This window comes from Leeia sp. (assembly GCF_041909055.1).
Lineage (GTDB): Bacteria > Pseudomonadota > Gammaproteobacteria > Burkholderiales > Leeiaceae > Leeia > Leeia aquatica.
Genome location: NZ_JAYREC010000002.1, coordinates 93,026 through 554,398, shown reverse-complemented (window position 1 = coordinate 554,398; position 461,373 = coordinate 93,026). Strand labels below are relative to the sequence as shown.

Below are 461,373 nucleotides of genomic sequence, written 5' to 3'. Positions count from 1 at the left end.
GCGAAGTGGTTTGTTTAGCTGGCATCGCTATGATGTCCTGCTGGCAGGGGCACTGCTGATTCAGGCCTTGATGCTGTTGCTCAAGCTGGAAAGCCTGGACGAGCTAAAAGCCGTTTGCCTGTTTCATGTGCTCGGCTTTGGGCTGGAAGTGTTCAAGACATCGGGCCATATTGCGTCATGGAGCTACCCGGACGCGGGCTGGAGCAAACTGTTTGGTGTGCCGCTGTTTGCGGGCTTCATGTACGCTGCCGTGGGAAGTTACATCCTTCAGGCCTGGTATTTGTTCGGTTTGCGCTTTCGTCATCACCCGCCCTACTGGATGGCCACGCTGGTAGCGCTGCTGATCTATGCCAATTTCTTCACCCATCATTACATCATGGATTTTCGCGGCTATCTGGCTATGTTGATCATTGGCCTCTATGCCCGTGCCACGGTCATTTTCCGGCCTTATGATCGTGAGCGCAGCATGCCGCTGTTGCTGAGCTTTGTGTTGATCGGTTTCTTCATCTGGCTGGCCGAAAACATCAGCACTTTTCTCCACATCTGGGCCTATCCCCACCAACTGGGGGGCTGGTCTGCGGTGCACGTGGGTAAATGGGGCTCCTGGTCGCTGCTGGTGATCATGACCTTTACCATCATCACCCATCTACAGCATCACCGCCGCTCAGTGCATGTGCCAGAGTGAGCGGCGTTATAGCCACTCTGTTGGTGCCGCATTGAGGTCCGGCAAGGTCAGCCCATGCTGCGGCAGTGGCAAGGCGGTTTTATAGCGAACCTGCTTCAGCGCAAAGCTGGAGCGGATGCTGGCGATGGCACTGATACGACTGAGGTGCCCGAGGATGAAACGCTCCAGCGCCGGGGTGTCCGGTACCACCACCCGCAGCAGATAGTCCGCATCGCCCGTCATCAAGTAGCACTCCATCACTTCTGGCCGGTCAGCGATGGCCGCCTCAAATTCCTGGATCGTGCGCTCATCCTGCTGCTTCAACGATACATTGATGAATACATTCAGCCGCAGCCCGAGCACCTCCGGGTTCAGCAGGGTTACTTGCTGACGGATGATGCCCAGGTTTTCAATGCGTTTGACCCGGTTGAAACAGGGGGTGGTCGACAGGTGAACGGTGCGCGCCAGTTCCGCGTGCGTCACGCGTGCGTTTTGCTGCATCTGGTGCAGGATGGCAATGTCGGTACGATCCAGCCGTTGCGGGTTCTGCATGATTATTCCAAGTTGGATACAGTTTAAAGAATATTATTACGCCAAGAGCCCCTGCCTTGGCAAACGTTGGATAAATTTTCTGGGGCAATCGCGCTACCATTTTTCGGTGCGCAAGCAAGGTCTTGCATTCCGGTCAATGGCATCCAGCAGGTTGAACATGAACAACATTACCCCTCCCTTTCTGTGGCATACCGTACACCAGCAGGACCCGGACCCTGTAGAGACCGCAGAATGGCGTGAGGCCCTCGAAAGCCTGCTGCAAGCCTCCGGCAGCCAGCGGGTACATGACATCATGGACATGCTGACCGAGCTGGCGCGGCAGCCGCATATTGGCTGGCAGCCACCGCGTGGTACCCCTTACCTGAACAGCATTGCCGTTGAGCAACAGCCTGCATTTCCGGGCGATCTGGCCATCGAAGAGCGACTGGCGTCGATCATGCGCTGGAATGCCCTGGCCATGGTGGTGCGTGCCAATGCAGCCTACGGTGAGCTGGGTGGGCATATCGCCAGTTATGCCAGCGCAGCGGACCTGTTTGAGGTGGGGTTCAACCATTTCTTCCGCGCGGCCTATCCCAATGGGGGGGACGATCTGGTGTTTTTCCAGCCGCACTCGGCCCCTGGCGTGTACGCCCGGGCGTTTCTGGAGGGGCGGCTGAGTGAGGAACAGCTGGGCTATTACCGGCAGGAACTGTCTGCCCAGCAAAACGGTACGCAGGGTTTAAGCAGCTACCCGCACCCGTGGCTGATGCCAGATTTCTGGCAGTTTCCCACCGGTTCCATGGGCCTGGGGCCGATCAGCTCCATCTATCAGGCCCGCTTCATGCGCTACCTGAGCCACCGGCAACTGCTGGATACCCGTGGGCGCAAGGTGTGGGGGGTGTTTGGCGATGGCGAAATGGACGAGCCGGAGAGCATGAGTGCGCTCACCCTGGCGGCCCGTGAGCAGCTGGATAACCTGATCTGGGTAGTGAACTGCAACCTGCAGCGGCTGGATGGCCCGGTACGGGGCAATGGCCGCATCATCGACGAGCTGGAAACCCTGTTCACCGGCGCGGGCTGGCGCGTGATCAAGCTGGTATGGGGCTCGGACTGGGACGGCCTGTTGGCACGCGACCATGCCGGGGCCTTGACCCGTGCGTTTGCGCATACCGTGGATGGTCAGTTACAGACGTTTGCGGCCAAGGATGGCCGTTACAATCGTGAGCACTTCTTTGGGCAAAACCCGGAATTGGCCGCACTGGCGCAAGGCCTCACCGATGAGCAGATCGACCGGTTGAAGCGCGGTGGGCACGATCTGGTGAAGATTCATGCCGCTTATCATGCCGCGATGCAAACCGAAGGTTGCCCCACCGTGATCTTGGCCCATACCAAAAAGGGTTACGGTATGGGCGAGGCCGGTCAAGGCCGCATGACCACCCACCAGCAGAAGAAGCTGGAACGGGATGACCTGATTGCCTATCGCAACCGCTTCAACCTGCCGCTGACCGATGAGCAAGCCGCCAGCCTGACCTTGGTGCGCCCAGCGGCAGACAGTCCGGAAATGCAGTATCTGCATGCTCGCCGTCGCGAGCTGGGCGGTGCATTGCCGGCAAGGCGGACCCAGGCAGACGTGATTGCGGTGCCACCGCTGGCGCAGTATGGTCAATTTGCACTGCAAGCCGGTGGCAAGGAAATGAGCACCACCATGGCTTTCGTGCGCATGCTGTCCAGCTTGCTCAAGGAGCGCCCGCTCGGCCAGCGCATCGTACCGATTGTGGCTGACGAAGCGCGCACCTTTGGCATGGCAAATCTGTTCAAGCAGATTGGTATTTATTCCAGCGCCGGTCAGCAGTATGAGCCGGAAGACATTGGCTCGGTGCTGAGCTACCGTGAGGCGCTGGACGGGCAGATTCTGGAGGAAGGCATCAGCGAAGCGGGTGCCATCAGCAGCTGGACCGCTGCCGCCACCAGTTATTCCGTGCATGGCCTGGCCATGCTGCCCTTCTATATCTATTACTCGATGTTTGGCTTCCAACGCATTGGTGATCTGATCTGGGCTGCAGCAGACCAGCGCGCTCGCGGTTTCCTGCTGGGAGCAACCTCGGGACGTACCACGCTGGGTGGCGAAGGCTTGCAACATCAGGATGGCAGCAGCGTGATGCAGGCCGCAGCCATACCCAACTGCAAAGTCTATGATCCTTGCTTTGCTGGTGAACTGGCCGTGATTCTGGATCACGGCATGCGGCAGATGATGGAGCACCAGCAGGATGTGTTCTATTACCTGACGGTGATGAACGAGAGCTACGCCCAGCCAGACCTGCCTGAGGACGCGGTACCGGGTGTGCTCAAGGGCATGTACCGCTTTGCCCATCTGACGGTGCCGGAGGCGCGCGGCAAGGTGCGCCTGCTCGGCTCCGGTGCCATTCTGCGGGAAGTGATCGCGGCAGCCAGTTTGCTGCAGCAGGAATGGCAGGTGGAGGTTGAGGTGTGGAGCGTAACCAGCTTTGCCGAGCTGTCACGCGAGGCTCAGGAGCTTGAGCGCTGGAACCGTCTGCATCCGCAGGATGAGGCACGCGTCGCGCATGTCTCGCAGTGCCTGCAGGGTGATGCGCCGGTGATCGCCGCTACCGACTACGTACGCGCCTGGCCCATGCTGGTAGCCAGTTACTTGCGCGCACCCTATACGGTATTGGGGACCGATGGCTTTGGCCGCAGTGATACCCGGCTTGAGCTGCGCCAGTTCTTTGAAGTGGATCGCCACCAGATTGTGCTGGCGGCCCTCCATAGCCTGCGGCAGCAAGGTTATTGCGATGCGGTGCTATGCCAACAAGCCATCAACCGCTATGGCATTACCAGTGAGCGCGAGGCCCCCTGGCATCGCTAAGCCCTTGTTGAATGATGCTGGGTCACCCATACTGAGCTGACGATACACAGGGAGGTGTACCGATGGCCGTAGACCCAGCATTGGCAGACGAGATCAGGGGGCTGTTGTCCGGTGAGCCTGGGGTCGACGAGAAAAAGATGTTTGGCGGGCTATGCTGGATGTGGCGCGGGCATATGCTGTGCTGCATCAGTAAAGACGGGCGTTACCTGTTTCGGGTCGGCCCCGCACAGCAGGATGAGGCACTGGCCCGGCCCGGTGCGACAGTCATGGTGCATGGTGGCCGAACCATGACCGGCTTCATCTGGGTGGAGGCCGCCCCTGCCAGGGCATATGGTCTGACACTGTGGCTGGACTTGGCCCGCCACTTTGTGGAAAGCTTGCCGCCCAAGTAGATACAAGTAAGCATGAATCTGTAACATCCATCGCAGATGATGCGTCCGTCAGGTACCATCGAAGCTTCCTGGCGTGCAAGGAAGCCACCTGCTCAAGGAAAGCGCCATGCGTCTTGCAAGCAAAATCTTGCTGTACCTCTTGTCTATCGGTGTTGCGGGCTATGCCGTGGTCGCGTACACCGCGTTCCCGATCGGCAGCCTGGTGCATCCGGACATGTTGCGGAGTTTTCAGGCGCACCGCATCGAAGTGTATGTCCATATTTTTACGTCCGCGTTGGCGCTGTTATTGGGGCCGCTGCAGTTTTCCCAAGCCTTGCGAGCGCGTAAACCGGCGCTACACCGCTGGCTGGGACGGGCCTATCTGGGGTTGGGCGTCCTGCCCGGCGGGCTGGCCGGCTTGCTGATCGCACGTAACGCCTATGGCGGCATGCTCTCTACACTGGGGTTTGCCGCACTGGCCATCGCATGGCTATATAGCGGGCTGCGTGCCTATCTCGCCATTCGGCAGCGTGACATCGGCACACACCGCCGCTGGATGATACGCAATTTCGCGCTCACCCTGGCGGCTGTTACGCTGCGCTGCTACCTGCCGCTCAGCATGCTCACGGCTATTCCGTTTGAACGGGCTTACCCTGTGATTGCATGGCTATGCTGGGTACCCAACCTGCTGATCGCAGAACGGTGGTTGCACAGTCGAGGGAAACAGGCTCCAGCGTAACCCGCGGTCTGATGAGGTATGTCTGTGATGCCTTACGGTAGCCCCGCCTCCGCGCTTGCCGCAGATAGGGCGCGTCGTTATACTGGAGAACCTTTCATGCCCGCAATGAAAGGTTCTCCATGCTGGATCTGGCTACGCTCTCGCTGTTTTCCCTTGCCGCACTGCTGCTGACAATTACTCCAGGCCCTGACATGCTGTTGATGACGGCTCGAACCTTGAGTCAAGGGCGCTATTCAGGCTTTGCAACACTGGCGGGTATCCAGACGGGAACCTATCTGCATGCACTGGCCGCTGCCTTGGGCCTCTCACAGCTCATGCGCATGGTACCGCTGGCCTATGACGGGGTACGTATTGCCGGTGCGCTATACCTGCTGTGGCTGGCCATCCAGACACTACGCAGCCCTGCGACCGCTGCGGCTACCGATCAACCCAGCCCCCTGCGCATGGGGCAGGTTTACCGGCAAGGCTTGTTGTGTAACGTTCTGAACCCCAAGATGGCCTTGTTTGTGCTGGCCTTGTTTCCGCAATTCACCCACCCGGCGGCAGGCTCCATGGTGCTGCAATTCCTGCTGCTTGCTACGGTATTGAACCTGATTGGCCTCGTGGTGAACGGGGTGGTGATTCTGCTGGCGCATCAGGTAATGCGCCGTATGCGCGGACAAGCCCCTCGGCGCTGGCCCCGCTATCTGCTGGGTGGTGTGTTTGGGGGGCTGGCGCTGCGCATGCTGTGGCCTGCCGGACGATGAACCCTGAGGTTCAGCGGTTGGCTTGCTGCAGGTAATCCGTCATCAGGTGTTCGGGCTTGAGCTGGAGCGATGCCTCCCGGTCAAAGCTCAGCGACAACTCGCCAAGCCCCGGGAGATAGAGTCGTGCGCCGTGGCTGGGTCCTTCTCGCATCAGCAAGCATTCCTTGCCCTCCACCTCGGTATAGAACTCGTTGAGCCGGTCATTGCCTTCATGCAGGCTGGCTCGCAGCACGCGACCGTCCCATGGATGATTCACACCATACGTCTTGATCAGGACAGCCTCACCACTGGCAAGCCATGCCAGTTCTACAGTCAGGGTTTTCGGGCCTTGATAGGATTCGCCATAGCGGGCAACGGGTTCTCTTTTGGCTTGCATCAAACTTCCTTGTGCCGTGATTCGGTAAACGGTTGGTCGTGATATGACGGACGTGGATTGAACGCGTGCTTATTTGCCAGCGTATTGTTCGTATTCCGTCATGAGGTGCTCAGGCTGCACGGACAGGGATTCTTCCCGCTTGAACTGCAAATAGGACTCACCCAATCCCGGCAAGTAAATCTGCGCTTGATACTGGCCAACCAGCATCATCACATAGTCCTTGCCGTCCACTTTCAGATAGTACTCGCTACGGTCGTCGCGCCCGCTGCGTACGTCAACTCGCAGTACCTTTCCATCCCATGCGTGATCGACTCCATACACCTTGATCAGCGCCTGCGTGCCGCTGGCCAGCTTGGCCAGTTCTACTGTCATGGTCTTGGGTCCCAAGTAGTATTCACCATACTTGGCCATGGCTTCACGTGCCAGGGTGAGTGTGGACGCGCTGAGCAGCACAGCGCCCAGAATCAGGGAACGAAACAGCATGGAGTCTCCTCAAATGCATATGGCTGTGATTGATGATGGGCAAACCTTAGCACGTCATAATTGACAATGTCATGTGAGTTTGTGCTCACAAGGCACGCGCAGGCACTCACAACACGCTATGATGGAATAGACCCTAAACAAGGAAATGAGCAGACCATGCTACTGTACGGCAGCAGTGATTCGGGACACAGCTTCAAGGTGCGCAGTTTTTTGTTGCTGGCCAATCTGCAGCATCGCTATGAGTGGATCGACCTCGGTCTACCACGCGAGCAGCGTCCTGCCGCCTTTGTGACCGCCAGCCGATTTGGCGAAGTCCCTGTTCTGGTGGATGAAGGTCGCTCACTCTGTCAGTCCAACGCCATTCTGCAATATCTGGCGCGCAAGACCGGGCGCTTTACCGGAGGCAGCGGCGAGTGGCAAACGGTGCTGGAATGGCTCAGCTGGGAAACCAACCGCATCGGCTTCAGCCTGCCCAATTATCGCTTTGCGCTGCTGTGGTCACCGCTGCCGGCAGACGTCATGCATTATCTGCTGCAACGGCTGCTGGCTGATCTGGGTACGCTGGAGCAGCATCTTGAGCAACACGCCACCTTGCTGGAAAGCGGATTGACCATTGCAGACCTGAGCTGTGGTGCTTATCTGCACTGGTTGCCGCAAGTAGGGCTGCCGCTGTCGGATTACCCCAACATCACCCGTTGGCTGCAGCACATGACCAGCCAGCCGGGATGGCTGCATCCCGATCAGGCGCTGGCGCGCCACGCTAGCGAGTAAGCTTGACAGCCCGCATGGCTTTACTTATATTTCTGTATATACAGAAATTGAAAGCAAGCCATGCAGCTCTCCCCCACCATGCAGAAGTACATCCTCCATTGGGGGGAGATGGGTACCCGCTGGGGCGTGAACCGCACGGTCTCGCAGATCCATGCCCTGCTATTTCTGGCTAACCGTCCCCTGCACGCTGAGGAAATCAGCGAGACCTTGGGTGTGGCCCGCTCCAATGTCAGTACCAGCCTGAAAGAACTGCAAGGCTGGGGACTGGTCAAGATCCAGCACCTGCCGCAAGACCGCCGGGATCACTTTGTCGCGCATCAGGAAGTGTGGGACATCTTCCGCACGGTGCTGGAAGAGCGCAAACGGCGGGAACTCGACCCCACCCTGTCTGTACTGCGCGAGTGCTCACTCGAAGCCGAAAACGACCCGGAACTGGAAACCGCCACCCGCGAAAAGATGGATCGGGTGCTGGTCTTTCTGGAAATGCTGATGCAGGCCTACGCCGACTTCAAGCATTTGCCACCACAGACGCTACAGCGTTTCCTGAAGATGGGCGGTAAGGTGGCCAAACTGTTCGGGAGTGATGACACTCCAGCGTTGTAAGTCCACGTTCAATCCAGGCAGGCTCTCCTGCCTTTTTTGCAAAAGGGAATTTCTGTGTGTACAGAAAAATTGAAAACCAAGCGTGGCTTCCTGATCCACTTCCTGCTGCTGGGCTGCTTTGTACACGCACTGGCGGGGATGGCCATGACAGCCAGGCCGGAGCTGCTGGCGCAGTTTCTGGGGCCTTTCCAGGCCAGCTTTTGGGCGACAGCGGTACCCCAAGCGGCGCACCAACAACTGCTGTGGTGGCTACAGGCTTTTGGTGCCACGCTGCAAATGCTGGGCCTGTGCATGACCCTCATGGTCTGGAGCGGACGGCATCACCGGCAACCCATGGTCTGGCTAGGGCTGGCGCTGGCCTTGCTGTTATGGGCTCCACAAGACATCAGTTTGTCCTGGCAGCGGGGCATTGCCTTGTTTGTCAGCCTGGACCTGCTGGCAGTGCTGGCCTTGCTGCCACCGCTGCTGCTGCTGTACTTCATCGATAAGCGAGGTGATGCATGACTGCCCTGTTCGCCATTTTAACCTTCCAGGCCATACTGGGGGCACTGGACATGCTGCTCAACCATGAATGGCGTGAACACCTGCCCAGCCGACCGGGAGCACGACTGGAGCAGGCTTTGCACGCGGCTCGCGAGTGGCTGTACGGCATGCTGTTCCTGGCTTTAGCCTGGGCGCAGTGGCAAGGCAGCTGGGCCTGGTTGCTGGCTGCCGTATTGCTGGGTGAGATCCTGCTCACGGCCTGGGATTTCGTGGAAGAGGATCGCACCCGTGTCCTGTCGCCCAACGAGCGTGTGATGCATCTGGTACTCAGCATGGGGGCCGGTGCGGTATGTACCCTCATGTTGCCTATGGTGTTGCAGTGGTCCCGCCTGCCGGATGCCGTCGTGCTGAGCCGTCATGGTTACTGGACCGGTTTGTTTACCCTGTTTGCCATCGGTGTCTGGGTTTGGGCTGTGCGTGATACCTGGGCCGCCATCACGCTGTATCGCCTGCACAAAGGAGTTCAAACATGAACATCCTGCTGCTGGGCGCAAGTGGCTTCATCGGCAAACGGCTGGCGGCTCAGTTGGTCCAGCTCGGCCATGTGGTGCAGGCGGTGGGTCGTCGTGACCCTGCGCTGACAGGTGTCCGTTGGGTGGAAGCAGATCTTGCCTGCATGACACACGAGAACGACTGGTTGCCGCTGCTGAACGGTGTTGATGCGGTCATCAACTGTGTCGGCATCTTGCTGGAGCCCCATGCCGGGGCCTATGCGACCTTGCATGCCGACATGCCTTGCGCGCTGTTTGCGGCCTGTGAAGCGCGTCAGGTCCGCCGCGTGATCCAGCTCTCTGCCTGGGGTAGCGATGTTGACGCTGAAACCGCTTACTGGCGCAGCAAGGGCAAGGCGGATGCGGATCTGCTGGCGCGAGATCTGGACGGTGTGGCCCTCCGCCCCTCACTGGTGTACGGCGAAGAGGGTGACAGCAGCCGTGGCATGCGCACGCTGGCCACGCTGCCGGTGCTTGTGCTACCCATGGCGCGGCGGGCACGCGTACAGCCCATCCATGTCGATGATCTGGTCGCGCTGATGCTGGCTTTGCTGGCAGCAGCACCGGCTCAGCGTGGTATCGTCGATGCCGTTGGCCCGCACAGCTGCAGCTTTGCCGATTATCTGTCGATCCTGCGGCAAGGCATGCGTGCTGGCGCAGGTTGGGTATTGCCATTGCCGGATGGTTTGGCCTATACCGTAGCCCGGCTGGCGGCCCATGTGCCGGGGAGCTTGTTGACGCCAGATACCCTTCGCATGCTGGCGGCTAGTGCTGGACCGGGGCCACTGGCAGATCCCCTGCCCTGCCAACAGCTGCTTGGGCGGCCGCTGCGGCACCCTACCAGCTTTGCGGCCCCAGAATTACGTGCGGCAGCAGTAATGGGCTGGGCAGAACCGATGCTGCGGGTGATGATGGCGCTGTTATGGCTGTGGAGTGCACTCACCGGCTGGTGGTGGCCGCGTGAACAGTCGCTGGGCTGGTTACACGCCTGTGGCATCCCCGCCGCATGGGCGCCTGCTGCGCTGGCAGGGGCCTGTCTGCTCGACATCAGCCTGGCGGTGCTGCTTGTCCTGCACCCTCGGCGCTGGCTATGGGGCGCGCAAGCCCTGCTGGTGGCCTTTTACAGCGTCAGCCTGAGCTTGGGCATGCCTGAGTGGTGGCTGCATCCTTTCGGCGCCCTCAGCAAGAACCTGCCGATTGTGCTGCTGCTGATCATGATGTGGCGTATAAGTGAGGACAAGCCATGAGCTACCTGTTGCTGAAATACCTGCATATTCTGTCTGCCACGCTGATGTTTGGTACTGGCCTGGGGACTGCCTTTTATATGTTTGTGACCAACCGGGGCAAACAGGTACAGAGTATTGCGACCGTATCGCATTGGGTGGTCAAGGCCGACTGGTGGTTTACCACCCCCAGCGTGATTTTCCAGCCGATCAGCGGCTTGTGGATGGCGCATCTGGCGGGCTGGCCACTGCACAGCCACTGGTTGCTGGCAACCTTCGCCCTGTACGCACTGGCCGCCATCTGCTGGCTACCGGTAGTGTGGCTGCAATTGCGCATGCGGGACATGGCCCACTACGCGCTGCTGCACGGTGAGCGCTTGCCCGGACGCTACTGGCAGTATGAGCGCCTGTGGACCCTGCTGGGCATCCCCGCCTTTGTGGGGCTATTGGTGGTGTACTGGATGATGGTGGCTAAACCGGCCTAGCCTGCGAGCCTCACGCTGGTGCTTGCAGCCAGTCCAGCAGTGGCTGCCACTGCTCGCGCTCCTTGGCGTAGCGTAGTGTCGGCAGGTCAAACAGGGTCAAGCCACGGGCAATGGTCTGCACGTAGAGCTGCGCATCGCGAATGTGCGTCACGCACGGTAGATCAAACCGCTGCAGAAAGCTGGCCAACTGGCGGGCACTCTGCGTTCGCGGGTTGACACGCATGCCCACCACCGCCACCCGTATCTTGCCCTTGCGCACCACCTTGGCCTCGGCCAGGGCCTGCAAAAAGGGTTCGCTGGCCCACATGTCCATCGGCGAGGCCTGGACCGGAACGATGACGCTATCCACCGCGTCCAGTACTGCGGCCCATTTCTTACCGTGTAAACCGGCCGGGCTGTCCAGTATCGCCCATTCCGTGCCTTTGGGTGGGCGCATCGGTCCATCCAGCTGCGCCTCCCAGCCATGCACGGGCGGGAATTGCTCCGGGCGGGCCTGCAACCAGTGGCGGGTGGATTGCTGGCGGTCGACATCACCCAGCATGGTGCGCCAGCCCTGCCAGGCAGACCAGCTGGCCAAGTGAGTAGCCAGGGTGGATTTGCCGCTACCGCCCTTGGGATTGGCGATCAGGATGCGTCGCATGGGCCTTGCCTCTTAAACCGGTTTGCGCTCATACACCGCCTGGGCCAGCGTACCGGAATCCACATGTTCCAGCTCGCCGCCTACCGGCAAACCGCGCGCAATTCGGGTAACACCGATCTGCTGCCGTTTCAGCATCTCGGCAATATAGTAGGCGGTGGCCTCGCCTTCCGCCGTATAATTGGTGGCGAGGATGACTTCTTCCACCACACCATCCTGCGCACGCTTGAGCAGCTGTTCCAAGGCGATATCTTTCGGGCCGATGCCGTCCAGCGGAGACAAGCGCCCCTGCAGCACGTAGTACAGTCCTTGGTGGCAGCGTGCCTGCTCCATCATTAGCAGGTCGGCGGGCATCTCGACCACGCACAGCTTGGTGCGATCGCGTTCATCATCCCGGCACAGACTGCATACCTCATGCTCGCTGTAGTTGTTGCACAGGCTGCAACGCACCAGGGTGTCGAGCGCCAGATTAAGCGAGAAGGCCAGACGCCGTGCGCCGGTCTGATCCCGCTGCAGCAAGTGATACGCCATGCGCTGCGCTGAACGTGGCCCTACTCCCGGCAGGCATTTCAGCGCGTCGATCAGCTCCAGCAGGGCAGACGGGCTGTTTTGCGGAGATTTCACCGTAGGCTCAGAACGGCAGCTTCATGCCCGGCGGCAGATTCAGCCCGGCACCGAAACCGGACATCTTTTCCTGGGTGGTGGCTTCCACTTTCTTCAAGGCATCGTTGAAGGCCGCAGCAATCAAGTCTTCCAGCATTTCCTTGTCGTCTTCATCACCCGACAGGACCGACGGGTCAATATGCACCCGCTTGACCACATGGTGGCAGCTCATGGTCAACTTGACCATGCCCGCACCAGCTTGACCCTCCACCTCGATACTGCCCAGCGATTCCTGCATCTTGCGCATGTTTTCCTGCATCTGCTGCGCTTGCTTCATCAGGTTGCCCAAGCCACCCTTCATCATGTTCTGCTCCTTGCTGCATATGCCCGTGACGGGCGTCCATCGTGTGGGTAAAATCAGGCAGATGGCGCCAAGGGTTGCACCGTATCGGTCAGCAACCGCGCCCCTGCATGGGTTTGCAAATATTGTACAACCGGGTCGGCCAGCAGCGCCTCGGTCGCCTGCTGCAGGGCCTCAGCCCTTGCCTGCTGCTCCAGCTGAATCGGTGCCAGCGTGTCGCTCGCGCCCAGCTGAATACGCAGGCTGACGGCACTGCCAGTGTAGCTTGCCAGCGCCTCTCGCAGCTTGTCCTGCTGCATCAGCATGGATTGATACGTGGCTGGCAAGGTCAGCGACCAGACCCCATCCTCCACCCCGGTCAGCACGCAATGCTTGGCCAGCATGGCGGCCACCCCGGTGATGGGCAAGGCTTGCACCACCTCATGCCAGTCCGGCAACGCGGCCACATTGGCTGGTGCTACGACAACTGGCGGTGCGGGTGTGACAACAGCTTCCGGCTCAGGCACCGAAACCGGGGCTTCGTCATAAGCCTCCACCGGAGGCAGCTCAGCTTCCCATGGGGGCCGCTGTACGGACGTTGCTGCCTGCACAGCTTCAGCAGCAACGGGCACCGCCGGCATGACCTCGGCTGCGGCTTGGGGCGGCACGGTCGGCGTGGCGGCGACAGCAGCCGGTGTACTACTCGGCATCACTTCGTGGCTATCCGCCCCTTGTGGCGACTCCAGACGTGGACTGCGCGGCGGCATCTGGCCGCTGGGCTCGAACGCCAGCATGCGCAGCAGGCACATGGTGAAACCGGCGTACTCATCCGGTGCCAGACCCAGGTCACGACGGCCCAGTACGGCAATCTGGTAATACAGCTGTACATCTGCCGGGCTGAAGCGGTCGGCCAGCGTGCTCAACCGGCTGTAATCTGGCGTGGACGTATCCAGCGCTTGCGGCACCGCTTGCAACACTGCCAGTTGCTGCAGCAACTGCGCCAGCACTTGCAGCGCGTGATCAAAGCTGACCGAACGCGCGGCCATTTGTGCAGCCTCGTTCAACAGCACCTCGCCCTGCCCTGCAGCCAGCGCGTCCAGAATACGCAGCAGATAGCTTTGATCCACCGTACCCAGCATGCCGCGCACCGCGTCTGCCTTGACCTCGCCCAGACCATAGGCAATGGCCTGGTCCAGCAAGGACAAGGCATCGCGCATACTGCCCTGGGCGGCATGGCCCAGCTGCATCAGCGCGTCGGCTTCAAACGGGATCTGTTCCTGCTGCAGTACAAACTGCAGGTGCTGTGCCACGGTCTGCGGCGGGATCTGCTTCAGGTTGAACTGCAGGCAACGGGACAGCACCGTTACCGGTACTTTCTGCGGATCGGTGGTCGCCAGAATGAATTTGACGTGAGCAGGTGGTTCTTCCAGTGTTTTCAGCATCGCATTGAAGGCACTTTTCGACAGCATGTGCACTTCGTCGATGATATAAACCTTGTAACGACCAGCCGTCGGCGCGTACTGGGCGTTCTCCAGTACCTCGCGGATATTGTCGATACCGGTGTTGCTGGCGGCGTCAATCTCCAGCAGGTCCACAAACCGCCCACCATCAATCTGGGTGCAGGCCGTACATTGACCGCACGGCTCTTCCTGCACGCCTGTTTCACAATTCAGCGATTTGGCGAGAATACGCGCCAGCGACGTTTTGCCGACTCCACGGGTACCGGTAAACAGGTAGGCATGGTGCAGGCGCGAGGTCTTCAGCGCATTGGTCAGCGCCCGTACCACATGCTCCTGCCCCATGACCTGGGCAAAGGTACGCGAACGCCACTTACGGGCGAGGACTTGATAGCTCATGCGGCCGATTCTACCAGAAAGCCCGCCGCACCGGCGCGCTTGCCCCATGCGGGTTTTTGGCAAAAAATGCTTGCCAGCAACCCGCTTTCCCGCTATGATCCGGCCTCTCTCGCGGAAAGGTGGATGAGTGGTTTAAGTCGCACGCCTGGAAAGCGTGTTTAGGGTAACACCCTAACGGGGGTTCGAATCCCCCCCTTTCCGCCAGTAGCCCGATACAAAAAAGCCGACCTGATGGTCGGCTTTTTGCTTTTCTACCTACCCGTTTACAGTTTCACCATCACATGCCGCACGCAGCTGTAGTCTTCCAGTGCGTAGACCGACATGTCCTTGCCGTAACCGGATTTTTTCATGCCGCCGTGGGGCATCTCGGACACCAGCATGAAGTGGGTATTGATCCAGGAGCAGCCATACTGCAAGCGGGAAGCGGCCTGCATGGCCTTGCTGACATCGCGGGTCCACACCGAGCTGGCCAGCCCGTAGTCGGAATCATTGGCCCAGCGCACGGCGTCCTGCTCATCGTCAAAGCGGGTGATGGAGACCACCGGGCCGAACACTTCGCGGCGGACGATTTCATCTTGCTGCCGGGCTCCGGCGATCACCGTCGGCTCGTAGAAGTAGCCATTGCCCTGCCCCACTTTGCCACCAGCCACCACTTCAATATGGGATTGCTGAGCGGCACGCTCCACAAAGCTGGCGACCCGGTTGCGCTGGCGAATGGAGATCAGCGGGCCCATTTCCACCCCTTCATCATCCTGCAGGCCCACCTTGATGCTGGAGACTGCGCTGGCCAGCTCCGCTACCAGCTTGTCGTAGATGCCCTTACCAGCGTAAATGCGGCAAGCGGCGGTGCAGTCCTGCCCGGCATTGTAGTAGCCAAAGGTGCGGATGCCGGCCACCACTTCTTCCAGATTGGCATCGTCAAACACAATCACCGGGGCTTTACCGCCCAGCTCCAGGTGGGTGCGCTTCACGCTCTTGCTGGCCGCTTCCAGAATGCGCTGGCCGGTCGATACATCCCCGGTGAGCGAAACCATGCAGACTTCGGGCTGCGAGATCAGCGGTGCGCCCACGCTTTCACCCCGTCCGGTCACCACATTGACCACCCCCGGCGGCAGGATATCCACTATTAACTCAGCCAGCCGCAGCGTGGTTAGTGGCGTCTGCTCAGAGGGTTTGATCACCACGGTATTGCCTGCAGCGATGGCGGGGCCAATTTTCCAGGCGGCCATCATCAGCGGGTAGTTCCATGGCGCAATGGAAGCCACCACCCCTAGCGGATCGCGCCGGATCATGCTGGTGTGTCCGGGTAAATACTCCCCCGCCACCATGCCGCCCATATTGCGAATGGCGCCGGCAAAAAAGCGGAAGACATCGGCTACCGCCGGAATCTCGTCATTCAGCGCCGCCAGGTAGGGCTTGCCACAGTTCAACGACTCCAGCCGGGCCAACTCGGGGCCATGTGCTTCGATCTGATCCGCCAGCTTCAACAGCAGGGTGGCGCGATCCTTGGGTGTGGTCCGCGACCAGCCATCAAACGCCACGGCAGCAGCCCCTACTGCAGCGCGTACCTGCTCCGGCGAAGCCTCATGTACCCGGCACAGCAGCTCGCCGGTTGCCGGGTTGAAGATGTCTTCCGCCACGCCATCACCAGCCACAATCTGCCCGTTGATCAACAGGTCCTGAGGGAAAACAGCTGTGCTCATAGGGTTATGCTCCATCCAAAAGGGTTGTGACAAGGTTCATTTGCCGCTGCCACTGCTGGCAGCGGTATTGCGCGTCAGATAATGCGCCAGCAGAATGGGGATGGCGGTTACCAGCATCACCAGCATGGCAACCACGTTGGTGATGGGCGCATCACGCGGTCGGCTGAGCTGGTTCAATAGCCAGATGGGCAGTGTACGCTCGTGCCCTGCCGTAAAGGTGGTCACAATCAACTCGTCAAACGACAAGGCGAAAGCCAGCATCCCGCCCGCCAGCAAGGCGGTGGCCAGCTGCGGCAAGACCACCTTGCGCAAGGTCATCCAGCCATCGCCACCGAGGTCCATGCTGGCCTCGACCAGGCTATGCGGCAAACGTCGGAAACGGGCGATCACATTGTTGTATACCATCACCACGCAAAAGGTGGCATGTCCGATCACGATGGTCCAGAAACCGGGCTCAGCGCCCATCAGCTTGAAGGCGGACAGCAAAGCGATGCCGGTGATGATGCCGGGCAAGGCAATCGGCAGGATCAGCATCAGCGACAAGGCCTCTTTGCCCCAGAATTGCCGGCGATACAAGGCCGCAGCCGTAATCACCCCCAGAACCAGCGCCAGGCCAGTTGCCATCGCAGCTACCCGTACCGATAGCCCGATGGCCTGCAGCACATCCTCGCGTGCCAGCGCCTCACTGAACCAGTGCAGCGTTAGCCCGGTGGGTGGAAAGGCACTGCCACCTGGATCGGCATTGAAGGCATTGAGCATGATCATCACGATGGGTAAGTGCAGAAACAGCAGCCCGCCATAAGCCATGATCTTTAGCCAGCGCGGTGCGCGGGGATGTCCGTTATCAGAGCGCATCGAAAGCTCCCAGTCGCTTGGCCAGCATCAGATACAGGCCGATCAATACAATGGGCACCACGGTAAATGCCGCTGCCAGTGGAATATTGCCGATCGAGCCTTGCATGGTATAGACCATGGATCCGAGGAACAGCCCGGAAGGCCCCACCAGCTGCGGAATGATGTAGTCCCCTAGCGTCAGCGAGAAAGTGAAAATGGAGCCCGCCACCACGCCCGGAAACGCCAGCGGCAGCAGTACGGTGCGGAAGGTCTGAATCGGGCGCGCACCCAGGTCAGCCGAAGCTTGCAGCAAGGACGGCGGAACCCGCTCCAGTGCAGCCTGAATCGGCAGGATCATGAAGGGCAGCCAGATATAGGTGAACACCAGAAAGCGCCCAAGATGCGAGGTGGCCAATGTATTGCCACCCAAGCCAGGGGTTGCCAGCAGGCTGTCCATCACACCGGTCAGCCCCAGGTGCTGAATGATCCAGAACAGCACGCCTTCCTTCGACAAAATGACCGTCCAGGCATAGACCTTGACGATATAGCTGGCCCACATGGGCAGCATGACTGCCACATAGAACAGCCCCTTTTCCCAGCCCCGGCAATATCGCGCCATGTAGTAGGCAATGGGAAAACCTATCAGGGAGGCCGCCAGCGTGACCATGACCGCCATGGTGATGGTCCGCAGCAGGACATCGCCGTTGGCGGCGACCAGCAGGGCCTGATAGTTGGCCAGCGTCAGGTCATGGCTGACGGTCATCGAGAAGTCGTCGAAGGTATAAAAGCTTTGCCCCAGCAAGGCAAACAGCGAGCCCAGATAGACAACACCGAACCACAGCAAGGGCGGGATCAGCAGCATCAGCAGATACACATTGGGGCGGCGGTACAGCAGGTTGGCCAAGCGCCGCGTCAGCCCCGTTAGCACGGCTGCATTCGCCATAGCGGTCGCACTCATCTCACAGCCCCTCGCGCAAGGCCACCATCGCGGCACGAGGCCAGCTGATGGCGACGGGTTGGCCTGGCTGCAAGCGCATCGACAGGTCACTGCTGTCATTCGGCAACACCGCCGCCAGTTGCTGTTCGTTGACCCGGATCTCTACCCGGCTGCTGGCACCGTGGAACTGGATGTCCAGCACCTCACCTTCCGCGTTGATCTGTTCACTATCGCTGGCAGCGGCCAGGCGAATGTGTTCGGGGCGGATGGAGAAGGCCTGCGCTTGTCCGGTGAGTTGCTGGGCCAGCGCGCCACGGATGATGTTGGCCGTGCCGACGAAGTCAGCCACGAATACCGTTTGCGGCTGGTTATACAATTCGCGTGGCGGAGCCAGCTGCTCGATACGGCCTTTGTTGAACACGGCTACTCGGTCAGACATCGACAGTGCTTCACCCTGGTCATGCGTGACATAGACAAAGGTAATGCCCAGCTGCCGGTGCAGGGATTTGAGCTCCAGCTGCATCTGTTCTCGCAGCTTGAGGTCCAGCGCACCGAGCGGCTCATCCAGCAGCAATACGCGGGGCCGATTGATCAAGGCGCGAGCCAGCGCCACCCGCTGGCGTTGCCCTCCAGACAGCGGTGCCGGACTGCGGTCCCCATAGCCCCCCAGCGCGACCAGCTGCAAGGCCTCTTCGGCACGTTGCAGACGCTCGGGCTTGGCCACCCCTTTGACCATCAGCCCATAGGCCACATTGTCCCGCACGCTCATGTGCGGAAACAGCGCATAGTCCTGAAACACGGTGTTGACGTCGCGCTCGTAGGGCGGAACGCCACCGGCTTCCTGTCCAAAAATACGGATGCTGCCGCTGCTGGGCTGTTCAAACCCCGCAATCAGGCGCAGGCAGGTGGTTTTTCCGGAGCCGCTGGGGCCCAGCATGGAAAAGAACTCACCTTCCTGAATCTGGATGGAAACCTGGTCAACCGCCTTGACGTTACCAAAGCTGCGGCTGACCGCTGAAAATTCAACAGCGATACTCATGATAGGTCTGACTCCAGGTCGGGGTACACACCGCTACAAGCGGTGCATGCCCCGAGGTGGATGGGGGCTCAGCGGCCGCCCATGATGGCGATATAGTCTTGCGTCCAGCGGCTGTACGGAACGCAGGTGCCCTGCGTGCTGCACTTGGCTTGTGGCGTTTTCCAGAAGTGGATGCGGGTCATGCGGTCAAAGCCATTGTCGCCACAGAAGTTGCTGCCTCCTGGCGCCTTCTCCTTGCAGGCGGCGGGTACGGCCGGCACAGAGCCAAACCATTCGGCCAGCGAAGACTGCAGCTTGCTGTTCAGCGACCACTCCATCCACTTGTAGGCGCAGTTGGGGTGCTTGGCTTCTGCATGCATCATGGTGGTATCCGCCCAACCGGTGGTGCCTTCTGCCGGGAAAGCCGAGGCAATCGGCTGCTTCTCACCCTTCAGCGCATTGACCTGATAGGGCCAGGCACTGGACGCCACCACGCCTTCCTTCTTGAAGTCGTTCATCTGCACGGTGACATCGTGCCAGTAACGATGGGTCAAGCCCTTTTGCTGACGCAGCAAGGCCAGCACCGCTGCATACTGGGCTTCGTTCAACTCGTACGGGTCCTTGATGCCGAGCGCCGGGTTTTTCTTCATCAGATACAGGGCGGCATCCGCAATATAGATGGCGCCATCATAGGCTTGTACGCGGCCCTTGTTCGGCTTGCCATCCGGCAGCTTTTGCGGCTCAAACACCACCGCCCACGATTGCGGCGGGCTCTTGAAAACATTGGTGTTGTACATCAGCACGTTCGGCCCCCATTGGTAGGGTACGCCATAGTGCTTGCCTTGCACCACATGCCAGGGGGCATCGCGCAGGCGCTCATCCACCGTTTTCCACGAGGGAATCAGGGCGATGTTCACTTCCTGCACCTTTTTGCCTGCCACCAGACGCAGGCTGGCATCGCCTGAAGCGGTCACCAGATCGTAACCGCCCTGGTTCATTAGCGACACCATCTCGTCGGAGGTGGCGGCGGTCTTGACATTGACCTTGCAGCCCGAGGCCTTCTCAAAGCCGGTGACCCAGTCATATTTCTTGTCGGTTTCGCCGCGCTCGATATAGCCTGGCCAGGCAATGATGTCTAGGCGCCCTTCCCCGGCGCCCACCGCAGCGGGGGCGGCATAACTGCCAAGTGATAATCCCAGCAGGGAAAACACGCCTAAGCGAACCATGGTTACGTGTGTCATGCTCTGATCTCCGGAGTGCCTGATTATTGTTCTGCCACGGGTGGCGCGGGTATTGCCGCCACCAAGCGTGGACGATAAACCCCTTTTTCATCAATGACTTGAAGAGAAGGCATTGGATGAACAGGTCTGCTCAGGATTGTAGGAGCATGCTCAGGCCGCGACCAGAACGTAATTCAGATACGACCTATCTGAAAAACCGATAACTTTTCATGCATGGCTGACGCGGATATGGGAGCGCCCGAATTCACGGGCCACAATCTGAAAGTGCTCGGCCGCCTCATGCTGCATGGAGCCCCGCCGCCAAGCGATGCCCAGCTCCAGAATCGGCAAATCTTCCATGATGGCCCGTGCCTCCAGCCGATCCCCTTCCAGTGACCAGGGCCGGTACAGCAGGTCCGGCAAGATGGCGACCCCGGCCCCGGTGGCGACCAGGCTACGCACCGCTTCTACCGATTCGGTACGCATCTGTGGACGAGGCCGAACCCCGGCAGCTTGCCAAAAAGCATTACTGGTGGATTCCAGTTCGTCCAGCTTCAGCATGATCAAGGGCTCGTCCGCCAGCTCATGAATAGAGACGCTCCCTACTTCGGTCAGTGCATGGTTGACTGGTAGCCACAAGCGCCAGCGCGAACTGAGCAAGGTCTCGGTCTCCAGCGCCTGCCGATTTTCCAGCTGCGACACCAGTAGCACCGCCACATCGAGTTCGCCATTGACCAGCAGATGCTCGATGTAGTCACGCCTATCCTCGATGATCTGCACTTCCACCATGGGGAAGACCCGCCGGAATCGGTCCAGCAGATAAGGCAGGTAGTAGCCGGATACCAGACTGGTGACGCCAATATTGAGCTGCCCATTCATGGTGTCTGGCCGTGCCGACAGCGCCTGCTGGGCATTGCGCACACTGGCCATGATCTGATGGGCATGCCGCAGGAACTGATGCCCGGCATGGGTCAGCACCATGCCACGGGCGTGGCGATGAAACAGGGCAGCACCCAGATCACTTTCCAGAGCTTTGATAGCCTCTGTCACTACTGACTGGGAGATGTTGAGGGATTGCGTGGCCCCGGTGATGGACTCAGCCTCGGCAACGGCGATGAAATAGCGGATATTTTTCAGCGAGATCGGCATGCCCACACTGTAGATCAGAGCAGGCATGCCCGCCAAGGGTTGGCGTATTTACTTTTTCGCGGCGAGCTTCTGGTTGCGCAGCACGCACAGCAGGTCTGCCGCAATGTGGGCAGCGGCAATCGCCGTCAGCTCACTCTGGTCAAACGGCGGCGAGACTTCCACCACGTCCATCCCCACCAGATTGACCGGTTGCATGCCGCGGACGATGTGCAGCGCCTGAGCGGAGCTCAGGCCCCCGGGTACCGGGGTGCCGGTGCCCGGCGCAAACGCCGGGTCCAGACAGTCGATGTCAAACGTCAGGTAGGTCGGGCGATTGCCAACGATTTGCAGGATGCGTTGCAGAGTCGCCTCTGCGCCATTGGCATGCACCCACGGCGCGTCCAGCACGTTCATGCCCATGAAATCATCGTTCCAGGTACGGATACCCACCTGCACTGACGTTTTCGGATCAATCAGCCCGTCCTGGATTGCCTTGTAGAACATGGTACCGTGGTTGAGTGAATCCGGAGAATCGTCGGCCCAAGTGTCACAGTGGGCGTCAAAGTGAATCAGGCTCAGTGGCGCGCCAAACTTTTCGGCATGGGCTTTCAACAGCGGATAGGTGATGTAGTGGTCGCCGCCGAAAGTCAGCATCTTGGCACCGCTGGCCAAAATGGTGCGGGCATGCTCCACAATGCTGGGGGTGATGGTCAGCGGGTTGTGGGCATCAAACCAGCAATCGCCATAATCAATCACCGCCAGATCGTCGAAGGGGTCAAAGCCCCACGGGAAGGGCTTGAGCTCGGACAGCTGCACACTGGCAGCCCGCACGGCAGCCGGTCCCAGACGCGCACCGGGGCGGAAGGTGGTGGCCAGATCCAGCGGCACGCCAGAAATCACCACATCCGCACCGGTCAGGTCACGGGTATAGCGGCGGCGCATGAAGCTGAGCACGCCAGCGTAGGTATTTTCAATGCTGGAGCCATGGAGGCCAGGGCGGCGGATGGCGCCATCACCCAGGATGGGTTCAGTCATGTTGCACTCCTCGGGCTACGAACGCAGCCACGCAGAATACGCCGGGAAGCCCGACGATTGCCGTCCATCTTTGCGCAGCCGACGGGTTGAGGCTGCCCACCCTCGCGGGTGTGCGGCGCAGTGTGCCGCAAAGGATGGGCGCTGTCCACGCCCATACCGCACTTATAGCACCAGTTGCAGCGAGGACAGCAAGGCCCCCGGTAGCCGCATGCTGCTCGATGACCGGCTGTCATAGCTCATCGGGTCCACCAGCCACTCGCGCTCGATGGTCAATGCCTCCAGCTGATCGCCCAGCATCCGGTACAGGCTATCGTCAAATCGCATCACATTGAGCGGTGCTACCAGCTCGCCCTGCTCCACCCAGAAACAGGCAAATCGGGTCATGCCGGTGATGCGGCAGTGGCTGCGGTCGGAATAGTTGAGGTACCACAGATTGTTCAGGTACAAGCCGGTATCCAGCTTGAGAAGCACATCCTGCTGCGCCAGCTGACCCGCAGCCATATCAAAAGAATTGGCGGACTCACTGCCATCCGCCCCATTGCTGGCAAGGCCAAACTCTCGGGCGCTGCGTGGACTGACCAGCGCATGGACAAACTGCCCGTGCTCGATCAGGCACAGGCGCTTGGGCTTGAGAAAGCCTTCACCCTGAAAATCAGGGGCCAGGCCGGCAGCGGTGTTTTCGCTCAGGCTCACCAAGGGCGAAAATTGCCGTTCGCCTTCCACCAGCTTCAGAAGTGCGCTGCGCTTGCTGTGAATGGACTGGGCAGACAAGGCCTCCCAGTTAAACAGGGTGAGCAGCTCGCCCACTGCGGCCGGGGCCAGATAAGCGCGATAGGCTCCTGGCTGCAAGGTGCGCGCAGGGCGCGACAGCAAGCCGAGCTGTTGCCCTGCTGCGTGCAAGTCTGCTGCAAAGGCAGCCGCATCCCATTCAAAACCTGCCTGACCGCGTTTGACGGCTTTGTCCCCGCTGGCGTGCAGACTCCAGTCAAAGTTGAAGCTGGTGGTTTCCTGCCAGTTGCGCTGTCCCAGATGATTGGCAAAGGCGTAATACACCGGCCCCACTGCCAGAATACCAACCAGGTCGGTCCCTGCTGCGGCGGAAGCGATATCCCCTGCCATCTGCGCAGCATCCGGCAAGCGGGATGGCTCGATGCGGCAACTGTCCTGCCGGGTATCCGCCAGCATCAGGTGCGGGTCATCCTGCAGTTGCGGCAGCAGATCTCGCAAGGTGTGCAAACCCGACAGCAGCACCTCACGATCATGACCCAGCTCGCCTTGCATGCTGAAGCTGTGCGCGGCCTGCTTTTGGCCCTGGATCAGCTGCAGGGTGAGATACAGCTGAAACACCTGACCCGCCTGACGGATCTGGCCATGATTGAAGCGGACAAAGTCCGACCGCTCACCAGAAAACCACAAGGTGAAGCCTTCGTCCCCTTGCAGCTGGCTGCTGACGGCATTGGCGAGTTGCTCAAACCAGGCTTGCATCAGGCTGCCCCTCCAAATACCTCGACATTCCGGAAGACGCAGGCGGGCGACGCATGCCCCACCCGAATCACCTGATTGGGCTCCCCCTTGCCGCAATAGGGCGTACCCATCACCTTGCGGGTGTGAACATCGCCAACCGCTGAGAGCGAGCGCCAGAAGTTGGCGGAGATCCCCCGATAGTTCGGATTCTTGACCACGCCCTTCAGCTCGCCGTTTTTAATCAACTGCCCCCACTCGCAGCCAAACTGGAATTTGTTGCGCGAGTCGTCAATCGACCAAGACACGTTGGTATCCATCAACACCCCATGCTCGATACCCGCCACCAGCTCGGCCAGCGGCAGAGTGCCAGGCTCGATATTGAGGTTGGCCATACGGTCAATCGGTGCACGATGCCAGCCACTAGCGCGGGCATTGGCCACCCCGGTCAGGCCGGCGCGCTGTTGCGAGAGAGGGCTGCCAAGGGGGCGCTGCAGGATGCCATCCTTGATCAGCCAGACCTTCTCGCTGGCGTGGCCTTCGTCGTCCCAGCCATAGCTGGCAAACTCTTCCCGGATCGACGGATCGTAGGTGACATTCAGCAAGGACGAACCGTACTGATAATGCCCAAACATGTCTGGCGTGACAAAGCTGGTACCGGCCATATTGCGTTCATCACCCAGGATGCGGTCCAGCTCTAGCGGATGACCGATGGACTCGTGGATCTGCAGCATCATCTGCTCGGGCATCAGCAGCAGGTCCATCCGCTCGCTGGGGCAGTTGGGGGCCTGCAACAATTGCAGAGCCTCATCCGCCACCTTCGATCCCGCGCCCCAGAATCCCGCGGCCTGCAGCATGCCCATGCCGCCTTGCTGACAATAGCCGTTGTATTGCCCACCAAAACTGCGGGATTGCGACTCACCATCGGCAAAAGCGGTGATCACGATACCCGGCATCAGGTAGCGGAAGCGCTGGAGGGTATCACCACCACCATTGGTCAGATAGCGATGTTCCTCATCCACCCGACCCAGGGTGACCGACCACTCGACAATGCGCGGGTCGATGCGGCAGGCATCGGCCTCTTGCTGCAAGCGCGCAAACAACTCGCCCCGATGCCAGTCCAGTGCCTGGTCCGCCCCCGGACCGCAGTACTCCCCCACCGGGTGCATCAAGGGATACTGGCTCACCTCGTAGGCCGCATGGCGGGCGTGCAAAGCCGCCCATTGCAATGCCCGCTCCAGTGCACGCTGCAAACCCGCCGGGCTGACATCACTGGTGGCTGCGTAGCCGTGTCCGCCCTGGGCGACCACACTCAGCATGACCCCGACATCCTCGGTCAAGGTCACCGGTTGCGGCACGCCACGGCGTACGGTCAAGGTCTCGCGATGCGCCCGCACATGACGCAAGCTGCAAAAGAAACCCTCGGTGGGCAGGGCTTCAAACAGCGTCTTCAGCGTATCGGCCATGGTTATCCCTGATCAGGCCTGTAAGGCCTTGCTGGCGATTTCAAACACATCCGGCGACAAGCCTTCTTTGGCCAGAATGCGTTGCAGCGCCGCTTTCATCAGGCCTTGTCGGGCAGTATCGTATTTCTTCCAGCGGTTAAAGGCAGACACCACGCGGGAAGCCACCTGCGGGTTAATCCCATCCAGTGCCAACACCTGATCCGCCACCCAGTGATAACCCGAACCGTCGGCAGCATGGAAATGCAGCGGGTTGGCACTGGCAAAGCTGCGAATCAGCGCGTAGACCTTGTTCGGATTGGTCAGTGTAAAGCAACGATGTTGGGTCAGCTGTTTCACATGCTCCAGCGTACCCGGCAGGCAACTGGTGGCTTGCATCTGCAACCATTTATCCATCACCAGCGCCTCATCTTGCCACTGGTCAGCAAAGTGGCTCAGCGCATGTTCCCGCAGCGGATGTGCCACATTGGCCAGCACAGCCAGTGCGGCCTGCTGATCAGTCATATTGTCTGCTTGCATGAACTGTTCGTGCGCACGCTGCAATTCCTGCTCCTGTTCACCGGCGCACAGATAAGACAAGCAGACATTGCGCAAGGCGCGCTTGGCAGAGGCATCACCCGTCCACACATAGGCACCTTGCGTCAAACGCTGGTAATGGCGCAGCCAGTCGGCGGACAGTGCTTGCGCCAGCTTGCGGCGGACAAACTGGCGAGCCTGATGAATTGTGTCAGGATCAGCCACCTCCATCACCTCGGCCAGCCAACCTTCGGTCGGCAAGCTCAGCGCCTGGGCGGCCAGCGCCGGGTCCAGTTGCTCATTGTTCAGCACCTGACGCATGGCCGAGGTGAAGTGTTCCGGCAACTGCAGGGGGCGACCGGCCTGCGCATCGGCTACCAGTGCCAGCAGCACCCGTTCGGCCAGCTTCTGCCCCGCATCCCAACGGTTGAACTCATCACTGTCATGCGCCAGCAAGAAGGCCAGCTCAGCATCCGTATAGGCCATCTCCAGCTTGACCGGCGCGGAGAAACCCTGCAGCAGGGAGGGCACCGGTTGGCACGGAATGTCCACAAACTCGAAGATCTGCTCAGCGTCTGTCAGTGACAGCACTCGGCTGCCCTGGATGGCCTCCGCCTCGCCGCGCAAGCGCAGTGGCAGGATTTGACCTTCAATGTCCAGCAGGCCCATCTTGACCGGAATGTGGAATGGCAGTTTCTCTGGCTGCCCCGGTGTGGCCGGGCAGGTCTGGGCCAGGGTCAGGCGGTAGCTGCGCTGTTCAGCATCATATTGACCGCTGGCACGCAATACCGGCGTGCCCGCTTGATCGTACCAGCGCTTGAATTGCTCCAGGTCAGCACCATTGGCATCCGCCATGGCAGCGACAAAATCTTCGGTGGTCACAGCCTGGCCATCGTGGCGGCGGAAGTACAGATCCATCCCTTTACGGAAACCCGCCTCACCCAGCAAGGTGTGCTGCATGCGGATAACTTCCGCGCCTTTTTCGTAGATGGTAACGGTGTAGAAGTTATTGATTTCGATATAGCTGGTCGGCCGGATCGGATGGGCCATCGGACCGGCATCTTCCGGGAACTGGGCGCTGCGCAGTGTCTTGACCTGGTCAATGCGCTCCACGGCACGGGAGCCCAGGTCCATGGAGAATTCCTGATCACGGAATACCGTCAGGCCTTCTTTCAGGCTGAGCTGGAACCAGTCGCGGCAGGTCACCCGGTTGCCGGTCCAGTTGTGGAAGTATTCGTGGCCAATCACCGCTTCAATCGCGCCAAAGTCCCAGTCAGTCGCCGTTTCCGGGCGCGCCAGCACGTACTTGGTATTGAAGATGTTGAGGCCCTTGTTTTCCATTGCCCCCATGGTGAAGTCGCTCACCGCCACGATCATATAGATGTCGAGGTCGTACTCCAGCCCGAAGCGGTCTTCATCCCACTTCATCGCCCGTTTGACCGATGCCATGGCGTGATGGCACTTGTCCAGATTGCCGGGCTCCACCCAGATCTGCAGCAATACCTCACGCCCGGAGCGGGTGCGGAAATGGTCTTCCAGCACCACCAGCTTGCCGGCCACCAGCGCGAACAGATAGGCGGGCTTGCGGAACGGGTCAACCCACTTCACCCAGTGGCGCCCCTTGCCGGAGTCGCCCTCGCCCACCTTGTTGCCATTCGACAGCAGCACCGGGTACTTTTGCTTGTCGGCCACAATGGTGGTCGAGAAGCGGGTCATCACGTCCGGGCGGTCCAGGTAATACATGATGCGGCGGAAGCCTTCCGCCTCGCACTGGGTATAGAAATTGTCGTTGGACTTGTACAGACCAGACAAGGTGGTATTGGTCTGCGGCTGAATGCGGGTCACCACATCGCAGAAACAACTGTCCGGCAGGTCGCGAATCACCAGTTCGGTTGGCGATACGGTATAGCGGTCGGCTGCCAGCGTTTCACCATCAATCTTGACCGAGACCAGCTCCAGCGCATCCCCCACCAGCACCAGTGGGGCATTCACTTCCGCAGAGGCCGGGTTGCGGGTGATCACCATGCGGGCCTCCACCTCGGTGTCCACTTCCCGCAGTTCGAACTTCAGGTCGATACGGTCAATGATGTAGGGGGACGGCAGGTAGTCCTTGAGATAAATGGTTTGCGGGGTTTCAGTGCGCACAGTTCATCCTCAGTACAGGGAGCAGGATTACTGCCCCATCATCGTTTGGTCCGGCACGACGGTACCAGACCCGTTTGTTGTTCAGTTTTGCTGCAACCAGGCCTTCCGGCGAGCGTGACAGCTTTCGCTGGCCTCTGCCATCACTTGCAGGGCTGCAGTGTCTGGTTGACTGGCTTGCAGGCGAATCGGCAAGGTCTTCAGCTCATCGCGCCGGAATGCATGTACTACCGTCTCGGCGCCCAGCGGCAAGCGGTCCAGCAAGGTTTCCAGATTACCCTGACTGACTTTAAAGCCATCCAGCGCGATGATCACATCGCCCCCCGCCAGCCCGGCGAGCTCGGCGGCACCACCATTCAAGACGCTGCTGAGTTTCAGACCCAGCGGGTCTGCCGCGGTACGTGCCCCCAGCTGATTGCGCGGCGCAGGCGGCTCGACGAGCCATTTGCCCCCTTTGTCTGCCAGGTTCTGCGGCATACGGCACTGCAGGGACAAGCCCAGCTGAGGCAACACCGCCTGCAGCGGCTGCAGCAGCTGACTGGGTTGCCGCAAATACGTATCAAAAAAACCCGTGAGGTCGACCCCAGCCACTTCGCTGGCCACCCGCTCCCACTCGTCTTCGGCAATCCCGACGCCTGTCTCGGCAAAGCGCACACCATAGCGTTGCCACAGGGTACGCATGATGTCATCCAGCGAGCACTCATGCTGCGCGCGCAGGGTCATGTCCAGCAGCCAACCCACCATGGCCCCTTTGACATAGTAGCTGGCCAGCGCATTCGGTGAATTTTCATCCTGCCGGTAATACTTGATCCAGGCATCAAAACTGGCATCTTCCAGTGTCTGTACCTGGCAGCCGGGCGTGCGCAGGACACTGGTGAGGTTTTGCGCCAGTGTTTCCAGATACTGGCTTTCCCGTGTTACGCCGCTGCGCACCAGCATCAGGTCATCGTAGTAGCTGGTAATACCTTCAAAAGCCCACAGCAGACGGGAATAGGCTTCACGCTCCAGAGGGTACGGCGCGTAAGCCGCTGGCTTGAGCTGCTTGACGTTCCAGCTGTGAAAATACTCATGGCTGATCAGCCCCAGCAGCTGGGTGTAACCGCTGCCAGGTTCGGCGGGCTCATCCGGGCGTGGCAAGTCATTTCGATCCGCAATCAGGGCGGTGGAGTTGCGATGCTCCAGCCCGCCATAGCCGCCCCCGACATAGAGCAGGAACAGATACTCACTGAAGGGTGCCCCCGCCTTGCTGCCGGGCTGCCCGAACAGCTCGATCTGCGACTGACAGATGCGCGCGGTATCGGCCACCAGCCGAGGCAGGTGGCCATGATGACGCCCGCTGATGGCCAGCCAGTGCGGGATACCCAGAACATCAAACGCGCAGATTTCCAGCGTACCGCATTCAACCGGATGATCGATCAGCGCATCGTAATCAGCGGCCTGGTAATGACCGAAGGCCCAGCGTGCTGCGCCCCCTGCCGGACGCGGCAAGGTGGTCGCGACCTGCCAATGCTGATAGGCAGTACCCGACGGTGGGACCAGTTCTACCCCGACCGGTTGCTGTTCCTGCCCCACCACGGCAAGGCAGGTACTGGTGGCATTGAAAAAAGCCCGCTCTTGGTCGAAATAGGCACCCCGCACCGACAAGTCAAACGCATACACCTGATAGTACAGTTGCAGCACGCCACGGACCGGCTCTGCTTGCCAGCGTGCCTTCTCCAACTTGAGCAGCCGGACTGGCTTCCCCTCGCATTCAGCGCGAATGGTGACAATGTTCCGGGCAAACTCACGGATCAGGTAGGAGCCTGGAATCCAAGCCGGCAAGGTAAAGGCCTGCCCGGCAGGATCGGGGTGATCGACCGTCAGGCAAACTTCCAGCAAATGGGCGTGGGGATCGGCAAGGCTGATCCGGTAATGGATGGCAACGGGAGACGTCATGCAGGTCGAACCTCGTGCAGGCAAAGCGGGATTTTACCACGCTGAACCCATGCGCTTGCGGACCAATCCAGTCAGACGCCCGGCCATCGGTTCAGGTAGACCGTCTAATGGACGTCTGGAACAAAAAAGCGTTCCCGCAAGTCATCGAGACCGAACGTATTCAGGATCTCATGGAGGCGGGCAATGGCACGCCCTCGCGAATGATTGCCCTGCCGCGCGATGATCAACTCGTTCTTCATGGAGTGCTCCCATCCCACCAGCTCGGTCACCGTGACCTGATAACCATGCGCTTCCAGTTGCAGGCAGCGCAACACATTGGTCAGGTGACTACCGAACTCACGGGTATGCAAGGCGTGACGCCAGATCTCGGCCAGCGCGTCGCGGCGGATCGCCGCCCCCTTGCCTTGCCGCAGCACGCTGGCCACCTCGGCCTGGCAGCATGGCACCAGTACAATGGATTGCGCCTGCTTGCCCAAGGCAAAACGGATGGCATCGTCGGTTGCCGTATTGCAGGCATGCAGGGCGGTGACCACGCTGACCTGCTCAGGCAGCTGCGTGGAATGGATCGAATCGGCCACCGACAGGTTGAGGAAAGACATGCCCCCAAAGCCGCAACGCGCGGCGAGCTCTTCCGAGCGGGTTACCAGCTCCTGGCGGGTCTCAATACCATAGATATGGCCCGGCTGGCTGCGGGATTTGAAGAACAAATCATACAGAATGAAGCCCAGATAGGATTTGCCAGCCCCATGGTCAACCAGTGAGACGGGCTTGCCCTGCTCTTCTGCCGCCAGCAGCAGCGGTTCAATGAATTGAAACAGGTGATAAACCTGTTTGAGTTTACGCCGACTATCCTGATTGAGCTTGCCATCCCGTGTCAGGATGTGCAGCGCTTTCAGGAGCTCAATGGATTGCTCGGGACGAATATCAGGAATGCTCATGGCTCGGCTGCAGGCACATAGCGGCCTGGCGCATTAAAAGATTGTTAAATTTTATCAGCCTGACACCATAGTTGCCTATCCACGTCTACAATATACAATTGAGCATTCCGTCCCACCCTATTCACTTTCTGAGTCGGCTTGGCTGTATATGGATCGAAACGATTTACTGGCAGCAACGCGTACAGAGTTTGTCAGAGGCTATACCGCCATACTCGACGAGCTGCTCAATGAAAGCATGGCCCGGCTGTTTGAGCGAGCAGAACATGCCGGCTCGATGCAGCAGCAGGGGCTGTACTTTGACGCACGCACGGTGCTGATGACCCGCTCGGTGCAGATCCGCCAGCAACTGTCGGCGGCGTTGCAGCCCTTGCTGAACCGAAGCTTTCAGACCGCATACAGCACCTTCCGCCCCTCTTTTGCCGAGCAGGTCAGCAAGAAAACCACGCTGTCGCTGGTGAGCACCGACGTCATTGATGACGAAATGTGGGTCGATGGGGTTACCAAACGCCTGCGGGATGAGGCCGACGAGCAATTGCGGGACTTGAACATCCGCATGGCCTTGCTGTTTGAGCAGGAAACCATCAGTGAACGGGAAAACCCGTTCCGCCCCTACCTGCTGGCCAAGTGCCTGAGCAGTGCCGCTGAAGGGCTGGATCTCTCCAAGGAAATTGAGAACGTTCTCACCGAAGCACTGGCCAATGAGCTGGTCAAGCGGGTCAGCCAGATCTACGCTGCCGTGAATGGCCTGTTGGCCCAACACGGCATTGCCGCCGAGTTGAGCCTACGCATCGTACGGCAAGCCCCGGCTTCCCCCACTCCGATGCTGGCTGCCCCTGAATTGCCGATAGAGCCCACGGCTGAAACCCCGCTAGCGGAAGCAGACATGACGGGGATGCCACGCTATCCGGAGCACGGTGCAAGCGCGCCAGCTCCGGCATGGTCTGCTGCAGCACCTTCGACCAGCCACCCCACAGCTCCTGCCGGACGGGTGGAAGACCGCCTGCTGCAGTTGGTTCGTCAGCCCCAGCAAGCTGGCGCTTCCGCCTTGGGCAACATGCAAGACCATTGGCAAAGTGCCAGTCAGCATGCGGGAGGTGTTCCTGGGGCAGGCATGTCAACGGGAGCCGCCTCAGCCTCTCCCTCAGACAGCGCGCCCAAGTCTGGGTGGCGTAGTTGGCTGGAGGGCCCTCGCAAAGCTGGCCAGGTATTGCGTCAGCTGTTCTCAGGGGCGCCTGCGATGGAAGAAGCCGGCTCCGGCGAACCTGTGCGCAGTTTCCAGCCCAGCAGCAATAGTGTACTGACGCACTCGATCGACAGCCTGATGCGGACTGCTACACCGCAAACAGTCGACATGCATGATGATCAGGGGCAATTGCGCAACCTGATCCTAGAGCACCGGGAAACCCTGAGTGATCAGGTGGAAGAAGAAAACGAGCAGATGACCATCGACATTGTGGCCATGCTGTTTGAGTTCATCCTGCGCGACCAGAATGTTCCGGCTGAAGTACGGGCACAGCTGGGACGTTTGCAGTTCCTGGTGCTGAAGGTGGCCTTGATGGACCCCTCCTTGCTCACCCAGAAGAGCCACCCGGCCCGCATGCTGGTCAACCGGATTGGCAGTATCTCGCTGGGCCTGCAGCAAATTGATCCGACAGGTGAGCGGGTGGCAGGCGAAATCTGCCATATTGTCGAGACGTTGCTCAGTAGCGATATTGAAGGCAGTGCCTTGTTTGGCACCATGCTGGACGAGCTGGATGCCTTCATCGCCCGCGAATTACGCAGCAATGAGCCGCATGTGGACTCGGCCTTGGCAGCGGTTGCTCAGGCCGAGAGCCGTACTCTGCAGTTTGCCCGCATTACCGCCATGATTGGTGAAGCCTTGCAAGGCGTTACCATTGACCTGTATCTGCAAGAGTTCCTGCTGAATCACTGGGCACGGGCCATTGAAGTGGCTGGTCGTACGGATGCGACCCGCGCCCGTCGCTTTCGCGAGGCCATACCGCAGCTGATCTGGAGCATCGTGCCCAAGGTGACGGAAGCAGATCGGGCAGCGCTCACTGCCATGTTGCCCAAGCTGATTGGCACCCTGCGGGACGGCATGTTGCTCAGCAAGAGCAGCAAGGCGGATCTGGAGCAGCTGATGGCCTGGCTGTTTGACAGCCACAAACTGGCCTTGCGCAGTGCGGTACCGGCCAGCATGTGCCCGCCGCTCAGCTTCTTCCAGCAGCGGTTCCAGCACTTTATCGAGCAAGGCGAACCTTTGCAGGTCATTACGTCGGATCGTTCAGTGACACCAGACCGCAAACTGCTTGAAGAAGCCATGAGCGAGCTGGAAACCCAGCTGAACCTGATTGATCAGCTGTTTGAAGACGAGCTGGCAGATGAGGCCGGGCTGTCTGATGCCGATTTCTCCAACGCCGAAGTCGAGCAGGAAGAACTGGGGCCTTACGCGCAGCTGCGTAGCGGCGTTGCCGTCGAGGTCAACCTGGACGGCAACCCGACACTGGCCCTGCTGAGCTGGAGTGACCCCACTGTACCCCGGATGGTGTTACAGATGCAGCATAGCGAAGCGCCGTCCATTATCAGCGTGCGCCTGTTCATTCGCTTGCTGAAGTCTGGCCGCGCGCGCTTCCTGGAGGATCGCCCGATCTTTGAGCGGGCCATTGAAAGCCTGCTGGACTCCGCTGACCAACTGGACCGCACGCCGCTGGCGGCCTGAGTCTGTCACGCCCCGGAGCGTGGCAGGCTCAGTACTCGCTGTCTACAAAGCCGCCGTGCGGCGAGGCGAAGTTCTCAAAGCGGGTGTATTGACCCATCCAGGTCAGGCGTACGGTCCCCACCGGACCGTTACGCTGCTTGCCGATGATCACCTCGGCACAGCCTTTATCGGGTGAATCCGGGTTGTAGTATTCGTCGCGATACATGAACAGGATCACGTCCGCATCCTGTTCAATGGCACCGGATTCCCGCAAGTCCGACATCATCGGACGTTTGTTGGGACGCTGCTCTACGGCACGCGACAGCTGCGACAAGGCAATCAGCGGTACATTGAGTTCCTTGGCCAGGCTTTTCAGCGAGCGCGAAATTTCAGAAATTTCTGTGGCCCGATTCTCGCTGGCGCTCTTGCTGGAGCCCACCATCAGTTGCAAATAGTCGATCACGATGAGGCCAAGCTGGCCCGTCTGTCGCATCAAGCGGCGCGCACGGGTGCGGACCTCCATGGAAGACAGGCCACCGGTCTCATCAATGAACACCGGCGCTTCGTGCAGCTTGCCTACCGCTGTGGTGAGCTTGGGCCAATCGTCATCATCGAGCTTGCCGGTGCGCATCTTGTGTTGGTCCAGACGGCCAATGGAACCGATCATCCGCATTACCAGCTGGGCGCCGCCCATTTCCATGGAGAACACCGCCACCGGTTTTTTGGTTTCTACGGCCACGTTTTCGGCAATGTTGATGGCGAAAGCGGTCTTACCCATCGAGGGGCGGCCTGCCACAATGATCAGATCACCCGGCTGCAGGCCGGATGTCTTGGCATCCAGATCAGCAAAGCCCGTCGGGATGCCGGTCACATCGCTGTCGGAATCGCGATGGTAGAGCATGTCGATGCGCTCAACCACTTGGGTCAACAGGGTGGGTGTATCCAGAAAGCCCTTCTTGCCCTTGGCGCCAGCCTCGGCAATTTCAAAGACTTTGGCCTCGGCTGAATCCAGCAGCTGCTCGGCGTTGCGACCTTCCGGATTGTAGGCGGACTCCGCAATTTCGGTCCCCACTGCAGCCAGGCGGCGCATGATGGCACGCTCGCGCACAATCTCGGCATAGCGGCGGATATTGGCAGCACTGGGCGTGGCTTGTACCAGTTGTCCCAGATACGGCAGCCCGCCGGACTCTTCCAGCTTGCCCCGGTTATCCAGCACCTCAGCCACGGTGATGACATCGACGGGCTTGTTGTGCTCGGTCAGCCAGCCGATGGCCTCAAAAATCAGGCGGTGGTCAAAGCGATAAAAATCCACATCGCTGATCACGTCCGCAATCTTGATCCAGGCCTCAGCATCCAGCATCAAGCCGCCCAGCACGGATTGCTCCGCCTCCATGGAGTGCGGGGGCAGTTTCAGCTGGGCCAGCAGCGGGTCAACCGCTTGGCCAGTAGGTGCGGGAATCGGGCTATTCATGCCAGTAAGTCTGCAACAGGGCCTCGCATTTTACCACTATTGGACAGGTCCAGTACCAAGGCATGAAACAGCCAGCTACCATGCGGCAGCCATTGCTCGGTCCAGCGCCATGAGTGGCCCATTTCAGTCTGCGCCGGGATGCGGAAGTCGATGTCAGCCTCATCCTCCAGCCCTGCGGTAATGCCGTTGGCAACGCCACCACAGGCGTTCCAGTATCCCGGCTCGTAGCGCGGATTATTCCGCCCCCAGCCTTGCAGCATGCACACATCAAACGGGTTGGCCCCCATGATCCAGTCGCAGCAATGCTGTGCCAATCGGGCGAGTGGTAAGTCCATGAGCTGAGCGGCGGGGGTCTGCAGACCGAGGCGAGCAGCGGCGGCCAGGGAAGCCAGACGCGCATTCTCGCCTTGCCACCAGTAACCGCTCTCATTCTGATGGGGTATGAAGAAGGACGGCCGCCCCGGCTGACCTGGCTGCACCACCCAATGCCTGGGGTAGGCAAACGGGTTGTCCGTACGGCCAGCCAGCTTGAGTTGCTGCTGCCAGCCCCGTTGCAGCTGTTGGCGAGCGCACGCAGCCGCCTCCCCTCCCCCCGCCAGCTCCAGATAGCGGGTCAATGCCAGCAAGGGCAGGCCGGCATCGGAGGCATGGAAGTAACTGCGTTCATGCTGCTCGCTCATCCACCAGAACCCGGCACCATCCTGCTTGGTCGCCATGCGGGCGACCCATGTACCCGCCTCATCCAGCCAGCCTTGCTGTGGGCGAGCGGCAGCCAGCTCACAAGCAGCCAGCAGCGCACAGTAGTCATCAATCAGGTTTTCCTGGCCATCATCGAGATAGCCTGGATTATGTGCCCGCAAATGCTGATAGCCTGCGGCTGCTCGCTGGTAGTAATCTTCACGCGAGTATTCACCATCCCGTGCCAGGCAGCTGGCGCGCGCCAGCGCGGCAATGGCCAGCCCGGCGCCTTGGCGGAAACCTGCACGGTAGTCGGCAGACTTATGCCCTTTCTGCGTGGCATAGGCGCACAATTCCCGCTGTGATGGATCCTTGCTCCAGCGGTCAAACACCGTCATCAGAAATGCGCCGTCCGGCAATTGCATGCGGCAGAGGAAATCTGCACCGTGCAAGGCCTCATCTTGCACTCGCTCATCAAACCATGAGGTCGTACCGGGCAAGCGCAGGCTGGCATCCGCCAGCTGCCAGACCAGCAAGGGCGTTTGCTGCGGGTTCATGTGGTTCGCGTACGAGAGATGCGATAGGTACTTGGAGACGTCGCCAGAGGCATCGTACCAGCCACCATGCACATCGACGGGCTGACGGCTATCCAGCAAGGGCGCGGCCCGGTCTGCCTGATCATAAATGCCGCTGCAGCGCTGCGATTTGAAGTAATGCAGCAGGTCAGACACCATCTGGCCGGTGAACAGATCAGGTTGAATTTCAAACGGGGCAGACACCAACGGTGGATGGCTGTCCAGCAGCCAGAGCTGATACTGCCCGGGCTGAACCCAGGCGCTGAAGTCCAGTCGATGAAAAAACCGCCCCTGCCAGCCCGGTACCTGCTCAGCCGCCTGCAAGCTGCCTTGCCACACGGTGGATTGCGTCCGGCAATCCAGCAACGCTGCTTGCAAGCCGCTTATAGTGGTATGGCTTTGCAAAATGGCCTGCTTGTCGGCAGCAGGCCGATACCCCACATGATTGAACAGCCACTGCATCAAATACTCCGGAAGCAGGCCGCTGAAGGCCAAACCCCAGAGTCTACTCGCTGAGCGGCTTCAGTTGTGCAGCTTCTTCTTCCGTCAGCACGCGCAAGGTGGGGACATAGCCATCAAACACCACACCATGCATCTCGGTGCGCTTGTGGCTGCGCATCAGACCCAGCAAGAATTGCAGGATTTCCGCGGTGATGACCTGTCCGGGCACTAGCGCCGGAATACCTGGCGGGTAAGGCACAATCTGGTCTGCCGAGATGCGGCCAATGAGGCCGGGATTCGGGCGCTCGTCCTCATCAATCATTGGCACCATTTCACCGGCCGCGTAGTAGGCATCACGAGGCAGATAGCGCAGCGCGGTGAACTCGGCAATGTCCGGCACCCGATACAGGCGGCGTGGCGCGCGCTTTTCCCGGGCCAGACGCATCAGCGCATCGTACAGGCGTGACACCTTGCTACGAGTGGTCCCGATGGTCAACAGCAAGGTGACGGTATTGAAGGTCGATTTCTCAACCTGGATGTTGTAGCGCTCGAACAGCTCATGCTGGAATTCATCGGTGGTATAGCCCGATTGGGAAATATCCAGCGTCACCTTGGTGGGGTCGAGCTGAACATTATCATTGCGCACCTCTTCCGGCAGCAGGTCCTCCAGCTCCAGCACCCGGAAGACACTGGTTTCCTTGATGCTCTCACGCAGTTCACGTGCCAGCTCCAAGGTGCGAGACAGCAGCTTGTAGCCTTCCATCACGGCCTGTTTGCGCGCCACATCCAGGCTGGCAATCATGCTGTATTGCGGGCTGGTGGAGGCATGCATGTTGAAGTTTTCCCGGAAGATGTGCTCGTCGAACTCCGGGTCGTTCACATGAATCATGCTTGACTGGCTGAGTGCCGACAGCACCTTGTGCGTACTCTGCGTCGCATAGTCCGCCCCGGCTTCCAGCGCAGTGGGGCGGAAGGCGGGGTGAAACTGGGCAAAGCCGTACCAGGCTTCATCAATGATGACCTTGATACCCTTGGCGTGGGCAGCCTGAATGATGGGCGGTAGATCGTAGCGCAAGCCATCATAAGTGCAGCTGGTCAGGATCAGCACCTTGGCATCCGGATGCTGCTCGATGGCCTCGAAGATGGCCTTCTTCGGTACCGTACCGAACACGCCGTATTTCTTGTTGACCGAGCTGTTCAGATAAATAGGGTGTGCGCCAGACAGCACCACACCGTGGTGAACCGACTTGTGGCAGTTCCGGTCCAGCAGCAATTTGTCGCCCGGTGTCAGCAAGGTCTGGAAGATCACCTTGTTGGCGGTAGACGTACCATTGGTGGCAAAAAAGGTGCGGCGCGCGCCAAACGCTTTGGCCGCCAGCTTTTGTGATTCCTCAATCACCCCTTTCGGGTCCAGCAAGGAATCCAGCATGTCGACCGAGACAGATAAATCCGCCCGGAAAGCATGCTCACCCAGAAATTCGTGAAAATCATTGACCCACGGGCTGCCACGCAGCGAGTCACCAGAACTGTGCCCCGGAGTATGCCAGGCATCCTTGGCCATCAGCACATAGTCACGCAGCGCATCGTAGAACGGGGTGCGGGCACGCTCCTGGATCTGCGCGTGCAGGATACGGTACCAGCCCCGGTAGTCGCGCTCTTCACGGCAGAAGTAGCCATCCACCGTTTCATTGAACAGGGCCTCGACCACCTCATCCTGCCGGGCCTCATCAATCATGATGTAGATGCTGAGCTCAGGCCGCATGGCGTGGATGCAGTGCACCAGATCAAGCGCGCTCTGCTGCTGGGTCTTGTCCTGATCCTCCAGTGAGTAGAGATTGTCGTCAATCATGACGGCCTGGTAATCACCATCAGCCGCCAGCACGTTCAACGCTTCCTGTGCCGAGGTGACGCCAGAAAACGTCAGGCCAAACGGGTTATCCAGATGTTTGGCCGCACCGTTAAGACCATTGGTCAGACTGCGTACCACCATTTTTTCGTCATTGATGACGAGTACTTTGCTTACCGGCTTTGACATAGACCTCTGACTCACTGCACTGATGGCCAGCCCTGTTTCAGGCTGGCCTTACTGGCTGCTGCTAACGCCCCAAACGGCCACCCTTGCTGATGACCACGAAATCGACAAACGTTGACCCCCGGTGATTGGACGGCAAATAGCGCAGCGGAAAACCGCCGAAGTACTTGTCATCCATGCTTTCCAGAGCCTCGACAAACGTTTTGCGGGTCACATTGCTGCCCGCTTTCTTCAGCCCTTCAATAATCACCCAGCCGGTCATGAAGCCCTCAATGCCAGGATAAGTCAGCGGCTTGCCTGCGGCGTACTTGCGCATGGCCCGCTGAAAATCGCCTACCACTTGTTCGGTACCGGTAATCGGGTTCGGCATGACCTGGGAAATGGCTACCCCGACCGCCTCCTCTTTCAGCAAGGCGTACAGTTCGCTCGCATCCACTGGCGACAAGGCAAAATACTGGATATTGATGCCACGCTGCTTCATGCCATGGATGAAATCGGCAGCCGGCTTGCTGACAGCCACCAGAATCACCGCGCCAACCTTGGCATCAGCCAGCTGCTTGACCGCCGCGGTGACATCCAGCTTGGTGCGATCGTACTTGGCGCTGGCAGCCACATCGAGGTTGTTCTTGCGCATGGCACGCTCAATCCCCTCCAGCCCGGCCTCGCCATAGCTGTCGTCCTGATACAGCACACCAATACGCTTGATCCCCAGGCTGACCAGCTGGCGCACAATACGTTCGGACTCATCCCGATAGCTAGCGCGGATGTTGAACTGCATCGGGTTGTGATAAATGCGGGTGACATCGCTGCCGGTGTACGGCGCAATGGAGGGTACTTTTTCCTTGAAGATCAGGTCGGCGATCTGTTGGTTATTGGCAGTCCCGAACACCCCGGCCAGGCCGAAGACTTGTTCCTTCTGGATCAGCGTGGTGACATTGCCAAGCGTTTTGTCTGGCAGGCTGGCGTCGTCCAGCGTTTTCAGCTCCAGCCGGCGACCGTTGACGCCCCCCTGATCGTTGATCATCTGGAAGGCAGCTTGCAGACCCTGATTGTATTCCTCAACGACACGGGCATACGGCCCGGTTACCCCTGCCGACTGCCCAAACAAGACCCGAGCGGACTCAACCCCTGGCTCAGCGCGCACCGTGGCGGCGAGCCCGAGGGCGAGTGTCAGGACCAGCAAGGCATAGCGTTGCAGCAACATGATGTGTCTCCTCTTGCGAAAGGCTGTTGTATTTTATGGGCTCGCCTTTTCGAAGTTCTGCATTGCGGAACACGGTTCCGCAATGCAGAGAAGCCACAGTTTGCAGGAAGTTGCTTTCTGACTCAAGTCATAAATGCAACGTCCTGCAGCTGCCGCAGATGACCCCACGCAATGGGGTTGTGGTGTCAATCAGCTGGCATGTAGCAACTGCAGAATCGACGAGAAGTCGAGCTTGCCGTTTCCCTGAGCACTATGCAATGCGTACAAACCGCGAGCCTGAGCTCCCATGGGCGTCGCCACCTTGCTGGCAATGGCGGCTTCCAGCGCCAGGCCCAGGTCCTTCAACATCAGGTCAACCCCAAACCCCCCGGCATAGCCCTTGGATGCAGGTGCGTTTTCCATCACACCCGGCCACGGGTTATACACCTCCAGCGCCCAGTTACGGCCCGAACTCTTGCTCATGATCTCGGACAACACTTTCGGGTCCAGCCCGTGTGCGACCCCCAGATTCAAGGCCTCCGCCGTACCTGCCATCAGGATGCCCAGCATCATGTTGTTGCACATTTTGACGATCTGCCCCGCACCATGTGACCCGGCGTGGTAGATATTCTTGCCCATGCGCTCCAGCAACGGCCGCACCTGCTCCACCACCTCCGCTGCACCGCCTACCATGAAGGTCAGCGTACCGGCAGCGGCACCGGCCGTGCCACCGGACACTGGTGCATCTAGCATCGGGAAACCGGCCTCTTCTGCGGCTTGGGCCACCTTGCGAGCCACTGCCGGTGCAATAGTGCTGCAATCCACCAGAATTGCGCCCGCGCGGGCATTGACCAGCAAGCCGCCGTCTCCCAGATAAATCTGCTCTACATGCTGCGATGCCGGCAACATGGTGAGGATGACATCCGCCTGGCGTGCAGCCTCACCAGCTGACGTACACGCTTTGCCCCCCTCTGCGGCCAGGGTCGACATGGCCTCTGCAACCAGATCAAACACGCTCAGGGTAAACCCGGCTTTCAACAAGTTGCGCGCCATAGGCAGGCCCATATTGCCCAGCCCGATGAATGCGATATGCATGGTGACTCCTGTTCAGTAAAGAATGGGGATTACAGATCCTGCAAGGGGTGGGGTCCGCTCCAAGGTGCGACAAAATGCAGCGCCAGGGCATTTTCGTCCACGGTGGCATCGTTTGCGGCCGACCAGCGCGGCTGGTTATCCTTATCGACCAACAAGGCCCGCACCCCTTCCGCGAATTCTCCGCTCAAACAGCAACGGACTGACGCGACCAACTCCCACTGGAAGGCCTCGCGCAAGGAGAGGTGTTCGCAGCGCGCCTGCATGGCAAGACCCAGACGAGCGGACATCGGGCTGCCGCGCTGCAGGTTGCCAACCGCTTTGAGCCACCAGGGGTCATCCTCCGAAGCGGCCAGCAACGGCTCGTCCAGCAAGGCTCGAATGACTGCCGAGGCATCATGCCCGCGGCACACCTTGAGCAGTTGCGACCAATGCTGCTCAATGGGGGATACGGGCCAATTCACTCCAGAACCGGCCTCCAGTTGGCTCAGCAACTCGGTCAGACACTGCTTGCGCCCCAGCTCATCGGCAGGCCAAAGCTGGGCGCACAGCCCGGCTTTGACGTGCTCCCACTGGCCATTGGCGAGTTGATAATCGGCCATACCCAGCAAGCGAGCGTCGGATGCATTGAGGTGCACCCCGGTCAGCGCCAGGAAACGGCCCACCTTGCCGGGCAAACGGCTGAGGAACCAGCTGCCGCCCACGTCCGGATAAAGGCCGATGCTGATTTCCGGCATGGCAAGCTTTGACGTCTCTGTCACCACCCGGTGGCTGGCGCCAGCCATCAGGCCAATGCCCCCACCCATCACGATACCCTTGCCCCACACCAGTACAGGCTTGGCATAGGTATGGATCAGATAGTCGAGCTGGTATTCCAGTGCAAAGAAATGGGTGCAGGCGGTCAAGGCATTGCCTGCCCGGATCTGCTCATACATCGCGCGAATATCGCCACCGGCACAAAATGCCTTGTCGCCCTGCCCGAGCAGTACCACGCAGGCAATCTGCGGGTCCGCCTGCCAGGCTTGCAGCTGCGGCAGCAGCAGCTCAATCATCGGCAGGGACAACGCGTTCAGGCTCTTTTCGCTATTCAGACACGCCACACCAATGCGGCAGCCCTGCTGCCCAGCCCACTCTTCAATACGGATGGGGGAATCGCTCATGCGTCATCGGTCCTTAGCGGTTTTTCCATTGCGGGCTGCGCTTCTCCAGAAAGGCGGTGACGCCTTCTTTCTGGTCCTCACTGTCAAACAGCATGACAAAGCGCTCACGCTCCTCAGGCAACACCTGATAGGGGCCCCGCATGCGGCTGCTCTGGATCAATGCCTTGCAGTGCATGACGGAGACCGGGCTTTGTTGCTCCACCTTGGCAGCCAGCTCCAGCGCCTTTTCCAGCGCCTGACCTTTGGCCACCACCTCTTCTGCCAGGCCAATCTGCAAGGCGGTGGCAGCATCCACCCGCTCGCCGAGCAGGATCATGCGTTTGGCCCAGCCTTCGCCTGCCAGCCAGGCCAGGTTCTGTGTCCCCCCCGCGCAGGGCAGCAAGCCCACCTTGGCTTCCGGCAGCGCCATCACCGCTTGTGCCTCCACCACGCGCAGGTCGCACGCCAGGGCGGCTTCCAGGCCACCGCCCATGGCGTAGCCATTGATGGCGGCAATCGAGACGCCACGGAAAGTGGCCAATGCCTCAAATGCTTCGCCAAAGATGCGCGAGACACTGGCCGCTACGCCCTTGTCACCACTGGCAAACTGATTGAGGTCCGCCCCGGCGCTGAAGAACTTCTCGCCTTGACCGGTCAGGATCAGGCTGTAAATGTCTTTATCCTCATTCAGTGCCCGCACGGTATCGCGCAAGGCCGTCAGGCTGGCGACGGTCCAGGTATTGGCTGGTGGATTGGCGATGGTAATGATGGCCACATGACCGCGTTTTTCCAGTTCAATGCTCATATTTTTCCTCAACGCTTAGCGCAGGCGAGCCAGCACAGCCTCATCCTGCAAGGCACGGCCAACAATGACCCGCATGATTTCATTACTGCCTTCCAGAATCTGGTGCACCCGGGTATCCCGCACCATGCGCTCCAGCGGGTATTCGCGGATATAGCCATAGCCGCCAAACAGCTGCAGGGCCTCATTGCAGACCTTGAAGCCCACATCCGTCGCAAAGCGCTTGGCCATGGCACAGTAAGCGGTGGCATCCACATCTCCTGCATCCAGTTTACAGGCCGCCAGTCGCACCATTTGCCGTGCCGCGATCAGCTCCGTCAGCATGTCGGCCAGTTTGAACTGGGTGATCTGGAAGTCCATGATGGCCTGACCAAACTGCTGCCGCCCTTTGACGTAGCTACAGGCGGCATCCAGCGCAGCTTGCGCGGTACCCACCGAGCAGCTGGCAATATTCAGGCGCCCGCCGTCCAGTCCTTTCATGGCAATGCGGAAGCCTTCGCCCTCCTCACCCAGCCGCTGCCGGGCGGGAACATGCACATCCTCAAACGTAATGGCACGGGTGGGCTGGCTGTTCCAGCCCATCTTGCTTTCCTTGCGCCCATAGCTGATACCCGGGCTGTCTGCGGCGACCACAAACGCCGAGATACCCTTCGCGCCGGGTCCGCCGGTGCGGGCCATCACCACCAGCACGTCACTCTCACCACCACCGGAGATGAACATCTTGCTGCCGTTCAGCCGGTAGCCATCGCCATCCAGCGTCGCACTGGTTTTCAAGGCGGCGGCATCCGAACCATTGCCCGGCTCTGTCAGGCAATAGGAACCCAGCAGTTCGCCTGCCACCATGCCTGGCACCCATTGCTCGGCCACCTCGCGCTGCGCCCAGCTGGCAATCATCCAGGTCGCCATATTATGGATGGTCAGGTAAGCCGTGGTGGAGGTGCAGCCTGCCGACAGCGCTTCAAAAATGATACTGGCGTCCAGCCGGCTCAACGCCAGGCCACCATAGACTTCCGGGGTATAAATCCCGCAAAAGCCCATCTCACCGGCTTGTCGCAGGGTGTCCTTGGGAAAGAGGCTTTCTTCGTCCCAGTGCGCGGCATGCGGCGCCAGTTCACCGGCAGCAAAGGCTTGCGCTGCCGCCTGCAAGGCCAGCTGATCGTCGTTCAGTGAGAAATCCATGCCTGACCTCAGCGCAAGCTGATGGTGGTATTGACCTTGCCACCGGTGGAAGCCGGATCATCAAACCAGCGTGCGGTAACGGTCTTGGTCTGGGTGTAGAACAGCACCACCTGCTTGCCATACGGACCCAGGTCCCCCAGCTTGCTGGCACGTGAACCGGTAAAGCTGAACAGCGGCACCGGTACCGGGATCGGGACATTGATCCCCACCTGCCCGACGTCAATCTCCTCCTGGAATTTGCGCGCGGCAGCCCCGCTCTGGGTAAAGATGGCGGTGCCGTTACCGTTCGGGTTGGCGTTGATAAAGTCGATGGCTTCATCCAGAGAGTCGGCAGCCACCAGACACAGTACCGGTCCGAAAATTTCCTGGTCATAAATGGCCATGCCGGGTTTGACACCACTGAAGATGGTTGGGCCGACAAAGTTGCCCTGATCAAAGCCCGCCACCTGCACCTGACGGCCATCAAGCTCCAGCGTGGCGCCATCGGCCACCCCGCGCTCGATCAAGCCCTGCACCCGTTCCTTGGCGGCGCAGGAAATCAGCGGGCCGACATCGGTACCGGGTTCCGTCCCGGCACTGACCTTGAGCGTGCGGGCTTTGGCCACCAGCTCCGGAATCCACTGCTGCGCCTCACCCACCAGCACCGCAACCGTCAGCGCCATGCAACGCTGACCTGCCGCGCCAAATGCCGCCCCGGTCAGCTGGTTCAGTGCCTGCTCCTTGTTGGCATCCGGCAGCACAATGGCGTGATTCTTGGCCCCCATCATGCACTGCACCCGCTTGCCTGCCAGTGATGCACGCTGGTAAACGTGAGTGCCTACCTTGCTGGAGCCTACAAAGGAAATGGCCTTGATGTCCGGGTGGTCACACAGACGGTTCACCACCTCTGGCCCCCCATGTACCACGTTCAGCACCCCGGCCGGAATACCCGCTTCCAGCGCCAGCTCAACCAGTTTTGTGGTGACCATCGGGTCTTGCTCGGAAGGCTTCAGCACAAAGGTATTGCCACAGGCAATCGCCATCGGGAACATCCACAGCGGAATCATGGCCGGGAAATTGAACGGGGTAATCCCGGCGCAGACGCCCAGCGGCTGCATCAGGGTATAGGTATCCACCCCACCGGCCACATTCTCGGCAAACTCACCCATTTGCAGCGTACCGATATTGGCGGCATGCTCCACCACCTCCAGCCCGCGGAAAATGTCGCCCTCTGCATCTGCCAGCGTCTTGCCCTGCTCGGCCGTCAGCACGGCCGCCAGCGTTTTCATGTGCTCGCGTATCAACTGCTGCAAACGCAGGAAGATGCGGGCACGGGTACCAATCGGCGTACGTTTCCAGCTGGCAAATGCTTGCCGTGCCGCCGCGATAGCGGCATCCACCTCCTCCACTGTTGCCATGGGCACCTGGGCCAACACTTGCTGGGTGGCTGGGTTGACGACGTCGCGCCATTGTGTGGTCTGGCTCTGGACCCATTCGCCATTGATCAACAGGGGGATGCGTTGCATGGTGGACTCCTCTACCCTTCTTGGGGGTGTGTTCATGGTTTGACTGGTCAGGCCAGCCCCAAAGTCTCGCGCTGCCTTTTGGGCAGGCGCGATGCAATCAAATGCCAGGACCGGCTGATCAGTGCTTCCACCTCTTCATCCGGCAGCACGCAATCTGCCTCCAGCAATAGCCAGTGGTTACGCGCCAGATAGGGCGCAGGCTGGATACCCGGCAGATCGGAAAGTTCGAGAAAACGATGGCTGTCGACCTTGATCGACATCGCTGCCTGGGGCTGCCCCCGTTCATCCAGCCGGATGATGGCGAACAGTTTCTCCGCCACCATGCAGCAGAGGGCATTGCCCCACTTCACATCTTCCTGCACCCCCGGCAAGGTGCGGCAATGGGCCAGCAAGCGGTGAATATTCATCAGGCGCCCTCATGGCAGCTTGTTGATTCAGCGGCGGGTGAGGGGGCGAGCCCCGCCTTCTCGGGCAGCGGTTGCCAACGGCGGCCATCCCAGCGCTGCAAGAATAGTTGGGTACTGCCTCGACGATCCTGACACCGAGTCTGCAGCGGCAGCATGATGCCCTCCGCGCCCAGCGCCTGCAGTCGGGCAGGACTCAGGTTCAGGTGGGACAGACTCCATGCCCACTGTCGACCATCCAGGCTGCGTACGCCAAAGCGGCTCTGTCCGCCGCGCAACGCTTCCGCCAGAATGATGCCTTGCATCACACCCCGGTTGTACGCCACCGAACCAAGGTCTTGCCGCTGCAGCATACGTCCCTGCCCTTGGCCATACACCACCCGCTTGATGTCCTCGATGACTGGAAAGCGCTGCCCCTCAGCGACCAGACTCACGCTGGTATAGCCTTTGGCCTGTGGCGCCACCGGCTGGACTGCCTCTTCCAGGCCAGACCAGCTGCTGCCGATGATGCGTGACATGGGCAGGCCACTCTCCACGGCTTTGCCTAGCGCAACCGGGGTCATCCTGTCCCAGCCTCGCAGCAGCATCCCGGCCGGTTTCAAGCGCCCGATCTGTCCCCATGCATCCTGCTGCTCCTCCCCCGGCGGGCTGACGGGCAGGTGAATCAGGCGTGCCTCGGCCTGGCGTGCCAAGCCATCCAGCACCGGCAGCGCAGCGCGGGCATAGTCCGAGTCCAGGTACAGGTCAACGACCGTCTTGCCGCGCAAGACCTGCGCCTGTGCAAGGGTTCGCCACATGGCCTCGGCTTCGGCCGCCGCATCCGGGCCCAAAGCAAACTGATACGACGTAGTGGCCAGCTTGCCGGGTTCCGGCGTGAAGCCTCCCGTCATCAGCAGTGGCATGCGCTGCTGCTCTGACCACGCATCCAGCATCAGCATGGCCCCACTGGAGGGCACATTGAGCACCGTCGCCCCGCGCGCCTGCAGCTGGCGGGCGCAGACGTCCACCCGGTCCATCCGGTAGCCGGTTTCGCAGGACAGCAGCTTGACGGGCTGACCGTTGACCCCGCCATCACGCAGATTCAGCAGGGTCAGATAGTCTTCCAGCCCGCCCGCCACTTTAGTCCCCAGCGCAGCGTACGGACCCGTCCGGTATTGCAGGACACCAATGGCCTGCTCTGCGAATGCCATCAGCGGCAGCACGCCCAGCATCAGCGCCCCCCACCTTGCCCACTGTCCCGGATTCCCTCGTTTCACCTGCACCCTCCTGTTGATTGTTGGCGAGTGGTAAGCATAACCAGAATCCGGGTCAGTCGGGGGAATCAGGCAGCCTGCTGAATCGTGATGACGCCATGCCGGTACTGATGCAGTTTTTCAGCCTGCATGCCGCGCACCTTCTCCACATTGGCTTCCTTGACATGACCGTAACCACGAATCAGCTCCGGCAACGCCGCAATGTCCGCTGCCTGCGCCAGCTTGTCAGCCTTGAGACCGGACAGCAGCGTGTCCACCAGCGCTTCGTAGTCCTTGATCAGCTGCCGTTCCATCTTGCGCTCTGCCTGATAGCCAAACGGGTCGAGCGCCGTGCCACGCAAACCTTTGAATTTGGCCAGCAAGCCAAAGGCCTTCATCATCCACGGGCCAAAGCGGCGCTTTTTCGGCTCGGAGCCATCCTTCTGCAGCCAGGTAGGCCCCAGATGGAAGCTCAGCTTGTAGTTACCGCCAAAGGTGGCTGCCAAGTCTTTCAGGAACTGACCATCGCTGTACAGACGCGCGACTTCATACTCGTCCTTATACGCCAGCAGCTTGAAGTAGTTACGTGCCACCGCCCAGCTGAGTCGGGTGGAGCCCGCCTGCGCCGCCTGCTCCGCTTGCTGTACGCGCTCGATCAGCGCACGATAGCGCGCGGACAGTGCTTCTCCCTGGTAATCCACCAGGAATGCAGCACGGTGCGCGATCAGTTGCTCCAGTGTCTGCGGCATGGCTACGGTCTTGGCCTGCTGCTCAGGGAACGCTACCTTTTCCACGGCAGTGCTATCTACCGCGGCATGGCGCCCCCACAGGAATGCGGTCTGGTTGAACGACACGGCAGCGCCATTGAGCTCAATTGCTTTCATGATGGCGTCTTCCGTGACCGGCACCAAGCCGCGTTGCCAGGCAAAACCCAACATGAACATGTTGGCCGCAATGGAATCACCCAGCAGCGCAGTGGCCAGACGGGTGGCATTCACGGCAGCAAAGCGGTCCTCGCCTACCGTTTCCAGCAGGGTCTGGGTCATGGCGGCTGCCGGGAAGCGGGCATCCGGGTTACGGGTAAACTCGCTGGTCGGCGATTCGTAACTGTTTACCACCGCGTGGCTGAAGCCCAGCCGCATCTTGGCCAGCGCCTCAGCACTGACCGTCACCACCAGGTCGCAACCCAGTACCAGATTGGCATCGCCTGCGGCGATACGCACCGCATGCAGTTGCGCCTGGTCTGCCGCGATCCGGATGTGGGACCAGACGGCCCCGCCCTTTTGCGCCAGGCCCGCCATGTCCAGCACGGTGATGCCCTTGCCATCCAGATGCGCAGCCACGCCGAGGATCTGGCCAATGGTGACCACCCCGGTGCCACCGACGCCGGTCACCATGATGCCGTACGGATGATCCAGCGACGGCAAAACCGGCGCTGCCAGCACGGGTAGCTGTTGCAATTCACCCTTGCCTGCCTTGCTCTTGCGCACTTCACCGCCTTCTACCGTGACAAAGCTGGGGCAGAAACCGTTGATGCAGGAGAAATCCTTGTTGCAGGAAGATTGATCAATCTTGCGCTTGCGGCCCAATTCGGTTTCCGACGGCAACACCGACAAACATTGCGATTTGGCGCTACAGTCACCGCAGCCCTCACAGACGCGCTCATTGATGAATACGCGCTGGTTCGGGTCCGGATAGGTGCCACGCTTGCGCCGACGGCGTTTTTCCGCCGCACAGGTCTGGTCGTGAATCAGGATGGTGGTCCCCGCAATCTCACGCAGCTCTCGCTGCAAGCGATCCAGCTCAGAGCGATGGAAGACTTCCACGCCAGGGGCCAGATTGCTGACACCCTCATACTTCTCTGGCTCGTCGCTGGTGATGACGATGCGCTTGACGCCCTCTGCCGCCAGCTGGCGGGTAATCATCGGCACGTCCAGCGGGCCATCCACCTGTTGGCCGCCAGTCATCGCTACGGCATCGTTATAGAGGATTTTGTAGGTAATGTTGACCTTGGAAGCAATCGCAGCCCGAATTGCCAGCAAGCCCGAGTGGAAATAGGTACCGTCCCCCAGATTGGTGAAGATGTGCTGTGTCTCGGTAAACGGAGATTGGCCAATCCAGGTGACACCTTCGCCACCCATCTGGGTGAAGGTTTTGGTGTTCGGGTCGATCCAGGTCGCCATGTAGTGGCAACCAATCCCGCCATGAGCCCGGCTACCAGCCGGCACCTTGGTCGAAGTGTTGTGCGGGCAGCCCGAGCAGTAATGCGGCATGCGGGCAATGCTCTCGCGCGGCTGAATCAGCTGCGCTTCCTTGGCTTCATAGAAAGCCAGGCGCTCACGGATGATGTCGCTGTCAAAGAAGCGGGCAATACGGCTGGCAATGGCCCGTGCAATCATGGCCGGGGTCAGCTCACCGGCTGCAGGCAGCAGCCAGGATCCGTGCGGCAAGGCCCATTCGCCCTTCTCGTCAAACTTGCCGACCACGCGCGGGCGCACATCCTCACGCCAGTTATACAGCTGCTCTTTGAGCTGATATTCAATGATCTGGCGTTTTTCTTCGATGACCAGAATCTCTTCCAGCCCCTCGGCAAACTGGTGTACGCCTTCGGCCTCCAGCGGCCAGGGCATGCCAACCTTGAAAATGCGCAGGCCAATGTCCTGTGCCAGCTTCTCGTCAATGCCCAGATCGTCCAGCGCCTGCATCACATCCAGGTAGGATTTGCCACTGGTGATAATGCCCAGTTTGGGTTGCGGGCTGTCGATCACCACCCGGTTCAGCTTGTTGACCCGGGCATAGGCTAGCGCAGCATACAGACGGTGATGCAGCACGCGCTCTTCCTGTGCCAGCGGGGTGTCCGGCCAGCGAATGGAGAGGCCATCCTTGGGCAGCACCACGTCCTCAGGCAGTACCACCTGCACCCGCTCCGGGCTGACGTCCACAATGGCGGAACTCTCCACGGTGTCGGTAATGGCTTTCATTGCCACCCAGCAACCGGAGTAGCGGCTCATCGCCCAGCCATGCAGGCCAAAGTCGAGGAATTCCTGCACCCCGGCCGGGCTGAGCACTGGAATCATCGAGGCGGACAGGATATGGTCTGACTGGTGAGGAAAGGTGGAAGACTTGGCAGCATGATCGTCACCCGCGATCACCAGCACCCCGCCGTGCTGGCTGGTACCCGCAGCATTGCCATGCTTGAGCACATCCCCGCTGCGGTCTACACCCGGCCCCTTGCCGTACCACATGGCAAACACGCCATCGTACTTGGCCCCCGGAAACAGGTTGACCTGCTGGCTACCCCACACGGCTGTTGCGGCCAGATCCTCATTGATGCCGTGTTCAAAGTGAACATGGTGGGCCTTGAGGTACTTGCCTGCCTTTTCCATCGCCTGGTCTACCCCGCCCAGTGGGGAGCCCCGGTAGCCGGAGATAAAGCCAGCGGTATTTAAGCCAGCCAGCTGATCTCGCTGGCGCTGCATCATGGGTAGCCGGACCAGCGCCTGGATCCCGGTCATGAATACCGGGCCGCGCTCGGCCGTGTACTTGTCGTCCAGCGACAGTTCACGTGTGGTCATGGTGTCTTCCTCAAAAATTGTGTTCTCAAGGTGTCGCCCTGCCGGGTAGGCAGGCTATGGGTGTGACCGTGGCGCGCCGTCATTCAGGCGCGCCGATGCTCGTCCAGACTGGTGATGGTACGCCAAAGGCTGGGTAAACCGGCAGCGCATGATCCATCCCGCCCAGTGGACAGTACAACGACCCTTGTTTCCTGTTATAGACTTCTGACGCCAACTGGTTTCACGATACGTTACGTTTACGTAAACGTCAATAAGTATCACCCCGCAAGAATACACCGCTATGGCCGGGGGTTTCTGCCAACTGACCCGGAAATTCACCTTGCACCCCTGATGAGGCCTACCTAAGATGAACTGAGCCCCCGCTCACAACATGGAGACGGATCACAATGAACATCGACGCGGTATTCGAAAAAACCCACCTGCTGCCGACCATCCCGCGCGTGGTGCAGGAACTGATCGACAGCTTCAATCAGGAAGACATCGAAATTGGCAGTATCGCCAAGCGGGTGGCGGTGGATCAGGTACTGACCGCCAAGGTATTACGGCTGGCCAATTCGGCACACTATGGCTCCACCCGACAGATCGGCTCTGTGGATGATGCCGTTGTCGTACTGGGCTTCAACAGCTTGCGAACATTGGTGATTGCCTCCGGCATTACCGGTGCTTTTTCCCAGATGCCCGGGTTTGACCGCGATCGTTTCTGGCAACATTCACTGCATGTTGCCAGCATCGCCAAGTGGCTGGCCCGGCATGGCACCATGAAACTCAATGGCGAGATTGCCTTTACTGCAGGCCTGATGCATGGCATTGGTCAGCTGCTGCTGCACATCGTGCTGCCCAAGGAGTCCGCCACGCTGCAAAAGACCTCGAACATCGGCACCCCGGCCGCCCGTGTCGACCTTGAGCAAGCCACCATGGGCATTGACCACTGTGAGGTGGGTACCGAGCTGGCCCGACGCTGGAACTTCCCGGACGATATCCAGCGTGCCATCGCGCACTATGCTCAACCGGAACAGCTGAAGCCCATGCACCCGTATGCGGCCTTGATTCATCTGGCCGTATTTCTGGCGACGCTGCTGGAAAATGATGGCGGTGAGGAAGAGGTCGAAGAGGGCTTTCCGGCAGAAGCTGCTTCCCCCTTCAGTTTCACACCGGAGATGCTGTGTGCCGCCCTGCCCGAGCTCAAAGAGCTCAGTACGGCGATGGACTCACTGATCTGACCGCTGCCCTGCCCTCCACTCAAGGCCACAGAAACGGTGGCCTTTTTCATTGCTGCGACACTGCGTCACATGGTCAAGCGGCTCACGGCATCTGACAATACGCGCCTGCCAATCCTTCAACCCAGATGCCAGGTGCAACTCATCATGATTTTTTCCCGCATTGCATTGTCCCTGACCGGCGCGGTCTTGTTCCCGCTGGCTGCACACGCCCATGTCACCCTGGAGCAAGGCAGCACCGAAGCTGGTAAAAGCTACAAGGCGGTACTGCGCATTCCCCATGGCTGCGATGGCAGTGCCACGACGGGTATCCAGGTTACCTTGCCCGACGGTGTACGGCAGGCCAAGCCGATGCCACACGCGGGCTGGAGTGTGCAGGTCGTAAAGGAAAAGCTGGCGCAGCCTTACGACTGGCATGGTGACACCATCACCGAGGACGTTCGCCGCATCCGCTGGCAAGGCGGCAACCTGCCGGATGCGTATTATGACGAATTTGTGTTCCGCATCCAGCTTCCGCCGGATGCCGGGAAAACGCTGTACTTCAAGGTCAAGCAACAGTGTGAGAAAGGTGAAATCGACTGGGCAGCAGTGCCGGGCGACAGCAGCGGCAATGATTATCCGGCAGCGAGCCTGAAGCTGCTCCCCCCCGCCAGCAGCGCCCACTAAGCACCCTCGTTTCGCGTCGGGCCGCCACTCAGGTGGCCCACGCCCCTACCCGCCCGACCGCTTTCAGCCAGCCGTCCAGTCGATGCTGCGCCTCATCGCGGCTCATGCATGGTTCAAACCGGTGGTCCAGCTGCCATTGTGACAGCAATTCATCCAGCCCCTGCCATACACCGGCCTGCAGACCTGCCAGATAAGCCGCACCCAATGCCGTGGTTTCCAGCACCTTGGGACGCAAAACGGGTATCCCCAGCAGATCTGCCTGGAACTGCAGCAGGGTCGCGTTGGCGGCGGCACCTCCATCGACACGCAATTCCGTCACGGGGTGAGACGCATCGGCCTGCATGGCCAGCAGTAGCTCAGCAGACTGAAATGCGATCGCTTCCAGCGCCGCGCGGGCAATGTGCGCACGGTTCGTGCCACGGGAGAGACCCAGCAAACCTCCACGTGCATGCGGGTCCCAGTGTGGCGCCCCCAGTCCGGTAAAAGCAGGAACCAGATAGACACCACCACTGTCCGGCACCGAGTTGGCCAGGCTCTCGATCTCTGCAGCATGCTCAATGATGCCGAGGCCATCACGCAGCCATTGCACCACGGCGCCCCCCATGAACACGCTCCCCTCCAGGGCGTAATGCGGTTGATCGCCGAACTGCGCCGCCGCCGTGGTCAGCAAGCCATGGGTCGATGCGCGTGCTTCAGTACCCGTTTGCAGCAGCATGAAGCAGCCGGTACCGTATGTATTCTTGGCCATGCCCGGCTGGTGGCAACCTTGCCCGAACAAAGCCGCCTGCTGGTCACCAGCCATACCACCTATCGGGACGGAAGTCCCCAGTAATGCGGCATCCAGTACCCCCATTGGTGCACAGGAAGGCCTTACTTCGGGCAGCATGCCGCGCGGGATGTTGAGGAGGGCCAGCAGGTCGTCGTCCCAACACCCTCTATGAATATCGAACATCAGGGTACGTGATGCATTGCTCACGTCCGTGACATGACTGCGCCCTCCGCTCAGCCGCCACGCCAGCCAGCTATCAATGGTGCCGAAAGCCAGCTTACCGGCTTGGGCCTGAGCGCGTGCGCCAGGCACGTGGTCCAGCAGCCAGGCCAGTTTGGTACCGGAGAAGTAAGGGTCCAGCACCAGACCGGTACGCTCACGAAACAGCGCTTCATGGCCTGCTTGACGTAGTTGCTCACAATGATCTGCGGTGCGCCGGTCCTGCCAGACAATGGCATTGTAGATGGGATAGCCGGTTTGCCGATCCCAGACTACCGTGGTTTCACGCTGGTTGGTGATGCCGATGGAGGCCACTTGTGCTGCACTGACTCCTGCCTTGTGCAGCACGCTACGCAGGGTGTGCAGTTGGCTCTGCCAGATGGCTTCGGGATCATGCTCCACCCAGCCGGAATGTGGAAATATCTGTGGGAACTCCTGCTGCGCTGTAGCGACAATGTTCGCCTGCTCGTCAAACAGGATACTGCGTGAACTGGTGGTTCCCTGATCCAGTGCAAGCACATAACGCATACACCACTCCTTGAGTGCAACCCCGCGTACATGCACGGGGCATGAAAGGCAAACTGTAGTTCACAGTGTACCGACCTTTGCGATGCCCACCAAAAAAAGAGGGGTGTTGCCACCCCTGTCAAGCTCACACGAGGAAACGGTTTACTTGCTCAGCAAGCCATCACGATGCTGGTGCAGCCATGCATCCAGACGTGTTGCGGCATCCGCAGGCAAATGCAATCCCAGCTTGCTGCGACGCCACAGGATGTCTTCCGCTGTACAGGCCCATTCCTGCCGCACCAGATAGCGCAGCTCTGCTGCATGAATTCCGGGTAACACTTCCTCCACCATGGCCCCACCCTGCTGGAGGTCAGCCAGGATGGCCATGCTGCAGCTGCCATAGGTATGGGCATAACGGGTGAGCATCGTGGCAGGCAAGGACGGGTAAGCCTCTTGCAGCTGTCGGGCGTATGCGGCGATCCCTCCTGCAGGCAGGTCGCCGCCTGGCAGTACCGCATTCGCAGTCCAGGAGCGGGCAGTGCTGTTCAGCAGCGGCTGCAGGCGCTCCACCGCCTCTTCCGCCAACTTGCGAAAGGTGGTGATCTTGCCGCCAAACACGGACAGCAACGGCGGCTCGCCATGGTCGGCATCCAGCTCCAGCGAGTAGTCACGCGTGACACTGGCCGCGCTGGCGGATTCGTCGTCCAGCAAAGGCCGCACGCCGGAGTAGTGCCACACCACATCGCCCGGGGTAATCTGTTGCTTGAAATAACGCCCGGCCATGTCGCACAGATAGGACACTTCGTCCTGATCAATCGCCACCTTGGCGGCATCCCCCTTGTACTCCACATCGGTGGTGCCAATCAGGGTGAAATCCGTCTCATACGGAATGGCGAAAATGATGCGCTTGTCCGGGTTCTGGAAAATGTAAGCATGATCATGCTGAAACAGCTTGGGCACCACAATGTGGCTCCCTTTGACCAGACGCACCGAACGCTCAGCCTGCACGCCGATGGCGCTTTTCAGCACCTGCCCGACCCACGGCCCCGCTGCATTGATCAGTGCACGCGCCTTGACCATCCGCGTGTGGCTATCCGGCAATTGCAGTTCCACCTCCCATACACCATTGACCCGTGCAGCCGCTACGCAGCGGGTGCGGGTAAGGATTTCCGCGCCACGACGCGCCGCATCCATGGCATTGAGCACCACCAACCGGGCATCCTGCACCCAGCCATCCGAGTAGATGAAGCCTTTCTGGAAGCGATCATGCAAGGGCTTGCCCGCCGGATGCCGGGCCAGCTTGACCGAGGTGGAGCCAGGCAGCAATTCACGCCGCGCCAGATGATCGTAAAGAAACAAACCGGCCCGGATCAGCCACGCCGGGCGCAGGTGCTGATCATGCGGCATGACAAAGCGCAGCGGCCAGATGATGTGTGGTGCGGCACGCAGCAATACTTCACGCTCCTGCAAGGCCTTGCGCACCAGTGAAAATTCGTAGTACTCCAGATAGCGCAGGCCACCATGGATCAACTTGGTGCTGGCGGACGAAGTATGTTGTGCCAGATCATCCTGCTCGCAAAGCAACACGGAGAGGCCGCGTCCTGCAGCATCCCGCGCGATGCCGACACCATTGATGCCGCCACCGATGATGACCAAGTCCAACACATCCTGCATAACATCCTCTACCTGTATGTGAGCCAGCCCACTGGCCGGTGTTGTTATCTGGTGATGTTATAGCGTCACATAGATCGTTTTGCAACATTTATTTTCGTTTATGTTCTTTTTGGATAAATTGTGCGGAAAATATCAGGTAAGCCTATTCAACGTGCAGGTAGTCCTGCACGGCAAACACAATCGGTGTAACATTCTGCCGCCGGTGATTCGTTTTCGCACATTTGCAGGAGACCACTCGAACCATGCTGCTCAACCCCAGACAGCAACAGCTGCTAGAACAGATTCGTCAGCACGGTTTTGTATCGGTCGAAGCGCTGGCCCAGCATTTCAGTGTCACCATGCAGACCATCCGCCGCGACATCAACCAGCTGGCAGAACAAAACCTGCTGCGTCGCTATCATGGGGGTGCCGGCCTGCCCTCCAGCGTAGAGAACATTGCCTACAACCGGCGACAGGTGTTGAACAGCGATGAGAAGCGCAGCATTGCCACCGCCGTTGCCGCTCAAGTGCAGGATGGCCAGTCACTGATCCTCAATATCGGCACCACCACCGAAGAAGTTGCCCGTGCACTGGTACAGCACCGCAACCTGTCGGTCATCACCAACAACCTCAATGTGGCGGCGACCCTGGCGGATAATCCCGAGCATGAAGTCATCGTGACCGGCGGGGTGGTCCGCGCTCGAGACCGTGGCATCACCGGCGAGGCGACCATCGACTTCCTGCGGCAATTCAAGGTGGATATCGGCATCATCGGCGTATCCAGCATTGAGAACGATGGTACTTTGCGGGATTTTGATTACCGTGAGGTGAAGGTCGCGCAGACCATCATCGAGCAGTCACGTCAGGTGTGGCTGGTGGCCGACAACAGCAAATTCAGCCGCGAGGCGCTGGTGCGCCTCGGGCATATCAGTCAGGTGGATGCCCTGTTTACCGATGCGCCGATTCCGGAAGCCCTGCAAGCGGTGATCCGCGAGGCCGGTACCCAGGTCTTCATTACCGCGCAGGCGGGCGCAGCAACCGCGCCGTGATGGCGTCCGGGTCCAGCAGGGTACGCAATTCGCCGTACAACGACTCCGCCTCCGGGTAACTGCGGCGCAGGTAACCCAGCCATTGTTTGAGACGTCCAGGCGCATGCTTGGGCTCGACCTTGCGGCGCACCTCGGCGAAAAAGTCCGCCAGAATGGGCAGCATGTCTGCCCAGTGCCATAGTGCTACTTCGCCTGCTGCCGCCCGAATCTGCAAGGCCAGATCAGGCCGTGCCACCAGACCACGCCCGATCATCACATCCTGCAGGCCGCTGACCTGCCGACAGCGCAGATAATCCGCCACACTCCAGATCTCGCCATTGGCAATCACCGGAACCGTGACCTGCTCCGCAATACGGGCGATCCACTCCCAATGTGCAGGCGGGCGGTAGCCTTGCTGTTTGGTGCGCGCATGCACCACCAGCTCCGCCGCCCCACCACTGCTCAGCGCCTGTGCCGCTGCAATCGCCGGGGTAGTGTCGTTGACCCCCAGCCGCATCTTGGCCGTGACTGGCACCTGGGCTGGTACTGTCTTGCGCACTTCACTCATGATCTGAAACAGCAGCTCCGGCTCTTCCAGCAGGACGGCACCACCACGGTGACGGTTAACGGTTTTGGCCGGGCAGCCAAAGTTGAGGTCTACCACCGGCGCGCCCAGTTCGGCTGCGCGCGCCGCATTATCCGCCAGACAGACCGGATCACTCCCCAGCAACTGCACCCGTACCGGCACCCCACTACGGGTGCGGGCCGCGTTACGCAGCTCTGGCACGACACGGGTAAAGGTACGCCTTGGCAGCAGGCTACCCGTCACCCGGATGAACTCGCTGACGCACCAGTCCACACCGGGTACCCGGGTGAGCGCATCCCGCATGACATTGTCTGCCAGCCCTTCCATCGGGGCCAATACCAGCCGCATTACCCTGCCCTCACTCAGCCGCGTTGCAACCAGGGTGCGGGCACCCCGAGGGTCTGCCAATGCTGCTCCAGACGTTGCCACACCTGCTCACGGGCCGTTGCATCCATAGCCACCCATTGCGCCACCTCTTGAAAGGTGCGCCCGCATCCCACGCATACTTCATCGCCCAGTGCGGTTGAGCACAGGGCCACACAGGGAGAATCCGGACGTTCAGCGGGCATAGCAGAGGGTCATCGACAAGATCAATCGTCTATTGTACTGCGACAGGTCACAACACCAAAATGTCAGGACCGGCGGAAGGTAACCACGTGGTCTGCCGCCAGCACGATACCAATGGCTTCGCCAGGCTGATGGTCATGGTGGCTGGGCACCAGCGCCAGCAGCAACTGGCCGCTGGGCAACTGCAGCTGATAGAGGAACTCAGCGCCCCGGAACTGCTTGTTGACTACCACGGCACGCAAGGGTGCATCATCCTGATGCACTACATCATCGGGACGAATCAGCACATCTACCAGCTCACCGGCGCTACCTGCCGCAGCGGTCACGCAGGCAGACTGGGTACACAGCCGCCCCAGCTCGGTCAGCACGCAGCCATCAGGCTGGACCTCCCCCTGAAGCCAGACTTGCTCACCGATGAAGTCCGCAACCTGCGGGGTGGCGGGTTGATGGTAAAGCTGGTACGGCGGTGCCCACTGCAACAGGCGGCCACGCATCATGACGCCCACCTCATCCGCCAGGATAAAGGCCTCCTGTTGGTCGTGGGTCACCAACAGCGCGGTGGTGGCACTGGCCTTGAGAATGCGGCGCACCTCCTGCCCCAGCTGCTGCCGCAGGCTCACATCCAGACTGGAGAAGGGCTCATCCAGCAGCAGCAAGCGGGGCCGGGGCGCAAGCGCCCTCGCCAGGGCGACCCGCTGCTGCTGCCCCCCGGAGAGCTGGTGCGGCATGGCCTGTGCGTAGCCTTCCAGCCCAACCAGCGTCAGCATGTCCGCAACACGCTGTCGCTGCTGGGTTTTTGCTTGATTGAACAAGCCAAACGCAATATTGTCCGCCACACTCAGATGCGGGAACAGCGCAAAATCCTGAAACACCAGACCGATGCCGCGTTGCTGCGCCGCCAGTTGATAATCGGGAGCGGACAGCCGTTGTCCCCCCAGGCGGATTTCCCCATGGCGAACCGGCTCCAGCCCTGCAATGGCCCGCAGCAAGGTGGTCTTGCCGCAACCCGATGGCCCAAGCAAGCACCCCACCTGACCGGCTGCCAGGGTGAAGCTGATCTGTTCCAGTACCGTGGTTGCGGCATAGCCACAGCTGACACGGTCAATATGCAAGGTTGTACTCATGGGCCAGGAGGGGGTGAGGATGAACTCATCCGGTTCAGGGTGCGGAACAACAGGCCAACCGGCAGCAAGCCAGCCAGCACCAGGGTCAAGGAAGGCAAGGCCGCCAGGGTCCACTGCCCTTCCGAGGTATATTCAAAAATCTTGGTAGCCAGTGTATCCCAGCCAAACGGACGCATCAGCAAAGTGATGGGTATTTCCTTCATCACATCAATGAACACCAGCATCATGGCTGTACCCATGCCGCCCGCCAGCAGGGGGGCGTACAGTCGGTAGAGCAAGCGCCATCCGCGCATGCCCAACAGGCGCGCAGCTTCCTCCACACTACGTGTCAGCCGCTGGCTGGCTCCCTCCACCGGCTTGTAGGCAACCGCCATAAAGCGTGCTGCATACGCCAGCAGCAATGCGAGCAAGGTTCCGCGCAATACCGCATCGGTGTGCAGGCCCAGCGCTCTAGCGCTGGTCAGCAGCCACTGGTCCAGCATTGTAAACGGCCAGTAGAAACCGACCGCCAGCACGGCGCCCGGCAAGGCGTAGCCCAAGGTCGCCATACGTGACCAGAGCTTGAAGTCCACCGAGGCATAGCGTCGCCCCGCCAGCACCAGTGCCGCCGCCATCAGCGTGACCAGCGCGGCTGCCATCAGGCTCAGACGCACCGCATTCCAGGTGAGCGCCCAATATGCTTCGTCCCACTCCGCGCGCACCTGGTCCCAGCTCCAGCCGATCAACTGCGCCAGGGGCAGAATGAACACCGGCAGTAACACCAGCCCCAACAGGCACGGCATCAGATAGCGCATTGCCCCACGCAAGGCTCGGGGCTGGAAGTGCTGGCTGCTGCGCCCGCCGAGATCAAAGCGCAACCGCCGTAACAGCAGATACTCCGTGAGCAACAACAGCGCCACCAGCAGCAATAACACGGTGGCCAATTGCATGGCGCCCGCCTTGGAGAATAGCCCAAACCAGGTTTTGTAGATTGCGGTGGTCAGTGTGTCGTAATTGAAAATGGCGACCGTACCATAGTCTGCCAGCGTTTCCATCGACACCAGCATGCTGCCACCCAGCAGCCAGGGCAAAGCCAGCGGCAAAGACACCCGCCACCAGACTCGCCAGCGACCGGCCCCCAGCGACCGGGCAACTTCTTGCAAGCGCTGGCCTTGCGTCAGGAAAGCCTGCCGCGCAATCAGATAGACATAGGGGTAATAGCCCATCACCATGCACAGGATGGTGAGCATTCTTCCACGGCTCAAGGGGAAAGCCCCCCAGCCGGCCTCACGCCACAGTGTCGGTAGCCAGGCACCGTATTCGGTCCAGCCCAGATAGACAAAGGCCAGAATGTAGGTGGGCATGGCCAGCGGCAACATCAAGGCAAAGCTCAGCCAGCGCCGCCCCGGATAATCCCAGGCTACCGTGGCCCACGCCAGCGAGGCGCCCAGCAGCAAGCTGCCCAACACCACCCCCAGCCATAGCCAGAGGGTATTGGGCAGCACATAGGGCAGCACATACTCACGCAAGTGCTGCCAAACCGCCGGTTCTGCTACCAGGAAGCCACTGAGCACCGCCAGCACGGGCAGCAGTACCAGGGTACCCGCCAGTGTGGCCAGCAGTGTCAGCAACCGCCCTGACACGGACCGTGATTGCTGAGAATCAGCGATAGCCTGCACGATCCATCAGCTTGACCGCTTCCGCCTGCAATTCACCTGCCTTGGACATATTGATCAGATTGGCCTTGAAGCTGCCCCAGGCGGCCACTTTAGGATCCGGCTTCACCGCCGGGTTGGCCGGGAACTCCATATTGTTGTCGGCAAACAGGTTCTGCGCCTTGGGCGAGGCCAGCCACTCCAGCAGTTTCTGCGCGCCTGCCGGGTTCTTGGCATGACGGGTAATGCCGGCGCCAGACACGTTGACGTGAACCCCGCTGGTTTTCTGGTTAGCCCAGAAGATCCCGACCGGGAACGCCGGGTTGCTGTCGATCAGTCGGCCATAGTAATAGGTGTTTGCCAGACCAACCTCGCATTGCCCCGCCGCGATGGCTTCCAGCATCTTGGTATCATCCGCGAAGGGGTCCGTTGCCAGGTTGTTGACCCAGCCTTTCACAATCTGCTCGGTCTTGGCTTCGCCGTGCTCCGCAATCAAGGTGGCCACCAAAGACTGGTTATAGACCTTCTTGGAGGTGCGCAGGCACAGCTTGCCTTTCCACTTCGGGCTTGCCAGATCTTCATAACTGCTGAGGCTGGCCGGATTGACCTTGGCTTTGTTGAAGAAAATGGTCCGGGCACGGACAGACAGGCCAAACCATTGATTGCCCGGGTCACGCAAATGCGCCGGAATGGCGGCATTCAGTGTATCCGACTTCACCGGGCGCAACACGCCCTCTTTGGCCGCCAGCCAGAGATTACCAGCATCCACCGTGATCAGCAGGTCGGCGGGTGTGTTCTCTTTTTCGGCCTTCAGGCGCTCCAGCAGCACCCCTTCCTTGTCGTTAAACACCTTGATCTCAACACCGGTTTCCTTTTTGTACGCCTCAAGGATCGGCTTGAGCAAGGTTTCGGTGCGTGCAGAGTAGATGGTTAGAGACTCGGCCTGACTCGCCAAAGGCACAATCAGCGCAGCCGCCAGCAAGGTACGGGTAAACAGCATGGTAAAACACACTCCGGATCAATCGTTGAAATGAGCGGCGCCCTCATATATAGACACCGCTCCGCTAGCAGGATAACACGAATAGCAATAATTCCCAATTGTACAAAAGCAGGGATTAAACAGCATGGATATTGCCGGTCATGGTGTTTGTTTGACCAAACAATGGCTCAAATAGTTGCCATAATGTTTGATAATCATTAACATTTTCATTTTTACCCATGCTTGGGCATCTGCCCTGGCTTGCAATCCATAGATCTGGAGTTTTCCTGTGACCCTATCCCTGCACCGCAAAGGCTTTGCCCTGTTGATGGCTGCCGCCCTGACAGGCCTCGCCCCTGCCTACAGTCAGGCAGCCACTGATGTCCCTGCTGTCCTCAGCACCTATGCGGACATGGTGCATGCCAGCTATCAGGACGCCAGCAACAAGGCTCGTGAACTGCAAAAGGCTGTCGATGCCTTTGTCGCCAAGCCGTCTGCGGATGGCTTGCAAGCAGCCCGCAAAGCCTGGCTGGCTGCGCGTGAGCCATACGGCCAGACCGAGGTGTATCGCTTCTACGGCGGCCCGATCGACGATGCCAAAGATGTCGAAGGTCGCCTCAACTCCTGGCCACTGGATGAGGTCTACATCGACATGGTCAAGGGCAAACCGAATGCAGGCCTGATCAACAACCCCAAGATCGACCTTGCCGCTGAGCGGCTGATCAAGCTGAATACCAAGGGCGGCGAAGCCAATATCGTCACCGGCTACCACGCGGTGGAATTCATGCTGTGGGGGCAGGACTTCAACCCGCAAGGCCCAGGCGACCGCGCCTTTACCGATTTTGTTGACGGCCAGGCCAAAAATGCCGACCGCCGCCGCCAGTACCTGAAGGTGGTGACCGATCAACTGGTGGCGGATCTCGACTATCTGACGCAATCCTGGCAGGCGGGTAGTGCAGACAATTTCCGCAGTCGTTTCCTGAAGGACAAACCGGAAGCCAGCCTGCGCAAGGTATTGACCGGCATGGCCGTGCTCAGCAGCGCTGAACTCTCCGGCGAGCGCATGCAAGTCGCGCTGGATAACCAGGACCAAGAGGACGAGCATTCCTGCTTCTCTGACAATACCCATCGCGACATCGTCAACAATGCGTTAGGCATCCAGAACGTTTACCTGGGCAGCTACAAGCGGGTGGATGGCAGTGTGGTCAAGGGCCCCAGCCTGAAAGACCTGGTGGCTGACAAAGACCCCAAGCTGGCCGACAAGCTGGCACAGGACCTGGCCAGCACCCAACAAGCTGCTGAAGCCATCCAGGCTCCGTTTGATCAGGAAATCATCGGCAAGAAAGATGCGCCGGGCCGCAAACGGGTGCAGGCCACCATCGCATTGTTGAAAGCCCAGACCAAAACATTGGTCAGCGCTGCGCGCGCCATTGGTATCAACAAGCTGTCGGTCGACGCCCCGAATTGACGCCCTCACTTGGGCTGGTACAGCTGTTGCCAGCCAGCCCGGATCTCTCATCTGTACTCTTGCCGCCCATGCCTACCCTGCCCTCCAGTCGTACCGTCCTCACTGGCCTTAGCCTGCTGTCCTGTGCCATCCTGCTGGGGTTCACCAGCAGCCGTAACCTGCAACAGCAGAGCGACCCGGGAGAGGAACGCTCCGGCGGTGATACCACCGTGGTGGAAACCAACCGTCGTGCCTTTTCCCTGCCCGCTGCCAATATGAGCCTGGACCGGCGCGCACGCTTTGCCGTGGGTCACGCCTTCTTTAACCAGCCCTGGGTGGAAGCCCCCTCCAGTACGGCTGCCCGCGATGGGCTGGGCCCACATTTCATCGCCCGCTCTTGTACCGCCTGCCACAGCAATGATGGGCGTGCCGCACCGCCGGTGGAAGCTGATGAGCAACCGATGGGGCTGCTGTTCCGCCTCTCCATCGCCGGTGAAGGTGCGCATGGTTCGCCCAGGCCTGAGCCGACTTACGGTGGTCAGTTCAATAATCAGGCGGTGGACGGTGTCAAATCGGAAGGCAAGGTCAGCATCCAGTACACTGAAATGCCTGGCAAGTTTGCCGACGGCGAGCCTTACTCATTGCGCAAGCCCAGCTATCAGTTCACCGATCTGGGCTATGGTCCGATGCAGGCCGGCACGCTGGTATCACCGCGCATTGCGCAACAGGTCATCGGCCTCGGCTTGCTGGAGGCCATTCCGGCGGAAGCCATCCGCAAGCAGGCGGACCCGGATGACCGTAACAAAGATGGCATTTCCGGCCGCCCCAATCTGGTGTGGGATGCGGTAAGCAAGCGCATGCAACTGGGGCGCTTTGGCTGGAAGGCCAACACCCCCAATGTGGCGCATCAAAGCGCGGGGGCTTTCAATGGCGACATCGGCATCACTTCCTCGCTATTCCCGACAGAGGAATGCACGCCCTCACAAAAGGATTGCCAGCAGGCTGCGCGTGGCGGCAAGCCGGAAATTGCCGAGCACAATCTGCAAGCGATGATCTTCTACACTCGCACGCTGGCAGTACCGGCACGGCGGGAGGGGGACAAGCCGCAAGTCATCCGTGGCAAGCAATTGTTCGCCGAGAGTAACTGCATCGCCTGCCACACCGCATCCTGGAAGACCGGCACGCTCGCTGGTTTGCCAGAAGTCTCCAGACAGTGGATCCACCCCTATACCGACCTGCTGCTGCACGATATGGGTGAAGGACTGGCCGATGGCCGCCCGGATTTTCAAGCCACAGGTCACGAATGGCGTACCCCGCCCTTGTGGGGTATTGGCCTGATCCCGACCGTCAATGGCCACAGCTACTACCTGCACGATGGCCGAGCCCGCAATCTGAGCGAAGCCGTGCTGTGGCATGATGGTGAAGCCGCTGCTGCTCGCAACCGTTTCCTCAACATGAGCAAACAGGATCGTGAAGCGCTGCTGGCATTTCTGAATTCACTTTAAGTTTATGCCGCATGAGACGGATTTATAGTGCTTTTATTGCTTCGGTTGTGCTTGCGTCCACGCCGAGCCTGGCCGCCGATGATGACAGTGTGCAGGAACGCTTTCCCAAGTCCGCCTTGCTGAAAGGCTTGGCTGATGGCGTGTTTCAGCCGCAAGTGCAACAGTTTGCCCGGCAAAGCCAAACCTGGGCCCAAGACTGGCAGCACTATTGCCAGCATCCCAGTGCAAAGGGCTGGAAGCAACTGCAACAAGGCTGGCTGGCAACCGCCCGGCAATGGCAGGCACTGGAGATGGTACAGATCGGACCACTGATCGAGCGGCGTAGCCAGCGAGAAGTCAACTTCTGGCCCACCCGCCCTGCGCAGATCGACAACTGGCTCAAAAGCCATGATGCCCTGAGTGCGGATGCGCTGGAGACCCTGCCTGCCGCTGCCAAAGGGTTACCAGCCCTTGAATACCTGATGTCGCTTAAGCCCGCGCCAAAGGGGCGACGCTGCGCCGTGGCGACTTGGCTGGCGCGGGGGGTGGCCCAAGAGGCCGCAGGGCTGGAGCAGGATTGGCGCCAGGGCTATACGCGACAGCTTGCAGAAGCCGGCCAGCACCCGGAAGACAAGGTGTTTCTGCGTACCGACCAAGCGCTGGGCGAGCTGATCAACCTGATGATTGCCGGTATGGACTTTGTGCGGGTGCGCAAGCTGGAAAAGCCTTTGCAGCACAATCGTGACGAGCAGGACGCGCTGGACCGGATCGAAGCCTGGCGTAGCGGCCACTCCCTCAGTCTGCTGGAGGCCAATCTGGATGGCTTTAGTCGTGTTTTCTTCGGCATGGATGGCCCCGGCGGCAAAGCCGTGGGTTTTGACGACTATCTGGATGGGCGCGACAAGCTGGTACTGATCCGTCGTACCAAAGAGGACCTGGAAGAAGCCCGTGCCATCCTGCGCAACTTGAAGGGCAAGACGATGCAGCAAGCCATCCAGCGCCACCCGGCCCAGCTGGAGGCCCTGCAAACCATCCTGCGCCGCCTGCAAACCCGGCTGGAAAACGAGCTGGCACCCTTGCTGGACATACAGCTGGACTTCAACGCCAGCGACGGAGACTGAGCCGTGCAACTCAGCCGCAGACACCTGCTGCAAGGCATGCTGGCTTACAGCCTGCTGCCTGCGCTTGGGCACGCCACACCGGCACAAGCCGCCCCCCGCTGGCTGGTTTCGCCACTCAATATCGGTAACCTCAGCCACAATGGCCGGCTGCGCTGGCCACTGGAAGCCGGGCAAATCAGTGCCAAAACCCCCTTGCCCGCACGCGGGCATGGTGCGGTGTTCATCCATGACGGCAAGGTGCTGATCCTCGCCCGCCGTCCCGGTACCCAGGCCTGGTTGCTGGATCTGACTAGCGGTGAAGTCTGTGGCAGCTTTCGCAGTGATGAAGACCATCATCTGTTTGGCCACGCCGTCTATAGTGCCGACCAGCGCTATCTGTTCACCAGCGAGAACCATATCCCGACCGGGCAAGGCCGGATTGTGGTGCGGGATGCCCGTGACTTTCGGGTGCTGGACAGCCACCCCAGCCATGGCATTGGCCCGCATGAACTGATTCTGATGCCGGATGGTCACACCCTGGCCGTCGCCAATGGCGGTATCCTCACCCTGCCGGAAACCGGGCGCGTCAAGCTCAATGTCGCGAGCATGGTGTCTTCCCTCGCTTATGTGGATAGCCGGAACGGTGCGCTGCGCGGGGAATACCGGGTACCGCTGCCGCAGCTGTCGTTACGGCACCTGGCGCGCACCCCGGATGGACGACTGGCTGCCGCGATGCAGTTTGAAGGCCAGGACGACCGTACGCCGCTGATCGCCTTCCATCAAGGTGAAGACCCGCTGTCGATTCCCCAGCTGGCGGAAGACACGCAGCGTCGCATGGCCGGCTATACCGCCTCGATCGCCGCCCTCGCCTCACAACCGCTACATGCGGCCACCCACCCCAAAGGCAATGGGATATCGCTATGGCGCAATGGTCAATGGCAAGGCTGGGTAGACATCCCCAAGGCATCCGGCATCGCCGACATGGGCGATGCCTTTCTGGTATCGAATGAGCTGGGGGAACTGTACCGGGTCAGCCCGCAAGGCGAGAAACAGCTGCTGCTGCGTGAGCCCGGTGTGATGTGGGACAACCACATTTACCTGAGCCCACCCGCTGCCTGATCAACGCCGCCACCAGCGGGCGCGGTGCAGATCCTGCCATGCGGCCTTACGGAAGGCGGCCGCGTGGCGGACCAGGATCGCCGCCACCTGCTCCATCATCTGGTCCTGCGCTTCACTATCGCCGTCGCTAACCGCCTGCAAGTGCAGGGCAGCCAACTCATCCACGATGGTATCCAGAATCTGCGAGGCGGTTTCCGACATCAGCAGACGGTAGCCCGGTGCCTGCACAAACAACTGGAATACCGCCTGCCGGGCCTGCTGCTCCAGCTCTTCGCCCTGCACCAAGGGTACGGCAGATAGTGCTACCGCACGCATCGCCCCTTCCCCGGCCCACAGCTGGATTTTTCCCAGTGCCTGCAAGGTATCCTGATAAGCCAGCCGTCGCTCATCCCACAAGCGCTCGTACCGACGCTGCCACAAGGTGATCCAGGCACCGGCCAGTACGCCGATCAGTGCCGTCAGTAAACTGAATACGGCCCCCCATAGGGGACTGCCACTGGCATTCATGATTCATCCTCCTGCCTCAAACGTGCAACCAGACCGGAATGGCGCAGCGGTACCAGCCGCACAGCCTCGCGCAAGCGGGCCTCATGGCCAAACAGCGTGACCTGCCGCCGTGCGCGGGTGACGGCGGTATACAGTAGGGGGCGGCTGAGCAAGGGGCTGGCCTGCTCGGGCAACACCAGCGCCACATGTGAAAATTCAGAGCCTTGGCTCTTGTGCACCGTCATCACATAGGCGGGTTCATGCGGAGGCAGGCGTGCGGGGGGCAATGCCCGCCAGCCGCCGCCATCTGCCGCAAACCAGACCTTGAGCTGCCCCTGCGCGTCCGGCAGCATGATGCCAAGGTCGCCATTGTAGAGCTGCAGGCTGTAATCATTCTGCTGAATCAATACCGGCAAGCCGGGATAGCGTGGTTCCGCCCGAATCCAGCCACGGTTGGCAAAACGGTAAGCCAGCTGGGCATTGAGCTGCTGGGTACCATCCGGCCCCTCGTGCAAGGCCGCCAGCACCCGCACCGCATCCAGCGCTGTAAAACAGGCCGCCACATCGCCCTGCCGGACTGCGGCAAAGTAGTCTGCAAACAGTGCCGTCAGTTGCTCCAGCATCTCGACCCGCGACAGCGTGTGCCAGTGCAGATCCGGATTGTGCTGCAACACAGCCAGCACCGCGTCTTCCTGCCCGGCATTGATATGGCGGGCCAGCTGGCCGATTCCAGCATCACCGGCAAAGCGATAACTGTGGTGCAGGAACTGTACCGCATTGCCCAGTTGGCTACGCCCGGCACGCGGCAAAATGACATGGCCGGTCAGTCGGGACAAGGACTCGACTTGCTGTGCGTCCAGCCCGGCGTCGGCACACAGGTCGGCAAACACGCTGCCCGCCTCCACCGAGGACAACTGGTCCTTGTCACCGAGCAGGATCAGGCGAGCATCCACCGGCAAGGCATCCAGCAGATGCGCCATCAGGCTGACATCCACCATCGACGCCTCATCCACCACCAGCACATCCAGCGGTAACGGATTGCTGGCATGATAGCGATAGCCAATGCGGTCCGGTCGGGGCTGCAGCAGCCGGTGCAGGGTTTCCGCCTGTTGCGGCAAGCCTTGCAGGGCGACCAGCCAGTCCGCCGGCAAGCCGGGCAGCACCTGGGCTGCGGTCAACCGCAGGCTCTCCGCCAGCCGGGCCGCAGCCTTGCCGGTAGGCGCAGCCAGCCGGATGCGCAAGCTCTGCGGCGCGCTCAGTTGCAGCGCGCACAGCATATTGAACACAGTACGGCTTTTACCGGTTCCGGGCCCACCCGAGAGGATGGTCAACCCCTGGCGCAGGCTGGCCGCCACCGCCACGCATTGCCAGTCCGGCTGTTGCTGGCTACCCGCAAACAGTCGGGCCAGCAGTGCCGGGCTGTCGGGCCGGGACCAATCAGCACCACTTCGCAAGCGTTGCAACAAGCCTTGTGTCAGTTGTTGCTCGTAGTGCCAGTAACGGGCCAGATAAAAACGGTCCAGCTGATAGAGGATGGGCTTGAACTCGCCCGGTCTGCCGACCAGCGGGCTCGCCAGCAAGGCCTCACAGGCTGCCGGGCCCAGCATGTCTCGACTCAGGCAGACATGACCCGCCTCCAGCGCTTCCACCAGCTGCTGCACCGCATGCTCCAGCTCGGCACTATGCGCATCAACCAGACGCAACAAGGACTGACTCAGCGGGCGGGCCAGGATACTCATGCCTGCACCCCGGCAAAGAAGTGATCCAGCGCATCAATCATGGCCAGCGAAGGCAGGTCAGCATACACCCCGCAGCCGGACTGTCCGGTCGCCGTGCCGCGCAGGAACAGATAACGCACCCCCCCCATGTGCTGTTCATACTGATAGCCGGGCAGCCGTTGCTGCAGATAGCGGTGCAAGGCCAGCGTATACAGCAGGTATTGCAAATAATAGTGCTCATGTGCGATGGCGTGGCTCAGTCGCTGCGGCACATAATCCTCCGCCCCTCCTCCCAGCCAGTTTGATTTGTAATCAATAACATAGAATTTTTTGTTAATGCGACATATCAAGTCTACATAGCCCTTGAGATAGCCTGCCGCCGCCTGATGGTTCAGCTGTCCCAGCACCTGGCGGCAAGGCTCCGGCAAGCCCAGCTCCGAGCGTGCCAGTAGCTCTGCCAGCTGCGGCATGGACAGCGCGGGCAGCGGGAAAGTGAACTCCAGCTCGACCAGACGCTCACGCTGCGTGACTTGTGCCAGGCAGCCACCGGCCTCATCCAGCGGCTGCTGCAGGGTAGTTTGCAGCATGTCTAGCAGCACCGGCTCCCAGTGCGCCTCATAGCCCTGTCCCGCCAGCAGGGTACGGACCACGGGTTGCCAAGCTAAACGGGGTGCGCAGAAATCAATCTGCTCAAACAGGCTGTGCAGGAAAGTACCCGGTCGGGCCCCTTTCGGGAAAGCAAACATGCCCGAAGCCGGTGCATCACTCTCGGTCGGCTGCGGCTGGGTGCGGCCATCATGGTCGGGTAGTTCGATGTACGCCGCAGACAGGTTTCGGGTCAATGCCGTAAAGCTGCTCATTTGCCACTGGCTGCGCAAGTGGCGGCCAAACCGGGCGACCTCGACTTGTGGTGTACTCAGTTCTGCTTGCCAGCGTGCCTGCGATACATCGTCAGCAAGCTGCCAATGCATTTGCCCGCCCATCCGTGCTTGCCAATCCTGCAGCAGTGCCTGCCACCCCGCCTGATCCAGCGCTTCGGTCATCATCAGGTGTTCCGGCAAGCTGGTGGCCGTGCCGTGCAGCAGCCAGGACAAGGCGGCCCGCCCGGCATCCTTGACCCAGCCCCAATACAGATAACAGCGGTGGCGGGCGCGGGTCAGCGCCACATAGAGCAGGCGTAGCTGTTCGGCAAAGCGCTCGCTTTCGGCGCGGGCACGAGCAGTGGCAGGTGCACCCAGGTAGAGTGTTGCCACGCCCACCTCATCACGGCAGCTGAGCACATCCTGCTCGTGGCGCTGCAGCAGCTTGCCGTCCCAGGCAAACGGACAGAACACCACCGGATACTCCAGCCCCTTGCTGGCATGAATGGTGACAATCCGCACCCGCTGCGCATCGCTCTCCAGCCGGATCAGCGCTTCATCCTGACCGCCTTCCGGCTGCAGTGTCTGGTCGCAGAACCAGCGGTACAGACTGTCCATTCCCAGGTGGACATGGCTCTCCGCCTGGGTCAGCTCCAGCAAGTGCAATACATTGGTCAGGCGCCGCTCGCCATCCTGCAGACGCAGCAAGTGTTCGGCAACCGCCCGCTCGTCCAGTAGCTGGCGCGCCATCGGCAAGAAGCCCTGCTCGCGCCACAGCTGATGGTAGCGGTTGAAATCTTCAACCTGCTGCTCCCAGTGCTCCGGCGTTTCACGCAGTTGCCACAGCGCTGTGCCATCCAGCCCGAACCAGTGGCTGCACAAGGCGGCGGTCAGCGCAGACTGTCGGTTGGGCTGCAGCACCGCCGCCAGCAGGTTGCGCAGTTCCACCGCCTCTTCTGTCAGGAAGACATTGTGCGTGGCCTGCTGCACACACGGGACACCCCGCTCACGCAAAGCCTCGGCCATCAGGCTGCCTTGCCGGTGGCTGGGCACCAGTACCGCAATGTCACCACCGTGCAGCCGTCGCCCTTCCAGCATCACGGCCGGATCGCTCAGCAGACGTACCATCTCGCTGGCAGCGTGCTGTGCACTCTGGCGGCTGGCCTCCTCCTTGCTCAGTGCGGTGCCATCCGCCGCCAGCAGTCGCCACTGCAGGGGTGCCGCCAGCTGCGTGCCACCGTGCAAGGCCGAGGGGCCGCGCCGCGCAGCGTCTACTGGCTGAAACACAATTCCCGGCAGCAAAAAGGGCTGAGGCCGGGCAAACAACTGATTGACGGCACTGACCAGCGCCTCGTCTGAGCGGTGGTTGACCCCCAGACTATGCTGCTGACCGGCATCGTGCCGGGCCTGCAGATAGGTAAACACGTCCGCCCCACGGAAGCTGTAGATCGCCTGCTTGGGGTCACCCACCAGCCAAGCCACCGCATCGTCATCACCGTACAATTGCTGGAAGATGCGGTACTGTACCGGGTCGGTATCCTGGAATTCGTCGATCAATGCTGCCGGAAAGCGCTGGCGCACCCGCTGGCGCAGGAATTCGGCAGCCGGGCCCTCCAGCGCCTGCGCCAGCCGATTGAGCAGGTCATCATAGGACAGCACACCCTCGGTTTCCTTGCGCGCGGGTAGCGCCGCTTGGCAGTGACGATACAGCGCCGCCAGCACATGCTGATAACGCTGCTCCAGCGCAATCAGCATGCTTTTCTGCTCCATCAGCAAGTCCTGCCAGGCGATGAAGAAGGCGTGCACAGGGGCCTCACTGCCTGCCTTGCAGCTGGCAGACAAGCTGTCCTGGGCCAAGCGTTCAGCCTTGTCAAACAGGGCTTGCTGGTGAGCCTGCTCCGGGCGCAGCCAGGCATCCATTTTGCCGAGCCACAGGCGGCACCAGTCCTCTCGATACACGTTCTTCTTCAAGGCCGGGCTGGCGAGCAAGGCGGTGATGGTGTCAGCCTCTGCCTGCCATAGTGCGCGGCAATGCTGATAATGCTGCGCAAGGCGTTGCCAGCTGGCCTCCAGCTCACCGGCTTCTGGCGCCGCCACCTGCAACCAGGGCTGCCCGATGTAGCTCCGCAGGGTGCGCAGCAGGGTATAAGGCGTAATGTGATGGTCCAGCAGCCATTGCAGCAACAGCGGATGAACATCGTGTACCAGTCGCCGCCAGCTGTCAGCGATCAACTCCAGCAGCAGGCCACTATCATCGGTCAGCAGGGCCTGCTCGAAGGGCACCCCAGCCTCCAGCGCCACGTCGCCCAGCACCCGCTGACAAAAGCCGTGAATGGTGAAGATCGCAGCTTCGTCGAAACCCCGCAGTGCATAGTCCAGACGGGTCAAGGCGCGGAAACGCGCCTCACCGGCGGGCAGGCGCTTCAGCAGCACCCGTCCGACCGGATCGGTACTGTCACCGTGATACAACCAGTCTCGTGCTTCCGCCAGCCGCAGCCGCAGCCGCTCGCGCAGCTCGGCAGTGGCCGCCTTGGTATAGGTCACCACCAGAATCTGCTCGATCGGCAACCCCTGCTCCAGCAGCAAGCGCAGTACCAGATTGGCGATCGTCCAGGTTTTGCCGGTCCCGGCGCTGGCTTCAATCAGTTGCAAGCCGCGCAGCGGAAACCCCATCAGGGTAGGTTCAACCAGCTTCATGGCTGACCTCCCGGTGTGCAAACATCGGTGCCAGCAGGCGCTGCGCCCAGTCGCAGAATGCCTGGCCCAGCGGATTGTGGTCACGGTACAGCAGGCGGTAATACGCTTGCTCACCTTCGCCAAACTGGCCGGGGTGGCGATGCTCCGGGGGTAACCACACACGCTCTGCCGCCTTCATGGCATCTTTGCCCTGCTGCTGGGCCACAAACCAGGCATGTGCACTCTTGATGAAAAACGGCAGCGGCTGGTTCCCGGCAAGGCAGAAGGCCTGTTCCAAGTCCAGCAGCAGCGGCTCGGGTTCGGCCACGCGCTCAAACTGCAGCCACTGCGCGCCATTGCGCTCATCGTGCGCCAGCCAGCGGCTCTGGCAGGCCACATCCTGGGGTTGTAGTACGCACAACAACAGATGCTGTATCCATAGCAGGAATTCATCCGCTGGACGCAGGCGGTCTGCACGCAAGCCGAGCAATCCTGACGGCGTCAACCGCCAGTTGCCCTGCCCCAATACCCCTTGCAGGCGCAGCTGTTGGCCTTGCCAGTGAAAGGGTAAGGGTGGCAAGGTCTCTGCCGCGCCGGGCAAGGCTTGCAGAAAAGGCTGCAACGTGGTCCGCTCTGCCTGATACATCAGCCCCCCCATCGGACCGGCAGGCAGCAAACCATCCGCCTCGACCAGACACTGCACCGTCTCCGCATCGCCCCACGGGCGACCTTGTGCCTGCTGCAGCCAACGCCGCAGCGCCTGCCGGGCATGCCAGTCCAGCTCAAACGGCTCATACCCTTCCGGCTCCGCCCGGGGCTCATCCAGCCAGATGGAGAGCCGCTCCCGCAGCAGATAGCGGGCAGGGTTACGGAAGCATTGCAGCCACTCTTCCAGCGATGCGCTATCTACGACACGCTCAGGCAAGGGCTGTTGGAACAGCGGCGTGAGGCTACCCTCGCCCAAGCCCGCCAACACACCGGCTCGCGCATAAGGCGCGGCATAGCTGCGCAGCCGCCCAGCGTCGGGCTGAAACAGACGGGCATCAAATGGCTGCAAGGGATGGGCCAGCGTCACGCGAGACAAGGCGTCCGGGTCGGCACAGCTCAGGCGGATCACGTCCAGCAATTCAGCCAGCAGCGGCGATGGTGGCAGACTCTGCCCATCACGAATGCTGAAACCGACATGACTGAGGTAGAGCACTTGCCGGGCCGACAGCAGTGCCTCAAGGAACAGGTAACGGTCGTCAAATCGGCGCGAGCGGTCTCCCCGCCGATAATGCTGTGCCACCAGATCGAAGGATTGCGGGCGCAATTGTCGTGGGAAATCGCCATCGTTGAGCCCCAGCAGACATAGCACGCGGAAGGGCAGACTGCGCATCGGCACCATCGCGCAGAAGGTTACCCCGCCGGACAAAAAGCCGGTGGAACCATAGGCTTGTGAACCATGCCGCTGTAGCCAGCGCCGCAGCCAAGGCAGGCCAAATGTCTGGCCAAACCCGGCCAGCGTGGTGTCTTCAAGCAACTGTGCCAGGGTGTCGCGCAGGTGCTGCACGGCTTGTTGTTCGTCCTCATCGGGCTCGAAAAACTGCTCCAGCACTTGATGTAACTGCGCGACCCAGTCTGCCGCCGACTGCGGCTCGGCCACTCGTAGGTGCAGCTGCCCCAGTTGTTCGACAAACATGGCCAGCCTGGCCAGCAGCTGTGCCTTGCTGCCCTCTGCCACCGCGACCGGCAACATGCCCGCAAACAAGGGGACCTCAGCTTCAGCCAGCTCGACCGGCAATGCCACACCCAGCAGCAGGCGGTCCAGCCCCTGTTGCCAGCTGTGCGCGGGATCATCAAGCAGCCCCAGCTCTACCTTGTGCCGGGCATCCCTCGCCCAGCGGATGGCGGCAGCCTCCACCCACTGCCGCAGCAGCGGCAACTCAGCCTCCTTGATGCCAAAGCAACGCGCCAGCGCCGGGCAAGACAGCAAGTCCAGCACCTCAGCGGCAGCAAACCGCCCCGCAGCCACCTGCAGCAGTTGCTCCACCACCTGCAACAGCGGCCACTGGCTGAGCAAAGAGCGGTCAGCAATGCCGTAGGGGATGTAGGGCACCCCTTCCCGTTTGGCAAACACCGCATCAATCAGCGGGGCGTAGGTATGAATGTCCGGCATCAGCACCGCCACATCCGCAGGCTGCAAGCTGGGGTCGGCTTCAAACAGCTGCAGCAGCTGGTCGTGCAACACCTCCAGCTCGCGCATCGGGCTATGGCACAGATGGTGCTGGATGGAGACATCGTCTTCCGCCAGCACATGGTCGGCAGCCGGTTCACGCAGGTAGAGAATGTCATTCTGCAAGCGTGCCAGCAGCGTAGGCTGCTCGTTCTCGACGAACAAATCGTGCAGTTCGCCACTGTGGCGCTCGACCAGCATGTCCATGAAATCACGGCCTTGACGGCCCAGAGAGGCCAGCAGCGGGTGCCCCAGGTCCAGATAGAGGTCTTCGGGCCGCGCCGGGCCCGCATCTTCCAGCAGCAGATCCAGCTGCGGAGGCTGTCGGGTCAGATGCCCCCAAGCCTCCTGGCAAGGATTGAGCACAAACAGACACACATCCAGCTGCTGCGATAGTCCGTGCAGGATGTCCACATAAGCGGGCGGCATGGCACTGATGCCGAACAGGATCACGCGTTGCGGCAGGTGTGCCGGTCGCTCCCCCTGTGCCAGCCGGTCCAGCAGATGCTGCAACAGGCGTACCCGGTGCGGCGCACTGTCTTGCGCGGCAAGACGCTGCCACAGTGGCTGCTGCCACCGCTCTTCTTCCCCCAGCCCCAGCTGCCGACCCTGCTCCCAGGCCTCAATCCAGTCGGGCCGGTACATCAGGTAGTGGTCAAAAATATCGGCCACCTGCCAGGCCAGCTCAAAGCGGCGGCGCTCGTCTGGCTGCTGCAGATAGTGCTGCAAGGACGGGTGCAGTGCCATGACCTCCGGCGAGGCCAGCTGCTCGGCAATGCGCCAGGCCATGATGTCCGGACTGAAGCCGGAGCGGCGCGGCAAATCGGCCTGCATGGCGCGGAACAGTTGCCAGATGAAGGTGGCGGGCAGGGGAAACTGCAAGTTGGCGCAAATACCATTGCGCTTCGCCAGTTGCAGGGTGATCCACCGCGCCATACCTTTGCTCTGCACCACCACGACTTCCGGCTCGAACGGCGAAGGCAGCGGCTGGCGAATCACCGCCAGCAGCAGTTCCAGCAAGGTTTCCAGTCGGTTGGCCTGATAGAGATGGAGCATGGCCGAGAGTATGCCGTCAAAGTGGTGACGAGGCCAGCTGCGGCTTGTACCGTTACCCTGTCCTGTTGACCTGCTCTCGCACCTGAACATCAATTGACGTTAACGTAAACGTAAATGATAATGCAGCTATCCCCTCTCTCATGCAGGAGCTGGACCATGCGCAACGATCCGATTGTCATCACCAGTATTGCCCGTACCCCGATGGGGGGCTTTCAGGGTGATTTTCACAACCTGAGTGCCAGCGAGCTAGGCGCCGTTGCCGTGCGTGCCGCAATCGAACGCAGTCAGTTGAGCGGCACCGACCTGGACGAAGCCATCATCGGCAATGTGCTGTCCGCCGGACAAGGCCAGGCCCCAGCCCGCCAAGCCATTATTGGTGCCGGTTTGCCGCAGTCGGTGCCCTGCACCACCATCAACAAGATGTGCGGTTCAGGCATGCAGGCCCTGATGCTGGCCCATGACCTGTTGCTGGCCGACAGCAACCGGGTGATGCTGGCCGGCGGCATGGAAAGCATGAGCAATGCTCCCTACCTGCTGCCCAAGGCCCGCGCAGGCATGCGCCTGGGCCACGGCGAAGTCAAGGATCATATGTTTCTGGATGGTCTGGAAGATGCCTATGACAAAGGCCGCCTGATGGGCAGCTTTGCCGAAGAATGCGCAGACCAGTACGGTTTTAGCCGTGAGGCACAGGATGAATTTGCCATTCGCTCGCTGACCCGTGCGCAGCAAGCCACCACGGAGCAGCGCTTTGCCGCAGAAATTGCACCGGTTACCCTGCGCGGCAAGCAAGGCGAGCACGTCATCAGCGTGGATGAGCAGCCCGGCAAGGCCCGGCTGGACAAGATCCCGCAGCTGAAACCCGCCTTCCGCAAAGATGGCACCATCACCCCGGCCAATGCCAGCTCCATTTCGGATGGTGCCGCCGCGCTGGTGTTGATGCGGGCCTCTGAAGCCGAGCGCCGTGGCCTTGCGCCGCTGGCCCGAATCGTCGGCCATGCCAGCCATGCCCAAGCTCCGGCCTTGTTCACCACCGCCCCGGTATTTGCCATGCAGAAGCTGCTGCAACGCTGCGGCTGGCAAGCCAGCGATGTGGATTTGTACGAGATCAATGAAGCCTTTGCCGTCGTCACCATGGCGGCCATGCATGACCTCAAGCTTTCGGCTGACAAGGTCAACATTCATGGCGGAGCATGCGCCCTGGGCCACCCGATCGGAGCCTCTGGTGCACGTGTGGTAGTGACCCTGCTGTCCGCTTTACGACAGTATGGGCTCAAGCGCGGTGTGGCTTCATTGTGCATTGGTGGTGGCGAAGCCACAGCCATGGCGTTTGAATGCCTCTGACGGGTAGAGAAGCACTCGCCTTGTCGCCCAGCCTCTTGTAGCATGTGGGCTGGTTTCAGGGCTTGTTCTTCTCGTGTACCCATGAGGTAAATGCATGCTGTACTTTGAAGATTTAACGCCAGGCCGGGTGTTCCATGGTGGCCCCATCAGTGCCACCGTGGAAGAAATTGTGGATTTCGCCCGGCGCTTTGACCCGCAGCCCTTTCATCTGGATCCGATGGCGGGCCTGCAGAGTGTGTTTGGCGGTCTGGTGTCATCAGGCTGGCATACTGCAGCCTTGACCATGCGTATGCTGGCCGACTCTGATCTGAGCAAGATCAGCAATGGGCTGGTGGGCTTGCAGATCGACAAGCTGATCTGGCATCAGCCGGTTCGGCCGGGCGATGTGATTCGGGCCGAGTTTGATGTCATGGGCCGCAAGCACTCGCAATCTCGCCCCGGTTTTGGCGTGGTGACCCTGGCATGGCGTACCTTCAATCAGCATGACCAATTGATCATGAGTCTGGAAAACGCCATCTGGGTGGCGTTACGACCGACTGAGGGCTGAATGTGCTGCTGAATGAAGACCAGCGTCTGATCCGTGACGCCGTGCGTGATTACGCACAACATGAACTGTGGCCCACTGCGGCTGAACGTGACCGCAGCCACCGTTTCCCCCACGAAGAATTGCAGGCTTTGGCCAGCATGGGTCTGTTTGGCCTGACAGTACCGACCGAATGGGGTGGCGCCGGGCTGGATTACCTGTCTGCAGCTGTGGCACTGGAAGAAGTGGCTGCAGGAGATGGTGCCATCTCGACCATCCTGTCCGTACAAAATTCCGTAGTGTGCGGGCCGGTCTTGCACTTTGGTACCCCGGAGCAGAAGGCGCGTTTCCTGCGCCCCTTTGCCTCAGGCGAGATGCTGGGCGCGTTTTGCCTGACTGAGCCTCAGGCCGGCTCAGACGCGGCCGCACTGCAGGCCAAGGCGGTGCGGGAGGGTGATGACTACCTGGTCAGCGGCAGCAAACAGTTCATCACCAATGGCAGCCACGCGGGTGCCGCCATCGTGTTTGCGGTAACAGACCCAAACGCCGGGCGTCAAGGCATTACCGCCTTTATCGTCCCCACGGATTTACCTGGCTTTGAAGTCGTTCGTGTAGAAGACAAGCTCGGACAGCATTGTTCCGACACGGCGGCACTGGCTTTTGACAAGGTGCGCGTGCCCGCCTTACTGCGTCTGGGGCAGGAAGGCGAAGGCTACCGCATTGCGCTGGCCAATCTGGAATCCGGTCGAATTGGTATCGCGGCCCAATGCCTCGGCATGGCGCGCAGCGCCTTGCAGTGTGCGCTGGATTATGCCCGTGAGCGGCAGAGCTTCGGCAAGCCCATATACCAGCATCAAGCGGTGCAATTCCGCCTGGCCAGCGCGGCCACCCGTCTGGAGGCGGCACGGCAGCTGGTGTGGCACGCAGCCAGCCTGAAAGATGCCGGCCAGCCCTGCTTGAAAGAAGCCGCCATGGCCAAACTGTTTGCTTCAGAGATGGCCGAGCAGGTCTGCTCTGATGCCTTGCAGACCTTTGGCGGCTATGGCTACCTCAATGACTTCCCGGTCGAGCGCATCTACCGCGATGTACGTGTCACGCAGATCTACGAAGGCACCAGCGATATCCAGCGCTTGATCATCGCCCGCGAGCTGGGGATGGAGGGCGCCAGCCTCGCCTGACCCCCAGCCGCCTCCTTAGAACCTGTTTATGGTCTCGCGAGCGAGGGTGAGACAAGGCGAAAACGACTGAGGAAGCGGAGTTTACTGGGTGTAAATGAGCATTCCGAAGTGGTTTTCAACGCCGTATCGCCGTCGTGCAGCAGACCATAAACAGGTTCTTACACACGCAGGCCGTCTTGCAACCGCTGCCAGATGGCTTGCTGGTGGGGATTCAGGAAGAAATGGTCCCCGTTGAAATCATGCCGCGTCATGCCCGCAGCCCCCAGCTCAGACCAGGCCAGTGCGCGGGGCAGTTCCACATAGGGATCTGCGTCCCCCAGCAGCAAGTGCATGGGGCACGTTAGCCCCCCTTCCTGATCCTGCCAGACATAGCGCTCAGACAAGGCGAAATCTGCCCGGATACCCGGCAGCAGCAATTCCATCATCTCGGCATGGTCCAGCAGTTCAGCCGGTGTGCCGTTATAGTCCCGCAGCGCCTCGATCAAGTCACGCTCCGGCAAGTCATGCAGACGGCGCTTGAGGGCCCGCCGGTGCGGTGCCTCGGCACCAGACAGCCACAGTGAATGCAACGGTAGCCCTCGCGACCGCAATGCTCGCGCCGTTTCGAATGCCAGAAGTGCGCCGAGGCTGTGGCCGAAAAAGGCTACCGGGCGATCAAACAGCGGCGCCAGCTCGGCGCACAATACATCGACCAGGGTTGGCCAGTCATCGCACGGGGGGTCAAACAAACGACTCCCCCGCCCCGGCAGACTGACAATCTGCAGGCCGATCTGCGGCCCCAGCCCCTCGGACCAGCCTTGAAAGGCAGCCACACTGCCCCCCGCAAACGGAAACCCGATCAGCCGAATTCGGGCATCACTGGCCGGCTGGCCAAATAGCCATTTTGACTCTGTTTTCACAAGTTGCACCCTATCTGCTTCCAGCATCACGCCATGGGGCGAGAGCCTTCAATTGTGACACGCTGGCCAAACCGGTCAAATGGATAGTAGTCCCAGACGGCGTGATGCTGGGTACAACGGTTATCCCACAGCACGACCGTGTTGGGCTGCCAGCGAACCCGGCAACTCAGGATAGGCTCTTGCTGGGGCAGGCGAATCAACATGTCCAGCAACGGTCTACTCTCTGGTGGCGCCAGCTGGACGATATGCGTGGTAAAGCCAGAATTGACGTACAGCAGTTTTCGTCCAGTTTCAGGATGCCTAACGACAACCGGATGCTCCGTACGCGGAATCTCCAGCCCCTCAGGTGGCTCATAACCATACACGCGCCAAGGCACAATACCGTCGTGTATCGCTGTCAGCCCATCCAGAAACTGACGCATGGCGGGCGATAGCATTTCATAGGCGAGGTGCATGTTGGCAAACAAGGTATCGCCCCCGGCTCCCAGTGCTGGCGTCTGCTTGATATAGAGAATGGAGCCCAATGAGGGCGCTTCTTCCGCAGTGCCATCGGTGTGCCATTCTGTTCCGACGACGAATTCTGAATCCTTGGATGCCGTGATATCCAGGATATTGGGATCACCGCCATCCACCTTGCTGATCGGCAGTACCTTGAGTGATCCAAAATACTGGGCAAAGCGCCGCTGATCATCTGGCTGAATATGCTGATCACGGAACACCAGTACATGATGCCGCAGGAAAGCGCGTTTCAATTCCGCCAGTTGAACACCTTCCAGCGGGCGTGACAGATCGACGCCACTGACTTCGGCTCCAATGATGGGGGTCAGAGGTTGAACTCCGAGGGTTTCGTAGCGCGGAGTGGGCGCAGTGGTGATTTTTTCGACAGCAGCTCGTACAAACTGACTCATGGCAGGCCTTTAGCAAAGAAAGCAAGCGGAGCACTCCAGTCACCCCGCTTGCCGGATTGTTACAGGGTGGGTTTGCTTCCGTTGATGGTGACCCGACGAACATGGCGGTTGTAGGGATAATAATCCCAAACCGCAAAGTGCTGAGTGCAGCGGTTATCCCACCACACCATGGCGTGCTTTTCCCAGCGAATGCGGCAAGCCAGAATCGGCTCTTGCTCAATCATCCGGTACAGCATCTGCAGCAGCTGCTGGCTTTCAAATGGAGCAAGCTCATTGATTTTGGTGGTAAACCCGGAATTGACGAACAGGTTCTTGCGACCATTTTCCGGGTGCGTCATCACGACCGGGTGATCGGCACGCGCAATCGGGAAACCCTCTGGCGGTTTGTGGCCACGCCAGGCCACAATGCCGTCATGGTGTGCGGTCAGGCCTTCCAGAAAAGCCTTCATCGCCGGCGACATCATGTCGTAAGCGAGATGCATATTGGAGAACATGGTGTCGCCACCCTGCACTTCCGGCATGTCCATCATGTACAGGAAAGAGCCCGCAGACGGCGCCTCATCGCCGGTGCCATCGGTGTGCCACAATCCACCCACAATGTGCTCGTTGTCACGCCCGGAGCGGGCCTCAACGATTTCCGGATCTCCCCCATCAAACTTGGCAATCGGAAACTGCCGCAGTTCACCAAAATAGCGGGCCACCCGCTTCTGATCCTCCGCAGACAGCTCCTGCTTGCGGAACACCACCACATGGTGCTCCAGCCAGGCACGGCGAATTTCAGCAATCTGCTGTGCGGTCAGCTCACGCGTCAGATCCACACCGGAAATTTCAGCACCAATGATCGGTGTGATCGGCTCTACCTTGATGGTTTCATAAGGGGCCAGCTTTCGGGTGGTAATCCGCTCTACCGCTTCACGAACATAATGACTCATCGTATCTCCTTGTTGCTTGATTCATCGGTTTATCAAAGTCACTACCAGGATATAACTGCCACTGTTCCTGCCACTGCTACTGCGATTCATGCATGACGCCTACACCTGCCTGATGCAAGGCATTCAGGATCAAGGCACCAAACGCCTGATTGCCATGCAGGGTGTCATTGGGTTCACAGTACTCGGGCCGTTGATAACCATCCGGCCCGGCTGCTTCTGGTCGAACATCAATCACTTCGATGCCGATGGCCTGCAGGTGTTGCTTGAGGGCCTCCTGCGCGGCAAAAAAGATCGTCGGGTCTGCCGTTTCCAATACCCGTTGTGGAGGCATGACCGCCAGTACACGCAGCCCCATATCGTGCAGATCCCGATAAAGCGCCAGCGCGTCTTGCGCCATGACCCCAATCAGTTTTGAAAACAGCGGCCCTGCAAGGAATGCAGGCGAATATTGCTGCTGCCTGTCTTGGTAAATACGCCAGCTTTCATGAATGGCGAAGAAATGGGCGCCAAACCCTATGGTCGACACCACAGGAATGGTCAGCTTGCCCAGCGGGCCACCGCCCAGCGTTCGCTGGAATTCATCCATATAAGCGGCAACACCCGCATGCAGCCAGCGGATTTCCTCACCACAGCGCTCATGAAAGCGTCCGATGAAATCTCGCCCAGCGCCAATGGGGCCGCCCACAAAGGGAATCCCCGCAGCCTGCGCTGCCCGGCCAATGGCACCTGCATGGGAATCACCTATCAGCAGAAAACGTGCGGCCTCAGGCATAATCCCTCCCCGCTTCCTGCACCGACATCAGCAGTGCATCGGCCAGACGCTGGTACAGCATGCCTTGTGCCTCAGCCGTGTGGCCCACGGTCAGCAAATAGCCCTGTGTCACAGCCTGCAGCTGTCCATACAGCGTGCCTGGCGATGGCTGTCCTGGGTCCCCCTGGGCCAGCCATTCGGCGTCCATCGCCGCATGCACCTTGGCATTGGCCTGCACAAAGGCCTTGCGGTTTGCCAGGGCATTTTCCTCGCCATACTCGCGTGACATGGGCTCTGCATCCGGGAATTGCTGTGCTTGCGCATATTGCAAGCAACGCAGGTAAGACTGCTGGTAGGCCGAGGCATAGTCATAGCCATATGTGAATGCGGCTTGCAGTGCTCCCTCCAGACCGAAAAGCCACGTTTCGTGGTCATGGTGCCTGGCGGCCAGTGCATCGCGATGGAGATCCATCAGCCGCTGTACCTGCTCCGGGTAACCATGCCTAAGCTCACAGCTCAGCTTCAGAACCGGCAACAAGCCATGCAGCATCCAGTGATGCAGAATGCGCCGCGGGATGGTTCTGCCCTCAAAGGCTGAAAGTGCCGTGATCAGGGCCTCGCCCCAATCCAGGCAGGTGGCAGCAGGCAGACCATCAAACAGCGGGGGGATAATCTGCGCCAGCCAGTCCGGCATCAGTGTGGCAGGCACCTCCCCACTGTGGCTGGCCATGGGTGACAGCACCGCCAGCAGGCAACCGCCGCCATCCGGGTGATGCCACACGCCCTGGTGCAATGCCCCTGAAGCCCTGGCACGGCGAAAATGTTGCAATCCTTCAAGGTGGGTCATGCTGGCAATGCCTCACCCTGCTCACGCCCGGCCTTGTGTACAACCTGACTGGACAACAGCCCCAGCTCGCGCTTCAACACTTTGCCCACCCGCAGGATTTCTGCCGTTTCCAGCATCTCCCAATGGTCGCCATGCACCAGATGCACCCGGTAATAGCGGGAGGCCCGTTGCCGCCAGAAGATGCGCCCCTCGCGGAGCAAGCCGCGTTCCCGCCCCCCCATGGCTTGAATCAGTACGACCCGTGCACCGCACTCGCCGGGGAAATAGGCTTTTCGAGTCAGACGGTTGTGGTTATAAACCGTGAAGTAACGCTCAATCTGCTCATCTTCGATGCCTGGATACATGCCATTGAATTTGATCAGCTTCTGCCGGAACTCCTGCATGCTGACCTGAGCGATATCCGCGCGCTCGGTCTCGTCGTCCACCCCTTGTGTATCCAGCATCACCACAGACACCTGTGTATGCCCTTCTGCAACCAGACGGGCCGCCATCTCATAGGCCACCAGACCACCAAAAGACAGCCCGGTCAGCACCAGCGGACCCGCACTCAGGTGGGTAATGCACTGCAGATAGTATTCCGCCATTGCCTCAATGGAGGGCAAGCGGGCTTCACCGGGCTGTATGCCAGGGGACTGAATGCCATACACTCCGCATGACTCCGGCAACACTTTGGCAAGGGACAAGTAGCAGAACGCCGTCCCCCCCGCCGGGTGGATGCACACTACATTGTGTTTGCCCTCGCCAGCCCGCAGGGTGACCAACTGGCCATTGCTGGAGGCATCCTCGGCCTGCCGCAACCGCCCTGCCATCGCTTCAATCGAGCTATAGCGCAGGATGTCATGCAGTGGCAAATCCATATTGAACTCAGCCTTGATCCGGTGCGCCAGCTTGATGGCCGATATGGAGGTCCCGCCGATATCAAAGAAGTTATCCCGGATACTGATGGCCGGCTGTAGCAACAGGCTTTTCCAGATCTGGTATAGCCTCAGTTCGATATGATCACGCGGGCTGGCCAGATTGACCTGATAGCTGCCTTGTGCATGCCGGGCCGCTTCCAGTACCTGCTCACGATCCAGCTTGCCGTTTCGGGTTTGGGGCAACTTCGGAAATTCGACAAAAACGCTGGGAATCATGTGCGCCGGCAAGGCGGTCAGCAACAAGGCCCGCCATTCTGGCAGGCTGCGGCTGGCTGGATCGCCGGGCCGGGCTACTGCTGCAACCAGCCGGCCCTCTTCCCCCGTCTGATCCAGCAAAACCACGGCCTCCCGAACATCGTCCAGCAGCATCAAGGCTTTTTCGATTTCTCCGAGCTCGATGCGGAAACCGCGCAGCTTGACCTGAAAATCGTTACGCCCGATGTATTCGATCCGTCCATCCTGCCGCCAACGACCCAGATCACCGGAGCGATACATCCTGGCCCCCGTCTCTGGGGAAAATGGGTCTGGCACAAAACGGGTCTGGGTCAGCTCAGGCTGATTCAGATAACCGCGAGCCAGCCCTGCCCCCGCCAGATACAGCTCACCCTGCACCCCAACGGGAACGGGACGCAAGGCCTCATCCAGAATGTACACCCGGTCTCCAGTGATGACTGAGCCAATATCGGGCTGCTCACCGGCACCATTGATCAAGCCGATGGTGACATCCACCGTGCATTCCGTCGGGCCATACATATTGTAGAAGCGGATCGCTTCGGCTTGACGCAGTTGTGACCACATGGGCGGGCTCACCGGCTCACCACCAATCAGCACACGCTGCAGTGGCAGATCGGTGGCGGTCAGCAAACCCTCAGCCAGCAGCATGTCGAGTTGGGTCGGTGTGCATTCAAAAGCGGCAATGCCGGTCTGGCGGAAGTACGTCAGCAGTGCCGCGCCATCTGCCCGGATCTCTTGCGGCAGGATATGCAGGCTATGCCCACTCAGCAGCTGCAGCCAGCCTTTGAGTGACATGTCAAAGGTATAGGCAGAATTGAGTGCAACGACTGAGGGCACCGGCAAACCTTCATGCGTAGAGCCTTGCATCACACGCCAGAAGTTGACGGCAGAACCATGCTCAACCATGACGCCCTTGGGCTTGCCGGTAGACCCTGAGGTGTAAATGACATAAGCCAGCTGATGGCGACTGACCTTCGGGAGGACCATCTCTGGTTCACGCTGCGTCCCGATATCGGTTTGGGACAGGTTAATCAGGCCGTTTACCGTACATCCCTCTAGCGCTCGGGCACCGGCATCATCCACCACCACCATGGTCGCACCACTATCTTGCAGCATGTGCTGGAGGCGTTCATGCGGATAATCCGGGTCCATCGGAACATACGCCGCACCCGCCTTCAACACACCCAGAATGGCAACCGGCATGTGCAAGCCCCGGTTCAGGCAGAGGGCAACACGATCCTCGGGAGCGACCCCGGACTGGAGCAGCCTGGCGGCAAGTACCGAAGCTCGTCTGTCGAGCTCGGCATAGCGGTACTGCTGGCCTTGATACACCACGGCAACCGCATCGGGTGTACGGCGTGCTTGCCGCTCAAAACGGCAGTGGATCACATCCTCATCAGACCATGCCGGAGCCGCAGGACCACGACTGAACTGCTGCAGGATGGATTGCTGCTCATCTGGCGGCACCCAGGATAGCTGCTGCAAGGGCAACATGAGCTCAGAGGGCATCCGGGACAGCAGGTAGGTGTAATGCCCGGCCAGCCGTGCGATGGTATCCGGGTCAAACAGATCCGTATTGAACTCAAATTCCAGATCGAGCCCGGCCTCGGTTTCCGTCATTGACAAGCCAAGGTCAAACTTAGCGGTGTGATTCTGTGCATCCAGTGCGGTCAGCTGAATATCCTGCAACTCATGCGAGGCCGCCTTGGGCAGGTTGCGCAGGACCAGCAACACCTGGAACAAAGGCGTATAGCTGGTGCTACGCTCCGGATTGATGGCTTCAACCACCTGCTCAAACGGGACATCCTGATTTTCGTAAGCCTCCAGCACCATCTGGCGTACCGCCCTCAGATAATCCTGCAGACTTTGCGTGGGCTGTGGCTGGTTGCGCAGTACCACAGTGTTGATGAAATGCCCGATCAGTGGTTCCAGCTCGCTGCGGTTCCGGTTGGCAAACGGCGTGCCCATCGACACATCCCGGGTATTGGCATGCTTGGCCAGAATGAGGGAGAACCCGGCTTGCAGCAACATGAACAGTGTGCACTGCTGCTCCCGGCCCAACTGCTGCAACCGGGCCAGCACATCGCGGCTGACCTGACAGAAATGACGTTGACCATGATGCCGCTGGATCAGCGGACGGGGCCGATCAGTCGGCAGGGGCAGCAATGCTGGAGCATCCCCCAACTGCCGCTTCCAGTAAGCCAGCTGCGCTGCTCGAATCTCTGGCGTGAGCAGCTGTTGCTGCTGGCGCGCATAGTCAATGTACTGCATCGGCAGCACATCCAGCTGAGGCGGCTGATGCTGGCTGAAAGCCTGATAGGCCGCCATCAACTCACCCAACAGCAAACCAATCGACCAGCCATCCGCCACAATATGATGCACGCACACCAGCCACACCCATTCCTGCGCTGCCGTCTGGATCAAGGTAGCCCGGATTGGCAGTGATACTTCCAGCTTGAAAGGTCGCGAGGCATCTTCCGCAATGGCCGCTGCAATCTGTTGTTCTCGCTGGTGGGGGGGCAATGCCTGCCAGTCCAGCGTCTGCCAAGGCAGCAGATACTCTGTCAGTACCTCCTGAAAAGCCTGCCCGTCCTGCTGGTCAAAACGGGTGCGCAGACTGCCGTGTCGTTCGATCACATGGGCGAAGCCGTCTCGCAACGCCGCCATATTGAACCGACCCGTAATTCTGAAAGCCAGCGGATTGTTATAAAACCCTTGCTCCGGACTCAATTGATACAAGAACCACAGCTGCTGCTGCGCACAAGAGAGGGGGGCTTTACCTGCAGGCTGGTCGGATGGTGACGGGGCGGACAGCAGTGCCAACAATGCCTGTTTATGGATACTCAGAGTCTGCTGGAGGTCTTCCGTCAACACGCCTTTAGGCGCCTTGCATTTCAACTTGCCATTTTCCGCCGACAAGACAATGCCTTTGGCTTGCAAGGTGGCCAACAATGCTTCGGTTTGATTCATGAGCAATTCCATGTCCAGGTATTTCAGGCCATTGCAGTGGGTAGTTCATGCGACGTCACAGGATGCAGCTCACCATCATTGAGCTTGACGATACGATCCGCACATGAGAAGTAAGCATCATCATGGGTGATGACAATGACAGCCTTCCCTCGAGCCTTCAGCTCAGGTAACAGCTCGGTATAGAACACATGCTTGGAGCGTGGATCCTGGTCTGCAGCCCATTCATCAAACAGGTAGATTGGACGGTCCTCGAGATACGCAGCAACCAAAGCCAATCGCTTGCGTTGCCCCTGGGAAAGCTTGATGGTGGAAAACTGCCCGCCTTCCTTCAAAGCCACTTTGTGACTGATGCCCAGTCGTTGCAGGTAGTGCTGGGCACGTTGGCCCAGTTGACCATCATCTGCCAGCAATAGCTGCTCAAACAGATGGAAGTCTGAAAAAATGGCCGAAAAATGCTGCCGGTAGGCTTGGGCGTTGTCCGGCGTAACCGCTTGTCCATTGAGCAGGATTTTTCCACTATCGGGTGGGTATAGGCCGAGCAGCAACATCGCCAGAGTGGTTTTCCCTCCCCCATTGCCGCCAATTACAAAGACGGTTTCCCCCTGCTTGACCCGGAAATTGACCGGCCCCAGACGGAAGGTCTCATCCTCCAGATCACCCGGATAGCGGTGTACAACTTCTTTTAATTCCAGCGCCAGGGCGCGTTCTGCAGCAAAGGGAGAAGCTGGCTGATCCTCAGTACCCTCCCCCGACTCCAGCTCACTGGCAATGTATTGAATACGCCCCAAGGAAATCACGGCATTACGAATGCGGGGCAAGGCAATCAACAGCTCAAAAATGGGTTTAATCAGGTATAACAAGACCAGCGTGACAGAGATCAGCACACCGCTGGTCTGTGGCCACACCATCGGAACCACAAACAACATCAGCCCCATGACCACATAAAACGTCATGCCGCCAAGGTTGGTGACCCACATATACCGGTTCAGACTGGATGTACTCAGCGCACAAAACGCTGCAGCATCCGGCTCCAGCACTTTCTCCACAAAGTGCTTGCCCCGCTGCGCATTCAGTTGCAATTCACGACTGCCATCAATCAAGTGATAAAAATGCTGATAGAGCAAATCCACCTGATCACGCGCGGCAGCCAGCTGGCGTATCGGCTCGCGCTCAGCCATGTGAAAGCCATAAATGCCTACAACAATCAGCAGCGTGATCATCAGAAAAACGGGCCAGGACACCCATGCCAGATAGGCCATGCATCCCAAAATCACCACGCCATTGTTGAAGGCCACCGGCAGATACTCAAAGGCCATGGTGAACACTTCAACATCGCGCGTCAGAATGGTGGTCAGGCCATGGCGCCCCAGCTCTTGCAATTTGCGCTGCGGCGTTGCCAGCAGCTGATGGCTCAAACGAATGCGCATGCGGTAAATGGCACGCTGCGTGAGGCGGATCAGTGCCATTTCCGAAGCGGTTTTGCTGATCAGGATCAGTGCGCACAAGCCAAAGAAGGCCACCGCCGCCATGGTGCCAATAGCGCGCCCTTGCAGGCCGTTACTGATCAGTACAGCCAGCAAGGCACCGGCAATGCCGCACACCAGCCCGGCCAGGGTGGCGACCAGCAGCAGCATGCGTGACTGCCGGTACAGATACATCAGATAAGGCATGTGTTCACCTCATGGTCCATGGAAGGAGTAAGCTGATAACACCAGCTAAAGCCGAGTCCATCCGTCAGGCAGCTGGACACGTTGAAAGGTTGGCGGGCCCAGCCCGGCAAATCGTTTGAGCACAACGCCAGCTGCAGGGTGTTATCGCGAACACCCAACAAACGGGCATCGTGAAACTCCAGCACCTGCTGCAAGCGGGGAAACACGGCCTTGTACAAGGCTTCCTTGGCCGAAAACAGCAAGGTCAGGAACTGCGGTAGTGACAGGCTTTTCGGCTGCAAGGCCAGCTCTTCGGGCCGGGCAATCATGTGTTGCAGATTGCGGACCGTGTCGCTATCCATCACCGGTTCGATATCTATACCCAAGCCAGCGCACTGAGTTGCCCGCGCCACCACCGCGATGGCCAGGCGATCCGTATGGCTGATGCTGCCTACGATGCCCGCAGGCCATTGCGGGCTACGGTCCTCGCCAACCGGGACATGCCCCGAGGCACCCAGACTGCGCAACGCAGCACTCGCCGCCAGTCGCCCTGCCAGGAACTCGGCCTGCCGCTTGGCGACTGCACGCGTCATGCTCTCCGGCAAGATCGGCACATCCGTACCGGCTGGCGCACTCACCCCATCTGTCACGCCATTCCCGTCGTAATGAAACCGGCATGCCCGCACCTGCACCAACGGGTGCAGCAAGGCCTCCGGCGCGGCAATGTTGGTCAGCTCAATCATGGCTTGCCTCCCCGATCAGCATGCGTGCACCCCATGCTCATGCAAGGACAGCAGGTGATGCGCCACCTGCTCCACCATCGGTTGACGCATCAGACCATAGTGGGTGGTTGCCAGCACCTGCCAGTGCACCAGCCGGGGCAGGTGCTGCATCCAGGCCTGCCGGTCTTGTGCTGTCGGTGCGGACAAGCCGCCCAAGCCCTCCTCGGCCTGACTGGCGACCATCAGGCTGACCGGTGTGCGTGACAGCGTCGGGAACGCGTAATCCACCATGCTGGCCAGATTACGCTGGCAGGTTGCCGTCAGGCGGGAAACATAGTGTGCATGCTCCCCCGCCTCACGCGGCTGGGCTCCCGCCAGCTCCTGCCGAAATACGGCTTCAATCTCTGCTTGGCTGTAGTTAGCAAACAGGCGGCCACTGCCCGGTGCAGGCGGGTCCAGCAGCAAGACGTGAGACGCTGGCGCGTGCCGCTGTTCCAGTTGTGATGCCATCTCGCTCACCACCCAGGCGCCGAAGGACCACCCCGCCAGCTGCCATTGCCATTGCGACGGCGGAAAGTGCTGCTCCAGCGCGGCCAGATAGTCATGAGCCCGCTCAGCAATGGAGCAGGTCTGAGCCACATTCTGCGACAAGGCAGGATCGGCAATCAGGCAAATCGTCTGATCCGCGCCCAAGCGGCTGACCAGGGGACGGTACGCTTGAATATCCCCCCCCACCGGGTGCACCAGACACAACAGGTTGTGACCGCTACCGCGCTGCCAGACATCAATGCTGACAGACGATGCGGGATTTCCATCCTGCATGAGCGCTGCCACTTTTGTCAGGCACTCCTGCAGGCTGACCTTGTGGCTGAGCTGGGACAAGGAAAGAACAATGCCGTACTGCTGCTCAAGCTCGGCTAGCACATCCAGCAAGGTGAGTGAGTCGGCACCTGAATCGTACCAGTTTGCGTCATCCGCAATCTCAGACAGCCCAAGCCAGCGGCACAGGCAATCCTGCAAATGCGCCTTGATTTGCGCCAGATCAGCAGCACCACTTTGCTGTGCCGGAGTAACCGGCGCACGATAAAACTGAGCGGCCTGATGCAACGGAGTAGTCGACACCAGAATCTGGGGTTGCCGGGCTGCCAGCGCGGCACGAAACACCTGCTCGCCCTCTGTGGCTGTCAGGCCCATGGCCAGATGTGCCTGATGCACCCGGTCCTGGCTCAGCGCCGTACTGGCCATGCCGACATCCTTCCAGATGTCCCAGTTGATGCTGATGCGCCGGGTTACCGGATTCAGCGGATCACTCTGGTTGGCCAACGCATCCAGTACGCTATTGGTTGCCGCATAGTCCATTTGCCCCACGCCACCAAACCAGGCCGACATGGATGAACAGTACAGCGCCAACCGCGGTTGATAGTGCTGAACCAAACGTTCAGCCAGCAATGCACCGTTGAGTTTGGCTGCACGTCCCTCCCGCATGGAGCGTGCGTCACGCTGCATGATCAGCCCTCCCGCAGCGGCCCCCACGGCGTGAATGACGCTACTCACCTGACCGGTCTGCTTCGCAATCGCCTGCAAGACCTGGTCAGCACTGAACATGACGGAGGACAAGTCTGCCTGAATCACGTGGCAACGTGTCCGCCAGGGCTGCAAACGTTGCGGTAGCTCGCCGGATCGGGACAACAGGATCAACTGAGCCTGTTCATCCTGCAGCAAGGTGGCGGCCAGTGTACTGCCGATGCCCCCGCTCCCCCCCAGGATGACGTGACAACCACCTGACGGCAAGTCGAATGCTGGTACAGGTGCCGCCGGCGTCGGCACCGGTTGAAGTACCGGCTGCCACAGATAGCCATGACGCACCGCCAGCCGCCCCTCTGCCTCCGGCATCATGGCGGGCACAATGGTGCTGGCTCGTGCCACATCATGGCGGTCCAGATCAATCCAGCAGCTACGCAGAGGCAGCTCCTGCGGCCCGACCTCATGTATCCCGGCCAGCAAAGCCTGTGCAGGGTGCTGCGTCGGCAACATGACGGCTTGCGCTTCGACCGATAGCCAATACACCGACAGGGCGGGTGGTTCAGCCCTGCTGAACCAGCGCTGCAGGAACAAGGCGGGCCAATCCAGGCAGCATGGTTCGGCCTGCTGCACGTCCATGGCATCACGCAGCGCCAGTGGCAAGGCATAGACCGCTTCAACTGCGGTGCCACCTTGTGCGACGTGCTGCAACAATCGGTCCACACTGGCGGGGTCGGCGGGATCGTAGCCGATCACACCACCCTGCAGGGGCTGTGGAGCATGAGCCACAGCCACCACCACCCTGGCATACAAGCGGGAGAGGTGCTGATACTCTGCCTCAGACAAGGGCTCGGCGCACATCCAGAGCAGCGTGTGACTGGATGGGCGAGCCACGCATGCAGAGAGTGGCTGCCGCCGTACCCACTGCATTTGGTGCAGCCACTCTGATGGGGGCAATTTGCCTGCAGCTTCCACCGGGCCCTCGACGCTGGCCGGCTTGCGTTCAAAACTGAAGCGCTCCAGCTGGAAGGAGGGAACCGGCATGTCCCACGGGGGAGCAGCTGGCCCATCTGGCCACTTGATCTCACCGCCGGACAGCCAGAACGCGGCTAGTTCGCTGGCCGACTGTCCTGCCGAGTAACGTACTCCGCCGCTTGCCTGGACCTGCTGCGGTGAAACCTGCCGCAGCCAGGCCACGGCCGACGCCGCATCCGCACATTGAGCGGCTACCCGCCAGGCGTGCGTCGGGCGGCCTGCCTGCAGGTGACGCAGCACCACGCTATACTGATGCGGATTCGCGGTCAGATAGTCTGCCAGTGCAGTCGCATCCTGCCGTAATGCCGCCTCGCTGCGAGAGGACAACATGAGGCAGTGAATCGCACTGCCCTGCAGCGTCACCTCCGGTCCCTGCATCACCAGCGCATGGGCATTGCTGCCACCAATGCCAAAGCTGCTGATGCCCGCGATGCGCGGCTTGCCCTCGGGCCAGCGTTCAGCGACGCGTGGAATATGGAATGGCTCAAGCTGTCCCGCCAGCTTGGGGTTCAACTGGTGAAAATCAATGGTCGGCGGAATCAAGCCGTGATAGACCGACAACGTGACACGGATCAGCCCTGCTACCCCTGCTGCAGCACCCAGGTGCCCGATCTGGCTCTTGACGGCGCTGAGGGCGCAATGGTGACCTGGCGCAACATCATATGCCTGGCGCAACGCAGCAACTTCAACCGGGTCGCCTAGCTGAGTACCGGTGCCATGAGCCTCGACATAGGACACCTGCTCCGGTGCCAGCCCACTGCGCCACAAGGATTCCCGTATCACATCCCGCTGGCCATTGACCGACGGCGCCGCATAGCCCAGCTTGTCACGCCCGTCATTGTTGATGGCACTGCCTGCCAGCACCCCGTAGACCGTATCACCGTCTTCGATGGCAAAACGCAACGGCTTCAATACCACGACCGCGACACCACTGCCCGCAATCGTGCCGGTGGCATCATCGCTGAACGGGCGGCAATGGCCATCCTTGGAGAAAATATGCTGCGGTCGATAGGTATAGCCCTCGGTCAGCAGGGTATCGACCAATGAACCACCGACCAGCATGACTTCGCTTTCCCCTTGCCGCAGGAAAGCACTGGCCACATGGGTGCCCACCAGAGAGCTGGAGCAGGCGGACTGCACCGTGAATACCGGCCCGGTCAGGCCCAGATGGTAGGCCACTTTGGTCGCCAGAAAATCCTTGTCATGGTGCAGCGCCATCTGGAAACTGTCCGGGCGACTGGCGGGATCCCCCTCCAGCAACTGCGACTGGTAGTAGGTATTTTCCCCGCAACTGGCTACCAGCCCGATGCGCATCGCCTGTGGATCACGAATACCAGCGTGACTGAGTGCCTGCACGCAGCACATCAGCAAATGCCTTTGCTGCGGGTCCATCTGGCTGGCTTCCTGCCGGCTGATGCCAAACCAGCCGGGGTCAAAATCCAGAATACCCTGCATCTGGCTTCGCGCACCGACCCGCCCTTCCTCAACCGGAAAGTAGCTGATGCCACTACGCCCCTCAACCATCATGTTCCAGAACGAGGCCAGATCATTGGCACCGGGCATGCGAACTGCCATACCGATGATGGCAATACGGTCCTCACTCCCTTCAGGGGCGGATGTAACCGCTGTTGCCCCCGCCTCAGGTGCTCCAGCGACCTGGCTGTGCGCTGCCGCTGGCTGCAGGAAGCGCGCCAGACTGCGTATGGTCACATGCTCAAACAGGGTGGAAACAGGAAAATCACGCCCAAGGCCATCACAACAGCGCAAATGAAAGCGCATCAGACCCAGACTGTTGGCCCCCGCGTCGAAGAAACGCTGCTCGACTGCAATCGGCTGCCCCACAGCGGCTTCAAACCAGCCGGCCAGTTGCTGTTCCAGAGAGGACATCGGTTCTGATGGCATCGCCACGGTGGCCGGTGTCGCACCCGGTAAGGCGGTATATGGCACCGCCAGCGCCTGGCGGCGGTCCAGCTTGCCACTGGCCGTGCGCGGCAGGGATGCCAGCACGCGATATTCCGCCACACGTACATGAGCAGGCAGGCTATTGGCCAGATGCTGTTCCAGCTGCTCGCGGTCGGGCATGCTGCCATGGCAACACAGGCAAGCCACCAGCCTCTTCTGTTGCGGGTCCATCACCACCAGAGCTTGCTGAACCTCCGCACATTGCATCAGGGCCACCTCAACCTGCCCAAGTTCAAGGCGCTGCCCGCTCAGCTTGACCTGCTGGTCATCCCGCCCCAGGTAGTGCAAGCGGCCATCCCGATCAAAGCAGGCCAGATCCCCGCTGCGATACCAGTAGTGGCCGGAGGCTTCCTGCAGGAAACGCGTCGCATTGCGCGTGGCATCGGCCAGATAGCATGGTGCAATGAATGCCCCACCCAGCTGCAAATGCCCCACCACCCCGGGCATGACCGGAATATCCTGATCATCGACCACCCGCAAGCACATGTTGTCCACGGCAAAGCCGATGGCCGGCTGCTCCGGCCAGCTTACAGGGTCGCCTTGCAGGCACAGGCTACTGATCACATGGGTTTCAGTCGGCCCATAGTGGTTGAACAGGCGGCTGCCCACCATGCCGGCAAACCAGGCCCGAATTGCTTCCGTGGACAGCAGCTGCTCACCCGCGGTGACCACCTCCTTGAGGGCAGACGGAAACTGCTGCAAGCGAACACCATGCTCTGCCAGCATCTGCAAGGCAACATACGGCAGAAACAACCGTTCAATCGCGTGTTGCTGCATGTAGTCCAGTATGGCAGGTGCATCCTGCCGCCCGCCCGCCCACATCAGGTGCAGGCAACCCCCACTGCACAGGGTGGAGAGAATCTCCTGGAACGACACATCGAAGGACAACATGGCGTACTGCAAGGTGCGCGCAGCCGGTTTCAAGCCCCCCGCCGCAGACTGCCATTGCATCAGGTTGCACAGGATGCGGTCGCTGACCTGTACCCCTTTGGGTGTGCCCGTCGAACCCGAGGTAAACAGGGTATACAAGGGACGTTGTCCCGCACGCCGCTGTGGCGATGCCGATGAGGCATGCAGCGTGACATCCAGCACCGGGACCTGCCGACCGGCCAGCAAACGACTGACCGCATCCCGTTGTTGCGCCTGGGTCAACACCATAAGAGGTGACACTTGCTGCAGCACATGCTGCAGCAGTGCAGGCGGATAAGAAGGGTCCAGCGGCACAATGGTGAGGTTCAGCCGGGCCAGCGCCAGAATGCTGACAATGTGCTCAGGCGATGCATCCAGGTACAGGGCCACATGAGCCTCTGCCGTTTCATCCTGCGGCAATGTACCTTGCGCCTGAATCAGCACCGCCAGCGCATCCGCCAGCTGATCCAGCTGCTGATACGTCCATTGCCGACCCGCCGATTGCAGCGCCACCGCCTGGGGTGTCCGCAGCACCTGGTCATGAAAGGCATCACAAACGCGGTCATACAGCAAAGGCACGGTCACGCCTTGCCCCATCATCGCTGGCAAAGCCCGATTCTGTTGTGCCAGTGCATGCAGGGGCGGATCCTCCTGCTCCAGCAGCGGCAGGCGGTCGAGCAACTGAGAGAAAACGTGGGCAAACTGCTGGATGTGTTCGGGAGCAAACACATCCGCCGCATATTCCCACACACAGTCAAAACCGTTTTCCTGTTCAACCACACTCAACAGCAACGGGCACTTGGCCTGCGCGGGTTTCACCCACTGCAGGCGGGCACGGATGTCTGCCAGCTGAAACTGATCGTAGCGTGTGTTTTCCAGCACAAACATGAAGTCAAACAGGCTTTGCCCTGCGGGAAACAGGGCGGGGGCTGCGGTCAGCACATCGTCCAGCAGGACTTCCTGGCACCCCAGCAGGCGCCCTACTTCCGCTGCCAGTTGTGGCAGCTGGGACGACAGCCCGGTTACGGCATCCAGTTGCAGCGGCAACAGCAGGGTATTGGCCAGCATGCCAACACTATGCTCAAACTCCGGGATCACCCGATTGGCCACGGGTGTGGCAATGCGCAGCCGCTGCAGGCCGGTGACGGCATAAACCGTCACCGCAAACAGTGGCAGCAGGACCTGAAACCGGGTCAACTGCTGGCGGCTGGCGTAATGATCCAGCTGGTTACGCTTGTCCAGCCCCCAATGCTGTACCAGCATCGCGCCATTCTCGGCTTGGGTTGATTCCGGCAGCACAAGCCGTTCGATGTCCTCCGCCCGCTGATAACAGGACAGCAAGGTGTGCAACTGCTGCTGGTAGCGGGGGTGCTGGCGCCATTGTGCCTGCCATTGCGCCCATTGCCGCGTATCCGGTGCCGCAGTGACCACGGGGGCTTGTCCGCTCAGCAAGACTTGATAGCGTTCACTCAGCGCGGCAAACAGCAGGTTCATCGACCAGCCATCCACGGCAACATGGTGCATGTGCAGCAGCAGGACAAACTGCCCAGGATTGGCATCGGGGCAAACATAGGCGTGGAAAAGGCCTGGCTGGCTGAGATCGAAAGGTTGCCGCAGCAGATGTGCGGCCAGGGTCTGCCAGTTTTTGCTGCGGGTAGCAGGCCCCTCAGCGCCAAAGTGGCAGGGGTCGTAGACCGGGCCTGGCTGTTGCAGCAAGCTGGCGCCTTGGCTGACCAAGGCGGTACGCAGTGCCGGATAATCCACCACCAGCTGCCGCAAGGCAGCGGCCAGTACGGCCCAGTCGGGCGCGGTACTCAATTGCCAGGCAAACAGCACGCCGTAAGCACTTTGCTGCCTGCCATGCTGCTGCACCCACCACAGGCGCTGCTGCTCGGCACTGGCCGCAACCGCATCGGATTCAGAGACAGCCGGTAACGGTGGGTAGTCGGTATCGGCCGCTTGCAACAGCAAGGCCGCCAGCTCACCCAAGGGTTGCTTGAAGAGGGCTTCCGGTGCGAGGTCCTTGTGCCAGCGTCGACGACACTCAAAACGTAACCGCAAAGCCTTGAGCGAATCCCCACCGTTGGCCAGCCAATAGTCCTCCCGTCCCAGCGGACCACAATCCAGCACCGTCTGCGCCAAAACCAGAAAAGCGGTCTCGTGGGCAGACAACGCCACCGTATCCCGCTGCATACGCCAGGGGGTGTCATGCTCGGCCAGCAAGCGCTGGCGATCCACCTTGCCGTTTGCATTCAGCGGAAAGTGGCTGACCTTGAACAGCCAGTGCGGCTGCATATAGGGCGGCAGATGCTCCGCCATGTGTTGCAGCAGCCCCGGCAGCTCCAGTTCGTCATCCGGCTGGATATACGCCAGCAATTCATGCGGGCCGTGCGCAACAGGTTGACGGGTGCAGACATAGACCTGACGAACTTGCGGATGCCGTGCGATCTGCTGCTCGACCTCGCCGGGCTCGATGCGGAACCCTCGCACCTTGACCTGCCGGTCCTTGCGGCCGATATAGTCAATCGCGCCGTCAGGGCCCACCCGCACCAGATCCCCCGTGCGATAGAAGCGAATCTGCTGCCCATCGCCTTCCGGCAGCAGGATAAACGCGGTCCGGTTGGCCTCTTCCAGATGCAGGTAGCCCGGCGTCAGCCCCGCTCCGGAAAGGCAAAGCTCGCCGGTTTCACCTGCAGCCACTGGCTCGCCCGCCGCATTCAGCACCGCAACGCCGGTCTCGGCGATCGGCCAGCCAATGGGAACCTGAGAAGCAGACAAATCCCGCGGGATGGGCCAGCAGAGTGCAAATGTTGAACACTCTGTCGGGCCATAGACATTGAATATCCGGGTCGGGCTCGCCGGGTTATGCTGATACCAGCGTCGAATCAGGTCTGCATTCAGTGCCTCCCCGCCAACCAGGAGCTGAGTCAGACTGGAGAAGCACGTCATCTGCTGGTCGGCAATGGCATTGAACAGCGACACGGTCAGGAACAGGGTATGAATGCCAAGCTGCGACAACACCGCCGTCAACTGCTCCGGCTTTTGCAAGCACTCATCCTGCAGAATGACCATGCAGCCCCCTGTCAGCAGGGGTACCCAAACTTCAAAGTTGATGGCATCAAACGCCGGATTGGACGCACAACCATAGCGCTGCCCAGCGTCCTGTTGAATATAGCCTGGCTGAGCCAGACGCATGATGCCCGCCTCAGGGATTCGCACACCCTTTGGTTTGCCAGTGGAACCCGAGGTATAGATGATGAAGGCGTGATCTGCAGCAGTGTTACAAGGTGTCCATGCCGACGCGGGCGTATCCAGCAGTCCATCAAACCATCCTTGCTGTACCTGCGCGGGCATGATGGCGGAAGGGCACGATTCATCAAGCACCACAAAGGAACATGAGGCATCCTCCAGCATGTAGCCGATGCGCTCAGCGGGGCTCTGCCTATCGAGGGGCAACACTACGGCTCCCGCTTTCAGCAGCCCGAGAAAGGCCACGGCCAGCTTCCAGCTGCGCGGCAAGCAGACCGCCACGGTCTGCCCTGGCTGGATGCCACGCCGCTGTAGCCCTGCTGCCAGCTGACTGCTCAGTGTGTCCAGCTGTTGCCGGTCCAGCCGGACCTGGCCGTCTTCGACAGCGGGTAAATGCAGGTGCTGTGCCAACTGCTGCTGCCAGGCAGGCAACAGCAAGCCTTGCCGTACGCTTTGCGGCTGATTGATGGCAGTCATGGCCCTCTCCTTCCCACTACCGGTCACCTGACCGTGATCCACGTGCTGATTGGCCGTCACAGCTCAATCTCTTCCATTTCACTGTCGTCATCCTGCACCACTGGAGGTGCGAACTGCTCCAGCACTGCCTGTGTGGTTTCTTGCACGCGCTTGATGCCCCCCACCATCGAGTACACCAACTGGTGATGCGGGCTTAACTGGAACAGGCGCGCCAGCATCTCGTCATCGATGGAGCCGACACCACACAGCCCCAGCTGCAAGTCTGCCGCTGCCATGGTCAGCAGTTGCGACATGGCCCCAGCTTCAATCCGGCAGAAGTCCATGCTCATCTCGCCATACAGGGGCTGAATCGCCGCCAGATCCGCGATCAGGAACAAGGAGAATGCAGCGGACTCAAACATGGGCCGGTTGACGAAGTAATCGTAGGCATCCGCCAGATTGATGATCTCCGGGCTGGTGCGTACCAGACGATGCTGCACCGGGTCGTAGCAATAAGCTCCCCCTTCGACGCCGTCAACCCGCCCTGGCTTGATGAACAAATAGGTCTGCACCGGGTACAAACCACCTGCCGAGGCGTAGAGGTATTTGGGGTAACCATTGCGCTCGCGCCGCGCCAGCCAGCGCAGCATGCCAAACAGCTTGGCCACTGGCAGCACGTCTTCGCTGAACTGTCGCACCGAGCGGAGTTGGTCAAATTGCTGCTCAAACCAGGCATCATCAGCCTGATCCCCCCGCACTTCAGCCACGCCAGTGGCAAAGCGACGGCGCCCCGGTTCGCGCGCCTTGAACGCCTGGCGGGCATCCGGGTCCTCAATGGTCTCGAGCGTCGCCGATGGCTCGCTCGAAACCATTGGTGCGGAGACCACCGGCTGGGGCTGATGCTCACGGTACAGGGCCAACAGGTCATTCAGGGTCGGGCTGGCCATGAACTGTGCCAGCTTCGGCCGGAAGCCCAGCTCAGCATGCAGGGCATTGCTGATGCGCACGATGTCGATCGAACTGGCACCCAGATTGAGCAGGTTGGCCTCCAGCGGGATGTTGTCCCGTTGCAGGGTTTTCCCCACCACGCGGATCAGCTGCAACAAGGCGGGATCATCCGGCAGGCTGATCACCACCGCCTCTTCATGCTGTTCTGCTGGCTCCGGCAGCTGGCCTTTATCCACCTTGCCATTACTGGAGAGCGGCATGCGCTCCAGGAAGGTAAAGCTGGTGGGAACCATGTACGCAGGCAATTTGCCTTGCAGGAAACTGCGCAGTGCGGCAGCGTTCTGCTCTGCCGCCGCCGTCACCACATAAGCTGCCAGACGCTTCTCGCCCCGCGCCGTCGTCACCACCTTGACTGCCGCCGAGAAGACCGAGGTATGCGACTCCAGCACGGTCTCAATCTCACCCAGCTCGACACGATAGCCCTGAATCTTGACCTGCCCATCTTCACGGCCAAGAAACTCGATATTGCCATCTGGCAAATAACGTCCCAGGTCACCGGTACGATACAGCCGCAGGCCACTGCGCTCATGGGTGAAGAAGCTCTTGCTGGTCCGTTCGCTATCGCGCCAGTAGCCCTGTGCCAAGCCGATGCCGCCGATATACAGCTGCCCGGTAACCCAGGTGGGGCAATGCTCCAGCTGGCTATTGAGCACATAGAAGGCCTGGTTATCCAGCGCCTTGCCATACGGCACACTGCGCCAGCCCGGCTGCACCGCTTCAATCGGGTAACCGATGGACCAGATCGAGGCCTCGGTGGCACCACCCAGGCTATGCAAAACGGCCTCAGGGCAACATGCCTTGAAACGTGGTGGCAGGTTGAGTGGAATCCAGTCACCAGACAGCATGGCCAGCCGCAAGCACGCAGGCAACCGCTGCTGCTGGCTCTCGGCATACTCCACCATCATGCCCAGCAAGGCGGGCACCGAGTTCCAGATGCTGACTTGATGTGCCAGTAACAACGCCTGCCAGTGTTCAGGATCACGGGCACGCTCGTGTTCCAGAATCACCACCGCCGCCCCCACAGCCAGCGAACCGAAGATGTCGTACACCGACAGGTCAAAGCTGAGTGAGGAAATCGCAAGCACACGATCCTGTGCCGTGACTGCGAAGCGTTGATTGATGTCGATCAGGGTATTCACTGCCCCCCGATGGTCAATCATCACACCCTTCGGCAAACCGGTAGAGCCCGAGGTGTAGATGACATAGGCCAGATCGGTCTGCCGGGTCTGGATCGCGGGTAGCGCAGCGCCAGGACGAGCGTCGTACACCTGATCCACCACCATGCGCTGCAGCCCCTCAGGCAATGCAGTCTGCACACGGCTCTGGGTGAGTACGATCCGCACCTCCGCCTGCTGCAGGATATGCTCGATTCGCTCCTGCGGCAGCGCTGGGTCCAACGGCAGGTAGGCGCCGCCCGCATACTGGATGGCCAGCGTGGCCACCACTTGCTCCCAGCCGCGCTCCATCAGCACGGCAACCAGCTGATTGGGGCCTATCCCTTGCGCTTGCAAGGTGGCACCCATGCGCCGCGCAGCGGCCTGCAGTTCGCCATAGCGCAACTGTCGCTCTGGCGCCAGCACGGCGACGTTGTCGGGGGTCAGGCTGGCCTGACGGTCAAACAACTGGTGCATCAGCAAATCATGATCTGGCGTCAGGACCAGCTCACCGGCAGGCACAGCTGCACGCGGCAGCAAGCGCTCACTGCTGCAAGTCCAGGTTTCGGCCTGAACCAAACGCTCCAGCAAGTCACCATAGCACTGGAACACCTCAGCCATCATGTCCGGCGGGAACAGGGCGTCAATACTGTCCCAGTTGTAATGCAGCTGTCCGTCGTACTCGGCCAGCGTATGGTCCAGCCACACCTGTGGCGTCTGCGTGATGCTGAACACGGGCTCGGCATCCAGCAGGTCGTACAGGCCCCTGTCTTCCTCACCGGTTGGCACAAACTCGGTCAGGGTACTGTTGAACACGATCGGCATGGCCGATTGTTGCACCCCCAGCTGACGTGCGCGCTCGCGCAGCACCTGCACACCGCTGATGGCGGAATGATCCATGTCCTGCCATAGCTGCTCCTGCAGCTGACGCGCCAGCTCGGCAAAAGTCTGGTTGGCTTCCAGACGGACCTCCAGCAACACAACCGAGGTGAAGTCACCAATCACACCGTTGATATCCGGATGCAAGGGCAAGCGGTTGAACAAGGGCAGGGTCAGGCTGAAACGGGGCTGGCGGCACCACAAACCCAACACTCGTGCAAACGCGGCCAGTAGCATGATGGACGAGGTGACGGAGTGTGCACGCGCCTGGGCTTGCAGCGCGCTCCAGTGCGCCGGGCTCAGGATACGATCACGACGGGTAAACTGCGGCTTCTCGATCGATTCTGGTTGACACACCAGTGGCAGATCGGGCGCCGGAGCCAGTTCCGCAATTCGTTTATGCCAGTAGGCCAGTGCCCGTTGCCATGCTGCCCCCTGACGCAGTGCATGCTCCGCCACCACATAATCCCGGAACGTAATGCCTACAGCTGGCAGCGAGGCGTCCGGATCAGCGTATAGCTGCATCAGTTCGCGGCCCACAATTTGCCCGCTGGCCGCATCGACAATCAGCGCATCCATGCTGTTGTGCAGATGTGCCACGCCATCATCCAGCACGCTGATGCCGTATTCAAACAAGGGCCACTGGCTGGCATCCATCACTTGATGAGACATCCGCTCGCGCAACAGCTGCAAGCGCTGTTCCACCTCTTCCGGAGGCAGGCCGCGCAGGTCCTGACGGGTCAGCTGATATACCGGCACAGAGGCCAGCGCACACTGGGTGCCATCAGGCCGGAAGACCGTACGCAGCATGTCATGCCGGGCAATCAGGCGGTTAAGCGCCAGGGCAAAGCGCGCTTCATCCAGCCCGTGAACCCGCATCTCACCATAGCCGTGTGCGGCGACACCGCCCAGCCCCATGCTTTCCTCTCGTCCGACCCAGTAAGCCTGCTGGATGTCGGTCATCGGGAAAGGCTCGTAGCGTGCTTGGGCATCATGCGTGATGACGGGATAGGTCACAGCAGGGTCTTCTCCCGCCTCTTCCGCCATGGCCTGAGCCAAATCTGCCAGTACCGGATGTTTGAACAGCGTACGCAAACGCAGGCCAGCCTGCATGCGTTGATTGATCTGGTGCACCAGCCGGGTGGCCAGCAAGGAATGACCACCTAACGCAAAGAAATTATCCAGTGCGCCCACTTGCGGCACGTTCAAAATCTCGGCCCAGATCAAGGCCAATTGCCGTTCCACCCCATTGCGTGGGGCTACATACTGCTGTTGGGTGCGCTGCTGGTCTGGCAGGGGCAGTGCGGCACGATCCAGCTTGCCGTTCTGGGTCAAGGGCAAAGCCGGCAGCCTCACCCAGCGACTCGGGATCATGTGCTCAGGCAATACGCGTTTCAGCGCTGCCTGCAAGGACTCGAGCTCCACCTCACCCGTGACATACGCAACCAGTACACGCTCGCCATCCTGCCCAACCTTGACTGCCGCGGCAGCTTCACCCACGCCAGGCTGAGCCAGCAGTTGCTGCTCGATCTCCCCCAGCTCAATGCGGAAACCGCGCAGCTTGACCTGCTGGTCGGCCCGGCCAATGTATTCCAGCTGACCATCGCGGTTCCAGCGCGCCAGATCACCGCTGCGATACATGCGCTCGCCCTGGGGCTGGAATGGGTCGGCCAGGAAACGCTCCGCGGTCAGGGCGTCCTGATGGAGATAGCCTTTGGCTACCGCCACACCTGCCAGATACAGCTCGCCCACGACCCCTGCTGGTACGGGTTGCAGCTGTGCATCCAGAACATAAGTCCGTACGTTGTCGATGGGGCGTCCAATCGGCGGGAACGCAGGCCAGCTTGCCATGCAGGTGACATCAAGGGCGAACTGGGTCACCACATGCGTTTCGGTCGGACCATACTGGTTGTACAAGCAGCGGCTGCCCATTTCCTGCAGCAGAAGCTTGAGATCTTCCGTCACCTGCAGGGCCTCGCCTGCCGTAATGATGTCGCAGCCTGAACCCTTTGCGCAGGGCCCGGAGCGCAAACTGGCCATTTGCTGCAGCACGGCGGCAGGCAGGTAGGCCCGCTGAACCTGCTGCTCAGCAATGAAGGCTTGCAACTGCCCCAAATCCTTGCGTTGCTCTTCAGACAGCATGACCAGCGTGCCACCCGTCGTGAGCGTGCTCCAGATTTCCTGGAACGACACATCAAAGCTGATTGAAGCAAACTGCAAGGTGCGCACAGCCGCAGGCCCCTGCAAGGCTTCACGTTGCCATTGCAGCAGATTGCTCAGGGTGCGCTGAGTCTGCCCCACCCCTTTGGGCCGCCCGGTAGAGCCGGAGGTATACAGAATGTAGATCAGTTGCTCGGCGGCGACCTCGGCACTCGCCCCTTGCGGCAACGCATCCTGATGGACCTCGTCAGCAGGCAGCAGTACAGGCACACCCACGTCCGCAAACCGCGATTGCAGTTCCGGCTGAGTCAACACCAGGCAGGGCTTGCTGTCTGCCAGCATGTAGGCGAGCCGTTCCTGCGGGTAGGCCGGGTCCAGCGGCAAACATGCGCCGCCGGCCTTCAGAATGGCCAGCATGGACACGATCACCTCCGGCGAGCGATACATGCACAGCCCCACCGGCACATTCGCCCGCACCCCGGCGGCCAGCAGACGGTTTGCCAGCAGGCTGGCCTGCTGCTCCAGCGCCCGGTAGCTCAACTGCTGATCTTGCCAGGTCAGCGCAATCGCATCCGGCGTCGCCATGGCCTGCCGCTCAAACAGGCGGTGCACCGGCACGAAAGGCCGAGGCCGTTCAGTCTGGTTCCAGCGCTGCAGTATCGCCTGTTGTACCGCAGCGGGCATGAGTGGCAAGGTTTCGACCGATTGCTGGTCATCGCGCACCATTTCAGCCAGCACCTGCGTCAAACCCTCCAGCAATTGCTGCACGGTCTCGGCATCAAACAACGCGGTCGCATATTCCAACCCGCCGCGGATCACCCCATCCTGCTCCCCCAGTGCCAGATTGAGGTCAAACTTGGCAATGTGGTGTGGCATCTCCAGTGACTTCACCTCCAGCCCCGGTAAAGCAAGCTCGCCATCATCGGTATTCTGCCAGGCAAACAGCACCTGGAAGACTGGGCTATAAGACAGGCTTCGGGTCGGGTTCAGCCGCTCCACCAGCTGCTCGAACGGGAAATCCTGATGATCCTGCGCGCCAACGGCCACCTCACGAACATGGGCCAGCAGGTCTTGCACGGTCGTCTCGCCGTCATACCGGATACGCAAGGCCACGGTATTGACGAAGAAACCTATCAGCGCTTCCAGCGCTTGCTGGCGGCGGTTGGCCACTGGCGAACCGATCACGACATCACGCTGCCCCGCATGACGCGACAGCAACAAGGACCAGGCTGCCAGCAGGACCATATACACCGTGCAGCCATGGCGCTGCGCCAGCAGCTTGATGCTGCGGGTCAGTGTCGGGTCAATGTCATAGGGCAAGACAGCACCGGCATATTGCTGTTCCAGCGGGCGCTTGTAATCCGTCGGTAAGGTCAACAGCGCCGGAGCATCCTGCAACTGTTGCTGCCAGTATTGCCATTGTGGCTCCAGCCCATGCTGTGACATCCACTGACGTTGCCAACCGGCGTAATCCACATACTGCACCGCCAGCGGAGGCAGGCCATGTGGCGCTCCCTCGATGCAGGCACGGTACAGCGTGCTGAGTTCATGGTTGAACACGCCCATCGACCAGCCGTCGGAGACGATATGGTGCATGTTGACCAGCAGGGCATGGCGCTCACCCGCCAGCTGCAGCAAGGTCACCCGCAGCAAGGGGCCCTGTTGCAAATCGAAGCTGCGTGAAAACACCTCATCCATACTGAGTTGCAGGGCTTGCTGTACATCAGCAGCACCGCGCAGATCCTGCATCTCCAGCGTGAATCCCGCTACCTCGTCGGAAACCTGCTGGAATACCTCACCCTCCCGAGACTGGAAAGTGGTCCGCAGAGCTTCATGCCGTGCAACGATGGTCTGCAACGCCTTCTGCAAGGCGGCAGCATCCAGTTTCCCATTCAGCTGCAGCGCCATGGGCATGTGGTACGCCTGGCTGGCCTGCTCCATCTGTGCCAGAAACCACAAGCGTTGCTGCGCGTACGATGGCGGCATCAAGGCTTGACGCTCTACCGGCAACAACTCGGGTACAGACTGGCGACCAGCCTGCATCACCTGCGCTGTAAACTCAGCCAGTACCGGATGCTTGAACAGTAGCGCAGGCTTGACCTCCAGCTGCCACTGTTGCTGCATGCGGGTCAGCAAGCGCATGGCCAATAGCGAGTGCCCACCCAGCGCAAAGAAGTGGTCGTGCCGACCAATCTGCGGTCGTCCCAGCACTTCAGCCCAGAGTGCAGCCATGCGCTGCTCATCGTCACCACGGGGCAACTCAAGTTCGAGGGCAGCAGGCGCATCCCATTGTGGTTGTGGCAATGCGGCGCGGTCGAGCTTGCCGTTACTCGTCAGTGGCAGCTGGGCCAGGTGTACATAGGCGGCCGGAACCATATAGTCCGGCAGCTCGGCTTGCAGGTGCTGTCGCAAGGCGGCGGCATCCTGCTCCGGGCCGGTGTAGTACGCCACCAGGCGCTTGTCGCCCGGGATGTCTTCCCGCGCCCACACTACCCCGTCCTGAATCCCCGGGTATTGCCGCAGGCGGCTTTCGATTTCGCCCAGCTCGATACGGAAGCCCCGGATCTTGACCTGGAAGTCGTTCCGGCCCAGGTAGTTCAGGCTGCCGTCTGTCTGGTAGCTGGCCAGGTCTCCACTCTTGTACAGGCGGTCTCCAGCGACAAACGGGCTGTCGATGAAGCGCTCGGCATTGAGCTCAGGCCGGTTGAGGTAGCCTCGGGCAACCCCGGCACCACCGATATACAGCTCACCCACCACCCCTACCGGAACCGGTTGGCGGTAGGCGTCCAGCACGTACAGTCGGGTATTGTCGAACGGCTTACCCACCGGTAGCGTTCCATCCGGCAAGTCCGTTGCGTCCTGAATCAGCAGTCGGCTGCTGTCAATCGCTGCCTCGGTAACCCCGAACGCGTTGACCAGTTGCATCCCGACAGGAGCGACTTGGCAAACCGCACGCGCCAGCAGGCCATCCCAGGCATCTGAACCGCAAATCAAGGTTTCCAGCGGGGCCAGTGTCAGCTTCCTGCCGGACAGATATTGAACCAGCGATGAGAGCACCGCAGGTACAAAGTCAGCAAAACCCACCTGATGGGTCTGCATCAATTGATACAGCGCGGCAGGCTCGAGCAAGGCAGCCTTGGGACAAATCACCAGTCGCCCACCAAAACACAAGGCACGCAAGATGTCTGCCGTGCAGACATCGAATGCAAAGCTGGCCATCTGCAGGACACCCAAGCCTTGGCGCAGCGGATAGCAGCCCGCCCAGGCATCGACAATCGACCGCACATTGCGGTGCTCAATCATCACCCCCTTCGGCTTGCCCGTCGATCCCGAGGTGTAAATGATGTACGCCAGATTCCGCCCACTCAGCCCTTCTACCTCCTCATTACGGTCGTCTCCGGCGTCCTCTTCTCCCAACTGCTCCAGCCACAGCACCGGGCTGCCACCCTGCCCTGCACCTTGCAGCGCGGCGGCCGCCGCCGCGTGGCTGACCACCACCACCGGCTCGCTGTCTTGCAGCATGTGGCTGAGCCGTTCTGCCGGGTACGCCGGGTCGAGCGGGACGTAGGCGCCTCCCGCCTTGAGGGTGGCCAGTACGGCGACCACCATGTCCAGCGAGCGTTCCAGACACAGGGCGACGCGTTGGTCAGGCCCGACGCCGTGGGCGCGCAGTTGGCGGGCCAGCCGGTTGGCGCGGCGGTTGAGCTCGCGGTAGCTGAGGTGTTGGTGCTGGTATTCAACGGCAATGGCGTCGGGCTGGGCTTGTGCCTGGGCTTCGAAGCGGTGCTGGATCAGGCCTTGCGGTTCGCTGATCTGTGCCGGGTTCCAGTGGTAGAGCTGACGCTCTCGGCTCTCGGGACTGAGCAGGTCAAGTGCGGGTAACGGGGTGGTGCTGTGTCGTTCGAGCTGTTCGACCAGTTGTTGCAGGGCCTGCTGCATCAGGCTGGTGAGTTCGACCGGGTCGAGTCCCTGGCTGCTTTGGGCGGTGATGTGTAGTTGCTCTCCCAGGTCGTCGATATCGATGACGCAGGGGTAGTTGACGCTTTCACCGCTGGCGATGATCTGGTGTGTCCGTTCCCAGTCGGGGGCGGCCAGGTTTTCAGCGAGTACCGTGCGGTTTCGGTAATTGAGCAAGGCGGTGAACAGCGGTGCGCGCGGCGGCAGTGCGCTGCTGCGCTGAGCCAGCGAGAGGGGGGCATGCTCGTGCTGGAGCAGTTCGAGTAGCTGGCTTTGGGCGTGGCGTACCCCGGCTACCGCATCCAGCCCATCCAGCTTGAGCCGGATCGGCAGGGTGTTGATGAAGGGGCCAAGGATACGGTCCGCCCCTTCCAGGTTTTGCAGGCGACCAAACAGGACGGTGCCGAAGACGATGTCGCTTTGGCCAGTGGTCTTGGCCAGCAGCATGCCATAGGCCAGATGACAGAGGCTGGCGGTGCTGACGCCGTGCTCACGGGCAACCTGGCGTAGCCGTTGGGTCAAGCCGTCCGGCAGGGGTTGCTGGTGTTCGCGTGAGGTGCTGCCATCGCCCTGGATGTCGAGGACGCCGAAGGGGGCAGTGGGTTCACTGAAGTCCCCCAGTTGCTGGCGGAACCAGGCTTCGTCACCTTGCGGGTCGCTGTGGTGCTGGATGTGGGCAATGAAGTTGCGGTACGGCAACGGTTGCTCCAGCTGGGCCTGGTGCCCATGCAGGCAGGCTTCGATCTCGGCGTGGAATTGCTTGATCGAGGTGTTGTCGTCGATGATGTGGTGGAACACCACCATCAGCAGCCAGCGTTGATGCACCGGGTCCGGGCTGAGCCACAGGCGGAACAGCGGCGCTTGCCCGAGGTCGATGCGCATGCGGGCTTGTTCGAAGCACTGTTGCATTTGTCCGGCAATGTCGCCGTCTTCCGGGGACAGCTGCAGCACGTCCAGCGGCAGCTGTGCCTGACGCCAGACGATCTGCACCGGTTGCGGCAGACCTTCCCACATGACGGCAGTGCGCAGGATGTCGTGGCGGTTGATGACCGTCTGCATGGCGTCAACATAGGCGCGCGCGCTGTGCTCGCTGTCAAAGGCGTAGTTGACCCAGACCAGATAGGGGTCGCCCTGTTCGGCGATCATGTGGTGGAACAGGATGCCTTCCTGCAGCGGGGAGAGCGGGTAGATGTCCTGTACATTGGCCGCACCGCCCGGTACGACGGCAACGATACGGTCGATGTCTTCCTGCTGCAGGTTCACCAGCGGTAACAGGTCTGGTGTGATGTGTGTGCAGTCGGCCGGGATGCGGTTGCCCGGGATTTGCCAGCGTGCGGCAGCCGGTTGCAGGGCGGCGGCCAGTCCGGCTAGGTCCGGGGTGCCAAACAGGGCGCGCATGTCGCCATTCAAACCCTGGCGACGCATGTGCTCCAGTACACGGACAGCCAACAGTGAGTGGCCACCCAGCGCAAAGAAGTTGTCATGGCGGCTGATGCGGTCGACGCTGAGGGCTTCGGCCCAGATGGCAGCCAGCTTCGTTTCAGTCTCGCCTTGCGGGGCGCTGTATTGCCGTTGTCCGTAGGCGTCGCCTTCCGGTTTGGGCAGGGCTTTATGGTCGAGCTTGCCGTTGCTGGTCAGCGGCAGCTGGGCCAGGTGTACATAGGCGGCCGGAACCATATAGTCCGGCAGCTCGGCTTGCAGGTGCTGTCGCAAGGCGGCGGCATCCTGTTCCGGGCCGGTGTAGTAGGCCACCAGACGCTTGTCGCCCGGGATGTCTTCCCGCGCCCACACTACCCCGTCCTGAATCCCCGGGTATTGCCGCAGGCGGCTTTCGATTTCGCCCAGTTCGATACGGAAGCCCCGGATCTTGACCTGGAAGTCGTTCCGGCCCAGATAGTTCAGGCTGCCGTCTGTCTGGTAGCTGGCCAGATCGCCACTCTTGTACAGGCGGTCACCCGCTACAAACGGGCTGTTGATGAAGCGCTCGGCATTGAGCTCAGGCCGGTTGAGGTAGCCTCGGGCAACCCCGGCGCCACCGATGTACAGCTCGCCCACCACCCCTACCGGGACCGGCTGGCGATAAGCATCCAGCACGTAGCAGCGCAAGTCACCCAGCCCGCGCCCGACCGGGCTGGTCTGGCCGTGTTCGGCATCTGCTGCGGTGAGCGGGCGGTAGGTGGCGTGTACGGTAATCTCGGTGATGCCGTACATGTTGACCAGTTGGGTGCGGGCATTGCGTGGGTCACGATACCAGGGCTGCAGGCTGCTCAGTTCCAGTGCTTCGCCACCAAAGATGACGTGGCGCAGCTGGTGTGTCTGGCTGCTGTGCTGTTGCGCGGCAATCAGGCCGCGGAAGGCACTGGGCGTCTGGTTGAGAACCGTCACGCCACGCTCGCTCAGCAACTGGTAGAAGTCTCCCGGCTGACGGGCGGTTTCCTGCGGCACCACCACCAGACGGCCACCGTAGAACAGTGCTCCCCAGATCTCCCACACCGAGAAGTCAAAGGCAAAGGAGTGGAACAGGGTCCAGACATCCTGCGCGCTGAACTGGTAGTCTGCCTGGGTGATGTCGAACAGACGCAGCACGTTGCGGTGCTCAATCATCACCCCCTTCGGCTTGCCCGTCGATCCCGAGGTGTAAATGATGTACGCCAGATTCCGCCCACTCAGCCCTTCTACCTCCTCATTACGGTCGTCTCCGGCGTCCTCTTCTCCCAACTGCTCCAGCCACAGCACCGGGCTGCCACCCTGCCCTGCACCTTGCAGCGCGGCGGCCGCCGCCGCGTGGCTGACCACCACCACCGGCTCGCTGTCTTGCAGCATGTGGCTGAGCCGTTCTGCCGGGTACGCCGGGTCGAGCGGGACGTAGGCGCCTCCCGCCTTGAGGGTGGCCAGTACGGCGACCACCATGTCCAGCGAGCGTTCCAGACACAGGGCGACGCGTTGGTCAGGCCCGACGCCGTGGGCGCGCAGTTGGCGGGCCAGCCGGTTGGCGCGGCGGTTGAGCTCGCGGTAGCTGAGGTGTTGGTGCTGGTATTCAACGGCAATGGCGTCGGGCTGGGCTTGTGCCTGGGCTTCGAAGCGGTGCTGGATCAGGCCTTGCGGTTCGCTGATCTGTGCCGGGTTCCAGTGGTAGAGCTGACGCTCTCGGCTCTCGGGACTCAGTAATTGCAGCTGCCATAGTGCCTGAGCCGGATTTGCGACCATCTGCTTCAGCATGGACTGGAACATGCCCAGATGCTCGTGAATGCTGTGCTCCGTAAACAGGGCGGTTGCATACTCCATGCCACCGACAATGCAGCCACCCTCTTCCCCTAGGGACAGGGTCAGGTCAAACTTGGATACGGCATGCGGTAATGTCACCGTCTGGCTGTGAAGTCCTTGCAGGGCAAGCAGTTCATTCTCATTGTTCTGCCAGGCAAACATCACCTGAAAGACCGGTGTATGCGCGAGATTGCGTGGCGGGTTCAGCGCCTCCACCACCTGTTCGAAAGGCAGGTCCTGATGGTCTTGCGCCTCCAGCGCCACGCTGCGGACTTGTTGCAGATACTGCTCGATGCTGGACTCCGGCCCCGGCCGCAACCGTACCGCCAGGGTGTTTACGAAAAAGCCCATCAGACCTTCAAGCTCGGTACGGCGACGATTAGCCACTGGCGTACCAATCACCACATCCTGCTGACCAGCCAGCCGAGCCAACAGCAGCGACCATGCGGCCATCAGTACCATGAAGACGGTTGTGCCCGTACGCTGAGCCAATTCGCGGATGGACTGGCTAAGCCCCTCATCCAGCTTCAGGTGCTGCAAACCGCCTAAGAACTCTTGAACGGCAGGCCTGGCATGGTCAGTAGGCAACGGCAGCAATACCGGTGCCTCGTGCAGTTGCTGCTGCCAGAACGCGCGTTGACGACGGAACATCTCGCTGGTGGACTGGTTTCTCTGCCAACCCGCGTAATCCGCATACTGGATGGCCAAAGGCGTCAGCGTTGGCGCTTGCCCATGTAGCAGGGCCTCATAGCCTGCTGCCAGCTCCCGACCCAACACCCCCAGCGACCATCCATCTGTAATGATGTGGTGCAAGGTGAGCAGCAGCACATGCTCTTCTTCTGCCAGCCGGAACAGCTGCGCTCGCAGCAAGGGGCCTTGCATCAGCTCGAATGGCTCACTCAGCGCTTGCTGCAGTGCTTCTGGCAAGTGCGCCTCTGCAGAAACCGGGATGACTTGCAACAGCGGTTGCGGATAACGCACATCAAAACACTGATAGAGCTGACCTTCTGACACCTGAAAGCGTGTACGCAAGGACTCATGGCGTTGGATCACATGGTGCAGCGCCTGCTGTAATGCGTGGACACTCAGTTGCCCCTGCAGGCGCACCGCAAAGGGCATGTGGTAGGCCTGCTGGCTACCTTCCAGCTGGGTCGAGAGCCAGACCCGCTGTTGCGCGTAGGATGCCAATAGCGGTGCCCGACGATCCACAACGTCAATCGACTGCCCTCGGCGCAATGCGCGCAATTGCTCAATGGACAGGCTTTGGCGGATCGAAGGTGTAACCATAGCTGCAGCACTCCTGCACGAAGTCAGAACCGGATTCGGGAATTGCGGGTATCAAGCGAAGCCTGTCGCATCGGACCAGTGGGTGCAGCACATCAGCCTTGCCGGGCAGCATGGCTGAACCTTGCATCACCGCACAGGCCGCGGTCGATTCAACAGGTCAAAGGGGATCTACAGGGTTCGCCCCACCCAGCCGCAAAAGGGCTTGGGAGCGGGTACGTCGGGAAGGTATCAAAACACGGTATTGGGTTGCATGATCGGGGCAATCACGCACGGCATCCAAGCTGGGGGTACCAATCAACATCTGTGCAATCCTCTTGTTCCCAGGAACGGCCGCGACCTGCATTGGGTACGGCTTTTTTGAGTGTCTCGGACATGATATTTGTCCAAGTAAAATTTTAGGGCCACTATACAGCTGAAATTGAGCTTTGAAAAGGGAAACTCAAGCCTGCTGGTGGTAAGCCAGCACCACCTCCTCACACTGCACATCCGCATCTTTGCTGATGCTCTCCGATACCGGCGATGTAGCCGCTGGAAACATGTCTTGCGCCTGCCAGAAATGCCGCATGACCTGATCAACACCATGCGGGCATACTGTTCTCAGGTTGGGGTCAAAGAACATGCCTTTGAAGGGATGGCTGGTAATGATTTCATACGAGGGAAAGTAATCCACATGCTCATGCGTATCAGCCAGCTCGCCCGCAACCGCACGCAACACAGATTTGGACTGCGTGGTCGCACACAACACATGCTTGCCACTTGCCGTCGCGGTCAGAGGCACCGGAGATACGGTCAAGAGTAGGCGAAGTGCGGGATTATGGATCTTCAGCAGCTGTAATAGCTGTTGCATGTCCTGCAGGATCTCTGCAAACCGGTAGTTATGAAATTCGTGAAGCTGTGCATCAAACCTACCATGCAAAGTACCTGGACACATTGGATAAACGTAGCCGTGCTGACGATGACGCCAGGCTTCTGTCAGCCCCAGGGTAAACACCAGCAGGGTCGCTTGCTGCACGCCATCACGTATGGCCTGAAGCGTGGTCTCACGCCCTTGCTGCAGCATGGACTGTGAGGCGTAGCCATCAGGAAGAATGGCCGGGCGGAATGGGTCATACCAGCGACCCTGCTCCTCCCAGGCCTCTTCCGGCATGGGCGCTTCGCCAAATGCCCAGCGCAGCCATTGCAGAAAACCGCCGACGGTATACAGGTTGCCGGTGCGAAACGAGAAGACACCATAGTGGTTGGCGGCATGCTCGGAGCGCGGCAGCCAAGCCGGTGCGGGCTCGGTATCCAGCCAGGAGATCCCCGCGCTGACCATGGCGCGGCTAATGTGCTGCGCAAAACATGAGCCCGCAGTCAAGATCCGGTCATCTCGGGTGAGCGGGAAACGGGGCTGCCATAAGCCAGAGATTGAAAACGCATCCCGCTCCGCAACGGCTGTGCGCCAGAATGCAACTGGGGGTAAAGCCTGGTAAGGGTTCACTACCGCGCTCCACAATTTTTGGCGATACTAAAATGCGCGGCCGGGTCATAGCAAATGAATTTTTACTCACTCCGTCATGCCTGCTGCCCCACATGGTATCTAGCAAGGCCCCGCGCACGTCTGTGTCAGCTGGACCCGACAGCCACCTGCACAGGTTGACAGGCCAGCACCTTATTCAAATCTGCAGCGGCCAGGGCGACCAGGAAGCCGCGCTTGCCACCGTTGATCCAGATGCGATCCAGCGCCAGGATACTGCTCTCCACATAGACGGGCAGTGGCTTGCGGGTACCGAAGGGAGAGGTGCCGCCGACCAGATAGCCGGTGTGCTTGTTGGCCACCTCCGGATCACAAGGTGTAATGCGCTTGCAGCCCAGGGTGCGCGCCAGCGCTTGCGCGGAGATTTCCCGGTCACCATGCATCAGCACGATCAGCGGCTGGCGCGCTTCATTTTCCATCACGATGGTCTTGATCACCGCATGATGGGGTGCACCCAATGCCTCGCTGCTATGCCGGGTGCCGCCCTTCTCCACGTACTCATACAGGCAAGGCTCAAACGCGACATCTGCCGCGCGCAAAGCGCGTACCGCCGTAGTGACCGGGTATTTATCCTGACTCATGCGCCCTCTTGCCAGGCAGACAGATAGGCTTGCCACTGCTCACCGGGCAAACGCTGCAGATGCTCACGTACCAGTGCCATTTCCTGCTGGCAGGCATCGCGACTGAGCACACCGCGCATTTGCTGGAAACGCTGGAAAACCAGATAGGTGTTGACCACGTCTGTTTCGCAATAGCCACGGATTTCTGTAATACGCCCCTGTTGCCAGGCCTCCCAGACCTTGCTGCCATCCATGCCCAGTTTGCCGGGGAAGCCGCACAGTTTGGCGAGGTCATCCAGCGGCGCATAGGCCCGGCTTTGATACAGCGCCAGCAGGTCCATCAGGTCAATGTGCCGCAAATGGTAACGGCTGATGTAGTTGTTCCACTTGAACTCACGATCATCATCGCCCAGATCCCAGTAACGGGGAGCCGCCAGACCATGTCGCAAGCTGCGGTAGTGCAGCACCGGCAGGTCAAAACCGCCGCCATTCCACGACACCAGTTGCGGGGTGTAGCGCTCGACCCCATCAAAGAAACGCTGGATCAGGGAGGCCTCGGGCTCATCCGGCTCGCCCAGTGACCATACCTTGAATCCGGCGTCTGAACGCAAGACACAGGAGATGGCGACCACCCGCTGCAGGTAATGCGGCAGAAAGTCATTGCCGTGCGATTCCCGCCGCGCTTGACGGGCCAGCTCCACCACCGCCTCATCACTCACACTATCCGGGTGGCCATGCAGGCGCCGCAAGCCTTCGGCATCCGGGATGGTTTCAATATCGAATACCAGAATCGGGACCATGTTCTGTCCTCTCAGTTCACACGGTTGGTGAGGAAAACACCGGCGATGGTCAAGCTGCCGCCCAGCACTGTGGCCAGACTCAGCTGCTCGCCCAACAACAGCACCGACAACAGTACACCGAACACCGGCACCAGATTGGTGAAGATGATGGTGCGCTGCGGCCCGACTGCCTTGATGCCTTCGGCATACCAGAGGAAGGATAACACAGTGCCAGGCACCGCCAGATAAGCCAGCAACGCCCACTCCCGCCAACCGATGTTGACCAAGTGTCCGATCAAGCCATCCTGCAAGGCAAAAGGCAACAGCAGCACAAAGCCCAGCATGCCGGACAGGGTGGTATTGGCCAGTGGGCTCAGGCCCGTCATGGCCCGGCGGCTGATCAGGGTATACACCACCCAGGATAGCGACGCCATCAGCATCACCAGCTCTCCCCACCCGACCGCGCCCTGGGTGAAGCTGGACAGATGACCTTGTGACACCACCCAGAGTGTACCCAATAGCGAGAGGGATACCCCCAGCAACCGCATAGGAGAGAGCCACTTGCGGTAAAGCACCGCTTCGACCAGTGCGGTGAGGATCGGATTCAAGGCCACCAGCAGCGCCGCCCGGCTGGCGGGAATCAGTCCCAGGCCTTTGAAGAAAAAGAAGTTATAGGCAAAGATACCGGTCAGCGCGAGCCCCAGTATCGTCAACCATTGCTTGCGATTGACCTTGGGCCAACCCTCCGTGCTCAGCAAAATGCCCAGCAGCACCAGCGCAGCCAGCAGGAAGCGGCCTGTTGCGGCCACCATCGGCGGCAGCCCGCGCATCACGGCATGCCCGGCAATGAAGGAACCGCCCCAGAACAGCGTCGTCAACACCAGTTTCAGATAAACGCGGAACACAAGCACTCCAGCCGGGCCAAAATCATGGCGCTATTGTACCCGGCCCTCCCCGACACACCCGGACGAATTCAGCCAAACTGGCTCCAGGCGTGCCAGGCTTCGACAGAAAGCTGCCGGTCAATCCGAAGTTGCTGCATGAACGCGACATCATGCGACACCACGAGCAGGCTGGCAGGCCATGCCTGCAATACACTGAGCAAGTGGCGTTTCAGTGTCCAGTCCAGATTATTGCTGGGCTCATCCAGCAGCAATAGGCGGGGTGGCCTGGCCGCCAGACAGGCCAGTGCCAGGCGAGCACGCTCTCCACCTGACAGCCTCTCTACAGTGCAGTGAACCTGCGCCTCATGCCGGAACAGAAAATCACTGAGATGACGACGCAATTGCTGCATGGACCACCCGGGGGCACGGTCCTGCAAACACGCCAGTACGGTAAGCGAAGGCTGCAGGTCCGCGTAGTGCTGGTCCAGATACGCCACCTCGGCAGGTGGGGGCAAAAGCCAGTCGCCCTCACGGTGCAAGGAGGCGTCGCCCTGCAAGGCACGCAGCAAGGTGGACTTGCCGCTGCCATTCGCCCCGGTTAACCAGAGACGCTCATTTGCCTCCAGCTGCAGTTGTATACCTGTCAGCACCGGCGCAGCGGGGGTATATCCCAGTACACCTGCAGCAATCTGCAACACATGGCGGTTTCCCCGCCCGGCCGCAGGCAGCTGAAAGGAAGGCTGAATCTCCTCAAAGCGCGGCAAGGCGGCTCGCTGCGCCAATAGCGCCTCCCGCTTGTCCCGCAAGCCAGCCTGACGTTGTCCGGCCGTGGTATTGCTCCGCCCCAGCTTGGCTGGCGACTTGATGGTGGCCCAGCGTCGTTCCTCGATCTGCTTGTTGCCGTGCTGTCTGGCCTTGCTGGCCCGCTGCTGTTCCCGCATCAATTGTTGGTGTGCCTGTTGCTGCTCAAGCGCAATGGCATCCAGTGCTGCTTGCACCCGCTCTCGCTCGGCAGCCTGATGTTGCAGCCAGTCTTCCAGCTCCCCATGGAAGACCTGCAACTGCCCATCCTGCAAGCAGTACAGGGTATCGCACAAGCCGCGCAGCAGCTCAGCATCATGGCTTACCAGCAGTAAAGTCCCACCAAAGGCTTGCAACATGCGCTTCAAGGCTTTGCGAGCCGCCGGGTCCAGGTGGTTGCTGGGTTCATCCAGCAGCAGGACATCGGGCTGCGTCTGCAAGGCATCACTCAGCCGCTGTTGCATGGTTTGACCGCCACTGAGCCCAGGCGCAGCCAGGGTTACTTGTGGCAAGTAGCCGATTTGCAGATGTGTCTGACGATGCAGTTGCCCTGCAGATGGCGAGAGCGCACCGCACAGCAACTGCAGAAAGGAAGATTTGCCGCTACCGTTGTCCCCCACCAGCGCAATACGCTGCCCGACGACAATATGCAGGTCTACCGAATGGAAACAAACCCGATGCGGGTACTCAAGGCCAACGCCTTGCAGATGAAATAAGGACATGTATCGCTGCTCGACAATGATGGGGCACAGGGGTCGGTTTTCGCGCCCTGAAGCGGGCGCATCACGCAGCGATGTACATGAAGAAGGTGTCCTTGAGAAAGTGCGCCGATCTTAGGTGGCCTGTGCCGGGCCGTCAAGCCATGAGGTGAGATCAGATTCACTTCATGGCGTGTCATGCCTCATTGTGCGCCAAGCAACAAGGCGGGTAATTGCTTTTGCTGCGCCAGAACCGACAGATCATCAAAACCTCCAACATGCAGGTCTTCAATGAAAATCTGCGGTACGGTACGGCGGCCAGTACGGGTCTGCATCTGGCTGCGCAGCGCATCATCCGCCTCAATGTTGATCTTGGTAATCTGCGCCACGCCGTGGCGCTTGAGCAGCTGCTCAGCCTGCACACAGTAGGGGCAGGTGGAGGTGTGATACATGGTAACGGTCTTCATGGTGCATTCCTTTTGATAAGTGACAAGGCCCTTGCCTTACCTGGAACACACTATGACATCAATCAAAAATCGCAGGAATACCCATAAAAATTAAATGATAATTTCAAAAAATGAAACAATACATAAGACCTACAGCAGCACAGCCCAGCGCTCAACCAAGTGGTCTAACAAGGAGCCATCCGAACCTGTCCAGCCCATGTGCTGTGAGCCTTCATCGTCGACAACCGCGAGCATGCTCGCACCCGAAAGCACCCACCGATAGCCAGCCTTGCAGGCTGGGCACCGGGTAAAGTCCCCCACCTGCGCCGTCCGGTCCCGTACCAGAACCGGACCACAGGCATCACAGTGTGCCAAAGGGATACCATCGTCACAGAATCCTACCACGCCGGAAAAACGCCCCGCCCGCCCCAGTTCGAGAAACAGCCCCCCAAGGTGCGCATCAAATTGCTGGCCCAGCCCGGCCTCGATGACATCCAGCGCACGCTCGACTGGCATCCCTGCCCGATACGGGCGGCAGCTGGTCATGGCATCAAAGGCATCACAGACGGCAACCAGCCGGGCATCCAGAGGAATGTTGTCCCCCGTCAGGCCCAACGGATAGCCTTTACCATCAGGCCGTTCATGATGGTGGTGCACCACACTCAAAACCAGGGATGCCAAGGGATGTGGCTGCAGCAGGCGTAGCCCGATTTCAGCATGCTGCTGGATGGTCAAATATTCATCTCCCGTCAGCCTGCCCTGCTTACATAACGTCCCGTCTGGCACCCCCACTTTACCCAGGTCATGAAGGAAAGCCGCCAGGGCGATCCGCTGTACTTCTTTAGGCGGGAAACCCACCGCTTCGGCCAGAAGCTCAGCCAGATGAGCGACACGCCATAGGTGCCCACCCGTGTAGGGGTCCCGAGCCTCCACCATCCATGCCAGCAGTAACAAGCTGCGCAGCAAACCGGTATTTACCGGCCCCTCGCTCACCCGGGCTAAAGCAGCACGCTCCATCGCTCCTCCAGATGATCCATCAGCAGCGCATCCTCCGCTTGGGTAACGCCATTGCTGCGATGGCTGCCATCTGGCGTAGCCATCAGACCTGTGGCGGTTTGTTGCCAACGATAACCGGCCTGACAAGCCGGACACCAGCTATGGTCACCAGACTGGGTGCTGCGATAACGCTGCAATACCGGGCCACAATCCACACAGTGCGCCAGCGGGATGCCTTCATCACTGTAGCCAACAATATCGGCAAAGCGCCCCTGTCGGCCCAGTGCCACAAACAGTGCGCCCAGCTCGGCATCGAACTGCTGACCCAGCGCGCCTTCAATAATCGCCAGGGCACGCTCCACCGGCATGCCTTGCCGGTAAGGCCGGTGGCTGGTCATGGCGTCAAATGCATCACAAATACCGACCAAGCGCGCATCGAGCGGGATATTTTGCCCGCTCAGTCCCATCGGGTAGCCCTTGCCATCCGGCATTTCATGATGGTGATAAACCACGCTCAAGGCCAGGCTGGCCAAGGGGTGAGGTTGCAGCAAGCGCAAACCGATATCCGGGTGCTGCTTGATGGCAAGGTATTCTTCATCATCCAGCTTGCCGGGTTTGCGCAGGATGGCATCCGGTACGCCGATCTTGCCCATATCGTGCAGGAAGGCAGCCAGCGCAATGCGCTGAACCTCTCGTTCAGGCAGGCCAGCAGCTTCGGCCAGCACTTCTGACAGGCGAGCCACCCGCCAAAGGTGGCCACCGGTATAGGGGTCGCGAGCCTCCACCATCCACGCCATCAATAGCAGACTGCGCAACAAACCGGAGGGTGTTGGCCTGTGTTGGGTATCACTCATAAGCGGTATCACTGATTGGTTGAGGCCATTCGCTCCAGGGCTTCCAGCACCAGGGCGCCACTGGTTTCCATACGCTGCACCGCATCCAGCATGGCGGCTGTTTCGCCCGCTTGATGGTGGGTAATGGCAGCAAGGACATGTTGATGCAATTGTTGGTGCGGGTTATCCATGTCTCGATAGGCTGGCATGTGGGCATACTGTTTGCCCTCACCATGGTAGTACCATTGCCCGAGTCGGCACTGGAAGTGGTCGACAAAGTCGTCCGCCCCCTCCTGACTCAAGCCAAACAGGATGCGATACACCCGCAGCTTGAACAGTAAATGATCAATCTTGGCCACTTCACAAAATCCGCGCAGTGATGATCGCAGGGTGGATTGCTGGGCCGTGGTCGCCAGTGTCAGCAGCTCGTCCATGCTCTGAGCCGCTTGGCTACCATTCTGGCTAAAGGTGCCGGACTGACTGGCCAGCGTTTCCATTTGCTGACGACTGCTGCTGCTGTCATCCCGAATACCCGCCACCAGGGTGGAGATTTCCACCGTCGCCTGCGTGGTGCGCTCCGCCAGTTTGCGTACTTCGTCCGCCACCACAGCAAAGCCGCGCCCGGTCTCCCCGGCTCGTGCGGCCTCGATCGCCGCATTCAGGGCCAGCAGGTTGGTCTGGTCGGCCACTTCCTTGATCATCTGCACGATGCCGCCAATCTGCTGTGCGCGCGCATCCAGCTCGGCGACCTGACTGGCCGCGACAGAGGAATCCCGCGCCAGCGAGCCCAGCTGACTGGCAATGTCACGGATGCTGGCGGTACAGCGTTGGGTCACATCCGAAATTTCGCAGGCACGGTCACGCTCTTCGCGCATCCCCTGCGCCAACTGCCCCATGCTGCCCTGCGCGTTGGTCATCGACTCCGCCATTTTCTGCATCTGGCCAATCAGGGCATGGGTTTCTGCCTGCTTGTCACCAGATAGCCCCAGTTGCATGCGTAGCTGGGCCAGCTCATCCTGCAACGCGCTGGCTTCTTGTTCTTTTTGAATCAGCTGAACTTGCAAAGACTGGATTTGCTGTTCGGCTTGCGCCAATTTTGCTGACTTTCCAAACATGGTTTACCCCCCGGTCATGAAGTTTCAGCATAGACCACCCCTCACGTTTCACCATCATAAAATCCAATGCCAAACGGGCCGGAACCGGTGGCTCACCCCCACCGGAACCGGCCCGTCTAGCCCACCCCTTACTTGGTCATGTCAACGTCGTACCACGGCGTAACATTGATCGGGCAGCGGTAGCGGAAACCATTGGCACTGATTTCCACGCGAGCGGTCTTGGTTTCACCCGGATTCAGGCCAAAACCACCCAGCAGTTCGTGCGACTTTTGGTCCTGCACATTGAAGCCCACAAACTTGCCCGCCTTATTGGTCACCACAAAGTCGTAGGTGCCCGGCTTCAGGCCGGTCAGGGTTTCATCGGCAGCAAAATAGCCGTTGTATTCGGTCAGGTGAATGGTGGTCACGCCATTCATGGTCTTGGGCGTATCCGCCATGGCCGACGGTGCAGCCACCATCAGGGCAACGGTAGAGGCCAGCAACAGCGCGTAAGATTTCTTGATCATGGTGTTTCCTTTCAGTAGCGTTAATTTGCACGTCACCGGCCATTCCGGTTGAACATGACGCCGATGTGGTGCGGTTTGCTGTGAACTGCACGACATCAGCGAGTGACGCCACTTTGCCATTTGCCACGAAAAAGAAGAATAAGCGTAAAATGGAATTTATCATTCCACTCAATGGAACTATCACATGGACCGCCTCCACTTGATGACTGTCTTCATTGCCGTTGCAGAAGAGGAAGGCTTTGCGGCGGGTGCACGGCGCATGGGCATGTCGCCGCCCGCCGTCACCCGCGCCATTTCAGCACTGGAGCAACGCCTGGGCGTCAAGCTGCTGCAGCGGACCACCCGCCATGTGCGGGTTACCGAAGCAGGCCAGCGCTACCTGGACGATGCCCGCCGCATCGTGGCCGAAGTCGATGAAGCCGACGAGGCTGCCGCCGGTATCAATGCCACCCCGCGCGGGCATCTGGCCGTCACCGCTCCGGTATTGTTCGGCAAGCTGCATGTGATGCCGGGCATTGTCGACTATCTGCAGCGTTATCCAGACATGGAAGTGGCGGCCCTGTTTCTGGACCGGGTGGTCAACCTGCTGGAAGAAGGCATGGATGTCGCCATCCGCATCGGCGCGCTACCGGATTCCGCCATGAAGGCCATCCGGGTGGGTGAGGTGCGACGGGTATTGTGTGCCGCACCAACCTATCTGGCACAGCATGGCAAACCGGCAGACCCCGCTGACTTACGTCAGCACACCATCATTGCCGCCAGCCATGTTTCCCCCAGCGTGGAGTGGAAATTCGCAGGTCCAGACGAGCTGCAAGGCATACGCCTCAAGCCCCGCCTCACCGTTACCAGCAATGACGCAGCGATTGAAGCGGCCCGCTGCGGGCTGGGCATCACCCGCCTGCTCTCCTACCAGATCACCTCCGAGCTCAGCACTGATGCATTACGCATCATCCTGCCGGAATACGAACCCGCCCCCCTGCCCGTGCATATCGTGCATCGGGAGAGCAAATATGGCTCGGTCAAGGTACGCAGCTTCATCGACCTGATGGCCGAGCACCTGCGGCGTACCCTGGCTGCCTGAGCCATCGCCTCGCCTGCGTTGACATCCCGGCGCGCTTTGACTTAGAGTGGTCGGCGCTCCGGGGTGCGGGCAGCCAATGGCTGTTCGCTGAGATGGCATCTGCCGAACCCGTGAACTTGAATCGGTTCGTACCGACGTAAGAAGAGCACACGGATATCGGCCAGGCCTCGCCCGGCCTGCGTCCGGCCTTCCTTTCGGTGCAACCGTCCTCGTTGCCTTGAAAGGATGGTCCGCATGAACGCCCCTCGCAATCCGGAAGCCCTGGCTTTCGATCAGCTGCAAACCCTCACCACGACACCGCTGCCTGCTTCACGCAAAGGCTGGCTCAGCGGCCAGCATTACCCGGACTTGCGCGTACCGTTGCGCGAAGTTGCACTCAGCAATGGTGAGCAGGTCGCCTTGTACGACACCTCCGGCCCCTATACCGACCCCGATAGCCGGATCGACATCCGCCAGGGCCTGCCCAGCCCTCGTCTTGCCTGGCTAGAAGCACGCGGAGACAGCGAAGCCTATGCGGGCCGTCCCTTGCAAAGCCTGGACGATGGCAGCCGTGATGCTGACGCCGTGCGCCTGCAACTCTTACGGCAAGAAACGGCGGGCCTGCAACGGCAACCCCGCCGGGCGCGTAGCGGCCGCAATGTCACCCAGCTGCACTATGCCCGTCGCGGCATCATCACCCCCGAGATGGAGTACGTGGCGCTGCGGGAGAACGGTAAACGGGCGTGGTTGCAGCCATACCAGGCCAACCTGCCCCGCCAGCAAAGGCTGGCCCCGCAAGGCATGGGCTTTGTACTGCCCGGCGAGATCACCCCTGAATTCGTGCGGGACGAAGTAGCGCGTGGCCGCGCCATCATCCCGGCCAATATCAACCATACCGAGCTGGAACCGATGATCATTGGCCGGAATTTTCTGGTCAAGGTCAACGCCAACATCGGCAATTCCGCAGTGACCTCCAGCATTGAGGAAGAAGTCGAAAAGCTGGTGTGGTCCATCCGCTGGGGGGCCGATACGGTGATGGACCTCTCCACCGGCAAGCACATCCACACCACCCGTGACTGGATCATCCGCAACTCGCCGGTGCCGATTGGTACCGTGCCGCTGTATCAAGCACTGGAAAAGGTGGGGGGGATTGCCGAAGACCTCAGCTGGCCGCTGTTCCGCGACACCTTGATCGAGCAAGCCGAACAAGGGGTGGATTACTTCACCATTCATGCCGGGCTGCGTCTGGCCTACATTCCGCTTACCGTCGGGCGGCGTACCGGTATTGTGTCTCGCGGCGGTTCCATCATGGCGAAGTGGTGCATTGCACACCATCAGGAAAACTTCCTCTACAGCCATTTCGAGGACATCTGCGACATCATGAAGCAATACGATGTCAGCTTCTCGCTGGGCGATGGCCTGCGGCCCGGCTCTGGTGCCGACGCCAATGACGAGGCCCAGTTTGCCGAGCTGCACACGCTGGGTGAATTGACCCACCTGGCCTGGAAGCACGATGTGCAGACCATGGTGGAAGGACCGGGCCATGTGCCGATGCACATGATCCAGGCCAATATGGACGAACAGCTCAAACACTGCCACGAAGCGCCGTTCTACACCCTGGGACCGCTCACCACGGACATTTCCCCCGGTTACGACCATATCAGCAGCGCCATTGGTGCTGCGATGATCGCCTGGCAAGGTACCGCCATGCTGTGTTACGTCACCCCCAAGGAACACCTGGGTCTGCCGGACCGGGATGATGTTCGGCAAGGCATCATCGCCTACAAGATTGCAGCACATGCTGCAGACCTGGCCAAAGGGCACCCCACGGCCCGCTTCCGCGATGAAGCCTTGTCCAAAGCACGGTTTGAATTTCGCTGGCAGGACCAGTTCAATCTGTCACTGGACCCGGAAACCGCACGCAGCTTTCATGATGAAACGCTACCGGCGGAAGGCGCCAAAGTGGCCCACTTCTGCTCCATGTGCGGCCCCAAATTCTGCTCGATGAAAATCAGTCAGGAAGTGCGCGAGTACGCGGGACAGCAATCGCAGGCGACAGCGGAGACGGTGCAGCAAGGCATGCAGGCGAAGTCGGTAGAATTCCGCCAGCGCGGCAGTGAACTGTATGTGCCGGAGCAGCAGGCATGAGCCTGCGCGTTGGCATCGTCGGCGCGGGGGTGCTGGGGCGGCTGCTGGCCAGCCGTCTGGCACGGAACGGTCAGCAGGTCGAGGTATTCGATGCGGCCCCGCACGCCGATGCACCTTTGGCCACCGGCTGGGTGGCCGCCGGCATGCTCAGCCCGCTGGCCGAGCTGGAATGCGGCAATCACGAGGTCTACACGCTAGGCATGCGCTCTCTGGCCTTGTGGTCAAGCTGGCTGCCGGCACTCTCCCAAGCGGTTCCCTTCGCGGTGGAAGGCAGCCTGCTGCTGGCGTTCCCGCAAGATAGGGGCAGTGCAGAACGCATCTTGCAGCAACTCAAGCACAAAGCCCCGGACTGGCAGACCCCTCCTACCCTCAGCAAAACTGAGCTGCATGCGCTGGAGCCTGCGCTGGCACCGCAGCTAATGGGCTGGCCGCTGTCCACCGAAGGTTACCTGCACCCCACGCTGGCCATGCAGTCGCTGTGGGCGGATGCTCAGCAGCATGGTGCACACGCCCACTGGGGCTGTACAGTGCACGCTACAAAGCCAGGGCAAGTCCAGCTTGAACACGAGACACGCCAGTTTGACTGGGTATTCGATACCCGTGGCCTGGGTGCACGCACAGACCTGCCCTTGCGCGGCGTGCGAGGGGAGATTTTCACCCTGCATGCCCCGGGGGTGGTGCTGACACGCCCCTTGCGCTTGCTGCATCCGCGCTACCGCGTCTATCTGGTGCCTCGTGCCGGTGAACACATTATGGTGGGGGCCAGTGAACTGGAGAGTGAAGACCGCTCCCCACCCTCGCTACGCAGCACCGTAGAGCTGCTGAGTGCCGCCCACAGTGTCATCCCGGCACTGGCGGAAGCTCGGGTGATTGCGGCACACAGCCACCTGCGCCCGGCGCTGCCGGACAATCTGCCGGTATTGCAGCAGCAGGCTGGGCTGACCCACATCAACGGCCTGTTTCGCCACGGCTGGCTGCTGGCGCCCGCGCTGGTGGAGCAAGCCATCACGCATCTGGCCCAGGAGCATGCTGCATGAGCACGATACGCCTGCACCTCAACGATCAGCCGGTGGAACTACCCGCCCCATTGACCCTGCTGATGCTGCTGGAACGGCTCGACATTGCCGCCGACAGCGTCGCTACCGCCGTCAACGGCCAGTTTGTCCCACGTGCCCAACGCGCCCACCACACGCTGCAGGCACACGATGTGGTGCTGACCTTTCAGCCCATCGTCGGAGGTTAAGCCATGTCCTATACCCTGGCCGGGCAAACCCTGCGTAGCCGCTTCTTCCTCGGCACCGCCGCTTACCCTTCCCCGCTGATCCTGCAGCAAACCATCGCAGCGGCGGGCAGTGAGCTGGTGACCGTCAGCCTGCGGCGACAGTTGCAGCCCGGCAACCTGCCCAGTGATTTCTACCGGATCATCCAGCACAGTGGCGCGCGACTCCTGCCAAACACGGCGGGCTGCCGCACCGCTAGGGAAGCCATCACGCTGGCACACATGGCCCGGGAACTGTTCAATACCCACTGGATCAAGCTGGAAGTAGTGGGCGACGACTACACGCTGCAACCGGATCCGGTGGAATTGCTCGAAGCCACCCGGCAATTACTGGCCGATGGCTTTGAGGTCTTCCCCTATTGCACCGATGATCTGGTGAGCTGCCAGCGACTGGTCGATGCAGGCTGCAAGGTGCTGATGCCATGGGGTGCCCCCATCGGCTCTGGCCAGGGCTTGCTCAATCCGTGGGCACTGCGTACCTTGCGCGCGCGCCTGCCCGACGTCTTTCTGGTGGTTGATGCGGGTATTGGCACCCCGGCCCATGCTGTGCAAGCCATGGAGCTGGGCTTTGACGCAGTATTGCTCAATTCTGCAGTAGCGCACTCACCAGACCCGGTGCGCATGGCCCAGGCCTTCCGGCTGGCCATCGAATCCGGGCGGCTGGCCTGGGAGGCGGGCATCATGCCCTGCCAGCCAATGGCTGTCGCTACCACCCCTGTCACCGGGAACCCTTTGCTATTATGAACATCCCCTACCGCCCCATCGTCTGGACCATTGCCGGTAGTGATAGCGGTGGCGGTGCCGGCATCCAGGCCGACCTGCGGGCGATTGATGCCCTGCATTGCCACGGCGCCAGTGTGATCACCGCACTCACCGCACAGAATTCCACCCGCGTGCAGCGGGTCGAAACGGTCAGCCCAGCCATGCTGAACGCACAATGGCAGGCGCTGGCAGAAGACCTGCCGCCACGTGCCATCAAGACCGGCATGCTGGGCAACGCTGCGCATCTGGCATGCATCGTGGAATGGATTGAACGTCTGCGCCAACAGCATGGCGTGCTGCCCTTGGTGGTCGACCCCGTGCTGGCAGCCAGTAGCGGCTACAGCTTTGCCGACGATGCGCTGCTGCAGGCGTACCGGTCGCACTTGCTGCCTACCGCCAGTGTCCTGACTCCCAACCGGCAAGAGGCAGCCCGCCTGGCCGGTATGTCCCCGCTGCACACTGACCATGATGTTGAAGCCTGCGCCCGGCGCTTGCAGTACCATCCGCAGCAAACGGTGGTGATTACTGGGGGAGACTGCGCGGGCAGCCAGAGTCAAGATTACCTGCTCTCCCCTCAGGCCCAGGGCTGGCTCAGCCTGCCGCGGGTAGACACCCCTCATAGCCATGGCAGCGGATGCAGCTTTGCCTCCGCCATCGCTGCGGCCCTGGCGCACGGCCACCCTGCGGCCGATGCCGTCATACTGGCCAAAATGGCGGTGCAACAAGGGCTGCAACACAGCTATGCCGCCGGGAGCGGTCGTGGGCCGGTGCACCTCAGCCCCGGCTTTGCGCAGCACCCCGGCCATTTGCCCGTGCTGACGTCACAGGTCATGCCCGCACCCGTGCAAGCCTTCCCCCGCCTCCGCAATCCGGACCTTGGGCTGTATGTGATTGTGGACAGTGCCGACTGGGTCGCCCGTGTATTGCGTGCCGGGGTGCGGACGGTGCAGTTGCGCATCAAAAACCAGAGTACCGAGCGATTACGATCCGCAATACGTACCAGCGTGCAGCTTGCAGCAGCAGCAGGGGCGCAGCTGTTCATCAATGACCATTGGCAGCTGGCGCTGGAGGAAGGTGCTTACGGTGTACACCTGGGGCAGGAAGACCTGATGCAAGCCGATCTGCCTCGCCTTGCTGCTGCAGGCCTGCGCCTGGGCCTCAGTAGCCATAGTTATTGGGAAGTTTGCCGGGCCTTGCCCATCCAGCCCAGCTATCTGGCCTGTGGCCCGGTGTTCCCGACCACCAGCAAGCAGATGCCCTGGCAGGCGCAGGGGCTGCACAATCTGTACTACTGGTGCCAGTTATTGTCGCTGCCGGTGGTCGCCGTCGGCGGACTGGACAGCAGCAATATTGCAGCGGCACGGCAGGCCGGGGCGGCGGGTGTCGCCCTGATTCGCGCGGTAACCGAGTCGCGCGAACCTGAAGCAGCCATCCAGCGGTTGCAGCAGGCCATCCAGGCGGCACAACCTGATATGCAGCAGCCACTGCCAGCGTGGGCAAACCCCTGCTTGCCCGGTGGCAGTACGCTCAGCGCTCGCGGGTAAGCCAGTATTCCCGCATCAGCTCATGAGTCCAGGCGGGCTGCTGCACGGCTTGCCTGGGCAGAAACTCCCGCATCACCGGCTTGAGGTCCAGCACCGGCGTACCGTTGATGGCGTCCAGCTCGGCGACCACCAGCCGCGTACCTTCAAGCCGGATCACACGGCAGATGGTGCTGCCGATGCGATTGGGGCGGTTTTTGCCACGCTGGGCAAAAATCCCCACCGCAGGCCATTCCGGGTTGTTGCGGGGGTGGCGCGCGCCATGCACGATCTTGGCTGGGTCCACTTCGTGGAACAAAAACAGTACTTCCACATGTGAAAAGCCGTCCAGCCCTTGCAACGCCTCGGCGCTATAGCCTTCCGTCAGGCTGATGACCGCTTCTTCGCCCCCCCAGAAATCATCCTCGGCGTGCGGGCGAATGCCTTCAACATAGCCAATGGCTCGGACGGTCACTTCCATGCTTTTCTCCAGACTGGACTGAGTGCCTCTTATTGAACCTCGGCTTCAGCCCTGAGCGCAAGTGACCATAACGTACAGTTTTTAAAGCATCACCAGTACTTGGGGTAAGCGGCCTTGCGAGTCAGATTGTGGTACAGCACCGCCAGTACGAGCAGCAGTGCGGCCCCTGCCGCTGTCGGCGTCAGCAGGAAAGACCAGCCTGGCTGGGTCAGAAAAACAATCACCGGATTGGAGCCCGCAGGTGGGTGCACAACGTTCAGAACCATCATCAGCATGATGGCCAGCGCCACCGCCAGCGCTGCAGCCCATAGCGATGGCCCCAGCAGATGCAGGCACAGCAAGCCTACCAGCGAGCTGAGCACATGCCCGGCAAGCACATGGCGAGGCTGCGAGAACGGCAGATCCGGATAGCCAAACACCAGCACGCATGTTGCGCCAAACGACCCCAGTAGCAAGCTCCAGTGCCCCCACTGACCAATATGGCCAAGCAGCAGAATGGTTAACGCTCCACCTGCCCCGCCTAGCAGAATGCTACGCCATGCCGGCCGTGGTGGCCGACTGGCACCCTCTCCCTTCAGTTTGCTCCAGAACATCGATCTTTCCTATCCACATTGTGTAGACAGATCTGTCTACTTAATTCAAGTCTAACAACAAGTAGACAGGTTCGTCTACAATCTACGCATCATGATCGCTTCCCTCAGCGCCCGCGAGCGCATCCTGACTGCCGCGCACGACTTGTTCTATCAACAAGGCATCCGTGCAACCGGGGTCGACCGCGTCATTGCCGCTGCCGGCGTCACCAAGGTCACCCTCTATCGTCATTTTCCCAGCAAGCAGGCGCTGGTGATGGCCTACCTTGATTACCGCCATCAGTTGTGGATGAACTGGCTGGATGCCGCCTTGCTGCGCCATGGTGGCCCCGCTGTCTCGCCCGCAACCTGCCTGACTCACACCATGCAGGAATGGTTTACCGCACCAGATTTCCGGGGTTGCGCCTTCATCAACGCCGTGACGGAGCTGGCGCATGAGTGGCCCGAAGTAACGGCATGCTGCCGTGCCCACAAGCAGGACATGATCCAGCAGTTAGCCGCCTTGCACGCAGGCACGTCCGCTGCCCTCTGGGCCCAGCGTGCAGCCTTGGTGGTGGATGGGGCCATCGTTCGCGCACAAAGTGGCGAGCCTTTGCCTGCGCTACTGCAGGACGTGCATGCACTGCTCGGTAGCACGTCATGATTGCGCCGGGATGGATCAGCCTCGCCAGTCAGCAGCACCACGGTACTTAGGGAGTTGGTCATCCCCTCCCGCCAGCTGGTGATCGTCAAGCTTGGCGCGGCACACCACTCGGATGGGCTCTTGCCGGGCATGGATCGACTGGTTGCTGCTGTAGTCGGCAGCCTGAACCCGCAGCAACCGTAGTCAGGGAATGGCGGTCACGCTGGCAGGCAGTGCAACCCCTGCAGGCCATACAACCCAGTACTGCAAGGGCTGGCGCATCTTGCCCGCCAGTTCACCTGCAGCCTCGCCAAAGCCGGTGAACAGGTCAGCCCGAACCGTGCCGCGGATGGCGCCGCCAGTATCCTGCGCCAGCACCAGGCGCCACACCGGCTGCTCCAAACCCGGCAAGCGGGTGGACAGCAGCACTGGCGTACCCAGCGGGATGCTTTGCGGATCAACCGCGATACTGTAGCCCGCCGTCAGCGGCACGCCCAGGCTACCCAGCGGGCCATCGTTACTGCTCGGCATGGGCTTGAAGAACACATAGCTGGGGTTGCTGCCCAACAGCGCAGCCACCCGGTCCGGATTACGCTGTGCCCATTGCTTGATGCCCTGCATCGAGGCACTGGCGGCGGTCATCTCGCCACGCTGCACCAGCTCGCGGCCAATCGACACGTAGGGGTGGCCATTCTGCTCGGCATAACCCAGACGCAGTTGCCCGCCTTGCGCCAGCTGGATACGCCCCGACCCTTGTACGTGCAAAAAGAACAAATCCACCGGATCGTCCACCCAGGCCAGAATCGGGGTATCGGCAGGCAGTTTGCCTGCATCGATCTCGGCACGGCTCAAGTAAGGCAGCACCCGCTTGCCCTCCAGTCGCCCACGAATGCGATTGCCTTTGAGCGTGGGGTACAAGGCCCCCAAATCAACCGTCAGCAGGTCTTTCGGTGTGCCATACACTGGATAACGAAAGCGGGTGGTTTGGCTACTACTGCCTTGCAGCAGAGGCTCATAGTAGCCGGTCAGCATGCCCTCCGCCTGCCCCTCGATGCTGCTGACCTGGTACAGGGTGAAGCGAGCTGGGTCTTGCAATACAGAAAGCGGTAGCACCGGCCATTGCTGGCAGGCTGCCCGCAAGGCTTCGTGCAGTTTGCTGCCCCCCTGGCAATTAAGCTGCCAAGCCTGTTGCAGGCCTGCCGTCTCCAGCTGCCCTGCAGCTACAGGCCACGGCACCGCTTGCCAGCGAATACCCTGCGGAGCCGTGGGCTCACTCACAGGTTTGGGCGTTACAACGGGTTTATCCCGCTCGCCCTGTGGCAGCGCGCTGCACGCCAGCAGAAACGCACTCAATACCAGTACCGCACCCCACCCTCGCATCACACCTCCTCAAAACAAACAAGGCACGCCGAAGCGTGCCTTGTTCATTCTAACCCTAACCGCGATCAGAAGGTATGCTGGATACCGATCTGGATGCTGCGCGGGTCAGAACCACGGGCGGTGGTGAAGGTGCTGCTGTTGTTGCCGCTGTAATCCACACCCGGTGCGCGACCGTTGATGAAGAAGTTGTATGCGGCGTTCTGCTTGTTTTTGAACTGCGAGTACGATGCATACAGCGTAGTACGCTTGGACAGATCATACGCGTAGGCCAAGCCCAGGTACTGGGTACCCGTATCCTTGGTGCTGGACAGGTTGCCCGCACGACCATAGGTCGCAAACACGTTGTTCTTGCCCCAGGTATGGCTAGCCGTAATCGCCCAGGCTGTACGCGATGGCGACAGGTTGACTTCCTTGCCAAGCAAACGCGACGTATTCACAGCCTGCTGCAATGCTGCATTCGGGCTGGCGTTATACTTGATGCGCTCAACGATGAAGCCAATGCGAGTAGAACCATCAAACAGGTAGCTCATCGACAGCTTGATACCGGTCTGCTTGGAGTGATTACCCGCCCCCAGCTTGGAACCATTCAGCACGGATGGGCTGATGGCCGTACCGTTCGGATCCAGCGGCAGCTTTACCCCGGCGGACGCCAGGCTGCTACCCAGGATGGAACCCAGCGAGCCACTGGCTGCGGTGCCAGGCTCCAGTGCATTACCAGTGATCACGGTAGGACCATCGTGCCGCTCGATGTAGTCCAGCCCCATGGCAAACGGGCCGCTGTTATAGCCACCATGCAGTGCCCAGGTGTAATCATCCAGGCCTTTTGCATCCTTGTTTTCCTTGGTGGCATACAAAGCACGGAACTGGAAGCCACTGAACTTGGGTGTGGTGTACTCCAGCACGTTATCCATGCGCCCGCCCAGATAAACCGATGAACCACCCGCCCCGGTCGTGGACACTGGTGCCAGGAAGGTCAGGAACTGCTCACCCGGGTTATTGAACAAGCCCATGGTCGTCATGGCAATGGAAGACTTCCCGCCAGCCAAGTCCGCCACAAAAAGATGTTCGTGGTAGTAAACCGGCAGGTGGCCCAAACGGACCTGGCCAAAGTCATCCGACTTCAGACCGACGAAGGTGGTAGAGCTCCCCAGCTTGGTCGAAGAGTTACTGGTACGCGTGCCATCAGAGTCAATGTTGTTGGTACCTTCACCCGTGCCATCCGGGCTGATGGCAGATTCAATCTGCCAGATGGCTTCCAGGCCATCCCCCAAATCTTCCCGCCCTTTGAAGCCCAGATAAGAAGCATTATCTGTCACCCGGATGCGGGATGCCGTGCTTTGCCCGCCGATGGTAACCGGGCTTGCCGTCACGGAAGTACCGGAACCAGGTTGAACCACAAAACCCGTGTATTGCAAACCCGGACTGGCACCATTGGCACCGATGCTTTCAACGCTGGTATTGATTTTGCCGTAAATCTCTACATTTGAGCTGTCTGCCAAGACAGACAGGCTGGCGCATGCGCCGAACACTGCCAAAGCAATCTTGCTGTGTTTCATCGTATCTCCTTCGTTATCGGACTGCTTGCCACTAACTGATGTAGGGGTCGATTTGATTCTGCCGAACGCAGGTTCACCAATCAAGCGCTTTGGTAAAAAAAAGTAAATGCTGATTCACGGTGTTGCGGGGCTGCAACCCCATGATTTTACTTAGCATACAAAGTCATGCAGCACACATGAATGCCAATTCACATATCTGTCATGCAGCCATCATGGCGTGTCGGTATAGTGAGGGAGAAACTGACCTATAGAAGGAGTTCCGATGCGTTACTTCGGTATGCTGCTGACCCTGCTGTTCAGCCTGTCTGCATCGGCTGGGGAGTATGTACTGGCGTTGAGCTGGCAGCCCCGTTTCTGTGCTACGCACACCGACAAGCCGGAATGCCCCGCTACAGCAGCACGTCACCCGCTGACCTTGCACGGGTTGTGGCCGCAGCAGAACGAGTATTGCCAGATACCCGCTGAGGCCATTGCCAACGATCGCCAGCATCGCTGGGACGCGCTGCCTCAGCCCGCCACGCAAGCCGACACCCAGGCTCGATTGGCGCAGGTCATGCCGGGCGTGCTGTCCTATCTGGACCGCCATGAGTGGACCCGTCATGGCAGCTGCGCCGGCACGGATGCAGATACCTATTTCCGTCAAGCCATACGGCTGACCGAGCAGGTGCAGCAATCTCGCCTGGCCACTTTGTTGCGGCAGCAGCAAGGACAAACCATTCCCTTGCAAAGCTTGCAAAATGCCGCACGTGAACTGAATAGCCAGCGCAACAGCGTGGAGTTTCTGTGCGAGCAGCAGCAACTGACTGAGATCCGATTGCAGCTGCAGGCCGGGCAAGTGCAGCAGCTGCAGCTGGACATGGGCAATCCCCGCCCTTCTCGCCCGGCTCCGCGCAAAGCCTTGTGCCGCAGCGGGCTGGTGCAGCTGTCACCCGTTCAGTGATCAGTACGGGCTAAACAAAAACGCCACCTTGCGGTGGCGTTTTGCTTGGGCAGACCCGTTGCCCAATCAGCGTTTGCTGTTCAAGCGCGAAGCAATGCGCATGCGCAAGGCGTTCAGTTTGATGAAGCCACCTGCGTCGGCTTGATTGTAAGCACCGCCATCATCATCAAAGGTGGCAATGTTCATGTCAAACAGCGAGTTGCTCTTCGAATCCCGGCTGACCACGATCACATTGCCCTTGTACAGCTTGAGGCGTACCCAGCCATTGACGGTCTGCTGGGTGTGGTCGATCAACACCTGCAGCGCCTTGCGCTCCGGTGCCCACCAGTAGCCGTTGTAAATCAGGCTGGCGTAACGCGGCATCAGGTCATCTTTCAAATGCGCCACTTCACGGTCCAGCGTGATGGATTCAATGGCACGGTGCGCCCGCAGCATGATGGTACCGCCCGGGGTTTCGTAGCAACCGCGGGACTTCATGCCAACATAGCGGTTTTCCACCAGGTCCAGACGACCAATGCCGTGCTTGCCACCCAGACGGTTCAATTCGGTCAGCACCTGGGCCGGGCCCATGCGCTGGCCGTTCAGCGCCACAATGTCACCGCGCTCGAATTCCACATCCAGATATTCTGCCGCATCCGGCGCCGCTTCCGGACTCACCGTCCAGCGCCACATGGCTTCTTCCGCCTCGGCGCTCGGGTTTTCCAGATGGCGACCTTCAAAGCTGATGTGCAGCAGGTTGGCATCCATTGAGTAGGGTGCGCCACCTTGCTTGTGCTTCATGTCAATCGGAATGCCCGCTTTTTCAGCATAGGTCAGCAGCTTCTCACGGGACAGCAAGTCCCACTCACGCCACGGTGCGACCACTTTCACATCCGGCTTCAAGGCGTAGTAGCCCAGTTCAAAGCGAACCTGGTCGTTGCCCTTGCCGGTGGCACCGTGGGACACCGCATCCGCCCCCACCTGGTTGGCAATCTCAATCTGACGCTTGGCGATCAGCGGGCGGGCAATCGAGGTCCCCAGCAGGTACTCACCCTCATAAATGGTGTTGGCACGGAACATGGGGAACACAAAATCCCGCACGAACTCTTCACGCAAATCATCAATGAAGATCTGCTTGACACCAAACATCTCCGCCTTCTTGCGGGCGGGCTCCAGCTCTTCACCCTGGCCAATGTCAGCGGTAAAGGTCACCACTTCACACTGATACGTATCCTGCAGCCACTTCAGAATCACCGAGGTATCCAGACCGCCGGAGTACGCCAGTACCACTTTTTTTACGTCAGACATGTTCTACCTTTCGTGCATCAATACCCGGTGGCGCTACGCGCCACCTCAATCATTCACCTGACCCAGCAGCAGATACTCCATCAGGGCCTTCTGCGTATGCATGCGGTTCTCCGCCTCATCCCACACCACGCTTTGCGGGCCATCCAGCACCTCGGCAGACACCTCCTCACCGCGGTGTGCCGGCAGGCAGTGCATGAAGAGCGCGTCCTTGCGGGCCAGCGACATCAGTTCCGCCGTCACCTCATACGGTTCGAAGTCCACCTTGCGCTGCAGCGACTCCCGCTCAAACCCCATCGACACACACACATCGGTCGTCACGATGTCTGCACCGGCCACTGCCTCACGCGGGTCGTGCAGCTGTACAAAGTGTTTGTCATCATAGGCAGCGCCATCCACATCCTTGAACATATAGCCCTTGGGGGTTGCAGCGCGCAGCTGGAAGTTGAACAGCTTGGCGGCCTGCCGCCAGGTATAGGAAATATTGTTGGCATCCCCCACCCAGGCCACCACCTTGCCTTCAATCGAGCCACGATGCTCGATATAGGTAAAGATGTCCGCCAGAATCTGGCAGGGGTGGAATTCATTGGTCAATGCATTGATCACCGGCACTTTGGATACTGACGCAAAGCGCTCGACAATACGCTGCTCAAAGGTACGCACCATGACGATGTCCGTCATGCGCGACACCACGCGCGACACATCCTCAATCGGCTCGCCCCGCCCCAGCTGGGAATCGCTATTGGAGAGGAACAAGGCATGCCCGCCCAGCTGCGCCATCCCCGCTTCAAACGCCACCCGGGTACGGGTGGAGTTTTTCTCGAAGATCATGGTCAGCACCTTGCCCACCAGCGGGCGATACAGCTCCCCGGCTTTCCAGCGGCGCTTCAGCTCAGCGGTTCGTCGGAACAGGTACTGATGTTCATCCAGAGTGAAATCGCTGAACTGCAAGAAGTGCTTGACCGCCATACCGGCTCCATTTCCCCAGAAACCCCGCTACACCCGTAGCGGAAACATTGGCCACATCCGTGGCATGACACAACCGGGACACACGCCCCATGTCGCAAAAATATAAACTATTTCATAAAATGCGACATCAGGGCAAGCTGTGGACACTACGGAGCGGAGGAAGCCTTTACAGCTTCTGCACGAACAGCCTTGCAATAGTCCTCTGGCAGCGAGCTCACGCCCAGCAGTTCGGAGGCTGTCTCTTCGCATGCCACACCCTCACTGGCATACCATGGTCTACCTGATTGGTTTAAATCCAGTCGGTGTTCACTCCCGCCACCAAACAATGCGGTAGAGGTCTTACTGGCAAAAACAAGCAATCCACCAATCACCAAAAGCAATCCCCACCACGGTAGTGACTGCTTGTCCTCCTGCCCGGCAAGCCGTTCCTGCTCGGCCATGAAGTGAAATCTTGCACGCAAACCTGTTCCCAGCCACCAAAGCAGTCCAGTCATGAGAAAACTTGAGACCAAGGTGACCGCTGTAGCCTCGCCAATCTCCTTGAGGGCGATAAACAATGCCACGCCCCCACCCGCGAGCGCACCACTACGCCATGGTCGCAACAACCGCCATCCCCCAGAGTATGCCCAAGGAAACCAAGGTTCTAGCCAACGATGGCTCCAAAGCTCATCCCACGCAGAAAGCCGACTACTCCATGCTCGCTTAAGTTGGATCCCCTGCTGCACGAGGATATTGGAAAGTCCTCCAAGGGGTATTGCCAGCAACAAACATGTTACAAGCAAAGTCTTGCCTGAAATATGACCTGCAATGTAGTCACTCACCATGAAGTTGTTGGATGACATCAGGGCACAAAACCAAATCACACTGGCAATCGCCAGAGACATCACAGGATTGGCTCCCATGTGAACATGCCGCTCACGCCAGAACGCAATACCGCGCTGGTTCAAGCGGTCGCGTACTGGGTCGGGGAGCTGGTCAATGTCAGACAGGCGCTCAGCGGCAAACAGTTGGGCTTTATGGTGCATAGCCCACAGCTTCAAGCGCCAGCGGGGAACAGGCTCAAACAGGCTTTGCATCACTTGTTGCTGGTGTATCTCCCCCCACGGCTTTCGCATCCGCGAGAGTGCTCGCCACTCTTCCAGCAGTGAGTCGTACTCGAGATTCAGCTTGTAGTCACGACGAACGCTATGCAGATACTCAATCTGCTGTCGGCTATTTTTGGGTAAATGGGATGGATAATGATCCCAGCCCATGACCACAAAGGCAGTATCCAGTATCTCTGGAGGTAGCTGTTCATGCTGGCTTAGCACCTCGGCCACATGGCACTCCAACCACTCCCGCTCTTCCAGTCCCGCAGGAGTGTGCTTGAGCAAGCCTTGCAAAGCCACCTTGAAAGCGAAGGCATTATGGCTCAGGATGTGCCGCAGCTTTCCATCCACCTCGCACAGCAGCAATTGCTTGCGTAATACCGCCCAAGCCTGATGATGGTGCAAAGGCAACTCGGACCGGCCCTCACGCCAGCCGTAATGCGCATCCACGACCAGCAGCAATGACAGGCAGGTGGGGTGCTGGGCGCACAGATACAGCAGCGAGCGCTCCCACGCCGGCCCCAGGCTGAGTTGCAGGCGCGGGTCGGTCCAGATCTCGTTCAGCGCCCGCAGCAAGGCCTCCGGCTGGTCCAGCAAGGCAAGCACTTGCTGATGCCATTGCTCAAGCGTGGTGGTACTGTCAGCACTGTGCGGCTCAATGCGCTCATCTGCATCGACGGGCGGGAGGCCATTTTCTACTGTGGCCGCAAACTCGTTCCGGATAAAGTCTTCGCCCAGTGGGGTTGCAGGTGACCCCGAAGTTGCCTCTTGGGTAGCGCTTTCGACAAGCTCAGCCTGCCCCTCTTCCTCTTCTTCAAGCATCCACGCTGCACGCTCCAGCGCTTCCTCATGCGCATCGCGCAGGCGCTGGAACGCCTCGGCATCGTCTTCCGGACGGTTGACCTTCAGCAACTTGGCATAGGCACGCTTGATCAGCCGTATGTCCGAGGTTGCTTCAATTCCCAGTATGTCCCAGCAGCTTGTCACCGTGTTCTCACCCCATTGTTCACGCATGGACTCGCCATGCACAGCTGCGACTGCCTATTTGCCCCAATAACCCCATAACACACCGGCCATGAACACCAGCGCCAGAATGACTAGTCGGTGGTGGCGTTGCCTGAACTGTTCAAAGCGCTTGATGAAGGGTCTGGTGCGACTCCACACGCCGCGCCATGCATGCCGGGTAGAGGGTCGGCGCAGGTATTGCACCAGCATGACACTGACTACAGCCAGTGGCAGCACTCCAGCGCATACCGGACTGATGACCTCTCGCAGTGGGAAATTGCCAAAGGCCGCGATCAGCGAGATCAGCCACATCAGCCCTACCCAGGCCAACCCCACATTGACCCAAGGGTAACGCCCCAGACCAGGTTGTGGGGATAACCAGAAGGCAATTGCGCGTTGATTAAACCGAGCCTTCACGGCAGGGTGGAGGTCCGCAATCAGGCTCAGATAACGGGTGGCCGCTTCCTGTACTTGCAGGTTGAGGGCAATCCATTGCAGCCGCCAGCGCGGATAGCCCGTTTGCAGCAGACTGCTGAGGGCATGGTATTCCGGAATAGACAGGCTGCCGGGCCGCGCCATGTGGTCCTGCCAGCGTGCATAGGCGTCCTCACTGCGCTGTCGTCGCTGCAAGCTGGCTACCCGCTGCTGCAAGGCTGCGGGAATAAACTTGTCCTCCCCCCAATTCATGCCTGCCATGCACAGATGCAAGGCCTCATCAGTCAACTCGGACAGCTGACTGAGCGCTGAGGCCAGGTCTTCATCCAGATGTTTGCCTGGAAACTGGCCTAACAGTGCCTGGCTGCGCAAGTGGGTCAATCGCTGTTGCGCGGCTGGCCATTCCTGCTGACGCAGACACTGCAGTACCCCCTCCAGCGACAGGCTATACAGCACCGGGCGAATCTGGCCGAGGCAATACTTCTCCCCCAAGGCCACGGCGGAACGTCCCTCCAGCCAGCCATAGTGCGCATCCGCCAGCTGGAGCAGTACTTTGAGCGAGGGGTCAATGGAGCAATAGCGCAATAGCCAGAGTTCCATCGCATCCTGCAAGTCAGGGGGCAACCGTGCAACTTGCGCCCACGCCTGGGTCAGGGTTGAGCGGATATCATCCTCCGCATCACCTAGCGCTTGTATCTGCTCAGCCCACTGCAACAGCCACATCTCGGCCGGGTCAAAGCTAGACTCAGCAGCGTTGTCCATCCCCCCTGGCGCCTGAGTCTGCCCAGGGGGCGGCATCTCTTCGCTGCCTGCATCAGGCTGACCTATTGCGGTCTGGGCAAACAGCGACGGCTCGCACTCACCGCACGGTGGGGCCTGCCGTCTGGACGACGCGGCTTGGCTTTTCTGTTGCTGCCGCAAGCCATGCAGGCGCTGCTGTACATCATGTGGCGCGACGTCGGCTGCCCATGCCATGGCATGCTGCACACAGTCCAGCGCCTCCGGTGCGCAGGGCGATGCGCGCTCCAGTGCTGCCAGCAGCGACTGCTCCAGCTGGCTTTGTGGATACAGACCGGTGATGGCACGGCTGCGCAAGGTCAGCAGCAAGGCTTCCATCTGCGGATAGTGGGCTGCTTCCAGCAGCGTTGCCAAGGTTCGCAGCTGCTGTGCCAGCCAATGATCCGCCAGCACCCGAAGGCTGAAGCCCTCTTGCAAAGCCATCAAGGATCGTCCAGACAGCCAGCCATAGTGGGCATCGGCCAACGCTAAGACATGCTCACGCTCCGGATAGTGGGCGCAATAGCGCAGCAGGCTAAGCTCCAGCGCCTCTACCCGACCCGTACCGGCAGCGGCAGCCTCTTGCCACAACCGTGACAGCACAGCCTCCTCTTCCCCTTCTGGAATGCCTTCCGGCACCAGAGGCTCTGCTACGGGTGCCGGTGCATCCTGAGGTGGATCGTCCTCCGGCATGGCCAACACTGAGGGCGCGAGCGGATCGGGCTCTGTATCCTCCTTAGAGAAGTCCACATGCTCAGCCAGCCACAAGGCCTGCTCCAGCGCCTCGCGCAACTGCTGGAATGCCGCCGGATCATCTTCCGGCCGTGTCGACTTCAACAGCCGTGCATAAGCCCGCTTGATCAGGCGCGGGTCATTGCACGGTGCCAAGCCCAGCGCCTCCCAGCATGACAATGCTTCCATCATAAGAAGCTGTCACCCTCCACATCATCCAGTAGCCGTTTCAGGTCGCGCCTCGCTTCTGCGACAATACGTTCATCCTGGGTTTCCAGTGCAGCTTGGAAGTTGCGTATCCATTCTCCGATTGCGGCGCGCAGATTGCCTAGTGTCTGCTGGAACAGGCGCTCAGCCCGGTTCAGCAGCACGGTATTCGGCAATTGCTCACGCGGGTGCAGCTTGAGGTCTTTCAGTGCCTCCAGTCGGGCATTGATCTCTTCTTGCGTGAGCAGGCCGGGGTTCTTTTCTACCACCAGCCGGTGCATCTCGCCAGTCGTAGGTACCTTCATCTGCGCTTCCAGCAGACCATCCACATCATAGGTAAAGCGGATATCCAGGCTCACCTCGCCCGCCGGGCGACGCGGAATCGGCACATCCAGCTCGCCCAGGAACACGTTGTCCTGCACCAGGCGGGACTCGCCCTGATAGATGCGGACCGACAGCTGCTCCTGATTGTCGTACATGGAGGAGACCGTCTTCTCCTTACTGGTCGGCACCACCGCATTACGCTCGATAATGGGCAGGAAGATGCCATGCTGATACCGCCCGTGCGACAGCTCTTCCGAAACAGCAATGCCCAGCGTATAGGGGCAAACGTCCGTCATCACCACTTCGTCCAGCGCGGCATCGCGCATCTTCAGCCCGGCCTGTACCGCAGCACCGCGAGCCACGATCTCATCCGGATTGAGGTGTACCGCAGGCAGGCGACCAAACAGGCGTGCGACCAGCTTGCGGACGATGGGCATGCGGGTGGAACCGCCCGCCAGCACCACCTGATCCAGCTCGGCAGAGCGAATCCGCGCATCGCGCAGGGCGCACTCCACCGGGCCACGCAGGCGGGTCAGCAAAGGCTCGGCCAGCACGGTAAACCGTGCTTCATTCACCGTCCAGCTGTAGCTTTCGCCTTCCCACTCCAGCAGGAAGGTGGCTTCGTCCTGACTGGTCAGCAGTCGCTTGACCCGCTCCCCTTCCTTGCGCAGCGCCTGCGCCAGCAGGGGTTGCGTGCCAATGCGGTCGATCAGGGGCTTGGCGGCTTCTTTCAGGAAGGCTTCGATCAGAATCTGTACAAAATCTTCGCCGCCCAGCTGGTTATCCCCGGCGCTGGCGCGAACCTCCATCACCCCGTCAAACAGCTCCAGCACGGAAACGTCAAAGGTGCCACCGCCCAGGTCGAACACCAGAAACTTGCTCTCGACCGGCCCCAGGTGCAGGCCATAGGCCAGCGAAGCGGCGGTCGGTTCATTGAGCAGGCGCTGCACATTCAGGCCGGCCATCTCACCCGCCACCCGCGTGGCTTTACGCTGAGCATCGCTGAAGTAGGCCGGGACCGTGATGATGGCTTCGCTGACACTCTCACCCAGATACCGTTCGGCATCTTCCTTCAGGGCCTTGAGCACAAAGGCAGACAGCTCCTCGGCACGGAAGCTGCGCTTGCCCAGGCGGACTTCATGGTTGGTGCCCATATAGCGTTTGAACACCGCCGCCGTGCGCTCCGGGTGAAACAGCAGCCGTTCCTTGGCGGCTTGCCCCACCAGAATATGATCCTGCTCATCGAGCGCAACCACAGATGGCGTCAACACTTCGCCCAGCACATTGGGTATCAGTTCCGCTTTGCCATCGCGCCAGACGGCGACCAGGCTGTTGGTCGTTCCCAGATCAATGCCGATAATCATGATGCTCAGCTGAAAAAGAAAAGGGCCATTCTAGCAAATGGCCCTGACCGTGATACAGGCATATGCAAAACAGGATTGCGCAACCGTCAGAACAAGCTGTCTGTCCGTTGCCCGCGCTTGAGGAAAGGCTTGCCCTTGCGCGCCCGCTTGCCGGTGTACTCGATAAAGCGTTCACCATCCAGCGTGACATTTTCTGACCGTCCGGTCCGCAAGGTGATATTGACCTCAAAGCGCGCACTATCGCACCAGTACAGATTGGCCAGGCGATCGTCCGCATCCAGCGTCGACAGAATCACACCACGCCCCTTGGGCAATTGCTTGATCTCCGGCGCAGACACCAGCAGCAGCTTGCCCGCGTCGGACAAGAAGCCAAACCAGCCTGCATCTCGTGCCTCCGGTACTGGCAACGGTGGCAATGGTACTTCGCCGGCTTCCAGCGACATGAACACTTTACCCGCGCGTTGACGGGTCATCAGGTCTGACGCCTTGCAGACAAAGCCATAGCCGCCGCTATTGGCCACCAGCAAGGCTTGTTCAGGAGCCGCGGAGAATACCTGCGCCACCTTGGCTTTGTCCTGCAGCTCTACCAGGGTACTCAGCGGTACCCCGTCCCCACGCCCGGTGGGCACATCCACCGGGTCGATCTGGTAGCTGCGCCCCTTGCTGTCAATCAGCAGCAACGGGTGAATGGTGCGGGTTTCCACCAGCGCCAGCAAGCTATCGCCTTCCTTGAAGCCCAGATTGGCAGCCTCAATACCATGGCCACTGCGTGCGCGTAGCCAGCCGTTGCGCGACACAATCAGCGTCACCGGCTCATTCGGCACCACTTTGCTGCTGCCGGCCCGCTCAGCGGCTTCGATATGGGTACGGCGTGCATCGCCAAAACGCTCGGTATCGGCACGAATCTCGTCGATCACCAGTTGACGGCGAGCGCCTTCGTCGCCCAGCAAATGACGCAGGCTGGCCTCTTCTTCGCGCAGTGCCTTCAGCTCGCTCTCGATCTTGAAGCCTTCCAGCCGGGCCAGTTGCCGCAGCCGGATCTCCAGAATGTCCTCCGCCTGAATCTCGGATAGACCAAACGCCGACATCAGTGCCGGTTTCGGCTCATCCGATTCACGGATCACCCGGATCACGTCCTCGATATGCAGAAAGGCGATCATGCGGCCATCCAGAATATGGATGCGCTTTTCCACCTGTTGCAAGCGATGCTGCAAGCGGCGGGTCACGGTATCGCAGCGATACTGGCCCCACTCGGCCAGAATCTGCTTCAGGTTCTTTTGCTGTGGTCGTCCGTCCAGCCCCAGCATCACCAGATTCAGTGAAGCGGTCCCTTCCAGGCTGGTATGGCTGAGCAAGGCGGCCATGAAAGCCTGCGGGTCCACCGTGCGTGACTTGGGTTCCAGGATCAACCGCACCGGGTTGTTCTGGTCGGAATCGTCGCGCACTTTGTCCAGCAGCCCCTGCATCAGGGTCTTCAGGGTTTGCTGCTCAGTGGTCAGGCTCTTCTTGCCGGCCTTGACCTGCGGATTGGTGGCCTCTTCGATCTCCAGCAGCACTTTCTGCGCCGAGGTGCCCGGTGGCAATTCGGTGACGATCACCCGCCACTGCCCACGCGCCAGTTGCTCCACCTCCCAGCGGGCACGCACCCGTATGCTGCCACGGCCACTCTCATAAGCCGACTGCAGCTCGGCATCCGTGCTGATGATCTGCCCGCCTCCCGGGAAATCCGGTGCCGGTACCATGCTGCGCAAGGCCGCCACATCCAGCTCCGGCTGCTCCAGCAGTGCAATGGCCGCAGCGGCCACTTCCTTCAGATTGTGCGGCGGGATTTCGGTCGCCATCCCCACCGCAATGCCGGAAGCACCGTTGAGCAAGACCATGGGCAAACGAGCTGGCAGCAAGGCCGGCTCCTGGCTGGTGCCATCGTAGTTGGGGATAAAATCCACCGTGCCCTGATCCAGCTCGGACAGCAGCAGCTCGGCAAACGGCGTCAGCCGGGCTTCGGTATAGCGCATGGCAGCGGCACCATCACCGTCGCGGCTACCAAAATTGCCCTGCCCGTCCACCAGCGGGTAGCGCATCACAAAATCCTGCGCCAGGCGCACCATGGCATCGTAGGCCGCGGTATCACCATGCGGGTGATAATTACCCAGCACCTCGCCCACAACCTTGGCACTCTTCACGTGCTTGGCACCCGCCGTAAGCCCCATGCGGCGCATGGCGTACAGGATGCGGCGCTGCACCGGCTTCTGGCCATCGGCCACTTCCGGCAGCGCGCGGCCCTTGACCACGCTCATCGCGTATTCCAGATACGCCCGCTCAGCGTACGCCCCCAGCGACAGTGCATCATCCGGCAAGCCCGCCCCCAGCACGGGAGCGGGGGTCACGGGTGGCGGCGCATCGCTGCCTTCTGCAGTGGGCAGATCATGCAAATCGTTCATTCTTGTTCTTCCTGTACTGCGTCACCGCTTCAGATGTCCACGTCCACTTCGTTGCCATGCCGCTCCATCCATTCGCGACGGCCCGCGGCCTCACCCTTGCCCATCAGCATGCCCATCAGACGCAAGGTCTCCGCCTCCGCACCATCCTCAATCGACACCCGATACAAGCGGCGGGTATCCGTCGCCATGGTGGTTTCCTTCAGCTGGTCGGCATTCATTTCACCCAAGCCCTTGAAACGGCTGACGGTAATGGCTTCAGCCTTCACGCCCTCATCACGCAGGCGGGCCAGCATGCCATCCCGCTCATCTTCATCCAGCGCGTACAGCTTGCGTGCCGGGCGCGCCTTGCCTTGCCCCGCCACATCCACCCGGAACAACGGCGGCTTGGCGACGTAGAGGTGTCCGGCGGCAATCAGCTGCGGGAAGTGGCGGTAGAACAGCGTCAGCAGCAGCACCTGAATATGCGAGCCATCGACATCGGCATCCGACAGAATGATGACTTTGCCGTAACGCAGATTGGCCAGCACGCTGGCAGGTTCGCTCAGGTCATGCGGGTCCACGCCGATGGACGCCGCGATATCGGCAATTTCCCGGTTGGCAAACAGCTGATCACGCGGCGTTTCAAAGGCATTGAGCACCTTGCCGCGCAAGGGCAGGATGGCTTGGTATTCCTTGTCACGTGCCAGTTTGGCGGAACCCCCAGCCGAGTCGCCTTCCACCAGAAACAGCTCGTTGCGTTCAATGTCTTCCGAACCGCAGTCGGTCAGCTTGCCGGGCAGGATGGCAATGCCGGAGCTCTTGCGACGTTCGACCTTCTTGCCAGAGCGCAGCCGGTTCATCGCTTGGGCGATGGCCAGCTCGGCCAGCTTGCGGCCCTCTTCCACATGCTGGTTCAACCACAGCTCAAATGGGGTCTTGACCATGCTGGCGACCAGCTTGAGCGCCTCACGGCTGTTCAGCCGCTCCTTGGTCTGGCCCTGGAACTGCGGGTCCAGCACTTTGGCAGACAATACGTAGCGCACCTTGCTCCACACATCCTCCGCTTGCAGCTTTACCCCACGCGGCAGCAAGTTGTGGTGGTCGATAAACTCGCGCAATGCTTCAAACAGGCCGGTACGTAGACCCGCTTCATGGGTGCCACCCAGTGCGGTCGGAATCAGGTTGACATAGGATTCACCGCTACCGGCTTCCGGCGTCCACGCCACCGCCCAGGCGGCACCTTCGCCTTCGGCAAAGGTGTCACTGTCGCCCGGTTTGCCACAGTAGCGCGCATCCGAAAAGATGGGTACCAGCAGCTCACTCTCGGCGCACAGCTCCGCCAGATAGCCGGGTAAACCTTGAGGATAATTCCAGCTGCGTACCTCCTCAGTGCCATCGTGCTTTTCTACGGTCAAGTTGACGGAAATGCCCGGCAGCAGCACGGCCTTGGCGCGCAGCAGGCGCTCCAGTTCCTGCATGGATACTTTGGGGGATTCGAAGTAACGTGCATCCGGCCACACGCGAACCCGGGTACCGCTACGGCGCTGACCACAGGTACCCGTCACCTGCAACGGCTCCACCACATCACCACCGGCAAACACCAGGCGATGAACCTGCCCTTCGCGCATCACCTCAACTTCCAGCCGAGTAGACAGCGCATTGGTCACAGACACACCAACACCATGCAGACCACCGGAGAAGCTGTAGGCGCCACCATCTTTCTTGTTGAACTTGCCCCCGGCATGCAAGCGGGTGAATACCAGCTCCACCACCGGAACCTGCTCTTCTGGATGCAGGCCGACCGGGATGCCCCGACCATCATCGGCCACCGTGAGCGAACCATCCCGATGCAGGGTGACCTCGATCCGCTTGGCAAAGCCTCCCAGGGCTTCATCCGCTGCGTTATCAATCACTTCCTGACAGATATGGGTCGGGTCCGTGGTGCGGGTATACATCCCCGGCCGTTCTTTCACCGGCTCCAGCCCTTTCAGGACCCGGACCGATGATTCGTCATATACCTTGCTCATCCCCTGCGCCTTGGTTGCTTCGCGGCCCAGACCGCAAACAGAACGATCGTACCATATTGCCTGTTACCGCTCAAACCGCCACTCGGTGGGGCTTGTCACGGCTAGCGCTATGTCATGTCGGCACGCATTTTGCCATAGCTGGCTGGCGAACTGGGGATGCTGCACGACAACAATCAGCAAGCGTTTTTTCGTCTGACTTCACAAAATTTCATATTCAGTATATTGTATCCACACAAGGAGAATTCATGCGCCGCCCTACCCCCCAGCAACAGCGTCGCAGTGCCCTGCTCAGCCAGATGGAGAGCGGCATTGCCATTATCCCGAATGCCTTCCAGCCTCGCCGTGAGGATGACCCCTCCCGCTACTACACTTGGATCTATGGCTTGAGTGTGTTTATGCCGGACAGCGACTTCTGGTACCTGACTGCTTTTCCGGAGCCCGAGTCAGTACTGGTGCTGATCGCCGGTGCGCAACCGCAAAGCATTCTGTTCTGTCGGCCTCGGGATGAGGAACAGGAACTGTGGTGGGGCAAGCGCATTGGCCCCGAGCAGGCCCAGGAACGGTTTGGCTTTGACGCCTGCTACAGCATGGATGAGCTGGATACTCGCCTGCCCCAGTTGATGCAAGGCCAGTCCCGGCTGCATTACGCCTTCGGCGCGGATGCCGGCTGGGATCAGCGCGTCTATCAGGCCCTGAACCAGCTGCGCCACCCCAAGGCCAGCCGGGGCGGCAGCGTCTTCCCGACGGAGACGGTCGACATCCGGCGCAGCATTCACGCCATGCGCCGCATCAAGGATGCTGCCGAGATCGATACGATGCGCAAGGCGGTGAACATCTCCGTTGCGGCACACCTGCGCGCCATGCGCGCCTGCCAGGCCGGCTTGTATGAGTACCAGCTGGAAGCCGAGCTGCAATATGTGTTCCGTCACCACGGTGCCTGGGGGCCGTCGTACAACAGTATCGTGGCATCCGGCCCAAATGCCTGCCTGCTGCACCATGTCGACAATGACCGCCAGATGCAGGCCGATGAGCTGGTCTTGATTGACGCCGGCGCTCGCTTTGATGGCTATTGTGCGGACCTGACCCGCACGCTGCCCGTTTCCGGGCGTTTTACCGGCCCGCAGCGCGACATCTATGATCTGGTGCTCTCGGCTGAAGTCGCGGCCATCGACGCCATCCGGCCTGGCCGCCCCATGAATACCGCTCAGCAAACCCATGTTCGCATCCTGTCGCAAGGGCTGCTGGACCTCGGGCTCTGCCAGGGCAGCCTGGATGGCGTGATCGAGCGCGAAGACTACAAGCGCTTCTACATGCATGGCCCGGGCCATTTTCTGGGGATTGATACCCACGATGCCGGGCGTTATCACAATACTCAGGGTGAATGGCTGAATTATCAGCCCGGCATGACCCTGACGGTTGAGCCGGGTCTGTACATCCGCCCGGCTGATAATATCCCGGAAGCCTTCTGGCACATTGGCGTGCGGGTAGAGGACAACCTGTTGGTTACCGAACATGGTGTCGAAGTCCTGTCTGCAGACTTGCCCAAGTCTGCGACAGACATCGAAGCCATCATGCGGGACGGCGCATTGCATTAATCCGTCCAGCTGTACGCAGCCAGCCCCCCGGCATAGAGGGGGCGGCTTGAGGACTATCGCAGTTTGACAACATTGAGGACGCACCACATGAAACGTACTGCTCTCGCCCTGTGGGCCGGGATGGGCTTGCTCAGCCTGAACGCCTACGCTGCCAAAACCCTGACGGTCTGCACCGAAAACTCACCGCAAGGTTTTGATATTGCCCAGTATGACGCCATTGTCACCATGGATGCCTCCATGGAACCCCTGTACAACCGCTTGGTGGAATTTGAGCGTGGCACCACCAAAGTCGTGCCGGGGTTGGCGGACAGCTGGGAGATTTCCCCGGATGGTTTGACCTACACCTTCAAGCTGCACAAAGGGGTGCAATTCCACAGTACGGACTACTTCAAACCCACACGCCCGATGAACGCGGACGATGTAGTGTTCTCCTTTCAGCGCATGATTGACCCGAATCACCCGTGGCACAAGCTGGCCAAGGCGGGCTTCCCCTATGCGGAGTCCATGGAATTTTCCAAGCTGGTGAAATCAGTGGAAAAGCTGGATGACTACACGGTACGCCTGACGCTGAATCGTCCGGAAGCCCCGATGATTGCAAACCTCGCCATGGGTTTTGCTTCCATCTTCTCCGCGGAGTATGCGGCCCAACTGCTGAAGGACAACCGTTCAGAAGACCTGAACAGCAAACCGATCGGCACCGGCCCGTTCATCCTCAAGCGTTATGAGAAGGATGCACAGGTACGCTATGTGGCACACCCGACCTACTTCCGTGGTCGCGCCAAGCTGGACAACCTGATCTTCGCCATCACCACCGACCCAATCGTGCGCATGCAGAAGCTCAAGGCCAATGAGTGCCAGATTGCACTGTACCCGAAACCGACGGAAGTGCCGGTGCTGAAGGAAGATCCGAATCTGCGCGTGGTCAGCATGAATCAGCTGAACATCAGCTACCTGGCCTTCAACGTGGAGCACAAGCCGCTCAACAACAAGCTGGTCCGCCAGGCACTGTCCCACGCGGTGGACAAGCAGAGCTATATCAAGGCGCTGTTTGGTGTTGGCAATGCCATCCCGGCCGTCAACCCGTTCCCACCGTCCATGTGGGGTTACAACAAGTCGACCAAAGACTACGAGTACAACCCGGAAAAAGCCAAGGAACTGCTGGCCAAAGCGGGCTATCCGAATGGCTTTGACCTGACCATCTGGACCCGTATTGGTGGCGCCTCCAACCTGCCCAATGCCAAGCTGGCTGCTGAAATGGTGCAGGCTGACTGGAAGAAGATCGGGGTGAATGCGACCATCCAGCAGCTGGAATGGGGCGAAGTACTCAAACGTACCCGCAAGGGCGAACATGACACCATGTTCATTGGCTGGACCGGCGACAATGGCGACCCGGACAACTTCATGACACCGATCCTGTCCTGCCAGGCCGCGCAGAGTGGTGACAATCGCGCGCGCTGGTGCAACCAGGAGTTTGATACCTTGCTGGACAAAGCCAAGGCCACCTCAAACGTCAGGCAGCGCACCCAGCTGTATGAAGCGGCGCAAAAACTGTTCAAGGAAGAAGCACCGTGGTTGACGCTGGTTCACCCGTCTGTGTTCGTAGCAACCCGCAAGAATGTCAGCGGTTATGTGATGAACCCGCTGGGGACCAACAACTACTACAAAGTCACCGTACAGTAAGCTGACCCACCGCTCTCCTCTCTCTGTACGTTAGGGTGGCGCAAGCCACCCGGGTCGCCAGCAGCACGTTGAACACCTTGGCCGGTGTCGGCGTGCCCCCCCTGTTGGCGACCCCTTTTTTGCTCAGCGCAGCAACAGATCAAGCGGCAAGCGCCCCGCTGCCTTGGTCTCGCGCAGGGAAAAGCTGGAGTATACCTCCTTGACGCCCGGCAAGGCGCGCAGCACCTGCCTGGCAAAATCGCCAAATGAGGCCAGATCGGCCGCCACCACGGTCAGCAGAAAATCATAACGTCCGGTGACGTTATGGCAGGACAGAACCTGCGGCACCTCCGCCACTGCGGCCTCAAACTCCTGCCCCAGATCGACGCGGTGGTTCTCCAGCATCACGCTGACAAACGCCGTCACGCCGAACCCCAGTTTCACCGGGTCCAGCTCTGTGCGGTAGCCCCGGATATAACCCTCATCCTCCAGCCGCTTCACCCGCCGCCAGCAGGGCGAGGGGGTCAATGCCACTTTCTCAGCCAGCTCGGCACTGGATAAGCGCGCCTGCCCTTGCAACGCTTGCAGGATCCAGACATCGGTGCGGTCCAGCCGGTTTTCACTCATGCCATCACCTCAATTAGCGAGATGAAAAGATCATCCTGCATAACGGCACTTCAATGCAATATCTTTGCGCAATATTATTTTTATGAACACTAAATCACATCATTTCTGCGCAGGGACAAACGTATCATGGCTTTAATAACACGCTGTGGCGGCGCGTATCCGCCCTCAACCGGAGAGAGACATGACTACCCCCAAGACTGCAGGTTTTGCCACCCGCGCCATCCATCACGGCTACAACCCGGCTGATCATCAGGGCGCACTGGTACCGCCGGTCTACATGACCTCCACCTTTGCCTTCCCGACTGCCGAATATGGCGGTCAGTGCTTTGCCGGTGAAGCGCCGGGTTACATCTACACCCGTATTGCCAACCCGACCCTGAATTTGCTGGAGCAACGGCTGGCCGTGCTGGAAGGTGGCGAGGCTGCCGTCGCGTTCGCTTCCGGTATGGGTGCGGTGACCGCCACCCTGTGGAGCCTGCTGCAGCCCGGTGATGAAATCATCGTCGACGAAACCCTGTACGGATGCACCTATGCGTTCCTGCATCACGGCATTGGCCGCTTTGGCGTGCAGGTACGGCATGTCGACCTGACCCGCCCTGAATTGCTGAAAGAGGCCATGGGGCCGCACACCCGCATGGTGTACTTTGAAACCCCAGCCAACCCCAATATGCGCATGGTGGACATTGCGGCCATCAGCCAGATCGCCCATGACGGTCAAGCGCTGGTGGTGGTGGACAACACCTACTGCAGCCCTTACCTGCAGCAGCCCTTGCAACTGGGTGCCGATGTCTCCTTGCACTCCGCCACCAAATACCTGGGTGGACATGGCGACCTGACAGCCGGGATCGTGATCTGCAATGCTGAGCTGGCGCAGCGGATCCGTCTGGTAGGGCTGAAAGACATGACCGGTGCGGTCATGTCACCGCAAGACGCCTACCTGATCCTGCGTGGCTTGAAGACATTGGCCTTGCGCATGGAGCGCCATTGCGACAATGCGGAGAAAATGGCCGCGCTGCTGGCGGCCCATCCCGCGGTGGAACAGGTGTATTACCCCGGCCTGCCGGGTTTCCCGCAACGCGAGCTGGCAACACGGCAGATGCGTCGCGCCGGCGGCATGATTGCTTTTGAACTGAAAGGCGGCGAAGCCGCAGGGCGTCGCTTCATCAACGCACTGCAGATGGTGACCTGCGCCGTAAGCCTGGGGGATGCCGAAACGCTGGCCCAGCATCCAGCCAGCATGACCCACTCCACCTATACACCGGAGGAGCGGGCTCAGCACTTCATCAGCGAGGGCTTGATCCGCCTGTCGGCCGGGCTGGAGGACGCCGAAGACATTCTGGCGGACCTTGAACAGGCGCTGGATCAGTTACGCTAAACATGTAACCCGGCGTGCCCCACCGGGCACGCCAACCCTCAAGCCGCCAGTGCGCGCTGGCAGGCCGCAATGGCATCCGACAGCTGCGCATGCCGCTGCTGCAAGGCAGCGGGCAGCTTGTCACCCAGCTGAGCCAGCCATGCTTGCTGGCTGTTCAGCTCCTGTGACCAGCGCGCCGCATCCACCTGGGTCAGTTGCTCAAACAACTCCGCCGGGAACTCGGTGCCATTCCAGTCCAGATCCTCATGCCGAGGCACCACACCCAGCGCAGTCTGACGACCTTGCGCTTGCCCCTGGCAGCGCTGGATAATCCATTTCAGCACCCGCATATTGTCACCAAAGCCGGGCCAGACGAAGCGACCTTCCGCATTGGTCTGAAACCAGTTCACGCAGAATACCGGTGGTGCCTCGGCAATGCCGTCCACCATGCGCAACCAGTGCTGGAAGTAATCACCCATGTGGTAGCCGCAGAACGGCAGCATGGCAAACGGGTCGCGTCGCACCACCCCCTGCTCACCCACCGCTGCAGCCGTGGTGGCCGAGCCCAGGGTTGCCGCCAGATAGACACCAGAAGTCCAGTCTGGTGCTTCATACGCCAGTGGTACCGTGTCAGCACGGCGGCCACCAAAAATGAAGGCCGAAATGGGCACCCCGGCCGGATCTTCCCAGGCATCATCAATGGATGGGCACTGGCTGGCGGGGGCGGTAAAGCGGGCATTCGGGTGCGCCGCCTTGCGGCCACAATCCGGCGTCCATGCCTGTCCGGTCCAGTCTGTCAGGCGTGCGGGTGGCGTCTTGCTCATGCCCTCCCACCAGACATCCCCATCTTCCGTCAACGCCACGTTGGTGAAAATCACATTCTCGCGCAAGGTGGCCATGGCATTGCGGTTGGTGAATTCCGAAGTCCCCGGTGCCACACCAAAATAACCATACTCGGGGTTGATGGCACGCAGGCGGCCATCTGCACCCGGCTTGATCCAGGCAATGTCGTCACCAACCGTGGTGACCTTCCAGCCCTCCATCCCCGCGGGCGGAATCAGCATGGCAAAGTTGGTTTTGCCGCAGGCCGACGGAAACGCTGCCGCCACATAGTGCTTGTCCCCTTGCGGGCTTTCTACCCCGAGGATCAGCATGTGCTCGGCCAGCCAGCCTTCATCCCTCGCCATGGTGGAGGCGATGCGCAGCGCAAAGCACTTTTTGCCCAGCAAGGCATTGCCGCCATAGCCAGAGCCATAGGACCAGATTTCGCGGGTTTCCGGGAAGTGCACAATGTATTTGGTCGGGTTGCACGGCCAACGCACGTCGGCCTCCCCGGCTTGCAGTGGCACCCCCACGGTATGCAGGCAGGGAACAAAGTGCCCCTCTTCACCCAATACCTCGTACACTGCCCGCCCCATACGGGTCATGATGCGCATATTGAGCACCACGTAGGGGCTATCCGACAGTTCCACGCCGATATGGGCAATCGGTGAGCCAAGCGGCCCCATCGAGAACGGGATCACATACAGAGTACGCCCGCGCATGCAGCCTTTGAACAAGCCTTGCAAGGTTTCTCGCATCAGCGCTGGGTCTTGCCAGTTGTTGGTCGGACCGGCATCTTCCTCACGTGCTGAACAAATAAAGGTTCGATCCTCTACTCGCGCCACATCGTTGGGGTCCGAACAGGCCAGATAGGAATTGGGGCGCAGTTCAGGATTCAGGCGGACCAGTTTGCCAGCCGCCACCATTTGCTCGGTCAAGGCCGCTTGCTCTTGTGGAGAGCCATCCACCCAGTGTACCTGGGCGGGCTCGGTCAGTTCGACCACCTGCTGCACCCAGGCAATCAGGCGACGATGTTTAACGTAATCCGGAACATTCAAAGGGGGGAGCTGTGACATGGGGGAAGGCCATTGCAGTCATTACAGAGGGACTACAATTTTACCCCCAAACCCATTTTTGGTCGTCAAAAAAAGCGATTTTTCGACTGTATTTTTGGATTTGACGACATAAAAATGCGCAACAAACCGCTTGAATTACAATTAAGCTACAGAGACCAACGGCCCAGCTCGGCATACGCGGGACCTTGCGCATCCAGCCTGGACTGGACCAGCACAAAGTCCCGTACCGCCCAGCTCAAGGTCGGAACAGATTGCGTGGCCATGCGTTGCGGCATACGCCGACGCAGTGTGACATGGGGTTGAAAGGGACGACGATCCACGCGCACGTCCAACTGGTGCACGCCCTGCTGCAGCGCCTCGGCCAGGTGCAACAAGGCAGCCGGGGGTGCTGAGGGTGACAGATGGGCCACACCCGGTGGCGACCAGATGGCGAGCTGATCCAGCTGTAAGGAAAATGGTTCACCCTGTATGCAGGATGCCATGTCCAGCAACGCAGGCAACTTCGCCTCCGCCACCTCGGACATGAAAGCCAGGGTCAGGTGCACCGTCTCCGCACGCGCAGGCCGCCCACCCTCCAACCCTTGCGCCGCCTGCAGCATACTCTGCTGCAAGGGCGCATCCGGCCACAAAGCAAAAAACAGGCGCATCTCAGCGGGGACTGCGCTTGCGGCGCTGGCTCGGTGCCTGGGTCTGCTCGCCCTGCAAAGCAAAGTCGATCTTGGTGGTTTCCAGATCAACCCGCACCACCTGCACCTGCAAACGGTCCCCCAGCTGATAACCCAGCCCGGTTTTCTCCCCACTCAGACGATGGCGTACGGCGTCATAGTGGAAATAGTCTTTGCCCAGCTCGGAGATGTGTACCAGCCCTTCGATATAGATTTCATCGAGCAACACAAACAAGCCAAAGCTGGTAACCGCCGCCACCGTACCGGCAAACGACTCACCCACTTTGTCCTGCATGAAGTAGCACTTCAGCCAGTTGTCGACATCCCGGGTGGCCTCATCGGCGCGCCGCTCGGTCATCGAGCAGTGCTCACCCAGCTGAGGCCAGTCGCCCGGCTTGTACTTCTTGCCCGCCAGCACCGCCTTGATGGCACGGTGCACCAGCAAATCCGGGTAGCGGCGGATCGGCGAAGTAAAGTGCGTGTAGGCCTCGTAACCCAGACCAAAGTGCCCGACATTGTCCGGTGCGTAGCGCGCCTGCATCAGCGAGCGCTGAATGACCGTTTGCAGCAGCTGGGCATCCGGACGGGCACGCACCTTGTCCAGCAGACGGGTGTAGTCAGCCACCGAGGGAGCCTCTCCGCCCTCCAGACTCAAGCCAAAGTCTTTGAGAAAGGCCTGCAGGTTCTCCAGCTTTTCCGGTGACGGTACCTCATGGTTCCGGAACAGGCTGGGCTGCTTGTGCTTGAGCAGGAAATCCGCCGCCGACACATTGGCCGCCAGCATGCATTCTTCAATCAGGCGATGCGCGTCGTTACGCACCACCGGCACAATGCGCTCAATCTTGCTGTTGGCATCGAACAGCATCTGCGTTTCACTACCGGCAAAGTCAATTGCCCCGCGCGCCTCGCGCGCTTTCAGCAAGGCATGAAACACCGCCTCCAGATTTTGCAGCGCAGGCAGCAGCTTGCGCAGTGTCTTGTCCTGAACCGCATCCGGTTTGGCCAGTGTTTCCGCCACCTGGGTATAGGTCAACCGCGCGTGGGAATGCATCACCGCCTCATAGAAGCGATAATGTTTGACCTGCCCTTTTTTGCTGATCTCCATGTCACACACCATGCACAGGCGGTCGACCTTGGGGTTCAGCGAACAAATTTCATTGGACAGTGACTCCGGCAGCATCGGGATCACCCGCCGCGGGAAATACACCGAGTTCCCCCGGCTCAGCGCTTCCGCATCCAGTTCCGAGCCTGGCCGGACGTAATAGCTGACATCGGCAATGGCCACCAGCAAGCGCCAACCCTTGCCTTTGGGCTCGCAGTAAACCGCGTCGTCAAAGTCACGCGAGGTTTCACCATCAATGGTGACCAGTGGCAGGCCGGTCAGGTCCTCGCGGTCCTTCCAGTCCTTCTTGCGCACCTTGTCCGGCACCGGCTCAGCCAGCAGCGCCTCGGAGAACACATGCGGCAGGTCATGCTTGCGCAGGGCAATTTCAATTTCCATGCCTGGATCAGCATAGTTGCCCAGCACTTGCTCCACCCGTCCGATCGGGCGGGCATGCTTGCCGGGCTGCTGCAACAGGTTAACCATCACCACCTGTCCATCCTGCAAAGGCTCAGCCAGATGCTGGTGCTCCTCGTGGGGCAGCAGGATTTCATGCTGGATACGCTTGTCTTCCGCCATGGCAAAGGGTACGCCACGGTTCATGAACACCCGCCCGACCAGCTGCTGCTGAGCCCGCTCCAGCACTTCAACCACGCTGCCTTCGCGCTTGCCGCGGCGCTCCGGGCTGCGTCGGTCCTGCGTTACTTCCCGTACCAGTACGCGGTCCCCGTGCATCACCTTCTGCATCTCGCGACTGTTCAAATACAGGTCCGGGCTGCCATCTTCGGGTACGCAAAAACCAAAGCCATCCACATGACCAAACACCTTGCCACGAATCAAATCCAGCTTGTCTGCCACACAGATGTCACCCTTGCGGTTGAACAGCAGCTCGCCATCACGCTCCATGGCACGTAGCCGACGGCTGAACACACCCTCTTCTGCGGTCTGGATCTCCAGCAGGTTCATCAGCTCAATCGGCGCCACCGGCACCCCTTGTGCGGCCAGGATTTGCAGCACGTACTCACGGCTGGGTAGCGGCGAAGCATAGTTCTGGCGTTCACGCTCCAGCCAGGGATCTTGCTGACGCAGGCCGGTAACGGGAGTAGCAGCGGATTTACGGGTTTTACTACGGCGAGGTGTGGCGGGTGGCGTGGTCGCCGGGGAGGTCACAACTTCGGTGACAGCTGCGGCGGGGGCTCGTTTACGAGCGCGCGTTGCGGGCTTAACTTCTGGGGTAGATGAGGTTGGGATTTCGTTTTGTTTTTTTTGCATCCGATTATTGACACGTGGTTGGAAACCCTTATAATGCGTGCTTCTTCGCTGCTGCGCAACAGAAATCGCGGTTGAGCAGCAAAAGATGGCGGGCCCAGGTGGCGGAATTGGTAGACGCACTAGGTTCAGGTCCTAGCGCCTTCACGGGCGTGGAAGTTCGAGTCTTCTCCTGGGCACCATCGACAACAAAGCGAAGCAAGTCTGGAATCGTGCCCAGGTGGCGGAATTGGTAGACGCACTAGGTTCAGGTCCTAGCGCCTTCACGGGCGTGGAAGTTCGAGTCTTCTCCTGGGCACCACGATTCAAATCACTCCTGCAGTAACCCTCCCCTTCGTTTGATTGCCCCAGCTTTGCGATGACCAGTTCGGTCAGGTAGCATGTTTGCGGTTCACTTTACCTGCAAATACCATGCTGATACCTGCTGATGATATTCATCGTGTGCTGCGACAAGCCCGTAAAGCCGCACTGGCCACGCATTCCGCACGCCACCCTGGTTTTCCGCATGCTTCCTGGTTGCCACTCTGTGTTGCCGCCGCAGGCGACCCCCTGCTGCTGTTGAGCCAGCTGGCCGAGCATACCCAGAATCTGCAGGCCAACCCGCAGGCCAGCCTCTTACTTACCGCAGACGATGACCTCCCCGCGACAGAGCAGCGGCGGCTGACCTTATTGGGTAGCCTGACCCCGGTTGAACTGGAACCAGAAGAACAGGCGCGTTACCTGCGCCTGCAACCTGATGCGGCACAGTTTCTGGCCTTGGGAGACTTTCGTTTTTATCGCATGCAGGTAGCGCATGCGCGATTGATTGCCGGATTTGGCCGCATGGGCTGGCAAACCGGTGCGCAAGCAGCAGGTTTGCCCTGGGATGCCCGGCAAGAACACGCCGTGCTGGCACAACTGGACCACCCTGCCATATTGGGTATTGATCCCTACGGGCTGGACTATGACAACGCGGGGCAACGCAGCCGCCATGAATGGCCGCACGCTACCTCGGAAATGACGTCATTGCTGGCACAGGCACGCCTATGGTGTGACGCTCACTGAGCGTTCACACCATCAGGTCCAGCTGCTGCACGCTGTGCACCTGCCCGTTATCACCGATCGCAATGCCGCTACGCTGTATCTGCCCTTGCAGCTGATGCCCTGCGCCGTACAGGTCAAAGGGGGTGGCCAGCGAAGCTAGGCTGATGGCACCGACCCCCGCCTGCTTCAGGCTCAACAGCTGGTCTTTGCCATCCGCGCCTCGCGTCCACAGGCGAAGCTGTGCGAACACCGGGTCTGACTCATCAATCCAGCCATTGTGATCGCTGTCTTCCTGTGCCAGATCAGCAAACCCGTTGCCGGACTGGGGGCCAAACAACTCACGGCCATCATTGATCTTGCCGTCCTGATTGCGATCCAGCGCCAGAAAACCACTACCCGGTTGCAGCAGGTGCACCTGCTCTCGCTGACCATCTGCGTCCAGATCAAAGGCGGTGGTCTGCTCAGACAGGGCTGCCGCATTGCCGGCATAGTTGATGATCAGGGGGTCCTTGCGCACGGCATTGCCAATGGTGAGCCGCTCGTGCCGCTCTTCATGATACTGCCGGGCCAAGGTAAGGGATAGGTCAAAGCAGATGCGGGCACCATCCTGTGTCACCAGCTCGCCCTGCGCGCTGAACTGGCTGAGTTCCTGCTCGTCATGCACTTCATGGTACTCGTACTCGGCGCCGAAACCCGGGTCGCCGTTGGTCGCCAAAGCGGCCTCTGCAGCAGCCGTCTCCGGATTCGCCTGTGCATCCGGTAATTTGCCCTCAAACAGGTCCAGCTTGCGCCCGGTCAGGATTTCCACCAGTTGCCGCAACACATCCAGCGGCGAGCCTGACACGGTCCCCCTGCGCTCATCCGGCTTGGGGGGCGGGGCTGCTGCGTCCGCCTGCGCCGCCAGCCGTCGCGCTTCCTCTCCCAGGGTCACCTGATCACGGCCCCGCTCTGGCGCATCAGACGGACGCGGCCCGGTCCAGAACCGCAAGCGCTCACGCACCTCTGTCTGCTCCAGTTTGACATGCGATGCACTCATTTGCAGCTTGGCTGATTCGATCTTCATGGCACACTCCGATAGCCGCCGACCTGTACGGTCTATCGGGTGATTCCGGCATTACTTTAGCCTCAGCGGCTGGACGGCATCACCACCAGCGCCACCCCGGCAGCGGCCAGCCCGATGCCCAGCAGCATCAAGGCGGTCAGCGGCTCATCCAGAATCAGTGAAGCCATCACTGCAGTGGTAGGCGGCACCAGATAGAACAGGCTGGACACCTTGCTCGCCTCGCCCTGCCGAATCAGCCAGAACAGCAAAAAGATGGCCGCCAGCGACAACACCAGCACCAACCAGGCCATGGCCAGCCCAAACTGCATCGTCCACACCACCGGGCGCGTCTCCAGTAGTGACAAGGGCAATAGCACCAGCGTCGCTGCCAGATACTGGATCAGGGTCGTGATGCGGAAATCCAGCCCACCGCCAAAGTGCTTTTGGTACAAGGTGCCAACAGACATGCCCAGCATGGCCATGACCGTCAGCGCGAACCCCAATAACGAGAACTGGCCGCTCCCCCACTTGCTGGACAACACCAGCAGCACCCCGGCCAAACCTAATGCCAAACCCAGCCAGTGCCGTGCAGGCGGGCGCTCTTTCAGCAGCCCTGCCCCAATCAGGTTGACCACCAGCGGTTGCAAACCTGCAACCAGCGCCACCAAGCCAGCGGGGACGTGATGATCTATGGCACTGAACACTCCTCCCAGATAGGTGGCATGCAGCAAGACACCCGCAACGGCAACGTGCGCGACCATCTTCCAGTCTCGCGGCCATGGCACCCCCGCCAGCAGAATGAACGGGGTCAACAACGTCACCACCAGCACAAAGCGGATGACCAGAAAGGTCAGCGGTGGAGCAAACGGCATGCCCAGTTTGGTGAAGATGAAGCCCGTGCTCCATAGCAGTACAAACAGGAACGGCGCCAGACGTGGCAATACGCGTGAAGCAGGCATGCTCAACCCAAAAATAAACCCTGATGTCTGCATGGTGACATACTCGACCGGGCCTGACACGGCACGCGACAGGGGGATTGGACTCGACTGTCTCCGTCAGAGCCAGGGCGTTGTACCGGTCCCACTACCATGACAGCAACAAATAAAAAGCGGCCCGCAGGCCGCTTGGTTTGAGGCAGGCACCGATGGCTTACTTGTCCTGCTTCTCCGGGGGGGTAAAGCCCGGCATGCCAGGAAAACCCAGCCCGCTGAACAGGTTGCGGGTGCGGTCCTGCATCTGCTGCTGCATATCCACAAACATATTGGTGCTCTGCTCCAGATAGGTGGACAGCATGCCTTGCATGGCAGGGCCCTGAAACTTGAGGAACTCGTTCCACAAGCCGGAGTTCATCACCGGGTTTTCACCATAGAGCTGCTTGGTCTGCTCCTGCAGGCGGTTTTGCATCTGGGCGAACATTTGCATGTTCTTCTCCAGATACGTGCCCATCATGCCCTGCATCGCATTGCCATAGAAGCGGATGATCTGGGTCAGCACATCGTAGGAAAACATCGGCATGCCACCGGACTCTTCTTCCAGAATGATCTGCAGCAGCACGCTGCGGGTCAGATCATCGCCACTCTTGGCATCCAGCACCTGAATGTCCACATTGTCCAGAACGAGGCGCTTCACATCATCGAGGGTGATATAACAACTGGTCGCCGTATCGTACAACCGGCGGTTAGGGTATTTCTTGATGATGCGCTTTTCTTGCGTCATGCGTGCCTTCCCTTGTCGGCTTGTTTCTTCGGATTCTATCACCATTTTACGCTGCTGCGACGCGCAAGCACACCCCCTTGAAATATTGTTGCAATGCACAAATATATTTGACATCACGTTGATATCAATAATATTATTCAAATTGTGCACCGCACCAACAACCAAGGAGCAAGACCATGCAAGCGAATGAAGCCCTGAAAGCCTTCAGCCTGAAGCAGCTGGAATCCGCGCTGCAACTGGCGCAAATCTCCCTGCAAAGCACCGAACAACTGATCCGCCTGCAACTGGACGTCGCCAAGAGCACGCTGGAAAGCCAGGCACAGAAGGTCCAAGCCGCTACCGAATTGAAGACCCCGGAGCAGCTGGCCCAATACAACAAGGACAGCATCAAGGCGGGCCTCGAAAGTGTCCTGAGCTACTCCAACTCGCTGTACGAACTGGCCAGCCAGACCCAGAACGAGCTGGGCAAGCTGGGTGAAAGCCAGCTGACCGCGCTGAACAAGGACATCATCAGCACGCTGGACCAGACTGCCAAGCACGCCCCGGCCGGTTCGGAAACCGCGGTTGCCGTCGCCAAGCAAACCGTGCAAGCCACCGCTGCCGCCATTGACAGCCTGACCAAGGCTGCCAAGCAAGTGGCTGACTTTGCCGAAGCCAGCGTCAAGGCTGCTGCAACCGCCACGACGGACGCCGTACGCCAGGCTGCCCGCCTGTAATCCGGTAAACACCGTCAACAAAAAGGCGACCTGATGGTCGCCTTTTGTTTGTGCGCCCCGCCTTACGGGCGTTCCACCGCCAGCGCCACACCCATGCCACCGCCAATGCACAGGGTCGCCAGGCCTTTTTGTGCGCCGCTGCGCGCCATTTCATGCAGCAACGTCACCAGTACGCGGCACCCCGAAGCACCGATGGGGTGACCCAGCGCAATCGCCCCCCCATTCACATTCACCTTGCTGGCGTCCCAGCCCAGTTCGCGCCCCACACCCAGCGCCTGCGCGGCAAAGGCTTCGTTAGCTTCAATCAGGTCCACTTCACCCAGTGACCAGCCCGCACGGGCCAGCACACGTTGCACGGCAGACACCGGCCCCATGCCCATGATGGCCGGTTCAACACCAGAGGAGGCATAGGCCTTGATCCGTGCCAGCGGCTTCAGCCCCAGTTGATCCGCCTTGGCTGCAGACATCATCATCACGGCGGCAGCGCCATCGTTGATACCCGATGAACTGCCCGCCGTCACCGTACCGTCCTTCTTGAAGGCGGGGCGCAGCTTGGCCAACAGCTCGGCCGTCGCATCGGTGCGGATGAACTCGTCGGTTGCAAACGGCACCGGGTCACCCTTGCGCTGCGGTACCAGCACCGGCACGATCTCATCCTTGAACTTGCCTGCGGCCTGTGCAGCGGTCGCCTTCAGCTGGGAAGACAAGGAGAATGCATCCTGCTCTTCGCGGCTGATGCCGTATTTTTCGGCGATGTTTTCAGCGGTGATGCCCATCGGGTACTGGTTGTACACGTCGGTCAGGCCGTCGTACATCATGCTGTCCACCAGCGTGCCATTCCCCATGCGGATACCGTCACGGCTGTTCATCAGCACGTGCGGGGCCAGGGTCATGCTTTCCTGACCACCGGCAATCACGATCTCATTGTCGCCACAAGCAATCGACTGTGCGGCGAGGTGAGTAACCTTCAGGCCAGAACCGCATACCTGATTGATGGTCAGTGCCGGCACTTCGACTGGGATACCGGCCTTGATCAGGGCCTGCCGGGCCGGATTCTGGCCCAGACCTGCGGTCAGCACATTGCCCATGATCACTTCACTGATCTGGCTACCTTGCACCCCGGTACGCTCCAGCAAAGCCTTGATGACGGTCGCACCCAGCTCCGGTGCGGACACCTTGGCCAGACCGCCACCAAAATTGCCGATAGCAGTACGAACCGCTGCAACGATGACAACTTCCTGCATGTTTGACTCCTTCATTCCAGACAGAACGGGCACCCAGAGGGGTGCCCGTGATGAGGATTACTCGGCACGCATCTTCACATACCGCCCCGGTGCAGGCTCGATGGCCTTGTATTGTCGGTTGCCCGCTGACTTGGGTGCCTTGACCTTCTCGCCCGAGTGCCCGGCCAGCCAGGCCGAATAATCCGGCCACCAGCTACCTGGCTTGCTCTGTGCGCCTTCCAGCCACAGATCGGCCGAAGCAGGCAATTGATCATTGACCCAGAAATTGCGCTTGTTGGTGGTCACCGGGTTGATGGTGCCAGCAATATGGCCGGACGCACCCAGCACAAAGCGCTGCGGCCCGCTCAGGTACTGCGTGCTCAGGTAGGCCGACTTCCATGGCACGATGTGGTCTTCCTGCGCGGCAAACAGATAGGACGGGATGTCGATCTTGCGCACGTCGACCGGCACGCCACACAAGGTCATCGCACCGGGCTTGGTCAGGTTGTTTTCCTGGTACATGTTGCGCAGGAAATAGGTGTGCATCGGCAGCGGCAGGTTGGTGCCGTCCGAGTTCCAGTACAGCAGGTCAAACGGTGGCGGGGTCTTGCCCTTCAGGTAATTGTTGACCACGTAGTTCCAGATCAGGTCATTGGCGCGCAGGCTGGAGAAGGCCGTCGCCAGCTCCTTGCCCTTGACCAGCCCGCCCTCCGAAGCCCGTGCCTCGCGGAAGCGCAGCATGTTCTCGTCGATGTATACCTTGATCTGGCCCGGATCGGTGTGGTCGATCATCGAGGTCAGATAGGTGGCGGACGTGACACTGTTGTCACCCTTGGCCCGCAGTACGGCCAGCGCGGTGGTCAGGATCACGCCACCAATGCAGAAGCCCAGTGCATTGATGTCTTCACGACCACTGATGGCCTTGACCACCTCAATCGCCTTGAATGCCCCACGCTCGAGGTAGTCATTCCAGTCAAAGTGCTTCATGTCTTCCGTGGCACTGCGCCAGGAGACGAGGAAGGTGGTATAGCCTTCGGACACCAGATAGCGCATCAGCGAGTTCTCAGGCTGCATGTCCATCAGGTAGTACTTGTTCACACAAGGCGGGATCACCAGCAGCGGACGCTCGTAGACCTCTGCCGTGGTCGGTGTGTACTGGATCAGCTGGAACAGCTCATTCTCAAACACCACCGTGCCAGGGGTAACCGCCATGTTGCGACCGACTTCGAATTTCGATTCGTCGGTCATGGTGATATAGCCCTTTTGCATGTCTTCCAGCATGTTCTTCATGCCTTCGACCAGACTTTCACCCTTGGTATCCACCGCCAGCTTCAACACTTCCGGATTGGTCAGTGCAAAGTTGCTCGGGCTCATGGCGTCGATGAACTGCTTGGTAAAGAAGCGCAGGCGCTCCTTCTGCTCCTCATCGTTCTGCGTTTTGTCCACCATGTCCATCAGCCACTTGGAGGTGTTCAGATAGCTCTGACGCACGTAGCTGAAGAAGGGGTATTGTTCCCACTCGGGAGCCGAAAACCGCTTGTCCTTGAGCGGTACCGCAGCGTCCTGTGTCTGACCAGAAAGCCCCTGCCAGGCCTGCATCTGCTGCTGGTACAGTTGCTGCTGCAACTGGCCCAGCTGGCTGGCACCTTGCCAGAAACCCGAGAACAGCTGGGCATAGGGATTGGTGGCTGCGGCATTGGGATCAGCGGCGGCCGTGGTACTGGCCTTGACCCATTGCTCAACGAACTGCTGATTGGCCCGCGTCATCTGCTCAAAAAACTGGGCAAGGCCGTTACTTTGCTGCGCTTCACTCATGCGGTAAGCTCCCGTGAAACCGCCAAACAGTTAAACCATGTTGCGTTGCAGGAATGTATTCAGGTCTGGTGACAATTTGATGACCATGATGCATGCTAGCGGAAAGCCAGATTGCCGACAACGACATTCATCGTCTGTACATGGCCTGTTTGACGCAACGCAACAGAAACCCGTTTACCATGCGCATCATCATTCTCATCGCCTGGCTTTATGTCGTCCTGCTGCTGGCCGCTGGCAGCGGCAATCTGGCCCGGGCCATCAATGTTTTCCTGTTTCTCGGCGTCATCCCGGTCGGCTTGATGCTGTGGGTCAGCCTGCGCAAAGTGCATCAACGGCAGCGTGCGCTGCGTGAAGTGCGGGAGCAGGCTGCCGAGGCCGATCAGGCCGAGTGATCCAGCCAGATCAGACTGGCCATCCGGCCAGTCACCCGGTCTCGCCGGAAGGAAAAGAAACGCGCCTGATCATGCCAGGTGCACAGCCCGCCGCCGCTGATGTCAGCCACCCCGACCGCCTGCAGGCGCTGCCGGGCCAGCGCATACAGATCGCACCACCACTTGCCCGCGCCATGCGGCTGAAACGCTAGATCAGCCGCGGCATTGTGCTGCAGGAAGGCCTCGCGGACCTCATCCCCCACTTCAAATGCCTGCGGGCCAATGGCAGGCCCCAACCAGGCCAGGACATCCTGCCCAGGCACCCGCATCGCGGCCAGGGTGTGCTCCAGCACGCCTGCACACAGCCCTCGCCAGCCCGCATGGGCAGCGGCGACCACCGTCCCCTGCCGATCGGTGAACAGAACTGGCAGACAATCCGCCGTTTGCACCACACACACCGCCGCCGGGCTTCGGCTCACCGCCGCATCCGCGTCCGGCTCACACGCCAGACTTTCATCCAGATTGACCACCGTGGTGCCATGCACCTGATTCAGCCATACCGGTTCTGCGGGGAGCAGTGCGGCCAGACGCTGCCGGTTCTGTGCGACCCGCAAAGGGTCATCCTGCACATGGGTGGCTGTGTTCAGGCTATCAAAGGGCGGCAGGCTTACCCCGCCCTGCCGGGTGGTGACCAGCGCACGCACATGGGCGGGCGCGGCCCAGTCCGGACGAATCAGGTGTGAGTCAGTCAGCAGCATCTTCAGCCTCCAGCTCGTCGAGCAGGGTTTGCATGTCCTCCGGCAAGCTACTCTCCCATTGCATGGACTGGCCGGTTTGTGGATGCTGCAACCCCAGCCGCAAGGCATGCAAGGCCTGCCGCGGGAAACGCTGGCAGCTGTTGCCGCCACCGTAGACCGGGTCGCCAAACAAGGGATGGCCGATGGACTGCATATGAACACGAATCTGATGCGTCCGCCCGGTTTCCAGTCGACACTCCACCAGCGTCGCATGGCGGTACCAATCCAGCGGCTCGTAATGGGTCACGGCGGGCTTGGCCCCGGTCGAACCGGCAGGCAGGACACTCATCAGTGTACGCTCGCGCGGGTGGCGTCCCATCGCGGCATCCACCGTCCCGGCTTCGTTCAGGTGTCCACGCACCAGGGCGCAGTACTCCCGCTTGACGGTGCGAGCCTGCAACTGTCGCACCAGTTCGGTTTGCGCCGTCAGGGTCTTGGCGACCACCATTAGGCCGCTGGTATCCTTGTCCAGCCGATGCACGATACCGGCACGCGGCACCTGAAACAGTGCCGGGCAGTGCGCCAGCAGACCATTGAGCAAGGTGCCGGACCAGTTGCCATGCCCAGGATGCACCACCAGCCCAGCCGGTTTGTTGATCACCAGCAGCGCATCATCTTCATGCACGATGGGCAAATCCATCACCTCGGCGCGAAAAGCCAGTTGCTCTGGCGGCAGCTCTGGCAAGACCAGCACGGTCTCACCGCCCCATACCTTGGTCTTGGGCGTCGCCACATCGGCGTCCAGCAGCACGCGCTCGGCTTTGACCCACTGCTGCAGGCGGCTACGTGAATATTGGGGTAGCAAACGGGCCAATGCCTGATCCAGCCGCAGGCCCGCCAGATCAATGGGTACCACAAACTCCAGCGCTTCCTGTTCCTCACCATTCTCAGAAGGAAGGTTTGCGCTATAATCGTCAGACTCGATTTCGGATACGGACATGAAGAAACTTCTTTCTATCACCGTGGTGGCCTTGCTGCTGGCCGGTTGTGGCAGCAACGAGAAAAATGACCCCACGTTGAAGTGGTCGGCCAACAAGCTCTATGCGGAAGCCAAATATGAGCTGGAAGAACGGAATTATAGCCGGTCTATCGAGTACTTTGAAAAACTGGAAGCCCGTTACCCCTATGGGCAGTATGCGCTGAGTGCCCAGCTGAACGTGGCTTACGCCAATTACAAGGATAATGAGCCAGCTGCGGCCATTGCGGCATGCGACCGCTTCATCAAGCTGCACCCGACGCATCCGAATGTGGATTACGCCTATTACCTGAAGGGGCTGGCTTCGTTCAACGAAGACACTGGTTTCTTTGCCCGCTTCTCCAATCAGGACCAGACCCAGCGCGACCCGCAGGCCGCCCGGGACTCCTTTGAGGCTTTCAAGAAGCTGACCACGCTGTACCCCAACAGCAAGTACACCCCTGATGCCCTGGGTCGCATGCGCTATCTGGTGAACGCGCTGGCCGCCAGTGAAGTGCACGTGGCCCGCTATTACATGAAACGGGGCGCTTACGTGGCCGCCGTGAACCGGGCCAAGTACGCGATTGAGCACTACCAGCACGCCCCCGCCACGGAAGAAGCCATGGTGCTGATGGTGGCCGGCTACGAAAAGCTGGGCATGACCGATCTGCGGGATGATGCCCGTCGGGTGCTGGACAAATCCTTCCCCAACAGCAAGTACCTGAATGGTCCACAAGAAGAAAGCAAGCCTTGGTGGCAGATCTGGTAAGCGCGCATCATGCACCATGAAAAACCGGGCGAGAAGCCCGGTTTTTTTATGGCTGATGTAGCGCGGCTACCGCCGCTTTCGCCTGCATCAGACGCTGCTCACCCTGCCCGGCTACCCGCAGAAACCGGCAACCGAAACGCTGCAAGGTGGCCACCGCCTGCGGGCTGCTGAGTTCGCGGCGGTCAGTATGCGCCCGCTGATGATCCTGCTGATAGGCAATATCGGTTTCCAGCAACAGGTAGTAGTCGGCTTTCTCTTGCTGCGCCAAAGCCAGCATGTCGGCCGGTGCGGGACCATGGTAGTGCTCGTACCACATGACAGACGCCAGTGCGTCGGTATCCAGGAACAACGGCCGCCCCGCTGCCAGCTTGGCCAGTGCCCGGTTGCTGGCCGCTTGTAGCCAGGCCATTCGCTTGGCATCCGCTACGCTGCACTGATTGTCATAGGCATCAAACCAGGTGCGTACCGCCTCGACGCCCGCTACGCCCCCCACGGCATCTGCCAGCGCGCGCGCGAGTGTGGATTTGCCGGTGCAGTCCGCACCAAACAGCACCACCGTCGGTGCCTTGCCTTGCCGGGGCGGCAACCCGGTCGGCCCATGGTCCAGCGGCAAAAATGGCAGGCGGCCAGCCCGCGCGCGATCCTGCCAATGGGCAGACAGCCATGCTTCACAGTTTTCTGCGCGGCCCTGATGTACACGATCCGGCCACGCGCCCTGCCCCGTCTGCGCATCCGGAAGCATGACCTCATGGGCCAGCTGCCGTGCTACCTCCAGCTGATAGCGATGCTCGGGCCGCTCCAGCGCAAAACAGCCCGCCAGGGCAACCCGCCGATACAGCCTGAGCGCATCCGCCACGGTGGATCAACTGTCGTTACGGTCCAGATACTGCAGCTTGTCTTTGACATTGGCCCAGTCAGCATGGTCTGGCAGCGGATCCTTCTTCTCAATGATCGGGATCCAGTTGGGGTGCTTGGACAGCTCGGCATTCAGCTCGATATATGCCTCCTGGCCGGGCGGCACGTCATCCTCGGCATAGATGGCTTCCACCGGACATTCCGCCACACACAAGGTACAGTCGATGCACTCTTCCGGGTCGATCACCAGAAAATTCGGTCCTTCCCGGAAACAGTCCACCGGACAGACGTCTACACAGTCGGTGTACTTGCAACGGACACAGGCTTCGGTCACTACGTAGGTCATGGCTTCCTCAGATCAACAAACCGCCACTTGGCGCTATGAGCCAATTTTAACAGAGGCCCCGCCCCCACGCCCTGCCGTTTGCTTATGAGAAAAAACCGCCACGCTATATAGCAAGCATGTTCAAGTCGCCTGTCAGGCGCGCAACATCCACCGCATGATGCGAGCAAAGCGTGGGCCATACGGCGGTTTCATCAGCGCCAGGCCATTCCACCGGCGCTGGGTGTAAACCGGCTTGAGCTTGCTGAAGGTCAGGAAACCTTCATGACCGTGATAATGCCCCATGCCGGAAGGCCCCACACCACCAAAGGGCAGGTCATGCTGGCCGACATGGAGCATGGTGTCGTTGAACGTTACGCCACCGGAACAGGTTTCGGCGAGGATGCGCTGCCGGTCTGCAGCACGATTGCCCAGGAAATACAGGGCCAGCGGTCGTGGCCGCGCGTTCACGAAGGCAATGGCCTCACTCAGATCATCGTAGGGGATCACCGGCAGGATGGGACCAAAAATTTCTTCCTGCATCACCCGCATCTCGTCCGTGCCCCCCAGCAGCACGGTCGGTACCAGTTGCCCTGGCGTCAGGCCGTCTTCGTCATGCAAAGGCACGGCTCGCGCGCCTTTGGCGAGCGCATCGTCCAGATAACCTTGCAAACGCTGGCGATGGGCAGCGTTGATAATATGGCTGTAATCCGTATTGCTTGCCAGCACCGGGTACAGGCTGCGCACGGCCTGCTCGGCGGCCTGAGGAAAGCTCGCCAGCCACTTGCGGGGCAACAACAGATAGTCCGGTGCTACACAGGTCTGCCCTGCGTTGGCGCATTTGCCAAACATCAACTGCCGGGCCAGCGTTTCAACATCGAGATCGTCGCCCGCGATGACCGGTGACTTTCCGCCCAGCTCCAGGGTTACTGGCGTGAGGTTGGCGGCAGCCGCCGCCATCACCTTGCGGCCAACAGCGGTCGAGCCAGTAAACAGCAGGTGGTCAAATGGCAGCGCTGCAAATGCCGCAGCCAGTCCGGCATCGCCCTCCACCAGCCGTACCTGGTCTTCAGGAAAACAATCAGCCAGCACCGTCCGCAGACAGGCATTAAAGGCAGGGGTGAATTCGGAGAGCTTGAGCATCACCCGGTTGCCCGCCGCCAGCGCCGCAGTCAGGGGCCCCACCGAAAGAAACAAGGGGTAATTCCACGGCACGATGATGCCAACCAGCCCCAAAGGCTGCTTATAAACATGGTTGCTGCCCGGCAGGTGCCATAGCCCGGTTGAACGACGCTCTGGTTGCATCCAGCGCTTGAGGTGTTTCATGGTGTGGCGAATGCCATCCAGCGTGGGGAACAGCTCCAGCAGCTGGGTCTCGTGGGGCGAACGACCGCCAAAATCCTGTGAGATCGCGTACTGCAGCCCTTGCTGATGTGCCAGCAAGGCTGCTGCCAGTCGCCTCAGTGCCTGCCGCCGCGCCATCAGATCCGGGGTGGGCTGGCTACGGCTCAATGCGTGCATGTGCTGGAATGGTGCGTGTACATCCAGCAATGGTGCTCCTGATATGCTGTCCACCTTACCCCCTGCACGATGCGGTTGCCCATTAGCCTGCTCGATGCAGACTGCGCCAAATCATTGTTGCGCCTTTATGACTGCCAGTCAATTATTTAGTGAATGTCCATTCTCAACGGAAACTGGGGAAATCCCCAATGCACGACTGTCCTTTGGATCGGCATACAATGCCGCACCAGACCCTACAATGAGCACGCTGCCGCATAGGCTATGCCTTTACTGGTATCCATCGCACCTGATACAACAAAATTCATCGAGGAGAGCACTGTGGAAAGACGGTCATTTCTGAAGAAAGCAGGCGTTGGCGTTGCAGCAGCGGGCGTTGGCAGCGCCGCAGTTGCAGCAGACGGCCCCAGCATCAAATGGCGGCTGGCATCCAGCTTCCCCAAGGGGCTGGATACCATCTACGGCGGCGCAGAAACCCTGGCTGCCCGTGTCAAGCAATTGACCGGTGGCAAGTTTGAGATCCGCTGCTTTGCCAGCGGCGAAATTGCACCCGGCAATCAGGTGCTGGATGTGGTGCAGCAAGGCACCGTCGAGTGCGGCCATACCTGCAGCTACTACTATCTGGGCAAGAACAAGGCCTTTGCTTTTGATACGGCCATCCCCTTCGGCTTGACCGCGCGCCAGCAAAATGCCTGGATGTACTTTGGCAATGGCCTCTCCTTGATGCGCGAACTGTTCAAGGAATACAACATCATCAACTTCCCGGGCGGTAATACCGGGGTGCAGATGGGCGGCTGGTTCCGCAGTGAGCTGAAAGGGCTGGACAGCCTCAAAGGCCTGAAGATGCGTATTCCGGGCCTGGGTGGCGAGATCATGGGACGACTGGGCGCCGTACCTCAGGCCATTCCGGGGAGCGATATTTACCCGGCGCTGGAGAAAGGCACCATTGATGCCGCCGAATGGGTGGGGCCTTATGATGATGAAAAGCTGGGCTTCTACAAGGTCGCCAAGAACTACTACTACCCGGGCTGGTGGGAGCCGGGCCCGCAGGTGTCGTTCTATGTGAACATCAACGAATGGAACAAACTGCCCAAGGATTATCAGGCAGCCTTTGAAGCAGCCGCTGCAGAGGCCAATGTGTTGATGATGGCAGAATACGATGCCAAAAACCCGCAAGCCTTGGTGCGCCTGATCCAGAACGACGTCAAGGTGCGAGCCTACCCGCACGACATTCTGTCCGCCGCCCAGAAGGAAGCCTTCCAGCTGTATGAGGAAGAAGCCGCCAAAAATCCGAAGTTCAAGAAAATCTACGATGACTGGAAGAAATTCCGCACCCTGCAGCACGGCTGGTTCCGCCTGGCTGAAGGGACGATGGAAGATGTCATGTACAGCAGCAAGAAGTAAGCGGTCACAACCCACAAAAAACCCCGCCAGCGCGGGGTTTTTTGTGGGTCAGCAGGCGAAGGGCTTTACGACTCTCCCAGCTGCTCCCGCAGGGAATCCATCGACCAGTCCAGCTGGAAGTAGGCACTGCCGAGCTCCAGCAGCGGCAGCAGCTCCTTCATCAGCGCCGGCAGGACCACCAGCACCTCGGTGTGGCGGCCATCCCGGATCAATTCCAGCGCCTGCTCCACGTTGTACTGCGCCGGCATGTCCAGCACATCCATGCTGCTGTCTTCCAGGACAGCAGAGGCCGTCGGCGCAGGCATGTTCTCCGGAATGGCCTGCCCTTCGATCCAGTTCCCGCCCTGATCCTGTGCCATGCCCAGCCGGGCTGAGGCCAGCGCCAGCAGGCCTTCAAAATCATGCTCCACCGCCTGGGAACTGCACGCCAGGCCAATGCTGCACGACAGCTTGATCACATCACCCCGGTAGGTGATTTTGGCACCGGCAGTGGCCTGGCAAACCCGCTCAGCGGCAATGATGGCCTGATTCAGGCTGGTGTTTGGCAGTGCAATGGCAAAGTACTGGTCTTCACAACGTGCTACCACATCTTCGCCACGGAGTTTGGCGGAGAGCATCTTGCCAAACATCTGCAGGATCTTGTTGCAGACCACATCCGGGTAGCGCTGGATCAACTCGTCAAAACGATCCAGCCCGATGGCCAGCACCGCCACGGGCTCGTCATGCCGACGGGCATAGGCCATGAACTTCTGCCCTTGGCGGATCACATAGTTCTGGGTAAACAGGCCGGTCACCGGATCCGTGGTCGCTGCAAACTCGATGGTCTGCTGGGCCGTGCGCAGCTGTTTCTCGGCTTCGATACGGGACAGGTTCCCCTTGATCCGCGCCAGCAACTCCACCTGATCGGTAGACTTGGTGATGAAGTCATTCGCCCCCAGATCCGCCGCATGTTGCTTGGCGGCATCATCCTCATCACCGGAGATGATGATGATCGGCAAGCTGCGCAAGGCTGGCAGGTCACACGCCCGGATCCGCTGCAGCAAGCCATGTCCATCCAGCTTGGGCATGGACACATCGCTGATCATCAGGCGGATGGAGGCATCCTGCTGCAGGCGGGTCCAGGCGGCTTCGCCATCCGCCTCTTCAACCAGATCATAGTGCCCTGTCAGATGCTTGCGCAGCGAAGCGCGCACCATCCGTGAATCGTCCACGATCAGGATGCGTGGCAACTCCGAGGCCAGATTGTCTTCATTCAGCATGAGTAAGGCACCCGTTCCGGTTTAGTACAATGTAATTTTCATTATAGTCCCCCCGCAAAGCCAGCCACAAGGCATCCGCTTACGCCAGATGCTGCAAAGCCAGATATTCGCTGCTTTGCATCTCCTGCAGGCGGCTGACCGTACGGACAAACTCGTTGGCAAAACGCCCTTCAGGATAGAGTTGCTCAGCAGGTACCGCCGCCGACATGAACAGCTTTACCCGTTGGTCATAACAGATATCCACCAGCCAGGTAAACCGCCGCGCCGCATTATGCATGTTCTCGCCCATTTGCGGCACACCGGACAGCAGCACGGTATGATAACTGCGTGCCAATTGCAGGTAATCGACCTGTGAGCGATCGGTCTGGCAAAGGGCCGCAAAGTCAAACCACACGACGCCGGGCGCTGCACGCCGGGCCGTCACGGTACGCCCTTCAATGGTCAGCGCCGGTTTGTCATCACGCCCGGTGGCCACATCGTCAAACACCCGGCCCAGCTCGGCATCTGCCGATTCACCCGCCGGGGTCAGGTAGGTGGCGACGCGGGTCAGGCTGCGCATCCGGTAATCCCGGCCACTGTCCACATTGAGGATATCCAGCTGCTGTTTCAGCAGTGCGATGGTGGGCAGGAAATTCTCCCGCTGCAATCCATTTGGATACAGGCCATCGGGCGGGTAGTTGGAGGTCATCACAAACACCAGCCCGCGCTCGAACAGCGCCTCCAGCAAACGCCCCAGCAGCATGGCATCCGCAATATCCGAGACATGGAACTCGTCAAAGCAGATCACCCGGTACTTGCGGGCAATCTTGTCCGCCACCTGCAACAGCACGTCGTCGCTGCCGCGCAGCTCACGCAACTCGGCATGCAGGTTGAACATGAAGTGGTGAAAATGAATACGTTGCTTGCGCTTGTAGGGCAAGCAACTGAAGAACGCATCCATCAGGAAACTCTTGCCCCGCCCCACCCCGCCCCACAGATATACACCGCGTGGCACCGCGGGGTCAGGCAACAGCATGGCCAAGGGCCGGTGCCGTTTCTTCTTGAACACCAGCAAAGCCTGATACAGCTGCTCCAGCCGATCAATGGCTGCAGCCTGGGCATCATCCGCCTGAAAACCCCGCATCTGCAAGGCTTGCTGGTACCACTCGCGGGGCGACTGATCGGGAGAAGGGGTAAAGGCGTGCTGAGACATACCGGATTTCGTCAGTGGGGCAACAAGGGAAGCAAACGAGGCCAAAGCAGGATATGCACAACCCAGGCAAACAGCATGGCCAGCAGGTCATCCAGCATCACGCCAAAGCCGTTCTTCATGCGCGCGTCCAGCCAGCGGATCGGCCATGGCTTGCTGATGTCAAACAGGCGAAACAGCAGCAAGGCCAGTAGCTGGCTCCACAGGGCAGCGGGCGTCAATGCAAACAGCAGCCAGCAGGCCACCATCTCGTCCCATACGATGGCGCCGTGATCCACTACCCCCAGTGCTTTGCCGGTACGGGCGCAGCAAAACACGCCCAGCACAAACAGCGGCAAGCAGGCCCAGACAATCTGCATGGGCGTCAGCCAGTGTGCCATCAGCAGGTATAAGGGCCAGGACGCCAATGACCCCCAAGTACCCGGCGCAGGTCGCATCAGGCCACTACCCAGGCCCAGGGAGAGAAAATGAGCGGGATGGGATAGCAGCAAGCGCCAGTCCGGTACGCGGCGCAGGGAGGGCTGGACAGACTCAGGCAAAATGGTCAAATCCTTGCAGCTCCCAGTCTACCGGTTGGCCGCCCTCCAGCCATTGCACACCGTTACCGGCCTGCATGTGACCGATCCGGGTCAACGGCAAACCCAGCTGACAGGACAACGCCGACAACGCCTCCCGGTGCTGCGGGGCGGCTGTAAAGCACAACTCATAGTCATCGCCACCCGCCAGCACACACTGCCAGTACAACGGGTGGGGGGACAAGACCTGCACCACCTCGGATACCGGCACCGTCGTCACCTCCACCACCGCCTGCAGGCCCGAGCGATGGGCCAGATGGCGCAAGTCACCCGCCAGCCCGTCCGAGACATCCAGCGCGGCACTGGCCAGCCCGCGCAACGCGGTACCGAGCGCCAGCCGGGGTTGCGGCTGCTCCAGCCGGAGGCAAAGCATGCTGGCCTCAACCTGTGTCAACCGTACTTTACCGAGCAGCGATTGCAAGGCAAACGCGGCATCGCCCAGCGTGCCACTCACCCAAAGGTCATCACCTGCTTGCGCACCATCACGCCGCAGGGCCTGGCCTGGCGGCACCTCTCCCATGATCTGGATGGACAGGTTGAGCGGCCCGCAGGTGGTATCCCCGCCAATGAGGCTGACCGCATGCTGCTCTGCCAGTGCACGAAAACCCTGGGAGAAACCGCATAGCCAGTCTTCATCCACCTCAGGCAAAGCCAGCGACAACATGGCCCAGCGCGGGGTCGCACCCATGGCCGCCATATCCGACAGATTGACCGCCAGCGCCTTGTGGCCCAAGCGAACCGGGTCGGTATCCGCAAAGAAATGGCGTCCCGCCACCAGCATGTCAGCCGACACCACCAGCTGCTGGCCCGGCGAGGGTTGCAGCAAGGCGGCATCGTCGCCAACGCCCAGCACCGCATTGTGGGCGGGCCAAGTGAAATAACGCCGGATCAGGTCAAACTCACCGCTCATGGCTGGGGGGTGCCCACGGTAGGGGTCTCGTCGTATCAGGCGGGGTCGGTCTTGCGCGGCGCGCGACCCGCGGCGACTTCCGGCGCGCGCAGTTCTGCGGCCAGCTTGTCCAGCACACCGTTGACATATTTGTGACCATCGGTACCGCCAAACGTCTTGGCCAGTTCAATGGCTTCGTTGATCACCACCCGGTAGGGAATTTCTGCCTGATGGCAAAACTCATAGGTTGCCAGCAGCAATACCGCCTTTTCAACCGGGCTGATGTCTTCATAGGGACGATCCAGATAGCGGGTCACCTGCTGTTGCAGGGTTTCCACCTGATCAATCACCCCGCTCAGCAGGGATTTGAACAGCGGAATGTCGCAACGGTTGAACTCGTCGGTTTCATCGCGCAGGTTCAGCTCGATGTGCATGGCATCGTGCTGGGTCATTTGCCATTGGTAGAGGCCCTGCACCACCAGCTCGCGACTGCGGCGGCGTGCACTTTTCTTTTGGGGTTGGCTCATGGTATCCGCTTTCTTGCCAGCACCCACGGCAGTGGGTGCCACCACCCGCCCGGACGAGCGGGTTCAGGTTATCAGAAGGCTCAGGCGAGTCGCTTGAGCAGGTTCGCCATTTCCACCGCAACGCGAGCGGCATCGCTGCCCTTCTCGGCCATGCGGACTTCGGCTTGTTCATCGGTTTCCGTGGTCAGGATGGCATTGGCCACCGGAATATCGTAGTCCAGCGCCACGCGTGTCACACCTTGGCCCGACTCGTTGGCCACCAGCTCGAAATGATAGGTTTCACCCCGGATGACCGCACCAAGCGCGATCAGGGCATCAAAGCGAGCGCTTTGTGCCATGCGCTGCAAGACGAGTGGCACTTCCAGCGCACCCGGCACCGTCGCCAGGGTAATGTGTTCACTGGCTACCCCCAGGCGGGTCAGCTCATGGGTACATGCCGACAACAGGCCTTCGCAGACCTCGGTGTTGAAACGGCTCATGACGATGCCGATGCGCAAACCTGCGCCATTCAGCTGCGGCTCCAGTTCCTGGATGGCTGCATTGCGTGCCATGACCATTGCCTCATTTCGTGACGATAATTGGGCATTATACCATGAACCCCACCTCACTCGGCGGCGTCTGGCAGTTTCACCCGCAGGCTGAGGTATACTGGGCAGCTGTTATAGATGAGGGTGACTTCATGCAGACTTACCATGACCTGCTTCGTCATGTCCTGGCCCACGGCCACCGCAAGACCGACCGCACCGGTACCGGCACCTTGTCGGTATTTGGCCACCAGAGTCGCTATGATCTGGCCGCAGGTTTCCCGCTGCTGACCACCAAGAAAGTGCACCTGAAGTCCATCATTCATGAGCTGCTCTGGTTCCTGCAAGGCAGCACCAATGTGCGCTACCTGCAGGAGAACGGCGTCTCCATCTGGGATGAATGGGCGCGTGAAGATGGCGAGCTGGGGCCGGTATATGGCTACCAATGGCGCAGCTGGCCGACCCCGGATGGCCAGCATATTGATCAGATCAGCCAGTTGCTGCAGCAACTGCGCAGCAACCCGGATTCGCGCCGCATGATTGTCTCCGCCTGGAATGTGGGCCAGATTGATCAGATGGCACTGCCGCCCTGCCATGCGTTCTTTCAGTTCTACGTGGCAGAGGGCCGCCTCTCTTGCCAGCTCTACCAGCGCAGTGCTGACCTGTTCCTGGGGGTGCCTTTCAATATTGCCTCTTACGCCTTGCTGACCTTGATGGTGGCTCAGGTGTGCGGACTGCAAGCCGGTGAGTTCATCCACACCCTGGGCGACGCTCATATTTACCTGAACCACCTGTCGCAGGTGGAGGAACAGCTGGCACGCAGTCCAAAGGCTTTGCCGGTGATGCGGCTCAATCCGGAGGTCAACGACCTGTTCGCTTTCCGCTTTGAGGACTTCACGCTCGAGAACTACGACCCGTGGCCAGCCATAAAGGCCCCGGTCGCTGTATAAGCCATCATCCCGCCTGACTGGCGGGATTTTTTTCACTTGCAGTATTAACGAGATTTGTTATCATTACGTCATTGATTCTCAATCAGGCCAGCAATCGCCATGTACGTTTGCATTTGCAAAGCGGTTACCGATCGTCAGATCAGCCAGGCTGTCGCTGACGGTGTCAGCAGCATGCGGGAGCTGCGCATGACATTGGGCGTAGCGTCTTGCTGTGGAAAATGTGCACCTGATGCGCGCGCCTTGCTGCTGGAAGGGCTGGCACGCCGTAAAGAAAGTGAACGACAGGTCATCTGGCTGACGACTGCCGCCTGACGACCGCCTCTCCCCGCGACCTTGCTTTCAGCAAAGCAAGGGGCTATCCTTTTGCTGATACCTTCCTCAAGGCGTAATCACGCCGTTCAGACAGCAAAGGACACCATCATGAAGGGCGATGCCAAAGTCATCCAGTTTCTCAATCAGGCGCTGAAAAATGAGCTGACCGCCATCAATCAGTATTTCCTGCATGCCCGCATGTGCCGCAACTGGGGCCTGAAAAAACTGGATGAGCACGAGTATCACGAGTCTATCGACGAAATGAAGCACGCCGACAAACTGATCGAGCGCATCCTGTTTCTCGAAGGCCTGCCCAATCTGCAAGAGCTGGGCAAGCTCTATATTGGCGAAAACGTGCCGGAAATGTTGCAGTGTGACCTCAAGCTGGAGCTGGATGCCATTCCAACGCTGAAGGAAGGCATCGCCTACTGTGAAACGGTGAAAGACTACGTCACCCGGGAATTGTTCGAAGACATCCTCGAAAGCGAAGAAGAGCATGTCGACTGGATCGAAACCCAACTGGAACTGATCAATCAGGTGGGTCTGCCCAACTACCTGCAATCGCAGATGTAAGCACCTTGCCGTAGCAGACTGCTGCAAGGGAACCTTTGCACGGCTGAATACCCTAATGGGGTATTCAGCCGTTTTCAATTACAGATCACTTCATGGGGGGTACATGGATCGTCGTCAATTCCTGCTCGGGGCCAGCGCCAGTTGGGCCACACTGGCCTATGCTGAGGAAATGGCCATGGCTCATCATGGCCGCCCAACGGTTGGCGATGTTGCGCAGTTTGTCGCCCCCAATCTGCCGCTCCCCACCGGGCAGCCACTGCAGCCCTTGCCCCGGCTAGCGCTGAACACAACATCGGATGGCAGTCTGCATGGCCAGTTGATCGCCGCATCGCACGCACGGCAGCTGCTGGCCGGCAAGGATACCCCCTTTTGGGCTTACAACGGCCAGCTACCGGGACCGCTGATCGACGTTGCAGCAGGCAGTACGCTGGAGCTGCAGTTTGAAAACCGCTTGCCACAGCCCAGCACCATCCACTGGCATGGCTTGCCGGTACCGGCGGATCAGGATGGCCTGCCACAGGATGCTGTTGCCCCCGGCGATCAGCGTCGCTACCGCTTTACCTTGCCCGCCGACTTCAGCGGCACCTGCTGGTACCACCCTCACCCGCACCACCATACGGCAGAGCAGGTGTTTCGCGGTCTGGCCGGTGCCTTCATCATCCGCCAGCCCAACGACCCACTGGCTCACCTGCCAGAACACCATCTGCTGATCAGCGACCTGCGACTGGATGCGGATGCCCGCATTCCTGCCAATACTGCTGCAGACTGGCTGGATGGCCGCGAGGGCCAGTTCGTGCTGGTCAATGGTCAGTTACGTCCTGAGCTCAAGGTCGCACCTGGCAGCCTGCTTCGCCTGCGCATCTGGAATGCCACCAGCGCCCGCCAGCTCCGCCTGGCCTTGCCGGGTGCCATCTGGTATCAGGTCGGCACCGACGGTGGCCTGATTGAGCGCCCGCAGCCGTTGCAGCAGCTACACCTGGCCCCGGCAGAGCGGGCCGAGGTGGTCGTTCGTCTTCCCACCGCCCCCAGTGCCCCCTATACCCTGCAAGCGCTGCCCTATGCCCGTGGCAAGATGGTCGGCCGCGAGCAGACGCAACCCTTGCCGCTGATGCAGCTGGTGCCACATGGCCAGGCAGTTGTTACGCCCGCGCTGCCCGAGCAGCTACGCCAGATCCCCCCCCTGCCCGCACCGGTGCGGGGACAACGGGTGCTGATGACCGAAAAGGCCGCTGATGGCCCTGTTCCGGTCCAGTTTCTGATCAATGGGCGCAGCCATGACCCCGAGCGCATAGACCTCTACAGCGTGCAGGGTGAAACCGAGCAGTGGGAAATCATCAATGGCAGTGATATGGACCACCCCTTCCATATCCACGGCGCACAGTTTCAGTTGATTTCCAGAATCCGCGATGGCGAGGAAACGCCGGAGCCCTGGCTGGCCTGGCGCGACACCGTGAACCTGACCCACGCAGAACGGGTGAAGCTACGCATTCGTCAGGACTTGCCTGGTCTGCGCATGTTCCACTGCCACATTCTGGAGCATGAAACCCTGGGCATGATGGGCAACCTGATGGTCAAAGCCGCCGGGTAAATGAAAAACAGGCTGCCCAGAGGCAGCCTGTTTTTCCGGAAAACGCCGCTTTACAGACCCAGCGACTTTTTCACCGCAGGCAAGCCTTCCTTGCCATCCAGTGTGGTCACACCGGCCAGCCACTTGTCCAGTACCGACGGGTTTTTGCGCAACCATTCCTTGGCTGCTGCATTGGGCTTGGTTTTGTTCATGATGGAGCCCATCACCATGTTTTCCATCGGCAACGTGAACTGCAGATTGCTCAGCAGCTTGCCGACATTCGGGCAGCGGGTACTGTAATCATTGGCCGTCACCGTGTAGACCTTGGCTTCGCCCAGGTTGGGGCCAAAATACTTGTCGCCACCGGTCAGGTAGGTCATCTTGAACTTGACGTTCATCGGATGCGGTTCCCAGCCCAGGAACACAACCCACTTGTTCTGCGCCACCGCGCGCTCCACTTCAGCCAGCATGCCAGCCTCACTGGATTCAACGACCTTGAAATCCTTCATGCCGAACTCGTTGGCCTTGATCATGTCCATGACCAGCTTGTTGCCATCGTTGCCCGGCTCGATGCCGTAAATCTTGCCACCCAGCTTGTCCTTGAACTTGCCGATATCGGCAAAGCTCTTCAAACCACCCGCAGCCACATAGCTGGGCACGGCCAGCGTGTACTTGGCCCCCACCAGATTCGGGGTTGGCAGCACCACCAGCTGCTTGCCCTTGACGAAGGGTTCAATCATCGGGGTTTGGCTCGGATTCCAGTATCCCAGATACACATCAAGCTGCTTGTGTTGCAGACCTGCAAACGTCACCGGCACAGAAGAAATGGTGGTGGAAGTCTTATAGCCCAGACCTTCCAGCACAGTGGAGGCCAGACCGGTCGTCGCGGCAATATCGGTCCAGCCCACATCGGCAAAGCGGACTTTCTCACAGCCCGCAGGATCGGCGGCCATGACCATAGGACTACATGCTGCAAGACTGAGAACCGCAAACATCTGACGTGCTTTGCTCATCTTCCACTCTCCTGTGAGGTGCTTAACCTGAATTCAGCAAGATATTGTTGTCGTGCATGGCATCCCCCTTGCCGTCAGAAGACGGTGCGGGCAGGGCTGCAGAACCGCTCCTGACTATGGTCGGATACGGTCATCTGCAAGAGATAGCGTGACATGCCAGCGCACCGTGACTTGTATCAGGGCGACCGTGTTTTGCCCACAGTCGCCGATGCAGCCATAACCGCGCCCTCGAGCAATGACTACTGCCCCAGCGCAGCCGTTACTGCAGTCAGTCCGTCCTTACCGTCCAGGGTGGTCACACCATTGAGCCAGGTCTTCAGCACGTCCGGATTCTTGGCCAGCCAGGCCTTGGCCGCGGCGTCCGGCTTGACCTTGTCCATCAAGGCCCCCATGACTTCGTTTTCCATCTTCAGGCTGAATTGCAGGTTATTCAACAGCTTGGCCACATTGGTACAGCGCTGCATGTAGTCGGGAGCCACAACGGTATAGACCTTGGCCTCGCCAAAGTTGGGGCCGAATATCTTGTCGCCACCCGAGAGGTAGGTGAGTTTGTAATTGACGTTCATCGGGTGGGGTTCCCATGCCAGGAACACGATCCAGCGCTTCTGGCCTACGGCACGCTGTACTTCAGACAGCATGCCCTTCTCCCCCCACTCCACCAGCAGGAAATCCTTGAGGTTGAAGGTATTCTTGTCGATCATGTCCTTGATCAGGCGGTTACCATCATTACCAGGCTCGATGCCATAAATGTTGTAACCCAGCTTTTCCTTGAACTTGACCAGATCGGCAAAAGTTTTCAGGCCCCCTTCAGCGGCATAGCTCGGCACTGCCAGCGTGTACTTGGCGCCAGTCAGATTGGGCGTTGGCAAAACTTTCACGTCCCCACTCTTCACAAAGGGGGCAATGTCCGCATCCATACTGGGCTTCCAATAGCCCAGGAAGAAGTCATACTTCTTGCTCTTGAGGCCATTGAAGGTGGCCTGCACCGTCCCGACCACCGGCTGCACCTTATAGCCCAGCCCGCGAAGCACCGTAGTCGTCAATGCTGTTGTCGCCGTGATATCGGTCCAGTCCACTTCAGCGATACGCACCGAAGCGCACTGGTCCGGTTCAGCGGCCCCCGCGGGCAGAGTGACCAACACACTGGCTGCGAACAGCAGACCCAGACCAAGGGGTTTTGCACGTAAAGCAAACTGCATCGACACTCTCCAGTTCAATTGGAACAACGATGACAGCCAGCCTGAAGCACCGGCATGACAAACGGGTTACATGACGGAATGGTGGGTTTCCGGCTGCCTTTCCTTGCTGGGCGGATAGCCGAACACTCCCCGGTAAGACTTGCTGAAGTGCGAGGATGACTGGAAGCCACAGGCTACCGTCACCTCCATCACCGACATGCTGGTTTGCAGCAACAGCTCACGCGCCCGCCGCAAGCGTAAATCGAGGTAATACTGTGCAGGAGTCGTTCCCAGATAGCGTTTGAACAGGCGCTCCAGGTGCCGTAATGACAAGCCCAGGTCCTCCGCCAGCTTTTCCAGCGAGACCGGGTTTTCAATATTGTTTTCCATGGCAATGGCGGCTTCGAGCAGAGATTCGTGACCCGAGCCGATACGCGCCACCAGTGGGATATGTTGCTGGTCCTTCTCATCGCGGATGCGCTCCACAATGAACTGCTCGGACACATCCGCAGCCAGGCTCTTGCCTCCTTTCTGGCGGATGATGTTCAGCATGAGGTCGAGCGGCGCAGTGCCGCCACTACAGGTAAAGCGGTCGCGATCCATCACGAACAGCTCACTGCTGAAATGAATGGCCGGGAACTCCTCGCGGATGGCAGACAGGTTCTCCCAGTGGATGGAGCAGCGGTAGCCGTTCAGCACCCCCGCCTTGGCCAGTGCAAAAGTACCCGTGCACAAGGCACCCAACGGCACCCCAGCTTGCGCATAACGGCGCAGCGTACTGATCACCCGCTCGTCCACCACCTCACGGATGCCGGTACCACCACAGACAAACAGCACATCAGGTTGCGGTACTTCTTCCGGTTTACAGGTCGGGGCCAGGGTCAGGCCATTGCTGGCGGCCACCGGCGTATCGTGACAGCTGATCACCGACCAGCGATACAGCTTCTTGCGGCTCAGATAGTTGGCCATCCGCAAGGGTTCCACCGCATTGGTGAACGCGATCATGGAAAAATTCGGCAGCACCAGAAACCCGATATGGGCAATGCTGGCAATTTGTTGCGGTGACATGGCTTACTCCTTGTTGCGAGGTGCACGGAAACGACGGAGGGGCATCGTGCGATGCCCCGTTTCCGGACCCCATGCCTATTGGACCTTAGCTCATGGCTTGCTGCTTGCCGCGGCCATTGCCAAAGGTCTCGGTAATACGATCCAGTATCACCGCCAGCAACACCACTGACAAGCCCCCTTCGAAGCCCAGCCCAATATCCATGCGGGAAATCCCGCCCATCACCGCATCCCCCAGCCCGCTGGCGCCCACCATGGAGGCAATGATGACCATGGACAAAGCCATCATGATGGTCTGGTTGACCCCCGCCATGATCGACGGCAAAGCTGTTGGCAGCTGTACTTTGAACAGCAATTGTGCGCCAGTACAGCCAAAAGCGTGCCCTGCTTCAACCAGTTCTTTGTTGACCAGCCGGATACCCAGTGTTGTCAGCCGTACTGCGGGTGGCATGGCAAAGATGATGGTGGACAACAGGCCAGGGACCTGGCCGACGCCAAAGAAGAACACCGCCGGGATCAGATACACAAACGCTGGCATGGTCTGCATGAAATCCAGCACAGGTCGTACCAGTGCATTGATCCGCCGACTCTTGGCACACCAGATACCCAACGGCACGCCCAACAGCAAGCTCAGAAAAGTCGAGCTCAGCACCAGAGCCAGCGTCTTGACCATGGCATCCCACTGCTCCATGGCCATGATGGAGAGCAACGAGACCAAGGTAAACCCTGCAAACAAGGCGCCACGCCGCCATAGTCCGACGCCAGCAAATATCAGCAGCAACACCCAGCTTGGGGTGATCAGCAGGCTATGTTCAATACTGTTGGCAAACCATTCAATCCCGGCACCAATGCTATTAAAAAACGGCTGAAAGTTCCCTTTGAGGTAATTCACCGTTTGGTCCGCCCAATGCCCCAGCGGAACCATATCGTGGTATTTCTCAACCACCTGTTTCAATGCATCTTCAGACATGGAGGCCTCGCTGTGCAATTTTGGAAAGGACGCTACCCGCCGTGATCACACCCAGGTAGTGGCCATGATCATCCATCACCGGTACCGGCAAGCTTTGCCCGGTGACGCGGGGCAAGATGGCCTGCAGCGCAGCCTGATGGCTGATGGGCTCGACCTTGATCAAATCATCCTGCGAGAGAGAATTCCCTGCCTGCAAGCGGAGGCGCTCAGCGCTGACCAGCCCGAGGCAACGCTGGTCAGCGGAGAGACAGGCGCACCATGGGTGGCCGTTGACCCGCTGAATGTCCGGGGTTTGCCCCAGCTGCACCTGATGGGCCGCATGCTCGTCCAGCAGATCCTTGGCCAGCAGATAGCGCGAGGTATCTACGCTCTTGAAGAACTCGCGCACATACTCATCCGCCGGGTTTTCGATGATGTCTTGCGGGGTGCCTACCTGAACCAGACGGCCACCTTCCATGATGGCGATGCGGGTTCCGATGCGAAGCGCCTCTTCCAGATCGTGCGACACAAAGAAAATGGTGCGTTGATGCTCGCGCTGCAGATTGAGCAGCACATCCTGCATTTCGTGCCGCTTGAGCGGGTCCAGCGCAGAGAATGCTTCGTCCATCAGCATCAGGGACGGATTGACCGTCAGCGCGCGGGCGAGACCCACCCGTTGCTGCATGCCACCTGAGAGCTGATGCGGGTACTTGTCCGTAACCTGCCCCAGCCCCACCTGCTGCAATACCTCAAAGGCCTTTTTCTCGCGCTCCTTGCGCCCGACCCCAGCCACCTCCAGACCAAAAGCGGCATTGGCGAGCACGGTACGGTGCGGCATCAGGGCAAAGCTTTGAAACACCATGCTCATGTCGGTGCGACGCAGTTTGACCAACTGCTTTGGCGACATTTTGGCGACGTCCTGACCATCGATGATGATCTTGCCATCGGTGGGCTCGACCAGCCGGTTGATCAGACGGATCAAGGTGGATTTGCCGGAGCCAGACAGGCCCATCAGCACGAAGATTTCCCCTGGATTCACCTTGAACGAAACATTGTTGACACCAATGACTTGTCCAGTCTGCGCAAGAATTTCTTCTTTCTTCTTGCCTTGACGGAGCAGGTCGAGTGCCACTTTGGGCTGGTCACCAAATACTTTGACCAGATTCTCGACAACGATCTTTGCTTCTGGCATATCTCCCCCGTTGCCAGTAGTGCGCCTGCTGGCACGCTACCGTTTCCTGATGTGAGGTCTCTTTTCTTGCCAGCCTTGGGACGTCGGCCTCATGCCATCGTCGGCTGTTTTTTGATCTGGATCAAGCACTACGATATAAGGCTGGGCGCTGCATGGGTAACGGGATGGCGACAGGAACATGACGCGATCCGACATGCCGGCAACATGATGAAGCCGCATGAAAAAAGCGGATGTTCATCACAAACATCCGCTTCCTCTGCTGTTACCGATCCAGCACCACGTCTGACAACGGCACACTGCAACAGGGCAAGATGAAGCCCTGATCAATCTCCCGCTGTCGAATTCCTCCCGCATGCTTCATGTCTACCTGCCCGGACAGCATTTTGGTCTTGCAGGTGCCGCATAAACCTTGGGTACACGACGAAGCCAAGCGCATGCCTGTGGCCTTGGCGGCCGCCAGAATGGTTTGCGGCGGTGCGCAGCGCACCTCATCGCCACTCTTGGCAAAACGGATGGTGTAACCCTCTCCCTCAGCCGCAGCAGGCGGCTGCGCCTCTTCCGCCCCGCCCATCAGGGTTTCAAAGGCAAAACTTTCCTCATGGTACTGCTGCATGTTGAAACCAGCAGCTTCCAGTATCTTGCGCACCGCTGCCATATAAGGCGCGGGACCACAGGTAAACACTTCCCGCTCACGGAAGTCCGGCGCGATGTTGCTCAGCGTCGCCAGTGACAGGAAGCCTTGGTAACCCGCATAGTCCCGATCTGCGCCGGCACGCTCACAGATAACCGCGTGACGGAAAGTCGGGTTATTGCGGGCCAGTGCCTGCTGTTCACGGGCAAAGATTACGTCAGCCGGAGAGCGGGCGCTGTGGACAAACACCACGTCCCGATCCAGTGCCAGATCCGTCAATGCGCGTGACATCGACATCAGCGGCGTAATCCCGCTACCGGCAGACAGAAACAGATACTTCGGCCGGTCATGCAAAAAGCAGCTGAATTCGCCGGAAGGCCCCAGCACCTTGACCGTCCGACCAACCTGCATATGGTCATGCAGCCAGTTGGACACCGGTCCATTCGGTACCCGCTTCACCGTAATCGAGACGGTATCCGGCCGGGTGGGTGTGCTGGAGAGCGTATAGCAGCGGTTGATGGCTGCCCCGTTGATCTCCAGCTCCAGGGTAATGAATTGCCCCGGCAGATAGCGAAAGCGCCGTGGCTGCTGGCTGCGAAACACAAAGGTTTTCACATCATGGGTTTCGTCCCGCACCAGCACACACTCCAGCGTGTCGTCCGTGCCGGGTTGCCACAGGACAGACTCCGCCATGTTGAAGTCGGGCAAAGGTGCAGCAGCCATGCACGGAACTCCCTTACTTGATGTAGGCCGACAGGCGGTTGATGTACCAGTTGCTGAACTTTTCAACCAGCGTCTCAGTATAGGGGGAGTATGGGCCAGGGCGATAGGCCGGGCTCTTCACTCCCAGATGAGACTCTTCCACCAGGCGGCGGTCCTGTGCATTGGTGGCGTCCCAAACGGCAGTCATGTTGTCGATCTGGTAATCCACGCCTTCCACGGCATCCTTGTGCACCAGCCACTTGGTGCGCACCAGCGTACGGTCTTGATCCAGCGGCATCACCATGAAGGTCACAATATGATCCCCCATGAAATGGTGCCAGCTGTTCGGCTGGGTCCAGAACGACAGGCCACCGATTGCGCCATCTTCAAAGTTGGCCAGCAAGCGATTACAGGCGCGGCGGGTATTGAGGGTCTGTGATTCACCGGTCTTGTCCAGCGGCATGCGCTGGGTGCGGAAGCCGGAAATCATGCTGTCCAGACGGTCTACCTCCGCCGACGGCAAGCCCATGGACTCCCACTTGGCGTGGCGTTCTGCCACCATGGCATCATAACGGCGGATACCCTCATCCGTTTCTGGAGTGGGGGCAAAGCCATAGCTGTAGGCGTACAGAGAAATGGTCAGCTCGGGATGGTTACCGGTGCAGTGATAGCACTCCCGGTTGTTTTCCATCGTCAGCTTCCAGTTGCCCTGCTCGATGATGTCGATCTGCTTGGCAATCTTGGTATTCGCCACCTGATGCGGTGCGATATACGGCGTCATGGTTGCGGCCAGTTCTTCGAAATCTGCAGGCGGCTCATCCGCCAGACAGATGAACAGCAGGCCTGCCACATTCTTCAGGTGCACCGTACCAAGGCGGTGTTTGGACGGATCAAAATCCGCGCCCATATGCTCGGCAAACAGCAACTGGCCTTGCAGGTTATACGTCCACTGGTGATAAGGACAGACCAGATTGCCCACCGCACCACGCTCATCGGCGCACAGACGCGAGCCCCGGTGACGGCACACATTGTGGAAAGCGCGAATTTCACCGTCGTCATCACGGACAATCAGGATTGGCTTTTCACCGACCTGAACGGTCACATAGTCGCCCGGCTCAGGCACATCCGGCTCCACGCCGACATAAATCCAGTGCTTGCCGAAGATATGCTCCATATCGGCGTCAAAGACTTCGCGGCTGGTATAGAACGGCGCTTCCAGACTGTAGCCTTGCTGACGACGGGCCAGCATGTCAGCGAGGTTCAGCGGTTTGCCATGCAGGTGAATCGGGCTGGACGACATGTGTTCTGCACTCCCCTGTTAGATGTGTGCTCAGAAGTCGATGAGGCGATGTTCGCGCAGGTAGTCCAGAACAACTTGCGCTTTTTCGACCACCGTACCCTGTTTCACGACTTGACCAGCACGTCCGCCTTCATCGCTGGCGATGGCGCCTTGCATGCGGGCATGGCCTGAGAGCTTGAGTTGCGCCTTCAGGGGCCGGGCCCGACGGTTCGCAGGCTCCACCTGCCAGCACTGTTCTGAAACCGACACGACAAAACCATGGCGCTGCACCACGCGCCCGGCACGTGCCAAGGCGTAGGCATAGCGGGTCGTGCCATGTGCACGGGGATGCAGGGTGATCAGTGCCGGCAAATCCACCTCCAGCTCACGTCGCAAGCCTTTGGGCAGAAACTGCACCACTCGGGCGGTACGCCCTCGCAAACTGACCTGCAAGGCATCCTGAATCACCGGCATGCCAAGCGCTGCAGCCAGCTGAAACGGCAACATGCCGCTCGACAGCCCCCCATCCGCGCGACTGCCCATCAGCACCAGCTCCTGCCCCGCCAGCGCAGCCTGCAAGGTTTCGGCAACACGTTCGTCCGCTGTGGGAATCCACTCCAGCTCTGCCACTCCCAGACCCAGATAAGCGTCCAGATCAGCCGTGTGCCCCTGGCCCGCACTCATGACCCGTAGCTGCATACCGGGCAGTTCACGCGCCTGACACAGGGCCGCAGCGTCAGCAGGCGAGACACGCGCCCGCCCGCTTACCGGGTGTCTGCCTGGCGAAACCAGCACCGTCAGTTTGACCCCACTCATGCTGCTTTCTCCTGTTTGGCCCGTGCAGCCTTGAGCAAGTCTGCCAACGCGGCCATGAAGTCGGTGCTGTCGGCAATTACGGACAGACTGGCGCGCTTCACGATCGGCGCACTCTCATCCAGGTTGATGGCCACCACATGGCGACATTCCTTGATCCCCTGCAGATGCTGTACCGCGCCGGAAATACCGATCGCCATGTACAAGCTGGACTGCACGGTCTTGCCAGTGGCACCCACCTGTTTGCTGCGCGGGAAGCGTCCATCATCAACGGCCACGCGAGATGCACCGGTTGCCGCTCCCAGCAGGCTGGCCAGTTGCTGGAACCCCGCCATGTCACGCATGCCGTTGCCTGCGGAAAGGATGGCGTCCGCCTCCTCCAGGTCAAGGTTCTCGGGTGCGCTGCTGCTCACGCCCAAGTCACGAATGCGTTCTGGCGGGCTCGTGAATGCGGGCAGCGATTGCACCTCGCCTTGTCCACGCCACGGCAACCGGGTTTCCACTGCGTTGCGCGCCAGCATCAGGACGAACGGCATGGCGGCCACTGCAAAGCGCGCACCCGGCAACAGGCGACGAACCTGCCCTTCGGCCACCTCGACCACATCGGTGGCGACCGACCAGCGCTGTCGCGTTGCCAGCAGTCGGCCCAGTTCTGCATCTGCCCCCCGATCCGGCATCACCAGTTGCACCGGCGCATACTGCGTCACCACCGCTTGAATCAAGGCCAAACGCCCTTCCGGCGCAAAGTGTTGCGGATCAAACGCTGGTGCACTCAACACCACATCAGCGCCTACGACAGAGAGTTCATCCTGGCAACTGCCCAGCACCAGAACAAGCACAGCAGTCTTGCTGTCCGCCAGCAAGGCCGCTGCGGCAATGGCTTGCCGCCCAGCTTCATCGACGGCACCGCGATCACTGTGCAAGACCACCAGGCTATAGCGCTCGGCAGCACCCTGCAGGCGCAGTGGCAATACCTGCGCACCATGGCTTGCCTCTGGTGCCAGCTGCCCCCGCTCTCCGGTTTCCGCCCCCAGCACAATGCGCTTGAGGCCAGATGGTCCGACTACCCAAGGCCGCCGTGGATCAATCCGCGGGATGGTTCCATGACTCATGTTTGCCCCCTCAATCTGCCAGCCGGGCCGCGACCAGCTCGGCCAGTTCGATGACCTCGGGGCGATCCCCCACCACGCCTTCCAGCATTGCCGTGCAATTCGGGCAGGCTACCGCCACTTGCGAGCTACCACTCTCGCGGACATCCTGCATGCGCATGTCCGGAATACGCCGCTCCCCGGGGATATCGGTAAAGGATGCGCCACCACCCCAGCCACAACAGCGGGAAGTCATGCCAGAGCGCCCCATCTCGACCACCTTGATGCCAATGCCCTTGAGCACAGCACGCGGCGCCGTGGTTTCACCGTTGTAGCGCCCCAGGTAGCAGGGGTCGTGGAAGGTGAGGCTGGTATCTGGCAAAGCTTCCTTCAGGCGCAAGCGCTGCTGTTGCAACAGCTCAGCAATCAGCTGGCTGTGATGCAGTACCTGAAACTCACCACCGAAAGCCGGGTATTCATTCTTCACACAGTGGAACACATGCGGGTCCGGTGTGATGATGTGGCGGAACTGCAGCGTCTGCCATTGCGCAATATTCTCCTTGGCCAGACGCTGGAACGTCGCCTCGTCGCCCAACCGTCGTGCCAGGTCACCGCAGTCGCGTTCTTCACTGCCCAACACAGCAAAGGAGAGCCCGGCGTGCTTGAGGATCATGACCAGCGACCGCAGTGCGCGCTGATAGCGCATGTCAAATGCACCTTCCCCCGCCAGCAGCAGGTAATCCACCTTCTGCCCGGCTTGCAGCACCGGCACATTCAGGTCGATCGCCCAGTTGTAGCGCACAGCAACCGGAAAACCACCCACCGTGTCGGTCTGCTGCAGGTTATCGAGCGCCTCGCCCCCTTTGTTGGGCACCTCGCCACGGGTAAGGGTGACATGGCGGCGCAGGTCGACCACTGCATCGACATGCTCGATCAGCATCGGGCATTCCTGCACACAGGCGCGGCACGTGGTACAGGACCACAGCGTATCTGCGTCGATCAACTGACCCACGATCGGCTGATCCGGCGCACCTTGATGCTGGCCCAGTGGCTTGCCCGGATAGGGGCTGCCGGCAAACTGCGCGTCCGAGCCACCTGCCATGCCCACCACCATGTCCTGAATCAGTTTCTTCGGATTCAGCGGCTGGCCCGCAGCAAACGCCGGGCAGGCAGCCTCACACTTGCCACATTGCACGCAGGCATCGAAGGACAGCAGGCGGTTCCAGGCAAAGTCGGCCGGCTTGCCGACACCGTAGTCTCCGGCATCCAGGTCCAGCGGACGCAATCCCGTGGAACGCTCGCCGGAGAAACGCTCGGCACGCGGGTGAAACGCCAGATGCAGCAACCCGGCCACCGCATGCTTCATCGGCCCACCCAGGCCAATGCCCAGCACCAGCTCAGCGGTACCCACCACCAGCAGCAGCAAGGCCAGGGCGGCGATCAATTGCGCCACCGGCTGGGCTGGCAGCAGCATCAGCAGCAACATGGCGGCCGCAAACGCCAGCAGGCTATAAGGCAAACGGTTCCACGCCCCTTGTGACAAGCGTGCAGGCGGGTTTTGCCGCCGCTGGCGAATCAGCAAGGCACCCGCAAACATCAACGCAGCAAACAGCACGATACCCCAGTCCAGCCAGCACCAGTACAACGTCAGCCCGTAATTGAGCGCCACCAGCAGCAGCACGGCCACCGCCCCCCCCGCCACCGCCACGTGGGCACGGGCAATAAAGGGATCGCGTGCCACCACATGGTGCAGGTCGACAAAATAGCGCTTGGGTATCGCCAGCAGGCTGGACCATTTCACCGCTGCCGGACGGCCCTGCCGCCACAGCGCACTGCGCCGCAGCAGCCCGGCGACCAGCAGCAAGGCGGCCAGCCAGAACAGCCCGGTCAAGGCATGGGCAATCGAGGCAGTCATGTCAGAAATCCTTGCTCAGCCGCAGGGCATCGTAAATCGCACCGTGGATGTTGTGCATGGAGACACAGTCACCCACCCGATACAGCAGGAACTGACCAGCCGCCAGATTCTCCGCCAGTGCCGGTTGTGGCTGCGACGCGAACAGCGCGTGAATATCAGTCTGACCCCGGTTATGCGAGCGGTCCTTCAAGGTCCAGTACAGCTCATCGTTCGGCGTGATGCCGTTTTCGATCACCACCTGGTCTACCGCACGCTCTTCCTGCGCCTCGGTATACTCATTGCGCAGCACGGCAATCAGCTTGTCGCCCTCCTGGTAGACCTTGTCCAGCCAGTAGTTCGGCGTCGGAATCACCCCTTGCGCATACAGGCGACGGTAGAAGATCGGGAAGGTGGTTCCCCCCACGTCGTCCGACACCTTGACGTCCGGCGTCACCACTTCCACCGTACAGCCGCGACTGGCAAGGAAGTCTGCTGCGCCAAAACCCGCATGGGTACTCACCGCGTCATACACCAGCACATTGGTCTTGGGGGCTACCTTGCCGGAAAGGATGTCCCAGCTGCTGACGGCCAAGCCTTCTGCCACACCCCAGGCCGGTACCTGTTCGGTAAATGAACGCCCGCCGGTGGCCAGCACCACAATATCCGGCTGCTCGGCCAGAATCATCTCCGGCGTTGCTGCTACCCCCAGACGACGGTCCACGCCCAACCTGCGGGTTTCCATGTCGAACCAGCGCACAATACCGGCCATCTGCTCGCGTTGCGGGGCCTTGGCCGCCAGATTGATCTGTCCCCCCACCTGCTCCTGCTTCTCGAACAGCACCACATCGTGACCACGCTCACGCGATACCCGCGCGGCCTCCAGGCCCGCAGGGCCGGCACCAACCACCACCACCTTGCGCTTGCGAGCAGCTTTTTCGATGATGTGCGGCATGGTGGCTTCACGGCTGGTAGCGGCGTTCTGCACGCACAGCACATCCTGACCATGGTACTGCCGGTCGATACAGTAATTGGCACCCACGCATTGCTTGATCTGGTCTTCGCGACCATCACGGATCTTCATCACCAGATAAGGGTCGGCAATATGGGCCCGGGTCATGCCCACCATATCCACCTGACCGCTGGCCAGAATCCGCTCGGCCTGTACGGGGTCACGAATGCTTTGCGCGTGCATCACCGGCACCTTGGAGACCGACTTGATGCCTGCAGCCAGATGCACAAACGGCTCCGGCGGCAATGCCATCGGCGGCATGCAGTTGGCCAGCGTATTGTGGGTGTCCGCCCCGGAACCGACCACCGAGAGATAATCAATCAAGCCGGTTTCCGACATCGCCTGTGCAATGTCCTTCAGCATGTCGTGGCTGAGGCCATCCTCATGGAACTCATCGCCACACATGCGCAGGCCAACACAGAAGTCCGGGCCAACCGCTTCTCGTACGGCCATCAGCACTTCCTTGCCAAAGCGCATGCGGTTTTCCAGGCTGCCGCCCCATTCATCCGTGCGGAAATTGGTGCGTGGGCTCCAGAATTGGTCGATCAGGTGCTGGTGGGCTGCCGAAATCTCGATGCCATCCATCCCTGCAGCCTTGACCCGTTTGGCGGCCGCCGCAAAATCCGCGATGATGCGGCGGATCTCCTCCACCTCGATGATCTTGGCGTTACCACGGTGTACCGGCTCGCGAATACCGGACGGGCTGACCAGGTGCGGCCAGTGCTCACCGTAGTAGCTGGAGCGGCGACCCATATGGGTGGCCTGGATCATGATTTTGGCACCGTGGCGATGCATGGCCTCGGCCAGACGGTTCAGAGGCTCGATCACCTTGTCGGTGGTCAGATTGACCGATTTCCACCAGCTTTGCGGACTGTCGATCGACACCGGGCTGGAGCCCCCGCAGATCGCCAGGCCAAGGCCACCCTTGGCCTTTTCTTCGTAGTAGCGGATATAGCGGTCACCCGGCAAACCACCCGGCTCGGCATACACTTCGGCATGGGCGGTGCTGACCACCCGGTTGCGCAAGGTCAGCTGGTTGAGGGTAATCGGGGCAAACAGGTTCGGATAACGCATGGAGAAACCTCGTTATTTCGGCTCAACCGTGAAGATGCAGTGATCGTGCCCTTCACCGGCGCACTGGGTTTCATCGCTGGTAGTACGGTACTGGTAGCCACAATTCTCACCCACCCAGTCCATGGCACCGGCAAACCAGCCTGCAAACATGTAACAGGCCTTGCCTTCACTCTGCGGCACCCCTGCTACCCCTTGTGCCAGCACAAAGGCAGAGTTATCCAGACGGATGCGGGCATGGCCGGTTTCGGCGTTGGCTTCCACCACCGAAAATTGCCCCCAGCCACGTTGCGACAGGCGCATCAGATAGTGGTTGAACACATCCATGCCCTTCATCTGATGCGTTCTGGCTTCGCTGTCACACCAGAAGTAGGCGGAACGATAACCTGCATCGTAGAGAATGGAACTGTACTCCGGCTTGCCCATCACCAGTTCGACCGCGCGGTGGTTGTTGACGAAAAAATGGCGCGGCACATACAGCATCGGCAGACCGTTGGTCGACCAGACGCCGGTTTGCGGATCCACATCAATCGGTACTTGGGGTTGCATGGCGCTCTCCAGTAGGCACTGCACAACGGGGGATCACGGCCCGGATGGCACCGTATCCAGCATGCAGGCATACTGCCGCAGCCACTGTGGGTGGAATACCGCGTGACCGACAAGTTTTTGCAGAGAGCCGACCAGCACAGGTCGGAAAACCGCGGACGCGGTGAAATACGACAGCTTTAGCAGACAGGCAGCAGCAATTGCCCGGGCAAATCATCCATCAATTGCTCATACATCTGCCAATCGTCCAGGCAGCGGCACAGCAAGCGGGTGCCCTCGATCCGGCTGATCGCATCCACTGCCCGCTGCCGGGCGCACGCGGGGGCCAGGCCTGCATCCTGCAGCACCCCTTGCAAGGCGAGGATCCAGCGTCTGGCTGCTTCTTCCATATGGTGACCAAACCGCTCTCGTGCTTCACCCATGGTATAGACATCGAGCGTACTGGCTTCCTGACGACGCGCAGGATCCAGTCGCAGCCGCTGAATGAAGCCTTGCAGGCGCTCCAGCGGGGTTCCGGCCTCCTGCAAGGCCTGCAGGCCATGATAGAAGTAATCTCCTTCAGCGGAGAGCACCACTGCGGCCATCTCGTCTTTTCCACCCGGGAATTGAAGGTAAAGGCTGCCCTTCCCCAAACCGGTTTCAGCACTGATACGACTCAGCGTGGTGCCGTCATAACCGTAGGTATGAAACACCCTTCGCAATTGCGCGATCAGGGCGGCACGATCAACAGCCACGCGATAACCTCTTAGCCGGAAGAAGTGAGCAGTGTAGCGCAGTCGTCCTGCTTCTGCCCGCCTGACGGCAGCTGACCCAGAAAGCGCTGTATCGCTACCGCAGCCGCCTCCGGGCAGGTCTGCAGCAAGAAGTGAGGCCCGGCGATCTGCACATGCATCGCCTGTGGCAGGCTTTCACGCAAGTACTGTGTCGTCTGGCGCGGCAGCAGTCGGTCTGCTGTGGCGTGCAGACACAGCACAGGCACGGTTATCGGCATCGCCCCACCCTGCTCGACACTGATCGCGCACAAGCGCTGCAAGATGTGGGCCCTCGGCAGCACGGACCAAGCCGCCTGCAGCCTTTGCCAATACACGCTGGGCAAGCGCCAGGGTGTCGTCAGGAAAAAACGCCCCCAGCGCAAAGGCACACGCTGCAGCGGCAGGCGTGACAGCAAGGGCAGCAGATAGCGCAGGAGTGGCCGGGGTGAGCGGACAAAGGTGGCGCACAGCACCAGTCCCTGCATCCCTGGTGGCGGTTGGCGTGCAATACGCAAGGCCACCGGGCCGGAGAACGATTCCGCCAGCAGCACAAAGGCTTGATCGGGTAACTGCGTCCGGACCCACGCCGCCAGGATGTCATAATCCCCGGCCAGCTGGGCCGGGTAAGCCCACACCTGCACAGGCAGTGATCCGCCCAGCGCACGCAGCAAGGGCTCAAACAGCAAACCGCTGCCATCCAGACCCGGCAATAACACCAATACCACGCTGCCCCCTTCCGCTGCGGAGGAAACCCTCCCTTGACACCCTCTTGCCATGCAAGGACGATGTCATGATCAATATGCCCGAATGTCATACAGCATGAGCCTGATTTCCCGCCTGTTCAAGCGCACGCCACCAGACTTTGCCGTCGGCCAGGTCTGGACTTACCGACACCGCGCCGGAGAGTTCAGCTCCACCTTGCAAATCTGCCAGATCGACCAGGATGTACGGTTGGGGCGTATTTTCCATATCGGGGTACAGCGCGTACGCATTCCCACACCGGGTGGCGGTCTATGCGAAAACATGCCTCACCTGCCCGTGTCGCTGGAAACCCTGCAACAGAGTGTCACAGCCTGGCAGCGGGATGCTCCGGTGGCAGAAAACTACCGTGAAGGCTATCAAATCTGGCGTGACGCCTTTGATCGGGGTGAGGCAGGTATTTTCACGATCCCGGTCGCGGACATTCTGGATGTTACGGCCCGCATGGCTGAACAAGGTCAACCCGCGTGAAGCCGGTCCTGCTGCTGACCCTGCTGGCGCTGGCCTGTGCAGCCGCTCAAGCCCATCCACAGTTCGGTCTGGCTGTGCTGTCCCCGGATGGCAGCTGCGCCGCTTTTGCCACGCCCTTGCCGCCGCAGGTCAAGCGCTTGCGCATGACACAATTGGATACAGCACATCGCCGCCAGTCGCAATGGGTCAGGCTGGGGCCTATGACAGATCAGCCCTGCCCTGCTGCGCAGGCGGCCATGCTGGAAGGTGCGGCTTATTATCCGCTGCAGCTGCCCAAGGCCGTACGGGCATTGGACTATCAGGTGGTCTATACCGACACGCCGTCTTCCATACCCCACGTACGCGTTTGCAGCAGCCAGGAAGGCCTCTGGTTCTCGGCTTGGTCGGCAAAAGGCCGTCACCGGCTCTGGCATGCCTATGCCTATCTGGGCTATGACGTACAGCCGAACTGCACGGTTGAGGAAACCGAATGATGCGCCGCTCGTTGCTGGCCGCCTTGCTGTTGCTCACCAGCCTGGGCAGTCTGGCGCATCGCCCTTGCCCGTCCCCCACCCTCTTTCAACCACAGGTCAAGCAACACTTTGAGCAGGGGCAGCTCACTGCCCTGCTGGATCGTGCACAGCCGGTCACCGTTGTGCTGGACAATGAATATGATGAGCAAACCCCCCGTCGTCGCCTGCACTTTTCCCCTGCCGAGGCGCGCCGCTGGCTGGATGCGCAACTGAGCGGCAGTGAAACCCGACTTGTCCCTGAGCAGGTGCGTTGCAATCAGCGCGGGTGCCGCTATACCGCGCCCGAACTGACGGTACACCACGCGGTGTATCTGCTGGGCTGGCAATACACAGCAGGGCGTTGTCCCCGCCTGAATCTGGTGCACCTCATGCTGGGATGAACAAAAATTGCGCTTGCAATTTATTGAACGTCGTATAAAAATGCACACCGTTCAGTTTAAAGGTGTGCAGCATGGATGCGCCAGGTCGTCGGGAACGCAAGCAGCAAGAATCCGCTCAGCATATTGCGGAAGTCGCCATGACCCTCTTCGGGCAACATGGCTATGACGCGGTCAGCATGGAGGATATTGCCCGTGAAGCGGATGTCGCCAAAGGCACCTTGTACAAGCGCTTTCCGGTCAAGGAGGCCATCCTGGCCCATCATTTCCAGCAAGACCTGCAACAGCTGCAACCCCTGATTCAGCAGAGCCTGCGAAACGAGCCGGACTGCCCAAGCCGCCTTCGCGCCTATTTCCGCCAGGCAGCCCTGTGGAGCCAGCGCCACCGCGCTTACCTGCGCCCCTGGCTGGCCTATCGCTATGCACGTGCTTTTGATCCCGACGTCCCCAGAAGCGGCGCCGGTCAGGCCCTGGCGGCCTTGCTGGCCGAAGGCGTACGCTGCGGTGAGATCCGTAACGATATTCCGCTGGAAGAGCTGCTGCTGGGTCTGGAGTATCTGCACTCCAGCGCCCTGATGCGCTGGCTGTCCAATGAGCAGGTGGACCTGGGTCAAAGCCTGGACCATATGCTGACCCTGTTTCTGCAAGGCTCGGAGCACCCATCATGCTGATCGACTGGCCCGAGACGTTCACACGCGGCCCTACCGAAACCGGCGGCAAGGCCTGGCAGCTTTCGCGCCTGCACCGCTACGGCTTTCCGGTGACCGAGGGTCGGGTTCTCCCCGCCCAGGCCTATCGTGACTGGGTTGCCGCAGGCCGCCCCGCCTTGCGCGACCACCCCGCCGCGTGGGACTGGCTATGGCAGCTGCCGGCCCACTGGCGGCAACGCTCCCTGGCCATCCGCTCATCCGCACTGGCTGAAGATGGGCCGGAGCATTCTTTTGCCGGCATTCACCACACCACGCTGGGTGCGGTCGGCATTGAGGCCATCCTGAGTGGCATCGAGGCGGTCTTCCGCTCGGTGGATAGTCCGCAGGCGGTGGCCTACCGTGAGCGCTTCCAGATTGATGCCGCATCGGTCGCCATGGCCGTGGTCATCATGCCTTTGCTGACGGCCAACAGCGCAGGGGTCTGCTTTACCTGCAACCCACAGCAGGGGCGCCGCGATCAGGTGCTGATTCAGGCCACGCTGGGCCTCGGTGAAGCACTGGTATCGGGCGCAACGGAACCAGACGAAGCCTTGCTGACCTATGACAGTGACCAGCAGCTGCAGCAGGATTACTACCGCATTGGTCGCAAGCAAGTGCAAACCCACAGCTCTCTGCATGGCCCGGTAGAGACCCGCAGCAGCGAGCAGGCTGCCTCCATGCGTGCGCTCTCAGAGCAACAGGTGCAGCAGCTGGCGGCTTGCTGTATTGAAGCGGCTTATGCGTTGGACGATACCCAGACCGCCTGGGACATTGAGTGGGCCTGGCAAGCCAACCAGCTCTACCTGCTGCAAGCGCGGCCCGTCACCCGTTTGGGCGAAGCGCTACCGGCCGCGCTGGCTAATCAGCCGGGATTCTGGTCCAACGCCAATACCAAGGATGTGATTCCGCACCAGCTGAGCCCGCTCGATAGCAGTGTGATGGGCATCATGGTCAATCGCATGCTCACCGTGACCGGCAAACTGCTGCAATACCCCTTCCACCCGGGAGCGGTGCGTACTCGCCTGCTTAATGGCCGTGCCTATCTGCACCTCAGCCTGCTGCAATGGGAGTTCCACGATGGCTTTGGCTTCGCGCCAGCCTCCACTAACCAGCTGGCCGGTGGGACCCAGCCTGAAATTACGGTGCCGCCACTCAGCAAGCAGCACAAGCGACTCGTGCTGCGCCGCATGCTGCGCATTACGCCTTCGATGATGCGTTTGCGTCGCAAGGCCAACAAACTGCATGCCGATGCGCTGGAAGAAGCACGCAACTGGCTCCCCGCCGGATGGGTGCAATGGGAAAACCAGCAACTGGCACAGGAGATTGACCGACTATACCGCCATGTCTGGCAGCAGGAGGAGCTGCAGCGACTACAGACCGGCAGCGGCGTGACCTATACCCTGCTGCTGGGCAAGCTGTCCCAACGCATGCCGAGGGCTGAAGCACAGCAACTGTTGAGTGGTTTGCTGGCAGACCAGCCTTCCAGCATCACCATGCAGCAGAACCTGCAACTGATGGACGTTGCCCGGCTGGCCCGACAGCACGCTGATGTTGTGAGCTGGCTGCGTAGCCCGGAGCGGGATCAGCAGCCATGGGACACCACCTGGGCCGCTGACCATCCTTTCCGCATGGCCTTTGCCGATTTCCTCAAGACCTATGGCCATCGCGCCATCTATGAGTCGGACAGCACCCAGCCGCGCTGGGCAGAAAACCCGGCTTATTTGCTGGACTGCCTGGCGGGCTGGCTGGATGTGGACTTTGACACCCTCGCGGTCCATCGCAAGCAGCGGGCGGAAGCGGCCCGGCGCGCCCTGCACAGCAAGCTACCCTGGTATCGCCGCCTGCTGCTGCCGGGCATGCTCAAGCAAAGCGCGCTCGAATTTTCACAGCGCGAGCAAGCCCGCAGCTCACTGGTCAGCTATATCCTGCCGCAACGGCGCATGCTGCTCGAAGCAGGGCGTCGCCTGCAGCAGGCGGGCGAGCTGGCTGCGCCAGAGCACATTTTCTGGCTGGTGCGAGAAGAGATCCCGCTCGCCTTATCTGGCGCACGCGCAGGACGCTGGGCAGCACTGGTGGCCGACCGGCAATTGCAGCGCCAGCACTGGGAGCATAACCCGGCGCCGGATGTGGTGTTCTATGGCACCACGCAGCCGGTCAGCACGCCAGCGGCGACGGAAGTGGCGCCTTCGGACGTTCTCAAGGGGCTGCCCGTCTCCAATGGCCGGGTGCAAGGCAAGGTGCGACGCTTGCGCCACCCCAGCGAAGGCACCCGCCTGGCCACGGGTGAAATTCTGCTCGCACCCTCGACCGACCCGGGCTGGACACCGCTGTTCCTCAAGGCCTCCGGGCTGATTCTGGAAACCGGTGGCTATCTGTCGCACGGTGCCATCGTGGCGCGCGAGTTTGGCCTGCCCGCTGTGGTCAACATCACCCACGCCATGACCTTGCTGCAGGATGGGGATGAGGTCGAGCTTTGCGGTGATAGCGGGGAGGTCCGCCGCCTCACTCCGCAAGCCTGACCGCTGCCCATGCACCGCCCACCGAGGGTCGCCACCTGCGGCTTGCCCTCGGCGCGGCTTTCGGTCAGAATAGCTGCTGTCCCAATGTTGAGCTTCTGAACGCTCCATCATGACTTTCAATACCCTGAAACCGGATTGGCGATGGCGTCGCGCGTAAGCGCCCGCCCGGCTTTTTGCAGCTTCCGTTTTCAGGAGTTCTGGCATGTTTGCCCTCCCCGCTTCGCCCCGTACCATCGTGTTTCACCCGGTCCCCGCTGTGGGGGCATGGCCCTGGCGCCCCGCGCCTTAACGACCCTCTTCCCCCTTGCCGCCGGGCCTTCCTGCAGGAATCGGCCCGCCCCCGGATACCCCGTGGCGCCCGGATTGCGCCACGCTGAAATGACTAAGGATACCTTCCAACATGCTGGTCCTGATTGATAACTACGACAGCTTTACCTATAACCTGGCGCAGTACTTTGGCGAGCTGAACCAAGAGGTCAGGGTCTACCGCAACGATGAAGTCAGCGTTGCCGACATTGAGGCCATGAAGCCGGACCATCTGGTGGTCTCCCCCGGCCCTTGCACTCCGAACGAAGCCGGTATCTCGGTGGCAGCCATTCTGCACTTTGCGGGCAAGCTGCCGATCCTCGGCGTCTGCCTCGGGCACCAGTCCATCGGGCAGGCATTTGGCGGCAAGATCGTCCACGCGCAGCAACTGATGCACGGCAAGACCTCACCGGTACACCATCACGGCACCAGCTGCTTTACCGGGCTGCCCAATCCGGTCACCTGCACCCGTTACCACTCACTGGTGATTGAGCGTGCCAGCCTGCCAGATTGCCTGGAGGTCACCGCCTGGACCGAGGATCAGGAAATCATGGGGGTACGCCACCGCAGCCTGCCGATCCACGGCGTGCAGTTCCATCCGGAATCCATCCTCACCGAGCATGGCCACGCCATGCTGCAAAACTTCCTGACGGGGGCCGCATGAACGCCCCGCTGACCCCATCGCTTACTGGAGATACCGGCATGATTACCCCGCAAGAAGCCCTGGTGCGTGTCATCGAGCACCGCGAAATCTTCCATGACGAAATGCTGCACCTGATGCGTATGATCATGCGCGGTGAAATGAGCCCGGTACAAATGGCCGGCCTCATCATTGGCCTGCGCGTGAAAAAAGAGACCGTGGGTGAGATCACCGCCGCGGCCCAGGTGATGCGCGAGTTTGCCACCAAGGTGGAGCTGGATGACCACACCCATCTGGTCGACATCGTCGGCACCGGTGGCGACGCCTCACATACCTTCAACATCTCTACCACCAGCATGTTTGTGGCCGCTGCGGCTGGTGCACGTGTTGCCAAGCATGGTGGCCGCTCGGTATCCAGCAGCTCAGGCAGCGCCGACGTGCTGGAATCGCTGGGTGCCAATATCAACCTCTCCCCCGCCAAGGTGGCAGAGTGCATCCGTGAAACCGGCATCGGCTTCATGTTCGCCCCCAATCACCACAGTGCCATGAAGCACGCAGCGCCGGTGCGCAAGGAGCTGGGGGTACGTACCCTGTTCAACATCCTCGGCCCACTCACCAACCCGGCTGGCGCCAAGAACCAGCTGATGGGCGTGTTCCATCCGGATCTGGTTGGCATCCAGGTGCGCGTGTTGCAGCGGCTGGGCAGCGAGCATGTGTTGGTGGTGTACGGCATGAATGGCATGGATGAGCTCTCGCTCTCCGGCGAAAGCATGGTGGGCGAACTGGTGAACGGCCAGATTCGGGAGTACGTGGTCCACCCGGCGGACTTCGGCATGCCGGTCTATGACAGCCGCGTGCTGCGGGTGGCTGACGTGGATGCCTCCAAGGCCAAGGTATACGAGGCGCTGGACAATGCAGAAGGCCCGGTACGCGATATCGTGCTGCTCAATGCCGGTGCCGCCCTCTACGCGGCGCAAGTATGCGGCAACATCAGCGAAGGCGTAACGCTCGCTCGTGAGGCGGTTGCCAGCGGTGCCGCCCGCGCCAAGCTGGAGCAATTCGTCCGCGTGACCCAGCAGCTAGCCCAATAACCCCCCGCCCCTGCGGGGGCGCTTGACCCTGCGAGCCGTACACCATGTCTGACATTCTGCAACGCATCCTCAGCGTGAAGGCGGAGGAAGTCGCCGCTGCCCGCCAGCACACCAGCCAGGCCATGCTGGAAGCCCAGATCGCCCAGCAAGGCCCGACGCGGGACTTTGTCGGCGCCATCCGCGCCCGGCATGCTCGGCAGCACCCGGCCATCATCGCCGAGATCAAAAAGGCCAGCCCCAGCAAAGGCGTGATCCGCGAGGATTTCGAGCCCGCCAGCATCGCCGCTTCTTATGCCAGCGCAGGCGCAGCCTGCCTGTCGGTGCTCACCGATGCCCCCTTCTTCCAGGGCTCACCGGACTACCTGAAAGCCGCCCGTCAGGCGTGTGATCTGCCGGTCTTGCGCAAGGACTTTCTGGTCGATTCCTATCAGGTCTACGAAGCACGGGCGATGGGTGCAGACTGCATCCTGCTGATCGCCGCTGCACTGAGCCTGGCACAGATGCAGGACATGGAGCGCCTGGCCCATCAGCTGGGCATGGCGGTGCTGGTGGAAGTGCACAATGGCGACGAACTGACCGCCGCCCTGCAACTGAGCACCCCGCTGATCGGCATCAACAACCGTAACCTGCGCACCTTTGAGGTCAGCCTCGATACCACGCTGGACCTGCTGGCCCGCATCCCCGCCGACCGCATCGTGGTCACCGAAAGCGGCATTCTGCAAGCGGCGGATGTCGCCCTGATGCAGCAACATCAGGTACACACCTATCTGGTCGGCGAAGCCTTCATGCGCCAGCCCGATCCCGGCGTAGCCTTGCAGGCGCTGTTCGGCAACTTCAACGCCTGACAGATTCACCCGCCACCACCGACTGATGATCAGGACTCAGCAAGGAAAACATCATGACAGAAATTGCAACCCTCGGTGGTGGCTGCTTTTGGTGCCTGGAAGCCATTTTCCAGCAGCTGCGCGGCGTGGAGAAGGTGGTATCCGGCTACAGTGGCGGGCATGTGCTTAATCCGGATTACAAGCAGGTGTGCCAGGGCACCACGGGGCATGCTGAAGTGGTGCAGATTACGTTTGATCCAGCGCAGATCGGCTATACGGACCTGCTTACGGTGTTCTTTGCCATGCACGACCCGACCACGCTCAACCGGCAAGGGCATGATGTGGGCACCCAGTACCGCTCGGTGATTTTCAGCCATGATGACCATCAGGCGCATATCGCCCGCGAGCTGATGCAGCAGCTGGCCCCCGAGTTTGACCAGCCTATCGTCACCGAGATCCGCCCGCTGGAGGTCTTCTACCCGGCGGAAGACTACCATCAGGACTACTACCAGCAACACCGCCAGCAACCCTACTGCATGGCAGTGATCAGCCCCAAGCTCAGCGCGCTGCGCCGCAAGTTCGCTGCGCAGACCAAGCCGGGCTAATCCGCTGGCAGCGGCACCCGTAGCGCCGGGTCACGGTGGCAGGGCATGCTGTCGCCCACGCTGGGGCAGCCGAGCTGGTGCCATTCCCGCTGCGACAGCAGCAGTACCCAGTGCTGCCCGCCCTCCTCGACCTGAAGCTCGATCTGGCCGCCCAGCCGCTGTAATTGCCGGACGCAGGCATTGGCCGGGCCATTGAAGCTGAACGCATGCTCCGGCCACAGACCGTCTGCATCCAGATTGCGGTGACCGAGGAAACGGGCCGCCCAGCGGCTGCCCGGCTGGTGGTAAAGCTGGTGCGCCGGGGCGCAGTAAATCAGCTGGCCTTGCCGGATCAGCGCAATGCGGTCGCCCAGCTGGAAGGCTTCGCGCTGATCGTGGGTGACCAGCAGGCAGGGGATCGCCGCCTCGCGCAGCACTTCACGCAGCATGGCTTGCAGCTCGCCGCGCAGCGATTCGTCCAGATTGGAGAAGGGTTCATCCAGCAGCAGCAGCCGAGGAGCTGCTGCCAGTGCACGCGCCACCGCCACCCGTTGCTGCTGCCCGCCAGACAAGGTCCACACCGGTCTGCCCGCCAGCGCTTCAAGCTGCAGGCGCTGCATCCAGTGGTCAACCCGCTCAGTACGCTGGCGGGCATCGGTTTTCTGCACGGTAGGCGCAAAGGCGACGTTGTCCACCACGCTCAGGTGCGGGAACAGCGCGTAGTCCTGAAACACCATGGCGAACTGCCGCTGCTCGGCAGGCACTTCGGCCAGATCCTGCCCTTGCCAGCACACCCGCCCCTGGTCCGGGCGCTCCAGCCCGGCCACCAGCTTCAGCAAGGAGCTTTTGCCGCAGCCAGACGGCCCCAACAGGACCAGTGTTTCGGTACCCTGCAGCTGCAGGCTGATCTGGTTCACCGCCAGTTGTGCGGCGCCGGGGTAGCGTCGGCACACCCCTTGCAGTTCAAGCACGCTGCCGCCCTCCCATGATCAAGGCAAAGACACCGCTGGCCAGCAACAGCAACTGGCAGGCCGCGGCTTGCGCCTGTAGCAAGTTGGTCCTGCCCGGGCGGCCCAGATGTTCATAGATCAGGGTGGTCACCGTGGCCCATTCAGGGCGTTGCAGAAACAGGGTCACAGCGAACTCGCCCAGCATGCTGGCGGCAGCAAACGCCAGCCCCACCCGCAGGCCGGGCAGCAATTGGGGCCAGACCACACGCCAGCCCGTCTGCCAGGTGTTTGCGCCCAGGTTGCGTGCCGCCTGCGCCTGCTGCGGCGGTAGTTGCCGCCAGGCCAGCGTGAGGTTGCGGGTGACAAAGGGATACGCCAGCAGCACGTAGCCCGCGATCAACAAAGCCAGGCTGCCTGCCCACGCCGGATAGCTGATCAGCAAACCCAGCGACAATACGGAGGCGGACACCAGATACGGCGCGTAGCCCGCCAGTGCCCCCAGGCGCGGCCAACGCAACAGCACGCGGGCGAGCACCGCCCCCAGTACCGCCGCCAGCGGCAACGTCAACAAGGCAAAGCGCAGGGTATTGCCCACCGCAGGCCACCAGCTTTCGTCCTGCCACAGCAGACGGTAGCCCGCCCCGCCCTGTGCCAGGCTTTGCCACAGCAAAGCCAGTAAGGGTGCCAGTACCAGCGCACTGACCAGCAGCATCAGCAGGCTGGCCAGCAGTTTATGCAGTCGGGTCAAAGGCCAGTGCAGCGGGAGGCCGCTTTGCGGCAGGGGCAGCACGCGCTCCTGCCGTGCATACAAGCCCACCAGCAGCGCACACCAGAGACATTGCAGCAGGGCCAGCACGCTGGCGGTGCCGAGGTCCAGCTGCATGGTGGTGAGACTGTAGATTTCGACTTCCAGCGTGGACCAGAAACGCCCGCCCAGCATCAGGGCCACGCCAAAGCTGGTGGAGCAGAACAGGAAGGTCAGCAGCAAGGCGGCCAGCACGCCGGGGCGAATCACCGGCCACACCACGCGGCGCAGAATCTGCGCGGGTGATGCACCCAGCGTGCGGGCGGCCATGATGCTGGAAGCCGGTACTCGCCCCAGCGCGGTGTAACTCATCCACACCACCAGACCGAGGTTATAGAACAGATAACCCCACATCAGCAGCGGGAAGCCCTCCTCCAGCGACCACGGCAACACGCCGGTATGGCCTACCAGCGACAGCACCGCAAGCGCAGCAACTACCGTAGGTACCAGAAAGGGCAACAGCAAGGCCCGCAACCACCAGCGGTGCCCCGGAAAGCGCCAGGTAAAACAATACCAAGCCACTGGCACGCCCAGCACACCACATAGCAGGGCTGCCAACGCCCCTTGCAGTACCGTGAGGCCGATCCGCTTCCAGTAATACCCGTCACCAAGTACCAGCACGCTGGACGCCCCGCCGCTCGCCAGCATGTGGCAGAAGGGCCAGACCACCACCACAAGCAGGTAGGCCAGCGTCAGCCCCCCCAGCGCGCCCAGTAGCAGGCGTGGCAAACGGTCAGCGTGCCGGGTGGTCATGATGTGCGTACGTCAGCTCAAGGCCGCATGATGCGGGTCCAGCGCGCCACCCAGTCTTGCAACTGCTGTGCATTCTGGCTAACCACCGGTTGTTCATTCTTGTTGCTGCCCTGCGGCGCCTGGGCGAAACGATAGCTGTCATCCAGCTTCACCGTTTGCAGCACCGGGAACATCCACATGGAGGTGGGCAGCTCCTGCTGCACACCTTCCGATTGCAGGAAAGCAATGAAAGCCTTGCCCAGTGCGGCTTCTTTGCCCCCCTTGACCAGCGCAACACCTTCCACCTGCATGAAGCGGCTGCCCGGCAGATACAGATTATCGGTCGGTGGCTCTTTCAGCTTGCCTTCGCTGTAGAACAGCTCCGCTGCGGGCGAGGTCTGGTAACTGACCACGAAGGGGCGCTTGCCGCCATTGCGGGAGAATTCCTTCTCATAGGCTTCGGTCCAGCCCTGAGTGATCTTCAGGTCGTTGTCACGCAGTTTTTCCCAGAACGCCCAGGCTTTCTGCTCGCCAAAGTGGTTGACGGTGGCCGCCAGAAACGCAAGGCCGGTACTGCTGGTTGCCGGGTTTTCCACCACCAGCATGCCTTTGTAAGCAGGCTGGGTGAGGTCTTCCAGCGTCTTGGGCAGTGCCAGCTTGTGTTGCGCGACATAGGCTTTGTCGACATTCAGCATCACCCAGCCGTAGTCCACCGGGGTCAAGGCATCACCCAGCTTGAAGCTGCGCACGTTGGCGCTGGTCGGAGCCGTGTAGCGCTCCAGCACGCCGGCGGATTGCGCTTTGGCCAGCAGCAGGTTGTCAATGCCGTACACCACATCGGCAATCGGTGCCGACTTGGTGAGGATCAGCTTGTTCAGCATCTCGCCCGCATCACCCGCTTTGATGATGCTGACCTTGACGCCATTCTTCTGCTCGAATTCGGCGAGTTTTTGTTTATTCACCGAGAAAGAGCTGTGTGACAGCACACGCAACTCGGCAGCTTGCAGGGCAGACGCAGCCAGAACGGCTACAGCGGAAACAACCAGACGACGCAACAACATGAACATCCCCTTTTACGGACGAAAAGGAGAAAGCGCTAGAACACGCTCCCTCCGCTGGCATGACCCAGATCAGGTGTTAGGGTATCTCTCAGCCCGGCACGCGGGCACCCCTGGTGTGCAAGGCCGCGATTATACACAGCCCCTCCTGACTCGCCCAGTGACGTTCATCGCCCTGTAATGAATGCAGCCTTTGTCCGACTGAAGCTTACCGGCCACCTTTCGGCTGGCTCTGGTGAACTCACCCAACACTCAGGAGACACAACATGAACCTACCCCTTCGTAATTCGGGCGCCGTACTGGCTTTGGCGGCAGCCGCATTGCTGGCCGGTTGTAGCAGCATGGGCAATGCAGACAAGATGAGCAGTGCCGACAAGGTGATGTGCAGCGGCGTCAACAGCTGCAAGGGTACGTCGGAATGCAAGACCGCCAGCAGCGCCTGCAAGGGTCAGAACAGCTGCAAGGGGCAAGGCTGGCTGTCAATGAGCGCCGCAGAATGCAGCAAGGCCGGTGGCAAGGCGATGTAATTCCGCCCGCGCCAAAAGCAACAGGGCGGGAAATCCCGCCCTGTGTCCTCTTCATCCTCCCACCGGCCTTTCGGCCCTTCACGCAGTTCACGCTGTAATTGTTGCCGCGCTTGCTGCCGCTTGGCTTTCTCGCTGTTGCCATGCGCCCCGGCATGACGCTGCCGGGCTGCCAGTGCCAGCGCATTGCGTGGCACCAGGGTTTTTCCTCTTTGCTTCATGATGACGGCTCCTTGATTCAACTCTTGACTTGAGATTGGGGGAACCTCCGCTCCCCCTCAGGCTGTTCAGCCCTTGATGCACAACACTTGTTTCAGGCTATGGACCACTTCCACCAGATCGGTCTGGTGTGACATCACCTGGTCGATATCCTTGTACGCACCGGGAATCTCGTCCAGCACGCCACGGTCCTTGCGGCACTCCACACCGGCGGTTTGCAGCTCCAGATCATGCCGGGTAAAACGTCGCCGCGCGTCCGTGCGGCTCATCAAGCGCCCCGCACCATGCGAGCAGGAGCAGAATGACTGCGCATTGCCCAAGCCACGCACGATGAAACTACGCGCGCCCATGCTGCCGGGGATGATGCCCAGCTCACCCTGCCCGGCGCGAATGGCACCTTTGCGGGTAATGTACAGCGATTGCCCGAAGTGTGTTTCTTCCTGCACATAGTTGTGATGGCAGTTGATGGCTTCACCGTCCAGCTCGAAGGCTGGCAGCAAGGGCCGTATGGCGGACACCACCAGCTCCATCATGGTGCGCCGGTTGAGCAAGGCGTAATCCTGTGCCCAGTTCAGCGCCTCCACATAGTCATCAAACCACTCACTACCTTCTTGCAGGTAGGCGAGGTCGATGTCAGGCAGGTGAATCTGATGGCGACGCATTTCCTTGCGGGCCGCGTCGATGAAATAGCGCCCCATGACATTGCCAATGCCCCGGCTGCCCGAGTGCAGCATCACCCACACCCGTTGTTCCTCATCCAGGCATAGCTCGATGAAGTGGTTGCCACCGCCCAGCGTGCCCATCTGGCAACGCCAGGTCTGGGCAAACTTGCGCTGCATCTTCATCAGCCCCGGATGCTTGCCGACAATGACATCCAGTCTCGCATCCAGCGGACGGCTGATACGGGCAAACGCGCTGCCGCGCACCTTGCTGGCTTCGTGCTGGTTGAACCCCACCGGCACACTGGCTTCGATACTGCTGCGCAAGCGGAGCAGATTGTCAGGCAGGTCTGACGCCGTCAGCGTGGTACGAATGGCGTTCATGCCGCAACCGATATCCACCCCGACCGCCGCCGGAATGATGGCGCCCTTGGTGGGAATCACGCTGCCCACGGTGGCACCGATACCAGCATGGACATCCGGCATGGCCGCGATATGGCCATGTACGATGGGGAGTTGTGCCACATTGACCAGCTGCTGCATGGCCTGTGGCTCGATCTGGTCCGTCCAGATCTTGACCGGAACCCGGCCTTTATTGAGGGTAAGCAAAATGCCCATGTTGAATCTTCCAATGCAAAACGCCCCGGGTAAGCCGGGGCGTGCAAGGAAGCGCGTCGTCTACCTGGCCACGGCGGATCATGAACAAACCGATCCAACCCGGGGCGAAGACTGGGAGATCGGTTACTGGGTCAAGCCTTTCTGCGTCGTCATCGATACTCTCCTTTCTGGGTTGACGTACTACACATCCAACAATGCGGCGCAGTCTGCCGCAGCCGACGGGACGACGTCAATGGCATGCACTGAGCAAAGTGCAACCATTACGCAACAGTGTATCTTTATGGCAACAAATCATCCCTTGACCCCGGCTTGATACCCTCGTCAAAAAGGCGGAGAATGCACTACAAGTCTGCTTGCATGTGGGGAATCCACAGTATGGTGCAAGCCGATGACGCCAACCCGTTTTTGCTGTACGCCACAGAGCTGCGTACCGCCCCCATGCCTGCTGGAGGAATTCCCATGGCCAAGTCTGTCGTTACCCTCGCCCACTATTACACCACCCCGGAAATCCAGCAGATGGCCGACAAGGTCGGTGATAGCCTGGAGCTTTCGCTGTTTGCGCGCGACGCCCAGGCCGACATCATCGTGTTTGCCGGTGTGCGTTTCATGGCGGAAACCGCCAAGATTCTGAATCCGAACGCAACGGTTGTGCTGCCGGATCGCGGCTCGACCTGTTCGCTGGTCGAGCAGACCGATGTGGCTGCGCTGAAAGCATGGCGTGAAGCCCACCCGGACCATGTGCATGTGTCCTACATCAACTCGTCCGCCCAGCACAAAGCCTTGTCAGACTGGATCGTGACCAGCCGTAATGTGGACGACATCATTGCCCACCTGTATGCCGAGGGCAAGAAAGTAATCTTCTCGCCCGACCGCAATATGGGCGCCTACCTGAATTTCCAGTATGGCTACGACATGCCTTTGTGGTCCGCCGTCTGTGAAGTGCATGACAAATTCAACCAGGCTGCCCTGGATGAAGCGTTTGCCAGTGTTGGCGGACTGCCGCATGCCCTGATCGCCCACCCTGAGAGCCCGTTGCCGGTGTTGCAGCAGGCCGATTACGTGGGATCGACCAGCGGCATGCTGAACTGGGTCAAGCAGTATCAGGGCGCGGCCAATGGCGTGATCTTTGTCGCAACCGAGGATGGCATTCTCTACAACATGAAGCTGGCCCGTCCGGAACTGGACATCCGCCAGGCGCCGATTTATGCCGGTTGCCAGTGCAACCAGTGTCCATACATGAAGCTGAATACCATCGAGGCCGTCAAACGCGCGCAACAAGGCGAAGGTATCGTCATTGATTACCTGAGTGAGGCCGATATGGATGCGGCCCGTTTGCCGATTGAGCGCATGCTGGAGTTTTCCAGTCAGTATTATCGTTGAGGGGCGGCGCGGTGAAACTGGACTACCTGATCTACATTGGCCGCTTCCAGCCGCTGCACCATGGCCATCTGGCCACGGTACAAAAGGCGCTGGAGCTGGCGGAAAAAGTCATCATCATCTGCGGCTCCGCCCGCCGTGCCAAGAGCTATGAGTTGCCCTGGTCGGTCGAAGAGCGCGAGCAGATGCTGCGCGCCTGCCTGAGTCCGGAGCAGCAAAACCGAGTGTACTGCGTCGGGGTATCTGATCGCATGTACAACGACCAGCAGTGGGTCACCGAGGTGCAGAATGCGGTGGACAAGGTGATCGCGGTGGATACTGTCAATCTGGCCAGCCGCCCGGCCAGCTATCGCATCGGCACCATTGGCTCCAAGCTGGGCTTTGATACCTATTATCTGGACTTCTTCCCACAATGGCAGCGTATCGAAGTCGAAGAGGTACCGGGGCCTAACGCCAGCGCCATCCGCCACGCCTACTTTGAGAGCCCGGAAGCATTTGAGCCGTTTGAAGCCCTGCTGCCGGAACCCGTACGTACCTGTCTGCTGGAATTCCGCCGCAGCAGCGAGTACGCCAATCTGGCATCCGAATATCGCTTTGTGCAGCAATACAAGGCGGCCTGGCGAGCTGCCCCCTACCCGCCCACCTTTGTGACCGTAGACGCGGTGGTCATTCACTCTGGCCACATCCTGCTGGTGCGCCGCCGCGCCCAACCGGGCAAAGGACAATGGGCTTTGCCGGGAGGGTTTGTGGAGCAGAACGAGCGGCTGAAGGATGCCGCCATCCGCGAGCTGCGTGAAGAAACCCGTCTGAAAGTACCGGTGCCGGTGCTGGCGGGCTCGATTCGGGGCAGCAAGGTGTTTGACCATCCTGGTCGCAGCCTGCGCGGCCGCACCATCAGCCATGCCTTCCTGTTTGAACTGGTCCCCACCCAGGAAGGCTTGCCGCGGGTGAAGGCCGCAGATGATGCCGACAAGGTACGCTGGGTACCGCTCTCACAGTTTTCCCGCATGGAGAGCGAGTTGTTCGAGGACCACTTCTATATGGTGAACTGGTTCCTCGGCCAGATTTGATCCGTATCATTGCAGTGCGCATTCCGGGTTAACCCTGATGGAGAGGACGCCGGATTGGTGTAGACTGAAACCCGGATGTCACATTTGATTGGAATAGCGCGAGTCCGTATGGGGACCAGGAAAACCCTCTGCTTACGAAGCCTCTGTTGCAAGCAGCTGCTCAGGTCCGTGATGTGCAGCCTGAGCATCTTGCTTGCCGGAACCGCTATGGCAGACCCTCACTGCCCCCGGCTTCGGGTGTCCGGCAATGCCGAGTACCCCCCTTTTCTGTGGGTAGATCCCGTGCATGCCGAGCAGCTGGTCGGTGCCAATGCCGAGCTGATGTCCATGCTGTCCAAAGAAATCGGCATTCCGGTACAGATGGTATATAGCGGCCCATGGGGACGCACTCAAGCCATGACGAAAGCCGGTCTGGTTGACATGATCGCGGGGGCATTTGATACCCATGAACGCCGCGGCTACATGAGCTACATCAGCACGCCGATCTATCTGACACGCAGCGTGATCTGGATCCGGGATGACAAGCCCATTGCCCCGAAGAATTGGGAAGAACTGGCGAATTTCTCAGGCATCACGGTCATCAACAACAGCTTTGGCAATAATTTCGACATGTTTGCCGAGCGCATGCTTCATATTCAGAAAGTCGGCAGCCTTGAGGTTGCCTTGCGCATGCTGCAAGCGGGCCGTGCCGACTATCTGGTCTATGAAGATCAGCCTGCCCAGGCCTACATCCAGAAGCTGGGACTCAAGCGACTCAGCATCCTGCCCCTGCCCATCAGCCAGGAAGCACTGTATCTGACACTGTCGCTCAAATCACCTTGCTATAGTCCGGAGCTGGTCAGTCGGCTGGAAGCCGCGATGAAAAAGCTGAACAGCCAGGGCGTCATGTCGGGTCTTTTGGAAAAGTATCAGCAGGCATGGGGCGCACCAGCAATCAATACACCGCGTGCACCCTTATTCTGACGGCGACGGGAAAAGCAGAGCTGGAGGAATGATACTGGCGTCCCCACGGGGATTCGAACCCCGGTTATCGCCGTGAAAGGGCGGTGTCCTAGGCCTCTAGACGATGGGGACATCGGGACTACTGGAGCAGCTTGTCCAGCAGCGAGGCATTGCGAGGGCTGAACTATAGAGAAAGCCGCCACACCTGTCAAGTCCGCACACTTTCTGTGCAGCAATACAGCCACATGCCTTCTGGCAGTGCATACATCACGCCAAACATGGCAAAGGCTGGCATTTTTTACATGGCATGAGCCTTGCTGATCAAGTCATGCCCCGGGCGATCCCTAGGGCTTCTGATTATTTGCCTCACAAGGAAAGACCATGCCTGACCGTAGCATGATGCAACTGACGACCCCGGACGCCATGAAAAGCCGCCTGCCCGAACTCTGTCATTTACTGCGTGATGCAGTAGAGGGTGGTGCCTCGGTGGGTTTTACCCTGCCCCTGAGTGAAGAAGCGCTGCAAGCCTACTGGCACGCCGTAGCATCGCAACTGGATGATGGCTTGCTGCTCTGGGTATTGTACGAAGGCGATACGCTGGCGGGCAGTGTCCAGCTCAGCCTGTGCGGCAAGAGCAACGGCCGCCACCGTGCAGAGGTACAAAAGCTGTTTGTACTGCAGGCCTGCCGTCGCCGCGGCTACGCCCAGCAATTGATGGCAGTGGTAGAAGAAGCAGCACAGGCGCATGGACGCCACCTGCTGGTGCTGGATACCGAATCAGGCAAGCCTGCCGTGCAGCTTTACCGTAGCCTGGGCTACCAGTTCGGGGGCAGCATTCCGGACTATGCCTATAGCCCGGATGGCGAGCTGCACCCGACCGAGTACTACTACAAGTTACTGGCCTGAGCCCACCCCGCCCTGCCCCAGGGCGGGTAAATCACGCAGCGCCAGCCGCAATGGCATTGGCAAGGCGCACCACACTCATAGCGTACAGCGTGCTCTTGTTATAGCGGGTAATCACAAAGAAGTTGGGCAGCCCCAGCCAGTGCTCTACCACACCAGGCGAGGTTTCCAGCGGGAACAGAATGGCTTTGTCCTGCAGGTTGACCTCGCCCATCGGCTTGACGCCGAACTTGGCCATCTCGGCCACCGTCCAGTTCAGGTTGAAGCGCTCGGCCACCAGGGTCGGGTAGCTTTCACCGCTGACCATGGCCTGTACCGTCAGGTCGCCACCTTTCTGCCAGCCATAGGATTGCAGGTAGTTGGCAATGCTGTAGATGGCATCGGTCTGATTGTTCCAGATGTCCTTGTGGCCATCGCCATCGCCATCCACTGCATACTTGTTAAAGGTAGAGGGCATGAATTGCGGCAAGCCCATCGCACCGGCGTAGGAGCCCTTGTAAGTGAGCGGGTCGCCCCCCTCTGCACGCGCCAGGAGCAGGAAGGCTTCCAGTTCACCCTGGAAGTACTCGGCACGACGCGGATAATCAAAGCCGATGGTGCTGAGCACGTCGACCAGCCGGAAGCTGCCCGCATTGCGACCGTAATCGGTTTCAACGCCGAGGATGGCCACGATGATCTCTGCCGGCACGCCATATTTGGCACTGGCGGCTTCCAGCGTCGCCCGGTTCTGCTTGTAATACGCCACGCCCCGGGCAATGCGGGTACTGTTGACAAAGTTGGGCTGGTACTTGTACCAGGGTTGCGCCGTACCCGGGCGATCGAGAATCTCCAGCACCCTGGGCTTTTCCACCACCTGGTCAAACAGACGATAGAGCGATTCTTTCTCAAACTGGTGCTGTTTCACCATCTTGTCGATGAAGGCGGCCACCTCTGGCTTGGCAGCCAGATCCGAGGCCTGTGCCGATATACCCAGCATGATGCTGCTTGCCACTACGGCAAGCTGTCGTAAAACAGCCATGAGTCAAATCATCCCTGTCATTAGATACCATTGTTATTCGGTCCAGCCCCGCTCAGGGGTGGATCACTACCAGCACGGCTCGTGCGGGTAGTGCATGGCGGTTGTGGATGGCGTGCTCGCAATCCGCACCATAGCGGGCAGTTTCGCCGGATTGCAAGACATGCCGCTCATCCTGCACACACACTTCCAACTCTCCCTCAAGCACCGTCAGGTGTTCACGTGCGCCCGGATCATGCCCGGCAGACACCAGCTCACCGTGCGGCGCCAGTGTCAACTCATACCATTCAAAGCGCCCTGCCAGCTCCATCGGCCCCAGAATGCGAAGCTGATAGCGTTGTTCCGGGCCACTCAAAGCCGGTATCTCGTGCCGACGTACGACATGAATATGGTTGGGTTGTTCCCGCTCAGCCGTAAAAAGCTGTGCCAGCTCCAGCCCGAAAGCATTGGCCAGTCGCCAGGTCACGGCAATGGTCGGATTGGCCTTGTCCCGCTCAATCTCGGACAGCATGGACTTGGACACCCCGGCAATACGGGACAGATCGTCCAGCGTCATGCCACGCTCAGCACGCAATGCCTGAATCAGGCTGCCAATACGTGGCGGGGACTGGGGAATATTGGGGACATCAGACACGTGGTTTCCAATCAGGGGTCGAAACACAGTTCGATATATCGAACTTTAATCTTTTATTTCGATCATGTTCAGGATAGACTGATGACATACTAACAAAATACCCGGCGGCAGGCTGCTAAACTGAATGCAGCAATCGCCCTTCCCCACCCTCCCCCAAGGACGGACCCATGCGTGACGCTTTCTTGCAGCACCTGCAAACTACCCTGCAGCAGATTCGTGATGATGGCTTCTACAAACAGGAACGCCTGATCCAGAGCCCGCAACATGCCGGCATTACCCTCAAAGGTGGTCAGCAGGTACTGAATTTCTGCGCCAACAATTACCTGGGGCTGGCGGATGATGCCCGCCTGATCGCAGCCGCCAAGCAAGGTCTGGACGAGTTTGGCTTCGGCATGGCCTCGGTTCGCTTTATCTGTGGCTCGCAGACCTTGCACACCCGGCTGGAAGCGGCGCTGTCAGCCTTTCTGGGCACCGACGACACCATCCTGTACGGCAGCTGCTTTGATGCCAATGGTGGCCTGTTTGAAACCCTGCTGTCCGAGGACGATGCCATCATCAGCGATGAGCTGAACCACGCCTCCATCATTGATGGTGTTCGCCTGTGCAAAGCCAAGCGCTTCCGCTACAAAAACAACGACATGGCTGATCTGGAAGCCCAGTTGCAAGCCGCCGATGCCGCAGGGGCCCGCTTCAAGCTGATCGCCACCGATGGTGTGTTCTCGATGGATGGCATCATTGCTGATCTGAAGTCGGTGTGTGATCTGGCCGACCGCTATGGTGCACTGGTGATGGTGGATGATTCCCACGCGGTCGGTTTCATTGGTGAACACGGGCGCGGCACTCCGGAACTGTGCGGGGTGGAAGGCCGTATCGACATTTATACCGGCACGCTGGGCAAGGCACTGGGTGGCGCATCCGGCGGCTACACCTCAGGTCGCAAGGCCATCATTGACCTGCTGCGCCAGCGCTCACGTCCCTACCTGTTCTCCAATAGCCTGGCCCCGACCATCGCCGCCGCCTCGCTGACAGTACTGGAATTGCTGCAAAGTGAGGAAGGCGCGCAGTTGCGCCGGCAGGTACGTGCCAATGGCGAACTGTTCCGTCGCGAGATGAGTGCGCTGGGCTTCAATCTGGTTCCCGGCCAACATCCGATCATCCCGGTGATGCTGGGCGATGCGGCCCTGGCCAGCCGGCTGGCGGATGCCTTGCTGCAGGAAGGCGTATATGTGATCGGCTTCTCTTATCCGGTGGTGCCCAAAGGCAAGGCACGCATCCGCACCCAGATGAGTGCAGCTCACACGACAGCGCAGATTGAGCAAGCGGTTGCCGCCTTTGCCAAGGCCGGTAAAGCCGTAGGCGCCATCTGAGGAGCATGACCATGAAAGCATTGGCCAAACTGAGCCCGGAGCCGGGCCTGACGCTGACCCGGGTGAAAAAACCCGAAGTCGGGCATAACGATGTCCTGATCAAGATCCGCAAAACCGCCATCTGCGGCACCGACATTCACATCTGGAAGTGGGACGAGTGGGCGCAAAAAACCATCCCGGTACCGATGCATGTCGGCCACGAGTATGTGGGGGAGATCGTCGAGATGGGGCAGGAAGTGCGCGGCTTCCAGATTGGGGATCGTGTCTCGGGAGAAGGCCACATCACCTGTGGCTTCTGCCGTAACTGTCGCGCCGGTCGCCGTCACCTGTGCCGCAATACCACCGGCGTGGGCGTCAATCGTGAAGGCGCCTTTGCCGAGTATCTGGTGATTCCCGCCTTCAATGCCTTCAAGATTCCCGACGATATCCCGGATGATCTGGCCGCCATCTTCGACCCCTTTGGCAATGCCACCCATACCGCGCTGAGCTTCAATCTGGTGGGTGAGGATGTACTGATCACCGGCGCAGGGCCGATTGGCATCATGGCCGTCGCCATAGCACGCCATGTCGGCGCACGCCACATCGTGATCACCGATGTGAATGACTACCGGCTGGAACTCGCCCGCAAAATGGGGGCGACCCACGCGGTCAATGTCAGTCGGGAAAACCTGCAGGACGTGATGGACGAACTGCGGATGACGGAAGGCTTTGACGTTGGTCTGGAAATGTCCGGCGTACCTTCGGCCTTCTCCAGCATGCTCACGCACATGAACCACGGCGGCAAGATCGCCCTGCTCGGCATCCCGCCCAGCAATACCGCCATTGACTGGAATCAGGTGATCTTCAAGGGGCTGGAGATCAAGGGGATTTATGGCCGGGAAATGTTCGAGACCTGGTACAAGATGGTCTCCATGCTGCAAAGCGGCCTGGACCTGAGCCCCATCATTACCCACCACTACGCGGTGGACGACTATCAGGCCGGTTTTGAGGCCATGCTCTCCGGCCAGAGCGGCAAGGTCATCCTCGACTGGACCCGTTAGCCCTTACTGAGTTGCGGCAGACTTGCCAACCTGTACAAAAGGACAGGTTGGCAGCACTCTCAAGTGCCACAATCCGCACGGCATGTCACAGATGGGGTAAAGTGAAGCCAGACTCAGCGCACAGATGGGCAAGCGACACCCCCATCTGGAGTTGGAACCATTCAGAAGATGGGGTAAATGCGTGTCATGCAGCGTACATGATAAGCATTTACGATCCGCACTACTGCACCATGCTTCATGAATGGATGGTCGGGTCAGACTTCTAGCGGGGAAAACGATGAACACTACTGGACTGGAATCCATTCAACCCATGCTGTCCAGCATGTCGTCTCAACAAATGCAAAAGGTGCTCTCCTGGCTGCTGGAAATCAGCCAGATTCAGGATCAAGCCCATTTGATCCGCTTCTGTCAGAATTTGCATGATGATTTGCCCATCCGCAGCATGGCCATTGCATTTGGCAAGATCAACCAGCGGCAGGAAGTGAGCGAGATTGATCAGCTGATCAATATCAGCTACGCGCAGCAGTGGTTCAACTGCTATCAGGAGAATGGTCTGGCCAAGAGCGACCCCGTTCTGAACACCTTGCCCACGTCGCCACAAGCCAAAGTCTGGTCTGACATTTATGCACAAGTCAGCACCCCGGAGCAGAAGACGTTTGTCACCGCGGCGCGTGATTTTGGGCTGGAACAAGGCATGAGTTTTGGCCACTTTGCGCCGCGCGAAGGACAAGCCAGTTTTCTGTCGATCGCCACCACTCCCAAGCTGACGCCAGACATTGCCGCAATCTTGATGAGCCTGGCCCCTCACCTCAATCTGGCGGCCTTGCGCTCGCGTGAACCGAATGACCCCGTTCAGGCCGGTGCGCTCAGCAGCCGGGAAAGCGACATCCTGCAATGGATGAAGTTCGGCAAAACCAATTGGGAAATCGCCATGATCCTGGGCATTTCCGAGCGCACCGTGAAGTTTCATGTCAGCAACGTGATCAAGAAACTGTCGGCAAACAATCGCGCTCACGCGATTGCATTATCAATGCGTCAGGTGCGATCCGGGCATGGCGTAGCCAGCGCCTGAAACGCTCCCCCATATTGGGCCAATCCAGAAACCCGGCGATGGACAGCACGCCGCCGTCCATCACCCGGGGCTCGCCTGCCGCCGTACCCGGCAAGCCTGCTTGGCAGGCCCGCAGAAAGTAGTTGTATTCCGTTACAAAGTAGGTTCGCTCTACGCCGCGTTGCCGGGCCCAGCAGTACATGCCGATATACAGCAACTTGCTGACTTCCGGCAGGCGGTTGCCTTGTGCATTGCGTACCACGCCCATGCGGGTCACTTCCGCCGTGCGTGTCGTTTTCTCGATATCCCGTGCACTGGGCATCAGGCACAGGAACTCATGCTCGAGCATGAAGGGCTCGTCGCTAGGGGTAAGCCGCATGCACCCAACCGGGCGTTCTGCACCATCCAGAACCAGGAAATTATCCGACCACAGGTCGTAGCGATCATCATCCAGCCCATCTTCACGGGCAGGCAGCCAGCCCAGCTCATCATGGAAGATCTGGTGGCGCAACTCATACTGCGTGCGCAAGTCACGTGCATTGTCGATCTGAATCAGCCGGTACTCACCCAGTTGCAGCGGGAAATCCTGAAACATTGCCATTCTCCAGTTGTGGTGCGGATCCGGACGGATGCGCAGGGCCACTGTAAGGCGAACCGGAAAACGGCGGAGCTGCTCTTTGTAGCAGTTGTGAAATGTTGAATCGTGGCTATGATTGAATATTACGCTCAGTAAAAATGAACAAGTACTCACCCATCAGCGGGATCAAGCCTGTACTTGCACCCGGTTTCCACGCGGGTTTGGCTCCGGCAGATAAAAGCGGTTGATCTCTTCGGCGGTCAGTACCCTGCCATTGCCGGATACCGGGGGGGAGCTGGCGGCCTGATACTGCTCACGCCGGGCCTCGGCCTCCAGCTGGCTCGCCGCGGCTGCGACGGCACGATCCTGCGGTGAGGGATCGGCAGGCGCCAGTGCGGCAGCACGGGCGGCCCGTGCAATCGACAAGGTTTCTTCCGGTGAACGCCCTTTACTCAGGCGGATGGATACTTCACCGCTAACGGCGTAGCTCTGCCCATCTGGCCCACGGGTAAAGCCATAGCTGGCACCACCGATGGCCAGACCGCCGCTGGCCGCAATATGGGCTTGCTCATGACGGCGCACCGCCTGATCCTGCTGCTTCAGGTCTGCCACCTCAGCCTGTTCTGATTCCGTGAGTGCGGTGGCTTGCCCACTCGCCTCTTCGGCCGCTGGCGCCCCCTCTTCCGGGAAGGTGGCTGACCTGGCCAAGCCTTCCGACGACAGCGTCACCTTGCTGCCCAGGCAGCCTTCGCAGCCACATCCTGATGAGCACGTCGCGGTGGTGCCGTTAGTTGCGATCTGCCTTGCTGGGGTCGACACCTGCAAGGCAAGCGCAGTGGTAATGGAGCCCAGTTCCATGGGCAATCACCTTCGCCAGGATGATGATGACAGTATGCGCTTTTCACATGCTGAAACAAAGTCTTGCGGCCAGACGGTCGTCCTGCGGCGCCGTTTCAGGCATACTTGTGGCATAAGCTTATTCCGGAGTTGCCATGAGTCACCGCCGTTGGGTTCAGGATGCCATCCGCAAGATTGAAGCAGACTTTAATCGCTCCGCCGACACCCACCTGATCACCCTGCCCCTGCCGGGTTTTCCGGGCATTGATGTCTACCTGAAGGACGAATCCAGCCATCCTACCGGCAGTCTGAAGCACCGCCTGGCCCGCTCACTGTTCCTGTATTCGCTGTGTAATGGCTGGCTGCATGCCGGTAGTACGGTGGTAGAAGCCTCCAGTGGCTCGACGGCCATTTCGGAAGCCTATTTTGCACGTTTGCTGGGCCTGCCATTCATTGCCGTGATGCCGGCCACCACGTCGCCCGACAAGATTGCCGCCATCGAATTCCAGGGGGGCCGTTGCCATCTGGTGCAGGACCCGACCGCCATCTACAGTGAATCCGAGCGCTTGGCCCGCGAGAACAATGGCCACTTCATGGACCAGTTCACCTACGCCGAGCGCGCGACGGACTGGCGCGCCAACAACAATATTGCGGAGTCCATGTTCCAGCAGATGAAGAAGGAACCACATCCGGTTCCGCACTGGATCGTCACCAGCCCGGGGACTGGCGGTACCACGGCGACGGTCGGGCGCTATGTCCGCTATCAGCAGCTGAATACCCGCGTGCTGTGTGCCGACGCGGAGCAGTCGGTGTTCTTTGACCACTATGTCAGCCGCGATCCGGACCTGAAACTGGAGTGCGGCTCACGCATTGAAGGCATTGGCCGCCCACGGGTGGAAGCCTCTTTCATTCCGGACGTGATCGACGCCATGGTGAAAGTACCCGATACCGCCTCACTGGCTGCGATGCACTATCTCGCCAAGCGTCTGGGGCGCAGGGTCGGCGGGTCGACTGGCACCAACTTCATCGGCGTGCTGCTGGCTGCACAGGCCATGCGCCAAGCAGGTAAGACCGGCTCGATCGCCACCATTCTGTGTGATGGCGGTGAGCGTTACTCCTGCAGCTACTACAATCCGGAATGGCTGCAGCAGCGCGGCTGGGACCTCAGCGATACGCAGTCCACCATCCAGGCCTGTGCAGAACAGGGTACCACTCTGCCGTGGGACATCCGCAGCAGCGGTTTGTAAGCAGAGTTTGATCCGCCCGCGCCGATGGTCGTGCCATGAGGCGGGCGAGTCTGAAAAAAATGTCATCCGGCGCGCACCGTTTTGCGATCAAGCAGCCTCTTTGCAGATGAGGATGTCCTCACCCCATCATGTTCAAGGAAGTTGCCATGTTTTATGCAAAGAATTTACCCCATTGGGAGCGCGTACTTCGCGTGCTGCTAGCGGTCGCCGCTACCGGTTATACCGTTATGAACTGGAGCCACTCGGCATGGGCGGTTGCAGCAGGCCTGACCGCCATCACACTGGCCTTGACTGGACTGGTCGGCTTTTGTCCGATGTGTGCCCTGGCCGGGCGTAAACCCGTCAACAAGGGATAAGCCATGATCACGGGCGTGATGGAGCGTGACCTGCTGGTGCAAGCCGCACAAACGGGTGACCCGGCCGCGATTTCACAGCTGCTGGCACAATGCCAGCCCGATGTGAGGCGTTATGCCCGGCGCCATTGTCACGCCAGCGATGTGGATGATGCGGTGCAGGAATCATTGCTAACCCTGTCCCGCAAGCTGGGTGGGCTGAAGGCAGCGATTGCCTTCACCGCCTGGCTGTCTACGGTCATCAAGCGCCATTGCATGAAGTTGGCGCGCATCACGCTCCGGCTGAATCCGCTGGATGAAGAGGCCATAGCGCAACAACTGACCAGCCGCACGGACATTTCACTGCGCATCGACCTGACACACGCACTGGAGTCCTTGCCCGAGCATTATCGAGCAGTCATCCTGCTGCGGGACTTTGAAGCATTGACCATTGCGGAAATAGCCGCGCAACTGCGCGAATCGCCTGGCGCCATCAAAAGCCGCTTGCACCGCGCCCGCGAACTGATTCGCGAGTACCTGCTCAGCGAAGGCACATCGCACGCGGGCTGACCATCCGCATGCGCCATGTATCAAAGTGCACTTATGCTTGCTCGGCCGGCTGCGGGGCAAAGCGCTGTTGCATCATGTGCAGGTAACCCGCTTCACCAAGTTGCTCGCGCGCAGCCAGCAGCGCTTGCGCATCTGCCCCCACCACATAGCGGACCCGCTGTCGTTCACCATCCGTCACCGCCGTGTAGATCACATCCGCCACCGCTTCTGGCGTGGAATAGTGCCCTTGCCGCTGTGAAAATGCCTGCTGCACCTGAGTGACATACTCATGATAGGGGTGGTCGTCCCCCTGATAGGTCAAACTCAGCGAGCGACCTGCAAAGTCGGTCGCCACCCCGCCTGGCGCCACGATTTTGCTCTGGATGCCCCAAGGGGCCAGCTCATAGTGCAGGCCCTCACTCAAGCCCACCACAGCATATTTGGTAGCATGGTAGACGGCATTGAGCGGCATGGTCACCAGGCCGCCGATGGAGGCGATGTTGACGATCACCCCTTGTTGCTGGGCACGCATGGCAGGCAGCACGGCACGGATGGTCGCCATGACACCCTGCACATTGGTTTGCCACTGCCTTTCCAGCAAGGCTTCACTGGCAGTTTCCAAGGGGCCGAATGCACCGAACCCGGCATTATTGACCAGCGCATCAATGCGACCGAAGCGCTGCAGGGTTTCCGCCATCACGGTGGCAATTTGAGACGGCTGAGTCACATCCATCCCCATGACGGCAGTCGTGTCTGGCAGAGAATGAGTATCTGGCTGCCTCATGGTCGCCACCACCTGCCAGCCTTTGCTGGCAAACAATACTGCTGCAGCCCGGCCAATCCCGCTGGAGCAACCGGTTATCACAATCACAGGCTTCATTATCGAATTTCCATTCGTTTAAAAGGCAAAAAAATCAGGCGCAAAGTGCATCCCAACAAAGAGAAAACGCCGCCTGACGGAGGTCGGGTCCATCTGACAGTACCCCATCCTGAATCAAACGGCTGAGGTCGCGTACCGAAGACTGCACCGACGCCATCAACAAAGGTAGCGGCAGTGGCTTCAGTTGTTCGCTTTGCTGACCCGCCAGCAGCAGATCGGCAAAGAAATGCTGCATATTGCTGCTGAGCTCACGACTGCTCGCACTGAGGAAGGCCGAGCTGTGGTACTGCTCCATGAACACCAGCTCCTGCGGGTACTGCAAGCGGTTGTCCACCATATTGTGCCAGATGGTGCGGATGCGCGCTTTCAGCGGCTTGCCAGGGTCATCCTGTGCAATCAAGCGCTGAAAACTGCGACTTTTGGCTTGCTGGTAGAGGCTGTCCAGCAAGTCTTGCTTGGAGGGGTAATACACATACAGGGTGCTGGCAGCCAAGCCTGCGGCACGGGCAATATCCGCCATTTTCAGCCGCACCAGCCCCTGCTCCTGTACCAGCTGGTAGGTGGCCTGTTCAATGGCGGCTTGCTTGAGATCGTCCTTGGGTCGCATGAACGGCACTATAACCGAATTTAAATTCGCTTTAAATACCGTTCATCCTTTACATGCCTTAGCCTTGCAGCAAGGACCACGCGTATTCATCACCACGGTTCGCGGCCAAACCGACCAACAGCGTGAAAATCCGTTGTGGATCATCCTTGATCCATTGCTGCAATTCGCCCATGCGCTGCTGCGCAGGGTGCTCGGGGCTCACCGCGCCAACGGCTGCGGCTTGCTGCTCCAGCTGGTTGATGTCACGCAGCGGCAGCTCTGGATAATGCTTGAGGATGGCCTCAAAGATAACCAGGCGATACGCCGGGGGCAACAGCTGCGCGTCCAGCAGCATGGCGGTACGAATGATCTCGCCCACCACCGCCGACTTGACGGAGAGGACTGGCTGCTGCTTCTTGCTGACTTTCTTTTGCCGGAAAATGGCCATGATTGCTGTCTTTCAGTGATTGCTGGCGCGATGATACCTGAAGCTCAGCGCACCGGGGCTTCGTGCAGGCTGCAATGATGCTGCACCGCCCCCTGCTCCACCTGCAAGGTGCAATGCTGGATGCGATAGCGACTACGCAACATTTCAGCAGCCTGCTCCAGCATGGCATCGCTGGCCCCCTGAGGCATGACCAAGTGCGCGGTCAACGCCGTCTCCGACGTACTCATCCCCCAGATATGCACATCGTGCACCCCGGTCACCCCCGGTAGCGCACCCAGGGTGTCGATCACCTCTTGCGGCTGGATGTGCTCTGGCACGGCATTAAGGGCCAGCCGCACCGAATCCCGCAGCAATCCCCAGGTACCCCACACAATCACACCCATGATGACGAGACTGATCACCGGATCGATCCAGTACCAGCCGGTCCACCACATCAGCACCCCGGCCACCACCACACCCGCCGACACCGCCGCATCGGCCATCAGATGCAGGTAGGCGCCCCGCTGGTTCAGATCGCCCTTGCTGCCCTTGATGAACAGCATGGCCGACAGGCCATTGATGACGATACCGATCAAGGCCACCACCGTCACGGTCATGCCGGCCACTTGCGGCGGCTCACCCAAGCGGCGCATGGCCTCCCAGGCAATCCCGCCACACGCCAGCAGCAGCATCAATGCATTGGCCAGCGCCGCCAGAATGGAACTGCTGCGCAAGCCATAGGTGAAACGGCTGGACGGAGTACGCCGCCCCATCCAGGCGGCAGCCCACGCCAGCAGCAAACCCATCACGTCCGACAGGTTATGCCCGGCATCTGCCAGCAAGGCGGTGGAATTGGCAAGCACCCCATAGACAAACTCTACGGTCACGAACACGGCATTCAGGCCCACGGCCAGTGCAAACAGGCGGTTCACTTCTGCGGGCTGTGGCAAACCATGGTGATGACCATGGTGCCCATGCCCGTGGTCGTGGTCGTGGTCGTGGTCGTGGTCGTGGTCGTGGTCGTGGTCGTGGTCGTGCGGATGAGCATGCCCATGCTGGCAGCCCGCGTGGGAAGAGGTTTCATGGCGACGGTAGCTCATGCCAGCTCCCCTTCCCCATCCGGCTCGGCCAGATGCTCCAGCAGGTCACTGATCATGCCGCGGATGTGCTGGTCAGCCGCCATGTAAAACACCTGCTTGCCTTGTCGCTCAGCGCGCACGATGCGCGCGGCCTTCAGCAAGCGCAAATGGTGCGACACCAGCGAGCTGCTCAAGCCCAGCCGCTCGGCCATGGCCGTCACCGGCACCGGCTCCTCCAGACAGCTCATGACCACGCGCAAGCGGGTGGGGTCTCCCAGCAAGCGAAACAAATCAGCCAGCTCGGCTACATCGACATCATGTGTTGGCATGCGATCACCACAAACAATTAAACATGTATTCAAATGTTACATGTTATCCATCCATCCCTCAAGCCCGCCTGCATAACCATTCGGACAGGACACGACTGGTGGATCAGGCCAACATCCTTTATCGTTCCGAGGCATGGATGATTTTGAATGGTCACGCTATCTGCAAACGTCGCCGGATGCCACCCAGCGCGGCCCGCTGGAGACGGTGCTGGCCTATATTGCGGCATTTCAGGCTTGGTCACGTGACTGTCATCACTGGGCGCGCCGCCATCGTGATCGGGTTGCCGAGCTGCAAAGCGGCCCCGCCCGTGACGCTTTGCGCCAGATTCAGCAGGTGTACTGCACACTAAAGCATCGCCCCTTCCAGCGGGACAGCAGCGGCTATTACTTCTACGGGGGAACAGCAGATGCCGATCCGGATGGGGCACAGTTGACGCAACAGGACGAGCGCTCCGCCACAGTCCAGACCCTGCGTCGTCCCCCGCATGCGCCGGCGTTCCGCTTCAGCCTGAAAAAGCAAGGTCAAGTCTGGCGTATCTGCAGCCTGGAGCGCCTGAACGGATGCGGCAAGTGGGAAGCGGATCGACTGTAGCCCTAGCCTCTGCGGGCTGGCAGCAACCCCGCAGTGGACAATCGGGACAACACGTCTGCACAGCGCTCCGTCAGAAATTGCCGCAAGGTCTGCACCAGCGGGCTCACTTGCCTGCGCCCGGCACAGAGCAGGTTCAGCGGCACCGGTTCTCCGGCCCAGTCAGGGCATAGGGCAACCAGGCGGCCTGCCAGCAGGTCTTCGGCCACATCCAGCGCCGACTTGTAGGCGATACCCTGCCCATCCAGCGCCCAGCGGCGTACCGCATCGCCATCATCCGTGCTGCGATTGCCGGTGACCTGAAACGACACTTCACGGCTCTGCGGGAAAAACCGCCAACGGTCATAAACCACATCCCCGTGCTGGTACGTCAAACAGTTATGCGCGGCCAGCGCAGCCGGTGTGGCAGGCTGACCATGCCGTGCAATATAAGTGGGCGCTGCACACAGCACCCGTCGATTATCAGATGCCACGGGCAAGGCCACCAGCGAGGAGTCCGGCAAAGTCCCATAGCGCAGGGCCAGGTCTACCGGCTGCCGGTAAATATCCGCCAGCCGGTCTGTCACCAGCAGCCGTAACTGCAGCTCCGGATGCTGCCCTTGAAACTGGTCCAGCCAGGGCAGCACCACATTACGCCCCAGATCGGATGGCAGGGAGAGCTGCAATAATCCTCGCAACGCCCGGACGCCGGTCAATGCGGCCTCACGCCCGTCGGCCAGCAACTGCAATGCCTGCCTGCAGTGATCCAGGTATACCCGGCCCTCGGTGGTCAGGCGCAGGCTGCGGGTCGACCGCAAGAATACCGCCACCCCCAGCTCAGCTTCCAGTCGCTTGATCGCCATGCTGACGGCAGCGGGCGTCATGTCCAGTCGTCGTGCCGCGGATGAGAGGCTGCCCAGGTCCGCAGCCAGTTGAAAGATTTCCAGATCGCGCAAGGTTTGCATGCCGGGATGATAAGCCCGCCCCACGTCATTTTCAAATAGTGATTACAAGTCAATCAACCATCAGTGTGTTTTTTTAAAAATTAACTTGCCGCATGATGCTCCCGAAACGTGACCCGCCTAACCGACTACCCGGCAAGCGGGGTCTGCCCAAGTCAAAGGATCATCATGCCTCTGAGTATCGTCGCCACGATTGTGGCTCACCCAGAACACCGGGAAGCCGTCGGCACCGCGCTGCGTGACATGCTGGCGCCCACCCGGGTCGAACCTGGCTGTCAGCAATATGACCTGCATGTGGATCAAGCCGACCCACTGTGCTGGGTCATGATTGAACGCTGGGCAGATGCCGCTGCGCTGGAAGCACACTTGCACAGCCCGCACATGGCTCGTTTGCAATCCGCCATTGCAGGCAAGGCCGCTGGCATCGACATCCAGCGCCTTGACCTTATTGCCTGAACCTACCTTTAAAGGAGTATCACCATGAAAGCCATTGCTTACCAGAAGAACCTGCCCATTACCGACCCTGCCTCGCTGCAGGACATTCAACTGCCCGAACCGGTGGTCACCGGCAGCGACCTGCTGGTCGAAGTCCAAGCCATCTCCGTCAACCCCGTGGATTACAAAATCCGGGCCGGACGCCCGGTAGGGGAAGGACAATGGGGCGTACTGGGCTGGGACGCGGCCGGTATTGTCCGTGCAGCAGGGCCTGATGCCGTGCTGTTCAAGCCGGGTGACCGGGTCTGGTACGCGGGCGACATCACCCGCCCCGGCAGCAATGCCGAGTTGCAACTGGTGGATGAGCGCATAGTCGGCCACATGCCGGAGCGTCTTGGCTTTGCCGAAGCGGCGGCCCTGCCGTTGACGGCCATCACTGCCTGGGAACTGTTGTTTGACCGCCTGGGCGTCGTACCCGGCAAAAGCCCGTCCCAGCAATCGCTGTTGATTGTGGGTGCTGCAGGCGGGGTGGGCTCCATCCTGACGCAACTGGCACGCCGCCTGACCTCGCTGACTGTCATTGGCACCGCTTCACGCCCGGAAACCCAAGCCTGGGTTCGTGAACTGGGCGCGCACCATGTCATTGACCATCACCGTCCTTTTGCCGAAGAGCTGCAACGTATTGGCCTGAAAAACGTCACCATGGTGGCCAGCCTCAACCACAGCGACGATCACTTCGCCCAAATCGCCGACATCATCGCTCCGCAAGGCCGCTTTGCACTCATTGACGATCCCAAGTCCCCTTTGGACATCATGAAGCTCAAAGCCAAGAGTATTTCCCTGCACTGGGAGCTGATGTTTACCCGCTCGCTGTTCAAGACAGAAGACATGATTGCCCAGCACCGCCTGCTGGATGAGGTGGCAGCGCTGGTCGACGCCAGCGTGATCCAGACCACGGTCGCCGAGCACTTTGGTACCATCAATGCCACCAACCTGAAACGCGCTCACGCCATGCTGGAAAGTGGCAAGGCACGCGGCAAGATTGTGCTTGAAGGCTTCTGAACCCACCCGCTTCTTTGGAGGACCTGATGAAACTACTGTTTGCCACACTGGCCATGAGCTTTTCCCTGTCTGCCCATGCCGCTGACTTCACCCTGAGCAGCACGCAAATTGCACCGGGCGCGGCCATCCCTGCAGCGCAGTACGCCAACGCTTTCGGCTGCACCGGTAACAGTGTCATGCCGGACCTGCAGTGGCGCAATGCCCCGGCAGGCACCAAGAGCTTTGCCGTGACCTTCTACGATCAGGACGCCCCCACGGGCAGTGGCTTCTGGCACTGGGTAGCCTATGACATCCCGGCCACGACACAGTCTCTGCCCGGTGGGGCCAATGCGGGCCCGCTACCTGCAGGGACCATTGAAGGCAATACCGATGTGGGGCAACCGGGCTTCTTTGGCCCCTGCCCGCCCGCAGGCCGCCTCCATCATTACACCTACACGGTACACGCGCTGAAGGTCGACAAATTGCCCGTCGGCAAAGGGGCCACCGCAGCGCTCGTGGGTTTCTTCCTCTGGCAGCACAGCCTCGGCAAAGCCAGCTTCACCGTAACCGCCGGTCCGCGCTGAGCGCCACCAGCAGGGCCACATGCCGTGGCCCTGCCCCCTCCCCAAGCCCTGCCTCCTCACTGCAAACTGCCCCACGTCCCACCAGCATCACACGCCTTGCCCTGTCTGACGGGTGAAGCCCGCGCGGACATCAGGTAAACTGCATGCCGCGCACCGTCTGTCGTGGCGGGCGTCTATAGTACATATTGCATACCCGTTTTCCCCAGGAGTACACATGCCCTCGTTTGACGTTGTTTCGGAAGTCAATCTGGTTGAAGTCCGCAATGCGGTTGACCAAACCCAGAAAGAAGTCGGCACCCGATACGACTTCAAGGGCACCGACGCCCGCGTGGAGCAAAGCGAGAAGGTGCTAACCCTCTATGCCGATGCTGAATTTCAGCTCGATCAGGTGAAAGACATCCTGCTGCAGAAACTGGCCAAGCGTCAGGTAGATGTGCGCTGCCTCGACCACGGCAAGATCGAGAAAGTCAGTGGTAACAAGGTCAAGCAGAGCATTACCGTCAAGGAAGGCATCGACAGTGAGCTGGCGAAAAAGATCGTTCGCCTGATCAAGGATTCCAAGATGAAGGTGCAAGCCGCCATCCAAGGCGATGCGGTGCGTGTGACCGGCGCCAAGCGGGATAATCTGCAGGAGGCCATCGCACTGATCCGCAAGGAAGTCACCGATTTCCCGTTGCAGTACCAGAACTTCCGCGATTGATGCCATGAGCGCGCTGCCTATTCTGGTGGTCGAGGACGATGCGGCCTTGCGCGAGGCCATTGTCGATACGCTGGAGCTGGCGGGCTTTGGCACCGTTACCGCCAGCGATGGCCGCGCGGCGCTGCAACTGCTGGCACAGCAGCCCGTCGGCATGGTGGTGTCCGATGTTGCCATGCAGCCGATGGATGGCAACCAGCTGCTGCGCGAGGTCAAGGTGCAGTGGCCACACCTGCCGGTGTTGCTGATGACGGCTTATGGGGTGATTGAACATGCCGTTGCCTCGCTGCAAGCCGGCGCTTGCCACTACCTGCCCAAGCCGTTTGCACCGGATGCGCTGGTCAGCCAGGTCACCCGTTTTGCCCTGACCCAGTCGCCGGGCGAAGGCAGTGACATGCTGGCGCATGACCCCGCCACCCTGCAGCTGCGGCAATTGGCCGAGCGGGTGGCTCAAAGTGATGCCACCGTGCTGATCAGCGGCGAATCCGGCACTGGCAAGGAAGTGCTGGCCCGCTTCATCCACCAGCACAGCGCGCGTCGCAACAAGCCGTTCATCGCCATCAACTGCGCCGCCATTCCGGAAAGCCTGCTGGAATCGACCCTGTTCGGTCACGAAAAAGGGGCGTTTACCGGCGCAGCACAAAGCCATGCCGGCAAGTTTGAGCAGGCCCAGGGCGGCACCCTGCTGCTGGATGAAGTCTCAGAAATGCCGCTCCCTTTGCAGGCCAAGCTGCTGCGCGTGCTACAGGAGCGTGAAGTCGAGCGGGTGGGCGGCAGCAAGCCGATTGCGCTGGACATCCGGGTACTGGCGACCAGCAACCGGGATATGGCGAGCTGGGTCAAGGAGGGCAAGTTCCGTGAGGACTTGTTCTACCGTCTGAACGTATTCCCCTTGCCCTTACCCAGCCTGCGCGAGCGGCCGGGCGACATCGTGCCGCTGGCGAAGCAAACCCTGCAACGGTTGGCGAGTGGTCAGGGCCGCCGGTTTACAGCAGCTGCGGAGGCGGCCTTGCGGGCTTATGCCTTCCCCGGCAATGTGCGCGAACTGGAAAACGTGGTGCAACGGGCGCTGATTCTGGCGCCGAATCCGGATATTGATGCCGCCGACTTGATGCTGCCGGGCGGTGTAGCCGCTGCGTTGACCGAACCTGCCGCAGAGGGCAACAAAGGCGAGATGCCCAGCAATATGCGTGATCTGGAGCGCCAGCACATTCTGGACACGCTGGCGGCTTGCCATGGCGTACGGCGACTGGCGGCCGAGAAGCTGGGCATGAGTGAGCGCACGCTGCGCTACAAGCTGGCGCAGTTTCGTGATGAGGGCTGGGTCGAGGCAGAATGAGGGCGGCGCCCGCCCTCACCTGCTGCCCCTCAGTAGCCCGCTTCTACCAGCTCTTCCCGCGTCAGCAGGAAGACAAACTGGTCGCCGCTGGCGGTATCCAGCCAGGTGAACGGTAGCTCCGGATAATCGGCCTCCAGTACGTCGCGGTTATGGCCGATTTCCACCACCAGCACCCCACCGGGGATGAGAAAGCGGCTGGCTTCGGCAATGATCTTGCGCGTCGCATCCAGTCCGTCGTCCCCGCTGCCCAAGGCGAGCTCAGGCTCGTGCAGGTATTCCTGTGGAAGCTCAGCCACCGATTCGGCATTGACATAGGGGGGGTTGCTGATGATCAGATCGTACTGCTTTTCCGGCAGATTGCTGAACAAGTCAGAACACATCAGGTTGATGCGCTCGCCCAGGTCATAGTCGCTGACATTGTGCTCCGCCACCGCCAGCGCATCCGGCGACAGATCAACGGCATCAACCTCCGCATTCGGAAAGGCCTCAGCCAGCAAGATGGCGAGGCAGCCCGAGCCCGTACACATGTCCAGCGCGCTGACCACCTCTTCAGGCTCATTCACCCACGGTGCCAGTTGCTCACGCAGCAACTCGGCGATGAAAGAGCGCGGCACAATCACCCGCTCATCCACATAGAAGCGGTACTCACCCAGCCAAGCCTCGCGGGTCAGGTAGGCTGCCGGCACCCGTTCATCCACCCGACGATACAGCAGGTGCAGCACCGATTGCAGCTCCCCCGGCGTCAGCCGGGCATCCAGAAACGGCTCCAGCTGGTCGAGCGGCAGATGCAGGCTGTGCAAAATCAGATACGCCGCTTCGTCATGCGCATTGGTCGAGCCATGACCAAACACCAGCCCGGCTTCATGAAAGCGGCTGATGGCAAAGCGCAAGACATCGCGCACGGTATGCAGGCTTTGCCTGGCTTCGTTGAACAGGGAAACACTCATGATGAACTCTTCAGATGAAATCAGCCACGCAGGCCCGGCAACAGGGTCAGCAAGCCTTCGGCAATAAATTCGACCGCCAGCGCGGCCAGGATCAGGCCCATCAGGCGCGTGGCCACGTTGATGCCCGTACGGCCTACCACACGGGTAATCGGGGTAGCCAGCTTGAAGGCCACCCAGGTCAATATCCCGATGGCCACACCCGAGCCGATCAAGCCCAGGTACTGGTACCAGTGGTCTGCCTTCTGGGCATAGACGATCACCGTCGAAATCGTTCCCGGACCGGTCAGCAAGGGAATCGCCAGCGGTACCACGGCAATACTGTGCCGTAATTCAGCCTCTGAGGTTTCCTCAGGCGTGGTCCGGCTACCGCCCATTTGCGCATTGAGCATGCTGATCGACATCAGCAGCATGATCAAGCCGCCTCCCACCTGGAAGCTGGCGACCGAGATGCCAAAGAACGCAATAATGCTGCGCCCAAGCAAGGCCGACACGATGATCACCATCGCCACCGTCACGGCGGCAATCTTGATGGTCCGGCGCTTTTCGCGTTCATTTTGCTGCGTGGTCAGGCTGACAAAAAACGGAATCGCGCCAAAGGGATTGACCAGTGCCAGCAGGGCAACAAAAGTCTTCAGGCTATCGAGCACAAAGACATAAGCATGTGGGTTGAATCGGTTCATGCTGGCTTTCAGCCGAGCAAACGGCACAAGGTTTGATAATAAATCCCGGAGAGGCGTGGCAAATCGTCCACCGCCACACACTCATTCACCTTATGAATGGTAGCGTTGATCGGCCCGAATTCCACCACTTGTTTGCAGATACGGGCAATGAAGCGGCCATCTGAGGTACCACCAGTGGTGGACAGTTGCGCCTGCACCCCGGTTTCGGTCTCAATCGCTGCCTGCAGGGCACGGGAAAGCTCGCCTGGCGCGGTAAAGAACGGGTTGCCCGAGAGGTTCCATTGCAGATCGTATTCCAGCCCATGCTGGTCCAGCACGGCATGCACCCGCTGTTTGAGGCCATCCGCCGTTTGCTCGGTGGAGAAACGGAAATTGAACTGCACGTTTACCGAGCCCGGAATGATGTTGGTCGCCCCTGCTCCGCCGTGGATGTTGGACACCTGCCAGCTGGTGGGCGGGAAATAGTCGTTGCCACGATCCCACTCCATCCCGGCCAGCTCTGCCAGCGCCGGGGCCAACTGATGGATCGGGTTACGCGCCAGGTGCGGGTAGGCGATATGCCCCTGGATACCCTTGACGGTCAGGTTGCCAGAGAGCGACCCACGCCGACCATTCTTGATGGTGTCGCCAAAACGGCGGTCCGACGTCGGCTCACCAACAATGCAGTAGTCAATCGACTCACCCCGCGCCTGCAGCAGGTCCACTACCTTGACCGTGCCATCGGTGGCCACCCCCTCTTCGTCCGAGGTAATCAGCAGGGCAATTGACCCCTTATGATCCGGGCACTCCGCCACAAAGCGCTCAATGGCGGTCACAAACGCCGCGAGCGAGGCTTTCATGTCTGCCGCGCCGCGACCATGCAACATGCCCTCTTGTACCGTGGGCACAAAGGGGTCAGTCGTCCAGTCATGCAAGGGGCCGGTCGGCACCACATCCGTATGCCCGGCAAAACACAGGACCGGGCCAGCCGTGCCACGGCGCGCCCAGAAGTTGTCTACGCCATTGCTGTGCAACTTCTCCACTACAAAGCCCAGCGGCAACAGGCGGCTCAGCATCAGGTCCTGACAGCCGCCATCCACGGGGGTCACCGAGTGACAAGCAATCAATTGTTCGGTCAGGGCCTGCGTCGGGTTCATGGTGGTTTTCCAGATCAAAATAAGGGAAGGCTCAGGCAAACAGGCTGGTGTAGGTATCCGGGTCAAACCCCAGCGTCACGCGGCCGTCTTTGACCAAAACCGGACGCTTGATCACCGAGGGCTTGTCCAGCATCAGGGCAATGGCCTGCTCAGCCCCCGTGATGGCAGCCTTGGCTTCATCCGGCAACTGTCGCCAGGTGGTCCCGGCACGGTTCACCAGCTTTTCCCAGGGCTGCTGCTGCAGCCATTCGCGCAGCAGGGCCTCCGTCACGCCCTGCTTCTTGAAATCATGGAACGGTACCGCATGACCTTGTGCCGACAGCCAGTCGCGGGCCTTTTTGACCGTGTTGCAGTTGGGAATACCGTAGAGCATCATGGGATATCGTCCAGATCATACCGGGTTGCAGGATGGCAAGCGGGCGGCCACTGGCCGCCCGCAATGAAACCCGCCCTCCGGCTTCATGTCAACCGGAAAAGCTCATTCATCCACTTTCAGGTCGAAATCAAAGCTGACATCGCCCTCATCCTTGGGCGCTGCAACCGGGCGAGCAGGCGCACCCGCAATCTGCTGTGCCTCTTCCACCTTGGCATGGGCCTTGCCGTCGTTATTGATCTTCCAGGCCAGGTTGGTCGGGCTGTCTGCGTTGGCCAACGCTTCCTGCAAGGTGATCCGGCCTTCCTTGTAAAGAATGAACAGCGACTGCTCAAAGGTTTGCGAACCCTCAGACACGCTGTTTTCCATCGCTTCACGGATCAGGTCAATCTGGCCGGTGCGGATCAGCTCTGCCACGCGCTGCGAGTTGAGCAGCACTTCCACGGCAGGTACCAATTTACCGTCCACCCCCTTGACCAGCCGCTGCGAAATCACCGCCTTCAACGACACCGACAAGTCCAGCAGCAAGCTGGGGCGCGCCTCGTGCGGGAAGAAGTTGATGATGCGGTTCATCACATGGTAGCTGTTGTTGGCATGCAGGGTGGAGAGGATCAAATGCCCCGCCTGGGCATAGGTCAGCGCGTGCTGCATCGCCTCCCGGTCGCGGATTTCACCAATCATCAGCACATCCGGCGCTTCCCGCATGGCGTTTTTCAGCGCATGGGAATAGGACTGGGTATCAATACCGACTTCGCGCTGGTTGACGATGGACTTGCGGTGTTCAAACACGAATTCGATTGGATCTTCCACCGTCAAAATGTGGCCGCTCTTGCTGCGGTTACGGTGCTCCAGCATGGCGCTGAGCGAGGTGGACTTGCCGCTGCCGGTCGAGCCCACCACCAGGATCAGGCCCAGCTTGCCCATGATCAGCTCTTCCAGTACCGGCGGCAGGTTCAGCTCGGCAATGGTCGGCGCGTGGGAGCGGATGTAGCGGATCACAATGCCGATTTCACCGCGCTGTTTGAAGATGTTGACCCGAAAATTACCGACATCCAGTACCGGGTAGCCGAAATTCATCTCCCATTCGCTCTCAAAGCGGGCAATCTGGGTGGAATCCATCAGCTGATAGGCGATACGCTTGATCTGGTCGCCATTGAACACTTGCTGATTGACGGGATGAATCACCCCTTCAATCTTGATCTGGGCTGCCGCGCCTGCCGTAAAGAACAGGTCGGATGCACGGCGGTCAGCCATCAGTTTCAGCAGTGGCGTAATGTCCATGATGCTCCCTAACACGCACTAAAGCACGGTTTTATACATTGGCTGAGACTTTACCACAGTATAACGTCATGTGGAGGGCAGCCCGCTCCAGACTGAATCATCATGTTTTGCTGGACTAAAAATCATGGCATGATCGCGGCATCCCACAACCCGCCAGCCCCCGCCATGACCAACCCGCTTTTATTCAACATCCCGACAAGCCTCCATACCGAGCGGCTCACCCTGCGCTGCCCGCAGGCGGGGGACGGACCGCTGCATCTGGATGCCGTACAGACCTCACTCGCCGAGCTGCGATCCCTGCCGACTTCCTTTCCCTGGAGCCTGGCAGAACCCAGTCTGGACAACTCCGAGCTGTATTGCCGTGAACACCACGCCAAATTCATCCGGCGTGAACGGCTGCTGATGCTGATGATTGAGCGGGATTCGGGTTTATGTGTCGGCTGTTGCGGCCTGCAGAACATGGACTGGGAGCATCCACAGTTCGAGCTGGGCATCTGGTGCCGCAGCAGCCATCATGGCAGGGGATTGGCGCGGGAAGCGCTGCAGGCGGCCATCCAGCTGGCAACATCAACCTTGCATGCTCGCCGTCTACACGGCCTGATCGAAGCTAATAATCTTTCCAGCCGCAAGCTGATGGACCGCCTGGGTTTTCAGCTGGAAGGTATGCATCCAGAGTTTGCCAAAGCACCGGATGGCACCCTGGTGGACTACTGCAGCTATGCAAAGCGCTACTGAAAGCGCGGCGCCCGTCCCATCAGGTATAATCAGGTTTTATCTGTCTGGACATTCCCATGGGCCATCGGCTTTCCCGCATTACCACCCGCACCGGCGATGACGGCAGCACCGGGCTGGGCGATGGCAGCCGGGTGGCCAAGACGCACCCGCGCATTGCTGCACTCGGCGATACCGACGAGCTGAACAGCCAGCTTGGCGTGCTGCTGTGTGAAGACCTGCCACCCCGCATTCGAGACTTGCTGTCCGCCATTCAGCACGACCTGTTTGACCTGGGTGGCGAGCTGGCGGTGCCCGGCTGGCATTCCTTGCAGGAATCTCACCTGCTGCAGCTGGATCAAGCGCTGGCGGACTTCAATGCTGAGCTGCCTCCGCTCAAGGAATTCATCCTGCCGGGTGGCAGCAAGGCAGCCGCACAATGCCATGTGGCACGTGCCGTCAGCCGCCGTGCCGAGCGCCAGTTGCTGGCCATCGAAGAGGCAGGCATGGCTGGTTCGCTCGCGGCCCGTTACCTGAACCGCCTGTCCGACCTGCTGTTTGTGCTGGCGCGGGTACTCAATCGCCATCATCAGGTACCGGATGTGCTGTGGCAACCGGGTCGGCATGATGCAGGCAAGGCCTGATGTCCCCTTACGACTTTCACTGCCACTCCACCGTCTCGGACGGCATGCTGAGCCCCACGGCCGTGGTGGAGCGAGCGGCTGCGCGCGGTGTACGGGTGCTGGCGCTCACGGATCACGATGAACTGGGCGGCCTGGCAGAAGCCGCCACTGCTGCCCGACAGTGTGACATTCACCTCGTCAACGGTGTGGAAATCTCGGTCAACTGGGGCAAGCACACCCTGCACATCGTCGGCTTGGGCATCGACCCCGAGCATGTGGTATTACGCGATGGCTTGCAGCGCATTCGCAGTGGCCGTACCGAAAGGGCCCAGCTGATGGCCGCCGGGCTGGCCAAAGTGGGCATCGAGGGCGCCTTTGAGGGCGCCATGCGCTTTGCTGACAACCCGGACATGATTGGTCGCGCCCATTTTGCCCGCTTTCTGGTGGAGCAAGGACGTGCCCGCAATCTGCAAGCCGTCTTCAAGAAATACCTGACTCCCGGCAAGCCCGGCTATGTGCCGCATCAGTGGGCCACCCTGCCGGAAGCCATCGAATGGCTGCACGCAGCCGGTGGGCTAGCCATCCTCGCGCATCCCGGCCGTTACGACATGGGCAAAAAGACCATGAACGAACTGGTGGAGATTTTCACCCGTTTTGGCGGCGATGGCATCGAAGTCGGCACCGCCAACCATACGCCAGACTTGGTCGCCCGTTTTGCCCGGCTGGCGGAATCTTTTGACCTGTGGGCCTCGGTGGGCTCAGATTTCCACGGACAGGGCCACTATGGCGATCTGGGCCAGTTCCCGCCGCTCCCTGACTATTGCAAGCCGGTCTGGCAAGCGCTGGGGGTCACCCTTCCTGCCGAAGTACCGGCCACCCTGCCCTGATACGGACCCGCTACCCTCATGTCACAGTTCTTTCAGATCCACCCGGAAAACCCGCAGCCCCGCCTGATTCGCCAGGCAGCGCAGATCGTGCAGGAAGGCGGTGTCATCGTCTACCCGACCGACTCCTGTTATGCGCTCGGTTGCCATATGGGTGACAAGGCGGCGCTGGAGCGCATCCGCCAGATTCGCCAGCTGGATGACAAGCACCACTTTACCCTGGTGTGCAATGACCTCTCCGCCATCGCCACCTACGCCAAGGTGGATAACCAGCAATACCGGCGGCTCAAGGCCATTACGCCGGGCAGCTATACAGTGATCCTGCAAGCCACCAAAGAAGTCCCCAAGCGGCTGCTGCACCCGAAGAAAAGCACCATTGGCCTGCGCATCCCTGATCACCCGGTCGCACTGGCGCTGGTGGAAGAGCTGGGCGAGCCCTTGCTATCGGTGACCTTGCTGCTGCCGGGTGAAGACCAAGCCCCGTTTGACCCCTATGAGATTCGCTCGCAGCTGGAGCGGCAGGTGGATCTGGTGATTGACGGCGGTTACTGCGGCATGGAGCCCACCACGGTGGTCGACCTCACCGACGATGAGCCAGTGCTGATCCGGGCTGGTAAAGGCAGCCTGGCTGCACTGGGTCTGGAGGCGTAAGGCATGGATTTTCAGTTCAAGGACATTTTGCTGTATGCGGTGCCCATCCTGCTGGCCATCACTCTGCATGAAGCCGCACACGCCTATGCGGCATTACGGCTGGGCGACAAAACCGCCTGGATGCTGGGCCGGGTCTCCATGAACCCGATCAAGCATATTGACCCGATCGGCACCATCCTGCTGCCCATCCTGTGTCTGATCGCGGGGGGCTTCCTGTTTGGCTGGGCCAAGCCGGTGCCCGTCAACGCCAACAATCTGCGCAATCCCAAGCGGGACATGTTCTGGGTATCGCTGGCCGGACCGGGCATCAACATCATCATGGCGGTGTTCTGGGGCTTGGTACTGAAGTATCTGGCACCGGACATGGGCGATCTGGCCCAGCCCATGCATCAAATGGCGTGGATGGGGCTCAGTATCAATGCCATGCTGGCGGCGCTTAACCTGCTGCCGATCCCGCCACTGGATGGTGGCAGAATGCTGATCAGCCTGCTGCCGCGCCCATGGGATCAGATGCTGGAGAAAGTTGTCCCTTACGGCATGTTCATTGTCATTGGCCTGATCCTCACCAAGACCCTGAACATCGCACTGGCCCCTATGCTGTATGTCATCGACCTGATATTGTCGGTGCTGTAATCCAAGCTGTCCGATTGAACTTCACGAAAGAAAGCCTGTTTTCATGTTTGCTGATCGCGTCCTCTCCGGCATGCGCCCCACTGGCGCCCTGCACCTCGGCCACTATCATGGTGTGCTGAAGAACTGGGCCAAGCTGCAGAGCGAGTACGACTGTTACTTTATGGTGGCGGACTGGCATGCGCTGACCACCAATTACGACAATGTGCAGATCATTGAAAACAGCGTCTGGGAAATGGTGATTGACTGGCTGGCGGCCGGTGTCGACCCGAACCAGGCCACCCTGTTCATCCAGAGCCGGGTGCCGGAGCACGCCGAGCTGCACCTGCTGCTGTCAATGGTTACCCCCAATGGCTGGCTGGAACGGATGCCCACCTACAAGGACCAGCAGCAGCAACTGAGCCAGAAAGACCTGAATACTTACGGCTTTCTTGGCTACCCGCTGCTGCAGGCGGCAGACATCCTGATCTACCGGGGCAATATGGTGCCAGTGGGTGAAGATCAGGTGCCGCACGTGGAATTCACCCGCGAGATTGCGCGCCGCTTCAATCACTTGTTTGGCAAGGAACCGGATTACCAGCAGAAAGCCGAAGCCGCCATCAAGAAACTGGGCGGCAAGAAGGGCAAGCTGTATGACGAGCTGCGCACCCGCTACCAGCAAGAAGGCGATAGCGAAGCACTGGAGGCGGGCCGTGCCCTGCTGGAAGACGCGCAAAACCTGAGCCTGGGCGACCGTGAGCGGCTGTATGGCTACCTGGAAGGCGGCGGCAAGATGATCCTGCCGGAGTCACAACCGCTGCTGACCGCCGCCTCCAAGATGCCGGGGCTGGATGGCCGCAAGATGTCCAAGTCCTACCAGAATACCGTCACCCTGCGCGATACACCGGAGACGGTGGCGAAAAAGGTCAAGCAGATGCCGACCGATCCGTCACGCGTGCGCCGTACCGACCCCGGCAACCCGGAGAAATGCCCGGTGTGGCAGCTGCATCAGGTCTACAGCGACGATCAGGTGAAGAACTGGGTGCAGCAAGGCTGTACCAGTGCTGGCATTGGCTGCATCGAATGCAAGCAGCCGGTGATCGACAGCATGGTGGCGGAGCAGAAGCCGATGCAGGAACGGGCACAAATGTACCAGGATGACCCAACACTGGTACGCAACATCATCGCCGATGGTTGCGAGCGCGCACGCAAGGTAGCACAGGAAACCATGCGTGACGTGCGCGAGGCGATGGGCCTGCTGTACAGCTGACGGTCCATCGTGAACCAGCTCGCCTTCCCGACGCCCGTGGCCGAGCCACTGGCGCAAGTGCGCGGCGAGCCGTTTCACGACATACCGCTAGACCTGTTCATTCCGCCGGATGCCCTGCGGGTATTTCTGGAGGCCTTTGAAGGCCCGCTCGATTTGTTGCTGTACCTGATTCGCCGCCAGAATGTCGACGTACTCGACATTCCGATGGCCAGCCTCACGGCACAGTATATGGAATACGTCGAAGCGATGAAGGTACAGCAGCTGGAGCTGGCAGCAGAATACCTGCTGATGGCGGCAGTGCTGATCGAGATCAAATCTCGCCTGCTGTTACCGCGGCCCGCCGTGCTGACGGAAGATGGCATCGAGGAAGACCCGCGCGCGGCACTGGTACGCCGCTTGCTGGAGTATGAACAGATCAAGGCGGCGGCCTTCCGGCTGGACCAATTGCCGCAGGCCGAGCGGGATTTTCAGTGGGTGGAGGTGTGGCTGCAGCGTACCGCCGTGATCCAGCTGCCGGATGTCCACCCGGCGGACCTGCTGGAAGCTTGGCAGTATATTGCACGGCGAGCCCGCCTGAACCGCCACCACCAGGTGTCGAAAGAGGGCCTCTCGGTACGGCAGCGGATGAGCGAGCTGCTCAAACGCCTGCAGCGTGAACAGTACACCCCGTTTGTGGACCTGTTTGATACCGTAGCCGGGGTAGCCGATCTGGTGGTCAGTTTTCTGGCCTTGCTGGAGTTGTGCAAAGAGCGCCTGGTACAGATCGCACAAAGCGAGCCGTATCAACCAATCTACGCTAAGCTGGTATAGTGCCGCACCGATGGATAGTCTCAACCATGCCCGCCTGATTCTGGAGACTGTGCTGCTATCCAGTGCACAGCCGCTGACGCTGGCGCAACTGAAGCAGGTGCTGGGCGACGGTCTGGAGCAGGCGATCATCCGCAGGCTGCTGACCGATTTGCAGCAGGCCTGGCAAGGTCGTGGCGTGGAACTGGTACAACTGGCCGAGGGCTGGCGCTTTCGCACCCGACCGGAGTTCCAGCCCTACCTGGACCGATTGAGCCCGGAAAAGCCGCCGCGCTATTCGCGGGCGGTGCTGGAGACGCTGGCGGTGATCGCCTACCGGCAACCGGTGACCCGTGGCGATATCGAAGCGATACGCGGGGTGTCGGTCGCCAGCACCATCATCCAGTCGCTGCAAGCGCGCGGCTGGATTGAAACCGTTGGACATCGTGATGTACCGGGGCGGCCTGCCTTGCTGGCGACCACCCCACAGTTTTTGAGTGATCTGAATTTACGCAGTTTGAGTGAGCTTCCCCCGCTGGATGACCTCGAGCAGCTCACCCGTCAGGAAAGTTTGCCTCATGTCTAAGTCTTCGCGTCCGGCTGCGGCCCGACAACCCGCCCGTCAGGCTGGCAGCCGTCAGCAGCGTCGGCCGGCTGCCAACAGCGGTCAGGCCCCGGCCGATACGTCCACTCCGCGCGCACGCGGCGGCCAAGCCACCGCCAGCAAGGCCAGCTACGGCACCCCGACCGGCGGCTACGGCCAGCGCAGTGATCGCCGCAGCCAGCCTGCACCACGCCCCGCCACCACCGAGGAAGAGGGCAATCGTCCACGCAAACCGGCGGTGGTGGAGGTAGGCGATGCACCGGCCCTCAAGCGGGGCGGTCGCCGTCCGCCACGCAGTGCCGACATCGAGATCATTGGCAAGCGCGCCCCTGCCCAATTGCGCACCGGCAGCAGCAAGAGCAGCACCCCGGACAAGGCACGCCGGGTCACCCTGGTGCGGCGCAGTGAGAAAGACCTGCAACAGCCCAAGCAGAAAGTGCAGCTGGACCAGGAACCGGTACGCTTGCAAAAAGCACTGGCCCAGGCGGGCCTTGGCTCGCGCCGGGACATGGACGCCTTGATCGAAGCCGGTCGGGTGACCGTCAACGGGCAGCCCGCCACGCCAGGCACCCGGGTCACGCCGGAAGACATGGTACGGGTGGATGGCAAAGCGGTTCGCCTGCGGGCACAAAACCGCTTGCCGCGTATCCTGATGTACCACAAGCAGGAAGGTGAGCTGGTCACCCGCGACGACCCTGAAGGCCGCGTGACGGTGTTCTCGCGTCTGCCACGAGTACAGGGCAGTTTCTGGACCGTGGTCGGGCGACTGGACTACAACACCAGCGGTCTGCTGCTGTTTACCACCTCGGGCGATCTGGCCAACCGCCTCACCCACCCGCGCTTTGAAGTCGAGCGCGAGTATGCGGTACGGGTGTTTGGTGAGCTCACCGACGAGCAGAAAAAGGCGCTGGCCACCGGCGTACAGCTGGAAGACGGCCCAGCCCGGTTTGATGTACTGGTGGATCAGGGGGGCGAAGGACTGAACCACTGGTACAAGGTGATTCTCAAGGAAGGCCGTAATCGGGAAGTGCGCCGCATGTTCGAGCATTTCGGTCTGACGGTCAGCCGCCTGATGCGGGTGCGCTTTGGCCCGCTGGGCCTGCCCCCCCGCCTGAAGCGCGGTACTTGGGCCGAACTGGACGACGACCAGGTGCTGGCCATCATGCGCTGGGCCAAGCTGGTCGACTGAGCCCATGGATCAGCCGGCGCTGACCCCAGCCGAGCTGCAGCAGGCGTTCGCGCTCTTCAATGCGACGTCGGTACAGCTGACCCAGCAGTTTGAAACCTTGCAGCAGCAGGTCAGCCACCTGAGTGAAGAACTGGCGGCCAGCAACCAGGCCTTGCAGCAACAGCTGTCGGAAAAGGATGCACTGGCACGCCGCGTCTCCTCGCTGCTGGCAGCGCTGCCTGCCGGGGTACTGGAGCTGGATGCCGAGGGCGTGATTACCGCGGCCAACTGGGCGGCCGAGCAATGGTTCGGGCCGAACCTGCCCAGCCAGCGCTGGCTGGATGTGGCGGTCAAGCTCCTGCGCCCCACCCTCTCTCCCGAAGAATGGGAATTGCTGGATGGGCTGGGGCAGCACCGCGCCCGCCTCGCCATTCAGACCACTGCTGGCGCGAATGGTGAAGGGCAAATACTGCTGGTCACCGACCTGACCGGCCACTACCTGCTGCAACAGCAACTGGAGCAGCACAAGAAGCTCGCCGCGATGGGTGAGATGGCAGCAGGCTTGGCCCACCAGCTGCGTACCCCGCTGGCCACCGCCCTGCTCTATGTGAGCCATCTGGGTAATCCGCGACTGCCGGATGCGCAGCGGCAGAAGTTTACTGAGAAGACCACCGCCCGCCTGCACGATCTGGAAGGCCTGATTGCCGACATGCTGCTGTTTGTGCGCGGCAGTAACCACGAGCAGGAAGCCTTTGATGCTGGCCCTGTGCTGCAGGATGCCCTCGCCACCGTGCTGCCTCATGCCCAGGCACGCCAATGCCAGCTCAATAGCCCGGCAGCCCTGCCGCCGATACCACTGACCGGCAGCCGCACCGCCTTGCAAGGTGCGGTCATCAACCTGCTGGAAAACGCGGTCAGCTTTGCGCAACGCACCGTCACCCTGGAAGTCAGGTTACTCAATGGCTGGTTGTACCTGCACATCAGCGACGACGGCCCCGGCATCCCGCCTGAGCAGCAGTCCCGAGTCTTTGAACCCTTTTTTACCACCCGCAACGAAGGTACCGGCCTTGGGCTGGCGATTGTCAAACGGGTGGCAGAAGACCACGGCGGCGCCGTCAGCCTGCACAGCACACCGAATCAGGGCTGCCGCTTCGAAGTCGTATTGCCACTGCGAGCCTAGTCTCGCAATCGCGCAATATACCTATGCCCAGAAGCCATACGCCATGGCCAGTGCCATGCCCAGAATCACCACCGCTGACAACTTGTGCAGCACTGCCTGATAGCGGTTGAAACGTGCCACCACCCTTGGCCGGGTAAACAACCAGACCACGCAGGCATCCCAGGCCAGCACCAGGCTGGGCATCCAGATGGCTGCCGTCAGCTGCACCGCATCACTGGCATGATGGGTGTCCAGGGCCGCGAACAGTGCGGCATAGAACAGGCCATTCTTCGGGTTGAGCATGCCGGAGCTGAAACCCAGCAGAAAGGCGCGGCGTTCCCCGCCAGACATCACCCCCTTCACCCCCACCACCACCGGCTGCAAGCCAGCGGTCAGGAAAGCATGTGACAGCCATAGCAGGTATACCACCCCACCCCAGTACAACAGCACATAGGCCACCGTGTGGCTCTCCAGCCCACGAACACCCAACGCCGCCATCGCGACATACATCGCATTGGCGAGCGTGATGCCGAGCGTGGTCCATAACCCGGCACGGACACCCCGACTCGTCGCCGTGTTCAGCAGCAGGAAGAAATCTGGCCCCGGGCTGAGCAAGGCCAGAAAATGCGTCCCCACTGCCAGCAAAAACAATTGCCATTCCATACAGACCTCCTTGCAAGAAAGCCTGATGATAGAAAGGGCAGGCTGATGATTCTTGCAAAAAAGTCCGGCGCAGTCGCCTGCTCAGGGCGCGTTGGCATAGACCTGCTGGTAATGCTCGACAGTCGGAAACGGGTCGTAGAAGTGATGCAGCAAGACTCGCCACTGCTGGTACTGGGGCGAACCACGAAAACCGATCGTATGATCTTCCAGCGTATCCCAACCCACCAGCAAAATGTATTGCGAAGGCTGCTCCATGCACCGCTGCAACTGGTGGTGCCGATAGCCGGGCATGCTGGCGATCAGGGTGGAGGCTTGGGCAAAGGCTTGTTCAAATGCCGTCTCTTGACTGGGAATGACGTTGAGGATGGCGACTTCCAGAATCATGGTGTTCCTTGTCTAGCGCTGCAGCTGCCGCGTGTACTGCTGCGGGGTGACGGCGACCCGCCCCTTGAAGGCGTTGCTGAAATGGCTTTGATCGGTAAACCCCGTTTCCAGTGCCACCGATACCACCGCCTGCTGCTGCGCCAGCAGCTGCTTGGCCTGATTCAGACGCAGGTCGATGATGGCCTGGTGCGGTGTGGAGCCGTAATGTTGCCCATAGGCGGCCAGCAGACTGCTGCGACTTTTGCCGCTCAGCGCAGCCAATTGCGCCAGGCTCAGCCCTTGTGGCATGGCGGACTGTAGCGTCAGATTGAGTGTTTGCAGCCAGAGCGGGATCGTCGCCCGCTCGGATGGCGCATGCGGCAGTTGTGCCAGCAGTGCAAGCAAGGTTGCCTGTTTCTGTGCTGCCGTGGTCACCGTGCTGAGTTGGTCGAAAGCTTCATCCGCCCGAGCGGCCAGGCCTGGACGGTCATGAGGCTGCCACACCGAGAAGGGCAGCTCAGCCTGCTCAAGCGATACCGGCCCGGCGACGGCCAGCAAGGCGGGCACATCCAGATACAACATGCGGTAACCCCAGAATTGGTCTGGCCTGGGGTTGCACGAATGCAGCAGGTAGGCCGGGATCACCACCACATCACCTGCGCTAAGTGCAATCTCCCGCTGCCCCTTGACCCGCAGCCGGGATTGCCCGGCATCCACTTTGCCTATCGACAATACCGGATGCGAGTGCGCGCGATAGCAAGCCCGGCTATTGATGGCTTGGCGCAGCTCATAACAGGGCAGCAAGGGGTCTCGCCAGAAACGGACGGATTCCATGGCCGTCAAAGCGGTTCCTTGCCCCGTAGCGCCGGGTCTTTGCGGCACTGCTGCAGGGGCTTGGCCTGGGTGCTGAGAATGCGTGCAATATCATGGCTGCCGGGGATGGCGATCACGCGCATGCAGGCGCAGCCATGTCCATGGCTACCGTTGGTCGCCACCCATTGCTGGCCATTGAGGGACGGCCAGTCCCCCTCGGCCTGATGACCGCCCTGCTCGCTGATCGTCCACTCGCCATCGCGGTCGATCAGCCAAGCATTGTTTGGCGTCGGGTTATCAAACCAGCCGCAACGCAATACAGCTTGACCGGCGGCTGACGCCGTCACTGTGAGCATGCCCAGCAGCATCGTCAACACCCATACTTTCTTACCCGGCATACCCAGATCTCCTGATCACCCAACAGTCATCCTGCATCGGCGCTTCTTCACTCCACTGCTGCCGCGCGAACCTCGACCAGACAGTCATAGAAGGTGGGGGCCGCTCCCAGGTCGGTCAGGGCCTGGCTGGTGAGTTCGTTGGCATTCTTGCCATCCTTGGCATGCTTGCGCCACCAGATGGACGGAATCACCACCACGCCGGGCCGCGCCCGCTCGCTCACTTCCAGCCGCAATTGCAGACAGCCCCGGTCGTTGACCACTTCCACCCATTGCTCATGCTGCAATGCGCGGGCGGTGGCATCGTCCGGGTGCATTTCCACGCTAGGCTCACCCCGCTTTGGCCATAGCCCCGGCTGGTTAGCAAAGGTGGTGTTGAGGAAGTGGCGTGAGGGGGGGGAGATCATCTGCAAGGGGTAACGTGCAGCCAGCTCCGGCGTACGCTGCGGGGATTCGTGCGGTGGCTCAAAACCGGGCAGCGGGTCCAGCCCTTCGGCAGCCAGCGCTTCCGCGTAGAACTGGCACTTGCCGCTGCGGGTAGGAAACCCGCCCTGTGCAAAGGGTGCATCGGGCAGGTTGAGCTTTTGCCAGCCTTGCGCGCGCAGGCTGGACCACTGGATACCCTCGGTCCAGGCGTGCGGCTGTAGGGCCTGGGCTGCCAGGGCATCATCGTCGTCCTGAAAACAGGCATCCTGCCAGCCGCAGTACTGCGCCAGCTGGCGGAAGATGTCGCTATTGCTGCGGGCTTCACCCGGCGGCGTGACTGCGGGCAGATTGGCCAGCAGCCAGCTGTGCCCGTAAGACTTGTGCAGGTCAACATGCTCCATCTGCATGGTGGCGGGCAGCAGGATGTCGGCGTAATCCGCGGTGTCGGTCTGGAAGTGCTCCAGCACCACGGTAAACAGGTCTTCCCGGGCGAAGCCAGCCACCACCTTGCCGGACTCCGGCGCCACCGCCACCGGGTTGCTGTTGTAGACCACCACCGCGTCCACCCGGGGACCAAAGTCGCCACCGCCCGGATGGGTCAAGGCATCACCGATGGTGCTCATATTGATGGTGCGTGGTTGCGGATCCGGCATCAGGTCCGGGCGTTGCAGGGCGGCGTTGTCGATCGGGAAAAACCCCGAGGTGGACATCAGCAAGCCCCCGGCCCGCTGCCGCCATGCCCCGACCAAACTGGGTAGACAGGCTACGGCACGGGTGGCCTGTCCACCGCCCCGGGTACGCTGCATGCCATAGTTGAGGCGAATGGCCACCGGCTGCTGCTGCCGCACTGCAAGCTCACCATACTCCCGCGCCAGCCGCTCCACTTGCGCCTGCGGGATGCCACACAGTGCGGCCACCCGCGCCGGCGGGTAGTCCAGAGCCCGCTCACGCAAGGCCTCAAAGCCCTCGGTGTACTGCCGGATATAGTCATGGTCCAGCAGGTCTTCGCGGATCAGCACATGCATGATGCCCAGCGCCAGTGCAGCATCGGTACCAGGCAGCAAGGCGACGTGCTCGTCACATTTGTCAGCCGTCAGCGTCCGGTAGGGATCAATCGCCACCACCCGTGCGCCGCGCCGCTTGGCTTCTTGCACCCGCGTCCAGTAATGCAGGTTGGACGTGATGGAGTTGGTGCCCCACAGCCAAATCAGCCGTGCCTCCTGCACAAAGCTCATGTCCATGCCGACACTGGCCCCGTAGGTATGCTTGAGGCCCGCAGCGCCTGCGGAGGCACAGATGGTGCGGTCCAGCTGGGAGGCACCCAGCTTGTGAAAGAAGCGGGCGGACATGCTGTTACCCTGCACCAGCCCCATGGTGCCGGCGTAGCTGTAGGGTAGAATGCGCTGCGGGTTATCCGCCGCAATCGCCAGCAGGCGTTGGGAGATGGTGGTCAGTGCCTCGTCCCAGCTGATCCGCTCGAAGCGCCCTTCCCCTTTGCTCCCCACCCGCTTCATCGGGTAGAGCAGGCGATCCGGGTGGTACAGGCGCTCGGCGTAGCGCGATACCTTGGTACACAGTGCACCCTGGGTCGGTGGATGGTCTGGGTCGCCCGCCACTCGCACCACCTTGCCTTCTTCCACCGTAATGCGCATGGCACAGGTATCGGGGCAATCATGCGGGCAGGCGGCTTGGACAATGGTCTGGCTCATGCGGCAACTCTCAAGGACGGCGGGGACAACACCGCATTATTCCGCTTCGGACTACCGGCTGACAAGCCAGCCGCTCGCCTTGCTGGTGTAATGACGATAACATGGTGAATTGACTAGCATAAAGGAGCCGCCATGCGACACCTGCTGACTGCCTTGCTCACCCTGATGGCTTTGTCGAGCCAGGCTGCCCCGCTGGAAGTCACGCTCAAAGATGGCGAACGCGTCAGGATCGGAGAACATGGCCCGCTGTTGCAAGCCATGATACTGGAGGATTCACGCTGTCCGGTGGACGTGCAATGTCTTCAGGCCGGGCAGATATTGTTGATGCTGGCGGTCAGCCCTGCGGAAGGCACGCCACCCATCATGGTGGCGGTGAGCTGGCCAGACAACAGCCAGTCCAAATGGCGGACGCGCTACCCCCATCCGGACTATCGCTTTGAATTGCTGTCACTGGAGCCGAGAGCCTGCACCTCCTGCAAGCTCATGCCCGGCCACACGATCCACTTGCGCATCACACCCAGAAAGAAACCGTAGCGCAGCGGCTCAAGGTTTCTCGAAGGTGTAGGCGCGACGGATCACCCCGTCTTCCACTTCCCAGATCACCACCATGATGATCGGTTCGTCATTGATGCCGACAATACGCTCGTGATCAATCACCTTGCTGCCACACACAATGCGTTGCAGCAGCTCGGCGTGCAGCTCAGGCTTGTTGAAGCGCTGGCTGGCGTAAAAGTCCGCCACCGCTTGCTTGCCACTCAGCCGGACGGTGCCGGACGGCAGCAGGATCATTTCAATGTCGTCATGAAAATTGACGATGAAGGCCTGCAGGTCTTTGGCGTTATACGCCTCCAGTTGACGCTGGGCAGGCAGTTCAATGTGATTCAATGTTCTTCTCCATCCGGCAGCACATAGCCGGTAATTTCCAGACCAAAGCCGGTCATGCTGGCAATGCGCATCGGCTGCGCCATCACCTTCATTTTACCGACACCCAAGGCACGCAAAATCTGCGCACCAATACCAAACGTCTTGGCATCCCATTTGCCGCTGCGTCGTTCACTCTCCGGAGCCACCCGCGCCAGCAGCTCATCACCGCTTTCCGGGCGATGCAGCAGCAGGGCCACACCACAGCCTTCTTGCTGGATGCGGCGCAAGGCCGGGTAGATGCCCCAGGAGTGGCCACTGGGCGCGCACTCCAGCAAATCCATGACAGACAGCGGCTCATGCACCCGCACCAGTACCTCCTGCTCGGGTGAGGGCTGTCCAGACACCAAGGCCAGATGGGTACGCGCAGCCAGCCGGTCACGGAACGCCACCAGGCGGAAGCGCCCGGCTGGCGTGTCGATCTCACGGTCGGCCACCTGCTCCACCAGCGTTTCCGTCTGATGGCGGTAATGAATCAGGTCAGCAATAGTGCCCACCTTCAGATTGTGGATGCGGGCAAAAGCCAGCAGCTCCGGCAGACGGGCCATGGTGCCATCATCGTTCATGATCTCGCAGATCACCGCTGCCGGCGCGGCCCCAGCCAGCCGGGCCAGGTCACAGCCCGCTTCGGTATGACCGGCACGAACCAGCACCCCACCAGGCTGAGCCTTGAGCGGGAACACATGGCCAGGCTGGACAATGTCGCTCGGCTTGCAGTCCCGCGATACTGCCGTCTTGATGGTATGCGCCCGGTCAGCGGCAGAGATGCCGGTGGTCACGCCCTCTGCCGCCTCAATGGACACGGTAAAGGCGGTGCCAAACTGGGTGCCATTGCGCTGTGCCATCATCGGCAAACCGAGGAACTGGCAGCGCTCTTCGGTCAGGGTCAGGCAGATCAGGCCACGGCCATGCTTGGCCATGAAATTGATGGCTTCCGGCGTCACAAATTCTGCCGCCAGTACCAGATCGCCTTCGTTTTCACGGTCTTCTTCATCGACCAGGATCACCATGCGCCCGGCGCGCATATCGCTGATGATGTCCTGAATGGGGGCTATTTCACTCACGGTCGCTATCCATTTGTCTACGCGGCCAATGGCCAATCCGGCTACCATGCCAGAGACTGGCGACGCCAGCAAGCGTAAATCCGACCCGCTTCACCCCTTGACAGACGCCATGACCAGGCGCGACAACAGCGCCACCTGCTCATCCATCCGTTCAACTGGTACCTGAGCATAGCCCAGGATAAAGCCATTGGTTTTTGGCCCTGCTGCCGTCATGGCATAGCTACTCAAGGGATGCAGCACCAAGCCCTGGCTGATGGCCCGTTCCGCAATCTGCTGGTCTGGAAATGCATCTGGCAGGCGAATGGAAAGATGCATGCCCGCCGCGCCACCGGTACGTTGCGCCAGCCCGCCCAGGCGTTGCTCCAGCGATGCATTCAGGGCATCGCGACGTTCCCCGTACAAGCGCCGCATGCGTCGCAAGTGGCGGGCAAATTCCCCTTCGCGGATGAAATGAGCCAGTGCCAGCTGCTCTACCTGCCGCCCCCAGGGACGACAACGGCTCAGCCAGTTCTGCACCCGGCCCAGCAATGCCAAGGGGACAATCATGTAAGCCAGCCGCAGTGCCGGAAACAGGGTTTTGCTGAAGGTGCCCAGATACACCACCGGTGCATCCGGTTGCAGCCCCTGCATGGCAGGCAAAGGCGGGCCATCTCGGCGAAACTCGCTGTCGTAATCATCCTCGATCAGCAGACTGCCGTGGCGCTTGGCCTGCTCCAGCAGCGCCAGCCGACGCTGCAGGCTCATCACGCTGCCCAAGGGAAACTGGTGCGATGGTGTGACATAAATCAGCTGCGGCGGATGCTGCCAGTCCGTGGGTGTAGGGGCTAAACCTTCCGCATCCAGCGGGATGCCGCGTACCTGCAGGCCCGCATTCCCCATTGCCCAGCGCGCCCCCGGATAACCGGGATCCTCGATCCAGGCCAGGCTGCCCGCATCGGCAAACCACTGTGCGCACAGGCTCAGGCTATGCTGTGTTCCTTCGGTAATGATCACCTGATGCGGGTCACAACGCACGCCACGGCTCATGCGCACATGCGCGGCCACCGCCTCACGTAACTGCGGCTCCCCGGCACTCTCGCCATAGTTCAATTGTTCAACACACGCCTGCTGCCACTGCCGGGTCAGCACCCGTTGCCAGCGCGCCATCGGAAACTCCCGCAGCGCAGGTACGCCCGGAGTAAACGCATCCAGGGTGTCGGGTTCACTGCGTGATCCGGCAAAGGGCTGACTGCGTTGCGACAATGGCGACACGGCTTGTGGACGCATCACCGGCTGTTCCGTAGACAGCACCGCGGCGACGCATGATCCTCTGCGGCTGGCGTGCAATAGCCCCTCGCCCCCCAACTGTTCATAGGCGAACAGCACAGAATTGCGGGCCACCTGCAAGTCTGCCGCCAATTGCCGCGAGCCCGGCAGGCGACTGCCGGGAGCCAGCTCGCCCTGCAATATCATTTGCCGCAGTTGCTGATAGAGGCGCTGCTGTTGTGGTGCACGGTCGCCTTGCTGCTGTATGCGACTGGCCAACAAGGCAAGGTCCATCACTGGCTCCAGATAACAGGATGTTTATGGCTCTAATAAAGGGCCACATCATGCGCTTATGCTGTGTACTGTTCAAGAACTGCTGGATCGCCCCTCATGCGCAAGACCGCCCCGACACCCCGTACCCGCATTCGCCGCTCGCCCGAATATGCCCACTACGATACTCGGCAGCTGTATGACATCATTGATGCCGCCCACCTCTGCCATATTGCCTTTCATGATGGCAATAGCGTGCACAGCCTGCCCATGGCCTGCTGGCGGGTGGGGGATCATCTGCACATTCATGGCTCCACTGGCAGCCGCCTGATGCAAAGCCTGTGCATTGGCATGGAAGTCTCCATCTCCATCTGTCACTTTGACGGGCTGGTCCTGGCACGCTCGGCCTTCAATCACAGCATGAACTACCGCTCGGCGGTCATTTATGGCTGTTTTACCCCGATTAATGATGAAACCGCCAAGCTTGAGGTACTGGATCACTTCATGGAGCGGCTGGCCCCTGGCCGGGTCCGTGACATTCGCAATGGCAATCGCAAAGAGCTGGGGGCAACCATCGTACTGCGCCTGCCACTGACCGAAGCTGCCGTCAAAATCCGGACCGGTGGCCCCATCGATGATGAGAAAGACCTGGACCTACCGGTCTGGGCTGGGGTCTTGCCGGTCGCACTGGTCAAACTGCCTGCCATTGCCGAGCCCGGACAGCAGATTGCCACTCCGGACTATGTCAGCAGCTGGACGGCGGACGCTCATAAGCCTGTCTGACGGCCGCAGGCCATCCCTGCCCTATCAATTCAGGTGACATTGGACACTAAATCACCGAAAATTAGCGGTCCTGCAGGTGCAGCCATGCCCGGCAGGACCGTTCAACTATTCGGACCCTAGTCATGCTTGATATCCAACACCTTCGCAATGATCTGGATGCCGTGGCCGCCCAATTGGCGCGCCGTGGGTTTACGCTGGATACCGCCAGCTTCCGCAAACTGGAAGACGAGCGCAAATCCGTGCAGGTACGCACACAAGAGCTGCAATCCCAGCGCAACAGTGCATCCAAGCAGATCGGCATTGCCAAGAGCAAGGGTGAGGATGTCTCTGCCATCATGGCGCAAGTGGCCAATCTGGGCGACGAGCTGAAGGCGGCGGAGACTCGCCTTGCCGCCATTCAGGAAGAGCTGCACGACCTGCTGGCCCAGGTGCCGAACGTGCCGCATGAGTCGGTACCCGATGGCAAGGACGAGCACGACAATGTCGAGCTGCACCGCGTCGGCACGCCACGCAGCTTTGATTTCCCGGTCAAAGACCATGTGGATGTCGGCACCCCGCTGGGGCTGGACTTTGAAACCGGCGCCAAGCTCTCCGGTGCCCGCTTCACCGTCCTGCGTGGCCAGATTGCCCAGCTGCACCGGGCACTGGCGCAGTTCATGCTCAACACCCATACCGAACGTCACGGCTACAGCGAAACCTACACTCCGTATGTGGTCAATGCCGAAGTCCTGTACGGTACCGGCCAGCTGCCCAAGTTTGCCGAGGACATGTTCCGGGTGGAGCGTGGTGGTGAAGCCACCGAGCAGGCCCAGTACCTGATTTCCACCTCGGAAATCTCGCTGACCAACACGGTGCGCGATACGCTGCTGAAAGCCGAAGCGCTACCGGTGAAGCTGACCGCCCATTCGCCCTGCTTCCGTTCGGAGGCGGGCTCGTATGGCCGTGACACCCGCGGAATGATCCGCCAGCATCAGTTCGACAAAGTGGAAATGGTGCAGATTGTTCACCCGGAGCACTCGTTTGCCGCATTGGAGGAAATGCGTGGTCACGCCGAGTACATCCTGCAGCAACTGGGCCTGCCCTACCGGGTGGTGACCCTGTGCGCCGGGGACATGGGCTTCACCGCCACCAAGACCTACGATCTGGAAGTATGGCTGCCGGCACAGAACACCTACCGCGAGATTTCCAGCGTCTCCAACTGTGTTGCCTTTCAGGCACGCCGCATGCAGACCCGCTTCAAGGGTGAAACGAAAAACAACGAGTTCGTACACACACTGAACGGCTCTGGTCTGGCGGTGGGTCGCGCGCTGGTGGCCGTGCTGGAGAACTACCAGAACGCCGATGGCAGCGTCACGGTACCGGAAGTGCTGCGTCCCTATATGGGGGGGAAGGATCTGCTGAAGCCCTGAGAACCGGTTTCTAGTCTGCTGCACGACGGTGATACGGCGTTGAAAACGACTTCGGAATGCTCATTTACACCCAGTAAACTCCGCTTCCTCAGTCGTTTTCGCCTTGTCTCACCCTCGCTCGCGAGACCATAAACAGGTTCTGAGCACAGCTGCAGCCAACCATAGCGGCCCCGCATCGCGGGGTCGTTTTTCATGGTGCAGCGGCAGGCGCGGTTGAGGTGGCCAGCAAGGGCAGCTCCAGCGCAGGCTCAAGGCGGCTGAGAATGTCGTAATAGGTACGCACATTCTCGACAAAAATCACCGTTTCTCCGCCCCGCGCATAGCCATAGCGGGTCTTGGGTACCCACTTGGGGTTACGCAGCTGCACCAGGGTGGTCTTCAGGTCGGTCCATGCATTCTGGTCCAGCTTCTGCATGCGGGCCAGCATGCGCGCATCGGCCAGATGGCCAATGCCAATATTGTAAGCTGCCAGCGCCATCCAGCTGCGGTCCGGCTCGCCAATCTGCGGGGGCAAATCGTCGTGCAGCATCTGCAAATAGCGCGCTCCGGCCATGATGTTCTGTTTGGAATCCGATCGATCAGTGACCCCCATGCGGTCTGCTGTTTCCCCGGTCAGCATCATCAGGCCACGCACCCCCATCGGCGACACCGCAAACGGGTTCCAGTGCGATTCCTGATAGCCCAGCGAGGCTAGCAAGCGCCAGTCCACCCCGGTCAATACCTGCGCATCCTGAAACCATTTTCGGTACTTGGGTAGCACTGTCAGCCGCTGCTGCAGGAAGGCCTCGACGTCCACCGGCTGCAAGCGGTGCAAATGCCCGTAGTAACGATCCAGCAGGCGCTTGAGCGTGCCATTTTGTTCAATGCGTTGGAAAAATTGCGCCACCTGCTTCTGAAACGCAGGCGACGCATCCGGACGATAAGCCCAGGCCAGCTCAATCGGCTTGGGCAGCACCATGCCCTGCTGCAATTCCGGGTAAAAACGTCGCATCCCTGCCAGCAGGTGAGATTCCGTCACCACCGCTCCGGTATGGCCATCCGCCAGCGATTCCAGCAGTTCCTCTGCGCTTTGTTCCTCAATGGCGGTCCAAGCCAGCTGCGGGTTGGCCTGCTTCAAAGACAGCAACACCCCCTCTGCCGCACTTCCGGCAATCACCCGCGGTGGCTGGGTTTGCAAATCGCTGAGCGACTGCACGGGCGGCATCTCACCCGCATAGGCCACCACCGGCGTCACCCGCTGGTAGACCGGGCCAAAACGCAGCTGCTCCACCCCCGGCATCTGCCGTGCCATCCCCACCGCCAGCTGTGCCTTGCCTTTGAGCAAACCCTCCTGCACCTCGCTCATGCGCTGCACCACCTGCCAACGCACCGCCACCCCGGTTTCCTCGGCAAACAGCGTGACCAGGTCGTACTCCAGCCCGGCAGGCTGGCCGCTGGTATCCAGGTAGTAGGTGGTCGCATCATTGCGGGTCAGCACCACCAACTCCTTTACCGGAGCAGGCGCCGATGCCACGGGTACTTTAGATGCCGGCTCGCAGCCTGTCAGCAGCAAGCCCAGCAATATCGCACCGGCAAAGGCTATCCAGCGTGTCGTTTTCAGCAATTAGGCTTGTCTCTTCAGCGTGGAGTCGCTTATAATAGCCGACTCCACTGGAAAGGTGGCAGAGAGGTCGAATGCGCCGGACTCGAAATCCGGTTTACAGTTATGCTGTAACGTGGGTTCGAATCCCACCCTTTCCGCCAGATTGCCGGGCCGGTATCGAAAGATACCGGCCCGTTTGCATTCCAGCCCTCCCATATCGCGCTGTATGATCCATACAACACCTGCAAACGTACGAAGTGCTGGGTCGAGCCTCCGGTGCAGCCTCGCCCTTTTCGTTCAGTAAAGTGAACTTGCGTTTGATTTTCGTCATGTCAGCTTCACGTTGTTCCGATATTATGCTGCAATGCAATATAACCGTGAGGGCAGCATGATGCAGTTACAAGGCAAGGTAGCGTTGGTGGTGGGTGTCGCCAATGAGCACAGTCTGGCATGGGGGTGTGCGCAGGCGTTTCATGAAGCTGGGGCTCAACTGGTGCTGACCTACCTGAATGACAAGGCGCTGCCCTTCGTCGGCCCGCTGGCAGACCGTATTGGCGCAGACTTGCTGCCGCTGAACGTGGAAACCCCGGGTGAACTTGAAGCCGTGTTCGGTCATATTGAGCGCCGCTGGGGCAAGCTGGATGTGCTGCTGCATTCAATCGCCTTCGCCAACAAGGAAGACCTGCATGGCCGTCTGGTCGATTGCTCTGCAGAAGGCTTTGCCCGCGCCATGGATGTCTCCTGCCACTCGCTGATCCGCATGAGCCGCCTGGCCGAGCCGCTGATGCGTGAGGGCGGCAGCATTTTGACCATGAGCTACTATGGCGCCGAGAAGGTGGTGCAGAATTACAATATGATGGGGCCGGTCAAGGCCGCGCTGGAAGCCTCGGTGCGTTATCTGGCCAGCAATCTGGGAGAGAAGCGGATACGCGTCAATGCCATCTCCCCCGGTCCGGTGCGTACCCGTGCCGCCAGCGGCTTGCCACACTTTGACCAGCTGATCGAAGAGGCCTTGCAAGGTGCGCCGGAACACCGGCTGGTCACGCTGGAGGAAGTCGGCGCACTGGCGGCCTTTCTCGCCTCGGATGGCGCACGCGGCATCACCGGCAACACCGAGTACATCGACGCGGGTTATCACATCAGAGGCTGAGCCATGAACGCTGAAGATCAACACTATAGCGAAACCTCGCCACGCTACCTGGCCTTGATGAACAATGCCAAGGCGCACCCCTCGCTGATTACCGCCGTGGTCCACCCTTGCGATGATGTGTCGCTGGGCGGCGCACTGGAGGCGATGCAGGCCGGGCTGATCGCCCCGATTCTGGTGGGGCCGGAAGCCCGCATTCGGGCCACCGCCAAGCAACACGGGCTGGATATCAGCCGCTTCACTCTCTACCGCGATGGCCTGCCGCAGGCCAACCTGCCGCATGCGGTGCCGCCTTTCAGCATCGTCAATACCACTCACAGCCACCAGTCGGCGGAAGTGGCCGTGCTGCTGGTAAAGCAAGGGCAGGCCCATGCGCTGATGAAGGGGAGCCTGCATACCGATGAACTGCTGAAAGCCATCCTCGACAAGCACAATGGCTTGCGTACCGGCCGCCGCCTGTCGCATGTATTCGTGATGGACGTGCCCAACTACCACAAGCCACTGCTGCTGACCGATGGCGCGGTCAATATTGAACCTGACTTGCTGGGCAAGGCCGACATCGTGCAGAACGCCATTGAGCTGGCCCATGCGCTGGGCATTGCTGAGCCCAAGGTCGCCATCCTGTCGGCGGTGGAAACCATCAACCCGGCTCTCCCCTCCACACTGGATGCAGCCGCGCTGTGCAAGATGGCCGACCGCAAGCAAATCAAGGGCGGCATCCTGGATGGTCCGCTGGCGTTCGACAATGCCATCTCTGCTGAGGCCGCCCAAAACAAGGGCATTACCTCCGCGGTATCGGGCGATGCCGACATTCTGCTGGCGCCCAATCTGGAAGCGGGCAATATGCTGGCCAAGCAACTCACCTATCTGGCCGGTGCCCACTCCGCTGGTATCGTGCTGGGTGCGCGGGTGCCGGTGATGCTGACCAGCCGCGCGGACAATGAGCTGTCGCGCCTGGCCTCTGCGGCGGTTGCCGTACTGCTGGCCGCCCACCACGGAGCCTCTCGCTGATGCTGCTGGTACTGAATGCAGGGTCTTCCAGCCTCAAGTTTGCGCTCTACCCGCAGCAAGTCGCCGCTACGCCCTTGGCCGATGGCCTGCTGGAGTGGCGGGATGGACAGCTCAGCGGTGTCCTGCGGCAAGACGGCGAAGCCGACTGCCACTGGCAAGATGAGGCCGGAGCGCAGCCGCACGCCCGCATGCTGAGCTGGCTGTTGCACACTCTGACAGCGCGACAGCTGCCGGTTCAAGCCGCCGTACACCGCGTGGTACACGGCGGCAGCCATTTCACCCAGGCCCTGCGGCTGGATGCCCGCATCCTCGCCGAACTGGAGGCCCTGACGCCGCTGGCCCCGCTGCACCAGCCCCACAATCTGGCCGCCGTCGCACAGCTGGCGCAGCTGCAACCGGATCTGCCACAGTTTGCCTGTTTTGATACCGCCTTTCATCGTAGTCAGCTGGAGCTGGCACAGTGGTTTGCCTTGCCGCGCAGCTGGTTTGAGCAAGGCGTGCGCCGCTATGGTTTTCACGGCCTGTCCTATGCCTGGGTTGCCCACCGCCTGCCCGAGCTGCACCCGCAAGCAGGTGACGCCAAAGTGGTTGCCCTGCATCTGGGGAACGGTGCCAGCGCCTGCGCCATGCAAGGCATGCGCAGTGTGGCGAGCAGCATGGGCTTTACCGCGCTGGATGGTCTGATGATGGGCAGTCGCTGCGGGCAGATTGACCCTGGCGTATTACTCTACGCGCAGCAGCATCTGGGCATGGATGTGGGTGCGGTCGAGAAGCTGCTGTATCGCCAGTCCGGCTTGCTGGGGGTGTCTGGCCTCTCCTCCGACATGCGCACCCTGCTGGTGAGTGATGCTCCCGCTGCCCGCTTTGCGGTTGAACTGTTCTGCTACCGTGCCGCCTGCGAAGTGGGCGCGCTGGCAACTGCGCTGGGCGGGCTGGATGTACTGGTGTTTACCGGTGGCATTGGCGAACATGCCGCGCCAGTGCGGGCCATGATCTGCGAACGGCTGGCATGGCTGGGCCTGGCGCTGGATGACCGCGCCAACCGGGATCACGCCACCCGGCTCCATGCCACGGCCAGCCGGATCAGCGTCTACCGCATCGAGGCCGATGAAGCACGGCAGATGGTGCGGGAAGTACAGCCGCTGCTCAACAGCTAAGCCCGCCCCATCCAGCCTGGCCGGGCCTCAGCCACGTGGCCCGGTCATCTCCTCCGGCTTTACCCAAGCTTCGAACTGGGCTTCCGTCACATGGCCCAGCTCCAGTGCAGCGGCTTTCAGCGTCAGACCCAGCTTGTGAGCATGCTTGGCAATCTGGGCTGCCTTGTCATAGCCAATATGCGGGTTCAGTGCCGTCACCAGCATCAGCGATTCATTCAGTAACTGCGCAATCCGCTTGCGGTTGGGCTCAATGCCGCGTGCGCAGTGTTCCTCAAAGCTGCGCGCACCATCGGCCAGCAGCCGCACACTTTGCAGAAAATTGTGAATGATCATCGGGCGATACACATTGAGCTCAAAGTTGCCAGAGGCCCCACCGATATTGATCGCCACATCATTGCCCATCACCTGCGCGCAGGCCATGGTCAGCGCCTCGGCCTGAGTAGGATTCACCTTGCCCGGCATGATCGAGCTGCCCGGCTCATTTTCCGGAATGGACAGCTCGCCAATGCCACAGCGCGGGCCACTGGCCAGCCAGCGGATATCGTTGGCGATCTTCATCAGGCTGGCGGCCAGCGTTTTCAGCGCGCCGTGGGCATGCACCAGCGCATCTGCCGCAGCCATCACCTCAAACTTGTTGCTGGCGGTCACAAACGGCTGGCCGGTGCGCCCGGCGAGCGCCTGCGCCACCGCGACGGCATAGTCCGGATGGGCGTTCAGGCCGGTACCGACCGCCGTCCCCCCCAAGGCCAACTCATACAGGTGCGGCAGGCTGGCCTGCACATGGCGCATGCCCTGCGCCAGTTGCGCCACATAGCCGGAAAACTCCTGCCCCAGCGTCAGCGGGGTAGCGTCCTGCAAATGGGTACGGCCAATCTTGACGATGTCAGCAAATGCATCCGCCTTCGCCTGCAAGGTGGCTTGCAACTGCGCCACTGCAGGCAGCAGGTTCTCCTGCAAGGCCAGTACCGCTGCCACGTGCATGGCGGTGGGGAATACATCGTTGGAGGACTGGCCCTTGTTCACATCGTCATTCGGGTGAACCTGGCGCTGCTCACCGCGCACCCCGCCCAGCAGCTCGCTGGCACGGTTGGCCAGCACCTCGTTCATGTTCATATTGCTCTGGGTACCAGAACCGGTCTGCCACACCGACAGCGGAAATTCATTCGCCAGCTTGCCCTGCAACACTTCATCGGCAGCACGCTGGATGGCAGCGGCTTTCTGTGCATCCAGCAAGCCCAGCTGCTGGTTCACCGTAGCGGAGGCGTGCTTGATCTGCGCCAGCGCCGCAATCAGCTCGCGCGGCATCTGTTCAGAGGAGATACGGAAGAAATGCAGCGAGCGCTGGGTCTGCGCCCCCCAGTAGTGTTCATCCGGCACGCCAATTTCACCAAAGGTATCCCGCTCCATGCGCACAGTCATCGTCTCGCTCCAGCCTAGGGAAAACCGCATCTTATTGCAAAGCAGCAAGGGCTGCCATTTCAGCGTAAAATATGCGGCTGACCGTCAACACGATCACGCAGGGATTCCACCATGACCACCATCCGCCAGCAGGATTTCATCGACAGCATCGCTGACAGCCTGCAATTCATCTCCTGTTATCACCCGCTCGATTACATCCAGTCGCTGGCTCGCGCCTGGGAGCTGGAGCAAAGCCCGGCCGCCAAGGATGCCATTGCGCAGATTCTGACCAACAGCCGCATGTGCGCCGAAGGTCGCCGTCCCATCTGCCAGGATACCGGTATCGTCTGTGCCTTCATCAAGGTGGGCATGAATGTACGCTGGGATGACGCCACCATGAGCATTCAGGAGATGGTGAACGAAGGCGTTCGCCGCGCCTACAATGACCCGGAAAACAAGCTGCGCGCCTCGGTGCTGTCCGATCCGGCAGGCTCCCGCAAGAATACCCGTGACAATGCTCCGGCTGTGGTGCACTTCGAGCTGGTGCCGGGAGACACGGTCGAGGTGAAGATTGCCGCCAAGGGCGGTGGCTCGGAAAACAAATCCAAGTTCGTGATGCTGAATCCGTCGGACTCCATTGTGGACTGGGTGCTGAAAACCGTACCGCTGATGGGCGCGGGCTGGTGCCCGCCGGGCATGCTCGGCATCGGTATTGGCGGTACCGCAGAAAAAGCCATGCTGATGGCCAAGGAAGCCCTGATGGAGCATATCGACATTCAGGAACTGATCGCGCGCGGCCCGCAAAACCGTATTGAAGAACTGCGGCTGGAGTTGTATGAAAAAGTGAACGCGCTCGGCATTGGCGCGCAAGGTCTGGGCGGGCTGGCCACGGTGCTGGACGTGAAAATCCTGGACTACCCCACCCACGCTGCCAGCCTGCCGGTGGCGATGATCCCGAACTGCGCCGCCACCCGTCATACCCATTTCACGCTGGATGGCAGTGGCCCGGCCCTGCTGACGCCACCGAGCCTGGAAGACTGGCCGGATGTCTCCTGGACTCCGTCTGCCGAAGCACGCCGCGTCAACCTGGACCAGATCACCCGCGAAGAAGTCGCCAACTGGCAACCGGGTGACACCCTGCTGCTGAATGGCAAGCTGCTGACCGGCCGCGACGCCGCCCACAAGCGCATGGTGGACATGCTGAACAAGGGTGAAACCCTGCCAGTGGATTTCACCAACCGCTTCATCTACTACGTCGGCCCGGTGGACCCGGTACGTGACGAAGTGGTCGGTCCGGCCGGCCCGACTACTGCTACCCGCATGGACAAATTCACCCGCCAGATGCTGGAGCAGACCGGCCTGCTGGGCATGGTGGGCAAAGCCGAGCGTGGCCCGGTCGCCATCGACGCCATCCGCGATAATCAGGCAGTGTATCTGATGGCGGTCGGCGGCGCCGCCTATCTGGTGTCGAAAGCCATCAAGGGCTCGCAGGTGGTGGCGTTTGCCGATCTGGGCATGGAAGCCATCTATGAATTCGAAGTGGTCGACATGCCGGTCACCGTGGCGGTAGACCATCTGGGTAGCTCGGTACATCAGAGCGGCCCGAAGGAATGGCAGGCACGTATCGGCAAGATCCCGGTGGTCAGCTGACCTGCAAGTCAGGCGACGAAAGGGCGGCCTTGTGCCGCCCTTTTTGCTGGCAGGTGCGCGGCTCGCTGCCTAGGATGAAAACAGGATCAACAGCGCAAAGGCACGGTCATGCAGATTGTGATCGTAGACGATTCCCGCATCAATCTGGTGCTGATGGGCCATCATCTGGCGGCTTTACCCGATACGCAATGCCAGTTGTTCGATTACCCCAGCGCAGCCCTGCACTGGTGCGCGGAACACCCCTATGATTTGCTGATACTGGATTACCACATGCCGGAGCTGGACGGGCTGGCGTTCCTGGCGGCGCTGGGCCGCCACCGCCCTGGCAGGCATCCCGCCCCTACCCTGCTCCTGACCCCGCACCGCGAGGTGGCGGTACGCCAGCAGGCCCGTCAGCAAGGGCTGATCGACTTTGTAGACAAACCCATCAATAAGGAAGACCTGCTGCACCGGGCACGGCACATGATGCTGCTGCATCAGCAGCCGACGCCCACCCTGCATTGATTTACCCGGCAGGCGGTACCGCTGCGGGGATCAGCTCGGGCAAGCTATCCGGCATGCCGCCATGCTCCAGCATGTAGACAAAGGCCAGTACTTCCGCCACCGCGCGGTACAGGTCGGGCGGAATGTCACGGTCCAGATCCACTTGCATCAGCAAGGACACCAGCTCCGGTGATTCGTGGACATACACCCCGGCTTCCTTGGCCTTCTCAATGATCGCCTGGGCCATCAGCCCCCTTCCTTTGGCGACCACCTGCGGCGTATTACGCCCCCCGGCCAGGTAGGACAAAGCCACCGCCAGTTGTTTGCCATCCGGCAAGCTGCCCGTTTCAGGGTGGATCAGCGCGTCATCGGTCATGCGCCGCTACCCGTGCTTCGGTCAGGGTCAACCCGGCGGCGTCAAACTGCTCCAGCAAGCGGCTTTGGGCCGACTCGATCTGGCTGGCTGTCTCCTCACGATCCGTCAGGAATCGCAAACGTACTCCTTGGGCATCCAGCCGGACATTGACTTGCAGCGGCCCCAGCTGTGGCAGGTTCAAGGTCAGGCGGGAAGACCAGCTGCGCCCTTCGTCCTCGCCTCCGCCGCCACCCTGCCGCTCATCACGGATTAACCACTCCATCGGCTGCTGCGGCCATACCTGCCCTTGCCACAGCAGCTGCCGCTCATCCAGCGCCCGCAGCTGCTGCTGCACCAGCTGCTGCAAGGCAGTCCCATCCTGTGCGCCCAGCGCATGGGTCTGGTTCAGCACACTGCTGACCGGTGCCGGATTGTCGCCCCCTCCATTGGGCAGCTGTTGGGTCATGCTGGCTTGTGGCTCCTGCCGCAAGGCGGTCAGGGAGCGTTGCCCTGCCAGCCACTCTTTCTGGTGAGACTCATAGAACACCCCGCTTTTCTCGACCGACTGGTGCAGCTGCCGGCTCAGGTCACGGGTATCCAGCCGGGCTGCTTCCCCCTCCAGCAAACTGGGTTGTACCTGACGGTTGGCCAACAGGGCCGGTTGACTATCAGCATTGGGGTCCAACAAGCTGCTGACCAGCTTTGCAGACGCCGAGAGCTGCACCGAGGGTGCCTCTTCCGGCAGCGCTGCCTGTGGCGCAGCCGGGGTGGCCCGGTCACTGGCAAAGGTCAGCACCAGCTTGCCCTTGCTTTCCACCACCTGCAATTCCAGCTCATCACCTGGCTGGGTGTTGCGCGGCAAGTTCAGGTCCAGCAGCTGGTTCTGGATCGACACCTGAAAACGCCCATTGGGCAGCTGCGCCAGCACATGCGCCTGCACCAGTTGCCCAGGCACCAGCTTGGCCGACTCCAGCGGGGCATCGTGAACTTCAATCAGCGGCTTGTTGTAGGTACGGACCAGCGCCTGCAGGGAAGCCACCGCATCATTGCCGATCATGAAGGCCCCCTTTCAACAGCTCAGCGCGCACGGGTTCGGTACAAGGAAATGATCAGCTCGGCCTCGCCACGCGAGATGCCGCAGTGCAAAGCCAGCTCTTCCGGCGCATAGCCTTCGTGCGCCAGCTGGATGGCCAGCGCATAGGGAGATTGCTGGCTGACAGGCGTCGGCTCAGGTAAAGGCGTCTCGCTTTCCAGCGTGACCAGGCGCTGCCGATGGCGCTCCAGCTCATGCTCCAGCGCTTCCAGCCGCAACAGCATGCGCTGGCTACGCCGCCACAGCCAGACAGCTGTCCATGCCGACAATAACGCCAGCAGTGCAAGGCCGCCTGCAAGCCCTGTCAACCCGTCCATTACGCTCCGCCTCAGCCCACTGATACCATACCCTGATGGTAGGCAGAATGCGGGGGACAGTCAAACCTGCCGTGGGCCTGACTGACCAAAGGACACGTCCTCAGCCATCAACGGCCAGATCAAATACCAGCACTTGCCGCAGGGCAGGCTTGACCTGCTCCACAAAGGCCAGATGGGCCGGGTGACTCAGGTAAGCCGCCAGATCTTCCGCTTGATCAAACTGCAACAGAAAAGCATGGGTATAGCCCTGCTCCAGTTGCTCAGTGCTGACGCTAGTACCCGCCTCAAAACGGCGGATCAGTGCAATCTGCTGCGGCAAAGCCGCAAACGCCGCACACAGGGCTGCCACCGGTGCATCATCTTGAAAAGCAAACAGCACGATATGGCGTATCATCCCACCCCTTTCAGCGCAGCAGGAAGCCGCGGCCAATGTCATCCCCATCTTCCAGCCAGAAGGTCGCCTCTCCGCTGTAGTATGCCCGACCGCTGACACGAACGGTGACCGCCGTACGATCACCACAGCGGGTCTCGCCACGGACCTCCGCATCAAAACAGGCCCCGGTAATGCTCTGAAAGCGAGCGGACTGGTTCAAGCCCACCTTGCCTTGCTGATACCAGGCCGCCATGCGGGCCGTCACCCCCGAGCCGGTCGGGCTGCGGTCTACCTCGGCATCGGCAAACACGCAGACATTGCGGCTGGCGCGCTCAGGGGCCGGGGCCTGGCTATCGGTCAGGATGCTGCCATACAGGAAGCTGAGGTCAGGGTGTTCTGGATGTTGCGGCGGGCAGATGGCCTTCACTCTGTCGGACAAGGCTGTGGCCGCATCCACAATATCCCGTACCCGTGCGGTCTGCAGGTTCAGCCCAAACTGCCGCGCCTCAGTCAGCGCATAGAACGCGCCACCATAGCTCACATCACAGTGGATCATGCCGTAGCCGGGCACCTCCACCTGCAGCGGAGACTGGAACAGGAATGCCGGCACACTGTCGAACGACACCCGCCCGCTCTGCCCGTTCTGCACCTCCACCCAGGCAGTCACCAGCCCACACGGGCACTCAATATTGACCTGGGTCAGTGGCTCGGTGACCGGCACCAGCCCGTAATCCACCGCATAACGACCCAAGGCGATGACAGCATGGCCGCACATGGTGCTATAGCCTTCATTATGCAGGAACAGCACGGCCAGATCCGCCCCCGGCAGTGAAGGCTCAACCAGCAAGGCACCGTACATATCATAGTGACCACGCGGTTCAAACATCAGCAAGCGGCGCAGATGATCCTGCTCCGCCTGTACCTGACGCCGTTTGTCGAGAATGCTACCCCCTTTCGGGAGCGGGAAACCGGAGCGGATGATGCGAACCGGCTCGCCGCCGGTGTGCATGTCCAGCACCGAGATACGCGGGAAATCACTCATGTCAGGCCCGTTTTCATGCGCAAGCAAAGCACGCATGTCATCATGTCAGGCACATGTTGTGCAAGTCCAATAAAATTGTATACAATATACTCAATTGCTGCACCCGATCCGGAAAGCCCCTCCCCCATATGCTGCATCTGACCGCTGCCCAAGTCCGCCAGTACTTGCCCATGCCTGCCCTGATTGAGGCACTGGCCACCCGCTTTCAAGAAGGCTGTCAGGCGCCGTTACGTCACCACCATCACGTTTCGCTGCCGGATGGGCGCGAGAATGTCTTATTGTTGATGCCCGCCTGGACCGAGCGCTTCCTGGGGGTCAAGCAGGTGATGGTCAGCCCCGATAATGGCACGCGCGGCCTGCCTGCCATCCACGGACAATACCAGCTGAGCGATACCCTGACCGGCCAGCCCCTGGCGATGATGGATGGTGTCGAGCTCACTGCCTTGCGCACAGTGGCCACCTCGGCCCTGGCGGCCCGCTATCTGGCGCGCAAGGATGCAGCCACCTTGCTGCTGGTCGGAACCGGCCGGCTGGCCCATGAGCTGGCCGCAGCCCACCGCAGCGTGCGCCCCATCCAGCGGGTGCGGGTGTGGGGCCGTGACGCACACAAGGCCACCGAACTGGCACGCGAACTGGCTGAGCAGGGTTTCACTGCCCAAGCCGTGAGTGACTTGCCACGTGCCTGCGCCGAGGCGGACATCATCAGCTGTGCCACCTTGAGCCGCGAGCCTCTGCTGCGCGGCGAATGGCTGCAACCAGGCTGCCATCTGGACCTGATGGGGGCGTACACGCCGGACCGGCGCGAGGCCGATACCGCCTGCGTGCTGCGCAGCCAGCTGTTTGTTGATAGCCGTGTCGGCGCTTTGCATGAAGCCGGGGATTTGGCGATCCCGCTGGCGGAAGGGGTGATCCAGCCTGAACAGGTTCAGGCCGATCTGGCGGAGCTATGCCGGGGCGTGCACCCGGGCCGCAAGGGTGACCATGAGATCACCTTGTTCAAATCTGTGGGTCTGGCGCTGGAGGATCTGGCTGCTGCCATTCTGGTTTACCAGCAAGCCAGCGGCCATGCGCCCGCCCTCTAGGGCCTGTTGATCGTCTTGCGTACGCGCAAGGCAAGCGATGAACCGGCTCTGTACCGTGTTGCGGTTTTTGTCCCGTAGTGATCATACGGAACAGGAGCGGTGACTATCTCTCTTCACAGGGACTTGACCCGGCTTATGCCGGGTCTTTTTTTGTCTGCAGGGTCTAACCGGCTTCGCTCACCACGCACAGCAGCGCATCCGCTTCCACAATCGCGTCCGCCGCAAAACGAACCGACTCCAGCACACCATCACGTGGCGACACAATGGTGTGCTCCATCTTCATGGCTTCCAGAATCAGCAGCGGCTGCCCTTTCTTTACCGGGCTGCCCACCTCGGCCAGAATGCGTACCACCCGGCCCGGCATCGGCGCAGTCAGGCCCCCTTCCGCACCTTCCTCGCTCAGCTTGACGGCATACGGATCAAACAGCTGGAACGCATACCCGCCCTCCGGCAGCATCACACACAGCTGTGAGCCATGCCGCAGTACCGTCAACCGGCATTGCCGATCCGCCAACTGCAGCGACAGCTGGTCACCCTCCAGCGCCATGCGCAACACCGCCATCACCTCACCGGATGGGGTGTGGCAGCTCCAGCCCTTCGCCACCGGCTTCAGACGGGTCTGCACGATCGCTTCACCCTGCTGCCAGTGCTGGGTACGGGCGTGATCGGCATTCAGGCGCCAGCCATCGTGCTGATGCCACGGAGCATTGGGATCGTTGCTGGCACTGGCCTGCTGCTGGCGTGCCTGTTGTTCGTCCAGCCAGACGCGGGCACTGGCAGCCAGCCAGGCCAGCGCCGGTACCGCCCGGGCGGCATGCAGCTGGGCCGCGTGGGTCGCTACAAAACCGGTGTCGGTATCGCCTGCCAGAAAAGCAGGGTGTGCAGCAACCTTGCCGAGGAAGTCCAGATTGGTCACCACCCCCAGGACACCCGTTTGCGCCAGCATCTGTTGCAGGCGCAGGATGGCTTGCGGTCTATCCTCACCCCAGACAATCAGCTTGGCCAGCATCGGATCGTAAAACACCCCGACAGCGTCCCCTACCCGCACGCCGCTGTCCACCCGCATGTGGGCACTGGCAGGTGGAAACGCCAAGCCGGTCAGGGTGCCGGTTTCCGGCAGGAAGGCATTGTCCGGGTTTTCGGCGTACAGGCGCACTTCGATGGCGTGCCCTCGCTGCTGCAGTTCCGCTTGCTGGCGTGGCAAGGGTAAGCCCGCTGCCACCTGCAACTGCCATGCCACCAGATCCTGCCCGCTGACCAGCTCGGTAACCGGGTGCTCCACCTGCAGGCGGGTGTTCATTTCCATGAAGTAGAACTGGCGGTCGTCACCGACGATGAACTCAATGGTTCCCGCGCCGACGTAGCCAATGGCCAGTGCTGCCTTCACCGCCGCCTCGCCCATCGCCGCCCGCAATTCTGGCGTCATCAAGGGTGAGGGGGACTCTTCGAGGATTTTCTGGTGGCGACGCTGAATGGAGCACTCACGCTCGAACAGGTGTACCGCCTGCCCATGCTGATCGCCAAAGACCTGGAATTCGATATGGTGCGGGTTGAGCACATAACGCTCCAGCAACACCGTGGCGTCACCAAAGGCATTCTGCGCTTCACGCTGTGCGGCTTCCAGCTGGGACAGAAATTCATCGGCGCTATCCACCCGGCGCATGCCCTTGCCACCACCACCAGCAATCGCCTTGATCAGCAGTGGAAACCCGATGCGCTGTGCCTCTGCCAGCAAGAAGGCACTGTCCTGCTGCTCGCCATGGTAGCCGGGCACAATCGGCACACCCGCGCGCTCCATGATGGCCTTGGCCGCACTCTTGGAACCCATGGCATCAATCGCCTCCGGGGTCGGGCCGATGAACACCACTCCGGCCTCGCGGCAGGCACGGGCAAAGTCTGCATTTTCAGATAGAAAACCATAGCCTGGATGGATGGCTTCCGCCCCGGTTTGCCGTGCCACCTGCAAGATGACATCGCCCCGCAGATAGGAATCTACCGGGCGTGGCCCGCCAATACGCCAGGCTTCATCCGCCAGCTCGACATGCAGGCTGTTGGCATCCGCGTCCGAATACACGGCAACGGTCTGCACCCCCAGCAGGCGGCAGGTCTGGATCACCCGACAGGCAATCTCGCCGCGGTTGGCAATCAGGATCTTGCGGAACATGCTTTTCCTCGTCTGGCGATCAAGTAATTACAGCTGCCACTTCGGTTTGCGCTTCTCCAGAAAGGCCGACAGGCCCTCCTGCCCTTCTTCCGACACCCGCAGCTGGGCAATCAGCTTGGTGGTATCGTCGATCAGGCGGCCATCGCGCAGCTGGCAGTCCGCACTGATACGAGCAATCAGCCGTTTGCTGGCACTCACCGCCTGCGGCCCGGCACGCAGGATGGCGCGGACCCAGCCGTCCACCACATCGTCCAGCATGTCTTCAGCAGCCACCTCATGCACCAGCCCGATGGTTTCCGCCACACTGGCCGACATCGCTTCTGCGGTGAGGAACCAGCGCCGGGCCTGCCGCTCGCCAATGGCCGTAATCACATACGGCGAGATCACCGCCGGCACCAGCCCCAGTTTGACTTCTGTGAGCGCAAAGCTGGCACCCTCCAGCGCCACCGCCATGTCGCAACACGCCACCAGGCCGACACCACCGCCATAAGCCGCACCGTTGACGCGGGCAATGGTCGGCTTGGGGAGATTCGCCAGGGTATCCATCAGGGTCGCCAGCCGGGTTGCATCGGCATGGTTGGTGGCTTCATCGTAGCCCGCCATCGCCCGCATCCAGTTGAGGTCCGCCCCGGCGCAGAAGCTGTGGCCTTCACCGGTCAACACCACTACCCGCACCGCAGGGTCTTGTCCCAGCTGTTCCAGGGTCTGGGTCAGCTGTTCAATCAGCACATCATTGAAGGCATTGTGGACTTCAGGCCGGTTCAGGATGATGCGGGCTACCCCTTGGGCGCTCTGTTCCAGCTTCAACAATCGGGTCATCGTGGTTCTCCTGCTGCGGTTTACATCCGGAACACCCCGTAGCGGGTGTCCTCCGCTGGCGCGTTTTGCACCGCTGACAAGGCCAGGCCCAGCACCATGCGGGTATCTTGCGGGTCGATGATGCCATCGTCCCACAGGCGCGCACTGGCATACCAGGCATGGCCCTTGGCCTCGTACTCATCACGGATCGGCTGCTTGAAGGCTTCTTCTTCCTCGGCGGACCAGTTCGTTCCGCGCGATTCGTGCTGCTCGCGCTTGACGGTCGCCAACACCCCGGCGGCCTGCTCGCCCCCCATCACCGAGATACGGGCATTCGGCCACATCCACAGGAAACGCGGGTTGTAGGCACGGCCGCACATGCCGTAGTTACCGGCACCAAAGGAACCGCCAACAATCACCGTCAGTTTCGGCACTTTGGCGCAGGCCACTGCAGTCACCAGCTTGGCGCCATCCTTGGCAATGCCACCCTGCTCGTACTTCTTGCCCACCATGAAACCGGTAATGTTTTGCAGGAACAGCAAGGGAATACCCCGCTGGTTGCACAGCTCGACAAAGTGCGCACCCTTGAGCGCACTCTCTGAGAACAGGATGCCATTATTGGCGATGATGCCGACCGGATAACCGTGGATATGGGCAAAACCACACACCAGGGTGGTACCATACAGTGGCTTGAATTCCTGCAGCTCGGAGTCATCCACCACCCGGGCGATGACCTCGCGGATGTCGAAGGGCTGGCGGGTATCGGTCGGGATGACGCCGTACAATTCTTCCTGGCTGTAACGCGGCGCACGCACCGGCTGCATGGCCGCACGGACCTGCTTTTGCCGATTGAGGAAACGTACCACATCGCGGGCAATCGCCAGCGCATGGTGGTCGTCCTGTGCCAAGTGATCGGTCACGCCCGAGATCTTGCTGTGCACCTCGCCGCCGCCCAGCTCTTCTGCAGTCACAATCTCGCCGGTAGCGGCACGCACCAGCGGCGGGCCACCAAGGAAAATGGTGCCTTGGTTACGGACGATGATGGATTCATCACACATGGCCGGCACATAAGCGCCACCGGCAGTACATGAGCCCATCACCACGGCGATTTGCGGAATACCCGCTGCCGACATATTGGCCTGATTGTAGAAAATGCGGCCGAAGTGCTCCTTGTCCGGAAACACTTCGTCCTGCAAGGGCAGGAATGCACCGCCCGAGTCCACCAGATACAGGCACGGCAGATGGTTCTGCGCAGCGATCTCCTGCGCGCGCAGGTGCTTCTTGACCGTCATCGGGTAGTAGGTGCCACCTTTGACGGTGGCATCATTGGCCACGATCATGCATTCCAGCCCCGCTACCCGGCCAATGCCGGTGACCACTCCGGCTCCCGGTGCCTGGCCATCGTACATGTCCCACGCAGCCAACTGGGATAGCTCCAGAAACGGTGAGCCCGGATCCAGCAACACCTCAATGCGCTCGCGTGGCAGCAGCTTGCCACGGGCCTTATGCCGCCTGGCGGCCTCTTCCCCGCCACCCTGGGCCACTGCAGCCACATCCTGCTGCAGACGCGCGACCAAGGCCTGCATCTGGGCCGCATTGCGCTGGAAGGCTTCGCTACGGGTATCAAGCTTGCTCTGGATGACCGGCATGCACGGTGTCCTTCAGTCCTGTTCCGCCCGGTGGCGGCTTACATCGGGGTACTGCGGCCCGCCAGGGTGACGGTGCCCGCAGTGAAACCCCTCATCATCATTCGGCTTACTTGTCTTCAAACAGCTCGCGGCCAATCAGCATGCGGCGAATCTCATTGGTACCCGCGCCGATGTCGTACAGCTTGGCATCACGCAACAGACGCCCGGTGGGGAACTCATTGATATAGCCGTTACCGCCCAGCGCCTGAATGGCTTCCAGCGCCACCTTCACCGCCGATTCGGAGGCGTACAGGATGGCCGCCGCGGCATCCTTGCGTTGCGAGCGACCCGCATCACATGCCGCAGCCACCCGGTAGACAAAGGCACGCGAGCTTTGCAGGGCCACATACATGTCGGCCACCTTGCCCTGCATCAGACCAAAAGTACCAATGGGCGCATCGAACTGCTTGCGTTCCCGCACGTAGGGCAGCGTAATGTCCATCGCGGCCTGCATGATGCCAATCGGGCCGGCGGCCAGCACCACGCGCTCGTAGTCGAGGCCGCGCATCAGTACCTTGACGCCCTGGTTGACCTCACCCACCACATTGGCCTGCGGAATACGGCAGTTTTCAAACACCAGCTCGCAGGTGTTGGAGCCGCGCATGCCCAGTTTGTCCAGCTTCTGGGCGGTGCTGAAGCCAGCCATACCTTTCTCGATGATGAACGCCGTCATGGTGCGCGAGCCGTTTTCCTTGCCCGCCGTGCGCATGTAGACCAGCAGCACATCGGCATCCGGCCCGTTGGTAATCCACATCTTGTTGCCATTGGCGATCCAGCTGTCACCCTCCTGCACGGCGCGGCAGCTCATCGAGCCGACCACATCCGAGCCAGCACCCGGCTCAGACATCGCCAGCGCGCCCACATGCTCACCACTGATCAACTTGGGCAGGTAGTGCTGGCGCTGCGCTTCATTACCGTTCAGGTAGATGTTGTTGACGCACAGATTGGAGTGCGCCCCGTACGAGAGCGCCACCGAGGCCGACGCACGCGACAGCTCTTCCATCACCACGCAGTGCGCCAGATAGCCCATACCCATGCCGCCGTAGGCTTCCGGAATGGTCAGCCCCAGCAGCCCCATGTCGCCCATTTTGCGCCACAGGTCCATTGGGAAGGCATTGTCGCGGTCAATGGCTTCTGCGCGCGGGGCAATTTCCACCTCGGCAAAACGCCGTACCGCATCACGCAATTCATCCAGTTCGGGGCTCAGTTGAACGTCGAAAGACATGCTGTTTTCCTTGTAGGCAGAGAGGAGACTAAGGGCTCAGTCGCCCTTTTCTTCCAGAATGCGCTGACACTGGCGCTCAAAGGTGTCGATTTCCTTCAGCACCGCTTCAATATCCTGCCGCTGTTGTTCCAGCAGTGCACGGCGCTGGTTCAGTATCTTCAGGTACTGCTGCAGTTGCGAGGTTTCATCACGCGAGGAGTCATAGATGTCAAACAGCTCTTTGACCTCACCCAGCGAAAATCCCAGCCGCTTGCCACGCAGGATCAGCATCAGCCGCACCCGCTCCCGGCTGCCATACACCCGGTTGCGCCCTACCCGTTCGGGCAGCAGCAGGCCCTCATCTTCATAGAAGCGGATGGCTCGGGTAGTGACGTCAAATTCACGTGCCAGATCGGTGATGGTGTAACTGCGCTTGTTGGCAGAGGCGAGGTCGGCATGACTCATGACTGCACCTGTTTGAAAAGTTCGATTCACTATAAATTACGTTTACGTAAACGTCAATCAAGACCCGATCTTTGCAAACAATTGTCGCAACCGCCGAACGGCTGCTGCCAAATACCCGGACTGCTGCTAAAACGAAGAAAAGCACAAAAAAATGAATCACCCGATACGATCAGGCATTAAAAATGGGGCACTATGGCTAGCAAACCTTTCAAACGCGCACGAGACGCCGAATCCAAACATGAACGTCGACGCTCGATCCTGGACGCAGCATTGCAATTGTTTCAAGGCGGCAACTTGTTACCCAGGGTGGACGACATTGCCCTGGCCTCAAAACTGGCCAAAGGGACGGTCTATCTCTACTTTGAATCCCGTGAGGAAATTTACCTGACCCTGGTGGAGGAACACTTCACCGCACAGTTACAAGCGCTGGAAGCCTATTTGGCGCAAACCCAGCGAATCACAGCAGACGAGCTGTCTGAGTGGATCCTGGCCTATCAACTGGAACACCCGGCCTTCCTGCCGATGGCCTGTATCGTCTCCAGCGTACTGGAACAAAACGTTGGCTCACCCGCTGCCGCTCGTTTCAAGCGCATGCTGGCGGAAAAACTGGTGACCTGTGGACGCTTGCTGGATCAGCATCTGGCAGATTTGCCCAAGGATGAGGGCTATCACCTGCTGATGGCCATCTATAGCCTGCTGATGGGCTTGTGGCAGAATGCACACCCGCCCAAAGCGCTGCGCGACCTGCTGGAGTTGCTGGACCTGCAAGCCCTGCTACTGGACTTCCAGGCCGAAGCGCGCCGCAGCCTGCTGGCGCTGTGCCGCGGCTACACCCTGAGCCGGTAAACCAACCGGCCCCTCGACTCAGCCCTTGCTGGACAGCACCAGTTTGATCTGATCACCCGGCTGCAAGCGGCGCAGGTTGGCATTCCATTTTTTCAGGTTCACCTGCGCCACCTTGTATTGCCGGGCGATGCTGTACAAGGTGTCACCCTTTTTCACGGTATAAATCGTGGGGCGAGCCTCTTCGCTCCCCTTCTTGCCGTGACGGCTCTCCGGTTCAGCCTTGGCCTGCTTGCTGCTTCCCTGCGGCTCCACCAGGTTCAGCACTTGGCCTGCATGCAAGGCCGGGCTTTTCAGCTGGTTGTAGCTCAGCAGCTGTTGGGTCGTCAGCCCATAGCGGCGGGCAATGCTGAACGCGGTATCACCGGTGACTACTTTGTGATGGGTCGCTGTCGCAGCCTTGCCTTCCGGCTGGCTCACGGTCTCGGCCAGCTTCAATGTCACCGGCTCCGGCTTGCTGCTGGAGGCAGGCGTTTCCACTGCCACCACTGGCGCCGGCCGTGGATTGGCCTGAACGGTAAACGATGCGGTTTGCAGTCCTGTCGTCACCGGTGCCGGGCTGACTGCAGCAGGAGTCTCTGCGGTCCGCTCCGGCACAACCGGCTCAGCAGGGGCCGTCGCCACGACTGTCACTGGAGCAGGCTTGCTGGCAGGCTTGCTCGCGCTGGCGATCTTGCTGCCACGCCGCACCACCACGGGTGCAGGCTCGGCCACCTTGGCCTCGCCAGCAGCCAGAATCGGGTGATCTTCCGAAGCCTTCAGCGGCACCAGCAGGATCTCGCCCGATGCGACACGGGCACGGGTATTCAGGCGGTTCAGCCGCTTCAATTCATCCAGTGAGATGCCATAGCGGTCTGCCACGTCGCTCAGGCTCTCTCCCCGCTGCGAGGCATACGCCTGCCAGGTCAGTGTGGGCTTGTCGTAGCTGGAGAGGCGGGTGAGGAACGAGTCTGCCTTGTCCACCGGCAGCAGGATGCGGCGATTATCCTTGCTCGCCACCACCGGGCGGGTATAGGCCGGATTCAGCTTGGCGAAATCCGCCACACTCATATCCGCCAGCTGCGCAGCCAGCGCGGTGTCAATGTGACGATTCGGCGCCACCGTGACAAAATAGGGACGATTCGGAATCGGGGTCAGGCTGATGCCGTAAGCTTCCGGATTGCTGACAATATTCTTCAGTGCCATCAACTTCGGCACATAGGAGCGGGTTTCGTTCGGCATGTGCAGGCTGACGAAATCGGTCTCCAGCCCTTTGAGGCGGTTCTTCTGTACCGCCCGCTGTACGGAACCCTCGCCCCAGTTGTAAGAAGCCAGCACCAGATTCCAGTCACCAAACATGCTGTAGAGGTAATCGAAATAATTGATGGCAGCATCCGTGGCTGCCACCACATCGCGGCGACCGTCATACCACCAAGTCTGCTCCAGACCATAGGTCTTGCCGGTGGAGGGAATGAATTGCCACAAACCAGAGGCATGCGCGCGGGAATAGGCATCCGGCACAAACGCGCTCTCCACGATTGGCAGCAAGGCAAGCTCGGTGGGCATGCCACGCTTTTCCAGCTCGGTGACAATATGGTAGAGGTAGCGGCTGCCACGCTCGGTCACCCGGCGCAAATAGTCCGGGTGTTTGAGAATCCAGTTTTCCTGATCACGCACCATCTGGTGGTCCAGCGGCGTCATCTGGAAACCCGCACGAATGCGTGCCCACAGGTCATCCTGCAGGACATCGTTCAGCGGGTTGACGGGCGCACGGCTGGTCAGGGGGGAAGTACGGACTTCAACCGGGGCAGGTGGCTGCGAATCAGGGACTGACTGCTCTTCGGCCAGCACGAGCGGGCTGGAGGTTGCGGCACACAGGGTGAGCGAGGAAAGCAGGAGTCGTTTGATCATGCAGTGGCCTGCCCATTGGCATATTTCAGGAATGAGCGGATGGTACTGCCCCCTGTCTGCAGCGTCAAGGATGAACGGTCAATCAACCTGGACGGACGGATTCAGCCATCACCCGTTGCCGCCGGGATTCTGCCAGCACCATGCCGGTGGCGACCGAGACATTGAAGCTTTCCACTTGCCCGAACATCGGAATACTGACCAGTTCGTCGCACAGCTCACGCGTCAGGCGACGCAAGCCCTGCCCCTCATTGCCCAGCACCCAGGCCAAGCCACCTTCATGATGGAACTGGAACAGATCGGTATCCGCTTCACCCGCGGTACCGGCCAGCCAGATGCCTTCCTGCTTGATCTCGCGCAAGGTGCGCGCCAGATTGGTCACCGTCAGGTACGGTACGGTTTCCGCCGCACCACAGGCCACTTTCGCAGCGGTCGCATTCAATCCCACCGCGCGGTCCTTGGGCGCAATCACGGCATGCACGCCCATGCCGTCCGCAGTACGCAGGCACGCCCCCAGGTTGTGCGGGTCTTGCACGCCATCCAGCACCAGCAACAGCGGCGGCTCCTTCAACTCTGCCAGCACATCGTCCAGATGCTTGGCCAACGCAGTACGCTCCACGCGCGCCACCACCCCCTGATGACGCACATCGCCCACCTTGTCCTGCAATTGCGCCAGACTGACCCGCCGCAGCGGAATATTCTGCTGCTCGGCCAATGCCAACACCGTGGCCATGCGTGGGTCCGCCCGCCCTTCCAGGCAGTACAGCTCGAAAAACCGGTGACGGGACTGGCGCAGCGCAGCGGTGACCGCGTGCAAGCCGTAGAGATAGGAAGAGGACATGCGAAATACCTGATGCACAGATTCAAGCCTGACAGGGTATCAGAGCCGGGCCCGCACGTCAGCCTGCCATGGCACGGCCCCCCTCATCCAGCCTATAATGTCGTATGCCCGCGTCCTGCCCCCACCTTCCTGCATGAAGCTCCACCGGCTTGCCCCGGCTTTGGCCCCGATCGGTCTGGGCCTGCTGCTGGCCATTGTGATCGGGCTGCACCCACTGGGAGAAGCCGCCTCACAATATCTGCTGCTGCTATTGATTTTGCCGTGGTTACTGTGGGGGATTCGGCGCGGTGGCAAGCGTCAGATCCTCATCGCCACCAGCCTTGGCATGGCGGCCAGCCTGCTGGCCTTGATGCGCCAACCTCAGCAGAGCATTCAGGATGCCTTGCTGGCCTTGGTCACCTTGAGCTGCTGTGGCGCGCTGTCACTCCAGGCCCGTATCTGGCGGCAACGCCACCAGCGATCCGAGAAAGTACGTCTGTCCCAGCAGGATTTGCTGGAGAACCTGATTCGTCACGCCCCTGCGCTGCTATACATCAAGGACGTGAACAGCCGCTACCTGCTGGCCAGCGAGAGCTATAACCGGCTGCTGGGTCAGCCGGATGGCCTGGCCGGAAAAACCCTGGAGTCACTGTTTCCGCCGGATGAGGCCGCCCTGATTCGCCATAATGACCAGCTGGCCCTGAGTCGGGGGGAGAGCCTCACCGTAGAAGAAACCATACACATTGACGGCGAAGCCCGAACCTTTCTGGCGATCAAGGCCCCGTTCCAGGACGACAGCGGACACTGGGCCGGGCTGGCGTGCAGCTCAGTCGACATCACCGAGCGCAAAGCGGCCGAGCAGGCTCTGAAGGAAACCGAGAGCAAATTCCAGGCCTTGGCCAACCTGCCTTTGCTGGGCATCTTCATTGTGCAGGACGGACAGCTGGTTTACCTGAACGAGCAAATGATCAGCATGACGGGTTACAGTGCTCCGGAGCTACTGGTTCCACTGGATCAATTACCCTTCCTGCCTGCCGAGGAAGGGCGACGTCTGCAGCGTGTGATTGAAAGCCGCCTGCGGGGCGACGAGCCAGGATATACCCAGTTCCGTTGTCACAACAAACAGGGCAATGCACTGGATGCGCTGGCCCAGTCGGTACGTTTCAGCCATCGGGGTCGGCCAGCCGTGATCGGTATCCTGCTGGACATGACGGAAAAGAACCGGGCACTGGAGCAATTGCGCCTGACCGCCAAAGTATTTGAGAATGCCAGCGAGGGCATTGTCATCACGGATGCCGAAGGGCGCATCACCGCCGTCAATGACGCTTTCAGTCGTGTCACCGGCTACACCGAGCAACAGGCCATCGGCAAGCGTTCGCGTATCTTCAGCCGCAACCGGGCCGTCGGTGGTCTTGGCGAGGATGCCCTGCAGCAACTGCAGCAGCATGGCTACTGGCAAGGTGACATCCAGGACAAACACCGGCAGGGCCATACTTACCCGGTGTGGCTCAGCATCAGTGCGGTACATGATGAACATGGTCAGCTCAGCCATCATGTTGCGGTATTTTCCGACATCACCGCCCGCAAGGAGGCGGAAACTCGCCTGCACTATCTGGCCAACCACGACCCGCTGACCGGACTACCCAACCGCACGCTGCTGCATGAGACGCTACAGCATGCGATGCAGGCGGCCCGTCTGCATGAAGAATCCCTCGCGCTGTTCTTTATTGACCTGGACCGCTTCAAGATCGTGAACGACAGTCTGGGCCATGATGCGGGCGACCAATTGCTGCAGGCCGCCACCCATCGCCTGGCAGAAGTCATCGGCCAGCAAGCCTTGCTCGCCCGTATTGGCGGGGATGAGTTCGTGGTACTGCTGGAGCGCTGTCACGAGATCCCGGTTGCCGCGCAATGGGCCGAGCGCTTCCTGCAGGCCATGGCCCAGCCGTTCAGCATCCTCGGGCGGGAGTTCTATCTGGGCTGCAGCATCGGCATCAGCCTGTTTCCGCATGATGGCTCGGACGGTCATACCCTGCTCAAAAATGCAGACCTCGCCATGTATCGTGCCAAAGAGGCGGGCAAGAACACCTACCAGTTCTTTGCACCGGAGATGAATACCCGCGCCTTCGAGTTTCTGATGATTGAGCATAGCCTGCGTCAGGCCATGGCTCATGAGCAGCTGGAGCTGCACTATCAGCCCCAGGTGCGCCTGCAGGATCAGCACATGGTCGGCGTCGAAGCGCTGCTGCGCTGGCAGCACCCGGAACTGGGCCAGGTTCCGCCCTCCCGCTTCATTCCGCTGGCCGAGGAAACCGGCCTGATTGTCAGTCTGGGGGCCTGGTTATTGCAGCAATCCTGCCTGCAGTTGAAGCAATGGCATCAGGAAGGCAGACAGGGATTGCGGCTATCGGTCAATCTCTCCCCCCGCCAGTTCAACCATGGCTCGCTGCTGCCTACCGTACAGGCCGCCATACAGGACAGCGGTATTGATCCGGGCTGCCTGGAGCTGGAGATCACCGAGGGGATGATCATGCAGCAGCCCGACGAAGCCCGCCGCATCATGGCTGACCTGCGTCGCCTGGGGGTGCGGCTGGCAATTGACGATTTTGGCACCGGCTACTCATCACTGGCCAACCTCAAGCTGTTTCCGATCCAGACGCTGAAAATCGACCGGGCCTTCATCACGGGTCTGGCGGATTCCAGCAGTGACCGCGCCATTGCCACCACCATCATTCAGCTGGGCAAACTGCTGGGCATGACCGTGATTGCAGAAGGCGTGGAAAACCAGCAGCAACTGGCCTTTCTGAATGAACATGGCTGCGATATTGCCCAGGGCTACTGGTTTGGCGCAGCCAGCCGGGCAGCCTCGCTACCCTCTTCCCCCGTCCGCTCAGGAGCACACCCTGCATGAACGCCCCCAGCACCGAGGTACGTCAGCAAGCCATACGGCGCCTGTTGATCGGCATTGCCCTGATTCTGGTCGCCATTGTTGTGCTCAATGCCCTGTCCCGGCTGAAAGAAAGCCAGCGGCGTGAGTTACTGGCCTCCGCGCCAACCGTCGCCTCGCTGGCGGTGGAAGCGCCGGTGGCCAGCCAGCCAGCCCCCGCAGCCAGCACCACCCTGCCCGCCTCCGCCGCCAGCGAACCCGTGTCGGCGGCCAGTCAAGCGCAGACTGCCAGTGCACCGGTAGCGGCGTCCGTTGCCCCCAAACCGCAACCGCCGGTTGTCCTCAACCATACCGGCCTGCCACCGGTTGCCACCGCGCCAGCGACAACAACGGCACCGCCCGTCAAACCACAAGCGGCACCCGTGGCAACACCGCCCAAGCCAAGCCAGGCTCCCGGCACGGCAACCGCTCCAACCAGCCAGCCCAAGGCTACAGTGAAGCCGCAGGCAGCCCCCTCTGTCAGCCCCGCCCAACCGGCAACCCCACCTGCCGCCCCACCCACCCCTCAAGCCCTCCCGCTCCCCGTCAAAGTGACCGGAGCCGCCGAGGGCCAATATCAGGTGCAGCTGGGGCTGTTCAGCCACCCGGACAACGCCACGGCCTTGTTGCGACGCTTGCAGGAAAACGGGGTGGCGGCCCATCTGGAAAGCCGGGTGGTACTGGGCCCCTTCAAGGACAAAGCCAGCGCCAAGGCGGCTGTCGCCCAGCTACGCGCGCTGGGTGTACAGCCTATCGTGGTGGGCGGGGGCGAGTAAATCCGGCCAGACCAGTAGCCTCAGTCTGGCCGCCACACCACCTCCAGGCCAGGCATATCAGCCGCCCCCTGCAGCGTGTGATCATGGCCGAGTCCCGGCACCCACACCAAGTGACCTTCCGCATGAAACAGCGGCGTCCGCTCCCGCTGCCAGGGCGGCACTCCTGCCGCCTGCCATAGCTTGACCAAGGTCTGGCGAGGCTGTTTGGCGTGCCGCTTCAGCACTTCCCCACCCTGCCTCGGTGCAATGCGCAGGGTCTGCCCCAGCCAGGCCACTGGCCAGCCACCCTGCTCGGTGGCGCGCACCTGCACCCGGCCTCCCCAGCCGGGCAAGGCGGTGTCACCGTACTGCACCACCCAGTCGTACGCTTCACACGGCGGGGTAAAGTCGGCCACCCAGTACAGCACACCGCGATACACCCGCACGCTGCCCGCCGCGCCTGGCAGCGAGACTTGCAAGAGGGCATCTGGCCGCACCGCCTGCAAGGCTTCACGCAGCGCCTCCAGCCAGCGCCAGGAAGGCGGGCGCTGCTGATGCCGCACACACAGCTGATGGCGCAGCAGGTTACGCTGCCGGTGTGCGGGCAAGGTCAGCAAGGCGGCAACCGACAGACCCTCGCCCTCAGCCACCGTTACCCTGTCCTGCTCAGCCAGCTCGGCAAGGCAGGCCGCCGCATCCTGTTGTACCCATTGGCTGCGGGTCAAGGTCTGCCGGTAGGCGGGATAGCGCTGAGCCAGTTGCGGCAGCAGCTGCTGCCGCCAGAAATTGCGGTCAAAGCGGGTATCCTGATTGCTCGGGTCCTCCACCCATGGCAGCTGATGCTGCTGAGCATACGTCTCCAGCGTTTGACGCGGCAGTGCCAGCCAGGGACGCAATTGACGCAACGTACCCACCGCCTGCTCGCTGGCCATGCCTTGCAGACCCTCAGGCCCCGCCCCGCGCAGCAGCTGCATGAACAGGGTTTCCATCTGGTCATCCTGATGCTGGGCCAACAGCAGCACGTCCTCAGCAGTCTGGTACAAGGCCTGATAGCGATGACGCCGCGCCACCGCCTCCAGACTCTCTCCTCCTTTCCGCACCACCTGACAACGCTGCACGGTCAGGGGAATCTGCCAGCGGCTACACAGCCGCTCACAGAACACCACCCACTCCTCTGCCACGGCCTGCAGACCATGGTGGACATGACAGGCGGCCAGCGGTACGGCATGCGCATTGGCCCAATGCTGTGCGGCATGCAGCAGGCACACCGAGTCCAGTCCGCCCGACAAAGCCACCCACAGCTGGCGTGGCGGCTCCGCCAGATGGGATAACGCTTCATCCAGCGCGTGATAGGGACTTGCTTGCATATGCAGGCCTCCAAAACAAAACGGCGTCTTGCGACGCCGTTTGATCCAGCCGGGGCAGCCTCACGATCAGGCGGCCTCTTCCTTGAACTTGCCGTAAGCCATCAGCCGATCGTAACGCTGATCCAGCAGGGTATCCACCGGCAGGGTCTGCAAGCCTTTCAGTGCTTCCTGCAAGGCTTTCTTCAGCGAAGCGGTCATGGCGCGCGGGTCACGGTGTGCACCACCAACAGGTTCATTGACCACCTTGTCGATCAGGCCCAGGGTCTTCAGACGGCTGGCGGTAATACCCAGCGCCTCAGCAGCATCCGGCGCACGCTCGGCGGTTTTCCACAGAATGGATGCACACCCTTCCGGCGAAATCACCGAATAGGTGGCATATTGCAGCATCAGGGTGACATCCCCCACCGCAATGGCCAATGCGCCACCGGAACCACCCTCACCAATCACCGTGCAGACCACCGGCACGCGCAGACGGGCCATTTCAAACAGATTGCGGCCAATCGCCTCAGACTGGCCACGCTCTTCCGCGCCGATCCCGGGATAAGCACCCATGGTATCAACAAAGGTCAGCACCGGGATGCCAAATTTCTCGGCCAGCTTCATCAGCCGCAGCGCCTTGCGATAGCCTTCCGGTTTCGGCATGCCGAAGTTACGCAACACCTTCTCTTTCGAGTCGCGCCCCTTCTGGTGACCAATCACCATCACCGTCTGACCATTGAAGCGCGCCATGCCACCAACAATCGCCTTGTCATCGGCAAACGCACGGTCGCCATGCAGTTCCTGAAAGTCGGTAAACAGGCCCGCCACATAGTCCAGCAACTGCGGGCGCTGCGGATGGCGTGCCACCTGCGAAATCTGCACTGCCGTCAGCTTGCTGTAGATGCTCTTGGTCAATTCCTGACTTTTCTTCTGCAGCCGCTCGATCTCTTCCGAGATGTCTACGGCAGAATCATCCTGCACATAGCGCAGCTCTTCAATTTTGGCTTCCAGTTCGGCAATTGGTTGCTCGAACTCAAGAAAGGTGGTTTTCATCCGGTTCGGATTCCACTGGAAAAACGGCGCCTATCATACTACCGTCCGGGTCAATTCACCAAACCATCAATCCAGACTGTTTGCACCAGCGCTCATGTAACTTCGTCAAAAAGCAGCCAACATCCGCCAAATGGCGCTTCAAATATTTTTGAACACCAGTTCACAACGTGTTGCCGGTTTTTGATAGCCGCGCCGCTTCTCCAGATTGAGCAAGATCGGGTATTTGACTTTCGGCTCTACCGCTCGCGTTTCCGGATTCCGGCCCAGCAACATGAGAATGGTAATCTGCTCGGCTTGCTGGCAATCCAGCAAGACGCATTCTTCATCCGTCAAGGTCAGCTCATAGCTCACCCCGAACAGAGAGGGATCGACCACGCTGAAGGTGATCTCGGGCTGGTCCAGCGATTGCAGCCAGCGCACCTGTGGCTGGGCACTGCCTTCGTCATACAGCAGCTTGAAGCGGGTACACTGCTCCAGCCCCGGCAGCCCGGCAGGAAAGGTCAGCACGGTTTCCGGGTCCACATCCAGGGGGCCAAACCATTCGGTCATCACTTGCATGCGGTGCTCCTGTTGTGTGTTTGTGTATTCTCCCAGCATAGCGCCCCAAGCCAGAAAGTACCAGCGCTTGGCAAAGCGACGGGGGTGGCATAGCATAGCGCCGGTACACCGTGCAGTGTTTTCAATTCAAGGACCCCACATGCATTTCTCCCCTGTGAGCTTCTGGCTGATTTGCGGACTGGTGCTGGTCGGTCTGGAATTGCTGACTGGCACGTTCTATCTGCTGATCATCGGTGTTGGCACGCTGCTGGCTGCGGCTGCGGCCTGGCTCGGTCAAGGCCCGGTCATCCAGCTGCTGGCGGCCAGCATCGGCAGCCTGCTGGGGGTGCTGCTGTTGTGGCAGCGACGCAAAGCCGATACCGGTCTGGCAGCCGCCTCGCCCAGTCTGGACATTGGTCAACAGGTGGAGCGCATCTCAAGCCCACAAGACCGTTTGCAAGTTCGCTACCGGGGTACGGTGTGGCAGGCCGAGTGGCTGAATGCGCCGGCCGCCGAAGGGATGCCGCTGTATATTCATGCCATGCGTCAAAATGTGCTGATCATCAGCGATCAGCCGGTGCAGCAAGCCTGATTCTCATCCGAGGAGATCATCGTGTCTTCCCTGTCGAACCTGCTGGAGTTGTATATGCAGAACGTTGCCCTGATCCTGTTGGTGGTCGCCGTCATTCTGGTATTCATGTCGATCCGCGTGGTGCCACAGCAAAGCGCGCTGATCGTGGAGCGGCTGGGCCGCTTTCGCGCGGTGCTGGAACCTGGCCTCAACGTGGTGTTGCCGATGATTGACCGGGTGGCCTACAAGCATAGCCTGAAAGAAATTCCGCTGGATGTCCCCAGCCAGATTTGCATTACCAAGGACAATACCCAGCTGCAGGTGGATGGCATTCTGTATTTTCAGGTTACTGACCCCAAGCTGGCCTCCTACGGCACCAGTGATTACATCCTGGCCATTACCCAACTGGCGCAGACCACCTTGCGCTCGGTGGTGGGCAAAATGGAACTGGACAAGACCTTTGAGGAACGCGACGAGATCAACCACACCGTGGTGATGGCGCTGGATGAGGCGGCCGTCAACTGGGGGGTGAAGGTGCTGCGTTATGAAATCAAGGATTTGACGCCGCCCAAGGACATCCTGCACGCCATGCAGGCGCAGATCACCGCCGAGCGCGAAAAGCGTGCGCTGATTGCTGCCTCCGAAGGCCGCAAGCAGGAGCAGGTCAATATCGCCACGGGTGAACGTGAAGCCGCCATCCAGCGCTCAGAGGGCGACATGCAGGCGGCGATCAACCAGTCGGAAGGGGAAAAGCAGGCCGCCATCAACAAGGCGCAAGGCGAATCTGAAGCCATTCGGCTGGTGGCGCGTGCGACCGCCGAGGCTATTCATATGGTGGCGCAAACCATCAAGCAGCCGGGCGGGCTGGAAGCCGTCAACCTGAAAGTGGCCGAACAATATGTCGAGGCGTTTGCCAAGCTGGCCAAGACCGGCAACACCCTGATCGTGCCGAGCAATCTGTCGGATGTCAGCAGCCTGGTCAGCAGCGCCATGCAAGTGGTCAAGAACAGCGGGACCAGCACCCAAGGCTGAACGGAACAACAGCGTTACCACAGGCCATGCCTCGCATGGCCTGTTTGCATTCTGGAGCATGCATGACCCTACCCCGACACTGGGACCTGTTCTGCGCCGTCATCGACAACTTTGGTGACATTGGTGTCTGCTGGCGACTGGCGCGTCAGCTGCAGCACGAGTATCAGCTACCCGTACGGCTGTGGGTGGATGATCTGACCGTGTTCCGCCAGCTCTGCCCGAGCGTGGACCCGACACAAGCACAGCAATGGGTTGAGGGCATTGAGATCGTGCACTGGCTGCCGGACATGTCCCTCGAACACATCCAGCCCGGCGAGGTGGTCATCGAAGCCTTCGCCTGCAACCCGCCGGAGGCCTTTCTCACGGCCATGGCCCGGCAAGCCATGAAGCCACTATGGCTGAATCTGGAGTACCTGAGTGCGGAGGACTGGGTGCCGGGCTGTCACCTGCTGCCCTCGCCCCACCCTCGTCTGCCCCTCCGCAAATATTTTTTCTTCCCTGGCTTTGTACCGGGTACCGGCGGCCTGTTACGCGAAGATGGGCTACTGGCCCAAGTGACAGCAGATCGCCAGCAGCGTACGCTGTTCTGGCAGTCATTGGGGCTGGCGATTCCGGAAGCAGCCTTGTGTGTCTCACTGTTTGCCTACGAGAACCCCTGCCTGACCGAGTTGCTGCAGGCCTGGCAGCACAGTCCGGTGCCCATTCATTGCCTGATGCCGCCGGGTCGGGTCGTCCCTGATCTGCTGAAAGCCTTGCAGTGGTCCGAGCTGCCTGTTGGCCGCAGCGGCAGCCGGGGTGCGTTGACCGTACACGCCCTGCCCTTTCTGTCACCCCGCCACTACGATCAACAGCTGGCCTGCTGTGACCTGAACTTTGTTCGCGGCGAAGATTCCTTCGTGCGGGCCCAATGGGCCGCACAAGCCATGGTGTGGCACATCTACCCTCAGGCGGAGGACGCCCATGTGCCCAAGCTGGAGGCCTTCCTCGATGGCTATCTGAGCTCTGCGGACAAGACACTGGCCACTCCGCTACGCCAGCTGTGGCATGCATGGAACGGCTTGGGTCCACTGGCGGACAGCTGGTCCGCCCTCATGGCGCAATGGCCCCGCTGGCAGCAACACGCCCGCCAATGGCAGCAGCAACAGGCGCAGCAGCCCTCGCTGGCAGACAATCTGGTCGAATGGGCCAAAACACGTTAGAATAAGCTGTTTTGGCGCAGCGTTTTCCGGATTGCGCCTTGGTCAAACTGTACAGGACGTAACGATGAAAACCGCTCAGGAACTCCGCTCTGGCAACGTGTTCATGGTTGGCAGCGACCCGATGGTCGTGCAAAAAACCGAATTCTCCAAGTCCGGCCGTAACGCCTCGGTCGTGAAGATGAAGATGAAGAACCTGCTGACCGGCGCTGCTTCGGAAGCCGTTTACAAGGCCGATGAAAAATTCGACGTGGTGGTGCTGGAAAAGCGTGAATGCACCTACTCCTACTTTGCCGACCCGATGTATGTGTTCATGGACGCCGAGTACAACCAGTACGAAGTGGAAAAGGACAACCTGGGTGACGTGCTGAACTTCCTGGAAGACGGCATGGAAGACCAGTGCGAAGTGGTGTTCTACGATGGCAAGGCCATTTCGGTTGAACTGCCGACCACCATCGTGCGCGAAGTGGCTTACACCGAGCCGGTCGCCCGTGGCGACACCTCCGGCAAGGTGATGAAGGCTGCGCGTCTGGCCAGCGGCTTCGAGCTGCAAGTGGCTGCCTTCATCGAAATCGGTGAAAAGATCGAAATCGATTCCCGCACCGGTGAATTCAAGCGCCGCGCCTGATTCTCAGACCGCACGCAACAAAAAAGCCCCTTGCACGCAAGGGGCTTTTTTGTTGTGCATCACCAGCGGCTTAACGACCCATGGCCAGATATTCAAAGCCTTGGGCGCGTACCAGTGCCGGGTCGTACAGGTTCCGCCCGTCAAAGATGACCGGCGTTTTCAGCGCTTGCTTTAACCACTCGAAATCCGGGCTACGGAACGGCTTCCACTCGGTCGCAATCAACAACGCATCGGCTTGCGCCACTGCTGCATTGGCCGATTCAGCAAACTGCACGCGATCCAGCGCGATACCGGCAGCCTGCATCGCCACCCGTCCGGTCTCCATGGCAATCGGGTCAAACACCGCCACCGTCGCACCGCGTTGCAACAGACCATGCAAGATAGTGAGGCTGGGCGCTTCACGCATGTCGTCGGTATTGGGCTTGAATGCCAGTCCCCACAGGGCAAAATGCCGCCCGGCAAGGTCCTCGCCAAAACGTTGCACCACCTTATCCACCAGCCGCTGCTTCTGCTGCTCATTGGCATGCTCTACCGCTGCCAGCACCGCCAGTTCGACGCCAGAAGCCTGCGCTGTGCGCTGCAGGGCCTGCACGTCCTTGGGGAAGCAGGAGCCACCATAACCAATGCCCGGATAGAGAAAATGATAGCCAATGCGCGGGTCGGAGCCAATGCCTTGCCGGACCAGCTCAATGTCCGCGCCCAGGCGTTCGGCCAGATTGGCCAGTTCGTTCATGAAGGAAATCCGCGTTGCCAGCATGGCATTCGCTGCATACTTGGTCAGCTCGGCAGAGCGTACGTCCATCCACACCATGCGATCATGGTTACGCTGGAACGGCGCATACAGCTCACGCATCAGTTTGCGTGCCGTCTCATCCTCACACCCGACCACGATACGGTCCGGACGCATGAAATCTTCAATGGCCGCCCCTTCCTTCAGGAACTCCGGATTGGATACCACGCTGAACGGGATATCCACCCCCCGCGCCTGCAGCTCCTGCTGTACCGCCTGCCGCACCTGATCAGCGGTACCCACCGGCACTGTGGACTTGTCCACGATCACACGGTATTCCGTCATGTGGCGCGCCAACTGCCGGGCCGCAGCCAGCACATACTGCAGATCCGCCGAGCCATCTTCACCCGGCGGCGTCCCCACCGCGATGAACTGTACCGTACCAAAGGCCGCGGCCTCAGCGGCATCAGTGGTAAACGACAGGCGGCCTGCCGCCACATTGCGGCGGATCACTTCATCCAGCCCCGGCTCATGGATCGGCACTTCGCCCTGCTGCAGGCGGGCGACCTTGCGGGCATCCACATCCAGACACAGCACCATATTGCCCACATCGGCCAGACAAGCGCCACTGACCAGCCCGACGTAACCGGAACCGACTACGGTAATCTTCAAACCACTTCTCCAATCTCCTGCCGGATGGCGTGCAAGGCCGCCAACGGATCTTCTGCTCGGGTAATGGGCCGCCCCACCACCAGATAGTCACTGCCAATGGCGATGGCCTCAGCCGGAGTCAGGATGCGCGCCTGATCGTCCGCTGCCGCGCTGGCCGGTCGAATCCCCGGGGTGACAGTCAGGAATCCGGCACCGCACGCTTGCTTGATCGGCTGCACTTCCTGCGCAGAACTGACCACCCCATCAAAGCCGCTGCTGCGGGTCAGCGCAGCCAGCCGCAGCACATGCTGCTCCAGCGTGCCCTGTACACCCAGCTCGGCCAGCTCGTCCTGCTGCATGCTGGTCAGTACGGTGACAGCGATCAACAGCGGGCGATGTGACAAGCCCTCAACCCGCTCGCGCGTGGTTTCCATCATGCGGCGACCACCCGAGGCATGGACATTGACCATCCACACCCCCAGCTCTGCGGCCGCTCGTACCGCTTGCGCCACGGTATTCGGGATGTCATGAAACTTGAGGTCAAGAAACAGGCTGAACCCCAGCGCCTGTAGCTGCTCCACGATCGCCGGACCGGCACGGGTGAACAACTCTTTGCCCACTTTCAAGCGGCAGGCCTTGGGGTCCAGTTGTCGGGCCAAGGCCAGGGCGGAGGCGGCATCGGCATAATCAAGCGCCACCACGATGCGGGGTGAATGAAGCAAGGTCATCAGGGCCATCCTCTACGGCAAACTGGCTTGCCCACGCAGGGCACTATAGCTTTCCCACTCGGCGCAGCCCGGGCAATGCCAGAAATACTGGCGGGCACGGAAGCCGCAATGGCGGCAGCTGTGCATATTGTGCTTGTCGGCATGCTGGTGGACCAGATTACGCACCTGTTCGAGGTCAGCACGGCGCTCCGGTGGCGCCACCAGCAACTGCACCTGCAGCAACCGATCCAGACCGAGCAGCGAGGGCTGACGGCGCACTTCATCGCACAGCAGCTCGTAACTGTCCTGCAGTTTTCCGGCCTGTTGCAGCGCCAGATTGAGGGGCTCCAGCAAGTCCAGGCTCGGGTAGCGCTGATACAGGCCACGCAACAGCGTCAGCCCTTCTTCCTGCCGTCCCTCATCCTGATAGATGCGCAGCACCTTTTCGGCCACCATGTGCAGGTAGTCCGGGTTCTGCTGCTCGATGCGCAGCCACGCTTGCCGCGCGGTATCGGCCTGCCCTTGCATCAAGGCCAGATCACCTTGCAGCAGGGTGGCACGTACGCATTTACGGTGCACGTCCAGTGCGGATTGCAGATATTGGCCCGCCACTTCCCACTGCGAGGCACTCATCGCTCGCTGAGCCAGCTCACAATAGAACTGCGCCACCTCATGCTGATGGGCATGCGCAGCATCCGGCAGCTGGCTGGCCATGTCGATGGCCTTTTGCCACTCCCGCTCCTGCTGATAGATGTTCAGCAGCGCCATGCGGGCCTCGGTGGCCTGGCCGTTATCCAGCAACTGACGGTAACTGTCTTCTGCCCGGTCCAGCAGGCCTGCCCGCTGGTAATCCTCACCCAGCGCCTGCAGGGCTTGTGAACGGACATCGGGGCTCAGATCGGGACGTTGCAGAATGGATTGATGCAGCTTGATGGCACGGTCAAGCTCGCCCCGTTTGCGGAACAGGCTCCCCAAGGCAAACTGCAGCTCCACCGCGTCCGGATGGTGATGCGCCACGCTGACCAGCGCGCCCAATGCCCGGTCCGGCTGCTCGTTGAGCAGGAAATTCAGCCCTTCAAAATAGGCCTTGGGCACCGCCCGTGAATCACGCAGCAATTGCCGAATGTCGATACGGGCCGCCAGCCAGCCCAGCCCAAAGAACACCGGCAGCAGCAACAACCAGAGGTAATCAAATTCCACAGTGGATCCGTCAGATCAGAGAACGGCGTCGGATGCCGGTTGGGTCAGCGGGCTGGCAGCAGCATTGCGGTTGCGCAACTCCCGTTTGAGGGAGAGCAACTCACGACGCACGCGCATCACGAACACCATGCTGGCCAGCAGGCCAAACAGGGTGCCCACGGCAAAGAACACCAGCAGCAGCACCACCAGCGGCGTCTGCCAGGCATGACCCTGAAACAGGTTCAGACTGACCGTTTGGCCGTTTTTCATGGCAAATGCCAGCAGCAGGATGAACAGGGTGATTTTCAGCAGCAGGAACACATAGCGCATCGCGGCACCTCTCCAAGCATAACCCCGCATTGTACCGGAGAAGCGCCCTCGCGGACAGACGCACCCCGGCGCGTCCAGCGCGCCTTACGCCAGACGGACCAGCCCCCGTGCCAGGTCCGCTTGCAGGTCCTGCACCGACTCCAGCCCGACCGACACCCGCAGCAGCCCCTCACCGATGCCTGCCAGCTCACGGGCCTCCGGGCTGATGCGGAAGTGGGTGGTGGTAGCCGGATGGGTGATGGTGCTGCGCGAATCCCCCAAATTGCCGGTGATGGAAATCAGCTGGCAGGCATCAATCACCTGCCATGCGGCCTCACGCCCGCCCACCACTTCAAAGGACAGCATGCCACCCGGCAGTGCCAGTTGCGCGCTGGCCAGCTCATGCTGCGGGTGGTCAGGCAAACCGGGGTAATACACCCGCTTGACCGTCGGCTGGGTTTGCAGCCAGGCGGCCAGCTCTGCAGCGTTGCGGCAGTGCCGCTCCATGCGCAGCGGCAAGGTTTCCAGTGCCTTCAACAGCACCCAGGCATTGAAGGCAGACAGCGTCGGCCCGGCGGTGCGCAGGTAGAGGAATACTTGCTGCATCAGGTCCGCCTTGCCCAGCACCGCGCCACCCAGCACGCGACCCTGTCCATCCAGATATTTGGTGGCCGAATGCACCACCAGATCCGCCCCCATCTGCAAAGGCTTCTGCAGGATCGGGGTCGCAAAACAGTTGTCGACCGCCAGCAGTGCACCCGCCTGGTGCGCAATCTCCGCCACGGCGCGGATGTCGCCCACTTCGGTCAGCGGGTTGGACGGTGTTTCCATAAAGAACAGGCGGGTATTCGGCTGCACCGCCTCTCGCCAGGCAACGGTCTCCGACAGCGGCACATAGCTGACGCTGATGCCGAAGCGGGAGAGGATGTTGTTGAACAGGCCAATGGTAGAGCCAAACAGGCTTTGCGAAGCGACGATGTGGTCACCCTGCTTCAGCAAGGCCATGCACAGCGCATTGATGGCCGACATGCCGCTGGCGGTGGCCACACAGCGTTCCGCCCCTTCCAGCGCCGCCAGCCGGTTTTCAAACATGGTGACAGAGGGATTGGTGAAGCGCGAGTAGGTATAGCCCGGCTCCACCTCGGCAAAGCGGGCAGCCGCTTCAGCAGCGGAAGTGAACACATAGCTCGAGGTGGGATACATCGCCTCGCTGTGCTCGCCAAAGGGTGAGCGTTCCGTGCCGGCGCGGATGGCCAGCGTCTCATCATCCCAGTCCGGTGTACCGGCTCCCTGCTGCTGCATGTGTTTACTCTCCGTAACGCAAGGCTTGCTCGGCCACGCCCAGATTCAGGTCCAGATTACGTGTCTGGCCATCATCCGCCGCATCCGCCGAGCCATCACTATGGCGATTCTCGATACCGGCCAGATAGGCTTCGGTGATGTCGCCCGTGGTATAGCAACCATCAAAGCAGGAGGCATCGAACGAGGTATTGGCCGGATTGGCCGCCCGTACTGCGGCTTTCAGTGTATCGAGGTCCTGGTAGATCACCGCATCAGCACCGATTTCAGCGGCAATCTGCTCATGGCTACGACCATTGGCCAGCAGCTCGCTGCGGCTGGGCATGTCAATACCGTAGACGTAGGGGAAGCGCACCGGCGGCGCAGCCGAGGCGAAGAATACCTTGGTCGCCCCGGCATCGCGCGCCATCTGTACGATTTCACGGCTGGTGGTGCCGCGCACGATGGAGTCATCCACCAGCAACACGTTCTTGCCCTTGAACTCCATGCCGATGGCGTTCAGCTTCTGCCGTACCGACTTCTTGCGCATGGCCTGGCCCGGCATGATGAAGGTGCGACCAATATAACGGTTCTTGATGAAGCCATCACGGTACGGCAGGTTCAGCTTGTTGGCCAGCTGCAGCGCACTGGGGCGACTGGAATCCGGAATCGGGATCACCACGTCAATCTGCTCGCCGTTCAGCTCATGTCGTACCTTGTCGGCCAGCCCGCTGCCCATGTTGAGGCGGGTTTCATGCACCGATGCGCCGTCGATCACCGAATCCGGTCGCGCCAGGTACACAAATTCAAAGATGCAGGTGTTGAGGCTGGGGTTCTCGGCACACTGGCGGTTGTGGAAGGTGCCATCAAACTCGATATACAGTGCTTCACCCGGCGCCACATCCCGCACCATGTGAAAACCGAGCGAATCCAGCGCCACCGACTCGGACGCCACCAGATATTCCTTGCCCAGCGCTGTATCGGCCTCACCATATACCAGCGGGCGAATGCCGTAAGGATCGCGGAAAGCCACCAGCCCGTGACCCGCAATCATGGCGACTACCGCATAAGCACCACGACAGCGGCGATGCACAGCAGAAATGGCAGCAAACACGCCATCTGCATCCAGCCGTGTACCCTTGCTCTGCTTTTGCAGCTCATGTGCCAGCACATTGAGCAACACTTCGGAATCCGAGTGGGTGTTGATATGCCGCAGGTCGAGCTGGAACATTTCCTGTTTCAGCTGTTCCGCATTGGTCAGATTGCCGTTGTGTGCCAGTACCACACCAAACGGCGAGTTGACATAGAACGGCTGCGACTCTGCTACCGAGGAGGAGCCCGCTGTCGGATAGCGCACATGGGCAATCCCGGCATGGCCCATCAGCGAGCGCATATTACGAGTGCGGAACACATCACGCACCAGGCCATTGCCCTTGTGCATGTGGAAGGAGTTGCCATTGGCAGTCACGATGCCTGCGGCATCCTGCCCACGGTGCTGAAGGACCAGCAGACCGTCGTACAACAACTGGTTGACCGGTTGCTGGCCAACGGTGCCCAAAATACCACACATAACGACTTGCCTCTTTCTGTCAGGGGGGTACCCGCAACGGCAATGATTACGGGCTGCTCATCCCCTCGCCTTCCGGCGCGGGGTCAAAACGGATGCTCTTGGCCAGGCCTTCCGGCAGCCAGGGTTTGCTCTGTACGACCAGTGCCTCCATCGGCGCACTGAAAGCGGCATTACGCCAGAAATCGCTCTGCGGCAAGCGGGTCAGCCCGCCCAGCATCACCATCACCAGCGCCACCAGCATGCCGCGCAGCAAGCCAAACACGCCGCCCAGCACCCGGTCCAGCGGTTGCAGGCCACTGCCTTTGATCAGCTCGTGCAAGGTAATGCTGAGCAAACTCATCAGCAACCAGCCAGCCATCATCAGGATGGCGAAGGCCACCAGCATTTTCAAGGCCAGATTCGGTATGTCTGCCGGCAAATAGGGAATCAAGTCCATATAAAAGGTCTGCGCCAGGGCGTAAGCCACCAGCCAGGTCAGCAGGGCCAGCAGTTCGCGCACCAGGCCGCGCATGACCGCCAGCACTACCGAGGCCCCCACGACGGCCAGCAGCATGTAGTCAAAGCTGGTCAAACAGACGCCTCCCGGCGTTGGGCAACAGCCGACATCACTTGCCGGTCACCACAATGGCTTGCAAGCCGGCGGCCTCGGCCTTCTGTCGGGCCTGATCGGCTTCATCCTTGCTGCTGAACGGACCGGCCCGCACCTTGCTGACCTCACCGTTCGGGGTGTGAAGGGTCACCACATACGCCTTGAAACCATGTCCAGACAAGGTTTTCAACAATGCCTTGGCCTTGTTGGCGTCGTTCAACGCGGCAAACTGTACCGACCACTTGCCCCCTGCCGCCGGGCGCTCACTACTGGCTTGCTGCTCGCGTGCACTCACCAAAGCATTGAGAGGATCATCCTCCGCAGGCTTGGTTGCAGCAGGCTTGGTGGGCTTGGTGGTATCCGCGGCAGGCTTGGTGCCCTCAGCCGGCTTTTCCGGCTTGGTGACGGGCTTGTGCGTCGTCGCCTCTGGCTTGGTGGTGGCCGTCACAGGCTTGGTCACGGAGGCAGGCGTATCCGTCGGCAGCGGCGTCACCACAGCGGGGGGCTGAGGCGTATCCGCTGCGGAAGCGGTGCCGGGTTTCAGTGGCGGTGTAGAACCATCCGGCTCGGGGATGTCGATCGGGATATCCTGCTCCACCGCGCGCGGTTTCTGATCCAGCACCATCGGCAGGAAAATCACCATCAGCAGGACCAGCGCCAGGGCACCGACCAGACGGCGGCGCGCACGACGCTTCAGTTGTTGCTGCTCATCACTCAGACTCTGAATCCGCGACACCTTGTCAGCCATCCTTGTTTATCACTACCCAAGCGCCCATGATTGCCCCGCGCCGCTCTGGCAGTACCATCAGCCCTTGCGGGCCGATGGTGAGTCAATTTTCCGTCGTCACACCCTGCAGCATATGGTGTAACGCCCTATTCTTGTGCCTGCCCTTGGCAGTCGTTCATGACCTAGCGGCCTGATGCTTCGCTGGCCGGCAGGGATGCAGCCTGTTGCACCGGGGTGGCCGTTGCCTGCGGCTTCCTGGGCCGGTGAACCGGAAACAGCGTAATCAGTAACACAGCCAGCAAGGCTATGCCGTAGAGCACATGCCCCCAGCGCTTGCGCTGGGTCGTTCGCGCCTGCCATCGCTGCCGTGCGGAGGGCGGCTCCTCGGGCTTGTCCGCGTCCACGCTCAATGCACCGCCGCCTTATCCCGCGCCTGCAATACCGCACCTACCGTCACAAAGGAACCAAACACCACAATCCGGTCCCGCTCCCCCGCTTCTCGCTGGGCAAACTGCCATGCGGCTTCCGGCGAGGTAAATACACTGGCCTTGCCTGAACTCTGACTCGCCAGCGCCTGCAAGGTTTCCGCTTTGGCACCACGTGGCGGCGGCAGATCACAAAACAGCCAGTGATCCACTTGCGGCTGCATCGCCTGCAGCACCGCCAGCTGATCCTTGTCCTGCATCATGCCGCAAATGGCAAAGGTGCGCTCGAAATAGCCCATCTGCGACAGGTTCTGCACCAAGGCCCGCGCGGCATGTGGATTATGCCCGACATCGAGCACCACCGCCGGACGCCCCGGCAACACCTGAAACCGTCCCGGCAACTCCACTTCCAGCAGGCCACGACGCACCGCCCCCATGCTGACCGGCAGGCGTGCATTGAGCTGCGTAATGGCCGCCAGTGCCGCTGCGGCATTAGCGAGCTGATAACTACCGCGCAGCGCCGGGATGGGCAAAGAATGGAAGGCTCGCCCCTCGCACCAGCACTCCCACTGGTTTTCCATGCGGCGATAGCCGAAACCATCGACGCCAGACTCCCGCTGCAGAGGTAGCCAGTGGGCACCAATCGTGCGCGCATGTTCGACAATGGATGCCGGAATGTCCGGGTCAGTACAGATGGCGGGTTTGCCGCTGCGATAAATGCCAGCTTTCTCAAAGCCAATCAGCTCGCGGGTATCGCCCAGCAAGGCCTGATGATCAAGGTCAATGCTGGTGATGATGGAGGCATCCGGCTCAAAGGCATTGACCGCGTCCAGCCGTCCACCCAGCCCGACTTCCAGAATCATGACGTCGACCGCTGCAGCCATGAACGCCGCGACCGCGGCCAGCGTGCCAAACTCGAAATAGGTCAGCGCCACCTGACCGCGCCCTTGCTCGACGGCGGCAAAGGAGGCGCACAGGGCTGCATCGTCTATCGGCTGCACATTCAGCCGGACACGCTCGTGGTAGCGCAGCAAGTGCGGTGAGCTGTAGACGCCCACCTTGTAGCCCGCAGCACTGTAGATGCGCTCCAGCATGGCACAGGTCGAACCCTTGCCATTGGTGCCCGCCACCATGATGACCGGGCAGGCAGGCTTGAGCGCCATCTGCTGGATCACCCCTTGCACGCGAGCCAGACCCAGCTCGATCACATCCGCGTGCAGGGCCTCCAGATGCGCCAGCCAGCCGCTCACATCCTGCGGCAAGGCCTTGGCCTCTCCGTGCTGCGTGGTCGCCAGTGGCATCAGGCATCCAACGGTGGGTTACCCTGCAGCAGGGTCAGCAGCTCGGCAATACGGCGACGCAGATCACGGCGATCCACAATCATGTCGATGGCGCCATGCTCCAGCAGGAATTCGGAACGCTGGAAGCCTTCCGGCAGGGTTTCGCGCACCGTCTGCTCAATCACGCGGGAACCGGCAAAGCCGATTTCAGCCCCCGGCTCGGCCATCACGACATCACCGAGGAAGGCAAAACTGGCCGACACACCACCCATGGTCGGATCGGTCAGCAAGGAGATATACGGCAGCTTGCGGTCGGCCAGCCGGGTGAGCGCGGCGCTGGTTTTGGCCATCTGCATCAGGGAATTCATCCCCTCCTGCATGCGGGCGCCACCGGAAGCGGCAATACTGATGAAAGGCACGTTCTGTTCCAGTGCGGCATTGACCCCCCGCACAAAGCGCTCGCCCACCACCGAGCCCATCGAACCGCCGATAAACTTGAACTCAAAGGCCGCCGCCACCACCGGTTGGCGCAGGATGGCACCTTGCATTACCAGCAGGGCATCGGTCTCGCCAGTTGCCGCTTCAGCCGCTTCCAGACGATCGACATAGCGCTTGCTGTCCTTGAAACGCAGGATGTCGATCGGCTTGACCTCGGAGGCCAGTTCGAACCGGCCTTCCGGGTCCAGCAGCATTTCCAGCCGGGCCCGCGCGCCCAGCGGGTTGTGGTGATTGCATTTCGGGCAGACGAACTGGTTATTTTCCAGGTCAGTCCGGTACAGCACAGCTTCACAAGCAGAGCACTTGCTCCACAGGCCCTCTGGCACCACGGTCTTGCCACCTGCCGGTTTGCTTTTGATTTTGGGCGGCAGCAGTTTTTGTAACCAGCTCATGGTTTATCCTCACATCCAATTACGCACCTCCCGTCTCCGGGAGCACTGCCCATCACGCAGCGGTAGCCGCATCCATGGCAGCACGCAGCTCGGCCACCAGCCGCTGCAGGTTCCCTGCCAGCGTGTCAGCCGTGCTGCTTTCAATTTCCTTCACCAGCCGCGAGCCTATGATGACGGCGTCCGCCACCTTGGCCACGGCTGCGGCTCCAGCACCATCGCTGATGCCAAAGCCGACCCCGATTGGCAAATGAATGCGCTTGCGCAGCTCAGGCATGCGCGCACCCACTGCACTGTAATCCACGTGACTGGCCCCGGTCACCCCCTTGAGGGAGACGTAATAGACATAGCCCTGTGCCCGCTCGGCAATCGCCTTGATCCGGGCTTCCGGCGTGGTCGGTGCCAGCAGGTAGATCGGGGCAATCTGCTGCGCTTTCAGGGCTGTCAGCAGCTCATCACTCTCTTCCGGCGGCACATCCACCGTCAGCAGGCCATCAACGCCCGCCATTTTCGCACGATTTGCGAACACCTCATAACCCATTCGCGCGACCGGGTTGGCATAGCCCATCAACACCACCGGCGTCTGGCTATCGGTCTTGCGGAATTCGGCCACCATGTCGAGCACCTGCCCGAGTCCGACACCGTGTTTCAAGGCACGCTCGCTGGCGCGCTGGATCACCGGGCCATCGGCCATCGGGTCGGAAAACGGCACACCGAGTTCGATCAGGTTGGCACCACCGGCGACCAGGGCATGCATCAGGCTGACGGTTTGTCCGGGGTGTGGATCCCCGGCGGTGATGAAGGGAATCAGCGCTTTGCGGCCACGCTGTTGCAAGTCGGAAAACAGGGCGTCGATACGGGACATGATGCTTTCAGTATTCGGGTTGCGGAGCGGCGCTTACAGGGTAATGCCCATGCGCTTGGCGACGGTATTAATATCCTTGTCGCCACGGCCAGACAGGCAGACCAGAATCGACTGGTCGCGCGACAAGGTCGGGGCGATACGCCGGGCATGCGCCAGGGCGTGGCTGCTCTCCAGCGCCGGGATGATCCCTTCAAAACGGCACAGGTCGTTGAACGCCTGCATGGCCTCATCATCGGTCACCGCCGTATATTCGGCGCGACCCACATCCTTGAGCCAGCTGTGCTCTGGCCCCACGCCTGGATAATCCAGCCCGGCCGAGATGGAGTGGGTTTCAATGACCTGGCCGTTTTCATCCTGCATCAGGTAAGAACGCGCACCATGCAAAATGCCCGGTTGTCCGGCGGACAAGGGGGCGGCATGCTTGCCGCTGTCCAGACCATGCCCACCCGCCTCGACGCCAACCAGCTTCACCGCCTCATCCTGCAGGAAACCGTGGAACATGCCGATGGCGTTGGAACCCCCGCCCACGCAAGCCACCACCTGATCCGGCAGACGCCCGGTCAGCTCCAGAATCTGCGCGCGCGCTTCGCGGCCGATCACCGACAGGAAATCCCGCACCATCATCGGGTAGGGGTGCGGGCCCGCTGCGGTGCCGAGAATGTAGAAGGTGTGGTCCACATTGGTCACCCAGTCGCGCATGGCTTCGTTCAGCGCATCCTTCAGGGTGCGTGAGCCACTGGACACGGGCACCACGGTGGCCCCCAGCAGTTTCATGCGGAATACATTAGGGGCCTGACGCTGTACGTCTTCCTCGCCCATGTACACCACGCACTCCATGCCATAGCGCGCGGCAACGGTCGCGCTGGCCACGCCATGCTGACCCGCACCAGTCTCGGCAATCACCCGGCGCTTGCCCATGCGGCGCGCCAGCAGCGCTTGCCCCATGGCGTTGGAAATCTTGTGTGCGCCGGTATGGTTCAGGTCTTCGCGCTTCAGATAGATTTGCGCACCACCCAGCTGTTCGGACCAGCGCGCGGCGTGATACACCGGGTTGGGGCGGCCCACAAAGTGCTTCAGTTCGTATTCAAACTCACGACGAAAGGCGTCATCCTGCTTGAAGTGCTCGTACTGTTGCCGCAGCTCATCCAGCGCCGACATCAGGGTTTCAGCGACATAGACGCCACCATAAGGGCCAAAATGACCACGGGCATCCGGCACACTGCGGAAATCGACCTGCTTCATTGCTTACCCCACATAGGTTGTTGCCACTGCACGCATGAACGCTTCGATGCGCGCCGGGTCCTTGACCCCTTTTTCCCGCTCTACCCCACCGGACACGTCAACAGCCCAAGGTTGGACACGGCCAATGGCCTCGGCCACGTTGTCCGGGTCCAGCCCGCCGGCCAGAATCAACGGCAAAGGCAAATCCGCCGGGATCAGCGACCAGTCAAACGACTGCCCCGTCCCGCCCGGCACCCCGGCCACCCAGGCATCCAGCAACAAACCGGCCGCATCGGCGTAGTTTTCGGCATATTGTAGCAAATCCAGCCCCGGTTTGACCCGCACTGCTTTCAGGTAAGGACGACCGAAGCTGCGGCAGAACGATGGCGATTCATCGCCATGAAACTGCAGCACATCCAGCGGGCATTGGGCCAGCACTTGCCGCACCTCGGCCTCAGTGGGATCGACAAACAAGCCCACTGTGGAGACAAAGGCAGGTACATGGCGGAGCAAGCCAGCGGCTTGCGCAATGCTCACGCCACGGGGGCTGGGCGGATAAAACACCAGTCCAATGGCGTCTGCTCCGGCTTGGGCCGCCGCCGCCACATCCTCTGGACGGCTCAGGCCGCATATCTTGACGCGGGTACGCATGGGGAAAACTCGATGAAATATGAAAGGACCTGCAGCGCAGCCTACCTTACCAGAACAGGCGGCCTTCGTCATGCCAGGTTGGCAGCTGGTATACCTCCGGGTACTCGACACCGGCCAGATACAGACCGTCTGCCGCAAACATCGGCGCACCCTTGCTGCGATCACGACTGGCCAACAGATCCGCCATCCAGCTGACCGGGGCCCGTCCGGTCCCCACGTGCACCAAGGCCCCGACCATATTGCGCACCATGTGATGCAGGAAGGCATTGGCGGTAAAGCGCAGCTCGATCAGCTCACCCTGCCGGCCCGGTGCATCATGGGTATGCAAGCTCAGCTGTTGCAAGTGTTTGATGGGCGATTTGGCCTGACACTCGCTGGAGCGAAACGCACTGAAGTCATGCTCCCCCAGCAGGCAGCTGGCGGCCTCCTGCATGCTTTGCAGGCTCAGCTTGTGATGCAGCCAGCCCACGCGGGTTGCCAGCAAACCGGGCCGTACCGGGTGGCTGTAGAGGAAATAACGGTAGCGTCGCCGCATGGCGGAAAACCGGGCATGAAAGGGGGCTTCAACCGGGCGCGCCCATAACACGGCCATATCGTCCGGCAAGTGGCTGTTAACCCCACGCACCCAAGCCTGTTCCAGCCGGTGTACCTCGGTATCAAAATGCACCACCTGCATGCTGGCATGCACGCCACGGTCGGTACGCCCTGCGGCATGCACGGTGCTGAATTGTCCGGCGATGGTTTCAATCGCCGCCTCCAGCCGGGCTTGCAGGGTATCTACCTGCGGCTGGCGCTGCCAGCCCGCAAAGGCGGTGCCCCGATATTCCAGCCCCAACACCCAACGCATGCCGCTTCCTCGTATTTGAACAGGCAAGGGTTATACCACTGCCCCTCCCAAATGGACACCCCAAAATGCATACAGCAACCTCAATGAGGTTGCTGTATGCATGGTCTTGCGCACAGGCAAAGGCAGGTCATCTGACCTGCCCTGCAGCTTACTTCAGCTGATCCAGCAAGCGCCGGGCTTCGGATTGCTGCTCACCACTGCCCTCCTGCTCCACTTCGCCCAGGATTTCCCGAGCACCTTCCTGGTCACCCATTTCGATATAGGCTTTAGCCAGATCCAGCTTGGTGGCCACCGGATCATCGCCATCATCCATTGAGAACTCGCCTACCTCGCCAGTGGACGACTCACCAAGGTCCAGGCTGATGTCGCCAAGATCCATGTCGAGGCCATCATCCGCAGCCGGGGCAGCACTTGGTGTCTCCGCCTTGGGCGCATCCAGGTCAAAGTTGAAATCCAGCATGGCCGCTTCGTCAGCCGCAGCTTCAGCAGCAGGCGCGGCAGCCGGTGCATCCATCTCCAGCTCCGGCATATCAAGCGACATATCCAGATCCAGCGACGGCGCTTCCTCCGCAGCGCTGGCAGCCGGGGCAGCTGGCGCGCTCAGATTCATGTCGCCCAGATCGAAGTCCAGCAACACCGGTGTTTCATCGGCTGCGGCTTCCGGTTCTGCAGCTATAGCGGCCTCAGCCGGGGTTCCGAGATCGAAGTCCAGATCCAGTTTCTGAGTCTGGTCCATGGCAGGCGCGGGCGCCGCCGCCGGCTCATCACCCGGCAGGCCAAGGTCGAAGTCCAGATCGGTTGCCGCCGGAGCTGCAGCCGCGGCTGCGGCCACCGGGGCGGCTGCTTCAACCGCAGGCATGCTGGCCGTCTTGCTCATCGCCTCTTGCTGGCCACCCCCATAGAGCGGGTTTTGCGGATCAACCTGGCGGCCCATCTCGGCAGCCTTGCTCCACTGCGGCCCCATCCCCTGGGTATGCTTGTGCAGTTCGGCGGCTTGCGCGTTGAACGCCGTCACATCCTTGCGATTGGCGTAAATCTCCATCAACTTGACCCGCACTTCGTGGCGGGTACCATCCTTGTGCAGGGCATCCCTCAGGATTTCTTCTGCCTGCGGATCGCGGCCATAAGCGAGGTAAACCTCTGCTTCAGCAATCGGATCGACCTCATCCGTATCGATCTGCCCCAGCCCTTCGCGGCTGAAATCGGTCAGGAAGGAGTTTTCCGTCGCGCCAGTATTGATGATGGCACCACCGGTATTGCCAATATTGGTATTGGCACGCAGGTCACTGCCGGTAATGATGCTGTCGTCAAAGCGGCCACGACGACGGCGACGCATCACCAGTAGGCCGCCAATCAGCGCCACAGCACCGACTGCACCACCAATGATGGGCAGGTTCTCCATCACCACATCGGTCCATTCCGGCTCAGGTGCGGGTGCCTCCTGAACAGGTGCAACACGGCGTGGTTTGGCGGCAGGCTTGGAAGCCTCCTGCTCGGCACTCGCCACTTGTGGTTTGGCTTCACTGCTGGCGGTTTCCACGGCAGCACTGGCCACCGGCGCTGTCGAAGCCGCAGCGACCGGTAGCGGCTCGGAGGCTACTGCAGGTTTGGTGGGTTCTGCCGGCTTGACCGGCTCAGCAGGTTTGGTCGGTTCCGCAGGCTTGGCCAGCTCTGCCGGTTTGCCGCTCTGGCCCGCTTTGGCCTGATCCTGAAGGCGCTTCATCTCCGCGTCCTTCAGCTTCAGCAGGTCGCTCAGCTTCTTGTTCAGCGCTTCCTGCTCAGCCACCCGGTCTTGCAGTTCCTTCAGTTTCTTGTCACGCGCCAGTGCTTCTGCTTCCAGCGCCTGCACCTTGTCCTTGGCCGCCTTGTTGCTGGTGGCATCGCTATTGGCGCTGGCCTTGCCAATCTGGCCCTGGGTCACCTTGACGGTGCCCTTGTCGCCGTTGGCGGCAGCAGCGCCCTTGTCCACCACCTTGGTTTCAATCTTGCCGCTGCTGGACTGGCCAGAATCACTGCTGCCGGAGGCGGGCTGCTGTGCCGCATTGCTGGCCACCTGCTGGCGATAACCGCTCCAGTTGGACGCATGCAGGCGGATCTCCTTGCGGGCTTCCGTCTGCGAGATGGCCTGAACCGCAGCCTGGTCGGGCACCTTGATGATGCTGCCAACCTTCATGCGGTTCATGTTGTTACGCTCGAAGGCATCGGGGTTGGCCTGATACAGCCCAACCAGCATTTGCTCCAGCGAAACATCATCATATTTGTTGCGACCCGCGATGCTGGCCAGTGTGTCGCCTCGCTTCACGGTGTAGTCACCGCTGGCGGGCTCAGCTACTGGCTCGGTTTTGGCGGGCTTGGCGGGTTTGGCTGACTTTTCGGCTGCAGGCTGACCATTGGCCAACAGCTGCTGATCCAGCGGAATGCTGGAGCGGAAGTTCTGTTTCTTGTTGCCTTTGCTGCCTTTGGTCGTGGGCAGGTTGACCGTTGGCGCATTGCCGGTGGGCTTGGCCGTCATCTTGTAGTCGGCGGGGTCGAGCAGCGCGGTGAACTCTTTCACCACCTTGCCAGACGACCAGGACAGCTCAACCAGCACATCGACAAACGGCTCATTGACGGGCTGCCCCGTCACCATGCGCACGTACGACGAGCCATTGCTTCGTCGCTCGATCGTGAAGCGTGCCCCGGCCAGCTGCGACGGAAAATCAATCCGCGCATCCCGATAGGCATCTTGCGAAGCCATGCGGATGATGAAGTTGGAGGGGTCTTCGTTAGCCCCGGTCACCAGCTCGATTTCTGCATGCAGGGGTTGCCCCAGTCCGGACAGGACGGTCAGCTTTCCCAAACCCGCAGCGCCGGCAACCATCGGGAACGCCAACAAGGCGGAAGCCACCAGCCTTGCTGTTGTTTTAGTGTAGATGCCCACGATGCCTCTCCTTGCCCTTGCCATATTATTGAATGTCATATTTTAAAATAACATCATGCAGTTAGCGTTGCAAGCTAAATACAAGCATAAAGTTGCCTACGTAAAAAGCTCATTTAAATGAATAATTTACGAACAATGCGGCGTGACAAAATTACAACAGCATGTCATGCCTGTACCCAATTCGCTACGCATTGCACCACCGCTGTTGCATTCAGGCACATCGGATCCGCACACAGCCAGAACCCCACACGCCGTGGGCTGATTTGCCGCAGCCGACTCACAAACACATCCGCTTTGCCAATCACATCAATGGGCGTCATATAGCCACCGGCTTTGGCTTCATCCCGCAACAAAGCCGTCTGGGCCGTATCCAGCCGGGTTCTTACTGCCTCTTCTGAGGCCTCATGATCCAGCTCCAGCGTTACAGAAGCCGCCAGACCATAAAACACCGGGGCCTGCACCGCCGTCACGCTGACCAGCACATCATCCCGCTGCAACAAGCCGGGTAGCTGTTCCGCCACCCGCTGCTCCGTGCGGGTATGGTGTGCATCAATGAAGGCACCCACTTGCGGTATAGCATTAAATGCACTGCGCACCGGAAAACTTGCCAGTTCCACATCCTGATTATTGAAGAGCGCCACCGTTTGCTGGGCCAGTTCCTCTACAGCATCCCGCCCGCGTGACGCGGCCGGATACAGGGCGGTGACGTGAACCGCCGCCACGCCCCACTCCTCTTCCAGGCTGGGCAACACCCGCGCCAGCATGTGCGCCAAGGGCTCAGCCACCACCATGCTGGACGAAGTAATGTCCCCCTCCAGCACCATCAGGCTGGCACCCGGCAAACCACCCGAGAGGTCCAGCACCATGCACCCGCTGGCTTGTGCTCGCGCAGCATGCCGCTGTACCACGCGCTCACTGGCGGCGAACACCACAATATCCGCTTGAGAGAAGTCAAAATCATCCACGGCCGACACCCGCAGGGATTTGCCCTGCCATTCAATGGTATCGCCGGACGAATCCGTGCTGGCCAGCGGGTGCAAGGTGGTCACCGGTACCGCCTGGCTGTCCAGTTGCTCCAGCACCATTTCCCCCATGGCCCCGGTAGCACCCACCAAAGCCAGCCGACAAGGTTTACTCATGTTTCTTTCCATCCGTTCCTGCTACCAAAACAAAAGGGCGCGCCGCGCCCTGCATCGGGGAATCCCCCATGGCTACCCGCTTGCCGCGTCAGCCCTGCACCTTGCAGCGTTCACCCAGCACGCTCGTCACATCCGTCCCCAGCCGCCATACTTCGCTGCCCTCGCCCGCCGCGCCTTGACTGTACTCAAAGCTGACGTACATGGGCTTGCGGCCTTTGTCGGCCACCTTGAAGAAGCGGAACTGATACGTTGTACTGTCTTCATCACACGACGTGCGCAAGGCCTGTGCGGGCTCACCTTGCAGCATGGTCATGCCCAGTGCTCGCCGGGCATCCAGCTGTAGTTCAGCCACCGCCACATACAGCCGGGCGCCTTTCAGCTCAATCCAGGCCGGCACACTCCCCTTGGCCAAAGGCAGCATGATTTTGCCTTGCAGGGTGTAACCATGATCACTGATTTGCTTGCGCGACCATTTCCAGACGGTCTGTGGCAGTTTTTCTGCATCCTGCCACGCGACATTCGTCTGGGTGGTATCGGCTGGTACCGACAAGGTACGCAATACCGGCGACAAGGGCGCGGCGTGCAACATCGACACCGCGAACAGCATCATCAGGCCAGCCCAGTGTTTACGCATCTGCATGCCTTGGTCGGTTCATAAAATAAACAGGGTTCATGATGATATCATGAACCCTGTCTCACTCCTACGCTACCGGCTGATTTACAAACGAATCAACGCTCCAGCAAGATACGCAGCATGCGGCGCAACGGCTCGGCCGCACCCCACAGCAGCTGGTCACCCACCGTGAAAGCGCCCAGGTAGTCCGGTCCCATATTGAGTTTGCGCAAGCGACCCACCGGCACCGACAAGGTGCCCGTCACCGCCGTCGGGGTCAGTTCGCGCGCACTGATCTCACGCTCATTCGGCACCACTTTCACCCAGTCATTGGCCTGGCCGATCATGTCCACCAGCTCATCCAGCGGCACATCACGCTTGAGCTTGATAGTGAGCGCCTGGCTGTGGCAACGCATCGCACCAATACGCACGCAGATGCCGTCCACCGGAATCGGGTTGGCTTCGCGGCCCAGAATCTTGTTGGTTTCCGCTTGCCCCTTCCACTCTTCCTTGCTCTGACCGCTTTCCAGCTGCTTGTCGATCCACGGAATCAGACTGCCTGCCAGCGGCACACCGAACTGGTCGGTCGGGAAGTCGCTGCTGCGCATGGTCGCCGCCACCTTGGCGTCGATATCCAGAATGGCGGAAGCCGGGTCGGCCAGCAGATCAGACACCCCGGCATGGATGCTGCCCATCTGGCGAATCAGCTCGCGCATGTTCTGCGCACCAGCACCTGACGCCGCCTGATAGGTCATGGCACTCATCCACTCGACCAGATTGTTCTGGTAGAGACCGCCCAGCGCCATCAGCATCAAGCTGACGGTGCAATTGCCGCCAATATAGTTCTTGACGCCACGCTTGAGGCCGTCGCGGATCACATCCAGGTTGACCGGATCAAGAATGATGATGCTGTCTTTGTCCTGACGCAGCGTGGAGGCGGCATCAATCCAGTAGCCTTGCCAGCCAGCCGCACGCAGCTGCGGGAAAACTTCACTGGTATAGTCGCCACCCTGGCAGGAAATGATGACATCCAGCGCTTTCAGGGCGTCAATCGAGCGGGCATCCTGCAATGCCGGACTGTCCTTGCCCACATTCGGGGCCGCACCGCCCACATTGGAGGTGGTGAAGAACACCGGCTCGATCAGGTCGAAATCGCGTTCTTCACGCATACGCTGCATCAGCACGGAACCCACCATGCCGCGCCAGCCAACAAACCCTACACGCATTTCCATTTTCCTCAAGCTGGTAGCGCCCCGCTTTTCCCCTCGCCCCACCGCTTGCGGGACGAAAGCGGAGGAGGTGTGAACTAGCCCTTCATCACGGTTTTGGTGATGATGGTGGTGGTGCGTTTGATGGACGCAATGCGGCCAGCCGGGGTCAGTTTGCCCGGCTGTTGCTTGCTGTTGATCAAACGCACACTACTCATGTTCTTCCTGTTCCGCTCAGCGACAGATACGCTTACAGGGCTGCCAGTACGGCATCGCCCATCTGCGTGGTGGAGATCTTCTCAGTACCGGCCTCAAAGATGTCTGCAGTACGCAGCCCCTGGGCCAGAACGGATTTGACTGCTGCTTCAATACGTTGCGCAGCGTCTTCCTTGGCAAAACTGTACCGCAACATCATGGCCACTGACAATATGGTTGCCAGCGGATTGGCCAGATTCTTCCCGGCGATGTCCGGTGCCGACCCATGACAAGGCTCGTACAAGCCCTTGTTGTTGGCGTCCAGCGAGGCCGATGGCAGCATGCCAATGGAGCCGGTCAGCATCGAGGCTTCATCCGACAGGATGTCGCCAAACATGTTGCCGGTCACCATTACGTCAAACTGCTTCGGATTGCGCACCAGCTGCATGGCGGCGTTATCCACCAGCATGTGGCTCAGCTCCACTTGCGGGTAGTCCTTGCCCACTTCGGTCACCACGTCGCGCCACAGCTGCGTGGCCTCCAGCACATTCATCTTGTCCACCGAGCACAGCTTGCGGTTGCGGCGCATGGCCGTCTCGAAGGCCACCTTGGCAATGCGGCGAATCTCTGACTCGCTGTACACCATGGTGTTGTAACCCACGCGCTCGCCATTGCGGGTTTCAATGCCACGCGGCTCGCCAAAGTAAATATCACCGACCAGCTCGCGGATGATCATGATGTCCAGCCCGGACACCACTTCCGGCTTCAGGGTAGAGGCATTGGCCAGTTCCGGGTAGAGCACGGCCGGGCGAAGGTTGGCAAATACACCCAGCTGCTTGCGGATGCCGAGCAGACCCCGCTCCGGGCGTTGCTCACGCGGCAGGTTATCCCACTGCGGGCCACCGACGGCCCCCAGCAGGATGGCATCGGCCGCTTGTGCCAGTTTTTGCGTTGCTTCCGGATAGGGGCTGCCGGTTGCATCCACCGCCCCGCCGCCCAGCACGCCGTATTCATACTCGATCGGCAAGCCATCGCTGCGCAGGGCATCCAGCACCCGCACGGCTTGCGCCACAATTTCCGGACCGATGCCGTCACCCGGCAGAATGGCAATCTTCATGTCTCAAACTCTCAACTCAGAAAAACAAATCGCCCCAAAGCGGGGCGATCCAGATCACTCAGGCAAACAACCATGGCTGCTGCTGGCGGCGCGTCGCCTCATAGGCACGGATCTCGTCCGCGTGCTCCAGCGTCAGCCCAATTTCATCCAGCCCATTGAGCAAGCAATGCTTGCGATGCGCTGTAATCTCAAAACCATAGCGCTGCCCATCCGGCGCTACCACCACCTGCGCTGCCAGATCAATGGTCAGGCGATAGCCGGCACCCGCCTCGCACTGCGCAAACAGGCGGTCCATCACTTCTGCCGGCAGCACGATCGGCAGCAGGCCAATCTTGAAGCAGTTGTTAAAGAAAATATCTGCAAAACTGGGCGCCAGCACAGCGCGGAAGCCATAGTCTTCCAGCGCCCACGGTGCATGCTCACGGCTGGAACCACAGCCGAAGTTCTCACGGCACAGCAGAATCTGTGCGCCTTGATAGCGTGGCTGATTCAGCACGAATTCCGTATTGAGCGGGCGCGTGCTGTTGTCCATGCCCGGCTCGCCATGGTCCAGGTAGCGCCACTCATCAAACAGATTGGGGCCAAAGCCGGCCCGCTTGATGGACTTGAGAAACTGCTTGGGAATGATGGCGTCGGTATCGACATTGGCCCGGTCCAGCGGACACACCAAACCATCAAGGGTCTGAAAAGCCTTCATGCTCAGCTCGCTGCTTTCTGGATGGCCTCGCCACCCTTCTGGATATCCTTGCCCACGCCCTTGACGGTATTGCAACCGGACAGCCCCAGCAGGGCAGCCAACAGGCCCAACATCATGATCTTGCGCATGTGATTGACTCCTTGTTAACAGTGCTTACTGGCGTTTCCAGTTGCGCACGTCCACAAACCGGCCCTCAATGGCTGCCGCAGCGGCCATGGCCGGGCTGACCAGATGGGTGCGGCCACCCTGCCCCTGGCGTCCCTCAAAATTACGATTACTGGTGGAGGCGCAGCGCTCGCCGGACTGCAGCCGGTCCGCGTTCATGGCCAAGCACATGGAGCAGCCGGGCTCACGCCACTCGAAGCCTGCCGCCACAAATACCTTGTCTAGCCCTTCGGCCTCAGCCTGGGCCTTGACCAGGCCACTACCCGGCACCACCAGCACAGCCTTGACGTTCGCCGCCTTTTGATAACCCTTGGCCACCGCCGCCGCCTCACGCAGGTCTTCAATACGGGAGTTGGTACAGGAGCCAATGAACACGATATCGACCGGAATCTCGGTCATCGGCGTACCTGCCTGCAGACCCATATAGGCCAGCGCACGGGTCATGCCTTCCTTGCGGACGGCACTGGCTTCTGCCGCCGGGTCCGGCACACGGTCATCCACCGTCACCACCATTTCCGGGGAAGTGCCCCAGGTCACTTGCGGGCGCAGCTGGCTGGCATCGAGCTCAATCACCGCGTCAAATGCCGCACCTTCATCCGATACCAGCGTGCGCCAGAAGTTCACTGCGGCATCCCACTGCTCGGCCTTCGGTGCAAACGGACGGCCTTTGACATAGTCGATGGTGATCTGATCCACCGCCACCATGCCCGCACGTGCACCGGCCTCGATGGCCATATTGCACAGGGTCATGCGGCCTTCCATGGAGAGGCCGCGTACCGTGCTGCCGCCAAATTCGATGGCGTAGCCGGTGCCACCCGCCGTTCCGATCTTGCCGATCACGGCCAGGGCCACATCCTTGGCGGTCACGCCAAAAGGCAGCACCCCATCCACCTTGACCAGCATGTTTTTGGACTTCTTGGCGACCAGCGTCTGCGTCGCCAGCACATGCTCCACTTCCGAAGTGCCAATGCCATGCGCCAGGCAACCAAAAGCACCGTGGGTGGAGGTATGGCTGTCGCCACACACCACCGTCATGCCCGGCAGGGTCACCCCTTGCTCCGGCCCCACCACGTGCACAATGCCTTGCCCGTGATCACGGAACGGGAAGTAAGCCAGCGAGCCCACTTCACGGATATTGGCATCTAGGGTTTCAACCTGCTGACGGGAGGTGGGATCTTCAATGCCCTTGTCCCAATCCTTGGTCGGGGTATTGTGATCCGCGGTCGCCACAATGGAGCTGGTGCGCCATACTTTGCGCCCCGCCAGCTTCAGGCCTTCGAACGCCTGCGGGCTGGTGACTTCATGGACCAGATGGCGGTCGATATACAGCAGCGCTGTACCATCCGCCTCTTCACGTACTACGTGGTTCTGCCAAAGCTTGTCGTATAAGGTTTGCGCGGCCATTGTCTGTCACTGGGAGGTGGGAAACAGCCTTTGATTATTACATACGGGGGCAGACACGCAATAGAGGAAAAGTACGCGATGGCAATATTTTTTACTACCATCAAAATTTGCATCAGGCGAAGGTATCCACCCCGCCCAGCTTGCCGTGCCGTACCCACACTTGCGAACCTGAGCCCGCATGGCCACTGACGCCAGACATCCCCGCCATTGCCTCGCCTTGCTGCCAGCCACGGCGCTCGCCTCGCTCCTGTGACTGACCTTGCTGCGTCATGCTTTGCGCCCAGGCGGCTTGCTGCTGGCTATCTGCACCGACATTGACATTGCCCAGAGACAAGCCGCTACCTGCAAACATTTCAATCAGTCGCGGGCTGGCGGACTGAATGGCCTCACGCACCGCCGCGTGTGGCGAGACAAAGTTCAGCGTGGCTTCCTGGTTCTGAATGGTCAACCGCACTTCCAGCGGACCCAGATGAGGCGGGTTCAATTGCAGCTCGGCGGACTGCATGTTCTGGCTCGCCATGAAAACGGCTCGCTGTGACAAGGCTTCACGCCAGCGCTCATCCCCCACCGGTACCGGAATGTGCAGGGTGGCAGGGCGAGCTGACTCGGGATTTTGCGGCTGGGTCACGGCAGGGGTGCTGACTGCTTTATGCGGGAGCTCTGGCTTTTCAGTGGGTTGGCGCAGGCTATCAATCACTTCAGCAAACTCGCCGCCCTTGCGCTTTTTGCCTCCTTCCAGCGGAGAAACCCCTTCCTCTGCTGCCAGGCTGGCCGTTTTTGCCGGGTCTGCGGCAAGGTTTGCCGATAAGCCATCCAGCTTGCCCGCCTTGCCGTCCGTCCCCTCTTCCGCCGTCGCACGGGGCGCTTGCTTCACGGTGGCGTTCCCCGGCAGCACGGGCTGCGCCAAGGCCAGCCCCCACTGCTGCAGTAGCTGCTCCAGCGGCAGCGTGCCTTCGGCTTGCTCGTCTTTCTCTGGCAGCGGCTTGCTGTCTGCGCTCAGTTGCGGGACCGCTGCGGGCAGGTGGTTTTGCAGCATGGCCAGAAAATCGCCACCCTGCTCCGCCGGGGCAGCATCTGGTGCGGCGGAGGGGGTTGGGGCTGGGCTTTGCGTGGCCGTTACTACAATCATGGTCGGTCTCCCGGCATTATCTCAGACTGAACCGATCCATGCAGGAACCATGCCATCTTAATGCCGCGACACACTCCCCTTGCGGCTGGCAAATTCATCGGTCTGTTTTTGCTCGCGGCGCGCCTCTTTGCGCAGTTCAGCCTGGTCATGGCGCTGCTGCAGCGCCTCAAAGGCCTGCACCTTCTGCTCACGCTCCAGCCATTGCTCCCGCGCCGCATCCCGCAACTGCTCGCAGCGCTCGCACTCCTGCTGCTGCTGGGCTATCGCCGTATCCAGCTTGCCCAGAAACAGCAGGTAATCCCGCCATTGCGTGACGGCCATGCCCTGCTGTTGCTGCCCACCCAGCCGCTGCTGATAGTCCTGCCGATACTGCTGCAAGGTGGCCAGCTGCTGCTCAGCTGCCTGCACACGTGCTTGGGAGGCCTGCAAACCGCGAGCGGCCTCCTCACGCTGCTCTCGTGCCAGCTCCAGCAAACGCAGAAAAGGAAATTCCGCCATCAAACGGCCATCAAAAGACGCATCACTTCAGTGTAGCAAGCCCGCACGTGCTGCGGAATGACAAACCGCGCCATCAGGCGCGGTTTGTCATTCCAAGCTGCAAATCATTACTGACTGGCCGCGCCCTCCCTGGCCAACGCTTCCAGCGCAGCCGCGCCATCATCCTGCGGCGCCTCACTGGCGGGCGTATTGCCTTGCGCGGCAGGTGCTTCCGGCTGCTGCAGGTTCATCAGCACATCCCCAGCTTTTTCGCTGGACAAGGTCTCCGGCCCTTTTTCCTTGTTGCCGATGGCCATGCCAGGGAAAGCCAGCACCAGTGCAATCATCAATATCTGGATGCCAACAAACGGTACGGCCCCCCAGTAAATGTCACTGGTCTTGACCTCCTTGGGCGCCACGCTGCGCAGATAGAACAAGGCAAACCCAAAGGGTGGATGCATGAAGGAGGTCTGCATGTTCACCGCCAGCAGCACCCCGAACCAGATCGGGTCCACCCCCAGTTTGTGTGCCACCGGCATCAGCAAGGGCACCAGAATGAAGGAGATCTCAAAGAAGTCGAGGAAGAAGGCAATTACGAATACCAGCACCATCACCGTGATCAGGAAGCCCGTCGCGCCGCCCGGCAGGCTCAGCAGCAGATGCTCCACCCACAGATTGCCATCCACGGCGAGGAAGGCAATGCGGAATACCCGCGCGCCGATCAGGATGAACACCACAAAAGTGGTCAGCTTGAGGGTGCTGCGTACCGCCTGGCGCACCATGTTGACAGTAAGCTTGCGTTTCATCAGCGCCAGCAACATGGCCCCGGTGGCCCCCATCGCACCGCCATCGGTCGGGGTCGCCACCCCCATAAAGATCAGACCCAGCACCAGGAAAATCAGCAACAGCGGCGGCATCAGTACCGTAGACACCCGTTCGGCCACCTGACCGAACAGCCGCAGGCGCAGCCCTTTGTTGAGGTAGACCAGCACAAAGCTGCCCATCATGCCCACCAGCCCGCTGGCCACAATGCGGGTATCCAGTGCTTCGGTCGGCACCGCACCGTAGTACATGCGGTTGAAGGCAACCGAAATGCCCGCCCCCATACCTACCAGCAGCAGCAGGGATGGCAAGCCGGTGCTGCCATTCGGCTCGCGCAGGGTGCGCGCCTCCGGCGGCAAAGCCGGCACCATCGCAGGCTTCACGATACTGACAATCAACACATAGAGCGCATACAGGCCCGTCAATACCAGCCCCGGAATCAACGCGCCCTTGTACATGGCGGCAATGTCCACCTGCATCTGGTCCGCCAGCACAATCAGCACCAGCGAGGGCGGGATGATCTGCGCCAGCGTACCGGACGCGGCAATCACCCCAGAGGCCAGCCGCTTGTCGTAGCCATAGCGCAGCATGATGGGCAAGGCGATCAGCCCCATGGAGATCACCGAGGCCGCCACCACGCCAGTGGTTGCTGCCAGCAACGCCCCCACGAAAATCACCGCATAGGCCAGACCGCCGCGTATCCCGCCAAACAACTGGCCAATGGTGTCCAGCATGGCCTCAGCCATGCCGCTTTTCTCCAGTATCAAGCCCATGAAGGTAAAGAACGGGATGGCGAGCATCACCTCGTTCTTCATGATGTCGAACACCTGCACCGGCAGTGCCTGGAGGAACTGGAATTCGATCAGGCCCAGGTTCATCGCGATGGCACTGAACACCAGACCGACCGCTGCGAGTGAGAAAGCCACCGGATAGCCGATCAACAGCATGATGATCAGCGAGCCGAACATGATCGGCGCCAACAGTTCGGTACTCATGCGGACGCTCCTGTTGACGGATCGGCTTCATGCCTGGGGGCGTCATCCGGCAGTTTTCCGGTCAGTCGCGCCAGCGATTTGATGATTTCGGACACGCCCTGCAGGCTCAGCAGCGCAAAGCCCAAGGGGATCAGGCCCTTCACCGGCCAGCGCACCAGACTGCCCGCATCGCCGCCGTTCTCACCAGAAGCCCAGTAACGCACGAAATCCGGCCAGGAAAAGTACACCAGCAACAAGGTCATCGGCAGCAGGAACAACACCCCGCCCAACAGGTTGATCACATGCTGCATGCGGCGAGACAGGTTACCGAACAGAATGTCGATGCGCACATGCTCGTTCTCCAGCAAGGTATAGGCACCACCCAGCATGAAGATGGCCGCAAACAGATACCACGACGACTCGGATACCGAGAGGGAGAGCTGGTGAAACAATTCGGACTTGTTGAAGAATTTGCGCACCAGCGCATGCAGGGTGGTCAACAAGGTAACGGCCAGCACCAGCCAGGCGGCACTCTGCCCGATCCAGCGATTGATGCCATCCACACAGCGCGAAAACCGCAGCGGCACCATCACCACCAGCCCCAGCAGAACCGCCAGCACAGCAAACACCCACCAGGGCAAGCCTGGTGGTTTCAACCAGGCGGCCAGCGCCCAGATCACCACAGTTGCAAGATATGGCACAGTATCCCCTCTCTTGGTCTTGTCTGTCTCCGTTACGGAATACGGAGTGCTGACAAGCCTAAACCGGGTGATAGCCCGCTTGCAGTGGGGGAAATCCCTGATGCACAGCTACAAATGCACAGGGCATCCGAAGATGCCCTGTGGTAGTGCCTGCTTCAGGCAGGCTTAGCCGATGCGCCCCGGAATGCGCGGGGTAGGCACCGATACGTCCGCATTCTGTGCGCGGTGGCGCAAGGCATGGTCCATCAACACCAGCGCCAGCATGGCTTCGGCAATCGGCGTGGCACGGATGCCCACGCAGGGATCATGCCGTCCAGTGGTCTGCATCATGACGGCCTGACCGTGTAGGTCGATCGACCGGCGTTCCTGCGGGATGCTGGAAGTGGGCTTGATGGCGATGCTGACCCGGATATCCTGCCCGGTGGAGACCCCGCCCAGCACACCCCCGGCATGGTTGCTGGCGAAGCCTTGCGGCGTCAACTCGTCGCAGTGTTCAGAGCCACGCTGTGCCACCGAGGCAAAGCCCGCACCGATCTCTACGCCTTTCACCGCGTTGATACCCATCATGGCGTGGGCAATATCGGCATCCAGCCGGTCATACACTGGCTCGCCCCAGCCCACCGGTACCTGCTCGGCCACCACTTCGATGCGTGCGCCGATGGAATCGCGAGCGGCACGAATCTCGTCCATATAAGCTTCCAGCTGCGGCACCACACTGGTATTGGGAGCAAAGAAGGGGTTGTTGGCCACTTCGTCCCAAGACTCAAAAGGAATGCTCACCGTGCCGAGCTGACTCATATAACCGCGAATACGGATGCCGAAGCGCTCTGTCAGCCACTTGCGGGCAATTGCCCCGGCCGCCACGCGCACTGCCGTTTCGCGTGCGCTGGAGCGGCCACCGCCCCGGTAATCCCGCACGCCATACTTGTGCCACCAGCTGTAATCCGCATGGCCGGGCCGGAAGGTGTTGGCGATCTTGCTGTAATCCTGACTGCGCTGGTCCTGATTGCGAATCAGCAGCGCAATCGGCGTGCCGGTGGTGCGCCCCTCGAACACGCCGGAGAGAATCTCCACCGTATCCGGCTCCTTGCGTTGGGTCACATGGCGGGAGGTGCCCGGCTTGCGACGGTCCAGCTCGGCCTGGATATCCGCTTCGGTCAGCGCCAGTCCGGGCGGGCAGCCGTCCACAATGCAGCCAATGCCGGGACCGTGGCTTTCGCCAAATGAGGTGACACAGAACAGATGGCCAAACGTATTACCCGACATGATGCGACACCGACCCTGGCTAATTCGGAAAAGAGTTTGAGTGTAACACAGGCCACCCTGCCCTCGCCCCCGCCACACTCATAAGGTTAGATGCATTCGCTATTTCCATATGGCGAGCGATTCCACTATGCTGTGACCAGACCAAATACCGCCTTGCTGCGGCAACATGACGAGGACCTCCCCCATGCGTATCGCTCAAAACGTGACGGAACTGATCGGCAACACCCCGCTGGTCAAGCTCAACCGGGTCAACGCGGCCCAGAACGCCACCATCGCCGCCAAGCTGGAATTCTTCAATCCGGCACACAGCGTGAAAGACCGCATCGGGGCCGCCATGATCGACGCTGCAGAAGCCGCTGGCCTGATCAAACCGGATACCGTCATCGTTGAGCCCACCTCTGGCAATACCGGCATTGCCATTGCCATGGTGTGTGCAGCGCGGGGGTACAAGTGCGTGCTGACCATGCCGGAGAGCATGAGCAAGGAGCGCCGCATGCTGCTGCGTGCCTACGGTGCCGAGCTGATCCTGACTCCGGCGGCTGAAGGCATGGGCGGCGCCATCAAGAAGGCCGAGGAGCTGGCAGCCAGCGACCATCGTTATCTGATCCTGCAGCAATTTGCCAACCCGGCCAACCCGGAGATTCATCGCCGCACCACGGCAGAAGAAATCTGGCGCGACACCGATGGGCAGGTGGACATCATCGTTTCCGGTGTTGGCACCGGCGGCACCATCACCGGGGTGGGTGAAGTCCTGAAGGAGCGCAAGCCCGGCCTGCAGGTGTTTGCCGTGGAGCCGGACGCTTCCCCCGTGCTGTCCGGCGGCCAGAAAGGCCCGCACCCGATCCAGGGTATTGGTGCCGGTTTTGTACCAGCTGTACTGAATACAGGGGTTTACGACGGCATCGTGCGCGTCAAGAATGACGATGCGTTTAACACCGCGCGCCGCATGGCGGCAGAAGAAGGCCTGCTGGTAGGCATATCCAGCGGTGCGGCGGTATGGGCCGCCACCGAGCTGGCCAACCAGCCGGAGAACAAGGGCAAGCTGATCGTGGTGGTGATCCCGTCGTTCGGCGAGCGCTACCTGTCCACCGCGCTGTTTGAACACCTGGCCGGTTAAGCCTCGACACCATCAGGGGCGCAGAGCCTGCGCCCCTCGCTGTCCTCATGGACACCCCAGCCGAGGTGGCGTGCCAATTGGCAAGCCAAAGTCTCGGCATCCGCAATGGGCGCATGGCTGCTGCAGATAAACTCGATCACATTGACCCTGTCCGGCAGGGCTGGGCCGGTGTGGTAGTTACCCTGTGTATCCGCCTGGGCCAGCACCACTTCCAGCCACGGCAAACCTTCAGCGGCCCTAAACGACTGTGGCCCGCTTTGCTGCAGTTGCGGGCAGGCCAACAGCCAGGACAGGGCGGCTCCAGTGTCGGCCATGCGGCTATAATCATCCGCGCCACGCAAGGTCAGGTACCAGGTCATGGCGCGGCGATGCTGCGCGCTTAGCTGGCCAGCGCTTCTTCCAGCACGGCGATGAAGCGGGCATTCTCTTCCGGCAGGCCGATCGACACCCGCAGGCAGTCGTGCAGGCCATAGTTGCCCAGCGGGCGCACGATGACGCCGCGTTGCAGCATGAAGCGGTTCAAGGCAGCCGCGTCACCACAGTGGAAGGTCACAAAATTGCCGCTGGCAGGGATAAAGCTGACCCCCAGACGCACAAAGGCATCGGTCAGCTGCTTCATGCCTTGTCGGTTGACCTCAACCGAGCGGGCCAGAAAGTCTTCGTCGTCCAGTGCCGCCACTGCAGCAGCCTGGGCCAGACTGTTGACGTTGAACGGTTGGCGTACCCGGTTAATCAGGTCGGCTACCTCCGGCTGCGCCAGCAGGAAGCCCACCCGCAGCCCGGCCAAGCCGTAGGCTTTGGACAGGGTACGGCTGACAATCAGGTTGGGGAAGCGCTGCAGCCAGCCAATGCTGTCGGCGCGCTGCGCGGGGTCCAGGTACTCGGTATAGGCTTCATCCAGCACCACCAGCACACGGGCAGGCACCTGCTCCATGAACTCCAGCAGCTCACCCGGGCGCAGCAAGGTGCCGGTCGGGTTGTTCGGGTTGGCGATGAACACCAGTTTGGTATCCGGGCGGATGGCCGCCAGCATGGCCGGCAGGTCATGCCCGTAATCCTTGGCCGGAACCGCAATGGCTTGCGCACCGACAGACTGCACGGCCAGCGGGTACACCGCAAACGCGTACTGGGCAAACACGGCAGAGTCCGCCGCGGTCAAAAAGGTACGGGCAATCAGCTCGAGCGTATCGTTGGAACCATTGCCCAGCACCACGTGCTGCGCACTCACGCCAAACTTGTTGGCGATCTTGTCCTTCAGCGCAAATGCACTGCCATCCGGATAGCGGGCGATGTCCTCCGCTGCGGCCAGCATGGCCGCCTTGGCTTTCGGGCCCATGCCCAGCGGGTTTTCATTGGAAGCCAGCTTGACGATGCTGGCCTCATCCAGCCCCATTTCACGGGCCAGCTCGGAAATCGGCTTGCCCGGTACATAAGGGGCAATCGAACGAATATATGCAGGGGCGAGTTCAGTGAACGACATGATTGTGTTTCATCCAGTACGTGATGGCGAACATCCAGCCTGTTTCTGTTTTGGTGTTACAGCCGCACGGTCTTTGCCGTGTCGGTTTTGACATTTTGTTTAGAGCACGGCCACCGGGTACGAACCCAGTATCTTCACAAACGCCGCACGCTCACGCAGCGCCTCAATGGCATCCTGCACCTGGGTCTGGCTGTGGTGGCCTTCTACATCCACAAAGAAGACATACTCCCACAAACCGGTACGTGAAGGCCGCGACTCAAACTTGGTCATCGACACCCCACGCTCGGCCAGCGGCGCCAGCAGCTGGTGTACGGCCCCCGGCTGGTTGCGGGCCGACATCACCAGTGAGGTCTTGTCATGCCCAGACAGCGTGGCATCGTGCGTACCCAGTACCAGGAAACGGGTGGTGTTGTTGGGCTCGTCCTCGATATTGCGGGCGAGGAAGCCGAGATTGAAACGCTCTGCCGCTGCCTCACCGGCAATCGCAGCAAAGCGACTGTCTTCCGCAGCCAGACGCGCCGCTTCGGCATTGCTGGCCACCGATACCCGCTCCACATCCGGCAGATGCTTGTTCAACCATTCGTGGCACTGCGCCAGCGACTGCGCATGCGAATACACCTTTTCGATGTGGTCCAGCGACGGCACCGAGCGCAGCAAATGCTGATGGATGCGCAGGATCACTTCGCCACAGATCTGCAGCGGGGTTTGCGTCAGCAGATCAAGCGAACGGCCCACCGCGCCTTCGGTCGAGTTCTCCACCGGCACCACCGCATAGTCTGCCTCGGAGGACTCACACACCCGGAAGACTTCGTCAATGGAGGCGCACGGCAGCAAACGCGCAGCATGACCAAAATGCTTGAAGCTGGCGGACTCGCTGAAAGTGCCCGCCGGCCCCAGATGGGCGATGGTCAGCGGTTTTTCCAGCGACAGGCAGGCCGACATGATCTCGCGGAACAGCCGGGCGACGGTTTCACCGCTCAGTGGGCCCGGATTCAGCTCCTTGATCCGGCGCAGCACCTGCGCCTCGCGCTCCGGGCGGTAGATGATACCGCCGCCTTTGATCTCGCCAATGGCGCGCGCATGCTCGGCACGCTGGTTGAGCAATTTCAGGACCTGCTGGTCCAGGCTATCAATCGCATCGCGATGCTGCTTGAGGCGTTCCTCGGACATATCGCCTCCTTAACCGCGCCGTTGCGCGAAATCCCGCATGAAGGCGACCAGGGCTTCCACCCCGGCCAGCGGCATCGGGTTGTAGATGGACGCACGCATGCCCCCCACCACCTTGTGCCCCTTCAGCTGCAGCAACCCTGCCGCCTTGCTCTGCGCCAGAAAGTCTGCATTCAGCGATTCATCACGCAGGCGAAACACCACATTCATGCGTGAACGCGCCGGGGCGTCCACTGGGGCAAAATAAAAACCGCCGCAATCATCCAGGTAGCGGTACAGCAGGTCCGCCTTGGCTTTGTTCAACTTCTCGATACCCGCTACGCCCCCTTGCTGCTTCAACCACTTGAACACCAGCCCGGCCAAGTAGATGCCGTAGGTGCTTGGCGTGTTGAACAGCGAACCTGCATCCGCATATTTGCGGTACTGCAGGGTGATCGGGGTGATCGGCAAGGCGTGATCCAGCAAGTCATCGCGCACGATCACTACGGTGACCCCGCTGGGGCCAATGTTTTTCTGCGCGCTGGCGTAGATCAGGCCAAAACGGGATACATCCACCTCACGCGAGAGGATGTTGGAGGACATGTCCGCTACCAGCGGCACCGCGCCGACATCCGGAATATCCTGAAACTCGACGCCATTGACGGTTTCATTCGGGGTGTAGTGCACATAGGCGGCACGCGGGTCCAGTTCCCAGCGGCTACGGTCCGGGATGCCGTGGAAAGCATCGCCCGCACTGCTGCATACTTCGCGCGCTTCACCATAGCGGGCGGCTTCCTTGACCGCCAGCGTCGACCAGTGACCGGTGTTGACGTAATCCGCGCGGCCAGTACGGCCAATCAGGTTGAGCGGCACAGCAGAAAACTGCCCTTGGCCACCGCCTTGCATGAACAACACCTGATAGTTGTCCGGAATCGCCATCAGTTCGCGCAGATCGGCAATCGCTTCGTCAATGATCTGCTGGAATTCGCCGCCGCGGTGGCTCATTTCCATCACGCTCATGCCTGAACCGTGCCAGTCCAGCAATTCCGCTTGCGCCTGCTCCAGCACGACACGCGGCAGCATGGCCGGTCCTGCCGAGAAATTGAAAATCGACATGCCCTTCAACCCTTGCCGGGCTCACCCGGCATTCCTGGTTACCGTGACGGAGCGTGCTGCAGCTTATTCTTCAGCCACCGGGCTCGTTCCATCTTCCCCTTCCGTCTCGATGACTTTGGCCAGTCCGGTCAGGATTTCGCCCTCATCCAGATTGATCAGCGTCACGCCCTGTGTGGCGCGACCCATCTCACGAATCTCGCTCACCCGGGTGCGGATCAGCACCCCGCCGGTGGTAATCAGCATGATTTCATCGGTCGCCTCCACCAGCGCGGCGGCCACCACCTTGCCATTGCGCTCGCTGGTCTGGATGGCGATCATGCCTTTGGTGCCGCGACCATGCCGGGTGTACTCGGTGATCGAGGTGCGCTTGCCGAAGCCATTTTCGGTGGCGGTCAGTACCGACAGTGTCTCGTTTTCGGCCACCAGCAGCGCCATCACCTTCTGGCCGTCTTCCAGTGCCATGCCGCGTACACCGCGTGCACCGCGCCCCATGGCACGGACATCATTCTCGTCAAAGCGAACCGCCTTGCCCGCATCGGAGAACAGCATCACGTCGTGCTGGCCGTCGGTCAGCGCCACGCCAATCAGGTGATCACCTTCATCCAGCGTCACGGCGATGATGCCGGCCTTGCGCGGGTTGGCAAAGTCGGACAACGGGGTCTTCTTCACCGTACCCAGCGCGGTCGCCATGAAGATATAGCGGTCGTCGGTGAACTCACGCACCGGCAACACGGCAGAAATCTTTTCACCTTCGGACAGCGGCATCAGGCCCACCATCGGGCGACCACGGGCATTACGCGCACCCTGTGGCAACTCATAGACCTTGAGCCAGTACACCCGACCTGCATCCGAGAAGCACAGGATGTAATCGTGGGTATTGGCCACAAACAGCTGGTCGATGAAATCATCGTCCTTGGTGCTGGCGGCCTGCTTGCCGCGCCCGCCGCGCTTCTGCGCCCGGTAGTCTTCCAGCGGTTGCGCCTTGATGTAGCCGGTGTGGGACAGGGTCACCACCATGTCTTGCGGTGCGATCAGGTCTTCGGTGCTCAGATCCTGCGCATTGCGCACGATCTCCGAGCGGCGACCATCACCATATTGCGATTTGATCAGGGTCAGCTCATCGACGATGATGGCGGTCACCCGTTCCGGACGGGCCAGAATGTCGAGCAGATCGGCAATACGGTCCAGCACTTCGCGGTATTCATTGACGATCTTGTCCTGCTCCAGCCCGGTCAGGCGTTGCAGGCGCAGGTCCAGAATCGCCTGGGCCTGTACTTCGGTCAGGCGGTACCCTTGTTGCGACAGGCCAAACTCAGGCGCGACATCATCCGGGCGGGTGGCATCGGCCACCGCGCGAGACAGCATCTCTTCCACCAGCGCCGAGCGCCACTGGCGATCCATCAGCGACTGCTTGGCAATCGCGGGCGTTGCCGCTGCCTTGATCAGGGCGATGATCTCGTCCACATTGGACAGCGCCACCGCCAGGCCTTCCAGCACATGGCCGCGTTCACGCGCCTTGCGCAGCTCGAAGACGGTGCGACGGGTCACTACCTCGCGGCGGTGACGCAGGAAGCATTCCAGCATCTGCTTCAGGTTCAGCAGGCGCGGCTGGCCATCGACCAGCGCCACCATGTTCATGCCAAAGGTGTCCTGCAACTGCGTCATCTTGTACAGGTTGTTGAGCACCACGTCGGCATTTTCGCCGCGCTTGAGCTCAATCACCACCCGCATGCCGTCCTTGTCGGACTCATCCTGAATGTGCGAAATGCCTTCCAGCCGCTTTTCGTTGACCAGCTCGGCTATCTTTTCCAGCAAGGTGCGCTTGTTGACCTGATACGGCAGCTCATCGACCACGATGATCTGCTTGTTGCCCTTCTCCATGTCTTCCACATGGCAGCGCGCCCGCATCACCACGCGGCCTCGGCCTGTCCGGTAGCCCTCGAATACACCGGAGACACCGTAGATGATGCCCGCAGTCGGGAAATCCGGCGCCGGAATCAGCTCGATCAGCTGGTCGATCGACATTTCCGGGTCTTGCAGCAGCGCCAGGCAGCCGTCGATCACCTCACCCACGTTATGCGGCGGGATATTGGTCGCCATGCCCACCGCGATACCGGAGGCACCATTGATCAGCAGGTTGGGAATGCGCGAGGGCAGGATCAGCGGCTCATCCAGCGAGCCATCGTAGTTGGGGCCGAAATCGCAGGTTTCTTTTTCGATGTCCTGCAGCAGCTCGTGCGCAATGCGGGACATGCGGATTTCGGTATACCGCATCGCGGCGGCATTATCGCCATCCACCGAACCGAAGTTACCCTGGCCATCCACCAGCATGTAGCGCAAGGAGAAATCCTGAGCCATGCGCACAATGGCGTCATACACGGCGATGTCACCGTGCGGGTGGTACTTACCGATCACGTCCCCAACGATACGGGCGGACTTCTTGTAAGCCCGATTCCAGTCGTTGGACAACTCGTGCATGGCGTACAAAATGCGGCGATGCACCGGCTTCAGGCCATCGCGTACGTCCGGCAAGGCGCGCCCCACGATGACGCTCATGGCATAGTCGAGGTACGACTTGCGCATTTCCTCTTCAAGGCTGACCGGAAGGGTTTCTTTGGCGAATTGATCCATGAGGGGCTATAGCAGCTTTAAAGGACTGAAACCCTGCGAGTGTACCATGAGCGCCCCACCTGCTCTAGCACGGCATCAGACCCCTGCCCAAGCATTCAGGTATGCATAAAGCATGAAAGACTGTAAAATAGTGTTGTAAACCGTTGGAAAAGCGCAAAATTCACGTCTCGTTCAGCTTTCCCGGCTTGTCGGGTTGAACTTTTGCGCTACAATTCGGACCAACAACGCTGTATGCCGTACAAGATTTACTGGCAGCTGCCCTGTTGGCAGTCGTTAGCCGCCAGCCGCAATTGACTTAGCTGAGATGGGAGTACACCTGTGATGAAAAAAAGCAAACTGAGCCTGATGTTGGCTGCCGCCGTGATGACCATGGGCGTTTCGGTCAGCAGCATGGCACATGACAGCGACCCGTATTCGGGTGACGCCTACCTGACCGACACCCGTGGCAAGGTGGTGCGCAACGCCTATGACGAATGCTGGCGCACCGGCTCCTGGACTCCGGCCAAGGAGATCTGGGGTTGCGGTGGCGCTGCTCCGAAGAAAGACGCACCGAAGGCTGAAGTGAAGCCGGAAGTGAAGCCGGTTGCCCAGCCGAGCGGCCCGCAAAAGCCGGCCTTCGAAAAGGTGATGCTGTCTGCTGAAACCCTGTTCGACACCAACAAGGCCGTGATCAAGCCGGAAGGCAAGGCTTCGCTGGATGATCTGGTCAGCAACCTGCAGAAGTTCCCGGAAGTGGAACTGATCCTGGTGACCGGCCATGCCGACTACCGTGGTTCCGACAAGGCCAACATGACCCTGTCGCAAAAGCGTGCTGATTCCGTGAAGGGCTACCTGGTCTCCAAGGGCATCGCTGCTAACCGCGTTCAAGCCGAAGGCAAGGGTGAATCCGAGCCGGTTACCCACGCTGGCGACTGCAAGGGCAAGAAGGGCTCCGCCCTGTCCAGCTGCCTGCAGCCGGACCGTCGCGTGGTGGTGGAAATCGCCGTGCAGCGCGAAGTCAAGTCCAACTAAGTCTGGACTGTCTGCAAAAAACCCCGCTGCGGCGGGGTTTTTTGTTATCGGGTTCAGCTTCTGTCCAGACTGCAAGGAACAATATGGCTGGACCCGACTCTGAACCTGACTTTGACTGCTGGAGTGTACCGTGCGCGCCCTGCATCACCTGACTTTGAGCCTCACCTTGCTGTCCGGCATGACCTTGGCCGATGGCCTCGATCAGTTGAACGCCTGGCTCACCGATACCGCCCCCATGCGCGCCCGCTTCACCAAGGCGGTGGCCGAGAAAGGTCTGGGGCCGGAAGTCAGCAGTCTGTTTGGCGAGCACTATATGGAGGGGGACTTTCTGCTGCAGCGCCCTGGCACGTTCCGCATGGAATACCGCCAGCCCAACTGGCTGATGTATGTGGGTAATCTGCAGGAAATCATGGGGGGTGACGGGCGGCGTAACAAGATGGACATCTGGCCACTGGACAGCGCCCTGAGCAGCTTCCCCGAAGCCTATCTGGCCAACCCGGACAAGCTGCAGCAGGATTTCACCTTGACCGCCGCCAAGGCACACGACGGACTGGAATGGGTAATCGCTCTTCCGCGTCAGGCGCATAGTCCACTCCGACGTATTGAATTAGGCTTGGCCGAGCAACAGATACGCCAGATGGTGACCGTCAATCGTTACGGGCAGCACACTCACTATGTGTTTGGCCGCTTCCAGCCCTGCCCGCCGCTGTAATCTTGCGCGATCCCCTATGGCACAAGCCCCCATCCATGAAACAATAGGCAGCGACTGCCTGCGCTGCCTGATTTCACCGACATGAGCACCTTATCCATGAAACTGTTGTCCCGCCTCGCCCTGATCCTACCGTTATTGGCCGGTGTAGCCGCTGCCGATGGCATGAGCCAGCTGAAAGCGTTTCTGGATGGGGGGCAATCCGCCAGTGCCGTATTCACCCAGACGGTAGTTGGCAAACAGAAGCGCCAGCAATCCAGCGGCACCTTCGAGCTGCAGCGCCCCGGCAAATTCCGCTGGGAATACCTCAAGCCCTTCCCACAGCTGATTGTCAGCGATGCCAAAAAGGTCTGGGTGTACGACCCCGATCTGGAGCAGGTCACCGAGCGCAACCTCACCCGCGCCATTGGCGACACCCCAGCTGCCCTGCTGGCAGGCTCCAATGAGCTGGAAAAGGGCTTCAGCCTCAAAGCGGCGGGTAGTCATGATGGCCTGGAGTGGGTGATTGCCACCCCCAAGGATGCAGAAAGCACCTTCAAGCAGATTGAGCTGGGCTTTACCGAGAACCAGCTCAAGCGCATGGTGATGCAAGACCAGTTCGGCCAGACCACCACGGTCGACTTCAGCCAGATCCAGCGCAACCCCAAGCTGGACCCCAAACGCTTTGAGTTCACCCCACCCAAGGGGGCTGATGTCATCAAGGACAAGGGCTGAGATGACTGGAGACCTGTTCAGCCAAACGCCGCCACCACCGCTGGCCGAGGCGCTGCGCCCGCAGCATATTGATGAGGTAATAGGCCAGCGCCACCTGCTGGGGGACGGCAAGCCCTTGCGGCTGGCGTTTCAATCCGGCAAACCGCACTCCATGATCCTGTGGGGACCACCCGGCGTCGGCAAAACCACCCTGGCCCGCTTGACTGCGCAGAGCTTTGATTGCGCCTTCATTGCACTTTCTGCGGTGTTCTCCGGCGTGAAGGACATCCGCGCGGCGATGGAGCAAGCCGAGCACAATCTGCAGCAAGGTCGGCACACCATCCTGTTTGTCGATGAAATACACCGCTTCAACAAATCGCAGCAGGATGCGCTGCTGCCCTACGCCGAATCCGGGCTGATCACCTTTATCGGTGCCACCACCGAGAACCCCTCCTTTGAGGTCAACGCCGCCCTGCTCTCGCGCGCCCAGGTCTACGTACTGCAGCCCTTGAGTGACGAAGAGCTGAAGCAGCTGTGGCAGCGGGCACAGCATAGCGCTGTGAGCGATCTGCAACTGGACGATGCCGCGCTGGATACCCTGGTCGGCTACGCCGATGGCGACGCCCGCCGCTTCCTCAATCTGCTGGAGCAATGCCGCACGGCGGCGCGGACCTCCGGCATTGAGCAGGTGGACAGCGCCTTCCTGCAAGAAGCCCTCACCCTCAATGCCCGCCGGTTTGACAAGGGTGGCGATCAGTTCTACGACCAGATTTCCGCCCTGCACAAGTCCGTACGCGGCTCCAGCCCGGATGGTGCGCTGTACTGGCTGTGCCGCATGCTCGATGGCGGCGCCGACCCGCTCTACCTCGCCCGCCGCATCATCCGCATGGCGTGGGAGGACATCGGCCTGGCCGACCCACGCGCCATGCAGATCGCCAACGACGCCGCGTTGACCTACGAGCGGCTGGGCTCCCCCGAAGGCGAACTGGCCTTGGCACAAGCGGTGATCTATCTCGCCGTGGCCGCCAAAAGCAATGCTGGCTACACGGCCTACAACCAGGCCAAAGCCTTCGTCAAACAGGACAAGAGCCGCAGCGTGCCGGTACACCTGCGCAATGCACCGACCAAGCTGATGAAAGAACTCGGCTACGGCCACGCCTACCGCTACGCCCACGACGAGCCCCATGCCTACGCAGCAGGAGAAACCTACCTGCCGGACGACATGCCCGCCCCACACTGGTACCAGCCCACCCCGCGCGGACTGGAGAGCAAGATCGGCGAGAAGCTGGCACAACTGCGCAAGTGGGATGATGAGGCTGCCGGCAAAAGCCAAGCATGACAGTACGCTGCCTTGCCCCACGCTAGCACACAACCCTATACAGGATCACACATGACGAAAATACGGGTAGGGCTGTTTTTTGGTGGGCAGTCCACCGAACATGAGGTCTCGTTGCAATCGGCACGGAACATCTATCAGGCGATCGACCGCAATCGCTTTGAGGTGTCGCTGATCGGTATCGACAAGCAGGGACAGTGGCATATCAGCGATGAGCACAGTTACCTGCAGCACGCGGATGATCCAGCCCGCATTGCCTTCAACCCGTCGGGTGAGGCACTGGCGATGATTCCGGGTAGCGCGCAACAGCAGCTGGTGCACGCCCGAACAGCCAATCCGCTGTCCCAGCTGGATGTGGTGTTCCCCATCGTGCATGGTACACAGGGCGAGGATGGCTCCTTGCAGGGCTTGCTGCGCATGGCCAACCTGCCGTTTGTAGGCTGTGGCGTGCTGGGTTCGGCAGTATGCATGGACAAGGATGTGGCCAAACGCCTGCTGCGCGATGCGGGTTTGCCGGTGGTGCCCTTCATCACCCTGACCCGCACATCCCGTAGCAAAACTGACTTTGCTGCGGTCACCGCACAGCTTGGCCTGCCCCTGTTCATCAAACCCGCCAACCAAGGTTCTTCGGTCGGAGTCAGCAAGGCAAGCACGCAAGCCGAGTATGAGGATGCGCTGGATTTTGCCTTTCAGTTCGACCACAAGGTGTTGGTGGAGCAGGCGATTGTTGGGCGGGAGATCGAGTGTGCGGTATTGGGCAATGAACAAGCGCGTGCCAGTGTATGCGGTGAGATCGTCATCCTCAAGGAAGGCTTCTACTCGTACAACACCAAGTACATCAGCGAAGATGGCGCGGCCACGGTGATCCCGGCAGACATTGCCACGGACATTCAGGCCACCTTGCAAGACCTGGCGGTGCAGGCCTTCCAAGCGCTGGAGTGTCGCGGCATGGCACGGGTGGACTTCTTTGTCACGGCAGAACAGCACATCTACATCAACGAGCTCAACACCCTGCCCGGCTTCACCAACATCAGCATGTATCCCAAGCTGTGGGAAGCCAGCGGCCTGCCCTACACCGCGCTGATCAGTGAACTGATAGACCTGGCACTGGCCCGGCATCAGCAAGATCAAGCTCTCAAGACTTCCATCACCTGATGATTGAGCCGTCCATCCTCCTCACGCCGCGCCTTCGTCTGGAGGCGCTTTGCGAGGTACACGCCGATGCCATGCAGACTGTGCTGCAGGATGATCGTCTGTATGCCTGGATGCCGGATACCCGTTTTCCGGATGCAGACGGCCTGCGCCAGCGCTATCGTCGTCTGGCAGCAGGCAGTGGTGATGTGGAGGAAATCTGGCTGAATTACATTGTGTTTGCCAGTGATGCGCTCACGCCCATGGGCTATGTCCAGGCCACGGTCTACCCGGCTCGCCAGCATGCCGAGTTGGCCTATGTGCTGGCACCCGCGTACTGGGGGCAGGGTTTCGCTACTGAGGCCATGCTCGGGCTGATTGCCCATTTGCAGCAACGGCATGACCTGCAAACCCTCTCGCTGCAGATTGATGCCCGCAACCAGCCCTCGCTGGCATTGGCATCGCGGCTGGGGTTTCAAATCACGCGCAGCGTCACCGATGAGGGCACGCTGGACTACATTCTCACCCGCACGCTGCAGCCCGATTGAACAAACTCAGCCTAAGCAACCTCCATGCAAAAAGGCCCTTTCGGGCCTTTTTGTTTATCCACAGCGCCAACTTGCTTACGCCAGCGGCTGGGTTTCCTTGTCCAGCTCGAAGGCCTTGTGCAGCACGCGCACCGCCAGCTCCATGTATTTCTCGTCGATGCCGACGGAAATCTTGATCTCGGAGGTGGTGATCATCTGGATGTTGATGCCCTCTTCGGCCAGCGCACGGAACATGGTGCTGGCGACACCGGCGTGGGAACGCATGCCGATACCCACCACTGACACCTTGGCGATGTCTGCCGAGCCGGTCACGCTGGCGCCACCGATGTGGGAGAGGCTCTCTTCCAGGATGGCCTTGGCCTTCTGGAAGTCATTACGGTGCACGGTAAAGGAGAAGTCCGTAGTGCCGTCGTGGCTGATGTTCTGGATGATCATGTCCACATCCACATTGGCATCCGCTACCGGGCCGAGGATCTGGAAGGCGATGCCCGGCTTGTCCGGTACACCGCGCACGGTAATCTTGGCTTCGTCGCGGTTGAAGGCGATGCCGGAGACGATCGGTTTTTCCATGGAGTCTTCTTCCTCAAACGTAATCAGGGTACCTTCGCCCGGGTCGTCCATGAAGCTGGACAGCACACGCAGCTTGACCTTGTATTTGCCGGCAAATTCTACCGAGCGGATTTGCAGCACCTTGGAGCCGAGGCTGGCCATTTCCAGCATCTCTTCAAAGGTGACGGTCGGCAGCCGTTTGGCTTCCGGTACGATGCGCGGATCGGTGGTGTATACCCCGTCCACGTCGGTATAGATCTGGCACTCGTCTGCCTTGAGTGCAGCCGCCAGTGCCACACCGGTGGTGTCCGAGCCGCCCCGGCCCAGCGTGGTGATGTTGCCGCCGGGGTCCATGCCCTGGAAGCCCGCCACGATCACGATGGTGTCGTTGTCGAGATCCGAGCGCATGCGCTCGGTGTCAATATGTTCAATACGTGCCTTGGTATAGGCATCGTCGGTACGAATGCACACCTGCCCGCCGGTGTAGCTTTTGGCTTTGTATCCGAGGTCTTGCAGGGCCATGGCCAGCAGCGCGATGGTGACTTGCTCTCCAGTGGAGACCATCACATCCAGTTCACGCGGGTCCGGGCTGGCCTGCACTTCCTTGGCGAGGGCAATCAGGCGGTTGGTTTCGCCGCTCATGGCGGAGACGACCACCACCAGCTGGTGTCCGGCTTGCTTGAACCGGGCGACCCGCTTGGCGACGTTCTTGATTCGTTCCGGCGTACCAACCGAGGTTCCGCCGTATTTCTGTACGATGAGCGCCATTGCCTGTTTCCGATGCAGAATCAACTAGTCAAAAGAGGGTTTATTCTACTGCAGGCACGCCGTTTGCGGCGACCTGCGCTTAGAAAAAAATGCCTGTTCGCATATAACCCCGGATTGTAAAGTCATCGGGGTTACATGACACTCCGTACTATCCCGGTCAGGCACGCATTTGACGCGAGCCCGCCCAGCGGGAGTACACTGTCGCCTTGCTGACTGCCCCGCCATTTCCCATGACTTCTCCATTACGCCGCCTGTTGCAATATACCCGCCCGCACCGCCGTGACATCGTGCTGGGCACCAGCTACTCCATCCTCAACAAATTCTTTGATGTGCTGCCGGAAGTGCTGATCGGGGTGGCGGTGGATGTGGTGGTCAACCGGCAGGATTCCTTCCTCGCCCGCATGGGCCTGAGCAGTGTCAGCATGCAGTTGCTGCTGCTGGGTCTGCTCACCGTGTTGATCTGGGGGGGCGAGTCGCTGTTCCAGTATCTGTATGAGGTGAAGTGGCGCAACCTGGCGCAGACCATCCAGCATGGCTTGCGCATGGATGCCTACCGCCATGTTCAGCAGCTGGACATGAATTACTTTGAGAACCAGAGCACCGGCAAACTGCTGGGCATCCTCAATGATGACATCAACCAGATGGAGCGCTTCCTCAATGGCGGCATCAATGCCATCATCCAGGTATTTTGCTCCTCCATCCTGGTTAGCGCGGTGTTCTTTGTACTGGCACCCAAGATTGCGCTGATCGCGCTACTGCCGGTGCCGCTGATTCTCTACGGTGCCTTCTGGTTCCAGCGTCGGCTGGAGCCGCGTTATGCCGTAGTGCGAGAAGCCGCCGGGGTGTTGAATGGCCGGCTGAACAACAATCTGCTGGGCATTGCCACCATCAAGAGCTTTGCCGCCGAAGAGCGTGAGGCCGAGCACATTGAGGCCGCCAGCAACATCTACCGCGAGCACAACCGGGCAGCAATCCGCTTTTCCTCGGCCATCACCCCGGTGATCCGCATGGCCATCCTGTCCGGCTTTGTGGCAACCCTGGTTTATGGCGGCATGCTGACCTTGAGCGGGGAGCTGGCCGTAGGCGGCTACAGCGTGCTGGTGTTCCTCACCCAGCGCCTGCTGTGGCCACTGACGGGCCTCGCCGAAATCACTGATCTCTATCAACGCTCAATGGCCTCGACGCAGCGGGTGCTGAACCTGCTGGAGACGCCGCTGCACATCCCCTATGGCGGTCAAACCCTGTCGCGGGGTACGGTCAAAGGCAAGCTGCAGTTTGAAGGCCTGCATTTCGCCTATGGCGAGCAAGCGGTACTGGATGGCGTGGAGGTGACGGTTCCCGCCGGGCAGACGGTGGCGTTTGTCGGCAGCACCGGCTCCGGCAAGAGTACACTGATCAAGCTGTTGCTGCGCTTTTATACCGCCCAGCAAGGCCGCATCACCCTCGACGGGCAAGACATCCAGCAGCTGGACCTGCAAGACCTGCGCCGCGCCATCGGTTACGTCAGCCAGGACACCTTTCTCACCGATGGCACGGTAGCCGAGAACATTGCCTACGGCTTGCCGGAGGCCAGCCGCGAGCAGATCATCGCCGCCGCCCAGGCTGCCGAAGCACATGCCTTCATCAGCCAGTTGCCGCAAGGCTACGATACCCGGGTGGGTGAGCGCGGGCAAAAGCTCTCCGGTGGACAGCGTCAGCGCATCGCACTGGCGCGGGCGGTGCTGAAAGACCCGCCGATTCTGGTGCTGGACGAGGCCACCTCGGCGGTGGACAACGAGACCGAAGCCGCCATCCAGCGCTCGCTGGATCATCTGGTGGTCGGTCGCACCACGCTGATGATTGCGCATCGCCTCTCCACCATTCGCAACGCCCATTGCATCTATGTGCTGGAGCAAGGCCGTATCGTCGAGCACGGCACCCATGACCAGCTGGTGGCAGCCAATGGCAGCTATGCCAGCCTGTGGCGCCTGCAGACGGGCCAGCGTGACCCGGGCAATGATCTGGGCCTGGCCGCCCTCTGAGCTAAACCATGAGCAGCCCGCCCTACGTTGGCCGCTTTGCCCCCTCGCCGACCGGTCTGTTGCACTTCGGGTCGGTACTGGCGGCGATCGCCAGCTATGTCGATGCCCGCCAGCACGGCGGGCGCTGGCTGGTCCGCATGGAAGACCTCGACCCGCCGCGTGAGCAACCGGGTGCCGCTGAGCACATCCTGCACACCCTGGAGGCGCTAGGCTTGCATTGGGATGGCGAGGTGCTGTGGCAAAGCCGCCGTCACGAGCACTACCTGGCCGCCCTGCAGCAGCTGGAAACCGCAGGCTGGGTTTACCCCTGTGGCTGTTCGCGCAAGGATGTTGCCTCACTGGCCCACGCCGGGGTGGAAGGTCCGGTCTATCCGGATACCTGTCGCAACGGCATGCGTGGTGACGAGCTACGCGGCTGGCGCGTTCGCACGCTGGACAGTCCCATCCACTTCCGCGACCGCATTCGCGGCCACCTGCAATACAATCTGCACCGCGATCTGGGGGATTTCATCCTGCGCCGGGCTGATGGCCTGTTTGCCTATCAGCTGGCGGTGGTGGTGGATGATGCCGAGCAGGGTGTGACCGAGGTCATTCGCGGGGTGGATCTGCTGCACTCCACGCCACGGCAAATCTGGCTGCAACAATTACTGCACCGACCCACGCCGCACTATGCCCATCTGCCGCTGGCATTGAGCCAGCAAGGGCAAAAGTTGAGCAAGCAGAACCTGGCACTGCCGGTGGATGCCGCGCACGCGCCGCAGCTATGGTGGCTGGCCTTGCAGTTTCTGGGGCAACACCCGCCAGAAGCCCTGCTAGGGGCCGAGGTAGCGACCCTGCAGCAGTGGGCAATAACCCACTGGCAGCTCAACCGGGTACCGCGTGACAATCAGCCCGCGCCCACCGGGCTGGAAGGTAATGCATCCAGCATCTGAGTCAGCGTGTCCGCAAACACCGGATAATCCTGCAGCAGAATCGCCAATTGCGCTTCAATGGCAGGCCAGTCGCCTTTGGCCTTGGTCAGCAGGTCAATCTGGCGGCAGGGCTCATAGGGCGACACGGCAATAAAGTTGCCCAAAGCGCCTTTGAGGCTATGCGCACGCTGCTGGGTGACGATGTAATCCCGCTCCCGCACGCTCAGTTGCAAGGCAGCCAGCCGCTCGGGCAGCTGAGCCAAGAGCAGGCGCGCCGCTTCCTGCACCAGCTGCAGCGGTACACCCAGCTGCAATACTTGTTGCTCAATGGCCTGCTGCATGGGAGAAACAGGGGTTGCTGCGGTATCGTTCGCCAGCGGCAAGGGCGCATAGGGCAAGGTCAGCACCGATTCCAGCGTCGCCATGTCCAGCGGCTTGGGCCAAACGCGTTGCGCCCCCGCTTGCAGACAGGCCGCCTCCGACGGAAACCCCGAAGTGGCTTGCAACACCATGCGCTGTGGTTGCGGGCACAACACGGCCAGCATCTGCAGTGTGGCCAGCACACCCTCGCCGTCAGGGGGGGCATCCAGCAGGATCAGGTCACAAGCCGGGGCTGCGGTCTGGGGTTCAGCCAGCCGGGACAGGTGCACCCGGCAGCCAAAACGTTGCAGCATGCGCGGCAGGCTGGCCTGTGCGCCCACCTCCCCCTGCAACAACCAGACCTGCTGCGCCTGCCACATGCGGGACTCCTGTTCAGCTTCAATCAAAGGCATGTTGCAATGCCTGCTCCAGACGGGCGATTGAGAGCACTGTCATGCCCTCGATCGCCTGCTTGGGGGCATTGGCCGCCGGAACGATGGCATGGGTAAAGCCCAGCTTGGCGGCCTCACGCAAGCGCTCCTGCCCGCGCTGTACCGGCCGTATCTCCCCCGCCAACCCCACTTCACCAAATACCACCAGTTTGTCCCGCAGCGGCTTGTTCTTGTAGGACGATACCACGGCCAGCAAGATAGCCAGATCGGCAGCCGGCTCGCTGATGCGCACCCCACCCACGGCATTGAGGAACACATCCTGGTCGAACAAAGCCAGACCAGTATGCCGATGCAATACCGCCAACAGCAAGGCCAAACGGTTCTGTTCCATACCATTGGCCAGTCGTTTCGGGTTCAAGGCGTGGGCATCGTCCACCAGCGCCTGTACTTCCACCAGCAGCGGGCGCGTGCCTTCCTGTGTCACCAGCACGCAGCTGCCCGCCACCGGCTCGGCATGCCCCGAGAGAAACAGTGCCGAGGGATTGCTCACCCCGCGCAGCCCGCGCTCGGTCATGGCAAACACGCCCAGTTCGTTGACCGCACCAAAGCGGTTCTTGAAGGCACGTACCAGCCGGAAGCTGGAATGGGTGTCGCCTTCAAAATACAGTACGGTATCGACAATATGCTCCAGCACCCGGGGACCCGCCAGTGCTCCCTCCTTGGTCACATGCCCGACCAGCACCAGCGTGGTGCCGCTCTGTTTGGCATAGCGGGTAAGCTGTGCCGAGCATTCCCGCACCTGGGCCACGCTGCCGGGAGCGGAGTTGAGGCTGTCCGAGTAGACGGTCTGGATCGAGTCAATCACAGCCAGATGGGGCTTGTGGGCCTCCAGCGTGGCCAGAATGCGCTCCAGCTGGATTTCCGCCAGCAGCTGAATGCCCTTCGACGGCAGCGCCAGCCGCTTGGCACGCAGCGCCACCTGCTGGGCCGACTCCTCACCGCTAACGTACACCACCCGCATCTGGTCGGCCACGGCACTGAGCGCCTGTAGCAACAAGGTAGACTTGCCAATGCCGGGGTCACCGCCCAGCAGCACCACGCCCCCCTCCACCAGCCCGCCCCCCAGTACGCGGTCGAACTCACCGATCCCTGTGGGCCGACGCGGCACATCCTGAGCCTCCACCTGCTCCAGCGGCAGCAGCTGGCTGGCCGCTGCCAGCCCCTGAAAACGGCTGCCGCGCGTCTCTACAGCGGTTTCCTGCAAACTGTTCCAGCTGTTGCAATGCGGGCACTGCCCCTGCCACTTGGGCGAACTGCCACCACAGGCATTGCACACATACTGCACCTTGGCCTTGACCATTCGTCTCGTCCTTCTTGCACCGTACGGGGTGCGGATTACAATTTTTTACCGCCCGTCACAGGCTGATACGTCTGTAGCAATCATGGACATGCTTTCTGCATGGTGGCAGTGCTACAGTGAGATCACCCTGAAATGGAGCCCTTACCATGCATGCTGTTCTGCGAACCCTGCCCCTGCTGCTTGGCCTGCACGCTGGCGTGCTGCTGGCCAAAGGCATGGGCGAAGACGAAGCGCGCCATCTGCTCAACCGCACCGGTTTCAGCCCGGATTACCGGGCCATTCAGCAGTACGCGCTGCTCAGCCGGGAAGAAGGGGTGGATCGCCTGCTGAGCAGTGTGCAGACCCGCCCTGAAACCGAGCCGCCTGCCGAGATTGTGCAGTATACCCCGCCCTCAGCCATCAAGTCGCTGAGTGAAGACGCCAAGCGGGACTTCCGCCGTACCCTGCGGCAGCAAGGTGCGCAATTGCAGGACTGGTGGCTGGGCGAAATGCTGACCACCCGTTCACCGCTCACCGAGCGCCTGACCTTGCTGTGGCACAACCACTTCACCTCCAGCCTGGACAAGGTGAAAGAGCCGGTGCTGATCTACAAGCAAAACCTGTTGCTGCGGCAACACGCGCTGGGCAACTTCGGCACCCTGCTGCATGCGGTCACGCGCGACCCCGCCATGCTGGTCTACCTGGACAATGCCCGCAGCAAGAAGGAACAGCCCAACGAAAACTATGCCCGCGAGGTGATGGAGCTGTTTGCACTGGGTGAGGGCCACTACACCGAGCAGGACATCCGCGAAGGGGCGCGGGCCCTCACCGGGCTCACCCTCAACCCGGCAAACGGCGAAGCCATCTTTGCGCCCAAGCGGCACGACAGCGGCGAGAAAACCCTGTTTGGCCAGCGTGGCCGCTATGACCCGGATGCTTTCATTGACCGTATCCTGCAACAACCGGCCACCGCAGAATACGTCACCCGCCGCCTGTGGCGCGAATTCGTCTCCCCCAACCCGGACGACAAGGAAGTACAGCGACTGGCAAAGCAATTCCGTCAGGATCAGCTGGAGATGAAGCCTCTGCTGCGGCGCATGCTGCTCAGCCCGGCCTTCTGGGACCCGAAAAACCGTGGCACGCTGGTGAAATCACCGGTTGAGCTGGTGGTGGGGACCCTGCGTCAGTTCCAGCCACATCTCTCCGGCAGTCAGGCCCTGGTGCGTGCCGCCGGCGGCATGGGGCAAGAGCTGTTCAACCCGCCCAACGTCAAGGGCTGGCCGGGCGGCAATGACTGGATCAACACCGCCACCCTGCAGGCCCGCCGTCAGTTCCTCGACCAGATTTTCCGGGGGCGCGACTTGCCGATGCCCACCCCGCAAATGGCGGATGCACCCATGGGCAAGGGCGAGATGAGCAAGGGTGAACGTCAGGCCCAGGTACTGACCCGGGCGCTCAGCCGCATCGACATCAATGGTCAGCAATGGCTGCACCAGTTTCCGGACAGCCCGACAGGGCGACAGCAGGTGCAACTCACGCTGCTGCCGCTACCGGCCAGCGGCATGAAAGATGCGACTGAGCCGATGAATGAAGACTGGCTGCTGCAGCTGGTGCTGAGCCCAGCCTACCAGCTGAAGTAACAAGGAGCCCCACATGCAACGCCGACACTTTCTGCAAGCCCTGTCTGCCAGCGCCCTGCTCTCCACCCTGCCGGGTACGGCCTGGGCCCGGGATGGCAAGGACTACCGCAAGCCGCTAATCCTGATTGAGCTCAAAGGCGGCAACGACGGCCTCAATACCGTCGTACCCTATGCCGACCCGCTGTACGCCAAGCTGCGCCCCAAGCTGGCCCTGCCCCGTGACCAGATCCTGCAGCTGAACGGGCAACTGGGCCTGCACCCGAAACTGCAGCCGCTGATGCCCCTCTGGCAGCAGCAACAGCTAGCCATTCTGCACAATGTGGGCTACCCGCAGCCCAATCAGTCCCACTTTCGCTCCATTGAAATCTGGGACACCGCCAGCGATAGCCAGAGCTACCTGCCCGATGGCTGGCTGACCCGCCAATTCAGCAGCGAGCGGGTGCCCGCCAGCTACGCAGCCGACGCCGCCATCCTCGGCAGCCAGACCCTTGGCCCGCTGTTGGGGCGCTCGCGCACCGTGGTGCTCGGCAGCCGCAAGCTGGAAGGCGGCATGATGGAAGACGGCATGGCCGGCCAGCAGGTCAGCGCGCTGGAGCATTTGCTGAAGGTGGAAACCGATATTGGCACTGCCGCACGCGGCCTGCACTACGGCAAGGTGGACACCGAATTTCCCAAGACCGGCTTCGGCAGCGACCTCAAGCGCGTGGCCCAGCTGATCGCCGGCAATAGCCAGGTGGCCGCCTTCCGCCTGACACTGGGCAGCTTTGACACCCATACCAATCAGCTGGCCACTCAGGACCGGCTGCTGGGCGAACTGGCCGATGGCCTCGCGGCCCTGAGCCAGGCCCTGCAGACAATGGGCAAATGGAACGACACCCTGATCCTTACCTATGCCGAGTTTGGCCGCCGGGTGGCTGAAAACGAAAGTGGCGGCACCGATCACGGCATGGCCAATGTGCACTTTGCGCTGGGTGGCCGCGTCAAGGGCGGCTTTCACGGCGAAGGCCCGCGCCTGCACGATCTGGACAACGGCAACCTGCGCTACCAGATCGACTTTCGCAGCGTCTACGCCAGCGTAATCGACCGCTGGTGGAACAGCGACAGCAGCCGGGTGCTGGGGCAACGCTATTCACCCGTCGCCTTCATCTGAGCGCTTGCCCCGCGGCCAACGGGCAGCCCCGCCCCCACGGCGCGGGGCTTTCCCGTACAATAGCGGCCATGCGCATACTGGCCATTGATACCTCGACTGAGCAGCTCTCGCTCGCCCTGTGGCAAGACGGAGCCACGCTCGATCACGCCTGCCCGGCTGGGCAGCAGCATTCCTCACTCACCGTGCCGCTGATCCAGCAATTGCTGGCCGAAGCCGGTTGCAGCCCGCAGCAGCTGGATGCCATCGCCTACCCGGTCGGCCCTGGCTCCTTTACCGGCCTGCGGATCGGCTGCGGGGTGGCGCAAGGCTTGGGCTACGCCTTGGATAAACCGCTGATTGGCCTCTCCACCCTCGCCGCGCTGGCGGCTTCGGTGGACGCCAATCAGGTACTGGCCTGCCTCGACGCCCGCATGAACCAGCTCTACGCTGGCCGCTACCGCCGCACGGCCACAGGCTGGGAAAACGTGCTGCCCGATGGCCTGTACAACCCGGAGCAACTTCCGCTGCCAGAAGAAGACGGCTGGCATGGCGTCGGCAATGGCTTTGCCGCGCAGCCCGGCTTGCAGGCCCGTGCGCCGCAGCTGCAGGTGGTGGATACCCAGCGCCTGCCGCATGCGCGTGAACTGGCACAGCTGGCCGCTACCGCCTTCCAGCGCGGCGAAGCCGTACCAGCATCGGAGGCCGGGCTGGTCTACCTGCGCGATAAAGTGGCGCTCACCACCCGCGAGCGGGAAAAGGCATGAGCACGCCACAAATTCAGCGCCTGGGGCAGCATGATCTGGATGCGCTGGTGGAGCTGGACGCCGCAGCTGGCCCCTGGCCGTGGAACCGCAACCAGTTTCAGGGCTCGCTGGAGCTGGGCGACCGCGTCTACGGCTATGTGCAGGATGGCGAGCTGCTGGCCTTTGCCATCATCCAGCCGGTGCTGGACGAAGCCAGCCTGCTCAACATCGCCGTGGCCGCCAGCCAGCAAGGGCAAGGCATCGCGCGCACCTTCCTGCGCAGCCTGCTCACCACACTGGCGGCAGAAGGCATCCACAAGGTGTTTCTGGAAGTGCGCGCCAGCAACCAGCCTGCCCGCGCCCTCTACACCCGGCTCGGCTTTCAGTCGGCAGGCATACGCCGCAACTACTACCCCATTCACGGTGGCCGTGAAGACGCCGACTGCATGGTGCTGCAGCTGGAGGCCGCATGAATCCGCATGACCCGGCGCTGCTGAGCGTACTGGAGCTGAGCCCAGTATGGCTGCCACGCGGCAGCAGCGCAGCGCTGCAGCCCGCAGTGGCCGAAGCTGCCCCAACACAGCTGGAACCCATCGCCACACCGGAACCGCGCCTGCAGACGACACCCGCGCCCGTCGCAGAGATCGCAGCGCCAGCCACTACCCCGGCAGCCCCTGCCCGCCCGCTCAACAACGCCGCGGCTCGAGGTCTGGCCGATGCGCTGGCGGCCGCCCGTGGCCGCGCCCGCCCGGTGGAGGACGGCCCGCCCGCCTCAGCCGAAGCTCCGGCAGCTACGGTCGCCGCGCCCGTTGCTGCCCCCTCCGCCTGGGCGCATCTGGACTGGGAACCGCTGGCAGAGCAAGTACGCGATTGCCGCGCCTGTGGCCTGTGCCAAAGCCGCACCCAGACCGTGTTTGGCGTGGGCGACCGCAAGGCCGAATGGCTGATTGTGGGCGAAGCCCCCGGTGCCGAGGAAGACCGCCGTGGCGAACCCTTTGTCGGCCCTGCCGGGCAACTGCTGGACAATATGCTGGCCGCGCTGCAGCTCACGCGCGGCGAGAACGTCTACATCGCCAACGTGCTGAAATGCCGCCCGCCCGCCAACCGCGACCCGCAACCGGACGAAGTACAGGCCTGCAGCCAGTACCTGCAGCGGCAGGTGGAGCTGCTGCAGCCGCGCGTGATCCTGGCACTGGGCCGCTTTGCCGCCAACACCCTGCTGCAGTCGGAGAGCAGCATCGCCGCCCTGCGCGGCAAGGTACACCACTATCAGCAGATACCGCTGATCGTCAGCTACCACCCGGCCTACCTGCTGCGCAACCTGCCGGACAAGGCCAAGAGCTGGCAAGACCTGCTGCTGGCCCGCCGCACCTGGCTTGGCCACAAAAACCCGCCAGCGCAGGCTTGACGCCAAGGCAGGAGGCCGGTATAGTTCGCCCTCTCGATGCCGCTGGCGGCGTAACAAGCCGGATGCGTCGGACAATGGTGGATGTAGCTCAGTTGGTAGAGTCCAGGATTGTGATTCCTGTCGTCGTGGGTTCGAGTCCCATCATCCACCCCAAGATTGTAAAGCCCGACCTCTGGTCGGGCTTTTTTCTTTGGTGCGCTGCGCATTTAACTGCCCCGCACATGCATCAAAGCATAGCGCCACACCTGTAAGCGCGCAGCAGCTTTTGCACTTTTTTGCGCTATTATTTGCATAAGGCTGTACGCAGTTTTGCGACATCTATTGCACAGAGTGGCCATTCTTACTTCACCCATGGCAGTTCATCCCAAGCAGTGGTCCATCGGGGAAACCGCTTAGCTTGCTTCATGCTCAAGCATTGGTCTTTGCCACAGCTGGCCAGCCGGAGGGCTACCTATAAGCCTGTTGCGAAAACGGGCTATTTCGACTGCTTGGGGGCAGAATGATTGTAACCCTGCCCTCTCTCTCATAGGTTTTATAACGATGGCAGATGGTACAGGTGAGTGTAGCCCTACAGCGGCCCAATCTCTACCATAGCGGATTCCCGTTACCCAATGGAGAGACAAGATGCCGAGGCCGCCCATCCTTTCCGCCTTGCTGATTCAGGCAGACCTTAACCCCGCTGTTTCTACACAGAAGCTGTCTGACGATCAAGTATGCCTATTGATTATCAAGACGTCGATTGCAAGCAACCCTGTCCATAGTGCTTGTCCGTACCAGTCCGCCATGAATGGTTCTGCATGTGGTGGCAAGCCAGTTTATTCAAGTGGTGGCAGCTACGCTCCGCTATACTACCCACAGGGTTTGACTCCGCAGATGCCTCAGCAGTGGGGGCAGCAGAATGGGGGTTAAGGCTAAAGTGGCGGGTTGGTGGCAAAGGGTTGGCAGGGTAGTAAGCAATGAAACAGATGCCTTGAAGGTTTTTCACAAGCATGCGCCATCGGTTTTGGTCATTCAGCTAACCACCACAATTTCATTATGGCTCCTTTCCGACTTTCATATTCTTTACTTCATTTCGTTAATGATCGGATGCATCGCCAATTTTTTAATGGCGTTTGAGATATACAATGCAATCTCCAAAACCAACATTTCAGAAATGACGCTAACATTGATAAATTGGATTGGCAGAGGTGCGATACTATTCTTGGCGCTATGGCTATCAAGGTACTTTACCAGTGCAGTAATTAACTTTGAATGGGAGAATGACTACATCGTCAGCGTAATTGGGTTTGCAGTAACTGCCCCTTACATTCTTTTATTTGCCTCATTTTCTCTATGGTTCACAAGTTTTATTATTGTCTCATCCAACAAGAAAAAGATCGACCTCTTACAAAGCGAGACCGATATTACCGCAAACAGGATCGATCAAAAGGTAAAGTCCAAGCTTCCAAAATATAGACTTACTTTCTATATAGCCTTTGCGGTTTCACTTCTTTATATCTATGCCACTCCTTTAATCAACCCATCCAAAACAGCCGAAATTACGATCTCACTTATAAAAAGTAACCTTTACAGGTTCGCTGCTTCAGAGTGGCAGCGATGTGCGCTTGAAATTTCCATGGATGAAGAGAACCCAATCAAGGCAATCAAAGCGAACGGGGACGAGTACATTGAAGTGAGGAGAGTGAATGGTGTTGTCACCTTCACCCCGCGAAAGTGCATCTCCAAAGCCATGGTATCGGTGCAGCAACCAGCCTCAGCGCCGTAGTAATTTCCCTCCATCCGCCTTACCATGCGGTGGTGAAACCGGCTACCGAGACGGCATGGGGGGTCGCCGGGTATTTTCGTGACCCGGACGGGCATTTGTTTGAGGTGTGCTACGAGGCGGCCTGGAATCTGGATGCCCATGGCCGCCTGTGGGTGTAGCCTGTTGCGGCTGGACACGTAAGGTACAGGAGATGAGATTGCGCACGGCAAGGGGTAAGCAATGGCTGGTGGTCATCCTGGCAATGGCGGGCTTGTCTGCACAGGCACAGCCGTCCTGCAGTGGTGAACTCTACCGACAGGCGGAGTCCGCCCTGCCCGCAGCCAGCATCAGCTGGCCCGCTTTGCATCGGCACTGGCACCAATATGCCGCCTGTGATGACGGTGCTTTGGCCGAAGGCTACTCCGAAGCAGTGGTGCAGTTATTACTGGACCGCCCGCAATGGCCCGCGCTGAATCGCATCACCACGCAAGATGCCCGTTTCCGGCGCTGGCTGCTGGGCCATGTGGATGAATCGGCGTCAACGGCAGACTTGCAGCAGCTGCAGGCGCAGACTGCCACATGCAGCAGCGCACTCTGCCATGCGGTTCAGCAAGCGCTGGCACGCTCGGCCACGCCCTGAGCGCGCTATGCTTCCTCCACATGCGCCGGGCGCAGGAACCAGGCGACGATACTGCACGGGAACAGCACCAGCATCACCCAGAACAGGATACGCCAGTCACGGTTACCGGCTTCCAGCAACTGCATGGATTCGACAAAAAACACTTCGCAGGCCCCATTGCCGGTGTCGGTGCGTACCGTGCTACTGCGGCGGGTGAAGGTGGGGTTGCCGTTGACCACGGTGGTGTAGTCCGCCAGAAAGCCTTGCAGGCGGATCTGGTCGCCGATGCGGACTTTGCGCAGCTGCCGGGCCAGGCTGTGCTGATCGGTCAGGATGTGGTTGTTGCTGAGGCTGCTGCCGTCGAACTGTTGCCAGGTTTCGCCATTGCCGCTGCTGACCCAGCAGGTCCATTGGTCGTTGTGGTAGTCCAGCTTGCGGAATACGCCATTCTTGAGGTTGTGACCCCAGACCACGCACAGGTCCATGAGATTGAGGTTGTCGTTGGACTCGCGGTGTACATAGTCCCACCAGGCATCGGAATCATGGCGGCTGACCACCAAGCCGTAGAGGTCGTAATCAAACCGGGGCTGGATACGGTAGTCGATGCCCTTCACCCGGGTGGTGAACGGGGCTTTGTAGGTGGTGTCTTGTAGCGGGGCTTGTGCCAGCTCGGGCCGCCATTGCTGCACCCCGAGCAGCGATTCCCGCATGAAGGCAGAGATCAGCAGTAACAGCAGACTACCCCAGAACCACACAGCCACAAACCGGCGCGACATCATTGCTCCCCTTGGTCCATGCCGCTCATTGTGTCATATCAAGGCTGTCGCGTGGCAGGCTGTTGCATCATGCAGGTATCCCGTCTGGCTGGAGCGTGCCATGCATCATGTTGTGCTGTTGTTTCATCTGCTGGGTGCCAGTATCTGGACTGGCGGGCATCTGCTACTGGCGCTGGTGATCCTGCCGCAAGTGCTGCGCTCGCGCGATCTGCCTCGCCTGCAGCAGTTTGAGGCGGCCTTTGAGCGGGTGGGGATTCCGGCGCTGCTGATTCAGGTGGCCACCGGCTTGCTGCTGGCCTGGCAGCGCCTGCCGGTATTCTCGATGTGGCTGGACTGGAATAACCCGGCCGCCCGCCCCATCCTGTGCAAGCTGGTGTTGCTGCTGCTGACCCTGCTGCTGGCACTGGACGCCCGGCTGCGGCTGATCCCCAGGCTCACGCCGGAGCGGCTGCCTGCGCTGGCTTGGCATATCATCCCGGTTACCCTCATCAGCGTGCTGTTCGTGGTCACGGGCGTGGCCTTTCAGGCAGGCTGGCTGTATTGAGGATCATGCCGGGGTGCTATCGAGCAAGGCTGTCAGTTGCTGTAGCAACCAGCGTGGCGCAGCGGCAGTCTGGTAGCGGGCATGCTGGTAGAGGCAGACGGCAAAAGCAGGCACCGTCAGCGGGAGGGGGCGCTGTACCACGGGCAGCGCCTTGCCCAGCACTTGTGCCGCGCGGCGGGGAATGCTCATCAGCAGGTCGGTCTGGGCAATCACAAACGGCGCGGCCAGTACGGAAGGCAGGTGCAGGCTCACCTGTCGTTGTCGCCCTTGCGCGGCCAGCACCCGGTCCACCACCCCCTGGCTTTCATTCCACGGCGTCACCACCACATGCTGGGCGGACAGGTAGGCTTCCAGCCCCCAAGCGCCGACCAACAGCGGGTGACCTTGCCGCAGTAGAACCACGTAGTCATCCTCAAACCAGCGGTGGCTGAGAATCTGGCCTGGCAAGTCCGGCTGATCGCCAGTGAAGCCCACTGCAAAATCCAGTTGTCCACTGGCCAGGTCCGCCACCGGTACATGCTGCTCACTGCTCACCACCCGCACATGCACCTTGGGCGCGTCCATGGCCAGCTTGGCCATCAGCGGGGGCAGCAAGACGCAGGCGGTGTAATCGGTGGCCGCCAGCACAAAGCTGCGCTCACTGTGGCGAGGGTCGAACCCGCCAGCACCTTGCAGCGCGCCACCCAGCATCTGCAGCGCGGCGTGGATGTCCGCCGCCATCTGCTGCGCATACAGTGTAGGCTGCATGCCCTGCCCGACCCGTACAAACAGCTCATCGCCCAGCGCGGCCCGCAACCGGGATAGCGCGTGGCTGAACGCCGAAGGGCTCAGCGACAGCACATCGGCCGCCACGGTGACTTGTCGGCTGTGGTACAGGGCGTCGAACACCAGCAACAGGTTCAGGTCCAGCCGTCGCAAACCATGATGCATACTGTTCATCCACATATGAAAACAATGCACTACATGCAGCACAGTAAATCACATACCATAGCCGCATTCAATGCACTGGAGCACATGCCATGTCCCTGACCCTGCGTCCCGCCACCCGTGAGGACATTCCCCGTTTGCTGGGCCTGATCCGGGAGCTGGCGATTTATGAACGCGCCGAGCATGAAGTGCTGGCAACGGAGGCCGACCTGCAGGCCAGCCTGTTTGGCGGTGACCATACCGCGCAGGCACTGTGCTGCGACGTGGCGGGGGAAACCATCGGTTATGCGGTGTATTTCTACAGCTATTCGACCTGGCTGGGTAAACGCGGGTTGTATCTGGAAGACTTGTACATCACCCCCAGCCAGCGGGGTCATGGTTATGGCAAACAAGTGTTGCGCCATCTGGCGCAGCTGGCCGTCGAGCAAGGTTGCCCGCGCTTTGAATGGAGCGTGCTGGACTGGAACCAGCCCGCCATCGACTTCTACCAGTCGCTCGGCGCTGCCCCGCAATCAGAGTGGGTACGCTACCGCATGAGCAGCGACGCGCTGCAGCAGTTTGCCCGTAGCTCGGACTGAGCCACTGGCGGCACCCGCAGTGCCGCCAGTGACCTCACTTGCAGCGAACCAGCGTAGACCACTCGCTGTCCATCGGCTTGTCCAGCACCGAGAGCCACAGCAGCGATTTGCCATCGTGGGACAGGAAGAAGCTTTGCTTTTCCTCCCACTCGCTACCGCCGCCCGACATCTTCATCTGCACCTGCACCTGGCGCGGGCTGATGATGGTGAGCGACATTACTTCACCGCCACCATCGCCCCCTTGCAGACTACTGCCCTGCAGGGCAATCACCTGCATCGGTACTTTGCACCCCGCCGCCGTGGGTGCCCACTTGCCCTGAAACGCCTTGGGCAGAGACACGCCCGCTTGTGCCCCATGGGCCACCACCAGCAGTGCAGACAGCACGCCCATACGTTGCCACCACTTCATGCTTTATCCTTTCGTTGACAGGCCCAAGGCATGGACAGGCGTCCCCCCAAACCGTTCCCCACAGCATACAATGACGGTTTTGACGCCCGATGTGTGACTTGGAAACACTGGACATCCTGTATCAGGACGACGCCCTGATCGCCGTACACAAACCGGCTGGCCTCCTGGTCCACCGCAGCGAGCTGGACCGCCACGAAACCCGGTTTGCCGTGCAGATGCTGCGTGACCAGGTGGGCCATCACGTCTACCCGGTACACCGGCTGGACAAGGGCACCTCGGGCCTGCTGCTGTTTGCCCGCTCCGCTGAAGTATGCAAGCTGGCGGCCAGTGCCTTTGAAAACCGGCAGGTGAAAAAGGGCTATCTGGCGGTGGTGCGCGGCTGGCCTACAGATGCCGGCGAGATCGACCATCCGCTGACCCGCCATGCCGATGCAGCAGCAGACGCCCTGCCCCAGCCCGCCCAAACCCACTTTCACACCCTGCAGCGCATTGAGCTGCCGTGGCAGATCGACCGCTACCCGGTGAGCCGCTACGCGCTGCTGACACTGGAGCCGCTGACCGGGCGGCAGCACCAGCTACGTCGCCACCTCAAGCACGTCAGCCACCCGATCATTGGCGACGCCACCTATGGCAAAGGGCAGCACAACCGGCGTTTTGCCGAGCACACCGGCGTCCACCGTCTGCTGCTCGCCAGCACCCGACTCGCACTACCCCACCCGCTCACTGGACAGTGGCTGGAACTGCACTGCCCGCTGGAAGCCAATTTCCGCCAGGTGCTGGACACACTCGGCTGGACGGAGCCCGCGACATCCCACGACACCGACCAGCGCGGGTGACGTTCTCCCGCAAGCCGTGTACAATCCGCGCCCGGAGTGTCTGCGTAGTTCAATGGATAGAACGGGGTCCTCCTAAGACTCAAATACAGGTTCGATTCCTGTCGCGGACACCACTCCCCTTCAGCCCCCAAACACCTTGCGCAAGATCTTGCTGGCCTGCCCAACCGGGTCGCGGCGGATGGCTTTTTCCTCTTCGGCAATCATGTAGTACAGGCCGTCCATGGCCTTGTGTGTCACGTACTGGTCGAGGTTGGCTTCCTGTTCGCTCAGCAGGCCCAGTTTGGCGGCTTGACCAGCGTAGGCATTGTATTTGTCCGCCAGCTTGAGCCGTCCGGTCGCCTTGCTGACGATCGGCAGAAAGCGGCCAGCCAAGGCATCGCTGGTGGTACGGCGGAAGTAATCGGTGGCTGCAGTCTCGCCGCCGGTGAGGATGCCTTTGGCGTCCTGCCAGCTCATATTGCGAATCGCCCCCACCAGAATCGGCTTGGCTTCCTTGACGGCACTTTCAGCCGCCCGGTTCAGGGTGAGCTTCAGTTCGTCGGCCTGCTTGCCCAGCCCCATGCTGTTCAACAGTTTCTCTGCTTTGCGCAGGGTGTCTGGCAGCGGAATACGCACCGTATCATTTCCCCAGAAGCCATCCAGCGCCCCCAGCCGCCCCACGGCTGCCGCGGCCCCTTTATTCAAGGCCTCCTGCAGGCCGGACACCGCTTCGCGGTCGGTCAGGCGCGAAACATCCAGCGCCAGCGCCGGTACGGCAGCCCCCAGCGCCAGCAGCAGGCTTACCGGCATGATCCAGCGTTTCATCATCACTCTTCTCCAGCAAAAACGGCCCTTGCGGGCCGTAGGTGATCTCTAGGATTGCAGCTCTGGCAGATCGCGGAACAGCTCCAGCGCCTGCGGATTGGCCAAGGCTTCGCGGTTGGTCACCGGGCGGCCATGTACCACATTGCGCACCGCCAGCTCCACAATCTTGCCGCTCAGGGTGCGCGGAATGTCGGCTACCGCCACGATCCGTGCCGGCACATGGCGTGGCGTGGTGTTCTGGCGGATACGATCCCGTATCAGCTTTTGCAGCGCCTCGTCCAGCCCCCCCCCCTCGCGCAGCCGCACAAACAGCACCACCCGCACGTCGCCTTCCCAGTCCTGCCCGATGCAGAGAGACTCTACTACTTCTGGAATGGTTTCCACCTGACGGTAGATTTCCGCCGTACCGATGCGTACACCACCAGGATTGAGCACCGCGTCCGAGCGGCCATAGATGATCAGGCCGCCACGCGGGGTCAGCTCGGCGTAATCACCATGTACCCAGACATTGGGGAAGCGCTCGAAGTAGGCCGCGCGGTAGCGGCTGCCATCGGCGTCATTCCAGAAACCGACCGGCATGGAAGGGAAAGGCTTGGTACACACCAGTTCGCCCTTTTCACAGACCACCGGCTGGCCTGCGTCATTCCAGATCTGCACGGCCATGCCAAGGCCCCGCGCCTGCAGTTCACCACGATAGACCGGCAAGGTTGGCGCGCCCAAGGCAAAGCAGGAGACAATGTCGGTCCCGCCGGAAATGGAGCACAGCGCCACTTCCGCCTTGATGTCGCGGTAAACGTAGTCATAGCTCTCCGGCAGCAGCGGCGAGCCGGTAGAGAACACAAAACGCAAGGCGGACAGGTCAAACTGCTGGCCGGGCTTGCAGTCATGCTTCTCCAGCGCGGAGAGGTATTTGGCGCTGGTGCCAAAGTGCGTCAGCTGGTGTTGCTCGGCAATCCGCCACAGGATGCCCGGCTCCGGCGCAAACGGTGAGCCGTCATACAGCACCAGGGTCGCGCCGACCGCCAGTGCCGACGCCATCCAGTTCCACATCATCCAGCCGCAGGTGGTGTAGTACATCAGGCGATCGCCGGTGTGCAGGTCACCATGCAGGATGTGCTCTTTCAGGTGCTGCAGCAGGGTGCCGCCCGCGCCATGCACAATGCACTTCGGCTTGCCGGTGGTTCCCGAGGAATACAGGATGTACAGCGGATGGTCGAATGGCAGTTGCACAAAGTCGATGTCCGCCGCCGGATGCGCCGCGGTAAACCCGGCCCAGCTCACCACACGTGGCACCTGGGCAAAGGTCGGGTCTTGCTCCACTTCCGCGTTGAGCAATGGCCACACCACCACCTGCTGGATGCAGGGCAGCTGCTCGACAATACCGGCGATTTTTTCCAGTGAATTCAGTCGCTTGCCGTTATAGAAGTAGCCATCCGAGGTGAACAGCACTTTGGGCTCAATCTGGCCAAAGCGGTCGAGCACGCCTTGCACGCCAAAGTCTGGCGAGCAGGAGCTCCATACGGCCCCCAGGCTGCTGGTCGCCAGCATGGCCACCAGCGTTTCCGGTGCGTTGGGCACAAAACCGGCCACACGGTCCCCCACCCCTACCCCGGCAGCCCGCAGCGCCTGCGCTACCCGCGACACTTCATCGTACAGCTGCTTCCAGCTCCACTGCCGGTAGCATTGATCCTCGGCGTGGAAGTGCAGTGCCGTCGCGTTGTCGCGGCGACGCAGCAGGTTCTCGGCAAAATTGAGGCGCGCGCCGACAAACCAGCGCGCCCCCGGCATGCGGTCAGCATCCTGCAGTACGGTCGTGGCGGGCTGACTGGCGCGTACTTCGGCAAATTGCCACAGCGCAGACCAGAATGCCTCGATTTCATTGACTGACCAGTCATGCAAGCCAGCATAATCCGCTATACTGAGCTGGTGGTGAGAATTGACCCAGTGCTGGAACGCGGTCAGTCGGGTTCGGGAAACGGCAGCGGTGTCGGGCTGCCAGACCAGATCGGACATCGGGGGAGGCTCCTTCATGCAGAGACGGCGGGCTTGGCGCGCATGGCGCTTGTGTTCAGTCACTTCTGACCGGAGGCGGTCTGTGCCGCTTGACCGCCATTCTAGCCCACTCGCCCGCAAAGATGGAAAAAGCTGTCTTCACACGCCCTGCAGTACCCCGTAGCTTCTGCTATGCTTCACTGGCAATGAACATGTTTTTCTTTCGCCCACAACGGTGAGACCAAGCCTGCAATGAAAGTCAAATTTCGGCTTACCCTGCGCGCTGCGCTGATCCTGACCGTGGTACTGGCCTTGCTGATTCCCGCCGTGGGTAGCGGTTACTATGCGGTCAACAAGCGCCAGACCGAGCTGTACGATGCCTTTTCCAGTGACCGCAAGCGTCTCGCACAGATTCTGACGCTGGGCATGCAGGAGCCGGTGTGGAACCTGAGCCAGGAATCGGCACGCCCGATCGTGGATGCCATCGCCAGTGACAAGCGCATTGCCAGCATCAATGTCACTGCCGAAAACATGGGGACGTTCCTGTCGCTGTACCGTCTGGAAAATGCCAACGGCAAGGATTTTGCCGAGGTGCAGCCCATTGTCCGCAAGGGTACGGTGATTGGCACCGTCAAGATCGTGATGTATGACGGCCCCTTGCAGGAACAGCTCGCGCTGTACCGCACCACCTTTTTCTATACTCTGGTGGGTCAGCTGTTGCTGAGCATGGGGTTGATCCTGCTGTTGATCCAGCGCCGTCTGCTGCTGCCGTTGCGCAAATTGCTGTCCGAATCCGCCGATCTGGCCCACAAGCGCCTGGACAGCCCCTTCCAGTGGGAGCGTACCGACGAGCTGGGCAACCTGGGGCAATCGCTGGAGAGCACACGGGTTGCACTGAAAAGCCTCTTTCTGGAACTGGAAGACAAGAATCACCGGCTGGAAGAGGACTTGCTGGCACGCAACCGCTCAGCCCAGGCACTGGCGATCAGCGAAGAACGCTACCGCTCGCTGATTGAGAATGCGCCGGAAGCCATTGTGGTGATCGACGTCGATACCGGGCTGTTTGCCGATGTCAACCCGCGCGCCTGCGAGCTGTACGGGCAAAACCGCGAGCGCCTGCTCAGCATGGCATTGGCCTCACCGCAGCTGTCGCCGGAATTCCAGCCGGACCGCCAGCGCTCGGATGAAAAGAGCACCCGCCTGCTGGAAGCCACCTTTGCCGGACAGCCGCAAGTGTTCCAGTGGATGCACGTGACCAGCCGCCATGGCGAGGTGTTTGTGGAAGTGCGCCTGTCGCGCATGCCCTCACTCTCCGGCAAATATGTGCGGGGCACGGTGGTGGACATCACCCAGCGCAAGCCGGCAGAAGACCGCCTGCGACTCGCCTCGCAGGCCATCACCCAGAGCCGTGACGGCATTGTGATTCTGGACAAGGATTTCCGCATTGTCTCGGCCAACCCCGCCTTCTGCCAGATGCTCTCCTCCACCGAGAGTGAATTGCTGGGGCAAGTGGCGCCGATGTTGCGCAGCAAGGACCAGAACCAGAGCCTGATGGACTCCATCCGTCACCATCTGGCCTCCCACCCCTATTGGGAAAGTGAAATCTGGACCCGCAAGCAGAGCGGCGAGATGTTCCTGCAGCTGGTCACCATCACCCCGATCCGCTTTGACGATGGCAGCATCAAGAATTTCGTCTGCATTACCTCGGACATCACCGAGCAGAAGCAGCATGCCGACCACATCTGGCATCTGGCGCATCACGACACCGTCACCGGCCTGCCCAACCGCAACCTGCTGCAGGACCGGCTGATGCAATCCATCCTGCAGGCCGAGCGCAGCAACAAGAAGAGCGCGCTGCTGTTCATCGACCTGGACCGTTTCAAGAACATTAACGACACCCTGGGCCACAGCTTTGGTGACCGCTTGCTCAAGCATGTGGCGGACCGGCTGATCGGCTGTGTGCGGCATGCCGATACCGTGGCACGCATCGGCGGCGACGAGTTCGTGATCGTGGTGTCCAACATGAACGACGCGATGGATGCCAGCAGCACGGCGCAAAAGATCATGGAGGCGCTGACCAGCACCTTCGTCATCGACAATATGGACCTGCACATCACCCCGTCCATTGGCATCTCCATCTGCCCGGATGATGGTGTCACCGTCGATAGCCTGATGCGCAATGCCGACACCGCCATGTACCACGCCAAGGACAATGGCCGGAACAACTATCAGTTCTTCAAGCAGAGCATGAACACGGTCGCCACCGAGCGGCTGGGCATGGAGCGTCAGCTGCGTACCGCGATCAAGCTCAAGCAGTTCGAGCTGCACTACCAGCCGCAGGTCGACTTGCAGTCTGGCGCACTGGTGGGCATGGAGGCACTGATTCGCTGGCGCCACCCGGAGAAGGGTCTGGTATCCCCGCTACGCTTCATCCCGATTGCCGAAGAAACCGGGCTGATCGTGCCCATCGGTGAGTGGGTACTGAAAGAAGCGTGCCGTCAGAGCAAAGTGTGGCAAGACATGGGCTTGCGCAAGACACCGGTGGCCGTCAACCTCTCGGCTCGCCAGTTCCTGAAAGGCAGCCTGGTCGATACCGTGCAGCAAGCGCTGGACGAAAGCGGCCTGGAGGCGGAATTCCTGGAGCTGGAAATCACCGAATCACTGCTGATGTACGAGGTGGAAGACACCATTCAGTTGCTGACCCGGCTCAACGATCTGGGCGTGTCGCTGGCGATTGACGACTTCGGCACCGGCTACTCCAGCCTCAGCTATCTCAAGCGTTTCCCGATTGATCACCTCAAGGTGGACCGCTCCTTTGTGCGCGATGTGATCAATGACCCGGATGATGCCTCCATCACCTCCGCCATTGTGGCCATGGCCCACAACCTCAAGCTGAACGTGGTGGCCGAAGGGGTGGAAACCGAAGATCAGGCCCAGTTCCTGCGTGATCTCGGCTGCGAATACGCCCAAGGCTACCTGTACAGCATGCCACTGCATGCTGACGACATGACCGAGTTCATTCGCCAGCACAGCGAAGCCTGAGCACGCCGTGGCCGATGCCACGGCTTGCCTTTTTGCGGCAGCTTCGCCAAAGTAGCGGCTTTTGTTGCTTTGGTGTGCCATGTTGCCCAGCCTGTACCAGCGTTTGTCGCAAGCCGTTGGCGTTTCCGCCGCCCAGATCCGCTCTGCCGTTGACTTGATGGATGAAGGTGCCACCGTGCCCTTCATCGCCCGCTACCGCAAGGAAGTAACCGGCGGCATGGATGATGGCCAGCTGCGCCTGCTGGAAGAGCGGCTGCGCTATCTGCGCGAGCTGGATGAACGGCGCGACAGCATCATGGGCAGCATCCGCGAGCAAGGCAAGCTCAGCCCCGAGCTGGAGGCCGCCCTGCTGGCCGCCGACACCAAGCAGACGCTGGAAGACCTCTACCTGCCCTACAAGCAAAAGCGCCGCACCAAGGCCCAGATCGCCCGCGAGGCCGGTCTGGGTGCACTGGCACAGCGCCTGCTGGAGGAAGCCGACATTTCGCCTGAAGGGGCTGCCGCCGCGTTCATCAACGCCGAGGCAGGCTTTGCCGATGTGAAGGCAGTGCTGGATGGTGCCCGCCACATCGTGATCGAGCAGATGTCCGAACAGGCGCCGCTGGTGGGCCGCCTGCGGCAACTGCTGTGGGACGAAGGCATCCTGTGCAGCAGCCGGGTGGAAGGCTCGGCAGACGCTGCCAGCAGCAAGTTCTCGGATTACTTCCAGTATCAGGAAGCGCTGCGTGCCATCCCTTCGCACCGCGCGCTGGCGCTGTTCCGGGGGCGTAATGAATCGGTACTGCAACTCAGCCTGCTGCTGCCAGAGCAACTGGAGGGCGACAGCCGAGCCAGCCATCGCGGCGAACAATACATCGCCCAGACCTTCGGGCTCAAGGATCTAGGCCGCCCGGCGGACAAATGGCGGATGGACACCGTACGGCTGGCCTGGCGCGCCAAGCTGGCACTGAGCATTGAGCTGGAGCTGATGCAGCAGTTGCGCGAGGCGGCAGAAACCGAGGCCATCCGTGTATTTGCTGCCAACCTGCGCGACCTGCTGCTGGCCGCCCCGGCGGGCCCACGCGCCACGCTCGGGCTGGACCCCGGCCTGCGCACCGGTGTCAAGGTGGCGGTGGTCGATGCCACCGGCCAGCTGTGCGCTACGGAGACCATCTACCCGCACCCCCCCCGCAACGACTGGCAAGGCAGCCTGAAAACCCTGGCGCAGCTGGCCCGTGCCCATCAGGTGGAACTGATCGCCATTGGCAACGGTACCGCCAGCCGCGAAACCGACAAGCTGGCTACCGAGTTGATCCAGCACCACCCGGAGCTGAAGCTGCAAAAGCTGGTGGTGTCCGAAGCCGGTGCGTCGGTGTACTCGGCGTCTGAGCGGGCTGCACAGGAATTCCCGCAGCTGGACGTCAGCCTGCGTGGCGCGGTGTCGATTGCCCGCCGCCTGCAAGACCCGCTGGCGGAGCTGGTCAAGATCGAACCGAAGGCCATCGGCGTGGGTCAGTATCAGCACGATGTCAACCAAACCCAGTTGGCCCGCTCGCTGGACGCGGTGGTGGAAGACTGCGTAAACGCGGTGGGGGTCGATGTGAACACCGCCTCGGCCGCCCTGCTCACCCGCGTCTCCGGTCTCAGCAGCACCCTGGCGCAAAACATCGTGCAATGGCGTGACCAGCACGGTGCGTTCCGCAACCGCCAGCAGCTGCTGGATGTACCACGGCTGGGCCCGAAAGCGTTTGAACAGGCCGCCGGCTTCTTGCGCGTCAACCAGGGGGATAATCCGCTGGATGCCTCTGCCGTTCACCCGGAAGCCTACCCGCTGGTGGAGCGCCTGCTGGCCCGACTGGCCAAGCCCATCAAGGCGGTGATGGGCGATACCCGCCTGCTGCGCGAGCTGGAACCCGCCAGCCTGACCGACGCGCGCTTTGGTCTGCCCACGGTCAAAGACGTGCTGCAGGAGCTGGAAAAACCGGGCCGTGACCCGCGCCCGGAATTCCGCACCGCCAGCTTTACCGAAGGGGTAGAAACGCTGAAGGACCTGCAGCCGGGCATGACGCTGGAAGGCGTCATCACCAACGTGACCAACTTCGGCGCCTTTGTCGACATCGGCGTGCATCAGGATGGGCTGGTCCACATCTCGGCGCTGTCGAACAAGTTTGTGAAAGACCCGCGCGAGGTGGTGAAGGCCGGGCAAGTGGTTAAGGTCAAGGTACTTGAGGTGGATCTGCCGCGCCAGCGCATCGCGCTGACCATGCGCCTGGGCGACGAAGTCAAACCGGCGGCTGCGCCCGGTAATAGCCGCAGCCCAACCCCTGCCCGCAAGCCCGCCAGTGCGGCAGCCCCGGCCAATACCGCACTGGCCGACGCCTTTGCCCGTCTGAAGCGCTAAGCATGAACCAGAGCAGCCTGTTTGATGCCCCCTTCCCGTCTGCGCTGAAAGATGGCCTGGCCAGCCTCTCGCCTGCCTGGCAGACCCTGTTGCAGCAGCCTGTGCTGGCCCCGGTCTGGCCCGCCCTGCAAGCCCGGCTGGACGCCGAGTTGCAAGCCGGTGCCACCATCTACCCGGCAGACCCGTGGTTTGCGCTACGCCTGCTGCAACCGGAGCAAGTACGGGTGGTCATCCTCGGCCAAGACCCCTACCACGGCCCCGGCCAAGCCCACGGGCTGGCTTTCTCGGTGCCGGAAGGGGTCAAGCCACCGCCCTCGCTGCGCAATATGTTCAAGGAAATCAGCCGCGATTTTGGTACCCCACCGCCCGCCAGCGGCAACCTGCAGCGCTGGGCCGCACAAGGGGTATTGCTGCTCAATACCGTGCTGACCGTGCGCCACGGCGAAGCCGCCAGCCATCGTGGCTGGGGCTGGGAAGCGGTGACCGATGCCCTGCTGCAGCAACTGGCCCAGCGTCAGCCTTGCGCCTTCCTGCTGTGGGGCAGTGATGCCCAGCGCAAGCGCGAGCTGCTGCGCACCCCCAGCAGCCTGGTGCTGGAAGCCCCCCACCCCTCCCCGCTCTCCGCCCACCGCGGCTTTATCGGCTGCGGCCATTTCTCGCAGGTAAACCAATGGTTGCACGCCCAAGGCCTGCCCACGATCAACTGGTAAGCCCACCGCCCATTCGCCATATTACAAATAGAAATATAAAAATCAATTAAAATAATTTAATAGAATAAAAAATTCACCATAGAATACGACTCAGTACTTTGACCACTCAGCCCGATCGGGGCTGGGCTACGCAAGGTAACCCTAACGCTTACAAGGAACGCATCATGAAGTCCCGCCTGACCCGTATTGCCCTTGCCACCACCTTGCTGGTATCTGTCCCCGCCTTTGCCCAGGATGCACTAGCCCAGATCAAGGCTGCTGGCGTGCTGAAAATCGGTACCGAAGGCACCTACGCCCCGTTCACCTACCATTTGCCGTCGGGCGAGCTGACCGGCTTTGACGTGGAAATCGCCCAGGCGGTTGCCAAGAAGCTGGGTGTGAAGGCGCAGTTTGTCGAGGGCAAGTGGGATGGCCTGATTGCGGGTCTGGACGTCAACCGCTATGACGTGGTGGTGAATGAAGTCACCATTACCGATGCCCGCAAGGCCAAGTACGACTTCTCGCAGCCCTACATCCTGTCCAAGCCGGTGCTGATCGTCGCCAGCAACAACAGCAGCATCAAATCCTTTGCGGATCTGAAGGGCAAGAAGTCCGCCCACACCCTGAGCAGCAACTTTGCCAAGCAGGCACAGTCCTTTGGTGCGGAAGTGGTGGGCACCGATGGCTTTGAACAATCCGTTGCCCTGGTGCTGACGGGCCGTGCTGATGCCACCATCAACGACAGCCTCTCCTTCCTCGACTTCAAGAAGAAGAAGCCGGATGCACAGGTGAAAGTGGTGGCCACCAGCAAGGATGCAGAAGCCTCCGGCATCCTGCTGCGCAAGGGCAATCCGGAACTGCTGGCCGCCATCAACAAGGCGCTGGCTGAGCTGAAGCAGGATGGTAGCTACCTGAAGCTGTCGCAAAAGTACTTCGGTGAAGACGTATCGCAATAAGCCCCCGCCCTGCGGCCCAGCGCAAGCTGGGGCCGCACCCCTGACAAGGCGTTCGGTTTGCGAACGCCTTGTGCTTTTGTCAGACTGTGGGTCTGACCTTCGCTGCAGGATATGCCATGCCACACTGGCTCAATATCATGGCCGACTCGTTCTGGCCACTCTTGCTGGCCGGGCTGAAGTTCACCGTGCCGCTCACCTTGCTGACCTTTGTCAGCGGCATTGCGCTGGGCTTCGTCACCGCGCTGACCCGCCTCTACGCCCCCACCCCGCTGGTCTGGCTGGCGCGCTTTTATGTGTGGGTGATTCGCGGCACGCCAATGCTGGTTCAGCTGTTCATCATCTTCTATGGCCTGCCCAAGGTCGGTATCACGCTGGATGCCTGGCCTGCTGCGCTGATCGGCTTTACGCTCAATGTGGGTGCCTACAGCTCGGAGATCATCCGTGCGGCCATCGGTGCGGTGCCCAAAGGTCAATGGGAAGCCGCGCACGCACTGGGCATGACCCACTGGCAGGCGCTGCGACGCTCCATCCTGCCGCAGGGCCTGCGCATTGCCGTACCGCCACTGGCCAACACCTTTATCGCCTTGTTGAAAGACACCGCACTGGCGTCTGTGGTCACCGTGCCGGAAATGTTCCAGCAAGCACAGCGCATTGTGGCGGAGAACTATGAGCCGCTGATCCTGTACGTGGAAGTGGCATTGATTTATCTGGCATTCAGCACGGTACTGAGTGTGCTGCAGGACAAACTGGAGCAGCGGCTGAACCCGACACCGCAAGGAGCACGGGCATGATCTCGCTGCAACACCTCAATAAATCGTTTGGCAGCCTGCAGGTCCTGCACGATATTAACCTGAACGTGCCAGAGGGCCAGGTCACCGCTTTGATCGGCCCCTCCGGCAGCGGCAAGAGCACCCTGCTGCGCTGTGTCAATCTGCTGGAGCTGCCGCAGGATGGTACGCTGCAGCTGGCTGAACAGCGCCTGGAGTTTCAACCCAAGCGGCCCCCAGCCCAGTCAGCCATCCTGGCGCTGCGTCGCCGTACCGGCATGGTATTCCAGAACTTCCAGCTGTTCCCGCACCTCAATGCGCTGGACAATGTGGTGGAGGGCCTGCGTACCGTGCACCGCTGGGCGCGCAGCAAGGCGGAGCAGCATGGTCTGGCCTTGCTGGACAAGGTGGGACTGGCGCACAAAGCCAAGGCCTGGCCGCACGAGCTCTCTGGCGGTCAGCAGCAGCGAGTGGCGATTGCCCGCGCGCTGGCCTCCTCTCCGCAAGTGCTGCTGTGTGATGAGCCTACCTCCGCGCTGGACCCGGAGCTGGCGGGTGAAGTGGTCGAGGTACTGCAAACGCTGGCGGCAGAAGGCACCACCATGCTGATCGCCACCCACGACCTGCGTCTGGCAGCTCACATTGCGCATCAGGTGGTGTTCATGGAGGCAGGCCGGATTGTCGAGCACGGTGCGGCCCAGGCCCTGTTCACGCAACCGCAGCAGGCGCGCACCCGCGACTACGTCTCCACCCTGTTCCACGGGCTGCCAGAACACTGGCAGGCCTAGGCATCATCATGCACTGGGTGGATCGCTGCATCTGTACCGGCGTGCTGTTCAGCGAGGTGCTGGCACTAGAGGGCGATCTGCGCACGCGCATGCTACACAGCGGGGCGGGCTTGAACTGCAAACACTGCCGCCCCTTCTTGCGCGAGGCCATCACCAGCGGCTCACCGCGGGTGGCGCTGCAACCTGACCACCCACAGTTTGCCGTGCTGGTACAGCATTTTCATTTATCCGCTGAAGGTGAAGGCGAGCCCTGAGGGTCCCTGCGAAACGGGCACCAGAAACAAAAAAAGCGCCCTTGCGGTGCGCTGATCTTGTGGTGGCGTCCCCACGGGGATTCGAACCCCGGTTATCGCCGTGAAAGGGCGGTGTCCTAGGCCTCTAGACGATGGGGACGTCGGTACAACTCTATTTCAAGGTTCAGACAGAAGCCTGTTGTCTGTTCCCTGCTTCGGTGGTGGAGGTAAGCGGGATCGAACCGCTGACCTCTTGCATGCCATGCAAGCGCTCTCCCAGCTGAGCTATACCCCCTTGCGAAGAGAGTCGGATTATAAGGAAGCTGTTTCGGCTTGTAAACCCCCTGCCGTTACTTTTGCAGGGTTTGCGGGCAGATGCTGCAACATCCAGTCGATCAGGTACTGGCTGACCTCATCCCGATTTTGCTCATTGAGCAGTTCATGTCGCCCTCCCGGCCAGATGCGGGCCTGCGCATCCGGGTTACCGGCCTGCTGATAGCGCTTGACCAGCTGGCGGCAACCCAGCCCGCCCATGCTCACCGGGTCACGGCTGCCCGCCACCGCCAGCACAGGCAATCGGGCTGCCTCCGGGTGCACATGGTTCTCGGCCTGCTCCAGCGCCGCGACCCCTTGCAGCAGGTCGTCCCACAGCTGAGCGGTGCAATGGAAGCCACAGCGCGAATCTGCCAGATAGGCATCCACCTCCGCCCTGTCACGGGAAAGCCAGTCAAAACCAGTACGTGCGGGCAGGAATTGCAGGTTGAAGCTACCAAACACCAGCTTGTGCATGGTCGGGCATGGCTGATTGAAGCCTCGCTTGCGCCCTTGCCGCCGCGCCACACTCGCCAGCAAGCGATTGCCCGGCCCCAGCCGCCAGCCGGTGGCACTGACCATCGCCCCGGCCAGCGACGCTGCATGCTGCAGCAGCCAGGCGCGCAAAATGAACGAGCCCATGCTGTGACCGAAGGCAAACTGTGGCACACCCGGCTGGCGCTGCTGCACCCAGCGCTGCACCACCGTCAGGTCATCCTGCACCCGCTGCCAGCCACCATGATCGGCAAAATGCCCCAGTGGCGTCCCTTCGCCCACCGAATCACCATGGCCGCGATGGTCATGCGCGTACACCGCGACCCCCGCCGCGCAGCACGCCTCGGCAAAGCGGGCATAGCGCGCCGCATGTTCGGCCATGCCATGCGCCACCAGCAACACCGCTCGCGGCGCACCCTCCGGCTCCCACGCCCACAAAGCTAAGCCAAAGCCATCCTCCGCTTGCACGGTATGCCGCGACGCCTGCATGGACATAATGCCACTCCGTAGTGAACTTTAATTCACATTCTGCGGTAGCTCGGTGTGAAGGGCAAGCAGCACCGTACCAGTGGCCATTGCACACACTTCCTCTTCCATGGCAGTCTGCCAACTCCACCACGCCGCCCAAAGGTCCGCATGCGCCCACCTTTTCTTGTGCTATTGGCCTTGCTACTCAACGTCGCAACTGCCTTGGCAAACCCGACCGACAATTGCTCAGCACAGCGTGCCCACTTTCTGGGACGCCCCAACGCTGCCCACTTTCATGCATTGGCTCAAAACCATAGCTGTGCCACAGCGCTGACTGAAGACAACGCTGCATTGCAGCAGCTACAAAAGCGGGTTGTACAAGGCCATCCTTGGGCCGCACGCTATCTGGCCCAGCTTCTGCCCGGCATGGATGGTGGCAATCTGGAAGACGGCCTGCTCGCCTTGGGGCTGTTTGCGGACACGCACCCCACCACGCTGCTACAGATGGCGCATGATGGTGAGCTTTCGCTGCGTAATATGAAAGACGCACTGATCATGCACCCGGCCACGCTGACGGAGGACCGGACGGCGCAGATAGCGGGCCTGCAAAGGCGCTTGCGGAAAATTCAGCAGATCAAGCGGTCGACGCTGCAGGTAGAGCAAACAGAAGCAGAGCAGGCCTTGCAGCAAGCCATTGCGATGGTCGAGGCACTCGCCCATAAAACCGAAGCAGCTGCGCGGACATGATGCCACGCAGTCCATTTTAACTTACATCATGTGGCTGCAAGAGGGCCAGTGGCATACCCGCCCTACGGGCCTTCAATTCTCTCGAAAATGAAATCTGCCCGCTCATGCGGTTTACAGTCCCGGTGATAGCGCAGGGTTTCTATGTAGAACGCCTCAGCTTCCTGAATCTGGCGCTCGTCTGGATCACATCCGCCAGGCAACATAAGTTTAGCCACCCCGCGCGTGTTACTGAGCGCATTGCGTACATAGACATCCTCCCCGGCCTCAAAATCTTCCAGGTCCTGGCCATCATCCCACCTGTTGCCCTGCTTCTGGATGCGTTTCACATAGAGATAGCAATCCGGGGTAATTCCGGCATCTGCCAGAACCCAGCGCAAGCATATCCCCTCAATCAGGGCTCGACCGTTGACAACCTCCAGCAATTTCCGCAACTGCACAACATCAACGCGGTTCCGATACGACCCACTACGCGCTGTATCAAGCAAGTTATCTGTATGGAAGACCTTATAGCCTAGAAGCTCCCCCAACGCCTCAGTAACCGTGGACTTTCCTGCCTCCATAAACCCCTCCAGCGCTACCAGACACGGCACAGGTTGTTTTGACAGAAAGTCCTTTAGTTCTTCAAAGCTTAATGCGACAGGCATTACGCTCTCTCCAGACATTCAAAGGCTCTGACCTTGGTAAGCCACTCACCCCTGTGCCGGGCCCGGCAGCAGCTCAGTCAGTGCGGTCCAGCTTGGGTCCTGATAGGCGGAGAGCTCCAGCGGGTAGGTCGGGTGGCCAGCCAGCCCCTGGTTGAGGCAGTCGATGAAGATCTGATTGTCCAGCGCGTAGTAGCGCCACTCCTTCAGGCCGCAGCCGGTGATGCAGGCGGCTTGTACCGCTGCGTGCTGCGTGGCCAGCGCGGCTTCCAGCGCATCTTCAAAGTGGATGGTGTCCTGATTGTCTTTGGGCAGCGGCAAGCCGTGCTCGTTGGCGGCATAGCGCCATTTAATGATGATCAGGCTGGCGTAGCGCTGGCTGTCTGCGCTATCCGGCAGGTGCGAGCGAAAACGTACAATCACCGGCTGGCCGTTGGCTTCGGTCTCACCCACGGTCCAGCTATCCTCTCCATACATCGCCTGCATGTGCACCACCCAAGGTCATTGATTGATTGAAGCGGGAGCATAACAGAGATCAGCCCAGCAGGTTGCTGATGTACAGCCCCCATGCAAGCCGTTGCGCGGCAGAGATAGAATGAGAAAAGGGCCAGTCAGCAAGCTGACCGGCCCTGTATTCTGGCGCACCCGGAGCGATTCGAACGCCCGACCCTCTGGTTCGTAGCCAGATACTCTATCCAACTGAGCTACGGGTGCAAGGTACTGCAGTACTGCAAGTGGCGCACCCGGAGCGATTCGAACGCCCGACCCTCTGGTTCGTAGCCAGATACTCTATCCAACTGAGCTACGGGTGCGCTGTCTAGTGGCGGAGAAAGAGGGATTCGAACCCTCGATACACGTTTTAGCGCGTATGCTCCCTTAGCAGGGGAGTGCCTTCGACCTCTCGGCCATTTCTCCGTCAAGAGAGGCGCAATCATAATGACTTCGCGGCAGTGCGTCAAGCCATGTTGCGCATAAATTCGTGCTACGACGCCAATCCAGCCTGTGCCAAGTGGATTTTCTGGCCACGCACGCCCTTCCCTTCTGCCCCGAGCAGATAGAGGTAGGCCGGCAGCAGGTTATCAATGGTCGCCATGCCGATTTGCGACTCCGCCGGGTGGGTACGACGACGCGCCGGCGATTGCACCGGGCCTGGTACTAGCACGTTCACTCGCAGATGCTCATGGCGGGACCACTCGTCCGCCCAGCCGAGCGCGGCATGCTCCAGCGCGGCACGCGAGGCGGCAAAAGCCCCCCAGTAGGCCGAAGGCTGGCTGGCATGGCTTTCCGAGGTGACAATCACCGAGGCATCCGGCGAGTTCATCAGCAGCGGCAGGCAGGCCTTGGTGAGGGCGAACGGTGCAATCACGTTGACGCGCATCATGGTCTGCCACACGTCGATGGTTTCGTTGCTCATCGGCGACAGGTCACCGCAGTGGGCGGCGCAGTGCACAATGCCGTCCAGCCGTTTCAATTGCCGCTCCAGCACCGACACGGCGTAGTTGTATTCCTGCTCGCTGGCAGTAGCCAGATCGAGTGGCAGAATGGCCGGAGTCGGGCCACCGGCGGCCTCGATCTCGTCGTACAGGCGCTCCAGTGCTTTCACCCGCTTGCCGTGCAGCACCACGGTCGCCCCCAGTTTGGCGCAGGTCTTGGCCAGCGCACCACCAATGCCGCCGCTGGCACCGGTAATCAGGATGACCCGCCCTTCCAGCAGATTTGCCGGAGCCTGATAGTCCTTCATAGGATAGTCCTGTTGTGTCATGGTTGTGTCCATTGTGCCAGCAGGGCCCGCGCTGCAGCCACGCCGCTGCGCACCGCCCCCTCCAGCGTGGCCGGGTAATCCCCGGCCAGATAATCGCCCGCCAGCCGCACACGCGGCGAGGCAGTGTGTCCATCCGGCCGATGCAGGCCGGGGGTACAGGCAAAGGTTGCCCGCGCTTCATGCAATGTCTTGCGCCACAGCGGGGCAGGCAAGCCGGGAAAAGCCTGGGCCAGCTCGCTGGCGGCCTGGCTGGCAATCTGCTCTCCGCTCATGGGCTGCGCCATCGCGGCGCTGATCACGGCGGCCATACGGCCATCCTCGCCCAACAGCACGCCCCGGTCAAACACCCAGTGTACAACACCGCCCGGCAGGCAGTGATGCAGACCGATCATGGCCTGTGGCAAACGGGTGCCTGCCGGATACTGCAGGTAGACGGTGCGTATCGGCTGCCAGCCAAACTGCGACACCGCCTGCAAGGCGGCCGGGGCCTGCTCGGTGTGCAGCAGCGCAGGCAACTGGTGCGGACCGGTGGCGCAGATCACGCCGTCCACCGACTGCCATTCGCCCTGGACCTGCAAGGCCACCTGATCATCCTGCAAGGTGAGCTGTGTGACCTTTTGGCCCAAGTGTACCGCATGCTGCTGTGCCGTCAGCCAGGCCAGCGCCGGTTCCGGCAGCAGGGCTGAGAGGTCCACCGTCGGCAACAGCATCTGGGCGGCGTCGCCCCCCGCCAGCAAGCTGTCGCGCACCACGTTGTAAAACACTTGGGCGGAGGCTTCTTGTAGCGGGGTATTCAGCGCCGCATAGCACAAAGGCTCCCAGAAGGTCTGAATCACCCGTGGGGTTTGCCCGGCCAGCCACTCGCTGGCGGGTCTATCCTCACCGCGAAAGCCACGCAGGCGTAGCCCGGCCAGAAAGCGCAGTAGCGCCAGCTTGTCCGCCCACCCCCAGCCTTGTGCGCGCAGCAAGGCCCACAGGGTGGTCAGCGGCGCACCCCAGGCCGGGGCTTGCAGCAGCATCTGCTGCCACATCTCCCAGCGCAGCGGCATGCGGCGAAAGGGCAAGGGCCCGTGGTGGACCTTGCGCATCAGGCGCAACAGCTCGGTATAGGCCCCCAGTGCAATGTGCTGGCCGTTATCCAGCGTCTGATCGTGCCAGTGAATGCGCCGCGCCCGCCCGCCCGGCAAGGGGCCGGCTTCAAACAGGCTGATCTGTGCTCCAGCATCGGCTAGCGTCAGCGCTGCCGCGACGCCAGCGTAACCGGCACCAATCACGGCAATATGCGGTGGCTTGCGCATCAGGGCTGGATGCCAAGGAACCAGGTTTTCCAGGCCAGCCACAGCTTGCGCAGCGGCGGCAGGCTGAGGCGCTGGTTCAGCACCTTGCCGGGGCCATCCAGCCGGATTTCTTCCAATGTGGTGCGGTAGATGGCCGCCATCACCAGACCGGGGCGCTGTGCCTTGCGGTCCACGGCGGGGAGCAGCGACAACGCATGGTGGTAAGCTGCCATCGCCCGCTCGATCTGGAACTGCATCAATTGAACAAAGGCTTCGCTTTCTTCATAGCGCCTGAGCATATCGACAGGAACGTTGAAGCGCTGCAGGTCTTCCACTGGCAGGTAGATGCGACCCCGGCGTACATCTTCGCCGACATCCCGGATGATGTTGGTGAGCTGGAAAGCGATGCCAAGTTCATGCGCATAGTCCAGCGTTGCCGGGTCTTGATGGCCGAAAATCTGTGCCGACACCTGCCCGACCACACCGGCAACGCGGTGACAGTACAGCAGCAGGTCGTCATAGCGAGCATAACGGGCCTGTTCCAGGTCCATCTGCATGCCGTCGATGATCTCCTGCAGCAAGGATTCTTGCAAACCATAGCGGGCAATGGCGGGTTGCAGCGCACGCATCACCGGATGCTGCGGCTGCCCGGCCCAGGTGGAGGTCACTTCGTTGCGCCACCAGGCCAGCTTGGCCCGGGCCACATTATCGTCATGCACTTCGTCCACCACATCATCCACCTCGCGGCAGAAGGCATAGAAGGCAGTAATGGCTCGTCGGCGTTCCGCGGGCAGAAAGCGGAAAGCGGCAAGAAAACTGGAGCCACTGCGTGCAGCAGCTTCTTCGCAATACTGGTCTGGTGTCATGGTTTCCCCGGCCAGGCCGGCCAACAGGCGCGGGACAGCATGTACAGCCAGTCCCCCGCTTTCAATACCGGGCGCTGTGTGAAGACATCGCCCTGGACATCCCACAGCTTTTTCAGGATGCGCTCACCACCGAGCACGATCATGCGTAACTCCAGCCCCATCCGCCCCGGCAGCACCCGTGCCAGCGGTGCACCGGCCTGCAGCAGCTTGCGGGTACGCTCGATCTCAAAGCGCATCAGTGCCTGCCAGGCCGGGTTCACCTGCCCAGCGGCGATCTGCGCTTCCGTCACCCCAAAGCGCAGCAAGTCTTCCTGCGGCAGATACACCCGCTGCTTTTGCCAGTCGATCGCCACATCCTGCCAGAAATTGATCAACTGGAGCGCGGTGCAGATGCCGTCCGACAATGCCAGATTATGTGGCGTCGCCCGCCCGTACAGATGCAGCAACAAGCGGCCCACCGGGTTGGCTGAGCGGCGGCAATACTGCACCAGCTCACCGAAGTCAGCATAGCGGGTCTTCACCACGTCCTGGCTGAAAGCATCCAGCAGATCGTGAAACAGGGAGAGCGGCAAGTCATGCTCGCGAATCACCACCGCCAGGCGTTGAAAGAGCGGTTCAGCAGGCGTTTCACCCCGCCCGATGTCCTCCAGCTGCTCACGGTAGTGTTGCAGCGCCGCCAGCCGCTGCTCAGCGGCGACCTCGCCCTCATCCGCCAGATCATCGGCGGAACGGGCAAAGGCATAGATCACTTCGATGGGCCGCCGCAATCGGCGCGGCAGCAAGACCGAAGCAACCGGAAAGTTTTCGTAATGATCAACCGGCAACGGGTAGCCTGCACAGAGGTTAAGGGTCATGGACCCGGCGGGCGGATTATAGCGCGAAGCGCCCTGCCCCGTCCGGCTGCAAAAATGCGCGCAGGGGGTTTACAGCCCGCCGGGGACTCCCTATAATGCGCCTCTCTTCGCAAGGGGGTATAGCTCAGCTGGGAGAGCGCTTGCATGGCATGCAAGAGGTCAGCGGTTCGATCCCGCTTACCTCCACCACCGAAGCAGGGAACAGACAACAGGCTTCTGTCTGAACCTTGAAATAGAGTTGTACCGACGTCCCCATCGTCTAGAGGCCTAGGACACCGCCCTTTCACGGCGATAACCGGGGTTCGAATCCCCGTGGGGACGCCACCACAAGATCAGCGCACCGCAAGGGCGCTTTTTTTGTTTCTACCTATCCCAACATCACGACCTTGAATGAAAAACGCCCGCCATGAAGACGGGCGCTTGCACTGCTGCTACAGCGACATCAGGGTGCCGTGCGTTCTGCCACGATCCGCCACTTGTTGCCATCCTGCACCAACTCCAGCGTCTTGTTGACGGTATCGCTGAAGTCTGCCGACTGATAGACCTGCCGGAACTGCACGCGGGCCTTGCTACCCTCCTGGCTGCTGACCTTCACGTCTTCCAGCTTGACGCTGATGGTGCCCGGCTTGCTCAGGCGTGCGCGGCGTTGTTTGGCCCACTGATCCCTGCTCAGGCCACCTTCCGGCACAAAGCTGTCTGCATAGAAGGCCAGATAGGCATCCACCTGCTTGCCAGACCATGCGGCGGACCAGTCGCTCGCCAGCTTCAGCAAGGTATCATTCAGCGAACCACCCGCCATTGGCTTGATGGCATCCGGTTTCGGAGCCTCGGCAGGCGCATCGGCGGTCACTGCCACATACGGCTTGACCACAACCGACTTGCGATCCAGTACCGGTAGCGGCACCATGGTGTCACCACAGCTGAGCCGGTCGTTATCATCGGCCGGATCATCACTCAGCTCTGCAGGCTGGGTGTCGGTAATCGGTGCCAGTTTGAGCGCAGGCAACAGCGTGGAGCTGGTGCCCAGCACCCGCAGCTGTGCCAGCTGCAGCTCATACTCTGCGACCACCAGCGAGCGACGGGCATCAAACAGCTCGTTCTCGGTATCCAGCAAGTCCAGCAAGGTGCGCTGCCCGATGTCGAACTGCTTGCGGTAGGCATCACGCGCCTTCTCAGTCGACAACTGATGCTGTTCCAGATAGTTGAGCTGCTCGCGCAGCTTGCGCACATCGCTCCAGGCAATCGACAAAATCTGCCGGCTGTCGCGGCAGGCCTTGTCGCGCAGATCCATGGCCAGGTTAAGCCGCTCGGAGAACTGGCGGATGCGGGCAGAATCGGTACCGCCGTTATAGAGGTTGTAATTCAGCACCAGCTCGACCACGCCGGTCTTGTGACGGCCGTAAACGCCATCGGTATTGCGGCTCAGATCCTGCCGTGCACGCAGTTCCAGCGATGGCAGGTTGGCCGACTTTCGAACGTCCACCTCGGCGCGCGCCGCGCGTACATTCTGCACCGCAGCCAGGAAGGACGGGCTGCGCTTGAGCAGCCCCGGCATCAGATCGGCCGCAGCAGGCAGGCTCTTCTCCAGCGACGGCACATCCTGCAGGTCTGCAGCAGGCAGATCACCCACAATGCGCTGGAAACGTGCGGTGACATCGTGCAGGTTGGATTCATCGGTCAGCCAGTTGGATTCGGCCAGGGCCAGACGGCCTGCGGCCTGCTCCAGATCCACCCGACGCCCCACCCCGGCTTTGACCCGCTGCTCGATCTGGTCAAAGATGCCTTTGTGCACACCGTAATTGTCGCGTGCCAGCGCGGCCAGCTTGCGGTAGCGCAGTACATCGATATAAGCACGCCCGGCTTCCAGTGCCACGTCGTCGGTGGTGGCCAGCAGGTCATAGTAGCCAGCCAGCTTGGCGTAACCCAGACGCTTGACCTCGCTGCTGGTGGCAAAACCGTCAAACAGCACCTGGCGCAGGCTCAAGGTAACCCCACGGCGGGTATAGTCACGGTCCTTCTGACCCGGATCGACCTGATGTTCACGACCAATGCCGGCGGTCAGATCCACACGCGGGCGGAAGCCGCCACGGGCTGCATCCTGCTCGGCAGCAGCAGCATTGAACACATGCCACTTGGCCAGCACTTCCGGATTCTTCATGATGGCCTGCTCGGTGGCTTCCTTCAGGGTTGCCGGAGCCGCCAATAACATGCTGGGCACACTCAGTGCCAAGCCCACACACATAACGGTCCACTTCAACTTCAGCATGGAATGCCCTTCCTCGCCCGGTTTGCCTTTGATGACTGGTGCGCATTGTAACCCTAGCATACAACGGTATCTGTCAAGGATTGTTAAACTGTATCCCGCATACCACGCTAGCGTGCTGTGGCTCGTTCCAGACAGTTGCCGGCTTCTGTTCCATAATAGAATGACTCCTGTCCGGTAACCGGTCCTGACATGTCCCGCTGGCCCGCTTGGCGAACCCTCCCCCTGCTATACAAGGGGGTCTGGTTGCTGCCTTTTCTTGTGCTGCTCTCCCCGCCTTCACTGGGCTGGGATTTTGACCGCTTGCAACGCGCTGCCAGCCTGCGCGGCAATGCAAACGGCCAGCGCCTGTTTGCCGAGTGGCGTGAGCTGATGAATGACAGCCGCAGCCTGGGCGAAACCGACAAGCTGAAACGCCTCAATGAATTCTTCAACCGGCGCCTGAGCTTCAGTGATGATGTTAGCATATGGGGGCAGGCCGACTACTGGGCGACACCGCTGGAGAGCATGGGCAAGGGCAGCGGCGATTGTGAAGATTTTGTCATTGCCAAGTACTTCAGCCTGAAGGAGCTTGGCGTACCGGTTCAGAAGCTGCGGCTCACCTATGTGCGCGCCCGCATTGGCGGTCCGAACAGCAGCATCAGCCAGGCGCATATGGTGCTGACCTACTATGCGGCGCCCGATGCAGAGCCGCTGGTGCTCGACAACCTGATTACCGACATCCGCCCGGCCTCACGCCGCAGCGACCTGACGCCGGTGTTCAGCTTCAACAGTGATGGACTGTGGGCCGGTGGCACGGCCAGCAGTGGCAGCCCGGTAGACCGCCTCTCGCGCTGGAAAGAATTGCTGCTGCGCATGCAGGCAGAAGGTTTTGATTAGGAAGGAATGACCGTGTCCCTGTTCCGACAACTCTGGCTGGTGGTGGTGGTGTCCACGCTGATTGCCTTTTCAGGCAGCTTTGTGGTCAGCATGTTTACGGCCCGCAACTACCTGCAGCAGCAACTCTTTACGCAGAGTACCGACAGTGCCGCTTCGCTGGCACTGTCGATGTCCCAGCAGAAGAAAGACCCGGCCACGGTAGAGCTGCTGGTCAGCGCGCTGTTCGACAATGGTCACTTCCGCCTGGTGCGTTATAGCGATGTGCATGGCAAAACCCTGGTAGAGCGCGTCAACCGTACCCCACCGGACAAGGTGCCGGAGTGGTTTGTGCGCCTGTTCCCGCTGGATGCGGGTCAAGGGGTGGCCCAGGTATCAGACGGCTGGATGCAGTCTGGCAGCGTCACCATCATCGCCCACACCCGCTTTGCCTATCAGGCGCTGTGGGATGGCGCGCTCAAGCTGTTCCTGTGGATCCTGATCGCCGGGGTGCTGACCGGGCTGATGGGCTCTGCCCTGCTGCGTACCATCCAGCGCCCGATGCGGCGCGTGGTCGAGCAGGCGCGTGCAATCACCGAGCGGCGCTTTATTACCATTCCCGAGCCCCGCACGCCTGAGTTACGCAGCCTGGCGCAGGCCATGAACCGCATGGTCACCCAAGTGAAGGCCATGTTTGCCGAGCAGGCCAGCCGCATTGAGCAACTGCGACAGGAAGCCAACAACGATGCCCTGACCGGCCTCGCCAACCGCGATTACTTCGAAAGCCGGTTGCGCAGCGCCCTGCATGATGACGATGCCCCACCGACCGGCGCCTTGCTGCTGATCCGGCTGTTTGACCTAGCCGGGATCAACCAGCGGCTGGGTCGGGACCGAACCGACCAATTGCTGAGAGAAGCCGCCGACCGCATCCGTGAAAGCGCCGCAGAAGACGATGAACGCCTGCTGGCGCGCCTGAACGGCGCCGATTTTGCCCTGCTCGACCTGAGGGCCGATGTCAGCGAAACCCGCCATCTGGCGCAGCAAATCCTTGACCGACTGACCGATCTCTACCGCCAGGGGCTCACCGACCAGGACAATGTGGCACATGTCGGCTTTACCCTGTACCAGCACGAAGATGACCCCGCCCAGCTGTGGCAGCAGGTCAGCGAGGCGCTGGCCCAGGCGCAGGCCACCGGCGCCAACCAGGCCCGACAGGCCGAACAGGCCGACCGTGCACGTATGCTGGATGTCGCCCACTGGCAGCCTCGTCTGGAGCAGGCGCTACAGCAGCAGCACTTTGCCCTGGGTCAGTTCCCGGTCTTGAACATGCAAGGGGAACGCCTGCACGATGAACTGATGCTGCGGCTGCGTGATCTGGAAAGCGACGGCCTGCTGCCCGCCGGGCGTTTCATGCCCGCCGCCGCCCGCCTCGGCCTGATCCCGCAGCTCGATCTGGAGGTGGTGCGGCTGGCGCTGCAGCATGTCAAGCAAGCCCGGCAACCGGTTGCCATCAACCTCGCCGCCGAATCGGTGCTCTCCACCGAGTTTCAGGGCAAGCTACTGCTGCAGCTCAACCAGCACAACCGCGAAGCCAAATACCTGTGGTTTGAAGTCAATGAGCATGGCTTCCGCGACGAACTGCAGGCACTGGGGCAACTGGCAACCCGCTTGCGCCCCTTGGGCTGCAAGGTGGGTATTGAGCACTTTGGCCGACACTTCAACAGCATTCCACACCTGCATGAGCTGGGACTGGACTACCTGAAAGTGGACGGCAGCTTCATCCACCAGATTCACGACAACCGGGGCAACCAGCTGCTGGTCAAAGCCATCGCCGACATCGCCAGCAACCTCGGCATCATCACCATTGCCGAGCGGGTGGAAAGCGAGCAGGAATGGCAAGCCTTGCAGGCATTAGGCATTCAAGGGGTGACCGGCCCTGCGGCGACGCGACATGGTGGCTGAAGAGGGATCGATAAATGACGATGCACACGGGTTTACGCTGGGCGCTACTGCTCCTGCCCACCCTCGCCCTTCCGTTCACCTATCAGCTGGGTCATCAGCACGGTCGCGAGCAGGGTTATCACAATGATTTTGCCCGAGGGCAGGTTGAGTTGGCCATTGTACTGCATGGCGCATTGCCCTATCAGGTGGACGCCCGCACGCCCCCGGACAGCTATCAGCGCTGGCGAAGCATCAAGGATATTGATCTCTTCATTCTCACCCGCAATGGCGTCAAAACCCTGGCCTGGTGGGATGATGTGCCGAAGCCAGCCAAACCGTGAAGTCTTTGACCAGACTGCAGGTCAAGCTGATATGAAAAAAGGTCGCCCAAGCGACCTTTATCATTTGAATGGTCGGGGTGAGAGGATTCGAACCTCCGACCCCCTGCACCCCATGCAGGTGCGCTACCAGGCTGCGCTACACCCCGACCGAGCCCGCGATTATACCGAATTCCGCGAGGAATGCCAGTCAGGCGCGCAAGATTGCCAGAATTTCTCCCAGCGACTGCCGGATCGGCAGGACCGGCTCAGCGGCAACCGGTGCCGTATGCGCCGATACCGGCGCATCGATGCCCAGATCCAGCTCAGACAAACGATTGCGCGCACCGCTGATGGTGAAGCCTTCTTCGTACAGCAAACCGCGGATGCGACGGATCAGCAGCACCTCATGGTGCTGATAGTAACGGCGGTTGCCGCGCCGCTTGACCGGTTTGAGCTGGGTGAACTCCTGCTCCCAATAGCGGAGCACATGCGGCTTCACCCCGCACAAGTCGCTCACTTCTCCGATGGTGAAATAGCGCTTGGCCGGGATCGGCGGCAGATCAGGCTTGTTCGTTTCGACCATGGCTGGTTTCGACCAGTCCCTTCAGTTTCTGGCTGGCATGGAAAGTCACCACGCGACGCGCCGTAATCGGAATCTCTTCTCCGGTTTTCGGATTGCGACCCGGACGCTGCGGCTTGTCCCGCAGCTGGAAGTTGCCAAAGCCGGACAGCTTGACGCTTTCCCCCGCTTCCAGCGAGGTGCGGATTTCCTCGAAAAAGGCTTCCACCATTTCCTTGGCTTCCCGCTTGTTCAAACCGACCTGCTCAAACAGGACGTCGGCCAGTTCGGCCTTGGTCAAGGTTGTTACCATTATCGCCCCCACGACGTCAGTTGCGCAGTTGCGCGCCATGTTGCCGTGAAGCCTCTACCAGCAGGGTGGCAATCGCACCCTCGATTTCCTCGTCGGTCAGAGTCTTCAGAGTATTGTGCAACATCACGCGAAGCGCAAGGCTCTTTTTACCGCTTTCTATGCCTTTACCTGCATACACATCAAACAGGCTGATTTCGGTCACCAGCGCAGGTGCACTGGCGCGCAAATCATCGACCAGCTGCTGTGCAGGCAGCTGCTGGTCCACCACCAGGGCGAGGTCTCGCCGCACGGCCGGCAGGCTGGAAATGTCCTGATAGTCCGGCAAAGGTACCTGTAATACCGGCGATGCTTCCAGCTCGAACACTACCGGTGCTGATGGCAGATCATACGCCTGAACCCACTGCGGGTGCAGTTCGCCGATCCAGCCGATGTCCTGCCCGTTCAGTTGCACCCGCGCCGAGCGGCCGGGATGCAATGCCGGGTGACTGTCCTTGATGCAGCGTACCGTACCGGAAGCCTGCAATAACTGTTCCATGTCTGCCTTGACATCGAAGAAGTCCACCGCACGCCCACTATCCGCCCACTGCTCCGGCAGCGCGCTGCCCCAGGCCAAGGCGGCCACCCGCATTGGCTGGGCGTAGCCGGCCACCGTCAGCGGGCCATTCTGCACACTGGCATCACGCAGGAACACCTTGCCCAGCTCGAACAGGCGCACCCGGGCAGCCTTGCGGTTGAGGTTATAGCGCAGGGTGCTGACCAGGCCACCGATCAGGCTGGAGCGCATCACTTCCAGATGGCTGGCGATCGGGTTCTTCAGGGCAATCGCATTGTCGTTGCCAGCAAAATCCCGCTCCCAGGCACGTTCGACGAAGCTGTAGTTGATCACTTCCTGATAATCCACATCGGCCAGCAGCACGCGCAGCTGATGCAGCGAGCGGGTGGCTTCGGTAGCGATCCGCATGTTGGCCGGTACCTTGGGCGGGCGGGCCGGGATGCGCTCAAAGCCGTACACCCGCGCCACTTCTTCCACCAGGTCTTCTTCAATTTCCAGATCGAAGCGATACGATGGCGGCGTCACCACCAGCCGCACCTCGCCGCCCTCTTCGCTACGCTGGCAGGGCAAGCCGAGGCGGCGGAAAATCTGCTGCATGGTGTCGTCGTCAATGTCGACCCCAATCAGCTTGCGGGCACGCACGGTGCGCATGCTCACCGGCGGGCGGGCGGGCAGCTCGGCCACTTGCCATTGCACCGGCCCCGGCTCGCCACCACAGATCTCCACAATCAGCTGGCTGGCGCGTTCCATGGCACGGGCCGTACCATCGAAATCCACACCGCGTTCGAAACGGTGCGAGGCGTCCGAGCTGAAATTGTAGCGGCGGGCACGCCCGGCAATCGCCACCGGGAAGAAGAATGCCGCTTCCAGGTAGATGTGGCGGGTATGCAGCTCCGCCTTGGTGGACTGGCCACCCATGATGCCAGCCAGGCCAATCGGGCCGCTGTCGTCGGTAATCAGCAACACCGATTCGTCCACCGTCACCGTCTGTTCATTCAGCAGCTGCAGCTGTTCGCCAGCGCGGCCAAAGCGCACGTCGATGCTGCCTTGCAGGCGGTCGAGATCGTAAACATGCAGCGGCTGGCCCAGCTCCAGCATCACATAATTGGTCACATCCACCAGCGCGGAAATCGAGCGCAGACCAGCGCGCTCCAGCCGCTGCACCATCCAGGCCGGGGTCTGTGCCTTGGCATCCACATTGCGGATCACCCGGCCACCAAAGCGGCCACACCCAGCCGGGCTGCTGATGCGCGCCGGGAAGGTGGCGTCGCTCTGCGGCGACACCGGTAACATCTCCGGCATCTGCAGCGGGGTATCGGTCAGCGCCGAGACTTCCCGCGCCACCCCCATCAGGGACAGACAATCGGCGCGATTGGGCGTCAGCTTGATGGTGATTTTCTGGTCGTCCAGCTGCAACAGCTGGTAGACGTCAGCCCCCACCGGGCTGTCTTCAGGCAGTTCCAGCAGGCCACCGTGGTCTTCCGACAGGCGCAGCTCGCGGGCCGAGCACAGCATGCCAAAGCTCTCCACGCCCCGCATCTTGACCGGCGCAATCACAAATGGCTTGTCTGCGCTCTCACCCGGCAAAGCCGCCCCTACCAGCGCGCAGGGGATTTTGATCCCGGCGCGGGCGTTCGGTGCACCGCAGACAATCTGCAGGGTTTCGCCGCCCACATCCACGCTGCACACATTCAGCCGGTCGGCATTCGGGTGCCGTTCGGTGCTGAGGATATGCCCCACCACCACCTTGCTGAACGGCACGCCCACCGGATCGCAGTCTTCCACTTCCAGACCAGCCATGGTCAGCAAGTGGGTCAGTTGTTCAGTCGTCAACGCCGGATTGACCAGCGTACGCAGCCATTGTTCAGAGAATTGCATGATCGCCTACGGTATGGATGTCAATAATCGGGGTGCTGCTCAGGCAAACTGGCGCAGGAAACGCAGGTCGCCTTCGTAGAACAGCCGCAGGTCGTTGATGTCGTAGCGCAGCATGGCCAGGCGCTCGATACCGCTGCCAAAGGCAAAACCGGTATAGCGCTCCGGGTCCAGCCCGAAATTGCGCACCACATTGGGGTGCACCTGCCCGGAGCCGGACACTTCCAGCCATTTGCCCTTCAGGCGGCCACTGCCGAAGCGCATGTCGATCTCGGCAGACGGTTCGGTAAACGGGAAGAAGGAAGGCCGGAAGCGGACTTCCAGGTCTTCGGTCTCAAAAAACTGTTGCAGGAAGTTGGTATACACCCCCTTCAGGTCTGCAAAACTGATGTCCTCGGCGATCCACAGGCCTTCGACCTGGTGGAACATCGGCGAGTGGGTGGCGTCCGAATCCACCCGGTAGGTCTTGCCCGGTGCAATCACCTTGATCGGCGGCTGATGCATGCGGGCATAGCGCACCTGCATCGGGCTGGTATGGGTGCGCAGCAGCAGCGGCTGACCGCTGGCGTCGTCCACGTAGAAGGTGTCGTGCATCGAGCGCGCCGGGTGGTTCTCCGGCTGATTGAGTGCACTGAAGTTATACCAGTCGTCCTCGATTTCCGGGCCGTCGGCCACGTCGAAACCAATGGAACGGAAAATTTCTTCGATCCGCAGCCAGGCACGGCTGACCGGATGGATGCCGCCACAGCCACGTCCACGCCCCGGCAGCGAAACATCAATCGCTTCCTCTGCCAGCCGGGCATCCAGCTTGCGCTGCTGCAGCGCCTGACGCTGCGCGTTCAGTACCGCTTCGATGGCTTCCTTGGCCTGGTTGATCAATTGCCCAGCTTGCGGCCGCTCCTCGGCGCTGAGCTTGCCCAAGCCCTTCATGTGCTCGGTCAGCTCCCCCGTCTTGCCCAGATAGCGGGCTTTGGTTTGTTCCAGCACCGCTTCGTCGGTGATGGCACTGAGGGTCGATTGGGCTTCTGCGACAATGTCGGCAAGGCTACGCATAAAGATTTCAATCCAGTCCGTAGACGGTTCAACAGGGAAAAAAAAGGGAGGCTGATTCAGCCTCCCTTTGTGTGCCAGCAGGCTTAGGCGAGGCTTGCCTTGGCTTGCTCAACGAGCTTGCCAAAGGTCACCTTGTCAAAAACAGCCAGATCGGCCAGAACCTTGCGGTCCACAGCCACAGCTGCCTTCTTCAGGCCATTCATGAACACACTGTACGACAGACCCAGTTCGCGAGCGGCCGCGTTGATGCGGGTGATCCACAGGCGACGGAACTGACGTTTGCGTTGACGACGGTCACGGTAGGCGTATTGGCCAGCCTTCATCACCGCCTGTTTGGCGATGCGATAGACGTTTTTCCGACGACCGCGATAACCCTTGGCCAGCGCGAGAACTTTTTTGTGACGGGCACGTGCCGTTACACCGCGTTTAACTCGTGGCATTGTTCATACTCCTTATGCAAACGGCAACATGGCACGGACAGAAGCCATGTTGGTGCTGTGAACTGCTGCGCTGCCACGCAGTTGACGCTTGTTCTTGGTGGTCTTCTTGGTCAGGATGTGACGCTTGAACGCTTGGGAGCGCTTCACGGCACCACTGCCCATAACCTTGAAGCGCTTTTTCGCGCTGCTCTTGGTTTTCATCTTCGGCATGGTATTACCTTTTTTTCAAATCGGCGCCGGGTGGTCGAACCGTTCGACACTTAAACCACGGACACCGCCTGTTTTCCCGTTACCGGGAAACTTGCGGCAGGCAGGGCACCCTGCCCGCTTCATACTTTGGCGATCAACGCTTTTTCGGCGCGATCACCATGATCATCTGGCGACCTTCCAGCTTCGGGAACTGCTCCACCGTGCCATGCTCGGCCAGATCGGCTTCCACCCGCTTGAGCAGGTTAAGGCCAAACTCCTGGTGGGCCATTTCCCGACCCCGGAAGCGCAAGGTGATCTTGGTCTTGTCACCTTCATTGAGGAACCGGATCAGATTCCGCATCTTGACCTGATAGTCGCCTTCGTCCGTCGCAGGGCGGAACTTGATTTCCTTCACCTGCATCTGCTTTTGCTTGGACTTGGCTTCCTGCTTGCGCTTGCTCTCCTGGTACTTGTACTTGCCGTAGTCCATCAGACGGCAGACCGGAGGTTGGGCTTGCGGTGCAATTTCTACCAGATCGACTTCAGCTTCTTCCGCCAACTGCAGGGCGGCGCGCGAACTCATGATACCCAGCTGTTCGCCTTCCAGCCCGACCAACCGCAATTCCGGCAGATTGATCTCGTAGTTGATGCGCGGTTCTTTCTCTTGAGCGATGACAATATCTCCTGTTTATTGAACGACTTAGCGCCGCCCGACCACGTCCGCGCGGAATAGCGCGGCCACCTCGGCCAGCGGCAGCTGCCCCAGATCCTCACCTTTGCGGTTGCGTATGGCCACGGCGCCGGCTTCCATTTCTTTATCGCCGACAATCAGCAAATACGGCAGACGCTGCAAACTGTGCTCGCGAATTTTATAGGTTATTTTCTCGTTTCTCAAGTCCGAGTCAACGCTAAAGCCTTGTTCTTTCAAGAAATCAACCACTTTGCCCACATATTCAGCCTGACGGTCGGTAATGTTGAGCACCATCGCCTGCACCGGCGCCAGCCACATCGGGAAGCTACCAGCGTGGTGTTCGATCAGGATGCCGAGGAAACGCTCAAACGAGCCGATGATGGCCCGGTGCAGCATCAGCGGGCGACGACGGCCATTGTCTTCCGTGACATACTCGGCATCCAGACGCTCCGGCAGCACCGCATCAAGCTGAATGGTGCCGCATTGCCAGGAGCGGCCCAGCGCGTCCTTGATGTGGTATTCCACCTTGGGACCATAGAAGGCACCCTCGCCCGGCAGCTCTTCCCACTCAACTTCACAGGCGCGCAATGCCGCACGCAGGCCTTCTTCGGCCATGTCCCACAGCTCATCGCTACCGGCACGCTTTTCCGGGCGCAGCGACAGCTTGATCGCCACCTGATCAAAGCCGAAATCGCCATATACCTCCATCGCCAGCTTGTGGAAGGCTTTGACCTCTTCAATGTACTGGCCTTCGGTACAGAAAATGTGGCCATCATCCTGCACAAAGCCACGTACCCGCATCAGGCCATGCAAGGCGCCGGACGGCTCATTGCGGTGGCAGCCGCCAAACTCGGCCAGCCGGATCGGCAGCTCACGGTAAGAGCGCAGACCGTTATTGAAGATCTGGATGTGCGCCGGGCAGCTCATCGGCTTCAGCGCGTAATCGCGCTTTTCCGATTCGGTGGTAAACATGCCTTCGCGGTAGTTGTCCCAGTGGCCGGAACGCTGCCAAAAGGTGCGGTCCATCAGCTGCGGCGTACGCACTTCGTTATAGCCCACCTTGGCCAGCTTCTTGCGCAGGTACTGCTCCACCATCTGCCACAGATGCCAGCCCTTGGCGTGCCAGAACACCATGCCTGGCGCTTCGTCTTGCAGGTGGAACAGGTCCAGCTGCTTGCCCAGACGGCGATGGTCACGCTTTTCAGCCTCTTCCAGCTGGAACAGGTAGGCTTCGAGGTCTTCCTTCTTGGCCCAGGCGGTACCGTAGATGCGCGTCAGCATCTCGTTGTTGGAGTCGCCACGCCAGTAAGCACCGGCCACCTTCATCAGCTTGAATACCTTGAGCTTGCCGGTAGATGGTACGTGCGGGCCACGGCACAGGTCGGTGAAGTCACCCTCACTGTACAGGCTCACATCTTCACCTTGCGGGATGGAGGCAATGATCTCGGCCTTGTAGTGCTCGCCGATGCCCTTGAAGTAGCTGACCGCTTCATCACGCGGCAGCACCTTGCGCGTCACCGGAATGTCGCGCTTGGCCAGCTCCTGCATGCGCTTTTCGATCACCCCCAGGTCTTCTGGCGTGAACGGGCGCTGGTAGGAGAAATCATAGTAGAAGCCGTTTTCAATGACCGGGCCAATGGTGACCTGAGCCTCCGGATACAGTTCCTTCACGGCATAGGCCAGCAAGTGTGCCGTAGAGTGGCGAATGATCTCCAGCCCGTCTGCATCACGCTCGGTGACGATGGCGACATCGGCGTCTTCGGTCAGCAGGGTCGAGAGGTCGACCAGCTTGCCATTGAGGCGGGCTGCCAGTGCAGCACGGGCCAGACCAGCACCAATATTGGCGGCGACATCATACAAGGAAACCGGCTGCTCAAACTCGCGCTTGGAGCCATCGGGTAAACGGGCTATCGGCATGATCCTGTGGGTCCTGTAAGGAAAATACGGGCAAAAAAAAGTGCGGTCGAGCCGCACTTTTTTTCAACAACCAATACGCGAACTCTACCGGCGAGATGACTCAGCTAGTCGTAGTAGTTCGGGTCAGTTGCATGATCACTCGTCCTGATGGAGGGATGGATTCCTGACCATCATACCTGATGAAGTGCATTTTGGATAGCGCCCCGGCCGCCTTCGAATGACGCCCAATGACATGTCATGGTCGGGAATGGTGTCGTGGCCTGCAGCTGCGAGGCGAACAATCGGCGAGTTGCTCCGACCCGGCACACCGCCCCGCCGAAGCAGCAGCCGTCGAACTGATCCACCATCCCAATGACGAGGAGGCAAGATGACGAGCAATCGTGGTGTCGTTTACGTAGGGCCCGGCAAGGTAGAGGTGCAATCCATCCCTTTCCCGAAACTGGAAAATCCGTTTGGCAAAAAAATCGAACACGGCGTGATCCTGCGCGTGGTCTCCACCAATATCTGCGGCTCGGACCAGCATATGGTACGCGGCCGTACCACCGCACCGGCAGGCCTGGTGCTGGGTCATGAGATCACCGGCGAGGTGATCGAAGTGGGTCGTGACGTGGAAACCCTGAAGCTGGGCGACCTGGTATCGGTTCCCTTCAACGTGGCCTGTGGTCGCTGCCGTACCTGCAAAGAACAAGCCACCGGCGTGTGCCTGAACGTGAACCCGTCCCGTGCCGGTGGCGCTTATGGCTATGTCGACATGGGCGGCTGGATCGGTGGTCAGGCTGAGTATGTGATGGTGCCGTATGCTGACTTCAACCTGCTGGCCTTCCCCGACCGCGACCGCGCCATGGAGAAGATCCGCGACCTCACCTGCCTCTCCGACATTCTGCCCACTGGCTTTCATGGCGCAGCCTCTGCCGGGGTGGGGCCCGGCTCTACCGTCTATATCGCCGGGGCCGGTCCGGTAGGCATGGCGGCGGCGGCCTCGGCTCGCCTGCTGGGCGCGGCGGTGGTGATCGTTGGTGATGTCAACCCGGCCCGGCTGGAGCATGCCCGCAAGGTGGGCTTTGAGACCGTCAACCTGTCGCTGGATGCCACCCTGGGCGAACAGATCGCGCAGATTCTGGGGACACCGGAGGTGGATTGCGCGGTGGATTGTGTCGGCTTTGAAGCCCGTGGCCACGGCCACGATGGCGTGCGTTTCGAGGCCCCCGCCACCGTGCTGAACTCGCTGATGGAAATCACCCGTGCGGCGGGCAAGATCGGCATCCCCGGTCTGTACGTGACCGATGATCCGGGTGCGGTAGACGATGCCGCCAAGCGCGGTGCGCTCTCGATCCGCTTTGGTCTGGGCTGGGCCAAGTCGCACAGCTTCTTTACCGGCCAGACCCCGGTGATGAAGTATAACCGGGCGCTGATGCAGGCCATCCTGTGGGATCGCATCAACATCGCCGAAGTGGTCGGGGTGCAAGTCATCACGCTGGACCAGGCCCCGAACGGCTATGCCCAGTTCGATGCCGGTGCGCCGCAGAAGTTTGTGATTGACCCGCATGCGCTGATCCGCCGGGCCGCATGAGCTGACGCTGAAAAGCAAAAAGCCGCAAGTGAGAACTTGCGGCTTTTTTGTACTCGTTGGTAGGCACGATTGGACTCGAACCAACGACCCCCACCATGTCAAGGTGGTGCTCTAACCAGCTGAGCTACGTGCCTAACGAAGAAGCGAGACTATACCAGCCTGATTTGTACTGCGCAAGGCCCTGTGCGCGTTTGCGGGCGATTTTTTTCAGATCGCCCGCTGGTATCACGCCGCACGGGCAGGCTTGCGCCGGGGCCACAGATAGCGGTAGGTAAACCCAGGGAAACCAAATACCAGGAAGATGCAGAATACGCTGACGTAAAACGGCATCACGTTCTGACTGTGCACCGGCGAGCTGAGCGATTCCAGCATGCGGCCCAGCAGTAGCGCCAGTGCAAAGCACATCACACATTCCAGCACCCGCATCCACACCGGCTTGCTGACGGGTTTCCACACCATCAGCAGCGGGCGATTGAGCAGGAACGGCAGGTTGGCCAGCAGCAGCCAGCCCACGAGCAACAGTAACAGGCTGGTGGACTGTGCCATGGCTTAACCCAGGTGAATATTACGGCTGCACAGATCCAGCAGCCATTGCGGCATCACGCCGAGTGCCAGAATCGCCAGCGCGGTCAGAACCAGCAATACTCGCTGGCTCGGGCAGCGGGTAAAGCCTTCAGACGATTCCGGTGCATCAAAATAGGCCAGCTTGACGATGCGCAGGTAGTAGAAAGCGCCAATCACCGACAGCAGCACCACCGTGACCGTCAGCCAGGTCTGGCCGGACGCCAGCACCGCGCTCAGTACCGAGAACTTGCTGATGAAGCCCACCGTGGACGGGATACCGGCCATCGAGAACATCACCAGCAGCAGCACGCCACCGAACAGCGGGCTACGCTTGGCCAGACCCTTGAGGTCGGACAGGTTTTCGGCTTCAAAGCCGCTACGCGCCAGCAACAAGATCAGGCCAAAACCGCCCAGCGTCATCAGCATGTAGGTGACGACATAGAACATCGACGCCGCGACACCGTCCTGCGTATTGGTCATCACGCCCAGGATCACAAAACCCATGTGCGAGATGGCCGAGTACGCCAGCATGCGCTTGAGGTTGGTCTGCGCAATGGCGGTGAGGTTACCAATGGCGATGGAGGCTACCGCCAGCACCGTCAGCATCATCTGCCAGTCCACATGCAAGGCAGGCAGGGCGATCACCAGCGTACGGGTCAGGAACACAAAAGCGGCCAGCTTCGGAGCCGAGCTGACGAACAGGGTCACCGCAGTCGGCGAGCCGTGGTACACATCCGGCACCCACATGTGGAACGGTACAGCTCCCAGCTTGAACGCCAGACCGGCTACCATGAACACCAGACCAATCTTCACCAGAATGGCATTGGCCGCACCACTGCTCAGCATGGCGGCGATGTCTTCCACGAACAGGGTGCGGGTACCACCGTAGACCATGGACATGCCGTACAGCAGCATGCCGGAGGCCAAGGCGCCCAGCACAAAGTACTTCATGGCGGCTTCGGTGCTGCGCACGCTGTCACGCTCCAGCGCCACCAAGGCGTAGGTGGCCAGCGACATCACTTCCAGCCCCACGTACATGGCGAGCAGGTTGTTGGCGGAGATCAGCACGAACAGGCCAAACAGCGCAAACAGCATCAGGATGCGGTATTCGCTCTTGAAGAAGCCCCGGTCTTCCGCATAAACACGACCAAACACCATGACCAGGGCGACGGTAATCACTGCCGCCAGCTTGGTTACCCACGCCATGCCGTCCAACACGAACATGCGGTTGAAGGTGTACTGGGCGGCATCTCCCGGCTGGTTGTGCCAAACCAGCCAGCCAGTACCCAGCAAGGCCAGCAGGCTCAGTGCGTTGCTGAGGTTTTGTCGCTCGTCACCGAGCAGCAGATCGACAATCAGCAGCAACGAAGCGGCACACAGCAGGAACAATTCCGGCAGCGCGGGTGTGAGGTTGATTCCAGCGAGCATCATTGGGTTCAATTTCCAGCGTAAGTGATGGCAAGCATACCGGTAGCGCCAAGCGCCACCGGCCTCCTTACATGGCCTGCTTCTCGGCCACCAGCGTAATCAGTTGGGTTACCGAAGCGTGCAGCTTCTGGGCAACCGGCTCCGGGTACAGGCCCATGCCCAGCACGGCAGCAGCCAGCAAGGTCAGCACCAGGGCTTCACGGGCGTTGATGTCAGTCAGTTCTCGCACATGGTCATTGGCGATGTCACCAAAGATCACGCGTTTGTACATCCACAGGGTATAGGCCGCACCAAAGATCAGGGTGGTGGCTGCCAGCATGCCCACCCAGAAGTTCACCTTGGTGGCACCGAGGATCACCAGGAATTCACCAATGAAACCACTGGTGGCTGGCAGGCCGGCGTTGGCCATGGCAAACAGCATGAAGAAGGCGGCGAACTTGGGCATGGTGTTGACCACGCCACCATAATCAGCAATCTGGCGGCTGTGCACGCGGTCGTACATCACGCCGATGCAGAAGAACATGGCGGCAGACACGAAACCGTGCGAGATCATCTGCTGCATCGCGCCTTCCACCGCCACCGCGTTGAGCTGGGTACCGGAGAACAGGAAGATGCCGAGAGTCACAAAGCCCATGTGCGAGATGGAGGAGTACGCCACCAGCTTTTTCATGTCCTGTTGCACCAGAGCCACCATGCCGATGTACACCACCGCCACCAGCGACAGCGCCACAATCACCCAACCATATTGCTGGCTGGCGTGCGGCGCAATCGGCAGACAGAAGCGCAGGAAGCCGTAACCGCCGATCTTCAGCGTAATGGCTGCCAGCACCATGGAGCCGCCGGTCGGCGCTTCCACGTGGGCATCCGGCAACCAGGTATGCACCGGCCACATCGGAACCTTCACCGCAAACGAGGCAAAGAAGGCGATCAGCAGATACACCTGCACATCCTTGGCAACGCTCAGCTTGTGGAAGTCCGCAATCCTGAAGCTGCCACCGGCCTGCTGGCTGAGGTACAGGAAAGCTACCAGCAAGAGCAGCGAGCCCAGCAGGGTGTAGAGGAAGAACTTGACCGAGGCATAGACCCGGCGCGGACCACCCCAGATACCGATGATCAGGTACATTGGGATCAGCATGGCTTCAAAGAACACGTAGAACAGCATGGCATCGCTGGCGGCAAACGAGCCGTTGATCAGACCGGACATGATCAGGAAGGCGGCCAGGTAATGTGCCACACGCTCCTGGATCACTTCCCAGCCCGCCAGCACCACCAGCAGGGTGATGAAGCTGTTCAGTACGATGAACAGCATGGAGATGCCATCCACCCCGAGGCTGTAGCGGATGTTAAAGCGGGTGATCCAGTCGTAGTTCTCAATGAACTGCAGGCCACCGTGCAGATCGGCAAAGCCGGTAAACAGCGGCAGCGTGACCAGGAAACTGGCCAGCGCACCGAGCAAGGCCACCCAGCGCACCTGCGTCGTGGCCAGCAGCGAGCTGACAATCAGCACCAACACCCCGGACAGGATGGGTAACCAGATCGACAGACTTAACAGATGATTCTCAAACATAGAAGACCCAATACGTTCTGTTTTGTTTGTATGCCGGAGCGTGTCTCAGTGCTTGAACAACAACTGGCTGAACCAGTAGGTGATCGCCACCATGCTGGCGAGGATCATCACCAGTGCGTAGTGGTTCAGCAAGCCAGTCTGTGCACGACGGGTAATGCGGGAGAACAGGCCCACCAGCTTGGCGCTGCCATTCACCACCAGGCCGTCGATCAACAGCACATCGCCCACCTTCCACAGCAACCAGCCCAGACCCCGTGCGCCACGGGCGAACACGTTGAAGTACAAGTCATCCAGGTAATACTTGTTTTCCAGCAAGCGATACAGCGGCGCGCAGACTTGCTTGATGCGGGCCGGGATCGACGGTGCCTTCAGGTAGAAGAACCAAGACAGAGCCACACCGGCCAGTGCCAGCCAGAACGGGGCATGCTTGACTGCCGACAGGCCCATGGCCAGTGCCGAGCCACCAGCGTGCTCGAATTCTTCCTTCATCTCGGTCATCACATGGTGACCGTGGCTGTAGATCACGCCGTCAAAGAAGTTGCCATACAGCATCGGCTCGATGGCCAGATAACCGATGACCAGCGACGGAACCGCCAGCAGGACCAAGGGCAAGGTCACCACCCAGCGCGACTCATGCGGCTCGCCACCATGGTGATGGTTGTCATGACCGTGATGGTCATCGTGCTTCACATGGCGGAAACGCTCTTCGCCGTGGAACACCAGGAAATACATGCGGAAGGAGTAGAAGGCGGTCACGAACACACCCACGATCACCGCAAAGTAAGCGAAGTGTGCACCCGGCAGATCAGACATGTGCACCGCTTCAATGATGCTGTCCTTGGAGTAGAAACCGGACAGGAACGGGGTGCCGATCAGCGCCAGCGAACCAATCAGCGAGGTGATCCAGGTCCACTTCATGTACTTGCGCAGGCCGCCCATGTTGCGGATGTCCTGATCATGGTGCATGCCGATGATCACCGAACCAGCCGCGAGGAACAGCAGCGCCTTGAAGAAGGCGTGCGTCATCAGGTGGAACACCGCCACCGAGTAGGCGGATGCACCCAGCGCCACCGTCATGTAGCCCAGCTGCGACAGGGTGGAGTACGCCACCACGCGCTTGATGTCGTTCTGGATGATGCCGAGGAAACCCATGAACAGCGCAGTGATCGCGCCGACCACCAGCACCACGTTCAGTGCCACGTCGGAGAGTTCAAACAGCGGCGACATGCGGGCCACCATGAAGATACCGGCGGTCACCATGGTCGCGGCGTGGATCAGCGCAGAAATCGGGGTCGGGCCTTCCATCGAGTCCGGCAGCCATACATGCAGCGGGAACTGGGCCGATTTACCCATGGCACCGACAAACAGCAGGATACAGATCACGGCCATCAGCGGCCATTGCTGGCTGCCGATCAGGTTCAGCGTCACGCCTTGCCAGAATTGCTGATGCGCAGCGGCTTCAGCAGCCGGCAGGCCGACACCCACCTGACGGAACACATCAGCGTAGTCCAGCGAGCCGAAGTGCGCCAACACCAGACCAATCCCCAGCACAAAGCCGAAGTCACCGACACGGTTGACCAAGAAGGCCTTGAGGTTGGCGAAGATGGCGGTCGGCTTCTTGTACCAGAAACCGATCAGCAGGTAGGACACCAGACCCACCGCTTCCCAGCCGAAGAACAGCTGCACGAAGTTATTGGCCATCACCAGCATCAGCATGGCGAAGGTAAACAGCGAGATGTAGCTGAAGAAGCGCTGGTAGCCCGGATCTTCTTCCATGTAACCCACGGTATACAGGTGGACCATCAGCGACACGAAGGTCACCACCACCATCATCATCGCGGTCAGACGGTCGATCAGGAAGCCGACCTGAAAGCTGATGCCATCCACCGTCAGCCACTGGTAAACCGTGCCGTTGTAGGGCTTGCCGACGGTCATCTGGTCATGCAGCACGTAGGCGGACAGCACAAAAGCCACCAGCACACCGAGGATGGTAACCGTATGGGCGCCCGCCCGGCCGATGAACTTGCCGAACAAGCCAGCCAGCAGGGCACCGACCAGCGGCGCTAACGGGACAAGCAGATACAGATTTTGCATAGCGGACGTCGTGCCTGTATATCGTTTGAATCTCTCAACAGGGGGCGATGCAGCTCGCCTCCCCTCCCCTTGCGGCGAACTGCCGCAGGATCAGCCCTTCAGCGTACTCAAGTCTTCCACGTTGATGCTGTTCAGGTTACGGAACAGCACCACCAGAATCGCCAGACCGATGGCAGATTCAGCCGCCGCCACCGTCAGGATGAAGAACACGAACACCTGCCCTGCCATGTCATGCAGGAACTGCGAAAACGCGATGAAGTTGATGTTCACCGCCAGCAGCATCAGTTCAATCGCCATCAGCAACACAATCAGGTTGCGCCGGTTCAGGAAGATGCCCAGCACGCTGATGGCAAACAGGATGGCGGCCAGCACCAGATAATGGGTCAAGGTCAGCACGCGATGTCTCCTGTCATTCAGCCGCCGGCTGCTCGGCAGCCGGAGCCTGCGGTTTTTCGGCAGCCATTTGCACCAGGCGCACGCGGTCTTCGCGCTTCACCTTGGCCTGCATGCCGGGGTCCACATACTTCTGATCCTTGCGGTGACGCAGGGTCAGCGCCACGGCGGCGATGATGGCCACCAGCAGCAGCACGCCGGCCACTTCAAAAGCATAGATATAGTCGGTGTACAGCAGCTTGCCCAGCGCCTTGCTGTTGCTGGCCTGAACCAGTACGCCATTCGGCGCACCCACATCGGCACCGCGCTGTTTGAGCAACAGCACCAGTTCGCCCACCATGATGGCGGCCACCACACCGGCCAGCGGCAGGCTCTTCCAGAAGCCCTTGCGAATGGTTTCGATGTCAATGTTGAGCATCATCACCACGAACAGGAACAGCACCATCACGGCACCGACATAGATCAGCACCAGACCCACGCCGAGGAATTCGGCCTGAATCAATACCCACAAGCCACTGGCGGTCACAAACGACAGCACCAGGAACAAGGCCGCATGTACCGGGTTACGGGCCGTCACGACCCGCAGCGCTGCCACCACCAGAATGGTGGCGAACAGGTAAAAAGTGATTAGTTGCAGACTCATCTTGCGTTTCGCCCTGTCATGTATGCGGTAGGATCAGCGGTACGGCGCATCCGCCTCGCGGTCCTTGGCAATCTGTGCTTCGTACTGGTCACCCACCGCCAGCAGCATGGGTTTGGTGTAGTACAGATCGCCGCGCTTTTCACCGTGGTATTCCAGAATGCGGGTCTCGACGATCGAGTCAACCGGACAGGATTCTTCGCAGAAACCGCAGAAGATGCACTTGGTCAGGTCGATATCATAACGGGTGGTGCGGCGGGTCCCATCGTCACGCTGTTCGGACTCGATGGTGATCGCCATCGCCGGGCACACCGCTTCACACAGCTTGCAGGCAATGCAGCGCTCTTCCCCGTTCGGGTAACGGCGCAGAGCATGCAGACCACGGAAACGCGGCGATTGCGGCGTCTTTTCTTCCGGGAACTGCACGGTAATCTTGCGGGCAAACATGTGACGCAGGGTCACGCCCATGCCCTGCAGCAACTCGTACAGCAGGAAGGTTTTGAAAAAATTGCGAATCGGGTTCATGTTTCTCTGACCTTGCAAGCCTCAGCCATTACCACGGTGAATACGGGGTTTGCATCACCACAGCGATCACCACCACCCAGATGAGGGTTACGGGGATGAACACTTTCCAGCCCAGACGCATGATCTGGTCGTAGCGATAACGCGGGAAAGTGGCGCGGATCCACAGGAACACAAACAGGAAGAACGCCATCTTCGCCAGCAGCCACAGGATGCTGCCCTGGCCGAGCACACCCCAGCTGGCCGGGAACGGCGACAGCCAGCCACCCAGGAACATCAGCGATGCCAGGGCGGAAATCAGGATCATGTTGGCGTATTCGCCGAGGAAGAAGATCGCGAATGCCATGCCGGAATATTCCACATGGAAACCGGCCACGATTTCGGATTCGCCTTCGGCCACGTCAAACGGATGGCGGTTGGTTTCAGCCACCCCGGAGATGAAGTAGACCAGGAACAGCGGGAACAACGGCAACCAGTTCCAGCCAAGGAAGCTGCCACCGAAGTGCAGCGACTGGCGGGTCACGATATCAGTCAGGTTCAGCGAGCCGGAGACCATCAGCACGCCGACCAGCGCAAAGCCCATGGCAATTTCGTAAGACACGATCTGGGCTGCGGAGCGCAGTGCGCCCAGGAACGCATACTTGGAGTTGGAGGCCCAACCCGCCACGATCACGCCGTACACACCCATCGAGGTGATGGCCATGATGTAGAGCAGACCGGCATCGACATTGGCCAGCACCACTTCCGGCTGGAAGGGGATCACCGCCCAGGCGGCAATCGCCGGCATGATGGTCAGCACCGGTGCCAGGATGAACAACACCTTGTCGGCCTTGGTCGGCAGGATGATTTCCTTGGACAACAGCTTGATGGCATCGGCAATCGGCTGCAGCAGACCCAGCGGACCCACCCGGTTCGGGCCGATCCGGATCTGCATCCAGCCAATGATCTTGCGCTCGGCCAGCGTCAGATAGGCCACGGCGCCCAGCAGCGGCAGCATGATGGCCACGATCTTCAGCACGGTCCACACCAGCGTCAGTGCGTCCCCACTCAATCCCAACTTATGCAGCAGCTCCATGTTTACGCACGCTCCACAGTAATCGCGTCAAACAGGCCACCCAGTGCAATGGTGCTGGCATGGGCTGCCGAAACCTGAACGGCGTCATCGGCCAGTGCCTCGCTGGTGCTGGCAGTCAGCACCACTTCCGCACCGCCTTGGCGCAGCTTCACGCGGTCGCCCGCTTGCAGGCCCAGTCGTGCCAGTGTGGCGGCATTCATGGCCGCCTGCGGCACAGCCGCATCCACTGTCGCCTGCAGGGCCGGTGCGCGACGGGTCAGGCTGTCAATCTGGTACAGCGGTACATCGCCCACGCGGTGCAGCCCTTCAGCAGCGGCAACCGACACCGCCACGCTGGCGTGGTTGGACAGCAGCGCCGGAATATCCAGCCCTTGCTGCCATTCCGCACGGACCACGTCCACGGTATCTTGCTCAAAGCCCGGCAGGTCGAACAGGTTGCCCAGCACGCGCAGCACCTTCCAGCCCGGGCGGCTATCGCCTTGCGGCTTCACCACCGGATTGAAGGTTTGCACCGTACCCGCCATGTTGATGAAGCTGCCCGCCGTTTCGCTGAACGGGGCAATCGGCAGCAACACATCGGCGTACTGCAGTGCAGCTTCCGATTTGAAGGGCGCGCAGTATACCACCATCTTGGCTGCAGACAAGGCACCCAGCGCCTGGGTACCGTTGTGGCCGTCAAATTCCGGCTCGGTATTGAACAGCACATAGGCTTGCTTGCCACCGGCCAGCAGATCGCCTGCGGCGTGGCCTGCCGTGGTGTGCTTGCGGCCATGACCATGCATTGGCACTGCGCCCATCAGCCAGGCACCGGTGCTGTTGGCGGCCATGCCCAGCACGCCCAACTTGGCGCCGGACAGTTGCGCCAGTGCATTCGCCAGCGTCAACAGCTGTGCATAGTGCGGATGGTTTTGCGCCAGTTGGCCCAGCAGGATGCTGCGTTGTTCACCGTTGAGCAGCGCAGCAGCGGCTGCGCGGTGGGCATCGCTCACCACCAGGCTGTTCAGGCTGGCAGCCAGCTCAGCGGACAGCTCACCGCCCGTTGCCTGCTGTACCGCCAGCAGCACGCTACCCAGCGCGGCTACCAGCTGTTGCGGTGCGACCACCACATTGCTGCTGTACTTGACCAGCAGGTCGCTGGACAGGCAGGACACGCTAGCGACCTTGGCGCCGTGCTTCACGGCGTGGCGCAGGCGGGCTGCCAGCAGCGGTTGTTCCTTGCGCAAGGCACTGCCAATCAGCAGTGCGCCACTGACCGTGCTCAGCTCGGCCACCGACTGGCCCAGCCAGGGTGCACCTTGCACGCTGGCATCGGCACTGAAATCAGCCTGACGCAGGCGGTGGTCAATATGGTTGCTGCCCAAGCCGCGCAGCAGCTTCTGGAACAGGTACAGTTCTTCGGTGGTACTTTGCGGCGAGATCAGGCCCGCCAGGGCATCGGCACCATGGTTGGCGCGGATGTCCTGCAGACCATGCGCCACGTATTCGATGGCCTGTTGCCATTCGACTTCGTGCCAGCGGTTGTCCTGCTTGATCATCGGCTTGGTCAGGCGGTCTGCCGCGTTCAACGCTTCGTAGGAGAAACGGTCACGGTCGGACAGCCAGCACTCGTTCAACGCCTCGTTTTCCAGCGGCAGCACACGGTGCACCTTGTTGTGCTTTACTTGTACGATCAGGTTGGAACCCAGACCATCATGCGGGCTGACCGACTTGCGGCGGGACAGCTCCCAGGTACGGGCCGAGTAACGGAAGGGCTTGCTGGTGAGCGCACCGACCGGGCACAGGTCGATCATGTTGCCCGACAGCTCGGAATTCACCGATTTGGAGATGAACGGCATGATCTCCGAATGCTCGCCGCGATTGGCCATGCCCAGCTCCATCACCCCGGCAATTTCCTGGCCAAAGCGCACGCAGCGGGTACAGTGGATGCAGCGGGTCATATCGGTGCTGATCAGCGGGCCCAGCTCCTTGTTCGGCACCACGCGCTTTTCTTCTTCATAGCGCGAGCTGGAGTTGCCGTAACCGACGGCCAGATCCTGCAGCTGGCACTCGCCGCCCTGATCGCAGATCGGGCAATCCAGCGGGTGGTTGATCAGCAGGAATTCCATCACGCCCTTCTGGGCCTTCAGCGCCAGCTCCGAGCGGGTCTTGACCTTCATGCCGTCGGTCACCGGGGTGGCACAGGCAGGCAGCGGCTTGGGTGCCTTCTCGACTTCCACCAGACACATGCGGCAGTTGGCCGCAATCGACAGCTTTTTGTGGTAGCAGAAATGAGGGATGTAGACACCGGCCTGGTTGGCGGCGTCCATCACCGTGCTGCCCGTTTCTACAGACAAGGGTTGACCGTCGATTTCAATTTCTAACATTGCAAGCGCTACCTGAATGTTGCGGGCTGCCCTGTTGGGCAACCCCATGCTGGCACCGGCCTTGTGGCCTGCCAGCGCCCGTCAAATCAGAACCACCGATGCTCGACCATGCAGCGTTTGTGCTCGATGTGGTGCTCAAACTCGTGCTTGAAGTGCTTGGTAAAGCTGCGCACCGGGAACACGGCGGCGTCGGCCAGCGCACAAATGGTGCGGCCTGCCATGTTGTTGCCCACCGAGCTCAGCAGGTCGAGGTCATCTGCCCGCCCCTGCCCGCTCTCAATCCGGTGCACCACGCGATACAGCCAGCCGGTACCTTCACGGCATGGCGTGCATTGGCCGCAGGATTCTTCATGATAGAAGTAGGCCAGACGCTCCAGCGCTTTCACCATGCAGACGTTCTCGTCCATCACGATCACCGCGCCGGAACCGAGCATGGAGCCCGCCTTGCTGATGGCGTCGTAATCCATGGTCAGGTCCATCATCACATCACCCGGCAGCACCGGTGCAGACGAACCACCCGGAATCACCGCCTTCAGCTTGGCGCCATTGCGCATGCCGCCTGCCATCTCCAGCAGGGTGGCAAACGGAGTGCCGAGCGGAATCTCGTAGTTACCCGGACGATTGACGTGGCCGGAGATCGAGAACAGCTTGGTACCACCGTTGTTCGGCTTGCCTGCTTCGAGGAACTTGGTGGCGCCATCACGCAGAATGAACGGCACCGAGGCAAACGATTCGGTGTTGTTGATGGTGGTCGGCTTGCCATACAGGCCGAAGCTGGCCGGGAACGGCGGCTTGAAGCGCGGCTGACCTTTCTTGCCTTCCAGCGATTCCAGCAGCGCAGTTTCCTCGCCGCAGATGTAGGCGCCGTAGCCGTGGTGGGCAAACAGGTCGAAGCTGAATTCGGAGCCCAGAATGCGCTCACCCAGCAGGCCTGCCTGACGGGCTTCGTCCAAGGCAGCTTCAAAGCGCTGGTACACTTCGAAAATTTCGCCGTGGATATAGTTGTAGCCGCGCTTCACACCCATGGTGTAAGCGGCAATGATCATGCCTTCGATCAGCGCATGCGGATTGAACCACATGATGTCGCGATCCTTGAAGGTGCCCGGCTCGCCTTCATCCGAATTACAGACGATATATTTGTCGCCCGGGAAGCTGCGCGGCATGAAGCTCCACTTCAGGCCGGTCGGGAAACCGGCACCGCCGCGACCCCGCAGCGAGGAATTCTTCACTTCGGCGATGACTTCGTCCTGCGGCACCTGGTTTTCGATCAGGCGCTTGAGCGCGCTATAGCCGCCACGCGCCTGATAACTGGCCAAGGTCCAGCAGTCGGGATTGCTGGTGTCGACGCCTTCAAAAATGACACCCGAGGAATAGACAGCCATCAGCGACCACCCTGTTGTTCGAGTTCTGCCAGCTTCTTGTCGATGGCTTCCTTCGACATGAAGCTGCACATGCTGTGATTGTTCACCAGCAGCACCGGGGCATCGCCACAGGCGCCCATGCACTCCCCTTCCATCAGGGTGAAGCGGCCATCCGCGGTGGTTTCACCAAAACCGATACCCAGCTTTTCTTTCAGGTAATCGGCAGCGGCCACACCGCCACCCAGCGCACAGGGCAAGTTGGTGCAGACGGTGAGCTTGAAGCTGCCCACCGGCTTGAGGTTGTACATATTGTAGAAGGTGGCGACTTCATAGGCCGCGATTGGCGGCATCTCCAGATAGTCGGCCACCGCCTCGATGGTTTCCGGGGCGAGCCAGCCTTTTTCTTCCTGCGCGATGCGCAGGGCCGCCATCACGGCGGACTGTTTCTGGTCGGCCGGATACTTGGCGACCTCGCGGTCGATCCGGGCAAGCGATTCAGCGGACAGCATCAGCGGTCAATCTCCCCAAACACGATGTCCTGCGTACCAATGATGGCCACCACGTCGGCAATCATGTGGCCACGGGCCATCTCGTCCAGCGACGCCAGATGCGGGAAGCCAGGCGCGCGGATCTTCAAGCGGTACGGCTTGTTGGCACCATCCGACACCAGATAGATGCCGAACTCGCCTTTCGGATGTTCGACCGCGGCATAGGCTTCGCCGGCCGGAACGTGCATCCCTTCGGAGAAGAGCTTGAAGTGGTGGATCAGCTCTTCCATATTGCTCTTCATCTTGACCCGCGACGGCGGAGCCACCTTGTGGTCGTCGATGATGACCGGGCCGGGGTTCTTGCGCAGCCAGTCCACACATTGCTTGATGATGCGGTTGGACTGACGCAGCTCTTCCACGCGCACCAGATAGCGGTCGTAGCAGTCACCCTGCACGCCCACCGGAATGTCGAACTCCACCTTGTCGTACGCGGCGTAGGGCTGCTTCTTGCGCAAGTCCCACGCGATGCCGGAACCACGCAGCATCGGGCCGGTCATGCCGAGCGACAACGCGCGCTCAGGGCTGACCACACCGATGCCGACGGTACGCTGCTTCCAGATACGGTTATCGGTCAGCAGGGTTTCGTAGTCATCCACACACTTCGGGAAGCGGTTGGTGAAATCTTCGATGAAATCCAGCAGCGAACCCTGGCGGTTTTCATTCAGCTTGCGCAGGGCCTCGGCATTTTTCAGCTTGGACACTTCGTACTGCGGCATGCGATCCGGCAGGTCGCGATAGACACCACCCGGACGGTAGTAGGCGGCGTGCATGCGCGCACCGGATACCGCCTCGTAGCAGTCCATCAGGTCTTCCCGTTCGCGGAAGGCGTACAGGAACATGGTCATGGCACCGATGTCGAGCGCGTGCGCCCCGATCCACAGCAGGTGGTTCAGGATACGGGTGATCTCGTCGAACATGGTACGGATGTACTTGGCCCGCTCCGGCACGTCGAGATCCAGCAGTTTCTCGATGGCCATCACATAGGCGTGCTCATTACACATCATCGACACATAGTCGAGACGGTCCATATAAGGCACGCTCTGAATGAAGGTGCGGGTTTCCGCCAGCTTTTCAGTCGCACGGTGCAACAGGCCGATGTGCGGGTCAGCCCGCTCGACCACTTCACCGTCCAGCTCCAGCACCAGACGCAGCACGCCGTGTGCGGCCGGGTGTTGCGGACCGAAGTTCAGGGTGTAATTGCGAATCTCAGCCACCGTAGCCTCCTTCACGCACGATGCGCGGCGTGTTCTCACGCGGCTCAATGGTGACCGGCTGGTAAATCACGCGCTTCTGTTCTTCGTCGTAACGCATTTCGACGTTACCGGAAATCGGGAAGTCCTTGCGGAACGGGTGGCCGACAAAGCCATAGTCGGTCAGGATGCGGCGCAGGTCCGGGTGACCGGCGAACACAATGCCGTACAGGTCAAACGCTTCGCGCTCGTACCAGTTGGCAGCAGACCAGATCTCCACACAGGAGGCGACCACCGGCATGTCGTCATCGGCACAGAATACGCGCACACGCAGGCGCTGGTTCAGCGCGACCGACAGCAGATGATAGACCACCGCAAAGCGACGGCCATCCCACGCGCCATCGGCGTAGGTGCTGTAGTCCATGCCACAGAGGTCGAGGCACTGCTCGAACTGCAGGCCATCGCTGTCACGCAGCTGGCGCAGGGTGGTGGTCAGGTCTTCAGGTTTTACAACGGCAGTGAGCTGGCCACAGGATTCCAGCACATGCACCAGGCGATCGCCAAGGACGGCCTGCAGGGTGGTAGTCAACGTTGCAGTCATCGTGTCAGGCCTGCCGTGCAATGGTGGAGGTACGGCGGATCTTGCCTTGCAGCTGGATCAGGCCATACAGCAGTGCCTCGGCGGTCGGCGGACAGCCCGGCACATAGACATCAACCGGCACAATACGGTCACAGCCACGCACCACCGAGTAGGAGTAATGGTAGTAGCCACCGCCATTGGCACAGGAGCCCATCGACAGCACCCAGCGCGGCTCGGCCATCTGGTCGTACACCTTGCGCAAGGCGGGCGCCATCTTGTTGCACAGGGTACCGGCCACAATCATCAGGTCACTCTGACGTGGACTGGGGCGGAAGATGATGCCGAAACGGTCCAGGTCATAGCGCGCTGCGCCAGCCTGCATCATTTCCACCGCACAACAGGCCAGGCCAAAGGTCATGGGCCACAGCGAACCGGTACGGGTCCAGTTCAGAACCTTGTCAGCCGTGGTGGTGACAAAGCCCTTCTCCAACACGCCTTCTACTCCCATTCCAGCGCACCTTTTTTCCACAAATACACGAAACCGATCACGAATTCGGCGAGGAAGATCATCATGGAGACAAAGCCGCCCCAGCCGATGTCTTTTTGCGAGATCGCCCACGGAACCAAAAAGGCCGTTTCGAGGTCGAACAAAATGAACAGGATGGCGATCAGGTAGTAGCGCACATCAAACTGCATGCGCGCATCTTCAAATGCCACAAAGCCGCACTCGTAGGCGGAAAGCTTTTCAGAATCCGGACGATTGGGCCCGATGAGACGGCCGAGCAGCATCGGCACCAGACCGATGCCAATCCCGACGGCAATAAAGAGCAAGACCGGAAAGTATTGTTGCAGCATACCGCCCCCAAGCGACTTCGCAATTCGGGCAGCAACAAACACCACCCGACCCGCGGCCGGATTGCCAAGACTTGAAACAAATGGTGCCGACAGTGAGACTCGAACTCACACAGCTTTCGCCACTACCCCCTCAAGATAGCGTGTCTACCAATTTCACCATGTCGGCCCAGGAAAATCACACCCCGTGAAAACGGGGCCAGACTTAATTGGGAACCTGAGGATTACCCACCGGCTTAGCCGGCGCTTGCGGCGCAGGTTGAGTCGCCGCTGCAGGCTGGGTCATGATACTGGAGGATTTCTGACCATGCACGGCCAGAACTGCCAGACCCAGACTTGCTGCAAAGAACACGGTTGCTGCGATGGCGGTACTGCGACTCAGAAAGTTCGCCGAACCAGATGCGCCAAACAGGGTACCCGAAGCACCAGAACCGAAGGATGCGCCCATATCGGCACCCTTGCCCTGCTGCAGCAGCACCAAGCCGATCACGATCAGTGCCGCCAGCACATCCACCACCAGCAGCAAGGTTTTCAGCCAATCCATACAGAACCTTATTTTACCGTTTACCGGAAACTTCGACAAATCTTGACAAACTCGTCCGCCTTCAGCGAAGCCCCGCCAACCAGCGCACCGTCAATATCAAGCATAGCCTGCAATTGTGCCGCATTTTCAGCTTTTACGCTACCCCCATACAGGATTTGCAAGCCTTGCGCGGCCTCTGCCGCTTTTTCTGCCACTTGGGCACGGATAAAGGCATGCACCTGCTGCGCATAATCCGGGGTAGCCACTTTGCCGGTGCCAATGGCCCACACCGGCTCGTAAGCCACCACCACGCGCGCCCAGTCAGCCGCTCCCAGCCCTGCCAGCAAGGGCTGCAGCTGGGCTGCGATCACGGCTTCCGTTGTACCGGCGTCATGTTGCGCCAGTGTTTCACCCACGCAAATGACCGGGATCAAGCCCGCTTGCAACGCCTGCCCTACCTTTTGTAGCACATCATGGTCGCTTTCGCCGAACAAGGTGCGCCGCTCGGAATGCCCCACCAGCACATAGTGGCAGGCAAAGTCGGCAAGCATACGGGCCGACACTTCTCCGGTAAAGGCACCCACCGGCTCGCGGCACAGGTTCTGCGCGCCCCAGTGAATAGTGCTCCCCTGCAGCAGCGCTTGCGCTTGCGCCAGATACGGTGCAGGCACACACACGGCCACCTGTGCCTCTTCTCCGGAGAATCCGGCCTGCAGCAAGCCTTGCAGCAAGGCGGCATTCTCTTGCAGGTTGCCATGCATCTTCCAGTTGCCCATTACCAGCGGGCGGCGTACCGTCTGCGCCATGTGCGGCTCCGTATCATGAAAAAGGGGCGGTTTGCACCGCCCCCGGATGATACCACTGCCCTGCCCGGCTGGGCAGGCTCAGCCAAAGCGACCAGTGATGTAATCCTCAGTCTGCTTCTTCTTCGGCTTGGTGAAGATGTTGTCGGTCAGGTCGAATTCCACCATCTCGCCCAGATACATGTAGGCGGTATAGTTGGACACCCGCGCCGCCTGCTGCATATTATGGGTCACCACCAGGATGGTGACGCGGTTCTGCAGCTCGGTCATCAGCTCTTCAATGCTGGCCGTCGCAATCGGGTCCAGCGCCGAAGTCGGCTCGTCGAACAGCAACAGCTCCGGATCGGTTGCCAGCGCGCGTGCAATGCACAGACGCTGCTGCTGACCACCAGAGAGATTGAACGCCATGTCGTTCAGGCGGTTCTTCACCTCATCCCACAAGGCAGCGCCACGCAGCGATTCTTCCACCTTGTCGTCCACCAGCGACTTATTGTTGGTGCCACGGATGCGCAGGCCATAAGCCACGTTCTCGTAGATCGACTTGGGGAAGGGGTTGGGTTTCTGGAACACCATGCCCACCCGCATGCGCACTTCGATCGGGTCCACCCGGCGATCCAGGATGTTCACGCCATCCGGCTGCAGCACAATCTCGCCCTCATAGCGGTTGCCCGGATAGAGGTCGTGCATGCGGTTGAAGCAGCGCAGGAAGGTGGATTTGCCACAACCGGAAGGACCGATCAGCGCGGTCACCTTGTTGGCATACACCGGCAGGCTGACGCCCTTCAGCGCGTGAAAGCCGCCATAGTAGAAGTTAAGATTGCGGGCTTCCACCTTGAGGGTTTCAGCAGCTTGCTGCTCTTTTACCGGATTCAGGTCCATGTTTTCAGTCACTTTCATGGTTGTGCTCACCATTTGATCGATTTGCGCAGACGGTAGCGCAGGTAAATGGCCAGGCCGTTCATCAGCAGGGTCATCACGATCAGCACCAGCCCCGCCCCGGCGGCCAGCGCATGGAAATCTTCCTGCGGACGCGACACCCAGTCAAACATTTGCATCGGCATCACGGTGTACGGGTCTTTCAGCCACTCGAAGGAAATCCACGGGAAATCCGGCTGAATCGGGCTGTGCGGCAGGAAGGTGATGAAGGCCACCGCCCCCACCACCACCAGCGGTGCGGTCTCACCGATGGCGCGCGCCATACCGATAATCACCCCGGTCAGGATACCCGGCATGGAGTACGGCAGCACATGGCGTGAAACGGTCTGCCACTTGGTGGCCCCCACCCCGTAGGAAGCCTCCCGGATACCCACCGGTATCGAGCGCACGGCTTCACGGGTGGTCACAATGATTACCGGCAGAATCAGCAGTGCCAGCGTCATGCCTGCGGACAGGATACTGTTGCCGAGCGCAAACTTCTGCACAAACACCGCCAGCCCCAGAATACCGAAGATGATGGAGGGTACACTGGCCAGGTTGGAGACATTGACTTCAATCAGCGAGGTAAACCAGTTCTTGCCAGCATACTCTTCCAGATAGAGGCCTGCAGCAATGCCCAGCGGAACCGCCACCAGCAGCGTCACCACCATCACCGCTGCCGAGCCCACCAATGCGGCCAGCACACCGGCCCGCGATGCACGGCCAGACGGGAAGTTGCTGAAAAAGTCTTGCTCAGGCGACACCATCGGGGCATAGCCATCATAGATCAGCCCACCAAACAGGGTGATCAGGGTCAGCAGACCCAGCATGATGGCCACCAAACCCATCGCCGCAAAAATCACATCCCAACGCTTGTGGCGGACGATCATCTGCCGCAGCGCGAGGCTACGTTGCGCATCCATCAGTAGGTCTCCCGGAATTTACGACGCAACCAGGCGCCCAACAGGTTGAACAGCAAGGTCACCAGCATCAGTGCCAGACCGGCTGCAAAAATGCTCTGGTAGCCTACGCTGCCATGTTCCAGGTCACCCTTGGCCACCTGCACGATATAGCTGGTTACGGTCAAGCCTTCCTGCATCGGGTTGACGGTCAGGTTCGGCTGCATGCCGCCCGCCACCGCTACAATCATGGTCTCGCCCACCGCACGGGAAATCGCCAGAATGTAGGCTGCGCCAATGCCGGATGCCGCACCTGGCATCACCACCCGCCAGGCGGTTTGCAGCTTGGTGGCCCCCATCGCGTAGGAGCCTTCGCGCATGTGCATCGGCACCGCGCGCATGGCATCTTCCGCCAGCGAACTGACATACGGGATGATCATCAGGCCCATGGCCAGACCGGCCGACAGCAGGTTGTAGCCCGGCAAATTGGGCATGATTTTCTGCAGCAGCGGCGTAATCACCAGCATGGCAAAGAAGCCGTACACCACAGTTGGCACCCCGCCCAGCAGCTCCAGAATCGGCTTGGCCATTTCGCGGGTACGGAAACCGGCAAACTCGGACAGGTAAACCGCAATCACCGTCCCCAGCGGGATGGCAATCAGCAGAGCCACCAGCGACGAGGTCAAGGTACCGGACAGAAGCACAAAAATGCCAAACTGCGGGTTCTCGAACAGCGGTGTCCACTGGGTGTCCGTCAGGAAGCGCCAGACCGGCACATCCTTGAAAAAAGACAGCGACTCGGAAATCAGCACCACCATGATGCCGACCGTCGCCAGTACGGAAATGGAAGCGGCTGCCAGCAGCAGCAGCTCAATACCACGCTCTTTCATATTACGCGAAGCGCGGTAGGTCAGTGTCGAACGCGCCAGTGCGGCGTCAGCGGTAGCAGACACGTTTTCCCCTCATACAAACCCTCTCTACAGGAGGGTAGAAGCACGTACGGGGGCGATGCCGCCCCCGCCTTGTCGATCAACCTGGCTTACATCTTGGCTTCGAGGGCCAGCAGGTCTTCGATCTTCACACCCACCTTCGGATCACCACCAAACACGGTGCCCAGCTTCTTCTTGGCCACGTGTTCCTTAATCATGCCGTAAGCCTTGTCCGGCAGCGGGATGTACTTCACTTCCTTGACCAGCTTCGGTGCATTGGTCAGGTAGAAGTTCACCAGTTCCTTCACTTCAGCACGGTCCAGCGCCTTGGCGTTCACGTAGATGAAGATCGGGCGGGACAGCGGCTGGTAGCTGCCGTTGATCACGTTTTCAGCCGACGGCATCACAGCCGGCGCACCATCCTTGGCGATGATCGGCACAGCCTTCAGCTTCTTGCTGTTTTCAGCGTAGTAGGCGTAACCGAAGTAGCCCAGGCCACCCTTGTCACGCGACACACCTTGCACAAGCACGTTGTCGTCTTCCGATGCGGTGTAGTCACCACGGCTGGACTTCGGCTTACCGACGATGGCTTCGGTGAAGTAATCGAAGGTACCGGATTCAGAACCAGCACCGTACAACTTCAGCGGCATGTCAGGGAAAGAAGTATCCACCTGGTTCCAGTTGCTCACCGCACCCTGAGCTTCCGGTGCCCACATTTTCTTCAGCTGGGCCACGGTCAGCGCCTTGATCGGGCTGGACGGGTTCACCACCACGGTCAGCGCGTCGTATGCCACCGGCAGCTCCAGGTAGCTGATACCGGCCTTCTTGCACTCGTCCATTTCCTTGGTGGTAATCGGACGGGAAGCGTTGGAGATGTCAATCTCGCCACGGCAGAACTTCTTGAAGCCACCACCGGTGCCGGAGATACCCACGGTCACCTTCACATCGCCCTTTTTGGAGGCCTGGAAGTCTTCCGCCACAGCTTCGGTAATCGGGTACACGGTGGAGGAACCGTCGATCTTGATCAGGGATTCGGCGTGAACAGCAGCCGTGCTCAGGGAAAATGCACCTGCGACCAGCAGGGCTGCGGACGTCATCCGGATCTTGCTCATGTGCTTACGTCTCCAAAGGGTTCCAGTTTTCGCATTGGCCGGTTGGCTTCTGCAACTGGCGCCATCATAGGCGGGAAACATTACACAATTGTGACACAATCATGCATCGACTGGAGCCACCCTGCCGCAGCGGCTCCAGTGCGACCAGACTCAGGCGGCAGCAGCCTCTACTGCGGCGGCCAGACGCTGCACCCAGTGTTGCACCAGGGCCTCTTCCCGCGCCTCCACCATCACCCGGATTACCGGCTCGGTACCGCTGGGGCGCAGCACCACCCGCCCCTGCCCGCGCAAGGCCTGCTCTGCTTCCGCCAGCGCCGACTGTACGCCTGCCGAGCTGTGGAAATCAAAGCCCTTGCGGATGCGGACATTGATCATCTTCTGCGGGAAGGGGGTCAGTTCCGCCGCCAGATCGGCCAGCTGCTGCTTGCGCTGCAACAGCGCCCGCAACACCTGCAGGGCCGACACAATACCGTCACCGGTGGTATGGCTGTCCAGGCACAGCAGATGGCCCGAGCTTTCGCCGCCCACCTGCCAACCAGCTTCCAGCAGGCGCTCCAGTACATAGCGATCGCCCACCTTGGCACGGGCAAACGGGATATTGCGCTCCGCCAGCGCCACCTCTACCGCCATATTGGTCATCAGCGTCCCCACTACCCCGCCCTTCAGGCTGCCTTGCTCGTGACGCGCCATCGCAATCAGGTACATCAGGTAGTCGCCGTCAAAGCTGCGCCCGGTATGGTCGACCATGATCAGGCGGTCACCGTCGCCATCCAGTGCAATACCCAGATCAGCCTGGTGTGCTACCACCGCGTCCTGCAGCGCCTGAGTATCGGTTGCACCAAAACCGGCGTTGATATTGGTGCCGTTCGGCTGGTTGCCGATGGCAATCACCTCGGCCCCCAGCTCGTGGAACACGTCCGGTGCCACGTGGTAGGTCGCACCGTGCGCGCAATCCACCACGATCTTCAGTTGCTTGAGGTCCAGATCGTTGGGGAAGCTGCTCTTGCAGAATTCGATATAGCGACCGCGCGCATCATCCAGGCGGCGCGCCTTGCCCAAGCGGGACGAGGCCACCACCTGCATCGGCTGCTCGAGGGCGGCTTCAATCGCCAGCTCCATCTCATCCGGCAGCTTCCAGCCGCCCGGCCCGAAAAACTTAATGCCGTTATCTTCAAACGGATTGTGCGAGGCACTGATCACCACCCCCGCGTGCAGGCGCAAGGCGCGGGTGAGGTAGGCGATGCCCGGCGTAGGCAAGGGGCCCACCAGCAGCACATCCACCCCAGCAGCGGTAAAGCCTGCTTCGAGCGCAGCCTCCAGCATATAGCCGGAGATGCGGGTATCCTTGCCAACCACGACAGTGGGCCGCTCGCCACTGCTGTGCGCAGACTCCATGCTGGCAAACACCCGGCCAGCTGCATTAGCCAGTCGCATCACGAAATCCGGGGTAATCGGCGCTTCGCCCACCCGGCCACGCACCCCATCGGTGCCAAAATATTTGCGACTCACTGTAACGCCTCCCACATCTTCAATGCATCACGGGTGGCCGCCACATCGTGCACCCGCACGATGCGCGCCCCCCGCGCCACTGCCAGCAGGGCCATGGCCACACTGGCATGTATTCGTTCTTCCACTGGCCTGCCGGTCAGTGCACCTAACAGGGATTTGCGCGACACACCGATCAGCAACGGGTAGCCCTGTGAAGCCAGGCGTCCTGTGGCCTTGAGCAGCTCCAGATTATGTTCCACCGTCTTGCCAAAGCCGATACCAGGGTCCAGCACAATGCGTGCCAACGCCACCCCGGCCTCCCGTAGCACCGCAGCACGCTGCAGCAAAAAGTGCTCGACCTCATCCACCACACTCGCATAGCGGGGCGCCTGCTGCATGGTGGCCGGGTCGCCCTGCTTGTGCATCAGACACACTGCTGCGCCACTGTCCGCCAAGGCTTCAACCGCACCCTCTGCCTGCAGCGCGTTGACATCATTGATCAGATCGACCCCGGCAGCCAGCGCCGCACGCATCACCCCTGGCTTGACGGTATCGACCGACAAGGGCACACCGTCGTCCCGCAGCGCCGCCAGCAGCGGCATTACCCGTTCCAGCTCTTCGGCTTCCGATACCGTCGCGGCACCGGGGCGGGTAGATTCGCCGCCAATGTCCAGCAAGTCGGCCCCCTCCGCCACCAGCTGGCGCGCATGGGCCAGCGCGCGTGCGGGATCAACATAACGTCCGCCATCGGAAAACGAATCCGGCGTCACGTTGACGATGCCCATGATCAACGGCCGCTGTAAGGACAGGCGAAAACGCCCGCACTGCAGCATCCCCTCTTCCTGCATGACCACTCCTGCAAACAAAAACGCATTGGCCGAGGCCAATGCGTTGTGAGTGTAACAAAACCGTGATGTTTATGCGGCGTCAACCGTCAAGCGACGCGCCTTACAACCCTTCAGCCGGTTTGCTGGTGGCCTCAGGAGAAGGAGCAGCCGGAGGCGGTGTATCGCTGCCACTGCTGCGCAGGCCGGCGGCCGGTTGCGGCGGGCGGATCGGGCGACCGGCCATGATGTCGGCAATCTGCTCGGCGTCGATGGTCTCATACTCCATCAGCGCGTCGGTCATCGCCTCCACCTTGTCACGATTGGTGAGCAGGATGTCCTTGGCACGGGCATATTGCTCGTCCAGAATGCGGCGAATCTCGGCGTCCACCTTCTGCATGGTGGCTTCCGACAGATTCTTGTGGGTGGTCACCGAGCGGCCCAGGAACACTTCGCCTTCATTCTCGGCGTACACCACCGGGCCCAGCTCGTCCGACATGCCGTAGCGCATCACCATGTCACGCGCGGTGCTGGTGGCACGCTCGAAGTCGTTCGAGGCCCCGGTCGAGATGTCCTTGGTAAACAGCTCCTCAGCCACCCGCCCGCCAAACAGCATGCAGATGTTGGCCAGCATTTCATTGCGGTACAAGCTGAAGCGGTCCTGCTCCGGCAGTGACCAGGTCACGCCCAACGCACGGCCACGCGGGATCACCGTCACCTTGTGCACCGGATCACATTCCGGCAAGGTGGCACCGATGATGGCATGGCCGGACTCATGATAGGCCGTCTTGCGCTTGTCTTCCGGCTGGATCACCATCGAGCGGCGCTCCGGACCCATGAAGATCTTGTCCTTGGCCTGCTCGAAATCCAGCATGTCGACCAGGCGCTTGTTGGCGCGAGCGGCAAACAGGGCGGCTTCATTGACCAGGTTGGCCAGATCAGCGCCGGACATGCCCGGCGTACCCCGGGCAATCACGTCGGCCTTCACATCGTTGGCCAGCGGTACCTTGCGCATGTGCACGTTCAGGATCTGTTCGCGGCCGCGGATATCCGGCAGCGGCACCACCACCTGGCGGTCAAAACGGCCTGGGCGCAGCAAGGCCGGGTCCAGCACGTCCGGACGGTTGGTGGCCGCAATCACGATCACGCCAGTGGTGCCTTCAAAACCATCCATCTCCACCAGCATCTGGTTCAGAGTCTGCTCGCGCTCGTCATTGCCGCCACCCAGACCGGCGCCACGCTGGCGACCGACCGCGTCGATTTCGTCAATGAAGATGATGCAGGGTGCGTTTTTCTTGGCATTCTCGAACATGTCGCGCACGCGGGCCGCACCCACGCCAACGAACATTTCCACAAAATCAGAGCCGGAAATCGAGAAGAACGGTACCTTGGCTTCACCGGCAATTGCCTTGGCCAGCAAGGTCTTGCCGGTACCGGGGCTGCCCACCATCAGCACGCCGCGCGGGATATGGCCGCCCAGACGCTGGAATTTGCTCGGGTCACGCAGGAAATCGACAATCTCGGCCACTTCTTCCTTGGCCTCGTCACAACCAGCGACATCGGCAAAGGTGATGGCGTTGTTGTTCTCATCGAGCATGCGGGCGCGGCTCTTGCCGAAGGAAAAGGCACCGCCTTTGCCGCCACCCTGCATCTGCCGCATGATGTAGATCCACACCCCAAAGAACAGCAGCATCGGCGCCCAGTTGACCAGCAGCGACAGCAGGATGTTGCGCTCTTCCGGCTTGGCGGAGACTTCCACGTTGTACTTCAGCAGGTCGTCCATCATGCGGGAATCAAACGGGGCGCGGGTGGTGAACTCGCTGCCATCGTTGCGCACGCCACGAATCACCTGCACATCCAGCGGGGTGCCTTCGATGGTGACCGACTTGACACGCTGATCGCGCGCCATGCGGATGAAATCACTGTAGCTGACATCGCTCGAGGAGCGGTCATTGCGGCTGAAGCTGCTGTATACCGACAGCAATATCGCCGTGATCACCACCCAGATGATCAGGTTCTTGCCCAGATTGTTCAAGGTTGCTTCCTCATGACATGCGTTTGCCTGTGTCGGACGACTGCCGCCCGACAAAGTTCACGCCGGACTGTCCTCATTATCTACCGCACCTGCCGAATTGACCAGACAGGATTTCCCCAGCAAGTACACTTCCGTGCTTTTATCGCGTGACGCTTTGGGTTTACGGGTCAGCACCTGCTTGAAGTGCTGTCGCATCTGTTCCATGAAATCCGGGTAGCCCTCACCCTGGAACACCTTGACCACAAAGTGCCCACCGGGACGCAGCCAGCGGCTGGCAAAATCCAGCGCCAGCTCGTTCAGGTAAATGCTGCGCGCCTGATCGGTTGTCCGGTTCCCTGAGAGATTGGGGGCGATATCGGAAATTACAAGGTCTACCTGACGTCCGGCCAGACGGGATTCCAGCTCCGCCAGCACCTTGTCCTCACGAAAGTCACCCTGAATGAAGTCTACGCGGGGCAATGGGTCCATCGGCAGGATGTCCAGCGCAAACAGCCGGCCTTCGTCACCCACCAGCTCCCGCGCCACCTGCGACCAGCTGCCGGGGGTGGAACCGAGGTCCACCACCGTCATACCACGGCGGAACAGTTGGTCTTTTTCGTGGATTTCCAGCAGCTTGAAGGCGGCGCGAGAACGGTAGCCCCGCGCCTGGGCCTGTTGCACCCAATGGTCGGTCACATGTTGCTGCATCCACGCCTTGCTGGTCTTGTTTCGTGTCATACTGGTAAAATAGTCGGTTTAGTCAGGTTAGCCATCATGAAAATCGAATTGAATCCGACGCAGCGCCGCGCGCTGCGTGCCCAGGCCCACGGTCGCAACCCGGTGGTCAGTATCGGCCAGAACGGTCTGACCGATGCCGTCATCCGTGAAATCGCCCTGTCACTGGACGCGCACGAGTTGATCAAGGTGCGGGTGTTTTCCGACGAGCGCGACGAGCGCGAAGCCTTGTTCGACAGCATCTGCGATCAGCTGGACGCCGCCCCGGTACAGCATATCGGCAAACTGCTGGTGATCTACCGCCCGAATCCGGACCGGCCCCGCATTACGCTGCCGCAGGAAAAAGGCAGCAAGACCAGCACCGTCAAACTGAAAAGCCCCAAGTAAGCTGCCCACTGTTGCTGCGCATACCGCCCTGGCGTATGCGCAGCGCTGCCCCCTCCGTTCAGGACAGGATCAGCAGCACCCCCAAGACACACTGAATCAGATACAGCATCATGCTGATGGTGTGCCAGGACACCACCACATCCCCCAGCCGCACCCCGAGGGCCGCCGAGCCGGTATGAATGGCGTAGCCCAGCACCAGCGCAAACAGCCACATCACGGTGATCAGCCAGAATGGCAGGGTGCGCATGGCGCGAAAACCCACTTTCCAGAACTGGTGGATCAGCAGGATCAACCCTGCGATGCAGCCGGTGAGCGCCACCGCGCCAAACAGGCTGCCCGCCACGCTGACGCCGAGATCATGCCGGCGCAGCATCAGCCAGGCCATGATGGCCGCAACGAACAGCAGACTGCCTACCCACAGGGTTTCCGCCAGTTTGCGCAGCGCTTCCATCAGCCTTCTCCGTCGCTCAGATGTAACGAACGTCCAGCACTTCGTATTCGCGGATGCCGCCCGGTGCCTGCACCTCGGCCACATCACCCGCTACCTTGCCGATCAGGGCACGGGCAATCGGGCTGGATACCGAAATCTTGCCCAGCTTCAGATCCGCCTCGTCATCACCCACGATCTGGTAGGTCACCTGATTGCCGCTTTCCAGGTCTTCCAGGTCCACCGTAGCGCCAAACACACAGCGACCATCGGCATCCAGCTCGCTCGGATCAATGATCACCGCAGTCGACAGCTTGCCTTCCACTTCCAGGATGCGGCCCTCGACAAAGGCCTGACGTTCCTTGGCCGCATCGTACTCGGCGTTTTCCGACAGATCGCCCTGTGCGCGGGCTTCAGCAATGGCCTGAATCACAGCAGGACGTTCCACCGACTTCAGCCGCTGCAACTCCGCCTTCAACAGTTCCGCGCCATGGACGGTCAACGGAATCTTCTGCATGGTGCTACTCCTCATTCTTGATGATTTCTTTTTTGGCACCGCTGATGGCGCACGCACCAAAAAGAACAAGCCGCCGTACACAGGGACGGCGGCTTGCGGGATGATTTGCGGGCTATTGTAACGCGGTTTTTCCCATTGCGGGAGGGTTTTTCACCCTCCCCTGTTCATCAGGCCAAGCGGGCATGCAAGTCTTGCAGGGCATAGACCGGCAGGTCGGTCGCATGCTGCAAGCCTACCGCTGCCGCGCGCGCTTCCGGCAAGGTGGTGTAATACGTCACCTTCCCTTGCAGGGCGCTGTGGCGGATGGCGAAGGAATCACGAATCGCCTGCTTCTTTTCTTCCACCGTATTGATGATCATGGCCACTTCGCCATTCTTGATCATGTCCACGATGTGCGGACGGCCTTCCATCACCTTGTTCACCGCCGTCACCGGCAGACCTGCATCACGGATCGCCGCCGCCGTGCCCTTGGTGGCCAGCAGGGTGAAGCCGAGGTCGGTCAGGGTGCGGCAGATATCCACCACGCCAGTCTTGTCGGCATTGCGCACCGATACGAAGATCTTGCCTTCCGACGGCAGCTTGACGCCTGCCGCCAGCTGGGATTTGACGAAGGCTTCGGCAAAGGTCTGCCCCACGCCCATCACCTCGCCAGTGGATTTCATTTCCGGCCCGAGGATCACGTCCACGCCCGGGAACTTGATGAAGGGGAATACCGCCTCCTTCACCGAGTAGAACGGCGGCACCACTTCCTGGGTCACCCCTTGCGACGCCAGCGATTGCCCGGCCATGCAGCGGGCTGCGATCTTGGCCAGCGGCAGGCTGGTGGCCTTGGACACAAACGGCACGGTGCGCGAGGCACGCGGGTTCACTTCCAGCACGTAAACCACCGCCTGCTCGCCCTTGCCCTGAATGGCAAACTGCACGTTCATCAGGCCGACCACGTTGAGCGCCTTGGCCATCGCCACCGTCTGGCGGCGCAGCTCGTCCTGCAGCTCTGGGCTCAGGCTGTACGGGGGCAACGAGCACGCCGAGTCGCCCGAGTGCACCCCGGCCATCTCGATGTGCTCCATGATGCCGCCAATCAGCACCTGCTCGCCGTCGCAGATGGCGTCCACGTCCACTTCCACCGCGTCGTTCAGGAAGCGGTCCAGCAGCACCGGGCTGTCGTTGGACACCTTCACCGCTTCGCGCATGTACCGCTCAAGATCGGACTGCTCGTGCACGATTTCCATGGCACGGCCGCCCAGCACGTAGCTCGGACGCACCACCAGCGGGTAGCCGATTTCGTTGGCCAGCACGATGGCGTCCGGTGCAGTACGTGCCGTGCGGTTTGGCGGCTGCTTCAGACCCAGATCGTTCAGCAGCTTCTGGAAGCGCTCGCGGTCCTCAGCGGCGTCGATCATGTCCGGCGACGTACCGATGATCGGCACCCCGTTCATTTCCAGCGCGCGTGCCAGCTTCAGCGGGGTCTGCCCGCCGTACTGCACGATCACGCCCGCCGGTTGTTCGACGTGGACAATCTCCAGCACGTCTTCCAGCGTCAGCGGCTCGAAGTACAAGCGATCGGAGGTATCGTAGTCGGTCGACACGGTTTCCGGGTTGCAGTTGACCATGATGGTCTCAAAACCGTCTTCACGCAGCGCCAGCGCCGCATGCACGCAGCAGTAGTCGAACTCGATCCCCTGGCCGATACGGTTCGGGCCACCGCCCAGCACCATGATCTTCTTGCGGTTGGTCGGCTGCGATTCGCACTCCTCCTCATAGGTGGAGTACATATAAGCGGTATTGGTGGAGAACTCGGCCGCGCAGGTATCCACCCGCTTGTAGACCGGGCGCACGCCCAGCGCATGGCGCTTGCGGCGTACTGCGTTCTGGTCGGTGCCCAGCAGGCTGCCCAGACGGCGATCCGAGAAGCCCTTGCGCTTCAGGCGGCGCAGCCAGCCTGCATCCACGGCGTCAATCGATTGGCCACGCAGCGCTTGCTCTTCGCGTACCAGATCATCAATCTGCACCAGGAACCATGGGTCGATGGCGGTCAGCTGCTGCACTTCCTGCAACGACATGCCGATACGCAGCGCGTCGGCCACATACCAGATGCGCTCGGCGCCCGGCTCGGCCAGCTCTTTTTCGATCACATCGCGTTCGGTGGTTTTTTCATCCAGGCCGGACATGCCGGTTTCCAGACCACGCAGCGCTTTCTGCAGCGATTCCTGCCAGGTGCGGCCCATTGCCATCACCTCCCCCACCGACTTCATCTGGGTGGTCAGGCGGTCGTTGGCTTGCGGGAACTTCTCAAACGCGAAGCGCGGAATCTTGGTGACCACGTAGTCGATGGACGGCTCGAACGAGGCCGGGGTCGCACCACCGGTGATGTCGTTCTTCAGTTCGTCCAGCGTAAAGCCTACCGCCAGCTTGGCCGCCACCTTGGCGATCGGGAAGCCGGTGGCCTTGGAGGCCAGCGCCGAGGAGCGGGACACGCGCGGGTTCATTTCGATCACGATCATGCGCCCGTCTTGCGGGTTGATCGAGAACTGCACGTTGGAGCCACCGGTATCCACCCCGATCTCGCGCAGCACCGCAATCGAAGCATTGCGCATGATCTGGTATTCGCGGTCGGTCAGCGTCTGCGCCGGGGCCACGGTGATGGAGTCGCCGGTATGCACGCCCATCGGGTCGAAGTTTTCGATCGAGCACACGATGATGCAGTTATCCGCCTTGTCACGGACCACTTCCATCTCATACTCTTTCCAGCCGAGCAGCGACTCTTCGATCAGCAGCTCCTTGGTCGGCGACAGGTCCAGACCCCGGGTGCAGATTTCGACGAATTCTTCGACGTTGTAGGCAATGCCGCCTCCGGAGCCGCCCATGGTGAAGGACGGGCGGATGATGGCCGGGAAACCCACCCGCGCCTGCACCTGCATCGCCTCTTCCATCGAATGCGCCACACCGGAGCGGGCGGAACCGAGGCCGATGCGGGTCATCGCATCCTTGAACTTCTGGCGGTCTTCCGCCTTGTCGATGGCTTCCGGCGAGGCGCCGATCAGCTCGACCTTGTACTTGTCCAGCACGCCGTGGTGCCACAGGTCCAGCGCACAGTTCAGCGCCGTCTGCCCCCCCATTGTGGGCAGGATGGCGTCCGGACGCTCTTTGTCGATGATCTTTTCCACCATCTGCCAGGTAATCGGCTCGATGTAGGTCACGTCCGCCATATTCGGGTCGGTCATGATGGTGGCGGGGTTGGAGTTGACCAGGATGACCTTGTAACCCTCTTCGCGCAATGCTTTGCACGCCTGGGCGCCGGAGTAGTCAAACTCGCAGGCCTGGCCGATCACGATGGGACCGGCGCCGATGATGAGGATGCTCTGGATGTCTGTCCGCTTGGGCATGGGGGCACTCTACCAAAATAAACGCATTGCATTCGACCTGCGGGCCAACGGGCCATGCGGCCCGCCACCCCAGACCGCTACATCACTTCTGACGCTTCGCCATCAAATCCACGAAGCGGTCAAACAGATACGCCACGTCATGCGGACCGGGGCTGGCTTCCGGGTGCCCCTGGAAGGAGAACGCCGGTACATCGGTGCGGGCAATACCCTGCAGCGAGCCATCAAACAGCGACACATGGGTCGCCCGCAGGGTGGCGGGCAGGCTATCCGGGTCCACCGCAAAACCGTGGTTCTGGCTGGTGATCATCACCTGCTTGCTGTCGAGGTCCTGCACCGGGTGGTTGGCACCGTGGTGACCAAACTTCATCTTCAGCGTACGTGCGCCGGAGGCCAGCGCCAGCAGCTGGTGGCCGAGGCAGATACCGAATACCGGGATACCGGTGGTCAGCAGCTTGCGGATGGCGGTAATGGCGTAATCACACGGCTCCGGATCGCCCGGGCCATTGCTGAGAAAGAGACCATCCGGGTTCAGCGCCAGCGCCTCTTCTGCGGTGGCCGTGGCAGGCAGCACCGTCACCTTGCAGCCGCGCTCGGCCAGCATGCGCAGGATGTTGCGCTTCACACCGTAGTCAAACGCCACCACGTGATGGACCGGCTTGTCCTGCTGGCGGAAACCGCCCTGCAATTGCCATTCGCCTTCGGTCCAGCTGTAGGCTTGGCCAGTGGTCACCACCTTGGCCAGATCCAGACCCGCCATCGACGGCGCTTCCTGCGCCATGCGAATGGCACGGGCTTCGTCGATGTCGCCCGCCATGATCACGCCATTCTGCGCGCCTTTTTCACGCAGCAGGCGGGTAAGCTTGCGGGTGTCGATATCCGCAATGGCCACCACCTGGTTGGCCTTGAGATAATCGGGCAGCGACTGCTCGGCACGCCAGTTGGACAGAGTAAGGGGCAGATCGCGAATCACCAGACCGGCGGCATGAACACCGGCGGACTCGCAATCCTGCGCGTTGACGCCGACATTGCCGATATGGGGATACGTGAGGGTGACAATCTGATGCTTGTAGGACGGGTCCGTCAGGATTTCCTGATACCCGGTCAGCGCGGTGTTGAACACCACTTCGCCTACGGTGACACCGGTACTGCCGATGGCCGTACCACGAAACACGGTTCCGTCGGCAAGGGCAAGAATGGCGGGCTGAGGTGCTGACACAGTGGGGCTCCTTGTCCTTGAATGGGGGGGCTGCGCACGTCGGGAGCGGCAGGCAGACCGGCTTTTTCGCCCCCCACTTATGCAAACGGGACAGGCCGGCAGGCCTATCCCGTTTCGCGCAGTTCTTAACCATGAGATTATAGCGGAGAAAGCACTTCGCTTCAATGCAAACCCGCTCCGTAATGACCACATACCGCCCCACAACAGACACCCGATCCTGGCGCGCGCTGAACTGGCAGGATGCCAGTCTGGCCGCCGAAGAGTTTCGCCTCGCCCTGAGCCACAACCGCGAGTTGCCGACAGACAGCCCTTCGGCCCGCCATCCGCTGTTGCGCCACATCGAGCACTTCCGCCCCGCCGCCGTGCTGCTGTTACTGCACTGGCGCCCGCAAGGCGTGGACATCATCCTGACCAAGCGGCAATACCATCTGAAGCACCACCCCGGCCAAATCAGCTTGCCCGGCGGCCGACAGGACCCGCAAGACCGTGACCTGGCAGCGACCGCACTGCGCGAGGCCCATGAAGAAATCGGCCTGCCATCTGAGCAGGTACGCATGCTGGGAGGGCTCCCTGCCCTGCTCACCGTCAGCGGCTACGAAGTCACCCCGCTGGTCGGCTGGCTGGATCAACCCTTCCGCGCCACACCTAACCCCGGAGAGGTTGCACAGGTCTTTCACCTGCCCCTGCTTTACCTGCTGAACCCGGATCACGCCCATCGTTTTCGTATCGAGCGGCGCAGTGGTGCGGTCGAGGTGCTGGCCATCCCTTATCAGGCACACTTCATCTGGGGGGCTTCCGCCAGCATGCTGAACAGTTTTCGCCAGCGTTTGCTGCTGCACCGGCCCTTCTAGGGTGTGGCATCACGGATACAGCACCCGCTTTGCGCCAGATCAAGGACAAGTGGCCCGCTTTACTCCACAGGGCAAGCTGCTACAATTTGACGCACCCGAGAAGGTTGGCAGGGCGCGACGTCGCCAGCAGCGGACAACGCATCCGGCTTTTTCCAGAACAGAAAAGAGGTTGATCCGTGAACAAACTGCTGCAAATCATGGTGGTCAGTGCCGGTCTGCTGTTGCTTGCACCTGTCGCCGCCAACGCCGCAGGCGATCCTGCCCGTGGCAAGCAAAAGAACTCCATGTGTGCGGGCTGTCATGGCATTCCAGGCTACCGCACCGCCTTCCCGTCGGTGTACAGCGTGCCCAAGATTGGCGGCCAGCACCCCGAATACATTGTCAGCGCGCTCAAGGCCTACAAGGAAGGCCAGCGCAGCCACCCCACCATGCAGGGGATCGCTGCCGGGCTCAGCGAACAGGACATGCAGGATCTGGCTGCATACTACGCCGCACAAAAATAAGGGACGACAGCCAATGAACGCCATTCAACGCATTGCCGCCTGTAGCAGCCTGCTGTTGCTCGGGCTGACCAGCACCAGCAGCTTCGCCGGGGGCGACCCGGCTGCCGGGCAAAAGAAAGCCCAGGCCTGCATTGCCTGCCATGGTCAGGGCGGCCTCAGCACCAGCCCGACCTATCCGATTCTGGCTGGCCAGCAAGAAGACTATCTGGTTCAGGCGCTGACCGACTACCAAAAGGGCAACCGCAAAAACCCGATCATGGCCGGCATGGCCAGCCCGCTGAAAAAGCAGGACATTGCGGATCTGGCTGCTTACTTTGCCAAGCAGACCAGCCCGCTGGCAGTCAAACGCTAAGCCGCTCCAGCCACTCGCCCAGTGCGGACGGGTGGCTCCCCCTCGCTTTACCCCACTCTCTGCCTTTCCTGCCGGATCAGATCGACTGCTTTTTCTGCAATCATGATGGTCGGCGCATTGGTATTGCCGCCTACCAGGGTGGGCATGATGGACGCGTCAACCACCCGCAGCCCGTCTACCCCGCGCACCTTCAGCGCAGGGTCTACCACCGCCAGTGCATCCACCCCCATCCGGCAGGTGCCGACCGGGTGGTAGATGGTTTCGGCATGCTGCCGGATGAAGTGCTCCACTTCTGCATCGCTTTGTACCGCAGACCCCGGCAGGACCTCCGCCCCACCATACGGGGCCATGGCAGCCTGGGACAGGATCTGCCGGGCGTGGCGCACGCCACGGATCATCCGGCGCAGGTCATCCGGGTGGTCCAGATAGTTCGCTTCAATGCGGGGTGGCTGCGCAGGGTCGGCTGATACCAGCACCACCCGCCCTCGGCTTTTGGGGCGCAGGTTGCAGACATGCAGGGAAAACCCCTGCCCGGTCAGAAAGCGCAGGTTGCGGCCATGGTCCTTGAGCTTGGCCGGAGTGAAGTGAAACTGCAGGTCCGGAATGGCTTCGTCCGGAGCGCTCTTGATGAAGCCGCAAGCTTCAGCGCCGTTGGTGGAGAGCATGCCGTCCCGCCGCATCAGGTAGCGCAGCAGATACCAGGGGGACTTGAGCAGGTTGCGCAGGCCCAGATTGTACGAAACAGGCTGCCGGGAAGCCTGCACCACCATCACATCCAGATGGTCCTGCAGATTCTGCCCCACGCCGGGCAGATGCGCCAGGCAGGCGATGCCTTGCGCCTGCAAGGCCACCCGATCACCTATCCCGGACAGCATCAGCAATTGCGGACTGAAAATGGCCCCGGCCGCCAGCAACACTTCACAGCGCGCCTGCACCACCTGCTCCTGCCCCCCCTTCCGGTACGCTACCCCACTGGCTTTGGGTACGCCTGTCGCTGTGGTCGACAGCAGGATGCGCGTCGCCTGTGCGCCGGTGATCACGGACAGATTAGGCCGCTGCCGCACCGGGGTCAGATAGGCCTTCACCGCACTGCAGCGTGCGCCATCCTTCTGGGTAACCTGAAACAGGCCCACCCCGTCCTGCTGTGCACCATTGAAATCCGTGTTGTGCGGGAAACCCGCCTGCACGCCCGCCTCGACAAACGCCTTGCTCAGCACGTTTGGCGTGCGCAAATCCGCCACATTCAGCGGGCCACCCACCCCGTGATACGCGTCCTCGCCCCGTTCCTGATGCTCGGCCCGCCGAAAGTAGGGCAACACCTCCTGGAAAGACCAGCCCGTGCAGCCCTGCGCGGCCCAGCCATCATAATCTGCAGCATGACCCCGGATATAGCACATGGCGTTGGATGAGCTGCTGCCGCCCAGCACCTTGCCACGCGGCCAGAACAGCCGACGCCCGGCCAGCGCAGGCTCGGGATGAGTATTGAGGTTCCAGTTCATGCCCGGGCTGCGCATCATCCACAGCAAGCCAATCGGCACATGAATGGCCGGGTGCCAGTCGCTGGGACCGGATTCCAGCAGGCACACCGACAGGCCAGGATCTTCTGACAAGCGCGCCGCAAGCACACAACCTGCCGAGCCACCGCCCACCACCACATAGTCGAAGCCTGTCATCCGTCCGCCCTCTCCAGCCGCATGGGTTACCCGATTTAGTGAATGCAAGTTTACTTTCACTGCATCATAAGAGGGTTCACCTCAGGCAGGCAACACCAGCCCCCTCTCCCGTTCCCGAGGCACCGCAGCTGCCACACCCTGCACGCCATGCTCAACAGGCGCGCAGCACATCCCTGAGACGAGACATAGCCACACTCAAATGAGAATAATTGTTCATAACACAAAAACATAAATCATCAAGTGGTATCTGAATAACCGTTCGTCAGAACTAAAAAAACATTTAGCAACACTAAGTTTAACTGGCTAACAATCTGAAAATAAAGGACTGATCTAAAAACAGACCAAGCAGTCATCCAAGCATCTGGTATTAGAGCCTATCCATTCATCAGCTCCGTATTGATCCTGAATTTCCACCATGTGAGCATCCCCTTCGTGCATTGAGGCTGAAGCAGTTAGTCAAAATACCAGCATGAGATGCACACACTGTGTCTTTTACTCAAAACTTGAAACGAGGAAACACGACAATGAAGAGCACTTTGAAAACGTTGGCAGTGGCCGCCATGGTCAGCGCTGCCGCACTGATGAGCTCGCCTGCTTTCGCGGTGTACTGTGTCCAGGACGTATGCTTTGACAGTTGGGGCGGGGGTACCGGCAAGGAGCGCCCAGATCCGGAAGCGACAACGAAGGATCAGATGAGAAAGGCCAAGGCTGCCTGCATGGCCTGGAACCTCGCCCACCCGACGAAGAAGAGGGATTGTTCGGTATTTGATTAAGCCGCTGCCCTGCAGGGCAACCGCAATCATGTCGTGCCGCGGTTGCCCTGCACGGACAGGACGAATGCCATCCATGCACAAGACACGTAGCTATCGGGTACGCCCCCGCGCACCATCAGTCTCCAGCCACGAAGTACGCCAATCGCCACTGGCCTGATAGTTTCACAAACCCGGCGCGATAACTCAGCCCAGCGTGCGCAGGACATGTCACCGTCTCTGGCGTCTCTTGAGCGCACGCCACGCCAGCCGCCGTGATCCGCGACAGCGTACGCAACAAGTCAGGCTTGGCCTTCCAGGCCGCAATGGCCTGATCTGCACTGGCCTCTCCACCGAAGCTCCAGATGAACTCCGCCACCATCAACCGTCTCAGCGCCACATAGTCGCGCTGCAGCGCAGCCCGATGCACCTGCTGTTTGACCACAGCCAGACGGGGTGATGCAACGCCAGGCCCGGACATACCCAGCAGCAGTAGCCCCATCATCACTGCCTGACACTTTGGCTTGATTGCAGACATCCCTGCTAACCTCTGCTTCCTCATCAACCACAATCATGCATTATGCATATGAATTGATGTCATATCACTGAAATATTTTTAAACATCAGGGTACTAGTTCACTTATTGCTGAGTGACTACTTTGACCAGTGAATGACCCACGCCCGGCCCTGCCGGACCTTTACTTACCTCGCACCAAGCTATGCAAGAAATGAAAGCCATGTTATCCCACACCCGCCTCACCCTCTCCCTGCTGACCACCCTGCTGCTCACGGCCATGCCTGGCAGCCAGGCACTGGCCGCCACCCCGCTCACCCCCACCGGCAAGCCGGCAACGGCCAAGACAGGCAGCAAAACCGCCGATGAGGACGTCATCGCCGCACGCAACAGCATCCGTCAGGAAGGCCTGGAAGCCACGGTCAGGGAGCTGGCCAAACCCAAATACAATGGCCGCCTGCCGGGCACAGAAGGCGATACACTGTCCCGCGACTGGCTGGTGAAGCAGTTTGAAAGCATCGGACTGACCCCGGCGGGCAGCAAAGGCTACCTGCAACCCTTCACCACCAGGATCACCGACCCCGATGAATCTTCCAACCTGCAGCTTGGCCAGAAGGCGAATACCAGCAACATCATCGGCATCCTGCCGGGTAATGACCCTGAGCTGGCCAAGGAAGTGATCATCATCAGCGGCCACCGGGATCATCTGGGCTTCAACAATGATCTGCGCAAGCAATACCCGGGCGCCAATGATGACCTGACCGGGGTCGCCGCCACGCTGGAGCTGGCACGTGCCTTTGCAAAGCTGGAAGGCCAGAACAAGCGCACACTGATGTTTGTCGCCTATGGTGCGGAAGAGCAGAAGTACATGGGCTCCATCTACCATAGCCAGAACCCGGTCGCCGCCGCCCCCAACGCACAGATTGTGCTGATGATCAGCATCGACATGATCGGCCTTGGCTACGACAAATGGCAAAGCTTCAGCCAAAAGCAAATGGATGCCTACAGCAAGCGCTGGTTCCGCGAGGTGTATAACGACTCGGATGAAGACAAGGACGCCTATTCACACGAATACCCGAAAACCCCGGGCCCGACCTTTGACTATGATGCCGGACCATTTGCCCGAATCGGCATCAACACTCGTGTGATTGGCCTGGCTGACGTGCCGAATTACCACTCGGTCAACGACACCCCGGACAATGTGCACTTCAAGCCCATGGTCAACGTCACCCGCACCCTGTTTGACTATCTGTGGCAGGTCGATCAGGACGATCAGCCGCGCACGCGGTGAACGCCCTCAGCAAGGCCACTCAGCAGAGGTGGCCACACCCCTGTACACACTCCCGGCTGCCTGAACTGCACCACACGACGTATACTGTCTGATCCGTTCCTTGACAATCTGAACCCCATTCCTCACTGGTAAAAAATCCACCACCCTAAAAGCCATTTACAAACAATGGCTTGCAATTAGACTGTTCCCCGCACACGCGGGGCTGAACCGGCACTCTGATCATCACAATCCAGCTGGTAATGCTGTTCCCCGCACACGCGGGGCTGAACCGTCAGGATACGTCGCAATCAAACCCGGCCCCGGCTGTTCCCCGCACACGCGGGGCTGAACCGCCCGAGCATAGCGAGCCGTAGGGCAGGCTTGCCTGTTCCCCGCACACGCGGGGCTGAACCGGAGTACCTGGGGCGCTATGCGTATTTCCTGATCTGTTCCCCGCACACGCGGGGCTGAACCGGTGCCGGGCCGCGCTACCGGCGGCATGGTGTACCTGTTCCCCGCACACGCGGGGCTGAACCGCGCTTGAACTTCAACACCTACGAACACTGCGAGCTGTTCCCCGCACACGCGGGGCTGAACCGACATACCGGCCAGTATTTCATTGCTCAACCCTCTGTTCCCCGCACACGCGGGGCTGAACCGGTCTTTTTCAGGCCATCCCACATATCGCTTGCCTGTTCCCCGCACACGCGGGGCTGAACCGTTGCGAGGGCTACGGAAATGAAACCGGAGCGGCTGTTCCCCGCACACGCGGGGCTGAACCGCCAGTGGCCGTTAACCGGGCCGGACCGGAAATCTGTTCCCCGCACACGCGGGGCTGAACCGAATGGTACGACTACACGGCGAATGAATTGGAACTGTTCCCCGCACACGCGGGGCTGAACCGCAGCTCTGCAGCCTGTTTCTGCGTGTGACCCGCTGTTCCTCGCACACGCGGGGCTGAACCGGCATCCGACGAGGCGGGGCATCTGACGGTCGACTGTTCCCCGCACACGCGGGGCTGAACCGATGACGGCCTCTCTCAAAGCTGGACTGGGGCACTGTTCCCCGCACACGCGGGGCTGAACCGTTTTCATGACGGTCTTTCTCGGTTGGTTTGTACTGTTCCCCGCACACGCGGGGCTGAACCGCGCGGCGGCGATTCGTTCATTGACTGGGGTAACTGTTCCCCGCACACGCGGGGCTGAACCGAACTGGAACTGCCGGATACCCCACACCGACGCCTGTTCCCCGCACACGCGGGGCTGAACCGTGACGGTAACGCGGTACCGGGTTTGGGCTTTTGCTGTTCCCCGCACACGCGGGGCTGAACCGAGCCGCGTAACCAGGTCGATCGAGCGCATCTTCTGTTCCCCGCACACGCGGGGCTGAACCGGGGGCAGCCGCCCAGCGTCCCGCTGGACCGACCCTGTTCCCCGCACACGCGGGGCTGTCAACTTGCACTTGGTGGTTGCCTCCATGCACAATCCGTATCACCCTCGGGAGTGCATCGGGCGGTGGCTTCTCTATCTACAGATGGTGCTGGGTCCACGCTCAGCCGGGTGTTGGGCAGCTGCGTTGTTAACAGGTTTGGCATGAACACGAACAACCCTCCTCCGCTCTCACTGACCGAATCCATCTTCTGCGCAGCCGATGCCGCCGAGGAGCATGAGGAATTCACCCTGGCTGCCTCACTCTTTCTGCAAGCGGCCTTGATGGGCGATGGTGCCGCCATGTCTCGCCTTGCCATCCTGTATGAATCAGGCCGGGGTGTTTCGTGGGATGTGGAAGCTTCGATGGCATGGGATCGGCGCGCCATTGATGCCGGTCATGCGACCTCCCGCTTCAATCTGGGCATCACCTGCCGTCGCAGCGGGCAGATCCGGCAAGCCCGCTACTGGTTTGAACAGGCCCTGGAGCATGGTGATCACGATGCCGCGCTGGAACTGGCCAAGCTGTACGTGGTCAGTGACAAGGAGCGGGATACCGTTCGCGGCTACTTGCAGCAAGTGCTACACAGCGAGGATGTGTTCCCGTCTTCGAAAGAAGAGGCTGCGGAAATGCTGGCAGCACTGGACCAAGTCTCTGCCAAAGCAGGCCCTTACCAAACAGGTGCACAACCTTGACCACCCCACTAGACACACCCAGCCGCAAACAATCATCACACGCAGCGCCATTCTGGCAGTGGATACTGGTCTTGCTGGCAGGTAACGCAGTCATGGTGCTGGTGGTGTTCCTTGCCCCTGCATCGAGCAGCCTATGGCCACTGTTTTCGATCTCGGTCGGCTGCGCCGCCATCTTGTCTCATGGCACACCCTCCCTCATCGGACGAATCTTGACGGCAATGGCAGTCTTTGCGCTTGCCTTCTTCACCTGCGGGCTGACTGGCTTCATGACCGCTTGCGGGATGGGTCACTGCTTCTAGCTGGCCCGACAGGCACAACATCAGCCCTACCGCCTAAGCTTCCCCCACATCCGGCCCCCAGCGGCTGATGTCCCCCTCCCCTGCCAAGGCAGCCACTTCACGGCGGGCGGACTGAAAATCGAGGTCGTGAACAAGGTCATCCCACTGCAGGGGGTTGGGTTCGCCGTGCAGGCGGGCGAGGCGGCTGAGAGATACCGGGCTGATCTGCCAGTCCAAGCGCTGCAGCAGGCGCTCGGCTTCTTCCGGGCGGTTGGTGGCCAGCACCAGATCACAGCCGGCCTCGAACGCGGCCTTGGCGCGCTCCTCAATGGTGTTGCCTGCGAAGGCAGCACCGGCCATGTCCAGTGCATCGCTGATGATGGCCCCCTGAAAGCCAAGCTGGCCGCGCAGGATGTCCTGCAACCAGCGCGGCGAGAACCCGGCGGGCCGCTCGTCTACCTTGGCGTAGATCACATGCGCGGGCATCACCGCAGCGAGCCCCTGTTCGATCAGGCGGCGGAAGGGTTGCAGGTCGGCCCCGTGGATTTCCGAGAGTGGGCGGTCATCCACCGGCAGGGCGTGGTGGGAGTCCAGCACCACATGACCGTGACCGGGGAAGTGTTTGCCGCAAGCGTTCATGCCCGCTTGCCGCATGCCTTGCATCAGGTATTGCCCCAGCTCGCTCACCGCATGCGGGTGGGCATGGAAGGCACGGTTGCCGATGACGGTGGACACGCCATAGTCGAGGTCCAGCACCGGGGCAAAGCTGAAATCCACCCCGCTGGCACGCAGCTCCGCCGCCAGCACCCAGCCGGTGCGCGCTGCCAGCGCACGCGCGGCGGCGCGGTCGTCATTCCACAGCTTGCCCAGCTCGGCCATCGGCGGCAGTCGGGTAAAACCATCGCGAAAGCGTTGTACTCTGCCGCCTTCGTGGTCCACCGCGATGATCAGCCGTGGGCTGCGCAGCTGGTGAATCTCACGGGTCAGTGCGCACAATTGCGCCACCGAACGGAAATTGCGGCTGAACAGGATGACACCGCCCACCTGCGGGTGCAGCAGGCGCTGCCGCTCTGCATCGGTCAGCTCGGTACCGGCGAGGTCGACACACACCGGTCCCAGGGGCAGATTGACTGTGGTCATGGCTCGTTTCCTATCCGATTTCCAGAATCACGGTGGCAACCGTGTAGTCGGCCTCATCGCTGAGGCTCACATGCGCTCGGCTTATCCCACGCTCCGCCAGCCAGGCGGCTACTGCCTCATCCCAGCACAGCTGCGGTCGCCCCAGTGCGTCGTGGCTGAGCCACAGCGCTTGCAGGGTAATCGGCGCACGCACGCCGGTGCCCGCCGCCTTGCCAAACGCCTCTTTAACCGCCCAGCGCTTGGCCAGCAGGCGGGCCGGGTGGGCGGCCTGAGCAAAGGCCTCGCGCTCAGCCGGAGCCAGTATTTGCTCGACAAAACGCTCGCCATGCCGCTCCAGCCCTTGCTGAAAGCGGCTCACCCGCGCGAGATCGGTCCCCAGTCCATAAATCATGCGTCCCTCCCGTTGGCGGGCTCGTCCAGTTGTCGCAGCAGTCGGAACAGCTCGCGGGTGGCCAGCGGCCGCTCTGGCAGCAAGCTGGCCAACAGTCGCCGCATCAAGGCCAGCGCCTGCTGGCGAGTCTCAGCCCGCTCATAGTGGCCGTGATGCAGGTCGAGCAGGGTTTGGCCATCCAGCGGGATGTCGTCACGCTGGCGCTCGCGCGCCGGGTACAGTCCATGCTGCAGCCGATAAGCATAGCGCTGCCCGGCCTCAACCGGCAGCCCTGCCACGGTGTGGCTGAGCAAGAGGCCGTACCCCAGCTCACTCAGCAGCGCCTGCTCGAACTGGCGCAGCACCGGTGCTTGCTCCAGGCCGTGGCTGAGCGCATGCAGCGCGTGCTGGTAATGGTCAAACAGCTCGCCGCTGGCGTCTTCCTTGGGCAGCAAGGCCAGCAGCAGTTCATTGAGATAGTAGGCGCAGATCAGGGCATGACCTGCCGGAAAGCGTACCCCGCCGACCCACTCGGCCTTGTGCAGGGTTTTCAGCTCGTGTTTGCCATACCAGGACAGCAGCAGCGGCTGAAACGGCAGCAGCACCCCGCGCAGGGCAGAGCCGGGGCGGCGTGCGCCGCGGGCGACAATGCTGAGCCGCCCATGCTCGCGGCTGAACACTTCCAGAATCAGGCTGGTTTCCCGCCACGGGTAGTGGTGCAGTACAAAGCCTTCGGTCAGGTCGACTCGCTGGGATTGCGCCACGGCCTGCGCTTACTCGAAGCCGAACTCGCGCAGCAGGCGGGTATCATCAGCCCAGCCGCTCTTGACCTTGACCCACAGCTGCAGGAACACCTTGCCGTCGAACAGCTTTTCCATGTCGATGCGCGCCTCGGTGCCGATGCGCTTGAGCTTTTCGCCGCCCTTGCCGATCAGGATGGCTTTCTGGCCGGGCTTGTCCACCATGATGGCGGCGTGGATGCGGCGCATGCTGCCATCCAGCTCGAACTGCTCGATGAACACGTTCATGGCATACGGCAGTTCGTCGCCCAAGAGGCGGAACAGCTTTTCCCGCACGATCTCGGCGGCAAGGAAGCGCTCGCTGCGGTCCGTGATCTGGTCTTCCTCGTACATCGGCTCGCCCAGCGGCAGCAGCGGGCGCACCGCATCGAGCAACACGTCCACCTTGTGGCCATGCTGGGCGATCACCGGTACCAGTGCGGCAAAGTTGAACTTGCCGGACATCTCTTGCAGGAAGGCGAGCAGGGTTTCCTTGTCGTCCTTGAGGTAATCCACCTTGTTGACCACCAGAATCACCGGACGGTTGCTCGGCAGGCGCTTGAGCACATCGGCATCGGCCTGCGAGAAGCGCCCGGCTTCGATCACGAACAGCACCACGTCTACGTCCGCCAGTGTGCCGCTGACGCTGCGGTTCATCGCGCTGTTCATCGCGCTTTTGTACTTGGTCTGCCAGCCGGGGGTATCGACGAACACCATCTGGTAGCTGGCATCGGTATAGATGCCGGTCACCCGGTGGCGGGTGGTCTGTGCCTTGCGCGAGGTAATGCTGATCTTCTGCCCGATCAGGTGATTGAGCAGGGTAGACTTGCCGACATTGGGCCGACCCACGATGGCCACCAGACCACAGTGAAAGTCCGAAGGGGGCGGAAACGCTTCTGTCATGATGCTTTCTTGTTTGCCTGCCGTTGCTGCGCCTGTTGCAGCGCGGCCTTGGCAGCCTCCTGCTCGGCGAGCCTGCGGCTGTTGCCACTGCCTGGCACCGTGATGCCGAGCACAGCGATTTCACATTCCACCGCAAAGGACTGCGCGTGGCTGGCCCCTTGCGCTTGCAATACCCGGTAGACCGGCAGCGGCAGCCGCTGTCCTTGCAGCCATTCCTGCAGCAAGGTCTTGGGGTCTTTACCCAGCGTCTGCGGGTTGAGCGACACCAGCACCGGCTGGTACAGCCGGGCAATCCAGGCCAGCGCCGGCGCCAGCCCGCCATCCAGATAGACGGCACCGAACAAGGCTTCCAACGCATCAGCCAGAATGGACGGGCGCTCCCGCCCACCACTCTTGACCTCACCTTCGCCCAGCCGCAACACCTGTCCCAGCTTGAGGCCGATCGCCAGCTCGGCCAACGCCTGCTGATTCACCAGATTGGAGCGCACCCGCGACAGCTCCCCCTCGGAGAGCTGCGGGAAGCGCTCGTATAGCAGATTGGAGAGCGCGAGCGACAGCACGCTGTCGCCCAGAAACTCCAGCCGCTCATTATGCGGCGTACCAAAGCTGCGATGCGTCAATGCCTGTTGCAGCAATGACGCATCGGCAAAATCATGACCGATACGCTCTTGCAGCGCCCGGTCTTCTTGTCGCCTCAAGGCTGTTTACCACCACCACCCGCACCAGCGGAGGTATCAAAATCCAGCACCAGGCTGACATTGCCGAACAGGGCGACCTTGGCTCCATAGGCAGCACGTACGGTGACGTTGTCACCCGACCCCTGAATTTCCAGATCTTCACCCTTGATGGAGTGAATGTCGGTTATATCCGCCGTCTTATCAAAGGCAGCACGAATTTGAGCAGGGGTACCACCCTCGCTTGCTACTTTTTTCAGGGCGTTCTTTACCGCCTGATACTCAGAGATGGAAGGAATGGTCTTGGCAATGACCAGCAGAAAAAAGCCCAGCACTGCCGCCACGATGATCAGCCCCATGATGGACAATCCGTGTTCGGCCTTGCGCGGTTTCAGTTGCAGCATGCAGCGTCTCCTCAATCAATGCGTTTGCCCATATGGGCTGGCGGTATGCCTGTTTGCCAAGCCCCGCTTCCCTTACCGGTGTGGACAGGAGGAAAGCTTCGTTATCATAGCGGCATTACCCCTGATCGGATAGTTAAACACTGTGCCATGAGGCTGTCAGCCCATGGGGGTGCGCTTACTGGATGGAAGTACCGATTCGGCTGAACGCGCCAATGTTCATCCAGATCAGGGTGGCTTTGCCGACGATGTTCTCGTCCGGCACAAAGCCCCAGTAGCGGCCATCCGAGCTGTCGTCGCGGTTGTCACCCATCATGAAATAATGCCCGGCAGGTACCTTGCAGGTAAAGCCACTGTCGTCATACTGGCAGTTATCGCGGAACGGGAAGTTCAGCACCTGATCCTGGTTCACGGGAGGGGCTTGCTCGACCGTCTGTACCAGATAGCTCCGGGTAGCGGTTGTTTCCTTGAAACGTTGCACCGGAATCAGATTGGCGGAATTGTCGCGCACATAGCTGCCTTCTGCGAGGGCAACCTGTGTTACCGGTTTGCCATTCACCGTCAGTTGCTTGTTACGGTATGTCACAGTATCACCCGGCAAGCCGACCACCCGCTTGATGAAATCCGTCTTGGGGTCCACCGGATAGCGAAACACCATCACATCACCGCGTTGCGGCTTGCCCGTCTCGATCAATACGGTATTAAGCACCGGCACACGGATGCCGTAGCTGAAGCGGTTGACCAGGATGAAGTCCCCCGGCTCCAGCCCGGGCCGCATGGAGCTCGACGGAATGGTGAACGGCTCAAACAGGAAGGAGCGCACCAGGAACACCACGGCAATCACCGGGAACAGGCCAGCGAACAGCTCCACCTCATCCGACTGGCGCTCGCCTTGCTTGCGGCGACGCGCCAGATACCACTTGTCCACCGCCCAGACCACACCGGACACCAGCACGAACAGCAACATGGCCAGCGACAAGGTGGTGTACACCGCAATCAGGCCAAATACGCCGATGATCAGCGCCATATGGGCAAACTGTACGGTGGCGTGGGCCTCACCTTTGTCGTTGCGCGGGAGGTTGCGCCCCATCGCCAGCATCACGGCACCGATGATGGCGGCGCCGGTCCAGGTTGCAATCCAGTTCATGCTTGTCCTTGTGTGTACGGCTTACTTGTCGCTGACTTGCAGAATGGCGAGGAAGGCCTCTTGCGGGATCTCCACATTCCCCACCTGCTTCATCCGCTTCTTGCCGGCCTTCTGCTTCTCCAGCAGCTTCTTCTTGCGGGTGATATCACCGCCATAACACTTGGCCAGCACGTCCTTGCGCATGGCTTTCACGTTTTCGCGGGCAATGATGTTGGCACCAATCGCGGCCTGCACTGCCACGTCGTACATCTGGCGCGGGATCAGCTCACGCATCTTGCTGACCAGCTCGCGGCCACGGTATACGCTGTTGGCCCGGTGCACGATGAGGGACAAGGCATCCACCTTGTCGCCATTCACCAGCACGTCGAGTTTGACCAGATCAGCAGGCTGGAATTCCTTAAAGTCATAATCCAGCGAGGCATAGCCGCGGCTGACCGACTTCAGCTTGTCAAAGAAGTCCATCACCACTTCGTTCATCGGCAGGTCGTAAGACAGCATGACCTGACGGCCCATATACTGCATATTGCGCTGTACACCGCGCTTGTTGTTGCACAGGGTCATCACCGAGCCGAGGTAATCCGGCGGCACCAGAATGTGGGCGGTAATGATCGGCTCGCGGATTTCTTCGATCTTGGAGAGGTCCGGCAGCTTGGAGGGGTTTTCCACTTCCAGCTCGGTGCCGTCCTTCATCAGCACGTGATACACCACGGTCGGCGCGGTGGTGATCAGGTCCATATCGAACTCGCGTTCGAGCCGCTCCTGCACGATCTCCATGTGCAACAGGCCAAGGAAACCGCAGCGGAAGCCAAAGCCCAGCGCTTGTGACACTTCCGGCTCGAAATGCAGGCTGGCGTCGTTCAGCTGCAGCTTTTCCAGCGAATCACGCAGGTTCTCATAGTCGTGGCTTTCCACCGGATACAGACCGGCAAACACCTGCGACTTGATTTCCTTGAAGCCCGGCAGCGGTTCGGTCGCGGCCTTGTTGGCGATGGTGATGGTGTCGCCCACCTTGGCGCTCTTGAGCTCCTTGATGCCGGCGATCACAAACCCCACCTCACCGGCACGCAGCGCATCGCGCTGCAGCGACTTCGGCGTGAATACCCCGACCTGCTCGCACAGGTACTGGGTCTTGCTGCTCATCAGCAGGATCTTGTCTTTCGGCTTCAGCTCGCCATCCACCACCCGCACCAGCATGACCACGCCAACATAGTTGTCGAACCAGCTGTCGATGATCAACGCCTTGAGCGGCGCGGTCGGCTCACCGGTCGGGGCCGGAATGCGGGCTACCACCGATTCCAGAATATCTTCAATGCCAATGCCACTCTTGGCCGATGCGCGCACCGCGTCAGTGGCATCAATGCCGATGATGTCTTCAATCTCTTCGCACACCCGCTCCGGTTCGGCAGCAGGCAAGTCGATCTTGTTGAGCACCGGCAACACTTCCACACCCTGCTCGATGGCGGTGTAGCAGTTGGCTACCGTCTGCGCCTCCACCCCTTGCGAAGCGTCCACCACCAGCAGCGCGCCCTCGCAGGCGGCCAGCGAGCGGCTCACCTCATAGGAGAAGTCCACGTGCCCGGGGGTGTCAATCAGGTTGAGGTTATAAACCTGGCCATCGCGCGCCTTGTACTGCAGCGCGGCGGTCTGCGCCTTGATGGTAATGCCCCGCTCCTTCTCGATGTCCATCGAGTCGAGCACTTGGGCAGACATTTCGCGGGCGTCCAGTCCGCCACAGAACTGGATGAAGCGGTCGGCCAGCGTGGATTTGCCGTGGTCGATGTGGGCGATGATCGAGAAATTGCGTATGTGTTTCATGCAGCTTGTGGTTCCAGCAGGCCGTGCGGCAGGCGCAGTCGGCAATAAGAAGGGGCACTACACGAGTGCCCCGTCACCTTAACCCTAGATTTTACCCAATTTCCGCCAGATACGCATCCAGTCTTGCACGGTTGAGGTGGTAATGACACAACTCGTGCTCACCCGCCATCAGCACCGGAATCAGCTGGCCGTAGCGGGCCTCGGTGTCATCATCATCCTCAATGTCCACCACCTGCAGTAGAAAGCGTCCCCGGTAGTCCTGCTGCAGGATCGCCAGCATGTCCTGGCACAGGTGGCAGTATTCGCGAATGTAGAGTGTCAGCGTCGGTAAGGCGCTCACTTTTCCGGAACCCGCACCGGGATGTACAGCGTGCTGTCATCACGGCGGATCAGCAAGGCCACCACACTGCCCTTCGGCGCCCGCTCCAGCAGCTGCAGCAGTTGCTGCTGCGACTTCAGGGTTTCATTGCTGACGCCGATGATGACATCGCCCTCCTCCACCCCGGCCCGCGCAGCCGCGCCCTGCGCAGCGGTCACCAGCAAACCGAAGCCCACATCCAGCTGACGTTTCTGTGCGGCATTCAGCTCTACCACCTGCAAGCCAATGCGCACCAGCGCATCCGGCTTCGGCGGGGCGGCAGGCTTGGCCTTGGCGCTGTCATCCACCACCTCACCCAGCGTCACCGTCACATCCTGGGATGCCTTGTTGCGCCATACCTGCAACTGTACCTTGCTGCCGGGTTTGGTGGAGCCCACCACACGTGGCAACTCACTGGACGCACCAATCGGCTTGTTGTCGAACTTCAGAATCACATCACCGGCCTTCAGCCCGGCACGATCAGCGGCAGACCCTTTTTCCACGCCCACCACCAGCGCACCCGATGGCGAGCTCAGGCCCAGCGATTCCGCAATGTCCTTGCTCACTTCCTGAATATTGATACCCAGCTTGCCACGGCTGATCCGGCCATTGCTCTTCAGCTGGTTGGCTACATCCATCGCCACGTCGATCGGGATCGAGAACGACAAGCCCATATAACCGCCGGAGCGACTATAGATCTGGGAGTTGATACCCACCACCTCACCGCGCATATTGAACAGTGGGCCACCAGAGTTACCGGGGTTCACCGCGGCATCGGTCTGGATGAACGGCACATAGGTATCGTCCGGCAGGGTACGCCCCTTGGCCGACACGATCCCGGCCGTCACCGTGTTTTCCAGTCCGAACGGCGAACCAATGGCCAGCACCCACTCGCCCACCTTCAGCTTGTCCGGGTCACCCAGCGTAACAATGGGCAGCTTGCTGGCTTCAATCTTCAGCACGGCCACATCGGTGCGCTTGTCCGCCCCGATCAGCTTGGCCTTGAATTCGCGCTTGTCGGTCAGCTTGACGGTGATCTCATCCGCGCCATCCACCACATGCGCATTGGTCAGAATCACGCCATCGGCGCTGATGATGAAACCGGAGCCCAGCGAGCGGGTCTGGTAATCCCGCTGCTTGGGCAATTGCGGCATGAAGCGCTTGAAGAATTCATAGGCCGGGTCACCCTCGGCAAACGGATTGGCAGCGCCACCACTCACCGTCTGCGTGGTACTGATGTTGACCACCGCAGGGCCCTGCTTTTCCACCAACTCAGTAAAATCCGGTAAATCCTTGGCTGCTGCCACGCTCACAGTGGACCACAACACAGCCACACCCAGCAGGCCGGATTGCAACGAACGCCACAGTTTCATGCTCTTCCTCGACTCCAGTCAGACCCAGATCCAATCAACGCTTGGGCTTGATCCGCAAGCTGTTACCCAGCTGCTGCAGGGCCCCCTTCGGCACCTCGCCCAGCAACATCATCACCGCGCCTTCATCGGTTTCAACCAGGATATTGGTGTCGTTCTGACGCGATGCGCCCTCTGCAGGCCGCGCGTCCTTACCGGTGAATTCAAGAAACACCGACATCGAAGCCAGGCCATCCGAGAACAGGTAATGCGACACCGGCGCAGGCTTGCCCGGTAGCTGCCGCTTGCTGCCCCGCACCAGCTTGAAGCCTGCGGGCAGCTGCTTGTCGTTGATGATCAGGTCGTCCGCCTTCACCGGGCCATCGCTACGCTGCCAGGCGCCCACCTTGTTGGGCAGGCGTGGCTTGAAAGCATTACGGTCAATCACCCCGCCGATGTTGACCTGGGTAAAGGACATCTGCTCCAGCAGCTCCTGCCGGTCGTTATAGACTTGCGCCTTGAGCAGCACCGCACGGGTGGGCTCATAACAGAAGCGGAACGGATTGCGCAGCCCGTCCTTGGGTGCCAGCAACACCATCTGGCAATCGTGGTCGGCCACCCGCTCCATGTCCTGCCGGATCACGTGATAGTTTTCCAGCAGGGCGCGATTGTCATTCGGCAGCACATCAGGAAAGAAGCGGCTGTAGGACTGGTAATCCACCTTGTCACTGCGGTTGGCAGGCACATAGCAGCTGAGCATGTTGTTGGCTCGGATCAGCTCCTGCGCCGGGCCATCCAGCGCCTCCAGCTTCTCATAGCTGTTGCCGTCCGCAAACTGATGGGTAATGCGGGAGGTTTCCACCAGGGTATCGCGCTGGTAGACATACACCCCGACGAAGCTCTGCTGCCGGGTGGCCTGCGTCACCCGGTTCAGCAGTTGCAGGCCTTCCGAGGGCGACAGTGCCTGCCCGGCCAGCGCCGCCCCGACACAGCACGGCAGCAGCAAGCGCAGCAGGTGAACCGGTTTGAAGCATAAACTCATTTGTTCACCGGCTCCCCACCCTCATAGTTGGCGGGGCGCACCTCGCTGCGGCCATTCACCTGCCCGGAGAACTGCTGATGCGCAGCCAGGTAGGGACGCATGTCTGCCGTACCCGTGGCCTTGAGCGGGGCCGTGACCGCAGCCTGCATGGTCGGGGCATTGGCCGGGGTCGGGCGGGTATGCCAGCCCATCCAGCCCACCACCGACACGGCAGCGACCGATGCCGCGGCGGACAAGGCCACCATGGTGCGGCGAGCCGGCATGCGCGCGCGTCGTGGTGCCAGGATGGTCGGCTCGGCTTCCAGCTGCGCCATCACCCGGCTGCGGACATCCACATCGGCAGCCCCTTTCTCGCGCAAAGCATCACGAATCAGGTGATAGGTATGCCACTGCTCAGCCCCGTCCGGGTTGTGTCGCAACCATTGCAATACCGAAGCTTCTTCCTGACTGGAAAGCTCACCATCCATCAAGGCTGAAATACGCTCGTTCATGCTGTTCACCATCTTCTGTTCTGCTTCTGTTCCACCAGCGGTCGCAGCTCCGCTGCAATCGCTTCCCGGGCGCGGAAGATCCGCGACCGCACCGTGCCAATCGGGCACTGCATTGCCTCAGCAATTTCTTCGTAGCTGAGCCCTTCCATCTCGCGCAGCGTGATGGCCTCGCGCAGCTCCTCCGGCAAGGCTTCCACCACCCGGTTCACCGCCTGCACGATCTGCTGGTTGGCCAGCTCGGTTTCCGGAGTATTGTCATCCGGCACCTGCTCGGCCATGTCCAGCGTTTCGGACTCGTCCACCTCAATGGATGTCGAGGTGGTGGTCGCCCGCCGCCCTGCCGACATCAGATAATTCTTCGCCGTATTAATAGCGATGCGATACAGCCAGGTATAGAACGCACTTTCCCCGCGGAACGAGGGCAAGGCCCGGTAAGCCTTGATAAAGGCCTCCTGCGCCACATCCTCGATTTCCTCCGGATTGCGGACGAAGCGGGACAACAGGCGTGCAAGCTTCCGCTGATATTTGCCTACCAGCAGGTCAAAGGCCCGTTTGTCTCCGCGCTGTACGCGCTCTACCAGCTGTTGATCGACTTCGCGATCACTCATGCTGCCATCCCTGATGCTGCGGGACCGGCCCATCCGGTTGCCGCAGACTGAACTCTTGTTTTTGAAGGGTGCAATGCTACCACCTGCAGCAACAGACCTGAAAGCGGAAGGGAAGTTCCGGCCACCGTCTGTTAAAATTCACACCTCACTCACGTCAGCAGGAAACGGGCAGCATGCACAAGACAGACGTCCTCATCATCGGCAGTGGTCTGGCAGGCCAGGCACTGGCGCTGCGGCTGGCCGACCGGCTGAAGGTCACGCTGGTGACCAAGAAAGCCCTGCTCGATGGCGCCAGCAGCTGGGCGCAAGGCGGTATCGCCGCCGTGCTGACCGACGAAGACTCCATCGACGCCCACCTACAGGACACCCAGATTGCCGGTGGTGGCCTGTGCGACCCGCACGCCACCCGCTACATCCTCGAGCATGCGCGCCGCAACATCGAATGGCTGATTGCCCAGGGCGTACCGTTCACCCCAGATGCAGGCCACCCCTTCGGCTTCCACCTTACACGGGAAGGCGGTCACAGCCACCGCCGCATCATCCACGCCGCCGACGCCACCGGCGCAGCGGTGCAGCAAACGCTGGTGGAAAAAGTACGGCAGCACCCGAACATCACCGTGCTGGAAAACCGGGTGGCGATCGACCTGATCACCAGCCGCAAGTTGGGCCACAGTGAACAGCGCGCGCTCGGTGCCTATATCCTGAATACCGAAACCGACCACGTGGAAACCCTGCTGGCCTCGTACACCGTGCTCGCCACCGGCGGCGCAGGTAAGGTCTACCTCTACACCACCAACCCGGATACCGCCACCGGCGACGGCATTGCCATGGGCTGGCGCGCCGGGTGCCGGGTCGCGAACATGGAGTTCATCCAGTTCCACCCCACCTGCCTCTACCACCCGGAAGCCAAGTCTTTCCTGATAACCGAGGCGGTGCGCGGCGAAGGCGGCATCCTGCGCCTGCCGGATGGCCACCGCTTCATGCCGGATCACGACCCGCGCGCCGAGCTGGCCCCACGTGACACCGTTGCCCGCAGCATCGACTTTGAAATGAAACGCCACGGCCTGGATTGCGTGTATCTGGACATCTCGCACAAACCACGCGATTTCCTGCGCGACCACTTCCCCACCATCTACGCCCGCTGCCTGGAGCTGGGCATCGACATCAGCCGCCAGGGCATCCCGGTGGTCCCCGCCGCCCACTACACCTGCGGCGGCCTGATGGTGGACCTGCAAGGCCGCACTGATGTCGCCAACCTCTACGCTGCCGGTGAAGTGGCGTACACCGGCCTGCACGGTGCAAACCGACTGGCCAGCAATTCACTGCTGGAATGCCTGGTGATTGCCGAGAGCGCCGCCGAGGACATCCTCTCGCGCCAGGCCGAGCCGCTGCCCAACGTGCCGGACTGGGACGAAAGCCGGGTAACCGACGCCGACGAAGAAGTGGTGATCGCGCACAACTGGAACGAGCTGCGCCACGCAATGTGGGATTATGTTGGCATCGTGCGCACCACCAAGCGCCTGCAACGCGCCCAGCACCGCATCCAGCTGCTCACGCAGGAAATCAACGAGTTCTACCGCAACTTCCGTGTCAGCAACGACCTGATCGAGCTACGCAACCTGGTGCTCACCGCCGACCTCATCGTACAAAGCGCCCTGCGCCGCCACGAAAGCCGCGGCCTGCACTTCAGCCGCGACTACCCGGACCTGCTGCCGGAAGCGGTACCGACGGTGTTGGTGCCGTAGAAGCAGCTTATGCCCGATAGCAGCCAGAACATCGACCCCACACTGCTGCAAACTGTCAGGGATATTGCCACCCTGCTCGGCAACCGGACGGCGTTCACGACGCAGGCTTTTGCCGCTGCAGAACACTTTGGTCCTGAAGCCATCGTGCAGCTAAAAACCCTGTATCACGACGACCCAATGCCCCCGGAAGAATGCAGCGGCCAATTCGCCGCGCTTGGCAGCTGGCTTTCGGCAAGGCAATTTGCCATTTTTGAAATTTACTACCACTTGGGGTGCGCAGCCCTGCCTGAGTTGCGCCGTGTTGCCTTTGGTGAAAATGACTGGACGCAAGGCAATGCCTTGGAAATCCTTTGCCGACTGGCAGCGGCGGGTATAGATCAAGAGCGCATTCTCGAGGAAATCAAGTGTGCTACGGCTGACTTTCGTGAGGAAGCCATAATGTATGCCATGGGGCCACTGGTGTCATATGAGCCCACGACGCCGGGGCTGAGAGAAGTACTCACCGCCCTTCGTCAAGACACCAACTGGGACTGGGCATATCACCATGCCTTGAGCGCTCATCAAGAACAGCAGCGCAACAGTTTACTCCGGCAGGCTGAATTCGCTCACATGAAGCAAAAACCTTGGTGGAAATTCTGGTAACAATACACATATTAACCCCTTCTTGCAGGTACGGGTCTCAATGCTTATTCAGTCCGAACATGATTACCTTGAGTTAACGGTCATTGAAGCTGTGCCCGAAGGGTTGCCTACCGAAGGCGATCTTCACGTTCAGGTACGCGTAAAGTCGGGGCCATTCACTGCCGCTCAATCTGTCCGGCTGGAAGCAGCAGCGGTGCAGCACTTCCGCACACAGCTCACTCAGCTAGAAGCATCCCACCAAGGCTCTGCACTCCTGGAATCCTACATCCCGCAGGACTTCAAGCTGGAAATATATTGTGAGAGCCCTAATCAGCCATGCAGCATCAGAGTATCGCTAAGCCAGTATCAGATAGTTGATACCTGTTTTCTGCGACAATGGGCAGGCAGCATATCCATCCCACATGAACATCTCGCTTTCACAATCAGACGGCTCTGCACGGCCCTCGGGTACACCGGCACATGCAGCCCCAAAGAAACATTGAGTACATTCAACCAATTGCAGCCATGGCAATTTGGCATACTCAAGTCCATCCGCATGGACCAGTCGTCTGACCCGGGCACGCCAACGCTGTACGACATCCAGCTGTTACTGGCTTCCAACAAGGTTGACGGGAGCCAGCTCTCCGTGATGTTTATCGGTGCGTTCGATATCACCATCCAGCTGCCCACATTCAGCAATGACATTTTGCTGGAGATTCAGGATATCCGCGACCAGCAGTGGGAAGGCGCGCACTACCGGGTGACCGACGCTGAGCAAGGGGCATTCTCCTTTGTCTGCCGGGATTTTCTTGCAGAGCGGCTGCAAACCGGTCGCGGCAATATGCACCAATGAGGCCTCGGCGCATGCACAAACCCTTACGTTATCTGGAACGGCTGATCACCAAAGCCCTGCCCGCCCTTCCTGCTGCGACGCCCGAACGAACTGAGGCTGGATGCCTCCACATTAAATGGGATGCACCATGCCCAGAGATACAGGCACTCTGGCTTACCATCTTGCACAATGAAGTGGTCCTGAGTTGCGGCATCACGCACACACATTATTCTTAGGGCCGCTATTGGCGTCTCCGCTTGTCCGGGCGAAAACTGAAGCAGCGCATTGCCGGCGATGTGATAAATGAGCTCAAGCGTTTTTTGCATGACGGCAGTGCGGTATTTGACTCCACTCAAGGCGGGCGAGGCTGGTGTCGCCGTGATCAGCTATGGGAAGCGCTATTAGCCGATCAGCAGCAGTTCGGGGCAGGGTCTTATCGAGCCTGGGTTTGGTCCGGCGAGCTCGACCTATCCGGCCAGCAACTTTGATTTTCACAACAGAACATCATGCACACCTGCTCCCGTTGTGGTCACGTATTCCACGGACAGCAGCACCGCCCTGCAGAGCTGGGGCTCAAGTCGCTGTTCACGCGAGACAACACGCCAGCCACATGGCGCGAGGATGGCTGGCTGCTGGATCAGGTGGTCTGCCCGGTGTGTGGGCAGCATGATGTCTCAGACACAATCAGGGTATTTGGCGTCATCCCGCTGCGGCACTTGCGCTGGGTCTGGTTTGCACTTTTCTGCCTGCTGCTGGCGATGTGGTATTTCGTCTGAAGGTCTGCGTGCGAAAAGTAAAACGGGCCACCAAGCAGGTGGCCCGTTTGCTTTGGGCAGCTTCAAACCGTATAACGCATGCCTGCGACAATCAGGCCTTGTTCTTCAGATAACGCGTCACGCCACGGTAGGCAATATAGCCTGCAACCAGTTGAGCGAGATAGAAACCAAGGCTCAGCGAGAACGGCGATGGGCGGCTGAATTCGCCCAGTGCGTTCGCCAGTTGATCCATGCCCGCGTTGAAGCTGGAGAACACGCGGTAGGCCTGAATATCTGCCAGCAGGGTCACCAGCAGTGGCGCACACAGGGCCAGCGGGGCCAGCTTGTGCTTCCAGAAGTGGGGAACGGCAATGCTGGCGCTTGCGAGCAGTACCAGCAGCACACCAGCCGACACAATCTCGGCCAGCGTGATTTTCTGCGCAGCCAAGAAGCCATTGCCAGACAGGAAAGGCAGGAATAGCGCCACAATGGCAAACACGCCATAGGCGATGGCAACATCCTTGCCGATGTCTTGCCCGATGATTTTAGCGAGCGCGACACCTTGCGTACCCAGTTGCGCCATTTTTTCCTTGGCCAGCTCGCCTTCGGCAACCGGGGCAAGCCCGGTGAGGGTGTTGCCGTCCAGACTGAGTAGAACCGTCATGTCCGGCTTGGGCGCGACATTGCCTTGCCACAGCTTGATGTCAAATTCGAAACGCTGCTCAGCGGCGGCAATGGTGCCACTCTCGCCATTCCACGCAATAATGGTTCCGCGCATACCCGATGACTCCCTTTTATGTAATGAACGGTCTGAATCATGGTGTCCCGTGCGTCCCCATCATGGCAGGTACTGCTTGAGCAGAACAACACACGGTCACACACCGACGGCATGACATTATCACATAAAGGTAACGTTCTCCATCTCGTACCGGTGATAGCCATGCGAGCAGAAAGCCGCGCCAGCCCTGGCTTGGTGAGATGCATTCTTGCCCATACGGTGGACCAGACCGGATTGACCCGCCCGTCCACCTGTACAAAAGGCCGGTGTCACCACCGGCCTTTTGTCTGTCGCGCTCGCCTGCTTTAGCGGGATTTGACGAAGGGGATGCCGATCGCTTTGGGGGCGATGGCGCGGCCAACAAAGCCAGCCACCAGCAGCACCGTTAGCACATACGGGATCACTTCGAAAATCTGCGACGGCATGATGCCGACCACCGGCAGCGATACCCCGGTGAAGCGGATCTGCAGGGCGTCGAAGAAGGCGAACAGCAGGCAGCCGATCACTGCGCTACCCGGCCGCCACTTGCCGAAGATGAGCGCCGCCAGTGCCAGGAAGCCCTTGCCGGCGGACATGTCCTTGGCGAAGCCGGAGTTGATGGAGATGGCCAGGAAGGTACCAGCAATGCCGCAGAGGATACCGCCCCAGAACAGGGCGATGTAGCGCACCTTGGCCACGCTCACCCCGGCGGTATCGGCGGCATGCGGGTTCTCGCCCACCGCGCGTACGCGCAGGCCAAAGCGGCTGCGGTAGATAAACCAGGTGACCAGCGGAATGATCAGCACCGTCAGGTATACCAGCAGGGAGTGGCCGGAGATCACATTTTTGTAGATGTGGCCAATCAGCGGAATGTCCTGCACCGCTTCCACGCCCGGCCAGTGGATTTCACGGAAGCGGGAGGCATCATCCAGCTGCGGGGTGGCGCCGCCCTGTTCAAACCAGGCCAGCCCCAGCACCGGTGTCAGGCCGGAGGCGATGGTATTGATCGCCAGCCCGGAAATCAGCTGGTTGCCATTGTAGGTGACGCTGACAAAGCCGTGCAGCATGGCCATCAACACCGCTGCGCCCATACCGGCCAGCAGCGCCAGCCAAGGGGAATGGGTGACGGCGGCCACAGCGCCAGCAGCAAACGCAGCAGAGAGGATTTTGCCTTCCAGGCTGATGTCTACCACGCCCGAGCGCTCGACAAACAGCCCCGCCAGCGCCGCCAGGATCAGCGGGGTGGACAGGCGGATGGTCATTTCCAGCAAACCGAAGAATTGGTCCATATTAGTTCTTCCGTTTGAAAAGTTGTGACAGCAGCGGGTCGAACAGGTTGTCCAGCGCACCGCAGAACAGGATGATCAGGCCCTGGATGAAAATGATCATCTCGCGGGTGATGTTCGGTTTGTCCAGCGCCAGGTCCAGCCCACCCTGGGTGAGCGCGCCAAACAGCAAGGCAGAGAGCACCACCCCGACCGGATGGTTGCGCCCCATCAACGCCACGCCGATACCAACAAAGCCGATACCGTTGGTGAAGTTGGTATTCAGGCGGTGGGTGGAGCCCAGCACTTCGTTGACCGCAGCCAGACCGGCCAGCGCGCCGGATACCACCATGGCCATGATCACCACTTTGCTGACATTGATACCGGCGTAGCCTGCAGCTTGCTGGTTGGTACCCACCGTACGCAGCTCATAGCCCCAGCGGCTGTGCCACACCACCAGCCAGAACACCACGGCCACCACCACAGACAGGAACAGCATGGCGTTGAGCGGGGTTTGCGGCAGATCCAGCCCGATGGCCGCCCCCATCTGCTGCATGGAAGGAATCCAGCCTGCCTGCACCAGCTCACGGGTAGAGGTACTGTTGAATGCACCCGGCTCTGCCAGCGGCTTGCTGATCAGGTAAGACATCAGCGAACTGGCAATGTAGTTGAACATGATGGTGACCAGCACGATATGGCTACCGCGCTTGGCCTGCAGCCAGCCAGGCAGGAACGCCCATGCACCGCCAAAGGCGGCCGCTGCGACGATGGCAAGCGGAATCAGCAGCCAGGATGGCAGGCTGGTACCAAAGGCAAAGCACACCAGCGTGACGCCCAAGCCAGCGATATACATCTGCCCTTCACCACCGATATTGAACAGCCCGGCGTGAAACGCTGCCGCCACCGCCAGCCCGGTGAAAATGAAGCTGGTGGTGTAGAACAGGGTGTAACCGATGCCTTCCTTATAGCCGAAAGCGCCGCCGACCAGCAGCTTGAGGCATTCCCACGGGTTCTCGCCAATCAGCCATACCACCAGCGCCGTCACCGCCAGCGCAGCACACAGATTGAGCAGCGGCAGCAGTGTCAGCTGCGCCCAGCGCGGCAGGGCGGACGGTTGTCCGAATTTCAACATCAGTGACCTCCCATCAACAAACCGAGCGAGGTGGGGGTCGCCTCGCTTGCCGGCATTTCGCCGGTAATCTTGCCACCTGCCATCACCACCACGCGGTCGGACAGGGCCAGAATTTCGTCCAGCTCCACCGATACCAGCAAGATGGCCTTGCCTTCATCACGCAGCTGGATCAACCGCTTGTGGATGAACTCAATGGCGCCAATGTCCACACCACGGGTCGGCTGGCCAACCAGCAGCAGGTCCGGGTTGCTGTGGATTTCGCGTGCTAGCACCACTTTCTGCTGGTTGCCACCAGACAGCTGGCCCACCCGCAGCAGCGGGTCCGCCGGGCGGATATCGAACTGCTGGATGAAGGATTGCATGCGCTCCACCAGCTTCACCCGACGGTACAGGCCCTTGCCTTGCAGGGCCGGGTCGCGGTGGTAGCCGAGAATGCCGTTCTCGAAATTGGAGAACGATTTGATCAAGCCTTCACGGGAGCGGTCTTCCGGCACATGGCCGATACCCATCTGCCGCAGCAGCGCCGGTCGTGGCAGCTTGCCCTTCAAACGGCTGATGTCCTGCCCCTTGTAGAGGATCACGCCCTCGCTGGCTTCGGTCATGCCCGCCAACACTTCCATCAGCTCGGACTGGCCATTGCCGGACACCCCGGCAATGCCGACCACTTCGCCAGCGCGGACTTCAAAATTCAGTTTGTCGAGCAGTTTGACCCCACGGTTATCCACCAGACTGAGGTCGCGTACCTGCAGCACCGGCGCACCGGCTGCACGCACCTGCTTTTCCACCTGCATGTTCACCTTGCGGCCCACCATCAGGTCGGCCAGGATTTCCTTGCTGACGTCCGCCGTCTGCACATTGCCGACCACAGCACCGGCACGCATCACGGTCACCGCATCGGTCACGTCCATCACCTCACGCAGCTTGTGGGTGATCAGGATCACCGTCTTGCCCTGCGCTTTCAGCGCCTGCAGGATGCGGAACAGATGGTCGGCCTCCTGCGGGGTCAATACGGCAGTGGGTTCGTCCAGAATCAGGATGTCGGCACCACGGTACAGCGCCTTGAGGATTTCTACCCGTTGTTGCAGGCCCACGCCCAGCTCGCCGACGATGGCGTCCGGGTTCACATCCAGTGAATAGTCCTGGTTGAGCTTGCTGAGGTGCGCGCGCGCCTTGTCCATGCCGCCTTTGAGCACGAACCCGCCTTCGGCACCCAGAATGATGTTCTCCAGCACGGTGAAGTTGTCGACCAGCATGAAGTGCTGGTGGACCATGCCAATGCCCAAGGCAATGGCGTCGTGACTGTTGCGGATGCGCACCGGCTTGCCGTTGATGGCAATGCTGCCGGAATCCGCCTGGTAGTAGCCGTAGAGAATGCTCATCAGCGTGGACTTGCCCGCGCCATTCTCTCCGATGATGCCGTGAATCGATCCCTTGGCGATGGTCAAGGTGACGTCACGGTTGGCATGCACGGCGCCGAAGCGCTTGTCGATGCCGCGAAGCTCGATTGCCATCTCAGCCATGAGCTTTTCCCCGTTATGTTTTTACTTGTAAGACTTCAGGTGACATGCCACCAGTTCGGGGGGCGCCCCGGCAGCAAATCAAAGCCCTGCGCAGCAGCGCAGGGCTTTGAGGTACAACGTGCCCGTGCGGGATTATTGCACCGGGCAGCTGTTTTTGTCGCGGTAGTCCACCACCACGATCTTGCCGGCGATGATGTCGTTACGTGCGGCCACCACCTTCTTCTCGATATCGGCAGAGATCAGCTTGCGGTTGTTGCTGTCCAGCGCCCAATCCACGCCGCCTTCCTTCAGGCCCAGCACTTTCACGCCTGGCTTCCAGGTGCCATTCTTGGCGGCCGTGAAGGATTCGAACACAGCGTTGTCCACGCGCTTGACCATGGAGGTCAGCATGGTGCCCGGCTGGATGTGGTTCTGGTTGCTGTCCACACCGATCGCCAGCTTCTTGGCATCCTTGGCTGCCTGGTACACGCCCAGACCGGTGCCGCCTGCAGCAGCAAACACCACGTCCGCGCCACGGTCGAACTGGGACTTGGCCAGCTCAGCACCACGTGCCGGATCGTTGAAGGCTTGCGGGGTGTTGCCGGTCATGTTCTGGAACACTTCGGCGTTCTTGTTCACGTACTTGGCGCCCTGGGCATAGCCGCAGCCGAAAGCACGGATCAGCGGGAAGTCCATACCGCCGATAAAGCCGATCTTCTGGCTCTTGGAGGACAGGGTGGCTGCCACGCCCACCAGGAAGGAGCCTTCCTGTTCCTTGAACACGATGTTCTGTACGTTGTCGCCCTTGGCCACGGCGTCGATCAGGGTAAACTTGACCTTCGGGAATTCCTTGGCCACGGTTTCCACGGCCTGGGTGAAGGAGAAGCCCACTGCGATCACGATGTCTGCGTCCTTGCGAGCCAGGTTACGCAGCACTTGTTCTTTCTGTGCTTCGTTGGCGATCTGGCCTTCGCGGTAAGCCACGCCGCTTTCCTTCTTGAAGCGCTCGGCACCGACGTAAGCCATTTCGTTAAAGCTCTTGTCAAACTTGCCTGCGGAGTCATACACCACGGCCGGGACGAAATCCTTGGCGCTGACGGTAGCAGCCATCAGGGCGGCGGCTACAGCGATGCTCATGTGTTTGATGCTGACCTTCATGCTCTTCACCTTTGTATGAGTGTGATTATCCAGTACTACAACAAGCCGAAACAGGACCAGCGGGCCTGCGCTACCTGCCCTTTAAAGGACAGACCGCACGCCAGCTGCACCTGCAGGATTCCAGCGTGCCGGCATTGTCGCTCGCTCTGCGCGTGCGGACAAGCCATTGCGAACTTTCATTCACTGACTGCGGGATTCTGATGTCCCGTCGTGTGCGGCAATTGTCATCAAATCAGGTGAAAATTGTCAACAATTTCCATCACCCCTACGCCGCTTGCCACATCTGCGCAACGGGCCATTGGGCCAGCCGCTTGATCATGCTCAGTTTTTTACCAGCTCCAGCTGGCCGTTGCCCCGCACCATCTTGACGCGATTGAGGAAGCTCATGCCCAACAGCACACCGGGCATGTCAGCCTCGATCACCGCCCCTTCCACCTGATACAGGGTAATGGTACCCAGCCGTACGGTATCCCAGCGGACAATCCACACCGGCACCAGCCCATTGGCCGTCTGGCTGACGGCGCGTTGCCCATTGCGATACTCCAGCCCCAGCTGGCGGGCAGTGGCCGCGCTCATCGACACGGTGGTCGCACCGGTGTCCACCAGCGCCTGCACCGAGTGACCATTGACTTGCACCGTGGTGACAAAGTGACCGTTACCGTCTGCCGTCAGCACCTCGCGGGCCTTGCCCTTGTCACTGGAGGTGGTAGAGAAGCTGCTGCTGCCCATGGCAATGCGGCTGCGGCTGCCGTCAATATCGAAGGTGGCGCTGCTGCCATCCACCGCCAGCAATTTGACGCTGCCCTGGCTTTGCCCCACGCGCAAGGTCTTGGGGCCACTGCCGTCCACCTTGACCACCGCCATGCCAGGCATCACACCAATTACTTCTACCTGGGTTGCGGCGGCTGACAATATGCAGCAGGCCAGCAAGGCCGCCAATCCGGTTTTGATCCGCAAATCTGCCTCCCTCTAGGGTTCCTGATCGAGTCGCTCACCGTTGGCCCACAGGGCCAGCCCGGAATGAAAAACGCGGGCTGCACGAGCCCGCGTTCATCTTACACCAGCTGCTGGATTTCAGCGCGCAGAGTGTCCACTCAGTTTCACTTCCACCCGCTCGTGCGCTTCCAGCCCGGCGTAGTATTCGCGCAGGATGGCCAGCACCTCGGGGCGGCTGAAATGCTCCGGCACCGGCTGGTCTTCCGACAGCAGCTTGCGCAGCTTGGTGCCAGAGAGCAACAGGCGCTTCGATTCATCATGCGGGCAGGTACGGCTGGAGGCCATGCCGCCACACTCGGAGCAGTAGAAGGTCCAGTCGATCTTCAGCGGCTCGATCTGCAATGCCCCGGCAGGCAGGGTATCGAAAATGTGCTGGCCGTCGAACGGGCCGTAGTAGCTGCCCACCCCGGCGTGGTCGCGCCCCACGATCAGGTGGGTACAGCCATAGTTCTGGCGGAACAGCGCATGCAGCAGCGCCTCACGCGGACCGGCATAGCGCATGTCCAGCGGGTAGCCGGCTTGCAGCACGGTACCCGGCACGAAATAGCGGTCCACCAGCGTGCCGATGGCCTCGGTCCGCACCGGCGCCGGAATGTCGCCCGCCTTCAGCTTGCCCAGCAGCGAGTGGATCAGCACGCCATCGCACACTTCCACCGCAATCTTCACCAGATATTCATGCGAGCGGTGCATCGGGTTGCGCGTCTGGAAGGCTGCGATCTTCTTCCAGCCCTTGGCGGCGAACGCGGCACGCGTTTCAGCAGGGGACTGGAACAGCTCGCCATATTGCTCGGGGAATTCACCCAGGCTCAGCACCTGTACCTGACCCGCCAGGTTGACCTCGCCCTGCTCCAGCACCATGCGCACGCCCGGATGCTCCGGGTCGGTGGTGGCAAACACCTGCTGGCATTCGTAGGCTTTGTCGATGCTGTATCGCTCGCTCAGCGTCAGGATGGCCAGCGGGCTGCCGTTGTCCGGGTCGCGCAGCACTACCTCTTGCCCGACGGTCAGCGCCTCGGCCTCGCTGGTACTGGCGGACAGGGTGATCGGGATCGGCCAGAACACTCCGGCCAGCGCGCCCTGCTTCAGCTGCATATCGGCGCAGACACCGCGCCAGTCCGCCTCGCCCATGAAGCCGCTCAGCGGCGTAAAGCCACCGATGCCCAGCATGATCAGGTCACCCTTCTCACGCGAACTGACCGTCAGTGACGGCAGCGAGGGCACCCGGGCCAGCGCAGCCTCCAGCGCCGCACCGGTCAACAGCAACGGCTTCAGCTCACCCCCACCGTGGGGCGGAATCAATGCAGACATCCACTACTCCTTGCGGGCGACACGCGGCCCGGTAACATGATCAGACAGGCGTCACTATATCACCCGCTTTAGCGCCATTCATTATCATGTTTCCATATCATTATAATAAACAGGTCTATACAAACTCCAAGTCAAAAAAGCGTCATGGACGGGTATGCTAGAATAGGGGCTCAAGACCTCACTACAGCGCTGGAGTATTTGCCCATGCGTGTCATTGCCGCGCACGATGCCGAACGTCTGGCTCGCAATATCGTCATCCCGCCACGCCCGGCTTTGCTGGATCAGCTCCAGCAATTGATTCACCAGGCAGACCCGGACCCGGCACAGATTGCCGTCGTCGTGGGGCAGGACCTCAGCCTGACCGCAGCGGTGATCAAGGTCGCCAACTCGCCCCTGTATGGGCTGGAACAGAAGGTGGCCACCGCCCCACAGGCCATCCAGCTGCTGGGGCAGCAAAATGTACTGCAAATCCTCTCCGGGCTGATGCTGCGCGCCGCCATCGGCCAGGCCACACAGCCTGCGCAGGCCGCCCGGCTGGAGCAGTTCTGGCACGACAGTACCCAGGTGGCCATGATCTCGGCCATGATCAGCAAATCCCTGTCGGGCCTGTCTGCCGAGGAGTGCTACAGCTTTGGCCTGTTCCGCGACTGCGGCATACCGGTCATGATGCTGCGCTTTGCTGACTACCTGAAGACCTTGGCACTGGCCGAAGCAGCCCGCTGTGAGCAATTCCCGCTGATCGAGAACCAGTTTCACGATTGCGACCATGTCCGGATCGGTTATATGGTGGCACGCGCCTGGCTGCTGCCGGAAGAACTGGCACAAGCCATCCTGCATCACCATGAAGACCCGACGCTGTTTCAGCAGACGGACGCCAGCCTGTCACGGGTCGTGACGCTGGTGGCTGTCGCCCGGCTAGCTGATCATGTGCAGCACACCCTGCAGCACGCCATCCAGGACAGCCAGTGGCAAAAGGAAGACGGCGCGGCCCTGCTCAGCTGGCTCGGCCTGACCCCGACCGACTACGAAGACCTGCGCGACGCCATCCACCAACGATTCCACCAGCACTGAACCCCGCCTTGCGGCAAGTCAAACTGCCGTATCGCAGGCTGTTAGATGATGCGGGTTTGCCTTTGAGTTTGCTGTTTCATGTCTGAGCTGTGCTATCACTGCCAATTGCCGGTCCCTGCCGGGGCGGATTTTCCCATCCGGCTGGATTCGGGCCATGCCCCGGCCTGCTGCGCCGGTTGTCAGGCGGTGGCACAAACCATCCTCGACAGCGGCATGGGCGTCTACTACCGCCAGCGCAGCGAACCCGCCGGCAAGGCGGACCCGTTGCCGGACAGCCTGCGCCAGCAACTGCTGCTGTACGATGATCCTTTGGTACAACAGGACTTTGTCCACCCCAGCGACCAGCACCCCGAGTTGCAAGAAGCCCAGCTGCTGCTGGAAGGCATCACCTGCGCGGCGTGCGTGTGGCTGAATGAACAGACCGTACGCCGCCTGCCTGGCGTGCACCATGTCAGCATCAATTACAGCAGTTACCGCGCCGTGGTGCGCTGGGATCCGGCACAGGTGCGGCTGTCTGACATCCTGCAGGCCATCAGCCTGATCGGCTACCGCGCCCATCCTTTTGATGCCTCACGTCAGGCTGCCCAGTACCAGCAGGAGCGCAAAACCGCATTGCGGCGGGTGTTCGTTGCCGGTTTCGGCATGATGCAGGTGATGATGTATGCTTGGCCCGCCTATTTCTCCGACCGGCTGGAACTGCCACTGGACCAGGACGTACTGATGCGCTGGGCCAGCCTGTTGCTGACCTTGCCGGTGGTGCTCTACTCCGCCTGGCCGTTCTACCTCGGTAGCTGGCGCGACCTGAAGAGCGGCCGCATGGGCATGGACGTGCCAGTGACACTCGGCATCCTCGGTGCCTTCCTGCCCAGCGTCTGGGCAACGGTCAGCCAGCATGGTGCCGTGTACTTTGACTCGGTCACCATGTTCGTCTTTCTGTTGCAGGGCGGGCGCTATCTGGAGCTGACCGCGCGACGCAAGGCCAGTGAAAGTGCCGACAGCCTGTCACGCCTGCTACCCGCCTTTGCCCACCACCTGCCGCACTGGCCCCAGCCCGAGGTGGTGGAGCAGCCGCTGGCGCGGCTGGAGGTGGGTGACCATGTGCTGGTCAAACCCGGTGAAACCATCCCGGTTGATGGCGAGGTGGTTGACGGTGACAGTCTGGTGGTCGAAGCGCTACTTACCGGTGAAAGTACACCGCTGCCACGTCAGCCAGGTGACCGCGTGGTGGGTGGCAGCCTCAACCAGCACAATCCGCTGGTGATCCGCGCCACCCAGGTCCGGCAGACCACCCGGCTGGCGGGCATCGTACGCCTGCTGGAGCAGGCGCTGGGCGAAAAGCCCCGCATGGCCGAGCTGGCCAACCGCTTTGCCCACGGGTTTGTGCTGTTGATCCTGCTGGTGGCCATCGCCACCGCCTTCTACTGGGGGCGGCACGATCCGGCACAAGCGCTGTGGGTGACGGTCTCGGTGCTGGTGATCACCTGCCCGTGCGCGCTGTCGCTGGCGGTGCCAGTGGCACTGACCGCCGCCACCGGGCAGCTGGCGCGCCTGGGCGTGCTGGTCGGGCGCGGCCATGCCCTCACCACCCTGCCGCAAGTCACCCAGGTGGTGTTCGACAAGACCGGTACCCTGACCCTGGGCGAGCTGAGCGTCGCCCGCGCGCATTACTTTGCAGCTGCCGCCGAGGTGCAGCCGCTGCTGGTCAGCCTGGAATCGCGCTCGGAGCACCCGGTCGCCCGCGCCCTGTTGCGTCACGCCGGCAGCCATGCCGCCCTGCCCTTGTCGGACTATGACAATCAGCGCGGCCAGGGCGTCAGCGCCGTGATCGCAGGCCAGCGCTACTGGCTGGGCCGTCCGGAGTATGCCGCCCCCCACTGCAGTGCCCCCTGCCCGACGGAACCGGAACATGCGGTCTGGCTCGCCAGCTGTACGCAGTGGCTGGCTGCCTTTGAGCTGAGCGATACCTTGCGTCCGGATGCACAGGCTACCGTACAGGCCTTGCAGCGTGCGGGGTTGCGCGTGACTTTGGCCAGCGGTGATCAGCGCGGTCCGGTTGCGCATATTGCCCACAGTCTGGGCATCAGCGACTGGTACGCCAGCCTGTCGCCAGAAGACAAGTTGGCGCTGATCCGGGAACGGCAACAAGCAGGTGAAGTGGTCATGATGGTGGGTGATGGTGTTAACGATGCGCCGGTACTGGCGCAGGCCCAGCTGTCAGTCGCCATGGCCAGTGGCGCTGATCTGGCCCGCCACAGTGCGGACATGATCCTCAATACGCCGCAACTGTGGCCGCTGTATCAGGGCTGGCAACTGGCGTCACAGACCCGTCGCATCATGCGGCAGAACCTGCTGTGGGGCTTCTGCTATAACGGTATAGCCATTCCGCTGGCTGTGCTGGGTCATGTGACCCCGTTCATTGCCGGGATCGGCATGGCGGGCAGTTCGCTGCTGGTGGTATTGAATGCCTTGCGGCTGTTGCGGCGCAACGCCGTCAGTTACCCGCCAGCCGCTTGATGTGCGTCAAGAATCAAGTGGCCTGACTGCGCTAAATTGCCGCAGTCAGGTGGAAAAGATGCTGCGGCGCTTTGTCGCATCGCAGCAAGCATGCGTATAATTGGCCGCTTTTTGATTTCTGGACCCTCCATGGACATCGTCTATTTGCTGATACCCCTGAGCCTGCTGGCGGTACTGGCGATTGGCGCACTGTTCTGGTGGGCCATCAAGTCCGGCCAGTTTGATGATCTGGACGGACCGGCTTATCAGGTCGTGATGGACGAGGATCGTCATCAGGCCATGCCCGCCGACACCGGGCCGCGTCACCAGCCGCACGACGCCTGCTGACCTGCTTGCAGGCCAGAACAGAATTTTCAAAACGGGAGAACCCACACTATGGAAGTGCAAGCCACTTATAACTATAAAGTGGTCCGCCAGTTTGCCGTGATGACCGTGATATGGGGCATCGTCGGCATGCTGGCGGGCGTTTATATTGCAGCATTACTGGTCTGGCCGGAGCTTAACGGCAATATTTCCTGGTTGTCTTACGGCCGCCTGCGCCCGCTGCACACCAATGCCGTGATTTTTGCCTTCGGTGGCTGCGGTCTGTTTGCCACCTCCTACTACGTGGTGCAGCGCACCTGTCAGGTTCGCCTGTTTGGCGAAAAGCTGGCCGCCTTCACCTTCTGGGGCTGGAATCTGGTGATCGTGCTGGCCGCCATCACCCTGCCGCTGGGTTACACCTCCGGCAAGGAGTATGCTGAGCTGGAATGGCCAATTGACGTGCTGATCACGCTGGTGTGGGTCTCCTACGCGGTGGTGTTCTTCGGCACCATCATCAAGCGCAAGGTACCGCACATCTATGTGGCCAACTGGTTCTTCGGTGGCTTCATCCTGACCGTCGCCCTGCTGCATCTGGTCAACAGCGCAGCGGTTCCTGTCAGCTTCTGGAAGTCTTACTCGGCCTATGCCGGGGCGCAAGATGCCATGGTGCAATGGTGGTATGGCCACAATGCGGTGGGTTTCTTCCTGACCGCGGGCTTCCTTGGCATCATGTACTACTTCATCCCGAAGCAGGCTGATCGTCCGGTTTACTCCTACCGCCTGTCGGTGGTGCACTTCTGGGCACTGGTGTTCACCTATATGTGGGCGGGTCCGCACCATCTGCACTACACCGCGCTGCCGGACTGGGCGCAGAGCCTGGGCATGGTGTTCTCGCTGATCCTGCTGGCGCCGAGCTGGGGCGGCATGATCAACGGCATCATGACCCTGTCGGGTGCCTGGCACAAGCTGCGTGATGACCCGATCCTGAAGTTCATGATCGTGTCGCTGTCCTTCTACGGCATGTCGACCTTCGAAGGCCCGATGATGTCGATCAAGACGGTGAACGCCCTGTCGCACTACACCGAATGGACCATTGGCCACGTGCACTCCGGCGCGCTGGGCTGGGTGGGCTTCATCACCATCGGTGCCTGCTACTACCTGATCCCGCGCCTGTTTGGCCGTGAGCAGATGTACTCCAAGAAGCTGATCGAAACCCACTTCTGGGTTGCAACCATCGGCATCGTGCTGTACATCGCCGCGATGTGGATCGCCGGTGTGATGGAAGGCATGATGTGGCGCGCCTTCAACGTCGACGGCACCCTGGCTTACCCGGACTTTGTCAACATCGTCAAGCAGAAGCAGCCGTACTACATCATCCGTCTGCTGGGTGGTGCACTGTACCTCTCCGGCATGCTGATGATGCTGTACAACACGATCAAGACCATCCAGCAGGGCAAGGCCACTGAGGCCGCCATCCCGGCCGTCACTGCCCACGCCTGATCAGGATCGCACATCATGTTTATCAAACACGAAACCATTGAAAAGAACGTCGGCCTGATGATCATCCTGACCATCCTGGTGGTCAGCATTGCCGGTCTGGTCGAAATTGTGCCGCTGGCTTTCCAGCGCTCCACCACCGAGCCGGTCAAGGGCCTCAAGCCTTACACCGCGCTGCAACTGGCGGGCCGTGACATCTACATCCGCGAAGGCTGCTATGGCTGCCACTCGCAGATGATCCGTCCGTTCCGCGCCGAAACCGAACGCTATGGCCACTACTCGGTGGCCGGTGAGTCGGTGTACGACCACCCGTTCCAGTGGGGCTCCAAGCGTACCGGTCCGGATCTGGCCCGTGTCGGCGGCAAGTACTCGGATGAATGGCATCGCCGTCACATGAACAACCCGCGTGACGTGCTGCCGGATTCGATCATGCCCGCCTACCCGTGGCTGGAACGCACGCCGCTGGACGGTAGCGACCTGTCGAAGAAACTCTCGGCCATGAAGCTGCTGGGCGTGCCTTACACCGACAAGGAAATCGCGGATGCCCCGGCTGCTGCGGAAGGCAAGACTGAACTGGACGCGCTGATCGCTTACCTGCAAGTGCTGGGTACCGCGATCAAGAACAAGCGCTAAGACATCAGGAGCATAAGCATGGATATCAATATCCTGCGCGGTGTCATGACTGCCGCCACCTTTCTCGTCTTCCTGGGCGTGATCTGGTGGGCCATCCTGCCGAAGAACCGTAGCCGGTTCGAGCAAGCTGCCCACCTGCCCTTTGCTGACGACGACAAGCCTGCGCAGCCGTCTTCTGGAGATCAAAAATGAGTGACTTCGTACACGGCTTCTGGAGCCTGTATATCAGTATCATCACCATCGCCGGTTTTATCGGCCTGTTCATCCTGTTGCTGTCACAGAACAAGGTGAAGAAGGCAGCTGGCGAGCAGGTCAAGACCATGGGCCACGTCTGGGATGGCAATCTGGAGGAGTACAACAACCCGCTGCCGCGCTGGTGGATGGGCCTGTTCCTGCTGACCCTGGTGTTTGGTGTCGTCTATCTGGTGCTGTATCCCGGCCTGGGCAGCTACAAGGGCGTTTACGGCTGGTCCTCCAGCAAGGCGTATGAGGATGAAGTGAAGGTGGCTGATCAACAAACCGCCCCGCTGTTCGCCAAATACCGCGCCATGCCGGTGGAGCAACTGGCCAAGGATCCGGCTGCACAGCAAATGGGCCAGCGCCTGTTCCTGACCTACTGCGCACAGTGCCACGGTTCGGATGCACGCGGCGCCAAGGGCTTCCCCAACCTGCGTGACAACGACTGGCTGTGGGGCGGCGAAGCCAAGACCATCGAAGAGACCATCCTGCATGGTCGCCCGCCGATGGATCAGGACGGCAAGCAGGAAGCTGTGATGCGCATGCCGGCCTGGGGTCAGTCGCTGGGTGACGAGAAGATCAAGGATGTGGCGAACTATGTGGTCAGCCTGTCCCGTCCGACCGAAGCCGATGCCTCGCGTGCAGCACGTGGCAAGGATGTGTACAACCAGAACTGTGCGGCCTGTCATGCTGCCAATGGCAAGGGCACGCAAGCCATGGGTGCGCCGAACCTGACCGACAACACCTGGCTGTATGGCTACAAGATGGAAGACATCGTGCTGTCCATCACCAACGGTCGCGGTGGCCTGATGCCTGCTCAAGAGAAGCTGCTGGGCAAGGACAAGGTTCATCTGCTGGCCGCTTACGTCTACGGCCTGCCGAAAGACCAGTAAGCCCTAACCCTTGGGGCTGCGACGGCATGTCGCAGCCCCAAGGCGCTCTACTGCACTATACTGCCGCATGCTGCATTGCAGCGTGCCGGTCGCCAAGCCGATGCTGCCGCGTCGTTTTGGCAACCTGCATGCCTTCCCGAGATGGCCATGACCCAGTCATTCAAGAATATCCCGATCAAAACCCAGTCCACTCCGCCGCTCGATGAGCAGGACGAGCTGTATGAAGTCCGCAAGAAAATCCACCCGCGTGCCATCAGTGGTCTGTTTGCCACCTGGCGCTGGATTGCCGTCTGGGTCACACAGCTGGTGTTCTATGGTCTGCCCTGGCTGAGCTGGGAGGGTCGTCCGGCGGTGCTGTTTGATCTGGATGCCCGCAAGTTCTACATTTTCGACCTGATCTTCTGGCCGCAGGATTTCATCTACCTGGCGCTGCTGCTGATGCTGTGCGCGTTCGGCCTGTTCTGGTGGACCGCCATTGCCGGGCGGCTGTGGTGTGGCTACGCCTGTCCGCAGACGGTCTACACCTCGATCTTCTTGTGGATCGAGGCCAAGGTGGAAGGCAACCATCTGGCACGGCAGAAGCTGGATGCTGCGCCGATGAGCGGCCGCAAGCTGCGTCTGCGCGCCACCAAGCACGCGATCTGGATTGCTTTCTCGCTGTGGACCGGCTTCACCTTCGTGTCCTACTTCACGCCATTGACCGACCTGTTCCGCGAGAGCCGCCATGGCGGTCTGGGGCCATGGGAACTGTTCTGGATTTTCTTCTATGGCTTCGCCACCTATGGCAATGCCGGCTTCCTGCGCGAGCAGGTGTGCAAGTACATGTGCCCGTATGCCCGCTTCCAGGGCGTGATGTTTGACCGCGATACCCTGATCATCAGTTACGACACCGAGCGTGGCGAGCCTCGCGGTGGCCGCAAGAAATCGGCCAACCCGCAAGAGCTGGGGCTGGGCTCCTGTGTGGACTGTGGCATCTGCGTGCAGGTCTGCCCCACCGGCATCGACATCCGCAACGGCCTGCAAAGTGAGTGCATTGGCTGTGCCGCCTGTATTGACGCCTGTGATCAGGTGATGGAGAAGATGAACTACCCGAAGGGGCTCATCCGCTACACCACCGAGAATGCGCTGGAGCACCGCTATGCGGAAGACCGGTTCCTCTCGCACATCCTGCGCCCGCGCATCATCATCTACACCGTGATTCTGGCCGTATTGGTCACCAGCATGGTGTGGACGCTGGCCACCCGCAATCCGCTGAAGGTGGATGTGGTGCGCGACCGTAATGCACTGGTGCGTGAAACGGTATTCGGGCAGGAAAATGCCTACACCCTCAACCTGATCAATACCGATGACCATGAACATCTGCTGATGATCAAGACCGAGGCCCTGCCGCAAGCGGAGCTGCTGAGCGACCAGGCCCTGCCGGTACGTGTTGCCGCAGGCAGCACCCAGCGCCTCACCCTGCGGGTCCGTACCAAAGGCACGCTGGCCCAGGGCAGCAATCCGCTGATCTTTGTGGTGCAGGCTGTCGACAAGCCGACCATGCAGCGTCGTGAAAAAACCTCGTTCCAGGCCGCCCGCTGAGACCCTATGAAACCCGTCACCCCACCCGTCACCCCTTGGTACCGCCAATTCTGGCCCTGGCTGCTGATTTGCCTGCCGGGTGTGGTGGTCATCGCCAGCATCGCCACCTGGGTCATCGCCAGCCGCACCGCCGACGATGAAGTGGACAAGGACTACTACAAGGTGGGCCTCACCATCAACCGCGACAAAGGCAAGGAAGACCAGGCCCGCCAGCTGGGGGTGCAAGCCAACCTGATGCTCGGCGAGCAAGGTCTGATCCGCGTCTACCTGCGCAGCAAGAACGCCCTGACGGCTGAGCCCCTGGAGCTCTTCCTGCAACACCCCTCCCGCCAGGCCTACGATCAGCGGGTACAACTCAAGCCGATCGGCCCCGGCCTGTACGAAGGCCAAGCCCAGCCACTGCGTGCAGGGCGCTGGTATGTGGACCTGAGCAGCAAGCAATGGCAGGTGCGGGGTGAAGCGCACTACCCGCAGCAAGGCCCGCTGGATCTGGCCGCGCCGTAATCGCCCGAAAAGCCCGGGGGCAGCAGCGTCCTCCGGCGCCCATCCTGTACAAGCGCGCAGGTCGTTCACAGGACACTTGACGACGCAATGCAACATCCGCCATGCTGAAACGGTAGCTCTTCCTTTCAGCCTGGGAGCATCCGATGAAGCGTGCTGTGCTGCTGTTGTGGCCGTCGTTTATGCTGTCTGTGGTGGTAACCGGCCTGTTTTTTGCCTTCTTTGATCCACAAGAGCTGTCCATCCAGGGGCAACCTTTGGAATTGAGCCGCATGCAGACCTATACCCTGACGTTTTTCGGGGCCTGGTTCTTCTTTGCCGCTTGCAGCTGGCTGACCCTGTTTTTTGAGCGCACGGCGGAGCAGGTTGACCACCTGACGGGCCACGACCACGGTAACGCCTGACGTCGTGCTAACATGCAGTGTTGCCCGCAACAAGCGGGCTTAGCCTGCTGGAGATTGCATGACCCCCTCCCCGGTCATCCAGATGGATGATGGCCACGCCCATCCGGTGCGTAACATTTTCTGCATTGGTCGCAATTATGCCGCCCACGTGGCCGAGCTGGGCAACACCAGCTTCGGAGAACCGGTTGTGTTCATGAAACCATCGCATGCCCTGCTGCACGCGCCTGGCCCCATCCGCCTGCCTGCATACTCGCAAGACATCCATCATGAGGCCGAGCTGGTCCTGTATATTGGCCGCCAGCCCGACCCGGCACATCTGTTGCAGTCGATCACCGGCTACGGTCTGGGGCTGGACCTGACCGCGCGTGATCTGCAGAGCCATGCCAAGCAGCATGGCTTGCCGTGGACACTGGCAAAAGGCTTTCCCGGCTCGGCGTGTGTCTCCCGCTTCCGCCCCGCCGAACAGATCGAGGACTTGTCGGCGCTGAATTTCACCCTGCATGTGAACGATCAGTTGCGGCAGCACAGTGACCTGAGCCTGATGCTGTACCCGCTGGAAACCCAGCTACGCTTCCTGCTGGAACGTGTAGGGCTCGATGCCGGCGATCTGGTGTTCACCGGAACACCGGCGGGTGTCGCCGCCCTCCAGCCAGGCGATCAGCTGCAACTGGCCTTTACCAATGGCAGCCAGTCTGCCCGCTTCAGCGTGGAGGCCGCATGAAGGGTTGGCTGCTCGCCCTGTTGTTACTTGTCACGCTGCACGCCGGGGCCGAGTCTTACGATGACATGCTGCAAGGGGTGAAGAACGACTTCGCAGGGGATGTTTCCGAGCTGCTGGCGCGCGGTTTTGATGTGGATACCACGGATAATCAGGGCAATACCCTGCTGATCCTGGCTGCCAGCAATAGCGCAACCCGGGTCTTCCCCCTGCTGCTGGCGGCACACCCCAAGCTGAACCGCAAGAATCAGTTCGGTGAAACTGCGCTGATGATGGCGACGTACCGCAAGCAGACCGGCATGGTCAAAGCCTTGCTGGAAGCAGGTGCTGCAGTCAATCAGGAGGGCTGGGGCCCACTGCATTACGCCGCCAGTGCCGGACATCTGGAAGGCCTCCAGCTGATGCTGGAGGCTGGGGCAGACGTCAATGCCAAAGCTGCTGAGGGCAGCACACCGCTGATCATGGCGGCACGCGATGGCCACACCGAGGTGATTGCGCTGCTGCTGAAATACAAGGCCGACCCCAATGTGGTCAACGAAAGCGGCATGACCGCGCTGCGCTGGGCCATCCGGCGTGAGGATACCGACAATATGGAATTGCTGGTGGAGGCGGACGCACAGCAGTAAGGACTGCCCCACCGGTTTTTGATCCACCCGCAGCATGAAGGAGGTCATCATGAAGACGGCAGGACAATTGCTGGCAGAAAAACAGCGGCAAGCCATCTATAACGTCCCCCCACAGGCCACCATCTATGCCGCGCTGCAGCTGATGGCGGAGAAGGACATCGGTGCGGTGCTGGTGATGGATGAAGACAGCCTGGTGGGCATCTTTTCCGAGCGCGACTACGCCCGCAAGATCATCCTCAAGGGTAAAAATTCGACGGACACCCTGATTCAGGATGTGATGACCTCCCGTCTCTTCGTCGTCAGCCCGCACAGTACCATTTCCGAGTGCATGGCCTTGATGTCGGAAAAACGTATCCGCCATCTGCCGGTGGTTGAAGGCAGCCAGGTGATGGGCGTGCTGTCGATTACCGATCTGGTGCGTGAAACCATCCGAGCGCAGGATTTCGTGATCCAGCAGCTGGAACAGTACATCCACCAGTGACCGTCAGCCTGCCAGCTGGCGCGCCAGCTCCAGCGGCAGGTCTTCGGCAAGGTGATCGTAGACGACCCGGACCCGGCGGTTGCCCCGTATTTCACGGTGCACCGTCAGCCAGATCGGATAAGCCGGAATGCGGAGATTCGGCAGCACCGGCAGCAAATCCGGTGCCTTGCGCGCCATGTGGTCGCTGAGAAAACCGATTCCCATCCCACTGCAGACGGTAGCCCAGTACACCAGATAATCATCCGTCCGCAAAACAAAACGTTCGGATGGCACGTCCAGCCCCAGCAATTGCAGGCCGCGCTGGATGGTCGTCCCCTGATCCTCGCCCAGCAAGGCATGCGCCAGTAAATCCGGCAGCTGTTTCGGGGTACCACAACGCGCCAGATAATCACGATGGGCATAGGCCCCAATCCCGATTTCCGCGACCTTGCGTGCCACCAGTGAGGCCTGTGCCGGCTGCACCATGCGCAGCGCAATATCCGCCTCGCGTTGCAACAGATTATCCACGGTATTGCTGGCCACCAGCTCGATGCGGATGGATGGGTAACGCTCTCGTAAACGGCTTAGCACCGGTGGCAGCAACTGAAAGGCAACTGGTTGACTCGCCGTAATACGCACCACCCCCGGTAGCAGGGTGTCGCTGCCCGTCGCCGCCATATTCAGCTGAAACGCCCCTTCCGCCATACGCTCGGCATGTTCCGCCAGCTGCAATGCCATGGCGGTTGGCAACAAACCACGGCCCGTACGCTCAAACAGCGCCACCCCCAGTTGCTGCTCCAGCTCGCTGATATGCCGCCCCAGCGTAGGCTGACTGCTGCCCAGCTGTCGTGCGGCCCCAAGCAAGCTCCCCTGCTGCAATACCGCCAGAAACGAGGGAATCAATTGCCAGTCAAAGCGGGTTTTCATGTCAATTCATTCATTCATTTATGAATATCAGAATCATGATTGTAGCCAATTGTGGATATCCATGCCTTGCCGGACAATGGCTTCACACTCAACCCACCCGGAGCACAGCATGAAAAACGTTCTGATCCTCGGCGCCCGTGGCCGCTTTGCCAGTGCCGCACTCAAAGCCTTCGAGGCCGATGGCTGGCAAGTCACCGCCCTCACCCGTCCCGGCCGCCAACCGCAGCCGCAAGCCGGGGTGCGCTGGCTGGCGATGGACTTGCAAGACAGCCAAGGCATCGCCACCGCGGCAGGCCCGATAAACCTGGTGGTACACGGCCTCAGCCCGCGCTATACCGATGCAGGCTGGAAGCAGCACGCACTGCCGATGCTGGAAGCCAGCATCCGCATCACCGAGGCACTGGGCTGCACGCTGATGCTGCCGGGTACCGTCTACAACTATGGCAGCCAGCTGACCCCACAGCTGACGCCAGAACAAGACTTCCAGCCGGACCACTACAAAGCTCAGGTCCGGGTACACATGGAACACGCACTGAAAGTGGCGGTGCAAAAAGGTCAGATCCGGCAGGCTATCGTACTGCGGGCGGGCGATTTCTTTGGTGCCGACAGTGGTACCTGGCTGGACCTGGCCATCGCCAAAAGCCTGCACAGCGGAGTGATGCAATGGCCAGGGCCGCAAGACGTTGCTACACCATGGGCCTACCTGCCAGACCTGGCCGCCACGGCAGTACGGGTGGCCAACAAGCGCGATCAGCTCCCCGCCTTCAGCCGCCTGCACTTCGCTGGCCATCAGCAAACCGGCGCAGACTGGGCCAAGGTACTGCAAGCGATTGCGCAGCAGCATGGCTGGCTAGCACCGGGGCAAGCTCTCACCGTCAAGCGTTTGCCATGGTCCATCCTGCGCGTGGTCGGCTGGTTCAAGCCGGAAGTCGCCAGTCTGGTCAAAATCAACTACCTGTGGCGCACGCCACACGCGCTGGACAACCGTTCACTCGAAGCACTGATCGGCCCGGAACCCCATACCCCCTTCCCGCAAGCCGTCGCACAAGCCCTGCAGCAAGCCGGACTGCTGACGGCCCACACGGGTCATGCCGCCCTCGCGGCATGACCTACAGGCCCCCACATGACGCAGGCACGTCCCACCCCGGACAGGGTGTGATGTGCCACAAAGGCTTGCTGATGGCATGACCTCGCTCCAATGGTGGCACTCCCTCCGCGCAGGATTTAGCTGCATCCTCAAGTCAAAGAAACGGTAAAGCAGGCCTTAACTGAAGCTCAAGTCACACCGAAAATCCAAGCCCCGTGCCTTGATGCTGAAACAATGGCTGTGTAAGCTTCTGTCCGCGCTTAACAAGGCGCTTACACCATACAAAAACGCAGGAGCAGTTATTTTGAATCGTATCCGCAAGCCTTTTATCGCCGCCATGATCGTGCTGGCCTCGGCCACTGCCATGGCAGACACCTTCCAGTCCCGCTGGGAAGAGGTCACCGAGCCGCTGACGGTCAACGGCAATAGCCAGTTCACCATTGAAGACACCGGCGAAGGGTTTATCCGTATCAAGGAAAAATTCAGCAACAACTACCTGAACATTGAGACCGGCCCGCTCAAGAGCACCAACATCGCCCCGGGCTGGCACAGCGCCCAGTGGAAGATGATCCAGACCGGCGACGGCTGGGTCCGCCTGCAAAACCGCTGGAAGCCCAACCAGTACCTCCACGTTGAAACCGGCAGCGCCAAAGCCGGCCCGATCGAATCCGGCTGGTTCAGCGCACAGTGGAAGATCATCAAGTAAATGATGGTGCCAGACTGCCGGGCGCACCGCCGCGCCTCGGCAGTTTTCTGAGGCGGGTACCGCCAGCCTCAGCTCATCCCGCTGGCAGGGCTGCCTGATACAGCGCAACACAGTGCCTGACCTTGCCTTGCAGCGTAGACCGGTGGAGGTCCCCAAGTCGCGCGATCTGGGCCCTAAGCAGATCCTCAGGCAGCGCCCCCGGAAAACTGTCAGCCGTATCCCCCAGCGCGCAAACCTCAGCCAGCGCCTCTTTCGGCATGGCCTCCAAAATAGTCGCAGGGCAGGTCAACATCGCCTTCTGCAAAGTGCTGGCGTATGCCTGATGGGTCGTTGCGTTTGTGGTATCCCTCAACCGAAACACCAAGGACAAGGCTTGCCCCTCACACGTGGATGCCTGGTGCAGCAGGGGGATCATTTCATGGTCCCACCTTGCTACCAGCCGCGCATTGACCGAGTCTACGCCTGACTTTCGCCATTGTGCCTGCAGCGACGCGATGATGGCGGGGGTATTTGCGCCCTGACAGACGTTCACCGCAAGCACCAGCAGCATGGGTAGCCACTTAGGCCTCATTTCCGCCACCCTCCTGTACGGCGCCCATAGCCTGCCCACAGAATGGACAAAAGGCAACCCGCAAGACCACGCTTGTCAATACCTCCCCGGCACACGCTGCCTCCCCCACCCGTACATCCTGAGCAGAAGCCAAGGCTTGATACGTCATAAGCCCGCCCTGAGGCTCATGCAGCAACATCATCCGCATACAAGGCGTTTCATTCATCGCTGAAAGCGCATCACAGGTATGCTGGACAGCCACAGAAGCAATCAAGGCTGATACGCCTCATCCACCAGGCGCTGGCTCAGCCACCAGATGTTGCCGTGCGCATCACGCACGCCGCCTTGCCGGTCGCCATACGGCATGTCTTCTACGGCCATCTCCAGCGTGGCACCATGCTGCAGGGCGCGGCTCATGGCTTGGTCCGCATCGTCTACATAGAGGTAGTACGCCGCAGTCATAGGCGGATAGTGGGGAGTGGCTTCGCTGATCATCACGGAGGAAGTCCCCAGTCGGACCTGCGCATTGGCGATCTCGCCATTGGGGCGCATGCTGCGGCAGGTTTCCTTCCCACCGAGGCCCTGAATCAGGAAGCGAACAAAGGATTCCGCATCCCGCACGAAGAAGTAAGGGGTTACGGTATTGAAGCCCGGTGGAATCAACATACGGCTGCTCCTCTCATCTCAAGTCTGCAGGAATACTTTGCCAACCCTCATCATGAAAAAAGGGCCGCCGATATCGGGGCCCTTTTGGCAAACCGCATCATCAAGAAGCCATTACAGGTCGACCTTTTTCTTCGGTGCGCCGCTGTAGACGTAGCCTTGATAATAGTAGCCGTTCTGCTTGACCTTGGCTTCCGTAGCACCCTTCTCGAAGGTCGCATCGACCGGCTTGTCCCACCATACGGCGCGGCGCTCCAGGCGCTCGGCGGCTACTTGCGGGTTTTGTTCCAGATAGCGGTTGATGAAGTCGGTGAATTCGGATTGATACATGGTGGGCACCTGCTCATATTCAATGGCTGCATTATAGCGGTTTGGCTGCGGGCTGGACACCGCCAAAAAACACAACGCCACCCCGAGGGGTGGCGTCGCTTCGTGCTCAGCTGCAGTACAGATTTACTTCAGCATGCCCTTGGCCTTCAACACTTCCACCATGGTGCTGCCCAGTTCGGCCGGGCTGCGGGTGTAAGCGATGCCAGCCTTCTCGAAGGCAGCAAACTTCTCTTCTGCGGTGCCCTTGCCACCGGAGATGATGGCACCGGCATGGCCCATGCGCTTGCCCTTCGGGGCGGTCACACCGGCGATATAGCCCACGATCGGCTTGGTGACGTGTGCCTTGGCGTACTCGGCGGCTTCTTCTTCCGCAGAGCCACCGATTTCACCGATCATGATGATGGCGTCGGTGTCCGGATCATCCTGGAACAGGCGCAGCGCGTCGATGTGGCTGGTGCCCGGGATCGGGTCGCCGCCAATGCCGATGCAGGTGGATTGGCCCAGACCGGCAGCGGTGGTTTGTGCCACGGCTTCATAGGTCAGGGTGCCGGAGCGGGAGACGATGCCGATGCGGCCCGGCTTGTGGATGTGCCACGGCATGATGCCGATCTTGCACTCGCCCGGGGTGATGATGCCGGGGCAGTTCGGCCCGATCAGGCGTGCGCCGGAGCTTTCCACATAGCGCTTCACTTTCAGCATGTCCAGGGTCGGCACGCCTTCGGTAATGCACACCACCAGCTTCACGCCGGAATCCACGGCTTCGATGATGGAATCCATGGCAAACGCGGCCGGCACGTAGATCACCGAAGCATCGGCCTGGGTTTCACGCACGGCTTCCTTCATGGTGTTGAACACCGGCAGGCCCAGATGCTGGCTACCGCCCTTGCCCGGCGTCACGCCGCCAACCACCTTGGTGCCGACCTTCAGCGCCTGCTCGGCGTGGAAGGTACCGTTCTTGCCGGTGAAGCCTTGCACCAGAATCTTGGTGTCTTTATTGACCAAAACGCTCATTTGAATACCTTTCTAAACCGTTATGCCGGATTAAGCCTTGACCGCTGCAACCACCTTCTGGGCGGCGTCGGCCAGCCCTTGGGCAGAGGTCAGCTTGAGACCGGATTCGTCCAGAATCTTGGCACCCAGTTCGGCGTTGTTGCCTTCCAGACGCACCACCACCGGCACGGTCACGTTGACTTCCTTCACCGCCGCGATGATGGCTTCTGCGATCATGTCGCAACGTACGATGCCGCCGAAGATGTTGATCAGCACGCCTTGCACCGACGGATCCGCCAGGATCAGCTTGAAGGCTTCGATCACGCGTTCCTTGGTGGCGCCGCCGCCCACGTCCAGGAAGTTGGCCGGTTGGCCGCCGTACAGCTTGATGATGTCCATGGTGGCCATCGCCAGACCGGCACCGTTCACCATGCAGCCGATATTGCCTTCCAGCGCCACGTAGTTCAGTTCGAACTCGGAAGCCTTCAGTTCACGCTCGTTTTCCTGCGACTTGTCGCGGATGGAGGAGAGGTGCGGCAGGCGGAACAGCGCGTTGCTGTCGATGCCAACCTTGGCATCCACGCAGCACAGGCTGCCATCGCCACGGATGGCCAGCGGGTTGATTTCAAACAGGGCGAAGTCGTTTTCGACGAAAGCCTTGTAAGCACCGGTCATCAGCTTGGTGAACTGGCCGATCTGGTCGCCGGACAGGCCCAGCGCAAACGCCACATCGCGTGCCTGGAACGGCAGCAGGCCCACCAGCGGGTCCACCGTCACCTTCAGGATTTTTTCCGGGGTGTTGTGTGCCACTTCTTCGATCTCGACGCCACCTTCGGTCGAGGCCATGAAGGTCACGCGACGGCTGGAGCGGTCCACCACCGCGCCCAGGTACAGCTCGCGCTGCACCGGGTACATGTCTTCGCACACCAGCACCGAGTTCACCGGCTGGCCGTTGGCATCGGTCTGGTAGGTCACCAGGTTCTTGCCGATCAGGGTACGGGCTACGTCAGCGGCTTCTTCGCGCGACTTGACCACCTTCACGCCACCCGCCTTGCCACGGCCACCAGCGTGTACCTGCGCCTTGATCACGGCGAACTTGCCACCCAGCTTGTCAAATGCCGCAGCGGCTTCTTCGGCGTTGGTCGCCAGAACGCCTTGCTGTACCGGCAGGCCATACTTGGCCAGCAGTTCCTTGGCCTGATATTCATGCAGATTCATTACAGTTCCTTCAACGAGGGGGTTGGGGGTCCGGGGTGGGGGTAAGGGCCACCCCGGTCACAATCAGCCGTGCAGTGCCCGCTTGTCCACAGCCAGTGCGGCTTCGTGGAACACTTCGGACAGTGACGGGTGGGCATGGACGATACGGGCAATGTCTTCCGAGGCGGCGCTGAATTCCATCGCCATCACCGCTTCGGCCACCATTTCAGAGGCAAACGGGCCGATGATGTGGACACCCAGCACGCGGTCGGTCTTGGCATCGGCCAGCACCTTGACGAAGCCATCGGCGTGGCCAAGGCCCAGCGCGCGGCCATTGGCACCAAAGGTGGAACGACCAGCCTTGTACTCGACGCCTTCGGCTTTCAGTTGTTGCTCGGTCTTGCCGACCCAGGCAATTTCCGGGTTGGTGTAGATCACCCACGGGATGGTGTCGAAGTTGATATGGCCCTTCTGCCCGGCCAGCGTTTCGGCCAACGCCACGCCTTCATCCATCGCCTTGTGGGCCAGCATCGGGCCGCGCACCACGTCGCCAATGGCGTACACGTTCGGCAGGTTAGTAGTCCAGTGGTCGTCGATCTCCACCTGGCCGCGCTCGTTCAGCTTGAGGCCTACCTCTTCTGCGCCCAGGCCCACGGTATTCGGCACGCGGCCCACGGCCACGATCAGCTTGTCGAATTCCGCCTTCTGCGCTTCACCCTTGGCGTCGGTGTATTCCACGCTGACGCCCTTCTTGCCATTACTCACCTTGCCCAGCTTCACGCCAGTAGAAATCTGGATGCCCTGCTTGGCAAACAGCTTGGCGGCTTCCTTGGCCAGTGCTTCATCGGCCGCACCGAGGAAGGTCGGCATCGCTTCCAGAATGGTCACTTCCGAGCCGAGGCGACGCCAGACGCTGCCCATTTCCAGACCGATCACACCGGCGCCGATCACACCCAGACGCGCCGGGGTGCTGGCCAGGCTCAGCGCACCTTCGTTGTCGAGGATGTTGATGTTATCAACGGCAATCCCCGGAATCTGACGCGGGCTGGAGCCGGTGGCGATGATCACGCGGGTGGCACTCACCACCTCGACCTTGTCACCGTCCTTC

General features: G+C 60.7%; 420 protein-coding genes, 17 tRNA genes, 3 pseudogenes, 1 CRISPR repeat array and 2 riboswitches (2 of these 443 only partly in view). Of the genes and pseudogenes, 163 read left to right on the top strand and 277 right to left on the bottom strand.

The window, feature by feature from the left end; genetic code table 11:
- Nucleotides 1–685, top strand: the 3' portion of a protein-coding gene (locus ACE3O2_RS08315; protein WP_374336484.1) for a DUF817 domain-containing protein. The gene continues 158 nt to the left of window position 1, outside the view; the window shows 685 of its 843 coding nt (coding positions 159–843); its start codon lies off the left edge, out of view; the stop codon is at nt 683–685.
- Nucleotides 686–691: 6 nt separating this feature from the next.
- Here ACE3O2_RS08315 and ACE3O2_RS08310 read toward each other — a convergent pair whose 3' ends face one another.
- On the bottom strand, nt 692–1,216 hold the full coding sequence (locus tag ACE3O2_RS08310) for an Lrp/AsnC family transcriptional regulator (RefSeq protein ID WP_374336482.1): 525 nt from the start codon (nt 1,214–1,216) through the stop codon (nt 692–694).
- A gap of 157 nt (nt 1,217–1,373) precedes the next feature.
- On the opposite strand from ACE3O2_RS08310, the gene mdeB reads away from it, so the two are divergent.
- The 4 genes from mdeB (at nt 1,374) to ACE3O2_RS08290 (ending at nt 5,935) form a co-directional block, all read left to right on the top strand.
- On the top strand, nt 1,374–4,079 hold the full coding sequence (gene mdeB, locus ACE3O2_RS08305) for an alpha-ketoglutarate dehydrogenase (protein ID WP_374336480.1): 2,706 nt from the start codon (nt 1,374–1,376) through the stop codon (nt 4,077–4,079).
- A 62-nt stretch (nt 4,080–4,141) separates the two neighbouring features.
- Complete coding sequence (locus tag ACE3O2_RS08300) at nt 4,142–4,471, top strand: TfoX/Sxy family protein (RefSeq protein WP_374336478.1); 330 nt, start codon at nt 4,142–4,144, stop codon at nt 4,469–4,471.
- A 106-nt stretch (nt 4,472–4,577) separates the two neighbouring features.
- Nucleotides 4,578–5,189 (top strand): DUF2306 domain-containing protein, encoded by a 612-nt coding sequence (locus ACE3O2_RS08295; protein ID WP_374336476.1) that lies wholly within the window; start codon nt 4,578–4,580, stop codon nt 5,187–5,189.
- A gap of 119 nt (nt 5,190–5,308) precedes the next feature.
- The gene (locus tag ACE3O2_RS08290) at nt 5,309–5,935 is read left to right on the top strand and encodes a LysE family translocator (protein WP_374336474.1); all 627 of its coding nucleotides are present in this window, start codon (nt 5,309–5,311) and stop codon (nt 5,933–5,935) included.
- A gap of 10 nt (nt 5,936–5,945) precedes the next feature.
- Here the strand turns inward: ACE3O2_RS08290 and ACE3O2_RS08285 are convergent, their stop codons facing one another.
- Together ACE3O2_RS08285 and ACE3O2_RS08280 are read right to left on the bottom strand one after the other, a co-directional pair.
- Nucleotides 5,946–6,311, bottom strand: coding sequence for a hypothetical protein (locus ACE3O2_RS08285; RefSeq protein WP_374336472.1), 366 nt, complete (start codon nt 6,309–6,311; stop codon nt 5,946–5,948).
- A gap of 69 nt (nt 6,312–6,380) precedes the next feature.
- Nucleotides 6,381–6,794, bottom strand: a complete 414-nt coding sequence (locus ACE3O2_RS08280) for a hypothetical protein (protein WP_374336470.1) — start codon at nt 6,792–6,794, stop codon at nt 6,381–6,383.
- A 156-nt stretch (nt 6,795–6,950) separates the two neighbouring features.
- On the opposite strand from ACE3O2_RS08280, the gene ACE3O2_RS08275 reads away from it, so the two are divergent.
- From ACE3O2_RS08275 to ACE3O2_RS08250, 6 genes are all read left to right on the top strand, one after another.
- Nucleotides 6,951–7,565 (top strand): glutathione S-transferase family protein, encoded by a 615-nt coding sequence (locus ACE3O2_RS08275; protein ID WP_168875378.1) that lies wholly within the window; start codon nt 6,951–6,953, stop codon nt 7,563–7,565.
- 60 nt (nt 7,566–7,625) lie between these two features.
- Nucleotides 7,626–8,168, top strand: coding sequence for a GbsR/MarR family transcriptional regulator (locus ACE3O2_RS08270; protein WP_374336468.1), 543 nt, complete (start codon nt 7,626–7,628; stop codon nt 8,166–8,168).
- A 69-nt stretch (nt 8,169–8,237) separates the two neighbouring features.
- A complete protein-coding gene (locus ACE3O2_RS08265; protein WP_374336465.1) occupies nt 8,238–8,672 on the top strand; it encodes a hypothetical protein in 435 nt (144 codons plus the stop codon).
- On the top strand, nt 8,669–9,184 hold the full coding sequence (locus ACE3O2_RS08260) for a hypothetical protein (RefSeq protein WP_374336463.1): 516 nt from the start codon (nt 8,669–8,671) through the stop codon (nt 9,182–9,184). The genes ACE3O2_RS08265 and ACE3O2_RS08260 overlap by 4 nt, the downstream gene beginning before the upstream one ends.
- Complete coding sequence (locus ACE3O2_RS08255; RefSeq protein ID WP_374336461.1) at nt 9,181–10,449, top strand: SDR family oxidoreductase; 1,269 nt, start codon at nt 9,181–9,183, stop codon at nt 10,447–10,449. Before ACE3O2_RS08260 ends, ACE3O2_RS08255 begins: the two co-directional genes overlap by 4 nt.
- Nucleotides 10,446–10,910, top strand: a complete 465-nt coding sequence (locus ACE3O2_RS08250) for a DUF2269 family protein (RefSeq protein ID WP_374336459.1) — start codon at nt 10,446–10,448, stop codon at nt 10,908–10,910. The genes ACE3O2_RS08255 and ACE3O2_RS08250 overlap by 4 nt, the downstream gene beginning before the upstream one ends.
- Nucleotides 10,911–10,920: 10 nt before the next feature.
- On the opposite strand, the gene ACE3O2_RS08245 is transcribed toward ACE3O2_RS08250, so the two are convergent.
- The 4 genes from ACE3O2_RS08245 to dnaX are packed head-to-tail and all read right to left on the bottom strand — an operon-like array spanning nt 10,921 to nt 14,346.
- The gene (locus ACE3O2_RS08245; RefSeq protein ID WP_374336457.1) at nt 10,921–11,550 is read right to left on the bottom strand and encodes an AAA family ATPase; all 630 of its coding nucleotides are present in this window, start codon (nt 11,548–11,550) and stop codon (nt 10,921–10,923) included.
- Nucleotides 11,551–11,562: 12 nt separating this feature from the next.
- Complete coding sequence (gene recR / locus ACE3O2_RS08240; protein WP_374336455.1) at nt 11,563–12,171, bottom strand: recombination mediator RecR; 609 nt, start codon at nt 12,169–12,171, stop codon at nt 11,563–11,565.
- A 7-nt stretch (nt 12,172–12,178) separates the two neighbouring features.
- Complete coding sequence (locus ACE3O2_RS08235) at nt 12,179–12,514, bottom strand: YbaB/EbfC family nucleoid-associated protein (RefSeq protein WP_168875386.1); 336 nt, start codon at nt 12,512–12,514, stop codon at nt 12,179–12,181.
- Between the two features lie 53 nt (nt 12,515–12,567).
- On the bottom strand, nt 12,568–14,346 hold the full coding sequence (gene dnaX / locus ACE3O2_RS08230) for a DNA polymerase III subunit gamma/tau (RefSeq protein ID WP_374336453.1): 1,779 nt from the start codon (nt 14,344–14,346) through the stop codon (nt 12,568–12,570).
- Nucleotides 14,347–14,459: 113 nt separating this feature from the next.
- On the opposite strand from dnaX, the gene ACE3O2_RS08225 reads away from it, so the two are divergent.
- A tRNA-Ser gene (locus ACE3O2_RS08225) sits at nt 14,460–14,550 on the top strand.
- Between the two features lie 59 nt (nt 14,551–14,609).
- On the opposite strand, the gene ACE3O2_RS08220 is transcribed toward ACE3O2_RS08225, so the two are convergent.
- From ACE3O2_RS08220 to ACE3O2_RS08165, 12 genes are all read right to left on the bottom strand, one after another.
- Complete coding sequence (locus ACE3O2_RS08220) at nt 14,610–16,049, bottom strand: gamma-aminobutyraldehyde dehydrogenase (RefSeq protein ID WP_374336451.1); 1,440 nt, start codon at nt 16,047–16,049, stop codon at nt 14,610–14,612.
- Nucleotides 16,050–16,085: 36 nt separating this feature from the next.
- On the bottom strand, nt 16,086–16,904 hold the full coding sequence (locus ACE3O2_RS08215; protein WP_374336449.1) for an ABC transporter permease: 819 nt from the start codon (nt 16,902–16,904) through the stop codon (nt 16,086–16,088).
- Nucleotides 16,894–17,841, bottom strand: coding sequence for an ABC transporter permease (locus ACE3O2_RS08210; RefSeq protein ID WP_374336447.1), 948 nt, complete (start codon nt 17,839–17,841; stop codon nt 16,894–16,896). Before ACE3O2_RS08210 ends, ACE3O2_RS08215 begins: the two co-directional genes overlap by 11 nt.
- A 1-nt stretch (nt 17,842) precedes the next feature.
- Complete coding sequence (locus ACE3O2_RS08205; RefSeq protein ID WP_374336445.1) at nt 17,843–18,859, bottom strand: ABC transporter ATP-binding protein; 1,017 nt, start codon at nt 18,857–18,859, stop codon at nt 17,843–17,845.
- Nucleotides 18,860–18,927: 68 nt separating this feature from the next.
- On the bottom strand, nt 18,928–20,079 hold the full coding sequence (locus tag ACE3O2_RS08200; protein ID WP_374336443.1) for an ABC transporter substrate-binding protein: 1,152 nt from the start codon (nt 20,077–20,079) through the stop codon (nt 18,928–18,930).
- Nucleotides 20,080–20,286: 207 nt separating this feature from the next.
- Entirely contained in the window at nt 20,287–21,234 is a 948-nt protein-coding gene (locus ACE3O2_RS08195; RefSeq protein ID WP_240947025.1) for a LysR family transcriptional regulator, read from the bottom strand.
- Nucleotides 21,235–21,255: 21 nt separating this feature from the next.
- Nucleotides 21,256–22,221, bottom strand: coding sequence for an agmatinase (gene speB / locus ACE3O2_RS08190; protein ID WP_374336440.1), 966 nt, complete (start codon nt 22,219–22,221; stop codon nt 21,256–21,258).
- 162 nt (nt 22,222–22,383) lie between these two features.
- Nucleotides 22,384–23,706, bottom strand: a complete 1,323-nt coding sequence (locus ACE3O2_RS08185) for a TldD/PmbA family protein (protein WP_374336438.1) — start codon at nt 23,704–23,706, stop codon at nt 22,384–22,386.
- Nucleotides 23,706–25,148: a TldD/PmbA family protein gene (locus ACE3O2_RS08180; protein ID WP_374336436.1), complete on the bottom strand. Its 1,443-nt coding sequence runs from the start codon at nt 25,146–25,148 to the stop codon at nt 23,706–23,708. The genes ACE3O2_RS08185 and ACE3O2_RS08180 overlap by 1 nt, the downstream gene beginning before the upstream one ends.
- A 12-nt stretch (nt 25,149–25,160) precedes the next feature.
- On the bottom strand, nt 25,161–27,806 hold the full coding sequence (gene pepN / locus ACE3O2_RS08175; protein WP_374336434.1) for an aminopeptidase N: 2,646 nt from the start codon (nt 27,804–27,806) through the stop codon (nt 25,161–25,163).
- Nucleotides 27,807–27,887: 81 nt separating this feature from the next.
- A complete protein-coding gene (locus ACE3O2_RS08170; RefSeq protein ID WP_374336432.1) occupies nt 27,888–29,738 on the bottom strand; it encodes a M61 family metallopeptidase in 1,851 nt (616 codons plus the stop codon).
- A gap of 104 nt (nt 29,739–29,842) precedes the next feature.
- On the bottom strand, nt 29,843–30,676 hold the full coding sequence (locus ACE3O2_RS08165) for an SAM-dependent methyltransferase (protein ID WP_374336430.1): 834 nt from the start codon (nt 30,674–30,676) through the stop codon (nt 29,843–29,845).
- 148 nt (nt 30,677–30,824) lie between these two features.
- Between ACE3O2_RS08165 and ACE3O2_RS08160 the strand changes: the two genes are divergently transcribed.
- The gene (locus ACE3O2_RS08160; protein WP_374336428.1) at nt 30,825–33,395 is read left to right on the top strand and encodes a DUF1631 family protein; all 2,571 of its coding nucleotides are present in this window, start codon (nt 30,825–30,827) and stop codon (nt 33,393–33,395) included.
- Nucleotides 33,396–33,423: 28 nt separating this feature from the next.
- Here ACE3O2_RS08160 and dnaB read toward each other — a convergent pair whose 3' ends face one another.
- The 12 genes from dnaB to ACE3O2_RS08100 form a co-directional block, all read right to left on the bottom strand.
- Nucleotides 33,424–34,845, bottom strand: coding sequence for a replicative DNA helicase (gene dnaB, locus ACE3O2_RS08155; protein ID WP_168875400.1), 1,422 nt, complete (start codon nt 34,843–34,845; stop codon nt 33,424–33,426).
- Complete coding sequence (locus ACE3O2_RS08150) at nt 34,842–36,560, bottom strand: glycoside hydrolase family 9 protein (protein ID WP_374336425.1); 1,719 nt, start codon at nt 36,558–36,560, stop codon at nt 34,842–34,844. Before ACE3O2_RS08150 ends, dnaB begins: the two co-directional genes overlap by 4 nt.
- Before the next feature lie 43 nt (nt 36,561–36,603).
- Nucleotides 36,604–38,574 (bottom strand): aminotransferase class I/II-fold pyridoxal phosphate-dependent enzyme, encoded by a 1,971-nt coding sequence (locus ACE3O2_RS08145; RefSeq protein WP_374336423.1) that lies wholly within the window; start codon nt 38,572–38,574, stop codon nt 36,604–36,606.
- Between the two features lie 61 nt (nt 38,575–38,635).
- Entirely contained in the window at nt 38,636–39,775 is a 1,140-nt protein-coding gene (locus ACE3O2_RS08140; protein WP_374336421.1) for an ABC transporter substrate-binding protein, read from the bottom strand.
- Between the two features lie 189 nt (nt 39,776–39,964).
- The gene (mmsB, locus tag ACE3O2_RS08135) at nt 39,965–40,849 is read right to left on the bottom strand and encodes a 3-hydroxyisobutyrate dehydrogenase (protein WP_374336419.1); all 885 of its coding nucleotides are present in this window, start codon (nt 40,847–40,849) and stop codon (nt 39,965–39,967) included.
- Between the two features lie 29 nt (nt 40,850–40,878).
- Nucleotides 40,879–42,006 (bottom strand): enoyl-CoA hydratase/isomerase family protein, encoded by a 1,128-nt coding sequence (locus ACE3O2_RS08130; RefSeq protein WP_374336417.1) that lies wholly within the window; start codon nt 42,004–42,006, stop codon nt 40,879–40,881.
- A 13-nt stretch (nt 42,007–42,019) separates the two neighbouring features.
- Nucleotides 42,020–42,790: an enoyl-CoA hydratase gene (locus tag ACE3O2_RS08125; protein WP_168875406.1), complete on the bottom strand. Its 771-nt coding sequence runs from the start codon at nt 42,788–42,790 to the stop codon at nt 42,020–42,022.
- 15 nt (nt 42,791–42,805) lie between these two features.
- Entirely contained in the window at nt 42,806–43,966 is a 1,161-nt protein-coding gene (locus tag ACE3O2_RS08120) for an acyl-CoA dehydrogenase family protein (protein ID WP_374336415.1), read from the bottom strand.
- A gap of 8 nt (nt 43,967–43,974) precedes the next feature.
- Nucleotides 43,975–45,471 (bottom strand): CoA-acylating methylmalonate-semialdehyde dehydrogenase, encoded by a 1,497-nt coding sequence (locus tag ACE3O2_RS08115; RefSeq protein ID WP_374336413.1) that lies wholly within the window; start codon nt 45,469–45,471, stop codon nt 43,975–43,977.
- Between the two features lie 47 nt (nt 45,472–45,518).
- A complete protein-coding gene (locus ACE3O2_RS08110) occupies nt 45,519–45,878 on the bottom strand; it encodes an MmcQ/YjbR family DNA-binding protein (RefSeq protein ID WP_374336411.1) in 360 nt (119 codons plus the stop codon).
- Entirely contained in the window at nt 45,878–47,131 is a 1,254-nt protein-coding gene (locus tag ACE3O2_RS08105) for an ABC transporter substrate-binding protein (protein WP_374336409.1), read from the bottom strand. Before ACE3O2_RS08105 ends, ACE3O2_RS08110 begins: the two co-directional genes overlap by 1 nt.
- A 65-nt stretch (nt 47,132–47,196) precedes the next feature.
- The gene (locus tag ACE3O2_RS08100; RefSeq protein WP_374336407.1) at nt 47,197–50,682 is read right to left on the bottom strand and encodes an indolepyruvate ferredoxin oxidoreductase family protein; all 3,486 of its coding nucleotides are present in this window, start codon (nt 50,680–50,682) and stop codon (nt 47,197–47,199) included.
- 386 nt (nt 50,683–51,068) lie between these two features.
- On the opposite strand from ACE3O2_RS08100, the gene ACE3O2_RS08095 reads away from it, so the two are divergent.
- Nucleotides 51,069–51,902, top strand: a complete 834-nt coding sequence (locus tag ACE3O2_RS08095) for an HDOD domain-containing protein (protein WP_168875412.1) — start codon at nt 51,069–51,071, stop codon at nt 51,900–51,902.
- Between the two features lie 144 nt (nt 51,903–52,046).
- Complete coding sequence (locus ACE3O2_RS08090; protein ID WP_374336405.1) at nt 52,047–52,565, top strand: YcnI family protein; 519 nt, start codon at nt 52,047–52,049, stop codon at nt 52,563–52,565.
- 28 nt (nt 52,566–52,593) lie between these two features.
- Here the strand turns inward: ACE3O2_RS08090 and glpK are convergent, their stop codons facing one another.
- Together glpK and glpD are read right to left on the bottom strand one after the other, a co-directional pair.
- Nucleotides 52,594–54,081: a glycerol kinase GlpK gene (glpK, locus tag ACE3O2_RS08085; RefSeq protein WP_374336403.1), complete on the bottom strand. Its 1,488-nt coding sequence runs from the start codon at nt 54,079–54,081 to the stop codon at nt 52,594–52,596.
- A 141-nt stretch (nt 54,082–54,222) separates the two neighbouring features.
- Nucleotides 54,223–55,734 carry a glycerol-3-phosphate dehydrogenase gene (gene glpD, locus ACE3O2_RS08080; protein ID WP_374336401.1) on the bottom strand — a complete coding sequence of 504 codons (1,512 nt, stop codon included), beginning with the start codon at nt 55,732–55,734 and terminating at the stop codon, nt 54,223–54,225.
- Between the two features lie 242 nt (nt 55,735–55,976).
- On the opposite strand from glpD, the gene ACE3O2_RS08075 reads away from it, so the two are divergent.
- Entirely contained in the window at nt 55,977–56,762 is a 786-nt protein-coding gene (locus ACE3O2_RS08075) for a DeoR/GlpR family DNA-binding transcription regulator (protein WP_374336398.1), read from the top strand.
- Here ACE3O2_RS08075 and ACE3O2_RS08070 read toward each other — a convergent pair.
- The 5 genes from ACE3O2_RS08070 to ACE3O2_RS08050 form a co-directional block, all read right to left on the bottom strand.
- The gene (locus ACE3O2_RS08070) at nt 56,728–57,675 is read right to left on the bottom strand and encodes a tRNA dihydrouridine synthase (protein WP_374336396.1); all 948 of its coding nucleotides are present in this window, start codon (nt 57,673–57,675) and stop codon (nt 56,728–56,730) included. The two genes, ACE3O2_RS08075 and ACE3O2_RS08070, sit on opposite strands and share 35 nt — an antisense overlap.
- Before the next feature lie 14 nt (nt 57,676–57,689).
- Nucleotides 57,690–57,896, bottom strand: coding sequence for a DUF1289 domain-containing protein (locus ACE3O2_RS08065; RefSeq protein ID WP_374336394.1), 207 nt, complete (start codon nt 57,894–57,896; stop codon nt 57,690–57,692).
- A 63-nt stretch (nt 57,897–57,959) separates the two neighbouring features.
- Nucleotides 57,960–59,006, bottom strand: coding sequence for an ABC transporter ATP-binding protein (locus ACE3O2_RS08060; protein WP_374336392.1), 1,047 nt, complete (start codon nt 59,004–59,006; stop codon nt 57,960–57,962).
- 8 nt (nt 59,007–59,014) lie between these two features.
- Entirely contained in the window at nt 59,015–60,640 is a 1,626-nt protein-coding gene (locus ACE3O2_RS08055; RefSeq protein ID WP_374336390.1) for an ABC transporter permease, read from the bottom strand.
- 19 nt (nt 60,641–60,659) lie between these two features.
- Entirely contained in the window at nt 60,660–61,652 is a 993-nt protein-coding gene (locus tag ACE3O2_RS08050; RefSeq protein ID WP_168875420.1) for an extracellular solute-binding protein, read from the bottom strand.
- 268 nt (nt 61,653–61,920) lie between these two features.
- On the opposite strand from ACE3O2_RS08050, the gene ACE3O2_RS08045 reads away from it, so the two are divergent.
- The 4 genes from ACE3O2_RS08045 (at nt 61,921) to ACE3O2_RS08030 (ending at nt 66,781) form a co-directional block, all read left to right on the top strand.
- Nucleotides 61,921–63,099, top strand: a complete 1,179-nt coding sequence (locus tag ACE3O2_RS08045; protein WP_374336387.1) for an imelysin family protein — start codon at nt 61,921–61,923, stop codon at nt 63,097–63,099.
- 68 nt (nt 63,100–63,167) lie between these two features.
- Nucleotides 63,168–64,583: a di-heme oxidoredictase family protein gene (locus ACE3O2_RS08040; protein WP_374336385.1), complete on the top strand. Its 1,416-nt coding sequence runs from the start codon at nt 63,168–63,170 to the stop codon at nt 64,581–64,583.
- 47 nt (nt 64,584–64,630) lie between these two features.
- Nucleotides 64,631–65,683 carry an imelysin family protein gene (locus tag ACE3O2_RS08035; protein ID WP_374336383.1) on the top strand — a complete coding sequence of 351 codons (1,053 nt, stop codon included), beginning with the start codon at nt 64,631–64,633 and terminating at the stop codon, nt 65,681–65,683.
- Between the two features lie 3 nt (nt 65,684–65,686).
- On the top strand, nt 65,687–66,781 hold the full coding sequence (locus ACE3O2_RS08030; RefSeq protein WP_374336381.1) for a DUF1513 domain-containing protein: 1,095 nt from the start codon (nt 65,687–65,689) through the stop codon (nt 66,779–66,781).
- Here ACE3O2_RS08030 and ACE3O2_RS08025 read toward each other — a convergent pair whose 3' ends face one another.
- The 4 genes from ACE3O2_RS08025 to recC are packed head-to-tail and all read right to left on the bottom strand — an operon-like array spanning nt 66,782 to nt 75,792.
- A complete protein-coding gene (locus tag ACE3O2_RS08025) occupies nt 66,782–67,288 on the bottom strand; it encodes a hypothetical protein (protein WP_374336379.1) in 507 nt (168 codons plus the stop codon).
- Nucleotides 67,285–69,006: an exodeoxyribonuclease V subunit alpha gene (recD, locus tag ACE3O2_RS08020; RefSeq protein ID WP_374336377.1), complete on the bottom strand. Its 1,722-nt coding sequence runs from the start codon at nt 69,004–69,006 to the stop codon at nt 67,285–67,287. Before recD ends, ACE3O2_RS08025 begins: the two co-directional genes overlap by 4 nt.
- Complete coding sequence (recB, locus tag ACE3O2_RS08015) at nt 69,003–72,542, bottom strand: exodeoxyribonuclease V subunit beta (protein ID WP_374336375.1); 3,540 nt, start codon at nt 72,540–72,542, stop codon at nt 69,003–69,005. The genes recD and recB overlap by 4 nt, the downstream gene beginning before the upstream one ends.
- Nucleotides 72,529–75,792 carry an exodeoxyribonuclease V subunit gamma gene (gene recC / locus ACE3O2_RS08010; protein ID WP_374336373.1) on the bottom strand — a complete coding sequence of 1,088 codons (3,264 nt, stop codon included), beginning with the start codon at nt 75,790–75,792 and terminating at the stop codon, nt 72,529–72,531. The genes recB and recC overlap by 14 nt, the downstream gene beginning before the upstream one ends.
- Nucleotides 75,793–75,948: 156 nt before the next feature.
- Between recC and ACE3O2_RS08005 the strand changes: the two genes are divergently transcribed.
- From ACE3O2_RS08005 to ACE3O2_RS07995, 3 genes are all read left to right on the top strand, one after another.
- On the top strand, nt 75,949–77,133 hold the full coding sequence (locus tag ACE3O2_RS08005) for an acetyl-CoA C-acyltransferase (RefSeq protein WP_374336371.1): 1,185 nt from the start codon (nt 75,949–75,951) through the stop codon (nt 77,131–77,133).
- Between the two features lie 94 nt (nt 77,134–77,227).
- Nucleotides 77,228–77,680 carry a MaoC family dehydratase gene (locus ACE3O2_RS08000; protein WP_374336369.1) on the top strand — a complete coding sequence of 151 codons (453 nt, stop codon included), beginning with the start codon at nt 77,228–77,230 and terminating at the stop codon, nt 77,678–77,680.
- Between the two features lie 2 nt (nt 77,681–77,682).
- Entirely contained in the window at nt 77,683–78,834 is a 1,152-nt protein-coding gene (locus tag ACE3O2_RS07995; protein WP_374336367.1) for an acyl-CoA dehydrogenase family protein, read from the top strand.
- A 158-nt stretch (nt 78,835–78,992) separates the two neighbouring features.
- Here ACE3O2_RS07995 and ACE3O2_RS07990 read toward each other — a convergent pair whose 3' ends face one another.
- From ACE3O2_RS07990 to ACE3O2_RS07890, 21 genes and pseudogenes are all read right to left on the bottom strand, one after another.
- Entirely contained in the window at nt 78,993–79,733 is a 741-nt protein-coding gene (locus tag ACE3O2_RS07990; RefSeq protein WP_374336365.1) for a thioesterase II family protein, read from the bottom strand.
- Nucleotides 79,734–79,759: 26 nt separating this feature from the next.
- A complete protein-coding gene (locus ACE3O2_RS07985) occupies nt 79,760–80,641 on the bottom strand; it encodes a TauD/TfdA dioxygenase family protein (RefSeq protein WP_374336363.1) in 882 nt (293 codons plus the stop codon).
- Between the two features lie 59 nt (nt 80,642–80,700).
- The gene (locus tag ACE3O2_RS07980; RefSeq protein WP_374336361.1) at nt 80,701–81,573 is read right to left on the bottom strand and encodes a TauD/TfdA dioxygenase family protein; all 873 of its coding nucleotides are present in this window, start codon (nt 81,571–81,573) and stop codon (nt 80,701–80,703) included.
- 76 nt (nt 81,574–81,649) lie between these two features.
- Nucleotides 81,650–82,345 carry a hypothetical protein gene (locus ACE3O2_RS07975; protein ID WP_374336359.1) on the bottom strand — a complete coding sequence of 232 codons (696 nt, stop codon included), beginning with the start codon at nt 82,343–82,345 and terminating at the stop codon, nt 81,650–81,652.
- Entirely contained in the window at nt 82,338–83,171 is an 834-nt protein-coding gene (locus ACE3O2_RS07970; RefSeq protein WP_374336357.1) for a hypothetical protein, read from the bottom strand. Before ACE3O2_RS07970 ends, ACE3O2_RS07975 begins: the two co-directional genes overlap by 8 nt.
- Entirely contained in the window at nt 83,168–87,292 is a 4,125-nt protein-coding gene (locus ACE3O2_RS07965) for an amino acid adenylation domain-containing protein (RefSeq protein WP_374336355.1), read from the bottom strand. The genes ACE3O2_RS07970 and ACE3O2_RS07965 overlap by 4 nt, the downstream gene beginning before the upstream one ends.
- A 23-nt stretch (nt 87,293–87,315) precedes the next feature.
- Nucleotides 87,316–88,962 (bottom strand): cyclic peptide export ABC transporter, encoded by a 1,647-nt coding sequence (locus tag ACE3O2_RS07960; RefSeq protein WP_374336353.1) that lies wholly within the window; start codon nt 88,960–88,962, stop codon nt 87,316–87,318.
- Entirely contained in the window at nt 88,950–89,684 is a 735-nt protein-coding gene (locus tag ACE3O2_RS07955; RefSeq protein ID WP_374336351.1) for a 4'-phosphopantetheinyl transferase, read from the bottom strand. The genes ACE3O2_RS07960 and ACE3O2_RS07955 overlap by 13 nt, the downstream gene beginning before the upstream one ends.
- 15 nt (nt 89,685–89,699) lie before the next feature.
- Nucleotides 89,700–98,816: an amino acid adenylation domain-containing protein gene (locus ACE3O2_RS07950; RefSeq protein ID WP_374336349.1), complete on the bottom strand. Its 9,117-nt coding sequence runs from the start codon at nt 98,814–98,816 to the stop codon at nt 89,700–89,702.
- A 56-nt stretch (nt 98,817–98,872) separates the two neighbouring features.
- Entirely contained in the window at nt 98,873–112,504 is a 13,632-nt protein-coding gene (locus ACE3O2_RS07945) for an amino acid adenylation domain-containing protein (RefSeq protein ID WP_374336347.1), read from the bottom strand.
- Between the two features lie 439 nt (nt 112,505–112,943).
- Complete coding sequence (locus ACE3O2_RS07940; protein WP_374336345.1) at nt 112,944–113,861, bottom strand: GSCFA domain-containing protein; 918 nt, start codon at nt 113,859–113,861, stop codon at nt 112,944–112,946.
- Nucleotides 113,862–114,109: 248 nt separating this feature from the next.
- A complete protein-coding gene (locus ACE3O2_RS07935) occupies nt 114,110–114,601 on the bottom strand; it encodes an aminoacyl-tRNA deacylase (protein ID WP_374336343.1) in 492 nt (163 codons plus the stop codon).
- Nucleotides 114,598–115,380 carry a 3'-5' exonuclease gene (locus ACE3O2_RS07930; RefSeq protein ID WP_374336341.1) on the bottom strand — a complete coding sequence of 261 codons (783 nt, stop codon included), beginning with the start codon at nt 115,378–115,380 and terminating at the stop codon, nt 114,598–114,600. Before ACE3O2_RS07930 ends, ACE3O2_RS07935 begins: the two co-directional genes overlap by 4 nt.
- An 11-nt stretch (nt 115,381–115,391) precedes the next feature.
- Nucleotides 115,392–116,264: a DMT family transporter gene (locus tag ACE3O2_RS07925; protein WP_374336339.1), complete on the bottom strand. Its 873-nt coding sequence runs from the start codon at nt 116,262–116,264 to the stop codon at nt 115,392–115,394.
- Nucleotides 116,265–116,332: 68 nt separating this feature from the next.
- The gene (locus ACE3O2_RS07920) at nt 116,333–117,766 is read right to left on the bottom strand and encodes an ATP-binding cassette domain-containing protein (protein WP_374336337.1); all 1,434 of its coding nucleotides are present in this window, start codon (nt 117,764–117,766) and stop codon (nt 116,333–116,335) included.
- A 179-nt stretch (nt 117,767–117,945) separates the two neighbouring features.
- Nucleotides 117,946–118,209: a glutaredoxin 3 gene (gene grxC / locus ACE3O2_RS07915; RefSeq protein ID WP_168875446.1), complete on the bottom strand. Its 264-nt coding sequence runs from the start codon at nt 118,207–118,209 to the stop codon at nt 117,946–117,948.
- Nucleotides 118,210–118,338: 129 nt separating this feature from the next.
- Entirely contained in the window at nt 118,339–119,205 is an 867-nt protein-coding gene (locus tag ACE3O2_RS07910; protein WP_374336335.1) for an HD-GYP domain-containing protein, read from the bottom strand.
- Nucleotides 119,187–120,038, bottom strand: coding sequence for an HD-GYP domain-containing protein (locus ACE3O2_RS07905; RefSeq protein WP_374336333.1), 852 nt, complete (start codon nt 120,036–120,038; stop codon nt 119,187–119,189). The genes ACE3O2_RS07910 and ACE3O2_RS07905 overlap by 19 nt, the downstream gene beginning before the upstream one ends.
- A gap of 8 nt (nt 120,039–120,046) precedes the next feature.
- On the bottom strand, nt 120,047–120,451 hold the full coding sequence (locus ACE3O2_RS07900; protein ID WP_374336684.1) for a CZB domain-containing protein: 405 nt from the start codon (nt 120,449–120,451) through the stop codon (nt 120,047–120,049).
- Nucleotides 120,452–120,487: 36 nt separating this feature from the next.
- Nucleotides 120,488–120,715: pseudogene (locus ACE3O2_RS07895) on the bottom strand (methyl-accepting chemotaxis protein); the annotation flags it as partial.
- Nucleotides 120,716–121,260: 545 nt separating this feature from the next.
- Complete coding sequence (locus tag ACE3O2_RS07890; protein WP_168875450.1) at nt 121,261–121,638, bottom strand: hypothetical protein; 378 nt, start codon at nt 121,636–121,638, stop codon at nt 121,261–121,263.
- A gap of 184 nt (nt 121,639–121,822) precedes the next feature.
- On the opposite strand from ACE3O2_RS07890, the gene ACE3O2_RS07885 reads away from it, so the two are divergent.
- The 7 genes and pseudogenes from ACE3O2_RS07885 to thiE form a co-directional block, all read left to right on the top strand.
- On the top strand, nt 121,823–122,719 hold the full coding sequence (locus ACE3O2_RS07885) for a LysR family transcriptional regulator (protein WP_374336331.1): 897 nt from the start codon (nt 121,823–121,825) through the stop codon (nt 122,717–122,719).
- Nucleotides 122,720–122,768: 49 nt separating this feature from the next.
- A riboswitch (TPP riboswitch) is annotated at nt 122,769–122,879 on the top strand.
- A 74-nt stretch (nt 122,880–122,953) separates the two neighbouring features.
- The gene (gene thiC / locus ACE3O2_RS07880) at nt 122,954–124,846 is read left to right on the top strand and encodes a phosphomethylpyrimidine synthase ThiC (protein WP_374336329.1); all 1,893 of its coding nucleotides are present in this window, start codon (nt 122,954–122,956) and stop codon (nt 124,844–124,846) included.
- The gene (locus ACE3O2_RS07875; RefSeq protein ID WP_374336327.1) at nt 124,843–125,883 is read left to right on the top strand and encodes an FAD-dependent oxidoreductase; all 1,041 of its coding nucleotides are present in this window, start codon (nt 124,843–124,845) and stop codon (nt 125,881–125,883) included. Before thiC ends, ACE3O2_RS07875 begins: the two co-directional genes overlap by 4 nt.
- A complete protein-coding gene (gene thiS, locus ACE3O2_RS07870; protein ID WP_374336325.1) occupies nt 125,880–126,089 on the top strand; it encodes a sulfur carrier protein ThiS in 210 nt (69 codons plus the stop codon). Before ACE3O2_RS07875 ends, thiS begins: the two co-directional genes overlap by 4 nt.
- Before the next feature lie 3 nt (nt 126,090–126,092).
- The gene (locus tag ACE3O2_RS07865) at nt 126,093–126,869 is read left to right on the top strand and encodes a thiazole synthase (RefSeq protein WP_374336323.1); all 777 of its coding nucleotides are present in this window, start codon (nt 126,093–126,095) and stop codon (nt 126,867–126,869) included.
- Nucleotides 126,866–127,648: pseudogene (gene thiD / locus ACE3O2_RS07860) on the top strand (bifunctional hydroxymethylpyrimidine kinase/phosphomethylpyrimidine kinase); the annotation flags it as partial. The gene ACE3O2_RS07865 and the pseudogene thiD, both read left to right, overlap by 4 nt.
- A gap of 69 nt (nt 127,649–127,717) precedes the next feature.
- Nucleotides 127,718–128,332, top strand: a pseudogene (gene thiE / locus ACE3O2_RS07855) (thiamine phosphate synthase); the annotation flags it as partial.
- Between the two features lie 82 nt (nt 128,333–128,414).
- Here thiE and ACE3O2_RS07850 read toward each other — a convergent pair.
- Together ACE3O2_RS07850 and ACE3O2_RS07845 are read right to left on the bottom strand one after the other, a co-directional pair.
- Nucleotides 128,415–128,888, bottom strand: coding sequence for an SAM-dependent methyltransferase (locus tag ACE3O2_RS07850; RefSeq protein ID WP_374336321.1), 474 nt, complete (start codon nt 128,886–128,888; stop codon nt 128,415–128,417).
- Nucleotides 128,889–128,977: 89 nt separating this feature from the next.
- Nucleotides 128,978–129,481 carry an HPP family protein gene (locus tag ACE3O2_RS07845; protein WP_374336319.1) on the bottom strand — a complete coding sequence of 168 codons (504 nt, stop codon included), beginning with the start codon at nt 129,479–129,481 and terminating at the stop codon, nt 128,978–128,980.
- 91 nt (nt 129,482–129,572) lie between these two features.
- Here ACE3O2_RS07845 and ACE3O2_RS07840 point away from each other — a divergent pair, with 91 nt between their 5' ends.
- Entirely contained in the window at nt 129,573–130,121 is a 549-nt protein-coding gene (locus ACE3O2_RS07840) for a TetR/AcrR family transcriptional regulator (RefSeq protein ID WP_374336317.1), read from the top strand.
- A 54-nt stretch (nt 130,122–130,175) separates the two neighbouring features.
- Nucleotides 130,176–130,304, top strand: a complete 129-nt coding sequence (locus tag ACE3O2_RS07835; RefSeq protein ID WP_374336315.1) for a hypothetical protein — start codon at nt 130,176–130,178, stop codon at nt 130,302–130,304.
- On the opposite strand, the gene ACE3O2_RS07830 is transcribed toward ACE3O2_RS07835, so the two are convergent.
- Together ACE3O2_RS07830 and ACE3O2_RS07825 are read right to left on the bottom strand one after the other, a co-directional pair.
- Nucleotides 130,305–131,480, bottom strand: a complete 1,176-nt coding sequence (locus tag ACE3O2_RS07830) for a murein transglycosylase A (protein WP_374336313.1) — start codon at nt 131,478–131,480, stop codon at nt 130,305–130,307.
- A 65-nt stretch (nt 131,481–131,545) separates the two neighbouring features.
- On the bottom strand, nt 131,546–133,036 hold the full coding sequence (locus tag ACE3O2_RS07825) for a porin (protein WP_374336311.1): 1,491 nt from the start codon (nt 133,034–133,036) through the stop codon (nt 131,546–131,548).
- Nucleotides 133,037–133,298: 262 nt separating this feature from the next.
- Between ACE3O2_RS07825 and ACE3O2_RS07820 the strand changes: the two genes are divergently transcribed.
- Nucleotides 133,299–133,976: a hypothetical protein gene (locus tag ACE3O2_RS07820; protein WP_374336309.1), complete on the top strand. Its 678-nt coding sequence runs from the start codon at nt 133,299–133,301 to the stop codon at nt 133,974–133,976.
- A gap of 66 nt (nt 133,977–134,042) precedes the next feature.
- Here the strand turns inward: ACE3O2_RS07820 and ACE3O2_RS07815 are convergent, their stop codons facing one another.
- The 7 genes from ACE3O2_RS07815 to parE all read right to left on the bottom strand — a co-directional run bounded on the left by ACE3O2_RS07815 (nt 134,043) and on the right by parE (nt 146,608).
- Nucleotides 134,043–135,263, bottom strand: coding sequence for an argininosuccinate synthase (locus ACE3O2_RS07815; protein WP_374336307.1), 1,221 nt, complete (start codon nt 135,261–135,263; stop codon nt 134,043–134,045).
- Between the two features lie 45 nt (nt 135,264–135,308).
- A complete protein-coding gene (gene argF / locus ACE3O2_RS07810) occupies nt 135,309–136,229 on the bottom strand; it encodes an ornithine carbamoyltransferase (RefSeq protein WP_374336305.1) in 921 nt (306 codons plus the stop codon).
- A gap of 146 nt (nt 136,230–136,375) precedes the next feature.
- Nucleotides 136,376–138,331 (bottom strand): hypothetical protein, encoded by a 1,956-nt coding sequence (locus ACE3O2_RS07805; RefSeq protein WP_374336303.1) that lies wholly within the window; start codon nt 138,329–138,331, stop codon nt 136,376–136,378.
- A gap of 27 nt (nt 138,332–138,358) precedes the next feature.
- Complete coding sequence (locus tag ACE3O2_RS07800; RefSeq protein WP_374336301.1) at nt 138,359–140,458, bottom strand: hypothetical protein; 2,100 nt, start codon at nt 140,456–140,458, stop codon at nt 138,359–138,361.
- Nucleotides 140,455–142,161 carry a molecular chaperone HscC gene (locus tag ACE3O2_RS07795; RefSeq protein WP_374336299.1) on the bottom strand — a complete coding sequence of 569 codons (1,707 nt, stop codon included), beginning with the start codon at nt 142,159–142,161 and terminating at the stop codon, nt 140,455–140,457. The genes ACE3O2_RS07800 and ACE3O2_RS07795 overlap by 4 nt, the downstream gene beginning before the upstream one ends.
- Before the next feature lie 86 nt (nt 142,162–142,247).
- The gene (gene parC, locus ACE3O2_RS07790) at nt 142,248–144,602 is read right to left on the bottom strand and encodes a DNA topoisomerase IV subunit A (protein WP_374336296.1); all 2,355 of its coding nucleotides are present in this window, start codon (nt 144,600–144,602) and stop codon (nt 142,248–142,250) included.
- Between the two features lie 29 nt (nt 144,603–144,631).
- The gene (gene parE, locus ACE3O2_RS07785; RefSeq protein WP_374336294.1) at nt 144,632–146,608 is read right to left on the bottom strand and encodes a DNA topoisomerase IV subunit B; all 1,977 of its coding nucleotides are present in this window, start codon (nt 146,606–146,608) and stop codon (nt 144,632–144,634) included.
- A gap of 245 nt (nt 146,609–146,853) precedes the next feature.
- Here parE and ACE3O2_RS07780 point away from each other — a divergent pair, with 245 nt between their 5' ends.
- Both ACE3O2_RS07780 and ACE3O2_RS07775 read left to right on the top strand, forming a co-directional pair.
- Complete coding sequence (locus tag ACE3O2_RS07780; protein WP_374336292.1) at nt 146,854–148,203, top strand: aminopeptidase P N-terminal domain-containing protein; 1,350 nt, start codon at nt 146,854–146,856, stop codon at nt 148,201–148,203.
- Between the two features lie 87 nt (nt 148,204–148,290).
- A complete protein-coding gene (locus ACE3O2_RS07775; protein WP_374336290.1) occupies nt 148,291–149,883 on the top strand; it encodes an ABC transporter substrate-binding protein in 1,593 nt (530 codons plus the stop codon).
- A 123-nt stretch (nt 149,884–150,006) separates the two neighbouring features.
- On the opposite strand, the gene ACE3O2_RS07770 is transcribed toward ACE3O2_RS07775, so the two are convergent.
- Nucleotides 150,007–150,489: an Lrp/AsnC family transcriptional regulator gene (locus ACE3O2_RS07770; RefSeq protein ID WP_374336288.1), complete on the bottom strand. Its 483-nt coding sequence runs from the start codon at nt 150,487–150,489 to the stop codon at nt 150,007–150,009.
- A gap of 181 nt (nt 150,490–150,670) precedes the next feature.
- On the opposite strand from ACE3O2_RS07770, the gene ACE3O2_RS07765 reads away from it, so the two are divergent.
- On the top strand, nt 150,671–151,864 hold the full coding sequence (locus tag ACE3O2_RS07765) for a methionine gamma-lyase (protein WP_374336286.1): 1,194 nt from the start codon (nt 150,671–150,673) through the stop codon (nt 151,862–151,864).
- A 38-nt stretch (nt 151,865–151,902) separates the two neighbouring features.
- Here ACE3O2_RS07765 and ACE3O2_RS07760 read toward each other — a convergent pair whose 3' ends face one another.
- From ACE3O2_RS07760 to rnr, 3 genes are all read right to left on the bottom strand, one after another.
- The gene (locus ACE3O2_RS07760) at nt 151,903–153,741 is read right to left on the bottom strand and encodes a phosphoenolpyruvate carboxykinase (GTP) (protein WP_374336284.1); all 1,839 of its coding nucleotides are present in this window, start codon (nt 153,739–153,741) and stop codon (nt 151,903–151,905) included.
- Nucleotides 153,742–153,887: 146 nt separating this feature from the next.
- Nucleotides 153,888–154,388, bottom strand: coding sequence for an RNA 2',3'-cyclic phosphodiesterase (gene thpR / locus ACE3O2_RS07755; RefSeq protein WP_374336281.1), 501 nt, complete (start codon nt 154,386–154,388; stop codon nt 153,888–153,890).
- 1 nt (nt 154,389) lies between these two features.
- The gene (gene rnr, locus ACE3O2_RS07750) at nt 154,390–156,678 is read right to left on the bottom strand and encodes a ribonuclease R (protein WP_374336279.1); all 2,289 of its coding nucleotides are present in this window, start codon (nt 156,676–156,678) and stop codon (nt 154,390–154,392) included.
- Between the two features lie 194 nt (nt 156,679–156,872).
- On the opposite strand from rnr, the gene ACE3O2_RS07745 reads away from it, so the two are divergent.
- The 3 genes from ACE3O2_RS07745 (at nt 156,873) to ACE3O2_RS07735 (ending at nt 157,821) form a co-directional block, all read left to right on the top strand.
- Nucleotides 156,873–156,959: transfer RNA gene (locus ACE3O2_RS07745), tRNA-Leu, on the top strand.
- A gap of 32 nt (nt 156,960–156,991) precedes the next feature.
- Nucleotides 156,992–157,078 (top strand) — tRNA-Leu (locus ACE3O2_RS07740).
- 110 nt (nt 157,079–157,188) lie between these two features.
- Complete coding sequence (locus ACE3O2_RS07735) at nt 157,189–157,821, top strand: HugZ family protein (protein ID WP_374336277.1); 633 nt, start codon at nt 157,189–157,191, stop codon at nt 157,819–157,821.
- A 4-nt stretch (nt 157,822–157,825) separates the two neighbouring features.
- Here ACE3O2_RS07735 and ACE3O2_RS07730 read toward each other — a convergent pair whose 3' ends face one another.
- The 3 genes from ACE3O2_RS07730 to phaR form a co-directional block, all read right to left on the bottom strand.
- Nucleotides 157,826–158,863: a hypothetical protein gene (locus ACE3O2_RS07730; RefSeq protein ID WP_374336275.1), complete on the bottom strand. Its 1,038-nt coding sequence runs from the start codon at nt 158,861–158,863 to the stop codon at nt 157,826–157,828.
- A 62-nt stretch (nt 158,864–158,925) separates the two neighbouring features.
- Nucleotides 158,926–159,801, bottom strand: a complete 876-nt coding sequence (locus tag ACE3O2_RS07725; protein ID WP_374336273.1) for a DMT family transporter — start codon at nt 159,799–159,801, stop codon at nt 158,926–158,928.
- 190 nt (nt 159,802–159,991) lie between these two features.
- The gene (phaR, locus tag ACE3O2_RS07720) at nt 159,992–160,558 is read right to left on the bottom strand and encodes a polyhydroxyalkanoate synthesis repressor PhaR (RefSeq protein ID WP_168875481.1); all 567 of its coding nucleotides are present in this window, start codon (nt 160,556–160,558) and stop codon (nt 159,992–159,994) included.
- A gap of 176 nt (nt 160,559–160,734) precedes the next feature.
- Between phaR and ACE3O2_RS07715 the strand changes: the two genes are divergently transcribed.
- Complete coding sequence (locus ACE3O2_RS07715) at nt 160,735–161,274, top strand: phasin family protein (protein ID WP_374336270.1); 540 nt, start codon at nt 160,735–160,737, stop codon at nt 161,272–161,274.
- Between the two features lie 62 nt (nt 161,275–161,336).
- Here the strand turns inward: ACE3O2_RS07715 and ACE3O2_RS07710 are convergent, their stop codons facing one another.
- Together ACE3O2_RS07710 and ACE3O2_RS07705 are read right to left on the bottom strand one after the other, a co-directional pair.
- Nucleotides 161,337–162,518 carry an acetyl-CoA C-acetyltransferase gene (locus ACE3O2_RS07710; protein ID WP_374336268.1) on the bottom strand — a complete coding sequence of 394 codons (1,182 nt, stop codon included), beginning with the start codon at nt 162,516–162,518 and terminating at the stop codon, nt 161,337–161,339.
- Nucleotides 162,519–162,575: 57 nt separating this feature from the next.
- Complete coding sequence (locus tag ACE3O2_RS07705) at nt 162,576–164,312, bottom strand: alpha/beta hydrolase (RefSeq protein ID WP_168875484.1); 1,737 nt, start codon at nt 164,310–164,312, stop codon at nt 162,576–162,578.
- A gap of 92 nt (nt 164,313–164,404) precedes the next feature.
- On the opposite strand from ACE3O2_RS07705, the gene ACE3O2_RS07700 reads away from it, so the two are divergent.
- The gene (locus tag ACE3O2_RS07700; RefSeq protein WP_374336266.1) at nt 164,405–164,704 is read left to right on the top strand and encodes a hypothetical protein; all 300 of its coding nucleotides are present in this window, start codon (nt 164,405–164,407) and stop codon (nt 164,702–164,704) included.
- Here the strand turns inward: ACE3O2_RS07700 and pgeF are convergent.
- Together pgeF and rluD are read right to left on the bottom strand one after the other, a co-directional pair.
- Complete coding sequence (gene pgeF, locus ACE3O2_RS07695) at nt 164,692–165,441, bottom strand: peptidoglycan editing factor PgeF (protein ID WP_374336264.1); 750 nt, start codon at nt 165,439–165,441, stop codon at nt 164,692–164,694. The two genes, ACE3O2_RS07700 and pgeF, sit on opposite strands and share 13 nt — an antisense overlap.
- A complete protein-coding gene (gene rluD / locus ACE3O2_RS07690; RefSeq protein ID WP_374336262.1) occupies nt 165,428–166,420 on the bottom strand; it encodes a 23S rRNA pseudouridine(1911/1915/1917) synthase RluD in 993 nt (330 codons plus the stop codon). Before rluD ends, pgeF begins: the two co-directional genes overlap by 14 nt.
- Between rluD and ACE3O2_RS07685 the strand changes: the two genes are divergently transcribed.
- Nucleotides 166,419–167,204 (top strand): outer membrane protein assembly factor BamD, encoded by a 786-nt coding sequence (locus ACE3O2_RS07685; protein ID WP_168875488.1) that lies wholly within the window; start codon nt 166,419–166,421, stop codon nt 167,202–167,204. The genes rluD and ACE3O2_RS07685 overlap by 2 nt on opposite strands.
- Nucleotides 167,205–167,250: 46 nt before the next feature.
- On the opposite strand, the gene ACE3O2_RS07680 is transcribed toward ACE3O2_RS07685, so the two are convergent.
- The 3 genes from ACE3O2_RS07680 to ACE3O2_RS07670 all read right to left on the bottom strand — a co-directional run bounded on the left by ACE3O2_RS07680 (nt 167,251) and on the right by ACE3O2_RS07670 (nt 169,932).
- Nucleotides 167,251–168,060: an AAA family ATPase gene (locus ACE3O2_RS07680; RefSeq protein ID WP_374336260.1), complete on the bottom strand. Its 810-nt coding sequence runs from the start codon at nt 168,058–168,060 to the stop codon at nt 167,251–167,253.
- A gap of 6 nt (nt 168,061–168,066) precedes the next feature.
- Entirely contained in the window at nt 168,067–168,405 is a 339-nt protein-coding gene (gene fdxA, locus ACE3O2_RS07675; RefSeq protein WP_168875490.1) for a ferredoxin FdxA, read from the bottom strand.
- A 132-nt stretch (nt 168,406–168,537) separates the two neighbouring features.
- Nucleotides 168,538–169,932, bottom strand: a complete 1,395-nt coding sequence (locus ACE3O2_RS07670; protein ID WP_374336256.1) for a coniferyl aldehyde dehydrogenase — start codon at nt 169,930–169,932, stop codon at nt 168,538–168,540.
- A gap of 288 nt (nt 169,933–170,220) precedes the next feature.
- On the opposite strand from ACE3O2_RS07670, the gene ACE3O2_RS07665 reads away from it, so the two are divergent.
- On the top strand, nt 170,221–171,303 hold the full coding sequence (locus ACE3O2_RS07665; protein WP_168875492.1) for a TRAP transporter substrate-binding protein: 1,083 nt from the start codon (nt 170,221–170,223) through the stop codon (nt 171,301–171,303).
- A gap of 65 nt (nt 171,304–171,368) precedes the next feature.
- Here ACE3O2_RS07665 and ACE3O2_RS07660 read toward each other — a convergent pair whose 3' ends face one another.
- The 6 genes from ACE3O2_RS07660 to ribH form a co-directional block, all read right to left on the bottom strand.
- A complete protein-coding gene (locus ACE3O2_RS07660) occupies nt 171,369–172,562 on the bottom strand; it encodes a GGDEF domain-containing protein (protein ID WP_374336254.1) in 1,194 nt (397 codons plus the stop codon).
- A 79-nt stretch (nt 172,563–172,641) separates the two neighbouring features.
- Nucleotides 172,642–173,754: a cell division protein ZapE gene (gene zapE / locus ACE3O2_RS07655; protein WP_374336252.1), complete on the bottom strand. Its 1,113-nt coding sequence runs from the start codon at nt 173,752–173,754 to the stop codon at nt 172,642–172,644.
- Nucleotides 173,755–173,765: 11 nt separating this feature from the next.
- Nucleotides 173,766–174,299: a phosphatidylglycerophosphatase A gene (locus tag ACE3O2_RS07650; protein ID WP_205881861.1), complete on the bottom strand. Its 534-nt coding sequence runs from the start codon at nt 174,297–174,299 to the stop codon at nt 173,766–173,768.
- Nucleotides 174,283–175,236: a thiamine-phosphate kinase gene (thiL, locus tag ACE3O2_RS07645; protein ID WP_374336249.1), complete on the bottom strand. Its 954-nt coding sequence runs from the start codon at nt 175,234–175,236 to the stop codon at nt 174,283–174,285. The genes ACE3O2_RS07650 and thiL overlap by 17 nt, the downstream gene beginning before the upstream one ends.
- Nucleotides 175,237–175,271: 35 nt before the next feature.
- On the bottom strand, nt 175,272–175,742 hold the full coding sequence (nusB, locus tag ACE3O2_RS07640) for a transcription antitermination factor NusB (RefSeq protein ID WP_168875496.1): 471 nt from the start codon (nt 175,740–175,742) through the stop codon (nt 175,272–175,274).
- An 80-nt stretch (nt 175,743–175,822) separates the two neighbouring features.
- Nucleotides 175,823–176,293, bottom strand: a complete 471-nt coding sequence (gene ribH, locus ACE3O2_RS07635; RefSeq protein WP_168875497.1) for a 6,7-dimethyl-8-ribityllumazine synthase — start codon at nt 176,291–176,293, stop codon at nt 175,823–175,825.
- A gap of 128 nt (nt 176,294–176,421) precedes the next feature.
- Between ribH and ACE3O2_RS07630 the strand changes: the two genes are divergently transcribed.
- The 4 genes from ACE3O2_RS07630 (at nt 176,422) to ACE3O2_RS07615 (ending at nt 179,689) form a co-directional block, all read left to right on the top strand.
- A complete protein-coding gene (locus ACE3O2_RS07630; protein WP_168876864.1) occupies nt 176,422–177,216 on the top strand; it encodes a thymidylate synthase in 795 nt (264 codons plus the stop codon).
- A gap of 99 nt (nt 177,217–177,315) precedes the next feature.
- The gene (locus tag ACE3O2_RS07625) at nt 177,316–177,528 is read left to right on the top strand and encodes a bacterioferritin-associated ferredoxin (RefSeq protein ID WP_168875498.1); all 213 of its coding nucleotides are present in this window, start codon (nt 177,316–177,318) and stop codon (nt 177,526–177,528) included.
- A 108-nt stretch (nt 177,529–177,636) separates the two neighbouring features.
- Nucleotides 177,637–178,101 (top strand): bacterioferritin, encoded by a 465-nt coding sequence (gene bfr / locus ACE3O2_RS07620; RefSeq protein ID WP_374336245.1) that lies wholly within the window; start codon nt 177,637–177,639, stop codon nt 178,099–178,101.
- A 103-nt stretch (nt 178,102–178,204) separates the two neighbouring features.
- Complete coding sequence (locus ACE3O2_RS07615) at nt 178,205–179,689, top strand: multicopper oxidase family protein (RefSeq protein ID WP_374336243.1); 1,485 nt, start codon at nt 178,205–178,207, stop codon at nt 179,687–179,689.
- A gap of 50 nt (nt 179,690–179,739) precedes the next feature.
- On the opposite strand, the gene ACE3O2_RS07610 is transcribed toward ACE3O2_RS07615, so the two are convergent.
- The 14 genes from ACE3O2_RS07610 to ACE3O2_RS07545 all read right to left on the bottom strand — a co-directional run bounded on the left by ACE3O2_RS07610 (nt 179,740) and on the right by ACE3O2_RS07545 (nt 195,575).
- A complete protein-coding gene (locus tag ACE3O2_RS07610; protein ID WP_374336241.1) occupies nt 179,740–180,681 on the bottom strand; it encodes a choline ABC transporter substrate-binding protein in 942 nt (313 codons plus the stop codon).
- A gap of 239 nt (nt 180,682–180,920) precedes the next feature.
- Entirely contained in the window at nt 180,921–181,880 is a 960-nt protein-coding gene (gene choX, locus ACE3O2_RS07605) for a choline ABC transporter substrate-binding protein (protein ID WP_374336238.1), read from the bottom strand.
- Nucleotides 181,881–181,946: 66 nt separating this feature from the next.
- The gene (locus tag ACE3O2_RS07600; RefSeq protein WP_374336236.1) at nt 181,947–182,927 is read right to left on the bottom strand and encodes a GlxA family transcriptional regulator; all 981 of its coding nucleotides are present in this window, start codon (nt 182,925–182,927) and stop codon (nt 181,947–181,949) included.
- 85 nt (nt 182,928–183,012) lie between these two features.
- Entirely contained in the window at nt 183,013–183,894 is an 882-nt protein-coding gene (locus ACE3O2_RS07595) for an ABC transporter permease (RefSeq protein ID WP_374336233.1), read from the bottom strand.
- Nucleotides 183,887–185,065 (bottom strand): glycine betaine/L-proline ABC transporter ATP-binding protein, encoded by a 1,179-nt coding sequence (locus ACE3O2_RS07590; RefSeq protein ID WP_374336231.1) that lies wholly within the window; start codon nt 185,063–185,065, stop codon nt 183,887–183,889. Before ACE3O2_RS07590 ends, ACE3O2_RS07595 begins: the two co-directional genes overlap by 8 nt.
- Before the next feature lie 262 nt (nt 185,066–185,327).
- The gene (locus tag ACE3O2_RS07585; protein WP_374336229.1) at nt 185,328–186,419 is read right to left on the bottom strand and encodes an FAD-binding oxidoreductase; all 1,092 of its coding nucleotides are present in this window, start codon (nt 186,417–186,419) and stop codon (nt 185,328–185,330) included.
- A 13-nt stretch (nt 186,420–186,432) separates the two neighbouring features.
- A complete protein-coding gene (locus ACE3O2_RS07580; RefSeq protein WP_374336227.1) occupies nt 186,433–187,698 on the bottom strand; it encodes an aromatic ring-hydroxylating dioxygenase subunit alpha in 1,266 nt (421 codons plus the stop codon).
- Nucleotides 187,699–187,728: 30 nt separating this feature from the next.
- On the bottom strand, nt 187,729–188,493 hold the full coding sequence (locus ACE3O2_RS07575) for an electron transfer flavoprotein subunit beta (protein ID WP_374336225.1): 765 nt from the start codon (nt 188,491–188,493) through the stop codon (nt 187,729–187,731).
- The gene (locus tag ACE3O2_RS07570; RefSeq protein WP_374336223.1) at nt 188,490–189,602 is read right to left on the bottom strand and encodes an electron transfer flavoprotein subunit alpha/FixB family protein; all 1,113 of its coding nucleotides are present in this window, start codon (nt 189,600–189,602) and stop codon (nt 188,490–188,492) included. The genes ACE3O2_RS07575 and ACE3O2_RS07570 overlap by 4 nt, the downstream gene beginning before the upstream one ends.
- A 10-nt stretch (nt 189,603–189,612) precedes the next feature.
- Entirely contained in the window at nt 189,613–191,493 is a 1,881-nt protein-coding gene (locus tag ACE3O2_RS07565) for a (Fe-S)-binding protein (protein ID WP_374336221.1), read from the bottom strand.
- A 1-nt stretch (nt 191,494) separates the two neighbouring features.
- Nucleotides 191,495–193,555, bottom strand: a complete 2,061-nt coding sequence (locus ACE3O2_RS07560) for an FAD-dependent oxidoreductase (RefSeq protein ID WP_374336219.1) — start codon at nt 193,553–193,555, stop codon at nt 191,495–191,497.
- Between the two features lie 12 nt (nt 193,556–193,567).
- Nucleotides 193,568–194,101, bottom strand: coding sequence for a 4-vinyl reductase (locus ACE3O2_RS07555; RefSeq protein WP_168875512.1), 534 nt, complete (start codon nt 194,099–194,101; stop codon nt 193,568–193,570).
- Between the two features lie 176 nt (nt 194,102–194,277).
- Entirely contained in the window at nt 194,278–194,832 is a 555-nt protein-coding gene (locus ACE3O2_RS07550) for a TetR/AcrR family transcriptional regulator (protein ID WP_374336216.1), read from the bottom strand.
- Between the two features lie 11 nt (nt 194,833–194,843).
- Nucleotides 194,844–195,575: an alpha/beta fold hydrolase gene (locus tag ACE3O2_RS07545; protein WP_374336214.1), complete on the bottom strand. Its 732-nt coding sequence runs from the start codon at nt 195,573–195,575 to the stop codon at nt 194,844–194,846.
- A gap of 94 nt (nt 195,576–195,669) precedes the next feature.
- Between ACE3O2_RS07545 and ACE3O2_RS07540 the strand changes: the two genes are divergently transcribed.
- The 9 genes from ACE3O2_RS07540 (at nt 195,670) to msrA (ending at nt 203,643) form a co-directional block, all read left to right on the top strand.
- Entirely contained in the window at nt 195,670–196,080 is a 411-nt protein-coding gene (locus tag ACE3O2_RS07540; protein WP_374336212.1) for a hypothetical protein, read from the top strand.
- On the top strand, nt 196,077–196,553 hold the full coding sequence (locus ACE3O2_RS07535; RefSeq protein ID WP_374336210.1) for a hypothetical protein: 477 nt from the start codon (nt 196,077–196,079) through the stop codon (nt 196,551–196,553). Before ACE3O2_RS07540 ends, ACE3O2_RS07535 begins: the two co-directional genes overlap by 4 nt.
- On the top strand, nt 196,550–196,972 hold the full coding sequence (locus ACE3O2_RS07530) for a hypothetical protein (RefSeq protein ID WP_374336208.1): 423 nt from the start codon (nt 196,550–196,552) through the stop codon (nt 196,970–196,972). The genes ACE3O2_RS07535 and ACE3O2_RS07530 overlap by 4 nt, the downstream gene beginning before the upstream one ends.
- 71 nt (nt 196,973–197,043) lie before the next feature.
- Nucleotides 197,044–197,640 (top strand): TetR/AcrR family transcriptional regulator, encoded by a 597-nt coding sequence (locus ACE3O2_RS07525; protein WP_168875518.1) that lies wholly within the window; start codon nt 197,044–197,046, stop codon nt 197,638–197,640.
- Nucleotides 197,634–200,177: a PEP/pyruvate-binding domain-containing protein gene (locus ACE3O2_RS07520; protein WP_374336206.1), complete on the top strand. Its 2,544-nt coding sequence runs from the start codon at nt 197,634–197,636 to the stop codon at nt 200,175–200,177. The genes ACE3O2_RS07525 and ACE3O2_RS07520 overlap by 7 nt, the downstream gene beginning before the upstream one ends.
- Nucleotides 200,178–200,577: 400 nt before the next feature.
- Entirely contained in the window at nt 200,578–201,147 is a 570-nt protein-coding gene (locus ACE3O2_RS07515; protein ID WP_374336204.1) for an aminodeoxychorismate/anthranilate synthase component II, read from the top strand.
- Between the two features lie 38 nt (nt 201,148–201,185).
- Nucleotides 201,186–202,214, top strand: coding sequence for an anthranilate phosphoribosyltransferase (gene trpD, locus ACE3O2_RS07510; RefSeq protein ID WP_374336682.1), 1,029 nt, complete (start codon nt 201,186–201,188; stop codon nt 202,212–202,214).
- A gap of 44 nt (nt 202,215–202,258) precedes the next feature.
- Nucleotides 202,259–203,059, top strand: a complete 801-nt coding sequence (trpC, locus tag ACE3O2_RS07505) for an indole-3-glycerol phosphate synthase TrpC (protein ID WP_374336202.1) — start codon at nt 202,259–202,261, stop codon at nt 203,057–203,059.
- Between the two features lie 53 nt (nt 203,060–203,112).
- Nucleotides 203,113–203,643 (top strand): peptide-methionine (S)-S-oxide reductase MsrA, encoded by a 531-nt coding sequence (msrA, locus tag ACE3O2_RS07500; protein WP_374336200.1) that lies wholly within the window; start codon nt 203,113–203,115, stop codon nt 203,641–203,643.
- Here msrA and ACE3O2_RS07495 read toward each other — a convergent pair.
- From ACE3O2_RS07495 to ACE3O2_RS07485, 3 genes are read right to left on the bottom strand one after another with little or no spacing between them, the layout of a single operon-like run.
- Entirely contained in the window at nt 203,640–204,593 is a 954-nt protein-coding gene (locus ACE3O2_RS07495) for an ABC transporter ATP-binding protein (protein ID WP_374336198.1), read from the bottom strand. The two genes, msrA and ACE3O2_RS07495, sit on opposite strands and share 4 nt — an antisense overlap.
- Nucleotides 204,586–206,130 (bottom strand): ABC transporter permease, encoded by a 1,545-nt coding sequence (locus tag ACE3O2_RS07490; protein ID WP_374336196.1) that lies wholly within the window; start codon nt 206,128–206,130, stop codon nt 204,586–204,588. The genes ACE3O2_RS07495 and ACE3O2_RS07490 overlap by 8 nt, the downstream gene beginning before the upstream one ends.
- A gap of 17 nt (nt 206,131–206,147) precedes the next feature.
- A complete protein-coding gene (locus tag ACE3O2_RS07485; RefSeq protein ID WP_168875524.1) occupies nt 206,148–207,170 on the bottom strand; it encodes a thiamine ABC transporter substrate binding subunit in 1,023 nt (340 codons plus the stop codon).
- Between the two features lie 28 nt (nt 207,171–207,198).
- Nucleotides 207,199–207,292, bottom strand: a riboswitch (TPP riboswitch).
- A 141-nt stretch (nt 207,293–207,433) separates the two neighbouring features.
- Between ACE3O2_RS07485 and ACE3O2_RS07480 the strand changes: the two genes are divergently transcribed.
- On the top strand, nt 207,434–207,694 hold the full coding sequence (locus tag ACE3O2_RS07480) for a hypothetical protein (protein ID WP_168875525.1): 261 nt from the start codon (nt 207,434–207,436) through the stop codon (nt 207,692–207,694).
- A 284-nt stretch (nt 207,695–207,978) separates the two neighbouring features.
- Here ACE3O2_RS07480 and ACE3O2_RS07475 read toward each other — a convergent pair whose 3' ends face one another.
- The gene (locus ACE3O2_RS07475; RefSeq protein WP_374336193.1) at nt 207,979–209,187 is read right to left on the bottom strand and encodes an RtcB family protein; all 1,209 of its coding nucleotides are present in this window, start codon (nt 209,185–209,187) and stop codon (nt 207,979–207,981) included.
- Here ACE3O2_RS07475 and ACE3O2_RS07470 point away from each other — a divergent pair.
- From ACE3O2_RS07470 to ACE3O2_RS07455, 4 genes are all read left to right on the top strand, one after another.
- Nucleotides 209,186–209,500 (top strand): hypothetical protein, encoded by a 315-nt coding sequence (locus tag ACE3O2_RS07470; protein ID WP_374336191.1) that lies wholly within the window; start codon nt 209,186–209,188, stop codon nt 209,498–209,500. The genes ACE3O2_RS07475 and ACE3O2_RS07470 overlap by 2 nt on opposite strands.
- Before the next feature lie 146 nt (nt 209,501–209,646).
- Nucleotides 209,647–210,567 (top strand): quinolinate synthase NadA, encoded by a 921-nt coding sequence (nadA, locus tag ACE3O2_RS07465; RefSeq protein ID WP_168875528.1) that lies wholly within the window; start codon nt 209,647–209,649, stop codon nt 210,565–210,567.
- Between the two features lie 11 nt (nt 210,568–210,578).
- Nucleotides 210,579–211,634 (top strand): bifunctional nicotinamide-nucleotide adenylyltransferase/Nudix hydroxylase, encoded by a 1,056-nt coding sequence (locus ACE3O2_RS07460; RefSeq protein WP_168875529.1) that lies wholly within the window; start codon nt 210,579–210,581, stop codon nt 211,632–211,634.
- Nucleotides 211,635–211,841: 207 nt separating this feature from the next.
- Nucleotides 211,842–212,597, top strand: coding sequence for a substrate-binding periplasmic protein (locus ACE3O2_RS07455; RefSeq protein ID WP_374336189.1), 756 nt, complete (start codon nt 211,842–211,844; stop codon nt 212,595–212,597).
- 35 nt (nt 212,598–212,632) lie between these two features.
- Here ACE3O2_RS07455 and ACE3O2_RS07450 read toward each other — a convergent pair.
- Nucleotides 212,633–212,708 (bottom strand) — tRNA-Glu (locus ACE3O2_RS07450).
- A gap of 249 nt (nt 212,709–212,957) precedes the next feature.
- Here ACE3O2_RS07450 and ACE3O2_RS07445 point away from each other — a divergent pair.
- Nucleotides 212,958–213,482, top strand: a complete 525-nt coding sequence (locus ACE3O2_RS07445; protein ID WP_374336187.1) for an N-acetyltransferase family protein — start codon at nt 212,958–212,960, stop codon at nt 213,480–213,482.
- A 31-nt stretch (nt 213,483–213,513) separates the two neighbouring features.
- Here the strand turns inward: ACE3O2_RS07445 and mltB are convergent, their stop codons facing one another.
- Both mltB and ACE3O2_RS07435 read right to left on the bottom strand, forming a co-directional pair.
- A complete protein-coding gene (mltB, locus tag ACE3O2_RS07440; protein ID WP_168875531.1) occupies nt 213,514–214,497 on the bottom strand; it encodes a lytic murein transglycosylase B in 984 nt (327 codons plus the stop codon).
- Nucleotides 214,498–214,549: 52 nt separating this feature from the next.
- On the bottom strand, nt 214,550–215,128 hold the full coding sequence (locus ACE3O2_RS07435) for a helix-turn-helix domain-containing protein (RefSeq protein ID WP_374336185.1): 579 nt from the start codon (nt 215,126–215,128) through the stop codon (nt 214,550–214,552).
- Between the two features lie 167 nt (nt 215,129–215,295).
- Between ACE3O2_RS07435 and ACE3O2_RS07430 the strand changes: the two genes are divergently transcribed.
- The 3 genes from ACE3O2_RS07430 to ACE3O2_RS07420 all read left to right on the top strand — a co-directional run bounded on the left by ACE3O2_RS07430 (nt 215,296) and on the right by ACE3O2_RS07420 (nt 218,607).
- Complete coding sequence (locus ACE3O2_RS07430) at nt 215,296–216,495, top strand: glycine C-acetyltransferase (RefSeq protein WP_374336182.1); 1,200 nt, start codon at nt 215,296–215,298, stop codon at nt 216,493–216,495.
- A gap of 11 nt (nt 216,496–216,506) precedes the next feature.
- Entirely contained in the window at nt 216,507–217,535 is a 1,029-nt protein-coding gene (gene tdh / locus ACE3O2_RS07425) for an L-threonine 3-dehydrogenase (RefSeq protein WP_374336180.1), read from the top strand.
- A 277-nt stretch (nt 217,536–217,812) separates the two neighbouring features.
- The gene (locus ACE3O2_RS07420) at nt 217,813–218,607 is read left to right on the top strand and encodes a LuxR C-terminal-related transcriptional regulator (protein ID WP_374336178.1); all 795 of its coding nucleotides are present in this window, start codon (nt 217,813–217,815) and stop codon (nt 218,605–218,607) included.
- On the opposite strand, the gene ACE3O2_RS07415 is transcribed toward ACE3O2_RS07420, so the two are convergent.
- On the bottom strand, nt 218,519–219,181 hold the full coding sequence (locus ACE3O2_RS07415; protein WP_374336176.1) for an acyl-homoserine-lactone synthase: 663 nt from the start codon (nt 219,179–219,181) through the stop codon (nt 218,519–218,521). The two genes, ACE3O2_RS07420 and ACE3O2_RS07415, sit on opposite strands and share 89 nt — an antisense overlap.
- Nucleotides 219,182–219,349: 168 nt before the next feature.
- Nucleotides 219,350–220,021 (bottom strand): putative metalloprotease CJM1_0395 family protein, encoded by a 672-nt coding sequence (locus tag ACE3O2_RS07410; RefSeq protein WP_374336174.1) that lies wholly within the window; start codon nt 220,019–220,021, stop codon nt 219,350–219,352.
- A gap of 134 nt (nt 220,022–220,155) precedes the next feature.
- Between ACE3O2_RS07410 and ACE3O2_RS07405 the strand changes: the two genes are divergently transcribed.
- From ACE3O2_RS07405 to ACE3O2_RS07395, 3 genes are all read left to right on the top strand, one after another.
- Nucleotides 220,156–221,247, top strand: coding sequence for a PLP-dependent cysteine synthase family protein (locus ACE3O2_RS07405; protein ID WP_374336172.1), 1,092 nt, complete (start codon nt 220,156–220,158; stop codon nt 221,245–221,247).
- Nucleotides 221,248–221,375: 128 nt separating this feature from the next.
- The gene (locus ACE3O2_RS07400) at nt 221,376–221,603 is read left to right on the top strand and encodes a DUF2892 domain-containing protein (RefSeq protein WP_374336170.1); all 228 of its coding nucleotides are present in this window, start codon (nt 221,376–221,378) and stop codon (nt 221,601–221,603) included.
- A gap of 3 nt (nt 221,604–221,606) precedes the next feature.
- Nucleotides 221,607–222,149: an RNA polymerase sigma factor gene (locus ACE3O2_RS07395; RefSeq protein WP_374336168.1), complete on the top strand. Its 543-nt coding sequence runs from the start codon at nt 221,607–221,609 to the stop codon at nt 222,147–222,149.
- A 31-nt stretch (nt 222,150–222,180) separates the two neighbouring features.
- On the opposite strand, the gene ACE3O2_RS07390 is transcribed toward ACE3O2_RS07395, so the two are convergent.
- The 5 genes from ACE3O2_RS07390 to ACE3O2_RS07370 are packed head-to-tail and all read right to left on the bottom strand — an operon-like array spanning nt 222,181 to nt 225,429.
- The gene (locus ACE3O2_RS07390; RefSeq protein ID WP_374336166.1) at nt 222,181–223,008 is read right to left on the bottom strand and encodes an SDR family oxidoreductase; all 828 of its coding nucleotides are present in this window, start codon (nt 223,006–223,008) and stop codon (nt 222,181–222,183) included.
- 34 nt (nt 223,009–223,042) lie between these two features.
- Nucleotides 223,043–223,615 (bottom strand): TetR/AcrR family transcriptional regulator, encoded by a 573-nt coding sequence (locus ACE3O2_RS07385; protein ID WP_374336164.1) that lies wholly within the window; start codon nt 223,613–223,615, stop codon nt 223,043–223,045.
- Between the two features lie 58 nt (nt 223,616–223,673).
- The gene (locus ACE3O2_RS07380; RefSeq protein ID WP_168875542.1) at nt 223,674–224,042 is read right to left on the bottom strand and encodes a M15 family metallopeptidase; all 369 of its coding nucleotides are present in this window, start codon (nt 224,040–224,042) and stop codon (nt 223,674–223,676) included.
- A gap of 44 nt (nt 224,043–224,086) precedes the next feature.
- The gene (locus ACE3O2_RS07375) at nt 224,087–225,121 is read right to left on the bottom strand and encodes a cation diffusion facilitator family transporter (protein WP_374336161.1); all 1,035 of its coding nucleotides are present in this window, start codon (nt 225,119–225,121) and stop codon (nt 224,087–224,089) included.
- Entirely contained in the window at nt 225,118–225,429 is a 312-nt protein-coding gene (locus ACE3O2_RS07370) for an ArsR/SmtB family transcription factor (protein ID WP_374336158.1), read from the bottom strand. The genes ACE3O2_RS07375 and ACE3O2_RS07370 overlap by 4 nt, the downstream gene beginning before the upstream one ends.
- Before the next feature lie 133 nt (nt 225,430–225,562).
- Here ACE3O2_RS07370 and ACE3O2_RS07365 point away from each other — a divergent pair, with 133 nt between their 5' ends.
- A complete protein-coding gene (locus ACE3O2_RS07365; RefSeq protein WP_374336156.1) occupies nt 225,563–226,021 on the top strand; it encodes a hypothetical protein in 459 nt (152 codons plus the stop codon).
- Between the two features lie 2 nt (nt 226,022–226,023).
- Here the strand turns inward: ACE3O2_RS07365 and ACE3O2_RS07360 are convergent, their stop codons facing one another.
- Nucleotides 226,024–226,962, bottom strand: a complete 939-nt coding sequence (locus ACE3O2_RS07360; RefSeq protein WP_374336154.1) for a LysR family transcriptional regulator — start codon at nt 226,960–226,962, stop codon at nt 226,024–226,026.
- Between the two features lie 165 nt (nt 226,963–227,127).
- Between ACE3O2_RS07360 and ACE3O2_RS07355 the strand changes: the two genes are divergently transcribed.
- The 5 genes from ACE3O2_RS07355 (at nt 227,128) to ACE3O2_RS07335 (ending at nt 231,055) form a co-directional block, all read left to right on the top strand.
- Entirely contained in the window at nt 227,128–227,415 is a 288-nt protein-coding gene (locus ACE3O2_RS07355; RefSeq protein ID WP_374336152.1) for a putative quinol monooxygenase, read from the top strand.
- 24 nt (nt 227,416–227,439) lie between these two features.
- Nucleotides 227,440–228,456, top strand: coding sequence for a zinc-binding alcohol dehydrogenase family protein (locus ACE3O2_RS07350; protein ID WP_374336150.1), 1,017 nt, complete (start codon nt 227,440–227,442; stop codon nt 228,454–228,456).
- Nucleotides 228,457–228,482: 26 nt separating this feature from the next.
- Nucleotides 228,483–229,019, top strand: coding sequence for a YbhB/YbcL family Raf kinase inhibitor-like protein (locus tag ACE3O2_RS07345; protein WP_374336148.1), 537 nt, complete (start codon nt 228,483–228,485; stop codon nt 229,017–229,019).
- Between the two features lie 214 nt (nt 229,020–229,233).
- On the top strand, nt 229,234–229,719 hold the full coding sequence (locus ACE3O2_RS07340; protein WP_168875550.1) for a YajQ family cyclic di-GMP-binding protein: 486 nt from the start codon (nt 229,234–229,236) through the stop codon (nt 229,717–229,719).
- Between the two features lie 4 nt (nt 229,720–229,723).
- Nucleotides 229,724–231,055: a sigma-54-dependent transcriptional regulator gene (locus ACE3O2_RS07335; protein WP_374336146.1), complete on the top strand. Its 1,332-nt coding sequence runs from the start codon at nt 229,724–229,726 to the stop codon at nt 231,053–231,055.
- Between the two features lie 29 nt (nt 231,056–231,084).
- Here the strand turns inward: ACE3O2_RS07335 and prmB are convergent, their stop codons facing one another.
- From prmB to ACE3O2_RS07310, 5 genes are all read right to left on the bottom strand, one after another.
- Nucleotides 231,085–231,990: a 50S ribosomal protein L3 N(5)-glutamine methyltransferase gene (gene prmB, locus ACE3O2_RS07330; protein ID WP_374336680.1), complete on the bottom strand. Its 906-nt coding sequence runs from the start codon at nt 231,988–231,990 to the stop codon at nt 231,085–231,087.
- 32 nt (nt 231,991–232,022) lie between these two features.
- On the bottom strand, nt 232,023–232,682 hold the full coding sequence (locus ACE3O2_RS07325; protein ID WP_374336144.1) for a MarC family protein: 660 nt from the start codon (nt 232,680–232,682) through the stop codon (nt 232,023–232,025).
- Nucleotides 232,683–232,690: 8 nt separating this feature from the next.
- Nucleotides 232,691–233,818: a succinyl-diaminopimelate desuccinylase gene (gene dapE, locus ACE3O2_RS07320; protein ID WP_374336142.1), complete on the bottom strand. Its 1,128-nt coding sequence runs from the start codon at nt 233,816–233,818 to the stop codon at nt 232,691–232,693.
- Between the two features lie 31 nt (nt 233,819–233,849).
- Nucleotides 233,850–234,194, bottom strand: a complete 345-nt coding sequence (locus ACE3O2_RS07315) for an ArsC family reductase (RefSeq protein WP_168875555.1) — start codon at nt 234,192–234,194, stop codon at nt 233,850–233,852.
- Between the two features lie 102 nt (nt 234,195–234,296).
- Nucleotides 234,297–235,472 (bottom strand): PilT/PilU family type 4a pilus ATPase, encoded by a 1,176-nt coding sequence (locus ACE3O2_RS07310; RefSeq protein WP_374336139.1) that lies wholly within the window; start codon nt 235,470–235,472, stop codon nt 234,297–234,299.
- A 165-nt stretch (nt 235,473–235,637) separates the two neighbouring features.
- Between ACE3O2_RS07310 and ACE3O2_RS07305 the strand changes: the two genes are divergently transcribed.
- From ACE3O2_RS07305 to ACE3O2_RS07260, 10 genes are read left to right on the top strand one after another with little or no spacing between them, the layout of a single operon-like run.
- Complete coding sequence (locus ACE3O2_RS07305; RefSeq protein ID WP_374336137.1) at nt 235,638–236,207, top strand: GNAT family N-acetyltransferase; 570 nt, start codon at nt 235,638–235,640, stop codon at nt 236,205–236,207.
- A gap of 56 nt (nt 236,208–236,263) precedes the next feature.
- Nucleotides 236,264–236,827 (top strand): cob(I)yrinic acid a,c-diamide adenosyltransferase, encoded by a 564-nt coding sequence (locus ACE3O2_RS07300; RefSeq protein WP_168875558.1) that lies wholly within the window; start codon nt 236,264–236,266, stop codon nt 236,825–236,827.
- Nucleotides 236,827–237,693 carry a 3',5'-nucleoside bisphosphate phosphatase gene (locus ACE3O2_RS07295; protein WP_374336134.1) on the top strand — a complete coding sequence of 289 codons (867 nt, stop codon included), beginning with the start codon at nt 236,827–236,829 and terminating at the stop codon, nt 237,691–237,693. The genes ACE3O2_RS07300 and ACE3O2_RS07295 overlap by 1 nt, the downstream gene beginning before the upstream one ends.
- Nucleotides 237,694–237,711: 18 nt before the next feature.
- On the top strand, nt 237,712–238,341 hold the full coding sequence (locus ACE3O2_RS07290; protein ID WP_374336131.1) for an L-threonylcarbamoyladenylate synthase: 630 nt from the start codon (nt 237,712–237,714) through the stop codon (nt 238,339–238,341).
- A gap of 3 nt (nt 238,342–238,344) precedes the next feature.
- Nucleotides 238,345–238,974 carry a site-2 protease family protein gene (locus ACE3O2_RS07285; protein WP_168875561.1) on the top strand — a complete coding sequence of 210 codons (630 nt, stop codon included), beginning with the start codon at nt 238,345–238,347 and terminating at the stop codon, nt 238,972–238,974.
- Between the two features lie 43 nt (nt 238,975–239,017).
- On the top strand, nt 239,018–240,220 hold the full coding sequence (locus tag ACE3O2_RS07280) for a tryptophan--tRNA ligase (protein WP_374336128.1): 1,203 nt from the start codon (nt 239,018–239,020) through the stop codon (nt 240,218–240,220).
- A 9-nt stretch (nt 240,221–240,229) separates the two neighbouring features.
- On the top strand, nt 240,230–241,030 hold the full coding sequence (locus ACE3O2_RS07275) for a ScpA family protein (protein ID WP_374336126.1): 801 nt from the start codon (nt 240,230–240,232) through the stop codon (nt 241,028–241,030).
- A 10-nt stretch (nt 241,031–241,040) separates the two neighbouring features.
- A complete protein-coding gene (gene scpB, locus ACE3O2_RS07270; RefSeq protein WP_374336124.1) occupies nt 241,041–241,592 on the top strand; it encodes an SMC-Scp complex subunit ScpB in 552 nt (183 codons plus the stop codon).
- Nucleotides 241,585–242,799, top strand: coding sequence for a 23S rRNA pseudouridine(2605) synthase RluB (gene rluB, locus ACE3O2_RS07265; protein WP_374336122.1), 1,215 nt, complete (start codon nt 241,585–241,587; stop codon nt 242,797–242,799). The genes scpB and rluB overlap by 8 nt, the downstream gene beginning before the upstream one ends.
- Nucleotides 242,800–242,803: 4 nt before the next feature.
- Complete coding sequence (locus tag ACE3O2_RS07260; protein WP_374336120.1) at nt 242,804–243,958, top strand: PAS domain-containing sensor histidine kinase; 1,155 nt, start codon at nt 242,804–242,806, stop codon at nt 243,956–243,958.
- A gap of 21 nt (nt 243,959–243,979) precedes the next feature.
- On the opposite strand, the gene ACE3O2_RS07255 is transcribed toward ACE3O2_RS07260, so the two are convergent.
- The 5 genes from ACE3O2_RS07255 to ACE3O2_RS07235 form a co-directional block, all read right to left on the bottom strand.
- Nucleotides 243,980–244,600, bottom strand: a complete 621-nt coding sequence (locus ACE3O2_RS07255) for a LysE family translocator (RefSeq protein ID WP_374336118.1) — start codon at nt 244,598–244,600, stop codon at nt 243,980–243,982.
- An 81-nt stretch (nt 244,601–244,681) separates the two neighbouring features.
- The gene (locus ACE3O2_RS07250; RefSeq protein ID WP_374336116.1) at nt 244,682–244,984 is read right to left on the bottom strand and encodes an antibiotic biosynthesis monooxygenase; all 303 of its coding nucleotides are present in this window, start codon (nt 244,982–244,984) and stop codon (nt 244,682–244,684) included.
- 12 nt (nt 244,985–244,996) lie between these two features.
- Nucleotides 244,997–245,797: an AraC family transcriptional regulator gene (locus ACE3O2_RS07245; protein WP_374336113.1), complete on the bottom strand. Its 801-nt coding sequence runs from the start codon at nt 245,795–245,797 to the stop codon at nt 244,997–244,999.
- 5 nt (nt 245,798–245,802) lie between these two features.
- Nucleotides 245,803–246,174 carry a DUF4087 domain-containing protein gene (locus tag ACE3O2_RS07240; RefSeq protein ID WP_374336111.1) on the bottom strand — a complete coding sequence of 124 codons (372 nt, stop codon included), beginning with the start codon at nt 246,172–246,174 and terminating at the stop codon, nt 245,803–245,805.
- A 47-nt stretch (nt 246,175–246,221) separates the two neighbouring features.
- Complete coding sequence (locus ACE3O2_RS07235) at nt 246,222–248,306, bottom strand: molybdopterin-dependent oxidoreductase (protein WP_374336109.1); 2,085 nt, start codon at nt 248,304–248,306, stop codon at nt 246,222–246,224.
- A gap of 132 nt (nt 248,307–248,438) precedes the next feature.
- Between ACE3O2_RS07235 and ACE3O2_RS07230 the strand changes: the two genes are divergently transcribed.
- Nucleotides 248,439–248,840, top strand: a complete 402-nt coding sequence (locus tag ACE3O2_RS07230; RefSeq protein ID WP_374336106.1) for a hypothetical protein — start codon at nt 248,439–248,441, stop codon at nt 248,838–248,840.
- Nucleotides 248,841–248,849: 9 nt separating this feature from the next.
- Here ACE3O2_RS07230 and ACE3O2_RS07225 read toward each other — a convergent pair whose 3' ends face one another.
- From ACE3O2_RS07225 to ACE3O2_RS07215, 3 genes are read right to left on the bottom strand one after another with little or no spacing between them, the layout of a single operon-like run.
- Nucleotides 248,850–249,191 (bottom strand): nuclear transport factor 2 family protein, encoded by a 342-nt coding sequence (locus tag ACE3O2_RS07225; protein WP_168875573.1) that lies wholly within the window; start codon nt 249,189–249,191, stop codon nt 248,850–248,852.
- Nucleotides 249,188–250,339, bottom strand: coding sequence for a bifunctional 3,4-dihydroxy-2-butanone-4-phosphate synthase/GTP cyclohydrolase II (gene ribBA, locus ACE3O2_RS07220; protein WP_374336678.1), 1,152 nt, complete (start codon nt 250,337–250,339; stop codon nt 249,188–249,190). The genes ACE3O2_RS07225 and ribBA overlap by 4 nt, the downstream gene beginning before the upstream one ends.
- 42 nt (nt 250,340–250,381) lie before the next feature.
- Entirely contained in the window at nt 250,382–251,830 is a 1,449-nt protein-coding gene (locus tag ACE3O2_RS07215; RefSeq protein WP_374336104.1) for a PLP-dependent aminotransferase family protein, read from the bottom strand.
- Between the two features lie 96 nt (nt 251,831–251,926).
- Between ACE3O2_RS07215 and ACE3O2_RS07210 the strand changes: the two genes are divergently transcribed.
- Both ACE3O2_RS07210 and serS read left to right on the top strand, forming a co-directional pair.
- Nucleotides 251,927–252,589, top strand: a complete 663-nt coding sequence (locus tag ACE3O2_RS07210) for a pyridoxamine 5'-phosphate oxidase family protein (protein ID WP_374336102.1) — start codon at nt 251,927–251,929, stop codon at nt 252,587–252,589.
- 122 nt (nt 252,590–252,711) lie between these two features.
- The gene (gene serS, locus ACE3O2_RS07205; RefSeq protein WP_374336100.1) at nt 252,712–253,998 is read left to right on the top strand and encodes a serine--tRNA ligase; all 1,287 of its coding nucleotides are present in this window, start codon (nt 252,712–252,714) and stop codon (nt 253,996–253,998) included.
- Nucleotides 253,999–254,188: 190 nt separating this feature from the next.
- Here serS and mltF read toward each other — a convergent pair whose 3' ends face one another.
- Nucleotides 254,189–255,511: a membrane-bound lytic murein transglycosylase MltF gene (gene mltF, locus ACE3O2_RS07200; RefSeq protein WP_374336676.1), complete on the bottom strand. Its 1,323-nt coding sequence runs from the start codon at nt 255,509–255,511 to the stop codon at nt 254,189–254,191.
- A 139-nt stretch (nt 255,512–255,650) separates the two neighbouring features.
- On the opposite strand from mltF, the gene ACE3O2_RS07195 reads away from it, so the two are divergent.
- The 4 genes from ACE3O2_RS07195 (at nt 255,651) to ACE3O2_RS07180 (ending at nt 258,895) form a co-directional block, all read left to right on the top strand.
- A tRNA-Ser gene (locus ACE3O2_RS07195) sits at nt 255,651–255,741 on the top strand.
- A gap of 227 nt (nt 255,742–255,968) precedes the next feature.
- Nucleotides 255,969–256,730, top strand: coding sequence for an enoyl-ACP reductase FabI (fabI, locus tag ACE3O2_RS07190; RefSeq protein ID WP_374336098.1), 762 nt, complete (start codon nt 255,969–255,971; stop codon nt 256,728–256,730).
- 3 nt (nt 256,731–256,733) lie between these two features.
- A complete protein-coding gene (locus tag ACE3O2_RS07185) occupies nt 256,734–257,738 on the top strand; it encodes a bifunctional enoyl-CoA hydratase/phosphate acetyltransferase (RefSeq protein ID WP_374336096.1) in 1,005 nt (334 codons plus the stop codon).
- Complete coding sequence (locus ACE3O2_RS07180) at nt 257,738–258,895, top strand: acetate/propionate family kinase (RefSeq protein WP_374336094.1); 1,158 nt, start codon at nt 257,738–257,740, stop codon at nt 258,893–258,895. The genes ACE3O2_RS07185 and ACE3O2_RS07180 overlap by 1 nt, the downstream gene beginning before the upstream one ends.
- Nucleotides 258,896–258,922: 27 nt before the next feature.
- Here ACE3O2_RS07180 and fumC read toward each other — a convergent pair whose 3' ends face one another.
- Nucleotides 258,923–260,314 carry a class II fumarate hydratase gene (gene fumC, locus ACE3O2_RS07175; protein WP_374336091.1) on the bottom strand — a complete coding sequence of 464 codons (1,392 nt, stop codon included), beginning with the start codon at nt 260,312–260,314 and terminating at the stop codon, nt 258,923–258,925.
- Between the two features lie 111 nt (nt 260,315–260,425).
- On the opposite strand from fumC, the gene ACE3O2_RS07170 reads away from it, so the two are divergent.
- The gene (locus tag ACE3O2_RS07170; RefSeq protein ID WP_374336089.1) at nt 260,426–261,943 is read left to right on the top strand and encodes a fumarate hydratase; all 1,518 of its coding nucleotides are present in this window, start codon (nt 260,426–260,428) and stop codon (nt 261,941–261,943) included.
- A gap of 108 nt (nt 261,944–262,051) precedes the next feature.
- On the top strand, nt 262,052–262,447 hold the full coding sequence (locus tag ACE3O2_RS07165; protein ID WP_374336087.1) for a response regulator: 396 nt from the start codon (nt 262,052–262,054) through the stop codon (nt 262,445–262,447).
- A 1-nt stretch (nt 262,448) separates the two neighbouring features.
- Here the strand turns inward: ACE3O2_RS07165 and ACE3O2_RS07160 are convergent, their stop codons facing one another.
- From ACE3O2_RS07160 to ACE3O2_RS07140, 5 genes are all read right to left on the bottom strand, one after another.
- Nucleotides 262,449–262,802 carry an EscU/YscU/HrcU family type III secretion system export apparatus switch protein gene (locus ACE3O2_RS07160; protein WP_374336085.1) on the bottom strand — a complete coding sequence of 118 codons (354 nt, stop codon included), beginning with the start codon at nt 262,800–262,802 and terminating at the stop codon, nt 262,449–262,451.
- Complete coding sequence (locus tag ACE3O2_RS07155) at nt 262,792–263,838, bottom strand: flagellar hook-length control protein FliK (protein WP_374336083.1); 1,047 nt, start codon at nt 263,836–263,838, stop codon at nt 262,792–262,794. The genes ACE3O2_RS07160 and ACE3O2_RS07155 overlap by 11 nt, the downstream gene beginning before the upstream one ends.
- Nucleotides 263,839–263,858: 20 nt before the next feature.
- A complete protein-coding gene (locus ACE3O2_RS07150) occupies nt 263,859–264,191 on the bottom strand; it encodes a DUF2802 domain-containing protein (RefSeq protein ID WP_374336081.1) in 333 nt (110 codons plus the stop codon).
- 100 nt (nt 264,192–264,291) lie between these two features.
- Nucleotides 264,292–264,570 carry a Dabb family protein gene (locus tag ACE3O2_RS07145; protein ID WP_374336079.1) on the bottom strand — a complete coding sequence of 93 codons (279 nt, stop codon included), beginning with the start codon at nt 264,568–264,570 and terminating at the stop codon, nt 264,292–264,294.
- Nucleotides 264,571–264,595: 25 nt separating this feature from the next.
- On the bottom strand, nt 264,596–265,606 hold the full coding sequence (locus ACE3O2_RS07140; protein ID WP_374336077.1) for a proline racemase family protein: 1,011 nt from the start codon (nt 265,604–265,606) through the stop codon (nt 264,596–264,598).
- 128 nt (nt 265,607–265,734) lie between these two features.
- Between ACE3O2_RS07140 and ACE3O2_RS07135 the strand changes: the two genes are divergently transcribed.
- Complete coding sequence (locus ACE3O2_RS07135) at nt 265,735–266,688, top strand: ornithine cyclodeaminase family protein (protein WP_374336075.1); 954 nt, start codon at nt 265,735–265,737, stop codon at nt 266,686–266,688.
- 163 nt (nt 266,689–266,851) lie between these two features.
- On the opposite strand, the gene ACE3O2_RS07130 is transcribed toward ACE3O2_RS07135, so the two are convergent.
- From ACE3O2_RS07130 to ACE3O2_RS07110, 5 genes are all read right to left on the bottom strand, one after another.
- Nucleotides 266,852–268,852, bottom strand: a complete 2,001-nt coding sequence (locus ACE3O2_RS07130; protein WP_374336073.1) for a biotin carboxylase N-terminal domain-containing protein — start codon at nt 268,850–268,852, stop codon at nt 266,852–266,854.
- Nucleotides 268,853–268,879: 27 nt separating this feature from the next.
- Nucleotides 268,880–269,671, bottom strand: coding sequence for an enoyl-CoA hydratase/isomerase family protein (locus ACE3O2_RS07125; RefSeq protein WP_374336071.1), 792 nt, complete (start codon nt 269,669–269,671; stop codon nt 268,880–268,882).
- A 20-nt stretch (nt 269,672–269,691) separates the two neighbouring features.
- The gene (locus tag ACE3O2_RS07120; protein WP_374336069.1) at nt 269,692–271,299 is read right to left on the bottom strand and encodes a carboxyl transferase domain-containing protein; all 1,608 of its coding nucleotides are present in this window, start codon (nt 271,297–271,299) and stop codon (nt 269,692–269,694) included.
- 106 nt (nt 271,300–271,405) lie between these two features.
- Complete coding sequence (locus tag ACE3O2_RS07115) at nt 271,406–272,563, bottom strand: isovaleryl-CoA dehydrogenase (RefSeq protein WP_374336067.1); 1,158 nt, start codon at nt 272,561–272,563, stop codon at nt 271,406–271,408.
- Between the two features lie 36 nt (nt 272,564–272,599).
- Nucleotides 272,600–273,007 (bottom strand): MerR family DNA-binding transcriptional regulator, encoded by a 408-nt coding sequence (locus ACE3O2_RS07110; RefSeq protein ID WP_168875594.1) that lies wholly within the window; start codon nt 273,005–273,007, stop codon nt 272,600–272,602.
- Between the two features lie 192 nt (nt 273,008–273,199).
- Here ACE3O2_RS07110 and ACE3O2_RS07105 point away from each other — a divergent pair, with 192 nt between their 5' ends.
- Nucleotides 273,200–273,853 (top strand): TetR family transcriptional regulator, encoded by a 654-nt coding sequence (locus ACE3O2_RS07105; RefSeq protein WP_168875595.1) that lies wholly within the window; start codon nt 273,200–273,202, stop codon nt 273,851–273,853.
- An 18-nt stretch (nt 273,854–273,871) separates the two neighbouring features.
- On the opposite strand, the gene ACE3O2_RS07100 is transcribed toward ACE3O2_RS07105, so the two are convergent.
- Nucleotides 273,872–275,740 carry a LysM peptidoglycan-binding domain-containing protein gene (locus ACE3O2_RS07100; RefSeq protein ID WP_374336065.1) on the bottom strand — a complete coding sequence of 623 codons (1,869 nt, stop codon included), beginning with the start codon at nt 275,738–275,740 and terminating at the stop codon, nt 273,872–273,874.
- Nucleotides 275,741–275,822: 82 nt separating this feature from the next.
- Entirely contained in the window at nt 275,823–276,578 is a 756-nt protein-coding gene (rlmB, locus tag ACE3O2_RS07095; protein WP_374336063.1) for a 23S rRNA (guanosine(2251)-2'-O)-methyltransferase RlmB, read from the bottom strand.
- Nucleotides 276,579–276,675: 97 nt separating this feature from the next.
- Here rlmB and ACE3O2_RS07090 point away from each other — a divergent pair, with 97 nt between their 5' ends.
- Together ACE3O2_RS07090 and ACE3O2_RS07085 are read left to right on the top strand one after the other, a co-directional pair.
- On the top strand, nt 276,676–279,468 hold the full coding sequence (locus ACE3O2_RS07090) for an EAL domain-containing protein (protein WP_374336061.1): 2,793 nt from the start codon (nt 276,676–276,678) through the stop codon (nt 279,466–279,468).
- Entirely contained in the window at nt 279,465–280,259 is a 795-nt protein-coding gene (locus tag ACE3O2_RS07085) for an SPOR domain-containing protein (RefSeq protein WP_374336059.1), read from the top strand. Before ACE3O2_RS07090 ends, ACE3O2_RS07085 begins: the two co-directional genes overlap by 4 nt.
- 20 nt (nt 280,260–280,279) lie before the next feature.
- Here ACE3O2_RS07085 and tilS read toward each other — a convergent pair whose 3' ends face one another.
- From tilS to fliW, 3 genes are all read right to left on the bottom strand, one after another.
- Nucleotides 280,280–281,605: a tRNA lysidine(34) synthetase TilS gene (gene tilS / locus ACE3O2_RS07080; protein WP_374336057.1), complete on the bottom strand. Its 1,326-nt coding sequence runs from the start codon at nt 281,603–281,605 to the stop codon at nt 280,280–280,282.
- A gap of 66 nt (nt 281,606–281,671) precedes the next feature.
- Nucleotides 281,672–282,637: an acetyl-CoA carboxylase carboxyltransferase subunit alpha gene (locus ACE3O2_RS07075; RefSeq protein ID WP_168875601.1), complete on the bottom strand. Its 966-nt coding sequence runs from the start codon at nt 282,635–282,637 to the stop codon at nt 281,672–281,674.
- A gap of 138 nt (nt 282,638–282,775) precedes the next feature.
- The gene (fliW, locus tag ACE3O2_RS07070) at nt 282,776–283,195 is read right to left on the bottom strand and encodes a flagellar assembly protein FliW (protein ID WP_374336055.1); all 420 of its coding nucleotides are present in this window, start codon (nt 283,193–283,195) and stop codon (nt 282,776–282,778) included.
- A 139-nt stretch (nt 283,196–283,334) separates the two neighbouring features.
- Here fliW and ACE3O2_RS07065 point away from each other — a divergent pair, with 139 nt between their 5' ends.
- The 4 genes from ACE3O2_RS07065 (at nt 283,335) to efp (ending at nt 286,601) form a co-directional block, all read left to right on the top strand.
- Nucleotides 283,335–283,766 (top strand): NfeD family protein, encoded by a 432-nt coding sequence (locus tag ACE3O2_RS07065; protein WP_374336052.1) that lies wholly within the window; start codon nt 283,335–283,337, stop codon nt 283,764–283,766.
- Nucleotides 283,767–283,820: 54 nt separating this feature from the next.
- A complete protein-coding gene (locus ACE3O2_RS07060; RefSeq protein WP_374336674.1) occupies nt 283,821–284,777 on the top strand; it encodes an SPFH domain-containing protein in 957 nt (318 codons plus the stop codon).
- A gap of 62 nt (nt 284,778–284,839) precedes the next feature.
- Nucleotides 284,840–285,976, top strand: coding sequence for an elongation factor P maturation arginine rhamnosyltransferase EarP (gene earP, locus ACE3O2_RS07055; protein ID WP_374336050.1), 1,137 nt, complete (start codon nt 284,840–284,842; stop codon nt 285,974–285,976).
- 64 nt (nt 285,977–286,040) lie between these two features.
- The gene (efp, locus tag ACE3O2_RS07050) at nt 286,041–286,601 is read left to right on the top strand and encodes an elongation factor P (RefSeq protein ID WP_168875605.1); all 561 of its coding nucleotides are present in this window, start codon (nt 286,041–286,043) and stop codon (nt 286,599–286,601) included.
- 70 nt (nt 286,602–286,671) lie between these two features.
- On the opposite strand, the gene ACE3O2_RS07045 is transcribed toward efp, so the two are convergent.
- The 28 genes from ACE3O2_RS07045 to aroC all read right to left on the bottom strand — a co-directional run bounded on the left by ACE3O2_RS07045 (nt 286,672) and on the right by aroC (nt 315,344).
- Complete coding sequence (locus ACE3O2_RS07045) at nt 286,672–288,003, bottom strand: UDP-glucose/GDP-mannose dehydrogenase family protein (protein ID WP_374336046.1); 1,332 nt, start codon at nt 288,001–288,003, stop codon at nt 286,672–286,674.
- On the bottom strand, nt 288,000–288,710 hold the full coding sequence (gene pyrF, locus ACE3O2_RS07040) for an orotidine-5'-phosphate decarboxylase (protein WP_374336044.1): 711 nt from the start codon (nt 288,708–288,710) through the stop codon (nt 288,000–288,002). The genes ACE3O2_RS07045 and pyrF overlap by 4 nt, the downstream gene beginning before the upstream one ends.
- A 12-nt stretch (nt 288,711–288,722) precedes the next feature.
- Nucleotides 288,723–289,889 carry a lipopolysaccharide assembly protein LapB gene (gene lapB / locus ACE3O2_RS07035; RefSeq protein WP_374336042.1) on the bottom strand — a complete coding sequence of 389 codons (1,167 nt, stop codon included), beginning with the start codon at nt 289,887–289,889 and terminating at the stop codon, nt 288,723–288,725.
- 15 nt (nt 289,890–289,904) lie between these two features.
- A complete protein-coding gene (locus ACE3O2_RS07030) occupies nt 289,905–290,198 on the bottom strand; it encodes a lipopolysaccharide assembly LapA domain-containing protein (protein ID WP_374336040.1) in 294 nt (97 codons plus the stop codon).
- 84 nt (nt 290,199–290,282) lie between these two features.
- On the bottom strand, nt 290,283–291,479 hold the full coding sequence (locus ACE3O2_RS07025) for an O-succinylhomoserine sulfhydrylase (RefSeq protein WP_374336038.1): 1,197 nt from the start codon (nt 291,477–291,479) through the stop codon (nt 290,283–290,285).
- A gap of 4 nt (nt 291,480–291,483) precedes the next feature.
- Nucleotides 291,484–293,025, bottom strand: a complete 1,542-nt coding sequence (purF, locus tag ACE3O2_RS07020; RefSeq protein WP_168875611.1) for an amidophosphoribosyltransferase — start codon at nt 293,023–293,025, stop codon at nt 291,484–291,486.
- A 46-nt stretch (nt 293,026–293,071) separates the two neighbouring features.
- On the bottom strand, nt 293,072–293,596 hold the full coding sequence (locus ACE3O2_RS07015; protein ID WP_374336036.1) for a CvpA family protein: 525 nt from the start codon (nt 293,594–293,596) through the stop codon (nt 293,072–293,074).
- A 34-nt stretch (nt 293,597–293,630) separates the two neighbouring features.
- Entirely contained in the window at nt 293,631–294,362 is a 732-nt protein-coding gene (locus ACE3O2_RS07010) for an SPOR domain-containing protein (RefSeq protein WP_374336034.1), read from the bottom strand.
- Nucleotides 294,363–294,523: 161 nt separating this feature from the next.
- Nucleotides 294,524–294,751 (bottom strand): hypothetical protein, encoded by a 228-nt coding sequence (locus ACE3O2_RS07005; protein ID WP_374336032.1) that lies wholly within the window; start codon nt 294,749–294,751, stop codon nt 294,524–294,526.
- Nucleotides 294,748–296,067 (bottom strand): bifunctional tetrahydrofolate synthase/dihydrofolate synthase, encoded by a 1,320-nt coding sequence (folC, locus tag ACE3O2_RS07000; protein ID WP_374336030.1) that lies wholly within the window; start codon nt 296,065–296,067, stop codon nt 294,748–294,750. The genes ACE3O2_RS07005 and folC overlap by 4 nt, the downstream gene beginning before the upstream one ends.
- Nucleotides 296,067–296,936 (bottom strand): acetyl-CoA carboxylase, carboxyltransferase subunit beta, encoded by an 870-nt coding sequence (accD, locus tag ACE3O2_RS06995; RefSeq protein ID WP_374336028.1) that lies wholly within the window; start codon nt 296,934–296,936, stop codon nt 296,067–296,069. Before accD ends, folC begins: the two co-directional genes overlap by 1 nt.
- A gap of 52 nt (nt 296,937–296,988) precedes the next feature.
- On the bottom strand, nt 296,989–297,798 hold the full coding sequence (gene trpA / locus ACE3O2_RS06990) for a tryptophan synthase subunit alpha (RefSeq protein ID WP_374336026.1): 810 nt from the start codon (nt 297,796–297,798) through the stop codon (nt 296,989–296,991).
- Nucleotides 297,799–297,831: 33 nt separating this feature from the next.
- Entirely contained in the window at nt 297,832–299,040 is a 1,209-nt protein-coding gene (trpB, locus tag ACE3O2_RS06985; protein ID WP_168875618.1) for a tryptophan synthase subunit beta, read from the bottom strand.
- A gap of 3 nt (nt 299,041–299,043) precedes the next feature.
- Entirely contained in the window at nt 299,044–299,670 is a 627-nt protein-coding gene (locus tag ACE3O2_RS06980) for a phosphoribosylanthranilate isomerase (RefSeq protein ID WP_374336024.1), read from the bottom strand.
- A gap of 46 nt (nt 299,671–299,716) precedes the next feature.
- Nucleotides 299,717–300,517, bottom strand: coding sequence for a tRNA pseudouridine(38-40) synthase TruA (gene truA / locus ACE3O2_RS06975; RefSeq protein ID WP_374336022.1), 801 nt, complete (start codon nt 300,515–300,517; stop codon nt 299,717–299,719).
- A 148-nt stretch (nt 300,518–300,665) separates the two neighbouring features.
- The gene (locus tag ACE3O2_RS06970) at nt 300,666–303,437 is read right to left on the bottom strand and encodes a FimV/HubP family polar landmark protein (protein WP_374336019.1); all 2,772 of its coding nucleotides are present in this window, start codon (nt 303,435–303,437) and stop codon (nt 300,666–300,668) included.
- A gap of 164 nt (nt 303,438–303,601) precedes the next feature.
- Nucleotides 303,602–304,576: an Asd/ArgC dimerization domain-containing protein gene (locus ACE3O2_RS06965; RefSeq protein ID WP_374336017.1), complete on the bottom strand. Its 975-nt coding sequence runs from the start codon at nt 304,574–304,576 to the stop codon at nt 303,602–303,604.
- Nucleotides 304,577–304,664: 88 nt separating this feature from the next.
- Nucleotides 304,665–305,216 carry a hypothetical protein gene (locus tag ACE3O2_RS06960; RefSeq protein WP_374336015.1) on the bottom strand — a complete coding sequence of 184 codons (552 nt, stop codon included), beginning with the start codon at nt 305,214–305,216 and terminating at the stop codon, nt 304,665–304,667.
- An 89-nt stretch (nt 305,217–305,305) separates the two neighbouring features.
- Nucleotides 305,306–306,415: an aspartate-semialdehyde dehydrogenase gene (gene asd / locus ACE3O2_RS06955; RefSeq protein ID WP_168875624.1), complete on the bottom strand. Its 1,110-nt coding sequence runs from the start codon at nt 306,413–306,415 to the stop codon at nt 305,306–305,308.
- A 232-nt stretch (nt 306,416–306,647) separates the two neighbouring features.
- The gene (gene leuB, locus ACE3O2_RS06950; protein ID WP_168875625.1) at nt 306,648–307,709 is read right to left on the bottom strand and encodes a 3-isopropylmalate dehydrogenase; all 1,062 of its coding nucleotides are present in this window, start codon (nt 307,707–307,709) and stop codon (nt 306,648–306,650) included.
- Nucleotides 307,710–307,767: 58 nt separating this feature from the next.
- Nucleotides 307,768–308,406: a 3-isopropylmalate dehydratase small subunit gene (gene leuD / locus ACE3O2_RS06945; RefSeq protein WP_168875626.1), complete on the bottom strand. Its 639-nt coding sequence runs from the start codon at nt 308,404–308,406 to the stop codon at nt 307,768–307,770.
- A gap of 2 nt (nt 308,407–308,408) precedes the next feature.
- Nucleotides 308,409–308,534, bottom strand: a complete 126-nt coding sequence (locus ACE3O2_RS06940) for an entericidin A/B family lipoprotein (RefSeq protein WP_374336012.1) — start codon at nt 308,532–308,534, stop codon at nt 308,409–308,411.
- Between the two features lie 25 nt (nt 308,535–308,559).
- Complete coding sequence (gene leuC, locus ACE3O2_RS06935) at nt 308,560–309,975, bottom strand: 3-isopropylmalate dehydratase large subunit (RefSeq protein ID WP_374336010.1); 1,416 nt, start codon at nt 309,973–309,975, stop codon at nt 308,560–308,562.
- 112 nt (nt 309,976–310,087) lie between these two features.
- Nucleotides 310,088–311,104 carry a flagellar hook-length control protein FliK gene (locus ACE3O2_RS06930; RefSeq protein WP_374336008.1) on the bottom strand — a complete coding sequence of 339 codons (1,017 nt, stop codon included), beginning with the start codon at nt 311,102–311,104 and terminating at the stop codon, nt 310,088–310,090.
- 57 nt (nt 311,105–311,161) lie between these two features.
- Nucleotides 311,162–311,602 carry a flagellar export protein FliJ gene (gene fliJ, locus ACE3O2_RS06925; protein WP_374336006.1) on the bottom strand — a complete coding sequence of 147 codons (441 nt, stop codon included), beginning with the start codon at nt 311,600–311,602 and terminating at the stop codon, nt 311,162–311,164.
- Nucleotides 311,603–311,709: 107 nt separating this feature from the next.
- Nucleotides 311,710–313,398, bottom strand: coding sequence for a TRAP transporter large permease subunit (locus tag ACE3O2_RS06920; RefSeq protein ID WP_374336004.1), 1,689 nt, complete (start codon nt 313,396–313,398; stop codon nt 311,710–311,712).
- Complete coding sequence (locus ACE3O2_RS06915) at nt 313,395–314,078, bottom strand: TRAP transporter small permease subunit (RefSeq protein ID WP_374336002.1); 684 nt, start codon at nt 314,076–314,078, stop codon at nt 313,395–313,397. The genes ACE3O2_RS06920 and ACE3O2_RS06915 overlap by 4 nt, the downstream gene beginning before the upstream one ends.
- A 165-nt stretch (nt 314,079–314,243) precedes the next feature.
- The gene (gene aroC, locus ACE3O2_RS06910) at nt 314,244–315,344 is read right to left on the bottom strand and encodes a chorismate synthase (RefSeq protein WP_374336000.1); all 1,101 of its coding nucleotides are present in this window, start codon (nt 315,342–315,344) and stop codon (nt 314,244–314,246) included.
- 184 nt (nt 315,345–315,528) lie between these two features.
- Between aroC and cysK the strand changes: the two genes are divergently transcribed.
- Nucleotides 315,529–316,461 carry a cysteine synthase A gene (gene cysK, locus ACE3O2_RS06905; protein ID WP_374335998.1) on the top strand — a complete coding sequence of 311 codons (933 nt, stop codon included), beginning with the start codon at nt 315,529–315,531 and terminating at the stop codon, nt 316,459–316,461.
- On the opposite strand, the gene ACE3O2_RS06900 is transcribed toward cysK, so the two are convergent.
- The 5 genes from ACE3O2_RS06900 to gyrA all read right to left on the bottom strand — a co-directional run bounded on the left by ACE3O2_RS06900 (nt 316,458) and on the right by gyrA (nt 322,834).
- Nucleotides 316,458–316,820, bottom strand: coding sequence for a hypothetical protein (locus tag ACE3O2_RS06900; protein WP_374335996.1), 363 nt, complete (start codon nt 316,818–316,820; stop codon nt 316,458–316,460). The two genes, cysK and ACE3O2_RS06900, sit on opposite strands and share 4 nt — an antisense overlap.
- Nucleotides 316,821–316,840: 20 nt before the next feature.
- Entirely contained in the window at nt 316,841–317,941 is a 1,101-nt protein-coding gene (gene hisC, locus ACE3O2_RS06895; RefSeq protein WP_374335994.1) for a histidinol-phosphate transaminase, read from the bottom strand.
- A 99-nt stretch (nt 317,942–318,040) separates the two neighbouring features.
- The gene (gene pheA, locus ACE3O2_RS06890) at nt 318,041–319,111 is read right to left on the bottom strand and encodes a prephenate dehydratase (RefSeq protein WP_168875636.1); all 1,071 of its coding nucleotides are present in this window, start codon (nt 319,109–319,111) and stop codon (nt 318,041–318,043) included.
- A gap of 9 nt (nt 319,112–319,120) precedes the next feature.
- Nucleotides 319,121–320,203: a 3-phosphoserine/phosphohydroxythreonine transaminase gene (serC, locus tag ACE3O2_RS06885; protein WP_374335992.1), complete on the bottom strand. Its 1,083-nt coding sequence runs from the start codon at nt 320,201–320,203 to the stop codon at nt 319,121–319,123.
- A 63-nt stretch (nt 320,204–320,266) separates the two neighbouring features.
- Nucleotides 320,267–322,834, bottom strand: coding sequence for a DNA gyrase subunit A (gene gyrA, locus ACE3O2_RS06880; protein ID WP_374335990.1), 2,568 nt, complete (start codon nt 322,832–322,834; stop codon nt 320,267–320,269).
- Between the two features lie 321 nt (nt 322,835–323,155).
- Between gyrA and ACE3O2_RS06875 the strand changes: the two genes are divergently transcribed.
- The 6 genes from ACE3O2_RS06875 (at nt 323,156) to ACE3O2_RS06850 (ending at nt 328,262) form a co-directional block, all read left to right on the top strand.
- Nucleotides 323,156–323,845, top strand: a complete 690-nt coding sequence (locus ACE3O2_RS06875; RefSeq protein ID WP_205881867.1) for an OmpA family protein — start codon at nt 323,156–323,158, stop codon at nt 323,843–323,845.
- Nucleotides 323,846–323,975: 130 nt separating this feature from the next.
- Nucleotides 323,976–324,557 carry an outer membrane lipoprotein carrier protein LolA gene (locus ACE3O2_RS06870; protein ID WP_374335986.1) on the top strand — a complete coding sequence of 194 codons (582 nt, stop codon included), beginning with the start codon at nt 323,976–323,978 and terminating at the stop codon, nt 324,555–324,557.
- 96 nt (nt 324,558–324,653) lie between these two features.
- On the top strand, nt 324,654–325,268 hold the full coding sequence (lolA, locus tag ACE3O2_RS06865) for an outer membrane lipoprotein chaperone LolA (protein ID WP_205881868.1): 615 nt from the start codon (nt 324,654–324,656) through the stop codon (nt 325,266–325,268).
- A 1-nt stretch (nt 325,269) separates the two neighbouring features.
- The gene (locus ACE3O2_RS06860) at nt 325,270–326,586 is read left to right on the top strand and encodes a replication-associated recombination protein A (RefSeq protein ID WP_374335982.1); all 1,317 of its coding nucleotides are present in this window, start codon (nt 325,270–325,272) and stop codon (nt 326,584–326,586) included.
- A 51-nt stretch (nt 326,587–326,637) separates the two neighbouring features.
- Nucleotides 326,638–327,738, top strand: a complete 1,101-nt coding sequence (gene ddlA / locus ACE3O2_RS06855; RefSeq protein ID WP_374335980.1) for a D-alanine--D-alanine ligase — start codon at nt 326,638–326,640, stop codon at nt 327,736–327,738.
- Nucleotides 327,738–328,262, top strand: coding sequence for a GNAT family N-acetyltransferase (locus tag ACE3O2_RS06850; RefSeq protein ID WP_374335977.1), 525 nt, complete (start codon nt 327,738–327,740; stop codon nt 328,260–328,262). The genes ddlA and ACE3O2_RS06850 overlap by 1 nt, the downstream gene beginning before the upstream one ends.
- Before the next feature lie 75 nt (nt 328,263–328,337).
- Here ACE3O2_RS06850 and ACE3O2_RS06845 read toward each other — a convergent pair whose 3' ends face one another.
- On the bottom strand, nt 328,338–329,579 hold the full coding sequence (locus ACE3O2_RS06845) for an aspartate kinase (RefSeq protein ID WP_168875643.1): 1,242 nt from the start codon (nt 329,577–329,579) through the stop codon (nt 328,338–328,340).
- Nucleotides 329,580–329,809: 230 nt separating this feature from the next.
- Here ACE3O2_RS06845 and ACE3O2_RS06840 point away from each other — a divergent pair, with 230 nt between their 5' ends.
- Together ACE3O2_RS06840 and gluQRS are read left to right on the top strand one after the other, a co-directional pair.
- Complete coding sequence (locus ACE3O2_RS06840) at nt 329,810–331,600, top strand: ABC transporter ATP-binding protein (protein ID WP_374335974.1); 1,791 nt, start codon at nt 329,810–329,812, stop codon at nt 331,598–331,600.
- 8 nt (nt 331,601–331,608) lie between these two features.
- Nucleotides 331,609–332,532 carry a tRNA glutamyl-Q(34) synthetase GluQRS gene (gene gluQRS, locus ACE3O2_RS06835; protein WP_374335971.1) on the top strand — a complete coding sequence of 308 codons (924 nt, stop codon included), beginning with the start codon at nt 331,609–331,611 and terminating at the stop codon, nt 332,530–332,532.
- Here gluQRS and ACE3O2_RS06830 read toward each other — a convergent pair.
- Nucleotides 332,487–333,284, bottom strand: coding sequence for an Hpt domain-containing protein (locus ACE3O2_RS06830; protein WP_374335969.1), 798 nt, complete (start codon nt 333,282–333,284; stop codon nt 332,487–332,489). The two genes, gluQRS and ACE3O2_RS06830, sit on opposite strands and share 46 nt — an antisense overlap.
- Nucleotides 333,271–334,623, bottom strand: a complete 1,353-nt coding sequence (radA, locus tag ACE3O2_RS06825) for a DNA repair protein RadA (RefSeq protein WP_168875647.1) — start codon at nt 334,621–334,623, stop codon at nt 333,271–333,273. Before radA ends, ACE3O2_RS06830 begins: the two co-directional genes overlap by 14 nt.
- Before the next feature lie 146 nt (nt 334,624–334,769).
- On the opposite strand from radA, the gene ACE3O2_RS06820 reads away from it, so the two are divergent.
- The 6 genes from ACE3O2_RS06820 to ACE3O2_RS06795 all read left to right on the top strand — a co-directional run bounded on the left by ACE3O2_RS06820 (nt 334,770) and on the right by ACE3O2_RS06795 (nt 339,675).
- Nucleotides 334,770–336,242 carry a DUF1800 family protein gene (locus ACE3O2_RS06820; RefSeq protein ID WP_374335966.1) on the top strand — a complete coding sequence of 491 codons (1,473 nt, stop codon included), beginning with the start codon at nt 334,770–334,772 and terminating at the stop codon, nt 336,240–336,242.
- Between the two features lie 13 nt (nt 336,243–336,255).
- Nucleotides 336,256–337,392, top strand: a complete 1,137-nt coding sequence (locus ACE3O2_RS06815) for a DUF1501 domain-containing protein (protein ID WP_374335964.1) — start codon at nt 336,256–336,258, stop codon at nt 337,390–337,392.
- A 68-nt stretch (nt 337,393–337,460) separates the two neighbouring features.
- The gene (gene tsaB / locus ACE3O2_RS06810; RefSeq protein WP_374335962.1) at nt 337,461–338,135 is read left to right on the top strand and encodes a tRNA (adenosine(37)-N6)-threonylcarbamoyltransferase complex dimerization subunit type 1 TsaB; all 675 of its coding nucleotides are present in this window, start codon (nt 337,461–337,463) and stop codon (nt 338,133–338,135) included.
- Nucleotides 338,132–338,587: a ribosomal protein S18-alanine N-acetyltransferase gene (rimI, locus tag ACE3O2_RS06805; protein ID WP_374335961.1), complete on the top strand. Its 456-nt coding sequence runs from the start codon at nt 338,132–338,134 to the stop codon at nt 338,585–338,587. Before tsaB ends, rimI begins: the two co-directional genes overlap by 4 nt.
- The gene (locus ACE3O2_RS06800) at nt 338,584–339,522 is read left to right on the top strand and encodes a uracil-DNA glycosylase family protein (protein ID WP_374335960.1); all 939 of its coding nucleotides are present in this window, start codon (nt 338,584–338,586) and stop codon (nt 339,520–339,522) included. The genes rimI and ACE3O2_RS06800 overlap by 4 nt, the downstream gene beginning before the upstream one ends.
- A 77-nt stretch (nt 339,523–339,599) precedes the next feature.
- A tRNA-His gene (locus tag ACE3O2_RS06795) sits at nt 339,600–339,675 on the top strand.
- Between the two features lie 187 nt (nt 339,676–339,862).
- Here ACE3O2_RS06795 and ACE3O2_RS06790 read toward each other — a convergent pair.
- Nucleotides 339,863–339,961, bottom strand: coding sequence for a DUF4113 domain-containing protein (locus tag ACE3O2_RS06790; protein ID WP_374336672.1), 99 nt, complete (start codon nt 339,959–339,961; stop codon nt 339,863–339,865).
- 459 nt (nt 339,962–340,420) lie between these two features.
- On the opposite strand from ACE3O2_RS06790, the gene ACE3O2_RS06785 reads away from it, so the two are divergent.
- The 3 genes from ACE3O2_RS06785 to ACE3O2_RS06775 are packed head-to-tail and all read left to right on the top strand — an operon-like array spanning nt 340,421 to nt 341,906.
- Complete coding sequence (locus tag ACE3O2_RS06785; protein ID WP_374335959.1) at nt 340,421–341,287, top strand: hypothetical protein; 867 nt, start codon at nt 340,421–340,423, stop codon at nt 341,285–341,287.
- Between the two features lie 32 nt (nt 341,288–341,319).
- Nucleotides 341,320–341,445: a hypothetical protein gene (locus ACE3O2_RS06780; RefSeq protein ID WP_374335958.1), complete on the top strand. Its 126-nt coding sequence runs from the start codon at nt 341,320–341,322 to the stop codon at nt 341,443–341,445.
- A 32-nt stretch (nt 341,446–341,477) separates the two neighbouring features.
- Nucleotides 341,478–341,906 carry a hypothetical protein gene (locus ACE3O2_RS06775; RefSeq protein ID WP_374335956.1) on the top strand — a complete coding sequence of 143 codons (429 nt, stop codon included), beginning with the start codon at nt 341,478–341,480 and terminating at the stop codon, nt 341,904–341,906.
- A 5-nt stretch (nt 341,907–341,911) separates the two neighbouring features.
- Here ACE3O2_RS06775 and ACE3O2_RS06770 read toward each other — a convergent pair whose 3' ends face one another.
- On the bottom strand, nt 341,912–342,661 hold the full coding sequence (locus ACE3O2_RS06770; RefSeq protein WP_374335954.1) for a hypothetical protein: 750 nt from the start codon (nt 342,659–342,661) through the stop codon (nt 341,912–341,914).
- A gap of 100 nt (nt 342,662–342,761) precedes the next feature.
- On the opposite strand from ACE3O2_RS06770, the gene ACE3O2_RS06765 reads away from it, so the two are divergent.
- Nucleotides 342,762–343,205 (top strand): CopD family protein, encoded by a 444-nt coding sequence (locus tag ACE3O2_RS06765; RefSeq protein WP_168875658.1) that lies wholly within the window; start codon nt 342,762–342,764, stop codon nt 343,203–343,205.
- Between the two features lie 3 nt (nt 343,206–343,208).
- On the opposite strand, the gene ACE3O2_RS06760 is transcribed toward ACE3O2_RS06765, so the two are convergent.
- Nucleotides 343,209–344,144 carry a LysR family transcriptional regulator gene (locus ACE3O2_RS06760; RefSeq protein ID WP_374335951.1) on the bottom strand — a complete coding sequence of 312 codons (936 nt, stop codon included), beginning with the start codon at nt 344,142–344,144 and terminating at the stop codon, nt 343,209–343,211.
- An 80-nt stretch (nt 344,145–344,224) separates the two neighbouring features.
- On the opposite strand from ACE3O2_RS06760, the gene ACE3O2_RS06755 reads away from it, so the two are divergent.
- Complete coding sequence (locus ACE3O2_RS06755) at nt 344,225–344,710, top strand: N-acetyltransferase family protein (protein WP_374335949.1); 486 nt, start codon at nt 344,225–344,227, stop codon at nt 344,708–344,710.
- 34 nt (nt 344,711–344,744) lie between these two features.
- On the opposite strand, the gene ACE3O2_RS06750 is transcribed toward ACE3O2_RS06755, so the two are convergent.
- Nucleotides 344,745–345,119 (bottom strand): hypothetical protein, encoded by a 375-nt coding sequence (locus tag ACE3O2_RS06750; protein WP_374335947.1) that lies wholly within the window; start codon nt 345,117–345,119, stop codon nt 344,745–344,747.
- An 89-nt stretch (nt 345,120–345,208) separates the two neighbouring features.
- Between ACE3O2_RS06750 and ACE3O2_RS06745 the strand changes: the two genes are divergently transcribed.
- Both ACE3O2_RS06745 and ACE3O2_RS06740 read left to right on the top strand, forming a co-directional pair.
- Nucleotides 345,209–345,955, top strand: a complete 747-nt coding sequence (locus tag ACE3O2_RS06745) for a pseudouridine synthase (RefSeq protein ID WP_374335945.1) — start codon at nt 345,209–345,211, stop codon at nt 345,953–345,955.
- A 38-nt stretch (nt 345,956–345,993) separates the two neighbouring features.
- Nucleotides 345,994–346,068, top strand: a tRNA-Arg gene (locus ACE3O2_RS06740).
- A 7-nt stretch (nt 346,069–346,075) separates the two neighbouring features.
- Here the strand turns inward: ACE3O2_RS06740 and ACE3O2_RS06735 are convergent.
- Together ACE3O2_RS06735 and ACE3O2_RS06730 are read right to left on the bottom strand one after the other, a co-directional pair.
- Complete coding sequence (locus tag ACE3O2_RS06735) at nt 346,076–346,762, bottom strand: DUF4197 domain-containing protein (RefSeq protein ID WP_374335943.1); 687 nt, start codon at nt 346,760–346,762, stop codon at nt 346,076–346,078.
- Between the two features lie 45 nt (nt 346,763–346,807).
- Nucleotides 346,808–348,772 (bottom strand): acetoacetate--CoA ligase, encoded by a 1,965-nt coding sequence (locus ACE3O2_RS06730; protein WP_374335939.1) that lies wholly within the window; start codon nt 348,770–348,772, stop codon nt 346,808–346,810.
- Nucleotides 348,773–349,003: 231 nt separating this feature from the next.
- On the opposite strand from ACE3O2_RS06730, the gene ACE3O2_RS06725 reads away from it, so the two are divergent.
- The 7 genes from ACE3O2_RS06725 (at nt 349,004) to ACE3O2_RS06695 (ending at nt 357,627) form a co-directional block, all read left to right on the top strand.
- The gene (locus tag ACE3O2_RS06725) at nt 349,004–351,793 is read left to right on the top strand and encodes a putative bifunctional diguanylate cyclase/phosphodiesterase (RefSeq protein ID WP_374335937.1); all 2,790 of its coding nucleotides are present in this window, start codon (nt 349,004–349,006) and stop codon (nt 351,791–351,793) included.
- A 79-nt stretch (nt 351,794–351,872) separates the two neighbouring features.
- A complete protein-coding gene (locus tag ACE3O2_RS06720) occupies nt 351,873–354,173 on the top strand; it encodes a Tex family protein (protein WP_374335935.1) in 2,301 nt (766 codons plus the stop codon).
- A 2-nt stretch (nt 354,174–354,175) separates the two neighbouring features.
- The gene (locus ACE3O2_RS06715; protein WP_374335933.1) at nt 354,176–354,883 is read left to right on the top strand and encodes a uracil-DNA glycosylase; all 708 of its coding nucleotides are present in this window, start codon (nt 354,176–354,178) and stop codon (nt 354,881–354,883) included.
- Nucleotides 354,884–355,047: 164 nt separating this feature from the next.
- On the top strand, nt 355,048–355,818 hold the full coding sequence (locus tag ACE3O2_RS06710) for an amino acid ABC transporter substrate-binding protein (RefSeq protein WP_374335931.1): 771 nt from the start codon (nt 355,048–355,050) through the stop codon (nt 355,816–355,818).
- 116 nt (nt 355,819–355,934) lie between these two features.
- Nucleotides 355,935–356,609, top strand: coding sequence for an amino acid ABC transporter permease (locus ACE3O2_RS06705; protein WP_374335929.1), 675 nt, complete (start codon nt 355,935–355,937; stop codon nt 356,607–356,609).
- Complete coding sequence (locus ACE3O2_RS06700; protein ID WP_374335927.1) at nt 356,606–357,373, top strand: amino acid ABC transporter ATP-binding protein; 768 nt, start codon at nt 356,606–356,608, stop codon at nt 357,371–357,373. Before ACE3O2_RS06705 ends, ACE3O2_RS06700 begins: the two co-directional genes overlap by 4 nt.
- Nucleotides 357,374–357,381: 8 nt before the next feature.
- Nucleotides 357,382–357,627: a hypothetical protein gene (locus ACE3O2_RS06695; RefSeq protein WP_374335926.1), complete on the top strand. Its 246-nt coding sequence runs from the start codon at nt 357,382–357,384 to the stop codon at nt 357,625–357,627.
- A gap of 63 nt (nt 357,628–357,690) precedes the next feature.
- Here the strand turns inward: ACE3O2_RS06695 and ACE3O2_RS06690 are convergent.
- The 3 genes from ACE3O2_RS06690 to ACE3O2_RS06680 form a co-directional block, all read right to left on the bottom strand.
- A tRNA-Glu gene (locus ACE3O2_RS06690) sits at nt 357,691–357,766 on the bottom strand.
- Between the two features lie 59 nt (nt 357,767–357,825).
- Nucleotides 357,826–357,901, bottom strand: a tRNA-Ala gene (locus tag ACE3O2_RS06685).
- Between the two features lie 17 nt (nt 357,902–357,918).
- Nucleotides 357,919–358,908 (bottom strand): lysophospholipase, encoded by a 990-nt coding sequence (locus tag ACE3O2_RS06680; protein WP_374335924.1) that lies wholly within the window; start codon nt 358,906–358,908, stop codon nt 357,919–357,921.
- A gap of 141 nt (nt 358,909–359,049) precedes the next feature.
- Here ACE3O2_RS06680 and ACE3O2_RS06675 point away from each other — a divergent pair, with 141 nt between their 5' ends.
- Nucleotides 359,050–359,628 carry a hypothetical protein gene (locus ACE3O2_RS06675; protein ID WP_374335922.1) on the top strand — a complete coding sequence of 193 codons (579 nt, stop codon included), beginning with the start codon at nt 359,050–359,052 and terminating at the stop codon, nt 359,626–359,628.
- A gap of 62 nt (nt 359,629–359,690) precedes the next feature.
- Here ACE3O2_RS06675 and ACE3O2_RS06670 read toward each other — a convergent pair whose 3' ends face one another.
- The 9 genes from ACE3O2_RS06670 to hpnC all read right to left on the bottom strand — a co-directional run bounded on the left by ACE3O2_RS06670 (nt 359,691) and on the right by hpnC (nt 365,028).
- Complete coding sequence (locus tag ACE3O2_RS06670; protein ID WP_374335919.1) at nt 359,691–360,272, bottom strand: hypothetical protein; 582 nt, start codon at nt 360,270–360,272, stop codon at nt 359,691–359,693.
- A gap of 45 nt (nt 360,273–360,317) precedes the next feature.
- Nucleotides 360,318–360,755 (bottom strand): DUF695 domain-containing protein, encoded by a 438-nt coding sequence (locus ACE3O2_RS06665; protein ID WP_374335917.1) that lies wholly within the window; start codon nt 360,753–360,755, stop codon nt 360,318–360,320.
- A gap of 151 nt (nt 360,756–360,906) precedes the next feature.
- Nucleotides 360,907–360,983: transfer RNA gene (locus tag ACE3O2_RS06660), tRNA-Arg, on the bottom strand.
- A 21-nt stretch (nt 360,984–361,004) separates the two neighbouring features.
- A tRNA-Arg gene (locus tag ACE3O2_RS06655) sits at nt 361,005–361,081 on the bottom strand.
- 9 nt (nt 361,082–361,090) lie between these two features.
- Nucleotides 361,091–361,184 (bottom strand) — tRNA-Ser (locus ACE3O2_RS06650).
- A gap of 67 nt (nt 361,185–361,251) precedes the next feature.
- A complete protein-coding gene (locus ACE3O2_RS06645; protein ID WP_374335915.1) occupies nt 361,252–362,031 on the bottom strand; it encodes an SDR family NAD(P)-dependent oxidoreductase in 780 nt (259 codons plus the stop codon).
- A complete protein-coding gene (gene hpnE / locus ACE3O2_RS06640; protein WP_374335912.1) occupies nt 362,028–363,329 on the bottom strand; it encodes a hydroxysqualene dehydroxylase HpnE in 1,302 nt (433 codons plus the stop codon). The genes ACE3O2_RS06645 and hpnE overlap by 4 nt, the downstream gene beginning before the upstream one ends.
- On the bottom strand, nt 363,329–364,174 hold the full coding sequence (gene hpnD / locus ACE3O2_RS06635) for a presqualene diphosphate synthase HpnD (protein WP_374335910.1): 846 nt from the start codon (nt 364,172–364,174) through the stop codon (nt 363,329–363,331). Before hpnD ends, hpnE begins: the two co-directional genes overlap by 1 nt.
- Complete coding sequence (hpnC, locus tag ACE3O2_RS06630) at nt 364,171–365,028, bottom strand: squalene synthase HpnC (protein ID WP_374335908.1); 858 nt, start codon at nt 365,026–365,028, stop codon at nt 364,171–364,173. The genes hpnD and hpnC overlap by 4 nt, the downstream gene beginning before the upstream one ends.
- 113 nt (nt 365,029–365,141) lie before the next feature.
- On the opposite strand from hpnC, the gene ACE3O2_RS06625 reads away from it, so the two are divergent.
- A tRNA-Ala gene (locus tag ACE3O2_RS06625) sits at nt 365,142–365,217 on the top strand.
- A gap of 59 nt (nt 365,218–365,276) precedes the next feature.
- Nucleotides 365,277–365,352: transfer RNA gene (locus ACE3O2_RS06620), tRNA-Glu, on the top strand.
- Between the two features lie 118 nt (nt 365,353–365,470).
- On the opposite strand, the gene ACE3O2_RS06615 is transcribed toward ACE3O2_RS06620, so the two are convergent.
- Nucleotides 365,471–367,294, bottom strand: a complete 1,824-nt coding sequence (locus ACE3O2_RS06615) for a TolC family outer membrane protein (protein WP_374335906.1) — start codon at nt 367,292–367,294, stop codon at nt 365,471–365,473.
- Nucleotides 367,295–367,483: 189 nt separating this feature from the next.
- Here ACE3O2_RS06615 and ACE3O2_RS06610 point away from each other — a divergent pair, with 189 nt between their 5' ends.
- From ACE3O2_RS06610 to ACE3O2_RS06600, 3 genes are read left to right on the top strand one after another with little or no spacing between them, the layout of a single operon-like run.
- Nucleotides 367,484–368,170 (top strand): transglutaminase-like cysteine peptidase, encoded by a 687-nt coding sequence (locus tag ACE3O2_RS06610; RefSeq protein WP_168875681.1) that lies wholly within the window; start codon nt 367,484–367,486, stop codon nt 368,168–368,170.
- A gap of 12 nt (nt 368,171–368,182) precedes the next feature.
- Complete coding sequence (locus ACE3O2_RS06605; protein WP_374335904.1) at nt 368,183–370,108, top strand: EAL domain-containing protein; 1,926 nt, start codon at nt 368,183–368,185, stop codon at nt 370,106–370,108.
- A gap of 14 nt (nt 370,109–370,122) precedes the next feature.
- Nucleotides 370,123–370,428 carry a hypothetical protein gene (locus ACE3O2_RS06600; RefSeq protein ID WP_374335902.1) on the top strand — a complete coding sequence of 102 codons (306 nt, stop codon included), beginning with the start codon at nt 370,123–370,125 and terminating at the stop codon, nt 370,426–370,428.
- Between the two features lie 69 nt (nt 370,429–370,497).
- On the opposite strand, the gene ACE3O2_RS06595 is transcribed toward ACE3O2_RS06600, so the two are convergent.
- The 9 genes from ACE3O2_RS06595 to thrS form a co-directional block, all read right to left on the bottom strand.
- A tRNA-Pro gene (locus ACE3O2_RS06595) sits at nt 370,498–370,574 on the bottom strand.
- A 41-nt stretch (nt 370,575–370,615) separates the two neighbouring features.
- Nucleotides 370,616–370,990 carry a MerR family transcriptional regulator gene (locus ACE3O2_RS06590; protein WP_374335899.1) on the bottom strand — a complete coding sequence of 125 codons (375 nt, stop codon included), beginning with the start codon at nt 370,988–370,990 and terminating at the stop codon, nt 370,616–370,618.
- Nucleotides 370,968–371,279 carry an integration host factor subunit alpha gene (locus ACE3O2_RS06585; RefSeq protein WP_168875685.1) on the bottom strand — a complete coding sequence of 104 codons (312 nt, stop codon included), beginning with the start codon at nt 371,277–371,279 and terminating at the stop codon, nt 370,968–370,970. The genes ACE3O2_RS06590 and ACE3O2_RS06585 overlap by 23 nt, the downstream gene beginning before the upstream one ends.
- A gap of 16 nt (nt 371,280–371,295) precedes the next feature.
- Nucleotides 371,296–373,710: a phenylalanine--tRNA ligase subunit beta gene (gene pheT / locus ACE3O2_RS06580; RefSeq protein WP_374335897.1), complete on the bottom strand. Its 2,415-nt coding sequence runs from the start codon at nt 373,708–373,710 to the stop codon at nt 371,296–371,298.
- A 39-nt stretch (nt 373,711–373,749) separates the two neighbouring features.
- Nucleotides 373,750–374,760, bottom strand: a complete 1,011-nt coding sequence (pheS, locus tag ACE3O2_RS06575; RefSeq protein ID WP_374335895.1) for a phenylalanine--tRNA ligase subunit alpha — start codon at nt 374,758–374,760, stop codon at nt 373,750–373,752.
- A gap of 83 nt (nt 374,761–374,843) precedes the next feature.
- Nucleotides 374,844–375,200, bottom strand: a complete 357-nt coding sequence (gene rplT / locus ACE3O2_RS06570) for a 50S ribosomal protein L20 (protein ID WP_168875688.1) — start codon at nt 375,198–375,200, stop codon at nt 374,844–374,846.
- A gap of 12 nt (nt 375,201–375,212) precedes the next feature.
- A complete protein-coding gene (rpmI, locus tag ACE3O2_RS06565) occupies nt 375,213–375,410 on the bottom strand; it encodes a 50S ribosomal protein L35 (RefSeq protein WP_168875689.1) in 198 nt (65 codons plus the stop codon).
- A 133-nt stretch (nt 375,411–375,543) separates the two neighbouring features.
- A complete protein-coding gene (infC, locus tag ACE3O2_RS06560) occupies nt 375,544–376,068 on the bottom strand; it encodes a translation initiation factor IF-3 (RefSeq protein WP_168876880.1) in 525 nt (174 codons plus the stop codon).
- 21 nt (nt 376,069–376,089) lie between these two features.
- Entirely contained in the window at nt 376,090–377,997 is a 1,908-nt protein-coding gene (gene thrS / locus ACE3O2_RS06555; protein ID WP_374335892.1) for a threonine--tRNA ligase, read from the bottom strand.
- 367 nt (nt 377,998–378,364) lie between these two features.
- On the opposite strand from thrS, the gene fdhA reads away from it, so the two are divergent.
- Entirely contained in the window at nt 378,365–379,567 is a 1,203-nt protein-coding gene (fdhA, locus tag ACE3O2_RS06550; RefSeq protein WP_374335890.1) for a formaldehyde dehydrogenase, glutathione-independent, read from the top strand.
- 57 nt (nt 379,568–379,624) lie between these two features.
- Here fdhA and ACE3O2_RS06545 read toward each other — a convergent pair.
- From ACE3O2_RS06545 to ACE3O2_RS06415, 27 genes are all read right to left on the bottom strand, one after another.
- Nucleotides 379,625–379,701: transfer RNA gene (locus ACE3O2_RS06545), tRNA-Val, on the bottom strand.
- A gap of 91 nt (nt 379,702–379,792) precedes the next feature.
- Nucleotides 379,793–380,113, bottom strand: a complete 321-nt coding sequence (locus ACE3O2_RS06540; RefSeq protein WP_374335888.1) for a DUF2818 family protein — start codon at nt 380,111–380,113, stop codon at nt 379,793–379,795.
- 3 nt (nt 380,114–380,116) lie between these two features.
- Nucleotides 380,117–381,562 (bottom strand): NADH-quinone oxidoreductase subunit NuoN, encoded by a 1,446-nt coding sequence (nuoN, locus tag ACE3O2_RS06535; RefSeq protein WP_374335886.1) that lies wholly within the window; start codon nt 381,560–381,562, stop codon nt 380,117–380,119.
- 64 nt (nt 381,563–381,626) lie between these two features.
- Complete coding sequence (locus ACE3O2_RS06530) at nt 381,627–383,126, bottom strand: NADH-quinone oxidoreductase subunit M (protein WP_374335884.1); 1,500 nt, start codon at nt 383,124–383,126, stop codon at nt 381,627–381,629.
- Nucleotides 383,127–383,171: 45 nt separating this feature from the next.
- Nucleotides 383,172–385,220, bottom strand: coding sequence for an NADH-quinone oxidoreductase subunit L (gene nuoL, locus ACE3O2_RS06525; protein WP_374335882.1), 2,049 nt, complete (start codon nt 385,218–385,220; stop codon nt 383,172–383,174).
- A 90-nt stretch (nt 385,221–385,310) separates the two neighbouring features.
- Nucleotides 385,311–385,616, bottom strand: coding sequence for an NADH-quinone oxidoreductase subunit NuoK (gene nuoK, locus ACE3O2_RS06520; RefSeq protein WP_168875697.1), 306 nt, complete (start codon nt 385,614–385,616; stop codon nt 385,311–385,313).
- Between the two features lie 13 nt (nt 385,617–385,629).
- Nucleotides 385,630–386,256, bottom strand: a complete 627-nt coding sequence (locus ACE3O2_RS06515; protein WP_168875698.1) for an NADH-quinone oxidoreductase subunit J — start codon at nt 386,254–386,256, stop codon at nt 385,630–385,632.
- 33 nt (nt 386,257–386,289) lie between these two features.
- Entirely contained in the window at nt 386,290–386,769 is a 480-nt protein-coding gene (gene nuoI / locus ACE3O2_RS06510) for an NADH-quinone oxidoreductase subunit NuoI (RefSeq protein WP_308418713.1), read from the bottom strand.
- A 37-nt stretch (nt 386,770–386,806) separates the two neighbouring features.
- Nucleotides 386,807–387,850, bottom strand: a complete 1,044-nt coding sequence (gene nuoH, locus ACE3O2_RS06505) for an NADH-quinone oxidoreductase subunit NuoH (RefSeq protein ID WP_374335879.1) — start codon at nt 387,848–387,850, stop codon at nt 386,807–386,809.
- A gap of 2 nt (nt 387,851–387,852) precedes the next feature.
- Nucleotides 387,853–390,213, bottom strand: coding sequence for an NADH-quinone oxidoreductase subunit NuoG (nuoG, locus tag ACE3O2_RS06500; protein ID WP_374335877.1), 2,361 nt, complete (start codon nt 390,211–390,213; stop codon nt 387,853–387,855).
- An 86-nt stretch (nt 390,214–390,299) separates the two neighbouring features.
- On the bottom strand, nt 390,300–391,595 hold the full coding sequence (nuoF, locus tag ACE3O2_RS06495) for an NADH-quinone oxidoreductase subunit NuoF (RefSeq protein ID WP_374335875.1): 1,296 nt from the start codon (nt 391,593–391,595) through the stop codon (nt 390,300–390,302).
- A complete protein-coding gene (gene nuoE / locus ACE3O2_RS06490) occupies nt 391,595–392,083 on the bottom strand; it encodes an NADH-quinone oxidoreductase subunit NuoE (RefSeq protein ID WP_168875703.1) in 489 nt (162 codons plus the stop codon). The genes nuoF and nuoE overlap by 1 nt, the downstream gene beginning before the upstream one ends.
- On the bottom strand, nt 392,083–393,336 hold the full coding sequence (locus ACE3O2_RS06485) for an NADH-quinone oxidoreductase subunit D (protein ID WP_168875704.1): 1,254 nt from the start codon (nt 393,334–393,336) through the stop codon (nt 392,083–392,085). The genes nuoE and ACE3O2_RS06485 overlap by 1 nt, the downstream gene beginning before the upstream one ends.
- Nucleotides 393,329–393,913, bottom strand: a complete 585-nt coding sequence (locus tag ACE3O2_RS06480; RefSeq protein ID WP_168875705.1) for an NADH-quinone oxidoreductase subunit C — start codon at nt 393,911–393,913, stop codon at nt 393,329–393,331. Before ACE3O2_RS06480 ends, ACE3O2_RS06485 begins: the two co-directional genes overlap by 8 nt.
- Nucleotides 393,914–393,917: 4 nt before the next feature.
- A complete protein-coding gene (locus ACE3O2_RS06475) occupies nt 393,918–394,400 on the bottom strand; it encodes an NADH-quinone oxidoreductase subunit B family protein (protein WP_168875706.1) in 483 nt (160 codons plus the stop codon).
- Nucleotides 394,391–394,747: an NADH-quinone oxidoreductase subunit A gene (locus ACE3O2_RS06470; RefSeq protein ID WP_168875707.1), complete on the bottom strand. Its 357-nt coding sequence runs from the start codon at nt 394,745–394,747 to the stop codon at nt 394,391–394,393. The genes ACE3O2_RS06475 and ACE3O2_RS06470 overlap by 10 nt, the downstream gene beginning before the upstream one ends.
- A gap of 81 nt (nt 394,748–394,828) precedes the next feature.
- Nucleotides 394,829–394,913 (bottom strand) — tRNA-Leu (locus tag ACE3O2_RS06465).
- Nucleotides 394,914–394,949: 36 nt separating this feature from the next.
- Nucleotides 394,950–395,288 carry a preprotein translocase subunit SecG gene (secG, locus tag ACE3O2_RS06460; protein ID WP_374335869.1) on the bottom strand — a complete coding sequence of 113 codons (339 nt, stop codon included), beginning with the start codon at nt 395,286–395,288 and terminating at the stop codon, nt 394,950–394,952.
- A 20-nt stretch (nt 395,289–395,308) separates the two neighbouring features.
- Entirely contained in the window at nt 395,309–396,073 is a 765-nt protein-coding gene (gene tpiA / locus ACE3O2_RS06455) for a triose-phosphate isomerase (protein ID WP_374335867.1), read from the bottom strand.
- Between the two features lie 78 nt (nt 396,074–396,151).
- Complete coding sequence (pstB, locus tag ACE3O2_RS06450; RefSeq protein ID WP_373282873.1) at nt 396,152–396,949, bottom strand: phosphate ABC transporter ATP-binding protein PstB; 798 nt, start codon at nt 396,947–396,949, stop codon at nt 396,152–396,154.
- 26 nt (nt 396,950–396,975) lie between these two features.
- Nucleotides 396,976–397,908, bottom strand: coding sequence for a phosphate ABC transporter permease PstA (gene pstA, locus ACE3O2_RS06445; protein WP_168875711.1), 933 nt, complete (start codon nt 397,906–397,908; stop codon nt 396,976–396,978).
- Nucleotides 397,908–398,837, bottom strand: coding sequence for a phosphate ABC transporter permease subunit PstC (gene pstC, locus ACE3O2_RS06440; RefSeq protein WP_205881873.1), 930 nt, complete (start codon nt 398,835–398,837; stop codon nt 397,908–397,910). The genes pstA and pstC overlap by 1 nt, the downstream gene beginning before the upstream one ends.
- An 86-nt stretch (nt 398,838–398,923) precedes the next feature.
- Entirely contained in the window at nt 398,924–399,925 is a 1,002-nt protein-coding gene (locus ACE3O2_RS06435; protein ID WP_168875712.1) for a PstS family phosphate ABC transporter substrate-binding protein, read from the bottom strand.
- Nucleotides 399,926–400,075: 150 nt separating this feature from the next.
- Nucleotides 400,076–401,434 (bottom strand): phosphoglucosamine mutase, encoded by a 1,359-nt coding sequence (glmM, locus tag ACE3O2_RS06430; protein ID WP_374335863.1) that lies wholly within the window; start codon nt 401,432–401,434, stop codon nt 400,076–400,078.
- Nucleotides 401,431–402,261, bottom strand: a complete 831-nt coding sequence (folP, locus tag ACE3O2_RS06425) for a dihydropteroate synthase (RefSeq protein ID WP_374335861.1) — start codon at nt 402,259–402,261, stop codon at nt 401,431–401,433. The genes glmM and folP overlap by 4 nt, the downstream gene beginning before the upstream one ends.
- A 100-nt stretch (nt 402,262–402,361) precedes the next feature.
- A complete protein-coding gene (ftsH, locus tag ACE3O2_RS06420; protein WP_374335858.1) occupies nt 402,362–404,272 on the bottom strand; it encodes an ATP-dependent zinc metalloprotease FtsH in 1,911 nt (636 codons plus the stop codon).
- A gap of 57 nt (nt 404,273–404,329) precedes the next feature.
- Nucleotides 404,330–404,989 (bottom strand): RlmE family RNA methyltransferase, encoded by a 660-nt coding sequence (locus tag ACE3O2_RS06415; RefSeq protein WP_168875715.1) that lies wholly within the window; start codon nt 404,987–404,989, stop codon nt 404,330–404,332.
- A gap of 36 nt (nt 404,990–405,025) precedes the next feature.
- Here ACE3O2_RS06415 and yhbY point away from each other — a divergent pair, with 36 nt between their 5' ends.
- Nucleotides 405,026–405,373: a ribosome assembly RNA-binding protein YhbY gene (gene yhbY, locus ACE3O2_RS06410; protein ID WP_374335855.1), complete on the top strand. Its 348-nt coding sequence runs from the start codon at nt 405,026–405,028 to the stop codon at nt 405,371–405,373.
- Between the two features lie 58 nt (nt 405,374–405,431).
- Here yhbY and ACE3O2_RS06405 read toward each other — a convergent pair whose 3' ends face one another.
- The 4 genes from ACE3O2_RS06405 to carA all read right to left on the bottom strand — a co-directional run bounded on the left by ACE3O2_RS06405 (nt 405,432) and on the right by carA (nt 410,919).
- A complete protein-coding gene (locus ACE3O2_RS06405; protein WP_168875716.1) occupies nt 405,432–405,824 on the bottom strand; it encodes a hypothetical protein in 393 nt (130 codons plus the stop codon).
- Between the two features lie 16 nt (nt 405,825–405,840).
- Entirely contained in the window at nt 405,841–406,317 is a 477-nt protein-coding gene (gene greA / locus ACE3O2_RS06400) for a transcription elongation factor GreA (protein WP_168875717.1), read from the bottom strand.
- A 167-nt stretch (nt 406,318–406,484) separates the two neighbouring features.
- A complete protein-coding gene (carB, locus tag ACE3O2_RS06395) occupies nt 406,485–409,703 on the bottom strand; it encodes a carbamoyl-phosphate synthase large subunit (RefSeq protein ID WP_374335853.1) in 3,219 nt (1,072 codons plus the stop codon).
- Between the two features lie 82 nt (nt 409,704–409,785).
- Nucleotides 409,786–410,919 (bottom strand): glutamine-hydrolyzing carbamoyl-phosphate synthase small subunit, encoded by a 1,134-nt coding sequence (gene carA / locus ACE3O2_RS06390; RefSeq protein WP_374335850.1) that lies wholly within the window; start codon nt 410,917–410,919, stop codon nt 409,786–409,788.
- Between the two features lie 182 nt (nt 410,920–411,101).
- Here carA and ACE3O2_RS06385 point away from each other — a divergent pair, with 182 nt between their 5' ends.
- The 3 genes from ACE3O2_RS06385 (at nt 411,102) to ACE3O2_RS06375 (ending at nt 412,625) form a co-directional block, all read left to right on the top strand.
- Complete coding sequence (locus ACE3O2_RS06385; protein ID WP_374335848.1) at nt 411,102–411,770, top strand: CoA pyrophosphatase; 669 nt, start codon at nt 411,102–411,104, stop codon at nt 411,768–411,770.
- Between the two features lie 176 nt (nt 411,771–411,946).
- Complete coding sequence (locus tag ACE3O2_RS06380) at nt 411,947–412,273, top strand: cytochrome c (RefSeq protein WP_308418688.1); 327 nt, start codon at nt 411,947–411,949, stop codon at nt 412,271–412,273.
- A gap of 13 nt (nt 412,274–412,286) precedes the next feature.
- Nucleotides 412,287–412,625, top strand: coding sequence for a cytochrome c (locus ACE3O2_RS06375; RefSeq protein ID WP_168875721.1), 339 nt, complete (start codon nt 412,287–412,289; stop codon nt 412,623–412,625).
- A 47-nt stretch (nt 412,626–412,672) separates the two neighbouring features.
- Here the strand turns inward: ACE3O2_RS06375 and ACE3O2_RS06370 are convergent, their stop codons facing one another.
- Nucleotides 412,673–414,298, bottom strand: a complete 1,626-nt coding sequence (locus tag ACE3O2_RS06370) for a GMC family oxidoreductase (RefSeq protein WP_374335846.1) — start codon at nt 414,296–414,298, stop codon at nt 412,673–412,675.
- A 524-nt stretch (nt 414,299–414,822) separates the two neighbouring features.
- On the opposite strand from ACE3O2_RS06370, the gene ACE3O2_RS06365 reads away from it, so the two are divergent.
- Nucleotides 414,823–415,071: a hypothetical protein gene (locus ACE3O2_RS06365; RefSeq protein ID WP_374335844.1), complete on the top strand. Its 249-nt coding sequence runs from the start codon at nt 414,823–414,825 to the stop codon at nt 415,069–415,071.
- 115 nt (nt 415,072–415,186) lie between these two features.
- Here the strand turns inward: ACE3O2_RS06365 and ACE3O2_RS06360 are convergent, their stop codons facing one another.
- Nucleotides 415,187–415,585 carry a hypothetical protein gene (locus ACE3O2_RS06360; protein ID WP_374335842.1) on the bottom strand — a complete coding sequence of 133 codons (399 nt, stop codon included), beginning with the start codon at nt 415,583–415,585 and terminating at the stop codon, nt 415,187–415,189.
- Nucleotides 415,586–415,784: 199 nt separating this feature from the next.
- Here ACE3O2_RS06360 and ACE3O2_RS06355 point away from each other — a divergent pair, with 199 nt between their 5' ends.
- Both ACE3O2_RS06355 and ACE3O2_RS06350 read left to right on the top strand, forming a co-directional pair.
- Nucleotides 415,785–416,852, top strand: coding sequence for a M28 family metallopeptidase (locus tag ACE3O2_RS06355; protein ID WP_374335840.1), 1,068 nt, complete (start codon nt 415,785–415,787; stop codon nt 416,850–416,852).
- A 181-nt stretch (nt 416,853–417,033) separates the two neighbouring features.
- Nucleotides 417,034–418,286: direct repeats of the CRISPR family, unit length 29 nt; unit sequence CTGTTCCCCGCACACGCGGGGCTGAACCG.
- Between the two features lie 137 nt (nt 418,287–418,423).
- On the top strand, nt 418,424–418,954 hold the full coding sequence (locus tag ACE3O2_RS06350; protein ID WP_374335838.1) for a tetratricopeptide repeat protein: 531 nt from the start codon (nt 418,424–418,426) through the stop codon (nt 418,952–418,954).
- Between the two features lie 332 nt (nt 418,955–419,286).
- Here ACE3O2_RS06350 and nagZ read toward each other — a convergent pair whose 3' ends face one another.
- From nagZ to rpoE, 13 genes are all read right to left on the bottom strand, one after another.
- On the bottom strand, nt 419,287–420,372 hold the full coding sequence (gene nagZ / locus ACE3O2_RS06345) for a beta-N-acetylhexosaminidase (protein WP_374335836.1): 1,086 nt from the start codon (nt 420,370–420,372) through the stop codon (nt 419,287–419,289).
- Between the two features lie 10 nt (nt 420,373–420,382).
- Nucleotides 420,383–420,763, bottom strand: coding sequence for a holo-ACP synthase (acpS, locus tag ACE3O2_RS06340; protein ID WP_374335835.1), 381 nt, complete (start codon nt 420,761–420,763; stop codon nt 420,383–420,385).
- Complete coding sequence (recO, locus tag ACE3O2_RS06335) at nt 420,760–421,506, bottom strand: DNA repair protein RecO (protein WP_374335833.1); 747 nt, start codon at nt 421,504–421,506, stop codon at nt 420,760–420,762. Before recO ends, acpS begins: the two co-directional genes overlap by 4 nt.
- Before the next feature lie 9 nt (nt 421,507–421,515).
- Nucleotides 421,516–422,424 carry a GTPase Era gene (gene era, locus ACE3O2_RS06330; RefSeq protein ID WP_374335831.1) on the bottom strand — a complete coding sequence of 303 codons (909 nt, stop codon included), beginning with the start codon at nt 422,422–422,424 and terminating at the stop codon, nt 421,516–421,518.
- On the bottom strand, nt 422,421–423,122 hold the full coding sequence (gene rnc / locus ACE3O2_RS06325) for a ribonuclease III (protein ID WP_374335829.1): 702 nt from the start codon (nt 423,120–423,122) through the stop codon (nt 422,421–422,423). Before rnc ends, era begins: the two co-directional genes overlap by 4 nt.
- On the bottom strand, nt 423,119–423,502 hold the full coding sequence (locus tag ACE3O2_RS06320) for a DUF4845 domain-containing protein (RefSeq protein WP_374335827.1): 384 nt from the start codon (nt 423,500–423,502) through the stop codon (nt 423,119–423,121). The genes rnc and ACE3O2_RS06320 overlap by 4 nt, the downstream gene beginning before the upstream one ends.
- 175 nt (nt 423,503–423,677) lie before the next feature.
- Nucleotides 423,678–424,646 carry a signal peptidase I gene (lepB, locus tag ACE3O2_RS06315; RefSeq protein WP_374335825.1) on the bottom strand — a complete coding sequence of 323 codons (969 nt, stop codon included), beginning with the start codon at nt 424,644–424,646 and terminating at the stop codon, nt 423,678–423,680.
- A gap of 21 nt (nt 424,647–424,667) precedes the next feature.
- Nucleotides 424,668–426,461, bottom strand: coding sequence for a translation elongation factor 4 (gene lepA, locus ACE3O2_RS06310; RefSeq protein WP_374335823.1), 1,794 nt, complete (start codon nt 426,459–426,461; stop codon nt 424,668–424,670).
- 91 nt (nt 426,462–426,552) lie between these two features.
- The gene (locus tag ACE3O2_RS06305) at nt 426,553–426,801 is read right to left on the bottom strand and encodes a glutaredoxin family protein (protein WP_374335821.1); all 249 of its coding nucleotides are present in this window, start codon (nt 426,799–426,801) and stop codon (nt 426,553–426,555) included.
- Entirely contained in the window at nt 426,798–428,192 is a 1,395-nt protein-coding gene (locus ACE3O2_RS06300) for a DegQ family serine endoprotease (protein WP_374335819.1), read from the bottom strand. The genes ACE3O2_RS06305 and ACE3O2_RS06300 overlap by 4 nt, the downstream gene beginning before the upstream one ends.
- Nucleotides 428,193–428,226: 34 nt before the next feature.
- Entirely contained in the window at nt 428,227–429,210 is a 984-nt protein-coding gene (locus ACE3O2_RS06295; RefSeq protein WP_374335817.1) for a MucB/RseB C-terminal domain-containing protein, read from the bottom strand.
- A complete protein-coding gene (locus tag ACE3O2_RS06290; protein ID WP_168875737.1) occupies nt 429,207–429,701 on the bottom strand; it encodes a sigma-E factor negative regulatory protein in 495 nt (164 codons plus the stop codon). Before ACE3O2_RS06290 ends, ACE3O2_RS06295 begins: the two co-directional genes overlap by 4 nt.
- Before the next feature lie 5 nt (nt 429,702–429,706).
- On the bottom strand, nt 429,707–430,309 hold the full coding sequence (gene rpoE / locus ACE3O2_RS06285; protein ID WP_168875738.1) for an RNA polymerase sigma factor RpoE: 603 nt from the start codon (nt 430,307–430,309) through the stop codon (nt 429,707–429,709).
- Between the two features lie 173 nt (nt 430,310–430,482).
- Between rpoE and nadB the strand changes: the two genes are divergently transcribed.
- From nadB to ACE3O2_RS06265, 4 genes are all read left to right on the top strand, one after another.
- Nucleotides 430,483–432,054 (top strand): L-aspartate oxidase, encoded by a 1,572-nt coding sequence (gene nadB / locus ACE3O2_RS06280; protein ID WP_374335814.1) that lies wholly within the window; start codon nt 430,483–430,485, stop codon nt 432,052–432,054.
- A 9-nt stretch (nt 432,055–432,063) separates the two neighbouring features.
- Entirely contained in the window at nt 432,064–432,696 is a 633-nt protein-coding gene (locus ACE3O2_RS06275; RefSeq protein ID WP_374335811.1) for a hypothetical protein, read from the top strand.
- A 40-nt stretch (nt 432,697–432,736) separates the two neighbouring features.
- Nucleotides 432,737–433,528 (top strand): hypothetical protein, encoded by a 792-nt coding sequence (locus tag ACE3O2_RS06270; RefSeq protein WP_374335809.1) that lies wholly within the window; start codon nt 432,737–432,739, stop codon nt 433,526–433,528.
- A gap of 485 nt (nt 433,529–434,013) precedes the next feature.
- Nucleotides 434,014–434,283 carry a hypothetical protein gene (locus tag ACE3O2_RS06265; RefSeq protein ID WP_374335807.1) on the top strand — a complete coding sequence of 90 codons (270 nt, stop codon included), beginning with the start codon at nt 434,014–434,016 and terminating at the stop codon, nt 434,281–434,283.
- 91 nt (nt 434,284–434,374) lie between these two features.
- On the opposite strand, the gene ACE3O2_RS06260 is transcribed toward ACE3O2_RS06265, so the two are convergent.
- From ACE3O2_RS06260 to sat, 7 genes are all read right to left on the bottom strand, one after another.
- The gene (locus tag ACE3O2_RS06260) at nt 434,375–435,040 is read right to left on the bottom strand and encodes a hypothetical protein (protein ID WP_374335805.1); all 666 of its coding nucleotides are present in this window, start codon (nt 435,038–435,040) and stop codon (nt 434,375–434,377) included.
- A 305-nt stretch (nt 435,041–435,345) separates the two neighbouring features.
- Nucleotides 435,346–436,308 (bottom strand): ABC transporter permease, encoded by a 963-nt coding sequence (locus ACE3O2_RS06255; protein ID WP_168875742.1) that lies wholly within the window; start codon nt 436,306–436,308, stop codon nt 435,346–435,348.
- A gap of 1 nt (nt 436,309) precedes the next feature.
- Nucleotides 436,310–437,416, bottom strand: coding sequence for an ABC transporter permease (locus ACE3O2_RS06250; RefSeq protein ID WP_168875743.1), 1,107 nt, complete (start codon nt 437,414–437,416; stop codon nt 436,310–436,312).
- On the bottom strand, nt 437,416–438,936 hold the full coding sequence (locus ACE3O2_RS06245; protein WP_374335802.1) for an ABC transporter ATP-binding protein: 1,521 nt from the start codon (nt 438,934–438,936) through the stop codon (nt 437,416–437,418). The genes ACE3O2_RS06250 and ACE3O2_RS06245 overlap by 1 nt, the downstream gene beginning before the upstream one ends.
- A 132-nt stretch (nt 438,937–439,068) precedes the next feature.
- A complete protein-coding gene (locus ACE3O2_RS06240) occupies nt 439,069–440,052 on the bottom strand; it encodes a BMP family protein (protein WP_240947042.1) in 984 nt (327 codons plus the stop codon).
- Nucleotides 440,053–440,394: 342 nt separating this feature from the next.
- A complete protein-coding gene (locus ACE3O2_RS06235) occupies nt 440,395–441,030 on the bottom strand; it encodes a TIGR02281 family clan AA aspartic protease (RefSeq protein ID WP_374335799.1) in 636 nt (211 codons plus the stop codon).
- 117 nt (nt 441,031–441,147) lie between these two features.
- On the bottom strand, nt 441,148–442,377 hold the full coding sequence (gene sat / locus ACE3O2_RS06230; RefSeq protein ID WP_374335797.1) for a sulfate adenylyltransferase: 1,230 nt from the start codon (nt 442,375–442,377) through the stop codon (nt 441,148–441,150).
- Nucleotides 442,378–442,581: 204 nt separating this feature from the next.
- Here sat and ACE3O2_RS06225 point away from each other — a divergent pair, with 204 nt between their 5' ends.
- From ACE3O2_RS06225 to ACE3O2_RS06165, 13 genes are all read left to right on the top strand, one after another.
- Nucleotides 442,582–443,448, top strand: a complete 867-nt coding sequence (locus ACE3O2_RS06225) for an HDOD domain-containing protein (protein ID WP_374335795.1) — start codon at nt 442,582–442,584, stop codon at nt 443,446–443,448.
- A gap of 78 nt (nt 443,449–443,526) precedes the next feature.
- Nucleotides 443,527–445,962: a heavy metal translocating P-type ATPase gene (locus ACE3O2_RS06220; protein ID WP_374335793.1), complete on the top strand. Its 2,436-nt coding sequence runs from the start codon at nt 443,527–443,529 to the stop codon at nt 445,960–445,962.
- A gap of 129 nt (nt 445,963–446,091) precedes the next feature.
- Nucleotides 446,092–446,289: a cbb3-type cytochrome oxidase assembly protein CcoS gene (ccoS, locus tag ACE3O2_RS06215; protein ID WP_374335790.1), complete on the top strand. Its 198-nt coding sequence runs from the start codon at nt 446,092–446,094 to the stop codon at nt 446,287–446,289.
- Nucleotides 446,290–446,337: 48 nt separating this feature from the next.
- Nucleotides 446,338–447,765, top strand: a complete 1,428-nt coding sequence (gene ccoN / locus ACE3O2_RS06210; RefSeq protein WP_374335788.1) for a cytochrome-c oxidase, cbb3-type subunit I — start codon at nt 446,338–446,340, stop codon at nt 447,763–447,765.
- Between the two features lie 15 nt (nt 447,766–447,780).
- The gene (gene ccoO, locus ACE3O2_RS06205; protein ID WP_168875751.1) at nt 447,781–448,395 is read left to right on the top strand and encodes a cytochrome-c oxidase, cbb3-type subunit II; all 615 of its coding nucleotides are present in this window, start codon (nt 447,781–447,783) and stop codon (nt 448,393–448,395) included.
- An 18-nt stretch (nt 448,396–448,413) separates the two neighbouring features.
- The gene (locus ACE3O2_RS06200) at nt 448,414–448,587 is read left to right on the top strand and encodes a cbb3-type cytochrome c oxidase subunit 3 (RefSeq protein WP_168875752.1); all 174 of its coding nucleotides are present in this window, start codon (nt 448,414–448,416) and stop codon (nt 448,585–448,587) included.
- Complete coding sequence (gene ccoP, locus ACE3O2_RS06195; RefSeq protein ID WP_374335785.1) at nt 448,584–449,525, top strand: cytochrome-c oxidase, cbb3-type subunit III; 942 nt, start codon at nt 448,584–448,586, stop codon at nt 449,523–449,525. Before ACE3O2_RS06200 ends, ccoP begins: the two co-directional genes overlap by 4 nt.
- 147 nt (nt 449,526–449,672) lie before the next feature.
- Nucleotides 449,673–451,106, top strand: coding sequence for a cytochrome c oxidase accessory protein CcoG (ccoG, locus tag ACE3O2_RS06190; RefSeq protein WP_374335783.1), 1,434 nt, complete (start codon nt 449,673–449,675; stop codon nt 451,104–451,106).
- A 6-nt stretch (nt 451,107–451,112) separates the two neighbouring features.
- Nucleotides 451,113–451,610, top strand: coding sequence for a FixH family protein (locus ACE3O2_RS06185; protein ID WP_374335781.1), 498 nt, complete (start codon nt 451,113–451,115; stop codon nt 451,608–451,610).
- 143 nt (nt 451,611–451,753) lie between these two features.
- On the top strand, nt 451,754–452,011 hold the full coding sequence (locus ACE3O2_RS06180) for a hypothetical protein (protein ID WP_374335778.1): 258 nt from the start codon (nt 451,754–451,756) through the stop codon (nt 452,009–452,011).
- 58 nt (nt 452,012–452,069) lie between these two features.
- Complete coding sequence (locus ACE3O2_RS06175) at nt 452,070–452,732, top strand: fumarylacetoacetate hydrolase family protein (protein WP_374335776.1); 663 nt, start codon at nt 452,070–452,072, stop codon at nt 452,730–452,732.
- Nucleotides 452,729–453,355, top strand: coding sequence for an ankyrin repeat domain-containing protein (locus ACE3O2_RS06170; RefSeq protein WP_374335774.1), 627 nt, complete (start codon nt 452,729–452,731; stop codon nt 453,353–453,355). Before ACE3O2_RS06175 ends, ACE3O2_RS06170 begins: the two co-directional genes overlap by 4 nt.
- A 49-nt stretch (nt 453,356–453,404) precedes the next feature.
- Nucleotides 453,405–453,836 (top strand): CBS domain-containing protein, encoded by a 432-nt coding sequence (locus tag ACE3O2_RS06165; protein WP_374335772.1) that lies wholly within the window; start codon nt 453,405–453,407, stop codon nt 453,834–453,836.
- Nucleotides 453,837–453,839: 3 nt separating this feature from the next.
- Here ACE3O2_RS06165 and ACE3O2_RS06160 read toward each other — a convergent pair whose 3' ends face one another.
- The gene (locus tag ACE3O2_RS06160; protein ID WP_374335769.1) at nt 453,840–454,742 is read right to left on the bottom strand and encodes a LysR family transcriptional regulator; all 903 of its coding nucleotides are present in this window, start codon (nt 454,740–454,742) and stop codon (nt 453,840–453,842) included.
- A 109-nt stretch (nt 454,743–454,851) separates the two neighbouring features.
- On the opposite strand from ACE3O2_RS06160, the gene ACE3O2_RS06155 reads away from it, so the two are divergent.
- Together ACE3O2_RS06155 and ACE3O2_RS06150 are read left to right on the top strand one after the other, a co-directional pair.
- Entirely contained in the window at nt 454,852–455,850 is a 999-nt protein-coding gene (locus tag ACE3O2_RS06155; RefSeq protein WP_374335767.1) for an NAD-dependent epimerase/dehydratase family protein, read from the top strand.
- A gap of 283 nt (nt 455,851–456,133) precedes the next feature.
- A complete protein-coding gene (locus ACE3O2_RS06150) occupies nt 456,134–456,535 on the top strand; it encodes an RICIN domain-containing protein (protein ID WP_374335765.1) in 402 nt (133 codons plus the stop codon).
- Nucleotides 456,536–456,608: 73 nt separating this feature from the next.
- Here ACE3O2_RS06150 and ACE3O2_RS06145 read toward each other — a convergent pair whose 3' ends face one another.
- From ACE3O2_RS06145 to lpdA, 6 genes are all read right to left on the bottom strand, one after another.
- Nucleotides 456,609–457,085 carry a hypothetical protein gene (locus tag ACE3O2_RS06145; RefSeq protein ID WP_374335763.1) on the bottom strand — a complete coding sequence of 159 codons (477 nt, stop codon included), beginning with the start codon at nt 457,083–457,085 and terminating at the stop codon, nt 456,609–456,611.
- Between the two features lie 270 nt (nt 457,086–457,355).
- Complete coding sequence (locus ACE3O2_RS06140) at nt 457,356–457,751, bottom strand: VOC family protein (protein WP_374335761.1); 396 nt, start codon at nt 457,749–457,751, stop codon at nt 457,356–457,358.
- A gap of 111 nt (nt 457,752–457,862) precedes the next feature.
- Nucleotides 457,863–458,078 carry a DUF3460 family protein gene (locus tag ACE3O2_RS06135; RefSeq protein WP_374335758.1) on the bottom strand — a complete coding sequence of 72 codons (216 nt, stop codon included), beginning with the start codon at nt 458,076–458,078 and terminating at the stop codon, nt 457,863–457,865.
- 123 nt (nt 458,079–458,201) lie between these two features.
- Complete coding sequence (sucD, locus tag ACE3O2_RS06130) at nt 458,202–459,089, bottom strand: succinate--CoA ligase subunit alpha (RefSeq protein ID WP_374335756.1); 888 nt, start codon at nt 459,087–459,089, stop codon at nt 458,202–458,204.
- 30 nt (nt 459,090–459,119) lie between these two features.
- Entirely contained in the window at nt 459,120–460,286 is a 1,167-nt protein-coding gene (gene sucC / locus ACE3O2_RS06125) for an ADP-forming succinate--CoA ligase subunit beta (RefSeq protein ID WP_168877315.1), read from the bottom strand.
- A 63-nt stretch (nt 460,287–460,349) separates the two neighbouring features.
- Nucleotides 460,350–461,373, bottom strand: partial view of a dihydrolipoyl dehydrogenase gene (gene lpdA / locus ACE3O2_RS06120; RefSeq protein WP_374335754.1) — the 3' portion only. It continues 407 nt past the right edge of the window; only the last 1,024 of its 1,431 coding nucleotides appear in the window; its start codon lies beyond the right edge, outside the window — the gene reads right to left on this strand; the stop codon is at nt 460,350–460,352.

Coding starts and splice junctions, on each gene's coding strand:
- ACE3O2_RS08310 (WP_374336482.1), bottom strand. CDS start 1,216: ATGCAGAACCCGCAACGGCTGGATCGTACCGACATTGCCATCCTGCAC.
- mdeB (WP_374336480.1), top strand. CDS start 1,374: ATGAACAACATTACCCCTCCCTTTCTGTGGCATACCGTACACCAGCAG.
- ACE3O2_RS08300 (WP_374336478.1), top strand. CDS start 4,142: ATGGCCGTAGACCCAGCATTGGCAGACGAGATCAGGGGGCTGTTGTCC.
- ACE3O2_RS08295 (WP_374336476.1), top strand. CDS start 4,578: ATGCGTCTTGCAAGCAAAATCTTGCTGTACCTCTTGTCTATCGGTGTT.
- ACE3O2_RS08290 (WP_374336474.1), top strand. CDS start 5,309: ATGCTGGATCTGGCTACGCTCTCGCTGTTTTCCCTTGCCGCACTGCTG.
- ACE3O2_RS08285 (WP_374336472.1), bottom strand. CDS start 6,311: ATGCAAGCCAAAAGAGAACCCGTTGCCCGCTATGGCGAATCCTATCAA.
- ACE3O2_RS08280 (WP_374336470.1), bottom strand. CDS start 6,794: ATGCTGTTTCGTTCCCTGATTCTGGGCGCTGTGCTGCTCAGCGCGTCC.
- ACE3O2_RS08275 (WP_168875378.1), top strand. CDS start 6,951: ATGCTACTGTACGGCAGCAGTGATTCGGGACACAGCTTCAAGGTGCGC.
- ACE3O2_RS08270 (WP_374336468.1), top strand. CDS start 7,626: ATGCAGCTCTCCCCCACCATGCAGAAGTACATCCTCCATTGGGGGGAG.
- ACE3O2_RS08260 (WP_374336463.1), top strand. CDS start 8,669: ATGACTGCCCTGTTCGCCATTTTAACCTTCCAGGCCATACTGGGGGCA.
- ACE3O2_RS08255 (WP_374336461.1), top strand. CDS start 9,181: ATGAACATCCTGCTGCTGGGCGCAAGTGGCTTCATCGGCAAACGGCTG.
- ACE3O2_RS08250 (WP_374336459.1), top strand. CDS start 10,446: ATGAGCTACCTGTTGCTGAAATACCTGCATATTCTGTCTGCCACGCTG.
- ACE3O2_RS08245 (WP_374336457.1), bottom strand. CDS start 11,550: ATGCGACGCATCCTGATCGCCAATCCCAAGGGCGGTAGCGGCAAATCC.
- ACE3O2_RS08235 (WP_168875386.1), bottom strand. CDS start 12,514: ATGATGAAGGGTGGCTTGGGCAACCTGATGAAGCAAGCGCAGCAGATG.
- dnaX (WP_374336453.1), bottom strand. CDS start 14,346: ATGAGCTATCAAGTCCTCGCCCGTAAGTGGCGTTCGCGTACCTTTGCC.
- ACE3O2_RS08220 (WP_374336451.1), bottom strand. CDS start 16,049: ATGAGCACAGCTGTTTTCCCTCAGGACCTGTTGATCAACGGGCAGATT.
- ACE3O2_RS08215 (WP_374336449.1), bottom strand. CDS start 16,904: ATGCGCTCTGATAACGGACATCCCCGCGCACCGCGCTGGCTAAAGATC.
- ACE3O2_RS08210 (WP_374336447.1), bottom strand. CDS start 17,841: ATGAGTGCGACCGCTATGGCGAATGCAGCCGTGCTAACGGGGCTGACG.
- ACE3O2_RS08205 (WP_374336445.1), bottom strand. CDS start 18,859: ATGAGTATCGCTGTTGAATTTTCAGCGGTCAGCCGCAGCTTTGGTAAC.
- ACE3O2_RS08200 (WP_374336443.1), bottom strand. CDS start 20,079: ATGACACACGTAACCATGGTTCGCTTAGGCGTGTTTTCCCTGCTGGGA.
- ACE3O2_RS08195 (WP_240947025.1), bottom strand. CDS start 21,234: ATGCCTGCTCTGATCTACAGTGTGGGCATGCCGATCTCGCTGAAAAAT.
- speB (WP_374336440.1), bottom strand. CDS start 22,221: ATGACTGAACCCATCCTGGGTGATGGCGCCATCCGCCGCCCTGGCCTC.
- ACE3O2_RS08185 (WP_374336438.1), bottom strand. CDS start 23,706: ATGCAAGCCTGGTTTGAGCAACTCGCCAATGCCGTCAGCAGCCAGCTG.
- ACE3O2_RS08180 (WP_374336436.1), bottom strand. CDS start 25,148: ATGGCCGATACGCTGAAGACGCTGTTTGAAGCCCTGCCCACCGAGGGT.
- ACE3O2_RS08170 (WP_374336432.1), bottom strand. CDS start 29,738: ATGACGTCTCCCGTTGCCATCCATTACCGGATCAGCCTTGCCGATCCC.
- ACE3O2_RS08165 (WP_374336430.1), bottom strand. CDS start 30,676: ATGAGCATTCCTGATATTCGTCCCGAGCAATCCATTGAGCTCCTGAAA.
- ACE3O2_RS08160 (WP_374336428.1), top strand. CDS start 30,825: ATGGATCGAAACGATTTACTGGCAGCAACGCGTACAGAGTTTGTCAGA.
- dnaB (WP_168875400.1), bottom strand. CDS start 34,845: ATGAATAGCCCGATTCCCGCACCTACTGGCCAAGCGGTTGACCCGCTG.
- ACE3O2_RS08150 (WP_374336425.1), bottom strand. CDS start 36,560: ATGCAGTGGCTGTTCAATCATGTGGGGTATCGGCCTGCTGCCGACAAG.
- ACE3O2_RS08145 (WP_374336423.1), bottom strand. CDS start 38,574: ATGTCAAAGCCGGTAAGCAAAGTACTCGTCATCAATGACGAAAAAATG.
- ACE3O2_RS08140 (WP_374336421.1), bottom strand. CDS start 39,775: ATGTTGCTGCAACGCTATGCCTTGCTGGTCCTGACACTCGCCCTCGGG.
- mmsB (WP_374336419.1), bottom strand. CDS start 40,849: ATGCATATCGCATTCATCGGGCTGGGCAATATGGGCCTGCCTATGGCG.
- ACE3O2_RS08130 (WP_374336417.1), bottom strand. CDS start 42,006: ATGAGCGATTCCCCCATCCGTATTGAAGAGTGGGCTGGGCAGCAGGGC.
- ACE3O2_RS08125 (WP_168875406.1), bottom strand. CDS start 42,790: ATGAGCATTGAACTGGAAAAACGCGGTCATGTGGCCATCATTACCATC.
- ACE3O2_RS08120 (WP_374336415.1), bottom strand. CDS start 43,966: ATGGATTTCTCACTGAACGACGATCAGCTGGCCTTGCAGGCGGCAGCG.
- ACE3O2_RS08115 (WP_374336413.1), bottom strand. CDS start 45,471: ATGCAACGCATCCCCCTGTTGATCAATGGCGAATGGGTCCAGAGCCAG.
- ACE3O2_RS08110 (WP_374336411.1), bottom strand. CDS start 45,878: ATGAATATTCACCGCTTGCTGGCCCATTGCCGCACCTTGCCGGGGGTG.
- ACE3O2_RS08100 (WP_374336407.1), bottom strand. CDS start 50,682: ATGACCACACGTGAACTGTCGCTGGACGACAAGTACACGGCCGAGCGC.
- ACE3O2_RS08095 (WP_168875412.1), top strand. CDS start 51,069: ATGAACATCGACGCGGTATTCGAAAAAACCCACCTGCTGCCGACCATC.
- ACE3O2_RS08090 (WP_374336405.1), top strand. CDS start 52,047: ATGATTTTTTCCCGCATTGCATTGTCCCTGACCGGCGCGGTCTTGTTC.
- glpK (WP_374336403.1), bottom strand. CDS start 54,081: ATGCGTTATGTGCTTGCACTGGATCAGGGAACCACCAGTTCACGCAGT.
- glpD (WP_374336401.1), bottom strand. CDS start 55,734: ATGCAGGATGTGTTGGACTTGGTCATCATCGGTGGCGGCATCAATGGT.
- ACE3O2_RS08075 (WP_374336398.1), top strand. CDS start 55,977: ATGCTGCTCAACCCCAGACAGCAACAGCTGCTAGAACAGATTCGTCAG.
- ACE3O2_RS08070 (WP_374336396.1), bottom strand. CDS start 57,675: ATGCGGCTGGTATTGGCCCCGATGGAAGGGCTGGCAGACAATGTCATG.
- ACE3O2_RS08065 (WP_374336394.1), bottom strand. CDS start 57,896: ATGCCCGCTGAACGTCCGGATTCTCCCTGTGTGGCCCTGTGCTCAACC.
- ACE3O2_RS08050 (WP_168875420.1), bottom strand. CDS start 61,652: ATGCTGTTTACCCGTACCTTGCTGGCGGCTGCGCTGATTGTGCCTTTG.
- ACE3O2_RS08040 (WP_374336385.1), top strand. CDS start 63,168: ATGCCTACCCTGCCCTCCAGTCGTACCGTCCTCACTGGCCTTAGCCTG.
- ACE3O2_RS08025 (WP_374336379.1), bottom strand. CDS start 67,288: ATGAATGCCAGTGGCAGTCCCCTATGGGGGGCCGTATTCAGTTTACTG.
- recD (WP_374336377.1), bottom strand. CDS start 69,006: ATGAGTATCCTGGCCCGCCCGCTGAGTCAGTCCTTGTTGCGTCTGGTT.
- recB (WP_374336375.1), bottom strand. CDS start 72,542: ATGAAGCTGGTTGAACCTACCCTGATGGGGTTTCCGCTGCGCGGCTTG.
- recC (WP_374336373.1), bottom strand. CDS start 75,792: ATGCTCCATCTCTATCAGGCCAACCGACTGGAAACCTTGCTGGAACTG.
- ACE3O2_RS08005 (WP_374336371.1), top strand. CDS start 75,949: ATGCGCAACGATCCGATTGTCATCACCAGTATTGCCCGTACCCCGATG.
- ACE3O2_RS08000 (WP_374336369.1), top strand. CDS start 77,228: ATGCTGTACTTTGAAGATTTAACGCCAGGCCGGGTGTTCCATGGTGGC.
- ACE3O2_RS07985 (WP_374336363.1), bottom strand. CDS start 80,641: ATGAGTCAGTTTGTACGAGCTGCTGTCGAAAAAATCACCACTGCGCCC.
- ACE3O2_RS07980 (WP_374336361.1), bottom strand. CDS start 81,573: ATGAGTCATTATGTTCGTGAAGCGGTAGAGCGGATTACCACCCGAAAG.
- ACE3O2_RS07975 (WP_374336359.1), bottom strand. CDS start 82,345: ATGCCTGAGGCCGCACGTTTTCTGCTGATAGGTGATTCCCATGCAGGT.
- ACE3O2_RS07970 (WP_374336357.1), bottom strand. CDS start 83,171: ATGACCCACCTTGAAGGATTGCAACATTTTCGCCGTGCCAGGGCTTCA.
- ACE3O2_RS07965 (WP_374336355.1), bottom strand. CDS start 87,292: ATGAATCAAACCGAAGCATTGTTGGCCACCTTGCAAGCCAAAGGCATT.
- ACE3O2_RS07960 (WP_374336353.1), bottom strand. CDS start 88,962: ATGCCTTATCTGATGTATCTGTACCGGCAGTCACGCATGCTGCTGCTG.
- ACE3O2_RS07955 (WP_374336351.1), bottom strand. CDS start 89,684: ATGATTGAGCTGACCAACATTGCCGCGCCGGAGGCCTTGCTGCACCCG.
- ACE3O2_RS07950 (WP_374336349.1), bottom strand. CDS start 98,816: ATGACTGCCATCAATCAGCCGCAAAGCGTACGGCAAGGCTTGCTGTTG.
- ACE3O2_RS07945 (WP_374336347.1), bottom strand. CDS start 112,504: ATGGTTACACCTTCGATCCGCCAAAGCCTGTCCATTGAGCAATTGCGC.
- ACE3O2_RS07935 (WP_374336343.1), bottom strand. CDS start 114,601: ATGAGTCAGGATAAATACCCGGTCACTACGGCGGTACGCGCTTTGCGC.
- ACE3O2_RS07930 (WP_374336341.1), bottom strand. CDS start 115,380: ATGGTCCCGATTCTGGTATTCGATATTGAAACCATCCCGGATGCCGAA.
- ACE3O2_RS07920 (WP_374336337.1), bottom strand. CDS start 117,766: ATGTCCTTATTTCATCTGCAAGGCGTTGGCCTTGAGTACCCGCATCGG.
- grxC (WP_168875446.1), bottom strand. CDS start 118,209: ATGAAGACCGTTACCATGTATCACACCTCCACCTGCCCCTACTGTGTG.
- ACE3O2_RS07910 (WP_374336335.1), bottom strand. CDS start 119,205: ATGGAGCGTGCTGCTTTAGCCCGGGTGAGCGAGGGGCCGGTAAATACC.
- ACE3O2_RS07905 (WP_374336333.1), bottom strand. CDS start 120,038: ATGAGTGATACCCAACACAGGCCAACACCCTCCGGTTTGTTGCGCAGT.
- ACE3O2_RS07900 (WP_374336684.1), bottom strand. CDS start 120,451: ATGGACGAGCTGCTGACACTGGCGACCACGGCCCAGCAATCCACCCTG.
- ACE3O2_RS07890 (WP_168875450.1), bottom strand. CDS start 121,638: ATGATCAAGAAATCTTACGCGCTGTTGCTGGCCTCTACCGTTGCCCTG.
- ACE3O2_RS07885 (WP_374336331.1), top strand. CDS start 121,823: ATGGACCGCCTCCACTTGATGACTGTCTTCATTGCCGTTGCAGAAGAG.
- thiC (WP_374336329.1), top strand. CDS start 122,954: ATGAACGCCCCTCGCAATCCGGAAGCCCTGGCTTTCGATCAGCTGCAA.
- ACE3O2_RS07875 (WP_374336327.1), top strand. CDS start 124,843: ATGAGCCTGCGCGTTGGCATCGTCGGCGCGGGGGTGCTGGGGCGGCTG.
- thiS (WP_374336325.1), top strand. CDS start 125,880: ATGAGCACGATACGCCTGCACCTCAACGATCAGCCGGTGGAACTACCC.
- ACE3O2_RS07865 (WP_374336323.1), top strand. CDS start 126,093: ATGTCCTATACCCTGGCCGGGCAAACCCTGCGTAGCCGCTTCTTCCTC.
- ACE3O2_RS07850 (WP_374336321.1), bottom strand. CDS start 128,888: ATGGAAGTGACCGTCCGAGCCATTGGCTATGTTGAAGGCATTCGCCCG.
- ACE3O2_RS07845 (WP_374336319.1), bottom strand. CDS start 129,481: ATGTTCTGGAGCAAACTGAAGGGAGAGGGTGCCAGTCGGCCACCACGG.
- ACE3O2_RS07840 (WP_374336317.1), top strand. CDS start 129,573: ATGATCGCTTCCCTCAGCGCCCGCGAGCGCATCCTGACTGCCGCGCAC.
- ACE3O2_RS07830 (WP_374336313.1), bottom strand. CDS start 131,480: ATGCGAGGGTGGGGTGCGGTACTGGTATTGAGTGCGTTTCTGCTGGCG.
- ACE3O2_RS07825 (WP_374336311.1), bottom strand. CDS start 133,036: ATGAAACACAGCAAGATTGCTTTGGCAGTGTTCGGCGCATGCGCCAGC.
- ACE3O2_RS07820 (WP_374336309.1), top strand. CDS start 133,299: ATGCGTTACTTCGGTATGCTGCTGACCCTGCTGTTCAGCCTGTCTGCA.
- ACE3O2_RS07815 (WP_374336307.1), bottom strand. CDS start 135,263: ATGTCTGACGTAAAAAAAGTGGTACTGGCGTACTCCGGCGGTCTGGAT.
- argF (WP_374336305.1), bottom strand. CDS start 136,229: ATGGCGGTCAAGCACTTCTTGCAGTTCAGCGATTTCACTCTGGATGAA.
- ACE3O2_RS07805 (WP_374336303.1), bottom strand. CDS start 138,331: ATGCGTGAACAATGGGGTGAGAACACGGTGACAAGCTGCTGGGACATA.
- ACE3O2_RS07800 (WP_374336301.1), bottom strand. CDS start 140,458: ATGATGGAAGCATTGTCATGCTGGGAGGCGCTGGGCTTGGCACCGTGC.
- ACE3O2_RS07795 (WP_374336299.1), bottom strand. CDS start 142,161: ATGATTATCGGCATTGATCTGGGAACGACCAACAGCCTGGTCGCCGTC.
- parC (WP_374336296.1), bottom strand. CDS start 144,602: ATGAACGATTTGCATGATCTGCCCACTGCAGAAGGCAGCGATGCGCCG.
- parE (WP_374336294.1), bottom strand. CDS start 146,608: ATGAGCAAGGTATATGACGAATCATCGGTCCGGGTCCTGAAAGGGCTG.
- ACE3O2_RS07780 (WP_374336292.1), top strand. CDS start 146,854: ATGCGCCGCCCTACCCCCCAGCAACAGCGTCGCAGTGCCCTGCTCAGC.
- ACE3O2_RS07775 (WP_374336290.1), top strand. CDS start 148,291: ATGAAACGTACTGCTCTCGCCCTGTGGGCCGGGATGGGCTTGCTCAGC.
- ACE3O2_RS07770 (WP_374336288.1), bottom strand. CDS start 150,489: ATGAGTGAAAACCGGCTGGACCGCACCGATGTCTGGATCCTGCAAGCG.
- ACE3O2_RS07765 (WP_374336286.1), top strand. CDS start 150,671: ATGACTACCCCCAAGACTGCAGGTTTTGCCACCCGCGCCATCCATCAC.
- ACE3O2_RS07760 (WP_374336284.1), bottom strand. CDS start 153,741: ATGTCACAGCTCCCCCCTTTGAATGTTCCGGATTACGTTAAACATCGT.
- thpR (WP_374336281.1), bottom strand. CDS start 154,388: ATGCGCCTGTTTTTTGCTTTGTGGCCGGATGCGCCCTTGCAGCAGAGT.
- ACE3O2_RS07735 (WP_374336277.1), top strand. CDS start 157,189: ATGCTGATACCTGCTGATGATATTCATCGTGTGCTGCGACAAGCCCGT.
- ACE3O2_RS07730 (WP_374336275.1), bottom strand. CDS start 158,863: ATGAAGATCGAATCAGCCAAGCTGCAAATGAGTGCATCGCATGTCAAA.
- ACE3O2_RS07725 (WP_374336273.1), bottom strand. CDS start 159,801: ATGCCTGCTTCACGCGTATTGCCACGTCTGGCGCCGTTCCTGTTTGTA.
- phaR (WP_168875481.1), bottom strand. CDS start 160,558: ATGACGCAAGAAAAGCGCATCATCAAGAAATACCCTAACCGCCGGTTG.
- ACE3O2_RS07715 (WP_374336270.1), top strand. CDS start 160,735: ATGCAAGCGAATGAAGCCCTGAAAGCCTTCAGCCTGAAGCAGCTGGAA.
- ACE3O2_RS07710 (WP_374336268.1), bottom strand. CDS start 162,518: ATGCAGGAAGTTGTCATCGTTGCAGCGGTTCGTACTGCTATCGGCAAT.
- ACE3O2_RS07705 (WP_168875484.1), bottom strand. CDS start 164,312: ATGAGTGAAGCGCAGCAAAGTAACGGCCTTGCCCAGTTTTTTGAGCAG.
- ACE3O2_RS07700 (WP_374336266.1), top strand. CDS start 164,405: ATGCTAGCGGAAAGCCAGATTGCCGACAACGACATTCATCGTCTGTAC.
- pgeF (WP_374336264.1), bottom strand. CDS start 165,441: ATGCTGCTGACTGACTCACACCTGATTCGTCCGGACTGGGCCGCGCCC.
- ACE3O2_RS07685 (WP_168875488.1), top strand. CDS start 166,419: ATGAAGAAACTTCTTTCTATCACCGTGGTGGCCTTGCTGCTGGCCGGT.
- rluD (WP_374336262.1), bottom strand. CDS start 166,420: ATGTCCGTATCCGAAATCGAGTCTGACGATTATAGCGCAAACCTTCCT.
- fdxA (WP_168875490.1), bottom strand. CDS start 168,405: ATGACCTACGTAGTGACCGAAGCCTGTGTCCGTTGCAAGTACACCGAC.
- ACE3O2_RS07660 (WP_374336254.1), bottom strand. CDS start 172,562: ATGCTGAATGAAGACAATCTGGCCTCGGAGTTGCCACGCATCCTGATC.
- zapE (WP_374336252.1), bottom strand. CDS start 173,754: ATGTCTCAGCACGCCTTTACCCCTTCTCCCGATCAGTCGCCCCGCGAG.
- thiL (WP_374336249.1), bottom strand. CDS start 175,236: ATGAGCGGTGAGTTTGACCTGATCCGGCGTTATTTCACTTGGCCCGCC.
- nusB (WP_168875496.1), bottom strand. CDS start 175,742: ATGAGCCAACCCCAAAAGAAAAGTGCACGCCGCCGCAGTCGCGAGCTG.
- ribH (WP_168875497.1), bottom strand. CDS start 176,293: ATGGCACGCAATGCAGCCATCCAGGAACTGGAGCCGCAGCTGAATGGC.
- ACE3O2_RS07630 (WP_168876864.1), top strand. CDS start 176,422: ATGCAGACTTACCATGACCTGCTTCGTCATGTCCTGGCCCACGGCCAC.
- ACE3O2_RS07625 (WP_168875498.1), top strand. CDS start 177,316: ATGTACGTTTGCATTTGCAAAGCGGTTACCGATCGTCAGATCAGCCAG.
- bfr (WP_374336245.1), top strand. CDS start 177,637: ATGAAGGGCGATGCCAAAGTCATCCAGTTTCTCAATCAGGCGCTGAAA.
- ACE3O2_RS07615 (WP_374336243.1), top strand. CDS start 178,205: ATGGATCGTCGTCAATTCCTGCTCGGGGCCAGCGCCAGTTGGGCCACA.
- ACE3O2_RS07610 (WP_374336241.1), bottom strand. CDS start 180,681: ATGAGCAAAGCACGTCAGATGTTTGCGGTTCTCAGTCTTGCAGCATGT.
- choX (WP_374336238.1), bottom strand. CDS start 181,880: ATGCAGTTTGCTTTACGTGCAAAACCCCTTGGTCTGGGTCTGCTGTTC.
- ACE3O2_RS07600 (WP_374336236.1), bottom strand. CDS start 182,927: ATGTCACCGCAACAAATTGCCAGCATTGCCCATATCGGGTTTCTGGTG.
- ACE3O2_RS07595 (WP_374336233.1), bottom strand. CDS start 183,894: ATGTCTGAAGATGCATTGAAACAGGTGGTTGAGAAATACCACGATATG.
- ACE3O2_RS07590 (WP_374336231.1), bottom strand. CDS start 185,065: ATGCCAGAAGCAAAGATCGTTGTCGAGAATCTGGTCAAAGTATTTGGT.
- ACE3O2_RS07585 (WP_374336229.1), bottom strand. CDS start 186,419: ATGGCTGCTGCACCTTTGCCCGACTTCAACATGGCGGAGTCTGTCCTG.
- ACE3O2_RS07580 (WP_374336227.1), bottom strand. CDS start 187,698: ATGTCGTCCAGCCCGATTCACCTGCATGGCAAACCGCTGAACCTCGCT.
- ACE3O2_RS07575 (WP_374336225.1), bottom strand. CDS start 188,493: ATGAGTGGGGTCAAACTGACGGTGCTGGTTTCGCCAGGCAGACACCCG.
- ACE3O2_RS07570 (WP_374336223.1), bottom strand. CDS start 189,602: ATGAGTCATGGAACCATCCCGCGGATTGATCCACGGCGGCCTTGGGTA.
- ACE3O2_RS07565 (WP_374336221.1), bottom strand. CDS start 191,493: ATGACTGCCTCGATTGCCCATGCCTTGACCGGGCTGTTCTGGCTGGCC.
- ACE3O2_RS07560 (WP_374336219.1), bottom strand. CDS start 193,555: ATGCGTTATCCGAACCTGTTTGCCCCGATTACCCTCAACCAGCTGACC.
- ACE3O2_RS07555 (WP_168875512.1), bottom strand. CDS start 194,101: ATGCAACCCCAAGTACCGATTGATGTGGATCCGCAAACCGGCGTCTGG.
- ACE3O2_RS07540 (WP_374336212.1), top strand. CDS start 195,670: ATGAGCCTGATTTCCCGCCTGTTCAAGCGCACGCCACCAGACTTTGCC.
- ACE3O2_RS07530 (WP_374336208.1), top strand. CDS start 196,550: ATGATGCGCCGCTCGTTGCTGGCCGCCTTGCTGTTGCTCACCAGCCTG.
- ACE3O2_RS07525 (WP_168875518.1), top strand. CDS start 197,044: ATGGATGCGCCAGGTCGTCGGGAACGCAAGCAGCAAGAATCCGCTCAG.
- ACE3O2_RS07520 (WP_374336206.1), top strand. CDS start 197,634: ATGCTGATCGACTGGCCCGAGACGTTCACACGCGGCCCTACCGAAACC.
- ACE3O2_RS07515 (WP_374336204.1), top strand. CDS start 200,578: ATGCTGGTCCTGATTGATAACTACGACAGCTTTACCTATAACCTGGCG.
- trpD (WP_374336682.1), top strand. CDS start 201,186: ATGATTACCCCGCAAGAAGCCCTGGTGCGTGTCATCGAGCACCGCGAA.
- trpC (WP_374336202.1), top strand. CDS start 202,259: ATGTCTGACATTCTGCAACGCATCCTCAGCGTGAAGGCGGAGGAAGTC.
- msrA (WP_374336200.1), top strand. CDS start 203,113: ATGACAGAAATTGCAACCCTCGGTGGTGGCTGCTTTTGGTGCCTGGAA.
- ACE3O2_RS07490 (WP_374336196.1), bottom strand. CDS start 206,130: ATGACCACCCGGCACGCTGACCGTTTGCCACGCCTGCTACTGGGCGCG.
- ACE3O2_RS07485 (WP_168875524.1), bottom strand. CDS start 207,170: ATGTTGTTGCGTCGTCTGGTTGTTTCCGCTGTAGCCGTTCTGGCTGCG.
- ACE3O2_RS07480 (WP_168875525.1), top strand. CDS start 207,434: ATGAACCTACCCCTTCGTAATTCGGGCGCCGTACTGGCTTTGGCGGCA.
- ACE3O2_RS07470 (WP_374336191.1), top strand. CDS start 209,186: ATGTTGAATCTTCCAATGCAAAACGCCCCGGGTAAGCCGGGGCGTGCA.
- ACE3O2_RS07475 (WP_374336193.1), bottom strand. CDS start 209,187: ATGGGCATTTTGCTTACCCTCAATAAAGGCCGGGTTCCGGTCAAGATC.
- nadA (WP_168875528.1), top strand. CDS start 209,647: ATGGCCAAGTCTGTCGTTACCCTCGCCCACTATTACACCACCCCGGAA.
- ACE3O2_RS07455 (WP_374336189.1), top strand. CDS start 211,842: ATGGCAGACCCTCACTGCCCCCGGCTTCGGGTGTCCGGCAATGCCGAG.
- ACE3O2_RS07445 (WP_374336187.1), top strand. CDS start 212,958: ATGCCTGACCGTAGCATGATGCAACTGACGACCCCGGACGCCATGAAA.
- mltB (WP_168875531.1), bottom strand. CDS start 214,497: ATGGCTGTTTTACGACAGCTTGCCGTAGTGGCAAGCAGCATCATGCTG.
- ACE3O2_RS07430 (WP_374336182.1), top strand. CDS start 215,296: ATGCGTGACGCTTTCTTGCAGCACCTGCAAACTACCCTGCAGCAGATT.
- tdh (WP_374336180.1), top strand. CDS start 216,507: ATGAAAGCATTGGCCAAACTGAGCCCGGAGCCGGGCCTGACGCTGACC.
- ACE3O2_RS07420 (WP_374336178.1), top strand. CDS start 217,813: ATGAACACTACTGGACTGGAATCCATTCAACCCATGCTGTCCAGCATG.
- ACE3O2_RS07415 (WP_374336176.1), bottom strand. CDS start 219,181: ATGTTTCAGGATTTCCCGCTGCAACTGGGTGAGTACCGGCTGATTCAG.
- ACE3O2_RS07410 (WP_374336174.1), bottom strand. CDS start 220,021: ATGGAACTGGGCTCCATTACCACTGCGCTTGCCTTGCAGGTGTCGACC.
- ACE3O2_RS07405 (WP_374336172.1), top strand. CDS start 220,156: ATGAGTCACCGCCGTTGGGTTCAGGATGCCATCCGCAAGATTGAAGCA.
- ACE3O2_RS07400 (WP_374336170.1), top strand. CDS start 221,376: ATGTTCAAGGAAGTTGCCATGTTTTATGCAAAGAATTTACCCCATTGG.
- ACE3O2_RS07395 (WP_374336168.1), top strand. CDS start 221,607: ATGATCACGGGCGTGATGGAGCGTGACCTGCTGGTGCAAGCCGCACAA.
- ACE3O2_RS07390 (WP_374336166.1), bottom strand. CDS start 223,008: ATGAAGCCTGTGATTGTGATAACCGGTTGCTCCAGCGGGATTGGCCGG.
- ACE3O2_RS07385 (WP_374336164.1), bottom strand. CDS start 223,615: ATGCGACCCAAGGACGATCTCAAGCAAGCCGCCATTGAACAGGCCACC.
- ACE3O2_RS07380 (WP_168875542.1), bottom strand. CDS start 224,042: ATGGCCATTTTCCGGCAAAAGAAAGTCAGCAAGAAGCAGCAGCCAGTC.
- ACE3O2_RS07375 (WP_374336161.1), bottom strand. CDS start 225,121: ATGAGCTACCGTCGCCATGAAACCTCTTCCCACGCGGGCTGCCAGCAT.
- ACE3O2_RS07370 (WP_374336158.1), bottom strand. CDS start 225,429: ATGCCAACACATGATGTCGATGTAGCCGAGCTGGCTGATTTGTTTCGC.
- ACE3O2_RS07365 (WP_374336156.1), top strand. CDS start 225,563: ATGGATGATTTTGAATGGTCACGCTATCTGCAAACGTCGCCGGATGCC.
- ACE3O2_RS07360 (WP_374336154.1), bottom strand. CDS start 226,962: ATGCAAACCTTGCGCGATCTGGAAATCTTTCAACTGGCTGCGGACCTG.
- ACE3O2_RS07355 (WP_374336152.1), top strand. CDS start 227,128: ATGCCTCTGAGTATCGTCGCCACGATTGTGGCTCACCCAGAACACCGG.
- ACE3O2_RS07350 (WP_374336150.1), top strand. CDS start 227,440: ATGAAAGCCATTGCTTACCAGAAGAACCTGCCCATTACCGACCCTGCC.
- ACE3O2_RS07345 (WP_374336148.1), top strand. CDS start 228,483: ATGAAACTACTGTTTGCCACACTGGCCATGAGCTTTTCCCTGTCTGCC.
- ACE3O2_RS07340 (WP_168875550.1), top strand. CDS start 229,234: ATGCCCTCGTTTGACGTTGTTTCGGAAGTCAATCTGGTTGAAGTCCGC.
- ACE3O2_RS07335 (WP_374336146.1), top strand. CDS start 229,724: ATGAGCGCGCTGCCTATTCTGGTGGTCGAGGACGATGCGGCCTTGCGC.
- ACE3O2_RS07325 (WP_374336144.1), bottom strand. CDS start 232,682: ATGAACCGATTCAACCCACATGCTTATGTCTTTGTGCTCGATAGCCTG.
- dapE (WP_374336142.1), bottom strand. CDS start 233,818: ATGAACCCGACGCAGGCCCTGACCGAACAATTGATTGCTTGTCACTCG.
- ACE3O2_RS07315 (WP_168875555.1), bottom strand. CDS start 234,194: ATGATGCTCTACGGTATTCCCAACTGCAACACGGTCAAAAAGGCCCGC.
- ACE3O2_RS07310 (WP_374336139.1), bottom strand. CDS start 235,472: ATGGACATTACGCCACTGCTGAAACTGATGGCTGACCGCCGTGCATCC.
- ACE3O2_RS07305 (WP_374336137.1), top strand. CDS start 235,638: ATGACCAACCCGCTTTTATTCAACATCCCGACAAGCCTCCATACCGAG.
- ACE3O2_RS07300 (WP_168875558.1), top strand. CDS start 236,264: ATGGGCCATCGGCTTTCCCGCATTACCACCCGCACCGGCGATGACGGC.
- ACE3O2_RS07295 (WP_374336134.1), top strand. CDS start 236,827: ATGTCCCCTTACGACTTTCACTGCCACTCCACCGTCTCGGACGGCATG.
- ACE3O2_RS07290 (WP_374336131.1), top strand. CDS start 237,712: ATGTCACAGTTCTTTCAGATCCACCCGGAAAACCCGCAGCCCCGCCTG.
- ACE3O2_RS07285 (WP_168875561.1), top strand. CDS start 238,345: ATGGATTTTCAGTTCAAGGACATTTTGCTGTATGCGGTGCCCATCCTG.
- ACE3O2_RS07280 (WP_374336128.1), top strand. CDS start 239,018: ATGTTTGCTGATCGCGTCCTCTCCGGCATGCGCCCCACTGGCGCCCTG.
- scpB (WP_374336124.1), top strand. CDS start 241,041: ATGGATAGTCTCAACCATGCCCGCCTGATTCTGGAGACTGTGCTGCTA.
- rluB (WP_374336122.1), top strand. CDS start 241,585: ATGTCTAAGTCTTCGCGTCCGGCTGCGGCCCGACAACCCGCCCGTCAG.
- ACE3O2_RS07260 (WP_374336120.1), top strand. CDS start 242,804: ATGGATCAGCCGGCGCTGACCCCAGCCGAGCTGCAGCAGGCGTTCGCG.
- ACE3O2_RS07255 (WP_374336118.1), bottom strand. CDS start 244,600: ATGGAATGGCAATTGTTTTTGCTGGCAGTGGGGACGCATTTTCTGGCC.
- ACE3O2_RS07250 (WP_374336116.1), bottom strand. CDS start 244,984: ATGATTCTGGAAGTCGCCATCCTCAACGTCATTCCCAGTCAAGAGACG.
- ACE3O2_RS07245 (WP_374336113.1), bottom strand. CDS start 245,797: ATGGAATCCGTCCGTTTCTGGCGAGACCCCTTGCTGCCCTGTTATGAG.
- ACE3O2_RS07240 (WP_374336111.1), bottom strand. CDS start 246,174: ATGCCGGGTAAGAAAGTATGGGTGTTGACGATGCTGCTGGGCATGCTC.
- ACE3O2_RS07235 (WP_374336109.1), bottom strand. CDS start 248,306: ATGAGCCAGACCATTGTCCAAGCCGCCTGCCCGCATGATTGCCCCGAT.
- ACE3O2_RS07230 (WP_374336106.1), top strand. CDS start 248,439: ATGCGACACCTGCTGACTGCCTTGCTCACCCTGATGGCTTTGTCGAGC.
- ribBA (WP_374336678.1), bottom strand. CDS start 250,339: ATGGTAGCCGGATTGGCCATTGGCCGCGTAGACAAATGGATAGCGACC.
- ACE3O2_RS07215 (WP_374336104.1), bottom strand. CDS start 251,830: ATGGACCTTGCCTTGTTGGCCAGTCGCATACAGCAGCAAGGCGACCGT.
- ACE3O2_RS07210 (WP_374336102.1), top strand. CDS start 251,927: ATGCGCAAGACCGCCCCGACACCCCGTACCCGCATTCGCCGCTCGCCC.
- serS (WP_374336100.1), top strand. CDS start 252,712: ATGCTTGATATCCAACACCTTCGCAATGATCTGGATGCCGTGGCCGCC.
- fabI (WP_374336098.1), top strand. CDS start 255,969: ATGATGCAGTTACAAGGCAAGGTAGCGTTGGTGGTGGGTGTCGCCAAT.
- ACE3O2_RS07185 (WP_374336096.1), top strand. CDS start 256,734: ATGAACGCTGAAGATCAACACTATAGCGAAACCTCGCCACGCTACCTG.
- ACE3O2_RS07180 (WP_374336094.1), top strand. CDS start 257,738: ATGCTGCTGGTACTGAATGCAGGGTCTTCCAGCCTCAAGTTTGCGCTC.
- fumC (WP_374336091.1), bottom strand. CDS start 260,314: ATGACTGTGCGCATGGAGCGGGATACCTTTGGTGAAATTGGCGTGCCG.
- ACE3O2_RS07170 (WP_374336089.1), top strand. CDS start 260,426: ATGACCACCATCCGCCAGCAGGATTTCATCGACAGCATCGCTGACAGC.
- ACE3O2_RS07165 (WP_374336087.1), top strand. CDS start 262,052: ATGCAGATTGTGATCGTAGACGATTCCCGCATCAATCTGGTGCTGATG.
- ACE3O2_RS07160 (WP_374336085.1), bottom strand. CDS start 262,802: ATGACCGATGACGCGCTGATCCACCCTGAAACGGGCAGCTTGCCGGAT.
- ACE3O2_RS07155 (WP_374336083.1), bottom strand. CDS start 263,838: ATGATCGGCAATGATGCGGTGGCTTCCCTGCAGGCGCTGGTCCGTACC.
- ACE3O2_RS07150 (WP_374336081.1), bottom strand. CDS start 264,191: ATGGACGGGTTGACAGGGCTTGCAGGCGGCCTTGCACTGCTGGCGTTA.
- ACE3O2_RS07140 (WP_374336077.1), bottom strand. CDS start 265,606: ATGAGTGATTTCCCGCGTATCTCGGTGCTGGACATGCACACCGGCGGC.
- ACE3O2_RS07135 (WP_374336075.1), top strand. CDS start 265,735: ATGCTGCATCTGACCGCTGCCCAAGTCCGCCAGTACTTGCCCATGCCT.
- ACE3O2_RS07130 (WP_374336073.1), bottom strand. CDS start 268,852: ATGTTCCGCAAGATCCTGATTGCCAACCGCGGCGAGATTGCCTGTCGG.
- ACE3O2_RS07125 (WP_374336071.1), bottom strand. CDS start 269,671: ATGACCCGATTGTTGAAGCTGGAACAGAGCGCCCAAGGGGTAGCCCGC.
- ACE3O2_RS07120 (WP_374336069.1), bottom strand. CDS start 271,299: ATGCCGGTCATCCAGAGCAAGCTTGATACCCGTAGCGAAGCCTTCCAG.
- ACE3O2_RS07115 (WP_374336067.1), bottom strand. CDS start 272,563: ATGTCTTTCGACGTTCAACTGAGCCCCGAACTGGATGAATTGCGTGAT.
- ACE3O2_RS07110 (WP_168875594.1), bottom strand. CDS start 273,007: ATGAGTCATGCCGACCTCGCCTCTGCCAACAAGCGCAGTTACACCATC.
- ACE3O2_RS07105 (WP_168875595.1), top strand. CDS start 273,200: ATGGCTAGCAAACCTTTCAAACGCGCACGAGACGCCGAATCCAAACAT.
- ACE3O2_RS07100 (WP_374336065.1), bottom strand. CDS start 275,740: ATGATCAAACGACTCCTGCTTTCCTCGCTCACCCTGTGTGCCGCAACC.
- rlmB (WP_374336063.1), bottom strand. CDS start 276,578: ATGTCCTCTTCCTATCTCTACGGCTTGCACGCGGTCACCGCTGCGCTG.
- ACE3O2_RS07090 (WP_374336061.1), top strand. CDS start 276,676: ATGTCGTATGCCCGCGTCCTGCCCCCACCTTCCTGCATGAAGCTCCAC.
- ACE3O2_RS07085 (WP_374336059.1), top strand. CDS start 279,465: ATGAACGCCCCCAGCACCGAGGTACGTCAGCAAGCCATACGGCGCCTG.
- tilS (WP_374336057.1), bottom strand. CDS start 281,605: ATGCAAGCAAGTCCCTATCACGCGCTGGATGAAGCGTTATCCCATCTG.
- ACE3O2_RS07075 (WP_168875601.1), bottom strand. CDS start 282,637: ATGAAAACCACCTTTCTTGAGTTCGAGCAACCAATTGCCGAACTGGAA.
- fliW (WP_374336055.1), bottom strand. CDS start 283,195: ATGCAAGTGATGACCGAATGGTTTGGCCCCCTGGATGTGGACCCGGAA.
- ACE3O2_RS07065 (WP_374336052.1), top strand. CDS start 283,335: ATGCATTTCTCCCCTGTGAGCTTCTGGCTGATTTGCGGACTGGTGCTG.
- ACE3O2_RS07060 (WP_374336674.1), top strand. CDS start 283,821: ATGCAGAACGTTGCCCTGATCCTGTTGGTGGTCGCCGTCATTCTGGTA.
- earP (WP_374336050.1), top strand. CDS start 284,840: ATGACCCTACCCCGACACTGGGACCTGTTCTGCGCCGTCATCGACAAC.
- efp (WP_168875605.1), top strand. CDS start 286,041: ATGAAAACCGCTCAGGAACTCCGCTCTGGCAACGTGTTCATGGTTGGC.
- pyrF (WP_374336044.1), bottom strand. CDS start 288,710: ATGACCTTGCTTCATTCACCCCGCATCGTGGTGGCGCTTGATTATGCC.
- ACE3O2_RS07030 (WP_374336040.1), bottom strand. CDS start 290,198: ATGCGCTATGTGTTCCTGCTGCTGAAAATCACCCTGTTCATCCTGCTG.
- ACE3O2_RS07025 (WP_374336038.1), bottom strand. CDS start 291,479: ATGCAGCAGCAGGGAGCCGGTACACCGGACTGGGATGATGAGACGCTG.
- purF (WP_168875611.1), bottom strand. CDS start 293,025: ATGTGTGGTATTTTGGGCACCGTTGGCCAGCAACCGGTCAACCAGTTG.
- ACE3O2_RS07010 (WP_374336034.1), bottom strand. CDS start 294,362: ATGGCTGACAAGGTGTCGCGGATTCAGAGTCTGAGTGATGAGCAGCAA.
- folC (WP_374336030.1), bottom strand. CDS start 296,067: ATGCCACTGGCGACCACGCAGCACGGAGAGGCCAAGGCCTTGCCGCAG.
- accD (WP_374336028.1), bottom strand. CDS start 296,936: ATGAGCTGGTTACAAAAACTGCTGCCGCCCAAAATCAAAAGCAAACCG.
- trpA (WP_374336026.1), bottom strand. CDS start 297,798: ATGTCCCGTATCGACGCCCTGTTTTCCGACTTGCAACAGCGTGGCCGC.
- trpB (WP_168875618.1), bottom strand. CDS start 299,040: ATGAAGCAGGTCGATTTCCGCAGTGTGCCGGATGCCCGTGGTCATTTT.
- ACE3O2_RS06980 (WP_374336024.1), bottom strand. CDS start 299,670: ATGCGTACCCGCGTCAAGATATGCGGCCTGAGCCGTCCAGAGGATGTG.
- truA (WP_374336022.1), bottom strand. CDS start 300,517: ATGCGTTGGGTGTTGGGGCTGGAATATCGGGGCACCGCCTTTGCGGGC.
- ACE3O2_RS06965 (WP_374336017.1), bottom strand. CDS start 304,576: ATGAGTAAACCTTGTCGGCTGGCTTTGGTGGGTGCTACCGGGGCCATG.
- ACE3O2_RS06960 (WP_374336015.1), bottom strand. CDS start 305,216: ATGCAGATGCGTAAACACTGGGCTGGCCTGATGATGCTGTTCGCGGTG.
- asd (WP_168875624.1), bottom strand. CDS start 306,415: ATGCGTGTAGGGTTTGTTGGCTGGCGCGGCATGGTGGGTTCCGTGCTG.
- leuB (WP_168875625.1), bottom strand. CDS start 307,709: ATGAAGATTGCCATTCTGCCGGGTGACGGCATCGGTCCGGAAATTGTG.
- leuD (WP_168875626.1), bottom strand. CDS start 308,406: ATGAAGGCTTTTCAGACCCTTGATGGTTTGGTGTGTCCGCTGGACCGG.
- ACE3O2_RS06940 (WP_374336012.1), bottom strand. CDS start 308,534: ATGCGCAAGATCATGATGTTGGGCCTGTTGGCTGCCCTGCTGGGGCTG.
- leuC (WP_374336010.1), bottom strand. CDS start 309,975: ATGGCCGCGCAAACCTTATACGACAAGCTTTGGCAGAACCACGTAGTA.
- ACE3O2_RS06930 (WP_374336008.1), bottom strand. CDS start 311,104: ATGATTGTAGTAACGGCCACGCAAAGCCCAGCCCCAACCCCCTCCGCC.
- fliJ (WP_374336006.1), bottom strand. CDS start 311,602: ATGGCGGAATTTCCTTTTCTGCGTTTGCTGGAGCTGGCACGAGAGCAG.
- ACE3O2_RS06920 (WP_374336004.1), bottom strand. CDS start 313,398: ATGAGTACCGAACTGTTGGCGCCGATCATGTTCGGCTCGCTGATCATC.
- aroC (WP_374336000.1), bottom strand. CDS start 315,344: ATGTCGGGTAATACGTTTGGCCATCTGTTCTGTGTCACCTCATTTGGC.
- cysK (WP_374335998.1), top strand. CDS start 315,529: ATGCGTATCGCTCAAAACGTGACGGAACTGATCGGCAACACCCCGCTG.
- ACE3O2_RS06900 (WP_374335996.1), bottom strand. CDS start 316,820: ATGACCTGGTACCTGACCTTGCGTGGCGCGGATGATTATAGCCGCATG.
- hisC (WP_374335994.1), bottom strand. CDS start 317,941: ATGTCGTTCACTGAACTCGCCCCTGCATATATTCGTTCGATTGCCCCT.
- pheA (WP_168875636.1), bottom strand. CDS start 319,111: ATGTCCGAGGAACGCCTCAAGCAGCATCGCGATGCGATTGATAGCCTG.
- serC (WP_374335992.1), bottom strand. CDS start 320,203: ATGTCGATTTTCAATTTCTCGGCAGGACCGGCCATGCTGCCGCGTGTC.
- gyrA (WP_374335990.1), bottom strand. CDS start 322,834: ATGGATCAATTCGCCAAAGAAACCCTTCCGGTCAGCCTTGAAGAGGAA.
- ACE3O2_RS06875 (WP_205881867.1), top strand. CDS start 323,156: ATGAAAAAAAGCAAACTGAGCCTGATGTTGGCTGCCGCCGTGATGACC.
- lolA (WP_205881868.1), top strand. CDS start 324,654: ATGAAACTGTTGTCCCGCCTCGCCCTGATCCTACCGTTATTGGCCGGT.
- ACE3O2_RS06860 (WP_374335982.1), top strand. CDS start 325,270: ATGACTGGAGACCTGTTCAGCCAAACGCCGCCACCACCGCTGGCCGAG.
- ddlA (WP_374335980.1), top strand. CDS start 326,638: ATGACGAAAATACGGGTAGGGCTGTTTTTTGGTGGGCAGTCCACCGAA.
- ACE3O2_RS06850 (WP_374335977.1), top strand. CDS start 327,738: ATGATTGAGCCGTCCATCCTCCTCACGCCGCGCCTTCGTCTGGAGGCG.
- ACE3O2_RS06845 (WP_168875643.1), bottom strand. CDS start 329,579: ATGGCGCTCATCGTACAGAAATACGGCGGAACCTCGGTTGGTACGCCG.
- ACE3O2_RS06840 (WP_374335974.1), top strand. CDS start 329,810: ATGACTTCTCCATTACGCCGCCTGTTGCAATATACCCGCCCGCACCGC.
- gluQRS (WP_374335971.1), top strand. CDS start 331,609: ATGAGCAGCCCGCCCTACGTTGGCCGCTTTGCCCCCTCGCCGACCGGT.
- ACE3O2_RS06830 (WP_374335969.1), bottom strand. CDS start 333,284: ATGCCTTTGATTGAAGCTGAACAGGAGTCCCGCATGTGGCAGGCGCAG.
- radA (WP_168875647.1), bottom strand. CDS start 334,623: ATGGTCAAGGCCAAGGTGCAGTATGTGTGCAATGCCTGTGGTGGCAGT.
- ACE3O2_RS06820 (WP_374335966.1), top strand. CDS start 334,770: ATGCATGCTGTTCTGCGAACCCTGCCCCTGCTGCTTGGCCTGCACGCT.
- ACE3O2_RS06815 (WP_374335964.1), top strand. CDS start 336,256: ATGCAACGCCGACACTTTCTGCAAGCCCTGTCTGCCAGCGCCCTGCTC.
- tsaB (WP_374335962.1), top strand. CDS start 337,461: ATGCGCATACTGGCCATTGATACCTCGACTGAGCAGCTCTCGCTCGCC.
- rimI (WP_374335961.1), top strand. CDS start 338,132: ATGAGCACGCCACAAATTCAGCGCCTGGGGCAGCATGATCTGGATGCG.
- ACE3O2_RS06800 (WP_374335960.1), top strand. CDS start 338,584: ATGAATCCGCATGACCCGGCGCTGCTGAGCGTACTGGAGCTGAGCCCA.
- ACE3O2_RS06785 (WP_374335959.1), top strand. CDS start 340,421: ATGGGGGTTAAGGCTAAAGTGGCGGGTTGGTGGCAAAGGGTTGGCAGG.
- ACE3O2_RS06775 (WP_374335956.1), top strand. CDS start 341,478: ATGAGATTGCGCACGGCAAGGGGTAAGCAATGGCTGGTGGTCATCCTG.
- ACE3O2_RS06770 (WP_374335954.1), bottom strand. CDS start 342,661: ATGTCGCGCCGGTTTGTGGCTGTGTGGTTCTGGGGTAGTCTGCTGTTA.
- ACE3O2_RS06765 (WP_168875658.1), top strand. CDS start 342,762: ATGCATCATGTTGTGCTGTTGTTTCATCTGCTGGGTGCCAGTATCTGG.
- ACE3O2_RS06760 (WP_374335951.1), bottom strand. CDS start 344,144: ATGAACAGTATGCATCATGGTTTGCGACGGCTGGACCTGAACCTGTTG.
- ACE3O2_RS06755 (WP_374335949.1), top strand. CDS start 344,225: ATGTCCCTGACCCTGCGTCCCGCCACCCGTGAGGACATTCCCCGTTTG.
- ACE3O2_RS06750 (WP_374335947.1), bottom strand. CDS start 345,119: ATGAAGTGGTGGCAACGTATGGGCGTGCTGTCTGCACTGCTGGTGGTG.
- ACE3O2_RS06745 (WP_374335945.1), top strand. CDS start 345,209: ATGTGTGACTTGGAAACACTGGACATCCTGTATCAGGACGACGCCCTG.
- ACE3O2_RS06735 (WP_374335943.1), bottom strand. CDS start 346,762: ATGATGAAACGCTGGATCATGCCGGTAAGCCTGCTGCTGGCGCTGGGG.
- ACE3O2_RS06730 (WP_374335939.1), bottom strand. CDS start 348,772: ATGTCCGATCTGGTCTGGCAGCCCGACACCGCTGCCGTTTCCCGAACC.
- ACE3O2_RS06725 (WP_374335937.1), top strand. CDS start 349,004: ATGAAAGTCAAATTTCGGCTTACCCTGCGCGCTGCGCTGATCCTGACC.
- ACE3O2_RS06720 (WP_374335935.1), top strand. CDS start 351,873: ATGTTGCCCAGCCTGTACCAGCGTTTGTCGCAAGCCGTTGGCGTTTCC.
- ACE3O2_RS06715 (WP_374335933.1), top strand. CDS start 354,176: ATGAACCAGAGCAGCCTGTTTGATGCCCCCTTCCCGTCTGCGCTGAAA.
- ACE3O2_RS06710 (WP_374335931.1), top strand. CDS start 355,048: ATGAAGTCCCGCCTGACCCGTATTGCCCTTGCCACCACCTTGCTGGTA.
- ACE3O2_RS06705 (WP_374335929.1), top strand. CDS start 355,935: ATGCCACACTGGCTCAATATCATGGCCGACTCGTTCTGGCCACTCTTG.
- ACE3O2_RS06700 (WP_374335927.1), top strand. CDS start 356,606: ATGATCTCGCTGCAACACCTCAATAAATCGTTTGGCAGCCTGCAGGTC.
- ACE3O2_RS06695 (WP_374335926.1), top strand. CDS start 357,382: ATGCACTGGGTGGATCGCTGCATCTGTACCGGCGTGCTGTTCAGCGAG.
- ACE3O2_RS06680 (WP_374335924.1), bottom strand. CDS start 358,908: ATGTCCATGCAGGCGTCGCGGCATACCGTGCAAGCGGAGGATGGCTTT.
- ACE3O2_RS06675 (WP_374335922.1), top strand. CDS start 359,050: ATGCGCCCACCTTTTCTTGTGCTATTGGCCTTGCTACTCAACGTCGCA.
- ACE3O2_RS06670 (WP_374335919.1), bottom strand. CDS start 360,272: ATGCCTGTCGCATTAAGCTTTGAAGAACTAAAGGACTTTCTGTCAAAA.
- ACE3O2_RS06665 (WP_374335917.1), bottom strand. CDS start 360,755: ATGCAGGCGATGTATGGAGAGGATAGCTGGACCGTGGGTGAGACCGAA.
- ACE3O2_RS06645 (WP_374335915.1), bottom strand. CDS start 362,031: ATGACACAACAGGACTATCCTATGAAGGACTATCAGGCTCCGGCAAAT.
- hpnE (WP_374335912.1), bottom strand. CDS start 363,329: ATGCGCAAGCCACCGCATATTGCCGTGATTGGTGCCGGTTACGCTGGC.
- hpnD (WP_374335910.1), bottom strand. CDS start 364,174: ATGACACCAGACCAGTATTGCGAAGAAGCTGCTGCACGCAGTGGCTCC.
- hpnC (WP_374335908.1), bottom strand. CDS start 365,028: ATGACCCTTAACCTCTGTGCAGGCTACCCGTTGCCGGTTGATCATTAC.
- ACE3O2_RS06615 (WP_374335906.1), bottom strand. CDS start 367,294: ATGCTGAAGTTGAAGTGGACCGTTATGTGTGTGGGCTTGGCACTGAGT.
- ACE3O2_RS06610 (WP_168875681.1), top strand. CDS start 367,484: ATGTCCCGCTGGCCCGCTTGGCGAACCCTCCCCCTGCTATACAAGGGG.
- ACE3O2_RS06600 (WP_374335902.1), top strand. CDS start 370,123: ATGACGATGCACACGGGTTTACGCTGGGCGCTACTGCTCCTGCCCACC.
- ACE3O2_RS06590 (WP_374335899.1), bottom strand. CDS start 370,990: ATGGTCGAAACGAACAAGCCTGATCTGCCGCCGATCCCGGCCAAGCGC.
- ACE3O2_RS06585 (WP_168875685.1), bottom strand. CDS start 371,279: ATGGTAACAACCTTGACCAAGGCCGAACTGGCCGACGTCCTGTTTGAG.
- pheT (WP_374335897.1), bottom strand. CDS start 373,710: ATGCAATTCTCTGAACAATGGCTGCGTACGCTGGTCAATCCGGCGTTG.
- pheS (WP_374335895.1), bottom strand. CDS start 374,760: ATGCGTAGCCTTGCCGACATTGTCGCAGAAGCCCAATCGACCCTCAGT.
- rplT (WP_168875688.1), bottom strand. CDS start 375,200: ATGCCACGAGTTAAACGCGGTGTAACGGCACGTGCCCGTCACAAAAAA.
- rpmI (WP_168875689.1), bottom strand. CDS start 375,410: ATGCCGAAGATGAAAACCAAGAGCAGCGCGAAAAAGCGCTTCAAGGTT.
- thrS (WP_374335892.1), bottom strand. CDS start 377,997: ATGCCGATAGCCCGTTTACCCGATGGCTCCAAGCGCGAGTTTGAGCAG.
- fdhA (WP_374335890.1), top strand. CDS start 378,365: ATGACGAGCAATCGTGGTGTCGTTTACGTAGGGCCCGGCAAGGTAGAG.
- ACE3O2_RS06540 (WP_374335888.1), bottom strand. CDS start 380,113: ATGGCACAGTCCACCAGCCTGTTACTGTTGCTCGTGGGCTGGCTGCTG.
- nuoN (WP_374335886.1), bottom strand. CDS start 381,562: ATGATGCTCGCTGGAATCAACCTCACACCCGCGCTGCCGGAATTGTTC.
- ACE3O2_RS06530 (WP_374335884.1), bottom strand. CDS start 383,126: ATGTTTGAGAATCATCTGTTAAGTCTGTCGATCTGGTTACCCATCCTG.
- nuoL (WP_374335882.1), bottom strand. CDS start 385,220: ATGCAAAATCTGTATCTGCTTGTCCCGTTAGCGCCGCTGGTCGGTGCC.
- ACE3O2_RS06515 (WP_168875698.1), bottom strand. CDS start 386,256: ATGAGTCTGCAACTAATCACTTTTTACCTGTTCGCCACCATTCTGGTG.
- nuoH (WP_374335879.1), bottom strand. CDS start 387,850: ATGGAGCTGCTGCATAAGTTGGGATTGAGTGGGGACGCACTGACGCTG.
- nuoG (WP_374335877.1), bottom strand. CDS start 390,213: ATGTTAGAAATTGAAATCGACGGTCAACCCTTGTCTGTAGAAACGGGC.
- nuoF (WP_374335875.1), bottom strand. CDS start 391,595: ATGGCTGTCTATTCCTCGGGTGTCATTTTTGAAGGCGTCGACACCAGC.
- nuoE (WP_168875703.1), bottom strand. CDS start 392,083: ATGCTGTCCGCTGAATCGCTTGCCCGGATCGACCGCGAGGTCGCCAAG.
- ACE3O2_RS06480 (WP_168875705.1), bottom strand. CDS start 393,913: ATGACTGCAACGTTGACTACCACCCTGCAGGCCGTCCTTGGCGATCGC.
- ACE3O2_RS06475 (WP_168875706.1), bottom strand. CDS start 394,400: ATGGGAGTAGAAGGCGTGTTGGAGAAGGGCTTTGTCACCACCACGGCT.
- ACE3O2_RS06470 (WP_168875707.1), bottom strand. CDS start 394,747: ATGCTGCAACAATACTTTCCGGTCTTGCTCTTTATTGCCGTCGGGATT.
- secG (WP_374335869.1), bottom strand. CDS start 395,288: ATGGATTGGCTGAAAACCTTGCTGCTGGTGGTGGATGTGCTGGCGGCA.
- tpiA (WP_374335867.1), bottom strand. CDS start 396,073: ATGGCGCAGACGGTACGCCGCCCGCTGGTAATGGGCAACTGGAAGATG.
- pstB (WP_373282873.1), bottom strand. CDS start 396,949: ATGGACCTGAATCCGGTAAAAGAGCAGCAAGCTGCTGAAACCCTCAAG.
- pstA (WP_168875711.1), bottom strand. CDS start 397,908: ATGGATGCGCAACGTAGCCTCGCGCTGCGGCAGATGATCGTCCGCCAC.
- ACE3O2_RS06435 (WP_168875712.1), bottom strand. CDS start 399,925: ATGAGCAAGATCCGGATGACGTCCGCAGCCCTGCTGGTCGCAGGTGCA.
- folP (WP_374335861.1), bottom strand. CDS start 402,261: ATGCAGGAAGAGGGGATGCTGCAGTGCGGGCGTTTTCGCCTGTCCTTA.
- ACE3O2_RS06415 (WP_168875715.1), bottom strand. CDS start 404,989: ATGACACGAAACAAGACCAGCAAGGCGTGGATGCAGCAACATGTGACC.
- yhbY (WP_374335855.1), top strand. CDS start 405,026: ATGAAAATCGAATTGAATCCGACGCAGCGCCGCGCGCTGCGTGCCCAG.
- ACE3O2_RS06405 (WP_168875716.1), bottom strand. CDS start 405,824: ATGGAAGCGCTGCGCAAACTGGCGGAAACCCTGTGGGTAGGCAGTCTG.
- greA (WP_168875717.1), bottom strand. CDS start 406,317: ATGCAGAAGATTCCGTTGACCGTCCATGGCGCGGAACTGTTGAAGGCG.
- carB (WP_374335853.1), bottom strand. CDS start 409,703: ATGCCCAAGCGGACAGACATCCAGAGCATCCTCATCATCGGCGCCGGT.
- ACE3O2_RS06385 (WP_374335848.1), top strand. CDS start 411,102: ATGACCACATACCGCCCCACAACAGACACCCGATCCTGGCGCGCGCTG.
- ACE3O2_RS06375 (WP_168875721.1), top strand. CDS start 412,287: ATGAACGCCATTCAACGCATTGCCGCCTGTAGCAGCCTGCTGTTGCTC.
- ACE3O2_RS06370 (WP_374335846.1), bottom strand. CDS start 414,298: ATGACAGGCTTCGACTATGTGGTGGTGGGCGGTGGCTCGGCAGGTTGT.
- ACE3O2_RS06365 (WP_374335844.1), top strand. CDS start 414,823: ATGAAGAGCACTTTGAAAACGTTGGCAGTGGCCGCCATGGTCAGCGCT.
- ACE3O2_RS06360 (WP_374335842.1), bottom strand. CDS start 415,585: ATGTCTGCAATCAAGCCAAAGTGTCAGGCAGTGATGATGGGGCTACTG.
- ACE3O2_RS06355 (WP_374335840.1), top strand. CDS start 415,785: ATGTTATCCCACACCCGCCTCACCCTCTCCCTGCTGACCACCCTGCTG.
- ACE3O2_RS06350 (WP_374335838.1), top strand. CDS start 418,424: ATGAACACGAACAACCCTCCTCCGCTCTCACTGACCGAATCCATCTTC.
- nagZ (WP_374335836.1), bottom strand. CDS start 420,372: ATGACCACAGTCAATCTGCCCCTGGGACCGGTGTGTGTCGACCTCGCC.
- acpS (WP_374335835.1), bottom strand. CDS start 420,763: ATGATTTATGGACTGGGGACCGATCTCGCGCGGGTGAGCCGCTTTCAG.
- era (WP_374335831.1), bottom strand. CDS start 422,424: ATGACAGAAGCGTTTCCGCCCCCTTCGGACTTTCACTGTGGTCTGGTG.
- ACE3O2_RS06320 (WP_374335827.1), bottom strand. CDS start 423,502: ATGCTGCAACTGAAACCGCGCAAGGCCGAACACGGATTGTCCATCATG.
- lepB (WP_374335825.1), bottom strand. CDS start 424,646: ATGAACTGGATTGCAACCTGGACCGGCGCCGCCATCATCGGTGCCGTG.
- lepA (WP_374335823.1), bottom strand. CDS start 426,461: ATGAAACACATACGCAATTTCTCGATCATCGCCCACATCGACCACGGC.
- ACE3O2_RS06300 (WP_374335819.1), bottom strand. CDS start 428,192: ATGAAACTGTGGCGTTCGTTGCAATCCGGCCTGCTGGGTGTGGCTGTG.
- ACE3O2_RS06295 (WP_374335817.1), bottom strand. CDS start 429,210: ATGAGTTTATGCTTCAAACCGGTTCACCTGCTGCGCTTGCTGCTGCCG.
- ACE3O2_RS06290 (WP_168875737.1), bottom strand. CDS start 429,701: ATGAACGAGCGTATTTCAGCCTTGATGGATGGTGAGCTTTCCAGTCAG.
- rpoE (WP_168875738.1), bottom strand. CDS start 430,309: ATGAGTGATCGCGAAGTCGATCAACAGCTGGTAGAGCGCGTACAGCGC.
- nadB (WP_374335814.1), top strand. CDS start 430,483: ATGCACAAGACAGACGTCCTCATCATCGGCAGTGGTCTGGCAGGCCAG.
- ACE3O2_RS06275 (WP_374335811.1), top strand. CDS start 432,064: ATGCCCGATAGCAGCCAGAACATCGACCCCACACTGCTGCAAACTGTC.
- ACE3O2_RS06270 (WP_374335809.1), top strand. CDS start 432,737: ATGCTTATTCAGTCCGAACATGATTACCTTGAGTTAACGGTCATTGAA.
- ACE3O2_RS06265 (WP_374335807.1), top strand. CDS start 434,014: ATGCACACCTGCTCCCGTTGTGGTCACGTATTCCACGGACAGCAGCAC.
- ACE3O2_RS06260 (WP_374335805.1), bottom strand. CDS start 435,040: ATGCGCGGAACCATTATTGCGTGGAATGGCGAGAGTGGCACCATTGCC.
- ACE3O2_RS06255 (WP_168875742.1), bottom strand. CDS start 436,308: ATGGACCAATTCTTCGGTTTGCTGGAAATGACCATCCGCCTGTCCACC.
- ACE3O2_RS06250 (WP_168875743.1), bottom strand. CDS start 437,416: ATGTTGAAATTCGGACAACCGTCCGCCCTGCCGCGCTGGGCGCAGCTG.
- ACE3O2_RS06245 (WP_374335802.1), bottom strand. CDS start 438,936: ATGGCTGAGATGGCAATCGAGCTTCGCGGCATCGACAAGCGCTTCGGC.
- ACE3O2_RS06240 (WP_240947042.1), bottom strand. CDS start 440,052: ATGAGCATCGCTGTAGCCGCCGCCCTGATGGCTGCTACCGTCAGCGCC.
- sat (WP_374335797.1), bottom strand. CDS start 442,377: ATGTCTGCATTGATTCCGCCCCACGGTGGGGGTGAGCTGAAGCCGTTG.
- ACE3O2_RS06225 (WP_374335795.1), top strand. CDS start 442,582: ATGCGTGTCATTGCCGCGCACGATGCCGAACGTCTGGCTCGCAATATC.
- ACE3O2_RS06220 (WP_374335793.1), top strand. CDS start 443,527: ATGTCTGAGCTGTGCTATCACTGCCAATTGCCGGTCCCTGCCGGGGCG.
- ccoS (WP_374335790.1), top strand. CDS start 446,092: ATGGACATCGTCTATTTGCTGATACCCCTGAGCCTGCTGGCGGTACTG.
- ccoN (WP_374335788.1), top strand. CDS start 446,338: ATGGAAGTGCAAGCCACTTATAACTATAAAGTGGTCCGCCAGTTTGCC.
- ccoO (WP_168875751.1), top strand. CDS start 447,781: ATGTTTATCAAACACGAAACCATTGAAAAGAACGTCGGCCTGATGATC.
- ACE3O2_RS06200 (WP_168875752.1), top strand. CDS start 448,414: ATGGATATCAATATCCTGCGCGGTGTCATGACTGCCGCCACCTTTCTC.
- ccoP (WP_374335785.1), top strand. CDS start 448,584: ATGAGTGACTTCGTACACGGCTTCTGGAGCCTGTATATCAGTATCATC.
- ccoG (WP_374335783.1), top strand. CDS start 449,673: ATGACCCAGTCATTCAAGAATATCCCGATCAAAACCCAGTCCACTCCG.
- ACE3O2_RS06185 (WP_374335781.1), top strand. CDS start 451,113: ATGAAACCCGTCACCCCACCCGTCACCCCTTGGTACCGCCAATTCTGG.
- ACE3O2_RS06180 (WP_374335778.1), top strand. CDS start 451,754: ATGAAGCGTGCTGTGCTGCTGTTGTGGCCGTCGTTTATGCTGTCTGTG.
- ACE3O2_RS06175 (WP_374335776.1), top strand. CDS start 452,070: ATGACCCCCTCCCCGGTCATCCAGATGGATGATGGCCACGCCCATCCG.
- ACE3O2_RS06170 (WP_374335774.1), top strand. CDS start 452,729: ATGAAGGGTTGGCTGCTCGCCCTGTTGTTACTTGTCACGCTGCACGCC.
- ACE3O2_RS06165 (WP_374335772.1), top strand. CDS start 453,405: ATGAAGACGGCAGGACAATTGCTGGCAGAAAAACAGCGGCAAGCCATC.
- ACE3O2_RS06160 (WP_374335769.1), bottom strand. CDS start 454,742: ATGAAAACCCGCTTTGACTGGCAATTGATTCCCTCGTTTCTGGCGGTA.
- ACE3O2_RS06155 (WP_374335767.1), top strand. CDS start 454,852: ATGAAAAACGTTCTGATCCTCGGCGCCCGTGGCCGCTTTGCCAGTGCC.
- ACE3O2_RS06145 (WP_374335763.1), bottom strand. CDS start 457,085: ATGCTGCTGGTGCTTGCGGTGAACGTCTGTCAGGGCGCAAATACCCCC.
- ACE3O2_RS06140 (WP_374335761.1), bottom strand. CDS start 457,751: ATGTTGATTCCACCGGGCTTCAATACCGTAACCCCTTACTTCTTCGTG.
- ACE3O2_RS06135 (WP_374335758.1), bottom strand. CDS start 458,078: ATGTATCAATCCGAATTCACCGACTTCATCAACCGCTATCTGGAACAA.
- sucD (WP_374335756.1), bottom strand. CDS start 459,089: ATGAGCGTTTTGGTCAATAAAGACACCAAGATTCTGGTGCAAGGCTTC.
- sucC (WP_168877315.1), bottom strand. CDS start 460,286: ATGAATCTGCATGAATATCAGGCCAAGGAACTGCTGGCCAAGTATGGC.